453 protein-coding genes, 6 tRNA genes, 3 rRNA genes, 1 other RNA gene, 8 pseudogenes and 1 other annotated feature (2 of these 472 cut by a window edge) are annotated in these 461,373 nt (G+C 55.3%); of the genes and pseudogenes, 192 read left to right on the top strand and 279 right to left on the bottom strand.

What is annotated here, in order from left to right; genetic code table 11:
• The 3 genes in view from ypdF to ptsP are tightly spaced (at most 22 nt apart) and all read left to right on the top strand, a layout consistent with a single transcriptional unit that may run on beyond the window.
• Positions 1-83, top strand: partial view of an aminopeptidase gene (gene ypdF, locus O1721_RS10170; RefSeq protein ID WP_032647675.1) — the 3' portion only. The gene continues 1,030 nt to the left of window position 1, outside the view; the window shows 83 of its 1,113 coding nt (coding positions 1,031-1,113); its start codon lies off the left edge, out of view; its stop codon occupies positions 81-83.
• Positions 56-1,096 carry an aminopeptidase gene (ypdE, locus tag O1721_RS10165; RefSeq protein WP_017694324.1) on the top strand — a complete coding sequence of 347 codons (1,041 nt, stop codon included), beginning with the start codon at positions 56-58 and terminating at the stop codon, positions 1,094-1,096. Before ypdF ends, ypdE begins: the two co-directional genes overlap by 28 nt.
• 22 nt (positions 1,097-1,118) lie before the next feature.
• On the top strand, positions 1,119-3,614 hold the full coding sequence (gene ptsP / locus O1721_RS10160; RefSeq protein WP_032647673.1) for a phosphoenolpyruvate--protein phosphotransferase: 2,496 nt from the start codon (positions 1,119-1,121) through the stop codon (positions 3,612-3,614).
• Between the two features lie 3 nt (positions 3,615-3,617).
• Here ptsP and O1721_RS10155 read toward each other — a convergent pair whose 3' ends face one another.
• Positions 3,618-4,472, bottom strand: a complete 855-nt coding sequence (locus O1721_RS10155) for a helix-turn-helix domain-containing protein (protein ID WP_032647671.1) — start codon at positions 4,470-4,472, stop codon at positions 3,618-3,620.
• A gap of 1 nt (position 4,473) precedes the next feature.
• Positions 4,474-5,094: a flavin reductase family protein gene (locus O1721_RS10150; RefSeq protein WP_003858756.1), complete on the bottom strand. Its 621-nt coding sequence runs from the start codon at positions 5,092-5,094 to the stop codon at positions 4,474-4,476.
• 262 nt (positions 5,095-5,356) lie between these two features.
• On the opposite strand from O1721_RS10150, the gene rnk reads away from it, so the two are divergent.
• Both rnk and yldA read left to right on the top strand, forming a co-directional pair.
• Entirely contained in the window at positions 5,357-5,767 is a 411-nt protein-coding gene (rnk, locus tag O1721_RS10145; protein WP_006809650.1) for a nucleoside diphosphate kinase regulator, read from the top strand.
• Between the two features lie 137 nt (positions 5,768-5,904).
• Positions 5,905-5,994, top strand: coding sequence for a small membrane protein YldA (gene yldA / locus O1721_RS10140; RefSeq protein ID WP_015571155.1), 90 nt, complete (start codon positions 5,905-5,907; stop codon positions 5,992-5,994).
• A 10-nt stretch (positions 5,995-6,004) separates the two neighbouring features.
• Here the strand turns inward: yldA and O1721_RS10135 are convergent, their stop codons facing one another.
• Positions 6,005-7,243 (bottom strand): zinc-dependent alcohol dehydrogenase, encoded by a 1,239-nt coding sequence (locus O1721_RS10135; RefSeq protein ID WP_015571156.1) that lies wholly within the window; start codon positions 7,241-7,243, stop codon positions 6,005-6,007.
• Between the two features lie 181 nt (positions 7,244-7,424).
• Between O1721_RS10135 and uspG the strand changes: the two genes are divergently transcribed.
• Positions 7,425-7,853: a universal stress protein UspG gene (gene uspG / locus O1721_RS10130; RefSeq protein WP_006809652.1), complete on the top strand. Its 429-nt coding sequence runs from the start codon at positions 7,425-7,427 to the stop codon at positions 7,851-7,853.
• A 59-nt stretch (positions 7,854-7,912) separates the two neighbouring features.
• Here uspG and ahpF read toward each other — a convergent pair whose 3' ends face one another.
• Both ahpF and ahpC read right to left on the bottom strand, forming a co-directional pair.
• Positions 7,913-9,478: an alkyl hydroperoxide reductase subunit F gene (ahpF, locus tag O1721_RS10125; RefSeq protein WP_017382489.1), complete on the bottom strand. Its 1,566-nt coding sequence runs from the start codon at positions 9,476-9,478 to the stop codon at positions 7,913-7,915.
• A 188-nt stretch (positions 9,479-9,666) separates the two neighbouring features.
• Positions 9,667-10,230, bottom strand: coding sequence for an alkyl hydroperoxide reductase subunit C (gene ahpC, locus O1721_RS10120; protein ID WP_014882974.1), 564 nt, complete (start codon positions 10,228-10,230; stop codon positions 9,667-9,669).
• A 621-nt stretch (positions 10,231-10,851) separates the two neighbouring features.
• Here ahpC and citR point away from each other — a divergent pair.
• From citR to O1721_RS10105, 3 genes and pseudogenes are all read left to right on the top strand, one after another.
• Positions 10,852-11,772 carry a DNA-binding transcriptional repressor CitR gene (gene citR / locus O1721_RS10115; protein WP_017382490.1) on the top strand — a complete coding sequence of 307 codons (921 nt, stop codon included), beginning with the start codon at positions 10,852-10,854 and terminating at the stop codon, positions 11,770-11,772.
• A gap of 126 nt (positions 11,773-11,898) precedes the next feature.
• A pseudogene (locus tag O1721_RS10110) lies at positions 11,899-13,121 on the top strand (phosphoadenosine phosphosulfate reductase).
• On the top strand, positions 13,106-13,732 hold the full coding sequence (locus O1721_RS10105) for an IbrB-like domain-containing protein (RefSeq protein WP_023303279.1): 627 nt from the start codon (positions 13,106-13,108) through the stop codon (positions 13,730-13,732). Before O1721_RS10110 ends, O1721_RS10105 begins: the two are co-directional and overlap by 16 nt.
• Here O1721_RS10105 and O1721_RS10100 read toward each other — a convergent pair whose 3' ends face one another.
• A complete protein-coding gene (locus O1721_RS10100; protein ID WP_032647667.1) occupies positions 13,733-14,893 on the bottom strand; it encodes a pyridoxal phosphate-dependent aminotransferase in 1,161 nt (386 codons plus the stop codon).
• A 122-nt stretch (positions 14,894-15,015) separates the two neighbouring features.
• Between O1721_RS10100 and O1721_RS10095 the strand changes: the two genes are divergently transcribed.
• From O1721_RS10095 to O1721_RS10085, 3 genes are read left to right on the top strand one after another with little or no spacing between them, the layout of a single operon-like run.
• Entirely contained in the window at positions 15,016-15,630 is a 615-nt protein-coding gene (locus O1721_RS10095) for a methylthioribulose 1-phosphate dehydratase (RefSeq protein ID WP_032647665.1), read from the top strand.
• On the top strand, positions 15,627-16,316 hold the full coding sequence (gene mtnC / locus O1721_RS10090) for an acireductone synthase (RefSeq protein ID WP_032647663.1): 690 nt from the start codon (positions 15,627-15,629) through the stop codon (positions 16,314-16,316). The genes O1721_RS10095 and mtnC overlap by 4 nt, the downstream gene beginning before the upstream one ends.
• Positions 16,313-16,855 (top strand): 1,2-dihydroxy-3-keto-5-methylthiopentene dioxygenase, encoded by a 543-nt coding sequence (locus O1721_RS10085; protein WP_023315605.1) that lies wholly within the window; start codon positions 16,313-16,315, stop codon positions 16,853-16,855. Before mtnC ends, O1721_RS10085 begins: the two co-directional genes overlap by 4 nt.
• A 117-nt stretch (positions 16,856-16,972) precedes the next feature.
• On the opposite strand, the pseudogene O1721_RS10080 reads toward O1721_RS10085, so the two are convergent.
• Both O1721_RS10080 and mtnA read right to left on the bottom strand, forming a co-directional pair.
• Positions 16,973-17,044, bottom strand: a pseudogene (locus O1721_RS10080) (polyketide cyclase); the annotation flags it as partial.
• 103 nt (positions 17,045-17,147) lie between these two features.
• Positions 17,148-18,164, bottom strand: coding sequence for an S-methyl-5-thioribose-1-phosphate isomerase (mtnA, locus tag O1721_RS10075; RefSeq protein WP_032647661.1), 1,017 nt, complete (start codon positions 18,162-18,164; stop codon positions 17,148-17,150).
• Between the two features lie 102 nt (positions 18,165-18,266).
• Between mtnA and mtnK the strand changes: the two genes are divergently transcribed.
• On the top strand, positions 18,267-19,466 hold the full coding sequence (mtnK, locus tag O1721_RS10070; RefSeq protein WP_032103099.1) for an S-methyl-5-thioribose kinase: 1,200 nt from the start codon (positions 18,267-18,269) through the stop codon (positions 19,464-19,466).
• A gap of 52 nt (positions 19,467-19,518) precedes the next feature.
• Here the strand turns inward: mtnK and O1721_RS10065 are convergent, their stop codons facing one another.
• The 4 genes from O1721_RS10065 to O1721_RS10050 all read right to left on the bottom strand — a co-directional run bounded on the left by O1721_RS10065 (position 19,519) and on the right by O1721_RS10050 (position 24,431).
• A complete protein-coding gene (locus O1721_RS10065) occupies positions 19,519-20,760 on the bottom strand; it encodes an LVIVD repeat-containing protein (protein WP_032647659.1) in 1,242 nt (413 codons plus the stop codon).
• 92 nt (positions 20,761-20,852) lie between these two features.
• Entirely contained in the window at positions 20,853-21,917 is a 1,065-nt protein-coding gene (locus tag O1721_RS10060) for a sugar ABC transporter substrate-binding protein (protein ID WP_045324899.1), read from the bottom strand.
• 19 nt (positions 21,918-21,936) lie between these two features.
• Positions 21,937-22,932: an ABC transporter permease gene (locus O1721_RS10055; RefSeq protein ID WP_032647655.1), complete on the bottom strand. Its 996-nt coding sequence runs from the start codon at positions 22,930-22,932 to the stop codon at positions 21,937-21,939.
• On the bottom strand, positions 22,929-24,431 hold the full coding sequence (locus O1721_RS10050) for a sugar ABC transporter ATP-binding protein (protein WP_032647653.1): 1,503 nt from the start codon (positions 24,429-24,431) through the stop codon (positions 22,929-22,931). The genes O1721_RS10055 and O1721_RS10050 overlap by 4 nt, the downstream gene beginning before the upstream one ends.
• Positions 24,432-24,590: 159 nt before the next feature.
• On the opposite strand from O1721_RS10050, the gene O1721_RS10045 reads away from it, so the two are divergent.
• The 4 genes from O1721_RS10045 to O1721_RS10030 all read left to right on the top strand — a co-directional run bounded on the left by O1721_RS10045 (position 24,591) and on the right by O1721_RS10030 (position 27,345).
• The gene (locus tag O1721_RS10045; RefSeq protein ID WP_032647652.1) at positions 24,591-25,679 is read left to right on the top strand and encodes an oxidoreductase; all 1,089 of its coding nucleotides are present in this window, start codon (positions 24,591-24,593) and stop codon (positions 25,677-25,679) included.
• 57 nt (positions 25,680-25,736) lie between these two features.
• Positions 25,737-26,480 (top strand): SDR family NAD(P)-dependent oxidoreductase, encoded by a 744-nt coding sequence (locus O1721_RS10040; protein WP_032647650.1) that lies wholly within the window; start codon positions 25,737-25,739, stop codon positions 26,478-26,480.
• A gap of 183 nt (positions 26,481-26,663) precedes the next feature.
• Positions 26,664-26,960, top strand: coding sequence for a type II toxin-antitoxin system RelE family toxin (locus tag O1721_RS10035; RefSeq protein ID WP_023303272.1), 297 nt, complete (start codon positions 26,664-26,666; stop codon positions 26,958-26,960).
• Positions 26,941-27,345: a helix-turn-helix domain-containing protein gene (locus O1721_RS10030; RefSeq protein ID WP_023303271.1), complete on the top strand. Its 405-nt coding sequence runs from the start codon at positions 26,941-26,943 to the stop codon at positions 27,343-27,345. The genes O1721_RS10035 and O1721_RS10030 overlap by 20 nt, the downstream gene beginning before the upstream one ends.
• On the opposite strand, the gene O1721_RS10025 is transcribed toward O1721_RS10030, so the two are convergent.
• The 7 genes from O1721_RS10025 to entC all read right to left on the bottom strand — a co-directional run bounded on the left by O1721_RS10025 (position 27,342) and on the right by entC (position 34,680).
• Positions 27,342-27,539, bottom strand: coding sequence for a YbdD/YjiX family protein (locus O1721_RS10025; protein WP_006809671.1), 198 nt, complete (start codon positions 27,537-27,539; stop codon positions 27,342-27,344). The genes O1721_RS10030 and O1721_RS10025 overlap by 4 nt on opposite strands.
• Positions 27,540-27,599: 60 nt before the next feature.
• Complete coding sequence (gene cstA, locus O1721_RS10020) at positions 27,600-29,705, bottom strand: pyruvate/proton symporter CstA (protein ID WP_015571172.1); 2,106 nt, start codon at positions 29,703-29,705, stop codon at positions 27,600-27,602.
• A 149-nt stretch (positions 29,706-29,854) separates the two neighbouring features.
• Positions 29,855-30,268 carry a proofreading thioesterase EntH gene (gene entH / locus O1721_RS10015; RefSeq protein WP_032647647.1) on the bottom strand — a complete coding sequence of 138 codons (414 nt, stop codon included), beginning with the start codon at positions 30,266-30,268 and terminating at the stop codon, positions 29,855-29,857.
• The gene (gene entA, locus O1721_RS10010) at positions 30,268-31,020 is read right to left on the bottom strand and encodes a 2,3-dihydro-2,3-dihydroxybenzoate dehydrogenase EntA (protein ID WP_072258124.1); all 753 of its coding nucleotides are present in this window, start codon (positions 31,018-31,020) and stop codon (positions 30,268-30,270) included. The genes entH and entA overlap by 1 nt, the downstream gene beginning before the upstream one ends.
• Entirely contained in the window at positions 31,020-31,874 is an 855-nt protein-coding gene (locus O1721_RS10005) for an isochorismatase (RefSeq protein WP_017382510.1), read from the bottom strand. Before O1721_RS10005 ends, entA begins: the two co-directional genes overlap by 1 nt.
• A 10-nt stretch (positions 31,875-31,884) precedes the next feature.
• Positions 31,885-33,495: a (2,3-dihydroxybenzoyl)adenylate synthase EntE gene (entE, locus tag O1721_RS10000; protein ID WP_032647643.1), complete on the bottom strand. Its 1,611-nt coding sequence runs from the start codon at positions 33,493-33,495 to the stop codon at positions 31,885-31,887.
• A gap of 9 nt (positions 33,496-33,504) precedes the next feature.
• Positions 33,505-34,680: an isochorismate synthase EntC gene (entC, locus tag O1721_RS09995; RefSeq protein ID WP_032647640.1), complete on the bottom strand. Its 1,176-nt coding sequence runs from the start codon at positions 34,678-34,680 to the stop codon at positions 33,505-33,507.
• A 187-nt stretch (positions 34,681-34,867) separates the two neighbouring features.
• Between entC and fepB the strand changes: the two genes are divergently transcribed.
• A complete protein-coding gene (gene fepB, locus O1721_RS09990; protein WP_017382513.1) occupies positions 34,868-35,827 on the top strand; it encodes a Fe2+-enterobactin ABC transporter substrate-binding protein in 960 nt (319 codons plus the stop codon).
• Between the two features lie 77 nt (positions 35,828-35,904).
• On the opposite strand, the gene entS is transcribed toward fepB, so the two are convergent.
• A complete protein-coding gene (gene entS, locus O1721_RS09985) occupies positions 35,905-37,131 on the bottom strand; it encodes an enterobactin transporter EntS (protein WP_017382514.1) in 1,227 nt (408 codons plus the stop codon).
• A 109-nt stretch (positions 37,132-37,240) separates the two neighbouring features.
• On the opposite strand from entS, the gene fepD reads away from it, so the two are divergent.
• From fepD to fepC, 3 genes are read left to right on the top strand one after another with little or no spacing between them, the layout of a single operon-like run.
• Entirely contained in the window at positions 37,241-38,245 is a 1,005-nt protein-coding gene (gene fepD, locus O1721_RS09980; RefSeq protein ID WP_032647639.1) for a Fe(3+)-siderophore ABC transporter permease, read from the top strand.
• A complete protein-coding gene (gene fepG / locus O1721_RS09975; RefSeq protein ID WP_026094382.1) occupies positions 38,245-39,234 on the top strand; it encodes an iron-enterobactin ABC transporter permease in 990 nt (329 codons plus the stop codon). Before fepD ends, fepG begins: the two co-directional genes overlap by 1 nt.
• A complete protein-coding gene (fepC, locus tag O1721_RS09970; protein ID WP_032647637.1) occupies positions 39,231-40,031 on the top strand; it encodes an iron-enterobactin ABC transporter ATP-binding protein in 801 nt (266 codons plus the stop codon). The genes fepG and fepC overlap by 4 nt, the downstream gene beginning before the upstream one ends.
• Positions 40,032-40,120: 89 nt before the next feature.
• Here the strand turns inward: fepC and entF are convergent, their stop codons facing one another.
• From entF to fes, 3 genes are read right to left on the bottom strand one after another with little or no spacing between them, the layout of a single operon-like run.
• Complete coding sequence (entF, locus tag O1721_RS09965; RefSeq protein ID WP_032647634.1) at positions 40,121-43,978, bottom strand: enterobactin non-ribosomal peptide synthetase EntF; 3,858 nt, start codon at positions 43,976-43,978, stop codon at positions 40,121-40,123.
• On the bottom strand, positions 43,975-44,187 hold the full coding sequence (locus O1721_RS09960) for an MbtH family protein (protein ID WP_032647633.1): 213 nt from the start codon (positions 44,185-44,187) through the stop codon (positions 43,975-43,977). The genes entF and O1721_RS09960 overlap by 4 nt, the downstream gene beginning before the upstream one ends.
• Before the next feature lie 10 nt (positions 44,188-44,197).
• Positions 44,198-45,397, bottom strand: a complete 1,200-nt coding sequence (gene fes, locus O1721_RS09955; RefSeq protein ID WP_032647630.1) for an enterochelin esterase — start codon at positions 45,395-45,397, stop codon at positions 44,198-44,200.
• Positions 45,398-45,543: 146 nt separating this feature from the next.
• Here fes and O1721_RS09950 point away from each other — a divergent pair, with 146 nt between their 5' ends.
• Both O1721_RS09950 and entD read left to right on the top strand, forming a co-directional pair.
• Positions 45,544-47,793, top strand: coding sequence for a TonB-dependent siderophore receptor (locus O1721_RS09950; protein WP_015571183.1), 2,250 nt, complete (start codon positions 45,544-45,546; stop codon positions 47,791-47,793).
• An 82-nt stretch (positions 47,794-47,875) separates the two neighbouring features.
• Complete coding sequence (gene entD, locus O1721_RS09945) at positions 47,876-48,565, top strand: enterobactin synthase subunit EntD (protein ID WP_032647628.1); 690 nt, start codon at positions 47,876-47,878, stop codon at positions 48,563-48,565.
• Here the strand turns inward: entD and O1721_RS09940 are convergent.
• From O1721_RS09940 to sitA, 4 genes are read right to left on the bottom strand one after another with little or no spacing between them, the layout of a single operon-like run.
• Positions 48,501-49,340 carry a metal ABC transporter permease gene (locus O1721_RS09940; protein WP_023303259.1) on the bottom strand — a complete coding sequence of 280 codons (840 nt, stop codon included), beginning with the start codon at positions 49,338-49,340 and terminating at the stop codon, positions 48,501-48,503. The two genes, entD and O1721_RS09940, sit on opposite strands and share 65 nt — an antisense overlap.
• Positions 49,334-50,185 carry an iron/manganese ABC transporter permease subunit SitC gene (gene sitC / locus O1721_RS09935; RefSeq protein WP_023296090.1) on the bottom strand — a complete coding sequence of 284 codons (852 nt, stop codon included), beginning with the start codon at positions 50,183-50,185 and terminating at the stop codon, positions 49,334-49,336. Before sitC ends, O1721_RS09940 begins: the two co-directional genes overlap by 7 nt.
• Positions 50,182-50,988, bottom strand: a complete 807-nt coding sequence (gene sitB / locus O1721_RS09930) for an iron/manganese ABC transporter ATP-binding protein SitB (RefSeq protein ID WP_032647626.1) — start codon at positions 50,986-50,988, stop codon at positions 50,182-50,184. Before sitB ends, sitC begins: the two co-directional genes overlap by 4 nt.
• A 2-nt stretch (positions 50,989-50,990) precedes the next feature.
• Positions 50,991-51,902 (bottom strand): iron/manganese ABC transporter substrate-binding protein SitA, encoded by a 912-nt coding sequence (gene sitA, locus O1721_RS09925; protein WP_032647624.1) that lies wholly within the window; start codon positions 51,900-51,902, stop codon positions 50,991-50,993.
• Between the two features lie 212 nt (positions 51,903-52,114).
• Between sitA and O1721_RS09920 the strand changes: the two genes are divergently transcribed.
• From O1721_RS09920 to O1721_RS09910, 3 genes are read left to right on the top strand one after another with little or no spacing between them, the layout of a single operon-like run.
• Positions 52,115-52,675 carry a hypothetical protein gene (locus O1721_RS09920; RefSeq protein ID WP_045324902.1) on the top strand — a complete coding sequence of 187 codons (561 nt, stop codon included), beginning with the start codon at positions 52,115-52,117 and terminating at the stop codon, positions 52,673-52,675.
• The gene (locus O1721_RS09915) at positions 52,672-53,028 is read left to right on the top strand and encodes a putative T6SS immunity periplasmic lipoprotein (RefSeq protein ID WP_059452750.1); all 357 of its coding nucleotides are present in this window, start codon (positions 52,672-52,674) and stop codon (positions 53,026-53,028) included. Before O1721_RS09920 ends, O1721_RS09915 begins: the two co-directional genes overlap by 4 nt.
• Positions 53,028-53,528 carry an Hcp family type VI secretion system effector gene (locus O1721_RS09910; protein ID WP_032620116.1) on the top strand — a complete coding sequence of 167 codons (501 nt, stop codon included), beginning with the start codon at positions 53,028-53,030 and terminating at the stop codon, positions 53,526-53,528. The genes O1721_RS09915 and O1721_RS09910 overlap by 1 nt, the downstream gene beginning before the upstream one ends.
• Positions 53,529-53,615: 87 nt before the next feature.
• Here the strand turns inward: O1721_RS09910 and O1721_RS09905 are convergent, their stop codons facing one another.
• Both O1721_RS09905 and betT read right to left on the bottom strand, forming a co-directional pair.
• Complete coding sequence (locus O1721_RS09905) at positions 53,616-53,891, bottom strand: SymE family type I addiction module toxin (protein ID WP_479953809.1); 276 nt, start codon at positions 53,889-53,891, stop codon at positions 53,616-53,618.
• A 553-nt stretch (positions 53,892-54,444) separates the two neighbouring features.
• Entirely contained in the window at positions 54,445-56,478 is a 2,034-nt protein-coding gene (gene betT, locus O1721_RS09900) for a choline BCCT transporter BetT (protein ID WP_023303253.1), read from the bottom strand.
• Positions 56,479-56,606: 128 nt separating this feature from the next.
• Between betT and betI the strand changes: the two genes are divergently transcribed.
• The 3 genes from betI to betA are packed head-to-tail and all read left to right on the top strand — an operon-like array spanning position 56,607 to position 60,358.
• Entirely contained in the window at positions 56,607-57,194 is a 588-nt protein-coding gene (gene betI / locus O1721_RS09895; protein WP_032647621.1) for a transcriptional regulator BetI, read from the top strand.
• Between the two features lie 13 nt (positions 57,195-57,207).
• Positions 57,208-58,680 carry a betaine-aldehyde dehydrogenase gene (betB, locus tag O1721_RS09890; protein ID WP_017694352.1) on the top strand — a complete coding sequence of 491 codons (1,473 nt, stop codon included), beginning with the start codon at positions 57,208-57,210 and terminating at the stop codon, positions 58,678-58,680.
• Positions 58,681-58,693: 13 nt separating this feature from the next.
• The gene (betA, locus tag O1721_RS09885; protein WP_032647619.1) at positions 58,694-60,358 is read left to right on the top strand and encodes a choline dehydrogenase; all 1,665 of its coding nucleotides are present in this window, start codon (positions 58,694-58,696) and stop codon (positions 60,356-60,358) included.
• Positions 60,359-60,451: 93 nt separating this feature from the next.
• On the opposite strand, the gene O1721_RS09880 is transcribed toward betA, so the two are convergent.
• Positions 60,452-61,150, bottom strand: coding sequence for a GNAT family N-acetyltransferase (locus O1721_RS09880; protein ID WP_032647617.1), 699 nt, complete (start codon positions 61,148-61,150; stop codon positions 60,452-60,454).
• Between the two features lie 200 nt (positions 61,151-61,350).
• Here O1721_RS09880 and O1721_RS09875 point away from each other — a divergent pair, with 200 nt between their 5' ends.
• The 5 genes from O1721_RS09875 to O1721_RS09855 all read left to right on the top strand — a co-directional run bounded on the left by O1721_RS09875 (position 61,351) and on the right by O1721_RS09855 (position 66,384).
• Positions 61,351-62,919 (top strand): ABC transporter substrate-binding protein, encoded by a 1,569-nt coding sequence (locus O1721_RS09875; protein WP_023303250.1) that lies wholly within the window; start codon positions 61,351-61,353, stop codon positions 62,917-62,919.
• Between the two features lie 98 nt (positions 62,920-63,017).
• Entirely contained in the window at positions 63,018-64,031 is a 1,014-nt protein-coding gene (locus O1721_RS09870; RefSeq protein WP_023303249.1) for an ABC transporter permease, read from the top strand.
• The gene (locus tag O1721_RS09865) at positions 64,031-64,864 is read left to right on the top strand and encodes an ABC transporter permease (RefSeq protein ID WP_023296077.1); all 834 of its coding nucleotides are present in this window, start codon (positions 64,031-64,033) and stop codon (positions 64,862-64,864) included. Before O1721_RS09870 ends, O1721_RS09865 begins: the two co-directional genes overlap by 1 nt.
• On the top strand, positions 64,857-65,693 hold the full coding sequence (locus O1721_RS09860) for an ABC transporter ATP-binding protein (RefSeq protein WP_032647613.1): 837 nt from the start codon (positions 64,857-64,859) through the stop codon (positions 65,691-65,693). Before O1721_RS09865 ends, O1721_RS09860 begins: the two co-directional genes overlap by 8 nt.
• Positions 65,680-66,384, top strand: a complete 705-nt coding sequence (locus tag O1721_RS09855) for an ABC transporter ATP-binding protein (protein WP_026080549.1) — start codon at positions 65,680-65,682, stop codon at positions 66,382-66,384. Before O1721_RS09860 ends, O1721_RS09855 begins: the two co-directional genes overlap by 14 nt.
• A 108-nt stretch (positions 66,385-66,492) precedes the next feature.
• On the opposite strand, the gene O1721_RS09850 is transcribed toward O1721_RS09855, so the two are convergent.
• The 4 genes from O1721_RS09850 to budA form a co-directional block, all read right to left on the bottom strand.
• Positions 66,493-66,966, bottom strand: coding sequence for a cold-shock protein (locus tag O1721_RS09850; protein WP_015571193.1), 474 nt, complete (start codon positions 66,964-66,966; stop codon positions 66,493-66,495).
• A gap of 137 nt (positions 66,967-67,103) precedes the next feature.
• Entirely contained in the window at positions 67,104-67,874 is a 771-nt protein-coding gene (locus O1721_RS09845) for a (S)-acetoin forming diacetyl reductase (RefSeq protein ID WP_015571194.1), read from the bottom strand.
• A gap of 20 nt (positions 67,875-67,894) precedes the next feature.
• Positions 67,895-69,616 (bottom strand): acetolactate synthase AlsS, encoded by a 1,722-nt coding sequence (alsS, locus tag O1721_RS09840; protein WP_152818972.1) that lies wholly within the window; start codon positions 69,614-69,616, stop codon positions 67,895-67,897.
• Entirely contained in the window at positions 69,588-70,367 is a 780-nt protein-coding gene (gene budA, locus O1721_RS09835; protein WP_026080550.1) for an acetolactate decarboxylase, read from the bottom strand. Before budA ends, alsS begins: the two co-directional genes overlap by 29 nt.
• Before the next feature lie 105 nt (positions 70,368-70,472).
• Between budA and O1721_RS09830 the strand changes: the two genes are divergently transcribed.
• On the top strand, positions 70,473-71,354 hold the full coding sequence (locus O1721_RS09830; protein WP_003858850.1) for a LysR family transcriptional regulator: 882 nt from the start codon (positions 70,473-70,475) through the stop codon (positions 71,352-71,354).
• 548 nt (positions 71,355-71,902) lie between these two features.
• On the opposite strand, the gene O1721_RS09825 is transcribed toward O1721_RS09830, so the two are convergent.
• Positions 71,903-72,571, bottom strand: coding sequence for an epoxyqueuosine reductase QueH (locus O1721_RS09825; RefSeq protein WP_023296073.1), 669 nt, complete (start codon positions 72,569-72,571; stop codon positions 71,903-71,905).
• A 369-nt stretch (positions 72,572-72,940) separates the two neighbouring features.
• Positions 72,941-73,093: pseudogene (locus O1721_RS09820) on the bottom strand (ketopantoate reductase C-terminal domain-containing protein); the annotation flags it as partial.
• Between O1721_RS09820 and O1721_RS09815 the strand changes: the two are divergent.
• The 4 genes and pseudogenes from O1721_RS09815 to O1721_RS09800 form a co-directional block, all read left to right on the top strand.
• Positions 73,089-73,312 (top strand): annotated as a pseudogene (locus O1721_RS09815) (glutamate-cysteine ligase family protein); the annotation flags it as partial. The pseudogenes O1721_RS09820 and O1721_RS09815 overlap by 5 nt on opposite strands.
• Positions 73,313-73,655: 343 nt before the next feature.
• Positions 73,656-74,147: an Hcp family type VI secretion system effector gene (locus O1721_RS09810; protein WP_003858859.1), complete on the top strand. Its 492-nt coding sequence runs from the start codon at positions 73,656-73,658 to the stop codon at positions 74,145-74,147.
• A 10-nt stretch (positions 74,148-74,157) separates the two neighbouring features.
• On the top strand, positions 74,158-74,514 hold the full coding sequence (locus tag O1721_RS09805) for a tlde1 domain-containing protein (protein ID WP_006809708.1): 357 nt from the start codon (positions 74,158-74,160) through the stop codon (positions 74,512-74,514).
• On the top strand, positions 74,511-74,945 hold the full coding sequence (locus tag O1721_RS09800; protein ID WP_017694362.1) for a hypothetical protein: 435 nt from the start codon (positions 74,511-74,513) through the stop codon (positions 74,943-74,945). Before O1721_RS09805 ends, O1721_RS09800 begins: the two co-directional genes overlap by 4 nt.
• A gap of 50 nt (positions 74,946-74,995) precedes the next feature.
• Here the strand turns inward: O1721_RS09800 and O1721_RS09795 are convergent, their stop codons facing one another.
• Positions 74,996-75,886: an oxidoreductase gene (locus tag O1721_RS09795; RefSeq protein ID WP_032647610.1), complete on the bottom strand. Its 891-nt coding sequence runs from the start codon at positions 75,884-75,886 to the stop codon at positions 74,996-74,998.
• A gap of 105 nt (positions 75,887-75,991) precedes the next feature.
• On the opposite strand from O1721_RS09795, the gene O1721_RS09790 reads away from it, so the two are divergent.
• On the top strand, positions 75,992-77,113 hold the full coding sequence (locus O1721_RS09790; RefSeq protein ID WP_032647608.1) for a YbdK family carboxylate-amine ligase: 1,122 nt from the start codon (positions 75,992-75,994) through the stop codon (positions 77,111-77,113).
• On the opposite strand, the gene O1721_RS09785 is transcribed toward O1721_RS09790, so the two are convergent.
• The 3 genes from O1721_RS09785 to O1721_RS09775 all read right to left on the bottom strand — a co-directional run bounded on the left by O1721_RS09785 (position 77,043) and on the right by O1721_RS09775 (position 84,087).
• Positions 77,043-80,198 (bottom strand): efflux RND transporter permease subunit, encoded by a 3,156-nt coding sequence (locus O1721_RS09785; RefSeq protein ID WP_032647606.1) that lies wholly within the window; start codon positions 80,196-80,198, stop codon positions 77,043-77,045. The genes O1721_RS09790 and O1721_RS09785 overlap by 71 nt on opposite strands.
• 9 nt (positions 80,199-80,207) lie before the next feature.
• Positions 80,208-81,272 carry an efflux RND transporter periplasmic adaptor subunit gene (locus O1721_RS09780; protein WP_032647604.1) on the bottom strand — a complete coding sequence of 355 codons (1,065 nt, stop codon included), beginning with the start codon at positions 81,270-81,272 and terminating at the stop codon, positions 80,208-80,210.
• Between the two features lie 106 nt (positions 81,273-81,378).
• Positions 81,379-84,087 carry a cation-transporting P-type ATPase gene (locus O1721_RS09775; RefSeq protein WP_032647602.1) on the bottom strand — a complete coding sequence of 903 codons (2,709 nt, stop codon included), beginning with the start codon at positions 84,085-84,087 and terminating at the stop codon, positions 81,379-81,381.
• 488 nt (positions 84,088-84,575) lie between these two features.
• On the opposite strand from O1721_RS09775, the gene O1721_RS09770 reads away from it, so the two are divergent.
• A complete protein-coding gene (locus O1721_RS09770; RefSeq protein ID WP_003858875.1) occupies positions 84,576-84,824 on the top strand; it encodes a DUF1158 domain-containing protein in 249 nt (82 codons plus the stop codon).
• On the opposite strand, the gene O1721_RS09765 is transcribed toward O1721_RS09770, so the two are convergent.
• The gene (locus O1721_RS09765; protein WP_032647601.1) at positions 84,810-86,378 is read right to left on the bottom strand and encodes an alpha/beta hydrolase-fold protein; all 1,569 of its coding nucleotides are present in this window, start codon (positions 86,376-86,378) and stop codon (positions 84,810-84,812) included. The two genes, O1721_RS09770 and O1721_RS09765, sit on opposite strands and share 15 nt — an antisense overlap.
• Before the next feature lie 123 nt (positions 86,379-86,501).
• Here O1721_RS09765 and O1721_RS09760 point away from each other — a divergent pair, with 123 nt between their 5' ends.
• Positions 86,502-88,646 (top strand): TonB-dependent siderophore receptor, encoded by a 2,145-nt coding sequence (locus O1721_RS09760; protein ID WP_032647599.1) that lies wholly within the window; start codon positions 86,502-86,504, stop codon positions 88,644-88,646.
• 73 nt (positions 88,647-88,719) lie between these two features.
• Here the strand turns inward: O1721_RS09760 and O1721_RS09755 are convergent, their stop codons facing one another.
• On the bottom strand, positions 88,720-89,061 hold the full coding sequence (locus O1721_RS09755) for a RamA family antibiotic efflux transcriptional regulator (RefSeq protein ID WP_003858880.1): 342 nt from the start codon (positions 89,059-89,061) through the stop codon (positions 88,720-88,722).
• Between the two features lie 32 nt (positions 89,062-89,093).
• Positions 89,094-90,197, bottom strand: a complete 1,104-nt coding sequence (locus O1721_RS09750) for a RomA family MBL fold metallo-hydrolase (RefSeq protein ID WP_032647598.1) — start codon at positions 90,195-90,197, stop codon at positions 89,094-89,096.
• A 191-nt stretch (positions 90,198-90,388) separates the two neighbouring features.
• Here O1721_RS09750 and O1721_RS09745 point away from each other — a divergent pair, with 191 nt between their 5' ends.
• The 3 genes from O1721_RS09745 to nfsB all read left to right on the top strand — a co-directional run bounded on the left by O1721_RS09745 (position 90,389) and on the right by nfsB (position 92,111).
• Positions 90,389-90,979: a TetR/AcrR family transcriptional regulator gene (locus tag O1721_RS09745; RefSeq protein WP_003858882.1), complete on the top strand. Its 591-nt coding sequence runs from the start codon at positions 90,389-90,391 to the stop codon at positions 90,977-90,979.
• Entirely contained in the window at positions 90,969-91,337 is a 369-nt protein-coding gene (locus O1721_RS09740) for an MmcQ/YjbR family DNA-binding protein (RefSeq protein WP_017382552.1), read from the top strand. Before O1721_RS09745 ends, O1721_RS09740 begins: the two co-directional genes overlap by 11 nt.
• Positions 91,338-91,457: 120 nt before the next feature.
• On the top strand, positions 91,458-92,111 hold the full coding sequence (gene nfsB / locus O1721_RS09735) for an oxygen-insensitive NAD(P)H nitroreductase (protein ID WP_003858884.1): 654 nt from the start codon (positions 91,458-91,460) through the stop codon (positions 92,109-92,111).
• A 36-nt stretch (positions 92,112-92,147) separates the two neighbouring features.
• Here the strand turns inward: nfsB and O1721_RS09730 are convergent, their stop codons facing one another.
• The 3 genes from O1721_RS09730 to O1721_RS09720 all read right to left on the bottom strand — a co-directional run bounded on the left by O1721_RS09730 (position 92,148) and on the right by O1721_RS09720 (position 93,754).
• A complete protein-coding gene (locus O1721_RS09730; protein ID WP_015571209.1) occupies positions 92,148-92,435 on the bottom strand; it encodes a helix-turn-helix domain-containing protein in 288 nt (95 codons plus the stop codon).
• On the bottom strand, positions 92,416-92,745 hold the full coding sequence (locus O1721_RS09725; RefSeq protein ID WP_017382553.1) for a type II toxin-antitoxin system RelE/ParE family toxin: 330 nt from the start codon (positions 92,743-92,745) through the stop codon (positions 92,416-92,418). The genes O1721_RS09730 and O1721_RS09725 overlap by 20 nt, the downstream gene beginning before the upstream one ends.
• Positions 92,746-92,884: 139 nt before the next feature.
• Complete coding sequence (locus O1721_RS09720) at positions 92,885-93,754, bottom strand: helix-turn-helix transcriptional regulator (RefSeq protein WP_017382554.1); 870 nt, start codon at positions 93,752-93,754, stop codon at positions 92,885-92,887.
• A 107-nt stretch (positions 93,755-93,861) separates the two neighbouring features.
• On the opposite strand from O1721_RS09720, the gene O1721_RS09715 reads away from it, so the two are divergent.
• Positions 93,862-95,298 (top strand): MFS transporter, encoded by a 1,437-nt coding sequence (locus O1721_RS09715; protein WP_017382555.1) that lies wholly within the window; start codon positions 93,862-93,864, stop codon positions 95,296-95,298.
• A gap of 67 nt (positions 95,299-95,365) precedes the next feature.
• Positions 95,366-96,610 (top strand): mechanosensitive ion channel family protein, encoded by a 1,245-nt coding sequence (locus O1721_RS09710; protein WP_032647594.1) that lies wholly within the window; start codon positions 95,366-95,368, stop codon positions 96,608-96,610.
• Here O1721_RS09710 and O1721_RS09705 read toward each other — a convergent pair whose 3' ends face one another.
• From O1721_RS09705 to O1721_RS09660, 10 genes are all read right to left on the bottom strand, one after another.
• Positions 96,611-97,582 (bottom strand): LacI family DNA-binding transcriptional regulator, encoded by a 972-nt coding sequence (locus O1721_RS09705; RefSeq protein ID WP_015571213.1) that lies wholly within the window; start codon positions 97,580-97,582, stop codon positions 96,611-96,613.
• A gap of 75 nt (positions 97,583-97,657) precedes the next feature.
• A complete protein-coding gene (locus tag O1721_RS09700) occupies positions 97,658-98,800 on the bottom strand; it encodes a Gfo/Idh/MocA family protein (RefSeq protein ID WP_032647592.1) in 1,143 nt (380 codons plus the stop codon).
• On the bottom strand, positions 98,793-99,818 hold the full coding sequence (locus O1721_RS09695) for a sugar phosphate isomerase/epimerase family protein (protein ID WP_032103893.1): 1,026 nt from the start codon (positions 99,816-99,818) through the stop codon (positions 98,793-98,795). The genes O1721_RS09700 and O1721_RS09695 overlap by 8 nt, the downstream gene beginning before the upstream one ends.
• A 15-nt stretch (positions 99,819-99,833) precedes the next feature.
• Entirely contained in the window at positions 99,834-101,069 is a 1,236-nt protein-coding gene (locus O1721_RS09690; RefSeq protein WP_032647590.1) for an MFS transporter, read from the bottom strand.
• Between the two features lie 316 nt (positions 101,070-101,385).
• A complete protein-coding gene (gene pheP, locus O1721_RS09685; RefSeq protein WP_032668731.1) occupies positions 101,386-102,771 on the bottom strand; it encodes a phenylalanine transporter in 1,386 nt (461 codons plus the stop codon).
• 102 nt (positions 102,772-102,873) lie between these two features.
• Positions 102,874-104,847, bottom strand: a complete 1,974-nt coding sequence (locus O1721_RS09680) for a PhoX family protein (protein ID WP_032647585.1) — start codon at positions 104,845-104,847, stop codon at positions 102,874-102,876.
• Positions 104,848-104,974: 127 nt separating this feature from the next.
• Positions 104,975-107,158 carry a TonB-dependent receptor gene (locus O1721_RS09675; RefSeq protein ID WP_032647583.1) on the bottom strand — a complete coding sequence of 728 codons (2,184 nt, stop codon included), beginning with the start codon at positions 107,156-107,158 and terminating at the stop codon, positions 104,975-104,977.
• A gap of 200 nt (positions 107,159-107,358) precedes the next feature.
• Complete coding sequence (yahO, locus tag O1721_RS09670) at positions 107,359-107,634, bottom strand: DUF1471 family periplasmic protein YahO (RefSeq protein WP_015571217.1); 276 nt, start codon at positions 107,632-107,634, stop codon at positions 107,359-107,361.
• Positions 107,635-108,084: 450 nt separating this feature from the next.
• Complete coding sequence (locus tag O1721_RS09665; RefSeq protein ID WP_032647581.1) at positions 108,085-108,408, bottom strand: hypothetical protein; 324 nt, start codon at positions 108,406-108,408, stop codon at positions 108,085-108,087.
• Complete coding sequence (locus tag O1721_RS09660; protein ID WP_032647579.1) at positions 108,408-108,647, bottom strand: hypothetical protein; 240 nt, start codon at positions 108,645-108,647, stop codon at positions 108,408-108,410. Before O1721_RS09660 ends, O1721_RS09665 begins: the two co-directional genes overlap by 1 nt.
• 112 nt (positions 108,648-108,759) lie before the next feature.
• Between O1721_RS09660 and O1721_RS09655 the strand changes: the two genes are divergently transcribed.
• Genes O1721_RS09655 through O1721_RS09645 form a run of 3 tightly spaced genes read left to right on the top strand, consistent with a single transcriptional unit; the run spans position 108,760 to position 111,563 of the window.
• On the top strand, positions 108,760-109,122 hold the full coding sequence (locus O1721_RS09655) for a GtrA family protein (RefSeq protein WP_032647577.1): 363 nt from the start codon (positions 108,760-108,762) through the stop codon (positions 109,120-109,122).
• The gene (locus O1721_RS09650) at positions 109,119-110,051 is read left to right on the top strand and encodes a glycosyltransferase family 2 protein (RefSeq protein ID WP_111533377.1); all 933 of its coding nucleotides are present in this window, start codon (positions 109,119-109,121) and stop codon (positions 110,049-110,051) included. Before O1721_RS09655 ends, O1721_RS09650 begins: the two co-directional genes overlap by 4 nt.
• A gap of 9 nt (positions 110,052-110,060) precedes the next feature.
• Positions 110,061-111,563 carry a glucosyltransferase domain-containing protein gene (locus tag O1721_RS09645; protein ID WP_479953800.1) on the top strand — a complete coding sequence of 501 codons (1,503 nt, stop codon included), beginning with the start codon at positions 110,061-110,063 and terminating at the stop codon, positions 111,561-111,563.
• 43 nt (positions 111,564-111,606) lie between these two features.
• On the opposite strand, the gene O1721_RS09640 is transcribed toward O1721_RS09645, so the two are convergent.
• The 50 genes from O1721_RS09640 to O1721_RS09395 all read right to left on the bottom strand — a co-directional run bounded on the left by O1721_RS09640 (position 111,607) and on the right by O1721_RS09395 (position 144,601).
• Positions 111,607-113,775: a tail fiber/spike domain-containing protein gene (locus O1721_RS09640; protein WP_047357461.1), complete on the bottom strand. Its 2,169-nt coding sequence runs from the start codon at positions 113,773-113,775 to the stop codon at positions 111,607-111,609.
• A 57-nt stretch (positions 113,776-113,832) separates the two neighbouring features.
• A complete protein-coding gene (locus tag O1721_RS09635; protein WP_479953798.1) occupies positions 113,833-116,310 on the bottom strand; it encodes a host specificity factor TipJ family phage tail protein in 2,478 nt (825 codons plus the stop codon).
• A complete protein-coding gene (locus O1721_RS09630; RefSeq protein WP_289449091.1) occupies positions 116,297-116,689 on the bottom strand; it encodes an NlpC/P60 family protein in 393 nt (130 codons plus the stop codon). Before O1721_RS09630 ends, O1721_RS09635 begins: the two co-directional genes overlap by 14 nt.
• A gap of 9 nt (positions 116,690-116,698) precedes the next feature.
• Entirely contained in the window at positions 116,699-117,169 is a 471-nt protein-coding gene (locus tag O1721_RS09625; protein WP_479953795.1) for a hypothetical protein, read from the bottom strand.
• A complete protein-coding gene (locus O1721_RS09620; protein ID WP_045332028.1) occupies positions 117,169-117,666 on the bottom strand; it encodes a hypothetical protein in 498 nt (165 codons plus the stop codon). Before O1721_RS09620 ends, O1721_RS09625 begins: the two co-directional genes overlap by 1 nt.
• A 41-nt stretch (positions 117,667-117,707) precedes the next feature.
• Positions 117,708-117,935 (bottom strand): hypothetical protein, encoded by a 228-nt coding sequence (locus O1721_RS09615; protein ID WP_017693207.1) that lies wholly within the window; start codon positions 117,933-117,935, stop codon positions 117,708-117,710.
• Between the two features lie 10 nt (positions 117,936-117,945).
• Positions 117,946-120,621, bottom strand: coding sequence for a tape measure protein (locus tag O1721_RS09610; protein ID WP_479953793.1), 2,676 nt, complete (start codon positions 120,619-120,621; stop codon positions 117,946-117,948).
• Positions 120,622-120,678: 57 nt separating this feature from the next.
• Positions 120,679-121,041 carry a hypothetical protein gene (locus tag O1721_RS09605; protein ID WP_032668722.1) on the bottom strand — a complete coding sequence of 121 codons (363 nt, stop codon included), beginning with the start codon at positions 121,039-121,041 and terminating at the stop codon, positions 120,679-120,681.
• A gap of 109 nt (positions 121,042-121,150) precedes the next feature.
• Positions 121,151-121,825: a DUF6246 family protein gene (locus O1721_RS09600; protein ID WP_059452784.1), complete on the bottom strand. Its 675-nt coding sequence runs from the start codon at positions 121,823-121,825 to the stop codon at positions 121,151-121,153.
• Positions 121,826-121,882: 57 nt separating this feature from the next.
• Positions 121,883-122,626, bottom strand: a complete 744-nt coding sequence (locus O1721_RS09595) for a phage tail tube protein (protein ID WP_063142546.1) — start codon at positions 122,624-122,626, stop codon at positions 121,883-121,885.
• 63 nt (positions 122,627-122,689) lie between these two features.
• Positions 122,690-123,073, bottom strand: coding sequence for a phage tail termination protein (locus O1721_RS09590; RefSeq protein WP_048984796.1), 384 nt, complete (start codon positions 123,071-123,073; stop codon positions 122,690-122,692).
• Positions 123,070-123,477, bottom strand: coding sequence for an HK97-gp10 family putative phage morphogenesis protein (locus O1721_RS09585; RefSeq protein WP_059452793.1), 408 nt, complete (start codon positions 123,475-123,477; stop codon positions 123,070-123,072). Before O1721_RS09585 ends, O1721_RS09590 begins: the two co-directional genes overlap by 4 nt.
• A gap of 2 nt (positions 123,478-123,479) precedes the next feature.
• On the bottom strand, positions 123,480-123,836 hold the full coding sequence (locus tag O1721_RS09580) for a hypothetical protein (RefSeq protein ID WP_032665488.1): 357 nt from the start codon (positions 123,834-123,836) through the stop codon (positions 123,480-123,482).
• Positions 123,836-124,009 (bottom strand): hypothetical protein, encoded by a 174-nt coding sequence (locus O1721_RS09575; protein WP_047058802.1) that lies wholly within the window; start codon positions 124,007-124,009, stop codon positions 123,836-123,838. Before O1721_RS09575 ends, O1721_RS09580 begins: the two co-directional genes overlap by 1 nt.
• Positions 124,009-124,389: a DUF7370 family protein gene (locus O1721_RS09570; protein WP_048245854.1), complete on the bottom strand. Its 381-nt coding sequence runs from the start codon at positions 124,387-124,389 to the stop codon at positions 124,009-124,011. Before O1721_RS09570 ends, O1721_RS09575 begins: the two co-directional genes overlap by 1 nt.
• A gap of 2 nt (positions 124,390-124,391) precedes the next feature.
• Complete coding sequence (locus O1721_RS09565; RefSeq protein ID WP_048245855.1) at positions 124,392-124,757, bottom strand: hypothetical protein; 366 nt, start codon at positions 124,755-124,757, stop codon at positions 124,392-124,394.
• Between the two features lie 9 nt (positions 124,758-124,766).
• The gene (locus O1721_RS09560) at positions 124,767-125,864 is read right to left on the bottom strand and encodes a major capsid protein (RefSeq protein ID WP_048245857.1); all 1,098 of its coding nucleotides are present in this window, start codon (positions 125,862-125,864) and stop codon (positions 124,767-124,769) included.
• A gap of 9 nt (positions 125,865-125,873) precedes the next feature.
• The gene (locus O1721_RS09555) at positions 125,874-126,308 is read right to left on the bottom strand and encodes a hypothetical protein (protein WP_032648633.1); all 435 of its coding nucleotides are present in this window, start codon (positions 126,306-126,308) and stop codon (positions 125,874-125,876) included.
• A 3-nt stretch (positions 126,309-126,311) separates the two neighbouring features.
• Entirely contained in the window at positions 126,312-127,700 is a 1,389-nt protein-coding gene (locus O1721_RS09550; protein ID WP_048245858.1) for a DUF2213 domain-containing protein, read from the bottom strand.
• 92 nt (positions 127,701-127,792) lie between these two features.
• Entirely contained in the window at positions 127,793-127,987 is a 195-nt protein-coding gene (locus O1721_RS09545; RefSeq protein WP_047058631.1) for a hypothetical protein, read from the bottom strand.
• 31 nt (positions 127,988-128,018) lie between these two features.
• Positions 128,019-128,999 (bottom strand): phage minor head protein, encoded by a 981-nt coding sequence (locus O1721_RS09540; RefSeq protein WP_169810610.1) that lies wholly within the window; start codon positions 128,997-128,999, stop codon positions 128,019-128,021.
• Complete coding sequence (locus tag O1721_RS09535; RefSeq protein ID WP_047058635.1) at positions 128,953-130,413, bottom strand: DUF1073 domain-containing protein; 1,461 nt, start codon at positions 130,411-130,413, stop codon at positions 128,953-128,955. Before O1721_RS09535 ends, O1721_RS09540 begins: the two co-directional genes overlap by 47 nt.
• Before the next feature lie 11 nt (positions 130,414-130,424).
• The gene (locus O1721_RS09530; RefSeq protein ID WP_047058637.1) at positions 130,425-131,897 is read right to left on the bottom strand and encodes a terminase; all 1,473 of its coding nucleotides are present in this window, start codon (positions 131,895-131,897) and stop codon (positions 130,425-130,427) included.
• Positions 131,897-132,412, bottom strand: a complete 516-nt coding sequence (locus O1721_RS09525) for a hypothetical protein (RefSeq protein WP_047058639.1) — start codon at positions 132,410-132,412, stop codon at positions 131,897-131,899. Before O1721_RS09525 ends, O1721_RS09530 begins: the two co-directional genes overlap by 1 nt.
• A 3-nt stretch (positions 132,413-132,415) precedes the next feature.
• Positions 132,416-132,634, bottom strand: coding sequence for a hypothetical protein (locus O1721_RS09520; RefSeq protein WP_063162582.1), 219 nt, complete (start codon positions 132,632-132,634; stop codon positions 132,416-132,418).
• Positions 132,635-132,784: 150 nt separating this feature from the next.
• Positions 132,785-133,060, bottom strand: coding sequence for a hypothetical protein (locus O1721_RS09515; RefSeq protein ID WP_032647545.1), 276 nt, complete (start codon positions 133,058-133,060; stop codon positions 132,785-132,787).
• A gap of 167 nt (positions 133,061-133,227) precedes the next feature.
• The gene (gene lysC, locus O1721_RS09510) at positions 133,228-133,485 is read right to left on the bottom strand and encodes an Rz1-like lysis system protein LysC (RefSeq protein ID WP_418921723.1); all 258 of its coding nucleotides are present in this window, start codon (positions 133,483-133,485) and stop codon (positions 133,228-133,230) included.
• On the bottom strand, positions 133,379-133,855 hold the full coding sequence (locus O1721_RS09505) for a hypothetical protein (RefSeq protein ID WP_032647543.1): 477 nt from the start codon (positions 133,853-133,855) through the stop codon (positions 133,379-133,381). The genes lysC and O1721_RS09505 overlap by 107 nt, the downstream gene beginning before the upstream one ends.
• Positions 133,843-134,487 (bottom strand): glycoside hydrolase family 19 protein, encoded by a 645-nt coding sequence (locus tag O1721_RS09500; protein ID WP_047058797.1) that lies wholly within the window; start codon positions 134,485-134,487, stop codon positions 133,843-133,845. The genes O1721_RS09505 and O1721_RS09500 overlap by 13 nt, the downstream gene beginning before the upstream one ends.
• The gene (locus O1721_RS09495) at positions 134,471-134,842 is read right to left on the bottom strand and encodes a phage holin family protein (RefSeq protein WP_048961198.1); all 372 of its coding nucleotides are present in this window, start codon (positions 134,840-134,842) and stop codon (positions 134,471-134,473) included. Before O1721_RS09495 ends, O1721_RS09500 begins: the two co-directional genes overlap by 17 nt.
• Before the next feature lie 93 nt (positions 134,843-134,935).
• Positions 134,936-135,442, bottom strand: coding sequence for an HNH endonuclease (locus O1721_RS09490; RefSeq protein WP_479953788.1), 507 nt, complete (start codon positions 135,440-135,442; stop codon positions 134,936-134,938).
• Positions 135,443-135,692: 250 nt separating this feature from the next.
• On the bottom strand, positions 135,693-136,178 hold the full coding sequence (locus O1721_RS09485; RefSeq protein ID WP_063135715.1) for an HNH endonuclease signature motif containing protein: 486 nt from the start codon (positions 136,176-136,178) through the stop codon (positions 135,693-135,695).
• Complete coding sequence (locus O1721_RS09480) at positions 136,175-136,852, bottom strand: bacteriophage antitermination protein Q (RefSeq protein ID WP_063135716.1); 678 nt, start codon at positions 136,850-136,852, stop codon at positions 136,175-136,177. Before O1721_RS09480 ends, O1721_RS09485 begins: the two co-directional genes overlap by 4 nt.
• Positions 136,849-136,965: a hypothetical protein gene (locus O1721_RS09475; protein WP_023330221.1), complete on the bottom strand. Its 117-nt coding sequence runs from the start codon at positions 136,963-136,965 to the stop codon at positions 136,849-136,851. The genes O1721_RS09480 and O1721_RS09475 overlap by 4 nt, the downstream gene beginning before the upstream one ends.
• The gene (gene rusA / locus O1721_RS09470; protein WP_023330220.1) at positions 136,962-137,324 is read right to left on the bottom strand and encodes a crossover junction endodeoxyribonuclease RusA; all 363 of its coding nucleotides are present in this window, start codon (positions 137,322-137,324) and stop codon (positions 136,962-136,964) included. Before rusA ends, O1721_RS09475 begins: the two co-directional genes overlap by 4 nt.
• Positions 137,321-137,611 carry a DUF1364 domain-containing protein gene (locus O1721_RS09465; protein ID WP_015964709.1) on the bottom strand — a complete coding sequence of 97 codons (291 nt, stop codon included), beginning with the start codon at positions 137,609-137,611 and terminating at the stop codon, positions 137,321-137,323. The genes rusA and O1721_RS09465 overlap by 4 nt, the downstream gene beginning before the upstream one ends.
• Positions 137,604-137,774, bottom strand: a complete 171-nt coding sequence (locus O1721_RS09460) for a NinE family protein (protein WP_193143726.1) — start codon at positions 137,772-137,774, stop codon at positions 137,604-137,606. The genes O1721_RS09465 and O1721_RS09460 overlap by 8 nt, the downstream gene beginning before the upstream one ends.
• A complete protein-coding gene (locus tag O1721_RS09455; RefSeq protein WP_116298938.1) occupies positions 137,774-138,211 on the bottom strand; it encodes a recombination protein NinB in 438 nt (145 codons plus the stop codon). The genes O1721_RS09460 and O1721_RS09455 overlap by 1 nt, the downstream gene beginning before the upstream one ends.
• A gap of 219 nt (positions 138,212-138,430) precedes the next feature.
• Positions 138,431-138,724: a DUF4752 family protein gene (locus O1721_RS09450; RefSeq protein ID WP_202212717.1), complete on the bottom strand. Its 294-nt coding sequence runs from the start codon at positions 138,722-138,724 to the stop codon at positions 138,431-138,433.
• Complete coding sequence (locus tag O1721_RS09445) at positions 138,724-138,996, bottom strand: hypothetical protein (RefSeq protein WP_202212716.1); 273 nt, start codon at positions 138,994-138,996, stop codon at positions 138,724-138,726. The genes O1721_RS09450 and O1721_RS09445 overlap by 1 nt, the downstream gene beginning before the upstream one ends.
• A gap of 4 nt (positions 138,997-139,000) precedes the next feature.
• Entirely contained in the window at positions 139,001-139,804 is an 804-nt protein-coding gene (locus O1721_RS09440; RefSeq protein ID WP_225990900.1) for a hypothetical protein, read from the bottom strand.
• 76 nt (positions 139,805-139,880) lie between these two features.
• Entirely contained in the window at positions 139,881-140,429 is a 549-nt protein-coding gene (locus O1721_RS09435) for a hypothetical protein (RefSeq protein WP_225455246.1), read from the bottom strand.
• The gene (locus O1721_RS09430; protein ID WP_105322446.1) at positions 140,426-140,686 is read right to left on the bottom strand and encodes a DUF4752 family protein; all 261 of its coding nucleotides are present in this window, start codon (positions 140,684-140,686) and stop codon (positions 140,426-140,428) included. The genes O1721_RS09435 and O1721_RS09430 overlap by 4 nt, the downstream gene beginning before the upstream one ends.
• On the bottom strand, positions 140,683-141,111 hold the full coding sequence (locus tag O1721_RS09425) for a hypothetical protein (protein WP_233171517.1): 429 nt from the start codon (positions 141,109-141,111) through the stop codon (positions 140,683-140,685). Before O1721_RS09425 ends, O1721_RS09430 begins: the two co-directional genes overlap by 4 nt.
• Entirely contained in the window at positions 141,108-141,407 is a 300-nt protein-coding gene (locus O1721_RS09420; RefSeq protein ID WP_176690891.1) for a protein ren, read from the bottom strand. Before O1721_RS09420 ends, O1721_RS09425 begins: the two co-directional genes overlap by 4 nt.
• 4 nt (positions 141,408-141,411) lie before the next feature.
• Positions 141,412-142,785: a replicative DNA helicase gene (locus O1721_RS09415; RefSeq protein ID WP_105322444.1), complete on the bottom strand. Its 1,374-nt coding sequence runs from the start codon at positions 142,783-142,785 to the stop codon at positions 141,412-141,414.
• On the bottom strand, positions 142,782-143,861 hold the full coding sequence (locus tag O1721_RS09410) for a replication protein (protein WP_105322443.1): 1,080 nt from the start codon (positions 143,859-143,861) through the stop codon (positions 142,782-142,784). The genes O1721_RS09415 and O1721_RS09410 overlap by 4 nt, the downstream gene beginning before the upstream one ends.
• Positions 143,854-144,000 (bottom strand): hypothetical protein, encoded by a 147-nt coding sequence (locus O1721_RS09405; RefSeq protein WP_224213928.1) that lies wholly within the window; start codon positions 143,998-144,000, stop codon positions 143,854-143,856. The genes O1721_RS09410 and O1721_RS09405 overlap by 8 nt, the downstream gene beginning before the upstream one ends.
• A 41-nt stretch (positions 144,001-144,041) precedes the next feature.
• Positions 144,042-144,326, bottom strand: a complete 285-nt coding sequence (locus O1721_RS09400; protein ID WP_032668703.1) for a CII family transcriptional regulator — start codon at positions 144,324-144,326, stop codon at positions 144,042-144,044.
• Between the two features lie 86 nt (positions 144,327-144,412).
• Positions 144,413-144,601: a Cro/CI family transcriptional regulator gene (locus tag O1721_RS09395; protein WP_023306036.1), complete on the bottom strand. Its 189-nt coding sequence runs from the start codon at positions 144,599-144,601 to the stop codon at positions 144,413-144,415.
• Positions 144,602-144,704: 103 nt separating this feature from the next.
• Between O1721_RS09395 and O1721_RS09390 the strand changes: the two genes are divergently transcribed.
• The 3 genes from O1721_RS09390 to O1721_RS09380 are packed head-to-tail and all read left to right on the top strand — an operon-like array spanning position 144,705 to position 146,162.
• A complete protein-coding gene (locus O1721_RS09390) occupies positions 144,705-145,415 on the top strand; it encodes a LexA family protein (protein WP_105322442.1) in 711 nt (236 codons plus the stop codon).
• A 30-nt stretch (positions 145,416-145,445) separates the two neighbouring features.
• Positions 145,446-145,829 carry a hypothetical protein gene (locus O1721_RS09385; RefSeq protein ID WP_032668232.1) on the top strand — a complete coding sequence of 128 codons (384 nt, stop codon included), beginning with the start codon at positions 145,446-145,448 and terminating at the stop codon, positions 145,827-145,829.
• A 3-nt stretch (positions 145,830-145,832) separates the two neighbouring features.
• Entirely contained in the window at positions 145,833-146,162 is a 330-nt protein-coding gene (locus O1721_RS09380; protein WP_045889108.1) for a hemolysin XhlA, read from the top strand.
• Between the two features lie 26 nt (positions 146,163-146,188).
• On the opposite strand, the gene O1721_RS09375 is transcribed toward O1721_RS09380, so the two are convergent.
• Positions 146,189-146,386, bottom strand: coding sequence for a hypothetical protein (locus O1721_RS09375; RefSeq protein ID WP_047058705.1), 198 nt, complete (start codon positions 146,384-146,386; stop codon positions 146,189-146,191).
• Between the two features lie 334 nt (positions 146,387-146,720).
• Between O1721_RS09375 and O1721_RS09370 the strand changes: the two genes are divergently transcribed.
• The 15 genes and pseudogenes from O1721_RS09370 to O1721_RS09300 all read left to right on the top strand — a co-directional run bounded on the left by O1721_RS09370 (position 146,721) and on the right by O1721_RS09300 (position 153,005).
• A complete protein-coding gene (locus O1721_RS09370; RefSeq protein ID WP_047058706.1) occupies positions 146,721-147,263 on the top strand; it encodes an HNH endonuclease in 543 nt (180 codons plus the stop codon).
• Between the two features lie 623 nt (positions 147,264-147,886).
• Positions 147,887-148,045 (top strand): hypothetical protein, encoded by a 159-nt coding sequence (locus O1721_RS09365; protein ID WP_017693159.1) that lies wholly within the window; start codon positions 147,887-147,889, stop codon positions 148,043-148,045.
• Positions 148,042-148,251, top strand: coding sequence for a cell division protein FtsZ (locus O1721_RS09360; RefSeq protein ID WP_006809788.1), 210 nt, complete (start codon positions 148,042-148,044; stop codon positions 148,249-148,251). Before O1721_RS09365 ends, O1721_RS09360 begins: the two co-directional genes overlap by 4 nt.
• Positions 148,252-148,323: 72 nt before the next feature.
• Entirely contained in the window at positions 148,324-148,608 is a 285-nt protein-coding gene (gene gamL, locus O1721_RS09355; RefSeq protein WP_032647507.1) for a host nuclease inhibitor GamL, read from the top strand.
• 18 nt (positions 148,609-148,626) lie between these two features.
• Complete coding sequence (bet, locus tag O1721_RS09350) at positions 148,627-149,373, top strand: phage recombination protein Bet (protein ID WP_032647505.1); 747 nt, start codon at positions 148,627-148,629, stop codon at positions 149,371-149,373.
• On the top strand, positions 149,370-149,987 hold the full coding sequence (locus tag O1721_RS09345; RefSeq protein WP_032647504.1) for a lambda exonuclease family protein: 618 nt from the start codon (positions 149,370-149,372) through the stop codon (positions 149,985-149,987). Before bet ends, O1721_RS09345 begins: the two co-directional genes overlap by 4 nt.
• Positions 149,984-150,079: pseudogene (locus O1721_RS09340) on the top strand (regulator); the annotation flags it as partial. The gene O1721_RS09345 and the pseudogene O1721_RS09340, both read left to right, overlap by 4 nt.
• Positions 150,066-150,149, top strand: a pseudogene (locus O1721_RS09335) (TraR/DksA C4-type zinc finger protein); the annotation flags it as partial. The pseudogenes O1721_RS09340 and O1721_RS09335, both read left to right, overlap by 14 nt.
• A gap of 78 nt (positions 150,150-150,227) precedes the next feature.
• Positions 150,228-150,581: a phage protein NinX family protein gene (locus O1721_RS09330; RefSeq protein WP_032668698.1), complete on the top strand. Its 354-nt coding sequence runs from the start codon at positions 150,228-150,230 to the stop codon at positions 150,579-150,581.
• Positions 150,544-150,783: a DUF4222 domain-containing protein gene (locus tag O1721_RS09325; RefSeq protein ID WP_059452782.1), complete on the top strand. Its 240-nt coding sequence runs from the start codon at positions 150,544-150,546 to the stop codon at positions 150,781-150,783. The genes O1721_RS09330 and O1721_RS09325 overlap by 38 nt, the downstream gene beginning before the upstream one ends.
• A 9-nt stretch (positions 150,784-150,792) precedes the next feature.
• A complete protein-coding gene (locus tag O1721_RS09320; protein WP_047058280.1) occupies positions 150,793-150,978 on the top strand; it encodes a hypothetical protein in 186 nt (61 codons plus the stop codon).
• An 84-nt stretch (positions 150,979-151,062) separates the two neighbouring features.
• Positions 151,063-151,260 carry a DUF7736 domain-containing protein gene (locus tag O1721_RS09315; protein ID WP_032104950.1) on the top strand — a complete coding sequence of 66 codons (198 nt, stop codon included), beginning with the start codon at positions 151,063-151,065 and terminating at the stop codon, positions 151,258-151,260.
• Between the two features lie 160 nt (positions 151,261-151,420).
• A complete protein-coding gene (locus O1721_RS09310; RefSeq protein WP_032668696.1) occupies positions 151,421-151,621 on the top strand; it encodes a hypothetical protein in 201 nt (66 codons plus the stop codon).
• Between the two features lie 8 nt (positions 151,622-151,629).
• Positions 151,630-151,965 carry a helix-turn-helix domain-containing protein gene (locus O1721_RS09305; protein ID WP_071888795.1) on the top strand — a complete coding sequence of 112 codons (336 nt, stop codon included), beginning with the start codon at positions 151,630-151,632 and terminating at the stop codon, positions 151,963-151,965.
• Positions 151,848-153,005 (top strand): tyrosine-type recombinase/integrase, encoded by a 1,158-nt coding sequence (locus O1721_RS09300; RefSeq protein ID WP_223825949.1) that lies wholly within the window; start codon positions 151,848-151,850, stop codon positions 153,003-153,005. The genes O1721_RS09305 and O1721_RS09300 overlap by 118 nt, the downstream gene beginning before the upstream one ends.
• 15 nt (positions 153,006-153,020) lie before the next feature.
• Here O1721_RS09300 and O1721_RS09295 read toward each other — a convergent pair.
• A tRNA-Arg gene (locus tag O1721_RS09295) sits at positions 153,021-153,097 on the bottom strand.
• Between the two features lie 303 nt (positions 153,098-153,400).
• Here O1721_RS09295 and O1721_RS09290 point away from each other — a divergent pair.
• From O1721_RS09290 to fimZ, 3 genes are all read left to right on the top strand, one after another.
• On the top strand, positions 153,401-154,063 hold the full coding sequence (locus O1721_RS09290) for an EAL domain-containing protein (RefSeq protein WP_032647487.1): 663 nt from the start codon (positions 153,401-153,403) through the stop codon (positions 154,061-154,063).
• A gap of 24 nt (positions 154,064-154,087) precedes the next feature.
• A complete protein-coding gene (locus tag O1721_RS09285; RefSeq protein ID WP_017383240.1) occupies positions 154,088-154,804 on the top strand; it encodes a helix-turn-helix transcriptional regulator in 717 nt (238 codons plus the stop codon).
• An 809-nt stretch (positions 154,805-155,613) separates the two neighbouring features.
• The gene (gene fimZ / locus O1721_RS09280) at positions 155,614-156,246 is read left to right on the top strand and encodes a fimbria biosynthesis transcriptional regulator FimZ (RefSeq protein WP_003858901.1); all 633 of its coding nucleotides are present in this window, start codon (positions 155,614-155,616) and stop codon (positions 156,244-156,246) included.
• A 50-nt stretch (positions 156,247-156,296) separates the two neighbouring features.
• Here the strand turns inward: fimZ and sfmF are convergent, their stop codons facing one another.
• The 6 genes from sfmF to fimA all read right to left on the bottom strand — a co-directional run bounded on the left by sfmF (position 156,297) and on the right by fimA (position 162,302).
• Complete coding sequence (gene sfmF, locus O1721_RS09275; RefSeq protein WP_032647485.1) at positions 156,297-156,818, bottom strand: fimbria assembly protein; 522 nt, start codon at positions 156,816-156,818, stop codon at positions 156,297-156,299.
• 9 nt (positions 156,819-156,827) lie between these two features.
• A complete protein-coding gene (fimH, locus tag O1721_RS09270; protein WP_017383238.1) occupies positions 156,828-157,835 on the bottom strand; it encodes a type 1 fimbria D-mannose specific adhesin FimH in 1,008 nt (335 codons plus the stop codon).
• Complete coding sequence (locus O1721_RS09265) at positions 157,828-160,386, bottom strand: fimbrial biogenesis usher protein (RefSeq protein ID WP_015571221.1); 2,559 nt, start codon at positions 160,384-160,386, stop codon at positions 157,828-157,830. The genes fimH and O1721_RS09265 overlap by 8 nt, the downstream gene beginning before the upstream one ends.
• Positions 160,387-160,400: 14 nt before the next feature.
• Positions 160,401-161,093: a type 1 fimbria chaperone FimC gene (gene fimC / locus O1721_RS09260; protein WP_017383236.1), complete on the bottom strand. Its 693-nt coding sequence runs from the start codon at positions 161,091-161,093 to the stop codon at positions 160,401-160,403.
• Between the two features lie 33 nt (positions 161,094-161,126).
• A complete protein-coding gene (gene fimI / locus O1721_RS09255; RefSeq protein ID WP_017383235.1) occupies positions 161,127-161,669 on the bottom strand; it encodes a type 1 fimbrial protein subunit FimI in 543 nt (180 codons plus the stop codon).
• Positions 161,670-161,738: 69 nt separating this feature from the next.
• Positions 161,739-162,302, bottom strand: a complete 564-nt coding sequence (gene fimA, locus O1721_RS09250; protein WP_015571223.1) for a type 1 fimbrial major subunit FimA — start codon at positions 162,300-162,302, stop codon at positions 161,739-161,741.
• Between the two features lie 310 nt (positions 162,303-162,612).
• Here fimA and folD point away from each other — a divergent pair, with 310 nt between their 5' ends.
• The 5 genes from folD (at position 162,613) to O1721_RS09225 (ending at position 167,171) form a co-directional block, all read left to right on the top strand.
• Positions 162,613-163,479 carry a bifunctional methylenetetrahydrofolate dehydrogenase/methenyltetrahydrofolate cyclohydrolase FolD gene (folD, locus tag O1721_RS09245; RefSeq protein ID WP_006809817.1) on the top strand — a complete coding sequence of 289 codons (867 nt, stop codon included), beginning with the start codon at positions 162,613-162,615 and terminating at the stop codon, positions 163,477-163,479.
• 2 nt (positions 163,480-163,481) lie between these two features.
• Positions 163,482-163,694, top strand: a complete 213-nt coding sequence (gene ybcJ / locus O1721_RS09240) for a ribosome-associated protein YbcJ (protein ID WP_015571224.1) — start codon at positions 163,482-163,484, stop codon at positions 163,692-163,694.
• Between the two features lie 282 nt (positions 163,695-163,976).
• Entirely contained in the window at positions 163,977-165,476 is a 1,500-nt protein-coding gene (locus O1721_RS09235; RefSeq protein ID WP_003858916.1) for a PTS transporter subunit EIIC, read from the top strand.
• Between the two features lie 83 nt (positions 165,477-165,559).
• A complete protein-coding gene (malI, locus tag O1721_RS09230) occupies positions 165,560-166,576 on the top strand; it encodes a Mal regulon transcriptional regulator MalI (RefSeq protein WP_032647483.1) in 1,017 nt (338 codons plus the stop codon).
• 73 nt (positions 166,577-166,649) lie between these two features.
• Positions 166,650-167,171, top strand: coding sequence for a metal-dependent hydrolase (locus O1721_RS09225; protein WP_032647481.1), 522 nt, complete (start codon positions 166,650-166,652; stop codon positions 167,169-167,171).
• 91 nt (positions 167,172-167,262) lie between these two features.
• Here O1721_RS09225 and cysS read toward each other — a convergent pair whose 3' ends face one another.
• Positions 167,263-168,648, bottom strand: coding sequence for a cysteine--tRNA ligase (gene cysS / locus O1721_RS09220; RefSeq protein WP_032647477.1), 1,386 nt, complete (start codon positions 168,646-168,648; stop codon positions 167,263-167,265).
• Positions 168,649-168,823: 175 nt separating this feature from the next.
• Between cysS and ppiB the strand changes: the two genes are divergently transcribed.
• From ppiB to mnmH, 5 genes are all read left to right on the top strand, one after another.
• Positions 168,824-169,318 carry a peptidylprolyl isomerase B gene (gene ppiB, locus O1721_RS09215; protein ID WP_000256009.1) on the top strand — a complete coding sequence of 165 codons (495 nt, stop codon included), beginning with the start codon at positions 168,824-168,826 and terminating at the stop codon, positions 169,316-169,318.
• 3 nt (positions 169,319-169,321) lie between these two features.
• Positions 169,322-170,044 carry a UDP-2,3-diacylglucosamine diphosphatase gene (lpxH, locus tag O1721_RS09210; RefSeq protein ID WP_023303214.1) on the top strand — a complete coding sequence of 241 codons (723 nt, stop codon included), beginning with the start codon at positions 169,322-169,324 and terminating at the stop codon, positions 170,042-170,044.
• 119 nt (positions 170,045-170,163) lie between these two features.
• Complete coding sequence (gene purE / locus O1721_RS09205) at positions 170,164-170,673, top strand: 5-(carboxyamino)imidazole ribonucleotide mutase (RefSeq protein WP_003858921.1); 510 nt, start codon at positions 170,164-170,166, stop codon at positions 170,671-170,673.
• Positions 170,670-171,737 (top strand): 5-(carboxyamino)imidazole ribonucleotide synthase, encoded by a 1,068-nt coding sequence (purK, locus tag O1721_RS09200; RefSeq protein WP_003858922.1) that lies wholly within the window; start codon positions 170,670-170,672, stop codon positions 171,735-171,737. Before purE ends, purK begins: the two co-directional genes overlap by 4 nt.
• 84 nt (positions 171,738-171,821) lie before the next feature.
• The gene (gene mnmH, locus O1721_RS09195) at positions 171,822-172,892 is read left to right on the top strand and encodes a tRNA 2-selenouridine(34) synthase MnmH (protein WP_032647475.1); all 1,071 of its coding nucleotides are present in this window, start codon (positions 171,822-171,824) and stop codon (positions 172,890-172,892) included.
• A 122-nt stretch (positions 172,893-173,014) separates the two neighbouring features.
• On the opposite strand, the gene O1721_RS09190 is transcribed toward mnmH, so the two are convergent.
• The 3 genes from O1721_RS09190 to ybbA form a co-directional block, all read right to left on the bottom strand.
• The gene (locus tag O1721_RS09190; RefSeq protein WP_017383228.1) at positions 173,015-174,160 is read right to left on the bottom strand and encodes a porin; all 1,146 of its coding nucleotides are present in this window, start codon (positions 174,158-174,160) and stop codon (positions 173,015-173,017) included.
• Positions 174,161-174,342: 182 nt separating this feature from the next.
• Complete coding sequence (ybbP, locus tag O1721_RS09185) at positions 174,343-176,757, bottom strand: putative ABC transporter permease subunit YbbP (protein ID WP_032647473.1); 2,415 nt, start codon at positions 176,755-176,757, stop codon at positions 174,343-174,345.
• Positions 176,754-177,440, bottom strand: a complete 687-nt coding sequence (ybbA, locus tag O1721_RS09180; protein WP_017383226.1) for a putative ABC transporter ATP-binding protein YbbA — start codon at positions 177,438-177,440, stop codon at positions 176,754-176,756. The genes ybbP and ybbA overlap by 4 nt, the downstream gene beginning before the upstream one ends.
• Here ybbA and tesA point away from each other — a divergent pair.
• Genes tesA through O1721_RS09165 form a run of 3 tightly spaced genes read left to right on the top strand, consistent with a single transcriptional unit; the run spans position 177,411 to position 179,746 of the window.
• Positions 177,411-178,043, top strand: a complete 633-nt coding sequence (tesA, locus tag O1721_RS09175; protein WP_003858933.1) for a multifunctional acyl-CoA thioesterase I/protease I/lysophospholipase L1 — start codon at positions 177,411-177,413, stop codon at positions 178,041-178,043. The two genes, ybbA and tesA, sit on opposite strands and share 30 nt — an antisense overlap.
• Entirely contained in the window at positions 178,024-178,833 is an 810-nt protein-coding gene (locus O1721_RS09170; protein WP_006809829.1) for an SDR family oxidoreductase, read from the top strand. The genes tesA and O1721_RS09170 overlap by 20 nt, the downstream gene beginning before the upstream one ends.
• Positions 178,834-178,891: 58 nt before the next feature.
• Positions 178,892-179,746: a co-chaperone YbbN gene (locus O1721_RS09165; RefSeq protein ID WP_017383224.1), complete on the top strand. Its 855-nt coding sequence runs from the start codon at positions 178,892-178,894 to the stop codon at positions 179,744-179,746.
• Between the two features lie 51 nt (positions 179,747-179,797).
• Here the strand turns inward: O1721_RS09165 and fetB are convergent, their stop codons facing one another.
• Together fetB and fetA are read right to left on the bottom strand one after the other, a co-directional pair.
• Positions 179,798-180,580, bottom strand: coding sequence for an iron efflux ABC transporter permease subunit FetB (gene fetB / locus O1721_RS09160; RefSeq protein WP_017383223.1), 783 nt, complete (start codon positions 180,578-180,580; stop codon positions 179,798-179,800).
• Positions 180,573-181,244: an iron efflux ABC transporter ATP-binding subunit FetA gene (gene fetA, locus O1721_RS09155; RefSeq protein ID WP_015571235.1), complete on the bottom strand. Its 672-nt coding sequence runs from the start codon at positions 181,242-181,244 to the stop codon at positions 180,573-180,575. Before fetA ends, fetB begins: the two co-directional genes overlap by 8 nt.
• Positions 181,245-181,386: 142 nt before the next feature.
• Between fetA and O1721_RS09150 the strand changes: the two genes are divergently transcribed.
• The 3 genes from O1721_RS09150 to O1721_RS09140 all read left to right on the top strand — a co-directional run bounded on the left by O1721_RS09150 (position 181,387) and on the right by O1721_RS09140 (position 183,759).
• On the top strand, positions 181,387-182,241 hold the full coding sequence (locus O1721_RS09150) for a hypothetical protein (RefSeq protein WP_015571236.1): 855 nt from the start codon (positions 181,387-181,389) through the stop codon (positions 182,239-182,241).
• Positions 182,242-182,395: 154 nt separating this feature from the next.
• Positions 182,396-183,310 carry an SPFH domain-containing protein gene (locus O1721_RS09145; RefSeq protein WP_003858941.1) on the top strand — a complete coding sequence of 305 codons (915 nt, stop codon included), beginning with the start codon at positions 182,396-182,398 and terminating at the stop codon, positions 183,308-183,310.
• A complete protein-coding gene (locus tag O1721_RS09140; protein WP_015571238.1) occupies positions 183,307-183,759 on the top strand; it encodes an NfeD family protein in 453 nt (150 codons plus the stop codon). The genes O1721_RS09145 and O1721_RS09140 overlap by 4 nt, the downstream gene beginning before the upstream one ends.
• Here O1721_RS09140 and cueR read toward each other — a convergent pair.
• Entirely contained in the window at positions 183,756-184,166 is a 411-nt protein-coding gene (cueR, locus tag O1721_RS09135) for a Cu(I)-responsive transcriptional regulator (RefSeq protein ID WP_032647471.1), read from the bottom strand. The genes O1721_RS09140 and cueR overlap by 4 nt on opposite strands.
• A 108-nt stretch (positions 184,167-184,274) precedes the next feature.
• On the opposite strand from cueR, the gene copA reads away from it, so the two are divergent.
• The 3 genes from copA (at position 184,275) to ybaK (ending at position 188,296) form a co-directional block, all read left to right on the top strand.
• Positions 184,275-186,773 (top strand): copper-exporting P-type ATPase CopA, encoded by a 2,499-nt coding sequence (gene copA / locus O1721_RS09130; protein ID WP_017694389.1) that lies wholly within the window; start codon positions 184,275-184,277, stop codon positions 186,771-186,773.
• A gap of 50 nt (positions 186,774-186,823) precedes the next feature.
• Positions 186,824-187,618, top strand: coding sequence for a TraB/GumN family protein (locus tag O1721_RS09125; protein WP_017383220.1), 795 nt, complete (start codon positions 186,824-186,826; stop codon positions 187,616-187,618).
• Between the two features lie 198 nt (positions 187,619-187,816).
• Positions 187,817-188,296: a Cys-tRNA(Pro)/Cys-tRNA(Cys) deacylase YbaK gene (gene ybaK / locus O1721_RS09120; RefSeq protein ID WP_010428207.1), complete on the top strand. Its 480-nt coding sequence runs from the start codon at positions 187,817-187,819 to the stop codon at positions 188,294-188,296.
• A gap of 89 nt (positions 188,297-188,385) precedes the next feature.
• Here ybaK and ushA read toward each other — a convergent pair whose 3' ends face one another.
• On the bottom strand, positions 188,386-190,038 hold the full coding sequence (gene ushA / locus O1721_RS09115) for a bifunctional UDP-sugar hydrolase/5'-nucleotidase UshA (RefSeq protein WP_032647468.1): 1,653 nt from the start codon (positions 190,036-190,038) through the stop codon (positions 188,386-188,388).
• Between the two features lie 164 nt (positions 190,039-190,202).
• Between ushA and O1721_RS09110 the strand changes: the two genes are divergently transcribed.
• Together O1721_RS09110 and ybaL are read left to right on the top strand one after the other, a co-directional pair.
• Positions 190,203-191,423 carry an MFS transporter gene (locus tag O1721_RS09110; protein ID WP_015571242.1) on the top strand — a complete coding sequence of 407 codons (1,221 nt, stop codon included), beginning with the start codon at positions 190,203-190,205 and terminating at the stop codon, positions 191,421-191,423.
• Positions 191,424-191,655: 232 nt separating this feature from the next.
• Entirely contained in the window at positions 191,656-193,332 is a 1,677-nt protein-coding gene (ybaL, locus tag O1721_RS09105; protein ID WP_017383218.1) for a YbaL family putative K(+) efflux transporter, read from the top strand.
• A gap of 93 nt (positions 193,333-193,425) precedes the next feature.
• Here the strand turns inward: ybaL and O1721_RS09100 are convergent, their stop codons facing one another.
• From O1721_RS09100 to O1721_RS09060, 9 genes are all read right to left on the bottom strand, one after another.
• Positions 193,426-194,730: an inosine/guanosine kinase gene (locus tag O1721_RS09100; protein WP_032647466.1), complete on the bottom strand. Its 1,305-nt coding sequence runs from the start codon at positions 194,728-194,730 to the stop codon at positions 193,426-193,428.
• 62 nt (positions 194,731-194,792) lie between these two features.
• On the bottom strand, positions 194,793-195,755 hold the full coding sequence (hemH, locus tag O1721_RS09095) for a ferrochelatase (protein WP_032647463.1): 963 nt from the start codon (positions 195,753-195,755) through the stop codon (positions 194,793-194,795).
• A 124-nt stretch (positions 195,756-195,879) separates the two neighbouring features.
• Positions 195,880-196,524 carry an adenylate kinase gene (gene adk / locus O1721_RS09090; protein WP_006809841.1) on the bottom strand — a complete coding sequence of 215 codons (645 nt, stop codon included), beginning with the start codon at positions 196,522-196,524 and terminating at the stop codon, positions 195,880-195,882.
• Positions 196,525-196,741: 217 nt separating this feature from the next.
• Positions 196,742-198,616, bottom strand: a complete 1,875-nt coding sequence (htpG, locus tag O1721_RS09085) for a molecular chaperone HtpG (RefSeq protein WP_045324912.1) — start codon at positions 198,614-198,616, stop codon at positions 196,742-196,744.
• 110 nt (positions 198,617-198,726) lie between these two features.
• The gene (recR, locus tag O1721_RS09080; protein WP_006809843.1) at positions 198,727-199,332 is read right to left on the bottom strand and encodes a recombination mediator RecR; all 606 of its coding nucleotides are present in this window, start codon (positions 199,330-199,332) and stop codon (positions 198,727-198,729) included.
• Positions 199,332-199,664 carry a YbaB/EbfC family nucleoid-associated protein gene (locus O1721_RS09075; RefSeq protein WP_003858972.1) on the bottom strand — a complete coding sequence of 111 codons (333 nt, stop codon included), beginning with the start codon at positions 199,662-199,664 and terminating at the stop codon, positions 199,332-199,334. Before O1721_RS09075 ends, recR begins: the two co-directional genes overlap by 1 nt.
• 53 nt (positions 199,665-199,717) lie before the next feature.
• Positions 199,718-201,646, bottom strand: coding sequence for a DNA polymerase III subunit gamma/tau (gene dnaX / locus O1721_RS09070; RefSeq protein ID WP_017694393.1), 1,929 nt, complete (start codon positions 201,644-201,646; stop codon positions 199,718-199,720).
• Positions 200,324-200,388 (bottom strand) — a sequence feature (DnaX frameshifting element). It overlaps the preceding gene by 65 nt.
• Before the next feature lie 88 nt (positions 201,647-201,734).
• Positions 201,735-202,286, bottom strand: a complete 552-nt coding sequence (apt, locus tag O1721_RS09065) for an adenine phosphoribosyltransferase (protein ID WP_000127359.1) — start codon at positions 202,284-202,286, stop codon at positions 201,735-201,737.
• Positions 202,287-202,437: 151 nt separating this feature from the next.
• Positions 202,438-202,815, bottom strand: a complete 378-nt coding sequence (locus tag O1721_RS09060) for a DUF454 family protein (protein ID WP_015571246.1) — start codon at positions 202,813-202,815, stop codon at positions 202,438-202,440.
• Positions 202,816-202,865: 50 nt separating this feature from the next.
• Here O1721_RS09060 and priC point away from each other — a divergent pair, with 50 nt between their 5' ends.
• Together priC and rsmS are read left to right on the top strand one after the other, a co-directional pair.
• Entirely contained in the window at positions 202,866-203,393 is a 528-nt protein-coding gene (gene priC / locus O1721_RS09055; protein ID WP_017383213.1) for a primosomal replication protein N'', read from the top strand.
• Between the two features lie 12 nt (positions 203,394-203,405).
• Complete coding sequence (gene rsmS, locus O1721_RS09050; RefSeq protein WP_017383212.1) at positions 203,406-203,582, top strand: pleiotropic regulatory protein RsmS; 177 nt, start codon at positions 203,406-203,408, stop codon at positions 203,580-203,582.
• Position 203,583: 1 nt separating this feature from the next.
• On the opposite strand, the gene mscK is transcribed toward rsmS, so the two are convergent.
• Both mscK and acrR read right to left on the bottom strand, forming a co-directional pair.
• A complete protein-coding gene (gene mscK / locus O1721_RS09045; protein WP_023296044.1) occupies positions 203,584-206,931 on the bottom strand; it encodes a mechanosensitive channel MscK in 3,348 nt (1,115 codons plus the stop codon).
• Positions 206,932-207,044: 113 nt separating this feature from the next.
• A complete protein-coding gene (gene acrR, locus O1721_RS09040; RefSeq protein WP_015571247.1) occupies positions 207,045-207,698 on the bottom strand; it encodes a multidrug efflux transporter transcriptional repressor AcrR in 654 nt (217 codons plus the stop codon).
• Between the two features lie 141 nt (positions 207,699-207,839).
• Between acrR and acrA the strand changes: the two genes are divergently transcribed.
• From acrA to O1721_RS09010, 6 genes are all read left to right on the top strand, one after another.
• The gene (acrA, locus tag O1721_RS09035; RefSeq protein WP_017694395.1) at positions 207,840-209,033 is read left to right on the top strand and encodes a multidrug efflux RND transporter periplasmic adaptor subunit AcrA; all 1,194 of its coding nucleotides are present in this window, start codon (positions 207,840-207,842) and stop codon (positions 209,031-209,033) included.
• A gap of 22 nt (positions 209,034-209,055) precedes the next feature.
• Positions 209,056-212,202: a multidrug efflux RND transporter permease subunit AcrB gene (acrB, locus tag O1721_RS09030; protein ID WP_015571248.1), complete on the top strand. Its 3,147-nt coding sequence runs from the start codon at positions 209,056-209,058 to the stop codon at positions 212,200-212,202.
• A 510-nt stretch (positions 212,203-212,712) separates the two neighbouring features.
• The gene (tomB, locus tag O1721_RS09025; protein WP_006809850.1) at positions 212,713-213,087 is read left to right on the top strand and encodes an Hha toxicity modulator TomB; all 375 of its coding nucleotides are present in this window, start codon (positions 212,713-212,715) and stop codon (positions 213,085-213,087) included.
• Between the two features lie 27 nt (positions 213,088-213,114).
• Positions 213,115-213,333, top strand: a complete 219-nt coding sequence (locus O1721_RS09020) for an HHA domain-containing protein (protein WP_015571250.1) — start codon at positions 213,115-213,117, stop codon at positions 213,331-213,333.
• A gap of 208 nt (positions 213,334-213,541) precedes the next feature.
• Positions 213,542-214,093 (top strand): maltose O-acetyltransferase, encoded by a 552-nt coding sequence (gene maa, locus O1721_RS09015; protein WP_032647457.1) that lies wholly within the window; start codon positions 213,542-213,544, stop codon positions 214,091-214,093.
• A gap of 116 nt (positions 214,094-214,209) precedes the next feature.
• Positions 214,210-214,677, top strand: a complete 468-nt coding sequence (locus O1721_RS09010; RefSeq protein ID WP_015571252.1) for a YlaC family protein — start codon at positions 214,210-214,212, stop codon at positions 214,675-214,677.
• Here O1721_RS09010 and pdxR read toward each other — a convergent pair.
• On the bottom strand, positions 214,649-216,109 hold the full coding sequence (gene pdxR / locus O1721_RS09005; protein ID WP_032647455.1) for a MocR-like pyridoxine biosynthesis transcription factor PdxR: 1,461 nt from the start codon (positions 216,107-216,109) through the stop codon (positions 214,649-214,651). The two genes, O1721_RS09010 and pdxR, sit on opposite strands and share 29 nt — an antisense overlap.
• A gap of 101 nt (positions 216,110-216,210) precedes the next feature.
• Here pdxR and O1721_RS09000 point away from each other — a divergent pair, with 101 nt between their 5' ends.
• Positions 216,211-216,921 carry a GNAT family N-acetyltransferase gene (locus O1721_RS09000; protein WP_032647453.1) on the top strand — a complete coding sequence of 237 codons (711 nt, stop codon included), beginning with the start codon at positions 216,211-216,213 and terminating at the stop codon, positions 216,919-216,921.
• Here the strand turns inward: O1721_RS09000 and ykgO are convergent.
• Together ykgO and O1721_RS08990 are read right to left on the bottom strand one after the other, a co-directional pair.
• Positions 216,918-217,058, bottom strand: a complete 141-nt coding sequence (gene ykgO, locus O1721_RS08995; protein WP_003859006.1) for a type B 50S ribosomal protein L36 — start codon at positions 217,056-217,058, stop codon at positions 216,918-216,920. The genes O1721_RS09000 and ykgO overlap by 4 nt on opposite strands.
• A 2-nt stretch (positions 217,059-217,060) precedes the next feature.
• Complete coding sequence (locus tag O1721_RS08990) at positions 217,061-217,321, bottom strand: type B 50S ribosomal protein L31 (protein ID WP_015571255.1); 261 nt, start codon at positions 217,319-217,321, stop codon at positions 217,061-217,063.
• Positions 217,322-217,538: 217 nt separating this feature from the next.
• On the opposite strand from O1721_RS08990, the gene O1721_RS08985 reads away from it, so the two are divergent.
• Positions 217,539-219,107, top strand: a complete 1,569-nt coding sequence (locus O1721_RS08985) for an EAL domain-containing protein (RefSeq protein ID WP_032647451.1) — start codon at positions 217,539-217,541, stop codon at positions 219,105-219,107.
• Here the strand turns inward: O1721_RS08985 and O1721_RS08980 are convergent.
• A complete protein-coding gene (locus tag O1721_RS08980) occupies positions 219,100-219,372 on the bottom strand; it encodes a metal-sensing transcriptional repressor (RefSeq protein ID WP_015571258.1) in 273 nt (90 codons plus the stop codon). The genes O1721_RS08985 and O1721_RS08980 overlap by 8 nt on opposite strands.
• 134 nt (positions 219,373-219,506) lie before the next feature.
• Between O1721_RS08980 and O1721_RS08975 the strand changes: the two genes are divergently transcribed.
• A complete protein-coding gene (locus O1721_RS08975) occupies positions 219,507-220,322 on the top strand; it encodes a nickel/cobalt efflux protein RcnA (protein ID WP_017694400.1) in 816 nt (271 codons plus the stop codon).
• 35 nt (positions 220,323-220,357) lie between these two features.
• Here the strand turns inward: O1721_RS08975 and O1721_RS08970 are convergent, their stop codons facing one another.
• From O1721_RS08970 to yczE, 3 genes are all read right to left on the bottom strand, one after another.
• Entirely contained in the window at positions 220,358-223,447 is a 3,090-nt protein-coding gene (locus O1721_RS08970) for a beta-galactosidase (RefSeq protein WP_032647449.1), read from the bottom strand.
• 103 nt (positions 223,448-223,550) lie between these two features.
• Positions 223,551-224,621 carry a LacI family DNA-binding transcriptional regulator gene (locus O1721_RS08965; RefSeq protein ID WP_032647447.1) on the bottom strand — a complete coding sequence of 357 codons (1,071 nt, stop codon included), beginning with the start codon at positions 224,619-224,621 and terminating at the stop codon, positions 223,551-223,553.
• Positions 224,622-224,697: 76 nt separating this feature from the next.
• The gene (gene yczE, locus O1721_RS08960; protein ID WP_032647445.1) at positions 224,698-225,309 is read right to left on the bottom strand and encodes a membrane protein YczE; all 612 of its coding nucleotides are present in this window, start codon (positions 225,307-225,309) and stop codon (positions 224,698-224,700) included.
• Positions 225,310-225,393: 84 nt separating this feature from the next.
• Between yczE and yczR the strand changes: the two genes are divergently transcribed.
• Complete coding sequence (yczR, locus tag O1721_RS08955) at positions 225,394-226,815, top strand: MocR-like transcription factor YczR (RefSeq protein WP_032647443.1); 1,422 nt, start codon at positions 225,394-225,396, stop codon at positions 226,813-226,815.
• Between the two features lie 70 nt (positions 226,816-226,885).
• Here the strand turns inward: yczR and O1721_RS08950 are convergent, their stop codons facing one another.
• The gene (locus O1721_RS08950) at positions 226,886-227,101 is read right to left on the bottom strand and encodes a hypothetical protein (protein WP_015571263.1); all 216 of its coding nucleotides are present in this window, start codon (positions 227,099-227,101) and stop codon (positions 226,886-226,888) included.
• On the bottom strand, positions 227,098-227,349 hold the full coding sequence (locus tag O1721_RS08945) for a hypothetical protein (protein WP_006809862.1): 252 nt from the start codon (positions 227,347-227,349) through the stop codon (positions 227,098-227,100). The genes O1721_RS08950 and O1721_RS08945 overlap by 4 nt, the downstream gene beginning before the upstream one ends.
• A gap of 422 nt (positions 227,350-227,771) precedes the next feature.
• Here O1721_RS08945 and O1721_RS08940 point away from each other — a divergent pair.
• Both O1721_RS08940 and O1721_RS08935 read left to right on the top strand, forming a co-directional pair.
• Positions 227,772-229,678, top strand: a pseudogene (locus O1721_RS08940) (Eco57I restriction-modification methylase domain-containing protein); the annotation flags it as partial.
• Between the two features lie 36 nt (positions 229,679-229,714).
• Positions 229,715-230,257, top strand: a complete 543-nt coding sequence (locus O1721_RS08935; RefSeq protein ID WP_353057898.1) for a BsuBI/PstI family type II restriction endonuclease — start codon at positions 229,715-229,717, stop codon at positions 230,255-230,257.
• A 121-nt stretch (positions 230,258-230,378) separates the two neighbouring features.
• Here O1721_RS08935 and ffs read toward each other — a convergent pair.
• Positions 230,379-230,475: signal recognition particle sRNA small type (gene ffs / locus O1721_RS08930), an RNA gene on the bottom strand.
• Between the two features lie 170 nt (positions 230,476-230,645).
• Between ffs and O1721_RS08925 the strand changes: the two genes are divergently transcribed.
• A complete protein-coding gene (locus tag O1721_RS08925) occupies positions 230,646-230,957 on the top strand; it encodes an MGMT family protein (RefSeq protein ID WP_003859016.1) in 312 nt (103 codons plus the stop codon).
• A 37-nt stretch (positions 230,958-230,994) separates the two neighbouring features.
• On the opposite strand, the gene O1721_RS08920 is transcribed toward O1721_RS08925, so the two are convergent.
• Positions 230,995-231,522, bottom strand: a complete 528-nt coding sequence (locus O1721_RS08920) for a YbaY family lipoprotein (protein ID WP_017383199.1) — start codon at positions 231,520-231,522, stop codon at positions 230,995-230,997.
• 203 nt (positions 231,523-231,725) lie between these two features.
• On the opposite strand from O1721_RS08920, the gene tesB reads away from it, so the two are divergent.
• Positions 231,726-232,586: an acyl-CoA thioesterase II gene (gene tesB, locus O1721_RS08915; protein WP_015571264.1), complete on the top strand. Its 861-nt coding sequence runs from the start codon at positions 231,726-231,728 to the stop codon at positions 232,584-232,586.
• A 95-nt stretch (positions 232,587-232,681) separates the two neighbouring features.
• Here tesB and amtB read toward each other — a convergent pair whose 3' ends face one another.
• The 5 genes from amtB to O1721_RS08890 form a co-directional block, all read right to left on the bottom strand.
• Positions 232,682-233,968 carry an ammonium transporter AmtB gene (gene amtB, locus O1721_RS08910; protein WP_015571265.1) on the bottom strand — a complete coding sequence of 429 codons (1,287 nt, stop codon included), beginning with the start codon at positions 233,966-233,968 and terminating at the stop codon, positions 232,682-232,684.
• Positions 233,969-234,003: 35 nt separating this feature from the next.
• Complete coding sequence (gene glnK, locus O1721_RS08905; protein ID WP_006809867.1) at positions 234,004-234,342, bottom strand: P-II family nitrogen regulator; 339 nt, start codon at positions 234,340-234,342, stop codon at positions 234,004-234,006.
• Between the two features lie 211 nt (positions 234,343-234,553).
• Complete coding sequence (locus tag O1721_RS08900) at positions 234,554-236,335, bottom strand: SmdB family multidrug efflux ABC transporter permease/ATP-binding protein (RefSeq protein ID WP_032647441.1); 1,782 nt, start codon at positions 236,333-236,335, stop codon at positions 234,554-234,556.
• On the bottom strand, positions 236,328-238,082 hold the full coding sequence (locus O1721_RS08895; RefSeq protein WP_017383197.1) for a SmdA family multidrug ABC transporter permease/ATP-binding protein: 1,755 nt from the start codon (positions 238,080-238,082) through the stop codon (positions 236,328-236,330). The genes O1721_RS08900 and O1721_RS08895 overlap by 8 nt, the downstream gene beginning before the upstream one ends.
• Positions 238,083-238,112: 30 nt before the next feature.
• Complete coding sequence (locus tag O1721_RS08890) at positions 238,113-238,571, bottom strand: Lrp/AsnC family transcriptional regulator (protein WP_015571267.1); 459 nt, start codon at positions 238,569-238,571, stop codon at positions 238,113-238,115.
• 115 nt (positions 238,572-238,686) lie between these two features.
• On the opposite strand from O1721_RS08890, the gene O1721_RS08885 reads away from it, so the two are divergent.
• Entirely contained in the window at positions 238,687-239,733 is a 1,047-nt protein-coding gene (locus O1721_RS08885; protein ID WP_032647439.1) for a PLP-dependent cysteine synthase family protein, read from the top strand.
• Between the two features lie 41 nt (positions 239,734-239,774).
• Here the strand turns inward: O1721_RS08885 and cof are convergent, their stop codons facing one another.
• A complete protein-coding gene (cof, locus tag O1721_RS08880; RefSeq protein WP_017383195.1) occupies positions 239,775-240,593 on the bottom strand; it encodes an HMP-PP phosphatase in 819 nt (272 codons plus the stop codon).
• Between the two features lie 101 nt (positions 240,594-240,694).
• On the opposite strand from cof, the gene O1721_RS08875 reads away from it, so the two are divergent.
• Positions 240,695-242,395: an SgrR family transcriptional regulator gene (locus O1721_RS08875; RefSeq protein ID WP_032647436.1), complete on the top strand. Its 1,701-nt coding sequence runs from the start codon at positions 240,695-240,697 to the stop codon at positions 242,393-242,395.
• A 66-nt stretch (positions 242,396-242,461) separates the two neighbouring features.
• Positions 242,462-243,157: a 7-cyano-7-deazaguanine synthase QueC gene (queC, locus tag O1721_RS08870; RefSeq protein ID WP_015571271.1), complete on the top strand. Its 696-nt coding sequence runs from the start codon at positions 242,462-242,464 to the stop codon at positions 243,155-243,157.
• Between the two features lie 62 nt (positions 243,158-243,219).
• On the opposite strand, the gene O1721_RS08865 is transcribed toward queC, so the two are convergent.
• From O1721_RS08865 to bolA, 9 genes are all read right to left on the bottom strand, one after another.
• Complete coding sequence (locus O1721_RS08865; protein WP_017694410.1) at positions 243,220-243,618, bottom strand: YbgC/FadM family acyl-CoA thioesterase; 399 nt, start codon at positions 243,616-243,618, stop codon at positions 243,220-243,222.
• 97 nt (positions 243,619-243,715) lie between these two features.
• Positions 243,716-244,096 (bottom strand): helix-hairpin-helix domain-containing protein, encoded by a 381-nt coding sequence (locus O1721_RS08860; RefSeq protein ID WP_032647434.1) that lies wholly within the window; start codon positions 244,094-244,096, stop codon positions 243,716-243,718.
• 148 nt (positions 244,097-244,244) lie between these two features.
• Entirely contained in the window at positions 244,245-246,116 is a 1,872-nt protein-coding gene (gene ppiD / locus O1721_RS08855; RefSeq protein ID WP_032647432.1) for a peptidylprolyl isomerase, read from the bottom strand.
• Positions 246,117-246,328: 212 nt separating this feature from the next.
• Positions 246,329-246,601: a nucleoid-associated protein HU-beta gene (gene hupB, locus O1721_RS08850; protein ID WP_002444653.1), complete on the bottom strand. Its 273-nt coding sequence runs from the start codon at positions 246,599-246,601 to the stop codon at positions 246,329-246,331.
• A gap of 210 nt (positions 246,602-246,811) precedes the next feature.
• Complete coding sequence (gene lon / locus O1721_RS08845) at positions 246,812-249,166, bottom strand: endopeptidase La (RefSeq protein WP_014882775.1); 2,355 nt, start codon at positions 249,164-249,166, stop codon at positions 246,812-246,814.
• A gap of 184 nt (positions 249,167-249,350) precedes the next feature.
• Entirely contained in the window at positions 249,351-250,625 is a 1,275-nt protein-coding gene (clpX, locus tag O1721_RS08840; RefSeq protein WP_015571275.1) for an ATP-dependent protease ATP-binding subunit ClpX, read from the bottom strand.
• 127 nt (positions 250,626-250,752) lie between these two features.
• Positions 250,753-251,376 carry an ATP-dependent Clp endopeptidase proteolytic subunit ClpP gene (gene clpP / locus O1721_RS08835; protein ID WP_006809880.1) on the bottom strand — a complete coding sequence of 208 codons (624 nt, stop codon included), beginning with the start codon at positions 251,374-251,376 and terminating at the stop codon, positions 250,753-250,755.
• A 260-nt stretch (positions 251,377-251,636) separates the two neighbouring features.
• Positions 251,637-252,935, bottom strand: coding sequence for a trigger factor (gene tig / locus O1721_RS08830; RefSeq protein WP_015571277.1), 1,299 nt, complete (start codon positions 252,933-252,935; stop codon positions 251,637-251,639).
• Positions 252,936-253,267: 332 nt separating this feature from the next.
• The gene (bolA, locus tag O1721_RS08825; RefSeq protein ID WP_003859051.1) at positions 253,268-253,585 is read right to left on the bottom strand and encodes a transcriptional regulator BolA; all 318 of its coding nucleotides are present in this window, start codon (positions 253,583-253,585) and stop codon (positions 253,268-253,270) included.
• A 303-nt stretch (positions 253,586-253,888) separates the two neighbouring features.
• On the opposite strand from bolA, the gene O1721_RS08820 reads away from it, so the two are divergent.
• The 7 genes from O1721_RS08820 (at position 253,889) to cyoE (ending at position 261,251) form a co-directional block, all read left to right on the top strand.
• Positions 253,889-254,467, top strand: coding sequence for a lipoprotein (locus tag O1721_RS08820; RefSeq protein ID WP_003859052.1), 579 nt, complete (start codon positions 253,889-253,891; stop codon positions 254,465-254,467).
• Positions 254,468-254,512: 45 nt separating this feature from the next.
• Positions 254,513-255,988, top strand: coding sequence for a muropeptide MFS transporter AmpG (ampG, locus tag O1721_RS08815; protein ID WP_017383190.1), 1,476 nt, complete (start codon positions 254,513-254,515; stop codon positions 255,986-255,988).
• Between the two features lie 478 nt (positions 255,989-256,466).
• On the top strand, positions 256,467-257,414 hold the full coding sequence (gene cyoA / locus O1721_RS08810) for a cytochrome o ubiquinol oxidase subunit II (RefSeq protein WP_006809886.1): 948 nt from the start codon (positions 256,467-256,469) through the stop codon (positions 257,412-257,414).
• A 16-nt stretch (positions 257,415-257,430) separates the two neighbouring features.
• Positions 257,431-259,422: a cytochrome o ubiquinol oxidase subunit I gene (gene cyoB / locus O1721_RS08805; protein WP_017383189.1), complete on the top strand. Its 1,992-nt coding sequence runs from the start codon at positions 257,431-257,433 to the stop codon at positions 259,420-259,422.
• Complete coding sequence (locus O1721_RS08800) at positions 259,412-260,026, top strand: cytochrome o ubiquinol oxidase subunit III (RefSeq protein WP_003859057.1); 615 nt, start codon at positions 259,412-259,414, stop codon at positions 260,024-260,026. Before cyoB ends, O1721_RS08800 begins: the two co-directional genes overlap by 11 nt.
• On the top strand, positions 260,026-260,352 hold the full coding sequence (locus tag O1721_RS08795) for a cytochrome o ubiquinol oxidase subunit IV (protein WP_006809888.1): 327 nt from the start codon (positions 260,026-260,028) through the stop codon (positions 260,350-260,352). Before O1721_RS08800 ends, O1721_RS08795 begins: the two co-directional genes overlap by 1 nt.
• A gap of 11 nt (positions 260,353-260,363) precedes the next feature.
• A complete protein-coding gene (cyoE, locus tag O1721_RS08790; protein ID WP_017383188.1) occupies positions 260,364-261,251 on the top strand; it encodes a heme o synthase in 888 nt (295 codons plus the stop codon).
• 40 nt (positions 261,252-261,291) lie between these two features.
• Here the strand turns inward: cyoE and fucU are convergent, their stop codons facing one another.
• Genes fucU through fucI form a run of 3 tightly spaced genes read right to left on the bottom strand, consistent with a single transcriptional unit; the run spans position 261,292 to position 264,944 of the window.
• Positions 261,292-261,720 (bottom strand): L-fucose mutarotase, encoded by a 429-nt coding sequence (fucU, locus tag O1721_RS08785; protein ID WP_022647241.1) that lies wholly within the window; start codon positions 261,718-261,720, stop codon positions 261,292-261,294.
• Positions 261,713-263,116, bottom strand: coding sequence for an L-fuculokinase (gene fucK / locus O1721_RS08780; protein WP_032649959.1), 1,404 nt, complete (start codon positions 263,114-263,116; stop codon positions 261,713-261,715). Before fucK ends, fucU begins: the two co-directional genes overlap by 8 nt.
• A 49-nt stretch (positions 263,117-263,165) precedes the next feature.
• Complete coding sequence (gene fucI, locus O1721_RS08775) at positions 263,166-264,944, bottom strand: L-fucose isomerase (RefSeq protein WP_032647429.1); 1,779 nt, start codon at positions 264,942-264,944, stop codon at positions 263,166-263,168.
• A gap of 407 nt (positions 264,945-265,351) precedes the next feature.
• Here fucI and O1721_RS08770 point away from each other — a divergent pair, with 407 nt between their 5' ends.
• From O1721_RS08770 to O1721_RS08740, 7 genes are all read left to right on the top strand, one after another.
• Entirely contained in the window at positions 265,352-266,851 is a 1,500-nt protein-coding gene (locus tag O1721_RS08770) for a sugar ABC transporter ATP-binding protein (RefSeq protein WP_017383184.1), read from the top strand.
• A 2-nt stretch (positions 266,852-266,853) separates the two neighbouring features.
• Complete coding sequence (locus tag O1721_RS08765; protein ID WP_017383183.1) at positions 266,854-267,837, top strand: ABC transporter permease; 984 nt, start codon at positions 266,854-266,856, stop codon at positions 267,835-267,837.
• Positions 267,838-267,883: 46 nt separating this feature from the next.
• Positions 267,884-268,834, top strand: coding sequence for an ABC transporter substrate-binding protein (locus tag O1721_RS08760; protein ID WP_032647427.1), 951 nt, complete (start codon positions 267,884-267,886; stop codon positions 268,832-268,834).
• 11 nt (positions 268,835-268,845) lie between these two features.
• Complete coding sequence (locus O1721_RS08755; protein ID WP_017383182.1) at positions 268,846-270,435, top strand: FGGY-family carbohydrate kinase; 1,590 nt, start codon at positions 268,846-268,848, stop codon at positions 270,433-270,435.
• Between the two features lie 61 nt (positions 270,436-270,496).
• Positions 270,497-271,492, top strand: coding sequence for a LacI family DNA-binding transcriptional regulator (locus O1721_RS08750; RefSeq protein WP_015571284.1), 996 nt, complete (start codon positions 270,497-270,499; stop codon positions 271,490-271,492).
• A 28-nt stretch (positions 271,493-271,520) separates the two neighbouring features.
• The gene (gene fucA / locus O1721_RS08745) at positions 271,521-272,168 is read left to right on the top strand and encodes an L-fuculose-phosphate aldolase (RefSeq protein ID WP_017383181.1); all 648 of its coding nucleotides are present in this window, start codon (positions 271,521-271,523) and stop codon (positions 272,166-272,168) included.
• A gap of 114 nt (positions 272,169-272,282) precedes the next feature.
• Positions 272,283-273,644, top strand: a complete 1,362-nt coding sequence (locus O1721_RS08740) for an MFS transporter (protein WP_032647425.1) — start codon at positions 272,283-272,285, stop codon at positions 273,642-273,644.
• Positions 273,645-273,676: 32 nt separating this feature from the next.
• Here the strand turns inward: O1721_RS08740 and O1721_RS08735 are convergent, their stop codons facing one another.
• Entirely contained in the window at positions 273,677-274,168 is a 492-nt protein-coding gene (locus O1721_RS08735) for a YajQ family cyclic di-GMP-binding protein (RefSeq protein WP_017383179.1), read from the bottom strand.
• Positions 274,169-274,293: 125 nt separating this feature from the next.
• Between O1721_RS08735 and panE the strand changes: the two genes are divergently transcribed.
• The 5 genes from panE to O1721_RS08710 all read left to right on the top strand — a co-directional run bounded on the left by panE (position 274,294) and on the right by O1721_RS08710 (position 279,387).
• Positions 274,294-275,205, top strand: a complete 912-nt coding sequence (panE, locus tag O1721_RS08730; RefSeq protein ID WP_032647423.1) for a 2-dehydropantoate 2-reductase — start codon at positions 274,294-274,296, stop codon at positions 275,203-275,205.
• Complete coding sequence (gene yajL / locus O1721_RS08725) at positions 275,168-275,761, top strand: protein deglycase YajL (protein ID WP_015571288.1); 594 nt, start codon at positions 275,168-275,170, stop codon at positions 275,759-275,761. Before panE ends, yajL begins: the two co-directional genes overlap by 38 nt.
• Before the next feature lie 300 nt (positions 275,762-276,061).
• On the top strand, positions 276,062-277,330 hold the full coding sequence (locus O1721_RS08720) for a PTS sugar transporter subunit IIC (RefSeq protein WP_032647420.1): 1,269 nt from the start codon (positions 276,062-276,064) through the stop codon (positions 277,328-277,330).
• A 12-nt stretch (positions 277,331-277,342) separates the two neighbouring features.
• Complete coding sequence (locus tag O1721_RS08715; RefSeq protein WP_032647418.1) at positions 277,343-278,668, top strand: 6-phospho-beta-glucosidase; 1,326 nt, start codon at positions 277,343-277,345, stop codon at positions 278,666-278,668.
• Positions 278,665-279,387 (top strand): glucosamine-6-phosphate deaminase, encoded by a 723-nt coding sequence (locus O1721_RS08710; protein WP_032647416.1) that lies wholly within the window; start codon positions 278,665-278,667, stop codon positions 279,385-279,387. The genes O1721_RS08715 and O1721_RS08710 overlap by 4 nt, the downstream gene beginning before the upstream one ends.
• A 26-nt stretch (positions 279,388-279,413) precedes the next feature.
• Here O1721_RS08710 and O1721_RS08705 read toward each other — a convergent pair whose 3' ends face one another.
• Complete coding sequence (locus tag O1721_RS08705; protein ID WP_032647414.1) at positions 279,414-280,148, bottom strand: GntR family transcriptional regulator; 735 nt, start codon at positions 280,146-280,148, stop codon at positions 279,414-279,416.
• A gap of 69 nt (positions 280,149-280,217) precedes the next feature.
• Positions 280,218-281,666, bottom strand: coding sequence for a tRNA uracil 4-sulfurtransferase ThiI (thiI, locus tag O1721_RS08700; RefSeq protein WP_032647412.1), 1,449 nt, complete (start codon positions 281,664-281,666; stop codon positions 280,218-280,220).
• A gap of 178 nt (positions 281,667-281,844) precedes the next feature.
• Here thiI and xseB point away from each other — a divergent pair, with 178 nt between their 5' ends.
• From xseB to O1721_RS08680, 4 genes are all read left to right on the top strand, one after another.
• The gene (gene xseB / locus O1721_RS08695; RefSeq protein ID WP_015571292.1) at positions 281,845-282,087 is read left to right on the top strand and encodes an exodeoxyribonuclease VII small subunit; all 243 of its coding nucleotides are present in this window, start codon (positions 281,845-281,847) and stop codon (positions 282,085-282,087) included.
• Positions 282,088-282,987, top strand: a complete 900-nt coding sequence (ispA, locus tag O1721_RS08690; protein WP_032647410.1) for a (2E,6E)-farnesyl diphosphate synthase — start codon at positions 282,088-282,090, stop codon at positions 282,985-282,987.
• Between the two features lie 24 nt (positions 282,988-283,011).
• Entirely contained in the window at positions 283,012-284,874 is a 1,863-nt protein-coding gene (gene dxs / locus O1721_RS08685) for a 1-deoxy-D-xylulose-5-phosphate synthase (protein ID WP_015571294.1), read from the top strand.
• A gap of 62 nt (positions 284,875-284,936) precedes the next feature.
• On the top strand, positions 284,937-285,911 hold the full coding sequence (locus tag O1721_RS08680; protein WP_032647408.1) for an aldo/keto reductase: 975 nt from the start codon (positions 284,937-284,939) through the stop codon (positions 285,909-285,911).
• A 90-nt stretch (positions 285,912-286,001) separates the two neighbouring features.
• On the opposite strand, the gene thiL is transcribed toward O1721_RS08680, so the two are convergent.
• From thiL to nrdR, 5 genes are all read right to left on the bottom strand, one after another.
• Positions 286,002-286,973 carry a thiamine-phosphate kinase gene (gene thiL, locus O1721_RS08675; protein ID WP_023296013.1) on the bottom strand — a complete coding sequence of 324 codons (972 nt, stop codon included), beginning with the start codon at positions 286,971-286,973 and terminating at the stop codon, positions 286,002-286,004.
• A 78-nt stretch (positions 286,974-287,051) separates the two neighbouring features.
• The gene (nusB, locus tag O1721_RS08670; RefSeq protein WP_006809908.1) at positions 287,052-287,471 is read right to left on the bottom strand and encodes a transcription antitermination factor NusB; all 420 of its coding nucleotides are present in this window, start codon (positions 287,469-287,471) and stop codon (positions 287,052-287,054) included.
• Positions 287,472-287,492: 21 nt separating this feature from the next.
• Positions 287,493-287,963 (bottom strand): 6,7-dimethyl-8-ribityllumazine synthase, encoded by a 471-nt coding sequence (gene ribH, locus O1721_RS08665; protein WP_003859098.1) that lies wholly within the window; start codon positions 287,961-287,963, stop codon positions 287,493-287,495.
• A gap of 87 nt (positions 287,964-288,050) precedes the next feature.
• Positions 288,051-289,154 carry a bifunctional diaminohydroxyphosphoribosylaminopyrimidine deaminase/5-amino-6-(5-phosphoribosylamino)uracil reductase RibD gene (gene ribD, locus O1721_RS08660; RefSeq protein WP_017383169.1) on the bottom strand — a complete coding sequence of 368 codons (1,104 nt, stop codon included), beginning with the start codon at positions 289,152-289,154 and terminating at the stop codon, positions 288,051-288,053.
• Positions 289,155-289,158: 4 nt separating this feature from the next.
• Positions 289,159-289,608, bottom strand: coding sequence for a transcriptional regulator NrdR (gene nrdR / locus O1721_RS08655; RefSeq protein WP_003859099.1), 450 nt, complete (start codon positions 289,606-289,608; stop codon positions 289,159-289,161).
• A 152-nt stretch (positions 289,609-289,760) separates the two neighbouring features.
• On the opposite strand from nrdR, the gene O1721_RS08650 reads away from it, so the two are divergent.
• Both O1721_RS08650 and O1721_RS08645 read left to right on the top strand, forming a co-directional pair.
• A complete protein-coding gene (locus tag O1721_RS08650) occupies positions 289,761-290,300 on the top strand; it encodes a SadB/YajI family lipoprotein (RefSeq protein WP_032649957.1) in 540 nt (179 codons plus the stop codon).
• A gap of 268 nt (positions 290,301-290,568) precedes the next feature.
• Positions 290,569-291,453 carry a nucleoside-specific channel-forming protein Tsx gene (locus O1721_RS08645; RefSeq protein WP_026080602.1) on the top strand — a complete coding sequence of 295 codons (885 nt, stop codon included), beginning with the start codon at positions 290,569-290,571 and terminating at the stop codon, positions 291,451-291,453.
• An 88-nt stretch (positions 291,454-291,541) separates the two neighbouring features.
• Here O1721_RS08645 and O1721_RS08640 read toward each other — a convergent pair whose 3' ends face one another.
• The 7 genes from O1721_RS08640 to queA form a co-directional block, all read right to left on the bottom strand.
• Entirely contained in the window at positions 291,542-292,222 is a 681-nt protein-coding gene (locus tag O1721_RS08640; protein WP_017383166.1) for a helix-turn-helix transcriptional regulator, read from the bottom strand.
• Between the two features lie 10 nt (positions 292,223-292,232).
• Entirely contained in the window at positions 292,233-292,598 is a 366-nt protein-coding gene (locus tag O1721_RS08635) for a VOC family protein (protein WP_017383165.1), read from the bottom strand.
• Positions 292,599-292,736: 138 nt separating this feature from the next.
• Positions 292,737-293,708 (bottom strand): protein translocase subunit SecF, encoded by a 972-nt coding sequence (secF, locus tag O1721_RS08630; RefSeq protein WP_003859105.1) that lies wholly within the window; start codon positions 293,706-293,708, stop codon positions 292,737-292,739.
• A 10-nt stretch (positions 293,709-293,718) separates the two neighbouring features.
• Positions 293,719-295,566: a protein translocase subunit SecD gene (gene secD / locus O1721_RS08625; RefSeq protein ID WP_017383164.1), complete on the bottom strand. Its 1,848-nt coding sequence runs from the start codon at positions 295,564-295,566 to the stop codon at positions 293,719-293,721.
• Positions 295,567-295,593: 27 nt separating this feature from the next.
• Positions 295,594-295,926, bottom strand: a complete 333-nt coding sequence (gene yajC / locus O1721_RS08620; protein WP_003859109.1) for a preprotein translocase subunit YajC — start codon at positions 295,924-295,926, stop codon at positions 295,594-295,596.
• Between the two features lie 22 nt (positions 295,927-295,948).
• A complete protein-coding gene (tgt, locus tag O1721_RS08615) occupies positions 295,949-297,076 on the bottom strand; it encodes a tRNA guanosine(34) transglycosylase Tgt (RefSeq protein WP_015571303.1) in 1,128 nt (375 codons plus the stop codon).
• Positions 297,077-297,129: 53 nt separating this feature from the next.
• Positions 297,130-298,200 (bottom strand): tRNA preQ1(34) S-adenosylmethionine ribosyltransferase-isomerase QueA, encoded by a 1,071-nt coding sequence (gene queA / locus O1721_RS08610; protein WP_017694427.1) that lies wholly within the window; start codon positions 298,198-298,200, stop codon positions 297,130-297,132.
• 92 nt (positions 298,201-298,292) lie between these two features.
• Between queA and acpH the strand changes: the two genes are divergently transcribed.
• Positions 298,293-298,874: an ACP phosphodiesterase gene (gene acpH, locus O1721_RS08605; protein WP_479953759.1), complete on the top strand. Its 582-nt coding sequence runs from the start codon at positions 298,293-298,295 to the stop codon at positions 298,872-298,874.
• A 127-nt stretch (positions 298,875-299,001) separates the two neighbouring features.
• Positions 299,002-299,604 carry a peroxiredoxin C gene (locus O1721_RS08600; RefSeq protein ID WP_003859113.1) on the top strand — a complete coding sequence of 201 codons (603 nt, stop codon included), beginning with the start codon at positions 299,002-299,004 and terminating at the stop codon, positions 299,602-299,604.
• Positions 299,605-299,653: 49 nt separating this feature from the next.
• On the opposite strand, the gene O1721_RS08595 is transcribed toward O1721_RS08600, so the two are convergent.
• The 7 genes from O1721_RS08595 to phoB form a co-directional block, all read right to left on the bottom strand.
• The gene (locus O1721_RS08595; protein ID WP_032647403.1) at positions 299,654-301,033 is read right to left on the bottom strand and encodes a DUF3999 domain-containing protein; all 1,380 of its coding nucleotides are present in this window, start codon (positions 301,031-301,033) and stop codon (positions 299,654-299,656) included.
• Complete coding sequence (locus tag O1721_RS08590) at positions 301,030-303,639, bottom strand: DUF2339 domain-containing protein (RefSeq protein ID WP_032647402.1); 2,610 nt, start codon at positions 303,637-303,639, stop codon at positions 301,030-301,032. The genes O1721_RS08595 and O1721_RS08590 overlap by 4 nt, the downstream gene beginning before the upstream one ends.
• A gap of 91 nt (positions 303,640-303,730) precedes the next feature.
• The gene (gene malZ, locus O1721_RS08585) at positions 303,731-305,548 is read right to left on the bottom strand and encodes a maltodextrin glucosidase (protein ID WP_032647400.1); all 1,818 of its coding nucleotides are present in this window, start codon (positions 305,546-305,548) and stop codon (positions 303,731-303,733) included.
• A 163-nt stretch (positions 305,549-305,711) separates the two neighbouring features.
• A complete protein-coding gene (gene proY / locus O1721_RS08580; RefSeq protein ID WP_017383160.1) occupies positions 305,712-307,085 on the bottom strand; it encodes a proline-specific permease ProY in 1,374 nt (457 codons plus the stop codon).
• An 81-nt stretch (positions 307,086-307,166) separates the two neighbouring features.
• Positions 307,167-308,486 carry a branched-chain amino acid transporter carrier protein BrnQ gene (gene brnQ / locus O1721_RS08575; RefSeq protein WP_003859118.1) on the bottom strand — a complete coding sequence of 440 codons (1,320 nt, stop codon included), beginning with the start codon at positions 308,484-308,486 and terminating at the stop codon, positions 307,167-307,169.
• A 409-nt stretch (positions 308,487-308,895) separates the two neighbouring features.
• Positions 308,896-310,191 (bottom strand): phosphate regulon sensor histidine kinase PhoR, encoded by a 1,296-nt coding sequence (gene phoR / locus O1721_RS08570; RefSeq protein WP_032647398.1) that lies wholly within the window; start codon positions 310,189-310,191, stop codon positions 308,896-308,898.
• A gap of 21 nt (positions 310,192-310,212) precedes the next feature.
• Positions 310,213-310,902, bottom strand: a complete 690-nt coding sequence (gene phoB, locus O1721_RS08565) for a phosphate response regulator transcription factor PhoB (protein WP_003859122.1) — start codon at positions 310,900-310,902, stop codon at positions 310,213-310,215.
• A 187-nt stretch (positions 310,903-311,089) separates the two neighbouring features.
• On the opposite strand from phoB, the gene sbcD reads away from it, so the two are divergent.
• Both sbcD and sbcC read left to right on the top strand, forming a co-directional pair.
• Positions 311,090-312,295 carry an exonuclease subunit SbcD gene (sbcD, locus tag O1721_RS08560; protein ID WP_032647397.1) on the top strand — a complete coding sequence of 402 codons (1,206 nt, stop codon included), beginning with the start codon at positions 311,090-311,092 and terminating at the stop codon, positions 312,293-312,295.
• Complete coding sequence (gene sbcC / locus O1721_RS08555; protein WP_032647395.1) at positions 312,292-315,423, top strand: exonuclease subunit SbcC; 3,132 nt, start codon at positions 312,292-312,294, stop codon at positions 315,421-315,423. The genes sbcD and sbcC overlap by 4 nt, the downstream gene beginning before the upstream one ends.
• An 83-nt stretch (positions 315,424-315,506) precedes the next feature.
• Here sbcC and mak read toward each other — a convergent pair whose 3' ends face one another.
• Positions 315,507-316,412 carry a fructokinase gene (mak, locus tag O1721_RS08550; RefSeq protein WP_032647392.1) on the bottom strand — a complete coding sequence of 302 codons (906 nt, stop codon included), beginning with the start codon at positions 316,410-316,412 and terminating at the stop codon, positions 315,507-315,509.
• A gap of 123 nt (positions 316,413-316,535) precedes the next feature.
• Here mak and rdgC point away from each other — a divergent pair, with 123 nt between their 5' ends.
• A complete protein-coding gene (rdgC, locus tag O1721_RS08545) occupies positions 316,536-317,450 on the top strand; it encodes a recombination-associated protein RdgC (protein ID WP_006809928.1) in 915 nt (304 codons plus the stop codon).
• Positions 317,451-317,497: 47 nt separating this feature from the next.
• On the opposite strand, the gene ppnP is transcribed toward rdgC, so the two are convergent.
• The 5 genes from ppnP to O1721_RS08520 all read right to left on the bottom strand — a co-directional run bounded on the left by ppnP (position 317,498) and on the right by O1721_RS08520 (position 320,134).
• Positions 317,498-317,785 carry a pyrimidine/purine nucleoside phosphorylase gene (gene ppnP / locus O1721_RS08540; RefSeq protein ID WP_003859131.1) on the bottom strand — a complete coding sequence of 96 codons (288 nt, stop codon included), beginning with the start codon at positions 317,783-317,785 and terminating at the stop codon, positions 317,498-317,500.
• Between the two features lie 71 nt (positions 317,786-317,856).
• Positions 317,857-318,534, bottom strand: a complete 678-nt coding sequence (locus O1721_RS08535) for an AroM family protein (RefSeq protein WP_003859133.1) — start codon at positions 318,532-318,534, stop codon at positions 317,857-317,859.
• A gap of 236 nt (positions 318,535-318,770) precedes the next feature.
• Positions 318,771-318,962, bottom strand: a complete 192-nt coding sequence (yaiA, locus tag O1721_RS08530) for a protein YaiA (RefSeq protein WP_003859135.1) — start codon at positions 318,960-318,962, stop codon at positions 318,771-318,773.
• A gap of 44 nt (positions 318,963-319,006) precedes the next feature.
• On the bottom strand, positions 319,007-319,531 hold the full coding sequence (gene aroL, locus O1721_RS08525; RefSeq protein WP_017383154.1) for a shikimate kinase AroL: 525 nt from the start codon (positions 319,529-319,531) through the stop codon (positions 319,007-319,009).
• Positions 319,532-319,675: 144 nt separating this feature from the next.
• Positions 319,676-320,134, bottom strand: a complete 459-nt coding sequence (locus O1721_RS08520; protein ID WP_032647389.1) for a YaiI/YqxD family protein — start codon at positions 320,132-320,134, stop codon at positions 319,676-319,678.
• Positions 320,135-320,231: 97 nt separating this feature from the next.
• On the opposite strand from O1721_RS08520, the gene proC reads away from it, so the two are divergent.
• Positions 320,232-321,041: a pyrroline-5-carboxylate reductase gene (gene proC / locus O1721_RS08515; protein ID WP_015571314.1), complete on the top strand. Its 810-nt coding sequence runs from the start codon at positions 320,232-320,234 to the stop codon at positions 321,039-321,041.
• A gap of 16 nt (positions 321,042-321,057) precedes the next feature.
• Here the strand turns inward: proC and adrA are convergent, their stop codons facing one another.
• The 5 genes from adrA to O1721_RS08490 form a co-directional block, all read right to left on the bottom strand.
• Complete coding sequence (gene adrA / locus O1721_RS08510; protein ID WP_032647387.1) at positions 321,058-322,161, bottom strand: diguanylate cyclase AdrA; 1,104 nt, start codon at positions 322,159-322,161, stop codon at positions 321,058-321,060.
• Positions 322,162-322,263: 102 nt separating this feature from the next.
• A complete protein-coding gene (gene psiF, locus O1721_RS08505) occupies positions 322,264-322,584 on the bottom strand; it encodes a phosphate starvation-inducible protein PsiF (RefSeq protein ID WP_015571316.1) in 321 nt (106 codons plus the stop codon).
• Between the two features lie 294 nt (positions 322,585-322,878).
• The gene (gene iraP, locus O1721_RS08500; protein ID WP_003859148.1) at positions 322,879-323,139 is read right to left on the bottom strand and encodes an anti-adapter protein IraP; all 261 of its coding nucleotides are present in this window, start codon (positions 323,137-323,139) and stop codon (positions 322,879-322,881) included.
• Between the two features lie 208 nt (positions 323,140-323,347).
• Complete coding sequence (locus O1721_RS08495) at positions 323,348-324,562, bottom strand: multidrug efflux MFS transporter (protein WP_015571317.1); 1,215 nt, start codon at positions 324,560-324,562, stop codon at positions 323,348-323,350.
• Positions 324,563-324,731: 169 nt separating this feature from the next.
• Positions 324,732-325,415 carry an extensin-like domain-containing protein gene (locus O1721_RS08490; RefSeq protein WP_032647385.1) on the bottom strand — a complete coding sequence of 228 codons (684 nt, stop codon included), beginning with the start codon at positions 325,413-325,415 and terminating at the stop codon, positions 324,732-324,734.
• Between the two features lie 103 nt (positions 325,416-325,518).
• Between O1721_RS08490 and ddlA the strand changes: the two genes are divergently transcribed.
• A complete protein-coding gene (gene ddlA / locus O1721_RS08485; protein WP_017383150.1) occupies positions 325,519-326,616 on the top strand; it encodes a D-alanine--D-alanine ligase in 1,098 nt (365 codons plus the stop codon).
• Positions 326,617-326,619: 3 nt separating this feature from the next.
• On the opposite strand, the gene O1721_RS08480 is transcribed toward ddlA, so the two are convergent.
• Positions 326,620-326,841, bottom strand: coding sequence for a DUF2754 domain-containing protein (locus O1721_RS08480; protein ID WP_015571318.1), 222 nt, complete (start codon positions 326,839-326,841; stop codon positions 326,620-326,622).
• Between the two features lie 248 nt (positions 326,842-327,089).
• Here O1721_RS08480 and O1721_RS08475 point away from each other — a divergent pair, with 248 nt between their 5' ends.
• On the top strand, positions 327,090-327,392 hold the full coding sequence (locus tag O1721_RS08475) for a DUF2755 family protein (protein ID WP_003859159.1): 303 nt from the start codon (positions 327,090-327,092) through the stop codon (positions 327,390-327,392).
• Here the strand turns inward: O1721_RS08475 and O1721_RS08470 are convergent, their stop codons facing one another.
• Positions 327,393-328,490, bottom strand: a complete 1,098-nt coding sequence (locus O1721_RS08470) for a DUF1615 domain-containing protein (protein WP_017383149.1) — start codon at positions 328,488-328,490, stop codon at positions 327,393-327,395.
• Positions 328,491-328,502: 12 nt separating this feature from the next.
• Positions 328,503-329,723: a peptide antibiotic transporter SbmA gene (gene sbmA / locus O1721_RS08465; RefSeq protein ID WP_003859162.1), complete on the bottom strand. Its 1,221-nt coding sequence runs from the start codon at positions 329,721-329,723 to the stop codon at positions 328,503-328,505.
• A 351-nt stretch (positions 329,724-330,074) separates the two neighbouring features.
• On the opposite strand from sbmA, the gene ampH reads away from it, so the two are divergent.
• Positions 330,075-331,235 carry a D-alanyl-D-alanine-carboxypeptidase/endopeptidase AmpH gene (gene ampH, locus O1721_RS08460; RefSeq protein WP_032647382.1) on the top strand — a complete coding sequence of 387 codons (1,161 nt, stop codon included), beginning with the start codon at positions 330,075-330,077 and terminating at the stop codon, positions 331,233-331,235.
• A 2-nt stretch (positions 331,236-331,237) separates the two neighbouring features.
• On the opposite strand, the gene O1721_RS08455 is transcribed toward ampH, so the two are convergent.
• Together O1721_RS08455 and O1721_RS08450 are read right to left on the bottom strand one after the other, a co-directional pair.
• A complete protein-coding gene (locus O1721_RS08455) occupies positions 331,238-331,864 on the bottom strand; it encodes a helix-turn-helix domain-containing protein (RefSeq protein ID WP_015571320.1) in 627 nt (208 codons plus the stop codon).
• A gap of 89 nt (positions 331,865-331,953) precedes the next feature.
• A complete protein-coding gene (locus O1721_RS08450) occupies positions 331,954-334,728 on the bottom strand; it encodes an autotransporter outer membrane beta-barrel domain-containing protein (protein ID WP_015571321.1) in 2,775 nt (924 codons plus the stop codon).
• Positions 334,729-335,180: 452 nt separating this feature from the next.
• Here O1721_RS08450 and hemB point away from each other — a divergent pair, with 452 nt between their 5' ends.
• Together hemB and olsF are read left to right on the top strand one after the other, a co-directional pair.
• Positions 335,181-336,155 (top strand): porphobilinogen synthase, encoded by a 975-nt coding sequence (gene hemB / locus O1721_RS08445; protein WP_015571323.1) that lies wholly within the window; start codon positions 335,181-335,183, stop codon positions 336,153-336,155.
• A gap of 128 nt (positions 336,156-336,283) precedes the next feature.
• Positions 336,284-337,984, top strand: coding sequence for a bifunctional ornithine lipid synthase OlsF (olsF, locus tag O1721_RS08440; RefSeq protein WP_017383146.1), 1,701 nt, complete (start codon positions 336,284-336,286; stop codon positions 337,982-337,984).
• Between the two features lie 79 nt (positions 337,985-338,063).
• Here olsF and tauD read toward each other — a convergent pair whose 3' ends face one another.
• The 6 genes from tauD to mmuP all read right to left on the bottom strand — a co-directional run bounded on the left by tauD (position 338,064) and on the right by mmuP (position 344,018).
• Positions 338,064-338,915 (bottom strand): taurine dioxygenase, encoded by an 852-nt coding sequence (gene tauD, locus O1721_RS08435; protein WP_032647379.1) that lies wholly within the window; start codon positions 338,913-338,915, stop codon positions 338,064-338,066.
• Complete coding sequence (gene tauC, locus O1721_RS08430) at positions 338,912-339,739, bottom strand: taurine ABC transporter permease TauC (RefSeq protein ID WP_017383144.1); 828 nt, start codon at positions 339,737-339,739, stop codon at positions 338,912-338,914. The genes tauD and tauC overlap by 4 nt, the downstream gene beginning before the upstream one ends.
• Entirely contained in the window at positions 339,736-340,503 is a 768-nt protein-coding gene (gene tauB, locus O1721_RS08425) for a taurine ABC transporter ATP-binding subunit (RefSeq protein WP_032647377.1), read from the bottom strand. The genes tauC and tauB overlap by 4 nt, the downstream gene beginning before the upstream one ends.
• A gap of 10 nt (positions 340,504-340,513) precedes the next feature.
• Entirely contained in the window at positions 340,514-341,476 is a 963-nt protein-coding gene (gene tauA / locus O1721_RS08420; protein WP_032647375.1) for a taurine ABC transporter substrate-binding protein, read from the bottom strand.
• Between the two features lie 222 nt (positions 341,477-341,698).
• Complete coding sequence (gene mmuM, locus O1721_RS08415; protein ID WP_032647373.1) at positions 341,699-342,631, bottom strand: homocysteine S-methyltransferase; 933 nt, start codon at positions 342,629-342,631, stop codon at positions 341,699-341,701.
• Positions 342,618-344,018, bottom strand: coding sequence for an S-methylmethionine permease (gene mmuP / locus O1721_RS08410; RefSeq protein ID WP_017383140.1), 1,401 nt, complete (start codon positions 344,016-344,018; stop codon positions 342,618-342,620). The genes mmuM and mmuP overlap by 14 nt, the downstream gene beginning before the upstream one ends.
• A 157-nt stretch (positions 344,019-344,175) precedes the next feature.
• Here mmuP and O1721_RS08405 point away from each other — a divergent pair, with 157 nt between their 5' ends.
• The 6 genes from O1721_RS08405 to O1721_RS08380 all read left to right on the top strand — a co-directional run bounded on the left by O1721_RS08405 (position 344,176) and on the right by O1721_RS08380 (position 351,291).
• The gene (locus O1721_RS08405) at positions 344,176-345,285 is read left to right on the top strand and encodes an AI-2E family transporter (RefSeq protein ID WP_017383139.1); all 1,110 of its coding nucleotides are present in this window, start codon (positions 344,176-344,178) and stop codon (positions 345,283-345,285) included.
• A gap of 114 nt (positions 345,286-345,399) precedes the next feature.
• Positions 345,400-347,184, top strand: a complete 1,785-nt coding sequence (locus O1721_RS08400; protein WP_032647370.1) for a diguanylate cyclase — start codon at positions 345,400-345,402, stop codon at positions 347,182-347,184.
• 383 nt (positions 347,185-347,567) lie between these two features.
• Positions 347,568-348,062, top strand: coding sequence for a putative pterin-binding protein (locus O1721_RS08395; RefSeq protein ID WP_023295996.1), 495 nt, complete (start codon positions 347,568-347,570; stop codon positions 348,060-348,062).
• A 17-nt stretch (positions 348,063-348,079) separates the two neighbouring features.
• The gene (locus O1721_RS08390; protein WP_032647366.1) at positions 348,080-350,017 is read left to right on the top strand and encodes a putative bifunctional diguanylate cyclase/phosphodiesterase; all 1,938 of its coding nucleotides are present in this window, start codon (positions 348,080-348,082) and stop codon (positions 350,015-350,017) included.
• A gap of 259 nt (positions 350,018-350,276) precedes the next feature.
• Positions 350,277-350,534 carry a YjhX family toxin gene (locus tag O1721_RS08385; protein WP_003863178.1) on the top strand — a complete coding sequence of 86 codons (258 nt, stop codon included), beginning with the start codon at positions 350,277-350,279 and terminating at the stop codon, positions 350,532-350,534.
• A gap of 10 nt (positions 350,535-350,544) precedes the next feature.
• Positions 350,545-351,291, top strand: a complete 747-nt coding sequence (locus O1721_RS08380; RefSeq protein ID WP_032647364.1) for an SAM-dependent methyltransferase — start codon at positions 350,545-350,547, stop codon at positions 351,289-351,291.
• Between the two features lie 349 nt (positions 351,292-351,640).
• On the opposite strand, the gene O1721_RS08375 is transcribed toward O1721_RS08380, so the two are convergent.
• The 7 genes from O1721_RS08375 to O1721_RS08345 form a co-directional block, all read right to left on the bottom strand.
• Complete coding sequence (locus O1721_RS08375) at positions 351,641-352,009, bottom strand: TA system toxin CbtA family protein (protein ID WP_023303149.1); 369 nt, start codon at positions 352,007-352,009, stop codon at positions 351,641-351,643.
• 20 nt (positions 352,010-352,029) lie between these two features.
• Complete coding sequence (locus O1721_RS08370; RefSeq protein ID WP_023303148.1) at positions 352,030-352,356, bottom strand: type IV toxin-antitoxin system YeeU family antitoxin; 327 nt, start codon at positions 352,354-352,356, stop codon at positions 352,030-352,032.
• Between the two features lie 12 nt (positions 352,357-352,368).
• Positions 352,369-352,839: a RadC family protein gene (radC, locus tag O1721_RS08365; RefSeq protein ID WP_023303147.1), complete on the bottom strand. Its 471-nt coding sequence runs from the start codon at positions 352,837-352,839 to the stop codon at positions 352,369-352,371.
• Between the two features lie 65 nt (positions 352,840-352,904).
• The gene (locus O1721_RS08360) at positions 352,905-353,726 is read right to left on the bottom strand and encodes a DUF932 domain-containing protein (protein ID WP_023303146.1); all 822 of its coding nucleotides are present in this window, start codon (positions 353,724-353,726) and stop codon (positions 352,905-352,907) included.
• Positions 353,727-354,415: 689 nt separating this feature from the next.
• The gene (locus O1721_RS08355) at positions 354,416-355,255 is read right to left on the bottom strand and encodes a hypothetical protein (protein WP_023303145.1); all 840 of its coding nucleotides are present in this window, start codon (positions 355,253-355,255) and stop codon (positions 354,416-354,418) included.
• 58 nt (positions 355,256-355,313) lie between these two features.
• Entirely contained in the window at positions 355,314-355,748 is a 435-nt protein-coding gene (locus tag O1721_RS08350) for a hypothetical protein (protein WP_023303144.1), read from the bottom strand.
• A 308-nt stretch (positions 355,749-356,056) separates the two neighbouring features.
• Positions 356,057-357,322 (bottom strand): hypothetical protein, encoded by a 1,266-nt coding sequence (locus O1721_RS08345; RefSeq protein WP_045324920.1) that lies wholly within the window; start codon positions 357,320-357,322, stop codon positions 356,057-356,059.
• A 429-nt stretch (positions 357,323-357,751) separates the two neighbouring features.
• Between O1721_RS08345 and O1721_RS08340 the strand changes: the two genes are divergently transcribed.
• The 13 genes from O1721_RS08340 to O1721_RS08280 all read left to right on the top strand — a co-directional run bounded on the left by O1721_RS08340 (position 357,752) and on the right by O1721_RS08280 (position 367,444).
• Positions 357,752-357,988, top strand: a complete 237-nt coding sequence (locus tag O1721_RS08340; RefSeq protein ID WP_023303142.1) for a helix-turn-helix transcriptional regulator — start codon at positions 357,752-357,754, stop codon at positions 357,986-357,988.
• Positions 357,989-358,345: 357 nt separating this feature from the next.
• Positions 358,346-358,990 carry an inovirus Gp2 family protein gene (locus tag O1721_RS08335; protein ID WP_023303141.1) on the top strand — a complete coding sequence of 215 codons (645 nt, stop codon included), beginning with the start codon at positions 358,346-358,348 and terminating at the stop codon, positions 358,988-358,990.
• A 99-nt stretch (positions 358,991-359,089) separates the two neighbouring features.
• Positions 359,090-359,485 (top strand): putative zinc ribbon protein, encoded by a 396-nt coding sequence (locus tag O1721_RS08330; protein WP_080297790.1) that lies wholly within the window; start codon positions 359,090-359,092, stop codon positions 359,483-359,485.
• A 140-nt stretch (positions 359,486-359,625) separates the two neighbouring features.
• Positions 359,626-360,003, top strand: coding sequence for a hypothetical protein (locus O1721_RS08325; protein ID WP_223259293.1), 378 nt, complete (start codon positions 359,626-359,628; stop codon positions 360,001-360,003).
• 44 nt (positions 360,004-360,047) lie between these two features.
• A complete protein-coding gene (locus O1721_RS08320) occupies positions 360,048-360,785 on the top strand; it encodes a HupE/UreJ family protein (protein WP_023303139.1) in 738 nt (245 codons plus the stop codon).
• Positions 360,786-360,798: 13 nt separating this feature from the next.
• Positions 360,799-361,488 (top strand): hypothetical protein, encoded by a 690-nt coding sequence (locus O1721_RS08315; RefSeq protein WP_023303138.1) that lies wholly within the window; start codon positions 360,799-360,801, stop codon positions 361,486-361,488.
• A gap of 149 nt (positions 361,489-361,637) precedes the next feature.
• On the top strand, positions 361,638-362,000 hold the full coding sequence (locus O1721_RS08310) for a hypothetical protein (protein WP_223826472.1): 363 nt from the start codon (positions 361,638-361,640) through the stop codon (positions 361,998-362,000).
• A gap of 63 nt (positions 362,001-362,063) precedes the next feature.
• A complete protein-coding gene (locus tag O1721_RS08305) occupies positions 362,064-362,984 on the top strand; it encodes a class I SAM-dependent methyltransferase (RefSeq protein WP_023303136.1) in 921 nt (306 codons plus the stop codon).
• Positions 362,985-363,037: 53 nt separating this feature from the next.
• Positions 363,038-363,796: a hypothetical protein gene (locus O1721_RS08300; RefSeq protein ID WP_023303135.1), complete on the top strand. Its 759-nt coding sequence runs from the start codon at positions 363,038-363,040 to the stop codon at positions 363,794-363,796.
• 235 nt (positions 363,797-364,031) lie between these two features.
• Complete coding sequence (gene ncrA / locus O1721_RS08295; protein ID WP_023303134.1) at positions 364,032-365,318, top strand: MFS transporter; 1,287 nt, start codon at positions 364,032-364,034, stop codon at positions 365,316-365,318.
• A gap of 104 nt (positions 365,319-365,422) precedes the next feature.
• Positions 365,423-365,692, top strand: coding sequence for a metal-sensing transcriptional repressor (locus O1721_RS08290; protein WP_023303133.1), 270 nt, complete (start codon positions 365,423-365,425; stop codon positions 365,690-365,692).
• Positions 365,693-365,704: 12 nt separating this feature from the next.
• Entirely contained in the window at positions 365,705-366,841 is a 1,137-nt protein-coding gene (locus tag O1721_RS08285) for a nickel/cobalt efflux protein RcnA (RefSeq protein WP_023303132.1), read from the top strand.
• A 162-nt stretch (positions 366,842-367,003) separates the two neighbouring features.
• Entirely contained in the window at positions 367,004-367,444 is a 441-nt protein-coding gene (locus tag O1721_RS08280; RefSeq protein ID WP_135702047.1) for a YgiW/YdeI family stress tolerance OB fold protein, read from the top strand.
• Between the two features lie 140 nt (positions 367,445-367,584).
• On the opposite strand, the pseudogene arsR reads toward O1721_RS08280, so the two are convergent.
• Positions 367,585-367,839, bottom strand: a pseudogene (gene arsR / locus O1721_RS08275) (As(III)-sensing metalloregulatory transcriptional repressor ArsR); the annotation flags it as partial.
• Between the two features lie 85 nt (positions 367,840-367,924).
• Here arsR and O1721_RS08270 point away from each other — a divergent pair.
• The 3 genes from O1721_RS08270 to O1721_RS08260 are packed head-to-tail and all read left to right on the top strand — an operon-like array spanning position 367,925 to position 370,832.
• A complete protein-coding gene (locus O1721_RS08270; RefSeq protein ID WP_032649950.1) occupies positions 367,925-368,872 on the top strand; it encodes an ABC-three component system protein in 948 nt (315 codons plus the stop codon).
• Positions 368,835-369,128 (top strand): ABC-three component system middle component 6, encoded by a 294-nt coding sequence (locus O1721_RS08265; protein ID WP_023303129.1) that lies wholly within the window; start codon positions 368,835-368,837, stop codon positions 369,126-369,128. Before O1721_RS08270 ends, O1721_RS08265 begins: the two co-directional genes overlap by 38 nt.
• A complete protein-coding gene (locus O1721_RS08260; protein WP_023303128.1) occupies positions 369,129-370,832 on the top strand; it encodes a DUF2326 domain-containing protein in 1,704 nt (567 codons plus the stop codon).
• A 75-nt stretch (positions 370,833-370,907) separates the two neighbouring features.
• Here O1721_RS08260 and O1721_RS08255 read toward each other — a convergent pair whose 3' ends face one another.
• The 5 genes from O1721_RS08255 to proB form a co-directional block, all read right to left on the bottom strand.
• On the bottom strand, positions 370,908-371,843 hold the full coding sequence (locus O1721_RS08255; RefSeq protein WP_023303127.1) for a hypothetical protein: 936 nt from the start codon (positions 371,841-371,843) through the stop codon (positions 370,908-370,910).
• A gap of 225 nt (positions 371,844-372,068) precedes the next feature.
• Positions 372,069-373,274, bottom strand: coding sequence for a tyrosine-type recombinase/integrase (locus O1721_RS08250; RefSeq protein WP_023303126.1), 1,206 nt, complete (start codon positions 373,272-373,274; stop codon positions 372,069-372,071).
• Between the two features lie 163 nt (positions 373,275-373,437).
• Positions 373,438-373,513: transfer RNA gene (locus O1721_RS08245), tRNA-Thr, on the bottom strand.
• A gap of 111 nt (positions 373,514-373,624) precedes the next feature.
• Complete coding sequence (proA, locus tag O1721_RS08240; protein WP_032647352.1) at positions 373,625-374,878, bottom strand: glutamate-5-semialdehyde dehydrogenase; 1,254 nt, start codon at positions 374,876-374,878, stop codon at positions 373,625-373,627.
• 11 nt (positions 374,879-374,889) lie between these two features.
• Complete coding sequence (proB, locus tag O1721_RS08235; protein WP_032647351.1) at positions 374,890-375,993, bottom strand: glutamate 5-kinase; 1,104 nt, start codon at positions 375,991-375,993, stop codon at positions 374,890-374,892.
• Between the two features lie 305 nt (positions 375,994-376,298).
• Here proB and phoE point away from each other — a divergent pair, with 305 nt between their 5' ends.
• Positions 376,299-377,351, top strand: coding sequence for a phosphoporin PhoE (phoE, locus tag O1721_RS08230; protein WP_032647348.1), 1,053 nt, complete (start codon positions 376,299-376,301; stop codon positions 377,349-377,351).
• A 131-nt stretch (positions 377,352-377,482) separates the two neighbouring features.
• On the opposite strand, the gene crl is transcribed toward phoE, so the two are convergent.
• From crl to gpt, 3 genes are all read right to left on the bottom strand, one after another.
• On the bottom strand, positions 377,483-377,884 hold the full coding sequence (crl, locus tag O1721_RS08225) for a sigma factor-binding protein Crl (RefSeq protein WP_006809999.1): 402 nt from the start codon (positions 377,882-377,884) through the stop codon (positions 377,483-377,485).
• Positions 377,885-377,940: 56 nt separating this feature from the next.
• On the bottom strand, positions 377,941-379,185 hold the full coding sequence (gene frsA / locus O1721_RS08220) for an esterase FrsA (protein ID WP_032647346.1): 1,245 nt from the start codon (positions 379,183-379,185) through the stop codon (positions 377,941-377,943).
• A 104-nt stretch (positions 379,186-379,289) separates the two neighbouring features.
• Positions 379,290-379,748 carry a xanthine phosphoribosyltransferase gene (gpt, locus tag O1721_RS08215; protein ID WP_003863205.1) on the bottom strand — a complete coding sequence of 153 codons (459 nt, stop codon included), beginning with the start codon at positions 379,746-379,748 and terminating at the stop codon, positions 379,290-379,292.
• A 258-nt stretch (positions 379,749-380,006) separates the two neighbouring features.
• Here gpt and pepD point away from each other — a divergent pair, with 258 nt between their 5' ends.
• Positions 380,007-381,464 carry a cytosol nonspecific dipeptidase gene (pepD, locus tag O1721_RS08210; RefSeq protein ID WP_032647344.1) on the top strand — a complete coding sequence of 486 codons (1,458 nt, stop codon included), beginning with the start codon at positions 380,007-380,009 and terminating at the stop codon, positions 381,462-381,464.
• A gap of 55 nt (positions 381,465-381,519) precedes the next feature.
• Here the strand turns inward: pepD and dinB are convergent, their stop codons facing one another.
• The 8 genes from dinB to O1721_RS08170 form a co-directional block, all read right to left on the bottom strand.
• On the bottom strand, positions 381,520-382,578 hold the full coding sequence (gene dinB, locus O1721_RS08205; RefSeq protein ID WP_023295965.1) for a DNA polymerase IV: 1,059 nt from the start codon (positions 382,576-382,578) through the stop codon (positions 381,520-381,522).
• Positions 382,579-382,685: 107 nt separating this feature from the next.
• A complete protein-coding gene (gene nqrM / locus O1721_RS08200) occupies positions 382,686-382,886 on the bottom strand; it encodes a (Na+)-NQR maturation NqrM (protein WP_032647342.1) in 201 nt (66 codons plus the stop codon).
• 2 nt (positions 382,887-382,888) lie between these two features.
• On the bottom strand, positions 382,889-384,112 hold the full coding sequence (nqrF, locus tag O1721_RS08195; protein ID WP_032647340.1) for an NADH:ubiquinone reductase (Na(+)-transporting) subunit F: 1,224 nt from the start codon (positions 384,110-384,112) through the stop codon (positions 382,889-382,891).
• A gap of 10 nt (positions 384,113-384,122) precedes the next feature.
• The gene (gene nqrE / locus O1721_RS08190) at positions 384,123-384,719 is read right to left on the bottom strand and encodes an NADH:ubiquinone reductase (Na(+)-transporting) subunit E (protein WP_003863217.1); all 597 of its coding nucleotides are present in this window, start codon (positions 384,717-384,719) and stop codon (positions 384,123-384,125) included.
• A 6-nt stretch (positions 384,720-384,725) separates the two neighbouring features.
• Complete coding sequence (locus O1721_RS08185; protein ID WP_003863219.1) at positions 384,726-385,364, bottom strand: NADH:ubiquinone reductase (Na(+)-transporting) subunit D; 639 nt, start codon at positions 385,362-385,364, stop codon at positions 384,726-384,728.
• A complete protein-coding gene (locus tag O1721_RS08180; RefSeq protein WP_023295964.1) occupies positions 385,357-386,151 on the bottom strand; it encodes a Na(+)-translocating NADH-quinone reductase subunit C in 795 nt (264 codons plus the stop codon). The genes O1721_RS08185 and O1721_RS08180 overlap by 8 nt, the downstream gene beginning before the upstream one ends.
• Positions 386,144-387,379, bottom strand: coding sequence for an NADH:ubiquinone reductase (Na(+)-transporting) subunit B (locus O1721_RS08175; RefSeq protein WP_017383123.1), 1,236 nt, complete (start codon positions 387,377-387,379; stop codon positions 386,144-386,146). Before O1721_RS08175 ends, O1721_RS08180 begins: the two co-directional genes overlap by 8 nt.
• Positions 387,380-387,381: 2 nt before the next feature.
• Positions 387,382-388,725 carry a Na(+)-translocating NADH-quinone reductase subunit A gene (locus O1721_RS08170; protein ID WP_032647337.1) on the bottom strand — a complete coding sequence of 448 codons (1,344 nt, stop codon included), beginning with the start codon at positions 388,723-388,725 and terminating at the stop codon, positions 387,382-387,384.
• 300 nt (positions 388,726-389,025) lie between these two features.
• On the opposite strand from O1721_RS08170, the gene dpaA reads away from it, so the two are divergent.
• The gene (dpaA, locus tag O1721_RS08165; RefSeq protein WP_006810008.1) at positions 389,026-389,766 is read left to right on the top strand and encodes a peptidoglycan meso-diaminopimelic acid protein amidase; all 741 of its coding nucleotides are present in this window, start codon (positions 389,026-389,028) and stop codon (positions 389,764-389,766) included.
• On the opposite strand, the gene O1721_RS08160 is transcribed toward dpaA, so the two are convergent.
• Together O1721_RS08160 and lpcA are read right to left on the bottom strand one after the other, a co-directional pair.
• Complete coding sequence (locus O1721_RS08160; RefSeq protein WP_017383120.1) at positions 389,737-390,504, bottom strand: class II glutamine amidotransferase; 768 nt, start codon at positions 390,502-390,504, stop codon at positions 389,737-389,739. The genes dpaA and O1721_RS08160 overlap by 30 nt on opposite strands.
• Before the next feature lie 48 nt (positions 390,505-390,552).
• Positions 390,553-391,131 carry a D-sedoheptulose 7-phosphate isomerase gene (gene lpcA / locus O1721_RS08155; RefSeq protein ID WP_003863232.1) on the bottom strand — a complete coding sequence of 193 codons (579 nt, stop codon included), beginning with the start codon at positions 391,129-391,131 and terminating at the stop codon, positions 390,553-390,555.
• 239 nt (positions 391,132-391,370) lie between these two features.
• Between lpcA and fadE the strand changes: the two genes are divergently transcribed.
• Complete coding sequence (gene fadE / locus O1721_RS08150; RefSeq protein ID WP_032647334.1) at positions 391,371-393,815, top strand: acyl-CoA dehydrogenase FadE; 2,445 nt, start codon at positions 391,371-391,373, stop codon at positions 393,813-393,815.
• A 107-nt stretch (positions 393,816-393,922) separates the two neighbouring features.
• Entirely contained in the window at positions 393,923-394,693 is a 771-nt protein-coding gene (locus O1721_RS08145; RefSeq protein WP_017383119.1) for an amidohydrolase, read from the top strand.
• A gap of 85 nt (positions 394,694-394,778) precedes the next feature.
• Here O1721_RS08145 and O1721_RS08140 read toward each other — a convergent pair whose 3' ends face one another.
• The 9 genes from O1721_RS08140 to dnaQ all read right to left on the bottom strand — a co-directional run bounded on the left by O1721_RS08140 (position 394,779) and on the right by dnaQ (position 403,881).
• A complete protein-coding gene (locus O1721_RS08140) occupies positions 394,779-396,380 on the bottom strand; it encodes a gamma-glutamyltransferase family protein (protein ID WP_032647332.1) in 1,602 nt (533 codons plus the stop codon).
• Positions 396,381-396,389: 9 nt separating this feature from the next.
• Entirely contained in the window at positions 396,390-397,265 is an 876-nt protein-coding gene (locus O1721_RS08135; RefSeq protein ID WP_015571381.1) for an ABC transporter permease, read from the bottom strand.
• A gap of 2 nt (positions 397,266-397,267) precedes the next feature.
• A complete protein-coding gene (locus O1721_RS08130) occupies positions 397,268-398,209 on the bottom strand; it encodes an ABC transporter permease (protein WP_015571382.1) in 942 nt (313 codons plus the stop codon).
• An 18-nt stretch (positions 398,210-398,227) separates the two neighbouring features.
• A complete protein-coding gene (locus O1721_RS08125; protein ID WP_072201441.1) occupies positions 398,228-399,742 on the bottom strand; it encodes an ABC transporter substrate-binding protein in 1,515 nt (504 codons plus the stop codon).
• A 2-nt stretch (positions 399,743-399,744) separates the two neighbouring features.
• A complete protein-coding gene (locus O1721_RS08120; protein ID WP_032647329.1) occupies positions 399,745-400,827 on the bottom strand; it encodes an ABC transporter ATP-binding protein in 1,083 nt (360 codons plus the stop codon).
• The gene (locus tag O1721_RS08115; protein ID WP_032647327.1) at positions 400,824-401,837 is read right to left on the bottom strand and encodes an ABC transporter ATP-binding protein; all 1,014 of its coding nucleotides are present in this window, start codon (positions 401,835-401,837) and stop codon (positions 400,824-400,826) included. The genes O1721_RS08120 and O1721_RS08115 overlap by 4 nt, the downstream gene beginning before the upstream one ends.
• Positions 401,834-402,553 carry a FadR/GntR family transcriptional regulator gene (locus tag O1721_RS08110; RefSeq protein WP_015571386.1) on the bottom strand — a complete coding sequence of 240 codons (720 nt, stop codon included), beginning with the start codon at positions 402,551-402,553 and terminating at the stop codon, positions 401,834-401,836. Before O1721_RS08110 ends, O1721_RS08115 begins: the two co-directional genes overlap by 4 nt.
• Positions 402,554-402,940: 387 nt before the next feature.
• Positions 402,941-403,017 (bottom strand) — tRNA-Asp (locus tag O1721_RS08105).
• A gap of 132 nt (positions 403,018-403,149) precedes the next feature.
• A complete protein-coding gene (dnaQ, locus tag O1721_RS08100) occupies positions 403,150-403,881 on the bottom strand; it encodes a DNA polymerase III subunit epsilon (protein ID WP_003863237.1) in 732 nt (243 codons plus the stop codon).
• Between dnaQ and rnhA the strand changes: the two genes are divergently transcribed.
• Positions 403,835-404,413 (top strand): ribonuclease HI, encoded by a 579-nt coding sequence (gene rnhA, locus O1721_RS08095; RefSeq protein WP_160840538.1) that lies wholly within the window; start codon positions 403,835-403,837, stop codon positions 404,411-404,413. The two genes, dnaQ and rnhA, sit on opposite strands and share 47 nt — an antisense overlap.
• Here rnhA and O1721_RS08090 read toward each other — a convergent pair whose 3' ends face one another.
• Positions 404,414-405,130, bottom strand: coding sequence for a class I SAM-dependent methyltransferase (locus O1721_RS08090; protein WP_017383714.1), 717 nt, complete (start codon positions 405,128-405,130; stop codon positions 404,414-404,416).
• Positions 405,131-405,162: 32 nt separating this feature from the next.
• Here O1721_RS08090 and gloB point away from each other — a divergent pair, with 32 nt between their 5' ends.
• Positions 405,163-405,921 carry a hydroxyacylglutathione hydrolase gene (gene gloB / locus O1721_RS08085; protein WP_032647325.1) on the top strand — a complete coding sequence of 253 codons (759 nt, stop codon included), beginning with the start codon at positions 405,163-405,165 and terminating at the stop codon, positions 405,919-405,921.
• Between the two features lie 68 nt (positions 405,922-405,989).
• Entirely contained in the window at positions 405,990-407,354 is a 1,365-nt protein-coding gene (mltD, locus tag O1721_RS08080) for a murein transglycosylase D (protein WP_023295957.1), read from the top strand.
• Positions 407,355-407,406: 52 nt separating this feature from the next.
• On the opposite strand, the gene O1721_RS08075 is transcribed toward mltD, so the two are convergent.
• The 3 genes from O1721_RS08075 to O1721_RS08065 all read right to left on the bottom strand — a co-directional run bounded on the left by O1721_RS08075 (position 407,407) and on the right by O1721_RS08065 (position 410,371).
• Complete coding sequence (locus tag O1721_RS08075; RefSeq protein WP_017383717.1) at positions 407,407-408,180, bottom strand: class I SAM-dependent methyltransferase; 774 nt, start codon at positions 408,178-408,180, stop codon at positions 407,407-407,409.
• Between the two features lie 77 nt (positions 408,181-408,257).
• Positions 408,258-409,058: an endonuclease/exonuclease/phosphatase family protein gene (locus tag O1721_RS08070; RefSeq protein WP_026080641.1), complete on the bottom strand. Its 801-nt coding sequence runs from the start codon at positions 409,056-409,058 to the stop codon at positions 408,258-408,260.
• Positions 409,059-409,195: 137 nt separating this feature from the next.
• Entirely contained in the window at positions 409,196-410,371 is a 1,176-nt protein-coding gene (locus O1721_RS08065; protein WP_017383719.1) for an MFS transporter, read from the bottom strand.
• Between the two features lie 103 nt (positions 410,372-410,474).
• Here O1721_RS08065 and yafC point away from each other — a divergent pair, with 103 nt between their 5' ends.
• Complete coding sequence (yafC, locus tag O1721_RS08060; protein ID WP_015571393.1) at positions 410,475-411,380, top strand: DNA-binding transcriptional regulator YafC; 906 nt, start codon at positions 410,475-410,477, stop codon at positions 411,378-411,380.
• A gap of 30 nt (positions 411,381-411,410) precedes the next feature.
• On the opposite strand, the gene dkgB is transcribed toward yafC, so the two are convergent.
• From dkgB to gmhB, 8 genes are all read right to left on the bottom strand, one after another.
• Positions 411,411-412,214, bottom strand: a complete 804-nt coding sequence (gene dkgB / locus O1721_RS08055; protein ID WP_032647322.1) for a 2,5-didehydrogluconate reductase DkgB — start codon at positions 412,212-412,214, stop codon at positions 411,411-411,413.
• 160 nt (positions 412,215-412,374) lie between these two features.
• Positions 412,375-412,451: transfer RNA gene (locus tag O1721_RS08050), tRNA-Asp, on the bottom strand.
• 55 nt (positions 412,452-412,506) lie between these two features.
• Positions 412,507-412,622, bottom strand: a 5S ribosomal RNA gene (rrf, locus tag O1721_RS08045).
• 192 nt (positions 412,623-412,814) lie between these two features.
• Positions 412,815-415,720, bottom strand: a 23S ribosomal RNA gene (locus O1721_RS08040).
• 171 nt (positions 415,721-415,891) lie between these two features.
• Positions 415,892-415,967 (bottom strand) — tRNA-Ala (locus O1721_RS08035).
• Between the two features lie 105 nt (positions 415,968-416,072).
• Positions 416,073-416,149: transfer RNA gene (locus O1721_RS08030), tRNA-Ile, on the bottom strand.
• A gap of 70 nt (positions 416,150-416,219) precedes the next feature.
• Positions 416,220-417,761, bottom strand: a 16S ribosomal RNA gene (locus tag O1721_RS08025).
• Together the 16S, 23S and 5S rRNA genes with 3 tRNA genes alongside form the textbook arrangement of a ribosomal RNA operon.
• A 371-nt stretch (positions 417,762-418,132) precedes the next feature.
• Positions 418,133-418,699 (bottom strand): D-glycero-beta-D-manno-heptose 1,7-bisphosphate 7-phosphatase, encoded by a 567-nt coding sequence (gene gmhB, locus O1721_RS08020; protein ID WP_017383733.1) that lies wholly within the window; start codon positions 418,697-418,699, stop codon positions 418,133-418,135.
• A gap of 188 nt (positions 418,700-418,887) precedes the next feature.
• Here gmhB and metN point away from each other — a divergent pair, with 188 nt between their 5' ends.
• The 6 genes from metN (at position 418,888) to proS (ending at position 424,467) form a co-directional block, all read left to right on the top strand.
• The gene (gene metN / locus O1721_RS08015) at positions 418,888-419,919 is read left to right on the top strand and encodes a methionine ABC transporter ATP-binding protein MetN (protein WP_032647320.1); all 1,032 of its coding nucleotides are present in this window, start codon (positions 418,888-418,890) and stop codon (positions 419,917-419,919) included.
• The gene (locus O1721_RS08010; RefSeq protein ID WP_003856130.1) at positions 419,912-420,565 is read left to right on the top strand and encodes a methionine ABC transporter permease MetI; all 654 of its coding nucleotides are present in this window, start codon (positions 419,912-419,914) and stop codon (positions 420,563-420,565) included. Before metN ends, O1721_RS08010 begins: the two co-directional genes overlap by 8 nt.
• Positions 420,566-420,605: 40 nt before the next feature.
• A complete protein-coding gene (metQ, locus tag O1721_RS08005; protein WP_003856132.1) occupies positions 420,606-421,421 on the top strand; it encodes a methionine ABC transporter substrate-binding lipoprotein MetQ in 816 nt (271 codons plus the stop codon).
• Positions 421,422-421,527: 106 nt separating this feature from the next.
• On the top strand, positions 421,528-421,932 hold the full coding sequence (gene rcsF, locus O1721_RS08000) for an Rcs stress response system protein RcsF (protein WP_015572735.1): 405 nt from the start codon (positions 421,528-421,530) through the stop codon (positions 421,930-421,932).
• Positions 421,929-422,636 (top strand): tRNA (N6-threonylcarbamoyladenosine(37)-N6)-methyltransferase TrmO, encoded by a 708-nt coding sequence (gene tsaA / locus O1721_RS07995; RefSeq protein WP_015572734.1) that lies wholly within the window; start codon positions 421,929-421,931, stop codon positions 422,634-422,636. The genes rcsF and tsaA overlap by 4 nt, the downstream gene beginning before the upstream one ends.
• A 112-nt stretch (positions 422,637-422,748) precedes the next feature.
• Positions 422,749-424,467 (top strand): proline--tRNA ligase, encoded by a 1,719-nt coding sequence (proS, locus tag O1721_RS07990; protein WP_032647317.1) that lies wholly within the window; start codon positions 422,749-422,751, stop codon positions 424,465-424,467.
• Positions 424,468-424,512: 45 nt separating this feature from the next.
• Here the strand turns inward: proS and nlpE are convergent, their stop codons facing one another.
• Genes nlpE through O1721_RS07975 form a run of 3 tightly spaced genes read right to left on the bottom strand, consistent with a single transcriptional unit; the run spans position 424,513 to position 426,209 of the window.
• Entirely contained in the window at positions 424,513-425,211 is a 699-nt protein-coding gene (gene nlpE / locus O1721_RS07985; protein ID WP_017383734.1) for an envelope stress response activation lipoprotein NlpE, read from the bottom strand.
• 39 nt (positions 425,212-425,250) lie between these two features.
• A complete protein-coding gene (arfB, locus tag O1721_RS07980; RefSeq protein ID WP_006810027.1) occupies positions 425,251-425,667 on the bottom strand; it encodes an alternative ribosome rescue aminoacyl-tRNA hydrolase ArfB in 417 nt (138 codons plus the stop codon).
• The gene (locus O1721_RS07975; protein WP_015572732.1) at positions 425,664-426,209 is read right to left on the bottom strand and encodes a YaeQ family protein; all 546 of its coding nucleotides are present in this window, start codon (positions 426,207-426,209) and stop codon (positions 425,664-425,666) included. Before O1721_RS07975 ends, arfB begins: the two co-directional genes overlap by 4 nt.
• 195 nt (positions 426,210-426,404) lie before the next feature.
• On the opposite strand from O1721_RS07975, the gene O1721_RS07970 reads away from it, so the two are divergent.
• The gene (locus O1721_RS07970) at positions 426,405-426,605 is read left to right on the top strand and encodes a YaeP family protein (protein WP_003856146.1); all 201 of its coding nucleotides are present in this window, start codon (positions 426,405-426,407) and stop codon (positions 426,603-426,605) included.
• Positions 426,592-426,852, top strand: coding sequence for a Rho-binding antiterminator (gene rof / locus O1721_RS07965; RefSeq protein ID WP_003856148.1), 261 nt, complete (start codon positions 426,592-426,594; stop codon positions 426,850-426,852). Before O1721_RS07970 ends, rof begins: the two co-directional genes overlap by 14 nt.
• 26 nt (positions 426,853-426,878) lie before the next feature.
• On the opposite strand, the gene tilS is transcribed toward rof, so the two are convergent.
• From tilS to rpsB, 20 genes are all read right to left on the bottom strand, one after another.
• Entirely contained in the window at positions 426,879-428,165 is a 1,287-nt protein-coding gene (gene tilS / locus O1721_RS07960) for a tRNA lysidine(34) synthetase TilS (RefSeq protein WP_032647313.1), read from the bottom strand.
• Positions 428,166-428,223: 58 nt separating this feature from the next.
• The gene (locus O1721_RS07955) at positions 428,224-428,613 is read right to left on the bottom strand and encodes a VOC family protein (RefSeq protein ID WP_003856151.1); all 390 of its coding nucleotides are present in this window, start codon (positions 428,611-428,613) and stop codon (positions 428,224-428,226) included.
• Positions 428,614-428,679: 66 nt separating this feature from the next.
• Entirely contained in the window at positions 428,680-430,812 is a 2,133-nt protein-coding gene (locus tag O1721_RS07950) for a lysine decarboxylase LdcC (protein ID WP_015572729.1), read from the bottom strand.
• Between the two features lie 100 nt (positions 430,813-430,912).
• Entirely contained in the window at positions 430,913-431,872 is a 960-nt protein-coding gene (gene accA / locus O1721_RS07945; protein ID WP_003856154.1) for an acetyl-CoA carboxylase carboxyl transferase subunit alpha, read from the bottom strand.
• Between the two features lie 12 nt (positions 431,873-431,884).
• The gene (gene dnaE / locus O1721_RS07940) at positions 431,885-435,367 is read right to left on the bottom strand and encodes a DNA polymerase III subunit alpha (RefSeq protein ID WP_479953739.1); all 3,483 of its coding nucleotides are present in this window, start codon (positions 435,365-435,367) and stop codon (positions 431,885-431,887) included.
• 38 nt (positions 435,368-435,405) lie between these two features.
• Positions 435,406-436,002, bottom strand: coding sequence for a ribonuclease HII (gene rnhB, locus O1721_RS07935; RefSeq protein ID WP_015572727.1), 597 nt, complete (start codon positions 436,000-436,002; stop codon positions 435,406-435,408).
• A complete protein-coding gene (lpxB, locus tag O1721_RS07930; protein ID WP_003856161.1) occupies positions 435,999-437,147 on the bottom strand; it encodes a lipid-A-disaccharide synthase in 1,149 nt (382 codons plus the stop codon). Before lpxB ends, rnhB begins: the two co-directional genes overlap by 4 nt.
• Positions 437,147-437,935: an acyl-ACP--UDP-N-acetylglucosamine O-acyltransferase gene (gene lpxA / locus O1721_RS07925; protein ID WP_003856164.1), complete on the bottom strand. Its 789-nt coding sequence runs from the start codon at positions 437,933-437,935 to the stop codon at positions 437,147-437,149. The genes lpxB and lpxA overlap by 1 nt, the downstream gene beginning before the upstream one ends.
• Before the next feature lie 3 nt (positions 437,936-437,938).
• A complete protein-coding gene (gene fabZ, locus O1721_RS07920) occupies positions 437,939-438,394 on the bottom strand; it encodes a 3-hydroxyacyl-ACP dehydratase FabZ (protein ID WP_003856165.1) in 456 nt (151 codons plus the stop codon).
• 104 nt (positions 438,395-438,498) lie between these two features.
• On the bottom strand, positions 438,499-439,524 hold the full coding sequence (lpxD, locus tag O1721_RS07915; protein ID WP_015572726.1) for a UDP-3-O-(3-hydroxymyristoyl)glucosamine N-acyltransferase: 1,026 nt from the start codon (positions 439,522-439,524) through the stop codon (positions 438,499-438,501).
• A gap of 3 nt (positions 439,525-439,527) precedes the next feature.
• Positions 439,528-440,022, bottom strand: a complete 495-nt coding sequence (gene skp / locus O1721_RS07910) for a molecular chaperone Skp (RefSeq protein WP_006810039.1) — start codon at positions 440,020-440,022, stop codon at positions 439,528-439,530.
• Positions 440,023-440,145: 123 nt separating this feature from the next.
• Positions 440,146-442,563, bottom strand: coding sequence for an outer membrane protein assembly factor BamA (bamA, locus tag O1721_RS07905; RefSeq protein ID WP_003856172.1), 2,418 nt, complete (start codon positions 442,561-442,563; stop codon positions 440,146-440,148).
• Positions 442,564-442,594: 31 nt separating this feature from the next.
• Complete coding sequence (gene rseP / locus O1721_RS07900) at positions 442,595-443,947, bottom strand: sigma E protease regulator RseP (RefSeq protein WP_003856174.1); 1,353 nt, start codon at positions 443,945-443,947, stop codon at positions 442,595-442,597.
• 11 nt (positions 443,948-443,958) lie between these two features.
• The gene (gene cdsA, locus O1721_RS07895) at positions 443,959-444,816 is read right to left on the bottom strand and encodes a phosphatidate cytidylyltransferase (RefSeq protein ID WP_003856175.1); all 858 of its coding nucleotides are present in this window, start codon (positions 444,814-444,816) and stop codon (positions 443,959-443,961) included.
• A 12-nt stretch (positions 444,817-444,828) separates the two neighbouring features.
• A complete protein-coding gene (gene ispU, locus O1721_RS07890; RefSeq protein WP_003856176.1) occupies positions 444,829-445,587 on the bottom strand; it encodes a (2E,6E)-farnesyl-diphosphate-specific ditrans,polycis-undecaprenyl-diphosphate synthase in 759 nt (252 codons plus the stop codon).
• A 185-nt stretch (positions 445,588-445,772) separates the two neighbouring features.
• A complete protein-coding gene (gene ispC, locus O1721_RS07885) occupies positions 445,773-446,972 on the bottom strand; it encodes a 1-deoxy-D-xylulose-5-phosphate reductoisomerase (RefSeq protein ID WP_032647309.1) in 1,200 nt (399 codons plus the stop codon).
• Positions 446,973-447,064: 92 nt separating this feature from the next.
• A complete protein-coding gene (frr, locus tag O1721_RS07880) occupies positions 447,065-447,622 on the bottom strand; it encodes a ribosome recycling factor (protein WP_017383739.1) in 558 nt (185 codons plus the stop codon).
• A 167-nt stretch (positions 447,623-447,789) separates the two neighbouring features.
• Positions 447,790-448,515, bottom strand: coding sequence for a UMP kinase (gene pyrH / locus O1721_RS07875; protein WP_002889306.1), 726 nt, complete (start codon positions 448,513-448,515; stop codon positions 447,790-447,792).
• A gap of 149 nt (positions 448,516-448,664) precedes the next feature.
• On the bottom strand, positions 448,665-449,516 hold the full coding sequence (tsf, locus tag O1721_RS07870; protein ID WP_015572722.1) for a translation elongation factor Ts: 852 nt from the start codon (positions 449,514-449,516) through the stop codon (positions 448,665-448,667).
• Positions 449,517-449,633: 117 nt separating this feature from the next.
• Positions 449,634-450,359 (bottom strand): 30S ribosomal protein S2, encoded by a 726-nt coding sequence (gene rpsB / locus O1721_RS07865; RefSeq protein ID WP_003856207.1) that lies wholly within the window; start codon positions 450,357-450,359, stop codon positions 449,634-449,636.
• Positions 450,360-450,680: 321 nt separating this feature from the next.
• Between rpsB and map the strand changes: the two genes are divergently transcribed.
• The 4 genes from map to O1721_RS07845 all read left to right on the top strand — a co-directional run bounded on the left by map (position 450,681) and on the right by O1721_RS07845 (position 455,571).
• Positions 450,681-451,475: a type I methionyl aminopeptidase gene (map, locus tag O1721_RS07860; protein ID WP_003856208.1), complete on the top strand. Its 795-nt coding sequence runs from the start codon at positions 450,681-450,683 to the stop codon at positions 451,473-451,475.
• A 62-nt stretch (positions 451,476-451,537) separates the two neighbouring features.
• Positions 451,538-454,213 carry a bifunctional uridylyltransferase/uridylyl-removing protein GlnD gene (gene glnD / locus O1721_RS07855; protein ID WP_032649948.1) on the top strand — a complete coding sequence of 892 codons (2,676 nt, stop codon included), beginning with the start codon at positions 451,538-451,540 and terminating at the stop codon, positions 454,211-454,213.
• A gap of 32 nt (positions 454,214-454,245) precedes the next feature.
• Positions 454,246-455,070 (top strand): 2,3,4,5-tetrahydropyridine-2,6-dicarboxylate N-succinyltransferase, encoded by an 825-nt coding sequence (gene dapD / locus O1721_RS07850; protein WP_003856214.1) that lies wholly within the window; start codon positions 454,246-454,248, stop codon positions 455,068-455,070.
• 111 nt (positions 455,071-455,181) lie between these two features.
• Positions 455,182-455,571, top strand: a complete 390-nt coding sequence (locus O1721_RS07845; protein ID WP_015572719.1) for a DUF3461 family protein — start codon at positions 455,182-455,184, stop codon at positions 455,569-455,571.
• An 89-nt stretch (positions 455,572-455,660) separates the two neighbouring features.
• Here the strand turns inward: O1721_RS07845 and O1721_RS07840 are convergent, their stop codons facing one another.
• The 3 genes from O1721_RS07840 to dgt form a co-directional block, all read right to left on the bottom strand.
• Positions 455,661-456,818: a CdaR family transcriptional regulator gene (locus O1721_RS07840; RefSeq protein WP_003856217.1), complete on the bottom strand. Its 1,158-nt coding sequence runs from the start codon at positions 456,816-456,818 to the stop codon at positions 455,661-455,663.
• Positions 456,819-456,964: 146 nt separating this feature from the next.
• A complete protein-coding gene (degP, locus tag O1721_RS07835) occupies positions 456,965-458,398 on the bottom strand; it encodes a serine endoprotease DegP (RefSeq protein ID WP_015572718.1) in 1,434 nt (477 codons plus the stop codon).
• A 132-nt stretch (positions 458,399-458,530) separates the two neighbouring features.
• Positions 458,531-460,045, bottom strand: coding sequence for a dGTPase (gene dgt / locus O1721_RS07830; protein ID WP_032647306.1), 1,515 nt, complete (start codon positions 460,043-460,045; stop codon positions 458,531-458,533).
• Positions 460,046-460,127: 82 nt separating this feature from the next.
• Between dgt and mtnN the strand changes: the two genes are divergently transcribed.
• Both mtnN and btuF read left to right on the top strand, forming a co-directional pair.
• Complete coding sequence (mtnN, locus tag O1721_RS07825) at positions 460,128-460,826, top strand: 5'-methylthioadenosine/S-adenosylhomocysteine nucleosidase (protein WP_003856223.1); 699 nt, start codon at positions 460,128-460,130, stop codon at positions 460,824-460,826.
• Positions 460,819-461,373, top strand: partial view of a vitamin B12 ABC transporter substrate-binding protein BtuF gene (btuF, locus tag O1721_RS07820; RefSeq protein WP_017383741.1) — the 5' portion only. 255 nt of this gene lie beyond the right edge of the window; 555 of the gene's 810 nt are visible here — the first part of the coding sequence; the start codon lies at positions 460,819-460,821; its stop codon lies off the right edge, out of view. Before mtnN ends, btuF begins: the two co-directional genes overlap by 8 nt.

Here is a 461,373-nt window from a genome sequence, read left to right as displayed (position 1 = left end):
GCGCCGAGGTGCTTTATACCCTCGACAAACGGCTATTGCTGACGGGAGAACAAGAGTGGACAGAGATTTACTGCGCGCCCTGAGCGAAGCAGACGCCATTGCGGCCTCAGAGCAAGAGGTGCGCGACATCCTGCTCAGTGAGGCGCAAAAATACCATAAAGAGGTTCAGTTTGATGGGCTGGGTTCCGTGCTTATCCGCGTCAACCAGAGCCGGGGCCCGAAGGTGATGGTCTGCGCCCATATGGATGAAGTCGGTTTTATGGTGCGTAGCGTCTCGCGCGAAGGGGCCATTGATATCCTGCCCATCGGCAACGTGCGCATGATGGCCCGTACCCTTCAGCCGGTGCGCATCACCACGCGTAACGGGGAAAAAATACCGGGACTGCTGGATGGGGATCTGAAAGGAGAAAACGTTGACAATTTGCGTGTCGACATTGGCGCGACGTCGGCGGAGGAGGTGTTCGCCGCCGGTATCGACGCAGGCGACCGCGTGACGTTCGATACACCCTTTCAGACCCTTCCCCACAATCGGGTGATGGGTAAAGCCTTCGACGATCGTCTCGGCTGTTACCTGCTGATCGCGCTGCTGCGCGAGCTGCACCAGACGCCGCTCGACTGCGAGCTTTGGCTGGTGGCCAGCTCAAGTGAAGAGGTCGGCCTGCGCGGCGGCCAAACCGCCACGCGCGCCATTCATCCTGATATCGCGCTGGTGCTGGATACCGCCTGCTGGTCAAAAAATTTCGATTATGGCAGCGCCAACCATCGCCAGATCGGTGCGGGCCCGATGCTGGTGCTGTACGACAAAACGCTCATCGCCCCAGCCAAACTGATTGCGCTGGCTGAGACGATCGCGCGCTCGCAAGGGATCCCGCTGCAAAAAGACATGTTCAGCAACGGCGGAACGGACGGCGGGGCGATCCATCTCTCCGGCACTGGCGTGCCGACTCTTGTGCTTGGTCCCCCGACCCGACACGGGCACTGCGCGGCATCCATTGCCGACGAAAAAGACATTCATCACACCCAACAACTGCTTGTCGCGCTTGTGGCATGCATGAACCGTGAGACCGTGGATCATCTGACGGACTTCAGATGCTGATCTCACGCGGCCAGGAGGAAGTATGCTTTCAATTGAATTTTTCTGCCCACTGCCCAACGGCCTGCATGCGCGTCCGGCCTGGGCGTTAAAAGAGCAGTGCAGCGCATGGCGCAGCGACATCCGTTTTATCAACAGACGGCTTAACACTCACGCGGATGCCAAAAGCTCGCTGGCGCTGATCAGTACCGGTACGCTGTTTAATGACAGCTGCGTGCTGGAAATTAACGGCAGCGACGAGGAGCAGGCCCGACGCGTGCTGGAGGCGTATCTCACCGGCGCGTTTATCGACAGCGACAGTATTCCCTCCGGCGACGCGCCGCATGTTGCGCATCCCCTGCCCCGTTCGCTTGTAAGGCTTGCTCCCCACCTTCAGCACGGCATTACGCTCGCCAGTGGCATCGGGGCTGGCACTCTGCGAGGCTGGCAGAGCGATAACCTCAAACGTTATTGTCAGATCCCCGCCTCGCCGGAAGATATTACCCGCCTGGAACACAGCCTGGCGACGCTGGCTGAACAGCTCAACCACCGTCTGCGCGGGCTGGACGGCGAGAGTAAAACCATTCTCAGCGCGCATCTTTCGCTGATCCAGGATGAGGAGTTTGGCGGCACCATACGCCGACTGATCGCCGAGGAGCGGCTAAGCCTTGCGGAGGCGATCATTCGTAATATGGAGCTGATCTGCGACAAGCTGTCGCTCTCCGCCAGCGACTACCTGCGTGAACGCGTCAGCGATATTCGAGACATCAGCGAGCAGCTTCTTAACATTACCTGGCCGGAGTTGCAGCAAACCTCCGCATTAACCCTCAGCGCTCCCACTATTCTGGTGGCGGAAGATCTGACGCCCAGCCAGTTTCTCAGCCTCGACACGCAGTATCTGAAAGGAATGGTGCTTGAAAAAACAGGCCGGACGTCGCATACGCTGATACTGGCACGCGCGGCCTCCGTGCCTGTGCTGAGTGGTTTAACGGTCGCCTCGCTGGCGCCGTTGATGGGAAAAGAGGTCATTCTGGACGGCATCTGTAGCGTGCTGGTCGTTGAACCCAACGACGCGGTGAATGATTACTATAGCGTGGCGCAGCGCCTTGCCGACCGACGCCACCAGCAGCAGATCAAAGATGCGGGTCTTCCAGCACTCACCCGCGACAACGTACCGGTAGAGATTGCCGCTAACATCGGCAGCGCGCTGGAAGCGCCCGGGGCGTTTACCTGCGGCGCGCAGGGTATCGGGCTGTTTCGCACTGAAATGCTGTATATGGACAGAGACTCCGCGCCGGACGAGCAGGAGCAATTCGAAGCCTATCAGCAGGTGCTGCTCTCCGCGCAGGGCAAGCCGGTCATCTTTCGCACAATGGACATCGGCGGCGATAAGCAGCTCTCTTACCTGAACATTCCCCAGGAAGAAAACCCCTTCCTCGGCTATCGTGCCGTTCGTATTTATCCCGAATTTGCCGATCTCTTCCGCACCCAACTGCGCGCGATCTTACGCGCAGGCGCCAGCGGCAATGCGCTGTTGATGATCCCGATGGTGCACAGCCTCGATCAGATTTTATGGATCAAACAGGAACTGCAAAACGTTCGTGACGCCCTGGCCTCACAGGGGTTACGTCACACCGCGCACCTGCCGCTGGGGATCATGGTTGAAGTGCCTTCAGTCTGCTTTATCATCGATCACTTCTGCGAAGAGGTGGATTTCTTCAGTATCGGCTCGAACGATATGACTCAGTATCTTTACGCTGTCGATCGCAACAACCCGCGCGTTTCGGCGCTGTATAACCCCATCACACCGTCTTTTTTACGCATGGTTCGCCAGATTGTCACCGCAGCGCATCGTCACGGGAAATGGGTCGGCATTTGCGGGGAACTTGGCGGAGAGCAGCGCTACTTCCCTCTTCTGCTTGGGCTGGGTATAGATGAGTTCAGCATGAGCGGGCCGCGCATCCCTGCGGTAAAAACCCAGCTGCGTCAGCTGGACATGGCGGCCTGCCGGGCGCTGGCAGATAAGGCCTGCGACAGCCGCAGCGCAGAGGAGATTGAAGCCCTGCTGGCGGATTTCACACCGGAAGCGCCGCCGCGTCCCTTGCTGGCGCTGGAGACTATCGTGGTCAATGAGCCGCTGACCTCAAAAGAGCAGGTGCTTCAGTTCTTATGCGGAAATCTTGCGATTCATGGCAGGACCGAAAACCCGCTGGAGCTTGAAGAAGATCTCTGGCAGCGCGAAGAGATTGTCACCACCGCCGTCGGGTTTGGCGTAGCGATCCCTCATACCAAATCGCAATGGATACGCCACTCCAGCATCAGCATTGCCCGTCTGGACAAGGCGATTGACTGGGAGTCGGATTTGGGCGACGTCGAGCTGGTGATCATGCTGACGCTCGGCGCTCAGGAAGGGATTAATCACGTGAAGGTCTTTTCCCAGCTGGCGCGGAAGCTGGTCAATAAAACGTTTCGCGAGTCGCTGTTTGCAGCAACGACGCCGCAAAGTATCCTGGATCTGCTGAACGCTGAAATCACGTTCTGACTGTCACTGAAAGCGTGCGCGATACTCCCCCGGCGTCAGGCCAAACTGGCGCCGGAACAGACGGCTAAAATAGTCGCTATCGGCATAGCCGCAGCGCTTCGCCACTTCCCCCACCGGCAGGTGGTATTTTTGCAGGATGGTTCTCGCCTTCGCCATACGCACCCAACGAACGTAATCCACAAAACTCATCGTCCCCTGTTGGGAGAACAGGCGTGACAGATGGTTAGCCGAAATATTAAACAGCGCGGCGACGCTGTCCCGCGACAGGGATTCAGCATAGTTTTCCTGCACCCAGTTACAAATGCTCTGATAGAGGAAATCCCCGCGCGACAGTCCCGGTTCAGGCAGCGACGACACCACTTTCCGGCACCAATGCAGCAGGCTCAGCACCAGCGGTTGAATAATGGCCTGATCCTGCGGGGAAGCGCTCAGGTGCGTCAGGGCCATCAGCATCGCAGCACATTCGCCTCGTTCAGGATGAGGAAGCTCAACGTGTCGCTGCGCAGGCACGGAGCGCCCATGACGGGTATCATGAAACACCAGCCCCAGCCACGACGGCGCAAAAAGAATGCTCAGCAGCATGACCGGTCGTTCAAACACCGGGACGCTGGCGGCCTGGGCGGGAAGAAACAGCATTTCCCCCTGGCAGAGGGTCTGGTGCCCGGTAACCAGTCTGTTGCCATATTCCCCGCGAAGAACGACATCAAGCCGTGGCCAGTCGCGGCTCACGCTTCCGACAGCGTCAGACGCGCCACGTTGAGCAAACCAGACTCGCCCCAGCTGCTGTGGGTTGAGCACCAGGCCGCTCAACAGATCGGCAAAAAACTGCTGATCGGCGGGCAACAGGGTTGCGTGCATATCACCCCCTGCGCGCATCCGGGCGTACCAGATCGAAGCGATGGCTGTCACTGATGGCGTAGTAGGCCGTCGGTCCACCCGCACGCAGAATGGGCTGCGCTTTCGCGGTCTGGTAAATCCCCTCTTCCAGCAAACTCTCGGCGATATGGACGCCCACGACTTCGCCGAGCACCAGCCAGGTATCAATCGGTGTCCCATCCGCGCCGGTAAGCTGAATGCACTGTGACAATCGACACTCGAAATTCACCGGGCTTTCCGCCACGCGCGGCGAGCTCACAAGCTGGCTGGCTACGGGCGTCAGGCCTGCAAAGGTAAATTCATCCTCGCCATGAGGGAGCGTGGCGGAGGTTTCATTCATCGCCTCGGCCAGATCGCGCGTTGCGAGGTTCCAGACAAACTCCCCCGTTTCGGTAATATTCCGCACGCTATCCTTCCAGCCGTTGCTGGAAAAACCAATGATCGGTGGGCGATAGTTAAAGCAGTTAAAGAAGCTGTACGGGGCAAGGTTCAGTTGACCGGCCTTATCACAGGATGAGATCCAGCCAATCGGACGTGGACCGATAATGGCGTTCAGCGGGTCGTGCGGCAGGCCGTGCCCCTGAGACGGTTGGTAAAAGTACATGTCGCTCTCTCTACGCTGGGGCTGCAACGCGCATTGCCCGGGTTCAGTCTTTCCAGCGTAACGAAATTTCCGTTCAGCGTGAATCGGGACGCCGGGTTTATTGCCAAAAATTCATATGGCGCATGATTGTGACCTTCATCACTTCAAACTTACGGTTTCAGACAGTATCATCAGATAAGTTAAACCCTCGCTGCCAGACGGCGAGGGTTTTCTTTTGGATTGGTTTCTGCGTTACACGCAGCATTAACGACATGGAGTAAAAATGTCCAGACCTACGATTATCATCAATGAACTCGACGCAGAACGTATTGACCGACTGTTGGAGAAACCAGAATTCGCCTCGCTGCCGGTAGCCGATGCGCTGAACGAAGAGCTCGACCGGGCGCAGATGTGTACGCCTGAGACCATGCCGCATGATGTGGTCACCATGAACAGCCAGGTGAAGTTCCGCAACCTGACCACCGGAGAGGAGCTCACTCGTACGCTGGTCTATCCGGCGCAGATGACCGACAGCAGCACGCAACTGTCGGTGCTGGCACCCGTGGGCGCAGCGCTGCTTGGACTGCGCACGGGCGATACCATCCACTGGGAACTCCCGGGCGGCGCCTCAGCTCACCTGGAAGTGCTTGAGCTGCTCTACCAGCCCGAAGCCGCTGGCGATTACCTGCGTTAATCCCTTCTGAACAAGCGACCCCGCTTTGCACAGAGGATGCACCCGCATCCTCTTTCCGCAAATTCACCCTATTGTGCTATACCGGACAAAAACCGCTTAATCCACGCTTAGTCTGTTGTAGTGCCGTGGGGACGGTCATGGGTGAGATACTTGTTATCACACTGGTTTTTCTCATCATCCTGGCGATCCTCGTCGTGGCGGTGCTGTATCTTGAGCGCCACTGGTGAGTGAGGAACCTCACACAACGCCGCCGGGGAAGGCATTCACCAGTCCCTTCACTTTCTGCTGCGCTGCCTCCGGGGTATCTGCGCCAGGCACCAGGATCACCTTGCGGCACTCCTCCTCCCGTTTTTCGAAGATCTTATAGGCGCGTTCCGCATCAGCCAGCGGAAGATAGTGGGTCACAATATCTTCTGGGGTAAGCAGCCCTTTTTCGATGAGCGGCAGCAGCTCTCCCAGCCAGGCATGGACGTGGGTCTGCCCCATCTTAAAGCTCAGCCCTTTATCGAAGGCATCGCCAAACAGGAAGCCGTGAATAAAACCGGCGTACACGCCCGGCACGCTGACCACGCCGCCGCGCCGCACCGCAGCAATGCACTGGCGCAGGGCTTTGCCGCTGCTGCCTTCAATTTTCAGGTTACTGAGGATCGTTTCCGTGGTGCTGCCTTTGGCCTCAAACCCGACGGCATCAATCACCGCATCCACTCCGCGCTGTCCGGCCGTTTGCTCAATGATTTTCTCCGCCGCGTCGTTATCGTCATCAAAGTTAATCGGGATCGCGCCGTAGCGCTCCTGGGCAAACCGCAGTCGATAGGGATGATGGTCAACCACGAAAATCTGCTCTGCGCCGAGAAGCCGCGCGCAGGCAATGGTCAGTAACCCCACCGGCCCGGCCCCGAATACGGCGACGCTGGAGCCTTTCTGGATCTGCGCATTTTTTGCCGCCTGCCAGGCGGTAGGCAGAATATCTGACAGGAAAAGCGCTTTGTCGTCAGACAGCAGCTGGGGCACTTTAAACGGCCCCACGTTGCCTTTCGGGACGCGCACATACTCCGCCTGTCCGCCCGGCACGCCGCCGTAAAGATGGCTGTAGCCAAACAGCGCGGCAGGGGCGGGAATTTGCTTTTTGTTCAGCGCCGCGCCCTGCCCGCGGTTCGTGTTTTCGCAGGCCGCGTACTGTTGCATCTGGCAAAAGAAGCAGTCACCGCAGGCAATCACAAACGGGATCACCACCCGGTCACCTTTCTGCACGTTTTTCACTTCGCTCCCGCACTCCACCACCTCGCCCATAAATTCATGACCAAAGATATCGCCGTGCTGGACCTTGGGAATTTTTCCGCGATAAAGATGCAAATCAGAACCACAGATCGCCGTGGCCGTTACGCGCAGGATGATATCGTCAGGCTGTTCGATGCCCGGATCGGGGACATTATCGACCCGAACATGATGTGGACCGTGATAGGTGAGAGCTTTCATGCAACCTCCGAAAGGGTGTGGGTAAGCTTATAAAAGGGTAGCTACCTCTCGGGATCTGCCCCGGAATCCGGCTGTTTTGAGATTTATCCTGGCGAGATAAAAAAGTGCTGTCGGGATTACAGAAACCTTTTATATTTTGTGGTTGAATGATTTCAGCGTTTATAAACAAGGAGAAACGGTTATGTATCAAACAATCATTATGCCGGTTGATGTTTTCGAAATGGAACTGAGTGATAAGGCTGTACGTCACGCGGAATTTCTCGCGCAGCAGGACGGAGTTATTCATCTTCTGCATGTTTTACCGGGCTCTGCCAGCCTGAGCCTGCATCGTTTCGCTGCTGATGTGCGTCGTTTTGAAGAGCATTTACAGCATGAAGCCGAGACACGCCTGCAAACCATGGTCGGGCACTTCAGCATCGATCCTTCCCGCATCAAAACCCACGTCCGGTTCGGTAGCGTGCGCGACGCCGTTAATGAGCTGGCGGGAGAATTAAATGCCGACGTGGTAGTGATTGGTTCACGTAACCCTTCCATCACCACTCACCTGCTGGGGTCGAACGCCTCCAGCGTAATCCGCCACACCCACATTCCGGTGATGGTCGTGAGATAAAAAAAGAGGCCACCTTTTGGTGGCCTCTGGCATTGCAGGTGTCGTCTTGCTTTCTTTTATTATGCGGTTTTGGTGCGGATCAGATAATCAAACGAGCTCAGCGACGCTTTCGCACCTTCGCCAGTGGCGATGATGATCTGTTTGTACGGCACGGTGGTGCAGTCGCCCGCCGCAAATACGCCCTTCACGCTGGTTTCGCATTTCGCATCAATGATGATCTCGCCCATGCGGTTGCGCTCAATCGCGCCTTCCAGCCAGGTGGTGTTTGGCAGCAGGCCAATCTGAACAAAGATCCCTGCCAGCGCCACGCTGTGGATATCGCCACTCACGCGGTCACGGTATTCCAGACCGGTCACTTTGCTGCCGTCGCCTTTCACTTCTGTCGTCTGGGCATTGAGCACAATATCGACGTTATTCAGGCTACGCACCTTATCCTGCAACACCTGGTCCGCTTTCATCTCCGGGGCGAATTCCAGCAGGGTAACGTGTTCAACAATTCCCGCCAGATCGATAGCCGCTTCCACACCGGAGTTACCGCCGCCGATCACCGCTACGCGTTTACCTTTGAACAGCGGGCCGTCACAGTGCGGGCAATAGGTCACGCCTTTGGTGCGGTACTGATCTTCGCCCGGGACGTTCATGTTGCGCCATTTCGCGCCGGTGGCAATGATCACGCTGCGCGCCTTCAGCACCGCGCCGGACGCCGTTTCTATCTGGTGCAAACCACCCTCGACCGCAGCCGGAACCAGTTTGCTGGCGCTCTGGCTGTCAATGACATCCACGTCGTAGTCGCTGACGTGCGCTTTCAACGCCCCGGCCAGCTTCTGGCCTTCGGTTTTCGGCACGGAAATGTAGTTTTCAATGTCAACGGTATCCAGAACCTGACCACCGAAACGCTCGCCCATCAGACCGGTACGGATCCCTTTACGTGCGGAGTAGACCGCTGCCGCCGCGCCCGCCGGGCCGGAGCCAACAATCAGTACGTCGTACGCATCGCGTTGGTTCAACTCTTCTGCCGCACGTTTTTCTGCGCCGGTATCCACTTTGGCGACGATTTCGGTCAAGGTCATACGCCCCTGGCCGAACTCCTGACCATTCAGGTAAACCGCCGGAACGCCCATCACGTTGCGCTCGGTGATTTCGTTCTGGAACGTACCGCCGTCAATCGCCGTGTGCTTAATGCGTGGGTTGAGGACTGACATCAGGTTCAGCGCCTGCACCACGTCCGGACAGTTGTGGCAGGAGAGTGAGTAATAGGTTTCAAACTCAAAATCACCGTCGATATCGCGGATCTGCTCCAGCAGCGCCTGCGCTTCTTTTGACGGATGACCACCGGTCCACAGCAGCGCCAGCACCAGCGAGGTAAATTCATGCCCCAGCGGAGAGCCCGCGAAACGCGGCCCCTGGTCAGACCCTGGGTTAGCGATCAGGAAAGAAGGCTTACGGACTGCCAGCGTGTTGTCTTCTTTGAAGGTCACTTTCGGCGACAGCTCAGCAATCTCTGTCAGCAGCGCTTTGATTTCTGCCGATTTCGCGCTGTCGTCCAGCGTGGCAATCAGCTCAACAGGTTTGGTCAGTTTCTCAAGGTAGGCCTTGAGCTGGGTTTTCATGTTAGCGTCGAGCATTATTCTTCCCTCTCTTAAAACGTCATCATGCAAGCCGCCTTATACGGGCTGCCTGAATGCAACTTGCATCATGGTGCTGGAATGAAATGGGCGCGGGGAGCGCCCATTGATTGCCGGGTGGCACTTCGTTTACCCGGCCTACGATACTGTAGGCCTGTGCAAGCGTAGCGCCGCCAGGCTTTACAGACTTAGATCTTGCCGACCAGGTCCAGAGATGGAGCCAGCGTCGCTTCGCCTTCTTTCCATTTCGCCGGGCACACTTCGCCTGGGTGAGAAGCAACGTACTGAGCCGCTTTCACTTTGCGCAGCAGGTCAGATGCATCACGGCCGATACCTTCAGCGGTAACTTCGATAGCCTGGATAATGCCCTGCGGGTCAACAACGAAGGTCGCGCGGTCAGCCAGGCCTTCATCTTCACGCATGTTGTCGAAGTTACGGGTCAGGGCGCCAGTCGGGTCGCCGATCATCGCGTATTTGATTTTCGCGATAGTTTCAGAGCTGCTGTGCCACGCTTTGTGGGTGAAGTGGGTATCGGTAGAAACAGAGTAAACGTCTACGCCCAGCTTTTGCAGTTCTTCGTAGTGGTCTGCCACGTCACCCAGTTCGGTCGGGCAAACGAAGGTGAAGTCAGCCGGATAGAAGAAGAACACGCTCCAGCGGCCTTCGGTATCTTTCTCAGTTACTTCGATGAACTCACCGTTTTTGAACGCCTGGTTTTTGAAAGGTTTAATTTTGGTGTTAATCAAGGACATCTGTACTTCCTCCGTGTTTTCGTTGAGATGTAAGGTAACCAACTTTGTTCATCGGGGCTAATGCGTATGCTTTATCAAATCAATCAGCCAAACCTTACAACAGCAACAAGACAGCAAGGTGAACCTTTTACAGGAAAGCCTGAAAGTAAAAAGGCCGCCTCAACGGGCGGCCCTGATACCTGAATTCCCCGCAGGTACATTCAGTGCCAGCCGAAGCTGGCGTTGCGTTGCGCTCTACATACCTTGTATCAAGGCCGTAACAGCGGTTTGATTACAGCATCCGTGCGCGCATTGAGCAATGCATAAGAGGGATAGTCCTGCCTATGGTTGTGATAGGCAGAATCGAACAGGTCTCAGAAACGTTATAAATTTAATTTCATTATAAATTTCGCGCTATATATAAATGCCAGTTGTCATTCAAATAATTCAATCACACTTTAAAGATAAAATTATCTTAATAAATCTTGAAGTTGTGTTTCAATAATCCAAAGCCGTGATATATTAAGATCACTTAATTTTTAAATTAAGCGAGTTACCCCCACGGATTGTTAAAGGTAACTTCCCTCTGTCGTACTCCATGATGTGATAACGACAGCAAACACAGCACACTCAGGACGAAACATGGCCAACCTCTACGACCTAAAAAAATTCGATCTCAATCTGTTAGTCATCTTCGAATGCATTTACCAACATCTCAGTATCAGTAAGGCTGCCGAGACACTTTATATCACGCCATCCGCCGTGAGCCAGTCGCTGCAACGTCTGCGTGGCCAGCTCAATGACCCCCTGTTCATCCGCTCAGGTAAGGGAATTACGCCGACCACGGTGGGCACCAACCTGCATCATCATCTTGAACAGAATCTCAACCAAATTGAGCAGACGATCAACATGATGCATCACTCGGACATCAAGAAAAAGTTCGTTATCTATTGCTCTCAAATGATGTCGCCCGGCTATATGCTCGAACCAATGAAGCTGCTAATGTCAGAGGATAATTATGAGATAGAACAACGAGATATGCTTATCTCTCCGGAATCCGCAGAGGACCTGCTCGCCTACCGTAAAGCCGACCTGATCTTTACTATTGCCCCAATTAAGAATCGCTCTGTGGTGTGTTCTCACTTTGCCACGGTGCCAATAGCGTTAATCTGCCGAGAAAACCATCCAAGACTCGCCGATACGGTCAGTCTTGAAGCGTTATACCGGGAAAAATTCACCTTTTACCAGAGTGCGCACCCGGGCGTTAAAGAGTTCCAGAATCGCGCCAATGACGTTTTCCCGGAAAGAAATATTGCTTTTCGCACGGACTCCATCAGCTCGCTTATCTCCATGGTCAGTTCATCTGATCTGTTAGGCTTTATACCCGTATCAATCTATGAAGCCTATAAAGAGACGTTAAAATTAAAACGGATCGCCGCCCCATTTGAATTGCCCGAAATACATGTCTATATGCTTTACAGCCGTTCATCGCTGAACAGCAGTGTTTTTTCAACGTTCATTGAGAAAATGCATAAACTCTGTCTTTCCGCTCCATCTGCGTAAAATCATTTATATGATGAATATAAAAATCGCAAACTAAAAAAATGATCCCGTGAAAATAATGAAAAATGATTTCATAATATCGTCTTAATTTTTTCCAGACATTTAACACGCAGGATGCGATTAACCATGTCGATCTATAAAATCCCTTTACAGGAAAATGTTTTAGACGCTTCAGCGGAACGCATAGACTGGACGCTAAACAATTTATCCAGGGTATGCGTTTCTTTTCCGGTGGAAAAGATTCTACCGTGATGCTGCATCTCGTTGCCCAGCAAGCACGGCAATTAAAGCGAAAAATAGATGTCATCTTTCTGGACTGGGAAGCGCAATTCTCCTCAACCATTCAGCATGTTGACACGATGAGAACGCTGTATCGGGATGTTATCCATCAGTTCTGGTGGGTAGCGCTTCCGCTCACGACCCAGAACGCCCTGTCACAGTTTCAACCTGAATGGCAGTGCTGGGAACCCGGGACAAACTGGGTTCGCCAGCCACCGGAAGATGCCATTACCGATTATCACTATTTCGATTTTTATCAGCAGGGAATGACGTTTGAAGTCTTCGTGCGAGAGTTTGCCGAATGGTATGCGCAAAAACGTCCTGCCGCCGTTATGGTGGGGATCCGCGCCGATGAATCCTACAACCGCTTTCTGGCTATCGCGTCGGCACGTAAGCAGCGCTTTTCTGACGATAAACCCTGGACGACCGTCGCACCGGGCGGGCACACCTGGTACATCTACCCTCTGTACGACTGGAAAACCGCCGACATCTGGACGTGGTTCGCGAAATCAAAATGTTGCTATAACCCGTTATACGACCTGATGTACAAGGCGGGGGTGCCGCCGCGTTATATGCGCATCTGCGAACCGTTTGGCCCGGAACAGCGTCAGGGCTTGTGGCTCTATCATGTCATTGAACCCGAACGCTGGGCGGCGATGTGTGAGCGTGCCTGCGGGGTGCGCAGCGGCGGTATTTATGCCGGGCACGATAACCATTTTTATGGCCACCGGAAGATCCTGAAACCAGACCATCTTGGCTGGCGCGAATACGCCATGCTGCTACTCGACAGCATGCCGCAAAATACGGCGGAGCATTACCGCAATAAAATTGCGGTTTATCTCCACTGGTATCAAAAGCGAGGCATGAACGATATTCCCGATACGCAGGAGGGCGACATTGGCGCCAAGGACATCCCCTCCTGGCGACGTATCTGTAAGGTTTTACTTAATAACGATTACTGGTGCAGGGCCCTGTCATTTAGCCCAAATAAGCCTAAACACTATCAGCGCTACAGCGACAGAGTGAAAGCAAAACGCAAGGAGTGGGGGATTTTATGCAACAACGAATAATCACCGAAATGGAAACGTACCTTCAGGCACTTTCTGAGGAAGAGCGAATAGCCGCTATTAATGCGTTTCGTCAGGCATTACATGAAATCAGCCCTTTTCGCGATCAGCCCGTCGATTGCGTATTGTGGATAAAAAAGACAAACATCAGCGCTAACGATTACAACCCAAATAACGTCGCGCCACCGGAAAAGCGGCTACTCAGCAAGTCACTGGAGCTGGATGGATTCACACAGCCTATCGTGGTGACGGAAAATGCGCCACAGCACTACGAAATTGTCGATGGTTTTCACCGCCATGATATCGGCAGTAATCGGGCGACCCTGAAGCGCCAGCTTAAGGGTTACCTTCCTGTCACCTGCCTGCGTAAAGCGCGGCAGGAAAAATTCGACCGCATGGCTGCGACCATTCGCCACAACCGCGCGCGCGGACGCCACCAGATCAACGCCATGTCAGAAATCGTGCGCGAGCTGGTGCTTATGGGCTGGAGTGAGCAGAAAATTGGCCAGGAGTTGGGTATGGACAGCGATGAGGTACTGCGTCTGAAGCAGATCAACGGTCTGCTCGAACTCTTCGCAGACCGTCGTTTTTCTGAAGCCTGGACGGTGAAATAGTCAGAGCGCGTTTAACCGCGCTGCCGCTGCCAGCAGCGTCGATTCCTGCTTCGCAAAGCAAAGTCGGATCAGCTTATGCGGGAAGGGATCGGCGCAGAACACCGACAGCGGAATGGCCGCCACGCCCACCTCTTTCGTCAGCCACTGGCAGAAACTCACGTCGTCCAGATCGGAAATCGCGCTGTAGTCGGCCAGCAGGAAATAGGTCCCTTCACAGGGTAAAATCTCCAGACGGCTTTTGCTCAACGCAGCCACAAACCGATCCCGACGCGCACGGTAGAAATCCGGTAGCTCACGGTAGTGTCCGGGTTCGCTGCGCAGCATATCCGCCAGCGCCAGCTGAGCGGGTGTGTTCACCGCAAACGTCAGATACTGATGCACTTTACGCAACTCAGCGCTGATGGCGGCGGGCGCCACGCAGTAACCGACCTTCCAGCCGGTCATATGGTAGGTTTTGCCAAATGACGATACCGCGATTGCACGCTCACGAAGCTGCGGATGCGCCAGCACGCTGGCATGCCCCTCTTCGGCGAAGCAGATATGCTCATACACCTCGTCGCTCAGAACATAGATTTCACGTTCGGCGATGGCCTGCCACAGGGCGGCAAAATCGCTCTTCTGCCACACCGTCGCCGATGGGTTGTGCGGCGTATTCAGGATCACCAGCCGGGTTTTATCGCTCAGCAGCGCGGCAAACGCCTGCCAGTCCGGACGAAAATGCGGCGGCTGGAGCGCCACGCGTTTCACTACGCCGCCGGCCAGTTCAATCGCCGGGGCGTAGCTATCGTAGCTTGGGTCAAAACAAATAACCTCATCGCCCGTACGCACCAGGGCGGTTATCGCCGCATACAGCGCTTCGGTCGCCCCTGCGGTTACCGTGATATCGCTGTTCGCATCAGGTTTATAGCCATACAGCTCAGCCGTTTTATCCGCAATGGCTTCACGCAACGCCTGCACGCCGGTCATCGGCGCGTACTGGTTTGCCCCCTGCGCCACGTGGTACGCCAGACGCTCCTGCAAATAGCGCGGGCCGTCAAAATCCGGGAACCCCTGCGAGAGGTTAATGGCGTTATGCTGCTGCGCCAGAGCGCTCATCCGGGTAAAAATTGTCGTGCCGAGATTTGGAAGTTTACTATGCGGGATCAACGGGTTATTGCTCATTGTAGTGTGCCTGCCTGTAATACTTATGTTGCTGACACTATAACACGATGTTAGTCTTTGGCAATCAAGACGCTTAGACGTCTAAACGATATAAATATTCCTGACCGAGAGGGTAAAAGGAAATGACAGACAACCTGCAACTCACACACCTGGTCGAGGCCTGCCGCTGGATTGGCGCAAAAGGCTGGGCGCCCGCTACCGGCGGCAATATGTCCGTGCGTCAGGATGAACACCTGTGCTGGCTGAGCGAATCCGGAAAAGACAAAGGCAGCCTGACCACCGCCGATTTTCTACAGGTTGAAATCGCCACCAACCGTGCGCCGTCTGGCCGTAAACCGTCGGCAGAGACCGGGCTGCATACCCTCATCTATCGCCTGTTTCCCGAGGCTAACGCCGTCCTGCACGTTCACACCGTCAATGCCACGGTGCTGTCGCGTCTGGTTAACGAGGCCGAGCTGAAGATCACCGGTTTCGAGATGCAAAAATCCCTTTCCGGGCAGACCACGCACCAGGATACGGTGGCCATCCCGGTGTTTGATAACGACCAGGACATCGACGCCCTCGCCTCGCGCATCGCCCATTACGCGCAGGCACGCCCGCTTAATTATGGTTTTCTTCTGCGCGGCCATGGCTTAACCTGCTGGGGACGCGACGTGGCCGAAGCCCGCCGTCATCTGGAAGGTTTAGAATTCTTATTTGAATGCGAAATGCGTTTACGACAATGGGAGAGAGTATGATTCGCGCGATTGTGACGGATATTGAAGGGACCACCAGCGATATCCGTTTTGTCCATGATGTTTTGTTCCCCTACGCGCGTGAGCGGCTGGCGGCCTTCGTGACCGCGCAGCAGTACGCCGAGCCGGTCAAATCGATTCTGGACAACCTGCGCGATGAAATCAGCGCTCCGCATGCCAGCGTCAGCGATCTCATCAACGTGCTGTTTACCTTTATGGATGAAGACCGCAAATCGACGGCGCTCAAAGCCCTGCAAGGCATCATCTGGCAGGACGGTTACGTCAACGGTGACTTTACCGGACACCTCTATCCTGACGTACTACCCGCGCTGGAAAAATGGAAGGCGCAAGGGATTGATCTCTATGTTTATTCCTCTGGCTCCGTCACCGCGCAGAAACTGTTATTTGGCTACAGCGACGAAGGTGATATTACTCATCTGTTCAGCGGCTATTTTGATACCCACATTGGCGCCAAGCGCGAGGTGCAGTCTTATCAAAATATTGCGGCGCAAACGGGCATTGCCCCGTCGCAGATCCTGTTTCTGTCGGATATTCATCAGGAGCTGGACGCGGCTGAACAGGCGGGTTTTCGCACCCTACAACTGATTCGCGGTGAAGATGACGGCGCAAGCCATCATCATCAGATCCACCAGTTTGACGAGATTAATCCGGAGCAGATCCCTTCATGAGCGCATTGACCATTTATTCCGATAAAGACGCCAGTCAGCACCAGTGGCACAGCACCGACGCCGCCGAGATTGCCCAACAGCTGAACGCCAAAGGCGTGCGGTTTGAACGCTGGGCGGCGGATCGCGATTTAGGGCACGATCCCGCGCCTGAAGCCGTGATCGCGGCGTATCAGCATGCGATCGACAAGCTGGTGGCAGAGAAAGGTTACCAGAGCTGGGATGTGATCAGCCTGCGCGCCGACAATCCGCAGAAAGAGGCGCTGCGCGCGAAGTTCCTGAACGAACACACTCACGGTGAAGACGAAGTGCGCTTTTTCGTGGAAGGGGCGGGATTGTTCTGCCTGCACATCGGCGATGAAGTGTATCAGGTGCTGTGCGAGAAAAACGACCTGATTTCCGTTCCCGCGGGCACGCCGCACTGGTTTGATATGGGCTCAGAGCCGAACTTTACGGCGATTCGTATTTTCGATAACCCGGAGGGTTGGGTCGCACAGTTTACCGGGGATGCGATTGCGGATGCGTATCCACGCCTGGCATAGTCTGAACAGGCACGGTCAGCCCCCTCTCCCTGTGGGAGAGGGTTGGGGTGAGGGCACTCGCGCGCACTACGCGTTAAGCCCCTTAACATACCCCACCAGCTGATCCAGCACAACACCCTACCCTTCATGGAAGCCCATCTGCTCATGCTGCTCGCGGATCTCCTTCGTCGGATGACGCGCAATCGCTGAGGTCGCGCGGTGCATCCACCACGCGCTCCAGTTTTAAGTCTGTGTCAGGATCGAGCGTCACGATGTTGTCCTCTCAGGGAACGCCCTTAAAGGATAGCCGGACTCAGGCAAATTTCCCTTTCGCTACCTCGTCCGGTGTGACCACGCCTGTATCCAGCACCCAGCCGCTAATCAGCGAGGCGGGGGTGACGTCAAACGCCGGGTTATAGACCTGCGCCTCTTGCGGCGCCCACTGCACCGCGCCAAAGCTCCCCGCCACGCCCGTCACTTCACTGGCCGCGCGCTGCTCAATCGGGATTGCGTCACCGTTCGGGCAGTCCGGGTCGAGGGTCGTTTGCGGGGCAGCGACGTAGAACGGAATGCCGTGAAACTTCGCCAGCACCGCCAGGGAATAGGTGCCGATTTTGTTCGCCACGTCGCCGTTGGCGGCAATGCGGTCTGCACCCACCCACACGGCGTCCACCTGCCCTTTTGCCATCAGGCTGGCGGCCATGGAGTCGGTAATCAGCTGATACGGTACGCCCAGCTCGCCGAGTTCCCACGCGGTCAGCCTGCCGCCCTGCAATAGCGGACGGGTTTCATCCACCCAGACGTTGCTTACCTTGCCTTCCTGATGCGCGCGAGCAATCACCCCCAGCGCGGTACCGACGCCCGCCGTCGCCAGCCCGCCGGTGTTGCAGTGGGTCAGCAGACGGCTGCCGCGCTTCACCAGCGCGCTGCCCGCACTGGCAATAGCGTCACAGAGCCGTTTGTCTTCGTCAATCAGCCGCAGCGCTTCAGCCACCAGCGCCGGAATATAATCTTCCTGCCACAGCGCAATCTTCATGCGATCGAGGTTATTCATCAGGTTCACCGCCGTCGGGCGGGAGGCGCGCAGGGTTTCCAGCGCCACCGCCAGCTCGTCGCGGCTTTTGCCGCTTTCCGCTAACAGCGCCAGCAACAGGCTTGCAGAGAGACCAATCAGCGGCGCGCCGCGCACCCGCAGGGTGTGGATGTGCCCGACTAGCGCCTCGACCGTCGAGGCATCCAGCCAGCGTTTCTCCTGTGGAAGCGCCTGCTGGTCGAGAATAAAGAGCTGATTATCCGCCACCCGCAGGCTGGTCGTCTGTAATGTCTGCATGTCGTTAATTCCCTGTTGCGTTGTTGTAGCACATTGTGTCAGGATGAATTCCAGATGTATAGACGTCTACATGTCTTAATTAGCAAAACTGAGGAGCAGGCCATGTCGCAATACCGTACCTTTACCGCTCAGGACGCCGTGGAGTATGCCAGGCAGTTTGGCGGACTTGACGATCCTTCATCGCTGGTAGAGGCGCAGGAAATCGGCGACGGCAACCTCAACCTGGTCTTTAAAATTTTCGACCGCGCGGGCGTGAGCCGCATCGTCGTTAAGCAGGCGCTGCCCTATGTACGCTGCGTCGGCGAATCCTGGCCGCTGACGCTGGATCGTGCCCGTCTTGAAGCGCAAACCCTGGTCGAGCATTACCAGCACAGCCCGCAGCACACGGTGAAAATCCACCACTTTGACCCGGAACTGGCGGTGATGGTGATGGAAGATCTCTCCAGCCATCGCATCTGGCGCGGCGAGCTGATTAACAACATTTACTACCCCCAGGCGGCGCGTCAGCTGGGGGAATATCTGGCTCACACCCTGTTCCACACCAGCGATTTTTATCTGCATCCGCACGATAAAAAAGCGCAGGTAGCGAAATTCATCAACCCGGAGATGTGCGAGATCACCGAAGATCTGTTCTTTAACGATCCGTACCAGATCCACGCGCGCAACAGCTACCCGGCCGAGCTGGAAAACGATGTTGCCGCCCTGCGCGACGACGCCCAGCTTAAAATCGCCGTGGCCTCCCTCAAGCACCGCTTTTTCTCGCACGCCGAAGCCCTGCTGCACGGAGACATTCACAGCGGTTCGATTTTTGTGGCCGACGGCAGCCTGAAGGCCATCGACGCTGAGTTCGGCTATTTTGGGCCGATTGGCTTTGACGTTGGCACCGCCATCGGCAACCTGCTGCTGAACTTCTGCGGCCTGCCTGGGCACCTCGGCATTCGCGATGCCGCCGCCGCGCGCGAGCAGCGCCTGAACGATATTCAGGAACTGTGGAACACCTTCGCGGAGCGCTTCCAGGCGCTGGCAAACGAGAAAGCCCGCGACGCCGCACTCAGCGCGCCGGGCTATGCCTCCGCGTTCCTGAAAAAGGTCTGGCATGACGCCATCGGGTTCTGCGGCACCGAGCTGATTCGCCGCAGCGTCGGGCTTTCACACGTGGCGGATATCGATACCATCCAGGATGAAGCCATGCGCCACGAATGCCTCCGCCATGCAATATCCCTCGGTAAAGCGCTGATTGTCATTGCCGACCGCATCGACAGCGCGGAAGAGCTGGTGGCGCGAGTGCGGCAGTACAGCTGATTTTCTCCCTCTCCCTGTGGGAGAGGGCCGGGGTGAGGGCATCAAACCGCACTCACCCCAGATACTCAATCACCGACATCCCGCCGTTATAGTCCGTGCTGTAAATAATCCCCTGCGCATCCACAAACACGTCGCACGACTGGATCACCTGCGGGCGGTTGGGCCGCGTATCCATCATCCTCTCCGGCGCCGCGGGCACCAGCGCTCCCGTTTCTACCGGGCGATACGGATTGGAAATGTCATACGCGCGCACGCCCGCGTTCTGATACGTCGCAAAAATTAGCGTTGAGCTGACGAAGCTTCCCGGCCGGTTCTCGTGCAGGTTGTGCGGGCCGAAATGCGCCCCTTTCGCCACGTAGTCGGTTTCATCCGGCTGCGGGAAGGTCGAGATGCTGACCGGGTTCGACGGCTCGCGGATATCAAACAGCCAGATCAGCTTTTCGCCGTCTTCCTGATTGTCGAGCACCGCTTCGTCCAGCACCACCAGCAGGTCGCGGTCCGGCAGCGGCAGCGCGGTGTGCGTTCCGCCGCCAAACGGCGGGCTCCAGTTGCGATGGCTAATCAGCTTCGGCTGCGCGCGGTCCTTCACGTCCAGCAGCGTCAGGCCGCCGTCGCGCCAGCTGCCGTAGGCGGTGTCGCCGGCAATAATCGCATGGTGCAGGGCGTAACGTTTTCCTTCCGGCCAATCCGGCTTCTCACCTTCGGCCTGGTTCATCCCGGGCAGCCACCAGCGCCCCGCGACTTCAGGCTTACGCGGGTCCGCAAGATCGATGGTCAGAAAGATGTAGTCGGTAAAGCCGTCGATCAGCGCTGAAACGTAGGCCCAGCGGCCGCCGACGTACCAGATGCGGTGAATGCCGATGCCGCTCAGCGACAGAAAGCCGATTTCGCGCGGCCTGTCTGGCGTGGAGATATCAAAGACGCGAAGCCCGGCGCTCCAGCCTTTATCCTGCACGTCGCTGACGGTCTCCCCCACCTGGCGGGTGTAGTAGACCTTCTCATCGGCAAAACGCGTATCGGCAAACAGATCCCGGGCGTTAATCACCAGCAGCAAATCGTCGTGCGCCTGGAGGTGTACGTTCCAGGTACCCGGCGGCGCGGGCACGTAACCTGCGGCTTTTGGTTTTTTCGGATCGCGCACGTCGACAATGGAAAAGCCCTGCGACACCATATGACCGATATAGGCGAAACCACGGTGCACCATCAGCTGTACACCGTCCGGACGACCGCCCTGGTCGCTATGGCCAATCAGCCGCATATTGCGGCTGTATTCGGGAGGGGGTAATTGAGACACCTTATGCTCCTTACGCCCGGTGGCGCTACGCTTACCGGGCCTACGGGTACGAAATGTAGGCCGGGTAAGGCGCAGCCGCCACCCGGCTTGGTTTACTTGTTTTTAGCGGCAAGCGTCGCAAACCACGGCGCGATAAAATCTTCCGTCTGGCCCCAGCCTGGAATGATTTTCCCCAGAGACGCCACGTTCACCGCGCCCGGCTGGGCGATCAGCAGCGCCTGCGGAATAGCCGCCGCCTTGAAATCGTAGGTGGCAGGCGTCGCTTCTCCGGCAATCTTATTGGCGATCAGGCGTACGTTGGTCGCGCCAATCAGCTTCGGATCTACCGCCACGCTCACCTTCCACGGGCTACCCGGCTCGCGCATCAGCTGGAGATCCTGGTTGGAGATGTCGATGCTGTAGAGCTTGATCTCGGTGCGGCCATTCTCTTTCAGCGCCTTATACGCGCCCTGACTGAAGGCATCCCAGGTCCCCCAGATGGCGTCGATTTTACCTTTCGGGTATTTCGCGAGGATCGCCCCCACCTTGTTGGCGGTGTCGCCCTGCACGTCAGAGGAGACCGCGCCGATGGACTCCAGCTCTTTAATCTCCGGATACTGCTTTTGCAGTTCTTTATACGCCGCCTGACGGCGCTCCATTGGCGGGAAGCCCGCGACCCACAGCTTGACGATATTGGCCCTGCCGTTGAAATCTTTCGCCAGTTGACCAAAAGAGAGGTTGGTCAGGGAGGCATCGTCCTGCTGGGTAACGGTTACGCCCGGGATCTCGCCGTTCACGGCGGTATCAAACACCGAAACTTTGATCCCGGCATCCACCGCCTTCTTCACCAGCGCGGTGGAGTACGGATCGCGCCCCTGAGAGAGAATAATCCCGTCGTATTTCTGGCTGATGGCCTGGTTAACGAAGTCCTGGAATCTGGCGTCGTCCCCGTTACTTAAAAACGTGCTGACCTTAAAGCCGAGCTTTTTCCCTTCCTGAATCGCCCCGGCAACAAACTGCGTGGTGTTGTCGTCCGAGCCCAGGTTGCGGATCACCGCGATGCGAATGGGGCCGTCATGGTTCGCAATGGCGGCCGGAACCGGCGCGGGGGTAGCCGCCAGGCCCGACAGAGCAGTGAGTAACCCAAGAGCCACTAAAGAGAGTGCAATCTTTTTCATTTATTATCCCGTTGTGTTGTCAGCGTTTTTGTATGTAAGTAATCGCCAGCGCCACCGCGAGCACCAGCCCTTTTATAATGTCCATGGCGTAATACGGCACGGAGAGCATCACCAGCCCGTTGGAGAGCACGCCGAGGATCACCGCCCCCACCAGCGTGCCCAGCGCGTTCGGCTTGCCGGACCCGGCCAGCGAGAAGCCAATCCATGCCGCCGCCACCGCATCCATCAGGTAGCCGCCGCCCGCATTCACCTGCGACGACCCAATGCGCGAGGCCAGCAGAATGCCGCCCAGCCCCGCCAGCAGCGAGGCAATCACGTAGGCCGCCACCTTGTAGCGCGTGGTGCGAATGCCGGAAAGTCGCGCGGCTTCCGGGTTGCCGCCAATGGCGTACATCCGGCGTCCGTGGGTGGTCAGCGACAGGCCAAGCTGCGCCAGAATCGTCACCACCAGCATGACGATCACAATGGTCGGCACCTGTCCCAGCAGGCTGAACGCCGCCGGAATGGTCCCTTCCGCCATGTCGCCGCTCGGCAGCACCATGTTCTCGGTAATCGACCCGCCGTAGCTGTAGGTCATCGCCACGCCCTGGATGACAAACAGGCTGGCAAGGGTCGCGAGCATGTCCGGAATGCGCAGGATGACGATCAGAAAGGCGTTAAACAGGCCGACCAGCGTGCAGAGCGCTAGGGTCAGCAGAATCGACTCGGTGGTGCCGAAGCCGTGCCAGACGAAAAGCGAAATCACCAGCGCGTTCGCCAGCGACGCGGTTGACCCCACCGAGAGATCGAACCCGCCGACGGTCAGCGAAATCGAGACGCCGATGGCAATCACCGTCACGATGGCAATCGAGCGCAGAATGTTGATGATGTTGTTCGGATCGAGGAAGCTGTCCGACGCCAGGCCAAACACCGCCACCAGCGCGACGACGGTCAACAGCATGCCCCACCTGTAGAGAAAATCGAAAACCTGCTGACGGCCAGACGCCGCCGCGTTCACTGAAAGGGCCTTGCTCACGACGCCGTTCCTCCGGTTGAATAATAAAGTAGTGTCTCTTCCCGGGCCTCGGCTCCGGCGATTTCCGCCACGATGCGCCCGTCCCACAGTACGCAGATGCGGTCGCACAGCCCGACCAGTTCGGCAAACTCGCCCGAGGCGTAAATCACCCCTTTGCCCTCGCGCGCCAGGCCGTCGATCAGCTGAAACAGATCGGTTTTGGCCTTCACGTCCACGCCTTTGGTCGGCTCGTCGAATATCAGCACGCTGGCGTCATTGCGCAGCCATTTGCCGATGGCGACCTTCTGCTGGTTACCGCCGGAAAGCCGACGCAGCACCTGCCCCGGCCCGCGCGTGCGCACACCGACGCGGGCAATCACCTCTTCTGCCCAGCGCCACGCCTGACGATGACCAAACAGGCTCCAGCGCGAGAAGCTGTTATCGGCGCACACGGCAAGGTTCATGCTCACCGGCTCGTCGATAAAAATGCCCTCTTTGCGCCGCTCCTCCGGCACCAGCGCCAGACCGCGCAGTACCGAGTCTGCCGGATCGCGCGGTTTCCAGGCCTGATGGTTCAGCTCGCCGCGCGCGACGCGGCTTTTGCTGGCGCCAAACAGCGCCTTGCAGAGTTCCGTTTTCCCCGCCCCCGCCAGCCCGGCAATGCCAAGGATTTCACCTTTGCGCAGGTGCAGGGAGATATCTTTCAGCAGCGCATCGTCGTGCAGCCCTTCCACCCGCAGCAGCGTCTCCTCACCGTGCAGCGGGCGCGGGGGCGGATAGATATCGCTCAGCTCGTGGCCGAGCATCTTCTCAACAATCGCTTCGCCGCTCAGATCCGCCATCGGGCCGGACTCAATCAGCCTGCCGTCGCGCAGCACCGTCAGGGTGTCGCAGATGGCCTTCAGCTCGTGAATGCGGTGAGAGATAAACACCACGCCGATACCCTGCTGTTGCAGACGTCTTACTACCGCAAACAGACGCTCACTCTCGTGCGCGTCCAGCGGCGCGGTGGGCTCATCAAGGATGAGAAAACGGCAGTGGTGCGACAGCGCCCGCGCCAGCAAAATCTGCTGTTTTTCAGCCAGCGTGCAACTGTCGATGGAGCGGCGTACGTCGAGCGAAACATCCAGCTGCGCCAGCGCCTGCCGCGCCTGCTGACGAACCGCGCGCCAGCTGTAGCGGTGCCCCGGATGCGCCAACTGGTCGAGCATGATGTTTTCGGCAATGCTTAACCCGGGGATGAGCGCCACATCCACCTCCTGCTGCACCAGGTGGATACCCAGCCGTTTGGCGTCCAGCGGCTCGCGGATACTTACCGGCTGGTTGTTAATGCAAATTTCGCCTTCATAACGATCGTGCGTCCCGCACAGCACCGCCATCAGCGTCGATTTCCCCGCGCCGTTGGCGCCGGTCAGCGCATGCACCGACCCGCCGTTCAGGGTGAAATCCACGCGCGACAGGGCCTGAAAGCCGGAAAAGGCCAGGCTGATACCGCGCATCTCAAGGCGACTGGAAACCATCCGCGTAAATCCTTCATTACTCTTCTGATTTAGCGAATTTTTCACAGCTCTTGTTGACTGACAACGACGTAAAAGGCATAAGTTAAAGCAAAATATTATTAGCCATCCGGATGTCCAGACATAACATCGGGTTAGCGCTTGCTAAAAAAGGACAACTTCATGAGCAACACCGATATCCGCGTCGTGCCCGGCCCGGCGAACTACTTCTCTCATCCGGGAAGCCTTGCCCACCTGGATGATTTCTTTACTCCGGAACAGCTTTCCCGCGCGGTGTGGATCTACGGCGAGCGGGCAATCGAGGGCGCACGCCCTTATCTGCCGCAGAGTTTTAACGCGACGGGGGCAAAACATCTGCTGTTTAAGGGCCATTGCAGCGAGCGTGACGTCACCCATCTGGTGAACGAGTCGGGTAGTGAAACCAGCGTGGTGATTGGCGTGGGCGGCGGTGCGGTAATGGATACCGTCAAGGCCGTGGCGCGTCGTCTGGGCGTGCCGTTCGTAGGCATTCCCACTATCGCCGCCACCTGCGCGGCGTGGACCCCGCTCTCCGTCTGGTACAACGATGCCGGTCAGGCGCTACAGTTTGAGATTTTTGACGACGCCAACTTTCTGGTGCTGGTGGAGCCGCAGATCATCCTTAACGCCCCGGCGGAATATCTGCTGGCGGGCATCGGCGATACGCTGGCGAAGTGGTACGAAGCGGCGGTGCTCGCCCCTCAACCTGAGAGTCTGCCGCTGACCGTGCGTCTTGGCCTGAACGGTGCGCTGGCGATCCGTGACGTGCTGCTGGCACGCAGCGAAGAAGCGCTTGCGGATCAGCAGCGCGGCGAACAGACGCAGGCGTTCCGGGACGTGGTGGATGCGATTATTGCCGGAGGCGGAATGGTCGGCGGTCTGGGTGAGCGCTATACCCGCGTGGCGGCGGCGCACGCGGTGCACAACGGCTTAACCGTGCTGCCGCATACGGAAAAATACCTGCACGGCACCAAGGTGGCCTACGGCATTCTGGTGCAGAGCGCCCTGCTCGGTCAGGACGACGTGCTGGCGCAGCTGGTGGCGGCGTACCAGCGCTTCAATCTGCCGACCACGCTTCGCGAGCTGGACGTCGATATTCACAACCGCGACGAGCTGGATAAGGTCATTGCCCACACCCTGCGCCCGGTGGAGTCGATTCACTATCTGCCGGTGACGTTAACGCCTGAGGTGCTGCGCGCCGCGTTTGAGAAGGTGGAATCCTTCAGCCGTTAATCGCGCCGACGGACTATACCTAATGATGATTCTCTCCACTCTCGTAACGAGGTCATCATGCAGATCGATTTAACAGGTAAAAAGGCGCTGGTTACTGGCGCCAGTCGTGGGCTGGGTCGGGCGATTGCGCTGTCGCTGGCGCGCGCCGGTGCCGATGTGGTTATCACCTACGAAAAATCCGTCGATAAAGCCCAGCAGGTTGTCGATGAGATCAACGCGCTGGGGCGACACGGCGAGGCGATTCAGGCCGACAGCGCCAGCGCGCAGGCGATTCAGGATGCGGTCACGCAGGCGGCGCGCTCCCTCGGCGGGCTGGATATTCTGGTCAATAACGCCGGGATTGCGCGCGGCGGCCCGCTGGAGTCCATGACCCTGGCGGACATCGACGCTCTGATGAACGTCAACATCCGCGGCGTGGTGATCTCCATTCAGGAAGCGCTGGTGCACATGTCTGACGGCGGTCGCATCATCAACATCGGTAGCTGTCTGGCGAACCGCGTGGCACAGCCGGGGATCGCCGTCTACTCGATGACCAAGTCTGCCCTTAATTCCCTCACCCGAGGTCTGGCCCGCGATTTAGGCCCGCGCGGCATTACCGTCAACCTGGTGCACCCCGGCCCGACCAACAGCGATATGAACCCGGAAGACGGCGAACAGGCTGACTCTCAGCGTCAGCTTATTGCCCTGGGCCATTACGGCCAGCCGGAGGATATCGCAGCGGCGGTCACCTTCCTCGCCAGCCCGGCTGCGGGGCAAATTTCCGGCACCGGTCTGGATGTCGACGGCGGTTTGAACGCCTGATCGCAAATTTACTGTATGCCTCTGTCGCCCGGCAGAGGCCTGTTCGAGCCGCCTCGACGATTCGCGGTTTGCCGCTTTCACCCGTTTTTTCTCCGCTCTACAGTAGCCCATAAGAAATTCGGAATTTATCTAATAGTCTTATTATTTCCTTATATTTTGTGTGGGCGTACAGTGGAGGTACGGATGAAGATTGTCTGGTCAAAGAATGCAAAGAAAGAGTTTTCCAAAATCGATGGCCGATATCAGCGAAGAATCAAAGCAAAACTTGCTGAGCTGGACGATCGCTCAGCTCCCCGGCCCGATATCAAAAAAATATCGGCAACAGAAAATCATTTCCGGCTACGCGTTGGCGATTACCGCATTCTGATTACACTTCGGGACGATCCCGATAACCATTGTTATGTTTTGGCCGTCAAGCGCAGAACATCAACGACCTACCTTCACGAGGAGAAAGCCCCCTATGGCTGTTCAGCTAATTAAGGACGATGACGGAAAAGCGCAGTACGTCGTTATTCCCTATGATGAATACTTTCGTATGTGCTTACAGATGGCAGAAATTGACGACGAAACCGATGATGATCTAGAGGATATTGAAGTCGAACACGATTGTTATGATGACGTAGGATTACCTGGTGAAGTATGCGACATCATGCATAGCGAGAACGTCAGCCTACAGGCCGCCTGGCGCATTTTACGCGGCATGTCCCAGCAGGAGGTGGCGGAGAAGCTTGACATCAGCCAGTCCGCCGTATCACAGCTTGAGGCGCTGGACTCCCGACCGCAAAAGCGCACCCGCGAAAAGCTGGCGGCAATTTACGGCTGTAAACAGGAGCAGATCAGCCTCTATTTACCAAAAGAGGGTTAACAGCACTTCGCCCCGCCCTTGCCGCCGTAGCGGGCATCCTGGCGGTCGCGGAAAAATTCTTCGTAGGTCATGGGCGTCTGGTCCGGGTGGTTGACGCGCATATGCTCGACGTAGTTGTCGTAATCCGGCACGCCAATCATCATTTTAGCGGCCTGGCCCAGGTATTTACCTGCTTTGGAAAGGGTGTCGAACATAGTTCTGATCTCACAGGAAATGTAGGCCGGGTAAGGCGAAGCCGCCACCCGGCACACGGGTTAATGCGCCCCTTTCGCCTGGGTGACAATCTCGTCCAGGTTCTCAGGCATTGGCTCATACGGCGTCTCTTTCGCCGTCGGTTTGTCGACTTTCAACGCCGCCAGCGCGGTTTTCAGAGAATACAACGCCAGCACCACAACCACCACCATAAAGAAGATGGTCAGCCCGGCGTCCAGACGGTTGTTAAACACCAGCTGCGACAGCTGAGATTCGGTGTATTGTGCCGGGATCTTGCCGCTGTCGATCATCGCCTGGAACTTGTTGGCGATCGCCAGGAAGCCCACCTTGTTGTCCGGGCTGAAGGCTTTCTGCCAGCCTGCGGTCAGGGTACAGATCAGCAGCCACGCCGTTGGCACCAGCGCCACCCATGCGTAACGCTGGCGCTTCATCTTGAACAGGACTACGGCACAGAGCATCAGCGCCATGCCCGCCAGCATCTGGTTGGCGATACCGAACAGCGGCCACAGGGTGTTAATCCCGCCCAACGGATCGACCACGCCCTGATGCAGGAAGTAGCCCCACGCCAGCACGCACAGCGCCGTCGCCAGCAGGTTAGCCGGGAGTGAATCGGTACGTTTCAGATTCGGGGAGATCACCCCCAGCAGATCCTGCAACATAAAGCGCGCCGCACGCGTACCGGCATCCACCGCCGTCAGAATAAACAGCGCCTCGAACAGAATGGCGAAGTGATACCAGAACGAGACATCCATCAGCCCGCCCAGCGCGCCGTGCAGGATGTAGGCCATGCCCACCGCCAGCGTTGGCGCTCCGCCCGCACGGGAGATAATCGACTGCTCGCCGACCTCGTTGGCGATATGCGTCAACGTTTCCGGGGTAATCGCAAAGCCCCAGCCGCTGACCACCTGCGCGGCAGAGGCCACCACGTCAACGGTGCCCGCTGGGGCCAGTACCGCCATTGGGCTGTTCATCGCAAAGTAAACGCCCGGGTCAATAATACAGGCCGAAACCAGCGCCATAATCGCCACGAAGGATTCCATCAGCATGCCTCCATAGCCAATCAGGCAGGCCTGATTTTCATTCGCCAGCATCTTAGGCGTGGTGCCAGAAGCTATCAGCGCGTGGAAGCCCGACACCGCCCCACAGGCGATGGTGATAAACAGGAACGGGAACAGGTTGCCGGTCCAGACCGGGCCGGTGCCGTCAATAAATTTGGTCAGCGCAGGCATGGTCAGGGTCGGGCGCATAATCAGAATGCCGATCGCCAGCCCGACGATGGTGCCGATTTTCAGGAAGGTAGAGAGGTAATCGCGCGGAGCCAGCAGCAGCCATACCGGCAGCACCGCCGCCACGAAACCGTAGCCCACCAGCATCCAGGTCAGCTGCACGCCGGTAAAGTCGAAGAACGGCGCCCAGGTCGGGCTTTCCGCCACCCAGCCGCCGGAGATAATGGCAAACACCAGGAACACCAGGCCAATAACTGAAACTTCACCAATACGTCCCGGACGCAGGTAGCGAATGTAGATCCCCATAAACAGCGCCAGCGGAATGGTGAAGGCGACGGTATAGGTTCCCCACGGGCTGTGGGTCAGCGCTTTCACCACGATCATCGCCAGCACCGCGAGGATGATCACCATGATCATAAAGGTCGCCACCAGCGCAATCACCCCGGCGGTTGCCCCCATCTCCTCTTTCACCAGCTCACCCAGCGAACGACCGTCGCGGCGGGTGGAGACGAACAGCACCATAAAGTCCTGCACCGCGCCCGCCAGCACCACCCCCGCGAGGATCCAGATCATCCCCGGCAGGTAGCCCATCTGCGCGGCCAGTACCGGCCCCACCAGCGGGCCTGCCCCGGCAATCGCCGCGAAATGGTGACCGAACAGCACTTTTTTGTCGGTCGGCACGTAGTCCAGACCGTCATTGTGACGCACGGCAGGCGTCATGCGCGTGCCGTCTACGCCCAGCACCGTCTTCGCGATATAGCGGCCATAAAAACGGTATGCGATCAGATAAATGCAGACGGAGGCGACGACGATCCACAGCGCGTTGATCTGCTCCCCCCGGTTGAGGGCGATATAGCCCAGGGCAAAGGCTCCCACCACGGAGAGCACCGCCCACGTAAGGTATTTCCCTGAGTTGTTCATAGTTGTTGTCCGTTGTTGTGAAACAGTGAGATGTTACATTTTGTTTCTAGAACAACGGATAAAATTTAACAACTTTGAAACGCAATAATGCGTGGTCAAACCAGAGATTTACACCACAGTGTTAAGCCGATCACTTTCAGCTGAATGACTTACCCCAACACCATCGTACTCAACCGACAGGTACAGCACCGCCGCCCCTGCTCGTCGAACACCACGATCTCCCAGCTCTGGCTGGAACGGCCCAGATGCAGCGGCTGACACACGCCGCGTACCTTACCGTGAGAGACCGCGCGGTGATGCGTGGCATTCAGTTCCGTACCCACCACGTTCTGCCCGTCACGGGTCATCAGAAACCCGGCCATCGAGCCCAGCGTTTCCGCCAGCGCCGCTGAGGCGCCGCCATGCAGCAGGCCAAACGGCTGGTGCGTGCGGGCATCCACCGGCATCTCCGCTTCAAGCGTATCGTCCCCGAGGCGGGTATAGACGATGCCAAGGTGCTCCACCATTGTGTTCTGGCTGGTGGCGTTCAGCTCCTCGAGCGTTAAATGGCGTTTCCAGATCATTACGCCCCCAGCGTGGAGCCGCCGTCCACCACGATATCCTGCAAGGTGATATGGCTGGCGGCATCGGATGCCAGGAACAGCACGGTCGCAGCAATCTCCTGTGGACGGGCAATTTTACCGAGCGGAATGCCGAGCTTGAACTGCTCACCAAAGCCGCGAATGCGCCGCTGTTCCGCATCATCGCTGGTCCACAGGGTGCGCTGCATGTCGGTATCCGTTGAACCCGGCGACACCAGGTTACAGCGTACGCCGCTGCCCGCCAGTTCCAGCCCGACGGTCAGCGCCAGGCTTTTCAGCGCCGCTTTCGACGCGCCGTAGGCGCTCATGCCGATGCGCGGCGTGTGCGCCGCGTCAGAGGCCACGGTCACAATCGCCCCACCCTGCTGACGACGGAACTGGCCCATCGTCTGCTGGAACAGGTTGAACGCGCCGCCGACGTTGACCGCAAAGGTCTGCTGCCAGTCCTCCTGCGAGAGCTGATCCGTCGCGCCCATACGCAGAATGCCCGCCGCGTTAACCAGCACGTCGAGCCGCTCAAGGCTGCTGAGCAAACGCCCGCAGACGTCACTCGCCTGCGCCGCATCCGCCACGTCCAGCGTTTCGGTGGCAAACGGATATTCGCCGTGAGGGAAAGCCAGATCGAACCCGGTCACCTGCGCCCCAGCCTCCGCAAATGCCAGCGCGGTCGCATAACCAATGCCCTTCCCCGCGCCCGTCACCCAGACCGTTTTACCGGTGAAATCAAAACCCATCACTTCACCTCGCGGGAGAGCAGCGCCCACCAGGCATCGAGGGTCGGATTTTTTGCCAGCATCACGAAATCAATGTCGCCGTGCACTTTGCGCCAGCGGGCGGCCAGCGCCATCATCCGCACTGAATCCAGACCGTAGTCGATCAGGTTTTCGTCATCCATCGGCTCGTCGGACTCGTCCAGCAGCGGCAGGATCAGCTCACGCAGCGCGGCTTTCGTTGCCGGAACGGACGGCAGCAGCTCGTCGGTCATCACCACGCGGCCCGAACGTCCGGCCACGTATTTCAGCGACATCAGGTGCTCGTCGCGGGTGAAATCCGCCAGCGCGTCGGCGATAAAGAACGGTTTGATGTCGCGCATAAAGGCGTCGGTGGCGGTGGTCATGCAGCCGATGTGGGCGTACACGCCGGTGATCAAAAGCTGGTTGCGCCCGGTCTCTTTCAGCATCTGCTCCAGCGGCGAGCGGTGGAACGCGCTGTAGCGCCACTTCACCAGCACGGTGTCCGCTTCGTCCGGGGTTAGCTCAGCGACGATGCGCTGCTGCTCCGGTGAGCGAGTCAGACCCGGCCCCCACATATCGTTCAGCAGGGCGCGGTCTTCATCGCTCTGATCTTTCGGCTGCGCGGTGTAGTAGACAGGAATATTGTGCTCTTTGCAGTACGCGCGCAGTTTAGCGATGTTCGCCACTACCTGCTGCATCATGTCGCTGTTTTCGCCCCAGAAGTTCAGGAAGTACTCCTGCATATCGTGGATCAACAGCGCGGCGCGCTCCGGCTCAAACGCCCAGTTCACTTTACTGGTCGGCAGTTCGGCGGCGGTTGGCAACGCGTATGCGGTTAATTTTGGAATGGCCATTCTCTGTTCCTCAGCCCCGGGCGCGTTCAGCAAGCCACAGGCGCAACTGTTTCTTATCAACTTTGCCGACCGGCGTGAGCGGAAGCGCATCCACGCTCTCCACGCGGTCCGGCAGCTTAAATTCGGCGACGCCCTGCTCGCGCAGGAAGCGGCGCACCTCCACCGCGCGCAGGGGCTGTTTCACCACCAGGTACGCGCAGCTTTTTTCGCCCAGCAGGCTGTCCTCCATGCTCACCAGCGCGGCGTGGATCACCGCGTCGTGGCGCAGCAGCAGGTTTTCGATCTCTTCGGCGGCGATCTTCTCGCCGCCGCGGTTGATCTGATCTTTCTCGCGCCCCTGCACGGTGATGTAACCCTGCTCATCGATGGCGATCAGATCGCCCGAGCAGTAGAAACCGTTGGCATCGAAGGCGCTGGCGTTGTGTTCCGGGCTGTTGAAATAGCCGCGGAAGGTGTAAGGGCCGCGCGTCATCAGACGCCCGACTTCCCCGCGCGGCAGCGGGTTGCCGTCCTCGTCCGCCACCCACACTTCATCGTCCGGGCACATCGGGCGGCCCTGGGTATTGATGATGCGCTCCGGGGCATCGTCGAGGGCGGTGTAGTTCACCAGCCCTTCCGCCATGCCAAACACCTGCTGAAGCTGGCAGCCAATTTCCGCCGGAATGCGCGCCGCCAGCGTGGCGGAGAGGCGTGCGCCGCCCACCTGGAGCAGCTCGAGGGATTTCAGCTGGCCGTTCCCCGCGCCGTCGGCAATCGCCTGCAACCACAGGCTGACCGCGGGCGGCACCAGTGAGGTGACGTTTATCTGATGCTGCTCAATCAGCGGGAAGCAGAGCGTGGCGCTCGGATCGTTCGCCAGCACCACGCAGCCGCCCGCCGTGAAAACGCCTAACGATCCCGGCGAGCTCATGGCGTAGTTGTGCGCCGCGGGAAGCGCGTTCAGATAGCGGGTGTGCGCAGTGATACCGCAGATCTCGTTGCTGCGACGGATGCTGTAGTCGTAGTCGTTGTGCGTACGCGGGATCAGCTTCGGCGTGCCGGTGCTGCCGCCGGAGAGCTGGAAGAACGCCACTTCGTCGGCGGGCGTCGGGTTCGGGATGAAATTGTCCGCCGGGCGCGCAATCGCCGCCTCCAGCGCGTGTTCGCCCTTGTCACCGCCCAGCAGCACGACGCGTAACGAGCGATGCGTATCAACAAAGGTATTGAGAAAATCATCACCCGCGAACAGCGCGTGGTCGCGATCGGCAATCAGCACGGCGGGTTTGATCTGCTCCGCGTAGGCGTTGAGTTCGCTGCGCTGATGGCTAAAGAGCGCGTTGACCGGTGCGACGCCGATTTGCAGCAGCGCGAAGAAGGTGATGTAGAACTCGGCCACGTTGCCGAGCTGCACCAGCGCTGTCTCGCCGCGATGCAGCCCCTGCGCCTGAAGGACAGACGCCAGATTCGTCACCGCCTGATTAAACGCGCGGTAGGTGATGCGGCGATCGCCGTCAATTATCGCGACCGCATCGTTGTCCGCATGGTCCGTCAGGATGTGGGTCAGCGGCAGATCCTGCCAGTAGCCTTTTTCACGGTAGCGGCGGGCAAAATCCTCAGGCCAGCGGGTAAAAGGGATGGTCATGAGTATTCCTTAGTGCAAACCAAACACGTTGAGCATGGTGGAGAGCTTCACGCCCGTCTCGCGCCACTCGCCCACCGGGGAGGAAGCAGGCACAATGCCCGCGCCGGCAAACAGGCAAACGGTATTTTGATGCAGCCGCGCGCAGCGGATAGTTACCACCCACTCGCCGTTACCTTCGCTGTCGCACCAGCCGACGATGCCGCCGAACAGCTCACGATCGAACGGCTCCAGCTCGGCAATCAGCTCTTTTGCCGCCTGATGCGGGAAGCCGCTCAGCGCTGGCGTCGGGTGCAGCAGGCAGGCCAGCGTCAGGGCGTTCTCGTTTTCACGCGCGTCACCTTCTACCGGCGTCGCCAGATGCCACAGCGTCGGGGTGGTGATGAGCTGCGGGGAAGCCGGCATGGTCAGATGATGGCTGCGCGGTTCCAGAATGGTTTTCATCGCCTGCGTTACCAGGTCGTGCTCGTGACGGTCTTTTTCGGAGGCCAGCAGCTTAGTGCCCGCTTCGCGATCCAGCACATCGTCCGGCTGACGGCGCGCAGAGCCCGCCAGCGGCAGCGAGCTAAAGTGCGCGCCCTCTTTACGCAGCAGCAGTTCCGGGCTGGCGCCCAGCAGCACGCCGCCGTCTTCCAGCGGTACGTGGAAGTTAAAGCTCGCCGGGTTCTGGGCGATAAGACGCTCCATCAGCGCGCTGCTATCAATCTGTTTGTCGGTGGCGATATCAATCAGGCGCGACAGTACCACCTTATTCACCTGCGGCGTGGCGGTGAGCGACGCGGCGCGAGCGACCATCTCCTCGAAAACCGGCTGCGGCGGGATCTCGGTGCGTTGTTGCACGTTCAGCGTCTGCGCGCCGGAGGCGTAGCGTGCGGACTGCTGACGCGCCGGGCGGGAGAAGGTTTGCCAGCGTTGCGGAATAAACAGCGATGACGGTTTGCGGGTATCGAAGGGGATCGCCCCTACCATCACCGGATGGGCAATGCCGCTGTTTTTCGCATTCTGGAAAGCCTGAGCTAATTTCTGCTGAAAGGGGCCCGCCGGATCGTCACCGCCGACGGCGGGTTCAGAAAAACGGGCAAAACAGCCTGACGTGGTAAAACTGCGATAGGGCGACATAAAGAAAAAGCTGTCTGATTGCAGCGTGGTCGCGGTGTGCTGAAGGTCCTCAGCCAATGACGTATCCATATCATCCTCCTAAAATGATAAAAGCAGTAATAATGATTATCATTTATATTTTCGTCGGCTAACCTAATCCCACATCGCCCTGGTGTCAACCGCAGAGCAAACAACTTGTGCGACTAACGCTTGCATCCCTTCCCCGCAATCATGAAAATGAGAAGCATTAACTTCAACAAAAACAGGATGCCGCTCTGTGAAACTCCCTGCCGTTTGCCGTAATGCCTTTCTTTTAACAGGACTTTTTGTTTTAGGACTAACCTCAGCGACGGCCGCCGACTGGCCGCGTCAGGTCACAGACAGCCGCGGCGTACATACGCTTGAGAGCAAACCGACGCGCATTGTCTCCACCAGCGTGACCCTAACCGGCTCCCTGCTGGCCATTGACGCCCCGGTTATTGCCAGCGGAGCCACCACGCCAAACAACCGCGTGGCGGATGCACAGGGCTTTTTACGTCAGTGGGGCGATATCGCGAAACAGCGTAAGGTTGCCCGGCTGTACATCGGCGAGCCGAGCGCCGAAGCCGTCGCGGCCCAGATGCCGGACCTGATTTTGATCAGCGCCACCGGCGGGGATTCCGCGCTGGCACTCTACGATCAGCTTTCCGCCATCGCCCCGACGCTTATCATTAACTACGACGACAAAAGCTGGCAGGAACTGCTGACCCAGCTGGGGACGATCACCGGGCAGGAAACACAGGCCGCAGAGCGCATCGCTGCCTTCGATAAACAGCTCGCCCAGGTGAAGCAGCAGATGAAGCTGCCGCCGCAGCCGGTGAACGCCATCGTCTACACCGCCGCGGCGCACACGGCGAACCTGTGGACGACAGACTCGGCTCAGGGCAAGCTGCTGCACCAGCTGGGCTTCACGCTGGCAGCGTTACCTGATGGATTGCACACCTCGAAAAGCCAGGGCAAGCGTCACGACATTATTCAACTGGGCGGGGAAAACCTGGCGACGGGGCTGAACGGCGAAGGGCTGTTCGTGTTTGCCGGCGACCAGAAAGACGTGGACGCGATTTACGCCAATCCGCTGCTGGCGCATCTGCCGTCGGTCAAGAACAAGCGCGTCTGGGCGCTGGGAACGGAGACGTTCCGCCTGGATTATTACAGCGCGTTGTTGGTGTTGCAGCGTTTGAATTCAATTTTTAAATAAGTGGCACGTTTCCCGTAGGCCCGGTAAGCACAGCGCCACCGGGCGTTTTGTCGGGTGGCGGCTACGCCTTACCCGACCTACAGGTTCTGCCTGAACCGACGCAACTCCACCAAAACCGCCAATAAAATTACGCCAACCACGGCTAACACAAACCCGCTGCTGCTCGCCGACGCCACCGGGGTCATTATCGCCCCCAGCCCGCCGAGGATCGCTGCGCCAATCGCATCGCCCGTGACGTTCTGCGCCGTCCACAGGCCGTTAATGCGCCCGAGCATCCCTTCCGGCGTCTGGGTCTGGATCAGGGTGTACTGTAAAAGAGAGCTGACCGCGCTCAGCCAGCCAAAAATCACCAGACACATCACCCCCAGCGCCCACACCGGCATCAGGCTGAAGAAACCAATCGCGATAAACGAGGCCAGCGTCGCCACCAGCATGATTAACCCCGGTCTCGCGCTCTGCGCCAGGTTTCCGCTGGTCAGCGCCCCGCACGCGGCGCCGAGCGGAATGGCGGCGTACAGCACGCCAATCTCTGAGGCGCTCATCTGCCACTCGCCCGCCAGCGCCGGGTACAGCACGCGCACGGCGCTCGCCATCGTCAGCAGGCCGCCGAGCAGCGCAATGCCGCCAATCAGCGGGTTGCTGAACAGGAAACGAATCGCGGCCATCAGGGACTTCAGCGGATGCTCGCGCGGCTGCGGCGGCGGTGGCAGGAGCGGCAGACGCAGCAGCGTCAGGGTGGTGATAAAGGTTCCTGCCGCGGCAAGGCCGTAGTTCCACGCCACGTTGCCGGTCGCCAGTAGCAGGCCGCCGACCATCGGCGAAATCACCGAACCGAGGCGCACGGTGAGCATGGTGATCGCCCCCGCCTGCATCAGGTTCTCGCGCCCGACCAGCGCGGGCGTGGCCGCCAGCAGCGCCGTCACGCCTAACGAGGCAAAAAAGCCGTCCCACAGGCCCAGGGCATAAATCGCCATCAGCGACGGCTCCGGCAGCATTGCGTTCAGACACAGCCCGACAAAGCCCACCCCGCAGGTGCCGCGCGCCAGCAGGATCAGTTTTTTACGCTCGTAGCGGTCCGCCAGCACGCCGCCCACCATCAGGCCGATAAACATCGCCCCGCCGGTTAAGGTGACGGATAACCCCACCAGCCAGCTGGAGTGGGTCATGGTCTGGATCTGTACCGGCACGGCGACCCCGAGCAGGCCGAGGGATAAAATGGAGATAAAGCGGGCGATAAAAACCGCTCGAAACGCCGGGTGCGTTTTCAGCAGGCTGAGGTTGAGCAGCCAGGATTTTTGATTCATGACAAGGCCTTGAGGTATCGGTCTACCATTTCCATGGGCGCACATGCTAACATAGCCAAATAAGATAGATAACGATAATTACTATCATTATCACATCATGGACGTTGCTATGTCGTTTTCCTCTTCCGCGGTGCGCGCCGTAGCCGTGCCCGTTTTATTGCTGCTGTTGATCCTTGCGATTGCACTCAGTTTGCTGGTTGGCGCGAAGCCGCTGCCCGCGTCCGTTATTGTCGATGCGCTCTCCGGTACCTGCCAGAGCGCCGACTGCATTATCGTGCTCGACGCCCGCCTGCCCCGCACCCTTGCCGGCCTGCTGGCCGGTGGCGCACTCGGGCTTGCCGGTGCCCTGATGCAAACCCTCACCCGCAACCCGCTGGCGGACCCTGGCATTCTCGGCGTGAACTCTGGTGCCAGTTTCGCCATTGTGCTCGGCGCGGCGCTGTTTGGTTTCACCTCTCCGTCTGAACAGCTGGTGATGGCCTTCTGCGGCGCGCTGGCCGCCTCGCTGGTGGTGGCCTTTACCGGCAGCCAGGGCGGCGGACAGCTCAGCCCGGTACGTCTGACACTGGCGGGCGTGGCGCTCGCGGCGGTGCTGGAAGGCTTATCGAACGGCATCGCCCTGCTCAACCCGGACGTGTATGACCAGCTGCGCTTCTGGCAGGCCGGTTCGCTGGATATCCGTACCCTTGATACCCTGAAAGTGGTGGCATTCCCGGTGTTTATCTCTGCCGCCGTAGCGCTGTGTTTAAGCCGGGCGCTCAACAGCCTGAGCCTCGGCAGCGACACCGCGACCGCCCTCGGCAACCGCGTGGCGCGCACGCAGCTGACGGGCCTGCTTGTCATCACCGTGCTGTGCGGCAGCGCGACCGCCGCCGTCGGGCCGATTGCCTTTATCGGCCTGATGATGCCGCACATGGCGCGCTGGCTGGTGGGGGCGGATCACCGCTGGTCACTGCCGGTCACGCTGCTGGCGACCCCTGCCCTGCTGCTGTTTGCCGACGTACTGGGCCGCCTGCTGGTGCCGGGTGAATTGCGCGTCTCGGTGGTCAGCGCCTTTATCGGCGCGCCGGTGCTGATCTTCCTGGTACGACGCAGACGCGGGGGTGGCGCATGATGGCCCCGTCCCGTCGATTACTCACCAGCGTCGCCCTGCTGGTCGTCGCCAGTCTGCTGCTGGCGGTCTGGAGCCTGCAAAGCGGTGCCGTAACGCTTGATTTCGCGCAGGTCTTTCACGCTCTCACCGGCAGCGCGCCACGTAACATCACCATGGTGGTCACCGAATGGCGACTGCCGCGTGTGGCGATGGCGATCCTGGTTGGCGCGGCGCTTGGCGTCAGCGGCGCGATATTCCAGTCGCTGATGCGTAACCCCCTCGGCAGCCCGGACGTGATGGGCCTGAATACCGGCGCGTGGAGCGGCGTGCTGGTGGCGATGGTGCTGTTCGGGCAGCATCTCATGGCCATTACCTTTACGGCGATGGCGGGCGGCATTCTCACCTCCCTGCTTATCTGGGCCCTGGCCTGGCGCAACGGCATCGACACCTTCCGCCTGATCATCATCGGGATCGGCATCCGCGCGATGCTGATGGCGTTTAACACCTGGCTTCTGCTACAGGCGTCGCTGGAAACCGCACTCTCCGCCGGGCTGTGGTACGCCGGTTCCCTCAACGGTCTGACGTGGGGAAAAACCTGGCCCGCCGCGCCGCTGATTATCCTGATGTTTATTGGCGCGTTGCTGCTGGTCAGGCGCATGCGGCTGCTGGAGATGGGCGACGACAGCGCCTGCGCGCTGGGCGTGAGCGTAGAGCGCTCGCGCCTGATGCTGATGCTGGTAGCGGTCTTGCTGACCGCAGCGTCTACCGCCATCGCCGGGCCGATCTCGTTTATTGCCCTTGTCGCGCCGCATATCGCGCGGCGACTTAGCGGCACCGCGCGCTGGGGATTAACCCAGGCAGCGCTGTGCGGCGCAGTATTACTACTGGCCGCCGATCTCTGCGCTCAGCGGCTGTTTACGCCTTATCAACTGCCGGTGGGCGTGGTGACCGTCAGCCTCGGCGGGATTTACCTCATCGTCTTGCTCGTTCAGGAGTCACGCAAGAAATGACAGATTCAACACCCCGCTTGCGCGGCGAAAACTTGACCCTCGGCTACGGTAAAAAAATCATTGCCCGGGACTTATCCGTTGCCATTCCGGACGGCCACTTCACCGCCATTATCGGGCCAAACGGCTGCGGCAAATCGACATTGCTGCGCACGCTGAGCCGCCTGATGTCGCCGGTTGAGGGCAGCGTGTTCCTCGACGGGGAGCAGATCCAGCGTTTCGCCAGCAAAGAGGTGGCACGCCGTATTGGGCTGCTGGCGCAAAACGCCACCACGCCGGGGGATATTACCGTGCAGGAGCTGGTCTCCCGCGGGCGCTACCCGCACCAGCCGCTGTTTACCCGCTGGCGCAAGGAGGACGACGAGGCCGTGAAGCGCGCGATGCAGGCGACGGGCATCACCGATCTGGCCCAGCAAAGCGTCGATACCCTCTCCGGCGGACAGCGCCAGCGCGCGTGGATCGCGATGGTGCTGGCGCAGGAGACCTCCATCATGCTGCTGGACGAGCCGACGACCTGGCTGGATATCAGCCATCAGATTGACCTGCTGGAGCTGCTGAGCGAACTGAACCGCACGCAGGGCTACACCCTGGCAGCGGTGCTGCACGATTTAAACCAGGCGTGCCGCTACGCTACGCATTTGATTGCGCTGCGCGACGGCGAGATTGTGGCGCAGGGCGCGCCGAAAGAGATTGTGACGCCGGATCTGATCGCGCGGATCTACGGCATGCGCTGCATGATTATTGACGATCCGGTGGCGGGTACGCCGTTGGTGGTGCCGTTGGGCAAGCGTGCGGTCTGATGCCTTCACCCCGGCCCTCTCCCACAGGGAGAGGGAGCAAACCATCCCCTCTCCCCGTGGGAGAGGGTTAGGGTGAGGGGCTTTAAACGTTACCCCAAAATTTCCTTCAGTACCGGCCCAATCTTTTCAAACGCCTGCGGTGAAATGATATCCACGTGGGCGCAGTCCTGGCTGTACACCTCCAGCTCATCCACCCACGGCGCCCACGCGGCCTGCGGATCCAGGGTTCGCGTTCGCTCGGCGACAAACAGCGTCGCTTTACCGTCAAACCGCGCGCTGTGCGCCGTGGTGAGCAGCCGCACCGCGTCCGCATAGTTGCCTTCAATGGCGTTAAACAACTCGCTGGAGCCCTGCCCCTGCTGGGCAGCGATAAACGCCTGGCGTTCGCGCTCAATTTCCGCCAGCACCTCCGGATCGAGGCCGTTGGCCTCTTTCTCCGCCCAGTTCTGGGTTTCCGGCGGCCAGGTATCCAGCAGGCCGAGGAACGCTACGTCTTCACCCTGCTCGCGCAGACGCGCCGCAATGCCCTGCGCCAGCGTGCCGCCGAGGGAATAGCCGAACAGATAATACGGCCCCTGCGGCTGTTGCTTACGCAACGTGTTCAGATGATGTTCGATCACCGCATCAAGATCCGCACACTGCTGCATCGGCCCCTCAGGCCGGGGAGACTGAATGCCGACGATTGACCAGCGCGGGCTGAGGTAGCGCGCCAGGACGCTAAACTGCCATGCAAAGCCGGACGCCGGATGGAAGCAGAACAGCGTGGGGCCGTTGCTTTCACGCAGCGGGAGAACGGTTTCATACCCCAGACGCTGCGCCTGCTCGTCGCTCATCTGCGAGTCCAGCAGGGCGCTAAGCTTGCTCACCGTCGAGGCGACCATAATCTGCCCCGGCGTGACCTTGCGGCTGAACGCACGGCTGAGCTGAGCCGCAAGGCGCATCGCCAGCAGCGAGTGGCCGCCGAGGGCAAAGAAATCGGCCTCGATATCGTTCACCGCGCAGCCCAGAAGGGCAGAAAACGCCTGCGCCACGGTGACTTCAGTTTGCGTCTCGGGCGCGCGACCGGAAGTTTTGCTGGTCAGCTCCGGCAGCGGCAGCGCCTTGCGATCCAGCTTGCCGTTGGCGCTTAACGGCAGCGCGCTGATTTGCAGCAGCACCACCGGCACCATATGCGGCGGCAGCTGGGCTTTGAGTGATGCAAGCAGCGCGTCGCGATCCAGCGGTAAGCCGGATTCAGAGACAACGTATCCCACCAGCTGGCGGGCATCGCCGCCCGTGGCAGCCGCCTGGTTGAACACGCAGGCGTGCGCCACCGCCTGGGCCACATCCGGCAGCGCGAGCATCGCCCGGTCGATTTCGCCCAGCTCGATGCGCTGACCGCGGATTTTCAGCTGATCGTCGCTGCGGCCCAGATATTCCACCGCGCCGTTGTCCAGCCAGCGGGCAACGTCCCCGGTGCGGTACATTCGCTCGCCGGGGGCAAACGGATCGGCGATAAAGCGGCTGGCGGTAAGGTCGGGGCGTCCCAGATACCCCTGCGCCAGCTGAATGCCGGTGAGATACAGATCCCCCGCCACGCCGAACGGCACCGGGCGCATCATCGCGTCCAGAATGCGCAGCCCCGTATTCCACACCGGGAAGCCGATCGGCACGCTGTTGCCTTCCACCGCCGCCAGCTCGGGGCCAAACGCCGGATACCAGCTCACATCCACCGCCGCTTCCGTTGGACCATAGAGGTTGTGCAGCGGCGCACGGGTCAGCAGTTCCCACTCGCGGCACAGCCCGGTCGGCAGCGCTTCGCCGCTACAGAACACCTGCTTAAGGGTTTTGCAGCACACAGCGTTTTCCGGGGTCAGAGAGGCGACAAAGGCCGCCAGCATCGACGGCACGAAGTGGGTGGTGGTTACGCCATATTCTGCGAAGAAGCCCTGCATCGCCTGCGGATCGCGGTGCGCGTCCGGCTCGGCCATCACCAGCTTCGCCCCGGCGATAAACGGCCACCAGAACTCCCACACCGACACGTCAAAGCTGCACGGCGTTTTCTGCGCCACCACGTCATGCGCCGCCAGTGGATAATGATCCTGCATCCACTTCAGGCGGTTAACGATGGCGGTATGGCCGACCATCACCCCTTTTGGACGCCCCGTCGAACCGGAGGTAAATATGATGTACGCGGTCTGCTCCGGCTTCGCCAGTCGCAGAGGTTCAGCATCGGTGGCCGGTAATAGTGTGTTGTAACTAAAGGTGGCGATCGGCAGATCGTTAAAGCGCGGAAGCTGCTCGTCGGTGGTAATGAGCAGCGACGGCTTCGCGTCCTCCAGCATCATCCGCAGACGGTCATCCGGGTAACCGGTATCCAGCGGCAGCCAGGCGGCGCCTGCTTCAACAATCCCGTGCAGCGCCAGGGTCAGGAACACCGAGCGCGGGAGCGCCACCGCCACGCTGTCGCCCGGCTTCACGCCGCGCGCGCGCAGCAGGTTTGCCAGCGCGACCACCTGCTCGCGCAGCTGGCGGTAGTTCAGTTCAGTATGGGCATCCGCCAGCGCGGGGGCGTCCGGCGTTTTGCTCGCCTGCTCCGCCACAAGATCCGCCAGCGTGGTGGACGGCAGCGCCAGCCCGGTATCGTTGATGCGCGCCAGCCGGGCGTATTCCTGCTCTGATACGGTTTCCACGTCGCCACAGCGCAGGTCCGGATTGGCGGCAAACTGCGTCAGCATTGCGTTCAGGCGCGCCGCGTGCCCCTTCAGCGTCGCCTCGTCGTAACGCTGCCCGTTGGCGAGGATCTCAATGCTCAGTCCGCCCTGCTCGTCCGGGAACAGCGCCAGCTCCAGATCGTTCACCGGGCCGGTTGCCAGCGTGTGGGTAATGGCCTCCACGCCGTCGATATTCAGCTGATAATCGAACACCTTGACGTTCAGCACCGGACCAAAAAGGGCTTCGTCGCCTGCGGCACGTCCGCTGTCGCGCACGATCTGCTCGGCGTCGTAACGCTGATGGCGGCGCATCTTTTTCAGCTGGTTCGCCAGGCGCAGCGCCAGTTCCGGCAGGCTCTCCTGCGGGCGAATATTCACCGCCAGCGGCAGGACGTTGAGCACCGGTCCGGTCGCGGTCAGCGCGGCGGAGCCCATGCGGCGCATAAAGATAAACCCGGCGGCGTAGTCCAGCCGTCCGGTCAGGCGGCCCAGCCACAGCGCCACCAGCGCAAGGGCCAGATCGGTACGCTGCGCCTGGCCTGCCTTCTGTGCAAGCTGGCTGAACGCACGGCCGTCCATCGCAATTTTCAGGCGCAGGATATCGGTGGTGGCGGCGCGTCCCGGCAGCGGCGCGGAAGAGAGCGAGACCGGAGAAGGAAGCTGTTTGCGTTGTTCGGCCCAGAAAGCACCGTCGCGCTGATACGCCTCGCTGTCGCGATAGCGCTGATACTCCTCCACCACCTCGGCGAACGGGGTGAACGGCGAGGCCGGCGTGGATTCACCTTTCTGCCACGCAGCGTAAATGGCGGCGATCTGACGGGTAATAGCAGGGAAGCTGAAGCCATCTACCACCAGATGATGATACCGCTGATACCAGTACCAGTGGCTTTCTCCCACCTGGATCAGCTGGTGAAACGCCAGCGGCTGACCGCTGTCGACGCGCAGGTTCTGGTTGAGATCGGCCTCCATCAGCGCCACGGCGGCGTCGTGGGAGTCAACGCGCACGATGGACGGCTCCGGCAGGAGCATGGCCTCATCGATCCACTGCCACACCTCACCGTTATCTTCGGCAAAACGCATCCGCAGGGTGTCGGCCTGCATCATGCCTTCAGCGATGGCTTTTGCCAGCAATGGCGCATCGATAGCGCCTTTCAGCTCGGTGTAGTGCGCGACGCTCCAGGCGTTTGGCAGGGAGGAAAGCTGCTCTGCCATCCAGATCCCCGGCTGGGCGGCGACAAGAGGGAGACGGTTCATGCGCGCTTCCCCGCAAAACATGACGGCTCAAGCGTCTGCCACTGTTCCGCCAGCCACTGCTGGCACGCCTCCTGAGATTGCGGTTCGCAGACCACGCGCCAGCCCGCGGGCAACTCGCACTGCTGCGGCCACAGGCTGTACTGCCCCTGGTCATTTTGCAAAATGGCGAACTGTCCCTGCGGATTATCGAAAGGATTGCTGAATTCCATACAGACTCCGTTATTGAATAAGCGGCTGCCAGAGGGTCATCAGCCCCTGCGTCAGCCCACCGCGCCAGCAAAGCGCATCGTGTCCGCCGTCAACCTGACGCCAGAAAACCGGTTGCTGAGTGTATAGTTCGGCGAGGATCGCCTGGTTTGCGCGCAAAATAAGCGGCTCGTTGCGCCCGGCCTCAAGGACGATGCGCAGCCCGCGAGCGGTTTTGTCACCCGCTTTGAGTTGTTCGATGAGCAGCCCGTCCTGCTGCGCGCCGCGGTGCGGCCACCAGTAGGATCCGGACTGGCTGAGGATGCAGCCAAAACGCTGCGGCCAGTTGAGGCCCGCATAGAGGGAAGAGAGCCCGCCGAAGCTCTGACCCGCCACCACGGTATGGTCGGCGCGGTCGCTGAACGGGGCCATGCTTTTCACCTGCGGGAGAAGTTCGTCCTGCACCGCCAGCCAAAAATCAGGGTTACACGGCAGCTCGCGGCTGCGGTGTGCGGTGTCAATCACGTCGATTAAGACATAGACCGCAGGCGGTAGTTTGCCTTCATGGGTGAGCGACGCCAGCGCAGGCCAGACGGGCATGCTTTCGGCCCAGAACTGCCCGTCGAGCAGCACCGCCAGCGGGCGCTCGGGGCTTTCATCCCCGGTGGTAAAAATCCACACGCGGCGACGGTTCTTCAGACGCGCGCTGTGCCACTCAATGCAGACAGGCTTTTTGTAAGGGGTATCGGGATGGTTCCAGCCGGGCTGTACGGGCGCCTCCGGCATCTCCAGCGCCGAGACGGCGTGCCCGCGCCCGCCGCGCCAGCTCTGGGCATTCAGCGGGTCGGACACCGCGTGCGGCAACAGTTTGCGCCAGCCTTCGCGCAGCGCCATGCGGTCCGGCTGATCGCCTTCAAACACTGCGCTGGCAAAATCGTTTTCATTGTCGGAGGGGATAAAACAGTAGCTGCCGCGCCATTCGGGGTTGAACTCGCCCTGCCACTGCCAGACGTCGGTATCCGGGATACGTTCAAGGGACTGCGGACGGGCATTTTGATGGTGATCGGTCACACCGGTGACGTAGAGCCAGACGCGTTTAACCGTCGACGTTTTCTGCGTTCCCGCCGGGTCCCGCCACCAGAATGTCACGCGATAGTTTTCCTGATGACGTTCCCGTTCCGGCCCGTCTTTCGCCTGCCACCACGCTTCACTTCCGGTTGTTAACGCCGTCACCCTTATAACCCCATGTTTAACAGTCTTTTTTGTTTCAGAGCAAATTTTATTGATAATATTATTGATAACTATTTGCATTTGCAATAGCGTAATGCCCGCGCTGTGGGAAGCGCGCTCATTAAATAACCATAAAAGCGGGACGTACAATGAATAAGAAGATTCACTCTCTGGCCTTGCTGGTCAATTTAGGGATTTATGGTGTCGCGCTGCCCGTCATGGCAGACGACAACACCGCCTCCGCGCAGCATGAAGACACCATGGTGATCACCGCCGCCGAGCAGAATTTGCAGGCGCCGGGCGTGTCGACCATCACCGCCGACGAGATCCGCAAAAACCCGCCCGCGCGCGACGTGGCGGAAATCATCCGCACCATGCCGGGCGTTAACCTGACCGGCAACTCCACCAGCGGCCAGCGCGGGAATAACCGTCAGATTGACATTCGCGGCATGGGCCCGGAAAACACCCTGATCCTGATCGACGGCAAGCCGGTCACCAGCCGCAACTCCATCCGTCTGGGCTGGCGCGGCGAGCGTGATACCCGCGGCGATACCGGCTGGGTCCCGCCGGAGATGATCGAGCGCATCGAAGTGATCCGTGGCCCGGCTGCTGCCCGCTACGGTAACGGTGCGGCGGGCGGCGTGGTGAACATCATCACCAAAAAATTTGACGACCAGTGGCACGGCTCCTGGAACACCTACCTGAATGCGCCAGAGCATAAAGACGAAGGTTCCACCAAACGCACTAACTTCAGCCTGAGCGGCCCGCTGGGCGGGGATTTCAGCTTCCGCATGTACGGTAACCTGGATAAAACCCAGGCCGACGCCTGGGACATTAACCAGGGCCATCAGTCTGACCGTACCGGCGCATATGCCGACACGCTGCCGGCAGGCCGTGAAGGGGTCGAGAATAAAGACATCAACGGCGTGGTGCGCTGGGATTTTGCGCCTATGCAGTCCCTGGAGTTTGAGGCGGGATACAGCCGCCAGAACAACCTTTACGCGGGCGATACCCAGAATACCAACAACGACAACAGCTCAAGCGGGCTGGTGAAGAAGAACTACGGTAAAGAGACTAACCGTATCTATCGTCAGAACTTCGCCGTGACCTGGAACGGCGGCTGGGATAACGGCATTACCACCAGCAACTGGGCGCAGTACGAGCACACCCGCAACTCGCGTCTGGGCGAAGGCCTGGCGGGCGGTCTGGAAGGCCTGTTCAACAGCAATAAATTCACCGATACCGACCTGGCCGACGTGATGCTGCACAGCGAAATCAACCTGCCGATTGATTTCATTGTGAACCAGAACCTGACGCTCGGCACCGAGTGGAACCAGCAGCGCATGAAGGACTCGACCTCCTTCACGCAAACCCAGCAGGGCGGCACCATTCCGGGCATGAGCGAAGACCGTAGCCCGTACACTTCAGCGGAGATCTTCTCCCTGTTTGCCGAAAACAACATGGAGCTGACCGACAGCACCATGCTGACCCCTGCCCTGCGCTTCGACCACCACACCATTGTGGGTAATAACTGGAGCCCGTCCCTGAACCTGTCGCAGGGTCTGGGGGATGACTTCACCCTGAAGATGGGCATCGCGCGCGCCTATAAAGCGCCAAGCCTGTATCAGACCAACCCGAACTACCTGCTGTATAGTAAAGGCCAGGGCTGCTACGCCAGTTCCGACGGCGTGGGCTGCTACATGATGGGTAACGACGACCTGAAAGCGGAAACCAGTATCAACAAAGAGATTGGCCTGGAGTGGAAACGCGACGGCTGGCTGGCGGGCGTGACCTGGTTCCGCAACGACTACCGCAACAAGATTGAAGCGGGCTACGCGCCGATTGGCCAGACGTCCACCGGCAAAGTCACCACCGATATCTACCAGTGGGAAAACGTGCCGAAGGCGGTAGTGGAAGGTCTGGAAGGCTCCCTGAACGTGCCGGTCAGCGACACCATCAACTGGACCAACAACATCACCTACATGCTGCAAAGCAAGAACAAGGAGACCGGCGATCGTCTGTCGATCATCCCGGAGTACACGCTGAACTCCACCCTGAGCTGGCAGGTACGTCAGGATGTGTCATTGCAGTCGACCTTCACCTGGTACGGCAAGCAGCAGCCGAAGAAGTACAACTACAAAGGTCAGCCGGTGACCGGGTCTGAGAAAGACGAAGTCAGCCCGTACAGCATCGTTGGCCTGAGCGCGACCTGGGACGTGACCAAAAACGTCAGCCTGACCGGCGGCGTGGACAACGTCTTCGACAAGCGCCAGTGGCGCGCAGGTAACGCCCAGACCACGGGTAATACCACGACGGGTGCGTATATGTACGGTGCGGGTGCGTATACGTATAATGAACCGGGCCGTACCTGGTATATGAGCGTGAATACGAGGTTCTGATATAGGCAATGACTTCCCCCTCTCCCTGTGGGAGAGGGCCGGGGTGAGGGCATCAGGCCGCACAATACTGAAGGGAAAAACCATGCACACCACCCACAGCACATTTTCTCTCGCCGGCCACACCCTCCACCGCATCACTTTCGACCCCGCCACCTTTACCGACGCCGATCTCCTCTGGCTCCCCCATCACGCGCAGCTTGCTGACGCCGGACGCAAACGCAAGGCCGACCACCTGGCAGGCCGCATCGCCGCCGCGCACGCCTTACCTGACCACACCATGCCCGCCATCGGCCCCAGCGGGGAACCGCTCTGGCCGCAAGGTATTTCCGGCAGCATCACCCACAGCGGCACGCAGGCGATAGCCGTCGTCACGCAATACCCGGCGCTTATCGGCATCGATTGTGAAACGATCCTCTTCGAAAACGAAGCCAGGGAAATCAAAGACGGCATTATTGATACGCAGGAAGAACCTGTGCTTTCCCGCCAGGGATACCCGTTCGCCCTCGCCCTGACGCTGGTCTTCAGCGCCAAAGAGAGCCTGTTTAAGGCCCTCTTTCCGCAGGTACAGGCCTGGATGGGTTTTGACAGCGCCCGCGTTACCAGGCTCGACGACAAGACGCTCACGCTGGCGTTGACCCGTCAACTGGCAGGCTTTGAAGAAGGCACCGCCTTCCGCCTGCACTGGCAGCAGCACGGCGAACAGGTCATCACCCTGCTGTCACACGCTCCTGGCGACGAGCCTTCACGCTGGTCACCACAAACGTCACGATAAACACCATCGCGAACAGGACCACAATGGTCGGCGCAGGCGCGCTGTCGAGATAAAACGAGGCATAAACGCCGCTTACCGACACCAGCGCTGAAACGGCGACCGCCACCAGCAGCGCCATGTGAAAGCGTCGGGTAATCAGCACCGCCACGGCGCCGGGCGCAATCAGCAGGGAAATCGACAGAATGATCCCCACCGCTTTCAGCGTCGCAACGATGGTCAGCGAAACCATGCACAGTAAGCCGTAGTGCAGCCAGCGGGTGCGTAAGCCACTCGCCTGCGCCTGCTGATAGTCAAAGCAGAACAGCAGAAAATCGCGCCACTTCAGGCCAATCACCAGCGCAATCAGCCCCGCGACGAGACCGCTTTGCAGAATGTCCATCCCGTTAATACCCAGCATATCGCCGAACAGAATGTGGTCGAGATGCACCTCAGGTTTGACGGCGATATAGAGGATCAGCCCGGCGCCGAACATGCCGGAAAAGACGATCCCCATGACCGTATCCTGTTTGATGCGGCTGTTATCCTTCAGATATCCGGTGGCGACCGCGCAGAAAAGACCGGCTACGAACGCGCCCAGCGCCAGCGGCAGGCCCATCATCCAGGCCAGCACGACGCCGGGAAACACCGCGTGGCTCATGGCGTCGCCCATCAGCGCCCAGCCTTTCAGCACCAGAAAAACCGACAGCAGCGCGCAGGGCACGGCCACCATGAGTGAAATCAGCAGCGCGTTGTTCATAAACGCAAACTGGAACGGTTCGAGAAGCAGCGTCAACATGGGTGTGCCTCCCGCGCCCGACGGCGGCTGGCAAGCAGTCCGTGCTTCGGCGCAAAGACGAACGCCATCAGGAACAGCAGCGTCTGGGCGACCACGATAATGCCGCCGGTGGCGCCGTCCAGGTAATAGCTGGCCCACGCGCCGAGGAAGCTGGTGATGCTGCCAATGGCGACCGCAATCATCAGCAGGCGCGGGAAGCGGTCGGTCAGCAGCCACGCGGTCGCGCCGGGCGTGACCACCAGACAGATCACCAGAAATGCGCCGACGGTTTGCAGCGCCGCCACGGTAGAGACCGCCAGCAGCGTGAAGAAGAGAATTTTCAGGCGTTCAGGACGCAGGCCGATGGCGCGGGCGTGGTTCTCATCAAAAAAGGTCACCATCAGATCTTTCCATTTGAACAGCAGGATAACTATCGACACCACGCCGATAATCGCCAGCTGGACGATATCTTCCGGGGCGATAGCCAGAATATTGCCGAGGACGATGGTCTGAATGTTCACCGAGGTCGGGTTGAGCGAGACCATAAACAGCCCCAGCCCGAAAAACGAGGAGAAGATCAGCCCGATAATGGCGTCCTCCTTCAGGCGGCTGCGCTGGTTGAGAAACAGCATGCTGCCCGCCGCCAGCCCGCCCGATAAAAACGCCCCCAGCGAGAACGGCAGCCCGAGCATGTAGGCCCCCGCTACGCCCGGCACGATGGAGTGCGACAGCGCATCGCCGATCAGCGACCAGCCTTTGAGCATCAGATAGCAGGAGAGAAACGCGCACAGCCCGCCCACCATCGCCGAGACCCACATCGCGTTGAGCATGTACTCGTAGCCGAAGGGTTCGAGAAGCACGTTCATTTGGCCTCCTGACGGTGCGTGACGAAGGGGCGTTCGTCGTCGGTAATAATGCGATCTTCCGAGCCGCTGAGCACCACGTGGCGCAGCACGCCGCTAAAGGCGCGCTCGAGATTCTCGGCGGTAAAGGTGGTTTCCGTCGGGCCGCTCGCCAGCACGGTGCCTTTGACCATCACCGTGTAATCGCAGAATTCCGTGACCGAGCCCAGGTTATGGGTCGAGACCAGCATCGTTTTACCCTCGTCGCGCAGCTCCCGCAGCAGGCTGATGATCCTGGCTTCGGTTTTGACGTCCACGCCGGTAAACGGCTCGTCGAGCAGGATCACCTCGCCCTGCTGGGCAATCGCACGGGCCAGAAACACGCGCTTCTTCTGCCCGCCGGACAGCTCGCCAATCTGCCGATGGCGCAGCTCGAGCATATCTACACGCTTCAGGGCGTCGGTGACGATCTGCTTATCGCATTCTTTGGGACGACGCAGAAACCCCATATGCCCGTAGCGGCCCATCATCACCACGTCCTCGACGAGCACCGGAAACGACCAGTCGACCTCTTCCGACTGCGGCACGTAGGCGACCAGGTTCTGACGCAGCGCCCGGTGAGGCGGCAACCCCAGAATGGAGATAGTGCCGCTCGCCGCCCGCACAAACCCCATCACCGCCTTAAACAGCGTGGACTTGCCGGAACCGTTCACCCCCACCAGGGCGGCAATCGATCCGCCCGGCACGCTGAACGACGCGTCGCGCAGCGCCGTGTGGCCGTTGCGGTAGGTCACGGTCACGTCGGTTACAACAATCCCTTTCTGCATGGTTACTCCTTCATCCCGTCGCGGATGCCCTGCACCAGCGTGCGGGTGGTGACGTTCAGCAGATCGATATAGGTCGGCACCGGGCCGTTTTCCGCGCTCAGAGAGTCGACGTACAGCACGCCGCCATAGTGGGCGCCGGTTTCACGCGCCACCTGACGGGCGGGCTTATCCGAGACCGTGCTTTCGCTAAACACCGCCGGAATGTGATGTTTTTTCACCAGATCGATAACCTTGCGCACCTGCTGCGGCGTGCCCTGCTGATCGGCGTTGATCGGCCACAGGTAAAGCTCTTTCATCCCCAGATCCCGCGCCAGATAGGAGAACGCCCCTTCGCTGGTTACCATCCAGCGTTTGTCTTCAGGTATCTCCGCGACCTGCTTGCGCAGCGGTTCGAGAGTGGCGGTGATCTTCTGCTTGTAGGCTTCCGCATTGCGCTGGTAGGTCTGTGCGTTGGCCGGATCGTACTTCACCAGCGCGTCGCGGATGTTATCGACGTAAATCAGGGCGTTGTCCGGCGACATCCACGCGTGCGGATTGGGCTTGCCGTTATAGGGCCCTTCGCTGATGCCCATCGGGGTGATGCCTTTGGTGACAATCACCTCCGGCACGCCGTTCAGATGCTGATAAAAGCGCTGGAACCACAGCTCCAGATTCATGCCGTTCGCCAGGATCAGCTGTGCCTTCTGCGCGCGTTTGATATCGCCCGGGGTGGGCTGGTATTCGTGAATTTCCGCGCCCGGTTTGGTGATGGAGGTGACCTCTGCGGCATCCCCCGCCACGTTTTTCGCCATATCAGCAATAACGGTAAAAGTGGTGATGACCTGGAACTTTTCAGCCGCCAGCGCGCCGGTCGTGGTCGCAGTCATGAGCAGCGCGCCGAGCAACAGACGCTTCAATCCTTGCCGTGGATGCATCGCAGAAGTCTCCTGAGGTGATTAAATTCAAAGCAAAATTAGCCTGTGCTATAAGGTATAGCACAGGCTATGTTTAAATGAAAATAATTATCATTAAAGTTGTGTCAACCTGGACTGTCAGGCGGAATTTTTAGGAAATGTGCTTTCTTTTTTCTCTCACGGTCAGGAGTATTATTTACGGCCAATACCCATATTAATAAAAGGGAATTGACATGCCGGTTAATGAAAGAATTCACCCCACTTCGGGAACCCCGATTAATCCGGGCGGGATCCGACAGCTCACAATTGGTGAAATCGCCCTTGCGAAGACGCTTTACGGTTACAGCATCCGTTATCATCTGGTGTGGGTACACAGGGAAAGCTATCTTCCTTTTAATTTACAACCTGTAAATGTTGCTATGACTCCCAACGGGGAAATGTGGTTTAGAGAAGACACATATTCTCCGGATTTTTCATTAGAAAAATTGTTAGATAAAAAACATCTATTCATGCATGAAATGATGCATGTCTGGCAAGCCCAAAAAGGGATGTTTGTCAGAACAAGGGGATTATTCTCTGGTATTGCTGACTACACCTATAGCTTTGATAAAGCAGATCTATTGCATTACGGATTAGAACAGCAAGCATCGATCGTAAGTGACTACTGGTTATTACAGTTTTATGGGTTTGAAAAATATACATTCCTGCCAAAATATCGAGATATTAATTCGAATGAACCCGTTTATTCTATGCTGCAAAAATATAAAAATATTCTGAAAGGATTCCCAGGATGAAAACTATAACGCTCATCTCACCATTATGTATTCTCCTGACGGGGTGCCCTGGTTGCCCGCCGTTGTCTCATCCCAGAGCTACTTTTATTGAGGGTAACCATGTTTGCTTTAGTATTAATAAAAAAGATGTCGTGAACTATTACACCATTGATTCCAGCAAAGGCCCCGACATTACTACCATCACAAGTTCGGGAAGGAATAAAATCAGTTGGTCTTATCCTAACAGTTGCATAGATGTGAATTGGGAGTATGGCTATAAATATGTTATTAACTATGGTTTAAACAATAAAAATTATCATCACGAATTCTTTATTGATAATGACGGACAGCTTACTAATTTAGGAGAATTATAATGTCATTACCCGCTTACCTATTTCTCTTCGATGAGAACGGAATGCAGGTTCAGGGCGACTGTATGATGCCAGGCCGGGAAGGTGCTATCGAAATTATGAACAGCAGTTACGGCATAAAACAGGCAGTGGACAGCCATACCGGGAATATGACCGGAACACGGCAGCATAGTCCGGTTACCGTACATAAGCAATTAGATAAAGTGAGCCCTTATCTTGCCGTTGCCGCCTGCGAGGGCAGACGGCTGCAAAAAGCCATTATCAAATATTATGAAATTGTTGAAGCGGGAGCAGAAAGGGAGATCTACACCATTACGCTTGATAGCGTGGTGATCTCATCTCTGGATTTCACGCACGTTTATTACCCAGGCAGCTCAGCCCCGAATATGCATGAAGTTGTTGGGCTTCGATTCCGGGGCATTCAGTGGAATTATGTGAAAGGCAATATTCTTTATGGCGATGCATGGATGAAACCAGCTCAGAAAGAGAAGAGTAACGCATAATTTACCTGGCTCATAAAGATCAATGCATGCTGCCGCTCAGAAACGGCGATCCTGGCATTCCCTGGATCGCCTGGTTAATCTTAAGCGCTACCCTTTTCCACTTTCGTTCACGGGCAAATCCCCCGTATCAATTAACTCTCCCGGAAACGTCTCCAGCCACTTCATCATCTTCAGTTTGTTGGTATACGTTGCACTGACGCCTTCCAGACAGCCCCACAGCTCACGGGAATTTTGCGGCGTGATCACAATACAATCCGGCATCACGCGGATCTTCACGGCTATTCCTGCTTTAAACCCTGCGCGGGTTAACCACGCGCCGGTTAACGGCAGATAGTTGCGCTCCATTCGAGTATAACGTTCCACACAGGCGGAATCCGCCGCTCCTCTTTCATGAAGATACGCAGAGTGAACCGGCTCGTCATGCAACGCCCGGATGCGTTTTTGCGTAGCTTCTCGCGATTTTCTTGCTGAATCTCTAGATCTGCATTTTCTGTTTGGGCAATAGCCCGCTCTGGCATAGAATTCTTCGCAGCCATAATCAACTCCCTTTTAGTTGTTTGTGGTTAGCGGTATGAAGGTGGTCGCACACCTTTGTACCGCGATTCCTTTTCTTACCTTTTTACCTATTCTTTCAAGATCTCAGTGCTGGCTTAACTGCCGCTATTATACTGCCATGGATAAATGTACAGGGGTCGAATATTAGGGAAATGCGAGGCGGCTCGAGTAAATAAAGAAAAATAAAATGGTGAATATGAAGAAAGGAAATATTGCCCTTCAGATCCAATGCTCATTAAACGCCTGATGGCGCTTCGCTTATCAGGCCTACGATAAACCGGTTTTGTAGGCCGGGTAAGGCATCGCCGCCACCCGGCATGAGGGCAGCGGCGCTGCCTTTGTAGGTTCTTCAGATCAAGCCTCAAACATCCGGGAACATCACGCTATTCCCCGGCGCTTCCCTGTGCAGATGGATAAAGTTCAGGTGCCGTTCATACTGGTCCAGAATGTCCGTGATCACCTGCTCCTTGCTGTAATCCATCAAATCATTCCCCTGGCTGCCTTCCAGCAGGAAGGTCTCCAGCCGGTAGTAGGTCGACTTCCCGCTGCGCGCCCGGTAGGTAAAGCCGGGAACCGAATACTGCTGCGGCCAGATCTGATATACAAAGTTCTGCTCGTCGCCCATGTGCACCAGCAGATCCAGGTGCCCCAGATTTTCGCCCTCTTCCGGGGGCAGGTTTTTCAGCTCCACGTAGGCGCCACGCAGCTTCAGCTCCTGGGCCACCTCTTCCATCGCCGGGAAACAGACCGTCTCCATCATCTGGCTGGTGTAGCGCGTGCCGGGGTAGTTCATCAGGCGCGAGAGGCGTTTCTTCCAGCTCAGCCTGTCCTGCGCGCCCAGCGGACGCGGGGCGGTGTCGCGGCTGGCGCTGACGCGGCGGTAGTCTTCCACCTTAAGCGATTTATACAGCCCGGCCATCACGAAGAAGATCACGAAGCTGAACGGCAGGCCCATGATCACCGTGGTGTTCTGCAACGCCGAGATACCGTTGGTCATCAGCATGCCGAGCGTCAGCAGGCCGATGGCGACGGACCAGAAGATGCGCAGCCAGTTCGGCGCGTCGCTGTTAATGTCCTTGAGCTTCGAGGTGAAGTTCCCCAGCACCAGCGCGCCGGAGTCCGCCGAGGTGACGTAGAACAGCAGGCCGGTAATGGTCGCTACGGACGCGCTAAAGGTAAACGCCGGATACTGCGCCAGCAGGCTGTAGAAGCCGCGCTCCGGGTGCGCCATCGCTTCCTGGGCAAAAGTCGCATTGCCGTGGATGATCTCGTGCAGCGCGCTGTTGCCGAAAATCGACAGCCACAGCAGGGTAAAGGTGAACGGGATGATCAGCGTGCCCATCACGAACTGACGGATGGTGCGCCCACGCGAAATACGCGCCAGGAACAGGCCGACAAACGGCGACCACGCCACCCACCACGCCCAGAAGAAGAGCGTCCAGTTGTTCATCCACTCTGTCGGACGGTCAAAGGCGAAGCTGTTCAGCGTCATGCCCATAAAGCGGTTCACGTAATCACCCACGTTCAGCACTAAGGCATTGAGCAAGAACGAGGTGTCGCCCATAAACAGCACGAACAGGATCAGCCCCAGCGCCAGCGCGACGTTCAGCTCGGAGAGCACGCGAATCCCTTTATCCACGCCGGAGGTCACCGAGATGGTGGCGATAATCACCGACAGCGCAATCAGCGCCGCCTTCGCCGCCATCGAATCCGGGATGTCAAACAGCACGCTCAGCCCGTAGTTAAGCTGCACCACGCCAATTCCGAGCGTTGTCGCGATACCAAAGATGGTGCCGATCACCGCCGCGATGTCTACCGTGTGCCCAATAGGGCCGTTGATCTTTTTGCCGAAAATCGGGTACAGCGCGGAGCGGATAGTGAGGGGCAAATTATAACGATAGCTAAAGTATCCGAGCGCCATGCCCATCAGGGCGTACATCGACCAGCCCGTCAGGCCGTAGTGGAAGAGCGTCCAGACCATCGCCTGGCGCGCGGCCTCCATCGTCTGCCCTGCCCCTTCCGGCGGCTGCATATACTGCGTGACCGGTTCCGCCACGGAGAAGAACATCAGGTCGATGCCGATGCCGGCGGCAAACAGCATTGCGGCCCAGCTCAGCAGGCTGAACTCGGGCTTAGACTGCTCTGGCCCGAGCTTCACCGAACCGAAGCGCGAGCAGGCAATGCAGACCACGAAGACGATATAGAGCGTCGCGGCCAGCAGATAGTACCAGCCGAAGGTCTTCGACACCCAGTTCAGGGTGCGCCCAATCCACTCGGCAGAAAAATCACGAAAGAAAATGGTCGTCAGGGAAAACAACAAAATCAGCCCGGCGGACGTATAAAAAACGACCGGGTTGATTTTGTCTTTTTCTCTGTCCTGTGAAAGGTCTGTCATCCAGTATCCCCACTGTTTTTGTAACTATTGAAATCCAAATCCGCAACAATTAAGACACATTTTATATTGAACGTCCAATCAAAAACCGCTTTAATAGTTAACCAACGCTGATGAATGGAGTGGCAAAAATGCCCAAAGTGGGGATGCAGCCGATCCGGCGCAGGCAGCTAATCGATGCCACGCTGGAAGCAATTAATGAAGTGGGAATGCATGACGCAACCATCGCGCAAATCGCCCGTCGGGCGGGCGTATCCACGGGGATCATCAGCCACTATTTCAAAGATAAAAACGGTCTGCTGGAAGCGACCATGCGTGACATCACCGGTCAGCTGCGCGACGCGGTATTAAGCCGTTTACGCGCCCTGCCGGACGGCAGCGCAGAGCAGCGATTGCAGGCGATTGTCGGCGGCAATTTTGATGAAACCCAGATTAGCGGCGCGGCGATGAAGGCCTGGCTGGCCTTCTGGGCCAGCAGCATGCATCAGCCGATGCTCTACCGTTTGCAGCAGGTCAGCAGCCGCCGATTGCTCTCAAACCTGGTGTACGAGTTCCGCCGCGAGCTGCCGCGTGAACAGGCTGAAGAGGCGGGCTACGGGCTCGCCGCACTGATTGACGGACTATGGCTGCGCGCTGCGCTCAGCGGCAAACCGCTGGATAAAATCCTGGCCCAGTCGCTCACCAGCCACTTTATCAGCCAGCATTTACCGACCGATTAACCGAGGAGAATTTATGTCCCGAATGGCAGAACAGCAGCTTTATATCAATGGTGGTTACACATCGGCCACCAGCGGTCGCACCTTCGAGACCATCAACCCGGCGAACGGTGAAGTTCTGGCAACCGTGCAGGCCGCCGGGCGCGAAGACGTGGACCGCGCCGTGGAAAGCGCACAGCGCGGGCAGAAGATCTGGGCGGCGATGACCGCCATGGAGCGCTCGCGCATCCTGCGCCGCGCCGTCGATATCCTGCGCGAGCGAAACGACGAGCTGGCAACGCTGGAAACCCTCGACACCGGTAAAGCGTATTCCGAAACCTCGACCGTCGACATCGTTACCGGCGCGGACGTGCTGGAGTACTACGCGGGGCTGATCCCGGCGCTGGAAGGCAGCCAGATCCCGCTGCGCGACACCTCGTTCGTCTACACCCGCCGCGAGCCGCTGGGCGTGGTGGCGGGCATCGGCGCGTGGAACTACCCGATCCAGATCGCCCTGTGGAAATCGGCCCCGGCGCTGGCGGCGGGCAACGCGATGATCTTCAAGCCGAGCGAAGTGACTCCGCTTACCGCCCTGAAACTGGCGGAGATCTACACCGAAGCAGGCGTGCCGGACGGCGTGTTTAACGTCCTGCCGGGCGTGGGCGCAGAGACTGGCCAGTTCCTGACCGAGCATCCGGGCATCGCCAAAGTCTCCTTCACCGGTGGCGTGGCCAGCGGCAAAAAGGTGATGGCGAACTCGGCGGCCTCGTCCCTGAAAGAGGTGACGATGGAGCTGGGCGGTAAATCTCCGCTGATAGTGTTTGACGACGCGGATCTGGATCTCGCGGCAGATATCGCCATGATGGCGAACTTCTTCAGCTCCGGTCAGGTGTGCACCAACGGCACCCGCGTGTTCGTGCCCGCGAAGGTCAAAGCCGCGTTTGAGCAAAAAATCGTTGAGCGCGTGGGCCGCATCCGCGCGGGCGACCTGTTCGATGAAAACACCAACTTTGGCCCGATGGTCAGCTTCCCGCACCGCGACAGCGTGCTGCGCTACATCGCCAAAGGCAAAGAGGAAGGCGCGCGCGTGCTGTGCGGCGGCGACGTGCTGAAGGGTGACGGCTTTGACAACGGCGCGTGGGTGGCCCCGACCGTGTTCACCGACTGCACCGACGAAATGACCATCGTGCGCGAAGAGATCTTCGGCCCGGTGATGTCCATTCTTACCTATGACACTGACGAAGAGGCCATTCGCCGCGCCAATGATACCGACTACGGTCTGGCGGCGGGCATCGTCACCGCCGATCTGAACCGCGCCCACGGCGCTATTCATCAGCTCGAAGCGGGCATCTGCTGGATCAACACCTGGGGTGAATCCGCCGCAGAGATGCCGGTCGGTGGCTACAAACACTCCGGCATTGGCCGTGAGAACGGCGTCATGACGCTTCAGAGTTACACCCAGGTGAAGTCCATCCAGGTTGAGATGGGTAAATTCCAGTCCATATTTTAACCGGGAGGTTTATTTGCAATTTGACTACATCATTATCGGGGCCGGCTCTGCCGGCAACGTACTGGCAACACGACTGACTGAAGATCCGAACACCACCGTCCTGCTGCTTGAGGCGGGCGGGCCGGACTACCGCTTTGACTTCCGCACCCAGATGCCTGCCGCGCTGGCCTTCCCGTTGCAGGGCAAGCGCTACAACTGGGCGTATGAAACCGAGCCTGAGCCTTTCATGAACAATCGCCGCATGGAATGCGGACGGGGTAAAGGGCTGGGCGGCTCGTCGCTGATCAACGGCATGTGCTACGTGCGCGGTAACGCGATGGATCTGGACAACTGGGCGAAACAATCGGGTCTGGAGCACTGGAGCTACCTCAACTGCCTGCCCTACTACCGCAAGGCAGAGACCCGCGACGTGGGGCCGAACGACTACCACGGCGGCGACGGTCCGGTGAGCGTCACCACCTCTAAGCCGGGCGTGAACCCGCTGTTTGAAGCGATGGTAGAGGCGGGCGTGCAGGCGGGCTACCCGCGCACCGACGACCTTAACGGCTATCAGCAGGAAGGCTTTGGCCCGATGGACCGTACGGTCACGCCGCAGGGCCGACGCGCCAGCACCGCGCGCGGCTATCTGGACCAGGCCAAACCGCGCCCGAATCTGACCATCCGCACCCACGCCATGACCGATCACATTATCTTTGACGGCAAGCGCGCGGTGGGCGTCGAGTGGCTGGAAGGCGAAAGCACCATTCCGTCAAAAGCGACAGCGAAGAAAGAGGTGCTGCTGTGCGCGGGCGCCATCGCGTCTCCGCAGATCCTCCAGCGCTCCGGCGTGGGCAACGCTGAACTGCTGAAGCAGTTTGATATCCCGCTGGTGCATGATTTACCCGGGGTGGGTGAAAACTTGCAGGATCACCTGGAGATGTACCTTCAGTATGAATGTAAGGAGCCGGTCTCCCTCTACCCTGCCCTGCAATGGTGGAACCAGCCGAAGATTGGCGCGGAGTGGCTGTTTGGCGGCACAGGCGTGGGCGCGAGCAACCACTTCGAAGCGGGCGGGTTTATCCGCAGCCGCGAGGAGTTCGAGTGGCCGAACATTCAGTATCACTTCCTGCCGGTGGCGATTAACTACAACGGCTCGAACGCGGTGAAAGAACATGGCTTCCAGTGCCACGTTGGCTCCATGCGCTCGCCGAGCCGCGGCCACGTGCGCATCAAGTCGCGCGATCCGCAACAGCATCCGGCGATCCTGTTCAACTACATGTCCCACGAGCAGGACTGGCAGGAGTTCCGCGACGCGATCCGCATCACCCGCGAGATCATGCACCAGCCTGCGCTGGACAAGTATCGCGGTCGTGAAATCAGCCCAGGTGTCGAATGCCAGACCGACGAACAGCTGGACGAGTTCGTGCGCAACCACGCCGAAACCGCCTTCCACCCGTGCGGCACCTGCAAAATGGGCTACGACGAGATGGCGGTGGTCGACGGCGAAGGCCGCGTTCACGGGCTGGAAGGGCTGCGCGTGGTGGATGCGTCGATTATGCCGCAGATTATCACCGGCAACCTGAACGCCACCACCATCATGATTGGCGAAAAGATTGCCGACGCCATTCGCGGGCGCGAGCCGCTGGCGAAGAGCACGGCGGCGTATTATGTGGCGGATGGGGCGCCGGTTCGCCGCTGAGTGCGAACTTCTCCCCTCACCCCGGCCCTCTCCCAAAGGGAGAGGGTGTCATCGTCCCTTCTCCCTCTGGGAGAGGGTTAGGGTGAGGGGAAATTATTGCCGAAATGCTTCAAGCCGCTTAACCTGCCGTCCTTCCCCGTCAAAATTCTCCGCCGCCAGCCAGGCGCGCAGCTCTGCATCGCGCTGCGGCCATTCGCCGTCAATAATCGAAAGCATATCGCTGTCGCGGTTGCGTCCTTTGCGCACCAGCTTCTGGCGCAGGCGCCCTTCCCAGACAAACCCCAGCCGCTCCGCCGCGTTGCGTGAGGCGATGTTCATCGAATCGCACTTCCACTCCAGCCGGCGATATTGATGCTCAAAGGCATTTTTCAGCAGCAGCCACACCGCTTCGGTACCCACGCGGGTGCCCTTCATTCTGCGCGACCAGGTGACGTGGCCGATCTCAACCGAGCCCTGAAAGCGTTCTATCGCCATATAGCTGACCAGCCCTACCGCCTTTTCGGTGCGCAGATCGATAACGGCAAAGGGCACCAGGTCGTCATCCAGCACCTTTCCCAGCACCCAGTGCGCAGTGGCCTCAACGCTCACAGGCTGGGTGCTGGCAAGCCACGTCCAGTCGCTGTCGTCACCCAGCGCATAGGCTTCAAACAAATCAGCCGAATGGCGGTCAGCATCCAGCGACTCCAGGCGGCAATACTGCCCGGTGAGCAGGGTACGGGTTAACGCGCGGGCGCATTTCCAGTCCGGGACAATATCGTTAACGGTTTGACCATGTTGATTGATTTCGGGCACGGCGGTGACTCCCTGAAAGGTAAGGAGTTTGTTATAGCAGGTTAAAAAGCGAACGAAAAGAGAGGTGACTCATAACCAGACCGAATGCGTTATTCCCGGAGGGCATAAGCAAAGCAGAATTTCGACTTTGAGGAAATCCTCAGCCAGCCTACCGTAACGGTGCATAAAACAATCACAATATATTTTCTTCAGGGATCGCTATGAATAAAAAACTGCTGCCGTTACTGGTGCTGGCTGCGCTCTCAAGCGCTGCTCACGCCGCTACCCCGCCCAACACGCTGGTTGTCGCCCAGGGTCTGGATGATATCGTGAGCCTTGACCCGGCCGAAGCCAACGAACTTTCCAGCATCCAGACCGTACCGAGTTTGTATCAGCGTCTGGTACAGCCGGACCGCGATAACCCGGAAAAAATCACCCCGGTTCTGGCCGAAAGCTGGGAAGCGGACGCGGCAGCAAAAACCCTGACCATCAAACTTAAGCCCGATGCAAAATTTGCCTCCGGCAACCCGCTGCGCCCGGAAGATGTGATCTTCTCATATACCCGCGCCGTGACGCTGAACAAATCCCCGGCGTTTATCCTCAACGTACTGGGCTGGGACGCCAGCAACATCGCCAGCCAGCTGAAGAAAGTGGACGACCATACCCTCACGCTTCGCTGGACGGCGGACGTCAGCCCGTCGGTAGCGCTGAATATACTCTCCACGCCGATTGCCTCCATCGTCGATGAAAAGCAGGTTGCGGCGAACGTGAAGGATAACGACTTCGGCAACGCGTGGTTAAAAATGCACTCTGCGGGCAGCGGCGCGTTCAAAATGCGCGTTTACCAGCCGCATCAGGCCATCGTGCTGGAAGCCAACGAATCCGCGCCCGGCGGCGCGCCGAAGCTTAAAAGCATCATCATTAAAAACGTCCCCGATCCCGCTTCCCGCCGCCTGCTGATCCAGCAGGGTGATGCGGACGTGGCGCGCGATCTGGGTGCAGACCAGATAATCGCCCTCAGCGGCAAGCCGGGTGTGAAGGTGCTTAGCATCCCTTCTGCCGAGCAAAACTATCTGGTGTTTAACACCGGCAACAGCGCTAACCCGCTGCTGAATAATCCAGCGTTCTGGGAAGCCTCGCGCTGGCTGGTGGATTATGAAGGCATCACCAAAGATCTGCTGAAAGGCCAGTATTTTGTTCATCAGAGCTTCCTGCCGGTCGGCCTGCCGGGCGCGCTGGAGGACAATCCGTTCACGTTTGACCCGGCAAAAGCAAAAGCGATCCTCGCCAGGGCGGGCATCAAAGACGCGCATTTCACGCTGGACGTAGAGAATAAACCGCCGTTCATCACCATCGCGCAATCCATGCAGGCGAGCTTCGCTCAGGGCGGCGTGAAGGTGGATCTGCTGCCCGCGGCGGGTAGCCAGGTGTACGCCCGCGTGCGTGCGAAACAGCATCAGGCGGCCATACGTCTGTGGATCCCGGACTACTTCGATGCACACTCCAACGCCAGCGCCTTCGCATGGAATGACGGGAAATCCAGCACCGTGGCCGGGCTTAACGGCTGGAAAATTCCGGAGCTGAACAACGCTACGCTGGCGGCGGTTGCCGAGCCGGATCCGGCAAAACGTCTGGATCTGTATAAGAAGATGCAGGAACAGTTACAGCATAACTCGCCGTATGTGTTCGTTGACCAGGGCAAAACCCAGATCGTGGTGCGCGATAACGTGAAGGGGTATCAGCAGGGGCTGAACGCGGATATGGTCTGGTACGATCGCGTTACGAAGTAGCCCTTGTTGCCGGGTGGCGCTGCGCTTACCCGGCCTACGTTCCTGGTTTTTGCAGGCCGGGTAAGGCGAAGCCGCCACCCGGCATAAAGAGATTTCCCATGCCACATCTTTCCACCCGCGTGCTTCAGGGTCTGCTGACTCTCCTGCTCACGCTGTTCGGGCTACTGCTGGTCACGTTTGCGCTCTCTGCCTTTTCCCCGGTCGATCGCGTATTGCAGATCGTCGGCGATCACGCCAGCCAGTCCACTTACGATCAGGTTCGCCACCAGCTTGGGCTGGATCGGCCTCTTCCCGTACAGTTCTGGCACTACCTGCAAAACCTCGCTCACGGTGATTTAGGCACCGCCAGCGCTACCGGTCAGCCGGTATTGCAGGACCTGCTGCACGCCTTTCCCGCCACGCTGGAACTGGCAACGCTGGCGCTAATTATCGGCACGGTACTCGGCGTGATTGCGGGTGTACTGTGCGCCCGCTACGCCGGTTCGCCACTGGACTTAGCGATCAGAACGCTCACCCTGCTCGGCAATTCGGTGCCAATATTCTGGCTCGGACTGCTGATGCTGGCTCTGTTCTACGCGAAACTACAGTGGAGCGCTGGCCCCGGCAGGCTGGACGACATCTGGCAATTCACCGTTGAGCCACGAACCGGATTTGCGCTGGTTGATACCTGGCTTTCCGGCGACCGCGAGGCGTTCCGCAACGCCATCAGCCACCTGGTGCTGCCGGTACTGCTGCTGGCCTACTACTCGCTGGCAAGTATCACCCGACTGACGCGCTCCGCCTGTCTGAGCGAGATGAACAAAGAGTACATATTGCTCGCCCGCGCCAAGGGCGCCGGAGAGATGACCATCCTGCTGCGTCACGTGCTGCCGAACATTCGCAGTACCCTATTGACGGTGATTGCGCTGGCCTACACCAGCATGCTGGAGGGCGCGGTATTAACCGAAACCGTCTTCTCGTGGCCGGGCATCGGGCGCTACCTCACCACGGCCCTGTTCGCCGGTGACACCACCGCCGTGATGGGCGGCACGCTGCTGATTGGCGTCTGCTTTGTTCTGATCAATAACCTTACCGACCTGCTTGTGCGGGCGACCGATCCCAGGGTGCGCTAATGCCGTTTTATCTCTTCTTACGCCGCCTGCGCCGCTCCCCTGCCGCGTTTTGCGGGCTGATCGCCATCGCGCTGCTGGTGCTTATTGCCCTGCTAGCACCGTGGCTTGCGCCGCATGACCCCAACTGGCAGGACGCCGCCGCGCGTCTGCAACCGCCCAACGCGCAGCACTGGCTGGGTACCGATAGCTATGGGCGGGATCTGCTCTCCCGATTAATCTACGGCACCCGTCCGGCACTGGGGCTGGTGGCCTTAGTCACCGTTATTACCCTCCCCGCCGGTCTGCTGGTGGGGATTTTGTCAGGCTACTACGGCGGCTGGATGGAGCGCATCCTGATGCGCTTTACCGACGTGGTGATGTCGATGCCGCGCCTGATCCTCGCCTTCGCGTTTGTCGCGATGCTCGGCCCCGGTCTGGTGAACGGCGCGCTGGCGCTGGCCTTAACGACCTGGCCTGCCTATGCGCGCCAGGCGCGCAGTGAAATCCAGCGTCTGCGCCACAGCGATTATCTGGCCGCCGCGGAGATGATGGGCATTCGCGGCCCGCGCCTGCTGGTCGGCCATATTCTGCCCCTGTGCCTGCCCTCCGCGATTGTACGGCTGGCGCTGGATCTGGCCGGGATCATTCTGGCCGCCGCCGGGCTGGGCTTCCTTGGCCTGGGCGCACGTCCACCGATGGCGGAATGGGGCGCGATGATAGCCGACGGCATGCAGGTCATTTTTGACCAGTGGTGGATTGCCGCCATTCCAGGTGGGGCGATTCTGTTTGCCAGCCTGGCCTTTAACCTGCTGGGCGATGGCCTGCGCGACGTACTGGAGCCACAGCATGACTGAACACCGCGTCATCGTCGATGCGCTAAATATCGACTACCCCGCCGCGCGCGTGGTCAACAACCTGAGCTTTACGTTAGGCAACGAGCGGCTGGCGCTGGTGGGAGAATCCGGCTCCGGCAAGTCCATGTCTGCCCGCGCCCTGCTGGGGCTGGTGCGCAAGCCCGGCATCGTGAGCGCTAAGCGGCTTAACGTGCTTGGCAACGACCTGCTGACCCTGAACAGCCGCCGCTGGCAGGCGCTGCGCGGCAACGGCATTGCGATGGTTCTACAGGACCCGCGCTACGCGCTAAACCCGGTGAAAACCGTCGCCGCCCAGCTTGATGAGGCGCTGACCCTCCATCAGCGCCTGCCCCGCGCCGAACGCCTGGCGCGCATTCACGATATCATCCGCGCCGTGGGGCTGAACGAGCACGTGCTCCAGCGCTATCCCGGCGAACTCTCCGGCGGCATGGGCCAGCGCGTGATGATCGCCATTGCGCTCGTCAACAACCCGCAGGTGCTGATCGCCGACGAACCGACTTCCGCGCTGGACGCACGCCTGCGCAACCAGATCCTGGAGCTGCTGGTACAGCAGTGCGAGGCGCGGCAGATGGCGATGCTGCTAATCAGCCACGACTTGCCGCTCGTCGCGGAACACTGTGACCGCGTGCTGGTGATGTATCAGGGTGAGAAAGTTGATGAAATGGCGGCGAGCCAGTTGCCGCAGGCAACCCATCCTTACACGCGCACGCTCTGGACCTGCCGCCCGAACGCCGGGACGTTTGGCCAGATGCTGCCGACGCTCGACCGTTCGCAACCGTGGAAGGAGGCCGACAATGGCACTCGTTGAGGTTAACCAGCTCCGGGTGAGTTTTGGTGAAAAAACGGCGGTTTCCGCCGCCAGTTTTGCGATCGAAAAAGGCGAAACCTTCAGCCTGATCGGTGAATCCGGCTGCGGCAAATCGACTCTTCTGCGCGTGCTGGCGGGGCTGCTGCGCGAGTGGAATGGCCACATTTCCGTCCTCGGGGAAAATTTACGGCCAGGACGACGTTTTGAAGGCGCGCTTCGACGTAACGTGCAGATGGTGTTCCAGGATCCGTGGGCGTCTTTGCACCCGAACCACACCATTGCCCGCACCCTGTCGGAGCCGTTAAACATCCACGGCGAAACCCAGGTTGCCGAAAAGGTGGCGGATGCGCTGCAACAGGTGGGTCTGGCTGCCGACGCCAGCAGGCGTTACCCGCATCAGCTTTCCGGCGGACAGCGTCAGCGCGTGGCCATCGCCCGCGCGCTGCTGCTGCGCCCGCAGCTTCTGCTGCTGGATGAACCGACCTCGGCGCTGGATATGTCGGTACAGGCGGAGATCCTGAACCTGCTCAACCGCCTGAAGGCGCAGCACGGCATGACCTACCTGCTGGTGAGCCACGATGCGGACGTGATTGCGCATATGTCCGACCGGGCGGCATTTATGGCGCACGGGGAGATCCAGCGGGTATTTGACCGTGAAGCAATGTTGCGGGGGGAGCACAGGATGGGGTAAGTGCGCGCGGCGGTGCCCGGTGGTGCTGCGCTTACCGGGCCTACGTTTCGTGCCGCGTTGATGGTTTTTCGTAGGCCGGGTAAGGCGTAGCCGCCACCCGGCAAAACGTTACTTCAGCAGCTTCACCGTGGCATCGATGTCGATCTCATCTTCAGTGAAGATCAGCGTCGTGTTCTGGAAGGTAGTGATCGCCAGCTTCTTCACCGTGCGCATTTCGCCCGGCTTTTTCTCGGTTTTGGGTTTGATGCTGTTCATCAGCAGCCCGACCGACAGCACCGCATTCTCTTTGTCGATTTTGGTCTCAACGGGCTCTTCCTCGCTGAACACCACGAAGGATTTGATCGAGGTGAGCTTCACGCGCTCGCCCGCAATATAAAGATGCTTACTCTCCGGGATCACCTTCACCGCATACGCGGAAAGGCCTTTGCTGTTGGTGGTGGGCTCGAAGGTCACCGCCGCATCTTTCTTAATCAGATCAGGGTTGGCGACCTTAATCACATGAAAATAGCGGTTGTCGCCGTTTTCATCTTTGATAAATCCAAAGCCTTTATCTTTAAACCACGTTGTGATTGTACCGTTCATCGCTGTTACCGCCTGTCAGATCTCAAGACTAAAGTTTTGCAGCGCGCAGTGTAATGCACAATGGCTGACGAGACAAAAAAAAGCCCCTGCACGGGAGCAGGGGAAAGTTCATGTCAGAGCTTTTTAGTATTGTGTATTTAGTTGAACACCATCCCACCATCAATCAGCAGCGACTGACCGGTCATGTAGTCGGAATCCGGCCCGGCGAGGTAAGAGACGCAGGCAGCCACGTCTTCCGGTTCGGACAAACGGCCAAGCGTGATGCGTTTGGCAAAGGTTTCCGTCCCGTAGCCAAGCGGTTTACCCGCCGCCTCGGAGACCTGACGGTCGATTTCCGCCCACATCGGCGTTTTGACGATCCCCGGGCAGTAGGCGTTAACAGTGATCCCCAGCGGCGCGAGATCCCGCGCGGCGGTCTGGGTTAAGCCGCGCACCGCGAATTTACTGGAACTGTAGACGGCCAGCTCCGGGTTACCGGTGTGGCCCGCCTGGGAGCAGGCGTTGATGATCTTGCCGCCGTGCCCCTCTTTACGAAACGCGTCAATTGCGGCCTGAATGCCCCAGATCACCCCTTTCACGTTGATGTTGTAAACCTTGTCGACAATCTCCGGCGTGATGGATTCGATGGGCGTGGACGGCGCCACCCCGGCGTTATTGACGATGACGTTAAAACCGCCCAGCGCGGTGCGGGCTTTTTCCACCGCCGCGAACACCTGCTCGCGGTCAGAGACGTCCACCTTCACGGCGACGGCCTTCCCGCCGTTACGGTTGATCTCATCCGCGACCGCTTTCGCCGTCTCTTCGTTGTAATCCGCAATAGCAACGGCAAAACCATCCTTCACCAGGCGAAGCGCGATCGCTTTGCCAATCCCCTGGCCGGAGCCGGTTACGAGAGCCACTTTTTGCATTTCTCTGTCCTTATATTGATTCACAAAATCTGGCTGAGATGGAGCTGGCCCATCAGCAGCGGGTTATCGCTGTAGTCGACGGGAATGGCCACCACGGCCGGGCCATCGACATCCATTGCCGCACGCAGCGTCGGTTCGAGCGCATCGGCGCTCTCGACGGCAAAGCCTTTCGCACCGAACGCGTCGGCATAGGCTTTGAAATCGACCGGGCCGAACTCGACGCCGGAAAGCCTCTGGTATTTTTTCTCTTCCTGGATGGCCACCATGTTGTAGGCGTTATCCACCCAGATGATGTGCAGCACGTTGGCGTTGAGGCGTACGGCGGTTTCCAGCTCCATGCTCGACTGCAAAAAGCCGCCGTCCCCGGAGACCGAGACCACCTTGCGCCCAGGGTTGACCAGCCACGCGCCAATCGCCCACGGCAGCGCCACGCCCATGGTCTGCTGACCGTTGGAGATCATCACCTGACGCGCCCGGAAGCTGTAGAGGTAGCGGGCGATCCAGATATGGAAGCTGCCCATGTCGACGGTGAGCGTCACGTCGTTGTTCACAATGTCCTGCATGGCGCGCACGATGCGCAGCGGATGCAGGGCAAACTGGTTAAGCGATGCGCCGCGACGGTCGAGGAGGTCCCGCTGATGCTGGCGATCGACAAGAATTTCCGAGGCGCGCTGGCTGAGTTCAAGTTTGTGCTCGATTCGACTGGCAAGCAGATTCAGCGTGGCGGCAATATCCCCGACCAGTTCCAGATCGGGAACATACTTGCGCTCCTCATAAGCGGGCAGCACGTCAATGTGCACCAGCGTCGCGTCGCCGCTGTTCCACATGGACGGCTCGTATTCCACCGGGCTGTAGCCGATGCAGATAATCAGGTCCGCCAGATGCAGCAGCCGGTCGCCCGCCTGGTTGTTAAAGAGTCCGACGCGTCCGGCGAAGCGGGTGAAGTGTTCCTGATTCACCGCCCCGGCGGCCTGATAGGTGCTGGTGACCGGAATACGGCTTCTCTCCAGCAGCTTATGCAGCGCGGCGCTGTTGGCGGGCTGGCTGGCCATCAGGCCGAGTAAGATGACCGGGTTTTTGGCCTTCGCGATAAGCTTCGCCACGTCGTTGATGGCTGACTCCGGCGCCGGGCCCATCAGCGCCGCGGTGCTGGCGGGTAAAATCGCCCCCGTGGTGGGCTGGTCGACAATATCCTGCGGCAGGCTGACAAACGCCCCGCCCGGCCTGCCCTGCTCGGCAGCGCGAAACGCGTTCGACACCACCTCGGCAATCGCGTCCGGTGAATTAACTTCGACGGCGTATTTGGTGACCGGGCTGAACATGGCGACGGTATCCATGCTCTGGTGCACCAGTTTCGCTTTATCTGCCCGCTTCACCGCCCCGCCCAGCGCGACCACAGGGTCACCTTCGCTGTTGGCGGTGGCGATGCCGGTGATCAGGTTGGAGCAGCCCGGCCCGGAGGTGACCAGCGCGACTCCGGCCTTGCCGGTTAACCGTCCTACCGCTGCCGCCATAAACGCCGCGTTCGCCTCGTGACGCACCGGGATAATCTCGATGGAGGAGTCCAGCAGGGAGTCAAAGACCTTGTCGATTTTTGCGCCCGGTATGCCGAACACCTGCTTCACACCCTGCGCTTCCAGCTGGCCGACAACCATATCGGCGCCGTGCGCCCACTGACGTGACTGTTTCTCACTGTTCACGGTAGTTCTCCTGTTAGTTTTCGACGGCGCGGATAGCCGCATCAAGGTTGCTGGGGTGCAGGTTGGCCTGTAAAAACGCGCTGTCGGCGGGCAGGTCAATCATCAGCTTGTGGATTTCGCCGAAGGTGAGCACGCCGTTCTCCAGCTGATAGTCGAGCAGGTGGCCCCCGCCCTGACGGTCGTCGGTGATAAAGTGTTCGTGATAGCCCGCCACGTTAATGCCCTGCATATGCTGCGGGGTGCGGAACCCGACCAGCACGCCCTCGCGCTGGTTAAAGCGGAACACCGGCTGGTCATCCAGCACGTCGGTCATCGCCCGGTACGGCGGTGTCTGGCGCGGTACGGTGCGGGTGTGCGCGTGGCGGAAATTGCCGTCGATGCGCAGCGCACAGAACAGGTTATCGGAGGGGATTTGCTGGTCGATCACGTCGTGGATCTGCTGACGGCTGACCGGCCCGTCGAAGGCTTTGCGGTACTGCGGCTGGAACCAGGTCATCACCGCGAACGGCGTTTTTTGCTCCGGCTTCGCGGCGCGGGCGCTGCCGTCGGCGCGCAGCTGGTACACCTGGCTGCTAAAGGCAATCATTTCACCGTCCAGCTCGTTAAAGGTACCGAGACCAAAATCACCGTGTGCCAGCAGGTCGGCGATGGTCGTCTCCCCTTCGTAGACGCCGCTTAGCAGGGCGCTCATTAGCGATGTCTGATAGATCACGCTGTCAGGATGCTGAGCCGAGAACCCACGCAGGGTCTCGCATAAACTCGCCTCACAGTCGCATGCAGATGAATGCATCATCATGCCCGTCCTCTTCAACTTTATTTATAAAGGTTAAATAAATGTTGACCCGATTCAGCAGAGAGTTCCAATATAGAATCCATGCTGGTTTGAGACGTTTTTGATATGGAACTTCGTTATCTGCGCTATTTTGTCGCGGTAGCACGCGAGCGACACTTCACCAGGGCGGCCAAAGCGCTGGGTATTTCACAGCCTCCTCTGAGTCAGCAGATCAAACGGCTCGAAGAGGAAGTGGGCACGCCGCTGTTCAGGCGCCTGACGCGGGGCGTGGAGCTGACCGAAGCGGGAGAGGCCTTCTATGAGGACGCCTGTAAGATCCTGGCGCTGAGCGACGCCGCGCTGGAGAAAGCCCGGGGCATCGCGCGCGGGCTGAACGGCAGCCTGTCGATTGGCATCACCAGTTCAGATGCTTTTCATCCCAAAATCTTCGCCCTGATTCGCCAGTTTCAGGTGCAGAACATGGCAGTGCAGGTTCACCAGGTGGAAGCCAATATGTCGTCGCTGACGACGATGCTGGCGGAGGGTGAGCTGGATATCGCCTTTGTGCGCCTGCCGTGCGAAAGCAGTAAGGTGTTCGAATTAAAAATCCTCGATCGGGAGCCGATGGTGGTGGCGCTGCATCGCGATCATCCTCTGGCGGCATGTGGCGATCTGGCGCTGGATGAGCTGCGGGATACGCCGGTGGTGCTGTTCCCCCAGGAGGTCGCGCCGGGGCTGTATGACCGCGTTTACGGCAGCTGCGAGCGGGCCGGGATCGATATGCAACACACGCTGCAATCTTCACAACTTTCCTCTTCCCTGAGCATGGTTTCCGCCGGCGGCGGGTTCGCGCTGGTGCCGAAATCCATGGCCGCTATTTCTCCGCCGAATGTCACCTACCATGCGCTGCGCTCGCCGGAGCTTTATACCGATATCGCGCTCTGCTGGCGGCGCTTCGAACGTTCGCGGACGGTGAAGCGGTTTCTGGCGATGATGAGCGAGGGGTAGCTACGGTGCGGCTGTGCCCGGCGGCGCTGCGCTTGCGCGGGCCTACGGTTCGTGTCGCGGGTTGGTTGGCTTGTTGGCGGTTTTGTAGGCCGGGTAAGGCGCAGCCGCCACCCGGCAATGCCCTTTGGAAGCCGCCTCGCAAACTTTTAAGCAACCTTATGTAATTCAGGGGCATCCCTTTTCATCCCTTCTTCACCTGCAACTTCCCGATTCTGCGGATCTCTTTGAACTGGCTGGCACCTGTGCGGCATACGTGAGCGTACTGGTGGAAACGGACGATGCGGTGACATTTTCCACGCTCTGTAAGCAACTGCTGGGTTGTTAGCGGAGTTTGTGAAGGAGCCTTATATAACGGCTCACTGAGTCGGCCTTACACAAAGGACAACGTTGTTTGATGAATGACTGTTAAGAGCGTTCAGCAGGCTTCGATGCCAGATCGACTTTCAGCCATCTCATGACTAAAAATTACTGTTCGTGCCGGGTGGGGCATGCAATTGTTAGAGGAATGCACAGGAAGGCGGTCACGCCACAGAGGGCGTGACATAAAATCAGGCCTGGTCGTCTTCTTTACCGTAGTAAAGCTTACCGATCTGAATGAGAGGACGGCCCTGGGATTTGCGGTGCAGGTTGCTGTCACGCAGTGAATAAACGCAGCCGCAGTATTCCTGCTGGTAGAACTGTTCGCGCTTGCTGATTTCAATCATGCGCGACGAACCGCCCTGTTTCCGCCAGTTATAGTCCCAATAGACCATACCCGGATAGTGGGCGGCGGCTCGCTGACCGCAGTCGTTGATTTGCTGCATATTTTTCCAGCGAGAGATGCCCAGTGAGCTGCTAATCACGTTGAAGCCATTTTCAGCGGCGTAAAGCGCAGTCCGCTCAAAGCGCATGTCAAAACACATGGTGCAGCGAATGCCGCGCTCGGGTTCCCATTCCATGCCTTTGGCGCGCTCAAACCAGTTATCTGTATCGTAATCCGCATCGATAAACGGTACGCCGTGCTGTTCGGCAAAGCGAATATTCTCATCCTTACGAATCAGATACTCTTTCTGCGGATGAATGTTCGGATTGTAGAAGAAGATGGTGTAGTCGATCCCTGAGGCCTGGATCGCCTCCATTACCTCACCAGAACACGGAGCGCAACAGGAGTGCAGCAGCAGTTTATCTGCCCCGTTTGGGAGTTCTAGTTTAGGGCGTTTGAAATCAGCGGTAGTCATAAATTTATTTGTTGAGGTAATGAGGACTGAAAACAGTGTAGCATCAGAGCTGTGCTATCGGGAATGGCGGCCAGTCTCATACATATCCCGCAATGCCTGTTATTGACACATAGCGGACGCATCTTTCACACGTTTCTATATAACCTGGTTAGCAAAACTATCTCCGCTGCACTTCTTCTCAGCAAGCAATTCCTGAATACGCTACGCAAATTAAACAAATATTTCAGGCCAAGATAGATCAGGCACGTTAACGCTGGATCATATGCGCGCTGGCGAAGCGTTTTGGTTTGCCGGTGAGCGCATTTGTGGGGAACTGATGCGAGGTTTTCACCCAGACCAATTCCCCAGACGTTAATACCACTATCTCTCTCACCCCTGCCCCTCACTCCCCGCCGCCAGCAGCGGCACCACCACATCGCTGATGGGCACCGCAATCCCGTGCCTGCGGCCGTAGCGCTGGATCACGCCGTTGCGGATGTCCCACTCCATCAGGCGATCCGCCTGACGGTCGGACAGGATCGACAGCATTAAAGATCTGCACTGGGACATTCGCCCCAGCCCGCACATTAGCACCGTGCAGGTGCGGTCGACGGATAAGCCGCTGACGCTCAACAACGCGATTAATATCGCCTGGCTGATCCAGGCCACGTCACACTGGCTGCTGACCACGCGGCCTTATAAGCATCAGGAACGGGATTTTCTGCGGTACCTCTTTACCGTTTTCAGGTGTGTCGCTACGGATAGGTGGATATTCAGACGAGCCGTTATGCGTTTTTGAACAATTAATAAAGAGTCAAATAGACAGAATACCCAATAAACATTCAAGTATTTATTACATCTTCAATTAATATTCACTTAATTATTATTTAAGCAAAACCACCGTATTAATCATTAACAATTTATCCAGATCCAAACCATAAGCCCCCATACCTTCTTAATTTGCATCAACGAAACCGCAGATCGTTTTATATCCACCCTGTACAAAATTGACGGCCAATTTTGTACGCGCTAGCGTTGCACTAGTTACGTAACAAGCTAAACCATAAGGTCTTTTCAGGATTTCCTTAAATGGAGTTTTAAACAAATGGCTATTCCCGCTTATTTATGGCTTAAAGATGACGGCGGCGCCGATATAAAAGGCTCTGTCGATATATATGGACGTGAAGGTAGCATCGAGATTATCGCCTTAAATCACGGCATAATGCAGCCCACGGACAAGCATAACGGCAAGGCGACAAGTCTTCGCATCCATTCCCCCTATTCTTTCGATAAAGAGATCGACGCTTCCAGCCCCTATTTGTATAAGGCTGTTAGCACGGGCCAGAAGCTAAAATCCGCAGAGATAAAGTTTTACCGTATCAACGATGCTGGTCAGGAAGTGGAATATTTTTCCACCCTTCTGGAAGGCGTGAAGATCGCCAGCGTCTGTCCAATGATGCTTGATATCAAAGATCCTGACTATGAGAAGCATAACCATCTTGAGCTGGTAGAGCTGCTCTATGAAAAAATTACCTGGCGCTACGTGGACGGTAACATCATGCATTCAGATAGCTGGAATGACCGTAAGACGGCATAAGGAGAACGTTATGGGATGGAAGTATGAGCAATCAACTGGCAAGATGTATAAAGACGGCAAATTAATTGAGACAGGATATTCCGGTGCCCTTACCAATAAAAATAATCCGGACCGTCAGCATGTGAAGGGTCTGGGTCCATTGCCGCGCGGAACATATAAAATTGCGGGACATTCGAATTCTAAAGGACCCATTACCATTATCCTTGAGCAAACTTCGGGAGAGAGTTTTGGTCGTTCAGAGTTCCGCATTCATGGTGACCATAAGTACGGTCCAGCCGGATTTGCTTCGGAGGGGTGCATCATTCTCTCACTGTCAACGCGACGTAAAATCCTTCGTGACGGCGGTGAGCTTGAGGTAGTGCGATGAAATACCCAATCGTCCTGCTGCTTTGTGCGCTCACTGTCCCAGCCATTGCAGCCAGCACTGACTGGCCATCAGCACTTCATGGAATCGCCTCAGGTGACACACACTGGATTGAGCAAGCCCCAACGCTGGCTGCCACGGCTGACGCCAGGCAGGCGCAACTGCTGGAGGATGCTTTGGCCGCAGCGCTCACAACAAACACCAGCGCCACACTGAAAGCGCTCCAGACCATTGACGCGGGAAAGTGGCCGCACATGGTTGGCAGCGATATCGTCTGCACGCCGCCTCTAGAGAAATCCCCCGCCGAAGTCGACGCGTTCTATCAGCGCACCCGCCGGGCGCTGCTGGATACGGTTGAGGGTGCTCAGTGCCTCTGGATCCTGGAAGCAACAATGGAAGAGCTAAACGCTGAGAAAGCCCGTCAGGGTAAGTAAGAGTTACCCGGCGCACAACGGCCGGGTCTTCCTTCTCGCCAGACCCTGGCTCACCCCGGCCCCTCGCTCCCCGCCGCCAGCAGCGGCACCACCACATCGCTGACGGGCACCGCAATCCCGTGCCTGCGGCCGTAGCGCTGGATGACGCCATTACGGATATCCCACTCCATCGGGCGATCCGCCTGACGGTCGGCAAGGATCGACGTGCCTAAATCCACTGGCGCACGCTGGAAATTCGCCAGGATCTCCTCAGCCACCGCATCGTCCAGCTTCGCCCCTTCGGCGCGGGCGACGGTAAGCCCCTCGCGCAGGTAGGCCAGCGCCAGCTCGCTGATATCCTCGCGCCTGAACATCCCGGCGCGGCGATTGGCCAGCACCATCAGCCCGGCGACCGCGTTTTGCAGCAGCTTGCGCCAGGCGACGGTAGTGAAATCTGTCGAGAGCTCAACGTCACAGCGCATGCCGCGAAGCGCCTCCACCACCCGCTGCGCCTGCGGCACGTCCGGCAGCGTAAGGCGCGGTTTGGCGCGCAGCCAGACGGAGGCATCCGGCTCGCGCTGGGCAGGGAACCAGACCACCGAGGGCAGCACCGTTGCGCCATTGACCAAAGGCGCAAGCTGGGCTTTCTGCTCCACGCCGTTTTGCAGCGCGCAGACCACGGTGTTTTCATCGCACAGAGCGCGCAGCCACCCGGCGCTGTCGGCATTTTGCGTCGTTTTGACCGCAAAAAAAACAAGGTCAACGGGGCGCGTAATGACGCTGGGATCGGTGAGTACCGGACCGGGCACCACAATTTCACCCTCATCATGACGCAGGCGCAGTTCCGGATGCGCGGTGCGCCCACACAGCAGCGGCGTGCGGCCCGCTTCATGCAGCACCGCGGCGATGGTGGTCCCAATCGCACCGGGTCCTGTCAGCGCAATGGTTGGATAGTCAGACATGGATCACTCCCCTTTTGCTAAGCCTGCTATCAGTTATACCACCCTGAAAAGAGCGCGCCACGCCCATTGTCTATACTCAACTCATAACAGACAACGGAGTGCGCCATGCCTTTACCCGACTTCAAATCCTCTGAACCTTATACCCTCGGCATTGAGCTCGAACTCCAGGTGGTTAACCCGCCGGGTTACGATCTGAGCCAGGACTCCTCTGCCCTCATCGCCGCCGTCAAAGACGACATCAAAGGGGGGGAAGTCAAACACGACATCACCGAAAGCATGCTCGAAATCGCCACCGGCGTGTGCCAGACCATCGACCAGGCAGCGGCGCAGTTTTCAGTGATGCAGCAGAGCATCCTGCGCGCGGCGGAAGATCAGCATATCCAGATCTGCGGCGGTGGGACGCATCCGTTCCAGAAATGGCAGCGGCAGGAAGTGTGCGACGACGAGCGCTATAACGTCACGCTGGAGCGCTTTGGCTATCTGATTTTGCAGGCGACGGTGTTCGGCCAGCACGTACACGTCGGCTGTCGGACCGGGGACGACGCCATTTACCTGCTGCACGGCCTGTCGCGTTTTGTGCCGCACTTTATCGCCCTGGCCGCCGCATCACCGTATATGCAGGGCACGGACACAAAGTTCGCCTCATCGCGTCTCAACATCTTCTCGGGCTTCCCGGATAACGGCCAGATGCCGTGGGTCAACAGCTGGCAGGAGTTCGAGGGGCTGTTCCGCCGCCTGAGCTCCACCAGCATGATCGACAGCATTAAGGATCTGCACTGGGACATCCGCCCCAGCCCGCACTTCGGCACCGTCGAGGTGCGGGTGATGGATACGCCGCTGACGCTCGGCCACGCCATTAACATCGCCGGGCTTATTCAGGCGACGTCGCACTGGCTGCTGACCACGCGGCCGTATAAGCATCAGGAACGGGATTTTCTGCTGTATCGCTTTAACCGTTTTCAGGCCTGTCGCTACGGGCTGGAAGGCATTCTGACGGACGTGCATACCGGCGAGCACAAAACCGTGGCGGAAGATATCGCCTGGCTGCTCGAGCAGGTTGCGCCGTCGGCCGAGAAGCTCGGCGCGACAAGCGCAATCAATGAGATTGCCCTGCTGTTAAAGCAGGGCAAGAGCGAGGCGCAGCGCATGCGGGACTTTATTGCCGATGGCGGCTCGCTGATTTCTCTGGTGCAGAAGCACTGTGAGCTGTGGGCGACGAGTCCGTAAGGCCGTGGCCCCACTCGCGCAGACGCTGGAACAGCACGAACAGCGCCGGGATGAACAGGATCCCCACTACGGTCGCCACCAGCATGCCGCTGAACACCGTAGTGCCGATGATGCGGCGGCTCTGGGCGCCCGCCCCGGTCGCCAGCATCATCGGCAGAACGCCGATAATGAACGACACGGCGGTCATCATTACCGCGCGGAAGCGGCGCGATGCCCCCTCCCGTGCGGCATCGACAATCGCCATTCCGTCCATGCGCCGGGCGCGGGCAAACTCCACGATAAGAATTGCGTTCTTGGCGGCGAGGGCTATCAGTAGCACCAGACCAATCTGCACATACACATCGTTGGCGTAGCCCGCCAGCCACAGCCAGACCAGCGCCCCGCCGATGGCGAACAGCACCGAGAGCATCACGCTCGCCGGGAGCGTCCAGCTCTCATACTGGGCGACGAGGAACAGCCACGCCATCACCACCGCCGCCAGCACGATCCATATCGCCTGATTGCCGGTCTGCTGCTCCTGATACGACATGCCGCTCCAGGCGTAGTCGTACCCGGCTGGCAGGTTTTCCGCCAGAATCTCGCCCATCGCCGCCATTGCGGTGCTGCTGCTCACCCCTTCCGCTGCCGAGCCGCTCACCGATACCGACGGGAACTGGTTGTACTGCTGAATAAATGGCGCGCCGACGGTCGGCGTGATGGTGATGAGGTTGCTCAGACGCACCCGCTCGCCGCTGTTGCTGCGCACGAACAGCTCGCTGATTTGCTCCGCGCGCTCGCGCCACTGCATCTCGTTCTGCATCACTACGTGGTAGACGCGGTTGTTGACGCTGAAATCCCCGGCGCGCGTGCCGCCAAAGGCGGTTTGCAGGCTGCTGAAGATGCGTGACACCGGCACGTCGAGGCGGGCCGCGCGCTCGCGGTCAACGGTGAGCGTCATCTGCGGCACGTTGCTGCTCCAGGTGGTGAACACGCGGCTCAGCTGCGGGTTCTGGTTGGCTTTCGCCAGCACCTCACGCGTCACGCGCTCCAGCTCCGCCGGACTTTGCCCCGCCTGCGCCTGAATGCGCAGGTCGAAGCCGGAGGCGTTGCCCAGCCCCGGCAGCGTCGGCGGCGCAAAGGTCATGATGGTGGCTTCCGGCAGGGCCAGCAGCTGGCGCTGAAGGATGCCCATCACCTCATCCAGCGGCGGACGCTCGCTCCAGTCTTTGAGCATGATGGAGATAAACCCGCCGTTCGATGCGCTGGTGCCGTTGAGGATGTTAAACCCGGAGACCTGAATCACGTCTTCTACCGCCGGGTTGTTAGCGATCAGCTCGCGCGCGGTGGTCATCACCGCTTCGGTGCGCTCCAGCGAGGCTGCCTCCGGCAACTGGACGCTGGCGAAGAAGTAGCCCTGATCCTCCTGCGGCAGGAAGCCCTTTGGCATCGACATAAAGCTGAATACCACCACCGCCGCCGCGCCTGCGGTGGCCAGCAGCGCCAGCCACGGGCGCAGGTTTAAAACGTTCACGATGCGGGTGTAGAAACCGCGCGTGGCGTCCAGCCCGTGGTTAAAGGCGCGATAGAGTGCCGCAGGTTTCTCCGGTCGCGGGCGCAGCAACAGCGCGCACAGGGCGGGCGTAAGAGTCAACGCCACCAGGCTTGAGAGCGTGACGGCAGTCGAGAGCGTCACCGCGAACTGGCGGTACAGCTCGCCGACAATCCCCGGCAGGAGCGCCACCGGCACAAACACCGCCAGCAGCACCAGCGTGGTGGCAATCACTGGCCCGGCAATCTGGCGCAGCGCCAGCGCGGTCGCCGCCGTCCGGCTCTGCCCTTCCGCCATCAGCGTTTCGACGCTCTCCACCACTACGATGGCGTCATCCACCACCATGGTCAGCGCCAGAATGATGGCGAACAGGCTCAGCGTATTGGCGGAGTAGCCGAGCGTATAGAGCACCGCGAAGGTGCCCACCAGCGACACCGGAATGGCAAGGGCAACAATCAGCGTCGCGCGCCAGCTTTGCAGGAACAGGGACACCACGACCACCACCGCCAGCATCGTCAGCGCCAGCGAGACGCCAATCTCTTTGATGGTGGCGGCCACAAACGAGGTGGTGTCGAATTTGACTTCATAGACCAGATCGTCCGGGAAGCGTGTGGATAACCGTTCCAGCTCCGCGCGCACCGCATCGGCCACGCGCAGGGCGTTAGCGGACGGCGTCGGGTAGATGCCGAGGTAGGCGGAGTCGTGCCCGTTCAGCTGCGCGCCAGAGCTGTAGCTGCGCGAGCCAAGCTCGATGGTGGCGACGTCCTTCAGGCGCACCAGCTGCCCCATCTCCCCGGCGCGGATAATGATGTTGGCAAAGTCGTCGGCCTGATTTAAGCGCCCCAGCCCGTTAATGGTCAGGGTCTGCTGCTGGCCGTTAAACACCGGCGGCGTGCCGACCTGGCCTGCCGCCCCCTGCACGTTCTGCTCGCGCAGTGCCTGCGCCACGTCATCGCTGGTCACGTTCAGGGCGTTCATGCGGTCCGGGCGCAGCCAGATGCGCATGCTGTAGTCCCGTGCGCCAAACATCTGTACCTGCCCGACGCCCGGCAGACGCGACAGCGCCTCGCGCACCTGGGTGCTGGCGTAGTTGCTGACGAACAGCGGCGTGTGGGTGTTGTTCGGTGAGTAAAGGCTTACCCCCATCATCAGGTTGGTGGCGCGCTTGCGCACCTGCACGCCGTTTTGCTGTGCCTCGGTCGGCAGTTGCGCCACGGCCTGCGCCACGCGGTTCTGCACGTCGATGGCGGCGAGATCCGGGTCGGTGCCTGCCGCAAAGGTAATGTTCAGGCTATAGCTACCCTCGTCCGAACTGGTGGACTCCATATAGAGCATATGATCCACCCCGTTCAGCTGGGTTTCCAGCGGCGTGGCGATGGCCTCCGCCACGTCAGCCGAGCTGGCGCCCGGCCATGACGCTGACACATTCACGACCGGCGGGGTGATCTGCGGGTACTGCTCCACCGGAATAATCCTCAGCGCAATGGCTCCCAGCAGAGTGATGACCAGCGCAATCACCATCGCAAAGCGCGGGCGTTTGATGAAAAACGTCAGCATGATGGCTCCTTAATTCAGTATCTGGACGGCAACGCCTGGCTGCACGCGCTGCGCACCGTCAGTAATCGCTCGCTCACCGGGCTTCAGGCCGGAGGCAATCTGGAACTGCTGGCCGATCTGTCCGGCGACCTTCAGCGGACGCATTTCGGCTTTATCCTCGGCGTTAACCACCCATGCGAAGAATCCGTGGCCATTCTGCTGTACGGCAGCGGCGGGCAGAGTCAGCACTGGTTGCTCACTTGACGGACGCAGGTAGACGTTCACGTTGCCGCCGGGCAGCAGCTGATGGCGCGGGTTGGCGAACTCGGCGCGCAGCATCACGCTGGCGGTTCGCGGGTCGATGCGGTTGTCCACGGAGGTGAGTTCCCCGCTGATGCGCTGGCCGTTGCTGTCAATCAGCGCCTGCCAGGCCTGCTTCATGGCGCTGATATCCGCATGCTGTCCGGCTTTAGTGGCAAACGAGCCCTCTTCCAGCGCAAAGGCGATGCGGATGGGATCGAGCTGCACCACCTCCACCAGCACACCGCTGGCAGGATTCACCAGGCTGCCGACGTGAAAGTTGCTGTGCCCCACGCGCCCGTCAATCGGTGAGGTAATGCGCGTGTAGTTGAGGGTGACGCTGCGGGTGTCGAGACGGGCTTTCGCCTGCTCCAGCGCGGCGCTCGCTACGTCGCGCTGCATGCGGGCGTTGTCCACGTCGTGGCGGCTGATGGCGTTGCTGCTGCCCAGGCTTTCGAAGCGTGACAGCTGCTGCTGCGCCTGACGCAGCGTGGCTTCGGCGCTTCTCACTTCGGCCTGCGCCAGACGCAGGGCGGCGCGCGGCTCGGCGTCGTCCAGTTCGAACAACACGTCGCCTTTTTTCACGTACTGCCCGTCGCGGAAGTGGATTCTGGTGATGACGCCTTCCGTGCGGGCGCGCAGTTCAACGGTGTGGATAGCTTCAATGCGACCCGGGATCTGACGCTCGGCGGCGTGGGCGGTCTGCTCCACGGTGGCGACACGCACGGGAATGGCCGCGGCGAATGTGGGTGGCAGGGTGCAGGCGAGGAGCGCGAACAGGAGTGGGAATTTCATGGGAGTACCTCGGCGTTGTTTTCCCTCACCCCGGCCCTCTCCCACAGGGAGAGGGAGGTCAGAGTTCCCTCTCCCTGTTGGAGAGGGTTAGGGTGAGGGCAAAAGGTTATGCAGCCTTACGGAACCTGCGGGTCAGTCGCTTCTCGATTTCGACGACGAAGAACATCACGCCCGCCACCGCCAGCGTCACGAACCAGTAGCGCAGCGGCAGCGCTTCGGTGCCGAACAGCATCTGCATAAACGGCAGGTAGATGATCGCCGCCTGGAGCAGGAACAGTACGCCCGTTACCAGCCAGATCCCTTTGTTCGCCAGCAGGCCGCGGTTCAGGGAGAACCCGTCGGTGTTGCGGCAGTTAATCATGTATACCCACTGGGCGCAGACCAGCATCTGCAACAGCACGGTGCGGATGAACTCCGCGCTGTGGCCGCGCGGGGCCAGCCAGGCTTCCAGCGCAAAGGCGGCGATGGCAATCATGGTGCCGACGAAGGCCACGCGCCAGACGGCGTAGGCGTCCATCACGTGCTGCCCGGTCTGACGCGGCGGGCGGCGCATAATGTTGCGCTCGGCGGCCTCGAAGGCCAGGCCGAAGGAGAGCGTGGCGGAGGTCGCCATGTTCATCCACAGGATCAGCACTGGCGTCAGCGGAATGATGTTCCCCGCCAGCAGCGCAATCACAATCAATAGCCCCTGCGCCAGGTTGGTCGGCATGATGAACAGAATGGTCTTCTTCAGGTTGTCGTAAACGCGACGCCCCTCTTTTACCGCGCTGGCGATGGTGGCGAAGTTATCGTCCGTCAGGACCATGTCCGCCGCCTCTTTGGTCACTTCCGTGCCTTTGATGCCCATCGCGATACCCACGTCCGCCTGGCGCAGCGCCGGGGCATCGTTCACGCCGTCACCGGTCATGCCGACGATTTCGCCTTTGTCCTGCAACGCTTTCACCAGGCGCAGCTTATGCTCCGGGCTGGTACGGGCGAAGATGTCATACTTCACCGCCGCTTCCGCCAGCTCGGCGTCGTCCATCTTCTCCAGCTGGTAGCCGGTAACCGCCTGCTCGCTGTTGGTGATCCCCAGCATCTGGCCGATGCTCATTGCCGTCTGTGGGTGATCCCCGGTGATCATCTTCACGCGGATCCCCGCCTGCTGGCAGGCGTTAATCGCCTCAATCGCTTCCGGACGCGGCGGATCCATCATCCCGGCAATGCCGAGGAAAATCAGGCCGTGACTCAGGTCGTCGTGAGTTAATGCCTGCTCGCCGTTCGCTGGCTTGAACGCCGCGGCGACCATGCGCAGCCCCTGACGCGCATAGCGCTCCATCTCCGTTTCCCAGTACGCGCGGTCAAAGGCTTGCGCACCGTTGCGGGTCTGCTGCTGCTCACACAGGGCGAAAATCACGTCCGGCGCGCCGGTAATCAAAATCTGCTCCTCACTGCCAATCTGGTAGTGGGTGCTCATGTACTTGTACTGAGAGTCGAACGGGATCTTGTTAAGCAGCGTGGTAACGACCGGCTCGAGGTGGGCCTTGGCCGCCAGCACCTTCAGCGCGCCCTCGGTTGGCCCGCCGGTGATGCCCCACAGGCCACGCTCGTCCTGAATCAGCTGGCTGTCGTTACACAGGTCGATGGTGCGCAGGTACTGCTCCAGCACGGTGCCCGGCTGGATCTGCACCGGCTCGTCGCTGCCTTCGAGGTAGATGTTGCCCACCGGCTCGTAGCTGTTGCCGTCCACGCGGTAGCAGGTGTCCGCGGTGATGATGGCTTTGACCGTCATCTCGTTCATGGTCAGGGTGCCGGTTTTATCCGAGCAGACCACGGTCATCGCGCCCAGGGTTTCAACCGTCGGCAGCTTGCGGATAATCGCCCGCTTGCGCGCCATCGCCTGCACGCCAAGGGAGAGGATAATGGAGATAATCGCCGGCAGACCTTCCGGTACGGAGGCTACCGCCAGGCTAATCAGGGAGAGCAGCAGCTCGCCCATCGGGATCTCGCGGAACACCAGGCTGAAGACAAACAGCGCAGCCATCATCGCCAGAATGATGGCGAAGATCGCTTTACCCAGCTTGTCCATCTGCACCAGCAGCGGGGTGCGGTGTTTTTCAATGCCCGCCATCATCTGGTTGATGTGGCCGAGTTCGGTCTCCTGGCCCGTGGCAATGACCACGCCAACGCCGCCGCCCGCGCTTACCGTCGTACCGGAAAAGACCAGGTTCGTGCGGTCGCCCAGCGGTAATTCGCCGTTCAGCGGGTTCGTGTGTTTATCCACCACGGTGGATTCACCGGTCAGAATTGCCTCTTCCACGCGTAAATTATGCGCTTCGATTAAGCGCATATCCGCCGGTATACGATCTCCTGCGCGCAACACAATAATATCGCCCGGGACGATTTCCGTCGTCGGGATAGTTTCATGGTTGCCGTTACGAATAACGCGCGCCTCGCTGGAGAGCATATTGCGAATACTCTTCAGGGATTTTTCCGCGTTACTTTCCTGAATGTGGCCAATTAAGGCATTGATTACCGCCACGCCCAGAATAACCAGCGTATCAACCCAGTGTCCCATTACTGCCGTTAATACGGCGGCTGCCAGCAGGACGTAAATCAGGACATCGTTAAAATGCGCGAGAAAACGCAGCCAGCCCGGCTTGCCTTTTTTCTCCGGCAGCGCGTTCGGGCCATGCTTCTGTAAACGCGCCTGCGCCTCGGCACGGTCCAGGCCATTAGCCTGGCTCTGCGCCTGAGCAAGCACCTGCTCTACGGTCTGCTGGTACGCCTGCCCGCCTGCGGGTGGCATATTCTGCGAGAAATTTTTTTTGGTCATGGTATTTTTCCTTCAATATCCGGTGGACGGAAGCCGGAATTCCTTTCTGGCTTTAAATAATTCATTTTTAAGTCTTGCGGGTTAAATTGATCTACCGCAATATATTGACTACCCGGTTATTCAAAACTGATTAAAATTATTTCGACGCGTTGATTTTTACAAAATATTTCTAAACCAACACTAAACGAGGAGGAAGCATGTTTGGTATTTATCGCGGACGGCGTCTGGCGTTATACATTGTCGCAGCCATTGTTATTGCGACGTTAATTGGATATAGCACCTATAGCTTTGTAAAATTATTTTCGTGAGAAAGACGTTTATTTACATAACGCGATATTAATTTAATCGCCCCGAAAATATTATCTATTTTCTGTTATTAATTCGCAGAATAACGGTGGCCTTTTACCCAATTTTGCCAGCGGGGATGATATTGCTTTACGTTTCAGGATGCCGGACAATGACATTTTTAACTGACGATTAACATTACGATGAAACACCCGTTAGAATCGCTGCTCACCGCAGGGGGCATTTTGCTGATGGCCCTGCTCTCCTGCCTGCTGTTACCCGCGCCGTCGCTGGGTCTGGTGCTGGCGCAGAAGCTGGTTCAGACCTTTCATATGGTCGATCTGAATCAGCTGTACACCATTCTGTTCTGTCTGTGGTTTTTGGTGCTCGGCGCCATCGAATTCTTTATCCTGCGTTTCATCTGGCGCCGCTGGTTTTCACTGGCGTCGTAAGCCAGTGAGATCGCGCATCCCGTGGATCAGCGCTTCACACCAGGCCGCGTAGTCGTGGCCGCTGGATGAGGGGTGGAAGCTGACGCGATAGCCTTTTTTCCTCAGCACCTGTTCAAAATCCTGCGTGGTGCGATAGATGCCGCCGCCCGGTCCCGTGGTTTCAAACTTCCCGGCCTGTAACCAGAAGCGCACCGGATACGGTGGAGACTGTTGGTACTGACGCGTCAGCCAGCCGGGAGCGTCACCTTCCGGCGCCCACCAGTAAGAACCGGAAAGGCTCAGCACGTTGCCAAACAGGCGCGGATAGCGCAGCGCCACCCATGAAGAGGCAATTCCCCCGTAGCTTGATCCTGCCAGTACGGTTTTCTGCCGCTGCATGCCGATGCCCTTCCCCCGCAGCCACGGCAGCAGCTCGTGCGCCATAAAGTCAGCAAAATCCGGGTTTGGCGGCAGCTCGTTGCCGCGACGGGCGTGATCGAGGCTGTCGATAAACACCACGTTAATCGGAGGCAGGTGATGTCGGGCAATCAGACCGTCCAGCACGTTGGCAAAATGGTATTCGTCCTGATAAACCTGTCCGTCGAAAAGGATGAGCGTCCAGCGTGCAGGCTGTGCGCCGCGCGGTTGGTAGATCATCACGTCGCGGGCATTGCCGAGGATGTTGCTGCTCAGCCTCTGGCGGCTCAACGTCCCGTGTAACAGCGGCTGTGCCGTAGCCCGAACGGAGCAGTAGCGCGCCGGGCTGAGATCGAGCAGAGAATAGCGATTCCAGCGATCGGTCTTCTGCTCCCCAAAGCTATTCGGGTTAAGCGGATCGGCCTGCGCGCTTACCAGGATGGCGCGGCGTTGATCGCGGGCAGAGCCTTCAACGATCGGCACATCGGGGGCGAGCTTGTACTGCATCACCGTATCAGCGGGGACCACGTAGCTGCGGAACCAGACGTCGCTGTTGCCCAGACGGAACAGCGGATCGTGATCCCCCGCCGGAGAGCCGAGAATGAAGACGTTATCCCGCGCGCCGCGCCACAGAAAGGTCACCCGCTTATGGCTCGCATCTACCGGCTCCACCATCGGCGTTCCCTGTCGACGCTGCGCCTGCCAGAACGCCTCGGTACTTCCACCGGCAGAAATGACGTTTGCCAGCGCCTTCAGCGTCGGGCTTTCTGACGCCAGCATCTGCACGCGTGGTAACGGAGAGGTCTCTTTCATCCGCCACTGAAAACGCCACGGCTTGCCGGCTTCGCCGTGTAGCACCAGCGAGGTGTTCTGTTTCACCGGCAGGGCAAACAGCAGCGTGTGTTCCCCGTCCGCAGGACCGTTTTCGATCAGCGTGCGGATGCGGCGGTTTTGCCCATCCAGCAGGCGCGCATCCGTCACGCCATGCAGCGTGGCGGAAACGTAATTTTCATCCAGCTCGGGCAGGGAGAAGCAGACTTCGCCGCTGGCATCAAACTTTCCCTGAACATCGCCCTGCCGGGACGACTGCTCGCACGTTGCCGCCACGGCGGGCAGCGCGCCGATCCCCAACAGCAACCCACTCCATACCCTTTTCATTACCGCTTGTTCCCCAACGAAATTTGTTAACAACGCTAATGCAAATGGTAATAATTTGCAATATCATCAGCGGCGTTTTACCGGTGTTTTTATGGCGATAGCAACCAAGGACGTTCAATAAAAATGTTTAAAAATAATAAGATAATGCAGCTCTGGCTGCTGAGTCTGGCGACGACCAGCGTCGCGGCTCAGGCAGAAACGAAAGAAGAAACGATTACGGTGACGCAGGGCGTGACTGAAGAGCCCACTGCGCCCGTAAAAGGCATTGTGGCGACGAAAACGCTCTCCGCCACCAAGACCAGCGCGGAGATCGTGAAGACGCCGCAGTCGGTATCGGTGATCACCCGCGATCAGATGAACATGCAGGACGTCACCTCCGTTTCGCAGGCGCTGCGCTACTCGGCGGGCGTGTTTACCGAGTACCGGGGCTCGTCTAACCGTAACGACGAGGTGTTTGTGCGCGGCTTTAGCTACGTGCCGAAATTCCTCGACGGCTTAAGCTTTGGCGCAACGGCTTCCTCACAGACGGGCACAGTTGACCCGTGGCTGCTGGAGCGCGTGGAGCTGGTGCGCGGCCCGGCGTCGGTGCTGTTTGGACAGGTGAATCCGGGCGGATTAATCAGCATGACCAGCAAGCGCCCGACGGCGGAGGCCATTCACAACGTGCAGTTCCGCACCGGCAATCACGATCTCGCCGAAGGTGCGTTTGATTTCGGCGGCAGGCTGAGCGACGACGGCCGCGTGCTGTATCGCGTGAACGGTATCGCCCGTACGCAGCATAATCAGGTGGACGATTATAAAGAGACGCGGATGGCGATCGCCCCGGCGATCACCTGGTACCCGAACGATCAGACCCGCTTTACGCTGCTGACCAGCTACCAGAAAGATCCGGATGCCGGATACCGCAACTTCCTGCCCGCCTACGGCACGGTGAAAAGCGTCGACGGGAAATACATCCCGCGCGACTTTAACGTCAGCGATCCGAATTACAATCAATCCTGGCGCGAGCAGACGATGATTGGCTACGAGCTGGAACACCAGTTCGCCGACAACCTCACCTTCCGCCAGAACGCCCGTTACGCCACCATCAAGCAGAAATATCGTTATCTGGTTTACGCCAACAGCGCGGCCAACAGCACGGTGTTGACCCGTCGCGCCCAGCATGAAGAGCGCACGACCAACGAATTTGGCCTTGATAACCAGCTGGAATATCTGCTGGAGACCGGAAGCGTCAGCCACACCCTGCTCGGCGGATTTGATTACAAGACCAGTAAGGATAAACAGCTGCTGGCGCGCGGGAGCGGCTCACAGTATGACCTCGACTGGACAAACCCGGTTTACGGCGTGAACGTGGATGAAAGCACCTTCAAAACGGCCTCCGACGAGCAGCAAAATCTCGACCAGATGGGCCTGTATCTTCAGGATCAGATGAGCTGGAACAACTGGGAGTGGCTGGTTTCCGGGCGCTACGACTGGAGCGAAGTGCGTACCAGCGACTTCACCGATAACAGTTTTACGCAGCAGAACGACAGCAAATTTACCTGGCGCACCGGCCTGCTGTACGCGTTTGATTCTGGCCTGTCGCCATACATCAGCTACAGCACCTCGTTTGAACCGAACCTGCAAACCAACCGTGCGCCGGGCGTCGCGCCATTCAGGCCCACTACCGGGGAGCAGACCGAGATTGGCTTGAAATATCAGCCGGTCGACACCACGCTGATGACCCTGGCGCTGTACGATTTAACACAGGACAACGTGGCGACCTATAACAGCGCTGAAGGCTGGTTCGAAAATGCGGGCAAGGTGCGTTCGAAAGGCGCTGAAGCGGAAATCCACGCCACGCTGATGGATAACATCAACCTGATTGGCTCCTACACTTACACCGATGCAAAAACCGAAAGCACCACGGTGACGGGAACTGAAGGTAAAACGCCTGCGCGCATTCCGGCGCATATGGCATCGGCGTTCGCCAGCTATACCGTTCCGGGCGGAGCGCTGAAGAGCCTGACCGCTGGCGTGGGGATGCGCTACATCGGCACCAGCTACGGCGATGCGAAGAACACCTTCAAGGTGCCATCGGTGGATCTGTATGACGCGATGCTGCGCTACGATCTGGGCGAGATGAACCGCAGCCTGAAAGGGGCAAGCGTGCAGTTCAACGTCAATAACGTGGCAGACACGAAGTATGTGGCGTCATGCGCAAGCGATACGGCGTGCTTCTACGGGATTGGCCGGACGGTGACGGCGACGGTGAATTACAGCTGGTAAGCATGGTGCGGTCTGCTCCCCTCACCCTAACCCTCTCCCCTTTGGGAAGAGGGCCGGGGTGAGGGGATGTTTTTCAGTGCGCCCGACCGTGGTTTTCTTTGCGATACGCACCGGGCGGCTGGTTGAAGGTGCGGGTAAAGATGCGGGTAAACGTCTGCTGCGAGTCAAACCCGTAGCGCAGGCAGATGTCGTACACCCGCTCGTCTGACTCACGCAGATCGCGCGCCGCCATCAGCAGCTTGCGTTCGCGGATGTAGCGCCCCAGACTTTCGCCTTTGTACTGCATAAACAGCCGCTGTAAATGCCATTTTGAGTAACCCGCGTGGCGGGCAATCTCTTCGATGCGTAACGGCTGGTGTAGGTTGTCATCGATCCATTCGACAATCGTATCAATGACCTGAGCGGAAATCGTCATACTGCTCTCCCCCTCTGCTTCTCGCTTAAACATTATTCCCACCACTCGCGAAATTGTTGCGTGGTATCACTCACCCGCACGGGCTCGCCCAGCTCCGGCGTCAGCAGCCGGTAGTTTTTATCCTTACTGGCTTTCGCCAGCTGGATCAGTGGATCGTTCCAGGTATGTTTCGCCAGCACAAAACGCCCGTTATGTCCCGGCACGACCGCTTTGGCATTGAGATCTGCCGAGGCCTGCGCCGTTTCTGCCGGGTGCATATGGATGTACTTCCAGTCCTGGTCGTACTGCCCGTTTTCCATGATGGCTAAGTCAACTCCGCCAAACAGCTCGCCAATAGCCTTGAAGTGCGGGCCGTAACCGGAGTCTCCGCTGTAGTAGACCTTTCGCTCTGGGGTGACAAACATAAAGCTGCCCCACAGGGTCTGGTTACGCTTAATGCCGCGCCCGGAAAAATGGCGCGCCGGCAGAACGTGAATCGTCAGCGTATCGCTGATATGCACCGACTGGTTCCAGTCCCGCTCGTCGATAATCTCCGGGTTCATCCCCCAGTAGCGAAGATGCGACCCCACGCCCAGCGGCGTGACCACGCGCTTAACCTTCGGCAGCAGCGCCTTGATGGTGGCGTAATCCAGATGGTCATAGTGATCGTGGGAGATAATCAGCAGGTCGATCTCCGGCATGCTCTCCGCACGCCACGGGTACTCCCCCGCAAACGCTTTATTGAGGAACGAGAACGGTGCGGCGTAGCTACTCAGAACCGGATCGATCAGGATGCGTTTCCCCGCCAGCTGCATATACCAGGAGGAGTGGCCGAGCCACACCAGCGTGTCCTGTTCAGGCGACAGGCTCGCCAGATCGGTTTTCACCAGCGGCAGCGGCTGCGCAGGACGGGCATTTTCGGTTTTACGGGTAAGGAACTGCCACCACGCCACCAGCATATTTTGTTGCCCGGTAAAGCCCGGCGTAGGGAGCGTGTTATGGAATTGCCCGTCGCGATAGTGCGGAGAGGCTTCCACTTCAGAGAGCTGCGCACCCTGCGGTGGCTGGCCAAATCCGGCATTCAGTACAAACGGTAAACTGGCAGCTGAAGCAATAATCATGACTAACACCACGCAGATGAATAGAGGCTTTTTCATTTCCTGACCCGCCTACGCGCCCCATCCGATGGTTTGCGCGGGTGATACTTGATTATGAGTGAGTAAGCACTCATTATAGATAGGATGATTACGCCGTCAAGAAGGTTTTCGATCTTTGACATTCCGCGTTGCAGCGTATCAAGGCTCGTGTTTCAATCAGGGCTTTTACAATTGACGGGAGGAAAAATTTAGTGGCACGTCCGAAGAGTGAAGATAAAAAACAGGCCTTACTGGAAGCAGCAACGGCTGCGTTTGCGCAGTCAGGTATTGCCGCCTCAACGGCGTTAATTGCCCGTAATGCGGGCGTCGCTGAAGGGACACTGTTTCGCTACTTTGCTACCAAAGACGATCTGCTGAATGCCCTCTACCTGCATCTGAAGCAGGATCTCTGCCAGACCATGCTGGCGAATCTCGATCGCACCATCACCGAGCCAAAAGAGCATACCCGCAATATCTGGAACAGCTATGTAGACTGGGGCATTCGTAACCCCCTGGCGCATGCGGCTATCCGCCAGATTGGCGTCAGTGAAAAGCTGAACGCCGAAACCGAGCAGGCGGTGAAAGACATGTTCCCGGAACTGCATGAACTGTGTCGTCGTTCGATCCGCCCGGTGTTTATGTCTGACGAGTTTAAGACCTTCGGTGATGCAATGTTCTTATCGCTGGCTGAAACCACCATGGAGTTTGCCGCGCGCGATCCGTCCCGTGCCGTCGATTTTAAAGCGCTGGGCTTTGAAGCCATGTGGCGCGGGCTTGCTGAGGAAGATAACCATGGACAGTAAATCCTTGCAGGAACATGCCAGACGCGTCGCGCTGGAGAGGCCTTTTACCGAACATTGCTGGCCGTTTGGCCCGGAGTATGACGTGTTTAAGGTGGGCGGGAAAATTTTTATGCTGATGGCGACCGCACACGGTCGGGCCCACGTCAGCCTGAAATCCGATCCGGAAAAATCGCTGCTCAATCAGCAGATCTACCGTGGCGTGGAGCCCGGTTACCATCTGAATAAAAAACACTGGATCTCACTTTATGGCACGGACGACATCACGCCTGAACTGGTCACCGACCTGATTACGGATTCGTGGAATCTGGTCGTTGATAAACTGCCGAAAAAAGATCAGAAGTGGATTCGGCCAGCCTGATTGTTCGTCTGAGACGAACAGAATAAGCGCTCGAATCGCACTTATCTTTTCCCGCTTCGCGCGGTAATCTGCTTTCCTTTCACGCCCGCCCGCGGGCGAATTTCATCACCAGGAGTTGTTATGGATATTATTTCTGTCGCCCTGAAACGCCACTCTACCAAGGCGTTCGACCCAGCCAAAAAACTGACCGCAGAAGAAGCGGAAAAAATCAAAACGCTGCTGCAATACAGCCCGTCCAGCACCAACTCCCAGCCGTGGCACTTTATTGTTGCCAGCACTGAAGAGGGTAAAGCGCGCGTGGCAAAATCCGCGGCGGGCACCTATGTGTTTAACGAACGCAAAATGCTGGATGCCTCTCACGTGGTGGTGTTCTGCGCGAAAACCGCGATGGACGATGCCTGGCTTGAGCGCGTTGTCGATCAGGAAGAGGCTGACGGCCGTTTCGCCACGCCAGAAGCAAAAGCCGCGAACCACAAAGGCCGCTGCTATTTTGCCGACATGCACCGCGTGGATCTGAAAGATGACGACCAGTGGATGGCGAAGCAGGTTTACCTGAACGTCGGCAACTTCCTGCTGGGCGTGGCCGCGATGGGCCTGGATGCGGTACCCATCGAAGGGTTTGACGCCGCGATCCTCGACGAAGAGTTTGGCCTGAAAGAGAAAGGCTTCACCAGCCTGGTGGTGGTCCCGGTCGGGCATCACAGCGTGGAAGATTTCAACGCCACGCTGCCGAAATCTCGCCTGCCGCTGAGCACGATTGTGACTGAATGCTAAGCGCTTCTGGCACGCCGGCTATCGGCGTGCCCGTTTTCAGTAAAGCGTTATCTGCGGATGCTTTACCCCGCACACCAGCGCATAACGCGTTAATGTATCGAGACTCGCCCGGGTAATATTTGCTTCCATTCGTGATACCGTCGGTGCGCTGACGCCCATCCGCTCCGCCACCTGGGCGCGCGTCAGACCAGCATGATTGCGCCATTGCGCCAGCATCTCCCGCAGGCGTTCCTTGCGCTCTTCTGCATCAAAGGAAGCCTGAACTTCTGAATCGCTTAACAGTTCAGCTCTGAGTTCGTCCCAGTCAATAATCTTTTTGCTCATCCAACATCTCCTGTTGTCGTTTCAGTGCCAGACGGAGTTCAGCAGAGGGCGTTTTTTGCGTCTTCTTGATAAACACCCGCAGCAGAAAAATGGTTCTTTCCCGCTGATAAACGTAGATCCCACGAGTATGGATCAGCCCGACGGTTCGGATTTCGAACAAACCATTGGGTAAGGGTTTGCTGTCAGGTTCACGCAATACTGTCGGGTTGTTGCGTAATTTATCAAGCTGGCGAATCAGCTTCGCCTGTACTCCCGCAGGCAATGAGAGGATCTCCTCCCTGACTGCCGCATGAACGATAAGTCTGAACACTGTATTTCATCCCTGATAATATTAGCATGTAAGGCAATTTGCATTAAAGGCTAATTTTGCCTTTCGTGATTCACCTTACCAGCTTATTCCAGGCAGGACCGGATCCGCGTTGATTCCCTGAAAGCCCCTCGCAAAAAACTTATTTCCCCTGCTCCGCCAGCCACGCCATCGCCCTCTCCCCTGCCTCATCCACGGGTAAATAGACCAGCAGCCGCGATCCGTTTCGCGGGGCGGAGTACCAGTACATCTGCTGGAGATGAAAATCCCCCAGCTCGGGATGGGTGAACAGCTTGAGCTGGTTCTCCACACCGCGCACGTCGTTACGCTGGTGCCACAGGGTTTTGAACTCTTCGGACACCGCAAAAAAACGCGCCAGCTTCGCTTCCCAGAGCGGGTCGCCACGGTGCTCAGCCATGGCCGCGCGGAAGTAGGAGACGAAAATCGGCAGCACGTCGTCACGTTTGCCGAGCCGCGCGCGCCACGCCGGATGGGTGAGGAACAGGTAAATACAGTTGCGATCTTCCGGCGGGATGGCGTTGAAATCGACGCCCATCAGGTGTCCGAAGCTGTCGTTCCAGGCCACGATATCGAAATTCGGTTTCTGAATACTGGCTGGTTTCGGCATCAGGGTATCCAGCAGGCGACGCGTGCCTTCGCTGATCCCCTCGCAACACACCGCCTGCGGGGCTTCGCCCGGCGGCAAACCGGCGAGCACAAAAAGATGTCGGGCTTCGGTCGGGGTGCATTGCAGCGCTTTTGCGATGGCGGCCATCACCGCGCTGGACGGATTGACGTCCCGGCCCTGTTCCAGCCAGGTGTACCAGGTCACCCCCACGTCGGCGAGCATCGCCACCTCCTCTCGCCGCAGGCCCGGCGTGCGGCGGCGGCCGCTGCGCGGTAAGCCGAGCCGCTGCGGATCGAGGCTTTCGCGCCGGGCACGCAAAAACGCGCCCAGCTGCTTGCGGGTGTCATCCTGGAGAGAGGTGACAGGTTCAGACATCAGCGCCATAACATCTCCTGCATGGTAGTGCCAGTACCAGTATAAGCAAGAACTGGTACCCGTTTATCAGATGGTTGATGCTACGACTCTACGCTGTTTGACGCAATGGAGTCACCATGAATACGTCAGTTGTTTCACCGGGTCGTGCGGGCCTGATATTGCTGTTAACCGGCCAGATGCTGCCGCTGATTGATACCTCAATCACCAACGTGGCGCTGGATTCCATCACCCATTCGTTACACGCCACCGCCACCGAACTGGAGCTGATCGTCGCCCTCTACGGCGTGGCCTTTGCCGTCTGCCTGGCCCCCGGCAGCAAGCTGGGCGATAACCTTGGCCGCCGTCGCCTGTTTATGTGGGGCGTGGCGTGTTTTGGCCTGGCCTCGCTGCTGTGCGGCATGGCAGGCAATATCGAACAGTTACTTGGCGCGCGCATTCTTCAGGGCGCGGGCGCCGCGCTGATCATGCCGCAAATTCTCGCGACGTTGCATGTGACGTTAAAAGGAACGGCACACGCCAGAGCGATCAGCCTGTTCGGGGGTATCGGCGGAATTGCGTTTATCGTCGGCCAGATGGGTGGCGGCTGGCTGGTGTCGGCGGACATCGCCGGGCTGGGCTGGCGCAACGCCTTCTTTATCAACGTGCCGATTTGTCTGGTGGTGCTGGCGCTGAGCCGTCGCTACGTGCCGGAAACCCGCCGCGACACGCCGTCGCGCATTGACTGGACCGGGACTGTCCTGCTGACGGCAATACTGTGCTGTCTGCTGTTCCCGATGGCGCTCGGCCCACAGTGGCACTGGTCGTGGCCGCTGAAGGCCGCACTGCTGGCGATTGTGCCGCTGGCCTGTTTGATGGTGCTGAACGCGCGCAAAAAAGAGCGTGAGAATGCCCACCCGCTCATCGCGCCGCGCCTGTTGCAGCTGCGCAGCATCCGCTTTGGCGTGCTGATCGGGATACTCTTTTTCAGCGTCTGGTCCGGGTTCATGTTCTGTATGGCGCTGACCATGCAAAGCGGTCTGGGGATGGCGCCGTGGCAGTCCGGGAACAGCTTTATCGCGCTTGGCGTCACCTATTTTATTTCTGCCTGGTTCGCCCCACGCCTGATTGCCCGCTACAGCACCAGCGCCATCCTGCTGACCGGGCTTGCGATTCAGCTTGTCGGCCTGGTGGCGCTGATCGCCACGTTCCGTCACTGGGGAATGCAGAATACCGCGCTGACGCTGGCCCCGGCCACCGGGCTGGTGGGTTACGGGCAGGCGCTGATTGTAAACAGCTTCTACCGTATCGGGATGCGCGATATTCAGCCTGACGACGCGGGGGCCGCGAGCGCGATTTTAAGCACGCTGCAACAGGCTGCGCTGGGGCTTGGCCCGGCCATTTTCGGCGCGATTTTGCTGCACGGGCTGCAAAATCATCACGGAGATTATACCCAGGCGGTCAACGTCTTCCTGATGGTGGAAACGGCCATGATGGTGGTGCTGGCGCTGGTCACGCTGCGTATGCGTCATCGTCTGTGTTTACCGGTCGTCAAGGCCTGTCCGGCGACAAAATAAAACTGCCTGAATTTGCATAATAGATCCGCAGCCGCCATTATGGGGCTGCATCAATACAGGAGACGTTATGCAGGAATTAATTGCTCAGGTTGAAGAGTTAGGGATTGAAATTAATCACACCACCTCTTTAGTGATTATCTTTGGTATTATTTTTCTTACGGCCATTATCGTTCATTTTATTCTGCACAAAGTGGTGCTGCGCGCATTCGAGAAACGCGCCCAGGCCAGCAGTCATTTATGGTTGCAGATCATTACGCAGAACAAATTATTTCACCGTCTGGCGTTTACCCTCCAGGGGATAATCGTCAACGTTCAGGCGGTTCTGTGGCTGCAAAAAGGCAGCGAAGCGGCGGAAGTACTCACCACCTGCGCGAAATTGTGGGTGATGATTTATGCCCTGCTCTCCTTCTTCTCGTTGCTGGACGTGATTTTCAATCTGTCGCAGAAAATGGCCACCGCCTCGCAGCTGCCGCTGAAGGGGATATTCCAGGGCGTTAAGCTGGTGAGTGCCATTCTGGTGGGGATACTGATTATCTCCCTGCTGATCGGTCAGTCACCCGCCATTCTGATAAGCGGCCTGGGTGCGATGGCTGCCGTTCTGATGCTGGTCTTTAAAGACCCGATACTGGGCTTAGTGGCGGGCATTCAGCTCTCCGCCAACGACATGCTCAAGCTCGGCGACTGGCTGGAGATGCCGAAATACGGCGCCAACGGCACGGTGACCGACATCGGCCTGACCACCGTTAAAGTGCGCAACTTCGATAACACCATCACCACCATCCCGACCTGGGCGCTGGTGTCCGATGCGTTCATCAACTGGAGCGGCATGTCCGCCTCCGGCGGACGCCGCATCAAGCGCAGCCTGAATATCGATACCACCAGCATTCATTTCCTCGACGAGCAGGAGCAGCAGAAGCTGATTCAGGCGAAACTGCTGAAGCCGTATCTGGCCGCGCGTCATGAGGAAATTAACCTGTGGAATCAGCAGAACGGCGAAGGGGAATCGGTATTAAACCTGCGCAAGATGACCAATATCGGCACCTTCCGTGCCTACCTGAATGAATATCTGCGTAACCACCCGCGTATTCGTAAAGATATGACGCTGATGGTGCGCCAGCTCGCGCCGGATGCCAACGGGCTGCCGATTGAAATATATGCCTTTACCAACACGGTGATCTGGGCGGAATACGAAGATATTCAGGCCGACATCTTCGATCATATTTTCGCGGTGGTAGATGAATTTGGCCTACGTATTCACCAGTCGCCAACCGGAAACGATATTCGCTCGCTGGCTGGCGTCATCGCCAGATAATCAGGAGCTGGCGCGGGAAATAAAGCGCCAGTCCATCATGACCCTTTCCGTGGGCGCATCCGGGTTGTCGATCTTATTTAACAGCAGATTGACCGCCTTGCGCCCGATATCCCGCGACGGCTGTTCAATAGTGGTGAGTGAAATCATCTCCGCCAGCTCGGTGCCGTCAAAGCCGACCACCGCGATATCTTCTGGCACCCGCAGCCCTGCCTGCTGAATGGCGCGCAGCGCCCCCGCCGCCAGCGTATCGGAAACGGCAAACACCGCATCCGGCGGGTTTGCTTTTAACAGGTTTTGCATCGCCGCCATGCCCGCACCAGAGCTGAGCTCACTGGCGTACTCCACCGCCTGATAGTCCAGATCCCGCAGGTGTATGACGCTCTTATAGCCGCGCTCGCGCAGACGGGCATATTTGTAGCTGAGGTCGTGGTTGATGAGCGCAATGCGTTTGCGTCCCCCGTCGGCAAGCTGGCTGACAACGTGCTGGGAGGCATCAACATCATTAATCCCCACGCAGGAGACCGCGCCCGCATCGGCGTATTCAGCGCACTGCACCCACGGCGCGTTGCCAATCAGCGCGGCCAGCTCCGGCAGTTTCGAGAATGCATCCATGGTGATAATGCCGTCGACGATTTTGCCGGAGAGCAGGCTTAAGCCCGAGCGGGAGCGCTCAATATCCGAGCCGGAGTTGCACAGCAGAATGCGATAGCCGTTCTTTTCTGCCTCGGCTTCAATGCCCTTCACCACTTCGGCGCAGAACGGGTTGGCGATGTTCGAGACCATCACCAGGATCATATAGCTGCGGGCAGTGCGCAGCTGACGCGCCAGCAGATTGGGCTGATAGTTACTCTCCTGGATCGCCTGCAAAACGCGCTCGCGGTTTTTCGCCTTCACGGTATCGCTGTTATTCAGTACGCGGGAGACCGTTGCTACGGATACCCCGGCCAGTTGAGCGATTTTCTGAATTGACATAGCGACGATACATCCTGCGGTTAGCGTTTTGTGCAGGCTACCATAAATTGATTGCCCGGCGAACCGGGCAATGCGTCAGTATTCCACGCGCACCCAGCGCTGCTGCTGATGACTTTTCATAATCGCATCAATGATATACATCACACAGGTGCCATCGTGGAAGGTGGCAAACTGCGGATTATCCGGCATCGCGCCCGCCTGCACGGCACGGTAAAACTGCGCCATCATATTTTTAAAGGCATCCGGCCAGCCTTCAATGTGCCCGCCGGGGAAGTGGGCGCTGTCGGCCACGTCACGGTTCATCAGGCCCGGATCGTCGCAGAGTATCTGGTTTGCCCTGGCGCGATGGCCGACCCACAGCTGCTGCGGGATTTCCTGATCCCACGCCACCGACTGCTCGCTGCCGTTAATTTCAAAGGTCAGGCGATTTTTTCGCCCCGCGCTCACCTGCGAGACGCTAAAGCTGCCCTTGCTGCCGTCGTCAAAGCGGAACAGCACCGAGCCAAAGTCTTCGGTGGTGACCGGTTTGTCTTCATACTCCGCCTGCTCGTCATGGGAGAAGGTCTGATGACCGCCCGCGCTGGCCTTGCGCGTCGGCCAGACGGTGGATAAATCAGCCATCACCTCGGTAATGCGCCTGCCGGTCACATACTGTACCGTATCGCACCAGTGGGAGCCGATATCCGCCACCGCCCGCGACGCGCCGCCGAGCGCGGCATCAACCCGCCAGTTGTAGTCGGTTTCCAGCAGCATCCAGTCCTGTAAATAGCTGCCGTGCGAAGCAAACAGCCGCCCGAGGCTGCCCGCACGCATCATGCTCGCCGCCTGGCGCACCATCGCAAACTGGCGATAGACAAAACTCACGCCATGCACCACGCCTGCCTGCTCCGCCAGCGCCACCAGCTCGCGCGCCTCGTCCGGCGTCATGCACAGCGGCTTTTCGGAAAACACGTGCTTGCCCGCACGCAGGATCTGGCGGTTAATCTCCGCGTGCAGGTGGTTCGGCGTGCAGTTGTGCACCGCGTGCAGATTAGGGAGCGCGAGCAGTTCCTCCACGCTGGCACAGGCGTGCGGCACATTGAGCTGGTGCGCCTTTTCCTGCGCCTTAACGAGCGAGCCGTCACAGAGCGCGACCACCTGCACAAACCCGAGACGCCTGAGCGCCTCGATATGCGCCGGGCCAATAAACCCGCTGCCGATAATCCCGACGTTAATCATGGCTGCCCCCTGCGGCGAAATCATCAAACGCCCGTCCGGAAACCGGGATGATATGACGGCGGATAAATTCGCTGCCCTCACTCGCGCCGGTATCGCCATCCTTCAGGCAGCACTCCCACTCCAGCACCGCCCAGCCGTCGTAGTCGTACTGGGTCAGCTTGCTGAAAATGCCCTTAAAGTCGATCTGTCCGTCGCCGGGCGAGCGGAAGCGTCCGGCGCGGTTGATCCACGGCTGGTAGCCGCCGTAGACGCCGCTGCGCCCGCTGGGGCGGAACTCGGCGTCCTTCACGTGGAACGCTTTAATGCGCGCATGGTAGATATCGATAAAGGTCAGATAGTCCATCTGCTGGAGCAGCATATGGCTTGGATCGTAGAGAATATTACAGCGCGGATGGTTGTCGACCAGCGCCAGAAAACGCTCGAAGGTGACGCCGTCGTGCAGATCTTCCCCCGGATGCAGCTCAAAGCAGACGTCCACGCCCTGCTCGTCGAAGGTATCCAGAATCGGCCGCCAGCGGGTTGCCAGCGCCTGGAACGCCTGCTGAAAGCGCTGCTCGTTGTGCGGCGGCCACGGATAGAAAAACGGCCAGGCCAGCGATCCGGAGAAGGTGGCGTGCGCTTTCAGGCCTAATCGGGCCGAGGCGACCGCCGCCTGCTTCAGCTTTTCCGTCGCCCACGCCTGACGCGCCGCCTCGTTACCGCGCACGGAAGCAGGGGCGAAGTGGTCAAACGCCTCGCTGTAAACCGGGTTTACCGCCACAAGCTGCCCTTCCAGATGGGTCGACAGCTCGCTGATGACCAGCCCGTGCGCGGCCAGCTTGCCCGCGATTTCATCGCAGTAGGCCTGACTCTCTGCGGCTTTCTCCACATCAAAGATATGCGGATGGTTGCAGGGGATCTGCACCGCTTTGTAACCCTTCCCCGCCGCCCATCCTGCCAGCCCGTCGAGCGTGTTGAAGGGCGCTTCCCCGCCAATAAACTGCGACAGAAAAATGCCAGGTCCTTTCATTGTCCTCATACCACCTCCTGAACATTACGCCTTGTCATCGTCATACTTAAACGTGAGAAGGAAAATCAGCGCGATCGCCGCGGCAGCCACCGCCGGGATCCACCAGAATGTGACCCACGCCTGCGGCACGGTCTGCCCTGCCACCAGACGGTTGTAGAGCGCGCCGGAAATCTGCGAGCCGAGCAGCATGCCGATGCCGTAGGTGAACATCACGATCATGCTCTGCGCCTGACCTTTCACCTTTTCGCCCGCCACGCGGTCGGTGTAGATAAAGCCGACGACAAAGAAGAAATCGTAGCAGACGCCGTGGAGCAGAATGCCGAGATACAGCAGAATGCGCCCCTCCTCGCTGACGCCCAGCGCGAACATGGCATAACGCACGAACCACGCCAGCATGCCGATCAGCAGCATATATTTCACGCCCAGGCGGCGGAACAGCAGAGGGATGACCAACATGAAGACGATCTCAGACATCTGCCCGAAGGACATGGCGGTGCTGACGTCGGCAATCCCGGCATCCGCCAGATACGAGGCGGTGTAGGCGTAGTAGGTGCCGAGCGGGACGGAGATCAGCATCGCGCAGACGGAGAAGACGAAGAAGTGGCGGGTTTTAAGCAGCGCGAAGGCGTCCGCGCAGAAGAGATCCCGCACCTTTACCGGCAGGCCTTTCGCCGGGGCGGGCGTGTGCGGCAGCGTCAGGCTGTAGATCGCCAGCAACACGGAGCTGACCGCCGCCACCTGGAAGATGGTGACGCTGGACGCCACGCCGGTGACGCCGATGAAAATGCCCGCCGCGATCCAGCCGATGGTGCCGAACACGCGCACTACCGGGAAGGTTTTATCCACGTTCGCCAGACTGTGAAACGCAATGTTGTTGGTCAGCGCCAGCGTCGGCATATAGCAGAGCGTGTAGCCAAACAGCAGGCCAATCAGCAGCGCGCCGTTCTCAGCAATCAGCGCCCCCGGCACGAACCAGAGGATCGCCGCGCCCGTGAGGTGCATCACCGCCATCACCTTCTGCGAGGCAAAGAAGCGGTCCACCAGCATCCCGAGCACGAACGGCGAAAGAATGGAAGCGATGGGTCCGGCAGAGAACGCGTCGCCAATCAGCAAAGACATGTTGTGCCGGGTCATCACCAGGCCAAGCGTGACCGACCAGCTACCCCAGATAAAAAATTGCAGAAACATCATCAGCGACAGACGCGGCACCAGCAGCCGGTGCTGCGTTATCGCCTTTTCACTACTCTCAGTTGACACCATGATAAGCCTCACCCGGAAAAAGTAATCGATTACAAATTCGTTCAAATGAAAAGTAATCGATTACAAAACAAAGATCCTGTGGATCAAAACAGAATTGGGAGGGGAGTCACGATAAAGGTGAAGGGGAGGTGCCGGGTGACGGCTGCGCCTTACCCGGCCTACTAAATAACGTCCCCGAACATGTAGGCCCGGTAAGCGCAGCGCCACCGGGCGTGAAGGCGGGCAGTGTGGTGCGGTCTGGTGCCCTCACCCCGGCCCTCTCCCACAGGGAGAGGGTGCAAACACTAAAAACGGCAACCAGGTTGCCGTTTTGCTTTTACCTTCGTGAAAGCTTAAACGCGATAAACAGGAACACCACCCACACCGGCAGCAGCATCGCTGACAGGCGCATCTCATCCATGGTGCACATCAGCACCAGAATCAGGCCGAGGAAGGCGATACAGAGGTAGTTCCCCGCCGGATAGAGCAGCGCTTTAAACTGCGTCTCGCGCCCCTTGCGTCGCATCGCCGCGCGGAAGCGAAGGTGCGCCAGGCAGATCATGATCCAGTTCAGCAGCAGCGTGGCGACAACCAGCGCCATCAGCAGGCCAAACGCCTCTTTCGGCAGCAGATAGTTAATCAGCACCACCAGCGAGGTGATAGCGCCAGACAGGAACAACGAATTGATCGGCACGCCGCGACGGCTGACGCGGGTGAGGAACTTCGGCGCGTTGCCCTGTACGGAGAGGCCAAACAGCATGCGGCTGTTGGAGTAAACCCCGCTGTTGTAGACCGACAATGACGCCACAAGAATGACGAAGTTCAGCGCCGAAGCCACCACGTTGCTGTTTAAATCGTGGAAAATCATTACGAACGGGCTACTGTCAGATTTCACTTCTACCCACGGATAGAGCGCCAGCAGCACCACCAGCGAGCCGATATAGAACAGCAGGATACGGTACACCACCTGGTTGACCGCTTTCGGAATGCTTTTGTGCGGATCGCGCGCTTCAGCTGCGGTGATGCCAATCAGCTCCAGCCCGCCGAAGGAGAACATAATGACCGCCAGCGAGAGGATCAGCCCTTTCCAGCCGGTCGCCAGAAAGCCGCCGTGCTGCCACAGGTTGTCGATGCTCGCGCGCTCGCCGCCGTGGCCGGAGAACAGCAGCCACAGGCCAAAGCCGATCATGCCAATAATCGCCAGCACCTTGATCAGCGCAAACCAGAACTCGGTCTCGCCATACAGGCGCACGTTCACAAGGTTAACGGCGTTAATGATGATGAAGAAGGCCGCGGCCCAAATCCACGTCGGCACGTCCGGGAGCCAGTACTGCATATAGATGCCGGCGGCGGTCAGCTCTGCCATGCCCACCAGCACGAACATCACCCAGTAGTTCCAGCCGGAGAGGAAGCCTGCGAACGGCCCCCAGTATTTATAGGCAAAGTGTGCGAAGGAGCCGGACACCGGCTCTTCAACGACCATCTCGCCGAGCTGGCGCATGATCAGGAAGGCGATAATCCCGGCGAGAGCGTAACCCAGCAGAACCGCCGGGCCAGCCATTTGAATGGCGGGGCCGATGCCGAGAAACAGCCCGGTACCGATCGCGCCGCCAAGGGCAATTAACTGAATATGTCGATTTTGCAAACCACGTTGCAGCGTCGGACTCTGATCCGACGAAGCTTCAGCGCTACCATGGCCTGAAGCGGATGACGCGTCTTTCACGCCCTACCCCTGTCTCTTTTTTAGAAGGGGCACGTTTTAACACTTCATGCTGGTGGTAGCAAGCTTAACGCCGGGCCAGCGCATGCGCCCGGCGGATAAACGTCACGACCCGATGATCCCGCCGTCCGCTTTGGTAATCACCACCGTTGACGATCGCGGACGCCCGTTCGGGCTGGCGTCTGGCCAGTTGGAAACAGCGCGCGGATTGGCCGGGTCGGTAATATCATCCCCGCCCTCCCCCGGATGCTGAATGTTGATAAACAGCGTGCGGTTGTCCGGCGTAAACGCAATGCCGGTGATTTCACATCCGCGCGGCCCGGTCAGAAAACGGCGATACTCGTTGGTGCCCGGAATGGTGGCGACCATCTGGTTATTGCCCATCCCCTCGTACGCTTTCTTATTGATGGTGCTGGAGGAGACGTCGGTCTGGATCCACAGGACGCCCCGGTGATCGAACGACAACCCATCCGGGCTGCCGAATGCCGCGCCCTGCATGGAGCCTTTGGCCTTCGGATCGTCGCCGTCGGTACGCCCGGCCATAACCAGAATATCCCACTTAAAGCGTGCGGCGGCAGGATCGGCACCCTCTTCGTGCCAGTGCATGATGTGACCAAACACGTTGTTGGCGCGCGGGTTAGCGGCATCGACCGGCGCCTTGCCCTCCTTCCCGCGATCGCTGTTGTTGGTGAGCGTACAGTAGACGCTGCCGCTGGCGTGCGGATCGACGGCAATCCACTCGGGACGATCCATTTTCGTTGCCCCCACCGCGTCGGCCGCCAGGCGGGTTTTGATCAGCAGATCGCCCTGGCTTTCAAACCCGTTGCTTTTATCCAGGCCATTTTGCCCGAAGATCAGCGGCAGCCAGTCGCCGCTTCCGTCCTGGTTGAACCTGGCGACGTACAGCGTGCCGGACGTCAGCAGCTGCATATTGGCTTCCCGGTTCGCGGGATCGTATTTTTTGTCGGAGACAAACTTATAGATGTACTCAAACTTCTGGTCGTCGCCCATGTAGACCACCACGCGATTATCGGCGGCGAGCGTGACGGCGGCCCCCTCATGCTTGAAGCGGCCCAGCGCGGTGTGCTTGCGCGGCGTGGAGGTCGGGTTGTAGGGATCGATCTCCACCACCCAGCCGAAACGGTTGGGTTCGTTAGGGGTTTTATCGACGCTGAACCGCTCATCCACCTCGTTCCAGCGGTAGGACTCATCGCTGTCGCTGATGCCGTAGCGTTTTTCCAGCGGATTGAGATCGGCTTTTTTCACAAAAATGTCCGACCAGTTCTCCTCGCAGGTGAGATAGGTGCCCCACGGCGTGTGACCGTTGGCGCAGTTCTGCATGGTGCCCAGCACGCGTTCCCCCTGCGGGTCGGCGGCGGTTTTCATTAAGTCCTGATGCCGCGCCGGGCCGGTAAGCTGCATCGGCGTATTGACGGTAATACGCCGGGCGAAGGAAGACGGACGCACCACCTCCCAGCCGCTGCCCGTTTTTTTCACTTCCACCACCGACACGCCCATCGCATTCTGCCCCTTGCGGGCTTTGTCGAGGCTCCAGTTCGCCGTGCCGTCGGTAAACAGCATCCCGTTATCGATGTATTCATGGTTCAGCGCCAGCAGGCCATGCTCCGGGTTTTGCGCCCCCTGCGGCAGGCTAAACCACGCCATGCCGTCGTGGTGCATGCCCGCCTGCACAGCCTGTTCGTCTGTGGTATTACTGGCGTCCGGCTTAAATGCCGGCATGTTGTCTTTGATTCCCGTCGGATCACCCCAGCGATAGAACGGGCGGGCAATATAGCCTTCTGGCACCCTGACCGTGTCTTCCGTGGAGACGTCGATGCTGGTAAAGCCCAGGGAAACCGCTTTTGCCAGCGCGGAAGGCTTCGATACCGCGGCAATGGCATTTTCGGGTGTGATCAGATACGGGAATGATACGGCGGCCCCCGCTACGGCCCCCATCTGGAGAAAACGGCGGCGGGAGAGGAACACCTCTGCAACCTCGGAGAATACCGGGTTAGCGCTGCGGTTACTGATATCGTCGCGATGTTCTTTTTTAAATACGGATTTGAGGGGTCTGCCCATAGCGGCTTCCTGTCATTGGCCAAGAGGTAAGGATGTGGCGACCAGTGTAAGAAGCTTTTATTACAATTTTATAACACGACAACGAAGGGATTGGGGCGTCCCTGCCCCGGATAACGAGGTGGAACGCTTAGAACTCGTAGCCAACCGAGACCTTAAAGGTACGCGGCTCGCCCTGAGTGATGTAAGTACCGGAATCGTCCACGCTTGACCAGTAGTTCTCGTTGGTCACGTTGTCGATGCCTGCCCGCACGGTCATCTGGTTTTCATTGTGGTTCACCGCGAAGCGATAGCGCATGCCCAGATCCAGCGTGGTGTAGCTGTCCAGCTTTTTGGTGTTCGCAAGATCGGCATACTGCGTGCCGGAGTGGTTAACGCGTGCGGTCGCCGTCAGGCCTTCAATCGGCTTGATATCGTACTCTGCGCCCAGCACGGCGTAGAAGCTCGGAATACCGATCGCATCGTTGCCCTGATTGACGCCGTTTTTGGTTTTGGTCAGCTCGGCCTGCAACCAGGCGGCGCTGGCATTCAGACGCATCCCAAGCATTGGCTCGCCGAAGACGTTCAGCTCCACGCCGCGGTTACGCTGTTCTGCATCCAGGCCGTAGTGACCGCTGTCGTCAAGGATCGCCGACGGCATTTTGATCTCAAACAGCGCCAGGGAGCCGCCCACGCGGCCAAAGTCCGCCTTTACGCCCACTTCGTTCTGCTTAGAGTGCACGATACCGGTGCTCTGGCCGTAGTTAGTAGCAGTGTTCGGCGCAGTTTCACCGGGCTGTAACGCCTCGGTGTGGTTGGCGTAGAGGGAAATTTCCTCCCACGGTTTATAGACTACGCCGTAGGTTGGCATCCAGCGGCTGCCGTCGAAACCGTCCGCGTCGTTTTCCGCGCCGGTGATTTTGTTGTACCCGCGGATGACAACTTTCTGATGACGTGCGCCTGCGGTGAACAGCAGCTTGTCGTCCAGTACGCCCAGCGTATCGCTCAGCAGCCAGCCCTGGGTACGGGTGCGCCCGCTGGTCAGCGGATCGCTGTATTTCCCGCCTAAGCCGTTGAAGTTAGTGCTGTCCGGCATATCAACGCCGGTGTTGTGATAGATGTTGGTGGTCGGGTTATCTGCCGCCGCCGACATTTTCCACGCGATTTTTTCGTTTTTGGTCATCGCTGAATACCCGACGTTGACCTTGTGCGAGACAAAACCGGTGTCAAAGTTACCGCGAATGCCCGCCATGCCGCTGACGGAATCGCTGATGCGGTTGGTATCAAGGCGGCTGACCGTCGCATTACCGCTCTTATCGAGGAGCTTCGGCGCGCTGTAGATCCCTTCTTCGTGCGCGTGCTGCGCGCCGAGACCGGTATATGCCGTCCAGCTATCGGTGATGTCATACTCGCTGCGCCACATCCCGAACTCGTTTTCGATATCGCTGTAGGCCCACTTCTGCGAGAAGTTGCGATCGTTCTTCGGCGGCTCAGGCACAAAGTCCACCGCCGAGATGTTGACGCTGGTTGGGCTGCCGTGGAAGGTTTTTTTCTGGTAGCCCAGGTCCAGCGAGGTGCGGAAGCGGTCGCCTTTGTAATCCAGGCCGGTGGAGAGCAGCGTGGTGCGGCGGCGGTCGTTCGGCACGCCGGTTTCCCCTTCGCGATGCACGAGGTTCACGCGCGCGCCAAACTGGTCGTTATCACCAAAGCGACGACCCGCATCCAGCGTGGTGCCAATCTGGGAATCCGAGGTGTAGTCAACGCCCACTTTCGCCTGCGGGGTGTCGCCCGCGTGTTTGGGCTCAAGGTTGATCATCCCGCCCACGCCGGAGCTTGCGGCGCCGTTCATCAGGGAGTTGGCCCCTTTGAAGATCTCGATACGGTCGACCATCTGGGCATCCACCACCTGACGCGGCAGCACCCCGGACAATCCGCCAAAGGTCATATCGTCGCCGTCAAACTTCAGGCCGCGAATGCGGAAGGTTTCCGCGCTGTTGCCGTAACCCTGAACAAATTGTACGCCCGCGTCGTTGGCAACCACGTCAGCAATGGTTTTTGCCTGCTGATCTTCCACCAGCTTCGAGGTGTAGCTGATGATGTTGAACGGCACGTCCATGGCGTTCTGCTGACCGAGCATACCCATGCGCCCGCCGTTCGCCACCTGGCCGTCGAGGAAGGCTGGAAGCAGCTGGTCACCACCGGGTTTGAAATCACTCCCCGCCGTGGACTGGACCACGATGGTGTCCTCTTTTTTCTCATCCGCCGCAAAAGCGGAGTGTGTAACCGCGCCGATGGCAATCGCCAGCAGCGTTTTGTGCATTGTGGTGTTGTTCATAATGAGCTCTTAACGTGCGCGCAAAAATGACCCGTTGTCGGGCCTTAAAAGTTATTAAAAGAAATGCAAATGAGAACTATACGCATTATGAATGCGTAATCAAGTGTCAACGGACATCTCTGAGCGAGAAGAGACAAGAAACAAGGCTGGCGGGAGGTATGGCGCGCAACCACCCCGAAACAGGGGTGGTTGCTAAGGCATTATTTTTTCTTGAAAATATCGGCGGTACCGTGAATTTTGTTGTTGGTGTTGCCGGAAGTCAGCACCAGAACATCAGCACCTTCTTTATCGGCTTTCTCGATCAGCTCTTTTTTCGCGTCGTCTACCGAGACTTCATTGGAAGTGCTAACCGTACCGATTTTTTCATACTGTGATTCCACTTTCTCAAACTCGTTTTTCGTCAGCAGTTCAGCCGCAAAGGTATTGGTGGTAAACAGAAATGCAGCGCCCATCAAAATAGCAGTCGTTTTTTTCATAACCTTTTTCCTTGAGATTAATCAGCAACTACGAAAAGCCCCACGAGTAAGAGTGAGGTGATATGAGCATGGTAGAGGAATAGCAAAATTGCCATAGGGTAAGAAAAATACTGTTATAACAGTCAATTGTGCTGTGAAAAATGTGCGTTAACGCTACTTTCGCGAGGGGTATTTCATGGAGAAAATCAGCAGGACGTCGCGCAGGCGGCAATATGTGAAATTTAATGGCACGCCCTGTAGGATTCGAACCTACGACCTACGGCTTAGAAGAACGTAGAGTACTATTTAACGCACTGTAATATCATTGGTTTTTCCGCGCTCGCTACGCATTTGTGTCATTACGTGTCGTTACCTGCTTTCTCGTTTTCTTCTGATACATCTATGCATGACACATCTATGACACAGAAAATGCACAGCCATGCCGCCGGGCATAGCTATGCCTTTTCCACATCACATCACCGGGCACCCGTCATCGTTGAATGCGCGATTGATGAAGAACGATACCCGGCCCAGCACCTCAACCTCTTCCAGCACTACCCCTTCTATGGCTTCGCCGTCGTCCGTGATGAGAGCTTGACCCATGAGCTTGGCGAACTGAGTCCTGCCTGCACATAAAATTAAAAGCACATCGCCGGGCGCACTTTTGGCCGCAGGTTCAATGATGGCAAAACCAACATCAGTTTCAAGCACCCTGCTCTCAGCCCCTATGTTGCAAATTACCTCTGGCGAGAGCTGGCGCTCGACATAATCGTTCGCTGGTGACGCAAATCCCATTATTGCACCCTCCCCATGTTGCGTAAGATCCAATAGCGGTTATCGCTGCCGTCGTTAGTCTTGTCGGCAAAGTCTTTTTGATAGCGTTCTATCCAGGCGTTCGCATCTTCGCGTGTGTAGTGCCAGTTGAACTGACGCAACTTCTCGATGAAGCAGTCGGTGCGAAGATAGCGGTAGCCTTTCGGGTTTAACTCTATTGCCGCTACAAACGCGGCATGGATGTCTGCTGTGCGTGGCATAATCACCTCACAAAATAACTGTATATATATACAGTATCGCTAAATATGAGAGTCGATCAAGCTTCATAGTGGTGCTACACTCCCTACCTTTCAGAATTAACTGATTTCTATAATGTTAAAGCTATTTACTCGCTATGTTTCGGTGGGGGTGATTAATACAGCCCTTCACTGGTTGTGTTTCGGTGCACTCATGCATTTTTTGGGGGCTACGCAGGCCGTTGCGAACGTGATTGCGTTCTGCATTGCTGTGACGTTCAGTTTTTTTGCAAATGCTAAGTGGACATTCAATTCTCAGGCTACATCTGGGCGCTATGCTGCATTCGTATTTTTCATGGGCATTATGGCCGCACTAACCGGATACGTTGCAGATTCGATTGGTGCCCCACCAGTTGTAACTCTCATAGCTTTCTCGGCATTTAGTCTTGTTGCCGGATTTATATACTCAAAGTTCATTGTCTTTAGGGATGCGAAATGAAAATTTCTCTTGTCGTTCCGGTGTTTAATGAAGAGGAAGCAATTCCGATCTTCTATAAGACCGTGCGGGAATTCGAAGAGCTACAACAGCATGAAATAGAGATAGTCTTTATCAATGACGGTAGTAAAGACGCTACAGAATCAATCATAAATGCGCTTGCTGTGTCCGATCCGCTTGTCGTTCCTATCTCCTTCACCCGCAATTTCGGTAAAGAGCCAGCGCTTTTTGCTGGACTTGACCATTCAACCGGTGATGCGATTATCCCGATAGACGTGGACTTGCAGGACCCAATAGAGGTAATTCCGCACCTGATAGAGAAATGGCAGTCAGGTGCCGATATGGTTCTGGCTAAGCGCTCCGATCGCTCTACTGATGGCCGCCTCAAACGCAAGACAGCTGAGTGGTTCTATAAGCTACACAACAAAATCAGCAATCCGAAGATTGAGGAAAACGTCGGCGACTTCCGCCTAATGTCTCGCCAAATTGTTGAAAACATCAAGCTAATGCCTGAACGCAACCTTTTCATGAAAGGCGTTTTGAGTTGGGTTGGTGGTCGCACTGATGTTGTTGAGTATGCTCGCGCAGAGCGTGTCGCTGGTGATTCTAAATTTAATGGCTGGAAGCTATGGAATCTTGCACTTGAAGGTATCACAAGCTTCTCAACATTTCCGCTGCGCATGTGGACGTATATTGGCTTGTTCGTTGCTGGCCTGGCCTTCATCTATGGCGCATGGATGATCGTCGACACGTTAGCGTTCGGAAATCCGGTTCGTGGCTATCCATCAATGCTGGTTTCAATACTTTTCTTGGGCGGGATTCAGTTGATAGGTATAGGTGTGCTTGGGGAGTATATCGGCAGGATTTATGTTGAAGTTAAGGGAAGACCGCGATACATCATCAAAAATGATGAACCAACAAACAAGTCTTAAGGTGTTAAAATGCTTCGTTTCAATTTAGACAAAAAGCTTTTTTCAATGATATTGCTTATATCATTGATATTCTTCTTACCAATTATCTTATCAAGTCACTATTACGTTGATGATTTAGGTCGTTCTATTTACGGATATTCAAAGTGGTCTGAGAACGGCAGGCCTCTTGCTGATCTTTTATTCCTATCTTTGAGCTTCGGGCCTCAGTTGCCAGACATATCTCCACTACCGCAATTGCTTGCCTTGAGCATCTTATCGCTGAGTGTCTACTTTTCTGCAAAAGCATTTCTCACTGAATTTGATGGATACGTTGCTGCCATCATTTCAATGGTTGCAATTTCAAGTCCATTCTTGTTGGAGAATATATCATATAAATACGATGCTTTCCCAATGTCGATATCCGTGTTGTGTGCAATAATTCCTTTTGCATTCAAAACGGTAAAATTAAAAAAACAATTTATATATTGCTTCACTTCTGTAATTTTAATTCTGTGCATCTACCAGGCATCAATTAACATATATATAATATTCGCTATTTTATACGTATTAAATCTATTCAGATTAGGCGAAACTCGCAATGGATTGTTATCAATAGTAGCATCCATTGGCGGATTAGGTATTAGTTATATTATATATTCAACTTTCATTTCACCATATTTTTTAGTTGGCAGTTATAATTTAAGGCATAGTGAACTTGCAACTTCAGGAATAAATGATGCCTTAACGGTTATATCACGTAATATTTCCGAATTTGGGAATTTGATAAGTCTTGTTGTTACCACACCATTCATAATCTTTTGTGGAGTGGTGTTAACATTATCTTTAATTGCGTTAATAAAAATCTCGCTTGTTAAATGCAGTTACTCTAAGCCTGAGAAAATAATGAAGCTTTTAGTCATTGTATTTTCTCCATTTGCAGTTTTGTGCATGATAACAGGACCCATGATGCTCCTGAGGGACCCAGTACTATCTCCAAGGGTTCTAATGGCATTTGGAACTGCGTGCTTCTTCTTTGCGGTTCTTTCCACCTGGGCGTTCTCTCGCACAAAGCTTTATAAATCATTATGCGGTATTTTATTTACAGTCTACGCCCTATACTCTTTAGGGGTTGCCTATGCTTACGCGAACTCACTTAACAATCAAGAAAAGTATGAGAATGCGATAATTCAATTAATGATGTCTGACTTAAACAGCCTTGGCTTGAGCAGTTATGAATTTATTGCTTTCAAAGGTGGAGTATCGTTGTCACCAGAAGTTAGGATGGCAGCAAAAAAATATCCAATAATTTCAAAACTTATACAGCCAACAATAAATAATCAATGGGTGTGGGGCCATACCCAAACGATGCATTTCGATTTGGATAAAAAATTTCAAAGCTTTGATTATCACATGTCGCTTAAATCGAGTTTATGTACATTTGAAAATGTCAGAAACTCTAATAACTATAACATTTTAATTGATAAAAAAAGCTCAACTATTGTGTTTGATTTCACGAAGAAAGAGTGTAAATAGTTTTTGAAAGCCCCCCCCAACATAATCTGCAGGGGGGGTATATTTAAATGCTGCTGGTATATGTAGCCCCCGAGAAAAGGTTTTTCCATACCTTGGTTTGCACCAACACCCTTCCAGCCCCACAGGAAAGAGAGGTATTCAGGTTATGTACGCTCGCACCATCTACGGATGTGAGAAGATCAACGTTACATGGGATATTGTGAACGCCTGGCGTTGTTTTGATAACACCGCCAGAGTTTGTGCCGATAGTGTTAAACCCGGTTTCCAGACTACCAGACAACGTAATTGCTCCACCACTTGCAAAGAATGCGGTCTGAGCGCCAGTATCGTTAATACGGCGACAGTTAGACATTCTCACCGATAGAGTTGAACCAGTAACCTGTGCGATACGGCCTTCGCCGTCACAAGTGTAATTTGTCAAGTTTAGCTCAGTGCCGCCAGTCATAGCAGATGTGATATGGTTCCACCCACGCTGGCCGCGTAGCTGATACACATTAACCCAGTTTGCGCGTGTTACGGTGCAACCTGCTATTAACCGAGCTATTTGACCATTGTTTGTACTTACAAAATTACATGCAACATTTTCAATGTTCATATTTGTTATTGTGCCACGATTCACAACAACGGCAGAGTTGGCATTATCCTGGAAAATTATATTACCATTCTTGATTGTCAGGTTATCTACGGCTAATGTTGACGCGTTATTTACGCCAAATATGGCGAACGCAGAGCGCGGTAAGCCGTCTATAACTAAATCGTGTATTACCGAGCCGAAGGTGCCAGCGAAATAGACGGATTGCTGTGCATCGTTTTGTGAGCGTAAGTTTCTGATCAATAACGTATCAACTTCAATGCTATACCCAGAGGTACCAAACCCCCTGTCATTAATCTCAATTGCTGCGAATTCTGACCCAGTGCTACCTGGCTTAGCAAAGATGTTTTCGATGGTCAGGTTTTTAACAACCGTCTTTGTTAAGTTTGCATCGCCCCAAACTCGAACAACACACTGTTCAGTATCTCCATAAATTCCTGAGATGCGGAAGCGAACAAAGTTACCAGTTCCATCTCCTGTAATCTTTACTGCGCAATGAGCGTAATTACAAAATAACCCTTCAGCGTCTACATCAGAAAAATCACCAGGCTCACTTATATTGTAATTTGCATAGTCACCAATAGTAAAAGCCAGCATATCATCGCCAGTTTTACCCTTAAGGTTCCGAATGTAGGCATGGCGGATTGGTGGCTGGCAGTGCAGTCCATCACTATTGGTGTCGAAATTCAATCCAACAGCAGTTAAGTATGTGACATTACAGACCAGCCATGCATATTTGTTAGCGCCAATAACCTTTATACCACCACCAATTTTTAGGCTGGTTATTCCTTTAAGGATTGACGCCATCGATCCAAGGCCGACAACAGTCTGATTGGCCCCATTATAATCGATTGTTCCTGAACCCCAGATCTCGATATACGCATCTACGGCTGAGCTATTTGCGTATGAATAGTTCTTGAAAACAGGTACATTTGAGCCGTTAGCAAGTTTTATCGTTACTCCAGGACCAATCCACAAGCGGGTTCCGCTTCTAAGCACCCATGTTCTATCAGTGATATATGTACCCGGCTTCTCGAAACGAATATCCCCGCCCGCGGCAAACATAGCATCCAGACCGGAGCCAATGATGTTTGTGGTGCTTGGTTCAATACCATACATCTGAGGAGTGCGGTATTGAATGGCAGAACCGACTGTACCAGCAGGATAGACAGATCCTACCGACAATCCAACCAACCCAGCCCCGCCTGTAGCCGCCAGCGCAGCACGCAGAGAAGAATCCCCTACCCCAATCCACGCCCCAGGCGCAATACCACCAGTGCTGGCTGGGGTTGAGTTAGCTGGAACCACTTTCGGGCCGGAGGCAAAGGAACCAGTCCATTTGTAATACTCACCGTCGGCGGTGTTCAGCAGCACCTCATTCGGGTTGTTGATTGTCGCGCCGGTGGTGAAGGTCTTCCCGGTAAGGATAACGTAACCGAAGGCGCTCATGGCCTGCTGCGCGAGGTAATTGATGCCCTCGATGGTGTAGTGCTTCTGATCAAAGCGATCAGTGTAGGTCCATCCCATCGAAGTGACGAACTCGTCAATTTTCCCTGCGTTAAATTTGAAATCGAACGGAGATTCGCTTGGTACTGGCAGATTGGTTGGTTGCGTGGCCATATTTATTCCATAAAAAAGCCCGGCGCGGTGGCCGGGTCTGGTTGGTCGGGACGGTTCTTATTGATAGATGGCGTCGCTGTATTCCGCGACTGTAAGAGATACCGTGTTATCGGTGTTCGGCTTGATGCTGTTGACTGTCCATAGCTGACTGTCCAGTTCCTCCACTGTCGCAATGAGATAGCGTGACGGGAGCTGCACAGTTTCTCCGTTCCATATGTTGAGCTGAATGTTGGGTATTGCCGCGGTGAATCCGTATTTCGTGTCGCTGCGGGCTGTCGCCGGATAGCGCAACGTGGGATTACCCAGACTGTCGGTCACCAGCACATACATCGAACCAGTAAACGTGATCGGCTCGCTGGTATCGAAGTTATTCCCGGCACGACCGGTGATGTATCCCTGTTGCTGGTTACTGTCGTAGATGTCAGGCATCTGAATGACGCTTCCAACCTGGATAATGCCGTCTTCGAACACCTTTGCGTTCATCTTCACGCGGGAGTAGATAAGTCGCTTCGTTTCGCGCAAAGCGCGTTCCCGCGCCTGGTACTCGTTACGGAAACCAACGATCTCCAGTTTGTTCGGGTTTTCCGCTTCCTGTTCGACGATAGAGCCATTCAGGACCCGGTAGTTGATGTACGTCTTGTTGTTCGTGGTTGGGTGAACATAGGACACCTGCACGCCGTCGTAGCCGCCAGGAAGAGTAGCCTCGTACGTCATTTTGTACTCGTCCGTCTTCATGTTGGCCCGGTTGAATACGGCCGCCGGGTAATCAACTTTCTGATCCCGGGTGAACGTCAGCACGCCGTCATCCCAGTACGCCACCACTGAAGCCGCGTTGCAGATCGCTTGTACACGGTCGCCCAGCGAGTCATTCTCATCATCAAACGTGTAATCGAAGTAACCCAGCCGTTCATCAGGCAGGCTTTCGGCGATTGAGTACAGCCCGTACAGGTCAATGCTGCTTACCGGCTGCTCACCCATAATGAGCCAGGTATGCGCCACCGCATCAGCGAACGAGCGCGACGGACGCAGCGTGTAATCTACCGCCTGCGTGTTTATGTCGTAGGTGATGGTATGGCGGGTCACCAGAGCGTTATATTTGCGCTCGCGGCTACCAAGGGCGTTCTCAGTCGCCCTCACCTTCACTCGTACCAGGGTGTCTGTCTGGTGAACGACATTGGTCCGGATGTTAATGCTGTGGATTTCCTCAACCTTCAGAAGGCTGGCATCGCTGGAGTTATCTGTGCGCTGGAAGCTGACCGCGTACTTCCCGAATCCTCCGGTCGGCGTGATTTTGTCGGTACGGTAGAATACTTCGCTGGTCGACTGGTGCGGTGTCGTCTGCCGGTACGTAAACGTCTGCTGAGTTCCAGGCACCTGGTTGTAGTCGTCGTCAATTTTCCAGATGACAACCTTCCAGTTGGTCTCTTTCTTCCCGCCGAGGCTGGACTGGGTATGCAGCCACAGTTGAGTTGACTCGACTGGCGAGAAGAACGGGCCAACCACCAGCGCCTCGTTATCGTTAAGGATGAATTTCGTGGTGTTAATCGTGGCATTCGCCGGGATGTCCTGCGGCCCCTCCAGCTGGTTCATCGTAAACGTGTACCAGCGCACCGGGTTAACAACCGCGCCATCGTTTGTTTCAACGGCGGAGATCAGCGTACCGGAGAATGTCGCATCGGTAGTGACGTTGCCGGAGGCGGTGCTGTACGTCACGTTGATGGTGAAGGTAACCGCGTGCGGCAGAACCAGCCCCATGAAGTAATCGAACTCGGCCTGCTTAACGATTTTCATCGCTATCTGGCCGCCGGAATACGTTCCGCTGACCACCGTGTTTGCCGTTGCTGTTTCGATCGGGAAGTCGCTGGCTTCGTTCTGCCCGGGAACCTCCTGGCCGTCAACGTCATCGAACCCGTATCCCTCGACGATCTGCGGGATAACTTCTCCTGGCTGGAAGAACTGGAATTCGGCACCAGCCAGAGAGCCCAGGCTCGATTCTGAGTAGCGCACAGACTCGTAATCGTATTTGCCGATCCCGATGCACATCCATTCAGTGACGTACTTCAGGCCGCCGTCTGTGGAAGTCTGGTGTACATATTCGAATACCGACTCCTGAATCAGATCCGGGTACGAACGGATCTGACCGTAGATGTCCGGCTTGGCCTTGTAAACTCGCGCGATATTTGTCTGACCGGTCAGGCTATTGTTGGGCGAGTCGACGGTATTACCGCCGTTGTTTGCTATAGCGGGCTTCGGCGCCAGGAAAGAAAATACCTGACCAACCACTTTAAAGATCGGGCTCAGGATGTCGCCGACAATGCCCTTTGGCTGGTCGAATATCTGGATGTGGTCCAGCTCGCTCAGCTCAAACGCCAGCTCATCATCGTCACCCAGCTTTACGCCATTGCGGACAATCAGCAGGTCACGGTGAAAGTTAGCGTCATTGGCCGCCAGCCAGTCATAAAAAAGGGTGCCGTTTGGCACCCTGCAACGCAGCTTAGGCGTTCCTGGAAAATTCGATATCTCAACCAGCGCCATATTCGAAAAACTCCACTTTGGTGAATGCCCGCTGAATGACCAGCAACGAGTCCATGCGCACGCTTCCGTTCTCTCCACGCGAGTGCAGCGCCTGCCGGTTCAGTACCAGGCCAACGTGCGCTGGTTGCGCGCCGCGGTACCCGACAAATATTCCCCCCTCGACTGGCTTATCGACCTTGCGCCAGAAAACGACGTCTCCCTGATAGCAGGTGAAGAAGTCCTCACCGGCTTCGTAGTCCGGCGTCTGGTGCAGCTCAATGCCGAGGACATGGCGGTAATACAGCACGCACAATCCCCAGCAATCGACTTTCTCGAAAGAGCAGGCCCGGTTCGCCCACGGCACGCCGATGACCCACCGGATAAAATCATCTTTATTCATGCGCGTGCCTTATAGGTACTGGAGTCCAGTGTATTCGCGGGGATCGTATAATCGCCCAACATTGTTGTTCAGCGGGTTCGTGACGGACAGAGTGACAGATGCGGAGTCAGCGTCGATATCCACAGTCTTGACGTACAACTGCCAGGACTTAATCGGCACAGACACATCGCCGCTGTCGAAGATCTGCCGCGTGGCCGTGATGGCAGTCAGCCTGGCCGCACCCTTCCACTGTTTCATCAGCGCTTTGATATCCGACGACAGCCGCCCTAACTTCACCGTCGCGTCGATAACCGGAGTACCGCTCTGCTGGCTCTCTTCGATTTCAAAGCGCGCTGGCGTGTACGCCTGTCCGCCGAGCGTCTTGGGGAAGAACTGCTTATCGACAAGGCGAACGTAACCAAAGGATGGATGGTAGAACGTAATGGTGTCGTACAGTCCGCGCGTCGGGCGTTGCTGCTTATACTCCCTGAAGCTCGGCATTACGGCACCCTCGGTAGTGATTCCGGATCGCGCCCGTCCGGATAACCCGTGACAACGATATCCAGCCACGAATCCCACGGCGGCGGCAGTTCAACAATGATGTCGTCAAACTCGTCATCGGCGTTGTACAGGTGGTTGGCAATAACGGTTCCTGTCCATGTCACCACCCCGCCGTCGATACTGGTTTGCACCGGCATCTGCGTGAAGTGAAGCTCTTGCAACTGGAGACCACTGCCGCCCAGATTGATATTCATCCGGAACCAGTTCAGTCCCCGGTTGAGATAGTTCGGGCTGCGCAGCCACTGCTGAAAAGCTCGCTCCTCAGCCAGGGTAAAGATCCACGTCAGAGACCAGGTCACTTTCAGGTCGTCGGTAAGGTTCTGGAAGATAGCCGGGCCGACCGCTGGCTGATCGGTCTGGAACCCGGTATCGAGCGTCATATTTTTGCTGGCCTTCTGCGCTAGCGGCAACCAGTCGGGATAGTCGATAATTGGCATCTAAACTCCAGGCATTAAAAAACCCGCCGGAGCGGGTTTGCTTAATCAACAAGCCGGGGCCCGGTTGGTGCCTCGTAGATATTGATTTTTATGTCAACGATTTCGCCATTATTGGTAAATTCCAGCTCTTCCCCAGCAGGCGTTATGCCCTTGATAGTTGATCCATCACTTAGAGTAAACACAAACTCTACCGCCCTGTTCGGGCGTATCCTGTGTGGTTTACCTATCTCAGTTGGTATTGACTGCACTTCGCCCGGCTCAATTACCACGTAAGTCTCCTTATCCCTGACCGTTCGGGGTTCTTTTCACGTTGAAATTACTGGTTATACCCTGACTTATCGGGCCACCATTGTTCAAATCCGCGATAATCGTAGTGAGGGTAATACTACCATCTGAATTCACTGTACCCTGAGAATCAACGGTAGCAGAGGTGTAATTCTGCACGATATTGTTGATTATTACACCACTTCCGCTCTGCATATCCTTATTGCTGATCACCCGACCGTTGTCACCGGGTATCATGTATTGCTTACCGGTACTGGCCTGGTAAATCTCCGGCTTCCCTCGCTCACCGACCTGATACATGCTTCCCGCTGACACAGGTCCGCCATTGTATCTGGCCCCAGCCAAAGCCAGCCCTTGAGCAAGCCCAACGGTAGATGCAATACCAGCCATCGCAGGCGCTGAGTTTGCGCCAAAGGATGCCAGGCTGGCCAGCGCTGCGGCTGGAGCCCATGCGGCCGCCGTCGTGGTAGCCATACCGACAGAAGCAGCGGTAGAAGCTGCGCCCAATGTCTGACCGATAATGAAGTTTTTGAGAGCCTCAACTCCAACCTGGACTAGCGCATTGACCACGCTGTTCAGCATCGTATTCCCGAGCGAACGCATAGCATCCTGCGCTGACATCGTTCCGGTGATCAGCCCGGTTAACGCATTAGATGCATTACCTGAAAACGCATCCACCGCGCTTGTCAGCATTTCATAACCAAGACCTTGTTGACTGAGCAATTGCCACTGAGCGGCTGTCATCTGCTCATTGAACTGGTTTTCCTGCGCAGTCTTTAAGGCAAGGTACTGGGCATCGGTAGCTGCCTTTGCAGCAACGAACTGATCGTAATTTATTTTCCCTTTTTGGTAACTTTGCTGGAGTATCGCCTGTTCCTGCTGCTGATATTGCTGCATCAGGGCTAACTTCTGGTTATTTTCGTTCACCAGTTGCTGTACCGGGTCAACTTCGGCTCGGGCAGAAGCTACCGGATTGACTGTGGCCTGGGCGTTAATATTGGCGAGGTTATTCTGGTGTTCGAGCGCCATTTTCTCCGTGGCAGCGTTATACTCCTTGAGGTCTATTTTCCCAGCGTTCAGTGCGGCCTTCAGATTTTGCATGGATTCGGCGTAGGATTTATTCTCCGCCTGCAAAGGCATTGCCTTAAGTGCTTCTGTTACCCCTTTGGCTGCCGCTGATGCATCCCATGCTTTTGATGCATATTCACCGGCCTTTTTGATTTGCTCCTGGGTTGCAGAATTACCCAGTGACTGCTGAGCACGTAATATCGCCTGCTCTCTGCTTAGCTCCTCCGTTGAATCAGCTGCCAATTCTGACTGCTGACGCAAATTTTCAAGCTTATTTGCAATTGATTCGGACTGCGCCTCAGTTTTCTTGCCGGTTTTATTGCTTTCCTTTCTTGCCTCGGTTACTCGGTAAGTCTCCGCATATTCATCCTGAAGGGTCTTGATGCGTTTCGGATCCTTAACCCCAGCGTCGGCAGCATCATACTGAGCCTGAAGCCTTGCTCTTGCCTCTCCTTCCAGTTTGGCTAGAGCGAGCCTGCGCTCAGAGTTTTTTACCAGCTTTGATGTTGCTGCATCGTCTCCGCTTGTTTCGGTCTTGAATCCTTGGTTGTTCTTAGCATCACTTGCTGCTTTAGCTCTGATATGAGCAATTTCACCTTCGACCTGCTTTAACTGAACGGCGGCCTGCGCACGACGAGTCTGGAATACGGAGTCTGTCTCATACCAGCGCTGACCATCCTTAAGCTCGGAGTTTAATTCTTGTTGTAGCTTGATAAGCTTCGGCATTCTGGAAGAATCACCGACATTTTTATTGTAGTAATTAAGATTATCAGCAACGCTTTGCATCAACCCCGCCAGGGTCGAGGTCAAGCCAATCGCCTGATTGATGTCGTTAATGGCGTTTTTAAATGCTACGTCCAGGCTATTTTTCGCCCTGTCGATATTGACAGGCATCTTGTCGAACTCTTCGTTAACAGACTGGGATTGTTTTTGAATAGCGTTAAGGGCATCTTCAGCCGTTAACTTGCCCTCCAGCATTCTCTTGCGGAGATCACCAATCGATATTCCAAGTCCAGACGCAATCTGGCGAGCAAGCTCTGGCATTTGCTCAAGGATGGTGTTGAACTCCTCAGCCCGGAGAGTGCCGCCGGCGATTGACTGCCCGAACTGGCGAAGTGCGCTAGCCATTTCCTCAGAGGATGAACCGCCTATGGTGCCTATCTTTTGAAGCGTCGAAGTAAGCGCAAGGATCTGAGAGTTTGTTGCACCAGCGCTTTTTAATGCTGTGGTCAGTGATTCCCACAAACGCTCTGTTTCAGAAAGGCTGTTACCTGTTTGTGATGCAATAGCTGAAAGAGCTGACATAGTCTCTTTCGCTGTATCAATACTTGGGCTGAGCCTGGTGATCCTGGCCTGCAAGGTAGCCATCTCATCACCAATCGCAATCAGCCTTTTGGCCGTCTCGATGGTGAAAGCTGCGGCAATCGCCACTCCTACTTTATTAAGCGCCCCCTCAAAGCGGCTAACCGACCCGGATGCTCGGTCGAAATTGGAGCCCATTTTATCAAGCCGATCGTTTACTTTACGCTGTGCTTCAATAAGCTCTGCTACGTCCATTTGGACTTGATAAACAATATTCCCAACCTGTTCACTGTTGGCCATGCTTTTCTCCGGGCATAAAAAAACCCGCCGGAGCGGGTTTTAATGTTCAAGTGTTTATTACTTACATCTATTTGGAATGTCTTTTTCTGCAATCTCACCTTGCTTTGTGAGATCGTAAATTGTCGGATCGTCTATAGAAATCTGGCTTGCCTTTTCAACCACAGGGGCAATAAATACCAATGAGGCTTTATTATCACCTTTGGTCACTTCAGCCTTGCCGCATACGTTTCCAAATCTGGCGTACACTGTGTCTCTGTCGTCAGGGAAGAAATTAACTTCCTTTAATGAAACGACTTTTACGTCTTTTGGAAAGAAACCGCTTTCTGCTCTTTGTTTCACAGCATTGACAATTTCTGCATCAGTAGCCGCCATAACACAAGGTGCAGCGAGCAGCGTTCCCAATAAAATTAATGTACGCATCTTTCTATTCCCCATTGGTAAAAGTGGAAATATCCTAACCAGGAATAGCACAGTTGCAACGGAAAAGGATGATTTATTGTTCTCAGGGTATCGTTGTATAGAAGGTCGGTTACTTCTTTTTCGCATTCTCGCGTCGAACCGCCTGTTTAGCCAGATATTCGTCGGCGATGCTGTCGTACTCTTCGCGAGTGAACCCTTTCTGCTCAGGGTATTTCGCCGCTAGCAGCATCTGAAATTCGGTCATAGTTAGCTTTGACGCCTCATCACGACTCATGCCAAAGTGGCTACGCGCCGCGCTGATGTAGTCGAAGGCTTTAAATTCAGTGGTTCGCTCGCCTGTTTCGTGGCGCTGCAACTGGCGAACCTTTGCTTTGCCAACGATACCGTGCTGCATGAGGTGCTGAGCCAGCACGATGATGTCGTTCTTCGGCATCTTTCCAGGTCGGTATACAACGCAATGTCGCCACCCTTTCCATTCGCCGATCATGGACGTCAAGTCTTCATCGCAGCACGCCTGTAACACCTGCATGCACGTGGATAAAAGCTTCTCAGCGGCACGGTTGAAAGAGGGGGATAGCCATTCAGGAAATCGTCCAAAAGTGCTCGAGCACGCTTCAGTGAGCTGAGAAACCTCAATGCCGTGGATGATGGCGTACGCCTGCACAATCTCTTCCGGAGTGCCGATCCTCGTCATGGCCTCAAATGAAGGTCGGAGCAGGTAATCTTTTCCGCCTTCGCGACTGTCGCTGACGGAGATTTCGCCGATATCGGTTAAAACGGTCATAGTCATTCCAGTAAACGGTCATTATCAAGGGCAGCACGCCGCCCTTTGGAATGTCCGTTAGGTAACGGTAACCGTATGCACGGCCACAAAGTTTCCGTCTTCGGTGTTGATGATGATCTGCGCGCTACCGGTGGCGACGCGCGTCACGGTGACGGTGTTTCCGGAGACAGTGGCCGTTGCTTTGGTCGCATCGGTAGTCGCTACAGTGAAGTCTTTATTGGTTGCCCCGGTTGGAGCGATATTCACCGTGAAGGTGCTGGTACCGCCCGCGGCGCCAGTGCTGGTTGCCGGAGATACGGTCACGCCAGTCACCGCTACGGCGGTCACTTCGTTAACTTCGATCGTACTCGCGTCACCGACTTTGAACTCGGTACTAAATGTTACGATGTCATTTGTACCCCCGTCAGAGCTCAGCGCCGTAATGTTCATGTAGCCGACGAATTCTACCGGGCCGTAGTCCATGCGTACCCAGATTCCGGGCTGGCGCTTAGCCTTCAGCTCATCAGCGAAATACTTGATGAACTTGCCGACACCGTACTGATCCAGTTTGTCCTTCTTGCGCACCTCACCCTCGAAGCTCAGGGTGAAGTCACTGTTGGTGATGATGGTCTCGACATAACCGCCGCCGTCATCCGCATCAGAGGTAACCGAGTTCGGGTTGAAGTCGAAGCCTTTCGACGTACCAGCGGCCAGCGCCATCCACTCACCTTCGAGTGGCTTGACGTCCGGGCAGCCATCGGCGACTTCCAGCACGACCGCACCGCCGAACAGGCGCTCGTTCGAGTTCTGGCAATTAGCCATGTGAAACTCCTCTTTGACGTATAAAAGAAAACCCGCCGGAGCGGGTTATTTGGTTGGGAATGGCTATTCGCCGTAAGTGCAGGCGAACTGGAGTCGGAAGACTATTCGCCCTTCTTCTGTGAGCACCGGCGCGGGAATTGCGCCCATGTTCTGGATGTAGCCGACGCACTCGTCAGCCATAGGGTTGGCCTGGACGTAATCGACGATGCGCTGCACGGCGCTGAGCGCGTCTTTTCGCTTGTCTTTTGCGCCGACGACGTCGACAAGTACGTAATATTCAGAACCAAGATCGGTACGAATTGCTGTTCCGCCGCTTGGCCTGAATACCATGACAGCCTTCGACAGATCACCAGGGTCGTCGTACATCAACTGCTGCACTGCGAAACCAGTCGTTAGTCCTGCATCTCCGAACATGTTTCGCACCCGCTCGTGCATCAATGGCGTCATAGCGAAAGTTCCTTCTTGATAGCCCTGTCAACGTCTGAGCGAGTATTATCAACGGCCCTCTCAAGGAATTTCGGCTCGCCGGATGGGTCCCAATAATTACCGCCGCCTTGCGATACTGGTCTTGGTCTTCCCTTTAAAGTGCCTTTAGACTCATGCACATATACCGCATAGTTGGCGGAATAACCCACACGGCCAGTAACCATGGTTCCGTTAACCTTCACATCCAAAAACTGAGAGTTTATGAGGTTTGATGTCTTGCCGACAGGAGTCATTCTGGCAGCTTCCGGCGCTATAATTATCAGAGCCGATCTTATGGCTCGTATAACCTTTCTGCTCTGAATGTCACCAATAAAGCGATCCAGATTGGCTTTAGCCTCTTTGACGCCCTTCACTTTAATGCCCATGGCTACACTCCCGTAATTATCGCCCAGTCATCTTCCAGACCGTCGAGAGTGTCGTTCCAGCGCGTCACGTGACGGACCTCATCAGCACCTGCTACGACCGGATCCTGCTCAGCACTAACACCAATCAGGATGTAATCGCCCTCATCAGCTAACGCATACGCAGTAAAGAAGGTGTTTTTTACGACAACCTCTTTACCGATGGAGCCGAGCTTTGCAGACAGGCCGCCGATGTAGTCGCACATGATGGTTTCAGGCGGTTCATATGGGTCGACAGGATCGCCCCACTCGTCATTACCGCCCGCTCCCTTACGCCATATCGTGCACGGCTTGTTGTATGACCATGAAGCAGTAGACGACATCAGCCCTCCTTCCAGCGCAGCACCTTCGCGCCGGTCGCCCGGATGCGCGCGCAGTTGATGAACCACTCGCCGTCCGATTTCACGTAGCCGGTAGTCTCCCGCCCGGTGTCGGTCATCACCCATACGCGGGTAAACGAACGCGGCAGGCCTTGCTTAACTGATTTGTACGTCATCAGCAGCCCCCGACCACCATGAACAGGCCGACACTATTACCAGCGCTGATCGGTAACTCACCGGTGCATCCGCTGGTATCGAGACGGGCCAACGAGTCGCGCAGCCAGGTAATGCTGTCGTCACCATATTCAAACGAGCGGGACGCGCCAGACGGCGCACCCTGCGATTTGATGCGGCGCGCGCCGGACGACGTAGCCATAAGCGCGGCGGCGTACATCAGGATCAGCTTCGAGGTGCAGTCGTCATACCCTGCACCATCGAGGCACGGGATGATCTTGTTTACCACGCAGAGAATCGGCTCCAGCAGCGCGCCCGGGATGGAGTAACCCAATTCACCGAGGAACGCCTGCACGTCTGCCGCTGTGATTGGGTCAGCCATGGTTATTTCGCCTTCTTGATTGCTTCCGCCAATGCTGCTTCGGCTTCGTCAGCGCGTTTGGTTTCTGCTGCCAGTGCGTCGGCGTGAGCCTTGTCTTTAGCTTCACCATCGGCGATTAGCTTTTGGTTCTGCTCCAGTGCGTCGGCGAGTTGCTTTTGCAGGACAGACAGATCTCCTGACGGCGATGACGGCGTAGCCACTTCGAAGGCAAGCTTCTCGCCTTTCTTCTTATCGGTCTCCTTCGCTTTGCCAGTGCTGATCCAGCGCTCAGCTGTTGCATCGTCCACATCCACCACTGAACCAACCTCCAGCTTGCGGAGGTTGGCACCGGCGTGCAGGTTGCTTGCCACGATTTCTACCAGTGCCATGATTTATCCTTAGCTTGATGCGTGAATTACGGAGTATTTGTTGTTGATGTCCTGCTTGACCATCAACCCCATTGCACCCCAGGTGCGCCAGATGTAGTCGCTGTTGTACTCCGGACGCGGAGATGCGACGGTACCGATAGCCTGGCCGACGATTGGAGCAATGACGCCAGCAGACAGCGGAACGATGACGATTTCGTTACCTGACAGTTGGCTGTCTTCTTTGATCGCTGCAACACCGGTCAGTTTCAGGATTTCATCCATGATCGTGCCGGACTGGAAGTTGTCGGAGAAGTAGCGTTCCAGGTTGGAGATGATTTCGCCGGATACATACCAGGTCTGCTCTGCATACTGGTTGTTTACGCGACGCATCTGATCACGCAGCGCGATTGCCCCGGCGCGGATAGCCTGAGACGTTGCTGTGCCAGAGGTGAAATCGATGTTAAGGCCGGAAGCCCCTAGGTCGATCTGTGCTACACGCTCATCGTCACGCAGCCCTTTCCAGGTCAGGCCGTCGAATACTGCAAAGTTGCCAGCCTTATCGCGGAAGCCGTTGAAAATGTAGTCAACGTAACGACGCTGAACATCTTCAACCGAACCACGCTGCGCATCAGCCTGCGACTGCAATGCCTGCGGGCTGTTGAAGATTGGATCACGCCATTCGAACTTAAAGCCCGAGTCGTGGATAGGTACCATGGTGCCATCGAAGGAATAGCTACGAGCATCGAGTGCCGCGCCGACCTGTCCGGACATGGAAGTGTGAGCCCAGCCGCGGCCACCGGTACGAGCGTAGTCGTAACGAGACTGTTCGATTCGAACGGAGCGAGAAAGCGGCATTAGATCGTTCAGCAGAGTGAACTCGGTATTCGGCTCGAACTGCTGAAGAACAGTTGTGTCGAAAGCGCGATACAGGCGACGAATATCGTCAACTGCGTTCACCGCATCGAGATAAGGAGCGTTTTCTGCATCGCCACGGAACTGAGTGCGCGCCAAGAAATCCGCTGCTGCCTGAGCACTGGCGTTTCGCTCAATTTCAAGAGCGCGCCATTGCGCCTGATTTACCGCGAGGTTACCGGTCTTTTCACCGATAGACTTGGAGAATACAAACATATCCGCTCCTTATTTGATTACGACACGAAGCAGATCGCCTGCCGCCGCTGTGTATGATTTGTCTTCCTCGACGTAGCAGCGCACTGACTCATCGCCAGCAGCCACCTTGACTCGACCGTTTGCAATAGAGAGCGCCTGTCCCTTGGTGTAGGTGCCGGCTGCGGCACGAACGTTGAGGAACATGCCCGGCAGAGGCTGAATACCTACGACAAGCTCGCCAGCAGGGATAGCGTCGTCCACTGACAGGCAGCGCAGATAGTCTTTGTTGGCCACATACAGAATTGCAGCCTCATTGCCATCCACAGAGGCAGTGAACTTGTCCGCTGCACTGAAGAAGCCAATGGTACCCGGCGGAGTAGATGCCGCGGCCGCGCCTTCACGGTTAAGCAGCGGATTAGGGAACACGCCGCCGGCGTGGATGATATGCTTTCCGTCTTTAGCCATTTTTTACTCCGGCATTTCGCTGACTGATTGGGTGTTAGTAGCCTGATGGCGGAATGCACCGTTCAGGCCAAAAGATGTCTGGCACTTGGCATACATGGCGTCGAGCGCCTTACCGTCCAGATCTGCGACTTCTTCATCGCTCATGTTCATCGCCAGCTTCACAGCCGCGCGCTTTTCGCCTTTCTCTTTGTGGGCGTTCGCGTTCAGGCTGTTGAAAACGACGTCCACGCGATCGGCGAGTGTTTTCGCCCACGCTGGCATCTCTTCGTTATTTGTAGCCTGCTCTTTTTTCTTGGGCTTGCCGGTTGCCGGGTCGATTTCTTCGTCGCCATTTTTCTTGGCGGCGGCTTCGTCGGCCTTCATCTGGTTGTATGCGTCCATCAGCTCGGCGTCGGACTTGCCTTCGGTCGGCTTACCAGCGGCTTGCAGCGCATTGATAATCAGTTCTTTCATCGGATCGTTCTCTCCGTTGGTTTTAATCTCGTACTCAGGTTGTTTGCGCACGACTTCTACAGGTTCGCCGACGAATTGGGCCTTGCCGTCATCGTCGATGATGTACTTCTGTTTGAAATAACGGGAATCATCCCGGTATACGAAGGTGTCAGGCCATACCGACTCTGGCCAAAGCCAGTTGTCATCAGATCGACCCTCTCGCAGCTTTTCACTGATTGCGCGCTGGATGTCGTCGAAGGAAAAGTTGGAGGCATTGGTAAAGAAGAATTTGGTTTTGTTGATCAGGCCATCGCGGGTGCAGTCGATTCCGTCAGCCAGGCGGGCAACTTCGATCTGCTGCTCATCACCTTCTGAGTTAACGAAGATGCCAACGCCCTCCTCCGGCGTTCCGGCACCTGGCTCATCAAGCAGCACAGCCACATGGTCAAACATCATGTTTGTGGCGATTTCGTTGTACTTTTTCCCCTTCGACTCGCCGTTGGCTGCTATGCCGGAATACAGCAGGCCGGTGGAGATGTGGATCGGGTCGGAGTTGGTGCCGGCCAGCATCTCATCCAGGCGGTTAATCAGCCGCTTACCCTTCTCGCTCGACTCGGCGTAATGGCGGTTAACGTACATGTCGCCCGTAACCTTCCCGTCTTTGTGGCTGACGTTCTGTAGCCAGGCGCCGACGTGGTATTCGTTCACCGCCCTGACATCGCGCGCCGATACATGCTTGCCGTCCACTTTTGGGTGGCCCAGCGGCATCGGGTTACGTTCAAGCGTGTTGTAGGCCTTTTCGATTTCTGCTGCCGGGTACAACTTCCGGTTCATCACGATATCGTCCACGACAGGCGTGATGCCGCGAACCACGATATGTGGCTTGCCGTCGATGGTTTCAGTGGTGATGTTTGAAGCGGAGTTGACGACGGTCAGCACGTTAACGCGGTTGCGCTTCATGCTGGGTCCTCGTTAGTGGATTTCAGGCAATAAAAACCCAGCACTATGGCTGGGTCGCTAATGGTTTAGGTTGCTCTGAAACTTACTTGTAGTTAATTTACCCGATTGAATGCGGTAATGATTACTGCGTCAGGCATTACCATTCTTTGTTTGGCTATTTCTTTTGCTGTATTCATAAAGAAAACATCCGGCTCCAATCTTTCAGGATCGGCTACAACTGTCGATCCTGTAAGGTAGACCTGTCCATTTTTCAAGATTTGGTAAGCTACGAAATATTTGTTAAGCATGACTACCTCTATCGCTCTGAATGAACGGTAATTATGCCCCTTCTTTCCAGCTTATCCTCTCTTTTTTCAGCTTGTCCGCCAGCCCTTCATTGAAAATGCTGCCGTCATCGTTGAGCAGCACCGGAATCTGGCTGCAATAGCAGTTGTACCGGTTGCCATTCTCAGCGTAGAAGTCGCGTACCTCTTCTGTGGTGTAGACCTTTCCGTGACGGCTGGCGTGCCAGGTGCGCGTAGTTGGCTTGAGCGCCGACAGCCACAGCAGGCCGGTATTCAGCCCCAGCCGGTCAGCAGCCCAGTCCGTTTCATTCCACTGAGCCCGCCGCAGCGCGCCGACCTGCTCGGTCTGAGCGATGTTCTTTGCTTTCGACATGGACACATCGATGCGCTTACTGATTACGCTGGCCGTCTCGCGTGGGTTTACTCCGCGCGCCACCGCGTCAGTGATGATGTTGGTCAGGTCGCCGCGGGCTGTATCGCTGATGACCTTCCAGTCACTGAACGTTGTCAGCCTGGCCGCCGCAATCTGGTTCAGGTAGCCCGGGCTGCTTAAAAGCTGCTGTAGCGTAGTCTGACTGGCGTATACCTGAGACTGCACCGACAGGTTGGTGAAGGCGTTTAGCGTGCCGCGGTCATATTCCGCAATGACGTAGTCCATCGCCCATAGGTTCTGACTGCCGCCTTCAAGAAGCTCATCATCCAGAATCGACTGCACCACCTGGAGCAGATCGGCCAATTCAGCAGCGGTCATGTCATAGACGAACTTACCGGCATTGACTTGATACAGCGAAGGTTCTGCGCCCTCGTTGTTGCACATCATCCAGGACTGCTGTGCGTTCGCCTCACGCTGCTGCCCAGTCAGCCGCAGATCAAACAGAGCCTTAAGCCTGCGCTTGATGTTCAGATACCGGTCTTCGATATCATTGAACATCCTGCTGACCTGCCGCGAGGACTGCGTAGGGTCAGCTTTATTGCGTGGTACGATCGGCGTCCCGATTCTGGTTTGCGCTGTCATCATCATCTGTCAGCGGATCCTTATCGGTTTGCTTTACATCAGGGTTAGGTGGCGACATGACCTTGCGAGGTTCCAACTCACCGACTGCGCGGATTTCGTTTTCATCCACTGCCGGAGTGCCGTATGCCTGCTGAGTATCTTTCGCCACGACAGCCATTGCCTGCATGTTGGCAATCTTCTCTTTCTCACTCGGAGCGAGAAGATCAGACCATGCCAGCGTAACCTCTCCGGATGAAGGCGGGTCAATGACACCTACTGTCCAGAAGCGCTCAAGCACGCTCTCTACAATCGTTGACTGGAATCCCCATCGGCGGCCGTTACAACGCTTCGCCCAGTCTGTTTTGTCCTCATCGGAGGCAAGTCGTCCCGTCTGTTGACCAAACAGTATGGTGAACGGGCACTGAATCGAGGATGCAAACTCGTTGGCGGCCACCGTCCATGTAGGGGATGGATCGGCGGCTGCTACGGAAAGCACCGACGGCGTGCCGGCCTGCATTACCAGGGCAGCATCTGTGCCACGGTTCATCTTGGCGACTTTGTCGTTAAGCGCTTCGCCCAGGTCTTTGTAGCCGGCGTCTGTGGCTTGCTTTGATAGATTCGCTATGCCAGTTTCTTTATCAAAAGCTATCGCAAGTTGGCGACTAGCGTTCTTCAGGAACCCTTCTGCACTACCACCAGAAACCTTTTCGAGGTCGAGCAATTTGTTGAAGCCCGCGCGCAGGAAAGGCACGCCAGAGAGCATGTTCTCGTCTTCTGAGCCTTCGCAGAGGATGATGATTCGCTCGGGGTGTACGGTAACGCCGCGCACCGGGCCGTACGTGCCATCATCACCAACGGGCTGCTCGTTGAAGTTGTACGAAACTGGCTGGCCGTAGGTTTCTGAAAGCGTGTCAGTATCGAAGTTGCCCGGCTTGATCTGCGATTCCCACGCGGGGATCAGCTTAACGATGGGTCCGTTACCGATATTCCTCAGAGATTTAACCTTCGCTCGGTCTACCGGCTCGTGCCATTCTCTGCCGTCCCGGAACTGAATGAGCAATGCCGAGTACCGGCCAACAAGATTGCGGCGATCCGCATCCTTAATTTTCGGCCAGTGCTTCTTCAGCATCTTAGTGGCTGACTTTTCCCAGTCCGTTGTCTCGGTTGACTCCTTTCCGCCGTCGCCGTCGATGATCGTCGGGTTATCAACCCAGCACGAATCGAGAAGCTTATGGACTGCGGCAAACGCCACCGCGTTGCGCTCGTAGGCCCGGTAGTAGCGGTCGAACTCGAGACTGTTTGGATAGCCAAACTCATCCCACAACTTCGTGCGTTTGGTATTTCCCGGCTGGCCTGCGTACAGCATGCGCTGCCGCCCGATAGCATCAGCAAGGGCATTAACGAGGAATGAAACCTCGCTTTGTTGTTCACTCACTGATGAGCTCCTTAGAAGAATACTGCGCCGACCTGCTTGTGATTGTTCTTCGCTACTGCAAAGTAACGGAAGCCGTCAGCACCGTGTGATGTGAAGTCATGAAGCGGTTTATCTTTCCAGCACCCGCGCTTGTCGTCCCACTCCTTGCGGTAGCCCTCGAGGTGAGATATGCCCTCGGCACACTTCTCCTCATCGAATACACAGGACGGAAGGATTTCGCGCACCGACTCAATGCCAGTGTCTATTCCCACTTTCGGAACCACCTGAAACGTCATGCTGTAAACCTGCCCGTCGATTTCATACCCTTCACGGGCAAGTTCTCTGCGGGATTTGGCGTCAGCACCGAATTCACGGTTATCGATGTCGTGCGGCCCCCAGTGCTCACCGTACTCATAACCCCTATCCTTCAGCACCTTCATGTAGTGCCGCAGGCCTTCACCAGAGTTTTCGTAGTAGTCGATGATATGGAACTCTTCGCCAACCTCGCGAACGAACCAGATCGCCGTTGAGTCACCCACACCGATATCCCAGAACGTGTGTACCGGAAGGTGCGAGTTATCAGGGATTTGGCCGATCCGCTTGTTGGTATAGAGCCAGCGGAATTGTTTGGCGTAGTACGCGCCCTCGACCGACTGCTGGAACGCCTCGGCCGGAATGGTCGGGTATTCGCGCTTCATGTCATCGCCGAGCGTTTTCTCTTTGGCGTAGTACCAGGCTTTCTGGCGTTCGTTGACGACTACGCCGTGCTTAGCCTCCATCTCGGCGAAGTACTCAAGCAGGCGCGCCGGCAGCGATTCAACTGGGTCGATTGCGTACTGCGGGTTCTTCCACCAGGAGAAGAAGAAAAACTTCCAGTCCAGTGCGGATAAGGGCTTACTCTGCAACAGTGCTTTCTCTGCCGCCTGGCAGTAATCAAAGAAGTAACCCGCCCGGCCCTCTGCTGTGCTTTCGATGGTAGCGAAGCATCCAGTCGATACCGCCTCAAACGCACCAGTGACGATCTCACGGGCTTTGTCAGGATACTTGGCGCATATCTTCCCGAACTCGGAAACGTGCAGGTAACGCAACGTACCACCACGAAACGACGTACTGACGTATAGCGAGCCGCCCTTCTTAAAGACCAGCTCACCAGACGAGTCATTGCTCGCCGGGTTGGCCGCCTTTATCTCTGCTGGCAGCTTGTCGTATGCGTACTTCACCTTTTCGCGGAACAGGCGCTTTGCGTCATTCAGCGTATGGGCGATCAGCGCGCATTTAGCCGACTCGAACAGGGCTGCGTCGAGCTGGATGATGCACACCTCAGTTGTGAAACCGAGCTGACGAGCTTTCAGGATGATGTTACGGGTGTGGATCCCATCGAAGTATTCCCGCTGCTCAGGCGTCATCCTGAACCGCGTCGGCTTTCCCTCTTTGTCGGTGATCCAGTAGAGATTGTTCAACCGCCAGTCTTTGTCAGCCAGCAGCTTGAGGTGCTCAGGTTTCATTACGCCCCCTGAGACAGTGAATCCATCAGGTTAGACAGGTCATCAACCGTCTTATTGCCTTCCTCGGTGTCGAGGTTATACGCCTTGCGCTCAGCGTTTATCACTTTGATTTGAGCATCGACACCGGCAGTGATCGAGCGAGACATTGAGGCGTGATTCTCTTCCGTGATATCTGCGTCTTCGAGGAAGTCGCGGAGCTTATTTGTGATGCCGCGCCATGCCGCCAGACTTTCCCGATGAGCCATGACTACAGCAGCCGCCTCATCGGAGGCCTGGTCAATAATCTGCTCATCAGTAACCACCGGTGGCTGGTTACCGTCTTTGGTTACCGACTTGGTTACCTTGGCTTTCGTTGCCGCCCTGACCTTTTCTGTCAGGTCGCGCTGCCATCCTTCTTTGTTCGCTCTCTTCAGGATGGTGGCATGGTTAACGCCATGCTTTTCGCCGATTGCCCTTACTGACAATGAACCAGCCCGGTAAGCCGATTCAATGGCCTCCCAATCTGGTTTGCTCATTGGTTACTCCGTTGTTTGTTCTTCTGGCTGTTCGGCTTGCTCATCTGGTACCGGAGTGAACTCCACACGCTTTACATCAGCAGGAGCGAAATACAACCACTGCCCCGTCTCGGTCGCCAGCGGCACAAAGCCGTTAACCAGCTCAGGTTGACGGCGTGACATCTTGCCCGTGAAGGTTTCGCCTGTTTGGGTGGTAAGCGTGATTTGGTAGATGTCAGACATGATTACCTCGTTGTCTTGTCGCAGCTGTTGCCCTGCTTCTCAGAAGTGCTTAGCCACTTACGGCTTACCCGTCAGCAAGATGTGATCACCATCCTTGCGGGGTTACACATATCATTATCGAAGCCCCTCAGTGAAGAGCTTCTGTAATGCCTACAGCAGTGGACTGCACAGCGCGCCGGTGTTGCGAGGGTGTCGGCCAAAGACGTTAATCTTCTCTCGAACACTTTCGCTACACATTCGCTCTACGATTCGCCAATCAGCCTTTTCAGGCGCGGTTTTCACAGCGAATGCGGAAATGACTCGATCCACCACCCGGCGCAGTGAGAACGCCGCGCGACTGATGATGTCGCTGTTTAGCGAAAGGGACGCGATAAACGCCCAGCACCCTGAAAGGAAAGCGGAGATGCGCGGGTAAAACTTAGCCATGTATTACTCCTGTTTAACTGATACCTCGCGTTAATGCGAAGCTATGAGAATTTGCTACGGTTAAAGTCCAGAGGAGAGACTGTGTCAGAACCTCAGGGATGAGGCTCTATTTCTCCTGGGTCTGCTTATCCCATTCCTCGCGGAACCTGGATGGGTTGTCGAAACCTTCACTGCACTGGTTGGTTTTCATCATTTAGCCCTTTCTCTATTTTGCGAATTGCTGCCCGATCGATGTTGCACTGCCCGACAATTCCGTAAAGCGTTGCGTTCATCGAAACGCTGTCACCGTATGTGGGATTGTCTGGCAGATCAGGCACATCAATGCGCGACGTCAGTTCCGCCGGAAGGCTCAGAACCGGCTGCTTTATCACCCGGTATTCCACGGGCGGATTCTGCTGCTGCGCGCAACCGCTCAACAGCGGCATCAGGAACAGGAGCAGCAGCGCACTTATCTGCCGCCAGGTAGCGCTTAATCTCGCTCTGTAGCATTCGGTTCTGCTTCGCCGATTCTGCCCTTTGCTCTGCGACCTCAGACATGACCACGTTTTGCCTGTTAACAGCGCCAGCAAGCTCTTTAACGCTCCCCGCCAGATCGTCATTTTTAGCCCTCAGGTCGTTGATCTGCACATCCTTGCTGTCGTTAAGCTGTGTCAGCCTGTCGTTCGTCGCCGTCAGCTGATGATTGCGGGCGTTCAGCCCCCACAGGCAGATAGCGACGAGAATGATGAACGCGCAAGGAATGAGAATGTGCGCATTGTTTTTGAAAATGCGGAATAAACTGATTAACCCGAACATAAAACCCCCTTAGCTTTAGTCAAGCGGGCTTTCCTGTCCTCCAGTCCGTTGGTACCACCGTTGATGATTCTGGTGATGCGGCTAACATCATCTGAGTCAGCGATAGCGTTAAGTCCGTGATTGCTCCACCAGGCAGCTGCGGATTCAGCAGCATATTGAGGCTGAGCAAGTAGTTCCGGGCTCTTCACGATATCAACGCCAAGCTGTTTGACCAGCGCGGCGTAATTCGCTTTCCCCGTAACCTGAATCAGTCCGCGCCCGCGGTAACGATATCCATCACCACTGTTGCGATCGCCGTTCCCGTTCCGGTTGGCGTAGATGATGCTGCCAATCATTTTCTGGTCGGCAGGGTGAGCATTCTGGCCTGAATCTACACGACCATATCTGAAAGCATCTTCCTGGCTGATTCGATTGCCGAACATTGCCAGCAATGCGCCGTAGCGGTAATTCAGGCTCTCTTCCACATGCACGAAGCCAGATGATTCATGCCCCACCTGCGCGAGGAAGTGCGCCTGCCTTAACGGTGTGCCTATGTCGTACTTCTGCATTGCAGCCAGCACGACTGGAAACCACTTGCCGGCCAGTGCCGAACTGGTGCCCGTTGCTTGCTGAAATTTACTGAGGGTCAGCATTTGCTTTGTCTCCCGGTTCATTCAGGCCAAGGCGACGGCGCGCATAGGCGAAAAGCGAATCCACCCCCACATACCCGACGCCAGCCGAGATCGGCCAGCAAAGCTCAGGGGGGAAATTCCAGTTGAAGATTGCCCATATAGCCGTAAGTGTCGGCTGTGCGAAGAAGCAAAGGATTCCGCACATCGTTGCGCCGGCGATCCGGTCTTTCCACTTTGATTTCGCGCCGCGCGAGGTAGCGAGTATCGACATGACAAAAGCCAGTACCGAATAGCCAGCTTCGTTTTTGTGGTTTACAAGCCACGCAAGCATCACCGCCCAGGTATCTGGTCTGTCTTGCATAGTGGTTTTCTTCATGTTCGCACCTGCTTGGTGCTGGTTGATTAGGTCAGGCCCTCGGGACGATTTAACAAGTAGGCGTGTCGATGATGGTTCCCGTGAACCTGAAAGTTAGGGCCTATTGAATTCGCCAAAATATTTTTTTGCGGCATCTTGATAGGCCTGATGAGCCTCATGCTTGGTCATAAAGTTACCCAAGCTGATCGCCTTTTTATTAACAACAATCCTTGCTCTCCATGGTTTCTTAACCCGTTGAGCTGTTTCGTAGTAAACCCCTTTAAAGCCAGATTTGTTGTTTTTATATTTGGTCTTGTTTTGCCTATTCTGTGTTGGCGTACAAAGGCGCAGATTGGTAATTCTGTTGTCGCTCTTGTCGCCGTTGATATGGTCAATTTCCATACCTTCAGGGATAGATCCCTTCGCCACGATCCAAACTATTCGGTGTAGGCCAATCACCTGACCCAGAGCGCTGACCATGTGGTAACCACACTTGTTAACATAAATTGGGTTTTCCCCGGCCTTTGCTGTACTTGAGTTGGCTATCCTGACAATGCTCCCGACATCTGGGTCGCAAAAGAAGTATTTTTCAATCTCTTCCTTGGAAGGATCTTTTAACATGGCGTTTGCCTTCTTTGAGATGAACCTTTGTCGCATAGGAAATCAGCCCGTCGAGGCTCGCCAGCACTAACTGACTTCCTCAAAGGCTCATTTCAAAGGGTTTTGGATTCGACGTAGTTGAAAGCGCATTGCGGTGCGCTTGTGAAATTTGGAAATAAAAAAGCCCAAGGCTTTAACCTCGGGCTCTTAATTCTTTGTCGACAATCGAAGCTATGGCGACGATATCAGATTTACATGAAATATATGCGTTTCAATCCAGTTTTGCAAGCCTGAAGTGATTAGCAATTCTGTATGCTATATCCGCTCTTTTTACATCATCGTAGAGACCTAAGTACTCGCGCTTTCCGTCTATAAGAATTTGAGCCTGCCACTTTTTGGCCTTCTTGTTGAAGTAAATGCCCTTGCTTCCTGATGTGTTGTTTTTATACATGCCAGTATTGAGGGAGTTTAGTTGGCTGGTTGCCTCTCTTAGATTGGCAATCCTGTTGTCATTTCTTATTCTGTTTATGTGATCTATCTCTTTTTCCGGCAAATATCCATGAACATAAAGCCATGCTAAACGATGGGAGAGATATATTTTTCCTGAAATGGTTATCCTTTCGTAACCAAGTCTATCTATATGCCCCGCCACTCTTCCTACTACTACATTCTGACGTTTTTTAATCCACGTAAATACGCCCGTCTTCTCGTCATAACTTAGAAGCTCTTTTAACGCGCTCTGGTTAATCTTTTTCATTTTTGATCCTCCGAATTTGTCGCCTTTTGTTGTGAACGTGATCGCGTAACCTGCAATAACGCCCCGCTATCCAGGCGCAGGAAGATGCGCCGCATATCAACCCAGCGGTCCGTAAACGTCTCTGACCAGTTCTTTGGCGTTACGCCAACCAGCGACGCCAGCGACTGATATTCGTACGTCTCACGTCCTGCCAACTCCGCTTTGACGTCCTGCGCCGCCAGCCAGATAAGCTTCTTCAGGCGCTCCATCGTCTTGCCCGCCACCTTCTTCGCGCCGAGCTGCTCACGGAACTCAGCCCATGCCCACTGGGTTATCGCCACCTGGTACTCGAATTTGATGTTCTCGCTGTAGTTCCAGAGCAGCCATGCCTTCTGATGGTCTTCCAGCGACAGGACTGCGCGGCGCCAGGATGCGGTCACGAACTCAACCGGCCCAACCAGCGCAATCGATGATCCCTTTGCGCGGGACTGGCTGCCACTCATCGCTGGGCCGTGCGGGTTAACTTTACGGCCGGTGACCGGGTCAGTGACTTTCTTCCGTCCCCGGCTGCGCGCCGTCGCGGTGAATTGTGCGTTCTCGGCGAAAGCTACCAGCTGCCCTTTCGTCGCCCCGCTCAGATCTGCGGTCGCCACAATGAGCTGCTGACGTACGTATTCCAGTTGCTGACTGTTCATGCGGCTTCCTTCTGTGGCTGGTTGGTTTTGGTCTGGCTGTGCTTTGCTACTGGCGGTAGGTTGGCGCGCTTAACGCTTTCTGCCTGGTACCGCAGGAAGTCTGTGTGGTTCATTCGACCTCCAGTTCGGTGATGGTCAGTTCAAGCCTGCCGCCTTTCACGATTGGCATCCTCTTCACGCTGTAGTAGTCGACCTGCTGGTCATCGAGCCAGAACCCGGATTTCGTCAGGGCGTCGAACGCGGCCTTTTGCAGATTGTCCAGGTCGCGGCGGCGGCGATCCGGCATATGGCACTCAATACGTATTTTCACGGGTGTAGCTAGGCCGATATCCAGCATTGAGTCTTTGATGATTCTGGCGACACTGTCGCGGTACGCCTGCCCCTCTGTGCTGATGTGCGTGCGCCCGCGGTTATGCCGGTAGTAGCGGTTGTTGCTCGGCGGCCACGGGAGGCTGATGCGATATTCATTCATGCTTTTACGAGCCCCTCTTTCAGCCAGATAACCTGTGTGCGGGCCATGCCCTCCAGCGCGCACTCCTTTGCATATTCCGCATCGACCAAGCGGGTGCGGCGATCAATCTCGTCGTGGCAACTGCTGCATGCGATGGTGGCGATCAGGTCTGGCGGCTTGATTCCGGTACCGCAGAGGCCAGCAAGACGAATGTGAGCCAGTACTGAGGTTTCAGGATTGCCGTTGCATACGCCGGGGATCCGCACCTGACATTCGCGGCCGCGTGCCGCTTTGCATAAATTAGCCATGCGCCCTCCGTGCCGCGAGACGCAGCCATTTCTGATCCACCAGGCGGGCGGTGTAGTCTTTCAGTGTCGGGATTTCGGACGGCTTAACCGCCGGCTTGCGCTGGCGGCGCGCCGGAACGCGGAAGATTTCATTGGTGATGACGCGTGCGAGAGGGCTAGCCATTACGCAACCCTCCCGAAGTAATCACCTGAGTAGCGAACTTCACGGAGTTGCACGCCGTTTTGCATAGCAAATGCCTGGCTGTATTCGATGAGACTGGTCATGCGACGGATGCCCATCTTCGCAGTGCTTTCCCGGATGGCGCAGAACTCCCCTTCCAGACCCGGCACCACTTCACCAGGCTTACCGGTGGCAATGGCATGGCCTGAGACATACAGGACTTTCCATGAAGCGAGGTCGCGTGACTTGCCAGCCCATTGCAATTGCTTCGCTGTATCGCCACAGAGAGCGTGGAAGAGGTCGTTTTGGGCGAGAGTGCGGCCAGCCTCAGAAAACTTCACCACGAGCGGCAGAGCGTCGTTAACGGGCAGCTTCCTGATGTAGTCGATGAGGTTATCGCGAACGCGTTCGTCGCGGAGGTAGAAAACAGGCTGCTTCATACGCCACCTCCGAGAGGTAACGCCGAATGCAGAAAATCGCAGGTGCATTTCTGCATCTGTGACAAGGTGAGGAGTTCAGATTGTGGTCGCATTTAAGTCCCCTTAAATGCGCAGAAGTCACCAATGGGTGTTCAGGCCATCAGCAAAGAAAGTATGGACGGTTGATTCAACAAAATCAACTGAAGAGAAAGGCCTCCGAAGAGGCCTGAGTTTTGTGCGTCAAAGCGGTTTTACGTCGCGCTTAGCCTCGGGCCGATGAATGCGGATCGTCATTCCACTATGGGTGGTGATCACCATGCTATCCTCAGGATTGATATCAGCCAGATCAAAAGCCTCGTAAAACGAATCCATAGCTAGGGTTTTCTCGTCTTTCCGGTTCCACCAGCGCCAACAACGGCGAAACAGAAAACCAATAAACCAGCCATGCGCTTTGGCTGCCAGGTAAAACCATGCGATCACCATCGTTGCGAAAAATAACCAGTCCGTCGCACTGAAGTCTCTAAATGCGGCCATCACTTCACCTCCTGCTGCGGTGCTGCTGCCCACTGCTTGCATACCTCAATCTGCTCATCCGTGAAGTATAAAAATGCCATGTCATCACTCCATCCGACACTATGAAAGTGTTCCGGTAATGGACCTTTTTTCCTGCGCTCGCAACAATAAAACTCAACAGAGTCAGCTATCGGAACAGGCTTAGAAAACTTCCATGTAAACCCTGCCTTCTTCATCAACTCTTTTGGATCTCCATTGATGTAGCTAATGATTATTCTCTTGAATTTTGGCATCTAATTACTCCTGCTGCGGTGCTGCTTTGAGCATGGCCGCCCAGCACAACTTAGCCCGGTGCGCTGCCTGTTCACACCCACTCATTCTTTGGTAGGCCTCCCATTCTTCCGATTTACTGAAGGACTCATCCGGTCTGGACTCAAAACCCGCGACAATCATGTCTTCTGTCGGCTCAACCGGCACCAGTGCGTAACCATCCGGGATAGCCTGCTCCATGATTTTCTCGTATGCGGCAATTTGCGGGTCATACGGCAACTCATCACGCTGGCTTACAGGTTCGGCATACCCGCTGTGTGCGTCGGCATCATAAGCCAGAATATCCGGCTCATCAGTCAGCTCACCTATCAGATGGCGCATGCGGTCAGCTTCATATCGCACGCGCTCTGGATACTCTGAGCGGTCTATTGTGATGCCTTCCCACGGGTGATGGCCTTTACGATGCAGCATTGCCGTCCAGTTTGTTTTGCCGTTCGTTTCAGGCATTGAGCCGTACCAAACAGTTAGTTCTGGATGCGCGGTAACAAGTTCGGCTTTACCCTGAAGCACGGCGGCGCGGCTACAATTGACCATCTTCACACCCAGGCGGATATCATCAAACTCAAGGTCGCCTTTAATTTTCGCATGCCGGAAAGCGATCGACAGGAACTCCAGGCACTGCTCGTTGGTCCATTCCGTTACAGGCTGCGCTTCGAGCGATGCCAGCGCGATACGCGCCAGCTCATTGAGGATTGTCACATCAGCGTGACCGAGGGTGTAGCCAGCCCTCAAACCAGAAACTGCTTGCACTTCCTGTTTGGTAATTTTCATTTCAGCAACCCCAGGTCAGAAATCAATAAAACGCAGGCTATAAAGCCAACCATTAGAGCAATGCACTCACCTGTACTCATGATGCCTCTCCTTTACCGGCTGCGGCGGCGCTTAATTTTGTATTCACGTCGCCTTCAAAAATCGGCAGCACACCAATTGCAGCGGCCCAGTTTTTAGCTAGCTCAGGGTCAGATGTCTCGTCGGTGTAGTCTGATGCTCGCCAACCAATAATTCGCTTCTGGTCAGGAAGGTCAGAATTTCTCTTCTCTGATGATTGCCCTAACGCATTAAGAAGCGTTCGTATCTCCTGCTGCTGAGTGGCTATGGTTGAGTCTTTTGCTTCCAGCTCATCCAGCAGCGCCTCAATGCGCTTCTGCTGAAAATTCCACGCCTTTGCTTCATTCGAATTTACGTCTCCCCAATCCGCCCGTTCCGTGTCATCTGCTCCGCACAGATGGCAGTAGCAATCGCCGTAATCCCCGGAGTCAGCAATTGCTTCTCCACCATCCAGAAGGTTGCTGGGGTACATTTCACCGCAATTGCAGCATTCCACCAGGTAAAATGATCCTTCAACGCTTTGATCACGCAGCGCCTGTTTGTCGATGTGTTTGTCGATGTTGCTCATTGGTCGGCTCCTTCTGTGCGATACATCATGATTGTCAGATCGCCTTTAGTCGCCAGGCGCACCGTTGTTCCTGGTTCGATGCTGGACAAGTCAAACGCATCGTAAAATTCGTGTACTGCCTTCTGTCTACGAGATAGTTTTCTACGCTTCTCCCACTGCTTTAGCGCAATGGAGATAAACCACTGGCCCGTTTTGAACATGATGAATAACCACCCCATCAGAGCGAGGCCAGTGTTTAGAATGTCCAGAATGCTCATGACTGCACTCCTTTGCGAAGCTGGGCGGTGAAGTCACCGCAGATAGTTGCTGCTGCATCAAGCCCAATTTGTTCGTCCTGATAGCAATTAATAATTGCATTGCTAATTTTCAGGCAAACTTCATCTACTGCGGCGGCCCGCACTTCAGCCAGGAAAGCGTCGGTAGCTGGGATTGAATCAAGCACTTCACAAACATCGTCGTTCTTGCCATCGCGCTCAGTTCGGCAATATCCGCACATGATGTAACTGTCAGCATGCTTTTCAATCGCTGACTTCAGCCCCGCATTCTCCGCAGCCAGCGCCGCGCACTTGGCATCCGCTTCAGCAAATTTACGCACCAGATACTCAGCATTGGTTTCGTTGACCTTCAGATCGCGTGGAATGCACTTGCCGCGCAGAAAACCTTCCATCTCAAATAATTTCATCCCCCTACCCTCCCCCAAACCATCAATACCCTTCTCATCGCCGGACTGTTGCGGCACTCCTGAAATATTCCGTTGGTGCAGCTGCGCGCGGTACCAGCCTGCTCTTCCGGTGTCGCCAGGCGATAAGTCACCGTTCGCCAGACCTTGTTCACGCGCACAATCTTGCGGGCCCGCTCCAGATCGATAGCGTTCTTCGTGATGCAGTTGATGGTCATGCCACACTCGGCGGCCACATCCTTAGCGGTAAAGGTCCTGTGCGTTTCGAGATAACGCAGAATTGCCTGTTTGCCTTTCATCGTCTTAGCACTCATAGTCAGCCTCCTGTTGCATCTGGCCGCTGTAGGTGAAATCTACCGGGTCCAGGCCGGAGTAGCGGCTGCTGAAGTGGTAGGTTTTTTCTGCCCCCGGCGCATGGCGGGACTTCACACAGATGATTTCTGTGATGCCTTTCAGTTCGGTGTTCGGGTTGTATTTCTCATCCCGGTAGATCATGAAAATCACATCGGCTTCCTGCTCGATAACACCGGACTCGCGGAGGTCAGCTGCGACCGGGCGCTTATTAGCACGTTCTTCGACCTTACGGTTAAGCTGAGCCAGTGCGATGACCGGGCAACGCAACTCTTTCGCCAGGTTCTTCAGGCCGGTGGCGATCTCCCCTACGCTGCGGTTCATGTTCTCAGGGTCAGACATGCGCATCTTCTGGAGATAATCGACGATTACCACGCCCAGTCCGCCCAGCTTCTTACTCATACGCCGCGCTTCCGCACGCACCTGGTGAACGCTTAGGGATGGCTTGTCGTTGATATAGATCGGGGCTTCGATGAAATCCTTCATGCAGTGGCCGACCTTTCCCCAGGCACCATCCATCACGCCGCTCTGCTTGCTGAGTAAATCCTCTTTGCTCACCCGGGCCCGGTGGAACGCGACACGTTCGGAGATCTGATCAACTGGCATTTCGAGGCTGAAGAACAGCACAGGCTTTTTGTTTTTCAGGCCGACAGTCTCGGTCACGGTGGTGCTGAACATGGTTTTCCCCATGCCCGGGCGACCGCCAACCACGATGAAATCGGTGTTGTTGAACCCGCCAAAAGCGCTGTCGATGGTTGCCATGCCAAGCTCGGTTTTGTGCTTCCAGATATCGCCGCTAATAATCGACTGGATGGTATCTAACGACATGTCGATCCCGGTAGTGATGTGCTCGGTGCCATAGTCAGCACTGTGCTCAATACCGGAGATATCGGCCTGTATGTTGCCGATGATGTCAGCGATACCCTCACTGGATGGTTCGGACAGCTTCTGGATCCCTACCTGTAGCGCCAGGGTCATCCGGCGGCCGAGATGCATTTCCCGCAACTTTTCGCAGTACGAGGCAAGGTTCGCGAACGACGGTGTGTTCTTGCTGCATTCAGCCAGGTAAGCGAATCCGCCCGCACTCTCCAGCGCTCCAAGGCGCTCAAGGTCGCTGGTCAGTGTCAGCAGGTCTATCTTCTCCCCGGATTCGTTAAGGCGCTTATAGGACCGCAGAGCCACCTTGTGAGGCGTTGCTGTGAAGTGGTCCTCAGTCAGCCCCTCAATCGCGTCAGTCGCCATGTCAACGCCGTCAGTGCGGCCCGCTGCGAGCATGATCCCGCCGATGACGGCCTGCTCAACGTATAAATCAATAAAACGGCTCATGCTTTCACTCCCTTGCGCTCACGGTGCTCGTTGATGGCCTGCTCGTAGACAGATCCCCAGTTCTTCGGATTCAGTATCCAGTCGAGAGTCAGCCATGGCTGATCGCCTCTGGTGCCGAACAGGGAAGACTTGCTAATCAGCTCGAAGGCCATTCCCATGTGCTTCAGTTCTCGCCAGTTGCCCTGGGTGGTTTTGCCGTTCCACACAGCTTCCAGGTCTCGATAGGCCGGACGGCGGCGGTTCCACTCATGCAGTGAAACGGCCTTCGAAGGGAATTTTTCATTCCAGAGCTTGATGATCTCTTCGTGCGGACAGGCTTTCGGGTTGCTTCCATGACCATCTGCCCATATCAGGGCGTCTGACAGGTATCCATCAAAGCGGGTCATACGGCACAGGTTCTCTGGCTTGAAGCTGTGACCCCAGTTCACATGGGCCCAGCGGATAACCAGCTTCAGCTCTTCAGCGGTGTAGCACTGGTCTTTGCTCTTCACTGTGGAGAGAGCTTTCTCAAAAGGTGCCAGCGCAGCACAACGACTACCCGTTAGCTCGTTGAAGTAATCCATCACTTCCTGAGCGAGTGAGTTTTCCACCTGGGGGGATTTAGGGGGATCTTTTCTTTCTTTCTTTTGAATAGTGTCTTTTGTGTCCCCATGTTTTGAGGGATACGACTCCCTCATTTTGAGGGATGCTTTCTCCCTCGTTTTAGGGGATTTCCCCTCATTTTGAGGGATGCACCATTCTGAGATGTTTTTATTTGGTCCGAACATGCCGCCTTGTTGCTTGATAACGTTCATTCTGACGAGTTCTAACTTGGCTTCATTGCACCGCTTGACTGGCAACTTTGTTATCTCGCTAAGTTGCGAATCGCTTATTCTGTCCATTGGCTTATTCCAACCGTAGGTTTTGCGCAGAATGGCAAGCAGCACTTTAAAATGTCGCTTTGTCAGATCGGCGCCTGAATACGCCTCAAGGAGCATATTTGATAGTCTGGCGTAACCATCATCGAGATCTGCCACCTGACGCTCCACGGCCGCCAGAATCGGCCTGATTGGTGTTACTGTTGCAGGGCTACTCATGACCGTTCTCCTTCCGCTTTAGTTCTTCGATGATGGCTCTCAGCTTTACACCAACAGCCGGGTTACAGGATTTGATGAACCGGTCACGAGCAATATTTTTGTGTACTGCCGCCTGGTACAACCGAGGTTTTTTTGGCATAATTACTCCTGAAATTAGTGTTGTTGACGTGACACAGTTTCTTAAGCCCCGAACGAGTTACCGCTCGCTTGGGGTTTTTCTTTTGTGAGAATCTCAGCTACCTGCTTTGCCAGCCGCGCCATATCGTCATCTACGACGCCCCACTCCAGAACCGCCAGTAACATCGACAGCTTCGGCAGCATACTTTCCTTCCAGCGGGTGATACCCGACTTATCCATCCCCAATGCCTTTGCAACGTTAGAGGCACCGCGAATAGCAATCTGATTCAGGATCCAGGACTCAATTTTTCGAGCCTGGGCTTTGTTTCGGGTAGTTGTGTTTTCCATTAGTTAAAATCCTTAATAAGTTGTTGAGTCGGCTGACGAATCAGCCGAGTAAATTTGGGTTCCATGTTGTTAAAGAGCGGTAGTACTTACGGGGTTTTGCTGTGCGGGAAAGGCTTGATTTCTTCAGCCTTGATTTTCCCGTCGGGCAGTCGGTTGATAAAAATCTGACGCCCAACCCTAATTGCCTTGCTGATTGCCGTCTGGTGTACACCGATAGCGTCAGCTGCTTTGGCCTGACCTACCTCGCCAACAAACTCAGCTAAAGAAATCTTCATGTGGTTGCTCCTTTGAGTGCATAACCAAACAATACCAGAAGTATTACATAAAGCAATACCTGCGGTATTTTTAAAATATGAGCTTTGGTATTAATATCTGATAATGGAAAAGAAAAAGATTCTCACCCCCGCTCAAGTGGCTGATTCACAGCGTTTAAAAGCCCTTTACGAAGCGAAGAAAAAAGAACTGGGTATTACTCAGCAATCCATTGCGGACGCGCTGGACATTTCTCAGGGTGCCGTCGGCCATTACCTCAATGGAAGGAATGCCTTAAATACAGCGGTAGCATCGGTCTTTGCCAGGCTTCTTGGGGTTAGTGTCTCTGATTTCAGCCCGTCACTTGCGAAGGATATCTCTGATATGAGCTCGGTGGCGTCGGAAAATACTTCTTTCGCAGGGCATTATTCACCTGGCTCAAAATATCCGGTGATTAGCAAAATTCAGGCGGGCGCATGGTGCGAAGCGGTTGAGCCATACACCCTAAAAGATATAGATCTGTGGCTTGAGTCGAATGCTCACATTCAGGGTGACGCGTTCTGGTTGCTCGTTGAGGGCGAGTCAATGACAGCCCCTACTGGCTTGAGCATACCTGAAGGAACCTATGTACTTTTCGACACCGGTAGAGATGCGGTAAATGGCAGTCTGGTAATAGCAAAGCTATCCGATTCGAACGAGGCAACATTTAAGAAGTTAGTGATCGACGGTGGGCAGAAGTACCTGAAGGGTCTAAACCCGCAATGGCCTCTTGTTCCGGTGAATGGTAACTGTCGAATTATCGGTGTTGCTGTAGAGACGAAGCTGCGGCTGGTTTAGCAGGCGCACTGAAATTACGCTGAGGGGATAATGGAAGAATCAGATCAGGAAAAACGAGAGCGCGAGCTAATGGAGGTGCTTTGGCGAAAATTTAGAGCGCTATCACCTGAATTACTGTCTCAATTCCTAGCAGAACGAGGCGTTCCAATCGTCTCATGCCCTATATGTGGCAGTGCAGATATGGCCGTACCACAGGCCAGCGAGCAAATTTATGACGGAGATAAGCCGACTGGAGAATGGTTTACGTATGTAAACCCATCAAAAGTAAGCTCATTTGGGTTTGAACCATTACACTCCTTGCTTCAGTACAACTACCGCATAATTTGCAAAAATTGCGGATATGAAAACAGATTCTCTGCGCACCCAGTTCTATCGTGGCTGGAGAAGAATGACAAAAAAACTAATGCCGAGTAGACTATGAATCAGCACAAAGAAGATGCAACAGTCGTCTGGGATCGTTTTCCACAACATGGTGGCGGTAGCGGCGGAGGTGGTGAGATGGAAAGTAGAGTTGCAAGACTGGAATCCGATATTGAGTACATAAAGCGCGATGTATCTGATATTAAATCGGATATTAAGTCTATTGATTCCAGGTTAGCAACAATTGAAACAGCAATTGGCTCGCTTAAAACCACCATTAAAGCCTCCGCTGTTGTCATCACAGTGGTTTTCTCTTTTTGCGCATATATTTTTGGTAATTATGTAGCCAAAATACTTGATGCACTAAATGGGTTGGTTCTCAAGTAACCCCGGCCCCGGCATTGCCGGGTTTTTTAATTTCCTTTCCGCGCTATCTCAGCGGCATCCCTGTTCACGCCCTTCCCTATCACGTTTCCTGTTTCCTTCCGGTACTGCTCCAGCTTGTCGATGATGTTTTGCTGGGTCATAGGTAAATCTGCCAGTGACAACTCCATGACCGCCCGCCCCATCGCCTGAATTTTCATGCTTATACGCTCTTCATCCAGAACCATGCACATCCCTCCTGCTGTTTTTTTAAGCATAGCACTGGTATTTACAAAAATAAAATCACATCAAATTCATACTCTTAGTATTAATCAAAGATTTATTAATACTGGCGGTATTGCTATATATTAATACCGCTAGTATTGTTAAGCCATCGAAACGAAACATCGACAGCTGAGCGAAGTTAGCCAGCGGCGAAGTGGAGATTCGGTCAGTCGAACGGCGCGACAGTAAACCATGCGTCGGACCATAGGCGGGCTCAGGAAGAGCGGCAATTATGGCTAAACGAGTTACCAGCAGCTCTTTGCGAGGGGCTGACGGTAAACAAGCAGAGAGGTAATTATGCGGCCTGAGTTAAACCAAGAGTATCTCCGCAAAATCCTAACTTACGATCCTGAAAGTGGTCATTTCAAATGGAACTTTAACAAAGGCGCTCGCAATAAATCTCCTTATGCGGGGACGCAAACCAGTTACGGGTACATCAAGATCCTGATCGACCAAAAGCAATACTTTGCTCACAGGCTCGCATGGCTTTATGTGCATGGACACTGGCCTGAAGGTTTTATCGACCACATCAACGGCGATAAAGCTGACAACCGCCTAGTTAACCTCAGAGAGGCTAAGCGTGAGGAAAACTGCCGGAATGTATCCATTAAATCAACAAACACCAGCGGTTACATCGGGATCAGCATTGATAAGCGTCATGGGAGCTGGAGAGCGCAGATCAAGGTTAACAGGAAGCAAATAGCCCTCGGTACTTTCCAAACAAAAATTGATGCTGTGCGTGCTTTTAACGAGGCGGCAGTTTTCCATCATGGCGAATACGCCATTCGAAAGATTAAACATAACGAAGAGATGCTAATGAAAGAGTTTGGGCATCTTTAGCATTTCTCCCGCATCAGCGGGTAACGACAGAGGGCAAGGCGATGGAGTTTAAGAAAGGAGATGTTGTTACGTGGTCAAGTCAGGCCGCGGGCAGCTGGAAGACGAAAACTGGAGTGATTACGGAAGTGTGGGAATACAAAAAACAAACGCGTTACACCGTAAAAGTTGGTCCGAAGGAAGGATCAACGGCGAAACCAAAGTTTTATTACCCCCGAACATCAGCACTACAGAAGGTGTCATGACCCGCTCAGGCGGGTTTTTTATTGGCCATACATAGGCAGATTTTCGAGTCTGCCCATTTATGACAACCGGCGGCCATCCACCGCCCATTAGCGCAGAAGTCATGTATTAACCGTTCCGTTCGCCGCGATAAGGCCAAGAGGATTTATGAGCAATAAAACTGGAGGGCGCGCTTTCCCGTGTAATTCTATCGTGGAGCGCGACGAAGTTGGTCACTTACATGGTTTCGAAGTCAGCTCTGGCGGCATGACGCTGCGCGATTACTTCGCAGCTAAGGCTATGCAGGGTCGATTAGCGAATCCTGACTGGTTGTGTAGCGATGACCGCACAGCAACCGAAGCGTACCAGATAGCTGACGCAATGCTTCGCGCCCGGGAGGCATCATGACAGTCACTCACAACGGCAAGCAGTACACCGCCAAAAAGCTCAACGATAACGAGTGGCAACTGACGTCGCTATCGGCACCGCGGGAAAAACTGGTGCTGAACCGCTGGCAGATGCATATCGCTGGCCTCCTGGAACAGGTTGAGGTGAAGGTATGATCAATCACTACGGCACCACCCCGCTCATACGCCAGTGCGTCACGCCCGGCATGATGGCAATGCATGAAGGCCGCACCTATCGCGTCTCAGCAGTCATTCAGGAGCGTAAATGGGTCTACCTGCACACTGATGCAGAAATCATACGCCTCAGTGACTGCGTGATTGACGTTCTTCTGGACGGTCACGGCAACCCTATCCAGCACTAATCACCCTATTCAACCGATCGGCCTGGCTCAATGCGGGCGGGATCTGCACATCCAAATTTCAGGAGTTCAGCCATGAACGCGTATCTCACTTACGACCGCATCGAAGAACGGCGCTGGGTTGAGCAACAGCTCGACGACGAGAAGGAGAAGTGGATCGACGACCGGGCGCAGCAAATTATCGACATGATGCCAAAAGAGCCGTCCGGCCTCTTCCACTTCTCAGTCCCGATTGACTTCAGCCCATACGAAGGACTTCGCAGCGATAAAGCTGGCGAGGCCTACAACGATTTCATTTCGGCAGTTGCTTACGCCCAGGCGGAATACGACTGGGAACACCGTACCGGCTGCCCGTTTTAATTTTTGAGGGATTTAACAATGAGTACTGCACTTTCCACCATGGCCGGGAAACTGGCCGCACGCCTCGGCATGGATGCCGGTACAGACCTGATGAATACGCTGAAGAATACAGCGTTCAAAGGTGGCAACGTCACGGACGAGCAGTTTACAGCCCTGTTGATCGTCGCCAACCAGTACGGCCTGAACCCATGGACAAAAGAGATTTATGCCTTCCCAGATAAAGGAGGGATTGTCCCGGTCGTCGGCGTTGATGGATGGGCTCGCATTATCAACGAACATCCTCAGTTTGACGGTATGGAGTTCTCTTACGACAAAGAGGAAGGCGCGTGCACCTGCAAGATTTACCGCAAAGACCGCAAGCACCCGACAATCGTCACCGAGTATATGGGCGAGTGCAAACGCAACACTCAGCCATGGCAGTCCCACCCTACACGCATGCTTCGCCACAAGACGCTGATTCAGTGCGCGCGTCTGGCCTTTGGTTTCGCTGGCATCTTCGACCAGGACGAGGCCGAGCGAGTGATTGAAGGAACAACGGCAGAGGTTCATGCAGGCCATGAATCAGATAGCCGTCGTCCGGACCTGATCGCAAAAGGCGAGTCTGCCGCGCGCCTTGGAACCGTTAAGTATCAAGAGTTCTGGGTGGCGCTGAGCGCTGAAGAGAAGCAGGTAATTGGAGCAGTTGAGAAGCGACGCATGTATGACATGAGTCTTGCTGTCGACAACGCCGAGCCTGTCAATGTCGCAGATGCGGAGGCTGAATGATGGAGCAACGCACCCCTGAATGGTTTGCTGCGCGCTGCGGCAAGGTCACAGCCAGTCGACTGGCTGATGTCATGGCCCGGACTAAGTCGGGCTACTCCACCAGCCGCCAGAACTACATGGCAGAGCTGATTTGCCAACGACTGACCGGGAAGCTGGAGGAAGGGTTTTCGAATGCCGCGATGATGCGCGGCACTGAACTTGAGCCAGTGGCGCGCGAAATGTACGCGCTGAATGAGTTCGATGCGGAAATCACTGAAGTTGGACTCATCGATCACCCAACCATACCCGGATTCGCAGCCAGCCCGGACGGACTTGTTAACGACGACGGGCTTATCGAAATCAAATGCCCCAACACCTGGACCCATCTTGAAACGCTGAAAACTGGCGAGCCAAAGCGCCAGTACATGCTGCAAATGCATGCGCAGATGATGTGCACCGGGCGGAAATGGTGTGATTTCGTTAGTTTCGATGATCGCCTGCCGCCTGATCTCGCCTATTTCAAGAAGCGCATTCATTTCGATGAAGAGCTGGCGCGCGAAATCGAGTCTGAGGTTAAGAGCTTCATTGCAGATCTGGAATCTGAAATTCAGAAAATCACAGAGCGTGCAGCATGAAACGCACACCCTTCTACCGCAGGCCCGGGCGAACCGGGCAATTCTCGGGCCTCCGTGAGCGTGTTATCTGGATGATTCAGACGCGCTGCCGTTCCCGGCTGCCAGACGTGCGCGGATTGCCAATCTGTCATTGAGCTGAAGAATAAGCAAAGGGGAATGTGATGTGGCCTATATGCAAACACTGCGGCCGTATGTGCTGGGGTGAATGGTGTATCAAATGCGACAAGCGGGGGTGATGTGATGGATTACAGCAAGTTGAGTGATAAGGAAGTTAATCGAAAGGTTCAGATAGCTTCAAGGCTAATTGGTTCAATGACGGGGAAACGCGTCCTAATTGTCAGGGATGGAAAGTGGGAATTCTTCGATCCATGCAATAACCCGGCGGATGCGTGGCCGATTATAACCGCAAATAAAATCAGCCTTTATGCAATGAGCGAAGCTGACAAAAGAGGCGGCTGGGGAGCCGAGGCTTTTCATCCCAACGATGCATATAGCTTTAACGATAACCCACTTCGTGCCGCAATGATTGTCTACCTCATGATGCAGGAGTCAGCCAATGTTCCAGCTAATTCAGCGGGGTCAGATTTACGCTGACCAGCACGGTTGGCCCGTCATCATCCACAGCTTCACATCACAGATAGTCCGCTACTGGCGACAGGGTCGGATCAACACCGCTTCAATCGACCGCTTTAATAATGACTTTGAATACCTCGATCACCGTGAGGCGGCACAGATACGCGCCGAACTGGAGACGAGTGAGCACATTAAATCGCTGTGTGCCCAGCGCGCGGCATGAGGAGGGATTATGGGAAAGATGACGTTCGTCTTTGAGTATGAGGACGGTAAAGAGCCGTCTGTTAACGCAGGAATGGAATTTATGGGTGGGAAGATTGTAGCGGTTGCGTTTCGCGATGCTCTCGAAGAGCCAGAAGTATGTGATGAGATCGTGCCTGACCCTGATTATCTGAAGAACGCCCGCAGTCAACTATGACGCAACTGATAGCCAGTTATGAGCTGGCTATTGGGTACGAAAATTTAGTGAGATAGAATACCGTAATCATAAAGGAGGAATTAGATGAAACTGACACAGCAGCAGTGCACCATCCTAACTGGCTACACTGGGGTATTGATCGGGAGTTTTTCTGATTTTCAGCAGGATGCTGAGAAACGTCTGGGCAGAACTTTGCTTACCCATGAAATGGCCTCTGCCGAGGTTATGTCTGAATTGAAAGAACTTTATAAAAAAGATTTCCTCGCTTTAATGCCCGAATAGACCGTTCGCCACATCCCTGCCTCACCTAAATAGAACCCGCCACAGAGCGGGTTTTCTTTTGGGAGTTAATCATGCAATCAAACCCCATGAACTGGCTCATCGCCGCACTTATGGCGCTGGGCGCTCTCATCTCATTTCTTCACGAACCGGAAGGTGTGCAATGGCTGCTTTTAATGTGGGCGCATTAGTCCAGAAGAAGACCGGCGGTATACATGGCGTGGTGGATAGCCAACTGGAGCCAGAAGGCGATCACCCGAAAGCCTGGGTGCGATGGGATGACGGCAATTATTCAGTGCACTCGGAAAACGAATTACGTGCGGCCACACCAGACGGCCCGCAGTTTTATAAAACAATGTCATAGGAGGTGAGATGGTTACAGCAGAGCCACTCACTGCGCAAAAGGCAGCGAAACTCCTGAAAGTCTCACCGAGAACTGTCTACCGTCTTATCGACTCGGGGCAGCTGGCCGGGAAGAAAATCGGGAACAAATACCGGACGACCGACGTCGCCTGTATTGCGTATTTACATGACCCGCGCGATCCTGTTTCCGCGAGCGCGGGTGAACATAAAGGAGAAATTTTATGTCAATCACCCTCAGAGGCGGCGTCTGGCACTGTCATTTCGTTACGCCGTCAGGGAAAAGAATTAGACGATCTCTTGGTACGGGGGACAAGAAACAAGCGCAGGAGCTGCACGACAAGCTGAAGGCTGAAGCGTGGCGGGTGGATAAAATTGGGGAGCTTCCGACGAGGACATTCGAGGAATGTTGCATCAGGTGGATCCGCGAGAAGGAGCATAAGCGGTCACTTGATGACGACAAGACCAAAATAGAATACTTCCTGCGGCATTTCTCCGGGCGGGATATTTCGACCATCACAGCCGAGCAGGTTAACGAGGCTGTTTCTAAGATGGTCAACCGTAAGCATATTCAGATCTGGGAGTCACGAAGGGACGCGGCAATCCGGCGGGGAAAGGAGCCGCCGCCGTATAACGATAAACCGGTTAGCCAGGCCACAAAGAGCCAGCATCTTTCTTTTATGCGTTCTCTGTTTAAGGCTGCGGCTAATGACTGGGGGTGGATTAAAACAGCCCCGGTTATAAAAACCAAAAAGCCGATCAGCAAACGCATCCGCTGGTTGACCAGAGATGAGGCGGAAAGGCTTATCGCCTGCATGCCGGAGTCAATAAAGCCGGTGGTGATATTTGCACTGGCAACCGGCCTGCGCCGCTCCAACATAATTGATCTGGAGTGGCAGCAGGTCGATATGCAGAGAAAGGTTGCATGGGTAAATCCGGAGAACGCGAAGGCGGGCAAGGCTATCGGCGTGGCTCTGAATGATACCGCATGCAGGGTGTTAAGGGATCAGATCGGGAAAAGTTCCAGGTGGGTATTCGTTCACACGAAGCCATCAACGCGCCCGGATAAAACCGTCACTCCGGCTGTCCGCAAAATGCGAGTGGATGACAATGTCGCCTGGCGCATTGGACTGGAAAGAGCGGGTATAGAAGACTTCCGTTTTCATGACCTCCGGCATACCTGGGCGAGCTGGTTAATTCAGTCCGGCGTTCCGTTGTCCGTTCTGCAAGAAATGGGCGGCTGGGAGTCCATCGAAATGGTACGTCGATACGCTCACCTGGCGCCGAACCACTTAAGCGAACACGCACGGAAAATTGATGCCATTTTTGGCAACCATGACACAAATACGACACAAGGAGAAAATCAGGCTGGCTTGAAACTGGCGTAGGTAACTGTTTTTAAATGGCACGCCCTGTAGGATTCGAACCTACGACCTACGGCTTAGAAGGCCGTTGCTCTATCCAACTGAGCTAAGGGCGCACGGAGAAGAGTGTACTTCGCGGTGGTGAAACGCCTGGAATTATACGGTCAATGCGTAGTGAGTCAATGCCTTTTCCGCCTTCTCTGGCGATAATGACTAGCTGATTGTAAATACGGCTGTTTTTTCAACATTTATCCCTCTTTTACGGGCTGCGAAAAGGCTTAGCCGCTTTTAAGTAACGCCTGCTGTTTTCCTGTTTACTTCACCTTCACACTGTCCAGCGGTAACCCGGCCGCCTGGAGGCTGGAAGTGAACAGGACGACGGAGTGACAGCGCCAGACCAGACAGGTTTTCCCTCGTGCGTGCAGCACATCTCACACGATATTACAGGCATTAAGCTTGAACCCATTGTCGCCCTCTCATCTTCGCGCACGGTGGGGGCCGAAGTGCTCAGCGTGCTGTCGCCGCATCAGCAAAACGAAAGCTTTTTCCAGGACTGGTCCGCCGCCCGGGCGCTTATGCTGCTGGAAGCACAGATCGCCGCGTTAAAAAACCCCTTCCCCTGTGACAACCTTTTCATAAATTTGCCGATAACCGTTCTGACCATACCGGAAATGTTCCAGCGTTTACTGCAACTTAACAGCCCACCGCTGAACATTGAACTCGTGGAGCCTGCCTCGTTCTTTTCACTCTCAGACCCGGCGCGTCTGAGGGTGAGTTGTGCGCTTCAGCAGTTGACCGCGCGAGGACACCGGATCTGGCTGGATGATATTGATGAAGCGTCAGGACAAGCATTTTTATCCTGCCGCCTGCCATTAAGCGGAATAAAAATCGATAAGATCGCTTTCTGGCGTTTACGTGAAACGCAGGCGCTGACACAGCTGGTCACCCTTTGTTCAAAAATCGCTGCGAATGTGCTTATTGAAGGCATTGAAACAGAACGGGACCGTACTTGCGCGCTTCATGCTGGCGCGCGCTTCGGTCAGGGATATTATTGGCCATCCTGGAGATGGCAGGAGGACTGAACGGTCATCGCCAAGAGGGAAGCTATGCGAATGACAGTGCGCCGTTACCGGCGTCGTCGGACAGGAAGTGATTCACTGGGTTCTACGCACTCGCCTTTTGCTCTCCCATTTTTTGATCGTCTCGAATATTTGAGCCAGTCAATCAACCAGACCCGCAAAACCGATGCTCCCTTTATCATTCTGGTCACACAGGATAATTTTTTCCGTTCCGGTTTACTGAGCGGGCAGTCGCCCCTGAGCAATTGCTGCGACTATTCCACGCTGGAAGCCGCCCTCAGTGATTTAAATCACTGGCCTTCATCGCGTCTGGTAATAGACATTGAGAGCCGCGCCTCGCCGCTCATCGACCTGCTGGACCGATTACGCCGCCACAGCCTGTTCGCCCCCTACCTGACACCCTACCTGCTCGTCCGCGCCGATGATTATGATGCTCGCCTGTTTTGTAAAGCGGCTGGCCCTTTTCATGTGCTTGAACGCCAGCTAACGGCGCTGGCTATGCAACAAACCTTGCTGGAAGCACCGTCACCGGCCGGCAACCGCAAAGAGTGGTTTTCACGGGATGAATGGCCGATCTTACAGGCGCTGTCGCAGGGGAGCTCCTTGCGGCAGATCGCGCAGTTACAGAACCGCCCCTACAGCCGCATTATTTACCGTCTCAGCTGCATCCTGGCGAAACTTGGGCTGAATCATCGTCATGAGTTGCTACATCTTCTCAACAACCTCTCAGATTTCACGTATTAACGTATTCAGTAACTTCTTAATTCCTAAAGACCTTTAGGAAATTACTTAGGATATATGTTAAATTTTTGTGTTTTTTAACAAAACTTTCGATTTTATAACTATTCCTAATTCCAGGTCTTAAACCATGCGAAATGCTGCCGGTACGCTCAACGAGAGTGATTTTATCCATGCGTTAAGGTTCTGGCGCTTCAGTTAACAGGATGATAATGGTGTAAAAACAAGCGATTCACCTGTAAAAGAATGCGATGAGAGGTGAAGAAAACAGCAGATAGTACTGTTCTGTTGTTGGGAACGGCAATTTGCCAGGAGGCGTTTGAAACGGAGAGATGACGCACGAAATGGCGGATTTCAGGGATGGCAGGCAGGCGGGATGCTGGTTGTCACAGCCTGACCGCTGTTAACATTCATTTAACATACAGTAAAATCGTTTATTTTTTGTTATTACATAAAGATGAAAGTGTGTGGTAAATGCAATATCAGGACATTTTTGCTAATTTTAAAAAGTTAGTGATTCAGATCCAGAACATAATAATCAGCAATATATGGATATTAATTTACAGGCTTTTCGGACAATACTTAAACGGTATAATAAGACGTGTTTGACACGCGAATAAGAAAAATCATTTTGCCATAACCAGCCTTATGAGATAACTGCGCTGAGGCATTGATATCACCACTACGTAAACAAGGATGCTTTCGCTCTTCCCAGGGACATTTACCGTACAAGGATCTGCGCAATTATCCTTCCGGCTTTTCGAGAGTTTTAACAAAACTCAGCATAACGCTTTTAACAATCTGAGGCATAAAAAATGAAACCGGCATCCGTTATCATTATGGACGAACACCCTATCGTCAGAATGTCGATAGAAGTCCTGCTACAGAAAAATAAAAACATCCAGGTCAAACTGAAGTCAGGCGACAGCCACGAGGTGCTTGACTGTATACGCAACCACCCCATTGACCTGGTCATTCTTGATATTGAAATGACGGGCACGGATGGGTTCGTATTACTGAAAAGAATCAGGAACTTAAATAAAGACATTAAGGTTCTTTTCCTCTCTTCGAAATCTGAAGCCTTCTACGCAGGACGCGCCATCCGCGCCGGGGCAAATGGTTTTGTCAGTAAGCGAAAAGATCTGGGGGAAATTTATAACGCGGTGGAAATGATCCTGACGGGCTATTCCTTCTTCCCCTCAGAAACATTGAGTTTTATAAACCATCTGGGCTCGCGGACGGGCGCCGCCGTGGATATGCCATTATCGAATCGTGAAGTGACGGTTCTGCGATATCTGGCGAACGGATTATCTAATAAGGAGATTGCGGATCAATTATTACTTAGCAACAAAACAATTAGCGCCCATAAGTCTAATATCTTTTCCAAGCTGGGCGTGCAAAGTATCGTTGAATTAATTGATTACGCGAAGGCGCACGAATTACTATAATCCTACCCTCTCCCTGCAACATATAACCGTTACAGGGAGAGTGGATACGATTAATTATAATTAATCATGAAAGTTGCATCGGCGTCAGCCCGTCCCGGCTGCGGGTTATCCGCCGTGGCGATATAATTGGCATAAAACGACAGTTCGGCATTTCCCTGCGCATCTACCGCCACCGTCTGGCTGGTCTGCTGCAACGCGAGGCGCGTTTTATCCCGGTCGAGGATCTCCACGGCCACGTTGCTGGCCGCGCTGGCATCATTCAGCGCCAGCAGGCTGTTATCATGCCCGTCCATCTTCCCCGTAAATGTGACCGAAGCCGCCCCCGGCGGACATCCGGTCAGCTTCAGGGTGAACGGTACAGGCTGCGTCCGGCTCCCCGTTGTGCGAAGCTGTTTCGTGGGCCAGGTGCCGAGCGTGACGGTTTTATTGCTGTCGTCCCCCTCCGCCACGCAGGTAAAATCCACGATATTGCCGTAGAGCTGAATGTTAATTTCCCCAAGCGCCGTCTCTGCGAGTGCAGGGGAGCAAAGCGCAAAGAGCGCGACGGCTAAATACCGCATTCCGTTTCGCATACCTGCTCCTTAGTCGTAGTCGACGCGTAAATAGCCGCGAGAGGTAAAACGCCCCTCGGCAGGTTTTTTACCGGTTACGCTGACGGGCCACGCGCGGATCCCCACCTGCGCCTGAGCGCTGTCGTCCAGACGGAACGGGATTTTGCTGGTCAGGTTGTTGGGCGTCAGCGGCACGCCATTACTGTTGGCAATCACAAAACCCACATCCGCGTTATCGGAAACCAGCGTACTGCCTGAAACCTTCTCCGCCTCAACACGCATCGTGAGCATGGCGTTCGCCTCGACGTTGGTGCATTTGATGCCGATGGTTTTGCTTTGCGCTGAGATCCCCTCCGGCTTATTCCCGATGCCTGCTTTACTGAACAGGGAGGCGCCGATGTCTCCGAAATCGAACTCCACCACATTCCCGGCATTAATTTCACAGCTCTGAGGCACCTGAATAGTCCCGCTGTAGCTGATGGTATAAACCGGCGTGGTGAGCGGATCCGAGGAGGTCGTGGTGACGTAAACCCGGAACATGGTCGCCCGGGGGATCACCACCATATTGATAAAGCGTCGGGTCACTTTAAGCCGAAAGACGAGGCTGGAATCCTGTACGCCAAACGGTTTGTTTTTAGACACATTCGGGTGGCTCCCCATCTGAATGTAGCTTTTGGGCGGATAAAACGTGCCAGCGTAGCTGTCGGTAATTTTCATCGCCCCGTCCAGATAGTCGTTTAGCTTCAGATACTGGTAGCCATCGCTGGTGCCCGTAACAGGGAAATCGGTAACATAGCTGCGCTTGGTGGTGTTCCCGGACGTTCCCTTAGGACAGACGGCGTTGACGCCCACCCACTGGGACTTCTCGCTGAGCGTGACAATCTGCCCCACCTGGTTATTGGAGCTGTTGAATTTATCCGTCAGGTCGTAATACACCTCCGTCGGCACGCCATTTTCATTGACGCAAACGGTGGCGAAGGCCTCAGATAGCGGCAAAAACGCCAGCAGGGATAGCCCCAGATAATGGATTTTATTCACAGCGGATCCCCTTAAGTGTGATCGCCTGTTGCAGGCTCTGTTCTGGCAGGCTGTAGGGCGCACGACACTGGGACTGTTTCCCGTCTCCCCACTGAATCAGCAGTTCTCCGCTCAGCGGCAGCCCGCTCAGGTAAATCTGACCGTCATCTCCCACCATGCTGGTTACGCCGCTCTGCGTCTCACGCACCACCGCCCCAAACGGTACAGGCTGGTTATCACGCTTCACGGTGAGCAGCGCACGCACGCCGATGCGGGTGTCAAAACTGGCGCGCACCAGCGCACCGTTCGTCGGCACGACGCTGGAAACGTTATTTTCAATGTCGGTGTTGTTGCTCATGGTGTTGGTGTCGAGCGCCACGCGGTTGTAACGGTACACCGTGGCGTACGGCATCACCGCATAGCCACGCCAGTCTGTTTTGACGCCGGTCTGGTTTTCGACGCTCACGCCTGACGCGCCCGGCGCTTTGATCAAGACGTTGGTATCGCCCAGCGGCTGACTGAATGTGATGCCGTCTGAATGCCCTACCACGCCGCCGGAGAGCTGCCAGTTGAGGTCGTGCTGATCCCGGGCGTAGTTGTAGCCCACGCCCAGCGTGCCGTACGTCGCCTGCCAGTTAGCGCTGGCGCTGCCGCTGGCACCGTTATTGCTGGTGTGACCCTGCGTGACGCTGTAGTTCAGGTTACGATCCTGGAGCAGCGTTCCGCTGATCCCGGTCTGCCAACTGGTATCACCATCGCTGTTACGGCTGGCAGAGGCTGTGGCATAGGCCCGGTCGATCGCGTTATCGCGACGGTAGCCGTGACGGGTGAACAGGCTGAACGGGACGGAGACGTTGAACGAGGCGATCCGGTCGGTTCCGTCAATGCCGACGGCCTTGTTCCACGACCAGGATAAGGCGTAGCTGACCCCTTTCACCCCGCCCGCGTAGCCGAGCTGATACCAGACGTTGGACTCGCTGGTGCCCCAGTAACTTTGCTGGCTGCCCGACACGTACACTGAGCCGTAATCGCCGAGAGACTGGGAGATATTGAGCTGGAAACGCCCTTTTTTATTCAGCGTCAGGTTGTGATAGCTCTGCACGTCAGGCACGCCGTCATCGTCCTGATCGTCGCCATACTGGTAGCCTTCCATTGTGCGCCAGGCCACATCGTCAAGGGTGTAGAAGCCTTTGGTCGAGTAGCGATAGCCCAGCAGCTGGAAGTTGGTGCCGAATCCGTTAAGGGATTTGGCGTACAGGAACCGCAGGGACTGCCCTTCATGGCGGCTGTCATCGGCAAGCTGGCTGCGGGCATGGGTGAGATCAAGTGAAACCGCCCCCCAGTCACCGAGGTTTTTACCCGCGCCAATGGCGATGGCGGTATAGCGCGAGGCCAGCTGCGTTCCGCCGTACAGCGTGTAGCCGTCGGCAAGACCCGCAATCATCGTACCCTGAGTAAAGAACGGCGTGTCCTGCTCGCTGTTGCCGCTGCGATAGTCCCCTGCCACCAGATCGTATTTCCAGCGTCCTTCACGCTGGAGCAGCGGAACGGTGGAATACGGGACGGTGTAGCGCTGCTGGCTGCCGTCCTTCTCTTCCACCGTCACCTCCAGGTCACCGCTTGAGGAGGTCGGGTTAAGATCAGTTATCGCAAAAGCCCCCGGCTGCACATAGCTCTGGTAAATCACGTATCCGTTCTGGCGGATCACCACTTTGGCAGGGGTGCGGGCGATTCCGCGCACGGTAGGCGCGTAACCTTGCAGGCTGTCCGGGTACATACTGTCGGACGAATAGAGGCGACCACCGCGAAAACCAACGCTGTCGAAGACATCGTTACCGGTGTTGCTGTCGCCAAGCACCAGCTCGCTTTTCAGCGGGATGATCGTACGCTGCGCCCAGGTACCAATATTTTGCCAGCTGCTGTGCCGCTGGCCGTTGCTTTCGGTATAACGCCACGCGCCGTTATTGCGTAATCGCCAGGCGCCATAGTTCAACCCGCTTTGCAGGTTCAGATAGTAGCTGTCGTCGTCGCTGCCCCGGTTGCCGGTAAAGCTGTAGTTCAGCAGCGCGGCGGGGATGCCTTCATCCCACTGTTCAGGCGGAATATACCCGCGGGCGCTGTTTTGCATCGCTACCTGAGGCAGGCTGACGTTCAGGCGCAATGAGGCGAAGTTGAACGCCGTTTCGCTGCCCGGAATAGCCGTGGTGAGCGGAACGCAGGTATCGCCCTGCACGTTGCTCAGTTCCGGGAAGGCGGCGATATTGACGCCAAAGCGATCGAGCATCGCGCGCGTAATGCACGGCGACAAACCGCCCGCGACCGGCGGCGTGTTGTCAGCTTGCTCAAACCGCACGTCCTGCGTGCCGATAAACTCATCGTTACGCCAGATATCGACGCGATAGACGCCCGGTGCCTGCTGGTGGCCTTTTTCAAAACGCGACAAATCCGCCACGTTCGCCGTGTCATCGGAGAGAAACGCCGGGTTAAAGTAGCTTTCGCCCCAGCCAGCGAGTGGCCAGAGCGTTGCCATCAGTGCCAGCGCAACCGGGCAGTAACGCCATTGAGTGTTCATCGCCCTGTCTCTGCTCACAGGCTGACGCTACGCGCCGGCGTAATGGCGCCATAGTCATTCACACTCTGCCAGGAGAGCGTGCCGCTCGCAGCGGCAGGCAGCACCTGCTGTGCCGAGCTTTTAGGGGCAACCATCAGGTTATCCAGCGTCTGACCGCCGAGCTTCAGATTGACCAGCGTGACGTAATACGGCGAGGCATTGCTCACCTTAAGATGGTTGCCGACGCGCTCAAAGCGCAGCTGTGAGAGCGCCTCTTCCGGCGGCATCGCCAGGTTAGCCGGGCGAACAAACAGCTTGATACGTGACAGAATAGCCAGTTGCAGGACGTTGTTGCCGTCCTGATGTTTTTTGCTGACGGAGGGAATCGCTTTGACGTTCATGTAAAAGAGTGATTCGCGATCGGCAGGCAGCGCCGGGCCTGCGTAGATAATGCGCAGGGTGTTTTCGCTGGCCGGCTCGCTGACAAACAGCGGCGGCGTGACGGCAAAGGTTTTTTCCTTTTGCCCGTTGGCATTTTCTATCCACGCGTTAATTAAATAGCGCTCTTGTTTATTGCTGTTGGTGATCGCCAGCGACGTTTGTTTGGCATCGGCCGGATAAATAACGCGCGTCGCGCCCAGCGCAATTCCGCCGGACGCATTCGCGCTGGCAGAAACCATCATCAAAATAAAAGATAAAAACAGTCCAGGTTTAATCAGGGTGTTCATCACAACCGTACCTTAATAATTAGTTCGCAGGCGTCAGGGATAAATCAACGTAAACCAGACATTCGACTGAATAGTGCCTGGTACAAGGTGTTCGGAAATTGCCCGGTAGCGGGCGCTGAAATGAAATACCAGCTCGCGGGTGTCAATGGGTAACCAGCTCACCGCCGTCGCGTTCGGGATGATCTGACGTTGCTGTTCGTCAAAAAGCGCCAGCCCGACACCACTGCTGACCGCATTTTCCCCCGGCCGCGATGTCGCCAGGAAAACCTGCGGATCTTCTGCCGGTGTCACTCCCTGGAACTGGATCCCCACGGTGCGGGAGACGTCCACGCTGCAATCCAGCAGACGTACGGTGAAAGGCACATTAACCGTGGAAAAGCTGCCGACGCCGGAAAAGGCGTTTGTGCGGTATTGCCCCATATCCACGCGCATATTCTGGCTGTCCGGGGCCACGGCGCAGCCGCCGTTAACCAGCTCTCCCCTGAGGTGTACTTTGCCGCCGTCTATGACCACGGTATGTGCGTTTACCGCTGAGGCAATCGCAAGGGCACACAGCAGTATCCCAGTCCTTGTCATCCTTCGCTCCCGGTATAGGCGATCAAAAGACCTCTTCCCTGAGGCCAGCCACATCCCTGTACTCAGGCATTACTCGTATTTCATTACGAATGTTGCGTCCGCGTTTGCCTGGCCTGGCTCGGTGGTCGCCGCCGTGGCTTTATAGCGCGCGGTGAAGTTCAGGGTGTTAGTCCCTTCAATCAGGTTCTGCGCCGCAGAGAAGGTGGCGCCGTCCGGGGTCAGCGTGGAGGATTTGCTGTCGAGGATCTCAATACCTACGCCCTTCGCGGAGTTGTCGTTGTTACCGGAGCTTACCGCCAGCAGCGTTTTGTCGGTGGCGTCGATCTGGCCGGTAAACGCGACAGCAGCGGTTTTCGCTACCGCAGGATCGCAGTCGTTCAGTTCGATGGTGAACGGAATATTGGAGGTGGTGTCACCCACTTTAGTGAATTTCGCGGTACGGTACTGGCCAAGATTAACCGTCTGCTCTGAAGAGTCAGTATTCACTGAACACGCGGCATTCACTAATTCACCTTTAAAATGCACCGTACCACCGTTTACAGATACAGGCGTGGTAGTATCTTCTGCGTGAGCGGCACCCGCGACCAGGGCCAGAGTTGCAATAACAGTAGAAGCAATGTTGCTGAGTTTCATGTCTATTCCTTTAAAATGTAAATAACCCTTCCCGCGCATATTCGGGAATAAGAAATACGATCAATTAAAAAATTGAAGGCTTATTTCGGAGAGGACAAAGTAGCTCAGGAATTTATTTTGTAATATGTCAAAACGCTGCCATTTTGCCAGGTCACATCCTAATCACCTCTAAGAAATTGACCATGCCCTGAGAAGGGATTTTGCGGGACATCGATGAAATCTCGTAAAGGGTGACTGACAGCGGCGCTCGCTTCTGACAAAATACAGGCAATCCCTCCTTTCTAACGTTACAGACGGAATCTTCTCTCTGATGGCAGCAAAGATTATTGACGGTAAAACGATTGCGCAGCAGGTGCGCTCTGAGGTTGCGGAAAAAGTGAAGGCGCGTAAAGCCGCCGGATTTCGCGCCCCCGGGCTGGCCGTTGTGCTGGTTGGCAGCAACCCGGCTTCGCAAATTTATGTCGGCAGCAAACGCAAAGCGTGTGAAGAGGTGGGGTTCGTCTCCCGCTCTTACGATCTGCCGGAAACCACCAGCGAAGCGGAACTGCTGGAACTGATCGACACTCTGAATGCCGATAAAGAGATCGACGGCATCCTGGTTCAGCTGCCGCTGCCTGCGGGCATTGACAATGTGAAGGTGCTGGAGCGCATCGCGCCGGACAAAGATGTTGACGGTTTCCATCCGTATAACGTAGGCCGACTGTGCCAGCGCGCGCCACGCCTGCGTCCGTGCACCCCGCGCGGCATCGTGACGCTGCTGGAGCGTTATAACATCGATACCTATGGCCTCAACGCCGTGGTGATTGGCGCCTCCAACATCGTGGGCCGCCCGATGAGCATGGAGCTGCTGCTGGCGGGCTGTACCACCACCGTTACCCACCGCTTTACTAAAAACCTGCGTCACCACGTCGAAAACGCCGATCTGCTGATCGTTGCGGTCGGCAAGCCGGGCTTTATTCCGGGCGAGTGGATCAAAGAGGGCGCAATCGTCGTGGACGTGGGTATTAACCGTCTGGAAAATGGCAAAGTGGTCGGCGACGTGGTGTATGAAGATGCCGCAGCGCGCGCATCCTATATTACTCCGGTCCCGGGCGGCGTAGGCCCGATGACGGTAGCAACACTGATTCAGAATACCTTGCAGGCGTGCGAGGAGTATCACGACGTAGAGGACGCGTAATCATGGCAACTTTTTCTTTAGGTAAACACCCGCACGTTGAGCTGTGCGATCTGCTGAAGCTGGAAGGCTGGAGCGAAAGCGGCGCGCAGGCGAAGATCGTCATCGCCGACGGGCAGGTAAAAGTAGACGGCTCGGTGGAAACCCGCAAGCGCTGCAAAATTGTCGCGGGGCAGACCGTGAGCTTCGCAGGACAGAGCGTGACCGTGACGGCCTGAGCTGTCTGATGCCCGGTGGCGCTACGCTTACCGGGCCTACGTACTGTCTCCGTTTGTAGGCCGGGTAAGGCGAAGCCGCCACCCGGCAATTTCTTTCACAATCCCCTCACACCCATCACGGTTAATTATCGATCAACTTCAAATAATCACTATTCCCTCTGGCGAAATGTGAAAATTAAGTTGCGCGATTTTCAGACTTTCCCCACGATAAGTAGAACGTTCTACTAAAACGTTCTACTTACAATAACAGCGTGAAAAAAGCGCTACTCGGGGGAAATCAGCATGAGCCTGATATCAGGGTTTGTTAAATCGCTGTCTAAGTTATCGATGATTGGTCGCGCCTTAATGCTGCCAATTTCACTGCTTCCCGCTGCGGGCCTGCTGCTGGCCTTCGGCGATAAGTTCCATCTGCCGCTGATGATGAACGCCGGCGGGGTTATCTTTGATAACCTGCCGATGCTGTTCGCCATCGGCTCTGCCGTTGGACTGGCTTCGGAATCCGGCATTGCCGCACTCTCTGCGGCGGTCTCCGTGTTTGTCACTAACATCACCATCAGCACCGTGCTGAGCATTACGCCGGAAATGGCCTCTCAGGGCGGTAAATACGCCATGGTCGTCGGCATTCCGACGTTGCAGATGGGCGTCTTTGGCGGCCTGATCTGCGGTATTCTTGCGGCCTGGTGCTACAACCGCTTCCACACCATGCAGCTGCCGGAGTTCCTCGGCTTCTTCTCCGGCAAGCGTTTTGTGGCGATTGCGACGGCGTTTCTGTCGTTCCTGCTCGGCCTGCTGCTGCCGTACGTCTGGCAGCACATTCAGTCCGGCATCGACGCCCTGTCCGTGGTGGTGAATGGCGATAACCAGGCGGCCTCGACCTTTATCTTCGGGCTGGTGGAGCGCGCGCTGATCCCGCTCGGCCTGCATCACATCTGGTATCCCTCCTTCTGGTATTCGTTCGGGGATTACACTACACAGGCGGGGCAGGTGATCCACGGCGACCAGACCATCTGGTTCAAGATGCTGGAAGAAGGGGTGAAATCCTTCAGCAGCGACACCTACCAGAACGCCGGGAAATTCATGCAGGGCGAGTTCCCGCTGATGCTGTTCGCGCTGCCTGCGGCGTGCCTGGCGATGTACCACGAAGCGCACACGAAGAATAAGAAAATCGCGGCCGGTATTCTGTTCTCTGCGGCCCTCACCTGCTTCCTGACGGGCATCACCGAGCCGGTAGAGTTCACCTTTATCTTCGTGGCGCCGATCCTTTACGTCTTCAACGCCATCATGGCGGGCCTGGCGTACATGACCATGTACCTGCTGCATGCGCACATCGCCAAGTCGTTCTCGGCGGGCTTTATCGACTACCTGTCGTTCGGGATCCTGCCGTCGTTTAACGGCTATCAGACCAACTTCCTGAGCGCCATTATCATCGGCATTCCGATGGCATTGATCTACTACTTCACCTTCCGCTTCGTGATCCGTCGCTTCGACGTGAAAACGCCGGGCCGCACCGAAGTGACCGCCAGCGCGAATGACAAGTCCGATTCCGAACTTGCCACCGAAATCATCGGCCTACTGGGCGGTGCGCAGAACATTGATTCCGTCGGCTCCTGCATCACACGTCTGCGTCTGGAAGTGGCGAAGAGCGAAGCGGTGGACCGGGACGGGCTGAACGGGCTTGGCGCGCGCGGCGTGGTGTTCGTTGGCGATAACGGAATACAGGTGATTTTCGGGGCCAGAGCACAGTTTATCGCCCAGACCATGTCCACGATGATTGGCAAATAATAAGATGCCTGAAGGAGGCGTCTCCTGTACGCTGGGGGACGTCTCTTATCTGGCTGATAATCGGGAAATTTCAGGGAGCGGTTTTGAAGAAAGTCAGCATTATTGATGTCGCAAAGCATGCGGGCGTGTCGGTTTCTACCGTTTCGCTGGTGCTGCGCCAGAAAGGGAAGATCTCAGAGGCGACGATCGGGAAGGTCAATGCCGCCATCACAACGCTGGGCTATGTTCATAACGTCGCCGCTGCCAATCTTCGCGCCAACACCTCCAACTTAATCGGCCTGATCCTGCGCGACTTCAGCGACAGCTTTTCCATCAAGGTGATGGCGAGCATCGTTCAGGAGCTGGAGAAACAGGGTTATATGGTATTTCTCGGTCAGCCGCTGAACGACGGCGAACATCTTGAGCGTACCCTGCTCTCATTTAAGCAGCAGGGCGTGGCGGGCGTCATCTACCTGGCGTCGGACACCCGCGCCGCCTCTCTTCCGGAACACATTCGTCACTGCCCGCTGCCGCTTGTGGCGGTTTCGCAGTCGTTGCTGGAAGAGAAATGCAACCTGGTGATGCGCGATAACCGCCAGGCGGCGAACCTGGCCGCGCGTTATCTTATCGAGCGCGGGCACCGTAACATCGCCTACATTGGCGGGCGCGACGGGTGCCGTATCCGCGAGCAGCGCCTGCTTGGTTTTCGCAGCGCGATGACGCAGAGCGGCCTGGTCTGGCGTGAGGAATATTCTCCCGCCTGCACCGATGACACGCAGGCGGCGGCCATGGCGACTCGTCAGCTGCTGGAGAAGAACAACACGATTACCGCCCTGCTCTGCCATTCACCGGACGCGATGATCGGTTCAATCTCAGGTATTCACCAGGTGGGGCGCACGGTGGGTAAAGACGTGTTTTTAACCCAGCAGGTGGCGCTGATTGGTTTTGAAGATCTGCTCCACGTTAATCTCACGTCGCCGTCACTGACTTACGTTTCGTCTGCCAGCGAAGAAACCGGCCGCCAGGCGGCAGGGCTGATGATCCGCAGGCTGAAAGAGCCGGATCTGCAAACGCAGCGCATTACCCTCTCCGGGCAGCTTATCGCGCGGGAATCGGCGTAAAATCAGAATTTAGCACAGGTTTGCTGCGGCGGATCTGCTGCTATATTCCCATGATTTGCCATGGATAAATGCAATGCCTACCATTATCACCCACGCTGCCGTACCTCTGTGTCTGGGCTTAGGGCTCGGAACCAAAGTCATCCCACCCCGCCTGCTGTTTGCCGGGATCGTCCTCGCCATGCTGCCCGATGCCGACGTACTGGCGTTTAAATTCGGTGTCGCCTACGGGAATATTTTCGGCCACCGCGGTTTCACTCATTCGCTACTGTTTGCCCTGGTGGTGCCGATACTCTGCGTGCTGGCAGGCCGACGTTGGTTCAGGGCCAGCCTGACGCGCTGCTGGCTGTTTTTAACCGTGTCATTGCTGTCGCACAGCCTGCTGGATTCAATAACGACAGGCGGGAAAGGCGTCGGCTGGCTGTGGCCATGGTCTGATGAACGCTTCTTTGCGCCGTGGCAGGTGATCAAGGTCGCGCCGTTTGCGCTGTCACGCTACACCACGCCGTACGGGCATCAGGTAATCATTTCAGAACTGCTGTGGGTGTGGCTGCCGGGGATGGTGCTGATGGGGTTGCTGTGGTGGAGGCGGAGGTAAAAGAAAAGCCGGGTGGCGGCTACGCCTTACCCGGCCTACGGTCGTGATTTTGTAGGCCCGGTAAGCGTTAGCGCCACCGGGCGTTACGGACCTACTTACGACGCCAGGTGGTTCCCTGCGGGCCATCTTCCAGAATAATGCCCATCTCGGTCAGACGGTTACGCGCCGCATCCGCCGCCGCCCAGTCTTTCGCCTGACGCGCTTCGAGACGCGCTTTGATCAGTGCTTCAATTTCCGCCACTTCACCGTCGTCCGCCTGCGCGCCGCTTTGCAGGAACAGGTCCGGCTCCTGCTCCAGCAAGCCGAGCACGGAAGAGAGCTTACGCAGATGAGACGCCAGCGCATTGGCCGCCGCCATATCTTCTGACTTCAGGCGGTTCACCTCACGCGCCATGTCGAACAGCACGGAGTAGGCTTCCGGGGTGTTGAAGTCGTCGTTCATCACCTCAACAAAGCGGGCTTCGAACGCCTCACCGCCTGCGGCCGGAACCGATTTATCGGTGCCGCGCAGTGCGGTATACAGACGCTCCAGCGCAGCGCGCGCCTGCTTCAGGTTCTCTTCGCTGTAGTTCAGCTGGCTGCGATAGTGGCCGGACATCAGGAAGTAGCGCACGGTTTCCGCGTCGTAATACTTCAGCACGTCGCGCACGGTAAAGAAGTTGCCCAGCGATTTCGACATCTTCTCGCGGTCAACCATCACCATCCCGGAGTGCATCCAGTAGTTCACGTACTCGCCGCCGTGAGCGCAGGTGGACTGCGCGATTTCGTTTTCGTGGTGCGGGAACATCAGATCCGAACCGCCGCCGTGGATGTCGAAATGGTTGCCCAGCTGTTTGCAGTTCATCGCGGAACATTCAATGTGCCAGCCCGGACGCCCTTCGCCCCACGGGGATGGCCAGCTCGGTTCGCCCGCTTTGGACATCTTCCACAGCACGAAGTCCATCGGATTACGCTTCACGTCCACCACGTCCACGCGCGCACCGGCCTGGAGCTGGTCCAGATCCTGGCGGGAAAGCGCACCGTAGGTTGGGTCCGTCGGCACCGAGAACATCACGTCACCGTTGTCCGCCACATAGGCGTGACCACGCTCGATCAGCGTTTGGGTGATATCAATGATTTCATGGATATGGTGGGTCGCACGCGGCTCGCTGTCCGGGCGCAGAATATTTAAGGCATCAAAATCCTTGTGCATTTCGGCGATCATGCGATCCACCAGCGCGACAAAGCTTTCGCCATTTTCATTAGCACGTTTAATGATTTTGTCGTCGATGTCGGTGATATTGCGCACGTACTTCAGGTTGTAGCCCAGGAAGCGCAGGTAGCGTGACACCACGTCGAACGCGACAAAGGTACGGCCATGGCCGATATGACAGAGATCGTAAACCGTAATACCACACACGTACATGCCGACTTCCCCGGCATGGATAGGTTTAAATTCCTCTTTTTGGCGCGTCATTGTATTAAAGATTTTTAACATCGAAGATTCCATGTAAACACGTGTGTGGATTGTTTGTTCCTTATAATACCCATAATTCGGAGTACGGTCAGCACACAATGCAAGGTGATCGTGTCCTGTGGTTATGCTATAACAAGCCCCTATATGTGACCCGAGCACGGGTCGACGCACCACAATAACGGAACAGGATGCAAAAATGGTTACTTTCCACACTAATCATGGCGATATCGTAATCAAAACCTTTGATGACAAAGCGCCTGAAACAGTTAAAAACTTCCTGGACTACTGCCGCGAAGGTTTCTACAACAACACTATTTTCCACCGTGTGATCAACGGCTTTATGATCCAGGGCGGCGGTTTCGAGCCTGGCATGCGCCAGAAAGAGACGAAAGAAGCGATCAAAAACGAAGCGAACAACGGCCTGAAAAACACCCGTGGTACGCTGGCAATGGCCCGTACTCAGGCGCCACACTCTGCGACCGCACAGTTCTTCATCAACGTAGCGGACAACGACTTCCTGAACTTCTCTGGCGAAAGTCTGCAAGGCTGGGGCTACTGCGTATTCGCAGAAGTGGTTGAAGGGATGGACGTGGTCGACAAGATCAAAGCCGTTTCTACTGGCCGCAGCGGTATGCACCAGGACGTTCCTAAAGAAGACGTTGTGATCACAAGCGTGACCGTCAGCGAGTAATTCGTGGCGACACTCTTTATTGCGGATCTGCATCTGCAAACAGAAGAACCGGCGATAACCGCCGGTTTTCTGCGTTTTTTACGCGGTGAAGCGAAAAGCGCCGACGCGCTGTACATTCTGGGCGACCTGTTTGAGGCCTGGATTGGCGACGACGATCCGAACCCGCTGCACCGTGAGATGGCGGCGGCCATTAAAGCACTGGTGGATTCCGGCGTCCCCTGCTATTTCATTCACGGCAACCGTGATTTCCTGATCGGCCAGCGCTACGCCCGCGAGAGCGGTATGACGCTGCTGCCGGAAGAGCAGGTGCTCAACCTCTATGGCCGCAATATTCTGATCATGCACGGCGACACGCTCTGCACTGACGATACCGGCTACCTGGCGTTTCGCGCCAAAGTTCACACCCCGTGGATCCAGAAAGTGTTCCTCGCCCTGCCGCTGTTTATCCGCAACCGCATCGCCGCCAGAATGCGCGCGGGCAGCAAGGCCGCCAACAGCAGCAAATCGATGACCATCATGGACGTCAATCCGCAGGCGGTGGTGAAGGTGATGGAGAAGCATCGCGTTCAGTGGCTGATCCACGGCCATACCCATCGTCCCGATGTGCATTCCCTTATCGCCAACGGCGAGCCCGCCCATCGCGTGGTTTTAGGCGCCTGGCACAGCGAAGGATCGATGGTCAAAGTTACGCCGGAAGGTGTCGAACTGATCGCCTTCCCGTTTTAACGCCTCCCCGTCTTTTCGCTCATTTCCCGACCACGCAACCGTTTTCCTTGCCGGTATTACATGCTATTCTCTGTGCCCTCGAAAGCAGTGTGTTCCGCACCACAGGAGTTTTAAGACGCATGTCTTCCCGCAATAATCCGGCGCGTGTCGCCATCGTGATGGGGTCCAAAAGCGACTGGGCTACCATGCAGTTCGCCGCCGAAATCTTTGAAATCCTGAATGTTCCGCACCACGTCGAAGTGGTTTCCGCGCACCGTACGCCGGATAAACTGTTCAGCTTCGCCGAAAGCGCCGAAGAGAACGGTTACGAGGTGATCATTGCCGGTGCGGGCGGCGCAGCACATCTGCCGGGCATGATTGCCGCCAAAACGCTGGTGCCGGTACTGGGTGTTCCCGTGCAAAGCGCCGCGTTAAGCGGGGTGGATAGCCTTTACTCTATTGTCCAGATGCCGCGCGGTATTCCTGTCGGTACCCTGGCGATTGGTAAAGCAGGTGCGGCAAATGCCGCCCTGCTGGCCGCGCAGATCCTGGCGACGCATGATAAAGAGTTGCATCAGCGTCTGGCGGAGTGGCGTAAAGCCCAGACCGATGAGGTGCTGGATAACCCGGATCCGCGGGGTGCAGCATGAAGCAGGTTTGCGTTCTTGGTAATGGTCAGCTTGGCCGGATGCTGCGTCAGGCCGGTGAGCCGCTGGGTATTGCCGTCTGGCCCGTCGGGCTGGATGCCGAGCCGGAAGCCGTGCCGTTCCATCAGAGCGTGATCACCGCCGAAATTGAACGCTGGCCGGAAACCGCCCTGACCCGCGAGCTGGCGCGCCATAACGCCTTTGTGAACCGCGACGTCTTCCCGATCATTGCCGACCGTCTCACGCAAAAACAGCTTTTCGACAAGCTCGGCCTCGCGACCGCGCCGTGGCAGCTGCTTTCCGATAAGCGCGAGTGGGATGACGTGTTTGCGATGCTGGGAGACCTGGCGATTGTGAAGCGTCGCGTCGGCGGCTACGACGGCCGCGGGCAGTGGCGCCTGCGCGCGAACGACACCGCCGAGCTGCCGGACGACTGCTACGGCGAGTGCATTGTTGAGCAGGGCATTAACTTTAGCGGTGAAGTGTCGCTGGTTGGCGCGCGCGGGCATGACGGGCACACCGTTTTTTACCCGCTAACGCATAACCTGCATCAGGACGGGATTCTGCGCACCAGCGTCGCCTTCCCGCAGGCCAATGCTGACCAGCAGGCGCAGGCGGAAGAGATGCTCTCTGCTATTATGCATGAGCTGGGCTATGTGGGCGTGATGGCGATGGAGTGTTTCGTCACGCCGTCGGGTCTGCTGATCAACGAACTTGCGCCGCGCGTGCACAACAGCGGCCACTGGACGCAAAACGGCGCCTCCATCAGCCAGTTCGAGCTGCACCTGCGCGCCATCACCGATCTGCCGCTGCCGCAGCCGGTGGTGACCAGCCCGTCGGTGATGATCAACCTGATCGGTACCGATCTGAACTACAACTGGCTGAAGCTGCCGCTGGTGCACCTGCACTGGTACGACAAAGAGGTGCGTCCGGGGCGTAAGGTCGGCCATCTGAACCTGAACGATACCGACACGGACCGCCTGAGCGCCACGCTGGAAGCGATTGTTCCCCTGCTGCCGCCAGAATATGCGAGCGGTATTGTCTGGGCGCAGTCAAAACTGAAGTAAGTATCCCTCGCCGGGGAGTTGACCTTCCCCTTCCCCGGCGTACAATCCCCGCCCATTGCTGCTCAGTTTTCTTCTGGAACCACCATGAACGATGGAACGGACTATCGCGCGATCCTCGCGTCCGATACCCCTTTAATCGACGTTCGCGCGCCGATCGAATTTGCCCAGGGTGCGATGCCCGCCGCACTCAACCTGCCCTTAATGAACGACGACGAGCGTGCCGCCGTCGGCACCTGCTATAAACGCCAGGGTCCGGACGCCGCGCTGGCGCTCGGCCATAGCCTGGTCAACGGCGAGACGCGCGAGGCGCGCATCAGCGCCTGGCGGGAAGCCAGCCTTGCCCATCCTGAGGGCTACCTTTGCTGCGCGCGCGGTGGCCAGCGCTCACACATCTCCCAGGCCTGGCTGAAAGAGGCGGGCATCGACTACCCGCTGATCCGCGGCGGCTATAAGGCCCTGCGTCAGACGGCGATTCAGGTGACCATTGAGCAGTCACAAAAGCCGATGGTGCTTATCGGCGGCTGTACCGGTAACGGTAAAACGCTGCTGGTGAAGCAGCATGCACAGGGCATCGATCTGGAAGGGCTGGCGCACCATCGCGGCTCGTCGTTTGGTCGCACGCTCACCCCGCAGCTTTCTCAGGCGAGCTTCGAGAATCACCTTGCGGTTGAGCTATTGAAAAAAGACGCCGCGCGCTGGGTGCTTGAAGACGAGGGCCGGATGATTGGCTCCAACCACCTGCCGGAGTGTCTGCGCGACCGCATGGCTGAAGCGCCTGTCGTGGTGGTCGAGGATCCGTTTGAGATCCGTCTTGAGCGCCTGCGCGAAGAGTATTTCGTCCACATGTGGGCCGACTTTTCTGCCGCCTGCGGTGAAGAGGCGGGCTGGAAAGCGTACAGCGAATATCTGCATCACGGCCTGTACTCCATTCGTCGCCGTCTGGGGCTGCAACGCTTTGCGGAATTTACCGCCCTGCTGGATGCCGCGCTTGTCGAGCAACAGCGTACTGGCAGCACTGACGCGCACTTCAGCTGGCTTGTGCCGTTGCTGAAGGACTATTACGACCCGATGTACGGCTATCAGCTGGAGAAAAAGGCGGAGAAGATTGTGTATCGCGGGACGTACGAAGAAATTGCTGAGTGGCTCGATCGCTGAAAAAAGCCGGGTGGCGAGGTAAAAGCAAAACGGCAACCTGGGTTGCCGTTTTTAATGTTTTTTCCCTCTCCCCGTGGGAGAGGGTCAGGGTGAGGGCATCAGGCCGCACCCTACATGACAACTTAGAAGTCGTAACGCAGACGCACCAGGTTCATGTCGCCCAGGTTGTCGGTGCTGGAGGTGAACACGTGTTCGTAATCCACGCGGAAACCGTAATCCAGCTGGAAGCTGATACCTACACCGTTGTCGATGCGCTGGTAGTTACGGCCATTCACGTACTCAATACGGTCGCCCATGAAGTACGGCTGGATGGATTTCACCGCATACTGACCAACCGGGAACTTGTAACCCGCAAAGTATTCAATACCCCATGCATCACCGGCGAAGTAGTCGTTAACGGACACTTTTTTGGTGGTCAGGAAGTTCTGATACCAGCCGCCGCCTGCGGAGAAGGTCCAGTTATCCGGCGTCCAGCTCAGGGCGGTACCAAGGATATTCTGGTCGTAGGATTTGCTGTCGCCGTTGTCCGGGTTACGCATGTCCGCGCGGGTGTAGTTCCACGCTGCGCCCCAGGTCAGATCGGTAGTCAGGTGATAATCGATACCCAGTGAACCGCCGCCTTTACGTTTGTAACGCAGGCCGTTGCCCGGCAGGTATTCGCTGTCTTCAAACAGGTAAGAGGCGTAGATGTCAGCATCGCCCACGGTTTTCTTGTACTTCAGCATCTGGCGTGAACGGTAAGAGCCGTCATAGTCGCCGTTGATCCCGTTACCTGGCGCCTGACCAATCATGTCGTAGTCCCAGATATCGGTTTTTGCGCCCACTACGTCATAGTACACGCTGTTCTGCTGGCCGAAGGTCAGCGTACCCCAGGTGTCGCTCTTCAGACCGGTGTAGAGCATACGACGAGAGGTGTCGTGCGCGCCGTCGGCGTAGTGATGATCCCAGTTGAACTGCGCCGGAATGTTCACACCCAGCTCGTAGTAGCTGATCCAGCTGATGTCATCGAACAGGTAGTAATCCGCAGCGAAACGGAAGCGGGTGCCGCCGTCAAAGCCGTTGCGCTTGTAGCTGTTTTTGCCGTCATCACCGGTCATATTCTGGAACTGAGGACGAATACTGCCGCCAACGGTGAAGTTCAGGCGGCTCAGCGGGTTACCCGCCTGCGGATCCTGTTTCAGAAGGGTGATTTCCGCCTGAGATGCGAAAGAAGCCAATGCCACTGCTGCGCCGATCGTTGTCGCCAGCGCTGTTTTTCTTATAGTCATTCTTTTTCCTTGATAGACACGCTGCTAAATATTTAGCTGGTGAATATTAACCGGAAAAATTCGGGCTGTGTGGGCGGGTTTTTAATGTTTTGTGCTACTAAATGCAGGGGCATTAACAATTTGTGCCGTTAAGCGATGACGCACCAGCAGAAATGCCGGTGCGTCATCATCACGTCAGTAAACTAGCTGACAAACTGGCGGAATAGCGCTTTACCTTTCAACAGCCGGGTTCCGAGCCAGCCGCCGCACAGGGACAGCAGCACGGCGCCGCAGACGGGCAGCGTGAGCCACAGCCGCCAGTCGGGCTCCCACGGGAAGTCGAAGACTTTGCTCTGGAGTACCGCCAGCGCGGTTTCCGCCCCGATGGCCGCCACCAGGCCCGCCACCAGACCGAGCAGAGCAAATTCGCTCCACAGCGTGGCGCGCAGCAGCCGTTTACTGGCTCCCAGCGTGCGGTAGACCACCAGCTCTTGATGACGCTGACGCATGCCCACCTGCACCTGCGCCAGCAGCAACAGCACGCCGCAGACGGTCACCAGCACTACCATCACCTCCAGCGCGCGGCTCACCTGCTCCAGCACCTGCCCGACCTGTTTGAGGATCGCGCCGATATCCAGCAGGCTCACCGTCGGAAATTCCCGGTTAAGCTGCGTCAGCATGCCGTTGCCGTTTTCCCAGCGGAAGCTGGTGAGCCAGCTCTGGGGCTGTCCGTCCAGCGCACCCGGCGGGAAGATGAAGAAGAAGTTTGGTCGCAGGCTTTCCCAGTCCACTTTACGCAGGCTGGTAACTTTGGCGGTGAAATCCTGGGTATCACCGGTGAAGGTCACGCTGTCGCCGAGGTTCACGTTCAGGCGTGTCGCCAGCCCCTCCGCCATCGACACTTCCCCCGCTTTCGGCGGCCAGGTGCCGGCAACGATCGGGTTATGGTCCGGACGTTTCGCCTGCCAGGTCAGGTTGAGTTCGCGATTGAGCGATTCATCCTTATTTCCCTCCGTCGACTGGCCGTTGATCTGCGTCAGGCGGGCGCGCACGATCGGATAGAACGATTCCGGAATAATGTGATGCTCAGACAGGAAACCCTTCAGCGGCGTCACCTGTTCGGGAGCAATGTTGATCAGGAAATAGTTCGGGCTTTCCGGCGGAAGCTGTTGCTGCCAGCGATCCAGCAGATCCCCGCGCAGCACCAGCAGAAGCGCCAGCAGCATAAAAGACAGCGAAAATGCCGAGAGCTGGCTGAGGGTAGACCACGGCTGGTGCAGCAGTCGGTTAACCGCTAACCGTATGGGGAGTGATTTAACTGTCAGCTTTCTCAGGACATTAAGCAGTATCCAGCCCACTACGCCGCACAGCAGCGCCAGCACCACCGCGCCCGCCAGCACCGCCCACAGCAGCGTACTGCCGCCCATCAGCCAGGCCAACAGCCCGACCGCCACCGCAATAATCACCGGCAGATAGAACTTCAGCGGCCAGACGCTGGCCACCACATCGCGGCGCAGCACGCGCAGCGGCTGGGTGGCGAGCAGCAGCCGGTACGGGCGTAACCCCACCAGCAGGGAGATCGTCGTCATCGCGCCGATGGCCCACAGCCACGGCCAGAGGCTGGCAGGCGGTAATGCGGCGGGCAATACCGGTTTGAGCAGCACCATCAGCAGCTTTTCAAACAGCAGCCCTATCGCCCCGCCGGTCAGAGCCGACAGCGCCAGCACCATCAGCCACTGGCCGACAATCAGCTTGCGCAGCTGCGCGCGGCCCGCGCCGAGGGTTTTGAGGATCGCCGCCAGATCGTAACGGCTGCGGCAGTAGTGCCCCATCGCCACGGCAACCGCCGCAATGGCAAGCAGCAGAGTTAACAGCGCCGACAGCAGCAGGAACTGCTGGGAACGTTCGAGGGATTTGCCGAGCGCCCCGTCATCCTGCTCCAGCCCGTACCAGCGGTGTTCCGGCTTGAGCTGCGGCAGGAGCCATTTTTCGTACGCCTCCAGCTGCGCAGGCGTCCCGCCAAACTTATACCGCCAGGTGACACGGCTTCCCGGCTGGACGGCGTTGGTTTTCGCCACATCAGCGCTGTTCATCAGCAGGCGCGGCGCAAGCTGGAACGGATTAAATCCAGAGTCGGGCTCCTGCACCACTTCCCCGGCAATTTTGAGTGTCGCGTCGCCGACGTCGATACTGTCGCCGGGTTTCAGGTTCAGCAGCGCCATCAGTCGCGATGCCAGCAGGACCGTACCGGCCGTCGGTTTTAGCCCCGGCGGGCTGGTTTGTAAGTCACCGTACATCGGGTAGATGTCATCCACGGCTTTTACGCTTGCAAGCTGCGGCGTGTCGCCCGCAAAGGTCATAGTCTGAAAGGTGATCTGCTCCCCTACCTTCAGCCCCTCTTTGCGCGCTTCCTCAATCCAGCCCGGCGGCACGGGGCGAGAACTTTGCAGAGCCCGGTCCCCGGCCATAAATTCCCGACTCTGCTGGCTAAGCCCTTTCTCCATACGATCGCTGACGCTACCGAGCGCCAGCACGCAGGCCACCGCCAGGCTCAACGCCAGCCAGACAATCAGCAGCGAGGGCGAGCGCCACTCGCGCCAGAACCAGCGGGCAATCATGCTTCCTCCTGAAGAATACCGTTCACCAGCCGCAGGCGGCGGTCGCAGCGGGCGGCCAGCTGCGGATCGTGGGTAACCAGAATCAGCGTGGTGCCGTGCTCGCGGTTGAGGGAAAACAGCAGATCGGCAATTTTGTCCCCGGTTTTACGGTCGAGATTGCCCGTTGGCTCATCGGCAAACAGCACTTCCGGGCGGCCGTTAAACGCCCGGGCCAGCGCCACGCGCTGCTGCTCACCGCCGGAAAGCTGTGCCGGAAGGTGGTCGAGACGTTTGCCCAGCCCCAGCTGTTCCAGCAACGCCTTCGCGTGATCGCGGCTTTCACGAGTATTGTCACCGCGCAGCAGGCCGGGCAGCTCAACGTTTTCCAGCGCGTTCAGCGTCGGGATCAGCATGAATGACTGAAAGACAAACCCGATATGCCGGGCACGCAGCGCGGCGCGGGCCTCTTCATCAAGCGCGTGGAGGGGCTGGCCGACCAGGTTCACTTCCCCACTGCTGCCATCGTCCAGACCGGCGAGAATGGCCAGCAGCGTGGACTTACCGGAACCGGATTCACCAATCAGGGCGATGGTTTCGGCACGTTTGACAACGAGTTCAACTCCGGTGAGGATGGAAAGCTCGTGTTCTCCCTGACCGACGGACTTCTTAAGACGATGAACTTCAACAATGTTTTCCGCTGGCATTTGCCCTTCCTGTTTTTGATGCTGATGACCTTCCGCGCGGCGGCTGCGGACACGTTATTGATTCTGGGCGACAGCCTGAGTGCGGGCTATCGTATGGCCGCCAGTGCGGCCTGGCCCGCCCTGCTCAATGATAAATGGCAGTCCCGGGCGTCTGTCGTGAACGGCAGCATCAGCGGCGATACGTCGCAGCAAGGCTTATCGCGCCTGCCTGCCCTGCTTAAGCAGCATCAACCGCGTTGGGTGCTGGTTGAACTGGGCGGTAATGATGGTTTGCGCGGCTTCCAGCCTCAGCAAACGGAGCAAACGCTGCGGACCATTTTGCAGACCATTAAGGCCGCCAATGCCCAGCCGCTGCTGATGCAAATTCGCCTGCCCGCCAACTACGGCCGTCGGTATAATGAGGCGTTTAGCGCGATCTATCCTAAGCTTGCCAAAGAGTTTGATATTCCGCTGCTGCCATTTTTCATGGAAGAGGTCTATCTGAAACCCCAGTGGATGCAGGATGATGGCATTCACCCCAATCGCGATGCCCAGCCGTTCATTGCCGACTGGATGGCAACCCGGCTGGCTCCTTTAGTAAAACATGACTCGTCAAACAGCTGAGAACCTGACAGGTAAAGTTATGCAAAAATCGGTCTTAATAACAGGATGTTCCAGCGGAATTGGCCTTGAAAGCGCCCTTGAACTGAAACGTCAGGGGTTTTGGGTACTGGCAGCCTGCCGCAAACCCGAGGATGTCGAACGCATGCGAGGGCTGGGATTTACCGGCATTCTGCTGGATCTCGATTCGCCAGAGAGCGTAGAGCAGGCCGCCGATGAGGTTATCGCCCTGACCAACAACCGTCTTTACGGTCTCTTCAACAATGCGGGCTACGGCGTGTACGGCCCGCTACAGACTCTCTCACGGGAACAGCTGGAGCAGCAGTTCTCCGCAAACTTTTTCGGGGCGCATCAGCTTACCATGCGCCTTCTCCCCGCCATGCTGCCGCACGGCGAAGGGCGCATCGTGATGACCTCCTCGGTCATGGGCCTGATCTCCACGCCGGGCCGCGGGGCTTACGCCGCCAGCAAATATGCGCTTGAAGCCTGGTCCGATGCGTTGCGCATGGAGCTGCGCCACAGCGGTATTAAGGTCAGCCTGATTGAACCGGGCCCGATCCGCACCCGCTTTACGGAAAACGTTAACCAGACGCAGGCGGACAAACCGGTCGAAAACCCCGGCATCGCGGCGCGTTTTACGCTTGGGCCAGAAGCCGTCGTTGCCAAAGTGCGCCACGCGTTTGAGAGCGATACCCCTAAAATGCGCTATCCGGTCACGCTGGTAACCCATGCCGTCGGCTGGTTGAAACGCCTGCTGCCGGGGCGGATGATGGACAAAATTTTGCAGGGTTGAGTTGAAGCGACGACGCTTACCCCCATGTAAAGAGTAAACCGATAAAAGAGAATGCCGCATGTCCGTACAGAATATCGTCAACATAACTGAAGCTAACCTGCAACAGACGCTCGAACAGTCAATGATTAAACCGGTGCTGTTCTACTTCTGGTCTGAACGCAGCCAACACTGCCTGCAACTGACGCCGGTCCTGGAAAGCCTTGCCGCGCAGTACAACGGTCAGTTCATTCTGGCGAAGCTGGATTGTGACGCCGAACCGATGGTGGCTTCCCAGTTTGGCCTGCGCGCGATCCCAACCGTCTACCTGTTCCAGAACGGTCAGCCGGTGGATGGCTTCCAGGGGCCGCAGCCGGAAGAGGCGATCCGCGCCCTGCTGGATAAAGTTCTGCCGCGCGAAGAAGAGCTGAAAGCGCAGGAAGCCATGGCGCTGATGCAGGAAGGTAAGTACGACGAGGCGCTGCCGCTGTTAAAAGACGCGTGGCAACTGTCGAACCAGAACAGCCAGATTGGTCTGCTGCTGGCAGAGACCCAGATTGCGCTGCACCGCCCTGAAGACGCGGAAGCCGTGCTGAAAACGGTGCCGATGCAGGATCAGGATACCCGTTATCAGGGTCTGGTGGCGCAGATTGACCTGCTGAAACAGGCGGCCGATACCCCTGAAATTCAACAGCTTCAGCAGCAGGTTGCGGACAACCCGCAGGATGCCGCGCTGGCAAGCCAGCTGGCGCTTCAGCTTCATCAGGTGGGGCGTAACGAAGAGGCGCTGGAGCTGCTGTTTAGCCATCTTCAGAAGGACCTGGGCGCCGCAGACGGACAGGCGCGGAAGATGTTCCAGGAGATCCTGGCCGCGCTGGGTACCGGTGACGCGCTGGCGTCGAAATATCGTCGTCAGCTGTACGCGTTGCTCTACTAGTAAAAAAATGCCCGGTGGCGCTAACGCTTACCGGGCCTACAAAAGCCGATATTACCCCGTCTTTTTCAACTGCGTCACCACCAGCTGGTGGCGCGCGTTGTAAAACTTCCGATAGGTCAGGTAGCAGGCAATGATGGTGGACAGGCTCGCCGTAGAGAGCAGCATAAACGTCACCATAATCTGGTACTTAATCGCTTTTACCGGATCGATACCGGCAAAAATCAGCCCCGACATCATGCCCGGCAGGCTCACCAGACCCACCGTTTTGGCGGAATCCACCGTTGGGATCAGCGAAGAGCGAATGCTGTCGCGGATCAACCGCGCAGAGGCCACCTTCGGCGTCGCGCCCAGGCTTAGCTTCTCCTGAAGCTGCTGCTGTTCACTGCTGAACCGTTGCCCCAGATTGTTGTAGCACAACCCGACCGCCACCATCGCATTGCCCGCAATCATCCCGGAAATGGGGATCACCTGCATCGGCGTAAATTCTATCGAGCCGGAGAGTACCAGTACCGCCAGCGTTAACGCGGTCCCGGTAGTGATGGCGATCAACGACGAAATGAACGCTTTATCGATGTATTTACTGCGTTTCTGCGCGTTCCATGCCGCGTTAAAGCAGATAAACAGCACCATCAACAGGGTCAGCACGGCATGATTGACGTTGAAGATGTATTTCAGCACATAGCCGACGATGATGAGCTGAATGACCGCGCGGGCGATACTCCAAAGAATATCTTTTTCCAGCCCCAGCTTTTCCCGGTAGCTGACCACAATCGCCACCAGCACCAGGACCATCGACAGCGCCAGCGATTCGTTGGTTATGTTATGTTCACCCACGATGAGCCTCCTCCATTTTCCCGCCCTGCGGCCTGAGCGTGATGACATCATCCGCATGGGTAATTTCATTTGAATCATGCGTCACCCACAGCACGGCAATATTCTGCTCCCGGGCGTAGCGATGGATAATGTCATTGACGTTGCGCTTGTTAGCGTCATCCAGCGCGCTGGTGATTTCGTCCAGCAACAGCGCCTTCGGCAAGAATTGCAGGTTACGGATCAGCGAGACGCGCTGCTTTTCCCCTCCCGACAGTTCGGCGATCGATTTGGTCAGCGTCTCCGGCGAAAGCCCGAACCGGGTCAGATCGTCGGTAAACTTTTTCGGATCAGGCGTTTGGTTGCGGATGTGCCAGGGGAAAACCAGATTGTCGTATACCGTGTCGCCAAACAGGGACGGCGTTTGCACGCAGTATGACACCTGCTGGCGATAGCTTTCCGGTGAAAGCGTGGCGATATCTTTTCCTGCAAACAGGATGGTTCCCTCCGTTGGGCTCAGTAGCGAAGCCACGATTTTCAGGAGGGTGCTTTTGCCGCAGCCGGAGGGGCCAGTTATCAGTTTAAATTCGCCCGGAGAGAGACAAAAATCGACGTGCTGAAGGATGGTATTATCACCCACACGAAAGCCAACATCCCTGATATCCAGAAGATTTTTTTTATTATTCATTCCGATTCCATTAACCGCTGTAATAAGAACAGCCTTTAGCATAATCCTTTCCGCTACGCAGCGCGAATAGCCTTAACCTATAGCAAGTGTTAAACTTTTTGCTCGCTAATTGTCACCTCTATAACTACAGGAAGTCAGCAACATGACACATATCTTTTATGAGTTCTCTTCCCTGAAGCCTGGTGTTCCTGATGTGGAAACATTAATGGAAGTCATCAATTCTTCTGAACTCACGCGTTTTGTCATGGGTGCAGAGGTGGTCGATTTTGTTAAGAAGGCGCTCATCGTTAACACCACAATCGGTAGCTTTAAAAACTGCTATTTTGCTTTCGATGATGGAGCTTACTTTCTCGAGTTTGACGGCAAGGGTAAATCCAGACGCTTTACTGAGGTGCCGGACTGGTTCGTTTCCCCCGCGGAATTTGCCCGCTCGCAATGGCTGATTAACCATGATCTGGCCGATGTGAAGGCGACGGCGTTTATTGACGTGCTGATGTCCTACCCGCTTAAAGAGCGCCGGGCGCACTGCAATCTGCTGTTTGGTCTGGATCTGCATAAGGTCAATGTGGTTCCGGCGCCTACAGCCCCTGCCGGAAAAATGGGCAATAAAAACGGAAAAACCACCAAGCCTCGCGTCACAGATCTCGGCTCTTTTGAGCTTTTTACCGCGTTCTTTGCGCGTATGAAAACCGCCGTCAATGCTAATGAATTCCCTACCCTACAGGTGCTGACCGGCCAGGAGGATCTTACAAAAGCGCCGCACAGCTTAAAGCAAGGGATCAGAACCTGGTTTAAGGCGATTACCGGCGATCTGCCGCCGAACAACAAACGTGTCGGGGCGGGCAATGCGGTATTGTTCTGCGCTCCCGTTCGCGAGCAGATCCAGCAGATAGAGGCCATCGGCCTGGAAAAATACTATCAGGGCTTATCAAAAGCTATCGCTGACGCCGGGGATGGGTTTATCACCGACTTCAGCTATACCTGGTCTGAAAAGTAACGCTTTGCGCCCCGTATCCCGAACGGGGCGTTTTATTTCTGCCAGTCCGGTTCCCACCTCTTTACAGGGGCGAAATCCTGTTCGTTAGCCGATATACTTACGTTCAACAAATACGCAGTTTTTCTCGTTACGGCATGCAAAACAGGAGGTTTTTATGCTCATCGTTGTTCCTGTCCTTATATTCGTTGCGCTGGTTATCGTGGGCGCAGGCGTCAAAATTGTCCCGCAGGGTTACCAGTGGACCGTCGAACGCTTCGGTCGCTACACCAATACTCTTCAGCCGGGTTTAAGCCTGATCGTCCCGTTCATGGACAGAATTGGGCGTAAGATCAATATGATGGAGCAGGTGCTGGATATCCCTTCCCAGGAAGTCATCTCCAAGGATAACGCCAACGTCACCATCGATGCGGTGTGCTTTATTCAGGTGATTGATGCGCCGAAAGCGGCCTATGAGGTGAGCAACCTGGAGCTGGCGATCGTCAACCTGACCATGACCAACATCCGTACCGTGCTTGGCTCAATGGAGCTGGACGAAATGCTCTCCCAGCGCGACAGCATTAATACCCGCCTGCTGCACATTGTGGATGAAGCCACCAATCCGTGGGGGATCAAAGTGACCCGCATTGAGATCCGCGACGTGCGCCCACCGGCAGAGCTGATTGCTTCCATGAACGCGCAGATGAAGGCCGAGCGTACCAAGCGCGCCTATATTCTTGAAGCCGAAGGGGTGCGTCAGGCTGAAATCCTGAAAGCGGAAGGGGAAAAACAGTCGCAGATCCTGAAAGCCGAGGGCGACCGTCAGTCTGCCTTCCTCCAGGCGGAAGCGCGTGAACGTTCGGCAGAAGCAGAAGCCCGTGCGACGCAAATGGTCTCCGAGGCGATTGCCGCCGGGGATATCCAGGCCGTGAACTACTTCGTCGCGCAAAAATATACCGATGCGCTGAAGGAGATCGGCTCCGCGAACAACAGCAAGGTGGTAATGATGCCGCTGGATGCCAGCAGTCTGATGGGATCTATCGCCGGAATTGCCGAGTTGATCAAAGACGGCGGAAACGAGCGTAAAAAATGATTGAGCTCATCGTTGCACATCCTCATGCGTTCTGGCTAAGCCTTGGCGGTTTACTGCTGGCCGCCGAGATGCTTGGCGGCAACGGTTATCTGCTGTGGAGCGGGGTTGCCGCGGTGATTACCGGGCTGGTCGTCTGGCTGCTGCCTGTCGGCTGGGAGTGGCAGGGCGCGCTGTTTGCCGTGCTGACGCTGCTGGCCGCCTGGCTGTGGTGGCGCTGGCTGAACAAACGGGTGAAGGCGCAGAAGCCGGTCGACGCGCACCTCAACCAGCGTGGGCAGCAGATCGTTGGTAGACGCTTTACGCTTGATAACGCGCTGATCAACGGACGCGGTCATATGCGCGTGGGGGACAGTTCGTGGCCGGTGGTGGCCGACGATGACCTCAGCGCCGGCACGCGGGTTGAGGTCATTGCGGTGGAAGGCATTACTCTGCGGGTTAAAGCCTGTTAGGCGTGGGTTTTACGGTGGCAGCAGCCGGAAAGATTGTCGATAATCGGGCACTCGGCGCTGTCATCTCCCGGGCAGGATTCTGCCAGCTGTAACAGTTGCTCACGCATCGCCTGTAATTCGACGATATGGCGTTCGATCTCCGCCACTTTTTCCAGCGTACGTTTTTTCACGTCGGCACTGTGGCGTTTCGGATCGTTAAACAGGTTAACCAGCTCGCCGCACTCTTCAAGGTTAAATCCTACCTGTCTTGCCTGGCGCAGTAACGTCAGTTCATCAAGATGCAGCTGCGTATAGCTGCGGTAGCCGTTCTCACTGCGCAACGGTGGCGTCACCAGCCCTTTTTCCTCATAAAAGCGAATCGCTTTGCTGGTTAAGCCGGTTTTTTTCGCAACATCGCTGATATTCACATTTCCCCCTTGACCTTCCCCTTGATGGAAGGTTTAACCTTCATAACAGTTAGCGAAAAGCAGAGTGAAGGTCAACAATTGACCAGAACATTATACGGGAGTTTTGTTATGTCTCACACTATTGACCTGACACTGGACGGCCTCTCCTGCGGCCACTGTGTCAAACGCGTTAAAGAAAGCCTGGAGCAGCGTCCTGACGTGGAAAGCGCTGAGGTGAGTATCGATCATGCCGCCGTGACCGGCAGCGCCAGCGCCGACGCGCTGATTGATACCATTAAACAGGCCGGTTACGGGGCGGAGTTAAGCCACCCAAAGGCTAAACCGCTGGCAGAGTCATCATCCCCGTCGGAAGCACTGACAGCGGCCACTCCTGAGCTTCCGGTAGCTGATGATATTGATGACAGCCAACAGCTGCTGATCAACGGCATGAGCTGCGCCAGCTGCGTCTCCCGGGTACAAAACGCCTTACAGGCGGTACCGGGCGTCGCACAGGCACGGGTAAACCTGGCGGAGCGTACTGCGCTGGTGATGGGCAGCGCCTCCGCCGCAGAGTTAGTGCAGGCCGTGGAGAAAGCGGGCTACGGGGCGGAGGCCATCGAAGATGATGCCGAGCGCCGCGAGCGCCAGCAGGAAACGGCTGTCGCCACTATGAAGCGTTTCCGCTGGCAGGCGATTGTCGCCCTGCTGGTCGGTATTCCGGTGATGGTGTGGGGCATGATGGGTGACAACATGATGGTCACCGCTGACAACCGCACCCTGTGGCTGGTGATTGGTCTGATTACCCTTGCGGTGATGGTGTTTGCTGGCGGACATTTCTATACCAGCGCCTGGAAGAGCCTGAAAAACCGCACCGCGACGATGGACACGCTGGTCGCGCTCGGTACCGGCGCGGCGTGGCTGTATTCGATGAGCGTGAACGTCTGGCCGCAGTGGTTCCCGATGGAGGCGCGCCATCTCTATTATGAAGCGAGTGCGATGATTATCGGTCTGATTAACTTAGGCCATATGCTCGAAGCCCGCGCGCGTCAGCGCTCGTCGAAAGCGCTGGAAAGATTACTCGATTTAACCCCGCCGACGGCCCGCGTGGTCACGGACGACGGGGAAAAAAGCGTTCCGCTCTCAGAGGTACAGCCGGGAATGACGCTGCGCCTGACCACCGGCGACCGCGTGCCCGTCGACGGTGAAATCACCCAGGGCGATGCCTGGCTGGATGAAGCGATGCTGACCGGCGAGCCGATACCCCAGCAGAAATCTCAGGGCGATGCGGTGCATGCGGGTACGGTGGTACAGGACGGCAGCGTACTGTTCCGCGCCAGCGCGGTCGGGAGCCATACCACGCTGTCACGCATCATTCGCATGGTCCGCCAGGCGCAGAGCAGTAAGCCGGAGATTGGTCAGCTTGCCGATAAAATCTCCGCCATTTTTGTGCCGGTGGTCGTCGGTATTGCCCTGCTGAGCGCGGCGATCTGGTATTTCTTCGGCCCGGCGCCGCAGATTGTCTACACCCTGGTGATCGCCACCACGGTGCTGATCATCGCCTGCCCTTGTGCCCTTGGCCTGGCCACGCCGATGTCGATTATCTCTGGGGTCGGACGCGCCGCCGAATTTGGCGTACTGGTCCGGGATGCTGACGCCCTGCAACGGGCAAGCACGCTGGACACCCTTGTCTTTGATAAAACCGGCACGCTCACCGAGGGCAAACCGCAGGTGGTGGCCGTCAGTACCGTTGGCTGTACGGAGACGGACGCCCTGCGCCTTGCCGCCGCGCTGGAACAAGGTTCCAGCCACCCGCTGGCGCGCGCCATCCTGGAGAAAGCCGGTGATGGCCGTCTGCCGCAGGTCAGCAACTTCCGCACCCTGCGCGGTTTAGGGGTCAGCGGTGAAGCCGAAGGCCATACGCTGCTGCTGGGCAACCAGGCACTGCTGACTGAACACGGCGTTGATACGTCCGCGCTGGACGCAGAGCTAAACGCGCAGGCCTCTCAGGGCGCGACGCCGGTTCTGCTGGCGAGGGATGGTCAGGTGGCGGCGCTGCTGGCCGTGCGCGATCCGTTACGCCAGGACAGCGTAGATGCCTTACAGCGCCTGCACCGCGCGGGCTATCGTCTGGTGATGCTGACCGGGGACAACCCGACCACCGCCAACGCCATTGCGAAAGAAGCCGGTATTGATGAGGTGATCGCGGGCGTGCTGCCGGACGGCAAAGCGGACGCCATCAAGAACCTGCAAAGTCAGGGTCGCCAGGTGGCGATGGTGGGCGACGGCATCAACGACGCCCCGGCGCTGGCGCAGGCTGACGTAGGCATTGCGATGGGCGGCGGGAGCGATGTCGCCATTGAAACCGCGGCGATCACCCTGATGCGCCACAGCCTGATGGGGGTGGCGGATGCGCTGGCGATTTCGAAAGCCACGTTGCGCAACATGAAGCAGAACCTGCTGGGGGCCTTCGTCTATAACTCACTCGGCATTCCGATTGCCGCCGGGATTTTGTGGCCGCTGACCGGCACCCTGCTGAACCCGGTTGTTGCGGGTGCGGCGATGGCGCTCTCGTCAATTACCGTGGTGAGCAACGCTAACCGCCTGCTGCGGTTTAAACCGAAGGATTGAACCTTGTACCCGTACGCGCTAGCATGAACCTTTCCGATCATGGAGCGCGTATGGGTCTGTTTAATCGTCTAAAAACATCGTTTCGCGCCCTTTTTCCCCGCCGTTATGCCTGGCCCGGTATGGATATTTCGCTTCCGGGCGGGCAGCATCTGCACCTGGTGGGAAGCATTCATATGGGCACGCAGGACATGTCCCCCCTGCCCTCCGGCCTGATTAAACTGCTGAAGCGCGCCGACGCGCTGATCGTCGAAGCCGACATCTCCGGCCATGAATCGCCGTTTGCCGGGCTGGAAAGCGATCGCCCCCTGGCGGAACGTCTTAACGGGACGCAGCTGGCTGAGCTTACCCGTCTTGCGGATGAGACCGGCGTCTCGCTCTCAATGCTCGACACTCTGCCCCTGTGGCAAATTGCCATGGTGTTACAGGCCACCCAGGCGCAGCGCCTGGGGCTGCGCGGCGATTACGGTATCGATTATCAACTGCTGAATGCGGCAAGGGCGCGCAACCTGTCCGTCATTGAACTGGAAGGCACGGACAGCCAGATTGCGCTTCTTCGCCAGCTTCCCGATGACGGCCTGATGCTGCTGGATGATACCCTGACCCACTGGCACACCAACGCGCGTCTGCTGCAAACGATGATTGGCTGGTGGCTGGATGCGCCGCCCGCAGACGGTAAGCTGGCGTTACCGTCGACATTCAGTGAATCGTTGTATGATGTGCTGATGAACGCGCGCAACCAGGCGTGGCGGGAGACACTATATGCCCTGCCTGCCGGTCGTTATGTTGTCGCGGTTGGCGCGTTGCATTTGTACGGAGAAGGGAATTTGCCGTCGCTGCTGAAATAAAAAAATGGCCAATATCTCTATTGGCCCGTCAAAGAGGAATTTCATCGTTTTTATTATACCGAAGTGACCTTCGGCTACGCCGATTGTCGCTCAAAGTAACCATCACTGCCAATACTATTGCGCAAGATGGTGCTATTTTTTAGACAAACGTCAGGCGTATGCTGCTGGTATGAATCGTCTGTCGTAAGAAGGATAGCCATGACTCCCGCCGTTAAATTACTCGAAAAAAACAAAATTTCTTTCCGGATCCACACCTACGATCACGATCCGAACGAAACCAACTTTGGTGATGAAGTGGTGCGCAAGCTGGGGCTGAACGCGGACCAGGTCTACAAAACGCTGCTGGTCGCGGTGAACGGCGATATGAAGCACCTCGCCGTGGCAGTGACGCCCGTCGCCGGACAGCTTGATCTGAAGAAAGTGGCCAAAGCGCTGGGAGCGAAAAAGGTCGATATGGCAGACCCGATGGTTGCGCAACGCACAACGGGTTATCTGGTCGGCGGGATCAGCCCGCTCGGCCAGAAAAAGCGTCTGCCGACGCTGATCGATGCGCCTTCGCAGGAATTTGAGACGATCTATATTTCTGGCGGCAAACGCGGGCTGGATATCGAACTGGCCGCAGGCGATCTGGCGAAAATGCTGGACGCGAAATTTGCGGATATTGCGCGCCGGGATTGAGAAAATTGCCCGGTGGCGCTGCGCTTACCGGGCCTACGATTCGAATGTAGGCCGGGTAAGGCGAAGCCGCCACCGGGCAAAAAAACGCACTACTGCCAGCTCACCTCGCCCTTCGGCTCATACGCGTTCACGTCAATCGGTGAATTTTGCTGGATAAACTGCTTCAACACTTCCGCATCAATAAACCCGGTATTTACATAGCCCGGTTTGTTATCGATATGCGGATAGCCGTCGCCGCCGGTGGCGTTAAAGCTTAACGTTGCCAGGCGGTAAGTTTTCGCCGGATCAACCGGTTCGCCTTTGATTTTGAGATCGTTGAGCTTGCCGTCCTTCGCGACGAAGCTGACGTTAGCAAACTGCGGATACGCCCCGGAATCCGGCTTCATCTGCGCCACGGCGGTCAGGTAGTCAATCACCTCCTTCCCGCTCATGTCCGCATAGACCACCACGTTGCCAAACGGCTGCACCTTGAGCACGTCTTTATAGGTGATGTCTCCGCCTTCAATGGAATCACGAATACCGCCGCCGCTCATCACGCCGAAATCAGCATTCGTGCGCGCCATCTGCGCGGCCAGCACCAGACGCCCCATGTTGGTCTGTACAAAGCGGACTTTGCTGCGGTCCCCTTCCAGTCGTCCGTTAAGCGTGCCAATCTTCACGTCCAGCTGCGCTTTCCCTTTGCTCTGGAACGGCGTCAGCAAAGAGAGCATCTGCTGGTTTTCAGCGATCTCTGGCGTGTAGAGTACCCGCTCGCTTTTGCCATCCGGGTAGGTCACTTTCTTCTTCAGGTTGACCGGGATGAGCTGATAGTGCACCAGCTTCATTTCGCCGTTACGGAATTCGAAATCCGCGCGGCCAACGTATTTACCCCACTCGTGGGCCTGTACAATCCAGATCCCGTTCTGACGATCAGGCGCGCACGGCGTGCCGGGCACATAATCTGCCTGCTTTTTATTCTCAGAAGCCATGCAGACCGGATCCTGTGAGTGACCGCCCACAATCATCGCCAGCGAGCCCGCAGGAAGGCTGCGCGCCATCTCCACGTCGCCCGGCGCGTTAGAGCCGTGCTGACCGTTATCGTAATGCCCCATGTGGGTGGTCGCGATAATCACATCCGGTTTTTCATTCTGCTGCAACTCCTGGATCACCAGCTTCGCTTCGTCCGCCGGTTTACGAAATTCGATGTCGGTGAAAAATTCAGGGTTGCCAATTTTGGCCGTATCGTCGGTGGTTAAGCCGATGACCGCGATCTTCAGATCCTGACGCTTAAACAGCGCCCACGGTTTAAACAGGCGCTCGCCGGTGCTTTTCTGATAAATATTGGCGGAAAGGAACGGGAATTTGGACCACTTCTCCTGCTGGCGCAACACGCTCAGCGGATTATCAAACTCGTGGTTTCCGACCGCCATCGCGTCGTAACCAATTAAATTCATGCCGCGGAAATCAGGCTCGGCATCCTGTAAATCAGATTCCGGCACCCCGGTATTAATATCCCCGCCCGACAGCAGCAGGACGCTGCCGCCCTGGGCCGCGACCTCTTTACGAATGCCGTCCACCAGCGTTTTTTGCGCCGCCAGGCCATATTCACCGTATTCGCTGCGCCAGAAATGGCCGTGATGATCGTTAGTATGCAGAATGGTAATTTTATAGGTTTTATCTTTTTCATACGCCTGCGCGGGCAGGCTTGTCAGCCCCCATGCGGCGATGAGCGCCAGCGCGACGCCACGCTTCATTAACTTCATCTTCTCTCTCCCTGACCCATAGACAAACGCAAAAATTACAGTGACTCACAAGAATAGACAAATAAGTTTTCAGAATTGCGACTTTCTTCAAATGTCACGGACGGGTATGTTAGTCGGATAATAATTACTCCCTGCATCTCTAATAACAAATCGACGTGGTATTTATGGCAATCAGTGAATCAACCCAGCCCGTCCAGGGCGCTCCGGCGTCGCCGCCGAAATCGCGCACTTCCTTTAAAGTATTAGGCGCAATCAGTCTCTCTCATCTGCTCAACGACATGATCCAGTCGCTGATTCTGGCGATCTACCCGCTGTTGCAGTCTGAGTTCTCATTAACCTTCGTGCAGATCGGGATGATCACCCTGACCTTCCAGCTGGCCTCTTCGCTGCTACAGCCGGTGGTGGGCTACTGGACGGACAAATACCCGATGCCATGGTCGCTGCCCATTGGCATGTGCTTCACCCTGAGCGGGCTGGTGCTGCTGGCCATGGCGGGCAGCTTTGAGGCGGTACTGGTTGCCGCGGCGCTGGTGGGAACCGGTTCATCGGTGTTCCATCCGGAATCGTCCCGCGTGGCACGTATGGCCTCCGGCGGACGTCACGGGCTGGCGCAGTCTCTGTTCCAGGTGGGGGGTAACTTTGGTAGCTCCCTCGGTCCTCTGCTGGCGGCGGTAATTATCGCGCCTTACGGCAAAGGCAACGTGGCGTGGTTTGTGCTGGCCGCGCTGCTGGCGATTGTCGTCCTGGCGCAAATCAGCCGCTGGTATGCCGCGCAGCATCGCGTAAATAAGGGAAAACCTGCCGCGAAGATAACCAATCCCCTTCCGCGCAATAAGGTGATCCTTGCCGTCAGCGTGCTGCTGGTACTGATTTTCTCGAAATATTTCTATATGGCGAGCATTAGCAGCTATTACACCTTCTATCTGATGCAAAAATTCGGATTATCAGTACAAAACGCCCAGTTCCACCTCTTTGCCTTCCTGTTTGCGGTGGCGGCAGGCACGGTGATAGGCGGCCCTGTAGGGGATAAAATTGGACGTAAATATGTGATTTGGGGCTCTATCCTCGGCGTCGCGCCGTTTACGCTTGTTTTACCGTACGCAACGCTGGAATGGACCGGAATATTGACGGTGATTATTGGTTTTATTCTCGCATCGGCATTTTCAGCCATCCTGGTCTACGCGCAGGAGCTGCTGCCGGGACGTATCGGTATGGTTTCCGGCCTCTTTTTCGGTTTTGCCTTTGGCATGGGCGGCCTTGGCGCAGCCGTGTTGGGGATGGTTGCAGACCACACCAGCATCTTCCTGGTCTATAAAATCTGCGCTTTCCTGCCACTTCTGGGGATGTTGACCATATTCCTGCCTGACAATCGTCATAAAGCGTGACTTCACGGCTGCCAAAGTTAAACTTTGGCAGCCGGATAACCTGATGCCATAAGGCTTTCCTCTCCCTCCCCTCAGCAAATTTATCAAAATCTGCCTTTTTTCATGCTTATTGCCTTTTTATTGTGATTTCAACAATTATTCATAAACATAAGCGTAAAAATTGTCATAAACTATTAATCGGCTTTTTGGTATTTGCACCAAAAATGGATCACCCATCGCGAAAGGAGACGGAATGCACCACGCCACACCGCTTATCACCACCATTGTTGGTGGACTTGTGCTCGCTTTTATTCTCGGCATGATTGCCAATAAATTGCGTATTTCGCCCCTGGTAGGCTATTTACTGGCGGGCGTGCTGGCAGGGCCCTTTACGCCGGGTTTTGTCGCTGATACCAAACTGGCGCCTGAGCTGGCGGAATTGGGCGTGATCCTGCTGATGTTTGGCGTCGGACTGCATTTTTCCCTGAAGGATCTGATGGCGGTAAAGTCGATCGCCATACCGGGAGCGATCGCCCAGATAGGGGTGGCGACGCTGCTGGGCATGGCGCTTTCGGCGGTGCTGGGCTGGTCAATCATGACCGGTATCGTATTTGGGCTGTGTCTTTCAACCGCCAGTACCGTGGTGCTGCTGCGCGCGCTTGAAGAGAGACAGCTGATAGACAGCCAGCGCGGACAAATCGCGATAGGCTGGCTGATTGTTGAAGATCTGGTAATGGTGTTGACGCTGGTTCTGCTGCCTGCCGTTGCCGGGATGATGGAAAAAGAGAATATCGGCTTCGCCTCGCTGGCGCTGGATATGAGCATTACCATCGGTAAAGTCGTGGCGTTTATCGCCATCATGATGCTGGTGGGCCGCCGTCTGGTGCCGTGGATCATGTCCCGCAGCGCCGCCACGGGCTCGCGTGAACTGTTCACGCTTTCGGTCCTTGCGCTGGCGCTGGGCATTGCCTTTGGCGCCGTCGAGCTGTTTGACGTCTCCTTTGCGCTGGGCGCGTTCTTCGCCGGGATGGTGCTGAACGAGTCCGAGCTGAGCCACCGTGCCGCGCACGATACCCTGCCGCTACGTGATGCATTCGCGGTGCTGTTCTTTGTCTCCGTCGGGATGCTGTTCGACCCGCTGATCCTCATTCAGCAGCCGCTGGCCGTGCTGGGTACGCTGGCAATCATCATCTTTGGTAAGTCCGTTGCCGCCTTCTTCCTGGTACGGATGTTCGGCCATTCGCCGCGCACGGCGCTGACCATCGCCGCCAGCCTGGCGCAGATTGGCGAGTTCGCCTTTATTCTTGCCGGTCTGGGGATGGCCCTGAACCTGCTGCCACAGGCGGGGCAAAATCTGGTGCTGGCGGGGGCGATCCTCTCCATCATGCTAAACCCGGTATTGTTTGCCCTGCTGGAGAAATATCTCGAGAAGACCGAAACCCTCGAAGAGCAAACCCTGGAAGAAGCGATTGAGGAGGAGAAACAGATCCCCGTAGATATCTGCAACCACGCGCTGCTGGTCGGTTTTGGCCGCGTCGGCAGCCTGCTCGGTGAGAAGCTGATGGCCCAGGGGATCCCCCTGGTAGTGATTGAAACCTCCCGCACTCGCGTCGACGAGCTTCGCGAGCGCGGCATCCGCGCGGTGCTGGGCAACGCGGCTAACGAAGAGATTATGAATCTGGCGCATCTGGACTGCGCTCGCTGGCTGCTGCTCACTATCCCGAACGGTTACGAGGCTGGCGAGATTGTCGCCACAGCCCGTGAAAAATGCCCACATATCGAAATCATTGCCCGCGCCCATTATGATGACGAAGTGGAGTACATCACCGAGCGCGGCGCGAATCAGGTGGTGATGGGTGAGCGTGAGATTGCGAATACAATGCTGACAATGCTGACAAAACCGCCAGTTGAAGAGGCGGTGACGGGTTAAGTTTTGTGCGGCCTGATGCCCTCACCCTGGCCCTCTCCCACAGGGAGAGGGAACAAACACTAAAAACGGCAACCACAGGTTGCCGTTTTGCTTTTACCTGTCCCAATACGCCTCTTCGAGGCTGTCTTCCCGTTCCGGCAGCCCCCGCGTTAAGCGCGGTGAATGCTGGTTCAGCACCTGATAACTCACGCGGTTCGCGTACTTGCACACCTGCGCCAGCGAGGAGTAGGTCAGCCAGTTGAAGGTGTGCTTGCTGGAATTCGGCACATTGGTTTTGTGGTAGGCGTTGGCGGTGATGTCGTGCAGCAGCGCGGCCAGCGCGCCGTCGCCCGCGCCGTTGGTGTTCATGATCTTCTCGGGGCCACCCATATACGGTGCGATGTGGGAGAAGATACGCAGCGGGTTGATGCAGTCTTTATAACGCATGGCGCGGCTGAACTCGTACTGGTTAAATTCGGCGATTGCGCCCGGCAGCAGCGGGTGCTGGGTTTTCCGCTTGCTCTCTTCTTCCGTGAAGCCCGCCATATACAGCCCGACCGGCCCGGCGGTGCAGAGCACCAGATCTACCCAGTCCAGCGCCTTATCAGACGCCAGCAGCGGATCGCTTTCGCCGGTCAGCGCTTCGGCTTCTTCTTCATTCATCGCCAGAATCGAGACGTGTTCTTTCAGGAAGGCCTGCCACCACTCCGGGTTGTCGGCAATGACGAATTTGGTGCCCAGCGTCAGAACCACAGGCACGTTGTATTTCTTCGCGTACTCAATTGCCTTCATGGTTGCGTCCGGCATTGGTTCGCCCGGCTTGCAGCGCACCAGATAGGAGGTCAGTACCAGCGCAGACGCGCCCGCGATCACCTCTTCCGGGATACTTTCAGCGCGCAGCTTGTTCATATGGCCGGGGCTGATGGCAAAGGTACGCTCGCCGGAATCGCTTATCAGCGTAAAGCAGCGGCCAATCGGCCCGTCAACGCCCTGCAAATAGTTCAGATCGGTGCGGCTGGAGGTATTGCACAGGTAGCGGTAGGCATAGCCACCGATTTCGATATTGCTGCACATCACGCCAAGCAGCACCGAGCGGTCGTCTGCCAGTACGGAGTAGTTGTGCATGGTGTTGCCGATGGTGCCGCCGGCAAACTGGTGGGTGATAAGATTTTCGCGCACCAGCTCCTGATACAGCGCTTCAGCAACGTCATCCTCAATCACCAGCGAGTGCCCGGCGCTCAGACCGTAACGTGCGACAAACGCATCATCCACTTTGGCTTCAATGTCCACCAGCGTCTGATCGATACCGACCACCCAGGCAGCGCTGGTTTCGCTTTCCTGCTGAATTTGCTGTAACAGCGGATCGCGGGCATCGACGGGGAAATAGTGTTTGGACTTACGTTTACCGGGAAATTTCATGGTCTGAACTGTGCAAAGAATACGGGCCGGGAATGGTAGCACAAACCCGGCCCGTAACGCGATCAGCGGCGGGTGGTGACCAGTGACACCATCATGTCGATGTGTTCAGGGGAGTCGTTAAGCGCAGGAATGTATTCGTATTTCGTTCCGCCCGCCTCCATAAAGAACTCTTTGTTCTGGACAGCAATCTCTTCCAGCGTTTCCAGACAGTCCGCCGAGAAGCCCGGCGACATCACCTGAATGTGCTTCACGCCCTTCTCGCCCAGCATCTTAAGCGTTTCATCAGTATACGGGGTGAGCCACGGTTCACGGCCGAAGCGCGACTGGAAGGTCATCATCACCTTCTCAGGCGGCAGGCCGAGGGCGGAGACTAGCTCGCGGGTGGTATCGCGGCAACGCTGGGGGTAATCATCCCCTTCGTTCGCGAAACGCTGCGGAATACCGTGATAGGAGAGCAGCAGCAGATCCGGCTCGCCGTGTTTTTCAAACGACGCGCGCGCGCTGCTGGCAAGCGCCTGAATGTACAGCTCGTTATCGGCGTAGTCGCGGATAAAGGTGATACCCGGTATACGGCGGCGGGTCGCCAGAATGCGCGCCAGTTCGTCCCAGACGGCAGCTACCGTGGAGCACGAATACTGCGGATAAAGGGCCAGCACCACAATGTGTTCAACGCCCTGCGCCAGCAGAGAGTCGACGGCGCTTTCCAGGGACGGCTTACCGTAGCTCATGCCGAGCGCAACGGGCATGTCCGGCAGGCGGGCGGCCAGCGCCTTCTCCTGACGACGGCTGTACACCATCAGCGGCGAGCCCTCTTCCATCCACACGGACTGATAGAGCTTTGCCACACGCGGGGAACGAATCGGCAGAATGACGCCACGCAGCAGTGGCCACCACAGCAGTCTTGGGGTATCCACGACGCGCGTGTCGCTTAAAAATTGTCGCAGGTAGCGTTTGACCGCCGCTGGAGTAGGTGCTTCTGGGGTGCCCAGATTGGCAAGCAGGATGCCGATTTTCGCCTGACTCATTCACGCCTCTTAACCATTTGATAGGCTGTCAATTGTAGCGGAAATGCGTTTAAACGAAACCCATTGCTGTAATAGGTAAGATGAGAATTTTTCTCACCCGGGGCTCCGGGTGAGAGAGGTGCGCTTAGCCGAGGATTTTTTCCAGCTCTGCACGTACGTCAGCCACGGCTTTGGTGCCGTCCACTTTCGCGTATTTGGTGTTACCCGCCTGCGCTTCTTTGGTGTAGTAGCCGATCAGCGGTGCGGTCATCTGATGGTATTCCACCAGGCGTTTACGCACGGTTTCTTCCTGATCGTCTTTACGGGTGGTCAGCTCTTCGCCGGTCACGTCGTCTTTGCCTTCAACCTTAGGTGGGTTGAATTTGATGTGGTAAACGCGGCCAGAAGCAGCGTGTACGCGACGGCCAACGATACGGTCAACGATCAGCTCGTCTGGTACGTCGAACTCCAGCACGTAATCCACGTTGATGCCCGCTTCTTTCATGGCGTCAGCCTGAGGAATGGTGCGCGGGAAGCCGTCCAGCAGGAAACCGTTACGGCAGTCTTCCTGAGCAATGCGCTCTTTAACCAGCGCGATAACCAGTTCGTCGGTTACCAGCTTGCCTGCGTCCATGATGTCTTTAGCTTGTTTGCCCAGCTCGGAGCCAGATTTAACAGCGGCACGCAGCATGTCACCAGTAGAGATTTGCGGAATACCGTATTTCTCCATGATGAACTGAGCCTGAGTTCCCTTACCCGCGCCCGGAGCGCCAAGCAGAATAATACGCATTGCGAAAATCCCCTCAAATGTCGATTCAATTTTTCAAAAGCGCTAAACAATACCACCAGAACGGGTATCGCTCAAGGAAGGCGGGGAGGCTGAAACGGTTAACGGGGGGAGATAATTTGGCTTCGTGCGGTCTGGTGCCCTCACCCTAACCCTCTCCCACAGGGAGAGGGAACTCTTTCACCCTCTCCCTGTGGGAGAGGGCCGGGGTGAGGGAAGATTACGCCAGCAGCAGCGCATTCACACGTTTAATGAACAGGTTAGGATCTTCCAGCGTACCGCGCTCGGCCAGCAGGGACTGATCGAGCAGCAGTTCAACCCACTCGGCAAAGCGGGCGTCATCCTGGGTATCCGCCGCGCGTTTCACCAGCGGGTGATCCGGATTAAGCTCAAAGATATATTTCACTTCCGGCACGGCCTGGCCCGCCGCAGCGAACAGTTTCGCCATCTGGGTGCTCATTTCGTCCGCATCGGTGGTGACAATGGCTGGCGTATCGGTCAGACGGTGCGTGAAGCGCACCTCTTTCACGCGGTCGCCCAGCAGCGTTTTAACGCGCTCAACGAACGGCTCCAGCGCCTTCTCGGCTTCTTTCGCGCTGTCGTCCACTTCATCCGCCAGCTTATCGATAGACTCGTCGGCTTTGGCAACGGACTGGAAGGATTTACCGTCGAACTCGGTCAGGTAGTTCATCATCCACTCGTCGATGCGGTCAGACAGCAGCAGCACTTCGATGCCTTTCTTACGCAGCAGTTCCAGATGCGGGCTGCTCTTCGCTGCCGCATAGCTGTCGGCGGTGATGTAGTAGATCTTCTCCTGCCCTTCTTTCATGCGGGAGACGTACTCTTCCAGCGACACGGTCTGGGCGGAGGAGTCGTTGTGCGTAGAGGCGAAGCGCAGCAGTTTAGCGATAGCTTCCACGTTCGTAGTATCTTCCGCCGGACCTTCTTTCAGCACCAGGCCAAACTGTTTCCAGAAGGTCTGGTATTTTTCCGCATCGTCCTTCGCCAGTTTTTCCAGCATCTGCAACGCACGTTTGGTCAGGGCGTTGCGCAGGTTACGGGTGACGGTGCTGTCCTGAAGAATTTCACGGGAGACGTTCAGCGGCAGATCGTTGGAGTCTATCAGGCCACGCACAAAGCGCAGGTAGTTCGGCATGAACTGCTCGGCGTCGTCCATGATGAAGACGCGCTGCACGTACAGCTTCAGGCCGTGCTTGTGATCGCGGTTCCACATGTCCCACGGCGCCTGCGCCGGAATGTACAGCAGGCTGGTGTACTCCTGTTTCCCTTCCACACGGTTGTGGCTCCAGGTCAGCGGATCGGTGAAGTCGTGGGCGATGTGCTTGTAAAACTCGTTGTACTCGTCGTCTTTAATTTCAGCTTTATTACGCGTCCACAGCGCCTGCGCCTTGTTGATTTTCTCCCAGGAAACCACGGTTTCGCCGTCTTTCTCTTCCTGTTTTTCAATCTCTACCGGCAGCGCGATATGGTCGGAATATTTGCTGATAATGGAGCGTACGCGCCAGTCGTTCAGGAAATCGTCTTCGCCTTCACGCAGGTGCAGGGTGATTTCGGTGCCGCGATCCGCTTTGGTGATGTCATCAACGGTGTATTCACCTTCACCTTTAGACTCCCACAGCACGCCGTTCTCGACGCTGTCGCCCGCGGCGCGGGTGCGCACGGTGACTTTGTCCGCCACGATGAACGCCGAGTAGAAGCCTACGCCGAACTGACCGATCAGCTGGCTGTCTTTCGCCTGGTCAGAGCCCATGGACTCAAGGAACGCTTTGGTGCCGGATTTGGCGATGGTTCCGAGGTGGTCAATCACCTCGTCGCGGTTCATCCCGATGCCGTTATCGGCGATGGTCAGGGTGCGGTTCTCTTTATTAAACGAGACGCGCACGCGCAGCTCGCCGTCGCCTTCATACAGATCCGGGTTAGACAGCGCGCGGAAGCGCAGCTTGTCCGCCGCATCAGAGGCGTTGGAAATCAGCTCACGCAGGAAGATTTCTTTGTTGGAATACAGGGAATGGATCATCAGGTGCAGAAGCTGTTTTACTTCTGACTGGAAACCACGGGTTTCTTGTCCTTTCATCTAAGTCGACCTCAACAATGCCATTTAATGGGGTTGTAAAACGTTGAGTGAGAGATGGGGATAAGGGGAGGAATTTTCAAGCGGAGGCCGCGCGCGCAGCCTCCGTTTGGTCAGAAAATAATCTTGTGACGTCCGGCCAGCGAGTGTGACAGCGTGGTGCCGTCGACCATCTCCAGCTCACCGCCGACCGGCACGCCGTGGGCGATGCGGCTGGCGTCAACGCCGTACTGCGCGCACAGTTCGGCGATGTAGTTGGCGGTTGCCTCCCCTTCCACCGTCGGGTTGGTGGCGAGGATCACCTCTTTGATGGTTTCCGACTCCAGGCGCTGCTCCAGGCGATCGAGACCGATATCGTCCGGGCCGATGCCATCCAGCGGGGAGAGATGCCCCATCAGCACGAAATAGCGGCCGGAAAACTGCCCGGTTTGTTCGATGGCGTAGATGTCCGCCGGACTCTCCACCACGCAAATCTGACCGTTTTCCTGACGACGCGGGTTCGTGCAGATGTTACATACGTCCTGCTCGGTAAAGGTCCGGCAATCCGCACAGTGGCCAATTTCTGACATGGCGCGGGTCAGAGCCTGCGCCAGGCGCATCCCGCCGCTGCGGTCGCGCTGCAATAGCGTAAACGCCATACGCTGCGCCGACTTCGGGCCAACGCCCGGCAGGCAGCGCAGTGCTTCCATTAACTGCGTGAGCAGCGGACTGGTTTGCATCAGAATGGCATCTTAAAGCCCGGCGGCAGTTGCATACCGCTGGAAACAGAGGCCATTTTCTCTTTCTGGGTTTCGTCGATACGGCGAGCGGCATCGTTAAACGCGGCTGCAACCAGATCTTCCAGCATCTCTTTGTCGTCTTCGAGCAGGCTCGGGTCGATTTCAACGCGACGGCAGTTATGCGCACCGTTGATGGTCACCTTGACCAGACCGGCACCGGATTCACCCGTGACTTCCAGCTGAGCGATCTCTTCCTGCATCTTCTGCATTTTTTCCTGCATCTGCTGAGCCTGCTTCATCAGGCCACCCAGACCGCCTTTTCCACCAAACATAGGCTTCTCTCTTCTTTCACGTTAAGGATTACAACCGTAAGTCAGACTCACGATCAAATGGGGCGAATACTCTCTTCATCCAGATCGGCGTCGAAGAACCGACGCAGGGTCTGGATGTTGTTATCCGCAATTATCGCCTCGCGCGCCTGCGCGAGCTTCTCTTCATAAATGGCCTGACGCCACTCGAGCGGCGTTTTCACCGCCGGATTATCATCTTCAATGATAGTCAATTCAACCGGTACACCCTGTAATGCGGTAAGCGCCTCGGCCAGCGCCTTTTGCGCGCCAGGGGAGTTGAGGTGCCGCTGGCCAGGGCGCAGGTGCAGACGCACCTGATTACCGTCCTGCTCTTTCCAGGCGTTCAGCGCGACCTGCTCCACCAGCTTCGGCAGTTGCAGTTTGCTGACCTCGGCGGCCCAGGCGTCGCGCTCGATGGACTCTTCCGCGAGCTTCGCGGATAGCTCCGGCGTTTTTTCATGCTCCAGCGCCTTTTTCAGCGCTTTTGGCGTGGCGACCACTTCCTTGACCGTTTCAACAACGGTGGTCGCCTTCCAGCGGTATGCCTCTTCTTTCGCCGGGGCTTTTTGCTCGAGCGCGGACGGTGCCGGACGCGACTGCACGCGCTCCGTTACCGAGGCCAGTCGTTCAAGCGCGGCGTTGTTCACCGGCCGCGCTCTTGCAGGCGCTGCCGGTTCACTCTTTTTTGGTTTGGTTGCTCCCTGCGCACGTTGCAACTGGCTTCGTGCGGCAAGCACCGAACTGGTAGCATCCGACAGCGGCACGTTTTGCGGCGGCGGCGATGCCGGTTGCGGTGGCACCTGCTGCGGTGACATTACCGCGGTCGGCGCAACCGGCGCAAAGGACTGCCGGGGCGTTTCCGGCTCCGGCAATGGCTTGCGCGGATGGAAGGCCAGCGCGCGCAGCAGCGTCATTTCAACGCCCATCCGGCGATCCGGTGCAAACGGCAGCTCTTTGCGGCCAATCAGCAGCGTCTGATAATAAAGCTGAACGTCAGCCGGCGGCACGGTGCGCGCAAGTTCACGCATCCGCTGTTCAATGGTCGCCATGTCCGCGCCAATGGCCGACGGAGACAGTTGCAGCATCGCCACGCGGTGCAGCAGGCTGAGCATCTCGACAAGCAGCGCTTCCCACTCAATGCCACGGGCAGCGGCGTCGTTGACGAGCGCCATCACTCGCTCACCGTTGGCGGCAATCATCGCTTCAATAAGCGACAGCGCCTGATCGTCATCCAGCGTGCCGAGCATGGTACTGACCGCGTCGGTGGAGAGTTTACCGTCACCGCTGGCAATCGCCTGGTCGGTCAGGCTCAGCGCATCGCGCAGGCTGCCGTCCGCGGCACGGGCCAGCAGTTGCAGCGCACGCGGCTCGTGGACAATGTTCTCTTCATCGAGGATATGCTCAAGCTGAGCGCGGATCTGCTCAACGTCGAGCGCCTTCAGGTGGAATTGCAGGCAGCGCGAGAGGATCGTGACCGGCAGCTTTTGCGGATCGGTGGTCGCCAGCAGGAATTTGACATGCGCAGGCGGCTCTTCCAGCGTTTTCAGCAGGGCGTTGAAGCTGTGGCGCGACAGCATGTGCACTTCATCGATCAGATAGACCTTGAAGCGGCCGCGCGCCGGGGCGTACTGCACGTTGTCGAGCAGATCGCGGGTATCTTCCACTTTGGTGCGCGAGGCGGCGTCGATCTCAATCAGATCGACAAAACGCCCCTGCTCGATCTCACGACAGTTGTCGCACACGCCGCACGGGGTGGCGGTGATCCCGGTTTCGCAGTTCAGACCTTTTGCCAGCAGACGGGCAATAGAGGTTTTACCGACGCCGCGGGTGCCGGAAAAAAGATAGGCGTGATGGATGCGACCTAGCGACAAGCCGTTCGCCAGGGCCGTCAGCACATGTTCCTGACCGACAACGTCAGCAAAGGTTTGTGGTCGCCATTTACGGGCTAACACCTGATAACTCATGGGCAGGCTCTGCAACGCTGGAAGGTGAATTAATGGAGGGGAATGCTATCACAACCTCACCCATTGAGCGAGGTTGTGAGATACGGGATTAATGTCCCGGGAATGGCACCAGGCTGTAGCTGGTAATACCCTGTTTTTCCAGGCGCTGCTCTCCGCCGAGATCGAACAGGTTGATGATGAATGCCGCGTCGGTCACTTCCCCGCCCAGACGACGGATCAGCTTCACGGTCGCTTCGATGGTGCCGCCGGTTGCCAGCAGATCGTCCACCACCAGCACTTTGTCGCCTGGCTTGATGGCATCAACGTGAATTTCCAGCTGATCGGTGCCGTATTCCAGCTCATAGCTCTCAGCAATGGTTTCACGCGGCAGTTTGCGCGGCTTACGCACCGGCACAAAACCCACGCCCATCGCCAGCGCAACCGGTGCGCCAAACAGGAAGCCACGGGCTTCAGTACCTACTACTTTGGTGATCCCGGCGTTTTTATAACGCTCAACCAGCAGTTCAATGCTGAGGGCGTACGCTTTCGGGTCTTCCAGCAAGCTGGTGACATCGCGGAAAAGAATGCCAGGTTTTGGATAGTCCTGGATACTTTTGATGCTATTTTTCAGATATTCAAGCTGCTGTGCAGTTGCGGTCATCGGTTTGTGCCTAAATGAAACAGTGTTACTCACGGCGCGCGACGAGTCGGTCAAAGTAACAGTTGTTTAACCTTTGACCAGGCGCACCTGTGCTCGAAAACGGTCGAATTTACTGGCTGTGCGCCATAATTGCAACCGCCATGATGAGGCTTCAGTGCTTTTGTTGCTTTTCATCAACCACGGGGATCCGCCACATAAAGATCAGCAGGCAAACCAGGATCGCCAGCAGCAGAATGCGCACCCACATCATTTTCACCAGCCATAACGAGACGGCGAAGGTGATCAGGATGAAGGCAATGGCGCGCGGCTTAGCCCCGGGCGGCATGGCCCGGTGTTTTTGCCAGTGCCGCAGGTAGCCGCCAAACCACGAGCGGTACAGAAGCCAGTGGTGAAAACGCGGCGACGAGCGGGCGAAGCACCAGGCGGCCAACAGGATAAACGGGGTGGTCGGCAGCAAGGGTAAAACCACACCCAGCGTGCCCAGCACTACCGCGAGCCAGCCAATGATGATTAAAATAGTACGCTGCATAATGCGAATCGTTATCAAACTGAACGGCTACTTTACCACTGGAGAGCGCCTTGAAAACAGCACTGCTTCTTGAGAGGCTGCAAAATCAGCTGATCGCGCTGCGGGCGCAGGCCACGCCGTTGATGGGCCACGCCACGCTGAAACCGCGCTTTGACCGACAGCTCTTCCGCACCCGCAGCACCGTCATTGAGGATTATCTTGCTGAAGCGCAGACCAATCTCGACGAGCTTCGTCACGCGGTTGAGAGTGAACAGCAGGAACAGGTCGCGTGGCTTGCGGAGCATCTTACCGAGCAGATCACCGCCCTGCACCGGGAAATCGCCGCCTGGCCGTTACGGGCGTGGGACAGCGCCTCGCCGGGACTCGGAAAATGGCAGCGCAAGCGGCTGGAGAACCAGGAGTTTGAGCGCCGTCTGTTTGAGATGAAGCGCGAGCGCGAAGCCCGCCTGAATACCAGCGAAACGCTGGAAGAGCAGCAGTTATTAATGCGTGAAATCAGCGCGCTGGAAGGCCGCATCGTCCGCTGCCGTCAGGCGCTGGATGAGATTGAACGCGTCATTGAACGCCTGACCCGTTAACAGGAGCCACTGATGTCACTGGAAAATGCCCCCGACGAGGTCAAGCTGGCCGTCGATTTAATTATGCTGCTGGAAAATCACGAGATCCCGGCGGAGACGGTGCTGAAAGCGCTGGAGATTGTGCGACGAGATTTTGAGGGAAAACTTCCCCCTCACCCTACCCTCTCCCCAGAGGAGAGAGGGAAATAGATTAGGCGGGAGTAGGGTCGTCCCCCTTAATCTCGCGCTTCACTTCCGTATGCTCATCGCCTTTCTCGTTGCGCAGATGAACCTCAAGCTGGTTAAAGGCGATATTAATATCGTTTTCACGACACAGACGGTCAATGGTGCGGTTCAGCTCATCGACGGTGTAGCTGCGATCGCGCAGTTCGCGTACGTACAGGCGCAGCTCATGATCCAAAGTGCTCGGCCCGAAGGTGGTGAAGAATACCGCTGGCGCAGGATCGTGCATCACTTTTGGATGGTCAGCTGCCGCCTTCAGCAGTACCTCTTTCACCTTGTCCAGATCCGAGCCATAGGCCACCCCGAGTCGGATCACCACGCGAGTGGTGGTATCCGAGAGCGACCAGTTGATCAGACGCTCGGTCACAAACGCTTTGTTCGGGATGATCACCTCTTTACGATCGAAGTCGGTAATGGTGGTCGCACGAATGCGGATCTTGCTGACGGTCCCGGAGAAAGTACCGATGGTGACGGTATCGCCGATACGCACCGGACGTTCGAACAGGATAATCAGGCCAGAGACAAAGTTACCGAAGATCTCCTGCAAGCCGAAGCCCAGACCCACCGACAACGCCGCCGCCAGCCACTGGAGTTTATCCCACGAGACGCCCAGCGAGCCGAATACCGTCATCGCCCCGACAATAATAATGACATAGTTCAGGATGGTGGTAATGGCGTACGACGCCCCCTGACGCAGGTTCAGCCTTGAGAGCACCAGCACTTCCAGCAGACCCGGCAGGTTGCGGATCAACGCCCAGGCAACCACTGACGACACCAGCGCAAAGAGCAGGCTGCCCATGGTGACGCTTTTCATTACCGCAGCGCCCGCTTCGGTACCGTTGTATTGCCAGAGCGTGATACTGTCGAGGTAGGCGAAGACGGTAATTAAATCAGACCAGATGGCCCAGAACATCACCGCAAACAGGGCGATCATCACCAGCATGGTAATACGCATCGTTTGCTGGTTAACCTGCTCCAGAGCAATGGTCGGCTCTTCCTGCGGCTCTGCCCCTTCAGCCCCCTCTTTCACCTGATGCTGCCGACGGGCAACAGCACGACGATAAGCAATGCGGCGCGCCGCCACGCTCAAACCACGCAGCACGGTCTGGAACAGCAGGTTCCATACAATCACCAGATAAACCGTTTCGATCCAGCGACCGGACAGACGCAGCGTGGTATAGAAGTAACCCGTCGCCGTCAGCACCATCAGCGCCAGAGGAATGATCGCCAGTACCGTTACGGTAGCCAGACGAAGATTGTGGGACTCTTTATCCCGCCAGCTGTCGCGGCACATTGGCCACATCAGAACGGCAATCAGCAGCAGGTTCAGCATAATCACCAGTTGCCCCAGCACGTCATCCATCAGGTGCAGCGGGGAAAGCTCCGCCACAACTGACCAGAAGTGCAGCGGCAGCAGCGCGAGGCTGATGCGCACAATCTGGCGACGCCAGTGGCTGGTGAGTTTTTCCGGCATGTTGAAGTGGCGGACGGCGACGCCATCTTTTTCCAGCACTTTCCAGCACAGACCAAACACCAGCCAGAACAGCGCCAGCTTCTTGCTGAACGCCCACAGCAGATCGCTGATATTCAGCTGCATGGTCAGCAGGATCAGGCCCACGGCGAGTATCAACAGGCAGACCGGCAGAGCACGGATCAGATCGATCAGGATCGCTTTCGGGGTGTGCAGTTGGCTGTCGTTACGCAGTTGCCCCACTTCCGAGGCCAGCTTCGCCTGGTACTGTTTCAGCCATTTCAAACGCCAGCGTATGACGCCAGCGATGAGCAGCAAAGGCAGCCCCGTCAGGAAGGCGATCATCACCGCAGGCCAGGCTTTCTCCCAGTTCACGGTAATTTTCATGCTTTTGATCTGGGATTTCAGCGTTTCCGGGAAAGATTTAAACCAGTCCCAGTCCATGGGTTTATTGCTGTTCACCCAGAAAATCTGCTGGGTCAGGATCTCCTGGAGGCTTTTAGAAACGCTCACCAGCTGCTGCTGGTTGATTTGCAGGTTAATCGCCATCATCAGCTGGTTGCCCAGCTGCTTGTTAAGCTGATCGAGCAATTCGCGGCGCATGTCCACCACCTGCAACAGCGCGTCGTGAACTTCAGCATTCACTTCACCTGAATGGCCCTCTTCCACTTTGGCAACGAAGGTATCGCTCTGAAATAGCGCATCGCGCTGCTGGTTAACGTCAAACTGTTCAAGACGCAAATCCGCAATGCGGTTGGTCATGTCTTCCAGCTCGTCGGCGGAAGGCAGCGTCTGCTGTTGCTGGTAGAGAATGCGCGACAGCAGCAGGCTGCCCTTCAGGACGGCAATCTGCTCCTTGACGTTGCGCTCGGCCTGCAAAGCGCGATCCAGCCAGTTTTTGACCTTAATATTCTGCTGCACCAGCGCGCTGCCGCTTTCAGTCGCCTGAATCAGACGCTCGCTCAGCTGGTGGTTAATCTCCAGCTCCTGCTTCACCAGCGGGTTGGCCTGAATACGGGCCGTCTCGTCTGGCGAAACCGCTTCCTGCGCCGTTTTTTCAGTCAGCGTCAGGCGCTTGCTGTTCACCGCTTCCTGCAACAGCTGAAGCTGATGCTCAAGCCGGTTGATATTCGCGGTCACGTAGTCACGCTGTTTTTGCAGCGCATCCTGTAGCACCGTGTTGCCTTCCAGGCTCTTACGCTGCTGTTCAATCTCCGCGTTTAGCAGCGTCTGCTGGATGTTCAGCAGCGTTTGCTGGGTGGGACGAAGCGCCCCTTCCCCCACGGTGATGCCATTCAGACGGTTACGTATCTGCTGTAGCTGTTGCGACGCCGAGTACATGGCGTTCTGCACACGCTCAGGCTGGGTTTGCAGCGAAACCAGCTGGCTGTTGTAGGTTGAGAGATCGGATTGCGCCGTTTGCAGATCGTCCAGCAGCTGCGCCACGCGCGACTCAAGCTGGCGCAACGACAGCGTGGCAAGCGTTTTTCGGGTTTCATCGTCGTTATCGACGTCGCTGAGCGCACTCAGCGCCTCCGTTGCCTTACGCATGTTCTCCGGCGCCTGAGCGACCTTCTGCCGTAGCTGGGCCGTTTCGGCTTTGATGCGATCGATCTTGTCCAGCGTTTCCAGGGTTTCCGTCAGATCCTGCTGAACGAGTTTTTCCTGGGCGGAGAGATCTTTTTGCTTATTCAGGGTGTCGAGTTGCGACTGAACATCAGCACGCGTGGGAATGTCACTGCCGTTGTCTGCACGGGCCCATGAAAGCGGCGCGGCTGCAAAGTAAAACAGCAGGATCAAAAACAGGGCCAGAACAGGATGTTGCGAGCGATTGATGTGCAGCATAGTTGTGAATGTGATGTGAGAAATGACCGGAAATAGTCGGGCATGAAGGATATCACGCCCGGCTGAAGCAGAATAGTACGACGGAAAGGGTCTACGATTTTTCCCATGCCCGATCAGGCAGAGCGCGGGCTAAGTTTACTTTGAAGGGTCGGACAGAGCTGGCACATCTCAAGAAAAATTTCGACGTAGCTGCGCGCCTCTGATCTGAGATCGAACGACTCCGGAGCAAAAAGCCAGTTTTCCATCAGGCCGGAAATATAGCTGCGCATCAGGATCGCCGCCCGGCGGGTGAGTAATGTGGCAGGAAGCATTTTGGCCTGCATGCACTCCGTGAGGACCTGTTCGATGCGATCGTAGCTTTCCAGACACAGGTCGCGCTGCGCCTGTTGAACCACCGCCATTTCACCAACGAACTCACATTTATGGAAGATGATTTCCATCATCAGACGACGACGCTCTTCAACAACCGTCGCTTCAAGGATATATACTAGAATTTCTCTTAACACTGAGAGTGGATCGTGAGGGAATTTTGCCCGATACTCACTCTCAAGATCGCTAATGCTGGACTCTGAAAGCTCCCAGATTTCACCAAACAGATCGGACTTGTCTTTGAAATGCCAGTAAATCGCTCCCCGCGTGACGCCCGCGGCCTGAGCAATCTGTGCCAGCGAGGTTGCCGAAACACCCTGCTGTGAGAACAAACGCATTGCCACATCCAGAATGTGTTGTCGGGTTTCCAGCGCTTGTTGTTTGGTTTTTCGTGCCATACGTTGATGAATTTACAGGAGTCAGATTTACATACATTTATGAATGTATGTACCATAGCATGACGATAATATAAACGCAGCAATGGGTTTTTAGACTCAGGACCCTTGATCAATTTGAAATCGGACACTCGAGGTTTACATATGAACAAAAACAGAGGGTTAACGCCTCTGGCGGTCGTTCTGATGCTCTCAGGCAGCTTAGCGCTTACAGGATGTGACGACAAACAGGCTCAACAAGGAGCTCAGCAGGTGCCAGAAGTTGGCGTCGTGACGCTCAAATCCGAACCTCTCCAGATGACAACAGAACTACCGGGCCGCACCAGCGCCTACCGCATTGCGGAAGTGCGTCCGCAGGTGAGCGGTATCATCCTGAAACGTAACTTCACCGAAGGCGGTGATGTCAAGGCAGGCGAGTCTCTGTATCAGATTGATCCAGCAACCTATCAGGCGTCTTATGAGAGCGCTAAGGGCGATCTGGCTAAAGCCGAAGCGGCAGCCAAAATCTCGCAGCTGACGTTGAATCGTTACAAGAAACTGCTCGGCACGCAGTACATCAGCCAACAGGATTACGATTCTGCCCTGGCCGATGCACAGCAAGCCAACGCAGCCGTTGTGGCGGCGAAAGCGGCGGTAGAAACCGCGCGTATTAACCTGGCCTACACCAAAGTGACCTCCCCTATCAGCGGTCGCATTGGTAAATCAGCCGTCACCGAAGGTGCGCTGGTGCAGAACGGTCAAACCAACGCGCTGGCCACCGTGCAGCAGCTCGACCCGATCTACGTTGACGTCACCCAGTCTAGCAACGATTTCCTGCGTCTCAAACAGGAGCTGGCTAACGGCACCCTGAAACAGGAAAACGGTAAAGCCAAAGTGGAACTGGTTACCAACGACGGTATCAAGTTCTCACAGACTGGCACACTGGAATTTTCTGATGTGACCGTCGATCAGACCACCGGCTCTATCACCATCCGGGCCATTTTCCCCAATCCGGATAAAACCCTGCTGCCCGGTATGTTCGTACGCGCCCGTCTTGAGGAAGGGACTAACCCAAGCGCCATTCTGGTTCCTCAGCAAGGTGTGACCCGTACGCCACGCGGTGATGCGAGCGCACTGGTTGTGGGTGCCGATAACAAAGTCGAAACACGCAATATCACTGCAACGCAGGCGATTGGCGACAAGTGGCTGGTAACGGAAGGTCTGAAAGATGGCGATCGCGTAATTATTACTGGTTTGCAAAAAGTTCGTCCTGGTGCGCAGGTCAAAGCTCAGGAAGTGAAATCTGACGACAAACAACAAGCGTCGGCCGCTGGCCAGTCAGAACAAACCAAGTCTTAACTTAAACAGGAGCCGTTAAGACATGCCTAATTTCTTTATCGATCGCCCCATATTTGCGTGGGTGATCGCCATAATCATCATGCTGGCCGGGGGACTTGCGATCCTGAAGCTGCCTGTCGCGCAATATCCAACGATTGCGCCGCCGGCAGTGACGATCTCCGCAACCTATCCGGGCGCTGATGCCAAAACGGTGCAGGATACCGTTACGCAGGTTATCGAACAGAACATGAACGGTATCGATAACCTGATGTACATGTCCTCAAACAGTGACTCAACCGGTACGGTTCAGATCACCCTGACCTTTGAATCCGGTACGGATGCGGACATTGCACAGGTTCAGGTGCAGAACAAATTGCAGCTGGCGATGCCTCTGCTGCCGCAGGAAGTACAACAGCAGGGCGTGAGCGTCGAGAAATCGTCCAGTAGCTTCCTGATGGTTGTCGGCGTGATCAACACCAACGGCACCATGACGCAGGAGGATATTTCCGACTACGTGGGCGCCAACATGAAGGACGCCATCAGCCGTACGTCTGGTGTGGGTGACGTTCAGCTGTTCGGTTCCCAGTACGCGATGCGTATCTGGATGGATCCGAATAAACTGAACAACTTCCAGCTGACGCCGGTTGACGTGATCAGCGCAATTAAAGCGCAGAACGCCCAGGTTGCCGCCGGTCAGTTGGGTGGTACACCGCCGGTGAAAGGCCAGCAGCTTAACGCGTCGATCATCGCGCAAACGCGTCTGACCTCCGCCGATGAGTTCAGCAAAATTCTGCTGAAGGTGAATCAGGACGGTTCGCAGGTTCGCCTGCGTGACGTGGCGAAGGTTGAGCTGGGCGGTGAGAACTACGACATCATTGCGAAGTTCAACGGTAAACCGGCTTCCGGTCTGGGTATCAAACTGGCGACGGGCGCGAACGCCCTGGACACCGCGACGGCTATCCGTGCAGAACTGAAGAAGATGGAACCGTTCTTCCCGTCAGGTCTGAAAATCGTTTATCCGTATGACACCACGCCATTCGTTAAAATTTCGATTCACGAAGTGGTGAAAACCCTGGTTGAGGCGATCATTCTCGTCTTCCTGGTGATGTACTTGTTCCTGCAAAACTTCCGCGCAACGCTGATCCCAACCATCGCCGTGCCGGTTGTACTGCTCGGGACCTTCGCGGTGCTGGCGATATTTGGCTACTCGATAAACACCCTGACGATGTTCGGGATGGTGCTCGCCATCGGCCTGCTGGTGGATGACGCCATCGTGGTGGTCGAAAACGTCGAGCGTGTCATGGCGGAAGAAGGCCTGCCGCCGAAGGAAGCAACCCGTAAATCAATGGGCCAGATCCAGGGCGCGCTGGTCGGTATCGCGATGGTACTGTCTGCGGTATTTATCCCGATGGCCTTCTTTGGTGGCTCTACCGGTGCGATTTACCGTCAGTTCTCCATCACCATTGTTTCGGCGATGGCGCTGTCGGTACTGGTTGCACTGATCCTGACGCCAGCCCTGTGCGCGACGATGCTGAAGCCGATTCAGAAAGGCGGTCACGGCGAGCATAAAGGCTTCTTCGGCTGGTTCAACCGCATGTTTGATAAGAGTACGCACCACTACACCGACAGCGTGGGTAACATCCTGCGCAGCACCGGTCGTTACCTGCTGCTCTATATCATCATCGTGGTGGGCATGGCTTTCCTGTTCGTTCGTCTGCCAAGCTCGTTCCTGCCAGATGAAGACCAGGGCGTGTTCCTGAGTATGGCGCAGCTTCCGGCCGGTGCGACGCAAGAGCGTACGCAAAAGGTGCTGGATGAAATGACCGACTACTTCCTGACCAAAGAGAAAGACAACGTCGAATCCGTGTTTGCGGTTAACGGCTTTGGCTTCGCGGGTCGTGGTCAGAACACCGGTATCGCCTTCGTTTCTCTGAAAGACTGGTCTGAACGTCCGGGCGCAGAGAACAAGGTAGAAGCCATTACCGGCCGCGCGATGGGCACCTTCTCACAGATTAAAGATGCGATGGTCTTCGCCTTTAACCTGCCAGCGATTGTTGAACTGGGTACGGCGACCGGCTTCGACTTCCAGCTGATTGACCAGGGCGGTCTGGGCCACGAAAAACTGACTCAGGCGCGTAACCAGCTGTTTGGCGAGGTGGCAAAACACCCTGACCTGCTGGTGGGCGTACGTCCTAACGGTCTGGAAGATACGCCGCAGTACAAGATCGATATCGACCAGGAAAAAGCGCAGGCGCTGGGTGTTTCCATCAGCGACATTAATACCACGCTGGGTGCAGCCTGGGGTGGCAGCTACGTCAACGACTTCATCGACCGTGGTCGCGTGAAGAAAGTCTACGTGATGTCCGAAGCGCAATACCGTATGCTGCCGAACGATATCAACAACTGGTATGTTCGCGGCAGCGATGGCCAGATGGTGCCGTTCTCCGCCTTCTCAACCTCGCGCTGGGAATACGGTTCACCGCGTCTGGAGCGTTATAACGGCTTGCCATCGATGGAAATCCTCGGTCAGGCAGCCCCGGGCCGAAGCACCGGTGAAGCCATGAACCTGATGGAAGAACTGGCCAGCAAACTGCCTGCGGGTGTCGGCTACGACTGGACCGGCATGTCCTATCAGGAACGTCTGTCCGGTAACCAGGCCCCTGCCCTGTACGCCATTTCACTGATTGTGGTGTTCCTGTGTCTGGCGGCATTGTATGAGAGCTGGTCGATTCCATTCTCCGTTATGCTGGTGGTTCCGCTGGGGGTTATCGGTGCGCTGCTTGCCGCAACGTTCCGTGGGCTGACCAACGACGTTTACTTCCAGGTGGGCCTGCTGACAACCATTGGCTTGTCGGCGAAGAACGCGATACTAATCGTGGAATTCGCCAAAGATCTGATGGAGAAAGAAGGAAAAGGCCTGATTGAAGCAACGCTGGAAGCCGTTCGTATGCGTTTGCGTCCAATCCTGATGACGTCCCTGGCATTTATCCTCGGCGTTATGCCGCTGGTTATCAGCTCCGGCGCGGGCTCCGGCGCACAGAACGCAGTAGGTACCGGCGTAATGGGTGGGATGGTAACCGCGACCGTTCTTGCGATCTTCTTCGTACCGGTGTTCTTCGTGGTGGTTCGCCGCCGCTTCAGCCGTAAGAATGAAGACGTTGAGCACAATCATTCGGTAGAACATCACTGATACCGGTTTCACATGATAAAAAGGCCGCATTTGCGGCCTTTTTCTTTTTCAGAAAAAATCATAAAATAGACCTATTGCCTTTCTATTTATTTTCCTCCTTTTTAATAAGGCCTATCATAATAGGCCGATAACTTACACCAGGAACTCAGCATTCTTTTATTATCATTTCGTGACGTAAATTATTCGGACTATTCCTAAGCAATGGAAAATATCTGAAGATATCTGGTTTCGGACTTCACATGAAACTTTGCGCTAACTCAATGAATTCTAAGGAACCGATAAAAATCGTCTTTTTTATTGATTAACGCGTTCGCTGCAAAAGGTAGATTTGCGTAAAGGCTCGAACAGTAACGATTTAATTGTAATTTTTCGTAATAGCGCGGTGAAATCTTGATCAGAGTGGCTTATAGTTAGAGTTATCAGGAACACAGCTCCCGTGTGGCTAAGCAAGTTGTATCCATCCCGACATGATGTTCGGTGAGTAAAAAATCACTCAGAAGGGGATGCGCTATGGACGAGTACTCGCCAAAAAGGCATGATATCGCGCAGTTGAAATTTCTCTGCGAATCCTTGTACCATGACTGCCTTGCCAATCTTGAAGAAAGTAACCATGGCTGGGTGAACGATCCAACGTCTGCTATCAATTTACAGCTCAACGAGCTGATCGAGCATATCGCCACCTTCGCACTTAATTATAAAATTAAGTACAATGAAGATAATAAGTTGATAGAGCAAATTGATGAATACCTGGACGACACCTTTATGTTGTTCAGCAGCTACGGCATTAACGCACAGGATTTGCAGAAATGGCGTAAATCAGGAAACCGTCTATTTCGCTGCTTCACTAATGTCAGCAGAGCTAATCCGGTTAGTCTTTCCTGTTAAAATTATTACAATTACTAAGGTGAATTTATGTCTGATAAACCATTAACAAAAGTCGATTATTTGATGCGCCTGCGACGCTGCCAGTCAATTGACACCCTTGAACGAGTTATTGAGAAAAATAAATACGAGCTGTCTGATAATGAACTGGCGGTATTTTATTCAGCTGCCGACCATCGTCTTGCTGAGCTGACCATGAATAAACTGTATGACAAGATCCCCTCTTCGGTGTGGAAATTTGTTCGTTAATCGTTGAAGAGAGACTGTAAAGGCATTACGCCCGTTGTTAAGCTGAATTTACCTTTCGAATTACGCTTCAAATGCAAACGCCAGGTTCCCGTATAAAACGTATTTATGCGCAAGAATGTTGTGACTCCCGTCACAGCCACTTTTAGGGAACGTTCCCTTTCTGGTTAATCCTCTTTACGCTGCGTAAAACGATTCCAGAGAGGTTCCCATGAGTGAAGAAAAACAGAAGATGATTGCAGGTGAATATTACTGCCCTGGCGATGACACGCTGAGGGCTGACCGTTTACGCGCGCGTCATCTTGTTCACCGCTATAACCATACCGCCCCCGATGAGAAGGCCGAACGTCGCGCCTTATTAGCTGACCTGCTGGGTCAAAGCGAAGGTGCCTATATAGAGCCAAGCTTCCGCTGCGACTACGGGTATAACATCTATCTGGGCAACAATTTTTACGCTAACTTCGATTGCGTCATGCTGGACGTCTGCCCTGTCCGCATTGGCGATAACTGTATGCTTGCGCCGGGAGTGCACATTTATACGGCCACGCATCCTCTGGATGCGACCGAACGTAACAGCGGGCTGGAGTACGGTAAACCGGTCACCATTGGTGATAATGTCTGGATCGGCGGACGCGCGGTGATTAATCCAGGCGTGACCATTGGCGATAATGCGGTTATCGCTTCCGGCGCGGTAGTGACCAAAGACGTGCCGGCCAATGCGGTAGTGGGCGGGAATCCGGCGAAAATCATTAAAATGATCTAAGCGCATCCTGAGTAACTGTTATGCTTTTTCCTGGCATAACTGTTACTTTCATCGCATAAACCCCTCTCATAAAATAGGCAGATCACCTGTATTTTTAACAATCATAAAGGCAAAAAATGACAGAGATACAGCGCCTGCTTACCGCCACCATCGACGATCTCAATACCCGCGAAAAGCGCGACAATCGCCCGCGCTTTAGCATCAGCTTTATTCGCAAACACCCCGGATTGTTCGTCGCCATGTACGCCGCCTGGCTGGCAACGCTTATCGTCATGCTGAAGTCTGAAACACTGGTCGATTCCGTCTGGCTACTGGTTGTGCTGTTCGTGGTGTTTAACGCGTTTTTCTTTTTCGACGTCAATCCGCGTTACCGGTATGAAGATATCGACGTACTCGATTTCCGCGTGTGCTACAACGGGGAGTGGTACAACACGCGCTACGTGCCGAAGGAGCTGATCGACAGCATCCTGCACTCGCCGGCCGTCGAAGCCGGGCAAAAAGAGAAGTTGCAGAAAATGGTCATCACTAAGGGCCAGCTCTCTTTTTATGATGTCTTTACCCTTTCCCGCCCCACTGCTGTGTAATGAGCGCCTGAAGACGTCGGATACCCGGCGCAAACTGCGAAGCAGAGGTATTACCGTAACCTAAAACCAGACCGGTTTGCCCCTGCTTCGTCTCAAGGTAATACCCGCTCAGCGCAGCGGGTGCCAGCTGAAACGCTCTCGCCTGCTCCACCAGCCGCTGGTCGTCGATACCGTCAATTGCCAGCGTCAGATGCATTCCCCCTTCCCCGGCAAGAACACGGTGCGGCGTATGAAGCTCTGCGCTCAGCACCTCCCGCAGCTGGCGGTAACGCTTACGATAAAGGCGGCGCATGGCGGCAAGATGTCGTGCATAGTGGCCTTCCTCAATAAACAGCGCCAGGGTGCGCTGTTCAGCGCGATGCCCGCCGCGCAGCAGCGAGCCGATGGCCGGACGCGCCGCCTTCGCCAGCGCTGGCGGTAACACCATGAACCCCATCCGGAGCGATGGAAACAGCGTTTTGCTGAACGTCCCCAGATACACAACGGGCGCATTGTTGACCATTCCCAGCATCGCCGGGACGGGCTCACCGGTATAACGAAATTCGCTGTCGTAATCATCCTCAATGATCCACGCGCTGTGCTGCCGGGCCAGTTCCAGCAGCGCCAGACGCCGCCGCGCGCTGAGCACGCTTCCGCAAGGGAACTGATGCGATGGCGAGGTAAAAATCAGCGTGGGTGAAGGCGCAGACAGCCCTTCCCAGCACATCCCCTCGTCATCCACCGGTATGCCTGTCATCGCCAGGCCGGTTTTGACAAAAGCGCTTTTGGCGCCGCTATAGCCGGGATTTTCCACCCAGGCGACATCCCCCGGCTCGCTTAACAGCATCGTGCAGAGATTGACGCCCTCCAGCGCCCCTTCGGTTATCACTATCTGGCTGGCATCGCAGTCAATGCCGCGGGAGAGCGCAAGATGGCGGGCAATGGCGGCCCGCAGCGTCGGCTCGCCGGCCGGGTCGCCATACCCTAACAGGGCGCTTCCCTCCTCGCGCAGGACGCGATCGTACAACCGCCGCCACAGCGGCAAGGGGAAATAGTTGATGGCAGGCGTTCCCGGCGTAAACGCCATCACCGGAGTGTCGCGCGGCACAGGCGCGGGCAGCAGGGCGACACGTTTTGTCAGCCTGACGTCCGGGTCCGGTAATGTCCGGGCAATCGTCCGAGGAGCGAATTGCCCCACCCGCGTACCCTGGCGGCTACGCAGCAAATAACCTTCGAGCGTGAGCTGGTCCAGCGCCGCGTTGACGGTATTTCGGGACACAGAGATCTGCTGCGCCAGCGTTCGTGAGCCGGGCAAATGGCTGCCGGATCGAAGCCTTCCGCACAGTATGGCCTCCCGCAAAGCAAGATAGAGCGCACGCTGGAGCGTCTCTTCCCCACGTTTTTTCAGCGCAGCATGGAGCAAGGTGTAAAGCTCATCACCCGGTATATTCATCATTCCTCCTCGTGGTACCAGAAAAACATAGCCTGATGGTTCTTTTTAAGGAACCAGCAATTCATTAATCTGGAGATCTTTTCAATTTGACGGGAATAAAGATGAATACATTCAATGAGTTTAGACAACCTGTAGGCGAAAGCCTTTTCGACTGGCAGCCTCGCCCGCACCCGTCCCGGGTGGTACTTCAGGGTCGCTATTGTCGGCTTGAGCCGCTGCGCGTGGAGCATGCCCCGGCGTTGTTCTCTGCGTATTCCCTGGCCGGAGATACCCGAAGCTGGACGTGGCTGCTGCGTGAACCCGATGCCACCGCAGAGGAGTTTGCCGAATGGGTGGCGAGCGTGAGCGAATTAGCCGATCCCATCCACTTTACCGTTATCGATAACCAGACCCAGTCTCCTGTCGGGACGCTGTCCCTGATGCGGATCGATCCTAAAAACGGCGTTGTGGAAGTGGGACATGTTCACTTCTCGTCACTGTTAAGTCGCACGCCCATGTCGACAGAAGCGCAGTATCTGCTGATGCGGTACGTGTTCGATACCCTGGGCTACCGGCGTTATGAATGGAAGTGCAACAGCCTGAACGAACCATCCCGCAAAGCGGCTCTGCGTCTGGGCTTTCAGTTTGAAGGGCGTTTTCGCCAGGCGCTGGTCATTAAAGGCCGAAACCGGGACACCGACTGGTTTTCAATTCTCGACAAAGAGTGGCCAGTGCTGGCGAGCGCGTTTGAAAGCTGGCTTGCCACCGACAATTTTACCGCCGATGGCAAACAGAAAAGCTCCCTGGAAAGCTGGCGAGAGACGCGCGTTTAGCGTCTTTTTTTACGTCCCTGCACCGCCTTAAAGCGCGGGTTAGATTTGCAGATCACGTATAAGCGTCCCTTGCGTTTGACTATCTGGCAATCCGGGTGACGCTGTTTTGCACTGCGCAATGAGTTCAGCACCTGCATGATTAGCCTCGCTTCGCATCAAGAAAGCCACCAAAACGCTTGCGGAAGCGTGCCGCGCTGCCATCCGTCGAGAAGGTCTTCTGCTTCCCGGTATAAAACGGATGTGATTTAGAGGAGACATCAAGGGTAACGTAGGGATACGTTTTCCCCTCCAGCTCAATTTCACGGTCTGTCTTAATTGTTGAGCCGACTTTAAAGTATTCATTAGCCGTGGTGTCGTGAAACACAACGGTGCGATAGGTTGGATGGATATTCGGTTTCATCTCTGGCCTTCATGTATTGTTATAACATAACAAAATACTATCTGAGCTTTGCTGCAAAAACAACCCCTGTCACGCACAGCCTGTTTTTGAAAGGTTGATTCAGATACCTGCCTGAGACTGTCACATGCTATAACTATATCATTTAGCGATAAAAAACTTTTTCTTCTGGCGCGCAAACTCCAGGCCCAAGGTGGGCATATGGAAAGGATAAAGCAGCATGCGAACCCGACATCTGGTCAGCCTGGTAACAGGCATACTGATCTTCTCTGTGCTGGTCCCTGTGTGCCTCAGTATCTGGCTGGCGCATCGTCAGGCAGAGGATAAATTTGTGGACGCTCTGGACAGCTATGCCTCGCGCGTCCTGATCCGTACCGACAGAGTCGTTGCGCAGGCAAAACAGGCGCTCACGCACCTACAGACATTCCACGCCCCACCCTGCACTCCCCCGCATTTACGCGAAATGCGTCGGGTTGAATTCTCATGGCGCTATATTCAGGAAGTGATGTATATCGATAACCTGAAGCCGCTCTGCTCATCCCTTGAACAATCCAGTAATACGGCGATCTTACCGCCCCCGATGCGGATCACCGCAGACGGGTATAGCGCGTGGCACACCTCGCAAAACGACCTCGGCATTCACCGCTATATGGCCGTTCTGGGGAAAGGACATTATCTGGTGATGGTTGATCCTGCCTCGCTTGTGGATGTTGTCCCGTTTGGTGAAATTTCGATGGATGCCGCCCTGGTGGGCAGTGAAACCCATCGGATATTTGCCAGAAGCAATATTGTCGACCCGTATATTCTTTCTGTCGTTAAGGAGCAGCAGGACGTTACGCGCGTACAATACAACGGCTCGATGTACGTGTTGAAACCTGTACCCGAACTGGGGTTTACGGTGATCGCGTGGGCGTCGTTAAAACCGCTGGCGGAATCCTGGCACCAGCAGCTGATCATCTGGCTACCGGCTGGCATCTTGCTAAGCCTGGCTGCTGCCCTTATTGTCCTGCGCATCCTCCGCCGTTTGTTATCCCCGCGTAACCGCCTGATCGACGCAATCAACAACCGGGAGATCGAGGTTTACTATCAGCCCATCGTGGCGCTGTGCAGTGGAAAACTGGTGGGTGCTGAAGCGCTGATGCGCTGGCCGCAGCCAGATGGCAGTCACCTGTCGCCCAATCTCTTTGTGCCGCTGGCTGAGCAGACGGGGCTTATTTCAACGCTGACGCAGCTGGTGGTGAATAAGGTGTTTGAGGATTTAGGCGCCTGGCTGCATCATCATCCGGAACTGCACATTTCTGTCAACCTTGCGCCATCGGATTTAACGTCCCCCGAGCTGCCTCGCCAGCTGAGTCAGTTGCTCAACAAATGGGGCGTCCACCCGCGCCAGATCGCCCTTGAATTAACCGAGCGCGGCTTTGCCGATCCCGCCGTCAGCGTGCCTGCCATCGCTGCGTTTCGCCGCGCCGGGCACGCTATCTACATTGATGATTTTGGTACGGGTTACTCCAGCCTGAGCTATTTGCAGGATCTGGATGTCGATACCCTGAAGATTGATAAATCCTTTGTGGATGCGCTGGAGTACAAGAACGTGACTCCCCACATCATCGAAATGGCCAAATCGCTTAAACTGGCGATGGTCGCAGAAGGCATTGAAACTGAAGGGCAGATTGAATGGTTGCATCGCCACGGCGTGCAGTACGGCCAGGGCTGGTATTTCAGCAAGGCGCTGCCTAAAGAGGATTTCATTCTCTGGGCCGGGCACAACCTGGAGAAGCACATTACTTAAGGTACGATTTGATCACCTGCATTACGACCCCGAGATCGGCTTCGCGCTGCGCTTCCTCTGGCTCTTTCACCACGTGATCGGTTAAATGTCCCTCAATCACTTGCATCATCATGCCGTTTACCGCGCCCCTGATCGCCGCCAGCTGCTGTAACACCTCGGCGCATTCATGATCGCTGTTGAGCATTTTTTCCAGCGCAGCGCTCTGCCCCTGAATTTTTTTCAAACGGGTCAATAACTTCTTTTTATCACGAACCGTGTGTGACATCGCTTAGCTCCTCTTTGGTGGCGTAAAAAGCATATCACGCTCTACTCCCCCTGGGTATTTTTCTACTGGGGGGTAGTATTATACTACTGGGGGGGAGTAGTATTCGCGACATGTTTTCCACCCCGGAATGTTCAATGAACGATTTTTCTTCTCTTCTTCAGCAGGGCAACGCCTGGCTGTTTGTCCCCAGCGCCATCCTGCTTGGCGCGCTCCACGGCCTCGAGCCAGGCCATTCAAAAACAATGATGGCGGCTTTCATTGTGGCGATCCGCGGTACGCTGAAACAGGCTGTGTTGCTTGGGTTGTCCGCAACGCTGTCTCATACGGCGGTCGTCTGGATCATTGCGATGGCGGGATTATGGTTTGGTCGGGGATGGGATGCAGATACTTCTGAGCCCTGGTTTCAGTTGATTTCCGGGGTTCTGATCGTGTTGATCGCCCTGTGGATGGCGTGGCGAACCTGGCATGAGAGCCAGCCGCATCACCACCATGATGATCATCATCACCATCATGATCATCACGACCACGCGCATCATCACGACCACACGTCTCCTCTGGTTGAAGAGGAGTGGCAGGATGCCCATCAGCGCGCACACGCCCAGGACATTAACCGACGCTTCAACGGTAAAGAGGTCACCACCGGGCAAATCGCGCTATTCGGCCTGACCGGTGGGCTTATCCCCTGTCCGGCCTCCATTACGGTGCTGCTGATCTGCCTGCAACTGAAACATTTCGCGCTCGGCGCCACGCTGGTGTTCAGTTTCAGTATCGGACTGGCGCTCACTCTCGTCGCCTCTGGCGCAATTGCCGCATTAAGCATGAAACATGCGGCGAAGCGCTGGCCCGGCTTTAGCGCCTTTTCGCGCAAGGCGCCGTGGATCTCAGCGGCACTGATCGCGGTAGTCGGGATTTATATGAGCATTCACGGCGCAAGCGGGATCCTGAGATAAGCATTGCGGCCACGGCAGTGGCCGCACGTGTCGGCTCAGCCGTTCTGCTGCCAGCTAAACGTGTAGCGCAGCCGGCGGTTTTGCAGAATGAAGGCCGGGGCTACGCTCGGGCTCCATGAGTCGTCCCCCCCTACGCCCATGTGAAACGCATCAAGATTCAACCAGCAGCCAGCCTCTTCCCGCAGCAAATGCTGATGCGTTGTCTCATGCAGCTGCCGCTGGCTATAACGGCTCAGGGAGAAATGGAACTGTCCCTGCAACTGATGGGAGCCAAACGTCAGCTCGCGGGTGTCGCAGCGCAAACCGTTCTCCGTCGGGAAGATATACGGCGTCTGCATCTCTTCCAGCGGTAACGCCCAGCGCCCCTGCTGCGCCGCCAGTTTTCTGTCCGGATAGTTCTCCAGCGGGCCTAGCCCCAGCCAGCGCACCGTTTCCGGGATATCCGCCAGCATAACGCTCAGGCCCACGCGAGCGGGCTCAGGAATGTCAGACGCCACCGTCACCTGCACATCACCGTGCAGCACCCCGTGGTCATCAATCCGCCAGAGCTTGCAGCTGATAAACAGCGCTTTACCCTGATGCTCCCACACGTGCTGCGTGGTCACCACCACCTCACGGGCATGCTGCTCCGCTTCACACTGGAGGAGGCGCGCGGACATCCCATACATCCCTGCCGCTTTCCAGCGTTCCACCCACGCGTTCGGATCGATGCGGGTCGCCTCGCTGACGCCAATGTCATTGTCCAGCGGCGCGCGGGTGAAGTTATCCGTTAGCGGGGAACGGAGCGTTTCAGCGCCCTCGTTCCACCACTGGGCCAGGTTTCCGGTGAGACGGCTGAACTGCCAGCGCTGCTGCTGATGAGTAATGTCCAGCGCCTCGTCCTGCACCGTTAGCTGCGGAGGGGTTCCGCCTGCTTTCGGTGGCGCAAGGTACAGCGGAGCCGGGAGTGGCCACTGATCCCAGGCACAACGGTGGCCGGGCGGCGACCACGGCGTGGCCTGCGGCTGAACGATCTCCACGTTGAGCCAGACCTCGCCCGGCTCAGCATCAAGCTCAGGCAGCGGGATCTCAACGCGCTGCGTCTCCTGAGGCGCAATAGAAAGGGGTGTTTCGCCGGAAGCCAATACCGCACCGTCACGCGCCACTGACCATCGCAGATGCTCGTTGTCAGTATGACGGAACAGATAATCGCTCTGGATATCGACGACCAGCGGAACGGTGCTCACCAGCGTAAAGGTAAAGAACTGCTGGGCACGCTGCGCCTCGTAAAGGGCGGGGTGCGGAGTGCGATCGGGAAACACCAGCCCGTTGAGGCAGAACTGACGGTCGTTGGGCTTATCGCCAAAATCGCCGCCGTAGGCCCAGAATGCCGTGCCGTCTTCCGCTTTTTTCGTCAGCGCCTGATCGACCCAGTCCCAGACAAATCCGCCCTGCAACCGGGGATGGCTGCGGAATGCCTGCCAGTAGCTGGCAAAGCCGCCAAAGCTGTTGCCCATCGCGTGAGCATACTCGCACAGGATCAGCGGACGGGTTTCGTCCGGCATGCCGATCCACTTTTTAATCGACCACTTTGGCACCGCCGGGAATGGCTGATCCTGATCGACGCGGGCATACATCGGGCAGACAATATCGGTAGCGGCCGTACTGGCGCCACCGCCTTCGTACTGCACCGGCCGCGTGGGATCGGCGGTTTTCAGCCAGCGGTACAGCGCATCGTGATTCGCCCCATGCCCGGACTCATTCCCCAGGGACCAGATGATGATGGACGGATGATTCCGGTCCCGCTGCACCATACGCGTTACGCGTTCGCTCATGGCAGGCAACCAGCGCGGATCGTCCGCCAGGCGGCTCATCGGCACCATGCCGTGGGTTTCAATATTCGCCTCATCGACCACGTACAGGCCGTAGCGATCGCAAAGCGTGTACCACAGAGGATGGTTCGGATAATGCGAGCAGCGCACGGCGTTGAAGTTATGCTGCTTCATCAGTTCGATGTCGCGGCGCATGGTCGCCTCATCCATCACCTGCCCCTTCTCAGGATGATGTTCGTGACGGTTCACGCCGCGGATCAGCAGCGGTTTGCCGTTAAGCTTCAGCAGGCCGTTGCTGATTTCGACGCGTCTGAAACCGACATCGCAGGCTTCAGTCTCCAGCACGTTACCCTGCGCATCCCGAAGCGACATTGTCAGCCGATAGCATTCCGGTGTTTCAGCGCTCCACAGCGCGGGAGCGTTCACGGGGATCGCCACCGTGAGCCGTTCTGCCCAACTGCCGCGTTCGTCCACGATGGCCGATCCGGGCTGCTGCGTGGTTTGCGCGCAGGCTTCGCCGTTACGCCACAGGGTAAACGCCACCTCGCATTCGGCGTAGCGTGAGCCTTCCAGCGCAACGTCAACCCGGAGTATCGCCCGATCGCATTCGGCATTCAGATCGGTCACGATCTGATAATCGGCAATTCGCGTTTCCGGCTTGTGCAGCAGCGAGACGTCACGGAAAATGCCGCTCATCCGCCACATGTCCTGATCTTCCAGGTAGCTTCCGTCGCACCAGCGTAACACCATCACCGCCAGGCGGTTCTGCCCCGGTCGCAGCACCGCGCTGAGATCGAACTCCGCAGGCAGACGGCTGTCCTGCGAATAGCCCACCCACTGGCCGTTACACCACAGATGAAAAGCTGAATTCGCCCCGTCAAAAATAATGCGGGTTTGCCCGCTGCACAGCCAGGCGTCATCCATATCAAATGTGAGCGAGTAACAACCGGTTGGGTTTTCAGCCGGAACATACGGCGGGTTCACATTTATCGGATAGGTGACGTTGGTATAGATGGGAGTATCAAATCCCTCCATCTGCCAGTTCGACGGCACGGGCATCTCAACGGCGTCAGCCAGATCGTCCGTTAACCATGTCTCGGGAACCTGCTCTGGCGCCGGGAAAAAGCTGAATCGCCAGACGCCATTAAGCAGACGCTTGCTCAGCGAAGGCTTATCCTCGCGGGCGAAGGTATCATCGCGCCAGCTATGAAAAGGCGCGTGTGCGGCCAGACGATTCCACTGCGTCACGCCCGGGTTTTCCCAGTCACGACGCGCCAGCAGTGCGCTGAGGGTCAGCGGCAATGTAGAAGACATATCAACCTCTTTGCGAAGCGCTCACAATTTTAGCCAACATGCCCTGGTAAACGGTGGCGGTAAAGACTTTGATCGTCACCAGGCGAGCACGATCACAAAAGTGCTAGCTGCGCGCCAGCTTCTCCGCCAGCAGCGCCAGCGTTCTGAGCTGTTGCGCCAGATCTTCACGATCGGCCTGCTGTGCGGCGCGCGGCGCGGTGGAATGACGCACGATCAACGTAACGGGAAGTTGTTCCTGCCAGCATTCGTCGTGATGGGCAGGTGCCATCAGCCGCTCCACGCTGCGCTCACCGGCCTCGCGGAACGCCTGCCGAACGGTGGTGAGCGGAGGTGAAAACCACGCGCTGTCAGCCGTATCATCAAACCCGACAACCGAGATCTGCCCCGGTACCGCAACGCCTTTTTCCGCACAGGCGCGTAAAACGCCAAGCGCCATCTGATCGTTAGCGACGAGGATCGCCTCCGGCAGCTGCGCGCCCGCCAGGAGCTGATGCCCTTTCTCATAGCCCGAGGCCGCGCTCCAGTCGCCCTGCACCACCGCAAACGCCTCCACGCCGGCCCGGGCCAGCGTGGTTTTCCATCCCGCCAGACGAGCCCGGGCAGAGACAGAACTTTCCGGCCCGGCGAGCAGCGCAATTCGCTGGTGCCCCAGCGAAAGCAGATGCTCTGCCCCCAGGCCAGCGCCCTGTTCGGCATTGAAAACAAGGCTGTTAACCCGAGCTGTGGGGGAAACATCGAGAAAAAGAACCGGGGTCGGCGAGGCCATTTCCTGAAGCATTTCTGCCTGTGCATCTTCCAGCGGAACGTTCACCAGCAGCGCCTCCACGCGCTGCGCCAGTAATTCCTGCAAAGCAGCCTGACACTGCGCGGGTTGCTCCACCATGGAGATGAGTACGCTAGCCCCCTGCTCCACTGCCCGGGACTTTACAGCTGAGGCGATTTGCGACGGCGCATGCAGCGCCAGATCGCTGGTCATTAGCCCCAGCGTGCGGGTACGTTTCCCGGCCAGCTGCTGCGCGCCACGGTTAGGCACATAGTGTAGCGCCGCCATGGCCTGCCGGACCTTTTCCCGCGTACGGGCAGAAACGTGTTCTGCGTCGTTAATCACCCGGGAAACGGTCTGATAGGAAACGCCCGCCACGCGGGCAACGTCATAAAGAGTGATCGCTTTCATACATTCTGGCGTCGTAAAAGAGAAGTCTCTATTCTGACACAGTTACGCCATCATAGCCTGTGAGCGCTTCGCAAAATTAAACAATCCGCTCCGGCCGCGCGTCTTTCTGAATGCGCGGTCCCTGACGAAACCACGGCAAACAGAGCTGGATCAGCGGGCCGATGGTTAATGCATACAGTACGGTTCCAACGCCAAACGCTCCCCCGAGGAGGTAGCCGACGATCAACACGGTCACCTCGATCGCGGTACGCACGCTGCGGATCGACCAGCCCAGCCGGGCATGTATGCCGGTCATCAGACCGTCGCGCGGGCCTGCGCCAAAACCCGCGCCGATATACATCCCGGTGGCAAGGGCGTTAACCACAATGCCGGAAACCAGCAGGGTGATGCGCACGGGCAGCGAGGTGAGCTCAGGGATCAGCGCCATTGACGCATCGGCCGCCAGACCAATACAAATCACATTACTGATAGTACCCAGTCCCGGCAGCTGACGCAGCGGGATCCACAGCAGCAGCACCGCGGCCCCGGTTAAAATAATCACCGTGCCGATGCTCATCCCGGTCTGGATGGCGACGCCAAGGTGAAAGACATCCCACGGGTCGACACCCAGATCCGAACGAATAAACATCGCGGTTGAAAGCCCATACAGGCCTAAACCGACATAAAGTTGTACCAGACGACGTACCATTTTCTCTTCTCCGAAGAACCAGGCTCCATCTTCGGTGAAAATGGCACTATGATTAATGTCCAGTTTTCAAATAGTGGACTGCATATGTCATCACGTCGTTTTGCAAGCCAGTCTCTGGTACGCCTGTTAGGGCACTGGCAGCAAGCCTCTTCCCGCACCCCGCTGTGGCGCCAGCTGGCTGACGCGTTACGCCTGTTAATTCTGGATGGCAGGCTGGCGTTAAACACGCGCCTGCCCGGAGAGCGGGAACTGGCCGCCGCTCTGAGCGTAAGCCGCACCACCATCAGCAGCGCGCTGGCGCATCTGCGGGAAGAGGGTTATCTGGAGAGCCGTCACGGCAGCGGTTCGCGGGCGATCCTGCCAGACCGCCGCGCCGTGCCCACGCTTTCTACTGCCAGCGCGGCGCTGGATCTCTCAACCGCCGCACTCAACGCGGGACCAGAGATCCACCAGGCCTACGCCCACGCGCTGACGGCCATCACGCCGAATCTGGCGCTGACCGGGTACGATCAGCTTGGGCTTCCGGCGCTGCGTGAAGCTATCGCCGCCCGCTACACCGCACGCGGTCTGCCCACCCGGGCAGACGAAGTGATGGTGGTGAACGGCGCCGTCAGCGGCTTCGCCCTGATCTTAAGAATGATGACCGGTCCCGGGGATCGCGTGGTGGTGGATCATCCCACCTACCCGCTGGCGATAGCCGCTATTCAGGGGGCGCTATGCCGGCCCGTGGGCGTCTCGCTGCCTGAAACGGGCTGGGATACCGACGGTTTTGCCGCAACGCTTGCCCAGACAGCCCCGCGTCTGGCCTATCTGATGCCGGATTTTCATAATCCGACCGGACGTTGCATGGATGCCGTGACGCGCCAGACCATAACCGACATCGCCGCGCAGACCCGCACCACGCTGGTGGTGGATGAAACCATGGTCGATCTCTGGTTCGATGTTCCCCCGCCGCCGCCGCTGGCCGCCTTTAACCCGGAGGCCACGGTGATGACGCTGGGTTCCGCAGGTAAAAGCTTCTGGGGTGGGCTGCGTCTCGGCTGGATCCGCGCCTCGTCACGCACTATCGCCACCCTCGCGCAAACGCGCGACACGCTGGATCTGGGCTCTCCGGTGCTGGAACAGCTGGCCACGCTGTGGCTTATCGAAAACAGTGCAACCTTCCTGCCTGCCCGGCGGCAAATGCTGGCAGAACGGCGCGACCGCTGCGGCCAGATGCTGCGGGAACATTTCCCCGAATGGCGGTTTCAGGAAGCGGAGGGAGGGCTTTCATACTGGATTGAATTACCCGGCATGCTGGCGACACAGCTGGCGGCACGCGCCGAAACGACAGGCATCATTATGGGCACCGGCACGCGTTTTGGACTATCAGGCGCGTTTGACCGCTACCTGCGTATGCCCTTCTCACTCAGTTCACCAGAACTTGAAGAGGCATTATTGCGGATCAAACCGCTGTGGCGTGCATTAAATAAAAGTGTAGCGCCAGTAAAACGGAGCCTGGTGTAAATTATTCGCCAGAAACAATAAAAACTGCTGACTGTATCGCATGCAGTCAGCAGTTTTCATGAAGAACAACTTAATGTTGAGGTGGAATCGGGAAGCCTTTCAGCGAAATAATGAAATTATCCCCTTCTTTCTTTATTTTTGCACCGGTATCACACCAGTCAGACGCAATACGAAAGAACTCATCACTTCCTACATTCCAGCCAAGACGAACATGTTTCACGTAGCCGGAACGTAACAGATTGCAGGCCTCGTTGTAGTCACTGGCAGTCGATAGTTGTTGTTTCATTTTCTCTTCTTCAGAAGTTTACGTAGTGCTTTGATTTCTTTAGGAGTAAATGGAGTTACGCTCTCTTCTTCCGTATGCTGATTATCAACATCCTCTTCCGATACTCCCGCCTCTTCTACTGCTTCAAATGCCAGCAGCAGCAGTTTCTCTGTGGTCACGCTTAAATTCTCATTATTGTCTTCCGCATAGTGGCGAAGTCTTTCTTTTAGCGCTTCATCAATTTTAACGTTTAAAACCGCAGTAACCATGATTGTCACATCCTTTCGGAACACGTGTTTAATTTAATACACGAAGATAAGTTTGTTATCCAGATATATATTTTTTAGCTTATGACAGAATAAAGGCATCGAAAAATAAAATGACAGTCTATTATTACAGGTTTATGACATTATTATTTCAGTTAAATGAAGTCTGTATTACACGCCAGGATAGCAGAATCGGTAAAGCAACCGTTGGACAGCTACGGACTGTTGACGCTGGGTTTACCATTAGCGGTGGCGCAGGCTAGGCTGGCGATCGGCAAAGCGGCCTTTGACGGACTAAAGATATCCTGATCGCTGCTCTGTTTGTAGTAACATTGTCGGCATGTGACGCATTCTGACTCTTAATATTGTTCCGGATGACACAGGAGCAGTATGCAATTTGAACTTTTTTGTTACCTAGTGGAAATATGATGCGCTTGTTGGAACTGGCTGATCAGCATAGAAAAGAAGCGAATAAGCTGTTAAATCCAAAGACAAAATCTGCACTCGGTCAGTTTATGACACCGGCTCCGATTTGTCTGTTCATGGCAAGCCTGTTTGACGACATAAAAGGTGACATCAAGCTACTCGATCCAGGCTGCGGAGTGGGGTCGCTCTCTGCGGCGTTCGTAGAACGAGCGTTGCGCCTTGATGTCGACAAGATGGAGCTCGACGCCATCGACATTGCAGAAGTGATGCTTCCGTATCTTAGCAAGACACTGAAAGCCTGTGATGAAGCTGCAAATGGAAAATTAACCCATAAAATTAGTAAGGTAGATTACATACTTGAGGCAAGTCTGGCTAAAAATATTTCGACCAGTGAAGAGCCAGGGACTTATAGCCATGTGATTATGAATCCCCCTTATAAAAAAATTCTCTCGTCGAGCGCTCACCGGGCCTCTTTACGCAATGCAGGCATAGAAACGGTCAACCTATACTCTGGGTTTGTGGCGTTAGCTTTGAAACAGCTGAAAAAGGGAGGAGAGTTAGTGGCGATTATTCCACGCTCTTTCTGTAATGGCCCTTACTATCAGCCTTTCCGCGAGCTTTTACTCTCTGAAACATCCATCAAGCACATCCACATTTTCGACTCCCGTAATGCGGCATTTGCTGAGGATGAAGTACTTCAAGAAAATATCATCATTCACTGTGTTAAAGGCGTTCCGCAGGGGCAGGTTATTATCACCTCCAGCCCAACGTCAGATTTTCATCTTGATGAAGAATCCGGGCAAATCACGGCCACCGATATGACGCAGCGCAAGGTGTCGATAGACAAAATAGTTAACCCAGCAGACAAACAAAAGTTCATTCATATCGCTGCAAGTCCCAGAGAACAGGACATAATCGAGAGATTATCCCCTTTTACAACAACTCTGGACGAGCTTAATGTTCAGGTTAGTACTGGGCCGGTAGTTGACTTTCGCCTTAAAAATGACCTCAGAGAAAGAATGGATTCCGGGTCAGTGCCGCTACTTTTTCCTCAGCATTTGAACGGCAAAGTGAATTGGCCCCTTGATGGGAAAAAACCTAATGCAATTAGGGTTTCCGAATCATCACGTCCCTGGTTATGGAAAAACCAGGGCTACTTCCTGATTTTAAAAAGATTTAGCAGCAAAGAGGAAAAGCGTCGCATTGTCGCAACATTATATGACTCCTCACTTCCTGGCGAGTTGATCGGTTTCGATAATAAAACCAATGTCTTCCATATTCAGAAGATGGGTATGGATGCGGATCTCGCCCGCGGGCTTTATGTCTATCTGAACTGCACTTTGCTGGATAAGTATTACCGTCAGTTTGGTGGGCATACTCAGGTAAATGCCTCTGATTTAAGATCAATTCATTATCCATCAATGCAAGTATTGCGAAAAATGGGTAGTGAGTTCGATGATGAAGTGCTTAAACAGAACCAAATTGACGAAATTATTAACAGGGAGTTAGATCTTATGACGAAAGGAAAAATCGCTGACCCGTTGAAAGCGCAGGAAAAAATAGAGCAAGCTCTTGATGTGTTGCGTCAACTTGGAATGCCTCGTGCTCAAATAAACGAGCGTTCGGCTTTAACTTTGCTCGCATTGCTTGATCTTCATCCTGATGGCGAGTGGGAGAAAATTGAACGCCCAATGTTGGGTGTGACACCGATCATGGATTGGTGTAGAGACGTTTACGGAAAAGAGTACGCCCCAAACACGCGTGAAACCTTCCGTCGACAAACGCTCCATCAGTTTTGTGATGGCGGAATAGCTATATACAATCCGGATAAACCCGATCGCCCGTTAACTCCCCTAAAGCTTGCTATCAGATAGCGCCTGAACTGCATACCGTGTTATTAAACTATGGTTCTGCCAAATGGGAAACAGCGCTTGAAGAACATATGGGCAACGTACCGACCTTAGTTGAGCAGTATGCCATGGCGCGAAAAATGGAAATGGTGCCATTAAAGCTGAATGACGGTACTGAATTAGAATTAAGCCCCGGTGCGCATAGCCAGCTCATCAAGGATATCATCGTTGAGTTTGGCCCTCGTTTCGCTCCTGAAGCAGAAGTTATTTACATCGGAGATACTGGCGCGAAGGAAGATCATTTTAGAAAAGACCGACTTGCGGAACTGGGAGTAAGTGTTGATCGAAAAGGTAAACTGCCCGATGTTGTTCTTTATTGGCAAAAACGCAACTGGCTACTGTTAATTGAATCAGTTACTTCCCACGGGCCCGTCGATGGAAAGCGTCACGGTGAGTTAGCAAAATTATTTGCTTCTGCTAAACCCGGATTGGTATACGTTACAGCCTTCCCTGACCGGAAAGTGATGGCAAAATATCTGATGGAATTATCCTGGGAAACAGAGGTCTGGGTAGCTGATGCTCCAACCCATATGATCCACCTGAACGGCGATCGATTCCTTGGACCCCATACTTAAACCGAAAACGTCATCTTCGATTAAGGGAGCCGGATATAATCGGCTCTATATCAGAATGATTGTTGGCAAAGAGATGAGGTTTTAAGCTATACGACTTAGCGTAAGCTCAAATGGGTGGGGGCCCTGCCAGCTACATCCCGGCACCCACGTCGTCTGCCCTGGCTGCTTCCTTCCGGACCTGACCTGGTGAACAGAGTAGCGTTGCGGGAGAACCAACAGAGCCCCCATTGAGAGCGTTGATAACCAACGCGCTGGCGCATTATCCCTGTGGAGCACCTCAATTGCAAGCCGCTGGCAACCGGATGCTGGATTATTGCGCAAACTGCCCCGACAATCTTCTTTATCTTCGTATAACATTACCCTTCGCTGATTTCCCGCAGGAGAAACAATGGACGAACATGACACTTTCCCACAGCGAGTGTGGCAAATCGTAGCCTCGATCCCGGAAGGCTGTGTCACGACCTATGGGGAAGTCGCCCGGCTGGCGGGTTCTCCGCGCGCGGCGCGTCAGGTAGGCGGCGTGCTGAGGAGGCTACCGGAAGGAAGCACGTTACCGTGGCACCGGGTCGTCAATCGCCATGGCGCCATTTCCCTCACCGGGCCAGACTTGCAGCGCCAGCGTCAGGCTTTACTTTCAGAAGGGGTGCAGGTGTCCGGGGCAGGACAAATTGATATGCAGAAGTATCGCTGGGAGTACTGACGCCCTCTCCCGTCAACATGGAGAGGGCGAAAGAGAATTACAGCTGTGTTGGCGGTGTAGGCAGAGTCGGCTGATTGTTCTGCGTTGCAACAGGTACTTCAGTTTGCTGCACCGGTACCAGGGTCAGGTCGATTTTGGTGCCGCCTTTGTTGACCGCTTCCTGCACGGTATCGGTGATAAAGACCAGCTTATCGTTGATCGTTACCGCCGCGCTCAGGAGGATACGCGCATTGGGTTGCACGTCAGACGGGTTGTACGGCAGCACAAAGCTGAACGGCGCCTGTTTACCCTCTGTACGAACCGCGCGCTGCGCAAGCACTTTGGACGGCGCATCCGCCAGGGAAGCATCAGACAGCGTGACCGTTAAAACCGCATCCGGCGGCAGCGCAACCTTCTGTTTGATCCAGATCGTACCGGAAACATTTGGCTGCTGAATAGCTTGCTGTGAAAGGGTGTTAATCCCGTTTGCGCTTGCTGTTGGCACCGGTACATCGGCACTCTTACCAGCACAGGCGGACAACGCTACCGCAATTGCTACACCACTGAGCATAGGCACGAGTTTCATTGAAGTCTCCTTATCATCAATGCACCAGCGGGATCGATCCCATCTGATGTCGTTTTATTCACACAACGAATACAAGTGTGGCACAAATCACGGATTTATGCCTAATTTCGTCCGGATATTAAGATTATTCTACCCATCGGACCACTTTCATTTCTGGGTTATACTCTGCCTATCTTTCGCCACGGCGTTTATTGAGGACCACTATGAGTCAGGCACTGAACAATCTGCTGACATTACTGAACCTGGAAAAAATAGAAGAAGGGCTATTTCGCGGACAGAGCGAAGATTTAGGCTTACGCCAGGTTTTTGGCGGCCAGGTCGTGGGGCAAGCGCTGTATGCCGCCAAGGAGACCGTCCCGGCAGACCGTCTGGTGCACTCGTTTCACAGCTACTTTTTACGCCCCGGTGACAGTGCTAAACCGATTGTTTACGACGTGGAAGTTCTGCGTGACGGTCAAAGCTTCAGCGCCCGTCGCGTGGCGGCCATCCAGCATGGCAAACCCATCTTCTACATGACCGCCTCGTTCCAGGCGCCAGAGCCGGGCTATGAGCATCAAAAAAAGATGCCGTCTGCCCCGTCGCCGGACGATCTGAAATCGGAAACCGAAATTGCCCGCGCTCTCGCGCATCTGCTGCCGCCGCAGGTAAAAGAGAAGTTTCTGTGCGATAAACCGCTGGAGATCCGCCCGGTCGAATTTCATAACCCAATGAAGGGGCATACCGCTGAGCCCGCCCGCCAGGTGTGGATCCGCGCCAACGGCAGCGTACCCGCAGATTTACGCGTGCATCAGTACCTGCTGGGGTATGCGTCGGATTTCAACTTCCTGCCGGTTGCGCTACAGCCGCACGGTGTGGGCTTCCTCGAAAAAGGGATGCAGGTAGCCACAATTGACCATTCCATGTGGTTCCACCGTCCATTCGATATGAACGAATGGCTGCTTTACAGCGTGGAAAGTACCTCTGCGTCCAGCGCGCGCGGCTTTGTACGCGGGGAGTTTTACACTCAGGATGGCGTGCTGGTGGCTTCTACCGTGCAGGAAGGTGTGATGCGTAATCGCGGGTGATGTAAAAAGCCCGGTGGCGCTGCGCTCACCGGGCCTGCGAATTGTGCTTTTTCAGGCCGGGTAAGGCGAAGCCGCCGCCCGGCAAGGCACTCAAATTATGCGTTATAGGCATTCTCGCCGTGGCTGTTGACGTCCAGGCCTTCGCGCTCCTGCTCTTCCGGCACGCGCAGCCCAACGGTCATATCAGCCAGCTTGTAACCGATAAAGGCCACAACACCGGACCAGACAACGGTGATCGCGATGCTTTCCAGCTGTACCAGCACCTGATGCATCATGGTCACGCCTTCTGCGTAACCCACACCGCCCAGAGATTGGGCAGCAAAGATACCGGTCATGATACAGCCGACGATGCCGCACACACCGTGTACGCCGAATACATCACACGGATCGTCAACGCGCAGAACACGTTTCAGTGCGGTAACGCCCCACAGCCCCGCCAGTCCTGCGACGATACCGATCAGCAGCGCACCGCCCACGCCCACGTAACCGCACGCTGGCGTAATACCTACCAGACCGGCAATCGCCCCGGAACAGGCACCCAGCAGCGATGGCTTGCCGCGAACGGCCCACTCGCCAAATACCCATGAGAGGATAGCGCCGGCGGTTGCCACAACGGTATTCACGAAGGCCAGCGCGGCGATTTCGTTAGCGGCGCTGGCTGAACCTGCGTTGAAGCCGAACCAGCCAAAATAGAGGATGGCGGTGCCGGTAAAGACCATCGGCAGATTGTGCGGCTTGAATGCTTCCTTCCCGAAGCCCACGCGCTTACCAATCAGGTATGCGCCTACCAGACCTGCTACCGCGGCGTTGATGTGCACAACGGTACCGCCCGCAAAGTCCAGCGCGCCATGGGAAGCCAACAGACCACCTCCCCAGACCATATGCGCAATCGGGATATAGGAGAGCGTCAGCCAGACCACCACGAAAATCAGTACCGCAGAGAAGCGGATACGCTCAGCCAGCGCGCCCACAATCAGCCCCACGGTGATGCAGGCGAATGAGCCCTGGAACGCGACATGAATATACTGATAAAAACTGCCCATCACCGCGGTCAGTTCGATATTTTTCAGCATCGCCCAGTTAACGTTGCCGAAGAAGGCGTTGCCCTCCCCGAAGGCCAGCGAGTAACCGTAAACCACCCACAGCACGCACACCAGCGCGAACGTGACGGCAACCTGCGTCAGCATGGAGAGTACGTTCTTGCCGCGGATCAGGCCGCCGTAAAACAGCGCGATCCCCGGAATCGTCATGAACAGCACCAGCGCGGTGCAAATCATCATAAAGGCGTTATCGGCTTTGTCTGCCACAGCAGGTGCAGCCATTGCCAGGCCCGGCAGCAGTGCCAGCGAACCCAGACCTGTTTTCATTGTTGCTTTCTTCATTTTCTCGATCCCTATCACTGTGTGCCAGGAGTTACTTACAACGCCGCTTCGTCAGATTCGCCGGTACGGATGCGAATGACGCGCTGTAGTTCGGCAACGAAAATTTTGCCGTCGCCAATTTTTCCGGTGTAGGCTGCTTTGCTGACGACATCAATCACCTCATCAAGCTGATCGTCGGCAATCGCCACATCAATCTTCACTTTTGGCAGGAAGTTAACGCTGTATTCCGCCCCGCGATAAAGCTCGGCATGACCTTTCTGACGCCCAAAGCCTTTCACTTCGGTGACAGTCAGTCCCTGAATACCCATGGAAGACAGCGCTTCACGCACGTCTTCGAGTTTGAATGGTTTGATTACCACCGTAACCAGCTTCATATATCCCCTCCAGTCAGAATTCGGTAATGGCCGCAGCTAACACGAAAGGGATATTGCAAAGGGTGTGCCAGAAGTGAAAGGTGAGGAGGAAAGCGCCGCGGCGCGGATGCGCCGGGAAGAGGCGAAAAAAAACGCACCATGGCAGTGCAGGGTGCGTTTCAGTTTTGCACCAACGGTTAAGTCTGTTAGCGCATTGCCTTGTTATGGTGCATCAGGCGCTGAGTGACTCTTCCTCGCGCGCGCTGGCGGCCAGTTCGTCGCCCGCCAGCTGCAACTGATACATCTGCCAGTAGCGTCCTTTTGCCTCAAGCAGCGCTCTGTGCGTCCCCCGTTCAACGGCCTGGCCACGGTGCAGCACCAGAATGGTATCGGCATCGACGATGGTTGAGAGGCGGTGGGCGATTACCACCAGCGTAGTGCGATCCCGCACGGCAGCCAGCGCCTGCTGGATCGCCTGCTCGGTACCGGAGTCAATGCTTGCGGTCGCTTCATCCAGAATTAACACCTGTGGCGTCTCAATCAGCACGCGCGCCAGCGCAAGAAGTTGCTTTTGCCCGACCGAGAGATTATTGCCCTGCTCACCCAGCCGGGTATGGATCCCCTCGCTTAACCCGCGCGCCAGATCCGCAAGCTGTACCGTTTCCAGCACCTCCCATACCTGCTCAGGCGTGAAAGGTCGTCCCAGCGTCACGTTGGCATAAAAGGTATCCGCCAGTACCACCGGATCCTGCTGCACCATCGCGACGCCCTTACGTAACGCGTTGTGGCTAAGCGAGGCAAGCGGCCGTCCGTCCAGACGGATCTCCCCCTGCGTCAACGGATAGTAGCCCATCAGCAAACTGGCGAGCGTGCTTTTGCCGCTACCGGTATGCCCAACCAGGGCGACAAAACCGCGCGACGGTACCTCGAGGTTAATATCCTGCAAGACAAGCTGGTCGTCGCGGTAGGCAAACGAGACATGATCAAACGCTATGGATCCACTTTCCAGCGGGCGTTCGTCATCGCCATAGGTCTGACGCGGCCTGTCCATCAGCTCGAATACACGTTCGCCCGCGACCACTGCCTGTTGCAGCATCGATTGCTGCGTGGTGAGTTCAATCAGCGGTTCGTTAAGGCGTCCAAGGTAGCTGATAAATGCGTACAGTACCCCCACCTCGATGGTTCCGCGCGTCGTCAGGCCAAACAGCATCAACAGCCCGCACAGCACCAGCGCAGAGAAGAGGCTCAGCAGCGGGCGTAACAGGAAGCCATCCAGCCGTAACGTCTGCATCCGCGCCATATAGTGCGAGCGGCTGGCTTCTCCCATTCGCTCGCCAAAACGCGCCTGCTGGCGAAACTGCTGGATAACGCTCATGCCGTTGATCACTTCGTTGAAGCCATCATTGATATCTGCGAGGTAAGCGCGCACGCGACGAACAATCGGCGTGCTGTAGCGCTGGTAAATTACCATCACAATCAGCACCGCCGGGAAAATAGCGATCGCCACCAGCGCCATACGCCAGTCCAGGCTGAACATCGCCACCAGCATCGCGCCAATTAACGCGGCACTGCGCAGAACCGTTGCGACAACGGTTACATAGAGGTCGCGGATCACCTCGGTGTCATTGGTGACGCGCGAAATAACCTGCCCGACCGGCTGAGTATCAAACTCGCTCAGCGGCTGGCGCAGCGCGGCATCCATCACATCCGTGCGAAGCTGCTGGACCACGCCCACGGCGGCCCGGTTAAACAGCAGCGACTGCGCATAGTGCAGCCCCGCCGCCGTCAGCTGTAGGCCGACATACGCCACGCCCAGCCCCGCCACCAGCCCCAGCGGCAGATAGTTTTTCGCCACCATATTGTCGATGAAATAACTGATAAGCAGCGGACCGGTCACCTCCGCAATCGCGGCGATCCACAGCAACAGCACGGCGATGGAAAGCGGTTTGCGCCACGGCGAGCCATAGGCCAGCAGCCGTTTTAACGTCGGCCACATCTGTCCAAACTTACGCATCGGCGACCTCCTCATCCAGCGCGGCTTCAAGCTGTTGATAGCGGTACATATCCCGATACCATCCGGTCTGCCCGGCAAGCTGCTCATGCTGACCACGCTGAGCAATATGCCCGTGCTGAAGCACCAGAATTTCGCTGGCTTCGGTAAGAGCCGACAGACGGTGCGCGCTGATGATGACCGTGCGCCCCTCTCCCCACTGGCGAAGGTTATGCAAAATTTGATGTTCAGTACGCCCGTCAACCGCGGACAGCGCATCATCCAGTATCAGGATCTCAGCGTCCAGCAGCAGCGCGCGGGCAATAGAGATACGCTGTTTTTGTCCGCCGGAGAGCATAACGCCCCGCTCACCCACTTCCGTGTCGTAGCCCTGCGGCAGGCGCAGAATATCCTCGTGGACGCTGGCCAGACGCGCCACGTGCTCGATCTGGTCCTGTGTCGCCGTCGGACACCCGAGCGCGATATTGTTGGCAATGGTGTCTGAAAACAAAAACGGCGTCTGGCTGACGACCGCCAGGCGGCTGCGCCAGTCATCCAGCAGCAGACGTGGCAGAGGGACGTCGTGGAAACGGATATCGCCTTCGCTCACGTCAAAATGGCGCTGAATCAGTGACAGAATGGTGCTTTTACCGGAACCCGTCGGGCCACAGATGCCCAGCATCTGACCAGGACGCAGCGTGAAACTGACGTTCTCAAGCACCGGATGTTCCGTTTGCGGGTAGATAAAGGCGCGGATATCAGCCTTGAGAATACCCGGACCTTCCGGCACCGGCTCGCTGCCATCGTTCACGACCGGCACTTCCGCCAGCATGGCGCGGATACGGCTGTAAGCGGCGCTCCCGCGTTCAACGATATTAAACATCCAGGCCAGCGCCAGCATCGGCCAGATCATCAGCCCAAGGTACATCGCAAAGCTGGTTAACTGCCCGAGGGTCATCGTGCCTTGCACCACCATCCAGCTGCCGCCGCCCACTGCCAGCAGGTTCGCCATGCCAATCGCAATATAAATTGTCGGATCGAAACGGGCATCAATACGCGCCACGCGCATGTTTTTCGCGCCGGTATCGGCAGCGTCGGCGGCAAACAGCGCGGACTGGCGGTCTTCCAGACCAAACGCTTTGATCATGCGGATGCTGGTCATGCTCTCCTGAGTGCGATCGTTCAGCGACGAGAACGCCGCCTGCGCCAGCTTAAAGCGTTCATGGAGCTGCTCGCCGTAGCGGTTAATTGCCAGCGCCATCAGCGGCATCGGCAGCAGCGCCAGCAGCGTGAGCTCCCAGCTAATTTGCGTAGACATCACAATCAGTACCGCACAGCCCATCACCAGGGAATCCACCAGCGTTAGCACCCCTTCACCGGCGGCAAACACCACGCGGTCTACATCATTAGTGGCGCGGGCAATGAGATCCCCGGTACGGTGACGCAGATAAAACTCAGGGTGCTGGCGGCTCAGCTGGCGGTAAAAGTCCTCGCGCAGCTCAACGGCAAGCTGATAGGACGCGCCGAACAGCAGCACGCGCCAGACATAACGCAGCAGGTAAACCACCACGGCCGTCAGCACCAGCGTACCGCCCCACATCATCACCCGTGCGGCGGTGTAATGTTGTTCCGTAACGCCATCCACGACGTAACCCACCACTTTGGGCGGGATCAGTTGCAGAATGGCAATGATAATAAGCAGGGCCACCGCGCCGAGGTAGCGTTGCCACTCCCGACGAAAGTACCAGCTTAATTGGGCAAATAATCGCACGCGGTCTTTTCCTGAAGGTATTTTAAGAAGTTATTCAATGGGTAACGCTGTGGTGTATTTAATCTGTTCCATGGCGAAACTGGAGGTAACATCGGACAAGCCCGGTACGCTATTGACCAGCCGCTTGTAGAAATCATCGTAGCGCTTCATGTCTGCCACCTGAACGCGCATCAGATAGTCGTATTCCCCCGCCATGCGCCAGAAGCCGAGCACCTCGGGCATGTCGGAAACCTGGGTGACGAAGCGGCAATACCATTCGCTACTGTGATGCTGCGTTTTTATCAGGACGAAGGCGGTCAGTCCAAGCCCCAGTTTTTCGGGATCCAGCAACGCCACGCGTCCCAGCAGAATGCCATCATCTTCCAGCTTCTTGAGGCGCTTCCAGCACGGTGTGGTGGTCAGATTAACGGCATCTGCCAGCGCCTGCAAAGAGAGGGTGCAGTCGCTTTGCAGCAAAGAAAGCAGCTTACGATCAATTTTATCTAACATAGCCACCTCGAAGAGAAAATTATTCTCCTTACATTCTATTTTAAAGGTCAGATAGCAACAATTTTTTCTGTGCTTTTCGCTATGCTGGGCACAAAATGACAAACGGATAACTACGATGAATAGCAACTGGGTTAAACATGCCATCAGCGAAATAAATGCCGACTATCAGCGCTCGGCAGACACCCACTTGATCCGCCTGCCTCTGCCTGGATTTCCCGGCCTTCAGCTTTACCTGAAGGATGAAAGCACCCATCCTACCGGCAGCCTGAAGCATCGCCTGGCGCGTTCACTCTTTTTATACGGTTTATGTAACGGCTGGATCAAAGAAGGCACCACGATTATTGAATCGTCGTCCGGATCAACTGCCGTTTCCGAAGCCTACTTTGCCCGCCTGCTGGGCCTCCCGTTCATCGCCGTGATGCCCTCCTGCACGGCGAAACGTAAAGTCGAACAGATAGAATTTTACGGCGGACGCTGCCACTTTGTGGAAAGCGCCTGCGAAATCTATGCGGCCTCCGAAATGCTGGCCCGCGAACTGAATGGTCACTATATGGACCAGTTCACCTTCGCCGAGCGCGCCACCGACTGGCGCGGCAATAATAACATTGCGGATAGCATTTTCCGCCAGATGACCCACGAGCCGCATCCTGTTCCCTCTTACATTGTCATGAGCGCGGGCACGGGCGGAACCTCCGCCACCATCGGACGTTATATCCGCTGTCAGGGTTATGATACGCAGCTGATGGTGGTTGACCCGCAAAACTCGGTGTTCCTCGATTACTGGCAATCCCGCGATGCCAGCCTGCGCAGCCCCGTGGGGAGCAAGATCGAAGGGATTGGTCGCCCGCGCGTCGAACCCTCGTTCATTCCGGACGTTGTGGATGAGATGCTCCGCGTGCCGGACGCCGCCAGCGTCGCGACGGCGCACTGGCTGGAGACACAGCTTGGCCGTAAAGTCGGGGCTTCCACCGGCACCAATATGTGGGGCGCGCTACAGCTGGCCGCGAGGATGCGCGAAGAAGGCCGTACCGGCTCTGTCGTCACGCTGCTGTGTGACAGCGGGGAGCGCTACCTGGACACCTATTACAACGCAGAATGGGTGCAGGCAACTATTGGCGATGTAGAACCGTGGAAAGCGCAGATTTCGCAGCTGGTGAAATAAAAAAAAGCCAGGCTTTAGCCTGGCTTGCTGGAAGGGTCTCACTATTCGGGGGAATATGGGAGGTTATTTTTGTCCAGCCAATGCGTCAAAAAATGGGACACCGCTTCGTTACGACAGTGTCCGATAACCGGTAAATGCGGGAGCGCGGCGATAAGTTGCGGCATCGCGTTCCCCATAATCAGTCCACGACCCACGCTGCTCAGCATCTCGTGGTCGTTCATGGCGTCACCAAAGGCCATACAGTCCTGCATCGTCAGCCCCAGATGATCGCTCAGCACCGCCAGCGCAGATCCTTTGTTACAGCCCACCGGCAGCACTTCAAGGCAGTCCACCGCCGAGAAGGTCAGGTGCGCCCGGTCGCCCAGCGCCTCGTTTAGTTGAATACGCAGGCGGCAGAGATCGTCGTGATCGCCACAGAAGCAGATCTTGGTCACCTTGTGTGCTGGAATGCGGCGCAAATCGATAAGCTGATATTTAAAGCCGCTGTAAACGTGAGCGTGCAGCAAGGCCGGGATCTCACGCCCGGTAAACCAGCCTTCATCATTAAAAACATGCACGCTGGCCTGCGTATCCCAGGTGCTGTGCAGGACAATGTCCGCCACTTCCGGATTCAGATCCTGACGGTGCAGCATATTGCCGTCGACGGAGTGAATGCGCGTCCCGTTGCCGGTGATCAGGAACGCATCGAGGGCAAATGTTCCCAGCAGATGGCGCATCTCGAGAACATGACGACCAGTGGCAAACGTCAGGGTGACTTCACGCTCGCGCAGGCGCTTAAGTGTGTTCAGGGTTTTCTCCCCTAAACGGTGATCCGGCATTAACAGCGTGCCGTCCATATCAAATGCAGCGAGCCGAGCCATAATTACTCCCGAAATGTGATGCGGTTAACTTGTGCATCAGTATTACGTGAGATATACGGAAGTAATAGTGAATAGATGATAATTATTGTTCCGGGTTTTTCATGCGCCAGCTTAATCGTCTTAACCAGTATCAGCGTCTGTGGCACCCCTCCGCCGGCGCACCGCAGCAGGTTACCATCAGTGAACTTGCCAGCCGCTGCTTTTGCAGCGAGCGACATGTTCGCACCCTGCTGCGCCAGGCGCAGGAGGCGGGCTGGCTAAGCTGGCACGCCCGCTCCGGACGAGGTAAGCGTGGGGAATTACGCTTTCACGTCACCCCGGATTCGTTGCGTAATACGATGATGGAAGAGGCCCTGAAAAGTGGACAGCAGCACAACGCGCTGGAGCTGGCCCAGCTCGCGCCTGAAGATTTGCGATCGCTGCTGCATCCGTTTATGGGCGGGCAGTGGCAGAACGATACGCCGACGCTGCGTATTCCCTACTATCGCTCGCTGGAGCCGCTTCAGCCGGGGTTTCTCCCTGGCCGGGCGGAGCAGCATCTGGCGGGACAGGTATTCTCTGGTTTGACGCGTTTTAATGGTACCAGCAGTGAACCCACGGGCGATCTGGCGCATCACTGGGAAATCTCCGCTGACGGCCTGCGCTGGCATTTCTACATTCGCTCCACCCTGCACTGGCATAACGGCGATAAAATAGAGACGGCACAGCTCCGGAAAAGCCTGGCGGCGCTGTTATCGCAGCCCGGCATGGGCACGCTTTTCCGCAGCGTCTTACGTATCGAAACCACGCATCCGCAGTGCCTGACGTTTATTCTCCATCAACCTGACTACTGGCTGGCGCACAGGCTGGCAACCTACTGTAGCCGTCTGGCGCATCCCGATTACCCCGTGGTGGGCAGCGGTCCCTTTCGACTGAGCGTTTTTGAGCCTGAACTGGTGCGTCTGGAAAGCCACGAGCAGTATCACCTTGGCCATCCGTTGCTTAAGGCTATCGAGTACTGGATCACGCCCCAGCTTTTTGACTACAGTCTGGGCACCAGCTGTCGCCACCCGGTGCAAATCGCCATTGGCGAGGCCGACGAGCTGGCCAGCCTGCGGCTGGTGAGTAACAGCACCAGTCTGGGTTTCTGCTACCTCACGCTGAAACAGAGCCCACGTCTGAGCGAACTTCAGGCAAAGCGGCTGATTAATATCATTCATCTCTCAACGCTGCTGCACACGCTTCCCCTGAACGAAGGGCTCATCACCCCTACCGAGGAACTGCTTCCCGGCTGGGCGATCCCCCAATGGCCTGATTTAACCGACGTTGCGCTGCCAGAGGCATTGACGCTCGTCTACCACCTGCCGGTTGAGCTTCACACCATGGCCAGCCAGTTAAAAGCATACCTTGCGCGGCAGGGTTGTGAACTGACCGTCATCTTTCACGACGCCAAAACGTGGGACGGGTGCCAGCAGCTTGCCGATGCAGACATCATGATGGGAGACAGACTGATTGGCGAAGCGCCAGCGTACACGCTTGAGCAGTGGCTCCGCTGCGATGCGCTCTGGCCGCATCTGCTGAGCGCACCGGCATACACCCATTTGCAGGCCACGCTGGATGCGGTGCAGACGCAGGCCGACGAACGTGACCGACACGCAGGACTTCAGGCTATCTTCAGCCGGTTAATGGAGACAGCCGTCCTGACGCCGCTCTTTAACTACCAGTATCAAATCAGCGCGCCTCCGGGCGTCAACGGCATACGCCTTAACACTCGCGGCTGGTTTGACTTCACCGAAGCCTGGCTTCCTCCCCCAAACGCGTGAAGAAGCTGGTCGCCGCTTTAGCCAGGCGTTAACATGACGCTTTTACTGTAACTGTCGAGATGATCTATGAAACGTGCCGTCGTCGTGTTCAGCGGAGGACAAGATTCCACCACCTGCCTGATTCAGGCGCTTCACCAGTATGATGAAGTGCACTGCGTCACTTTTGATTATGGTCAGCGTCATCGCGCTGAAATCGATGTCGCTCGTGAACTGGCCCTCAAACTGGGCGCCCGCGCTCATAAAGTGCTGGACGTGACGCTGTTAAATGAACTGGCCGTCAGCAGCCTCACCCGCGACAGCATTCCGGTGCCTGATTACGAACCGGATGCCAGTGGCATTCCGAACACCTTCGTACCGGGCCGCAACATTCTCTTCCTGACCCTGACGGCGATCTATGCCTACCAGGTGAAAGCCGAAGCGGTGATCACGGGCGTGTGTGAGACCGACTTCTCTGGCTACCCGGACTGCCGGGATGAATTCGTGAAAGCACTCAATCACGCCGTCGATCTGGGAATGGCAAAAGAGACCCGCTTCGAAACGCCGCTGATGTGGCTGGATAAGGCTGAAACCTGGGCGCTGGCCGACTACTGGGGCAAGCTGGATGTTGTTCGCAACGAGACCCTGACCTGCTACAACGGCATTAAAGGGGACGGCTGCGGGCAGTGTGCCGCCTGTAACCTGCGCGCGAACGGTCTGAATCATTATTTTGCGGATAAAGCGGGCGTGATGGCCGCAATGCAGAAAAAGACCGGTCTGAAATAAGGGCTACCTGACCGTGCTGTCGAACGGTAAGTGTCGACAGCACAGTTATCCCTGAATATTTCTTACGCGATCATCAGCTCCAGCTTTTCGCGCAACTCCCCTTCCAGCGGCAACGCTTTCTGAGTTTTGAGATCTATACAGACAAAGGTGATCAGCGCATCGGCCACCACCTGCCCTTCTGGCTCCAGCGTAACGACCTGGCTCAATACACCACTTTTGCCATTCAGTTGTTGGACCTCACTGGTCACGGTGAGCACATCCCCCAGCACTGCCGGGCGGCGGTAGTTAATGTTGATATTGACGACCACAAACGCGATGTTGTGTGCGGTCAGCCACTGGAAGCTTTCGCTGTTCTCCAGGCCGTCCCAGCGCGCCTCTTCAAGAAATTCAAGGTAGCGGGCGTTATTGACGTGCTGGTAAACATCGAGGTGATAACCACGGACTTTGATTTGTGTCTGCATAGCGCAATAGCCTTTCGTTGTTATAGGTTCAGAGGTCATAACTGGTATGACCTCTTTATCCTGGCAAATTTTTGCCGCAGTGCAAGTGATTACGCGATTACAGCGTCAGGTGTGCGAGATTGCGCTCAACCAGCGCGCTGCCCATACCCGGCACCTGCTTGAGATCGTCAAGGGTTTTGAAAGGGCCATACTCTTCACGATAGCTGACGATGGCCTGCGCTTTTTTTAGACCCACGCCATTCATAACGCGGGCAAGATCGTCCGCAGAGGCAATATTGATACTGACCCGCGTACCCTCGTCCTCAATGGCTTTCGTGCTGGCCGTCGCGTTGGCTTTAACATGACCTTGTGACGTTGCATCGGCCTGGTTTTGTGCAGCCTGCGCTTTAACCGAGGGGGACGCGGCCAGCGCGCCCGCACTCATCCCGGAAGTGGCAATAGCCAGTGTAATTAACAGTGCTTTGATTCCACATTTCATGCTGTTTTCTCCTTGTTTGTTGACAGCCACGCCACGATAACCGCACGGGAAAACAGGGACAAACAACAGATTGCAGAAATGGAAAAGGCCGCGAAAGCGGCCTTTAGTTTTTGCAGAGCGTTACTAAAATCTGCGAGCAGATACGTAATTATTGCTCCTGAGTGACCACATCACCCAGTTTGATTTTGGCTTCTTTACGCAGGTTGCTCATCATCGCTTCGAAAGCAATCTGGGCATTGTTCTGGGTAATTCCCTGAACCATGGCCTTCTTCTGCGCGTCTGGCAGCGTACCGGCTTTTACTTCATCCAGCGCCAGAAGCACCACGTTACCCTGCATATCGGTCGTGGTACCATAGACAGGTTTGTCTTTCGCCGGCAGACTCAGACCAAACGCCGCCTGGCTGACAGGATCCTGACCGGTACGGCTCAGCGTTTTTGCTTCGCCAAAGCTCAGGCCAGCCGCTTTCAGCGCATCGTTCTTACCGGCTTTCAGATCGGCCAGAATTTTCTCTGCATCCAGTTTTGCCTGCTGTGCCGCTTTGTTGTGTTTGACCAGCGCCACCACCTGATCTTTCACTTCCGCCAGGGGCTTCACTGCCTCGGCTTTGTGCTCGCTGACGCGCAGTACGAACGCTCGGTCACCATCAACGGTAATGATGTCTGAGTTGCTGCCCGGCGTACCGTTCTCACCGACCAGACCACCATTGAAAATGGCATCTGAAACTGGTTTGAAGTTCAGTTCTTCCGGCAGGTTTTCATGGCTGAACCAGCCCGTCTCAACCGCTTTAACGCCAGCAGCCTGCTCAGCACCCGCCAGTGATTCGTTGTCGTTGCTTGCGGCATCGCTCACTTTCTGTTGCAGAGCATAGAAGGCGTCCAGCGCTTTCTCCTGCTTCACTTTCGCAGCGATATCATCACGAACGTCAGCCAGCGGCTTGGTTTTCGCCGCCACAACATCGTCCAGACGCGCCACCAGGAAACCAACGGAGGATGTGATTACACCAGACAGTTGGCCTTTCTCTTTCAGGCCTGCATTTTTCAGCTCGTCCGGGGTAGTGGACTCTTCCAGCCAGCCCATATCACCGCCGTTTTTGGCAGAAATAATGTCGGTGGATTTTGCTTTCGCTAAGGTGGCGAAATCAGCGCCTTTGTTCAGCTCGTCCAGCACGGCTTTCGCTTCTGCTTCCGTTTTGGTCTGGATCACGCTGTAACGGTTACGCTGCGGCTGAGTGAACTGATCCTGATGCTGGTCGTAATAAGACTGGATCTCGGCGTCAGTCGCGTTTTCCTGCATCGCAGCTGCATCCAGCTTGATATAGCTTACGCGGAACTGTTCCGGAGAGATGAAGTTGTTCTTGTTTTGCTCGTAGTAAGCATTAACTTCAGCGTCGCTAACCTGCTGTTTCGCTGCCAGTGCGTTGACATCAATCGTCGCTTCACGCACCACGCGTTGCTGCGCCACCAGTGCCGCCAGCTCTTCAGTTTCGCCTTTCAGCATGAAATCGGTGCCCACCACCGCGTTGATCAGCTGTTGCGTGGTCAACTGGTTACGCAGCGCCTGAGCGTACTGGTCAGCCGTCATACCCATCTGGTTAACAATGCTGTTGTAACGCGCGTTGTCGAACTTCCCATTAGACTGGAAAGCCTGCGTCGAGAAGATGGCTTTTTTAACCTGCTCATCGCTGATGCCCAGACCCAGGCTTTTCGCGTACTGATCCAGCAGCGCTTCGTCGATAAGGCGGTTCAGCGTCTGCTGACGCAGGTTTTTCATATAGCCTTCGTTGGCTGCAAGTTCAGAGTATTGGTCGCCCAGCTGTTGCTGCATGCGGTTACGTTCACCAGCAAAAGCGTTCTCGAACTGCCCACGGCTAATTTCCTGGCCATTCACTTTTGCGGCGTAGTTCGCGCCACCGCCGATGAGGTAACTACTCACACCGGTCAATATGAACGACACGATAATGATACCGAAAATAATCTTGAGCACGAGACTGTTAGCAGCCGTGCGTAAGCTGTCCATCATGGTGTAACAACACTCCGCTGTAGGTGACTGGTTACCTGACGCTGACGGAAAATCCTGACCGTCGCGCGTAAAGGCGTATTGTGACAAGAAAACAGGGCAATTGTCAGCCCACAACTCGCATAAACTCGCACAAATCAGGTCTGGACAAACAAAAAAGGCACATCAAACGATGCGCCCTTGTACTTTTCAGCTTCCCTGGAGCGGGAAAGCAATCAGTTTACTGCGTCTTTCAGCGCTTTACCTGCACGGAAACCCGGCACTTTAGCGGCAGCAATGGTGATCTCTTTACCGGTCTGAGGGTTGCGGCCAGTACGGGCTGCACGCTCTTTAACCGCAAAAGTACCGAAGCCTACCAGTGCAACGTCGTCCCCAGCTTGCAGAGATTCAGTAACAGAAGCAATTAAAGCATCTAAAGCACGTCCCGCTGCAGCTTTAGAAATATCAGCACCCGCAGCAATTTTGTCAATCAGTTGAGATTTATTCACTGTTCTCTTCCTCTCTTTATAATTTATATCGCACCTGAATCCTTCACAGCGCGACCGCGCAGCAGTTATATCAGTCCTGCTATGACCTTACAACACCCGTTGTTGATGGCTAACCCAATCAGCAATCTAAATTAGCTATACAAAAAAAGGCTGGCAAGTACGAAATGACTTACCAGCCTTGTTTTTATTGGCGCTCTTTGCGCGAGGTCACTATTTTGCGGTTACAACCTGCATTCCGGACGGTTCATTTTGCAGTGCGAGAGTCAGAACTTCCTCAATGCGTTTCACCGGATGGATCTGCAAATCGGCAATAACGTTGTCCGGAATCTCTTCCAGATCGCGTTTATTTTCGTAAGGGATCAATACGGTTTTGATCCCACCGCGGTGTGCCGCCAGCAGTTTTTCTTTTAACCCGCCGATAGGCAGTACCTGACCACGCAGCGTAATTTCACCGGTCATGGCCACATCAGCACGAACCGGGTTCCCTGTCAGGCAGGAAACCAGCGCCGTACACATGGCAATACCCGCGCTTGGGCCATCTTTCGGCGTCGCCCCTTCCGGAACGTGAACGTGAATGTCGCGTTTTTCGTAGAAATCCGGGTTGATACCCAGTTTTTCCGCGCGCGCGCGCACCACGGTCAGCGCCGCCTGGATGGACTCCTGCATCACTTCACCCAGTGAACCGGTGTAGGTCAGCTTGCCTTTGCCCGGGACACAGGCGGTTTCGATGGTCAGCAGATCGCCGCCCACTTCCGTCCATGCCAGACCGGTCACCTGACCAACGCGGTTTTCGTTGTCCGCACGACCGTAGTCGAAGCGCTGAACGCCAAGGTACGCATGCAGATTGTCGCCGTTAATCACAATGTGCTTCAGGCTCTTATCCAGCAGCAGCTGTTTCACCGCCTTACGGCACAGCTTAGAGATCTCACGCTCGAGGCTACGAACGCCCGCTTCACGGGTGTAATAGCGAATGATGCCAATAATCGCGCTGTCCTCGACGGTCAGCTCGTTGGCTTTCAGCGCGTTACGCTCAATCTGTTTCGGCAGCAGGTGCTGCTTAGCAATGTTCAGCTTCTCATCTTCGGTATAACCGGAGAGACGGATCACTTCCATACGGTCCAGCAGCGGGGCCGGAATGTTCATGGAGTTGGAGGTCGCCACGAACATCACATCGCTCAGGTCGTAGTCCACTTCCAGGTAGTGATCGCTGAACGCCACGTTCTGTTCTGGATCAAGCACTTCCAGCAGCGCCGACGCCGGATCGCCACGCATGTCCGAAGACATTTTGTCGATCTCATCGAGTAGGAACAGCGGGTTTTTAACCCCCACTTTCGCCATCTTCTGGATCAGCTTGCCCGGCATGGAACCGATATAGGTGCGACGATGGCCGCGGATTTCCGCTTCATCGCGTACGCCGCCCAGCGCCATACGGATATACTTACGTCCGGTCGCTTTGGCGATGGACTGGCCCAGAGAGGTTTTACCCACGCCTGGAGGCCCTACCAGGCACAGGATTGGGCCTTTGATTTTGTTCACACGGCTCTGTACCGCGAGGTACTCAAGAATGCGGTCTTTCACGCGTTCCAGGCCGTAGTGGTCGGTATCGAGGATTTCCTGCGCCTGACGCAGGTCTTTTTTGACCTTGCTGCGGGCATTCCACGGAACCTGCACCATCCACTCAATATAGCCGCGCACGACGGTCGCCTCTGCCGACATCGGAGACATCATTTTCAGCTTCTGCAACTCAGCTTCGGCTTTCTCTTTCGCCTCTTTCGGCATCTTCGCCGCGTCGATCTTACGCTTCAGCGCTTCGTTTTCATCCGGCGCATCGTCCATCTCGCCGAGCTCTTTCTGAATGGCTTTCATTTGCTCGTTCAGATAGTACTCACGCTGCGATTTTTCCATCTGCTTTTTGACGCGGTTGCGAATGCGCTTCTCAACCTGGAGCAGATCGATCTCAGACTCCATCATCGCCATCAGGTATTCCAGACGTTCGTTAACGTCGGACATTTCCAGCACGGACTGTTTGTCAGCAAGCTTCAGCGGCATGTGCGCAGCGATGGTATCCGCCAGACGTGCAGGATCGTCGATGCTGTTCAGCGACGTCAGCACTTCAGGTGGGATTTTCTTATTCAGCTTGATGTAGCCTTCGAACTGGCTGATCGCGGTGCGTACCAGCACTTCCTGTTCGCGCTCATCAAGTTCCGGTGAATCAAGGTACTCTGCCTTCGCAGAGAAGTGCTCGCCATCGTCTGACAGAGTGGTAATACGCGCACGCTGTAAGCCTTCCACCAGCACCTTCACGGTGCCGTCTGGCAGCTTCAGCATCTGCAAAATAGAGGCCACGGTCCCGACGGTGAAAAGATCGTTTACACCCGGCTCATCCGTTGATGCTTCCTTCTGCGCGACCAACATGATTTTTTTATCATGATCCATGGCGGCTTCGAGGCAACGGATAGATTTTTCCCGCCCTACAAATAAGGGTATGACCATGTGCGGATAAACCACCACATCGCGCAACGGCAATACGGGGATTTCAATGCGTTCAGAACGCTCAGGATTCATAGAGCTCTCTCTTAGTTTAGTGTCCGCCAGGTAAACTGGTCATGTAACTGTGCTTCACACAACCATTAACATGTAATCCAGTATATGGGGATGTTTCCCATACATTCAACGCCATGAATACGGAAAAAGTAAAGGGGAGATAAAATCCCCCCTTTTTGATTAACTGATTGTATGAAATGGTGAATTATTCGCCAGATGCCTGCTGCGCTTCCGGTTTACCGTAAATCAGTAACGGCTTGGACTGGCCACCAATGACGGACTCGTCGATCACGACTTTTTCAACGTCTTCCATAGAAGGAAGATCGTACATCGTGTCGAGCAATGCTGCTTCTACGATAGAACGCAGGCCACGGGCACCGGTTTTACGCGCCATCGCTTTCTTGGCAATCGCGTCCAGTGCTTCGTCACGGAATTCCAGCTCAACGCCTTCCAGATTAAACAGCGCCTGATACTGCTTGGTCAGCGCGTTTTTCGGCTCTTTCAGGATCTGAATCAGCGCGTCTTCGCTCAGTTCGTTCAGGGTCGCCACAACCGGCAGACGGCCGATAAATTCCGGAATCAAACCGAATTTGATCAGATCTTCCGGTTCAACCTGCGCCAGCAGCTGGCCTTCGTTTGGTTTTTCAGACGTGGCTTTCACCGTTGCGCCAAAACCAATGCCGGAGCCGGTTTCCACACGGTGAGAGATCACTTTATCCAGGCCTGCAAACGCACCACCACAGATAAACAGGATCTTGGAGGTATCAACCTGCAAGAATTCCTGCTGCGGATGTTTACGCCCACCCTGCGGTGGAACAGCCGCAACCGTACCTTCGATCAGCTTCAGCAGCGCCTGCTGCACGCCCTCGCCCGAGACGTCACGGGTGATCGACGGGTTGTCTGATTTACGGGAGATTTTGTCGATCTCATCGATATAGACGATCCCGCGCTGGGCTTTCTGTACGTCGTAATCGCACTTCTGGAGCAGCTTCTGGATAATATTTTCAACGTCTTCACCCACATAACCGGCTTCGGTCAGGGTGGTGGCATCCGCCATGGTGAACGGAACATCCAGCAGGCGCGCCAGCGTTTCCGCCAGCAGGGTTTTACCAGAACCTGTAGGCCCGATCAGCAGAATGTTACTTTTGCCCAGCTCTACGCCATTGCTGGTATCGCCGTTACGCAGACGTTTGTAGTGGTTGTATACAGCCACCGCCAGCACTTTTTTCGCCTGCTCCTGACCAATGACATAGTCATCCAGGTGGTGGCGAATCTCGTGTGGCGTTGGTAACGCGCTGCGCTCACGGTGCGGCGCGACTTCTTTAATCTCTTCGCGAATGATGTCGTTACATAAATCGACGCATTCGTCGCAGATATACACGGACGGCCCGGCAATCAGTTTACGCACTTCATGCTGGCTTTTGCCGCAAAAAGAGCAGTACAGCAGTTTGCCCGAACCATCTTTGCGTTTATCTGTCATGAGTCCAAACCTCTTTTTAAGTTCTATGTGCCGCACATGACGACGCAAATGCCATTCTCAGACGCAAGCTGCTTACAGGCAACGTTCCGCCCTACCTTAGTATAGCGGCACACTCGCGTCGCGGGCATCAATTACGATGGGTCAAAATGGAGTCGACTAAGCCGTACTCAACTGCCTCTGGTGCAGAGAGGAAGCGATCGCGCTCGGTATCGCGCTCGATCTGCTCGAGAGGTTGACCCGTATGCTGCGCCATAAGTTCATTCATGCGCGCTTTTACTTTCAGAATTTCTCGGGCGTGGATTTCAATATCCGTCGCCTGGCCCTGGTAACCACCCAGCGGCTGGTGAATCATCACGCGGGAGTTAGGCAGGCAGAAACGCTTACCTTTCGCCCCTGCGGTTAACAGGAAAGCACCCATGGATGCCGCCTGCCCCATACAGATGGTACTGACATCCGGCTTGATGAATTGCATGGTGTCATAAATTGACATGCCCGCCGTAATCACACCGCCTGGCGAGTTGATGTACAGGTAAATGTCTTTTTCCGGGTTTTCCGCTTCCAGGAACAGCATCTGCGCCACGATCAGGTTAGCCATATGGTCTTCCACCTGCCCGGTCAGAAAGATAACGCGTTCCTTGAGCAGACGGGAATAGATATCGAAAGAACGCTCACCGCGTGAGGTCTGTTCAATAACCATTGGCACCAGCGCCATATGGGGTGCAAAGTTATCTCGTTCGCCACTGTATGACATTTCCGTCTCCTGGTTCAAAATTGAAAACACCTGCTGTACTGATTGTAACCTTATGGACGGATTATCAGCCAGTCTCAATCATCGTGATTACATACTAATGGGGGTCGTCATGCCCTATTTCAAGCATAACAACGTTTTGTTGTAACGCTAACACTGAAAGGGCGTTTTAGCACCCTTCCAGGACTAAAGCTGTGATAAAAAAAACCCGTCGCCGGAGGGCAACGGGTTTTTTGTTCAAACTTTAAACCGTCGGGGCGAAATTACGCCTGCTGGTTCATCAGTTCGGTGAAAGAGGTCTCTTTTTCGGTCACTTTCGCTTTCGCCAGTACCGCTTCAACAGCCTGCTCTTCCAGTGCGACGTTGCGCATGTTGTCCATCAGCTCTTTGTTCTTACCGTAGAACTCGATCACTTCTGATGGGTCTTCGTATGCAGAAGCCATCTCTTCGATCAGGCCTTTCACACGCTCTTCGTCAGCTTTCAGCTCGTGGGTACGAATCACTTCGCCCAGCAGCAGGCCGACAACAACGCGACGTTTCGCTTGCTCTTCGAACAGCTCGCGTGGCAGTTCCATCGCTTGCTGCTGGTTGCCACCGAAGCGCTGTGCAGCCTGACGGCGCAGAACGTCGATTTCGCTGTCGATCAGGGCAGCAGGAACGTCGATGTCGTTCGCTTTCACCAGACCTTCAATCGCCTGAGACTTCACGCGGTTACGTACAGCGCCGTTCAGCTCGCGCTCCATGTTTTTACGCACTTCGGTACGCAGGCCCGCAACAGAACCATCTTCCACGCCGAAACGCTTGATGAATTCTTCAGTCAGTTCTGGCAGTTCGCGCTCTTCCACTTTCTTCAGGTTGATAACGAACTTCGCTGCTTTACCTTTCAGGTTTTCAGCGTGGTATTCTTCAGGGAAGGTCACGTCAATGGTGAACTCTTCGCCCGCTTTGTGGCCTTTGATACCGTCTTCGAAGCCTGGGATCATACGACCCTGGCCCATCGCCAGTACGAAGTCAGACGCTTTACCGCCTTCGAACTCTTCGCCGTCTACAGAACCGGTGAAGTCGATGGTTACGCGGTCTTCCGCGTCAACAGCGCCTTCTTTCTCTTTCCAGTTCGCCTGCTGCTTACGCAGGGTATCCAGCATGCCGTCAACGTCTTCGTCAGTCACGGAAACGATCGGTTTTTCAACTTCGATAGATTCCAGACCTTTCAGTTCAACTTCCGGGTACACTTCGAACTCTACGGAGTAGGTGAAGTCTTCGCCCTGCTTGTATTCACCTGGAACGTAGTTCGGCGCGCCGGCTGGATTGATTTTTTCTTTGATGATCGCGTCGATAAAGTTGCGGCTCATCAGTTCACCCAGCACATCCTGACGCACGGAAGCGCCATAACGCTGAGCAACAACATTCATTGGTACTTTGCCCTTGCGGAAGCCGTCAATACGTACTTTTTTTGCTACGTTGACCAGCTCGCTTTTCACAGCAGTTTCGATGCTGTCAGCAGCGATAGTAATCGTTACACGGCGGCCAAGGCCTTGAGTGGTTTCAACTGAAACTTGCATCTTGTTACCTCAAAAAAATCACAGTGCTCGGTCAACTCTGAATCTGTCTGTTATACCGGGATGCTCTCTTAATGTGCAGATTCACATTCCCTGTCGCCAGAATCATCCCGAAGACATTCAATAAGACGCGGCATTATAGCGGCATCACTTAGGTGAGTCGAGAACGGTTGGAGCATGTTGCTGCGGCTTTTTTCACACTTTAAGGCTATTTTTAGCCTTAAAAACGCGCCATCCGCTCAAAACTCAGACAAAACAAAACGGCCCGAAGGCCGTTTTGACGAAATCTGTAAGCAACATACTGGAAAAACTCCGGCGGTTGCAAATCCGATTTATCAGGCGATGGTGCCTGCACCCCGACAAGGCGGTGATGCGAATACCGTATCCTGTAGCCCTTCCCATTCCTTAATGGTGTAGGTATGCAGCGCCAGCGCATGTACGGTTGTGGAGAGTTCTTCCGTCAAGGTGCTGTAGATCAAGCGGTGTCGGTTCAGGAAACGTTCTCCCGTGAAGCGATCGCTGACCAGAACCACTTTAAAGTGGCTTTCAGAACCTGCCGGCACGTTATGACGATAGCTTTCGTCGACAACTTCGAGAAACACAGGGTTGAACGCTGCCCTTAATTTTTCTTCTATCTGTTCACGTATCATCATGAAATCACTCCTCCGACAACGCTAAGGTGTCACCCATCCCTTTAAATATTAGCCGCTTTTACCGGTTCCATTACACCTTGACAACAAATATTTAGCTTTCGTCTGATTTTCTCATCCAAACGAATGAAGTTCACTATGAGGTTCATACGTTTTGTCACTTACAGGCAGAGAAAAGCGGAAAGGTGGTCAGTTTTCGGACAAGGCGATGAATTTACATGCGTTGACCACTTCCCCTGGCCGTTAGCGATGTTATGATGGCGGCAATTTTTCTCTCTTTGCTTACGATTCGTTGAGAACCCGAAAATGTTAAAAAAACTCTTCTTTCCGTTGGTAGCACTCTTTATGCTCGCCGGCTGCGCGACTCCGCCGACGACCATTGACGTTTCACCAAAAATTACCCTGCCTCAGCAGGATCCAAGCCTGATGGGCGTCACAGTCAGCATTAATGGCGCCGATCAGCGTCAGGACCAGGCGCTGGCGAAAGTGACTCGCGACAACCAGCAGGTCACGCTGACCGCCTCCCGCGACCTGCGCTTCCTGTTGCAGGAAGTGCTGGAAAAACAGATGACCTCCCGTGGCTACATGATTGGCCCAAGCGGCGCGGTTGATCTGCAAATCATCGTGAACAACCTGTACGCTGACGTCTCCCAGGGTAACGTTCGCTACAACATTGCGACCAAAGCCGATATCGCCATCATTGCTACCGCGAAGAACGGCAATAAAATGAACAAAAACTACCGTGCAAGCTATTCCGTTGAAGGCGCATTCCAGGCCTCCAACAAAAATATCGCTGACGCGGTTAACAGTGTGCTGACTGACACCATTGCCGACATGGCACAGGACACCAGCATTCACGACTTCATCAAGCAGAACGCCCGTTAATCCTGCTGACTGACCCGGTGCTTCACCGGGTCAGTTCATAAGAACATGTCCAGTCACTACTTACGTATTTTCCAGCAACCGAAATCAGCTATTCTGCTGATCCTTGGTTTCGCCTCCGGTTTACCCCTTGCGCTCACCTCCGGCACGTTACAGGCGTGGATGACGGTTGAGAACATCGATCTTAAAACCATTGGTTTCTTCTCGCTCGTCGGCCAGGCTTACGTCTTTAAGTTCCTGTGGTCGCCGGTGATGGATCGCTATACCCCACCGTTCCTCGGGCGCCGTCGCGGCTGGTTAGTGATGACGCAGGTGCTGCTGTTGCTGGCCATTGCCGCAATGGGTTTCCTTGAGCCGTCAACACAGCTGCGCTGGATGGCCGCGCTTGCGGTGGTGATCGCCTTCTGCTCCGCTTCGCAGGACATTGTTTTTGACGCCTGGAAGACGGACGTCCTGCCAGCAGAAGAGCGTGGCGCCGGTGCGGCAATCAGCGTGCTTGGCTACCGCCTGGGTATGCTGGTTTCCGGCGGGCTGGCCCTCTGGCTTGCCGACCGCTATCTCGGCTGGCAGGGAATGTACTGGCTGATGGCCGCTCTGCTGATCCCCTGCATTATTGCCACGCTATTCGCGCCTGAACCGAGCGATGTGATTCCGGTCCCCCGCTCGCTGGAGCAGGCCGTCGCCGCACCGCTCCGCGATTTCTTTGGTCGCAATAATGCCTGGCTGATCCTGCTGCTGATTGTCCTTTATAAGCTTGGCGACGCTTTCGCCATGAGTCTGACCACCACCTTCCTGATCCGCGGCGTCGGGTTTGATGCGGGCGAAGTCGGCGTGGTGAACAAAACCCTGGGGCTGTTTGCCACGATCGTCGGCGCGCTGTACGGCGGTGTATTGATGCAGCGCCTGACGCTGTTCCGCGCTCTGCTGATCTTCGGCATCCTTCAGGGCGCATCGAATGCCGGTTACTGGCTGCTGTCGATCACCGACAAGCATATGATCAGCATGGCGACGGCGGTATTCTTTGAAAACCTGTGTGGCGGTATGGGCACTGCGGCATTTGTCGCCCTGCTGATGACGCTGTGTAATAAGTCATTTTCCGCCACCCAATTTGCGCTACTGTCTGCCCTTTCTGCCGTCGGGCGCGTATACGTTGGCCCCGTCGCGGGCTGGTTTGTTGAAGCTCACGGCTGGCCGACGTTTTATCTCTTCTCGGTGGTGGCGGCGGTGCCGGGGATTTTATTGCTGCTGGTCTGTCGCCAGACGCTGGAATATACCCAGCGGACGGAACACTTCATGCCGCGCACGGAATATCAGGCTGCCTATCGGTTTGCCCTGCGTCTGCTGATGGCTGGTTGTCTTGCGCTGGTAGTGTGGCTCGCGGTACTCATCTTGAATGCGACGACCACCTTGTCGCTTCCGTTTGAAACCCAGCTGCTTGATGCAGGGGTGTTACTCGCCATCGTGGGTATCCTGACCGGTGGGATGCTGGATTTCATGTCATTGCGGAAAACGCAGATGACATGAAGTAAAAAGCGAAAGGTTATTTCCCGTTGTAATAACGACACGAAATTATAACGGCGAAATAACCGCCATCGGCAAAAAAAATATTTGTTGTTTTGTGCGGGATAGCATTCGGAAATTATTGGAGCTTATTTCGCTACGCTATTTTCCGTTAAACGATTCAGCATTCGAAAGATTGAATTTTCGTTTTTTAGTTGTCTTTTTATTGATAATTAATTGTTAATTATTTGTGTATTTTTCACAATGGTTATACCAATTGTCCCTTTTGCGGTATGCTGGGGCACCCTTTCGTTATAACGCCCGCTCCGTGCGGCTTCCCCCGGAAAACGCGACATAATTTGCAACACTTGTGACATGTGCGGCAGAACCCGGTAACACCTTCCTGACACAGGCCTAATGATGTTTACAGTAATGTAACCTTCCCGTAAAATGCCCCCACACTTTAAACGCCACCAGACTCCCGTGGAATTGAGGTCGTTAAATGAGACTCAGGAAATACAATAAAAGTTTGGGATGGTTGTCATTATTCGCAGGCACTGTATTACTCAGTGGCTGCGATTCTGCACTACTAGACCCCAAAGGACAGATTGGACTGGAACAACGTTCATTGATACTGACGGCTTTTGGCCTGATGTTGATTGTGGTTATTCCTGCCATCTTGATGGCTGTTGGTTTCGCCTGGAAGTATCGTGCGAGCAATAAAGATGCGAAGTATAGCCCTAACTGGTCACACTCCAATAAAGTGGAAGCTGTGGTCTGGACGGTACCTATTCTGATCATCCTGTTCCTTGCTGTACTGACCTGGAAAACCACTCACGCACTTGAGCCGAGCAAACCGCTGGTTCACGATGAAAAACCTATTACCATTGAAGTGGTCTCCATGGACTGGAAATGGTTCTTCATCTATCCAGAACAGGGCATTGCTACCGTGAATGAAATCGCCTTCCCGGCGAACACTCCGGTTCAGTTCAAAGTGACCTCCAACTCCGTAATGAACTCCTTCTTCATCCCACGTCTGGGCAGCCAGATTTACGCGATGGCCGGTATGCAGACTAACCTGCACCTGATCGCGAATGAAGCAGGCACCTACGACGGTATCTCCGCCAGCTATAGTGGCCCGGGCTTCTCGGGTATGAAGTTCAAAGCTATCGCTACGCCAGACCGCGCGACTTTCGACCAGTGGGTTGCAAAAGCGAAGCAGTCTCCAAACACCATGTCTGACATGGCGGCGTTCGAAAAAGTGGCTGCACCTAGCGAATACAACAAGGTGGAGTACTTCTCTAACGTGAAACCGAATCTGTTCAAAGACGTTATTGGCAAATTTATGGATCACGGCATGAGCATGGACATGACCCAGCCTGAAGGCGAGCACAACACGCACCAGGGTATGGAAGGCATGGACATGAGCCACGCGGAAACCGCTCACTAAGGGGCCGAGGAAGAAAATGTTCGGAAAATTGACACTGGATGCAGTGCCCTACCATGAACCGATTATTATGGTTACGGTGGCTGCAATTATCATTGGTGGCGCGGCCTTAGTTGGCCTGATCACTTACTTCGGTAAGTGGAGCTACCTGTGGAATGAGTGGCTGACTTCGGTTGACCACAAAAAACTCGGTATCATGTACTGCATCGTCGGTATCGTCATGTTAATTCGTGGCTTTGCGGATGCAATCATGATGCGTAGCCAGCAGGCGCTTGCGTCTGCGGGCGAAGCCGGCTTCCTGCCACCGCACCACTACGATCAGATCTTTACCGCCCACGGCGTTATCATGATCTTCTTCGTGGCGATGCCGCTGGTAATCGGTCTGATGAACGTGGTCGTTCCGCTGCAAATCGGCGCGCGCGACGTTGCGTTCCCGTTCCTGAACAACCTGAGCTTCTGGTTCACGGTTGTCGGCGTTATCCTGGTTAACCTGTCACTGGGTGTGGGCGAATTTGCTCAGACTGGCTGGCTGGCCTACCCGCCGCTGTCGGGAATTGAGTACAGTCCGGGCGTGGGCGTTGACTACTGGATTTGGGCGCTTCAGCTCTCCGGTGTCGGTACCACCCTGACCGGTATTAACTTCTTCGTGACCATCCTGAAGATGCGTGCACCAGGTATGACGATGTTCAAGATGCCAGTATTTACCTGGGCATCTCTGTGCGCCAACGTCCTGATTATCGCGTCGTTCCCAATTCTGACCGTCACCATCGCGCTGCTGACCCTGGATCGCTATCTGGGTACCCATTTCTTCACGAATGATATGGGTGGCAACATGATGATGTACATCAACCTGATTTGGGCCTGGGGTCACCCGGAAGTGTACATCCTGGTTCTGCCGGTGTTCGGTGTGTTCTCCGAAATCGCGGCAACCTTCTCGCGCAAACGCCTGTTTGGTTACACCTCTCTGGTGTGGGCAACCGTATGTATTACCGTCCTGTCGTTCATCGTCTGGCTGCACCACTTCTTCACCATGGGTGCGGGTGCCAACGTAAACGCCTTCTTCGGTATTACCACCATGATTATCGCGATCCCGACCGGGGTTAAGATCTTCAACTGGCTGTTCACCATGTACCAGGGTCGTATCGTGTTCCACTCAGCTATGCTGTGGACCATCGGCTTCATCGTGACCTTCTCCGTAGGTGGGATGACCGGCGTACTGCTGGCGGTACCAGGTGCTGACTTCGTTCTGCACAACAGTCTGTTCCTGATTGCGCACTTCCATAACGTTATCATCGGTGGCGTGGTCTTCGGCTGCTTCGCTGGTGTGACCTACTGGTGGCCAAAAGCGTTCGGTTTCACCCTGAACGAAAAATGGGGTAAACGCGCGTTCTGGTTCTGGATCATCGGCTTCTTCGTGGCGTTTATGCCGCTGTACGTGCTGGGCTTCATGGGGATGACCCGTCGTCTGAGCCAGCAGATCGATCCGCAGTTCCACCCAATGCTGATGGTTGCAGCGGGCGGCGCAGCGCTGATTGCCTGCGGTATTCTGTGCCAGCTGATTCAGTACTACGTGTCTATCCGTGACCGTAACCTGAACCGCGACCTGACCGGTGACCCATGGGGTGGCCGTACGCTGGAGTGGGCGACCTCTTCTCCGCCTCCGTTCTATAACTTTGCCGTAGTGCCGCACATTCACGAGCGTGATGCATTCTGGGAAATGAAAGAAAAAGGTGAAGCGTACAAGCAACCTGAGCATTACGAAGAGATCCATATGCCGAAAAACAGCGCCGCGGGCATGGTTATTGCCGCTTTCGCAACGGTATTTGGTTTCGCAATGATCTGGCACATCTGGTGGATGGCGATTGTTGGCTTCGCTGGCATCGTAATCAGCTGGATTGTGAAGAGCTTTGACGAGGACGTGGACTACTACGTACCAGTCCGTGAAGTTGAAAAGCTGGAAAACCAGCATTTTGACGAGATTTCTAAAGCGGGGCTGAAAAATGGCAACTGATACTCTGGCGCACTCAACTGCCCACGCGCATGAACATGCGCACCATGATACAGGACCGACGAAAGTCTTCGGTTTCTGGATCTACCTGATGAGCGACTGCATCCTGTTCTGCTGTCTGTTCGCAACCTATGCCGTTCTGGTGAACGGCACAGCGGGCGGCCCGACCGGTAAGGACATCTTTGAACTGCCGTTCGTTCTGGTTGAAACCGCACTGCTGTTATTCAGCTCCATCACCTACGGCATGGCGGCTATCGCCATGTACAAAAACAACAAGAGCCAGGTTGTCTCCTGGCTGGCGTTGACCTGGCTGTTTGGTGCTGGCTTTATCGGGATGGAAATCTATGAATTCCATCACCTGATCATGGAAGGTTTCGGCCCGGATCGTAGCGGCTTCCTGTCAGCGTTCTTCGCGCTGGTAGGCACCCACGGTCTGCACGTGACCTCGGGTCTGATCTGGATGGCGGTGCTGATGTTCCAGATCTCCCGTCGCGGCCTGACCAGTACTAACCGTACCCGTATTATGTGCCTGAGCCTGTTCTGGCACTTCCTGGACGTGGTATGGATCTGTGTGTTCTCTGTTGTCTATCTGATGGGGGCGATGTAATGAGTCATTCTAACGATCATGGCGCTTCCCACGGCAGCGTAAAAACCTACATGACAGGTTTCATCCTGTCGATCATTCTGACGGTGATCCCGTTCTGGATGGTGATGAACGGTTCTGCATCTAAGCCGGTTATCCTGGGCGCAATCCTGGTGACCGCGGTGATTCAGATTCTGGTGCATCTGGTTTGCTTCCTGCACATGAACACCAAGTCCGATGAAGGCTGGAACATGACGGCCTTTATCTTTACCGTGATTATCATCGCTATCCTGGTAGTCGGTTCCATCTGGATTATGTGGAACCTTAACTACAACATGATGGTTCACTAAGAGCGGCGAGTATGTTTAAGCAATACCTGCAAGTCACGAAACCAGGCATCATCTTTGGCAACCTGATCTCCGTAATCGGAGGGTTCCTGCTGGCCTCTAAAGGCAGCATTGATTACACCCTCTTTATTTACACGCTGGTCGGTGTGTCACTGGTGGTTGCGTCCGGTTGTGTATTTAACAACTACATCGACATGGATATCGACAAGAAGATGGAAAGGACCAAAAATCGGGTGCTGGTTAAAGGCCTGATTGCTCCTTCCGTCTCGCTGGTGTACGCCACCTTGCTGGGTATTGCTGGCTTTATGCTGCTGTGGTTTGGTGCTAACCCGCTGGCCTGCTGGCTGGGGGTGATGGGGTTCGTGGTGTATGTGGGCGTCTACAGCCTGTATATGAAACGTCACTCCGTCTACGGCACGCTGATTGGTTCTCTCTCCGGCGCGGCGCCGCCGGTGATTGGCTACTGCGCCGTCACGAACGAGTTCGACAGCGGTGCGCTCATCCTGCTGGCTATCTTTAGCTTGTGGCAGATGCCGCACTCCTACGCCATCGCGATTTTCCGCTTTAAGGATTATCAGGCGGCGAACATTCCGGTTCTGCCGGTCGTGAAAGGCATTTCGGTTGCCAAGAACCACATCACGCTCTACATCATCGCTTTTGCCGTGGCAACGCTGATGCTCTCTCTGGGCGGTTACGCCGGATATAAATATCTGGTGGTAGCAGCTGCGGTGAGCGTATGGTGGCTCGGCATGGCCCTGCGCGGTTACAAAGTGGAAGATGACAAGGTCTGGGCACGCAAGCTGTTTGTGTTCTCGATTGTCGCCATCACCTCCCTGTCCGTGATGATGTCCGTAGACTTCATGGTGCCAGATTCACAACACCTGCTGACTTACGTCTGGTAAGAAGACTGATGTAAAAACGCCGGGTTTAGCCCGGCGTTTTTTATTGGTACGGCGTAACCCCTTTCTTTAACAGTATATTGCCGTATTTCGCGGTCTCGCCCGTCACCACGATGGCGTACGCTTTCTGTGCCCGCGCATAAAACGCATAACGGTCAATACGCGTAATCCCCTCCCCTTCCGCCTCACCAAAGAGTGCGTTGCGATAGCGCGCTTCTACCTGTATATCGAGCGTATCCCCGTCGACAGGGGCCATCATCACCAGCGGTGGCGCATAGCTGTCCAGTTCAAACAGCGGTATCACCGCGGCCAACAAATCGCTGATGAGCAGGCCATCTGCGCGGATCGTCTTTGGCCCCAGGCTGTGCGCGGGAAAGTGAGCATCTGCAAAAATAATCTCGTCACCATGACCCATTTCTGCCAGCGTTTTCAGCAGCTCGGGTGAAATCAGAGGGGATATCGTTTTAAGCACAAGGTTGCTCCTCAGGATAGAAATAACGGTAACGATAGTGGACCCGATCGCGAGCAGCCTCAGCGCTGGCCGTTTCTCCGACGCCCCACCATCCGTACAAAGACGCCCCCAGCACGGTCGTATCAGCCTCTTCAAGAACCTTCACCGGGATCCCAAGCGCATTGGACTTGAGCTGATTCCACAGCATATTGCGGCTACCTCCCCCCACCAGCAGGAGTTCACGCGCCTTAAATTGCGCGATCGCCTCCAGCGCCAGGCATTTTTCTTGCAGATGCACCGTGAGTCCTTCCAGGGCTGCGCGGTAAAAATGGGCTGGCGTTGTGGTGAGCGTAACGCCCTGCCAGCCGGCGAGTGGAGAATCGAGCAGTTGGGTATTCATCGTGACGCCATCCGCGCCGTTCGGAATTGCCGCCGCCTGAGCCAGAATAGTGTCCCAGTCGGTATCAGGCGACCAGAACAGCGCGCGGATCCACTCCAGTACGCCAGACGCCAGATATTGCATTCCCGGATTATAGAGCCCCGTCCGGCTATCCAGTTCGCAGGTTGCGCCCGGGTATTGCCCCAGCAAAGCGGTATCAACCTGCGTGGTGCGCGCCATTAAAATCTCCCAGGTACCCGAAGAGAGAACTGGCTCATTAATTCCCGCCCCGGCGCCAAAAAGGGCAAACTGCGTGTCGTGCCCGGCGGAGATCACCGGCACACCGCAAGGCAATCCGAGCCTGGATGCAGCGTCGGGCCGCAATTCACCAATCCTTTCTCCGGGGGAAACCAGCGGCGGGAAAAGGGAATGAGGCACGCCGATCTTGCTTAAGATCGTTTCACTGAAGCGCTGCTGATGCAGATCGAACATCTGACTGGTACCGGCCATCGTGAGATCGGTCGTCATCTTTCCGGTCAGGCGATGGTTGATTAGCGAGGAGATAAAAAGCCAGGCGTGAGCACGCTGTAACAGATCGGGATGGTTGTCCTGAAGCCAGCCTAGCTTATACAACGTGTTAAAACTAAACTGCCCAACGCCGGTGATCTGCTGTAGTTCTGCCGGGGAGCATGAACGGGCAACCGCTTCCATCACCGGCACGGTTCGCGGGCACTTCCAGCTGATGATCGGGTAAAGCAGTTCTCCCCGCTCATCTACCAGTGCGCCATCCACGCCAAAGGTCGTCACACTCATTCCGCACAGGTTATGCTCGCTCAGCGCTGCGCTGATTTTCTGACAACAGACGGCAAACCGTTGCATGATGGCGTCGAGCGACCACTGGTGCCAGGCCGGATTTTCAGCGGCGCTTTCGCTTTCGTTCGCCACCGCGGCGCGCGCCACAATATTCCCTTCGGGATCCAGCGCAATGGCGCGCACGTTCGTCGCGCCACAATCGAGAACCAGAAAACATTTTTTCATCGCGGTCCCCACAGGCTGCCAGCCCGCCGGAGCAGGCTGGCAGGCCGGATTAATGTTTGTATAACGGTCCGTAATTTTCACAGGCGCGGTAATCCTGCCCTTCCGGATCCATACCGTGAGCGCCCCAGGCCGTCGGCCGATAAATCAGCGCCTCCGGTACGTTATGCATGCATACAGGGATGCGCAGCATGGACGCCAGGGTGATGAAATCAGCGCCGACGTGCCCGACGGTTAATACCCCGTGGTTAGCGCCCCAGTTCGCCATCACTGAATAGACGTCGCTGAACGGGCCTTTACCGGTCAGGCGTGGGGCAAACCAGGTGGTGGGCCAGGTTGAATCGGTGCGCTTATTCAGAATGTCATGTACGTGTTCCGGCAGCTCAACACTCCAGCCTTCCGCTATCTGTAATACCGGACCCACACCCTTGATGAGGTTTACGCGGGTCATGGTAAATGGCACGCCACCCCGGGTGAGGAAGTTTGATGAGAAACCGCCCCCGCGGAAGTATTCATGCACCGCCGGACACCAGTGGGTTGCGGCCAGGCACGCGTTGGCTTCCTGCTCAGTAATGTCCCAGTGTGGTTTCAGGGTCGGTTTCCCCTCGGCGTCTTTCTGCTCCGCTGTACCGTCCAGCGCCGCCGAGCCGGAGTTGATCAGATGAATAATGCCGTGCTCAGCCTGTCCAGTGAGCTTCTGGCCTGTAACACGCTCAACCGACTCCGGCGACCAGTAGGTGCGTACATCAGCAAAAATCTGCGCGGTGCCGGTCATCAGATGCCCAAACAGCATCGCTACCCCGTTAAGGCTGTCATTTTCCGTCGCCACTACCAACGGCTGGCGAATACCGTTCCAGTCGAAAGAGCTGTTCAGCAGCGCCTCTGCGGTATCGCCATTTGGATACTGATCCGTCCAGTGGCGCTGCCCCTGGAAACCGGACGCAATGGCGTTATAGCCCAGCGATTCCTCCACGCGGCCCATCGCAGCGAGTTTAGGGTTGCCCTGCATCATGTCGCGGATGCACATCGCCATTAGCAGGCTCTCCCGCAGGATCGCGGCATTTTCCTGTTCATTGCGACGATACTGCTCTGCGTTTTTATCCTCGCCGAAACGGAAATGTGCCTTCGCCCAGCTCAGGGCCAGCTCAAGTTCTTGCTCGTCGTAAATCTTATGATCGATGCGGCGACGCAGTTCGGTCATATCCACCGCCTGCACCTTCATCCCCAGCCAGGATTCAAAGAAGTTGTGATCGACAATCGAGCCCGCGATCCCCATTGAGACACCGCCCACCGACAGATAACTTTTCCCCTTCATGCTGGCGACCGCCAGGCCCGCCCGGGCGAAGCGCAACAATTTTTCCTCAACGTCTGCCGGGATGGTCTCGTCGCCCGCATCCTGTACATCGTGGCCGTAAATGGAAAACGCCGGGATCCCTTTCTGGTTATGCGCTGCCAGCGCCGCTGCGAGGTATACCGCCCCCGGACGCTCGGTGCCATTAAAGCCCCAGATCGCTTTCGGGCGCAGCGGATCCATATCAATGGTTTCACTCCCGTAACACCAGCAGGGGGTGATGGTGATCGTCAGACCAACGTGGCACGTGCTGAACTTCTCTTCGCAAGCGGCGGATTCCGCCATTCCGGCAATGCAGCTGTCGGCAATTACGCACTCTACGGGCGTACCGCAGGGGTGGCGTAATTTTTCACTGAGTAGCGCCGCCGTGGCTTTCGCCATGTTCATGGTCTGCTCTTCCAGAGACTCGCGTACGCCCATTCGGCGGCCATCAATAACAGGTCGAATGCCAATCCGGGGTAACGCTTTTATCGTTTTCATAGCCCTTCCTCACGTTGGTTAACCTATCCGTCTCAGGGGCATAGCCGTGAAAAAGCGCCCGGGCAGCACCGTGAACGGAAAGCGGTGAAATTTGCTAACTCGAATTAGCTTAGGGTTCTCACTAAAAATGAGACAAGATAAATGTGCAGGATCTGTGAGCAGTTTCACGATGAGAGGTCAAAATTCGATCAGCGTCAGGTATTACGATTCAGCAAAAACTAAACATATCATTTAAATTCAATTAAATAACAAAATACCTTTGCACGACGTCACAATTTGAATACAAATTATTTGGCTAAATTATGACCCTAAAATAGCTTTTAAGGACGAAAGCTAAGTCGAGTTAGCTTAATAACTAAATCACTATGGCTTGTGATTCATTGCCTTTCCAACACAGGAATTTTGCAATGTCAGAGACTCTTATTCAGATGACGCGCATCACCAAACGCTTTCCCGGCGTGCTGGCGCTGAATCAGGTTGATTTCGATTTACGCCGCGGCGAAGTTCATGCCCTGTTAGGTGAAAACGGTGCCGGCAAATCGACGCTGATGAAAATATTATCCGGAGTTTACCAACCCGATTCCGGTGAAATTCGCTTTGAAGGGCAATCCGTATCATTCAGCGATCCGCTAAGTGCTCAGCACGCAGGTATTACGATTATCCATCAGGAATTTAATCTCTTTCCCGATTTAACCGTGGAAGAGAATATCTTTATTGGCCGTGAATTCTGCAAAAATAGTCGCTGGCAGTTAGATAAACGCGCCCAGCGACAGGCGGTTGAGAAAATACTGCACACGCTGAATTTAAAAATCGCCCCGGACGCCCGCGTCAGTGAATTAACCGTAGCCCAGCAGCAGATGGTTGAAATTGCCAAAGCGATTTCGGTCAATGCCAAAGTGCTAATCATGGATGAACCCACCGCCGCGCTGACCGAAAGTGAAATCGAGAGTTTGTTTGACGTCACGCGGATGCTCAAGGCTCAGGGCACGGGGATTGTCTACATCTCGCACCGCCTGGAAGAATTGGCGCTGATCGCCGATCGCGCGACCGTCATGCGCGACGGACAATACATCGCCACCGTAGATTATGAAACGGTTCAGATCGGCGAGCTTATCGCCATGATGGTTGGCCGCAATCTCGATAACATCTACCCAAAACGCCCGCCGCATCAGCGCAGAGAAAAAGTGCTGGAGGTGAATGGCCTGACGCGAAATGGTGTACTGCACGACATCAACTTTACCCTCTGGCGCGGTGAGATCCTCGGCCTCGCTGGCTTAATGGGCGCAGGCCGAACGGAACTGGGCCGGGCCCTGTTTGGCGCCGATGCGATCGACGCCGGTACCCTGACGCTGAACGGCACCCCCACACGGATTAAAGACGTGGCTGACGCCATTGAGAAAGGCATCAGCTATTTAACAGAAGACCGCAAAAAAGAGGGACTCGCCCTCGGCCTTTCCGTTGAGATGAACATTATGCTCGGCAATTACCCGGACTACGCCGGCGCCGCGGGTAATGTCGATGAAAAACGCTGCCGGGAGTCCAGCCAGAAACTGGTGGATGCGCTGCGAATAAAAACGCCGCATCTGGAACAGGCGGCACTGAATTTAAGCGGCGGTAATCAACAGAAGATCATTATTGCCCGCTGGGTCTGTAAAGATACCGATATTTTAATTTTTGATGAGCCAACCCGGGGAATTGATGTTGGCGCCAAGCTGGAAATTTATGAACTAATGAACCGCCTTGTCGCTAAAGGTAAATCGATCATCATGATTTCATCCGAACTGCCGGAAGTATTAGGAATGTGCGACCGCATACTTGTGATGCGCAGCGGCCACATTGCCGGCGAAATAGAGGCTGAGCACGCCACCCAGGAAAAAATCATGCAATACGCCACGCTGGAGGATTAATCATGTCCGTTACCGTTCCATCGCCGCAAAGCGGAAGTCATACGATGAAAATAAATAAAGCGCTCCTGATGCGTCTGGCGCCTCTTTTTAGCCTGGTATTGCTGGTTCTGTTTTTCAGCTTCAGCTCACCGTTCTTCTTTAATACTGAAAATATCATGACTATCGCCCTGCAAACGGCGGTGATTGGCATCATGGCCATTGGCGTAACCTTTGTGATTATTACCGCCGGGATCGACCTGTCGCTCGGATCGGTGGTGGCGTTCTCAGGGGTTGCGGTGGGCATCGCCGCCGGGTTTGGTATGCCGCTGCCGGTCTGTATTCTGGCAGGCGTGCTCGCCGGCGGGCTTTGCGGCTATGTGAACGCGTTTCTGGTCACCAAAATGACCATACCACCGTTTATTGCCACCCTCGGCTTAATGATGTCGGTACGCGGCATCAATATGGTGATGACCGATGGCCGCGCGATTTATTTTTCTGACTACCCGCAGTTCAAGTTGCTAGCGCAGGGTCGCCTGTTCGACGTCCTGCCTTACCCGGTGTTCTACCTGGTCATCGTGGCACTGATCGCCATGTGGATCCTGAAGAAAACGGTGATGGGCCGCTATATCTACGCTGTCGGCAGCAATGAAACGGCGGCACATCTTTCCGGGATCAAAGTCCAGCGAGTGAAAATTTTCGTTTACGCCTTATGCGGCCTGTTAACCGGCGTGGCCGGGGTGATCCTCGCCTCTCGTCTCAATTCAGGCCAGCCAACCGTAGGCGTGGGTTATGAGCTGGAAGCCATTGCGGCGGTAGTGATCGGCGGTACCAGTCTGATGGGCGGCGTGGGCACGATTGGCGGCACCATCATAGGCGCGTTCATTATGAGCGTGCTGAAAAACGGCCTCAATCTCATGGGCGTGTCCCAGTTCTGGCAGATGGTGGCGATGGGCGTGGTCGTCGTTGCCGCCGTCTACCTGGACACGTTACGTAAAAGAATGCGTTAGGTTCTCGATACAACAAGCCCTGCCAACCCTACAACGGAGCAAAATAATGAAAACCAGCCATATCCTGAGCGCCCTGTCGCTCGTTGCCATCCTGTCCAGCAGCGCGCTGGCAAAAGATTTAAACCTGCCGGTAGTCAGTAAAGGTTACCAGCACGAATTCTGGCAGACGGTCAAAATGGGGACGGAAGCTGCCGCAAAAGAGTTGGGTGACAAAACCAGCTACGTTGGCCCTGCCGATGAAACGCAAATCGCCGAGCAGATCCAGTTAGTCGAAAACACCATGGCACAAAAGCCAAACGGCCTGTTGCTGGCCGCGCTTGATGCAAACGCCCTTGCCCCGCTGGTCGAAACCGCCAACAGCCGGGGGATCAAGGTGGTGACCTTCGACTCGGGCGTGAACTCGGATATGCCGGCCAGCTTTGTCGCCACCAATAACCGTAAGGCGGGCGCACAGGCTGCGGATGCGCTGGCGGAGCAGGTAGGCCAGAAGGGGAAAGTGGGTATTATCGCCCACGTAGCCGGAACGACGTCCGCCATTGAGCGCTCTGAAGGATTCAGCGAGCGAATGAAAGAGAAGTACCCGAATATTCAGGTACTGCCGGTGCAATATAGCGATGGCGACCCGCAAAAGGCGATGGATAAAACCATTGATATGGTTCAGGCCAACCCGGATATCGCCGGTATTTATGCCACCAACGAAGGCTCAACCCTGGGCGTTGCGAACGCGATCGACAGCCAGAATCTGAAGGGCAAAGTGAAAGTCATCGGTTTTGACAGCACCGAAGCCATCATTAACTTCCTCAAAAACGGCGTGATTCAGGGCTTCGTGGTGCAGGACGCGTACCAGATTGGTTATCAGGGCATAAAGGCGCTGAACGCGGTGATTTCCGGACAGACGGTGGCTAAGGAAATTGATATTCCAGTGAAATATGTCAATGCGCAGAATATCAACACCCCTGAAATTGATAAACTGTTACATCCGTTTGGTAAAAAATAAGGAAGTTTATGATGAGTGACGGCTATTTCCTCGGGGTCGATGTGGGTTCAGCCAGCGTTCGTGCTGGGCTTTACTCTGCGCAAGGCGAGCGTTTGAGCTTCGCGACCCGTCCGATTTCGCAGTTTCACGCCAGCAACGCGCGCGTGGAACAATCCTCCGCGGAGATCTGGCAGCAGGTTTGCGCGGTGGTGCGGGAAGCCGTCGACTCCTCTGGGATCTCACCCGACGCCATTTGTTCGATTGGCTTCGACGCCACGTGCTCGCTGGTCGCGCTGGATGCTGAGGGTAACGGCCTGAGCGTGTCCCCCGACAGTCCGGCATCGCAGGACATCATTATGTGGATGGATCATCGTGCTCACGAAGAAACTGTTCGCATCAATGCCACACGCGATCCTGCCCTGTGCTACGTGGGCGGCGAGGTGAGTATTGAAATGGAACTGCCAAAACTGCTGTGGTTGCAGCGACATCATCCTGAAACATGGAATCAGGCCTGGCGCTTTTTCGACCTTGCCGATTTTCTGGTCTGGAAAGCAACGGGCCAGGACGCCGCCAGCCTGTGCACCCTCACCTGCAAATGGAACTACCTTGCGCATGAGGCGCAGTTCAGCGAATCGCTGCTCAGGGAGGTGGGGCTGGAGACCTTACTGACAAAAATTCCCGATACTATTCTGGACGTCGCTGAATGCGTCGGGAAACTCAGCCCACAGGCAGCGCAAGCTCTGGGGTTGCCCGAAGAGGTGGTTGTGGCAAGCGGCATGATCGATGCCCACGCGGGTGGCGTGGCGCTGACGGGCTCACACCCGGAGGGCACGCTGGCGCTCATCAGCGGAACCTCGAACTGCCATATGCTTGCCAGTCAGACGGAGATCCATACGCCCGGCGTCTGGGGGCCTTACTGGAGCGCCATGCTGCCGGGCTACTGGCTGACGGAAGGCGGGCAAAGTGCTGCCGGGGCGCTGGTCGACTGGACGTTGCGCGAGCACGGAGCCAGCGCAGACCTGTTTGCAAAAGCAGAAGCGGCGCAACGCCATCCGGTGGCGCTGCTCAACGACTGGGTAGCCGCGCTTGAACAGGAAGAAAAATATCCCACCCGCAACCTGCACATTCTGGCCGATCACCACGGCAACCGCTCGCCGCGTTCGCGTCCGGATGCGCGGGGCAGCGTGGTCGGTCTGACATTAGAAACCGGTGAACGTGCGCTGGCGAGGCTCTATCTGGCCACGCTACAGGCCATAGCCTATGGCACACGACATATTATGGATACCCTGAAACATCACGGGCACACCTTGTCGCGCATTGTCATTTGTGGAGGAGCCACCCATAACCGGCTCTGGCTGCGGGAGTATGCCGATGCCACGGGCTGCGATATTCATCTTTTAGCCGAAGAAGATGCCGTCACTCTCGGCGCGGCCATTTGCGGCGCTGTGGCGAGCGGTGCATGGGCAACGCTCACCGATGCCACCCGGGAAATGGTCAAAGCCGGCGACATCATCACCCGTCGGCCGGAAACCGCGGCTTTCCACAGGCAAAAATATGAGGCGTACCTGATGCTGTGGACCCAGCAGCAGGCGCTTAATCTCCTGATGCAACAGGAAATGTAATGGCAGGATGCGTATGCTTTATCAGCAGTTTTTTACGTACGTTAAGGATTGAGGCGTAGCGATGGCCAAAACAGTTGAACAGATAGCGAAGGATCTGAATTTATCCGTCACCACCGTGCGGCTGGTACTGAGCGGGAAAGCCGAACAGTATCGGATCAGCGTGAAAACACAGTCCCGAATTAATGAACACGTCGAGCGCTTCGGCTATACCCTCAACCATTCGGCGCGCAGTCTTAAGCTAAACAAAACCGAGACGCTGGGGCTCATCGTGCCCAACATCTCGAACGTGTTCTTTGCAACGCTCGCCGAGAAACTCGAACTGCGCTGCCGCCGTTCGGGCTACCAGCTGATGATCAGCTGTACTTACAACGATGTGGATTACGAAAACAAGCTGGTCAAAGCCCTGATGGCGCGCAACGTGGACGGCTTGTTTATCGTTCCCTCGACGCTGGAAAACCAGCAGCATCATTTGCGGCAGATCCAAAAACCACTGGTGCTCCTCGACCGGGATTTTGGCTTTACTGACAACGCGCTGGTTGAGAGTCATAACGAGGCCGGGGGGGATGAACTGGCCCGCAACATGCTGGCAGAGAGAAAAACGCCGCTCTGGTTCCTTGTGGGCGATACCGCACTGCCCAGTATTACGGACCGTCTGAACGGCTACTTACAGGCCCTGAAAACAGCCGGTATTCACCATCGCGAGTGGGTCATCGAAGGGCCGGACAATACGCCGGAGGGCGGATATGCCCTGATGGATTCGCTTATCGACAGCCAGGGTGTTCCGCAGGCGTTTATCGCCTCATCGTTACCCGTTCTGGAAGGGGCAATCGAAGCCCTGCGGACGCGTACCGGCACCGTGCCCCAACACATCAATATCGGCACCTTCGATGAGCACCCCATGCTGGGGTTCCTGCCTAACAGCGTCTGGTCCATGCAGCAGGATGAAGATACCTGGGCGGAAAAAGCGTTTGAACTGATGCAGCGAGCCATCGACGGCGAAGCGGTCAACGAGACGGCGAAAGTCGATATGAAGCTGGTCAAACGTTCCCGCCAGTAAAAATAAAACTGTACCCGGAGAATAAAAAATGGAACGAGCCCGATTAGCTAGAGACATTATCGACACCTGCCTTGAGATGACCCGCATGGGGTTAAATCAGGGCACCGCCGGCAATATCAGCGTTCGCTATCGCGACGGCATGCTGATTACGCCGACCGGAATTCCCTACGAGCATCTGACCGAAGAGAGTATCGTCTATGTAGATGCACAGGGGCGACACGAAGAAGATAAACTGCCCTCCAGCGAATGGCGTTTTCATCAGGTTGTGTATCAGACCCGCCCGGATGCTAACGCCGTCGTCCATAACCATGCGGTTAACTGTACCGCCGTCTCGATACTCAACCGCCCCATTCCTGCTATTCACTATATGATTGCCGCCGCCGGGGGAAACTCCATTCCCTGCGCCCCTTACGCGACCTTCGGGACGCGCGCGCTGTCAGAGCATGTCGCGGTCGCATTACGCGATCGCAAAGCGACGCTCTTACAGCACCACGGCCTGATAACCTGCGAAGAAAATCTTGAAAAGGCACTGTGGCTGGCGCAGGAGGTAGAGGTGCTGGCAAAACTCTACCTGGCCACGCTGGCGATAGTAGATCCCGTTCCGGTGCTCAGTGACGATGAAATTGCCATTGTTCTTGAGAAATTCAAAAGCTACGGATTGCGCGTCGAGGCGTAATTTTTTATCCGGGGGTGCTTTTATCACACCCTCGTAATATCTCTTAAACAAACACCTATTTACCGCACTTATCACCCCGCCTAAACTATGGCCTGCTTTTTGGTAGAGGTGGTAATGAACGATTATAAAATGACGCCAGGCGAACTGCGTGCGACCTGGGGTTTAGGGACTGTTTTCTCGCTGCGGATGCTTGGCATGTTTATGGTCCTGCCCGTTCTGACCACATATGGCATGGCGTTACAGGGTGCCAGCGAAGCGCTGATTGGTCTGGCGATTGGTATCTACGGCCTGGCGCAGGCGATATTCCAGATCCCCTTTGGCCTGCTCTCCGACCGCGTGGGTCGCAAACCGCTGATTGTCGGCGGGCTGCTGGTGTTTGTACTTGGCAGCATCATCGCCGCCCTCTCCCACTCCATCTGGGGAATTATTCTTGGGCGCGCCCTGCAAGGTTCCGGGGCGATTGCCGCCGCCGTGATGGCGCTGCTGTCAGACTTAACCCGCGAGCAAAACCGCACCAAAGCCATGGCGTTTATCGGCGTCAGCTTCGGCGTCACGTTTGCCATTGCCATGGTGCTGGGGCCTGTCATCACTCATGCGCTCGGCCTGCACGCCCTGTTCTGGATGATTGCGGTGCTGGCGACCATCGGGATCGCACTCACGCTGTGGGTTGTGCCTGACAGTAAAAACCACATCCTCAACCGTGAATCCGGGATGGTGAAAGGCTGTTTCAGCAAAGTCATCGCCGAGCCGCGCCTGCTTAAGCTGAACTTCGGCATTATGTGCCTGCACATTCTGCTGATGTCCACCTTCGTCGCCCTGCCTGGTCAACTTGCCGCAGCAGGTTTCCCGGCGGCAGAGCACTGGAAAATTTATCTGGTCACAATGCTGATCTCGTTTGTCTCCGTTGTGCCCTTCATTATTTACGCCGAAGTGAAGCGCAAAATGAAACGCGTCTTCGTGGGCTGCGTGGCGTTATTGCTGATTGCCGAGATTGTGCTGTGGGGCGCTGGCCCGCATTTCTGGGAACTGATCGCCGGCGTACAGCTGTTCTTCCTGGCGTTTAATCTGATGGAAGCCCTGCTGCCGTCGCTTATCAGCAAAGAGTCTCCGGCAGGATACAAAGGCACCGCGATGGGCATTTACTCCACCAGCCAGTTTCTCGGCGTGGCGATCGGCGGGTCGCTCGGCGGCTGGGTGGACGGTCTGTTTGACTCCCAGACCGTTTTCCTCGCCGGTGCGCTGCTGGCGATGCTCTGGCTGTTTGTTGCCAGCACCATGAAAGAGCCGCGCTATGTAAGTAGCCTGCGGGTAGAAATTCCCGATGACGTGGCAATCGGTGACGCGTTAAAACAGCGTCTGGAAGCGACAGAGGGCGTGAGCGAAGTGCTGATTGTCCCGGAAGAGCGCAGTGCGTATGTCAAAATTGACAGCAAAGTGACTAACCGCTTTGAGGTGGAGCAGGCGCTGAAGGCCTGAAAAAATGCCCGGTTTAGCCGGGCATGATTGTCTTAATCGCGGAAGTTTTTAAACTGGAATGGCTGGCCGAGATCGCCGCCACGCACCAGCGCCATCACGGATTGCAGGTCATCACGGGATTTTCCGGTCACGCGGATCTCTTCACCCTGGATCTGCGCCTGCACTTTGAGCTTACTGTCTTTGATAAGCTTAACGATTTTTTTCTGTACCGCGCTCTCAATCCCCTGCTTCAGCTTCGCTTCCACAAACCAGGTTTTGCCGCTGTGAACAAAATCTTCCGGTACATCGAGTGAGGTCCCTTCAATGCCGCGCTTGAGCAGCTTGGCGCGCAGGATATCCAGCAACTGGTTGACCTGGAAATCAGACTCGCTCAGGACTTTGATCGTCTTGTTCGCGTCGTTCAGTTCAATGGTCGCCTCAACGCCACGAAAATCGAAACGTGACTCAACCTCACGGACAGCATTTTCTACGCCGTTACGCGCTTCCTGCAAATCAACTTCAGAAACAATATCGAAAGATGGCATCTTTTCTTCTCCCTTCATTTTTGTTGCGTTGCATAATACCCGCAACGAGGCATAACGAGAAGCTTAGCTGATGGCGCTATACTTAGCGTCATAGCACCTGGCGCCGTTGCAGGTGAGGAGGAACGATGAAAGTAACAGTGCTTGGATGCGGAGCCCTTGGCCAACTCTGGCTTACAGCGCTATGCAAACAGGGACACGACGTTCAGGGCTGGCTGCGAATTCCCCAGCCCTATTGCAGTGTGAACGTAATTGGTACAGACGGTTCAATTTTCAACGAGTCTTTGACGGCAAACGATCCGGAATTTCTTGCCACCAGTGATTTGCTGCTGGTCACGCTGAAGGCCTGGCAGGTCTCCGATGCGGTGAAAAGCCTGGCCGCCCAGTTACCTGAACGCACGCCAATCCTGCTGATTCACAACGGTATGGGTACCATTGAAGAGCTTAAATCTGTCCGGCAACCGCTGCTGATGGGGACAACCACCCACGCGGCACGTCGCGACGGTAACGTCATTATCCATGTTGCCAGTGGTATCACCCATATCGGTCCTGCGCGTGAACAGCCCGGCGATTACAGCTATCTTGCGGATACCCTGCAAAGCACGCTGCCTGACGTCGCCTGGCACAATAACATTCGCGCGGAGCTGTGGCGCAAACTGGCGGTCAACTGCGCGATCAATCCGCTGACCGCCCTGCTGGATTGCCCTAACGGTGAACTGCGTCAGCATCCCGATCGGGTAGCGCTGATTTGCCGGGAAGTTGCCGCCGTCATTGAACGCGAAGGCTACCACACCTCAGAGTCCGATTTACGTTATTATGTCGACCAGGTCATTGAGAGTACGGCAGAAAATATCTCCTCAATGTTGCAGGATATCCGGGCTATGCGGCATACCGAAATTGATTACATTACCGGTTATCTGTTAAAACGCGCCCGGGCACACGGTATTACCGTTGCGGAAAACAGCCGTCTGTTTGAGTTAGTAAAACGAAAGGAGAGTGAGTATGAGCGCATCGGCACTGGTATGCCTCGCCCCTGGTAGCGAAGAGACAGAAGCGGTCACCACCATTGATTTGATGGTGCGTGGTGGTATTAAGGTTACTACCGCCAGCGTCGCCAGCGACGGAAGTCTGGCGATTACCTGCTCGCGTGGGGTGAAGATCCTGGCGGATGCACCGCTTGTACAGGTGGCGGACGGTGATTACGACATGATCGTTTTGCCGGGTGGGCTGAAGGGTGCAGAGTGTTTCCGCGACAGCCCGCTGCTGGTTGAAACCGTTCGTCAGTTTCATCTTTCCGGGCGTATCGTCGCGGCAATCTGTGCGGCCGCAGGTACGGTGCTGGTTCCGCACGACATTTTCCCCATCGGGAATATGACCGGCTTTCCTGGCCTGAAGGACACAATTCCGGAAGACCAGTGGGTGGATAAACGCGTGGTCTGGGATCCGCGCGTTAACCTGCTCACCAGCCAGGGGCCGGGCACCGCCATTGATTTTGGCCTGAAGATTATTGACCTGCTGGTCGGGCGCGAAAAAGCGTACGAAGTGGCGTCATCGCTGGTGATGGCGGCGGGGATTTATAATTTCTACGAAGCCTGATGTCCTCCCGGGCTGGCAACGCGCTGGCCCGTCTGCCCTACAGAAATAGTGCAGCCAGCGTCACAGTTCTGCGATTCATTTTCCTGCCCTGAAGCGTCTCCCCACCGTTTTACCCTTTCAAAAACCCTTTATTTTCAGACAAATAATCAAATCTGCACCGCATTGCATGCCTGTTTGACAGGCTAAAAGAACCGTGAAAAACTGCATTCAACTGGTATATACCAGTTTAAAAATCCGCCAGCAAAGCCTGATAACATCAACAGCGGCGGGAGAGCAGAAATCTCTTCTGGAGTAAGCAATGTGATTACATTTCTTGAGCACAGAGTCATTCCTGTACTGATTCGCGTAGGCGAAAATAAAATACTGGTCGCCGTGCGCAACGGTATTGCGCTGACCTTACCCTTCACCATCACCGGTAGCCTGTTTCTCATTCTCGCCAATCTACCGATACCCGGCTGGAGTGAATGGCTTGGCCCGTTTGCCGAAAAGCTCAGCGCCCCGGTGGGCGTTACCTTTGGTGCAATAGGGCTGATTTCTGCGGTGGGTATCAGCTACAACCTCGCGAAGGAGTACAACCTCAACGCTATCACCTGCTGCATAGTCACGCTGGTGGTTTTCTTACTGGCGCAACTCAACGACAGCTATCAGCTCAACGTTGACAATCTTGGTGCGGCGGGGCTGTTTTCTGCCATCATCCTGGCGATTTTGACGGTGCACATCGTGCGATTTTTTATCCGGCACAACGTCGTGATCACCCTGCCGGAGGGCGTGCCTCCTGCCGTGGCGCAATCTTTTGCGAGCCTGATCCCCGCCGCGGTAGCAATCACTCTGATCTGGCTGATTAGCGTCATCCTGAATTTTGATATCAACCACTTCTTCACCCTGCTGCTCAGCCCGCTCGTCTCCGGCCTCGGTTCGCTGCCGGGCATGCTGGTGCTTATTTTTCTGATTTCGCTGCTGTGGTGCTGCGGCATACATGGCGACAACGTGCTTTCCGGCATCACCAGTCCCATTTTCCTGAAATACATCTCTGAAAATACTCAGGCCTATCTGCATCATCAGCCCATTCCCCATATTACCGCCGACGGGTTTTATATCGTCTTTATGTGCCTGGGCGGAACGGGCGCGACCATGGGGCTGGTCATTGCCATGCTGCGTTCCCGCAGTCGGCTGTACAAATCAGTGGGTAAGCTCTCCCTGCCCTCCGCGATATTTTGTATTAACGAACCTGTCATTTTCGGTTGCCCGATAGTCTTCAACCCACTGCTGATGATCCCGTTTACCCTGACGCCGATGATCCTGTGCATCTCAACCTGGTCGCTGATGTACTTCGACATCATTGGTCGCCCCGTCTTACAGATCCCCTGGACCATGCCGCCGATTTTCGCCGCATGGTTCGTGACCGGCGGCAATATCCCTGCCGTGATCTGGTCCATCTGCACGCTGGTTATTTCCGCCCTGGTCTGGCTGCCGTTTTTCAAACTGGCCGAGCGCAAACAACTTGAAACCGAAGCGGCCGAAGAAAATGCCCGCCGCAACGCGGACACGCTTTCCGACCCCATCTTGTAAAAAGGAACCACGATGAAAAAGCTCAAGGTTGTCACTATTGGCGGCGGCTCCAGCTACACGCCAGAATTGATCGACGGTTTTATCAAACGCTACGCAGAGCTGCCGGTCACCGATTATTATTTGCTGGATATTGAAGAGGGAAAAGAGAAGCTGGAGATTGTCGGAAAGCTGGCCCAGCGCATGGTAGCTGAAGCCGGGCTCCCAATGAATATCCACCTGACGCTCGATCGGGAAGAGGCGCTGAAAGATGCCGATTTTGTCACCACGCAGCTGCGTGTCGGCTTTCTTGATGCCCGCATCAACGATGAAAAAATCCCGCTAAAATACGGCGTTCTGGGGCAAGAGACGACAGGTCCCGGCGGGTTTATGAAAGCTCAACGCACGATCCCGGTCCTGCTGGATATCTGTAAGGACATGGAAAGATGGTGCCCGAACGGCTGGCTGATTAACTTCACCAACCCGGCCGGGATTGTCACCGAGGCAATCACCCGCCACTCGGCCATTCGGACCATAGGCATTTGCAGTGGCGCAAACAGCATGATGATGGACATCGCCAAAGCCTACGGCGTGCAGAAGTCGGACGTTTACGCACGCATTATTGGTCTGAACCATCTTATTTTTGCCGACCAAATTTTCCTCAAGGGAGAGGATTATACCGACGACTTTATTGAAAAACTGGCCGAGGGCAGCGCAAATAACTCCCTGAAAAATATACCGGACATTGGGTTTAGTGCCCGCTTTGCCAGGGCACTCCACATGTACCCTATCTCCTACCTCAAATACTATTTTTTGACCCGCGAGATGACCGACGCCGCGCTGCGCGATGCAAATACTAAGGGAACCCGCGGCGAGCAGACGCGCGAAATTGAGCAACGGCTTTTTACGCTTTATCAGGATCCCCATCTCGCGCACAAGCCGAAAGAGCTGGAGCAGCGCGGAGGCGCCTGGTACTCCGATACTGCATGCTCGATCATCAGCGCTATTTATAACGATAAAAAAGAGATCCACGTCGTAAATGTTCCTAACAGGGGCACAACACCCGATCTGCCGGATCACGTTACGCTGGAAACCAACGCCATGATCGACCGAAACGGCGCGCATCCCCTCGCCTATGGCAGGCTGCCCGTGAAGATCCGCGGACTGATCCAGAGCGTGAAGGCCTATGAAGAGCTCACCGTTGAGGCCGCTGTCACTGGAAATTACGACACGGCGCTGCTGGCGCTGAGCGTAAATCCCCTTGTGCCTTCTGCCGCCGCGGCAGAACAGATCCTTAATGAATATCTTGAGGTCAACCACCGTTATTTACTCCAGTATGCTAAACGTAAGGACGCACAATGAACGTAGAACAGACAGACGATTATGCGGCGCTGAGTAACGCCGTGGCGAAAGCGGTCATTGAAACCGTTACGCAAAAACCCGATGCGCTGATTTGCATCGCGGGTGGAGATACGCCGCTGGGCGTTTTTGCCGCGCTTGTGCACGCCAGCAAACAGGGTAAGGTCGATTTTTCCCGTGCGGCATTTGTTGGCCTGGATGAGTGGCTGGGGCTCGGTCAGGCCGATAAAGGCAGCTGCCGGGAGATGGTATGGGGCCATTTCTTCAGCCACCTGGCCCTGCGCGACGATCAGATCTGTTTCTTTGATGGCCTGACGCAATCCCCCGAGGAAGAGTGTCAGCGTGTGGATAACTTTATTACGGCCCACGGTGGGCCTGACATCATTGTGTTGGGGATCGGTATGAACGGCCATATCGGCTTCAATGAACCGGGCGCCGCCCTCGATACCGGTTGCCACATCGTGGACCTGGATGCGGTGACGCAGGCCGTTTCGGTTAAATACTTCGGCCAGCAGCGTCATATCCGTCAGGGCATTTCGCTGGGGATGAAGACTATCCTGGCCTCACGGGCCATTATTTTGATGGCAAGCGGCGAGAAAAAAGCCGACATCGTCGCAACAACCGTCAATTCCGCACCGGACCCGGCGGTTCCCGCGACGCTGCTAAAGCCGCACCCACGGTTAAGGATCATTGTCGATAAAGCGGCAGCCGCTAAGCTGTAAAAGAGAAACAGGCGCTGATGCGCCTGTTATCGTTTGATGTGCATATTCTTGACGCGGAAAATATCTGCCCGGTTGTAGCTGATGGAGAAGTTAAATGCTCTACCGTCATCGAGGCGCGTGACTTCGGTAATTTTCAACATCGGCTGGCCTGGCAGAATATTGAGATGGGCCGCCAGCTCCTCATCAAAAAGATCCGCTTCAATCAGTGAATCGGCGTCGCTGATTTTCTTACCGGTAAAGTCTTCAATATAGCCATACAGCGATCCCACTTCGAGAATAGCCTGCGGAACAGTGGCAACAACCTTGTGAGGAATATTGCTGTCTTCAATTAACACCGGCTGTCCGTCCAGTAAACGGATACGGCGAATAAACCAGACATCATCACCCTGCGCAATTTCGAGGTGCTGTGCCAGCGCCGCGTCGGCGTGAAGGGTCGTCAACGTCAGCAAGCGGCTGGTTACGTTGACCCGCCCCTGAAATTCACGGGAAAACCCGAGAATACTGTCACTCTTTTCATTATTCAGAATGTAAGTATTGCTGGCAGTATTCTTTAAAACAAACATGCCCTTGCCGTGTATACGCTCGATATACCCTTCCTGTACCAGCATCGCCATGGCTTTCTGAACCGTTACGCGCGTAACGTCATAAATACCGGCAAGATCGCGCTCCGACGGAATGCTTTCGCCCTTTTTGTAGACTTCATTGAGAATATCTTTTTTGATTCTCTCTTTGATTTCCCAGTACTTATGTTTTTTTTCCATTGTCGATTACCCGGCCAAAAAGAGCATAGAATCGCAGGCCCGGTAGCGCTCGCGCCACCGGGCGAGAAACTACGGGCGATACACCTTCACGTTCGCGAAGCCCTGCTCACGCAGATACAGCGCCTGCAAACGGCTCATGACCCCACGTTCGCACCACAGCAGATACGTTTTGCTCTGGTCGAGATCGCCAAACTGGGTGCTCAGCTTGTAGAACGGCAGCGAAACCACCTTGACGCCTTTCACCTGCAACGGCTTGTCATCCTGCTCATCAACAGAACGGATATCCAGAATCGTATCGTTAGCACCGAAGCCGCTGACCGTCTCCACCTCAACCACTTCCTGCTCGGTCTGCTGAGCGATCTCACGGATATCGATGTTGGACGCTTCCGCCACCACTTTTTCCAGGATGCTGAAATCGAAGTTCTCTTCTTCCGCTTCGATCTTCGCCTTCACCGCTTTGATGGTTGGACTTTTTGAGATCACACCGCAATATTCCGGCATGGTGCGGGCAAAATCTTCAGTACCTATTTTACGCGCCAGATCGATGATGTGCTCTTTATCGTGAGAGATCAGCGGACGCAGGATCAGCGTATCAGACACGTTATCGATAAGACGCAAGTTGGTAAGCGTCTGGCTGGAGACCTGCCCCAGCGCTTCACCGGTGACCAGCGCCTGCACGCCGTAGCGTTCAGCCACTTTAGACGCCGCACGTACCATCATGCGCTTCAGCACCACGCCCATCTGGCCGTCGTCCACTTTTTCGAGGATTTCGCCCACCACCGGCTCAAAGTTGATCGCCACAAAACGCACGCGGTGAGAGCTGCCGAAGCGGTTCCACAGGTAATGCGCCACCTGACGTACGCCGATTTCATGCGCCGCGCCGCCCAGGTTAAAGAAGCAGTAGTGCACGCGGCAGCCACGACGCATCAGCATATAGCTGGAAACGCCGGAGTCGAACCCGCCGGAGATCAGCGACAGCACATCTTCCTGAGTGCCGATAGGGAAACCGCCAATACCTTCATAACGACCCTTGACCAGCAGCAGGCGATCGTTTTCGATCTCAAGGTTAACGGTGACGTCCGGGTTAGTCAGGCGCACGCGCGCCGTTTCAACGTGCTGGTTCAGACCACCACCGACGTAGCGCTCAACCTCAATAGAGCTAAACTCATGCTTACCCCGGCGCTTCACGCGCACGCAGAACGTTTTCCCTTCGATCTGGTCGCGGTACTGCACCAGCGCCTTTTCGAAGATATCGTGCATATCGGTGAAGGGAACGTCTTCCACTTCCAGAATATGGTGAATACCCGGGATACGGGTCAGCGCGTCGCGAATATCAAGACGTTTGTTTTCGTCTTTCGCGCGGACTTCTACGTGGTCCCAGTGACGCACCACGGCGAGCGTTTCGTCGTAGTGTTTTAATACGTTACGAATGTTCCCGGTGAGAATTTTAATAAAGCGCAAACGCACGGATTGGCTTTTGATGGTGATTTCAGGGAACAATTTAATGATAAACTTCATGGCGGCAATGTTTCTTAGGCAAGCTTATAAAGGCTTGTAGTGGAAAATGATACAGCAGCCCACACCCGTGGCTGCATCCAGGCGCGCAAGTATACCACCATCGCGCCACTCGCGTTATTTGATAATTGCCCCGAGTCCGTTACCATGTCAGGGCGAAAAATTTAAGAGTCAATTCACTATGCCGAAGAAAAACGACGCACCGGCCAGTTTCGAAACTGCGCTGAGTGAACTGGAGCAGATCGTTATCCGTCTTGAGAGCGGCGATCTCCCGCTGGAAGACGCGCTCAACGAATTTGAACGCGGCGTGCAGCTCGCGCGCCAGGGGCAGGTAAAACTCCAGCAGGCCGAGCAGCGTGTGCAGATCCTGCTTTCCGACAGCGAAGACGCTAAAACCACGCCATTCACACCGGACGCCGAGTAAATGGATTTTTCCAACGCGCTTCAGGCGCGCGTCATCCGCGCCAACGATGCGCTGCGCCGATTCATTGAGCCGCAGCCTTTTCAGAACACTCCACTGGTTGAAGCCATGCACTATGGCGCACTCTTGGGGGGTAAACGCCTGCGTCCGTTCCTGGTGTATGCCACGGGCAATATGTTCGGTATCAGCGATAACACGCTGGACGCCCCGGCAGCCGCCGTGGAGTGTATCCACGCCTATTCGCTGATCCACGATGATTTGCCGGCCATGGACGATGACGATCTGCGTCGCGGTCAGCCAACCTGCCATATCAAATTTGGCGAAGCGAATGCCATTCTGGCGGGGGATGCGCTGCAAACCCTGGCCTTCTCCATTCTGAGCGATGCGCCGATGGTTGAGGTGAACGATCGCGATCGTCTGGCAATGGTGTCCGAACTGGCAATGGCCAGCGGCGTCGCCGGGATGTGCGGCGGCCAGGCGCTGGATTTGGAGGCTGAAGGTCGTCAGGTTACTCTGGAACAGCTGGAGCGCATCCACCGTCACAAAACGGGCGCACTGATTCGTGCAGCCGTTCGCCTGGGCGCGCTGAGCGCGGGTGAACGCGGGCGTAAAGCCCTGCCGATTCTGGACAGATACGCAGAAAGTATCGGTCTGGCATTCCAGGTTCAGGATGACATTCTGGATGTGGTGGGCGATACTGCAACATTGGGAAAACGTCAGGGTGCGGATCAGCAGCTTGGCAAAAGTACCTACCCCGCCCTGTTGGGCCTTGAGCATGCCCAACGTAAAGCCCGGGATCTGATAGACGATGCCCGCCGGTCGCTGAATGAGCTGGCCGCGCAATCGCTGGATACCTCGGCACTGGAAGCGCTAGCGGACTACATAATCCAGCGTGATAAATAAACTATAAATCTCGATGAGCCTTTGATGAGTTTTGATATTGCCAAATACCCGACACTGGCGTTAGTTGACTCCACTCAGGAGTTACGTCTGTTGCCGAAAGAGAGTCTGCCGAAGCTGTGTGACGAGCTGCGTCGCTACCTGCTCGACAGCGTTAGCCGCTCCAGCGGCCACTTCGCCTCCGGACTTGGCACGGTTGAGCTGACCGTGGCGTTGCATTACGTCTATAACACGCCGTTCGATCAGCTGATCTGGGATGTAGGCCACCAGGCCTATCCGCACAAAATTCTGACCGGACGTCGCGATAAAATTGGCACCATTCGCCAGAAAGGGGGCCTGCACCCGTTCCCGTGGCGCGGCGAGAGTGAATATGATGTGTTAAGCGTCGGCCACTCTTCCACCTCCATTTCTGCGGGCATTGGTATTGCCGTTGCCGCCGAAAAAGAGAATAAACAACGCCGCACCGTCTGCGTGATTGGCGACGGGGCGATCACCGCCGGGATGGCCTTTGAGGCCATGAACCACGCGGGCGATATCAAACCGGACATGCTGGTGATCCTCAACGATAACGAAATGTCGATCTCCGAGAACGTCGGCGCGCTGAATAACCATCTGGCGCAGCTGCTGTCCGGCAAGCTTTACTCCTCACTGCGTGAAGGCGGTAAAAAAGTCTTCTCCGGCGTACCGCCGATTAAAGAGCTGCTTAAGCGTACCGAAGAACACATCAAAGGCATGGTCGTGCCGGGTACGCTGTTCGAAGAGCTGGGCTTTAACTATATTGGCCCGGTGGACGGCCACGATGTGCTGGGCCTGGTGACGACGCTTAAAAACATGCGCGACCTGAAAGGCCCGCAGTTCCTGCATATCATGACCAAAAAAGGGCGTGGTTACGAACCGGCGGAAAAAGATCCGATCACCTTCCACGCGGTGCCTAAGTTCGACCATACCAGCGGCTGCCTGCCGAAAAGCAGCGGCGGGATGCCAAGCTACTCAAAAATCTTTGGCGACTGGCTGTGCGAAACGGCGGCGAAAGACAACATGCTGATGGCGGTGACGCCTGCCATGCGTGAAGGCTCCGGCATGGTGGAGTTTTCCAAAAAATACCCGGACCAGTATTTCGACGTGGCTATCGCCGAGCAGCACGCGGTAACCTTTGCTGCGGGCCTGGCGATTGGCGGCTACAAGCCGGTGGTAGCGATCTACTCTACCTTCCTGCAACGCGCCTACGATCAGGTTATCCATGACGTTGCCATTCAGAAGCTGCCGGTGCTGTTTGCTATCGATCGCGCGGGCATTGTGGGGGCTGATGGCCAGACGCACCAGGGCGCGTTTGATCTCTCCTTCCTGCGCTGCATCCCTGATATGGTGATCATGACGCCAAGCGACGAAAACGAGTGTCGTCAGATGCTGTATACCGGTTACCACTATCAGGACGGCCCCTGCGCGGTACGTTATCCACGCGGTAATGCCCTTGGCGTTGAATTACAGCCGCTGGAAAAACTGGATATCGGTAAAGGTCTGGTGAAACGCCGCGGTGAAAAAGTGGCGATCCTGAACTTTGGTACGTTGATGCCGGAAGCGGCAAAAGTCGCTGAAAACCTGAATGCGACGCTGGTCGATATGCGCTTCGTGAAGCCGCTCGATGAATCTCTGATTCTGAGCATGGCGGAAAGCCATGACGTGCTGGTCACGCTGGAAGAGAACGCCATCATGGGTGGCGCGGGTAGCGGCGTGAACGAAGTGCTTATGGCGAACCGTAAAGCCGTTCCGGTGCTTAATCTCGGCCTCCCTGACCACTTCATCCCGCAAGGCACCCAGGATGAGGCGCGCGCCGACATTGGTCTGGACGCCGCCGGTATCGAAGCTAAAATCCGCACCTGGCTGGCCTGATCCCTCCCCTTTTCTGCTCCTGCTATGCTTAAACGTATTGTTTAAACAGCAGGAGCGGAACCATGCAATACACGACATTAGGAAAAACGGACCTTAAGGTGTCCCGGCTTTGCCTGGGATGCATGACGTTTGGCGAGCCTGACCGGGGAAATCATGCCTGGACGCTGCCGGAAGAGAGCAGCCGCCCTATCATCAAGCGCGCCATTGACGGCGGCATCAACTTCTTCGATACCGCCAACAGCTACTCAGACGGCAGCAGCGAAGAGATTGTGGGCCGCGCCCTGCGAGATTTTGCCCGTCGTGATGACGTTGTGGTCGCCACTAAGGTGTACTACCCGTCAGGCGATCTGGCGGAAGGCCTTTCTCGCGCGCAGATCCTGCGTTCCATTGATGACAGCCTCAGACGCCTGAACATGGATTACGTCGACCTGCTGCAAATCCACCGCTGGGATTACAACACCCCGATCGAAGAGACGCTTGAAGCGTTAAACGACGTTGTGAAAGCCGGTAAAGCGCGCTACATCGGTGCATCGTCCATGCATGCCTCACAGTTTGCCAAGGCGCTCGATCTCCAGGCGCAGCACGGCTGGGCGCGCTTTGTCACCATGCAGGATCACTACAACCTGATTTACCGGGAAGAAGAGCGCGAGATGCTGCCGCTCTGCTACCAGGAAGGCGTGGCGGTGATCCCGTGGAGCCCGCTGGCGCGCGGAAGGTTAACCCGTCCGTGGGGGGAAACTACCGCCCGGCTGGTATCGGATGAAGTGGGTAAAAACCTGTATGACGATACAGAAGCCAGCGATGCGTTAATTGCCGAACGCTTAGCCGGGATCGCCGACGATATCGGTGCAACGCGCGCGCAGGTGGCGCTGGCGTGGCTGCTGAGCAAGCGCGGTGTCGCCGCGCCGATTGTGGGCACGTCGCGGGAAGAACAGCTGGATGAGTTGTTGAGTGCGGTGGACTTATCGTTGACGCCGGAGCAGATTGCCGAGCTGGAGACGCCGTATCAGCAGCATCCGGCGGTAGGGTTTAAGTAAACACTTGCCGGGTGGCGCTACGCTTACCCGGCCTACAAATAAAGTGCGATCGTAGGCCGGGTAAGGCGAAGCCGCCACCCGGCAAAACACTCACCCAAAGTGATCGTACCCTTTCCAGTCAAGCGTAACCGGGGCGCCGTCGCGGACAAACAGCAACCCTTCACTTTCCGGCATCACCTGCCCGATGCAGGTAAATTTCGCGCCGAGATGCGCTAGCGCCACATCCAGCGTCCCGCGATTCAGCTCAGGCACGGTGAAGCACAGCTCATAATCTTCTCCACCGGATAACGCCCAGCGCAGCGCCTGTTCAGGTTCGACATGGCGAAGCAGTTGCTCCGACAGCGGGAACAGATCCAGGTCAACGCGTGCGCCCACGCCGCTGGCCTTCAGGATATGGCCGAGATCGGAGATCAGCCCGTCAGACAAATCGATAGCCGAACTGGCCCGCTCGCGCAGCGCCTGACCGTGCAGAATACGCGGCGTTGGCCGCAGATGGCGCTTCACCAGATACGCCGCATCGTCAGCATCTTCAACCGTTAAACGGTTCTGAAGGATGGCCAGCCCTGCCGCGCTGTCGCCCGGCGTACCGGTCACGTAGATCCAGTCGCCTGGTTTTGCACCCGAGCGCTTCAGCGCGCGCCCGGCAGGCACATAGCCGTGGATTGCCAGGGTCATGGACAGCGGACCGGCGGTGGTATCACCGCCAATCAGCTGCATATCGTAATAATTCAGCTGTTCAAACAGGGCATCGCTGAAGGCTTCAAGCCAGGCTTCATCCACCTCCGGCAGGGTCAGAGCCAGCGTCAGCCAGGCCGGGTCGGCGCCCATTGCCGCCAGATCGCTGACGTTCACCGCCAGCGCTTTATACGCCAGATCGGCAGGATCGATATCCGGCAGGAAATGACGCCCACACACTAAGGTGTCGGTACTGATTGCCAGCGTCTGTTTTTCGGGAATATTGAGAAGTGCGCAGTCATCGCCAATGCCGGTTTCAACATCAAGACGAGAGGTTCTGACACGGTCGAAATAACGGGCAATCAGGGAGAATTCGCCGCATGCCATACGTTATGCCTCAGCAAATTAAATAAAAAAACCGGAGCCGCACTGCCAAAAAGGCAATGCAAGACTCCGGTTTGCGGATCACTTTTTGTGGGGACGGATCGCAGGTGCGGCTTTATCCAGCACGCCGTTAACAAACTTGTGGCTGTCTTCAGCGCCGAAGGTTTTCGCCAGTTCGATCGCTTCGTTGATGGCCACTTTGTACGGCACATCATCACGTTTAGACAGCTCAAACAGCGCGATACGCAACACTGCTTTTTCGACCTGGCCCAGCTCTTCGAGCAGACGGGACAGGTATGGCTTCATCAGACCATCGAGATACGCGCTATTAGTCGCCACTCCCGACAGCAGTTCACGGAAGTACAGAACGTCAACGTCTTTCACGTCCTGTTCTGACAGGAACTGGTATTCAACATCAGCGATGTCGTTCTGGGACAACTGCCAGGAGTAAAGTGCCTGGACGGCACATTCACGGGCGCGGCGACGAGCAGCAGGTTTCACGGAATTCCCCTTACAAAAAAATCAGGCCTTGATGGCTTTCAATACATTGATCATTTCAAGCGCGGTCAGTGCAGCTTCTGCACCTTTGTTACCGGCTTTAGTGCCAGCACGTTCGATGGCTTGTTCAATACTTTCGGTGGTCAGCACGCCGAACGCGACAGGGATTTCAGCATCCTGTGCAACGTGTGCCAGACCGTTGCTTGCACCGCCCGCAACGTATTCGAAGTGCGCAGTGCCGCCACGAATAACGGTACCCAGCGCAATCACCGCGTCGTATTTACCGGTTTTCGCCAGCGCGCCCGCTGCCAGTGGCAGTTCGTAAGCACCTGGTACCCAAACGACGGTAATGTTGTCATCTTTAACCTGGCCGATACGTTTCAGGGCGTCAACCGCACCTTCCAGCAGGCTATCGTTGATGAAGTTGTTGAAACGCGCAATGGTGATGGCGACGCGAGCGTCCGGGGTAGCTACAGCAGCTTCAATAATGTTCATACTCTTCCTTTACGGGTTCATTTGGCCCCGCAGGGGGGCGGATTTTATCATAATACTTTGCGCACTGCTTCCCTATTTCAGGAGCAATTACGCTGTCGTTAAATGGAGGCAGACATCCGGGCCTACCGGACGAATCTCGCTGAATGAGAGTTGCGGCGCATCGGCCAGTTTTTCAAGGCCGGGCAGCACAAACAGGCCGCGCGCGTCATTACCTAACAGTTTAGGCGCAACGTAGACGAGAAGCTCATCCACCAGCCCCGCCTGAAGCAGTGCGCCGGCGAGCGTCGGACCGGCTTCAACCCAGATGCTGTTGACCTGCTGTTTGCCGAGCAACATCATCAGCACCACGAGATCGAGATGCCCGTTATGTTCCGGCACCATAATGCTGCGCACGCCTTCCGGCCACTCGCGCGTATCTTCTTTGGTGCGGGCAATCCAGGTTTCACCCGGCTGCTGCACGATGCGGTGCTCCGGCGTCACGCGGTTCTGGCTATCAACAATAATGCGCAGCGGCTGACGCAGGTTCTCCTGCGGATAGAGCGCCTGCGTATCCGCATTCAGCTCTTCCCAGCGCACGGTCATGGCCGGATCGTCAGCCAGTACCGTTTCACTGCTGGTGAGAATAGCATGGCTTTGCGCGCGCAGACGTTGCACATCGCGCCTTGCCTGCGGCGAGGTGATCCACTGGCTCTCGCCGTTCGCCATCGCCGTGCGGCCATCCAGTGACGCGCCAAGCTTAAGCTGGATAAACGGGAAGCCGGTGCGCATACGCTTCAGGAAGCCTTTGTTGATGTTTTCGGCATCCTGCATCATCAGGCCGTGGCTGACGTCGATGCCTTCCTGTTGCAGACGATACAGCCCGCGGCCCGCCACCTGCGGATTAGGATCCTGCATGGCGGCGACAACGCGCGAGACGCCCGCCGCAATCAGCGCCTCACAGCACGGCGGCGTACGTCCGTGATGGCTGCATGGCTCCAGCGTCACATAGGCCGTCGCGCCACGCGCTTTCTCACCCGCCATGCGCAGGGCATGCACTTCAGCATGCGGCTCGCCTGCGCGGTAGTGAAAACCTTCCCCCACGATCTCGCCATCTTTAACAATGACGCACCCGACATTGGGGTTAGGGTGAGTGGTAAACCGACCGCGCTGCGCCAGCTTCATGGCGCGCGCCATGTACATCTCATCGTGCATGGGCTTAATCCTGTAAGCGGGCGATCTCTTCGCCAAACTCTTTGATGTCTTCGAAGCTGCGGTAAACGGAGGCAAAGCGGATATAGGCGACTTTATCGAGCTTCTTCAGCTGTTCCATCACCAGATTGCCGATCATTTTGCTCGGCACTTCGCGCTCGCCTAACCCCCGCAGATAAGATTTAATATGGTTTAACGCCATTTCGACGTCATCGGAGCTGACGGGCCGTTTTTCCAGCGCCTTGAGCATCCCGCTACGCAGTTTCTCTTCATTGAACGGTTCGCGCACATCGTTACTTTTTACCACGCGCGGCATTACCAGCTCTGCCACTTCAAAGGTGGTAAAACGCTCGTTGCACACCAGACACTGCCGACGACGACGCACGGAAGACCCTTCGCCTACAAGACGCGAGTCGATGACTTTGGTATCCACAGCGGAGCAAAATGGGCAATGCATACGATGTCCCTGTTATCTGGTTAACTGATTTCTATTTTACCCTGAACTGGCCCGACAACAAAGGAAGAGCTTTTTGAGACAAAGGATCTATGCCTGACGGCAATATCCTGTCTACCATTGCAGCAATCTGTGATTTCAAGGAATTAAACGCAATGACAAGACGTTACCTGAAAATAGTGCTGGTGGGGAGCCTGTTCACGCTCAGCGCCTGCGCACAGCAAAGCGAAGTCCGCGAGATGAAACAAAGCGTGAATACGCTTAACGTGGCGATGGACAAACTTAACAAAGAAACCGTGAAGATCACCCAGCAGAACGCGCTGAATGCCAAATCCAGCAATGGCGTTTATTTATTGCCAGGTGCAAACACGCCCGCGCGTCTGAACAGCCAGATTGGCACGCTAAAGATGTCTGTGGTGAATGTTGCAGCGAATGCCGATGGTACTCGCGCAACATTACGCATTCAGGGTGAGTCCAACGATCCGCTTCCCGCGTTCAGCGGCACCGTAGAGTGGGGCCAGATTCAGGGCACCACGGAGAGCTATCAGGAAGTGAACGTGAAGAATCAGCTCTTCACCGCCCCCGCCAGCACGCTGGCGCCGAGCGATGTTGATATCCCGCTCCAGCTGAGCGGACTGACCCCAGAACAGCTGGGCTTTATCCGTATTCACGACATTCAACCCGCCGCGCAATAACCCGCCCTTCTAGCGGAGTGAAATGTCACTCCGCTAACATTTACATTTCGTATGGATTGGCAACATAAATGATTGCCGCTACAATCCCGCCCGTCTAAAGTACGCAAACGTGAACGCAATCGATTACGTATGTGAGAGATATGTGAAACAACACATATTTTTGTGAGCAAGGATTCCTATAATAGGCTCCGCAGAAATACGAAATATTTAGAAACGCAATTCGCGCATTTTTCACTCCCGGAAGGGAATTTCAATCAGTGGCATGATTATGAAAAAAACATTACTCGCAGCCGGTGCAGTTCTGGCACTCTCCACCTCTTTCACTGTTAACGCAGCGGAAAACGACAAACCACAATACCTTTCCGACTGGTGGCATCAGAGCGTTAACGTTGTAGGCAGCTACCATACCCGTTTCGGACCGCAGATCCGTAACGATACCTACCTCGAGTACGAAGCATTCGCTAAAAAAGACTGGTTTGATTTCTATGGCTACATGGACGCACCGGTATTCTTCGGCGGTAACACCGACGCGAAAGGTATCTGGAACCACGGTTCCCCACTGTTCATGGAGATCGAACCCCGCTTCTCCATTGATAAACTGACCGGTACCAGTCTGGCGTTTGGTCCGTTCAAAGAGTGGTATTTCGCAAACAACTACATCTACGACATGGGTCGCAACAAGTCCGGTCGCCAGAGCACCTGGTACATGGGTCTGGGTACAGACATTGAGACTGGCCTGCCGATGAGCCTGTCCATGAACGTCTACGCAAAATACCAGTGGCAGAACTACGGCGCCGCGAACGAGAACGAGTGGGACGGCTACCGTTTCAAAGTGAAATACTTCGTGCCAATTACCCAACTGTGGGGCGGTAACCTGAGCTATATCGGCTTCACCAACTTTGACTGGGGTTCAGACCTGGGCGATAACGATTTCCGCGACCTGAACGGCAGAAAAGCGCGCACTAACGACTCCATCGCGTCCAGCCACATCCTGGCGCTGAACTACGATCACTGGCACTACTCTGTTGTTGCGCGTTACTGGCACAACGGTGGCCAGTGGAACGACGACGCCAGCCTGAACTTTGGCAACGGCGACTTCAGCGTTCGCTCTACCGGTTGGGGTGGTTACCTGGTCGTGGGTTACAACTTCTAATCAGTGCGGATTCCGCCCGGTGGCGCTACGCTTACCGGGCCTACGATCCGAATGTAGGCCGGGTAAGGCGTAGCCGCCCCCCGGCTTTTTACTGCCTCACCTTGCGCAAAAAATCTGCCAATGACCTGTCCGCACTCTCGCTAAACCGCCTCTCCGTCTGCACAATATTGAGGCATCGGTCGAGCCGGAAACAGCGGTAGTCATCGCGTCGCTCGCACCACGCAGCCAACAGCCAGTGCTCCCCCCAGAAGAACAGCCCAAGCGGCTGCACCTCACGCCAGGTTAACTGCCCGGCCTCATCACGATAATGCAGCGCCAGCACGCGCTGGGCGGAAATCGCCTGATGGATCACGTCGAAACCACTACGGGAATGGGGCTGAAGGGCAATATCCGGCGCGTAAATCCGCGTCTGCTCAGCTTTGCGGCGGCTCTCTTCTGGCAGGATCGCCAGCACTTTTTCCTGGGCCGACTCCAGCTCGCGCGACAGCGATTCCCCGCCCCAGGTTTTGAGCAGGCGAATCGCCACCATCAGCGCCTCGGACTCTTTGTTGGTCAGCATCAGCGGGGGTAAATCAAAACCCGACATCAGCCGATATCCGCTTCCCGCCTCGCCTTCCACCGGCACGCCGGAAAGCGACAGGTCGCGGATATCGCGGTACACCGTGCGCTCGGACACGCCAAGCCTTTCCGCCAGATGCGCTGCCGTTGTCAGACGCCTGCCCCGAAGGATCTGCACAATCTGGAACAAACGGTCAGCGCGTCGGGTCATCGGTTTACTCTCATACCGGTTGATGGAGGCCGACGCGATTACCTTCGCTGTCGGTAAACAGGGCTATAGTGCCAATGCCTTGCGGCAGTTCCAGCGGGCCAAACACGCACTCACCGCCCGCAGAAGCAATACGATCGAGCGTGGCCGCCAGATTGTCAGTATGCAGGTAAATAATAGCGCCCTGCGAAGACGGTGTAACGCCGTCAAATTTCGCCAGCGCGCCGCCGGTGGCCGGATCCTCGTGCGGGAAAATCGCCAGATCAGCCACGTCCATCTTCTCGCGCCGCAGCGCGACCTGCATCACCGACTCATAAAATTTGATGGCGCGATCCATATCGGCGACCGGAATTTCAAACCAGTTAATAACACTTTTCATACGTCCTCCTGCCTGTTGTTAGGGTTCAGAAGGAGTCTACGACAGGGCTCCTGACAGCATACTGTCAGGAGTGTTTGTGAGATGCAGACAAAAAAAATCCCGGCCAACAGGCCGGGATTTCGATACTACATAAGACTCTTACGGCAGAATGGACGGCTGATCCGCCCCTTCTTTCTCGACTTTCTGCTGGATCAGATGCTCGCGCTTCATGCCCAGCTTCAGCGCCAGTGCGGACGCGACGTAGATAGACGAGGCCGTACCGATAGACACACCGATCAGCATGGTCAGCGAGAAGCCTTCCAGCACCGGGCCACCGAACAGGAACAGCATCAGGATCACCATCAGGGTGGTGCCGGAGGTGATCAACGTACGGTGCAGCGTCTGGGTCAACGACACGTTAAAGATTTCGTACGGCGTGCCGCGACGGATCTTACGGAAGTTTTCACGAATACGGTCAGATACCACGATACTGTCGTTCAGTGAGTAACCGATAACGGACATCAGGGATGCCACAATCGTCAGGTCAATCTCAATGTGGAACAGAGACAGTATGCCCATGGTGATCACCACGTCGTGCGCCAGGGCGATAACCACGCCTGCCGCCAGTCGCCACTCAAAGCGGAAACCGACGTAAATCAGGATCGAGATCAGCGCCACCAGCAGCGCCATCGCACCGGTCTGCGCCAGGTCAGCACCAACGCTCGGGCCGACAAACTCAATACGCTTAACCGTTGCATCCTGGCTGGTCGTTTCGTTAATAACCTGGACGACCTTGCTGCCCAGCTCCTGGCTGCCGTTGGCATCGTGTACCGGCGGCATACGCACCATGATGTCGCGGCTGCTGCCGAAGTTCTGTAGCAGCGGCTCTTCAAAGCCCGCTTTTTGCAGAGACTCACGCATCTGGTCCATATCGACCGGTTTTTCCAGGGTAATTTCGATCACCGTACCACCGGTGAAATCCAGACCCCAGTTAAAGCCTTTCACGCCCATAATGACGATGGACAAGATCAGCAGAAAACCTGAAATGCCGAAGGCCCAGTAGTCCCAGCGCATAAAGTCCCAGACTTTACGGCCGTGGTTCAATTGTTCAACAGTATATTCCTGTGCCACAACGCACTCCTCAGATAGACAGCTTTTTGACGCGCTTGCCGCCGTACAGCAGGTTCACGATGGCACGGGTGCCGACAATAGCGGTAAACATCGACGTTGCGACACCGATACCGGTAGTAATCGCAAAGCCTTTGATCGCGCCAGTACCCACTGCATACAGGATAAGAACCTTAATCAGTGTTGTTACGTTCGCATCGAAGATGGAGCTGAACGCCCCTTTGTAGCCTTCTTCAATCGCCTGCTGTACAGAACGACCGTTGCTCAGCTCTTCTTTGATACGTTCGTTTATCAGTACGTTGGCGTCGACCGCCACCGCAAGGGTTAGAACGATACCCGCAATCCCCGGCATGGTCAGCGTCGCCCCCGGCAGCAGGGACATGATACCGATGATCAGCACCAGGTTGGCAATCAGCGCGGAGGTCGCAATCAGGCCGAACTTCTTATAGAAGAAGATCATGAAGATGATGGACACCGCCAGACCGGCCAGACACGCTTCCAGACCCTGTTTGATGTTCTGCATACCCAGGGTTGGACCGATGGTACGTTCTTCAACAATCTGAATTGGCGCAATCAGCGCACCGGCACGCAGCAGCAGAGAGAGCTGACGCGCTTCGTTCGGGTTGCTGATACCGGTAATACGGAAGCTGTTACCCAGACGAGACTGGATGTTGGCGATGTTAATCACCTCTTCCTCTTTCACCAGCACGGCACGGCCATTGGCGTCTTTCTTACCGCTGTCTTTGTACTCCACGAACAGGGTCGCCATCGGCTTGCCGATGTTGTCCTTGGTGAAGTTAGACATGATGTTGCCGCCTGCGCTATCCAGCGAGATGTTAACCTGCGGCTGGTTGTACTCATCCTGGCTTGAAGTGGAGTCGGTGATATGGTCACCGGTCAGGATCACGCGTTTGTACAGCACAACAGGCTGGCCTTCGCGGGTCTGTTTCACTTCGGAATCGCCCGGCACACGGCCTGAAGCCGCAGCAGCCTGGTCGACGTTGGAGTTAACCAGACGGAACTCCAGGGTCGCCGTCGCGCCCAGAATCTCTTTCGCACGGGCGGTATCCTGGATACCCGGCAGTTCGACCACGATACGGTCAGCACCCTGACGCTGTACCAGCGGCTCAGCCACGCCCAGCTGGTTTACACGGTTACGCAGAATGTTAATGTTCTGCTGAACGGCGTATTCACGTGCTTCACTCAGACGCGCGTCGGTCATTACCGCACGCAGCTGGTTGCTGCCCTGAGAGGTGATCACCAGATCGCGGTGACGCTGAGACAGATACGTCACAGCCTGATCGCGTGCCGCGCTGTCGCGGAACGTGATGCTCAGGCCGTAGTTATCTTCTTTACGTACGGTGGTGTACGGAATGCCCTTATCGCGCAGATCGCTGCGCAGGCTGTCGATATTCTGTTCCTGTAGCTTGCCGAGCGCGGTATCCATATCCACTTCCATCAGGAAGTGAACGCCGCCACGCAGGTCAAGACCCAGTTTCATTGGCTCTGCGTTCAGCGCAGCCAGCCAGCGTGGGGTTGCAGGAGCAAGGTTAAGCGCCACGACATATTTATCACCCAGCACGCCCATCAGCGCTTCACGTGCGCGGAGCTGCGTGTCGGTGGTGTCGAAGCGAGCAAGAATTGCGCCCTCTTCCAGTGCCACAGACTTAGCGGTAATTTTTTCTTCTTGTAACGTTTTCTGGACCTGGATCAGCGTTTGCTCACTGGCGGCGACACCGCGCGCGCCAGTGATTTGAACGGCCGGATCCTCACCATACAGGTTGGGAAGCGCGTACAGCAGGCCGACGATAATCACGACGACCAGCATGATGTACTTCCACAAAGGATAACGGTTTAACACGGCAGTTCCCTTTGGGAAAAGTTGGGATTACAGCGCCTTCATGGTGCCTTTCGGCAGAACGGCAGCTACGAAGTCACGTTTGATAACCACTTCAGTGGTGTCGTTGAGGGCGATAGCAATGTAGCCGTTTTCCGCTACTTTGGTTACGCGACCCACCAGACCACCATTGGTCAGGACTTCATCGCCCTTCGCGATGGAGTTCATCAGGTTTTTGTGCTCTTTAGTACGCTTCTGCTGTGGACGCAGGATCATGAAGTAGAAGATCAGACCGAACACAACCAGCATCAGAATCAGAGACATCGGGCTGCCCTGCGCTGGTGCACCCGTTGCTGCTACCGCATCAGAAATAAAAAAGCTCATTCAAATTCCCTCATTATTAAAATTAATCAACGTTCAACGGTGGAACATCCCGCCCCTGACGTTGGTAGAAATCGGTCACGAAGCTCTCTAATTTACCCTCTTCGATAGCCTTACGTAAACCAGCCATTAAGCGCTGATAATAACGAAGATTATGAATGGTATTGAGACGCGCCCCCAAAATCTCGTTGCAACGATCGAGATGATGCAGATACGCGCGAGAATAATTGCGACAGGTATAGCAATCGCACTCGGAATCGAGCGGGCTGGTGTCACTCTTATGCTTCGCGTTACGGATTTTCACCACGCCATCGGTAACGAACAGATGACCGTTACGCGCGTTTCGGGTTGGCATAACGCAGTCGAACATATCAATGCCGCGACGTACGCCTTCCACCAGATCTTCTGGTTTACCCACACCCATCAGGTATCGTGGTTTATCCGCCGGGATTTGCGGGCAGACATGCTCCAGAATGCGGTGCATGTCTTCCTTCGGCTCACCCACAGCCAAACCGCCGACAGCGTAGCCATCAAAGCCTATCTCTACCAGACCTTTAACCGAGATATCGCGTAAATCTTCGTAAACGCTGCCCTGAATAATGCCGAACAGCGCATTTTTGTTTTGCAGGGCGTCAAAACGGTCGCGGCTACGCTTCGCCCAACGCAGGGACATCTCCATGGAACGCTTGGCGTAGTCCCAGTCCGCCGGGTATGGCGTACATTCGTCGAAGATCATTACGATATCGGAGCCGAGATCGTACTGAATCTCCATAGACTTTTCCGGATCGAGGAAGATTGGATCGCCGTTGATCGGGTTACGGAAGTGTACGCCCTGCTCAGTGATCTTACGGATATCGCCCAGGCTGAAGACCTGGAAACCGCCGGAGTCGGTGAGGATCGGGCCTTTCCACTGCATGAAATCGTGCAGGTCGCCGTGGAGCTTCATAATCTCCTGGCCCGGACGCAGCCACAGGTGGAAGGTGTTGCCGAGGATAATCTGTGCGCCAGTGGCTTCAACTTCTTCCGGCGTCATTCCTTTTACGGTGCCGTACGTGCCCACAGGCATAAACGCGGGGGTTTCTACCACGCCGCGATCAAACACCAGACGACCGCGACGCGCGCGGCCATCGGTGGTATCGAGTTCAAATTTCATTTTTTCTCCGACGTCAGAAAAACAGTCCAACGTTGTAATACGGTGCCGCGGACTTATTCCCCGACACGCTCATTCAAAGCCTGCGGATTGTACGTGATAAACATCGCGTCACCGTAGCTAAAAAAGCGATATTTTTGTTCTACCGCAGACTTGTAGGCGTTCATCGTATGCTGATACCCCGCAAACGCGGAAACCAGCATAATCAGCGTCGATTCAGGCAGATGGAAGTTGGTCACCAGCGCATCAATGACTTTGTACTGATAGCCCGGGTAGATAAAGATCTGCGTATCGCCAAAGAACGGCTCAATCAGCTCGCTTTTCGCGGCCTGCGCAGCGCTCTCAAGGGAACGTACCGACGTTGTACCGACGGCCACGACGCGATTACCGCGCGCTTTCGCCGCCAGCACCGCATCCACAACCTCCTGTGGCACTTCGGCATACTCAGAGTGCATGATGTGGTCTTCGATGCTGTCCACGCGCACCGGCTGGAAGGTGCCTGCACCAACGTGCAGCGTCACGAACGCCATCTCTACGCCCTTCGCGCGCAGTTTCTCCAGCAGCGGCTCATCAAAGTGCAGGCCCGCCGTTGGCGCCGCCACCGCGCCAGGCTTCTGGCTGTAGACGGTCTGATACAGCTCGCGGTCGGCCTCTTCGTCCGGGCGCTCAATATACGGCGGCAGCGGCATGTGGCCGATGGCGTTGAGGATGTCGAGCACCGTGCGCTCGTCGTTGAATTCCACTTCAAATAGCGCGTCGTGACGCGCGGTCATGGTCGCTTTGATGCTCTCGTCATCCCCCAGCAGCAGTTCAGCGCCCGGCTTCGGCGCTTTGGAGGCGCGAATATGTGCCAGAATACGTTTATCATCGAGCATACGTTCGACCAGCACCTCAATCTTACCGCCGCTGGCTTTACGGCCAAACAGACGCGCCGGGATCACGCGGGTATTGTTAAAGACCAGCAGATCGCCAGGGTTGAGCTTGTCGAGAAGATCGGTGAAAGTACCGTGCGTCAGCGCGCCCGTTGGCCCGTCCAGTGACAGCAAGCGACAGCTGCTACGCTCAGGCATGGGATAGTGAGCAATCAGGGATTCAGGTAGTTCAAAGGAGAAATCGGCGACGCGCATGACGTATACTCGTGACTTAAAAACAGGCGGCATAGTCTAGTGCTCACACCCTTTTGCTGCAACAACTAGCCGCCACCGGACAACGAAAACGCATGAATTTTCTCGCTCACCTGCATCTCGCTCATCTCGCGGACAGCTCCCTCTCCGGCAATTTGCTGGCCGATTTTGTACGCGGCAACCCCGCGGAAGACTTTTCCCCGGAGGTTGTCGACGGGATTTTTATGCACCGCCGCATCGACGTGCTGACCGATAACCTGCCGGAAGTGACGGAAGCCAAAGCCTGGTTCCGCCCCGAAACCCGACGCGTGGCGCCGATCACGCTCGACGTCATGTGGGATCATTTCCTGTCGCGCCACTGGTCCCGGCTGTCGCCTGATATGTCGCTGCCTGAGTTTGTGCGCTACGCCCACGCGCAGGTGTCGATCATTTTGCCGGACTCCCCGCCGCGCTTTGTGAATCTGAATAACTATCTCTGGTCTGAACGCTGGCTGGAGCGATACCGCGAGATGGATTTCATTCAGAACGTCCTGAACGGCATGGCGAGCCGTCGACCGCGTCTGGACGCGCTGCGCGACTCATGGCATGACCTGGATGGACATTATGATGCGCTGGAAACCCGCTTCTGGCAGTTCTACCCGCGTATGATGACGCAGGCGAAAAATAAAGAACTGTGAAGTCGGTTCGATTGATAGGTAAAAGCTGGTGGAACGATTGTTACCACCTCTTTGTCTTATTCCCGTACTGCCTCTATACTGGCCCGCGTTGCGTTCCAAATAACCTTAGTATCTACAGGAGAATCATATGGTTCTGGTAACTCGTCCGGCTCCGGATTTTACAGCTGCCGCCGTTCTGGGCAATGGTGAAATCGTTGAAAACTTCAACTTCAAACAGCACACCAACGGTAAAGCGACCGTTCTGTTCTTCTGGCCAATGGACTTCACTTTCGTTTGCCCGTCTGAGCTGATCGCGTTCGACAAACGTTACGAAGAATTCCAGAAGCGTGGCGTGGAAGTGGTTGGCGTCTCCTTCGACTCTGAATTTGTACACAACGCATGGCGTAACACCCCTGTCGAAAACGGCGGCATCGGTGCAGTGAAATACGCGATGGTTGCGGACATCAAACGCGAAATCCAGCAGGCTTACGGTATCGAACATCCGGACGCTGGCGTTGCACTACGTGGTTCTTTCCTGATCGACGCGAACGGCATCGTTCGTCACCAGGTTGTGAACGATCTGCCGCTGGGTCGTAACATCGACGAAATGCTGCGCATGGTTGACGCGCTCCAGTTCCACGAAGAGCATGGTGAAGTGTGCCCGGCTCAGTGGGAAAAAGGTAAAGAAGGTATGGCGGCTTCCCCAGACGGCGTAGCTAAATACCTGTCTGAGAACGTATCCAGCCTGTAATCGGCACGGTTTACCAAAAAACCCGCGAATACGCGGGTTTTTTTATGGCTTATGCTGCGCCGTCTTTTTTTACCTCGCGCCAGATGCGCCATGCCATACCCGCAAGCACCATCACCCCCGCAATCAGTACGCCCCAGACCATCAGCGTTTTCATTCTGCTTTCCTGCTCAGCCGCAGACGTCGCGGTTAAACGCGCCTCGCCACCCAGCGGGACAGGTTCCAGCGTATCCGCCATCGGCAGGGCTGCCAGATCGTAGGTTTTACGCAGTTCGGTCGGGATCAGCATATCCGTCTCCACGCTCGCCGGTTTCGCAGCCCCGTTCCCCCACGCGAGCAGGTACGGCCCCTTCCCCTGCGCGTTAAACACCAGATCGTAGCGCACGCGTTGCCCGGTCACGCCAGGCAGGTTCTCAGGCAAACGCGCATTGAGGGTCTTGATTTTTACCGCCTCGACCAGCCCGCCAGGGAGCGGAACAGGTTCAGACGTTTTGCCGCCGAGCTGGTAGATCACCTCTTTTTTCAGCGTATGCCACCGATCCTTATCCGCCTCCCGCCAGGCTATTTCTGCCGGGAGAACACCGTCGCCATTCAGCATGAAGCCGATCGCACTCAGAGGCTGCGGATGTTTCCAGCGCCACACGGCTTCGCTTTCGGATAACCGCTCCCCCTCTCCCGCCAGGCTAATGTGCTCAGATTCCGGCTGTTCAGTCGCGTTAATCGCGTTGACGCCGGTTAACGTCAGGGCAGAACGCCCCGTGTTCAGCACCAGCAGCAGATAACGATTCGCCTCAGGCGATAACACCAGATCGGTATCGATGCGGTCGAGCTTCAGGCGATCCTGTCCACTCATCACGTCCAGCAGGGGCATCTCTTCGCGCAGGGTATACCAGTTTTTCAGATCCTCGCTGTAATAGACCGATGCCGTCCCCTGCCACGAGCCCTGCGGCGTGTCCCAGAAAAGCTGGAGCTGAGAGAGCGGAACCTCCGTCGCGTTTTCCGGCAGGGTCAGCAGATAGTGCTGTCCGGCAGCCGCCGCGTGTTGCCCTTCCAGCACAATTTCCACGCCGTTTCTGGCCCGTAGCATAATTTTATCGCCGCTGTCCTCTTCTCCGCCCGGCGAGGCGTTAAGCGCAAAGAGGCGCAGCGCCGTGGTGGTCGGTGCCGGCTGCGGACGCATCGTGGTAACCAGGCTGAACGGTACCGGCTCGCCCGACTGATTAAACACGCGCACGTCGCGCAGATCGGGCGATGTGCTCTGCTGATAAACCGCCAGCGGCAGCATGACCCGATACCACGGCGAAGAGGCAGAGGTATCAAGGGACAGGCCATAGGCATAATCCCGCGGGGATTCCGCTGGCGCGCCCTCGCAGAATGCCGGACCGGCCACGGCCAGCAGTGCCGCACAAACAACCGCGTTCATCCATTTCATTTTTCTTCTCCTGCTTTAGGCGGTAGCGGCGAGAAATAGCCCACAATCAGGACCAGGATCGCCACGCCAATAAACGCGACGGCGCGCGCCAGGCCGCCACCGCCCGCGCTGTCCACCAGCATCAGTTTGAGCATGACCACCCCCAGTAGCGCCGCACCGCCAAGCCACTGCTGACGGGAGGCGTGACGGGTGGCGCGGATCATGACCACCAGCGCGCACAACATCCAGAACAGGGCAAAGGTGGTCTGGATAAGCCGCGAATGCCACAACGACTCCATATTCCAGGCCACCTCGCCGTACCACGCCAGCGCGCGCAGCAATGCGCCGTTAAGCCACCAGAAACCCAGGGCCATCAGCACAACGGCGGGCCACGGACGGGACTGCGCAAGCGATGCCGGATAGTAGCGATCCACTTCCCGATAAAACACCACCAGCCCCAGCAGCGCGAACGCCGCCCCTTCCTCAAGCGGGTTCACCAGCGGCAGCCATGTCTGTCGATAGACCACACCGTCCTGCAAATTGGTCACGACCAGCAATACCACCAGCGCCACAACCACAGGGATCGCGGCAAGGCAGGCGTAGAGCGCAGGCCATACCCGGAACGGCCACCCGCGACGCCGCACGGCCGCGGAGAGCGCCATAATCACCCCACCGCCAACAGCCATCGCAATGCCGCTTCCCCAGGCCGCCATGCCCCACGGCAGGGAGCGGGCAAACCAGTAAAGCTCGGCGGCTATGGCGAGTAAAATCATCCACACCAGCGACAGATGCAGCCCCATTGAGATGCGCGGCAGAAGTTTATCTTCGTCGCACCGCAGCAGCATCAGGGCGGCAGGCAGCGCAATAGCCCAGGCCAGATTTGCCCAGCTGGCCGCCAGGATTTGCTGTTGCCAGATCTGATACAGCACCATCAGCAGCATCACCGGCCACAGCAGCCATTTGCTGGCATCCAGCTCCCGCCACGCCAGACGAGCGGCGGCCTGCCGCCATCCCCAGGCCGACGCCGCCGTCAGCGCCAGCACGCCTGCCAGAACCGATAACTCCTGCTTCAGGAACAGCTGAGATGCGCCCAGCTGCGCCACTAACCAGAACAGCAGCCCACCGGCCAGCAATGCCCAACTGCCCGGCTGCGCGATTTTCTGCCACAGCCAGGCCGCAGCCAGCCAGCAAAGACTGAGCACTGCGAAAATAAGCAGCAGGCTCAACGAGGTGACGCCGTCCATTTGCGCCCATATCGCGCTGCCGAGCGCCAGCACCAGCAGCGCCGTCCCGCTATAGCTCATGCGCCGCTGCTGCTGTTGCACGCCCAGCCAGAGAATACCCAGCCCTTCCAGCGCCCAGGCCATCGCCGTCCAGCGCGCTGAAAGCGCCAGCGGAATGGCAAGCGTGGCAAACCCGCCGCCGATCGCCAGCGCCGCCATAATCAGTGGCCGCCCGACAGACGGATAGCGTCGCAGTGCGAGAAACGCCAGTGAGAGATAAAACGCACCATAGCCCAGCGCACTGAGCGCCGGGCCGTACGTCCAGTGAGACGTCATGCCATACTGCATCCCAAAACCAATCAGCGGCGGAGCAAACAGCAGTGCGCCGTCAATAATCTGTTTGCCTTTTTCCTGCGCCCGCAGCGACAGCGCCACGCTAAACACGCCAAAAATAAGCGTATTGGCAATCAGGAACAGCTGACAAATAACATAGTCTTCCGGCTGGTAGTCGCTCAGCCCCCACACCCCGCCAACGCCAAACGTAAAGAGCAACCCGAGCAGGTTGAGCTCGCGCCAGTGCTGCCAGATGCTGATGACGAGAATGCCGATGGATAACAGGAGATAGAAGGAGAACAGCGCCACAAAGCTGCCGCCTCCGGTAGACAACAGCAGCGGCGCAAGGTATCCGCCGAGGCTCGCCAGCATGGCAAGGCTCAGCGCCTTTTGCAGCACGGCCAGCCCGACGCTCGCCGCGCAAATCACCACCAGCAGCGCAAACGCCAGCGTCATCGGCAGCATTTGCCACAGCCGGAATGCGCCAAAGACGGTTAGATAAAGCACGCCGGTCGCCCCGCCCTGGAGGATCAGCGCGTAGATCCGCTGCCTGTGCCGCAGCCGCCATCCAACGGCCAGCAGAACCATGGCAAACAGCGCCGTGGCGGCAAGACGCAGCTCAAGCGGAAACAGTGAATGTTCAACGGTATAGCGCAGCAGGAAAGAGAGGCCGAGGAAGAGCAGTACAATCCCCAGTTTTGCCAGCGGATTGCCCTGCATAAACCAGCGCGTCAGCGAGGACAGGATGCCGCCAAAGGTGTAAGGCCGTTTTGCCGCCGGTACAAGCGCTGGTTCTGCTTCAGTGACGGGCGGTTCGGGACGCCAGGGATCGACAGGTGCGGTAACGGCTTCTGCCACCGACGCTGGCGTCTCCACCGGCGCGGCGGTCTGCACCGGCTCCGGCGCTTTCTCAGCGACACCGCGCTGCTCAAGCGCCTCAATGCGCTGGCGAAGCCGGGCGATCTCCTGCCGCGCCGCCGTGCTTCGGTTAAAGCCTATCACCGCGAGCACGGGTGCCACGACCAGCGCAAAAACCAGGAACAAACAGCCAAGGATGTAAAGCTCGTCCATGTTTCCACCTTCACCGTAAACGATCCGCTAAGATTGACACAAATCGTTGCATTTGCGCCATCTTAAAAGGTGAAAACTATTCTGCCTGCGCTTAGCTGCCGAACCAGACCGCAGCGGAGATCGCGGGCAGCGTGAGCACGCTCTCCTGGAACGTCGCTTTACCCTCTTTGATCTTCCACGTTTTACCGGCCAGCAGCGGTGAATCTTCCAGCACCACTTCACACGCCTCGCCCCGGTTGATCGCCACCAGCACGCGCTGCTGGTTATAGACGCGGACAAAGACCACTACGTTATCGTGGGCGTACATCACCTGGCAGCCCCCGTAGCGCAGGGCCTGACTCTGCCTGCGCAGCGTCGCCATACGCTGGTACAGGCTGAACAGATCCTGATCCTGTTTTTCACTCTCCCACGGGAAGGTTTTACGGCAGAACGGATCGTTATTCCCCTCCAGCCCCACTTCATCGCCATAGTAGATGCAGGGTACGCCCGGCCAGGTAAAGAGCCAGGTCACCGCCAGCGGCAGACGCGCCACATCTTTACCCAGCAATGATTTAAAGCGCGCGGTATCATGGCTGTCGAGCTGGTTAAACATCCGCAGCTGCTGCTGATGCGACAGGCCAGCGCGATAGTTTTCCATCCACGCCATGCAGGTTTCGGCGTCGATATCCTGCGGATCGTAAGAGATATCGGTGTTAGCGAGGAAACCCCACAGCGGGAAGGTGAAGCCGCGATAGTTCATCGCCGCGTCTTCTGCATCAGCCTGCAACCACTGACGCGCGTCGCCAAAGTGTTCCCCGAAGACGAACGCTTCCGACCGGGCCGCTTTTGCCGACCGGGTAATGGCGGCGACATGTTGAAGGTTATTCCGCGCCCCGCCTGATTCACCCAGCATATGCACCACGTCCAGCCGCCAGCCGTCCATGTTCCACGGCGCTTTCAGCCAGTGGCGCACGATGCTGTCGTCGTCGCCGTAGATCTCATTCACCAGCGATGGCGACTGGAAATCGAGCTTCGGCAGGCTCGGGTAGCCCAGCCAGTCCAGGGCGCGGCCATTCTCATCAAAACTGTACCAGTCACGCTGCGGTGAGTCTGGATTATGGCATGCGCCGCTCATCGACTGATTATGACGGTCAAACCACGCGTGAGAATCACCGCTGTGATTGAACACGCCATCAAGGATCAGGCGCATACCCTCTTTTTGCGTGTTGTGCCGCAGCCGCAGCAGCGCCTCGTCACCGCCAAACTGCTCGTCAACGTGGCGATAATCCTGCGTATCGTATTTGTGCACGCTTGGCGCTTTAAACACCGGGTTCAGGTACAGCGCCGTCACGCCGAGCGTTTTCAGGTACGGCAGTTTTTCGCTGATACCGTCGAGATCGCCGCCGTAAAAGGTCGATCCCCCCGCCTGGGCGGTCAGCGGCTCGTCCCATTTTTTCAGAATAATGTCGTGACCGACCGCATGATGGTAATAAACCTTGTCCTGATCGGCGTTGCGCTTTTCGCTGCGCGCAAAGCGGTCCGGGAAAATCTGGTAAAAGACCTGATCGTTAACCCACTGCGGGCCGTTATCCGGGTGATCCACGGCAAACTGCTCCAGCCGGGCCGGAGGAAAACGGCTGAAGCCCTGCGGGGTAAACCACAGCTGCCGGTTGTTCCACAGCAGCTTGAAGCCGTAGCGGCGACGCGGCTGCCCGCTGCGCAAATCGATATTTGCCCGCCACGCCGTGACGCCCGGCTGCGGCTGGCTGCGCACTTTGTGCATTTTCAGCGACGTTTCTTCGTTATCCACTTCGGCGCGCAGGGTCACACGTTCAGGCTGATTGTCCCCTGCCAGCCAGAGCGTAATCACAAGGTTGTCTTTGTTTTGCTTAACAAATGGGGCAACCGGAAGGTGCCAGGCGTTTAACATCACGAATCCCCTTTGATGAAATTGACGTCACCTTGCCACAGGGTGATTAAAGATAGCTCATCGTGTTCGGGATTATTGGGGGAGGAGAACGGAGGAGGAGATTTTTTCCAGGGCAAAAGGGAGTGTAGGCCGGGTAAGCGCAGCGCCACCCGGCATTTTTACCTTACTGTGCTTCCGCCAGCTGACGATCGCGGCGACATTTAAACATCCAGCCCACCAGCAGCAGGACGATCCACGCGAAGCCCACGTACAGGGAAATACGGGTATCCGGGTGATAACCAATCAGGCCAATGATGAAGACCAGGAAGATGAGACCGACAATGGTCGTTGGCACGCCGCCCGGCACTTTAAACTTCAGCGCTTTGGCCTCTTCTGGCGACAGGCGGCGACGGAACGCAATCTGCGACAGCAGGATCATGATCCACACCCACACCGTCGCAAAGGTCGCCAGTGACGCAATCACCAGGAAGACGTTCTCCGGCATGATGTAATTCAGGTAAACCGAGAACAGCAGCGCCACGGTCATGACCAGCACCGTTACCCACGGGGTGCCGCGACGCGATGTTTTGGCAAACACCTTCGGCGCACTGCCCTGCTCCGCCATGCCGTGCAGCATACGACCCACGCCGAAGACGTCACTGTTGATGGCCGACAGCGAGGCGGTCAGTACCACAAAGTTGAGAATGCTGGCGGCAAACGCAATGCCCATATGCTGGAAAGTCAGGACAAACGGGCTGCCGTTGGTGCCCACCTGGTTCCACGGGTAGATGGACATAATCACAAACAACGTGCCCACGTAGAACACCAGGATACGCATCGGCACCGAGTTGATGGCGCGCGGAATGGACTTCTCCGGATCTTTCGCTTCCCCGGCGGTGATGCCGATAATCTCAATACCGCCATAGGCGAACATGACCATCTGGAGCGACATGACCATCCCGAGCCAGCCGTTGCTGAAGAAGCCGCCGTTGCTCCACAGGTTATGGATGCCGGTTGGCTGCCCACCGTTGCCGATACCCCAGATGATGATGCCGAAACCGGCGAGGATCATGATGATAATGGTCGCGACCTTGAAGAAGGAGAACCAGAACTCCAGCTCGCCAAACACCTTCACGCTCATCAGGTTAACGGCGCAGATGATCAGCACCACGCTCAGTACCCAGATCCAGTGCGGCACGGCGGGGAACCAGACCCCCATATAGATGCCAAACGCCGTCACATCGGCAATGGCGACAATCAGGATTTCGAAGCAGTAGGTCCAGCCGGTGATAAACCCGGCCAGCGGGCCTAAGTTTTCTTGTGCGTAGCGGGAGAAGGAACTGGCAGACGGGTTGTGAACCGACATCTCCCCCAGCGCACGCATGATGATATAGGCCGCCACGCCGCCGATGATGTAGGCCAGCAGAACGCTTGGACCGGCCATTTTGATGGCATCTGCCGAGCCATAAAAAAGACCGGTGCCGATAGCCGAGCCCAGCGCCATAAAGCGGATGTGGCGGGTGCTCAATCCACGTTTAAGTTTGTTAGTGCTTTCCATTAAAATCTTGCCATTCAACACGAAAAAAACAAAAAACCACGGGGCCTTAAGCCCCGTGGTTAAACAATTTGTTGCCGTTGATTAATGGGCGTTGGATGTCACCTGACGCCCTGCCGCACGGTCCCAGATAATCGCCAGAACCAGCGCTACAACGGAAGGCATCAGCCAGGCCAGGCCCTGCTCGGACAGCGGCAGACGCTGTGTCCAGGCTGGCAGGATTTCTGCAAATGCTGATGCTTTGATCCCGTCAAGGATACCAAAAATCAGGCTGATAAACATGGCCGGCGCAATAATTCGCGTCGAGTTATGCCACCACGGGCGGGTGAAGCTCAGCACCACCAGCACGATACATGGCGGATAGATCGCCGTCAGCACCGGAATTGACACCTGAATCAGGTGGCTCAGACCGAGGTTTGACACCGCCATGGAGAAGATGCCAAGGATAAACACCAGCGTGCGGTAAGAGAGCGGCAGATACTGAGCGAAGAACTCCGCGCAGGCGCAGGTCAGACCCACCGCCGTCACCAGACAGGCCAGGAAAATCAGCGCCGCCAGCAGCATGCTGCCTGCACCACCAAAGGTATGCTGCACGTAAGCATGCAGGATCGCCGCGCCGTTTGCGCTCTGATCGACCAGCGTTGCGCTATCTGAACCCAGACGGAACAGCGCCAGATACAACAGCGTCAGGCCGACACCGGCCATCAGGCCAGCCCAGATGGTGTAGCGAGTCAGCAGGCGCGCTTCGGTCACCCCGCGGGAACGCGCGGCGTTAACGATAACGATACCAAACACCATCGCACCGAGCGTATCCATTGTCAGATAGCCGTTCACGAAACCGTTTGAGAACGCCGCGTTCTGATAAGCGTCCATCGCGGAGCTGATGGGCCCCGCAGGCCAGACGATGGCCGCAACCGCCAGCACGATCAGCGCCACAATTTTCAGCGGAGCCAGGAAGTTACCCACGGTATCCAGCAGTTTGCCGGGATAGAGAGAAACCAGAATCACGATGGCGAAGTAAATGAGGCTGTAAATAAACAGCGGCATCGCGCCGTCACCGGTCAGCGGGGCGATACCCACTTCAAAGGAGACGGTCGCCGTACGTGGGGTCGCGAACAGCGGGCCAACGGCCAGATAGCAGACGGTTGCCAGCAGAACGCCAGCCACTTTGCCAATCGGGGTGCTGAGGCTGTCCACACCGCCACCGACTTTCGCCAGCGCGATAACGGTCAGTACCGGCAGGCCCACGGCAGTAAGCAGGAAGCCAAACGCAGCCGTCCAGACGTGTTCACCCGCCTGTAAGCCAACCATTGGAGGAAAAATGATGTTACCTGCGCCAACGAACAGCGCAAATGTCATAAAGCCCAGCGCGATAATGTCACGCGATTTCAAGTGATGGGTCATAAAACCTTACTGCCTGTGGATGTGGTGTTGAATACGTTGAGATTTTCGCCATCCCTCACGGGACGATACAGCGGAAAATTTGCTCAATTTCAGCGGGATATGCTCCCGTCCTGGCGTGGCGAAGAATAGTTTTTCGATTTACCACGCAAATACAGTCGGTCTGACAGTATATGGGGGGCAATTTAAACGCTTATAACGTTTAAAGGCAAGAAGGGATCGTAAAACCAGAACAATATGCCAGCATGAAAATTCAGACCAAAATAATATGCCATGTATAAGAAAAACTCATGGCTAATCATGCGAACAAAAAAGCACCAGCCGTATAATATTCATCCGCGTTTCGCTTGACTGCAAAGCAAACGGGCCAGCAATCGCTGGCCCGTGGAAAGGTAGCCTGACACATCTGCCGTCAGGCGCTTTTTTTGGCAATTAATCGTTCCGGAATCACGAAGCTAAAGCGCGTGCCCTTACCCAAGGTGCTTTCGATATTGAGCCGGCTTTCGTGATGGCTGACGGCATGCTTCACAATTGCCAGTCCCAGTCCGCTCCCGCCGGTCTGCCGCGAGCGCGCCTTATCCACCCGGTAGAATCGTTCGGTGAGACGCGGGAGGTGCTCGGGCCCGATCCCCGGCCCGTTGTCCTCGACGCTAAACTCAGCGCCCGCCGGGGTATGCTGCCAGCTCACCGCGATATGCGTCCCTTTCGGGGTATGATTCACGGCGTTATAGACCAGGTTTGAGATAGCGCTTCGCAGCTCATCTTCACTGCCGAGCACTTTCAGCGTGTTATCAACGTCAAAACTCAGGGTGTGCTGATTATGACTCAGCGTTTGGGCTTCGCGCTCCACCACCCGCAACATCATCGGCACATCAATGATGTCGTTTAGCGCCAGCGACGGGGCAGCCTCAATCTTTGAAAGCGTCAGCAGCTGTTTGACCAGCCCTTCCATGCGGAACGTCTGCTCCCGCATGGTATGCAGTGCTTTCTCACGCGGCGCCCCCTCAAGCGTTTGCTCCTGCATCATCTCCAGGTAGCCCTGAAGCACCGTCAACGGCGTACGCAGCTCGTGGCTAACGTTGGCAAAGAAGTTACGTCTCGCGCCCTCAAGCTGGTGCATCTGGGTAACGTCCCGCGCTACCATCAGCCACTGCCGATCGCTGTAGGGCATCACGCGGATTTCCAGATGGCGACCGTTATTGAGCTTCAGATTGTGCGGGCGCGAAAAATCCCGCTTTTTCAGATACAGCGTGAACTCGGGATAACGCAGAAGGTTCAGGATGTTCTGACCATTATCATCCGGCCAGCGCAGGCCCAGCAGCTGTTGCGCGAGGCCATTACACCAGAAGATTGTCCCTTCTTCTGTCGTCAGGATCACCGCGTCCGGCAGCGACTCCGCACCGCTACGAAAGCGTTTGATCAGGCTTCCCAGCTCACGACGGCGCTTTTTGTTACGCATCTGCATCTGGTGCAGGCCGTAGAGTAGCGGTTCCCAGCTCCCGCTTCCCGGCGGGGGTGTCATACTTCTGTCGACCCACAGCCACCAGGAGAGACGCAGTAAATTCCAGAAATGCCAGACGAGCAATCCCGTCACGGCCACCAGTAAAAACCACGGCAGATAGCCAAAGATAGCCCCCAGAATGAGGGCCGGAATACAACATAAGATCAGTTCAAAGACGAGCCTTTTCCATGACAGACGTTCCAGCACGCGTCACACTCCTGTCATTGTTCAGAAACGGGTCGAGAAACGATAACCCGTGCCGCGGACCGTCTGTACCATGCGATCGTGGCCGCTCAGTTCCAGTGCTTTACGCAGGCGGCGAATATGGACGTCAACCGTTCGGTCTTCGACATAGACGTTAGTTCCCCAGACGTTATTCAGCAACTGTTCGCGGCTGTAAACGCGCTCCGGGTGGGTCATAAAGAAGTGCAGGAGTTTAAATTCGGTCGGTCCCATATCGAGGGGATTTTCACCGGTCATGACCCGGTGTGAGGTAGGATCCAGGCTCAGCCCCTGCATCTCAATCACCTCTTCCACCGCCATCGGTGAAATACGGCGCATCACGGCTTTGATACGCGCCACCAGCTCTTTCGGGGAGAACGGTTTAGTGATGTAATCGTCCGCGCCGGTTTCCAGACCGCGCACGCGATCCTCTTCCTCGCCGCGCGCCGTCAGCATTACCACCGGGATATCGCGGGTCATCGCCTCGCGTTTGATATGCTTGATAAACTGCAATCCGGAACCGCCAGGCAGCATCCAGTCCAGCAGGATCAGATCGGGCCAGGGTTCATTCAGCTGGTTCACCGCGCTGTCATAATCTTCCGCTTCAACCGGCTGGAAGCCATTTTGTTCAAGCACGAAGCACACCATTTCACGGATCGGAGCTTCATCTTCTACGACCAGAATACGTCTCGCCATACTTTGCCCTGTCTTATCGTATTTAAGTTACAAGTCTGTAATGCGGCGTCATTATGCGTCAGATTTATGACAGATTTATGAAAAACATTACCACTATAAATAGCAAACTGTTGTTTTATTACAGCGGTTATTTTCCGTTCCCCGAACGTTTATAATCCTGCTTTCTTATTATTGCCACGGATCTTTTATGCGCATACTTCACACCTCAGACTGGCACCTGGGTCAAAATTTTTACAGCAAAAGCCGCGCCGCGGAACATGAAGCGTTCCTGAACTGGCTGCTGGAGACGGCTCAGGCTCACGAGGTGGACGCGATTATTGTGGCGGGCGACATTTTTGATACCGGATCGCCGCCGAGCTATGCGCGTGAGCTGCACAACCGTTTTGTGGTCAACCTCCAGCAAACCGGTTGTCACCTTGTGATTGTCGCCGGAAACCATGACTCGGTGGCGACGCTGAATGAATCCCGCGATATTCTGGCGTTCCTCAATACCACCGTGGTGGCCAGCGCCGGACACGCGCCGCAGATCCTGAAAAAACGCGACGGCACGCCGGGCGCAGTGCTGTGCCCAATTCCGTTTTTACGCCCGCGCGATATCGTGCAAAGCCAGGCAGGTCTGTCCGGCAGCGAAAAACAGCAGCATCTGTTGCAGGCCATCACCCGCTATTATCACCAGCAACATACGGAAGCCTGCGCCCTGCGCGGCGATCAGGCCATTCCGATCATTGCCACCGGGCACCTCACCACCGTCGGAGCCAGTAAGAGTGATGCGGTGCGCGAGATCTATATCGGTACGCTGGACGCGTTTCCGGCGCAAAACTTCCCCCCCGCCGACTACATTGCCCTCGGGCATATTCACCGGGCGCAGATCATCGGCGGCTGCGAGCATATCCGCTACTGCGGCTCGCCCATTTCGCTCAGTTTTGACGAAACGGGCAAAGCCAAATCCGTGCATCTGGTGAGCTTCACCGGAGGCAAACTCAGCGCCGTTGAGACGCTTGAGGTGCCGGTCACCCAGCCGCTGGCGGTGCTGAAAGGCGATCTGGCCGCCATTACCGCTCAGCTTGAGCAGTGGCGCGGCGCAGCGCTTAATCCCCCCGTCTGGCTCGATATCGAAATCACCACCGACGACTACCTGTACGATATGCAGCGTAAAATACAGACGCTGACGGAAGACCTTCCCGTGGAGGTGCTGCTGGTACGCCGCAGCCGCGAGCAGCGCGAGAAAATACTGCTCAACGCCCAGCGTGAAACGCTTAGCGAACTTCGGGTTGAAGAGGTGTTCGCGCGGCGGCTTGCGCATGAAGAGGTGGACGAGGCCAGACGCACCAGGCTTAACGAGCTGTTTGCCCAGACCCTGCATTCCCTCCATGACGAGGACGAAAACGCATGAAAATTCTGAGCCTGCGCCTGAAAAATCTGAATTCGCTAAAGGGTGAGTGGAAAATTGATTTCACCGCGGAGCCGTTCGCCAGCAACGGACTGTTTGCCATCACCGGCGCAACCGGCGCGGGTAAAACCACGCTGCTGGATGCCATCTGCCTGGCGCTTTACCACGAAACGCCGCGTCTTAATAAGGTCTCTCAGGCGCAAAACGACCTGATGACGCGCGATACCGCCGAATGCCTGGCAGAAGTGGAATTTGAGGTCAAAGGCGTTGCTTATCGCGCTTTCTGGAGCCAGAACCGCGCCCGCAACCAGCCGGACGGGAACTTACAGGCACCGCGCGTTGAGCTGGCCCGCTGCGAAGACGGCAAAATTCTGGCCGACAAAGTCACGGATAAGCTGGAACAAACCGCCACGCTTACCGGGCTGGACTATGGTCGCTTTACCCGTTCGATGTTGCTCTCTCAGGGGCAGTTTGCCGCCTTCCTGAATGCTAAACCGAGCGATCGCGCAGAGCTGCTGGAGGAACTGACCGGCACGGAAATTTACGGCCAGATTTCCGCCATGGTTTTTGAAAAACACAAAGCGGCACGTAACGCGCTGGAGATGTGCGAAGCGCAGGCCGCAGGGGTTGTGCTGCTGAGCGAGGAACAGCAGCAGCACTTGCAGCAAAGTTTGCAGGCACTTACTGACGAAGAAAAAGTCCTGCTGGCACAGCAGCAAAGCCAACAGAAAGATTTTCAGTGGCTTACGCGTAACGACGAACTGATACGTGAGCAGCAGCGTGCAGCCGCTTCGCAGCAGCAGGCGCAACAGGCTCTGACGGACGCCGCGCCCCAACTGGCGAAGCTCAAGCTGGCGCAGCCCGCCGCCCAGCTACGTCCGCTATGGGAGTATCAGCAGGAGCAGACCACCCGCCTGGCGCAGACAACAGAGCGAATTGTTGAAGTAAATACTCGCTTACTCGACAGAGCGGTGCAGCGCTCGCGTATTCGCAACGGTGCGCTGCGCAACCGTGAACAGTTGCAGACAGAGCACAAGGTACTGACGCAGTGGCTGACCGAACACGATCGTTTCCGTCAGTGGGGGCAGGAAATTGCCGGCTGGCGGGCGCATTTTACGCAACTGGGTCGCGATAAAAATCAGCTTGTTGCCCAGTCAGCGCGCATGGCTGAGCTTCGTCAGAAGCTGGCTGAGATGCCTGAAAGTAGGTTGACGCTGACGGCTGAGGATCTCGCGACGGCAATGGAGCAACAGGCACAGTCGCGGGCGCTCCGCCAGCGTCTGACAGCGCTTCACGCTCGCTATCAGCCGCTGCAAAAACGACTGCGCCAGAATGCGGAAAGCGTGCAGAAAGCGCAGGCTGAGCAGGCTAAGTTCAATGAAACGCTGATCCTGCGGCGTCAGCAGTTCAAAGAGAAAAATCAGCACTATGCCGACCTGAAAGCGCTCTGTGAGCGTGAGGCGACAATCAAGGATCTTGAGAACTATCGTGCACAGCTCGAAGCGGGTAAGCCTTGCCCGCTCTGCGGTTCACGCGAACACCCGGCAGTTGTGCAGTATCAGGCGCTTGAACTGACTGACAATCAGCGCCGCCGCGACGCGCTGGAGAAAGAGGTTGCCGCGCTAAAAGAGGAAGGATTGCTGGTGCTCGGGCAGGTGAATGCGCTGACCCAACAGATCCAGCGCGAGACAGAGGAAGCACAGGCTCTCTCTGAGGAAGAGCAAGCACTTACTAAGGAGTGGCTGGAGGTCTGCGCCTCCCTGAACATAGCGCTGAATATTCAGGATGATATAGCCCCCTGGATGAGCGAACAGGAACAGTATGAACGCCAGCTGTATCAGCTCAGCCAGCGTCTGACGCTGCAAAACCAGCTCAATGAACAGGAAGGTCAGGCGCGCCAGTACCAGCAGCAGCTGACGGCGACGCGTCAGGCGCTGGCGGCCTCGTTACAATCGCTGTCGCTTAGCGTGCCCGATGAAGGGGCTGAAAGCGCCTGGCTGAGCGCGCGCGAAAGCGAATATACCCTGTGGCAGGAAAAACAGGCCCAGCACGGTACGATTCAGGAAGGTATTAACGCCCTGATGCCCATTCTGGAAACGCTGCCGGTTACCAATGATGCAGAAGCCGACGCGGTTATCCCTGAGAACTGGCGCGGCATCCACGACGAATGCGTGTCGCTGCAAAGTCAGCTCACCACCCTACAGCAACAGGAGACGCTTGAGCGTGAACGGCTCCAGCAATCACAGGCTCAGTTCAACGCCGCGCTGACCGCGAGCTGCTTTGCCGATCGGGACGCATTTCTCTCCGCCCTGCTGGATGAAACGTCGATCCACCAGCTTGAACAACAAAAGCAGACGCTGGAAAACCAGCTCCAGCAGGCCACGGCGCTTTCGATGCAGGCAAGCCAGCAGCTTCAGGCGCATCAGGCACAGCGCCCCGAGGGGCTGGAAACCGATGCCGCAACGCTTCAGGCGCAGTTACACCAGCTGGCGCAACAGCTTCGGGACAACACCACGCATCAGGGGGAGATCCGCCAGCAGCTCAAACAGGACGCCGATAACCGTCTGCACCAGCAGGCGCTTATGCAGCAGATTGAGGAGGCGGCGCGTCAGGCCGACGACTGGGGCTATCTCAACGCGCTGATAGGCTCCAGCACCGGCGATAAATTCCGTAAATTCGCCCAGGGGCTGACGCTGGATAATCTGGTGTGGCTTGCCAACCAGCAGCTCAACCGTCTGCATGGCCGCTATCTGCTTCAGCGTAAAGCCAGCGACGCGCTGGAGCTGGAAGTGGTCGATACCTGGCAGGCCGATGCGGTACGCGATACCCGTACCCTTTCCGGCGGGGAGAGTTTCCTGGTCAGTCTGGCGCTGGCTTTAGCGCTTTCCGATCTGGTCAGTCACAAAACGCGCATTGACTCGCTGTTCCTGGATGAAGGATTCGGCACGCTCGACAGCGAAACGCTGGACACCGCGCTGGACGCGCTCGACGCGCTGAACGCCACCGGGAAAACCATTGGCGTGATCAGCCACGTAGAGGCAATGAAAGAGCGCATTCCGGTGCAGATCAAAGTGAAGAAGATCAACGGGCTGGGATATAGCAGGCTGGACAGGGAGTTTGCGGTGCAGTAAATGGGGGGATGATGCGCTCTGGTGCCCTCATCCTGGCCCTCTCCCACGGGGAGAGGGCACAAACATCAAAAACGGTTTTGCGTTTATTCCGGCCAGAGCCACGCCGCGCCGCGCACTCCGCTGGAATCTCCGTGGACGGCTTTGCGGATCGGCGTTTCGCACTCGCCGCCAAATACCCACTGTTTCACCAGCGTTGGCACCGTGGCGTACAGCCGGTCAACGTTGCTCATGCCGCCGCCCAGCACAATCACGTCCGGATCGAGGATATTGATCACATGCGCCAGCGACTTAGCCAGCCGCATTTCGTAGCGGCTTAGCGCCAGTTCAGCAACCGGATCCTGCTCCTCAACCAGACGCATAATCTCGTTACCTTTCAGCGGCTGACCGCTCAGACGATGATAATCGGTGGCAAACCCCGTGCCGGAGATAAAGGTCTCAATACAGCCCTGCTTGCCGCAGTAGCACGGCACTTCGGCGCGGTATTTGAGTTCATCTTCGTCCATCCACGGCAGCGGATTGTGCCCCCACTCGCCCGCGGTGCCGTTGCCGCCAATATGCGAACGCCCGCCGATAGCCACGCCCGCTCCGCAGCCGGTGCCGATAATGACCGCAAATACGGTCTGCGCGCCAGCCGCTGCGCCATCCACGGCCTCAGACACCGCCAGGCAGTTGGCATCATTCGCCAGACGCACTTCCCGGTTCAGGCGCTGGCTTAAGTCTTTATCAAACGGCTGACCGTTGAGCCAGGTGGAGTTGGCGTTTTTCACCACGCCGGTATAGGGCGAAATGGAGCCAGGGATCCCCATCCCGACCGTGCCCGTCTCGCCCGTTGCCTGCTCTGCCATATCGACCAGGCGGGCAATCGTCTCTATGGTCTGGTGATAATCATCGCGCGGCGTAGGCAGACGGTGGCGAAACAGTTGCTCCCCCTGCTCGCTCAGCGCAATAACTTCTGTTTTGGTGCCGCCCAAATCAATCCCAATACGCACAAGACACTCCTCATTATTTTGATTATCAACAGAGTAGAAGCCCGCTTCCCGATTAGCAATGCAAGCGATGCGACAATTCGTTATCATGCCCGCTGATTTAACGACAAGGCCGTGGAAATTATCATGCTGTGGTTCAAAAATTTGATGGTTTACCGTCTCAGCCGCGACGTTTCGCTGCGTGCAGAAGAGATGGAAAAACAGTTAGCCGCTTACTCCTTTACCCCTTGCGGTAGCCAGGATATGGCAAAAACCGGCTGGGTTCCGCCAATGGGTTCTCAAAGCGATGCGCTGACCCACGCCAGCAGCACGGGGCAAATCATCGTTTGCGCCCGTAAAGAAGAGAAGATCCTGCCGACGCCCGTGGTTAAGCAGGCGCTCGAAGCGAAGATCTTCAAGCTGGAAGCTGAACAGGGCCGTAAGCTTAAAAAAACCGAAAAAGATTCGCTGAAGGATGAAGTGCTGCACTCGCTGCTGCCGCGCGCTTTTAGCCGCTTTAGCCAGACCATGATGTGGATCGACACTGTTAACGGGCTGATCATGGTGGACTGCGCCAGCGCCAAAAAAGCGGAAGATACGCTGGCGCTGCTGCGTAAGAGCCTTGGCTCATTACCGGTGGTACCGCTGGCGCTGGAAACGCCGATTGAGCTGACCCTGACCGAGTGGGTGCGCAGCGGGACTGCCGCGCAGGGCTTCCAGATCCTTGATGAAGCAGAGCTGAAAGCGCTGCTGGAAGATGGCGGCGTGATCCGCGCGAAGAAACAGGATCTGGTGAGCGACGAAATCGCCGTGCACATTGAAGCGGGCAAAGTGGTGACCAAACTGGCACTCGACTGGCAGCAGCGCATTCAGTTTGTGATGTGTGATGACGGCTCCGTGAAGCGCCTTAAGTTCTGCGATGAACTGCGCGATCAGAACGAAGATATCGACCGCGAAGATTATGCTCAGCGCTTTGACGCAGACTTTATCCTGATGACCGGCGAGCTGGCGGCGCTGATTCAGAACCTGGTGGAAGGCCTCGGCGGCGAAGCGCAGCGCTGACAGGCAAAACGCAGGCCGGGTAAGCGAATGCGCCACCCGGCATGCTTTTATTTCAGATAGCGGCACAGATAAGAGGTTGGCTCTGCAACCTGTAAATGGAACTCGCTGTGGCCCGGCACGTTGAAGACCTGCCCGGCACTATAGACTTTCCACTCCGTTTCACCCGGCAGCAGGACGTTCAGCGCGCCGCTGACCACCGTCATCTCTTCCGCTTCTGCGGTGCCAAAGGTGTATTCCCCTTCCGCCATTACGCCGACACTGGCGCGGCCAGTGCTGCTGCTGGTAAAACCAATGGATTTCACTTTACCGGAAAAGTATTCGTTACTTTGAAGCATGAACTGGCCCTTATATTTATTGAGAAAAATCCACTATAGGGGCCATGCTCATGACCTGTCACGCAAAATCATTACACCAGTAATTCTGACGCCAGGCGCGCCATCAGGACGTTAGAGAGCAGCACCGGAACATCCAGCGCCTTTTGCAGTAAATCACGATGCCGCTGATGGAAGCCCAGGCAGTCGAGCATCAGGACATCCGCCCCTCTGTCGATCAACTCCTGCCCGGCCGCAATCAGCTTCGCTTCGCTGTCCCAGAACGGGTTTGCCAGTGCGTACAGCGGGGTGTGCTCCAGCGCGGCCCACTTCACCGTCTGGTTATCCAGCAGTTCCTCAACGGGAACGATGACCCCAACCTGATGACCATCAACAATTGAGGCCACCAGCGGGGGGATAATCCGCATCGGTTCGAGCAGAATGGCATTACGCGCGCTGAGTCCTTTAACGGGTGCCGTGCTCATCAGCAAAATAACGTCATAATCCTGATTGTCGAGCACTTCGATCACGCCCTGTAGCGCGCGCTCGATTTTCTGGCGCGACACATGCGCCAGTTTACCGTCACTGAGTAACGTTGCCAGGGGATCTTCCCCCTCTCCGACCGCGTAGTCTTCCATGACCTCTTCCCGACTGAGCTTCCCTAACAGACTGAGATGCGTAATTTGTTGTTCAGAGACATGCTCGGTTAAGAGCGGTAATACTTCGCTTACAGGCACCACACCAATCGTGAGGATCGCCAACGTCGCCTTCATTTTGATCGCCTTCCGTTACTACCACAACTGCCACACAGGTACAGGCTCACTACGCTGCACTGTTCATTTATTCAACAAAACAGCACCAAGCGTAGCAGGGGATCTCTACACCGTAATGTAAAGATCGACTGGCCTTTCCGAATCCACCTGTAATAACTAAATATTAACTGCTGCTTAACATCAGCGATAAGTTAAAAGTGTGATTCAGGCACGGTTGTAACGAATTCGGATTCCTGTCAGGACTTCTCAGGATCCTCATAGCGCCGTTTCGCATCCAGCGCTTCCTGTTCGGTTTCATGTTCGCTGATCAGCGAATCAGGTTTAGGGTGATCGGCACGCAGCTGATACCAGGTTACGGTCTGATCGCCGTTACCTTTTTCAACGGTAACGATGCGGGCTTCGCGTGGATAGGGAGGTCTGGTTGGCATAGCTCATCCTTTTTTTATGTCTGAGCTATGAGTATAGACGGCTGTTAGCTGGCGCAAGCCAAACGCAGGGCGGTAATAATCTGAATCGCAACTTTCTCGGGTGACGCTGACGCATCCACAACGTGGTGTGCCGCCTCGCGGTACAGTGCATCGCGTTCGGCGAGGACGTCGCTGACCTCTTCACTCAGCGGTTTCGCGGTCAGCGCCGGGCGCTGTCCCTCTTCCGGAAACGCCTCCAGCCGCCCCACCAGCGTAGAGACCGGGGCACAGAGGTAGATCACGACACCCTTTTCGCGCATAAACTGGCGGTTATACGGCGCCAGAATAATGCCCCCACCGGTCGCGATCACGGTTGACGGCGCGGTCACCGCTTCCAGCGTGGCTGTTTCACGCGCACGAAAGCTCTCCCAACCCTCATCCTCAACGATATCGGCAATGGTCTTACCGGCATTCTCCTGGAGCCAATGGTCAGTATCGACAAACTGACTCTGGCACAGACGCGCCAGCTCCAGACCAACGGTGGTTTTCCCACAGCCGCGAGGGCCAACTAAAAAGATGGGTGGGTTCATAACCAGGTGTTCCCCTTGCTGCCGGATAACTGAAGGCTGTAAAGAAATGATTGCAGTAGATGTTGCGCTAACTTTACTGCAAAGCGGTACGGAATGACAAGCCTGTGGAAGCCACACTGTACCACAAAACCGCCCGGAGGTGGGCTACGCCGGGCGGCGCTTCACTTCCAGCAGCCATTTATCCAGCTCGGCGGCAAACTGCTGGCGATCGCGCTGCGACAGGCTGTCCGGCCCACCGGTTTGCACGCCGCTGGAACGAAGCGTATCCATAAAATCACGCATGGTGAGCTTCTCCCGGATCGTTGCCGGCGAATAGCGTTCTCCGCGCGGGTTCAGCGCCGCCGCCCCTTTCGCCAGTACATCGGCAGCCAGCGGGATATCCGCGGTGATCACCAGATCTCCTGCGTCACACAGGCGTACTATCTCGTTATCCGCCACGTCAAACCCGGCCGGAACGCGCAGAGAACGGATGTATCTGGAGGGCGGCACGCGGAAATTCTGGTTCGCCACCAGCGTCAGCGGCATCTGCACGCGCTCGGCAGCACGAAATAAAATCTCTTTGATGACATTCGGACACGCGTCCGCATCAACCCAAATCGCCATAGTCTCTCCCCATTATGATTCTGGTGACTATTGTCGCCTGCATTTCGTTGTTAAGCTATCAATGAGAGATAACAACGCATAATAACGGAGAGACGTGATGGATAAGAAAATCGGGTTTATCGGCTGCGGAAATATGGGCAAAGCTATCCTCGGCGGACTGATTGCCAGCGGGCAGGTGTTGCCGGGGCAGATTTGGGTCTATACCCCATCCCCGGATAAAGTCGCGGCGCTGCGTGATGAGTATGGTGTCAACGCTGCCGAAAGCGCACAGGACGTGGCTCAGGTGGCGGATATTGTCTTTGGCGCCGTTAAGCCGAATATCATGATTAAAGTCCTGAGCGAGATCACCTCCAGCCTTAACAAAGAGACCCTGGTGGTATCGATTGCCGCAGGCGTGACCCTCGATCAGCTCGCCCGCGCGCTGGGCCACGACCGTAAGATTGTTCGCGCCATGCCAAACACCCCGTCGCTGGTGAATGCCGGTATGACATCCGTTACCCCGAACGCGCTGGTCACATCTGAAGACGTGGCGGATGTACTGAATATTTTCCGCTGCTTCGGCGAAGCGGAAGTGATTGCCGAACCGATGATCCACCCGGTAGTCGGCGTGAGCGGCTCTGCCCCGGCGTATGTCTTTATGTTTATCGAAGCCATGGCCGATGCCGCCGTACTGGGTGGAATGCCGCGCGCGCAGGCCTACAAATTTGCAGCGCAGGCGGTGATGGGTTCGGCCAAAATGGTGCTGGAAACGGGTAAACATCCGGGCGAACTGAAAGATATGGTGTGCTCACCGGGGGGCACAACCATTGAAGCCGTGCGCGTGCTGGAAGATCGCGGGTTCCGCTCCGCCGTGATCGAGGCGATGGAAAAATGCATGGAAAAATCAGAGAAGCTCAGTAAGTCCTGATGCGCTACGCCGGGCGTCAGGCGGCCACTTCGGTGCGGCCCCGTCCGGCATTTTTGGCTTTATAGAGGGCCACGTCCGCCGCCTTTAGCCATTCACGATAGTGGGTGAACTGCGCCCCCCAGGGGGCAACCCCAACGCTGATACACAACCTCGCCATAGGTGCTCCGTGCAGCGGCATGTTGACCAGCCGTTCGTGGACGCGCGACATCGCTGCAATCGCGCTGTCGGCAGGCGTGCCGGACATGATCACCGCGAACTCATCCCCGCCAAAACGGCCAATATAATCGCCTGAGCGCAGGGTCAGCTGAAGCTGGCGCGTGATGGCGACAATCGCTTCATCCCCCACGTCATGCCCCCAGGTGTCGTTGATCGTCTTGAAGTGATCGATATCGATGAGCAGTATCGTCGCCTGTCGATGGCTTCGACGGCAGGCCTCAAATTCGTTACGCAGCAGCGTTTCCCAGTGACGGCGATTGAATACGCCGGTCATTCCGTCGCGGGTACTCATCAGCTCAAGCCGACGCTTATGCTCTGCCAGACGGATCGCCGTGCGGTGGCTGAGCCAGGCAAACAGTATGGGGTAGACCACCAGCACGGGGAGCGTCAGCCACAACGCCAGCGGTTCAGAGGTCAATACCACAGGACTACCCGTGGATTGCACGGTGAGCAGAGCAGACAGAGCAAGCAGCGCCAGTCCTGTCAGAAATAACCGACATCCCCCCGATCCCATCATATTCATGCCGATCATCACGATCAGCGCCGCTGTTGGTAGCGCATTGAACCCTGTTAGCCCCATCCAGACACCGGCAATAATGGCATCGATTTTCAGATTAACAATTTCACTGCTGTGGGGTTCAGCCGAACGAAAAGCCAGCTGCCAGGCCAGATGGGGCCAGACAAAGACCCAGCCCACCAGCAATAACCACCAGACGCCGGAAAGAAACTGGCTCACCAGGACGCTGGCAAGCGGAACGAATAGCGCCGCCAGACCAACGATGCGTGCCAGCCGTATTCGCCGGGCAAATCGCAGACCGGAACGGTATGAATCATCCTGAGAAAGCTGCTGGTGCCACGCTTCCCGAATGTTCTCGTGATTGTCATAAAACTCATCATTCATCATTTTTGGGAATATTCTGAAACATTTTCCCAAATTATAGAGAGGGGGATAGCGGGGAAAGTATGAAATTTTGGGTGAGCCACAGCCGTGACTCACCCGTTAGCACTACGCCTGTTTTTTGAGGCACGCGCTCATAAACTTGCTGCGATCGTCGCCTTTCAGCATCTGCTGTGTCGCCTGGGCGTTGCACTCACGCATTTTTTGCTGCTGTGGGGTCAGGCTTTTTTCACCGGGTTTAGCCGCACCATTTTTAAGGCAGTCGCTCATGTACGTTTTACGGGCATCCCCTTTCAGGCTTTGCGATGTCGCCTGTTGGTTACAGGTCGTCATGCGCTGCTGCTGGGGCGTTAACGTTTTCTCTTCCGCGTGTGCTGAGGCGATCAGACACAGGCCAGAGAGCAGGGTAACCAGTATTGTTGTTTTCATTGCACCATCCTTTATGTGAAGTTCCACGTTAAGTCTGGCTCGTTACGGGAAAAAAACCACCCTGCGACTCTGATTTTCGCCGGGCTCTGCGGTTATTTCAGCCCTGTATCGGCACAATATTCATTAACCGGTTTCGCCGGGGGGGAGGCGGTAATTAATAACAGAAATTATGCGGTGAAAGGTGTGCTCTGTCTCAATTTAATTTTCCCTGCATAAATGTGTAAAAATAAAAACAGAGCGACGCCAGGCATCCTGCATGACAATTCTGTGACACGTCATTTCACCTCAGACAGGTTAGCTGCGAGGATGCCTTAAAAGCTTCTTTACGTATTGCTGAAGCAGCTCCGCATCTTCCGCAGGCACCTGGGAATCAGGACGCGCTTTTTCCAGCGCGCCTTCAACGTTGTCGATCAACGCCTCCTGCTCCGGTTTTGCCATCTGTCGCAGCAGCGCCGTCACAACGATTTCCAGCGCCTCGACCTGGGCAACCAGCTCTTTTGACTCTTCTTCCTTTTGGGCAAGCTTAACCAACAACTCAGCAATGAGATTTTTCATGGTGCTATTTCCTTATGTGATTTCCCCTGAAATTAACACCCTCTCTGAATAATGAAAAGCATGGATTGGCTTTATCTTATGCAAAAGTGACATCGCTGCCAAAAAAGATATTTCAGCGCGAAAGCGAAACGTTTTCCTGAAAGAAAGGCGCCGCATTTCGTTATATAAAAATGCGGCGTTCATAAGAATAAATAATATATTATCGTGTTTACCGGGCCGACTTTGCCTCAGCGATTCGCCTGCGGCGTCGCAAGGCAAAGGCCAGTTGAATAATATTCAGCAGGACCACCACCGCCGTCGCGGCAAATACCCAGCGGAAACCCGCCATCGCCGAGACCGAGGCGCCGATAAGCGGGCCCGCTACGTTGCCTAAATACATGAACGACTGGTTGTAGCCAAAAATGCGGCCGGTTACCTGGTCACTGGAATATTTCACCAGCAGCGTCTGAACAGCGGGCAGCATGGCGCCATCTGCGAAGCCAAGCAGGAAGCGCAGGATGCCGAGCTGAAGAGGTGTGGTGACGAATGACATGGCAAAGAAAAGGATCACCGCAATGATGAGCGTTGCCATCAGAATACGTGCCGTACCGATCCTGTCGCCCAGTTTCCCCAGACGCGGAGCAGACATCAGCGCCGACACGCCCGGCACCGCGGCAATCATCCCGCTCAGAAAAGCAATGTTGCTGCTGTCCGGCGCCATCGACTTGATAAACAGCGCCAGAATCGGCCCTACCGAACCGTTACAGAGCTGGATCACCATCGTCGTCACAAAGAGGCTAATCATCAGGCCAGGATAAGGCAGCGAGGCGAAAACCGCTTTTCCGCTCAGGCGTTCGGATTTACTGACAACAGGCCGCCCGCCCTCTTTAATCAGAAAAAGGGTGACCAGAAAGCTGATCGTTAGCAGGATCGCGGTAATGATAAAGACCGCACGCAGCCCGACATGGTCCGCCAGGAAGCCGCCGAGCAGCGGGCCGCCAATGACCCCGCTGATCTGGGCCGTGGAAAGCGTGCTGAGCGCCCAGCCGCTTCGCTCACGCGGTACCTGTGAGGCCACCAGCGCCATGGCATTCGGAATGTAACCGGAGGTCAGCCCCATTATCGCCCGCAGAATAAACAGCTGCCAGACGTTGGTGGCGAAGGCCTGGAGCAAAATTGCTATCGCCATCCCCAGCGAGGCGCGGAGCAGCATCAACTTGCGCCCCTTGCGATCCGCCAGGCTGCCCCACATCGGCGACACAATGGCGGAGACCAGAAACGTCACGCTGAACGTCAGGCCGGACCACATCGAGAGCGCTTCATGGGAAGTCACTCCCAACTGCGACACATACAGCGGCAGGAAGGGCAATATCTGGCTGATAGCCAGTCCGGTGAAGAAGCAGCCGAACCAGACTGAAATGAGATTAACTTTCCAGGATTCCATAACAGAAATAGTCTTCATTTTTAGGCGAATTCGCCGACAGATTAGCAAGTTACGCGCAATGACATAGCGCCAGAGATGCGGCCTTGCAGACTTTGGTGTTTTATCTTCCCAGTCATCATATTTGTGAAATAAGTCACAATTTATCCAATTTTTGGCGGAAGATTATGCTTCATCGACATAATCCATAGCCGCGCATCCCCAGATGGAAATGGTTGGCATGGGCGGCATTATAGTCCGGCCCCAGACCGTTACCGTAATAGCCACAGCTTGCCGAGAGCAGGGCCTGTAGCCAGGGCTGCGTCTTTTCCGCTTTCCAGCCGTTCAGGACGGTAACGCGCTGTCCATTTGCCAGCCTGAAAGCGCTGATATCCAGCGCATCCGCCGTGGCATGTTCGCTGCGCCGCGCATCCGGGCGGCTGTAGATATTGCGGCAGGCGAAGCTGCCCAGATGTTCAATACGCGTAAGCTCGCTTCCGGTCCAGGTTTTGGTGAGCGGTCGGGCCTGCTGGCTGACAAACAGCGCAGAACTTAACGCCAGCGGACAACTGGCCAGAAAGCTGCTGTTCAGGCTCACCGGGCCAAAATCGCGCACGCGCACCACGTTACTCAGCGGACACTCACCGGCGCTGTCAGCGACAGACTGGGTACGGATAAGCTGGCGTTGATTCGCCTGCGCTAACAGGCTTTCGCATGCCTGCGGTGTTAAACGTCGAAGTTTAAACTGGGTTATTTTTCCGGGCGGATCGTCAAGCGTAAGCGGCACGAAAGGATTGTAATACGGCGGCAACCAGCGGTAGCCCACCGTGGCGATCCCGGCAATAACAATAAGAATAAGCAGACCTTTTCCTTTCACGCGCCCCCCTTCAGCATCCCCAAAACATTATGGCAGAAGGCCGCGAAACCCGCCGGGCATCGTGGTATGTTATGGGCTTTTCGTCAGACTGGAAGAGAGTGAGATGGCAAAGCAGCGCGTAGGTATTGTCTTTGGGGGAAAATCGGCAGAGCACGAGGTGTCATTGCAATCGGCTAAAAATATCGTTGATGCGATTGATAAAAGCCGTTTTGACGTGGTGCTGCTGGGCATTGATAAACAGGGCCAGTGGCATGTTAACGATGCCAGCCAGTATCTGTTACACGCTGACGATCCGGCGCACATTGCCCTTAATCCTTCTGATGTCAGCGTCGCAACGGTTCCAGGCGTGGAACAGGGACAGCTTATCGATGCCGGGAACGCGCAGGCGCTGGCACAGATTGACGTAGTATTCCCTATCGTTCACGGCACGCTGGGCGAAGACGGCTCCCTGCAAGGCATGTTGCGGATGGCGAACCTGCCATTTGTCGGTTCCGATGTGCTGGGCTCTGCCGCCTGCATGGATAAAGACGTCACAAAACGTCTCCTGCGCGACGCCGGTCTGAATATTGCGCCGTTCGTGACGCTCACTCGCGCCAACCGCGATAAACACAGCTTCGCGCAGATCCAGGCGCAACTCGGCCTGCCGCTGTTTGTGAAACCGGCGAATCAGGGCTCGTCCGTCGGCGTCAGCAAAGTCACCAGCGAAGCGCAGTTTAACGATGCCGTTCGTCTGGCCTTTGAGTTTGACCATAAGGTGGTGGTTGAGCAGGGAATTAACGGACGCGAAATTGAGTGCGCCGTTCTGGGCAACGACTTCCCGCAGGCGAGTACCTGCGGTGAAGTCGTGTTGAACAGCGACTTCTATTCCTACGACACCAAATATATTGACGACAAAGGTGCCCAGGTTGTGGTTCCCGCCGCGCTCGATCCTGACGTTAACGACAAGATCCGGGCGATCGCCGTTGAAGCCTATCAGGCGCTGGGATGCTGTGGGATGGCGCGCGTCGACGTGTTTCTGACGCCGGATAACGAGGTGGTGATTAACGAAATCAACACTCTGCCGGGCTTTACCAATATCAGCATGTACCCGAAGCTGTGGCAGGCCAGCGGGATAAGCTATCCGGAACTGATCACCCGCCTGATTGAACTGGCGCTGGAACGTCACGCCGCTGACAGCGCCCTGAAAAGTTCCGTTAACTAACGGTTAGTCAGCTTTCTCTGCCGTCGTCGTCTCATCGGGACGACGGCGGATAATAAATCCCGCCAGCCAGAAACTGATTACCCAGGTTACCAGCCCAACCGCATAGGTTTGCCAGCCTTTCGCTTCAAATCCCAGCAGCCCGACAACACCGTTGAGAATAAAGATCAGCCCGATCGCAAAGGCGTAGTAATGCCAGTCACGGCGTAATTTGGAAGTGAGCTTCATGACAACTCCGGCAGAAAAAAAACTATCCTCTCACAGTTTGATAAAGGCGTCTGTGGCGGATACGTAAATTCTGAAATGCAGCGCAGTTTCACTTATGTTATCAATTTGTGACGTGATGCAGAAATCGACAATCCAGGAGAAATCCTGAGCCGAATTTCCCACGATTCTGATATTGACAAATGCTATGACCTGTCACACTCACCCTGTACGACGCGTATTAAAACAGAGTGATATTATCGGGAGGTCTTATGGCAGACTTTACATTGTCGAAACCGATTTTTGGCGGAAAACAACCAAAAACCTCCACGGCGGGGAATATTGCCTATGCCCTGTTTGTTCTGTTTTGTTTCTGGGCAGGAACCCAACTGCTGAATATGCTGGTGCATGCCCCTGGCGTGTATGAGCATCTGATGCAGGTGCAGGATACAGGCCGCCCGCGCGTTGAAATCGGTTTAGGCGTGAGCACCGTATTTGGACTCATTCCCTTCCTTGCGGGCAGCATGGTTCTGGGCGTGATTGCCCTTGTCCTGCGCTGGCGCAACCGCCACTGATTACAGTCCCATACAGCGTGCCCGACGATCGTCAACGCGTTTCGCGAACCAGGCGGTCGTCAGGTTACGCGTGATCTTCGGGCTTTCCAGCTGAATGCCTGGCAGAATGGCTCTGGGTAAAGCCTTTCCACTTTTCTTCTCGGCCAGCGCAAAGACCTGCTTATACAGATCCGTTTTCTCAAACGCCAGGCTGTCGCCCTTCTCCAGCTGTCGGCGAATGTCGCTGTTGCTCATCTCCAGCTTCGTCGAGAGTTTTCGCACCGCACGTTCGGTGGTCCCGGCCTCACTGCTGCCGTAAGCAATGAGATCGCCGTCCAAAGCGAGCTTCACACCGCTGGCGCGGCTTACCGCATTCTGGAAGGCTGCATTTCGGCTGGCATACCAGCCCGCGTTAAAGTCGGCAAAGCGATACAGCGGTTTATCGTAGTTGGCCGGATAATTCAGCAGGTGATACGTCCCAAACCACAGCCCACCGCGCAGGGAGAAGACCTCCTGACGTACCGTACCGTCGATATCCCACGGATAGCCGTCGGTATGCTTTTCCGCAAATGCGATACTGACCTGCATCGGACCGCCGGTATGCACCGGATTTAGCGAGCCAAACAGCTTCTGCCCCATCGGCACCATATTGATGAAATCATCGAAAATGGCGCTAAGCTGTTTCTCGGTTTTCACCGTATCCAGCCGTTCACTGTAGCTTTTACCGTTTGGCGAGGTGATTTTAAGGGCGGTATGCACCAGGAAAACCGGGATATGCATCGATTCGGCCCGGCGGTCGATCTCCTTCCAGGCGATTTTGTTCAGGCCAGGCACTACAGGATCTGACTGATACATCGATTCCTGCTGCGCCACCGCGAGCACCGAGCAGATATTCTCCTCGGTAGGCGCGATCTTCTGGCTTTTGAAGGTCGCTGCCAGCGCATCAGCCCACTCACTGCGATCCTTCACGCTGGCGGGCATCTTTTGCCGCACCACGCTCGCCACATCAACGGGCTTCTCCCCTTCTTTGAGCGGGGCAGCCCCTTTTTCGGCACAGCCCGCCAGCACAAAAGCGGCGAGTAACGTCAGCGGTAATGCACGTGGTACGGCAAATGGCATAGCAATTCCTTTTTAACCTAATGTATGGGTGACTTCCTGCACGTCCTTATCGTCCAGCTCACGCTCGAAACTGCGTAAACGTTTGTAGATGGACATCAGCTCCACCAGCGTAGTCCAGGAGCTGATCAGATACTGGAACGAACCGCGAACCTGACCAAAGACGTTGGTGATTTGGGTCATCAGACCGAGCGTAATCGTACCCGCAACGATGGACGGGAACAGCAGGAACAACCCGAAAACGTTATCAACCTGAAGATAAAGAATGCGCGCGATATTGAAATACATGTAATGGAAATAGAGGCGGAAATAGTTACGACGTACGGCGCCAAACAGCTCACGCACGGTAGGCGGTGACGCACGGTTGGCATCGTCTTCGCCATACACCAGTTCTTTACGGTAGGCCGCTTCCACGCGCTGGTTTTTAAACTCCAGCCCCGGCAGCTTGATCCCCACCACCGCCAGCAGCCCCGTTCCCATCAGCGACCAGACAATCGCAGCAATCACCAGGCCGTATGGCAGATGGCCGACAATCGGCAGCTCCGGAACGTGCGACGAGAGCGTCACCAGCACCGGCAGGAAGGCGATCAGCGTCATGATGGCGTTGATAAAGCTCACGCCCATATCTTCCAGAGTAGAGGCAAAACGCATGGTGTCTTCCTGCACACGCTGTGCGGCACCTTCGATATGCCGCAGGTGCTGCCAGTGTGCCATATAGTGTTCGTTCATCGCGGTACGCCAGCGGAACACATAGTGGCTGACGAAAAAGTTATTCATCACGCCAATCACCACGGCGATAAGGGCGATGCCGAGGAAGATCCCCACCTCATGGTAGAACTGGTTAATGGTCACTTTATGCGGCGAACTCAGCGCCGTCTGGATCAGATCGTAAAATGGCGCATACCAGGCGTTGACCGCTACGCCCACTTCCACCAGGAACCAGGTGACAAAGATGATTAACGACGTGCCGAGAATCGACCAGTATTGCCAGCGGTGAGGAGAATAGACGAACCAGAACATGGCGAAAAGCCCTACGCAGAGCACGTAATAAGCGTAGAAAAGCAGATAGCTCATGGACCAGAAGCGCGCTGCGCTAATGGGAATATCGCCCGTTGCCCCCGTAAGACGGGTCAGCCACGCGCCGCCACCGGCCTGCCAGAAAATGACAGCCAGCAGTGCCCAAATAAATGCCGACAGGAAAAAGGGCCCCGGCTTTGGGAAAAAAGACTTAAACATTGTGCTTCCTTCTTGTTGTTATGGCTGTTGCTGTGTTCAACATATCGCCACACGAAACCTTGCCTGTGCCAGCCTCCCGGCTCAGGCAAAAAAGTGAGACCTGCGGGTGAATTATTAGTTCGCTTCACAGTTTTCAGGAATTGTTTCGGTGCGTTTCATTCGCAACAGCGATCGTAGCGTCTATCATACGGTCGATGTCACAAAATGGGAGCCACGCCGCAAGTAAATTGTTCAAATTTACCCACGGTTACGTTTTTCTCGCTATCGTTATGCAAATCGGGCCATTGCCCGACGCCGATTAGTAGTATAACTACCCGTAACTTTCCTTATTCACTTGATGGATGCTTTTCGTTGAAACGTTGTCTGCTCTCTATCGCCGCGCTGTGTGCGGTGAGCCTGTCCACCGCCCAGGCAGCACAGCCTCTGACGGCCCCGGTTCTGGCCTCTGACATTGCCGATCGCTACGCGAACCTTATTTATTACGGCAGCGGTGCGACGGGAATGGCGCTGGTCGTGATCGACGGTAACCAGCGGGTGTTTCGCAGCGTCGGTGAAACACGACCGGGAAATAACGTTCGTCCGCAGCTGGATTCCGTTATCCGTGTCGCATCGATAACCAAGCTGATGACCAGCGAAATGCTGGTGAAACTGCTCGATCAGGGCGTGGTGAAACTCGACGATCCACTCAGCAAATATGCACCGCCCGGCGCTCGCGTTCCGACATATCAGGGAACGCCGATCAGACTGGTGAATCTGGCGACCCATACCAGCGCCCTGCCGCGAGAACAGCCCGGTGGCGCTGCGCATCGCCCTGTCTTTGTCTGGCCAACCCGCGAGCAACGCTGGAACTACCTGAGCACAGCAACCCTGAAATCGGCCCCGGGCTCGCAGGCCGGCTATTCTAACCTGGCGTTTGATCTGCTGGCCGACGCTTTAGCGACGGCGTCGGGTAAGCCCTACCCTCAACTGTTTGAAGAGCAGATCACGCGTCCGCTCGGGATGAAAGATACCACTTACACCCCCTCCCCGGACCAGTGCAAGCGTCTGATGGTGGCGGAAAAAGGGGCCAGCCCGTGCAATAACACGCTGGCCGCCATTGGCAGCGGTGGCGTTTACTCTACGCCTGGCGACATGATGCGCTGGATGCAACAGTTCCTCTCATCGGATTTTTACGCGCGCAGCAATCAGGCCGACCGAATGCAGACGCTCATCTACCAGCGTGCTCAGCTACGACGCGTCATTGGCATGGATGTTCCAGGTAAAGCCGATGCCCTCGGCATGGGCTGGGTGTATATGGCGCCAAAAGATGGCCGACCGGGGATTATTCAAAAAACCGGTGGAGGTGGCGGGTTCATCACCTACATGGCGATGATTCCGCAATCAAACGTAGGCGCTTTTGTGGTGGTCACCCGGTCGCCAAATACACGCTTCGTGAATATGAGTGATGGCGTAAATAATCTGGTGGCCGAGCTGAGCGCCAATAAAGCGCAGGTGCTTACGGCCTCTAACTGATCTCAATAGTCCGTGGGCAAACGGTTGATACTGATCAGTTTGCCCCGGCTCATATTGATGTAGTTCCCCTGTCGCAGCGCCGCCAGAACCTCAGCAACGACCGAACGAGAAATACGAGTGCTACGCTGAATATGATTCATAACACCAATTTTTGAACGTAGCGTGTCATCCCACTCGGCCATATTGATCAGCATCGCCCGGATTTGGCTATAGGAATTATTTCCGACCAATTGCATGTCACGTTTTCCCAATAAATGGTTAAGCCATGACAGCCAGCAGAAAGCCTCTTGCCAAAGTTGCGCGTCCTGAATAAGCTGGTACGCGTCAGATGCCGGTAAATAAAATCCGGTACAAGGCGTCTGTGCCATCAAAGAATATTCAAGATAGTTTTCATTTATCCATGCGCTTAAACCGTGGATATACGGTGCCCGCGCAATACCCATAAGTAATTCGTCTGATTTACGGTGGACGGCCGTCAGGCCGGATTGTATGACAACGGTCAATGGTTCATCATCATTATTGCCGGTAGTTATTAATTGTTGTGGTTCGATCTTAAATGGGGTACCGGCGACTTCCAGACACTTTATGAGCCGGCTTAATTCAGAAAGTGGCTTCGCATTAACGTTCATGCATACCTCAAGTCATCTGTATATGTCGGTTCTTTATAATTTTTAAAACACATAAAAAAGCGGGGGAAAAATCCCCCGCGCTTTCTATATTACCAGGTGTATTTAACACCCAGGTTTGCTCCCCAGTTCTGGTCAACGTCGCCGCCGCCCAGATAAGTCGCATCAGTGTAAGCACTGAAGTTTTTCGTGAAGCTGAACTGAGTGCCCAGTCCCACGCGAACCGCAGAGCCTTCCACGCCGTTATCAATGCTGTCATTGTTGATATCAGCATTGTTGTCGGCATCGTCATACACGTAAGCCAGTTTGAAGTAAGGCGTTAATGCCTGCTCGCCGCCGTAGTTGAAGGTATAACCTGCATCCACGCCGAGTTCATAACGCATACTGTCGTAAGACTGACCATCGATACGCATGTCGTTGCTTAGCTGGTAGTCATCACCGGACTGGAACAGGCCAGAGATCGCCGCGTAAGGCGTGACGTAGCCAGACAGGTTTGGTTTCCAGTCATAGCCCAGTTTCATCCCGAAACCAACGGCGTCAGTCGTGGTATTACCGTCAACATACTGACCGTTGCTCATGGTAGCAGAGAGGTCGTTGTTGAAGCGGGTGTAGCTCAGGGAGCTGTCGAGGAAGATGTCGTTCATGAACTTCGCCGACGCGTAGATCATCGCAGTCTGGCTGTCCTGATCGACCTGACCAGTACGATCGCTGATATCACCCTTCGCGAAACCAGCCGCACCACCGACAATCCACTTCGCGTTATTACCGTCGATCTGAGTATCCAGACCTACCATAATGCCGCTTACGTCCTGATCGTAGCTAACGGTGCCATTATCCGCGTCAAAGTTGCCGCCGAAATAGCTCACCCATGCGCCGCCGTTATCTGCCAGGCCATGACGGCTGTTGGTCAGACGGGTACCCACGGTATCCTGTTGCAGATTCCAGATGTTGGTATTAGCAGAAGGAATGCTCAGCGCCATATTGGCGTAATCAGTCAGCTCTTCCTGCTGGAGAACAACGGTGTCACCCTTCTGCTGCGCCTGATAGGTGTATGCACCTAAATCAGCTTTGTTTGCCGCAGTAAAGCTGGCAGCGGTATCCGCGTTATTGTCATAGACGCGAACGATCTCTTTGTTTTCGTAGTCAGCTACGGAGCCTGCGCCGGTCGCATCGTCGATGCGCACTTTATAGTTACCGGCAACGTCACCGTTCACCGCCAGATGGCCGTCAGAGTTCAGCGCGACAACACCATAGTCGTAGTCCGCTTTAGAGCGATCGTTGGTGATATCGCGTGCGTTGTTCAGGTCGCTGTTCAGCACATAATCACGGCTGGCAACGTTAAGCACACCGCCATCGGTCAGCACCATATTGTGCGTATCAACCTGTCCCAGACCCAGCGCCAGCTCTGCACCGTTGTCCACGGTAATGGTGTTGGCATACAGCTCAGCTGTCTCTTCAGTGAGTGCAGCACGGCTGTAGCTATCCAGATACAGGCTGTCGGTAGCCACACCACCGCTGTCGCCAATATTCAGGCTAGACGCATTGGTCAGGGTGATGGAATCTGCCAGCAGGCCGGAGTTTTCAACATTGACCTGAGACTGGTTGTTCACCGTCAGCGCGTCGATGTTGGAGATCTTACGGGTATCCCACTCGGAACCGTTATCCAGCGCCACGTTGAACAGGCCGCTCTGATAAACTTCTTCACCTGCAACATGACCGTTGCTGTCAAAGGTAGAATCAGGCCAGATGCTGTTTGGAGAAAGCGTGTGCCAGTCTACATCGCTGTAGCCTTCACCATACATCTGCGCCGTGCCGATGGCTTCAACGCTGGACTGCGCGGCGCCAACCCATTTACTGCCGTTGGTCAGCGTGACATCCAGCTTGTCGGTATCATCCCAGCCGTTGGTAGTTGGGTTATAGACGCCGTCATCGGTGGTATCCGTTGCCGGATCGCCATTCTCGTAGAAGTTGTTATCAAAGGTGCTGGAGAAAAGGATATCGCCGGTAATGGTAGAGTGATCGAAGGTAGCGGTGGTCTGCATAGCGTTATCAGACGCGCCGGCCGCAACGATCAGCGCCGCATCATCGGCAGCCGTGGCGTTGGTTTCACCGTAGTCGCTCGGCTTCGCCGTTTGACCGTAGAAGCCACTGGTACCCAGATCGCTGTACGCACCAGAGGTCAGCACAGAATCTTTCACCACCAGCGTATCGGTAAAGATATTGCTGCTGTTAGCAACGCCTTCAACACCGTCGTATGGCGTGTTATCCAGCTCCTGATAACCCTGCGTCAGCGTGATGCCCGCGATATGGGAGTTGTTCTGAATAACGATGTCAGATTCAACGTCCAGCGTGATCGCGTTACCCAGACCATAGGTGTCCAGATAATGCGTTTCAGTGGTTTCACCATTGACGACATCGTAGGCGTAATGCTCGTAGGTATCGTTGATGGTGGAGTTATCAACAGTCAGGCTAAAACGATCATACTGGGTATGAGTGGTACCGTCAGTATCCACGCCATCTGCACACGTCGTGGTCATACACTCTGACGTGATCATACCGTTAATGGTGCTGTTAGAAATACTCAACGCGTTCGCACGGCCATTGACACCATCATCCAGATAGTATGTCGAAATAACTCCGTTTACGGTTGATTTATTGATGACTGGATAAATGTCACCATCATGTGTGGCATCTGAATAATCCCAGTCAGCATAACCATAATACCAGGGCGTGGACGCGGTATTGTCATAGCCAAAAGTATTATATGTTGTGCCGGATATATCTTTCGCATTGGCCTGAGAAGCGATAGCCAGTGTGCAGGCTAATGCAAGTTGTGATACAACCAGTTTCTTTTTCCATGTTTGCATTGGGTCATCCCTCCTCAGGGACGTAAGCAAGTTTGTCCATCAAATCATTTGGCAACATTAAATTGCGGAAGGAATTATGCAGTTTCACTTCGAAAAGGTTCAATGAATGATTCCATTAAGTCCGTATTCAGACAAATAAGCTTGTAAACCCAGAACAATATCAATCATTATGAATAAATATTATAAATTCAACTGATTGCAAACTACTTTAGTTGCTTCGGCACATATAATAAAAAGCAATAAATCATTTATATTTATAATCCCGAACCAATATAGAAACCTCACCAATATTAAACACCACACTGAACACCAGAATAAGTTTTATAATATAGACAAAATACATACAGCGAATATTAGTCGATTTCGAAAATCTAAAAGACAACTTTAGTAAAACACCGCTCCCTGCTTTCAGGTACACTATACCTCTTTGTTCCACAAACATCAGGCATACCATGACCGATTTAATTGCACGTCCCCGTCGCCTGCGCAAGTCTCCCGCACTGCGCGCCATGTTTGAAGAGACAACACTGACCTTAAACGATCTGGTGTTGCCGATTTTTGTTGAAGAAGAGATCGATGACTACAAAGCCATCGACGCGATGCCGGGCGTGATGCGCATTCCTGAAAAGCATCTGGCCCGCGAGATCGAACGCATTGCGAATGCGGGCATCCGCTCGGTAATGACGTTCGGTATCTCCCACCACACTGACGCGACCGGCAGCGATGCCTGGAAAGAAGACGGCCTCGTCGCACGTATGTCGCGCATCTGCAAAGAGAGTGTGCCGGAGATGATCGTCATGTCCGATACCTGCTTCTGCGAATACACCTCTCATGGCCACTGTGGTGTGCTGTGCGATCACGGCGTGGACAACGATGCGACCCTGCTGAATCTGGGCAAGCAGGCGGTAGTTGCCGCCGCTGCGGGTGCGGATTTCATTGCGCCTTCTGCGGCAATGGATGGGCAGGTACAGGCGATCCGCCAGGCGCTGGACGCTGCGGGCTTCACCGACACCGCCATCATGTCCTATTCCACCAAATTTGCCTCCTCTTTCTACGGCCCGTTCCGTGAAGCAGCCGGCACGGCGCTGAAAGGCGATCGTAAAACCTATCAGATGAACCCGCTGAACCGCCGCGAAGCGATTCGTGAGTCTCTGCTGGATGAAGCCCAGGGCGCTGACTGCCTGATGGTGAAACCGGCTGGCGCATACCTGGATATCCTGCGCGACATTCGCGAACGCACCGAACTGCCGCTGGGCGCCTACCAGGTGAGCGGCGAGTACGCGATGATCAAATTCGCCGCGCAGGCGGGTGCCATCGACGAAGAGAAAGTGATCCTCGAAAGCCTGGGGGCGATCAAACGCGCGGGCGCGGATCTGATCTTCAGCTATTTCGCGCTGGATCTGGCTGAGAAGAAAATTCTGCGTTAATCCGCTTTAGCGCCGGGTAATGACTTCGCCTTACCCGGCCTGCTCTCTGCGCTAATCTTCACCAAACTGCAATACAAACGACATCTCCTCCTTCTACTGTCTGGGCAAGACGGCAGGAGGAGTGATCAATGTTTAGTCTCGACAGCGTTCTTGATGACCTTTGGCCTCAGGCGAGGCCCGCACCCTGGCAAAAAAGTCTGTTAAAAAGACTGCTTCACGAAGACGAATTTCAGCAGTTTGCCGCCAGCCACCGTCACCTGAAAGGGCTGGATATGGTGGAGCAGGTACTGGAACACCTTGATATTCACTGCTCCGTTTCCGCCCGCGACCTCGAACAAATCCCCGAACACGGCCCACTCATTGTGATAGCGAACCACCCCACCGGCACCCTGGATGGGCTGGCGCTGCTGTATGCCGTTTCCCGCGTGCGCCGCGACGTCAGGGTTGTTACCAACAGGATGCTGTCCCACCTTGAGCCCCTCAGCTCATTATTTATTCCCGTGGATAATATGGGCGGCAGAACCGCAAAATCCTCGCTGATACAGATGGAGCAGCACCTGCAAAACGCCGGCGTGCTGATCTTCTTTCCGGCGGGCGAAGTTTCCCGCCCAACGCGCAAAGGCATCCGCGATAAAAAATGGCATCCGGGCTTTATCAAGCTGGCCGGCAAACTACGGGTGCCGCTACTCCCGGTACATATCCAGGCGCACAACAGCCTGCTGTTTTATGCCAGTACCCTGGTCTCGCCAACGGTATCCATGCTGCTGCTGATGCAACAGATGTTTCGCCGCCGTCACAGTCAGCTGCCGATCAAAATCGGCCAGCAGATTGCCTGGAATGACCGGTTTAGTTCTACCCTTTCATCGCGTGAGATGGCCGAGCAGTGTCGTCAGCACGTGATACGTCTTGGCAAGGGATTGCCTGGCGTCTTTAAAACCCAGTGCGCCATTGCCCGCCCGGAAGACAGGGCGACGCTCAAGCGCGAACTGGCGCAGGCCGAGTGTCTGGGCAAAACCAGCGATGGTAAGGCCATCTATCTTTGGCAGCGCAACGGGCAGGAAGAGGCGCCTCTGCTGCGCGAGCTGGGGCGGCTGCGCGAGATTGCCTTTCGTGCCGTGGAGGAAGGCAGCGGGAAGCGCCGGGATACCGACAGCTACGATGATGACTATCTGCACCTTATTCTGTGGGATGACGATGACCTGGAGATTGTCGGCGCGTACCGCTTTATGCCAACGGCCATGCAGGTGGAAAAGCGCGGCGTCGAGGGGTTGTACAGCTACAGCCTGTTCCACTACGACGAAAAAATGCAGGACATACTTGAGCACGGTATTGAGCTGGGGCGCAGCTTTATACAGCCGCGCTACTGGGGGCGTCGCGGTCTGGACTATCTGTGGTCAGGCATTGGCGCCTATCTGGCACGCTATCCCCATTACCGTTACCTGTTTGGTCCGGTGTCCATCTCCGGCGGCTTACCGCCTGCCGCACGGGATCTGCTGGTGGCGTTTTATCGTCTCTGGTTTCCGGCCAGCCATCCCTTAGCCGCCTCGCGTCAACCCTACCCGGCCTCACTTCCGGACGTGCTGGCACAGTTTGGCGGAGTGGATTACGTGGATGACCTGACAAAGCTGAAATCCCTGCTCGGCAACCTGGGTTGCGGCATCCCGCCGCTCTACAAACAGTATTCCGAGCTATGCGAACCCGGCGGCGTGCAGTTTATCGATTTCGGCAGCGATCCGGCGTTCAATAACTGTATCGACGGGCTGGTGCTGGTGGATCTGTGTTATCTGAAGGCAAACCGCTATCAGCGGTATATAGAAGCACACCTTTAGCTCAGTTGCCCGGTGGCGCTGCGCTTACCGGGCCTACAATTAAACGTAGGCCGGGTAAGGCAACGCCGCCACCCGGCAATCAAGGCGCACGGTAAAACGGTTTATCCCCCAGGATCGTCGCCCGCTGCATAATCCTTCGCTGCGGCAGGTAATCCGCATTGGCGTAATGCTGCGTGACGCGGTTATCCCAGATCGCCAGATCGTTCTCCTGCCAGCGCCAGCGCACCTGGAACTCCGGTTTGGTGATGTGCGCGAACAGGAAGCCGAGCAGCGCCTCACTCTCTTTTTCCGTCACATCCACGATGCGCGTGGTGAACCCTTCATTCACAAACAGCGCCTGCTTTCCGGTCACCGGATGGGTACGCACCACCGGGTGCAGCAGCGGGGGATGTTTTGCGACCGCATCCAGCCAGCGCTGGTGCTCCTCTTCGCTTTTGCGGTACTTGTACTCCGGGAACGATTTTTTGAAGTCATGCTCCGCCCGCAGGCCGCTCAGCAGAGTCTGGAGCGGCGCGGAGAGCGCCTCAAACGCGGCAATCCCGCTGGCCCACAGCGTATCCCCACCCGTCTCCGGCAGCTGTTTTGCTGCCAGAATCGCCCCGGCTGGCGGTGTGTCGATAAAGGTAACGTCCGTGTGCCAGTTGTCATTATCGGGCGGGTTATCGTTATGGGTGTCCAGCACGATAATTTCCTCCACCCCTTCCGCATGCGGGTAGACCGGGTGGATATGCAGGTCGCCAAAACGCAGGGCCAGCGCGCGCTGCTGCTGCGGGGTAATGGCCTGTTCACGCAGGAACACCACCTGATGACGCAGCACCGCGTGGTACAGCTGCTCAAACTGGTTATCGCTCAGCGGACGTGTTACGTCCAGGCCCGACACCTGCGCGCCAATATATGGCCCCAGCGGGGTAATGGTCAGTCGTTCACTCATTGTATTTCTCCATGCCAGGGCGTCAGGCGACGCTGTAGCGCGCGCAGTCCCAGTTCTAATCCAAAGGCAATCGCGGCGATCACCGCGATCCCTGCCAGTACCACGTCAGTCGCCAGGAACTCTCCCGCCGACTGCACCATAAACCCAAGGCCGCGCGTGGCGGCTATCAGCTCTGCCGCCACCAGCGTAGACCAGCCCACCCCAAGGCCGATGCGCAGCCCGGTCAGTATCTCCGGCAGCGCGCCTGGTAAAATGACGAACAGCAGTATCTGCGCGCGGCTGGCGCCGAGCGACTGCGCCGCACGTATGCGTACCTGCTGCGCACTCTTTACGCCAGCCAGGGCCGACATGGCTACCGGCGCAAATATCGCCAGGTATATCAGTAAGATCTTTGACGTCTCGCCGATGCCAAACCAGATCACCATCAGGGGCAAATAAGCCAGCGGCGGGACGGGACGGTAAAGCTCTATCAGCGGGTCGAGAATGCCGCGTACCGTCGGGCTCAGTCCCATCGCGATCCCCACCGGAACGCCAATAATGACCGCCGCCAGCAGCGCCACCAGAATACGCATCAGACTGGCGCCTAAATGCTGCCAGAGCGTGGCATCCATAAAGCCCTGCGGCCCGGCGATAGTAATTAGTTTTTCCAGAACCTGGCCTGGCGGGGGCAGAAACAGCGGGCTGACCCACTGCTGCGCGGCAACCGCCCACCATACCGCCAGCAGCACCACCAGCGTGCTGAGGCTTAAGGTGAGCTGGCGAGAGAACGGCCAGCGTAAGGCAAGGCGCGTCCGCCGCGTTTTTTCACTGAAAACAATGCTCATGAGAACGCCTCCCGTTGCTCAAACACGCGGCTTAAGACGTATTCACGCTGTTCAATAAACAGCGGATCGGATTTGATGCTGCGTACCGGCTCTCCCGCCACATAGCGGCGGGCAAACTCAAGCGGCAGGCGCTCCAGCACGCGTCCCGGCCCCGGTGAGAGCAGCACCAGCTCCGTCGCCATAAACACGGCCTCTTCGATATCGTGGGTGATTAACAGCACCTGCTTGCCGGTTTCGTGCCACAGGCGCAGCAGCAGGGTTTGAATCTGCTCGCGGGTGAAGGCATCCAACGCCCCGAAAGGTTCGTCCAGCAACAGCAGCTGTGGGTTAGCCGCCAGCGCACGGGCGATCCCGACGCGCTGACGCTGCCCGCCTGAAAGCTGCCAGATAAAGCGTTTTTCAGCTCCCTCCAGCCCGACCTTTTTCAGCATATCGCGCGCCGTATTCAGGCGCTGTTCACGCGCTACACCTGCCAGTTGCAGACCAAACGCAACGTTTTCCTGAACGTTTCGCCACGGGAGTAATCCTTCATTCTGAAAGACCACGCCGCGCTCTGCGCCCGGCCCCGTTACCCGTTTTCCTTCCAGCTGGATCGTGCCGTGCTGATACGGTACAAACCCGGCGATCAGGTTCAGCAGCGTCGTTTTCCCGCAGCCGGACGGCCCCAGCACCACCAGCAGTTCACCGCTGTCCAGCGTCAGGTTGATCTCTTCCAGGGCGGGTTTGCCGCCGTAATCGGCAGACAGGTTTGTAATGTTCAGCATTGCAGCCCCCTTATTTCACAAAGCGATCGGTCACGAACTGGCTGTAATCCGCCGCCACCGCAGGCACCTTGCCCTGCTCTTTCAGGAACGTCGCAGTGTCGACAATCGCTTTGCTCACCGGCCCGTTCAGCTGCTGGATCTGCTGCGCAGGCGTCAGATAGGTGTTGCCTTTTACCAGCCCCGGCACGTCAGCTTCCGGCACGCCGCTCAGACGTGAGAGTTTCTCCAGGTTGGCGGGCTGTTTCAGCCATTCATCCGGGTTGCTGATGTATGGCTGCTGTGCGTCGATGGCGCTTTTGGCGAAGGCTTTCACCACTTCAGGGTGTTTCTCGGCAAAGTCCTTCCGTACGACCCAGACGTCAAGGGTTGGCGCGCCCCACTGCCCCACTTTTTCGGAGTCGGTCAGCACGGTGCCCTCTTTTTCCAGCTCGTTGACGGCGGGCGCCCAGACGTATGCTCCGTCGATGTCGCCACGCTGCCAGGCGGCAATAATCGCCGGAGGTTGCAGGTTAATGATCTGCACCTGGCCCGGCTTAATGCCCCAGTGTTTCAGCGCTGCCAGCAGGCTGTAATGCGTGGTGGAGATAAACGGCACCGCGATGCGTTTGCCGATCAAATCTTCGGGTTTCGTGATGCTTTTCTTCACCACCAGCGCTTCGGAATTTCCGAGCTGCGACGCCAGCAGGAAGACTTCAATCGGCACCTGCTGGCTGGCGGCCACCGCCAGCGGGCTGGAGCCCAGGTTGCCAATCTGCACGTCGCCCGAGGCTAACGCCCGCACAATCGCCGCGCCGCTGTCGAACTTGCGCCAGTCGACGTTCGCCCCGCTCGCTTTGGCAAAGGTGTTGTCCGCCTGCGCAACTTTCGCCGGCTCAGCGGAAGTCTGATACGCGACGGTGACGTCCACCGCCTGCGCCTGAAATGCCCACAGCGCCAGTGCGCCGAGAAGTGTGATTCGCGATGAAATTGCCATAGTGCCTGCTCCCCTTGTTGTTATAAGGGCAGTATTTCCGGCGCGAGAAATTTGATAAAGGAATAAAAAAGAATCGCTAATGACGATTCGTTTTTAGAAAAAAAGCGGGAAAGGATAGTGAATTTTGTGCGGTTGTTTCTCCGGGTGGCGCTGCGCTTACCCGGCCTACGGTTCGTGCAATTTGTAGGCCGGGTAAGGCGCAGCCGCCACCCGGCAAAGACCTCAGCGCTGAACCGTCAGCGCAGCAATATCCTGCGGCGTGGTGCGACAGCAGCCGCCAATCAGCTTCGCACCGGCATCCAGCCACTGCGGTAAATACCCCGCCAGCGTCTCGCAGGCTTCACCGTGGTGATGCCAGGTTTTGCTCACCGCATCATAATGCTCGCCGGAATTCGGATAGACCACCAGCGGCAGCGACGTCAGGCTGTGCAGATGCGTCAGCGCCGCGGTGGTGTTTTCCAGCGCGATACAGTTGATCCCCAGCGCGACAACCTGCGAGTAGTTTTCCAGCGCAGAAACGACATCCCGCAGCGGCGTCCCGTCACTCAGGTGCTCGCTGTCACGCAGGGTAAATGAGAACCATGCCCGGGCGCGAGGATACGCCGTCAGCATCGCCGCCAGCGCCTTAATCTCCGGGAAAGAAGGCAGCGTTTCACAGGCCAGCAGATCCGCGCCCGCATCCAGCAGCGCCTCCACGCGGGGACGGTGGAATGCGGTGAACTCTTCAGCGCGACGCACATAATCGCCGCGATATTCAGATCCATCGGCAAGGTACGCGCCGTACGGCCCTACCGACCCCGCCACCAGCAGCGTGCCCGCCTGCGCGTTCTCTGCCAGGTACGCTTCCCGCGCTTTGCGTGCCAGCTCTACGCTTTTGCCAATCAACGCCCGGGATTGCGCCTCGTCGAGCCCGCGTGCGGCAAAGCCCGCAGGCGTGGCCTGATAGCTGGCGGTGATCGCCACCTGTGCCCCCGCGCGGTAATAGTCGAGGTGCACGTCCCGGATCAGCTCCGGGTTTTCCATCAGCACTTTGGCCGACCAGAGGCTGTCGGCAAGGTTACAACCGCGCGCTTCCAGCTCCGTTGCCATCGCCCCATCCAGCACGACAAACGGCTGGTTTTCAAGGAGGGCGGTAAGCGGATTATTCTGCGACATGTTCAGGCTCCTGCGTGGTCAGGTTTCGGGTCAGGTAGTACGCACCATAACACAGGGCGACAAACGGAAGCCCGCAATAAAGGGCAATACGCTGGCTGGGGTCAAACCACAGGCCGACGCAGGCCACCAGACAGAGGATAAAGCCAAGCACGGGCACCAGCGGATACCATGGCGCGCGATACTGCAACGCCGAAAGCGGCTGCCCGGACTGCACGTGACGGCGACGAAACACAAAGTGTGACGCGCAGATGCTGATCCACACCGCCACCACCGCAAAACCGGAAATGGCTGACAGGGCCACAAACACCGTATCCGGCGCGACCACGCTGGAGAACAGCGCCAGCACGCCGCCCAGCATGGAAACGGAGAGCGCCGTCAGCGGCACGCCGTTTTTGTTGACGCGGGCAAAGCAGCGCGGCAGCGTTTTCTCGTTAGACAGAGACCACAGCATACGACCAGAGGCGTACAGGCCCGAGTTCGCCGCCGAGAGGATCGCCGTCAGGATCACGAAGTTAAAGATATCCGCCGCATACGGAATGCCGACCTTTTCAAACACCAGCACGAACGGGCTTTTCTCCACGCCAGCCTGCTGCATCGGGATCAGCGCCGCCAGCACAAACACGGTGCCAATAAAGAAGATGATGAGCCGGGCGATGGTGGTGCGAATAGCAACCGGAATAACCTTGTGTGGGTTTTCCGTTTCTCCTGCCGCGATGCCGATAAGCTCCGTTCCGGAGAAGGCAAAGTTGACCGCCACCATGGTCATCAGGATCGGCAGACCGCCGTGCGGGAACCAGCCTTCGGCAGTAATGTTGCTTAAGCCCGGCGCCGGTGAACCGTCCTGCATCGGGATAAAACCGAAGATCGCCGCCCCGCCGAGAATAATGAAGGCGATGATGGTGATGACTTTCACCAGCGAGAACCAGAATTCCCCTTCGGCGAAGAAGCGCGTGGAAATGACGTTAAGAGCAAAAATCACCACGCAAAAGACGACGCACCACGTCCAGACGGGAACCTGCGGGAACCAGTACTGCATACAGAACCCGGCTGCGGTAAAGCTCGATCCCAGCGCCACTGTCCACGTAAGCCAGTAGAGCCACGCCACGGTATACCCTGTCGCCGGGCCGAGATAACGAGCGGCGTAGACGTGGAACGCGCCGGTTTCCGGCATCGCTACGGAAAGCTCGCCCAGACACTGCATAACCAGCCAGACCACCAGCGCACCAATAAGATACGCCAGCAGCGTGCCCGCCGCGCCGGTTGTCGAAATGATGTATCCGGTATTGAAGAATAAACCTGTGCCGATAACGCCCCCCAGCGAGAGCATAATCAGGTGACGGGTTTTCATGGTGCGCTTAAGCTGCCCGTTTTGTTGTTCTGTTTGCATATTACCTTCTAAACGTATGGACATCTAAACATCCAAAGAAGGGTGTTATACCGCGATTGTTAACAAAAAGCCACCCGGCACGACTTCGGCGCAATTATTGGTAAATCTTTAAATCAGTTCTATAGTCGACACAGTTTCTTCTTCACCAGGACTCACTATGCGATTTAACGGACTGACCAAAGGTTTCTTTATTCTCATCCTGGCCCTTGTTACCTGGGCTTTCTTTGACGTGCTGTCTCCCTATTTCTCGGCGATTCTGTGGGCCGCGATCCTGACCATCATTTTCAACCCGGTGAAAAACAAACTGCGTACCGCGCTGGGCGATCGCAACGGGCTGGCTTCCCTCCTTACACTCGGCATTATCTGCCTGATCGTGTTTATTCCGTTGATGGTGATCCTTTCCTCGCTCGCGGTGGAACTGAACATGGTTTACACCAAGCTGCAACAGAACAACACGCAGTTCCCGGAAGTCATCGCCGGTATCTTCAATCGCCTGCCGGACTGGGCCAGCGGCTTCCTGGCGGATCACAACCTGACCAACGCCGCGCAGATTCAGAAAAAGCTTTCCGATGTCGCGTTACAGGGTGGACAGTATCTGGCGGGAAGCGCGTTCCTGATTGGTAAAGGGACGTTCGGCTTTGCTATTAGCTTCGGCATTATGCTGTACCTGCTGTTTTTCCTGCTCAAAGACGGGCCCTATCTGGTGCGCCAGATCCTCGACTCGCTGCCGCTGTCTGACTTCGCCAAACAGCACCTGTTCGCTAAGTTTGTCGGCGTCTCGCGAGCCACGGTAAAAGGTACGGCGGTCGTGGCAGTGGTTCAGGGTACGCTTGGCGGTATCGCCTTTGCCATCGTCGGTATTGACGGTAGCGTACTGTGGGGAGCGCTGATGGCGTTCCTCTCCCTGGTGCCCGCCGTCGGCTCGGCTATCGTCTGGGTTCCCGCCGCGATCTTTCTGTTTGCCACTCACCAGCTGTGGCAGGGTCTGTTCATTGTGGGCTTTTTTGTCATTATCGTCGGGCTGGTGGACAACCTTTTACGTCCGCTGCTGGTGGGCAAAGACACCAAAATGCCGGACTACCTGATACTGATCACCACGCTCGGCGGTATGGAGCTGTACGGCATTAATGGTTTTGTGATTGGGCCGCTGATTGCCGCCCTGTTTATCGCCTGCTGGAACCTCTTCTCCGGCCGCGACCACGCAGGCAACGCCGAGGAGCTGGACGCAGACTTTATCGAAGAGGGAAAAAACCCTCCGGATCTCTAACGAAACGCGTTTTGTCAGGCGGCCCTGTGCCGCCTTTTTTTTCGCGATAAATCAGGGGTTTTCTATAATCTGAAATGAACGCTCTTCCACATTTGTCGTAGAAGGATCCAACAGGTGCGAATCGCCACGATCACAAACTGGGCCTATGGTGTCACGGTGTGCCTGACCATTGCCTCCGGTATCGTCATGCTGATGGCTTCCCATGCCGACAACGTAGAGCGTCAGGCTGTTAAGCAACGACAAATTTTTGACCAGCTTACGGAAGAGATTGAAGCAGAAACCTGGATGCTCTCCGATTTAGCGCGCCTTTACGCCATCAAAAAAGAGCCCGATGTGCTGAAAGCGTACCAGGCGAAAGAAGGTGAACTGAAGAATATTGAACACAAAGTGGGACAGTTAAAAGATACGGGCGCAACGGGCGAAGAGCTGGCGCTGCTGTATGAAGGGCTGAAGATTGTTGATGGCCTACAGGATGAACAGCAGGCAGCAATTGCCAGCGTCGCCCGGGGTGAGGAACAACAGGCCATTGCGTTACTCTTCGGCAAAATCTACGAACTTGAAACGGAACGCGCCCAGAGCAAGATTGACCATTTTCGTATGCTGCTGGATAAGCGCATTATTGCCGATGTCCAGGCAGCGACCAACACGTCGAAAACGCTGCGTACCGCCTCAGAGGTGATGGTCGGCCTGACCGCCCTGCTCTTCTTATTCGTGATGGGCTTTATTCTCAAGCACCGCGTGCTGCGCCCGGTAGTGCGCCTCAGCGATGTGGTTCACCGCCTGGCCTCACAGGATTACGGCGTCGAAACGCCCAATTTCAACCAGGTCGATGAGATAGGCGATATGGCGCAGGCCATTCGCATTTTCCGCGAGAACGGGCTGGCAAGGCAGCGGCTTGAAAAAGAACGCGACGCAGACTGGGCCATCCGCGAGCTGCTCGCGCGAATGACCCAGCGCTTGCAGGGGTGCGAGAACGTCAGCGACGTGATTGAGGTGGCAGAGCTGTTTGCTCCCAACATTGCGCCGGGTATCGCCGGACGTCTGTATATCCTGGAGCGAAACCCGTGGGAGATGCGCTGTGCGGCGGAATGGTTATCTCCACAGGGAGAAAAAAATGCTTTCCACCCCGATCAATGCTGGGCCATACGCCGTGGTCAGAGCCATCCACCGGTCAACGGCGAGCCGGATATCGGTTGCCAGCATCTGCCTGAATCACAAAAAGACAGTTCACTGTGCGTGCCGCTCATTGCGCAGGGGGAAGCCATTGGTTTGCTGTCGTTTCAGAACATCACGCCTGAAACGGCACCGTCCCGCGCATATCTCGAATTAATGGCGGAAGCCCTGGGTCTGGCGCTGGCCAACCAGCGTCTGCGCGATGCCCTGCTGGAAAAAGCGCTATTCGACCCGCTCACCGGCTTGCGTAACCGCCACCACCTGGAAGATACCCTGCGCACTCAGATAGCTCAGGCAATGCGCAATGATGAGCCGATGAGCTGCATGATGATCGACATCGATCACTTTAAAAGCATTAACGATCGCTTCGGCCATGAGGCTGGCGATCATGTGATTAAGAGCGTGGCGACAATCGTTCAGCGTGCCGTGCACGATGCCGGCCTGGCCTTCCGCTTTGGTGGCGAAGAGTTTCTGGTGCTGCTAACGGGTGCGGATGAGGAAGCGGCTCACGCCTGCGCAACTGAGATTTATAACGGCGTTCATACGCTGTCGCTGCGCTATGGGCTTGCTGAGATTGGCCCGGTGGATGTGTCGATCGGGATCGCCAGTTACCCGCAGCACGCCCAAAGCGACGACCTGCTGCGCGCGGCAGATGTGGCGCTTTACCGGGCGAAAGAGTTGGGGCGCTCGCGGATCGTCAGTTTCAGTATGCTGGAGACGGGTTAACCGAAACTCAGTGCAAATGACGTCAGAGGTACTCGCACTCTCTTATTCCCTCACATTGAGGGTGCGTTATCATTCTTTGTACAAATAAATCAATCTTAACGATGCCACCATTGATAAAAAATGGGGGTGCGTAAATATATCAATAAATCAAAGCGATCATTTTTTAAACCCGGGTGGCTAATTACACTGAGTTTTTATGTTTTAAAAAACGTAAGCTCCAGCCAGAGGTCTGCAATCACGGGGCAAACAACGATTATCCATTTGATTTTAATACATTTAATGAAGTATCGTTTGCAAAAAGCCGTGGCGTTCAACAAAATAGACAAACTTATAGGATAAATAACTTATAATTCTTATACTTCTGTTAAAAAGAGGAGGCCAATATGCGAATAATCCTAATGCTGTGCTGCTTTTTGGTACAAAGTTTAAGCTGGGCTGGCGAACTGCCAAAGCCTGTGGGCAAACCCATTTTAACCATTACCGGTAATATAGAAAATACGAACGAAAATGGAAAAGCCGTTTTTGATATTGCCAGCCTGGAAAAACTGGGGATGGTGAGTTTTCAGACGACCTCTCCCTGGTATAATGGCCGCACGAAGTTTGAGGGTATCCCGATGCGCAAACTGATGGAGTATGTGGGTGCAAAGGGTTCTGTCCTGAATGTGATTGCACTCAATGATTACACTACCGTTATCCCTCTCAGCGACTTCCAGAAATACAACGCCATCCTGGCTTTAAAGGTCAATGGCGAATATATGCGCATCCGCGATAAAGGTCCGTCATTCATCGTCTACCCCTATGACAGTCTTCCTGAACTCAATAATCAGATTTATTACTCGCGATCGGCATGGCAGGTCAGCAAAATGAAGATTGAATAGTAGTTCAGGAGAACATAATGAACAGGATACTGGTTGGTATCATTTTTTCTCTTTTTATCACTACGGGATATATAGCCTTTCTTGTCTACGACCGTCAGCAGGAGTTGCAAAAATTGACTCACTACACTGAGTCCTGGTCTGTAGCCCAACTGGTATCTGAATATTACCGATTTGAATCATGGATTGGACTGTACGCAACCGAGACTGATGACGTTACGGTAGACCAGGTTCGCATGCGTCTGGAAATCATGCTGAGCCAGAATGATTTATTGAAAGAGGGCGGCCTGGGTCGTTATATAAACAGCGCGAAAGCGCATCAGGCGCTCGCCTTACGCCTGGAAAATATACTGAACTATCTGGATGGTCATCTTGAGAAAATGAGCCGTTCAGAGTTAAAGCTCTATCTGAAAAATATGCATTCACTGGATGCCCCGCTAAGCCAGCTTTCATCAACGGCTTTAACAAAAGATGTTAATACAATCAATGAAACTAACCTAAAAATACAGGTTCTGTATTATATTTATTCAGCACTTTCGCTGTTACTGGTTATTTTAAGCTTCATACTGGGCTTTTTGATTATCTATCAAAATAAAAACATCCTCAAAGCACATACACAGGTTAAAACGCTGGCTGAAGAACTTCAGCTGTCCAAAGAAACCCTGCAAATCCAGAATACAAAACTGGAATACGATGTTTATCATGACTCCCTTACCGGCATGAAAAACCGTCTTTTCTTCTGGGATGATCTCAATAAACTTAATCTACAGGCTGAGGAAAAACATATTTCGGTCACGGTGATGTTATTCGATTTAGACCGGTTCAAAGAAGTGAATGATACCTACGGTCATGATGCTGGCGATTTACTGTTACGTGAGGTATCCACGCGCCTTAATGCTTTGAGCCGCTTTTCAGAGACATTTTATCGTTTGGGCGGCGACGAATTTGCGTTTCTCTCCAGTGGCTTAACCGAAGCCGCAGCTGTTTCACGCGCGCGAGAAATCAGTGATACCATCAGTAAGCCCTATACAATTAATAATCAACTCATCAAAATAGCCACCTGTGTGGGTATTGTTTTATCGGATAACGAACGACGTTCAGATTACCTTTATAAATTTGCCGATCTGGCGCTCTATGAAGCCAAGAAAGAAGGTTCTCAGCAGATCAAAGTTTTCCGCCAGCGAATGCTACAGAAGTTGCAGGAGAGCAGAACCCTTGAAAATGATATGGCAAGAGCAATAGAGAATGATGAGTTTGTTGTTTATTACCAGCCTATTGTGAATTCCGTCAGCAAGGAAATTTACGGCTATGAAGCGCTTATTCGCTGGATGCATCCTGTAAAGGGGATGCTCTCCCCGGACAGCTTTATTTTCGCCGCTGAAAAAACAGGCATGATCAACGAGATAGGTAAAACCGTACTTAAACTGGCCTGTAGGGAAGCGGTATCCTGGGCTGTTCCGGCCAGGATCTCCGTCAACGTCTCGCCTGTTCAATTGGGCAGCAAATCATTTATTAATACGGTGCAGTCCGTTCTGGCTGAGACCGGGCTACCGGCTAACCGTCTTGAGTTAGAGGTCACAGAGTCATCCCTCTTCAGTGACAGAAATAACCCCATTACGATCCTCAAAAAACTCCGCGCACTGGGCGTAAGAATCTCCATTGATGATTTTGGCACGGGTTATTCCTCGCTCTCCAGACTCAGCGAACTGAATTTTGATAAAATCAAGATCGATAAATCTTTTGTCAATCCGATATCTACGCAGGAAGATGCGCTTAATATTGTGAAGCTGATTACCGGTATGGCTAAAAGCCTTAATATGGGCGTCATAGCTGAGGGCGTTGAGACCGAAGAGCAGCTTGAGCGGCTTCAGGCTCTGGGTTGCGAGCTTGTGCAGGGATATCTTTTCAGCAAACCACAGCCTCAGGTCGACAGCAAAATTAAGAGCGGCCAGGAATGATCCCCTCTCCTCAGCCCGATACCAACCGGGATCACATTTTTCGCCCCTGGGTATTCACTGACAATAAACAGGTGTTATCATTCACCCCGTAAATACCTATCAACTCAAACCGAGGCTTTGATGCTGGAGAATGTAATCATCCGATAATCAGCTTCCCGACCTTTCCAGGCCGGACTGATTATCAATGCGCCGAAATCGTATGCGGACACCGCTGTGTGTTTGCACGTTTTGCACATGATGATTAAACAGGTTTTCCAGTATGAATTTATCCCGTCAGGAACAACGTACCTTACACGTTCTCGCCAAAGGTGGCCGTATTGTGCACGTCCGCGATACCTCTGGCCGCGTCACCGCCGTTGAATGCTATAGCCGCGAAGGGCTACTGCTGGCTGACTGCACCCTCGCCGTTTTCAAAAAGCTCAAAACCAAAAAGCTGATCAAATCCGTTAACGGTCAGCCCTACCGCATTAACACCACCGGGCTGAACAATGTTCGCGCTCAGCCTGATAATCGTTAAGGAGAGGATGATGGATATCCCACGTATTTTTACTGTTAGCGAAAGCGAACACCGCATTCATAACCCCTTTACACCAGAGAAGTACGCGACGCTGGGCCGCGTGTTACGCATGAAGCCAGGCACACGCATTCTCGATCTCGGCAGCGGCTCGGGAGAGATGCTTTGTACCTGGGCACGTGATTACGGTATTACCGGTACCGGCATCGACATGAGCCCGCTCTTCACCGCGCAGGCCACGCGGCGCGCAGAGGAACTCGGCGTCAGCGAACGCGTCCATTTCGTTCATAACGACGCGGCCGGCTACGTCGCGAATGAAAAATGTGACGTGGCGGCCTGCGTTGGCGCAACCTGGATTGCGGGTGGCGTAGCCGGGACGATGGATCTGCTGGCAAAAAGCCTCAAGCCCGGGGGAATAATGCTCATCGGCGAACCGTACTGGCGTCAGGTACCTGCGACGGCTGAGACAGCCCAGGCCTGCGGCGTCTCGTCGATCGCAGACTTTCTCACTCTGCCCGGTCTGGTTGCGTCTTTCGATCAACAGGGCTATGGCCTGGTTGAAATGGTGCTGGCAGACCAGGAAGGCTGGGACAGGTACGAAGCCGCAAAATGGATGACCATGCGGCGCTGGCTGGAGGAAAACCCAGACGATGACTTCGCGCAGGAGGTTCGGGCGGAGCTGACGATAGCGCCTGAACGTCATGTGACGTACACGCGGGAGTACTTTGGCTGGGGGGTGTTTGCGTTAATGGCGCGATAACATGGCGCTGGCGGTATAGCCTTTAGGGTTATGCCGCCGTTCAACTTCTTTGAGGTACAAAACGATGACGCGAAAATGTGCAGCCAATGGCAATATTTGCTGCCATGGTCTGAGAATGAGATTTACTGGAATGCAGGGTAACTATTTGATTTAGATGGGATAATAGGAACATAACACAACCCATCCAACCATTGATAAATATACATATTTTCTTGTTTCATCTTTATAAATGCCCCCTTTTGTGCCCCCACCTTGTTTTTCATGCGACTCGATGAGGTTTTCATTGAGTCGCCAATCTCACCAGTTTCTTCACAAACCGTGCAAATCTTCTCGGCTCTTGAAGACCCCCTCACTGCCGCGAATGACTAAGAACAATATTACTTACTTCCCGATAAGAGCAACTTTTCATTAATCCACATGCTCTTCTGGCATGAAGGATATCTGTCACGGTCAAATATGGTACTTGTCCCTGTGAGCTAAATCCTCTGCGATCAATGCGAACCAGTTCGTACTTATCTACCAGGAAGTTGACTGCATCGGCCAGGATAATCCCAGCATCAATATGTTCCTTAATTACAGTTTCATCACTGAACGGCGTGTCGTTCAGTGTCAGACCATAGTGCTGTTCAAGCAGACGAGTAAGTAACATTTGCCAGACTGCAACGGGCGACAGGCAGGGCTTCGCCGCCCGCGAAATTGTAGCAGGTAGATTTTTCATGTTTGCTCTCGTGAAATTTGTTAGCGTTGAGTGGGATAAATGGCGATGTATACGTAGCCGCAACTACCAAGGGTATCGGCTTCGCAGGTGAAACCGTTGTGGTACAGAGTGACACAGTGGGCATGGCGAGAATTCATTTCACCAGTGGTCAGCATCGATTCCATCTGACGGATAAAATGCGGAAATACGATATCCAACTTCAGGCATTCGGCGTCACTGAACTTACCGGTGATACTAGCCCGGTCAGCCAGATAGTGCAGCCGGTTGCCTTCCTGAACTAATCTGACTCCAAGCCGTGGAACAATATCGCTTTTTATCCCCCATTCATGGGCTGGTATTAATGACATGAAAACCTTCCTTTAAAGCAAACTAAGTTCAGCAAAAGACACCACCTCGTTTCCGATTACAAGATGATCCAGCACGCGCACTTCCACCAGTGCCAGCGCTTTCATAATCCTCTGAGTAATATGTTTATCCTGCTGGCTGATTTCTGTCGTACCAGACGGGTGGTTGTGAGCCAGAATGACCGCAGCAGCGTTATGTCTCAGGGCTGATTTAACCACTTCGCGGGGATGCACTTCGGTATGGCTGAGCGTGCCGGTAAACAGTGTTTCTCGTCCCAGCAGGCAGTGTTGATTATCGAGATACATCACGATGAAGACTTCCCTCTCCAGGTGCGCCATCTGCAGTTGCAGCCAGGTTTTTGTGAGGCTGGTGGAGGTAAATGACTCACTCGGTTGACGCAGGTATTTCTCAACCAGTCGTAATGCCCTTCGCATTACGCGCTGCTCGTTTACCGGAAACACCGGCGATAAATTGGATACAGACATAATGGTTCCTTAAAACAAAAGGCCCCGCTGGTTTTTTAGCGGGGCCTGAAGAATGATAAAAAGTTTCATGACGCGAGATGCAACATATTCTCGGCCATCACCCACAGAGCACGATTGAGCTTCACATCTCCGTCGATACCGTTTACCGAACGGGTATGAGCACGCTTACCGCTGATCGTGCGCCCCGAAAGACCACCTTTAATCAGGTTTTCCTGAATACGCTGGTAAGTGGTCCACAGGTCGTTGCTCTCGTCCTGCCAGCGACGTGGCGAAAGTATCTGCGATTCCGTCACCGGTTGATGCTCTTCACCAAAGCGATAGGTTAATGCTGCTTTCGCCATTGCCTGCTGTGCGGGTGGCGGCAACAAAAGCGACTGCATGGCATCGCGTTTCTCTTCTACGCGGTCAAATATCCCCAGTACTTCGTAGGCTCCTTCAATGACTTTCTCGACTACGTTGCCTTTGTGCGGCACCCGCACCTCACCGAAACTCTCCCCGCATACCAGCCCGTTCTGGCATACGGCACGAAATAACCCCGGCAGCATCTGGTAAGAGCTGGAACCATCATGGCTGTTCAACAGGATAATTTCTGGCACCTGTTTGCCGGTAATTTGTCCTTCCCGGCGCAGACGAAGCATGTGTTTCGTGTGCTCTCGTTTACTTTCATCCCGGACGCGGGTCTGGCAGGCAAAGAACGGACGAAACCCTTCACGTTGAAGGTTATTCAGCAAAGTAATAGTGGGAATGTAGGTGTAGCGTTCGCTCCGGGATTCATGCTTTTCTTCGCTGAAGACGCTTGGCACATAATGGGCCAGTTCGTCGCGGGTTAATGGGCGGTCACGACGTACAAGGTTGACTGCACCAAAGCGGCTGGCTAAACGTGTCATAGTTAATTCCTTTAAAAATGGGCATAAAAAAGCCACTCCACTGGAGTGGCTTCGGATGGAAGATAAATTATTCAGGGAGAAGCTGGTGGCTGGTCTTGCTGTGGCGACAGTTCACTGTCAGGTAATGTCGGCGGAGTTAGCTTGTCGATCTGGTAATGTTGTAATCGCTGCAGAATAAAGGGTTTACTGTACTGGAAGTATCGAAGACACCATTCGTACTTCACGACTCGCCTTATGATCAGAGGCAAGCGTTCATACGCTTTGCTGCACACCGATAAAACAAAGGCATCATCATTAATTCTGTCCTCTGCTATTGCAGCCAGCCCTTTGATAAAGGAGCGCTTCAGCTTTTGTCGAGAATTAGCTTTCAGGTGAACGTCGGAAGGCGATAGTACGTGTGATCCAGGAGCTTGCACACAAACCGTGTTGCCAGATAGGGGCTTTTTCAGGCAAGAGTGGCGAGTTTTTTTATGAGCCTTATCAGGCTAAGGGTCATCAGGCTGGCTCCCAATGTTTGGCATACGACCGACTTACTCCTTAGCAGAGTGAGTCCTGCAACGCTAAAAACAACGGGCCAGGTCAGATCCAGTGATTGTGTATCTATATCGTCAGGGAATTTCGGGTATTTCATAGGACTGTCCATAATACGTCCGGTATCGCGGGTAGCGTATACCGGACCGGGTAAATAATTAGGGGAGATCGACGGAAGCTATTTCCTCAGAAGCGTTTGTGGGACCACTGTAAACGCCGACGTATTCATTTAGAGGGAAGATAATTACTGCATTATTCTTCGGATCAAAAGTGCAACCATTTAATCCTGCAATTGCAGCAGTTTTCCCTGAGTTTTTATTTTTCACAATCAGTTTATTGTCTGCACAGTTGCTGGCTTTAACAAAACTCACTACATAACCGTCCTGCTCAGCGACGGTTTCAGTCGTCGTTAGTTTTGGCTCAGGGCTACGTCCTGTCTGCCCACTTACGCGCTCGCGGCTGTAAGGAACATATTGAACAGCGTCGTTACGCATGGTTGGCGGGTCGTTGTTCATGCTCAGGTAAACAGGGCAGTCAGCAGCGCCCACTGCACAGCTCTTACTGAAAATAGTACGAGACGGCCAGCCTTTAGTGCCAATGTAGGCTGCACCAGTTTCATCCAGGCAGTAAGTTTCCTCCCATGCATAGTCTTTATTTTGGCCCGGCATGGTGCGGGTGGTAATAAGGCAGGTCAGAGCTTTCACTGGCTTACCGTCGTAGCGGATAAAGTTTTGCTCCAGCGGTGCACCCGGGTACAGCAGGGGCGATATGTTTGCAGCCGCAGCCTTATTTTGCGCATCAACCGAAGCACTGGCCTTTCCGCTATGTTTTACGTTCACGGCCTCGTTGTTCATGTCCCGCAGCATTTCGCCGCCTTTTTCTGTCAGAAAGAAGGTATAGCGCTCAGGATGAATGTTCCCCTGAATAGTGATAGCAGAGCTGAATGCCGGGAGCGAAAGGGTGCAGACTAAAACCAGGCGTGAAATGAATGTCGCCATAAAAGATATCCTTACTGATGATTAACAATGTGGGAGCATGAGTTACTGGAAGGGGTGATTAATGGCTGATGCAGTCTTCCCAGTTGAGGTCCGACAGAGCGTCCCTGAGCCCTGCGGTTTTGAACGGGTGAGATACGGGTTTATTCATCCGGGTGATTTCAATTTGCCCATGGTTGCCTGTGTTTTTGAGCGCTATAAAAGCCGCCTCATCTAGCGGGTAATGAACAGCGTTGATATTGATTCCCATGGATTCTTGTCCATTATCTGGTATATCCATTGGCTCCTTATCAGACCCGCTGTAGCTCACTATCAAATTGCTGTCCCGGCAGGTGATCGTCATACGTTCTCCGGCGCTATTGTCGGCGTTAAGTTCAAACTCCATCGCATTGACAGTGCCAAACCAGTTGCCCCATTGCTGCTCCTGGCCCATGGCGTGCACAACACAGCTAAACAATGTTGCACCGAAAAGAAGTACAGATGTGATCTTCAACATAGAAATTCCTTACTATTGTTTTACAAACGAAAAATGGCCTTTTGTAGTACAAAGGGCCATTCGATCGTATGCATTTTGTCCGGGGCGGGATAATCGTTATTACTGATCAGTTACCAGGAATTGATCGTTATTATCTATGAAAATAACGATCAATAATTCACTATCGATAGGTAGTGACTATCATTATTTGAAGTATCGATCGGTGTTGCAGATCAATGCGGTGAGACACTCCAGAATCTGTCCGGAATGATCTCACCGTGGTAATACAGGTCTGAAAAAAAATGGGATGCGTCAGAACGCGGGGATGCTCAGTCTTCGTCCTTGTCACCTTCCATCATCGCTTTTTGCAACCTCGTCCAGATTTTTTTTGAGGTTGAGCCCGGATTTTTATCTGGCATCAGTGCTGAGTGTTCATCACTGCGAGGTAATTTCCCCATACGTTTCAGAGCTTCCCCAATGGAAATATGCGTAACCTGGCCATCGCTGGAATTATCAGTAGGAGAGGCGTGCAGTACCGTTGCATTATGAGTTTGACAGTCCTTTTCTTCCTTTTCCGTTATTTCATTGACCGGAGCATATTGGCTATAGGACTGTATTTCCGGTATGAAGGACATGTTACTGATAGTAGCAAGCTCGGTAAGTGTTGTGACTGTAAATGGTTCAGAAACGGGATTGGGCGCGGATGTTTTATTCTTTATCCGGGCACGCAAAGATGCTTTTCTTTCTCTGGTATCAGAAGTTGCTCTGTACTGATGTACCTGCCATGCCTTTTTAAAACGTTGCATAAATAGTTCATCTTTTAAAAACAAATAAATGAACAAAAAATAAAACTTAACAGCCATGTATTTTTCAAAGGAGCCTGACGGCCTCAGCATGGACAGCATACTGCTGTTAGTAAAAGGTGCCGGATTGGTTTCTCCTGTATAATGCCCCTCACGGTCTTTTCTCCGGGTATTCATTCGACTTCTATCTTTCTGAATGTATTTCCATGCCCAGTCGCATTTTTTCTTGCTTTTTGGTGAAAGAGGGAAATTTATACTCGAAGGATAAATTTCCTCCCACTTGTTACGAATCTGGCGCATCAGATCGAGCCTGGCTTTAAGGGTCGCAGGTGCACGGTCAAAAAAATCCTCTATAACTGATAGACGCTCTTTATTATCGACAGGGTAAGCATCCAGTTCCAGTTTATTGTAAAGGGAATCATGTATATTGGGATAGCGTTGGTTCCTTATTCTACCAACTATAAAAACGTCCAACTCAAGCAATTTGAATGAATCGTGTATCTGGCTTTTGATAAACAGCCATGTGAAGTAGCAAGCATCAGGTGATTTTTTTACCCAAGAAAATTCAGATGCGGGTATCTGGAGTGATTTAAACTCATTAAAATCTATTGTGTAGATCCTCTTAACCTCATTATCTTTTATCAGTCGCACAGCCTGATTAATTGCCTCTTCAGCGATTTCAATATTACTGCCAAATATGTCATCTGCATTGTAAATGTTTTTAGTTGATGCCAGTTTATTGGTCAGTATGGCCAGATCCTGATCAGATAGATACCACAAGAATAATCTCATGGCCCTCCTGTTATTTATTATTGCACTGTGCAGTGAATTTTCCACAAGTTACGTCCTGTAATACGTTTCGATTAAATTTCAATCATCATAAGGTCAGGTATAAAAATAGTCAAAAAAGAAGAGTGAAAACTAGTTATTTTCATAGCTATAAACGTAGTTTTTTATGTAGTAAAAAATGTAGTACATGACTGGCCTGTAAGTCTCGTAACGTCAGGGCTTTTACCATATTTATGGATGTGATTTCAGCATGGATTTCTGCTTCCAGTTTATCAAAGTGTGACGACAGGGTGACTTCTGAGCATCTGCAGTAAAAGGTTGCAGCTTTTCAAATGCTGCCCAGATCACTGGGAATGTAAAATCGTACATACGCGACCAATGACATGAAAGGATGCCGACCGGTGTCCTCCTGATAAATTACGGAAACATGTCATGAGCACTATTAATATTCACGAAGATAAATTCGTTAGCATGCAGTTCATTACTGAACTGACAGGGTTATCTGATAAATGGTTTTATAAGCTGGTGCATGAAGGTAAGTTTCCAAAGCCGGTGAAGTTTGGTCGCAGCTCCCGCTGGATTGAAAGTGAAGTAAAAGAGTGGATCGAGGAGAGGATTAAATTATCGCGTTCTGGTTCTATTGTAATCTTTAATGAGGAAAACAAGTAAGCCCTTTCCTTATGAAAAACCAGCTAACTTCGGAGTGAATTCTAAATATAGAATGTGAATATCTCCTGGAATTCAGCGGTCGTTTAATACACCAGTTGTGTTGGTATGGTAATATATACTCATCAGTACATACCTGCTATACATGCGTAATATAAACATCAACACCAAGTATCACACTAAAATAAGCAACAATAATTACCACATAAACTTCATTAATATCACATCAGTGATATATGTCCGATACGTTTATCAGTTAAACATGGCATCTACACTCTAACAATCTGAAGTGATATCACTCCCATCCTTTAAAACATTATGGCATCAGCAATGATGCTCTTCATTCTGAGAAAAGAAACAATGAATAATATCTATACACTCAATATGAACCATGCACCATTCAACACTCATTACTTACATCGATTGTCGAATGTCATTCATAACGCTGTGCGTGAACATCCAAGAACAACAGCCATTCGTGTTGACCTTCATGTACCCAATTATAAAGATACCGGTGATAGCATTTCTTGCATCATCGATATGAATAAAGGACTCATGTCCCGTTTTATTGAAGCACTTGATGCCCGTATACAGATATTCCTGAAGAACAAAAGTAAAAATGGCATGAGAGTCTATCCGTGCCATTTACGCTACGCCTGGGTTAAAGAAATTGATAAAGATAAAAGTGATAAACCACACTGGCATGTGGTGTTATTCCTCAATAAGGATGCCTTTCTCGGTCTCGGTGATTATACGGGGAATGATTATAACGTGGCCTCTATGATTCAGGCTGCATGGTTGAGCGCTTTAAAGCTACCTTTAGCTACTGAATATTTAACGCTGATTCACTTCCCTGATAATCCCTGTTATCACCTGAATATCAATAATCCTCCAGCCTACTCTGAGTCATATAACGGTTTAATGTACCGCCTTAGCTATCTGGCAAAGGAACGTACGAAAGTATACAGCAATGAGGAACGGTCATTTGGCTGTAGCCAGTCTTGATCGAACAGGGGCTGGTCAGGGTGTTACCGCCAGCCACATCTCTCAACCAAACACAAAGCCAGCTAACCATGCTGGCTTTTTTATTTTTCTCCGGAGTTCATGATGAATTACTTCGTTTTAGCCACTCATGCCGTCACCGCAAAGGGCGAATGGGTTACACCAGAATCTGTTCAACAGGTTGATTTTGATTCAATGTATTGTATTTACTGCAAACTGCAGATCGGCGTTCAAGTTGATCCACTGACATCTACAAAAACGTTTGTGCACCTACCGGGACATATCAACAATGTTGCTCGGCTCAAAACATGTCGATTTAACAAGCTACAAACAGCACCAGAGCAAACCTCGCTAAAAATCATCCCAACTTCGGAAAAGCCCATTCGACCTACCAACACGAAGATAAGGCAATGGCGATGCTGCTGGTGCCATGTTTGTTGGCATGGAGAGAAGATATGTCCTCAATGTGCTGACTGGATCTATGCAACTGATGTGTAAGAGCTGTATCGATTGCTTGACGCCAAAAAGCGGAAGTTATGCCAAGTAATTATTAAAACAACATCCGGCTCCAAAAGACCTATTGAAATGCGGTCAGCAAAACAGATACATTACGCACGTTGTTACCTTGTATCACCAGGATGTCGTTGACTGTGTTTTTTAGCCGTGAAGTCATTTCCAGAATCGTGCTTATCATCATGGCTGTTGCCGTGCTGAGCAGTTCGCTTATGGCAAAACCACAGGCTATGTATAACGTTCAGGATACAACGTCTGTCAGTGAGCATCAGCACGACAGCGATGAGCCGCTGAATGAACACGATCCGCTACTGTTCCACTCGCACGGTAATGTGCATCACCTCAATGCCGATCATTCCCACGATCTGAACAAGCTCTTCACTCTGACTGCCTTGCAGGCCTGGAACGCAGGTATGCGCGCGACGTTTGCACTGAGTTCAGAACAAATTCTGCGAATGCCACAGGCCACCCCCGAACGCCCTCCGAGATCCCTGTCTGCGTAATAACTGCTGTTAATTCGTTATTATTCAAACTGTAAGGATTTTGTATGAACACCTGCCTTAATTTACAAGGCCGGTTGAGCGGTGGCCTGTTTTCGACTCAGGCGCGTTCGGCTTGTCTGTTTTTCTTATTGTTATTGCTTTTCTACAGCCAGGGTGCGGCCGCACATGGCGTAGCCGAAGGCGACAAAGGGTACATTCAGGAAATCACCGGGATTAACATCATCCCGTTTATCTACCTTGGCGCGAAGCACATGGTCACCGGCTACGATCATCTGCTATTTCTGTTCGGCGTGATTTTCTTTCTCTACAAAATGCGTGATATCGGGCTGTACGTCAGCCTGTTTGCTATCGGGCACTCCACGACGCTGCTTATTGGTACGTTCTTTGATATCAGCGTCAGCGCCTATCTCATTGATGCCATTATCGGACTGTCCGTGGTCTACAAAGCCCTTGATAACCTTGGCGCATTCCAGCGCTGGTTTGGCTTTCAGCCTAATACGAAGATGGCTACGCTTATCTTTGGTTTCTTCCATGGCTTTGGCCTGGCGACCAAAATCAAGGAGTTCGAAATTTCCCCCGATGGCCTTTTCGTCAACCTGATTGCCTTCAATGTCGGGGTCGAGATAGGTCAGCTTCTGGCGCTGAGCGCCATCCTTATCATCATGAGTTACTGGCGGCAGACGGCGAGCTTTTTCCGCCATGCCTACACCGCCAACGTAGTGATGATGAGCGCCGGTTTCCTGTTAATGAGTTACCAGATTTGTGGCTACATTTTAGCCTGAGGGAGAAAAGAGAATGTATAACACCGATTTACCGACCCGCGCAGAGCTGCCGTCTGCGATGAAGCTGATGCAGTCCACTATTCTGGCGGCTATCGTCGCTTTGACGCTGCTGATAACCATCGTGATGCCTTCAGAATACGGTATCGATCCAACGGGCGTTGGCCGTCTGCTGGGCCTTAAACAGATGGGCGAAATCAAAACGCAGCTGGCGGAGGAAGCCGCCACGGACAAACAGGCGAGTACGAGCCAGTGGGGACAGTCAACCACTCCGGTGAATGAACGTCCGGTGCCGGATAACCCGCCGACAATCACGCAAAACAACTATCCGGAGCTGAGCGTTCCGGCGACAACTCGTGCGCCAGAAGCCCCAACTGCCGGTTCTCAGCGCAATCAGCTGTTAATTACTCTGAAACCGAATGAGGCGGCTGAAGTTAAGATGGAAATGCGTAAGGATGCCCGGGTGACTTACCAGTGGACAAGCTCTGGACCTGTCAACGTGGATGCACACGGCGATCCGGTTAACGCACCGAAAGGGTTTTACCACGGCTATGGTAAGGACCGGCAGATAACCTCAAGGGATGGTGTGTTGCAGGCCGCCTTTGACGGTAAGCACGGCTGGTTCTGGCGAAATCGTGGTTCACAAACGATTACTATCCAGCTTGATACCAATGGCGAATACCAGAGCATTAAGCGCGTAATCTGATTAATCAGGCCCGCATTATGCGGGCCTTTTTACACACTTCGGCAATACAAGACTTTACACTCCAGCCTCTTACATCCCCCCCAGGGGGATGCTAATATTTTTAAACCGTTGTCACTGTCCATTGAGAGAAGCACTCAGCGATGTACCTGATGTTTAAACGTTCACCCCGTTATATTCTGATGATTGTCATCATGGCCGTTGGCATGATGATGTCGTCGATGGGCACGTTTGCGTCACACGGTACCAACGGCCTGACAGGTTACGAGATGAATCTGCATGATGCAGAAGTCACCATGACAGTGCAGGATCACTCCCACGACTCGGATATCCCTCAGTCTGGTCACGCAGGCCATCATCAGACAGACCATTTCCATGAAACCCCTCAGCAGCCGCCCTCTGTGGAGATCACCCTCTCTCCTATAGCAGACAGATGGTTGCCGCTCGCCGATCTTCGCAGCCCGGTTAAGGCTACGGACATAATTTACCGCCCTCCAAGCACCCGCAAGATCTGATCGCTGTTGCCGGTAGCAGTTTGCTGCCTGGCGTTTACCAACTTCAGATTTAGCGGAGAAGCTATGTACACAGACTCCATACAGGCGCGTCGTGAGATTGCGCGTAATTTTACTGAACTTAATTATCGCATTAACCCTCTGCACTGGCAGACACTGTGCATGGGCGTGAATCGCGATCTCCAGGCCAAAAAACTGCGTCCGAACGTCCCTGTTCCTTCGCGGCGTAAGGTCATTCCGTTCCTGAAAATGATGCACAAAGAAACGGGTTCGATGCTGAAAGCTATTCTTGCTTTTGGTTTCGATGGTCCCTGGACCTCCAGCGGTGGTTCTTTTCGTCTGGCGCGAGAAATTGGGTTCGACATTGCCCACCATGCGAAAAATATTCACCACAAAAACGGTACCGTCACCTTCCTTGAAATTGGTGCTGCCTGGGCAGGTTTTCGTGCTGAAGAAGCGACCAGCCATCAGGCGACGATTTCCGGGCTTGCCCAGAGTTTCAGGGAGCAGCTTGGGGAGAGTGCATTCCTGCATTTCACCAATCTCACGCCATGGCACGAATCGCTGCCAAAGGGGGTGACTGAGCATCCCTACGTGACGGCAGCCGGTCTCTGCGCACTGGAAAATCGCGGCGTTCAGGCCGGTGGGGTCGATATTATTTATTCCCAGGCCGCAGCCTATTTCGAGCAGGACTACACAACGTTCCTTCGCAGCGCAGCCCGTCTGCTGAAAGGGGATGGCGTCTTAATCTTCAACCATGATCCTGTTCTGGCGAGCGCGATGGATGAAGTCGCGTGGGAGCACGGACTGCGGCTGGTCAGACGTAAGCAAATGGGCGGAATGAATGGCGCGATTGCCCGTTATCACCGGCTTCGTTCATCCCCAGTGAGTCAAATGGTTTTCCCCGGCGTAAACCGGGAACAGGACGATGAAGTGGTCTGTGAATCACTGGTTATGTCGGCACTTCGTCGCAGCGTGGAGGTGTAACGCCCGATATGTTGACGCGCAGACATTTTCTCACCACCACAGGAGCGTTGCTGATGACAACATTACTGCCGGGGGAAACCCTGGCAGCCTCTCTGGCCGAAAAAGTCAGTGATACATGGCAAAGAATTATTGCTCGCCGCACTGCTAAGGAGACGATAACGCCGGGCTGGATTTTGCAGTCGCTCGGGCTTCAGCCGGGCTCAACGGAACTGCGGAGAGCCATTTTTGAACTGGTCAGGCGCGTGCCCTATCAGCTTGGGTCATGGAATAACCAAAGCATGAGCCTGTTTGAGCAGGGTTTTGGCGACTGTCGTCATAAAGCCGCCGCGGCCGAACGATTGCTGGTTGCCGGTGGGATTACGGCGAAGAGAAAACTGGTGCAGTTTGACTGGGCTGATTTACCCGTTCCTCCGGAAATACTGGCTATTTTGCCGCAAACCCAGGGATTTCATGACACAGTAACTTTTGAGTTAAACGGGAAAACCTGCCTGTTTGATGCCACCTGGGATATCGCCCTGCGCGGCGCGGGCTTCCCGGTGATGCCTTCCTGGGATGGCAACTCTGATACCTGGTCGGTGACCTCCCGGATGTCGACGCAGCAAACCGTACAGATGCCACAGCCCGGTCAGGATATTTACAGCGCTAACCAGATGAGCTGGCCTCAGCGCGAGAAAACCATGGCCTTCAATCAGGCGCTGAATAGCTGGCTGGACGACGTTCGGGCTAACCGTGATGACTGGTGCACCATCGTCCATAGCGATGTTGAAGCCACGCGGCTGAGTCTGAAAACCTGCCTGGGACTTCTGAGTTAACACCTTTCTCGTCAGAAGGGGCTTCGCAAGGAAGCGGTGATAACACCTTCGACACTCTTTATGCTGCTTCAGGTATAACGCTGGGATACCTGAAGCTTTTTTTATTCTAAATATCAGATGATTGGTCAACTTCCTATCCTCCCCACCAGGATAATGCTTGTCATTTTTTTCAGGTCGCTCTATGCTTTCAATATCCCCCCCAGGGGGATATAAATTTAAGCCAAGAGAATTCCTGATGCTCAATATTCTATCTAATCGTACCTATCGCCACCTGTTTATGGCACAGGTTATCGCCCTTATCGGCACCGGTCTGGCGACCGTCGCGCTGGGTCTGTTAGCTTATGATCTCGCCGGAGACAGGGCCGGTGCTGTGCTGGGTACCGCGCTGGCGATCAAGATGAGCGCCTATATTCTGGTTGCGCCGGTGGCGGCAGCCTTTGCCGACAAATTCCCGCGTCGCACTATGCTGGTGACGTTGGATCTGGTTCGCGCTCTGGTGGCTATTGCGCTGCCGTTCGTCACCCAGATCTGGGAAATCTATATTCTGATCTTCGTACTTCAGTCTGCCTCGGCGGCGTTCACGCCAACCTTCCAGGCAACTATCCCGGATATTCTTCCTGACGAACGCGAATATACGCGGGCGCTGTCTTTGTCGCGTCTGGCCTACGATCTGGAAAGCGTTATCAGCCCAATGCTGGCGGCGGCGCTGCTGACGGTCATGAGCTTCCACAATCTGTTTGCCGGGACGGCGGTCGGGTTCCTCGCCTCTGCGGCTTTGGTTGTTTCCGTCACATTACCAAAGATGAAAGCGTTAACGGTTAAACGCAGCATCTATGACAAAACGACGCGAGGCATGCGTATCTTCCTGAAAACACCAAGACTGCGTGGCCTGCTGGCACTCAACATGGCCGTAGCAGCGGCGAGCGCGATGGTTATCGTCAACACCGTTGTTCTGGTTCAGGCTGATTTTGGTTTCTCACAGCGATCTACCGCCATTGCTCTGGCCTTCTTCGGTGTGGGTTCCATGGTGTCGGCGCTGGTTCTCCCAAAACTCCTCGACAAAATGAGCGACCGCATGCCGATGCTTGTGGGGACCGCGCTTTTAGTGATTGGACTTGGGCTGGGTATTTTCCTGAAGGATTACGTCACGCTGGTTGTGCTGTGGGCGCTGCTGGGTGTGGGCTATTCGCTTTCTCAGACGCCAAGTGGTCGCCTGCTGCGCCGCTCATCAACGGCTGAAGACAGACCTGCGCTGTTTGCTGCCCAGTTTGCACTGTCGCATTCCTGCTGGCTGGTCACTTATCCGCTGGCCGGGTGGGTAGGTGCCACATGGGGAACACAGGCTTCGTTTGTCGCCCTGACTATTGTGGCCGTGCTGTCGCTGCTTGCCGCCGTACTGATCTGGCGTCCTGAGCATGAAGCTTACGCTCAGATTCACCGTCATACCGATTCAGACACAACCCATGAGCATGATTTCGTCATCGACGATGAACATCCGTCATGGCCGAAGAAAGATAAGTAATTAACCCAAAAAGACAAAGAATCAGGAGAGGATAAGCCGATAAAAAGTGTGACCCTGGCGTTGATACACATTATCTTATCCCCTCCACCTGGAGAGGATAAATCATGACCGTTCACGCATCACACCCTGACATTATTAAAAGACTTAAACGTGCCGCAGGGCACCTGAAAAGTACCATCCAGATGCTCGAAGATGAAAGAGCCTGTCTGGATATCGCCCAGCAACTGCACGCAGTGGAAAAGGCGATAACGAATGCGAAGCGTACCTTAATTCATGACCATCTGGATCACTGCCTGGAGGACGCCCTTCATGCCGACCACAGTGAGTCTGATAACACGCTTAGCGAATTTAAAGAGATAACTAAATATCTTTAAGGCAAGCGAAACATGACTGATTTTTCTGCTCTTTTACAGCAAGGCGTGGCGAATGCCTGGCTGTTCATCCCCAGTGCGATCCTGCTGGGTGCGCTTCACGGACTGGAGCCGGGACACTCCAAAACGATGATGGCCGCGTTTATTGTGGCTATCAGGGGAACGGTGAAACAAGCCGTATTACTGGGGCTTGCCGCGACCATTTCTCATACGTCTGTGGTCTGGCTCATTGCTATGGGCGGGATGTACATCAGTCAGAAATTCACCGCCGAGTCCGCTGAACCCTGGTTCCAGCTGATTTCAGCCATCATCATTCTTGTCACGGCGGCATGGATGTTCTGGCGCACCTGGCGCGGTGAAAAACTGTGGAAAATGGAGCAGGAAGAGGAACATGGCCACGGCCATCACGAACATGACGAAACCCGCATAATCGATACCGGCCACGGCAGCGTTGAACTCTCTATTTTCGAGGAAGGGCAACCGCCTCACTGGCGTTTACGCACACTCAGCGGCAGGAAATGGGAAGCCAGCAATATCTCTGTGGCCACAAGGCGGGGGACTGGAACGTATTCTCAGGTTTTCGACTTCGTTGAAAAAGACGGGTTTATGGAATCAGTCCTGGCAATCCCTGAGCCACACAGTTTCGATGTGCGCCTGTCTTTAGGCCATCGTGGGCATGTACACGATTATGATGTGGAGTTTCGCGAGCATGAGCACGGTCACGACCATGACCACTCCGCGCTGGAGGGGCTGGATGTTAATTCCCGCGAATACCAGGACGCTCACGAAAAAGCCCATGCTAACGACATCAAAAAACGTTTTGCCAATCGCAGCGTAACCACAGGGCAGATTATCCTGTTTGGGCTAACCGGTGGACTCATTCCTTGCCCGGCGGCCATCACCGTTCTGCTGCTGTGCATCCAGGTGAAGGAATTTACGCTCGGCGCTGCACTGGTACTGTGTTTCAGTATCGGCCTGGCGATTACGCTGGTTTCTGTGGGTGCAGCGGCGGCGTTTAGCGTTCGCCAGGCAACCAAACGCTGGAGCGGTCTGGATACTCTGGCACGCCGAGCCCCATACTTCTCAAGCGTACTGATTGCCCTTGTCGGCATTTACATGGGCTACCATGGCTGGATCGGCGTTACCCGCTGATTTTCTCTTGTAAAAGCCACATGCCTGAACCCACCGACCGGTGGGTTTTTTTATCTCTGAAGCCTGTCACATTTTTATCCCCCCGCAGGGGATAGCAATTGAGCTTTTATAGACGCTCATTTATGATTAAGTTATCCCCCCTGGGAGGATGTGAAATCATAAATGGAACCTGCTATGCAAAAACAATACTTCAGTCATATTCGTCGCCAGTTCGTCAACGTCACCGGCGTATTGCTCGCTTCATCCATCGCCATTCCAGCCCTGGCAGCGCAAGGCGGTTTCTCCGCAGAGAAAGATCCAGTCGCCACTGAGCGCATGTATGCCGGTCATAAGGTTCAGCAGGAAAACAGTCAAAGCCGCATTCAGGCCGTGTCGTCAATGCACGAAGGGGCGTGGATCACGCTGGAAGGCAATGTCATCAGCCAGCAGCAGGAAGAGTGGTACACCTTCCGCGATCCAACCGGAACCATCAAAGTTCGTATTCCGCAGAAAGTCTGGAACGGGCAGCACTTCGATGCGCAGGATCTGGTGCGGGTGAGCGGGCAGATAAGCCGTGAGAATGGCACCACGAGCGTTAATGTTGAAGTGATTAAAAAGCCTTAATGTGAAGAGTCATTAGAACTGTGAGTTCAACGGGTCGATGGAACGCTATCTTTATAGCAGCATATGCCAGTTCAAATACCATTAACGCTTTCATTCTAATACCTCACATTTGAATAAACACATATGTACAGGCAAATTTTTTAAATACAAACAGCCTTACTGCTACCCGAGCAGTTTGCTGATGCCAGCTTACGGGCGATGGCCTGTACGTCGTCCTGTTGGCTTAACCAAGCCTGCTCAATTACCTGAGCAGCCCAAGAAGAAATATGCGGAGATAAGCGGTAGTGAACCCACTTGCCCTGCTTGCGATCCAGCAATAGGCCACTTTCCCGAAGCATCGCCAGATGACGAGAGATCTTAGGCTGCGACTGTTCCAGCGCCGTGCAAAGTGAAATCATCTCCAATTTTGCTAATCATAGGTTTACAACAATGAATGAGAGGATATTATCACTAAGAGTGTTCATCATGGATGAGAGGAAAATGAGTTCGACACAGCAAGATTACCTCTACAGACAGTTCTTTCGGTTAAAAGTACACGAATGTATGGGAGACAGTTTTCAGGCGCTCTTTTCGAAGGTTATGCAATACGCAACTCCTGGCTTTCAAGCTGTTTCCCCTTGGGGAAACTGGGGAGATGGCGGGAATGATGGGTGGATTGCTCATGAAGCTCATTACTTCCAAGTTTATGGGCCTAAACCTTCAAATCAAACCAAAGAGCTAGAAGCTGTTAATAAATCGATTGGCGACTTTGATAAATTAGTCGCCAAATGGGGGAAAGTATCAAAATATACTTTTGTAATGAATGATTATTTTAAGGGTATTCCAGCACCTGTTGGACTTTCATTAAATTCGCTTGCAATCAGTAAAAGTCTTAATCACGCAGGTGCAATGGGCGGGATGGAGCTCCTTCAAAAATTTATGTCATTATCTGAGGGTGAAAAGCAAGATATTGTAGGTTTCATTCCTGAGGTTGATTTGGATTTTACAGATAGTCGAGCTGTTGGCGAAGTGTTGACTTTTTTAGCACAAAAATCTTCTTCACCCATAAATTTTTTAAGTGAAACCGCCCCGGACTTCGAAGATAAAATAAAAATAAATGGTATTACAAAACCAATAAAGAGCAGGCTGGAATCTTTTAGTTATCAACTATATTTGATAAATGAATTTTTAGATTCTGTTGATAGCGGTCTTGAACAAACTATAGCTCAAGAAGTTAAAGAAACTTATGCAAAAAGCAAATTGGCGATAACTGAAGATAACCACAATTATGCAGATTTAAGATACACTTGGATGATAGATAAACTCCTTCCCCCTCAAGTTACCACAAGTGCGGTCGCGAGTTATCGATTTGCAGCAGAGTTAATTTTAGCTAAATATTTTGAGACATGTGATGCTTATGAACATCCAAGCAATGCTTCTGCCACATAAGCATGTTAGGTTTAGTAACTCCCTAATTGCGATTGCAGGATACACCCGTTCGTTAATTGATGGACCGGTATCCATAGAAGAACTATGGACAAAAGTAGAGCGAAAAAATAAATCAACGATAATCACGCCCTCTTTTACACAATTTATGCTTGCCGTAGACATTCTTTTTTGCATCAAACAAATAATGCTAGATAACGAAAACAGAATAATGCCAATATGCAGCATTGATGACAAATTACAAAATAAGGAAAGTTAAATGAAGTTAATTCGCTTAACTTGCGATCAGCCAACCTTTCATCCAGTGCATTTCAATGACACAGGGCTAACGTTGATTATTGGTGATAGCTCTAAAGAAAAAGAAGGCAGTAGTAACGGAGTCGGCAAGACACTTATTCTCGGCCTCGTTCAACATTGCTTAGGCGCTAATGCTGATAAAAAATTAACTTCAGCAGTTCCAGATTGGTGGTTCTCGTTACTTTTTTCTCATAATGGAGTTGAATACTTAATATCTAGAACGGGAAATGGGAAAAAATTATTATTAAATGACAAAACAATATCTCTAAAAGCATTTAAAGATCTATTAGACAAAATAGGGATATTTAATCTTGAGAATAACATTCCGTATTTATCATTTAGATCTTTATTTAAGCGTTTTTCGCGATATACCAGAGATGACTGCATCAGTCCAACTAGGACAAAAAAGGAGCAAGACTTTGAAGCATTGCTTCGCACCGCATTTCTTCTCGGCATAGATCATAATTTAATATTATCCAAAAGAAATAATAAGCAAGAACTGGATAAAGTAAGTCAATCCCTAAAAAATTGGCAAGACGATGATATTCTTAAAGACATGTTTAGAGCAGGCTCTCAACCTAAAGTACGCTATGAATGGCTAGAAAGAGAGATCCCAAGACTGCAAGATGAACTTAATACATTTCAAGTTCACGAGCAATACAGAGCTATTGAGAATGAAACAAACAGTTTAACTATAAAATTACGAGAAGTTGAAAAAAATAAAAATATAGCTGAATTTAAAGTTAGTAATATAGAAAAAACTTTATTATCACACCCTGATATTTCAAGAGAAGATCTTCTTGAACTGTACAATGGCTTACAAGAGATTTTCAAGCCAGAAACATTGGCCCATTTTGAGTCAGTTGAAAATTTTCACAAATCATTATCTTTTAACAGAAAGAAAAGACTTGAAAATGATAAAATAAAACTTTTGTTAGAAATTGAATCTCTTAAAATTGACATTAATGATATTTCGGCATTACGTGATTCATATTTGGAATCCCTGCAAGGCAAGAAAGCATTTGATGAATACGCAGTCATAGCGAGACAACTGGCTGAATTTAAAGAAGAAAAAGAAAGGCTGCATGATTATTTAAATTTCTCTATTAACCTTCAAAAGAAAGCTCAAAATCTAAGAGAAAGAAAAGTTGAACAAGACAGATTAGCGGTGAACTATGCTTCTACAAATCCTCTTTCAGAATATGATAAATTTTTTGCTGAACTCGCAGAAATAATGTACCCGAGGGTACCAGCAGGAATAGTTTTAGATGTTAATACTGGTGACAACAAAATCCGTTATGATCTAAGCATCCAAATCGAGGGTGATGATTCGGATGGGATCAATGATGCTAGGATATTATGCTTTGACTGGTTAGTATTTACATGTGGCGAAAACCATGCCATGGATATGCTATGGCATGATAATCGTCTTTTTGCCGATATAGATCCAGGTGTTCGCGCAAGATGGTTCTCTTTTGTCAATCAGTCATTAAAACGAAGCGGAAAGCAATATATAGCATCTTTAAATACTGAAAACTTTAATGCTATGGAAACAACTTTATCTGAAATCGAAATGTTAGAACTGAAATCAAAAATTGTCCTTACTCTTCGTGGTGATAAAGCAGAGAATAAACTTCTCGGCATTCAATTTGGAAGTAAAAAGTAATCCTCAGGCAGGCACTGCCTGCCGAGTATCAGTTGCTTGCTCGTTATCGGTAGCAGTATTAACCGACCTCGAGACTCAAAATTCACTCTCATCTTTTTTCTGTAATGCCACACCAAGGCTATCAAACAATTTTTCTCCAAGAGCTTGTGCGTGATCCAGCAACATTTCTAAATCTTGTTCGGTGATCACTACCGAATTACCTTCTTTATCTTTTCCGCCACGATGGACTAAATGATTACGCTTTTGTGTAGCTATTTCTATCGCATCTATTGGCCACTCTTTATGTACATTAATATCAAATGTAGCTTTATAACGACCTACAACTTTGTTTGTACTATGCCAACTTGCACTAATCAGATGTTCTTTGATTGCTTTAATCAATTCCGCCCTCATGTTTTCAATAGATTCTCCTTTGAATGGCAAAGCCAATATTTCTTTACTTACCTTAAATTCCGTCTTACCTTTTTCTATGAAATCTTTAAGGTATGAGTCATTTTTATCTATGGAGTTAATAAACAACTCAACATAAAGAGTTTCCAAAGCTGTAATGACGTTAATGTATAAGATGCTAAGCAGATGTTCTTTTTGCTTATCTTTAAATTCGCCTTTAGCCAGCATTTTTATTCCATCAATGCTTTCAACGAACTTAGAAAAGGGTTGTTCGGAAGATGTAACAGCATCGTACAAGTCTTCGTCGTACCAATCATTAATATTATTTGAATTACCTGACCACTCGTAGCACTGTTCTTGTAAATCATTAACTAGTTCTTGGATATAATCAAATTTCACGTACCCTTCAAACATCGCTTGCAACTCTTCACTTGCTTCGTATGGGCCACCATAAATGTAAGCATATCCGCCTTCACGGGATTCATACGGACAAGAGTTTGCGGGATCTTCGAAATTTTCAAAAAACCAATTCCGCATAACTTCAAGTTGATTTGCTTTACTTATATATTGCAGAGATTCGAGCGGGACTTTTTTACCATTAACATTAAAGACAACTTTCACGATACAACGCCTCTTTGAAAAAGTTATAACATTTTGACTCACTCCTCAGTGACTAACATAGCATGATTTTCATCTCTAACCTCCGCAGATCTTCACATCCTACGGTACAACAAAAAATTTGCGTAAAGCATTAACTTCGAAGGCAAAAAATAAACTCACGTTGGTTCAGCCTCTTCGATGAGAAGAGGCTCTACTTGCCCCTTACCACTCTATCAAGCAATCAAGCTAATAGCTGCATAAGCTAGGGGTTAGCTGGAATTTGCCTACTTGACCGATGAAATCTGCATACCACTGCATCATCTCCCTTCGCCCTTCTAGATACAACGCATGGTTATACGTCCCTCGAATCGCGTTCTTATCAACATGCGCAAGCTGGGTTTCGATCCATGCCGTATTGAACCCTTCCTCGTGCAAAATCGTACTCATCGTGTGACGGAAACCATGCCCCGTTACCTTCCCCGTATACCCAATCCGTTTGAATACCTGATTAATACTCGCTTCGCTCATCGACTTGCGGGGATCATTACGCCCTGGGAACACCAGCGGATATTGCCCTGACATAACTTTGAGTTGCTGTACGATTTCCAGCGCTTGGGTAGAGAGAGGCACAAGATGGGGCCGCTTCATTTTCATTCGTTCGGCAGGAATTTCCCACACCGCTTTTTCAAGATCAAACTCACTCCAGAAAGCACCTCGGAGCTCACCGGTGCGTACTCCCGTAAGAATCAGCAGACGTGCTGCAAGAACAACTAACGGGCTTCCTGTATAGCCTGCGAGAGCTTTAAAGAAGTCTGGTAACTCCTCAACAGTAAGGAAGGGATAATGCTTCGATTCATGCCCTGACATCGCGCTGGTTAGATCCGCTGCAGGATTGTATTCCGCACGACCGGTGACGATGGCGTAACGAAAAACTTCGCTGCAGCGCTGGCGAACCTTCTTGGCCTTCTCTGTCGCGCCACGGTTTTCCATTCGACGTAGCACATTCAGCAGAACCAAAGGTTTGATATCATTCACCGGCTGCTGGCCGATATAGGGGAAAATATCTTTATTGAAGGCTTCGATAATGTCAGAAGCATACCCTTCTGACCATCGGCTCACCTTCGTTCCGTGCCATTCAAGCGCCACTGCCTGAAACGTATTATTGAGCTGGACATCGCGAACCAACTTTTCTTCTTTCTTAGCAAACGATGGATCGATACCCTCGGCCAGTTTTTTCTTGGCTTCATCTCGTAGTGCCCTCGCTTGTGCAAGGGACACTGCTGGATAGACACCAAAAGCCATACGCTTCTCTTTTCCATTGAAGCGATACTTCATCCGCCAATATCTGGAACCAGAGGGAACAACCTCAAGATACAAGCCAGCACCATCTGCCAGCTTGTAGGCCTTCTCTCTGGGTTTAGCGGCGTCTACCTGCCGTGCATTTAGCTTCATTGGGGGCATCTCCCTGGACCGAACACAGAATGCCCCCACTTATGCCCCCAACTGTAACTTGATTCCGGTTGAGTCCAGTTGATAACAGGAGATAAGATACGGGCTAGAAACCGCATTATACGGGCTTTAAGTTGATTTCGGTAGACTTGAGAAGAGTTTGAAATGGTGCCGATAATAGGAGTCGAACCTACGACCTTCGCATTACGAATGCGCTGCTCTACCAACTGAGCTATATCGGCCCTGAAAGGCCGGTTACGAGCGTAACCACGGGGCAAAAGAGTAGATCTAACCGGGTGATGCGTCAATGCCCTTTTGAATCAAACGGCTATTTTTGCATCACCCGCGATTATTTACCCACGAATCGTATCATCACCGTAGCCGATCCACTTGTAGGTGGTCAGCGCTTCCAGCCCCATCGGACCGCGGGCATGCAACTTCTGAGTGCTCACAGCCACCTCCGCGCCCAGACCGAACTGGCCGCCATCGGTGAAGCGCGTCGAGGCATTCACGTAAACCGCAGACGAATCCACTTCATTCACAAACCGATCGGCATTGCGCAGGGTGCGCGTCAGGATCGCGTCAGAATGCTGGGTTCCGTGTTCACGAATGTGCGCAATAGCGTCATCGAGACCCGCAACCACCTTCACGTTCAGATCCAGCGACAAATACTCATCGTCGTACTGCTCCGCGTTAACCGGAACGACCTTCGCCGGACCGTCTTTCAGCAGGGCGAGAGACTTCTCGTCCGCATGCAGCGTGACGCCACTTTCCGCCATCTGCTTGCTCAGCGCTGGCAGGAAGGTACTGGCGATGCCCTGATGCACCAGCAGCGTTTCCACCGTATTACAGGTGCTTGGACGCTGTGTTTTAGCGTTGACGATAATCTTCAGCGCAGGTTCTACCTCCGCGGTGTCATCCACTACGATATGGCATACGCCAATACCACCGGTGATCACCGGAATGGTAGATTGCTCACGGCACAGCTTGTGCAAGCCCGCGCCGCCGCGTGGGATCAGCATGTCGATGTATTTGTCCATGCGCAGCATCTCGTTGACCAGCGCACGGTCGGGGCTTTCAATCGCCTGCACGGCACCCGCCGGTAAACCACACTCCTCCAGCGCCTGCTGAATGACGTTTACCGTCGCGGCGTTGGTGCGCCAGGTCTCCTTCCCGCCACGCAGGATCGCGGCGTTACCGGTCTTCAGGCACAGGGAGGCGACATCCACCGTCACGTTTGGACGCGCTTCGTAAATCACCCCAATGACGCCAAGCGGCACGCGGCGACGCTCAAGGCGTAATCCGCTGTCGAGCACCCCACCGTCAATCACCTGCCCTACCGGGTCGGCGAGGTTGCACACCTGACGGACGTCGTCGGCAATACCTTTCAGACGCGCAGGGGTCAGCGCCAGACGATCGAGCATCGCTTCACTCAAGCCGTTGCGACGCGCTTCCAGCAGATCCTGCTCGTTGGCGAGCAAAATTTCCTGCGACTGAGATTCCAGATAATCAGCGATTTTTTCCAGCACGCGATTTTTCTCGCGGCTGGAAAGGAGCGCCAGTTTATAAGAGGCGGCTTTCGCGGCTGCGCCCATTTGTTCCAGCATGTTCTGGCTCCTTAACGAATAATCATGTCGTCACGATGCACGGCAACCGGGCCATATTCATAGCCCAGGATGGCGTCGATCTGCTGGGAATAGTGACCAGCAATCCGACGCAGCGCGTCGCTGTTATAACGACTTACGCCATGAGCGATGTCGCGACCTTCAAGGTTACGGATTCGGATCACTTCACCACGCGAGAAGTTGCCTGTCACGCTTTTAATTCCTTTTGGAAGTAACGAGCTTCCTCTTTCCAGAATAGCGGCGGTCGCGCCTTCATCCACGGTCAATTCGCCAGCCGGTGGCGCACCAAAGATCCAGCGTTTTCGGTTTTCCAGCGGGGACGCCTGGGCGTGGAAGCGAGTGCCCACAGAGATGCCTTCCATCACATCACCGATCACACCCGGACGGCTGCCCGCGGCGATGATGGTGTCGATACCGGCCCGGCACGCCACGTCCGCGGCCTGGAGCTTGGTGCCCATGCCGCCTGTCCCCAGACCAGAAACGCTGTCACCCGCAATGGCACGCAGCGCATCGTCAATGCCGTGAACGTCTTTGATCAGTTCAGCCTGTGGATTAGAGCGCGGGTCAGCGGTAAACAGCCCCTGCTGATCGGTCAGAAGCAGCAGCTTATCGGCCCCTGCCAGGATCGCCGCCAGCGCAGAGAGGTTATCGTTGTCGCCCACTTTGATTTCAGCGGTGGCAACAGCGTCGTTTTCGTTAATGACCGGAACGATATGGTTATCCAGCAGGGCACGCAGCGTATCGCGGGCGTTCAGGAAACGTTCTCTGTCTTCCATATCCGCACGCGTCAGCAGCATCTGCCCGACGTGAATGCCGTAGATGGAGAACAGTTGTTCCCAGAGCTGTATGAGTCGGCTTTGTCCCACGGCGGCCAGCAGCTGTTTGGAGGCGATCGTCGCGGGGAGTTCGGGGTAGCCCAGGTGTTCACGCCCGGCGGCAATCGCCCCGGAAGTCACAATCACAATACGATGCCCTGCGGCATGCAACTGAGCGCACTGACGTACAAGCTCAACGATATGGGCACGATTCAGGCGGCGCGATCCGCCTGTTAACACACTGGTACCGAGTTTTACCACCAGCGTCTGGCTGTCACTCATGATTCTCTGCCGTTCAACAATAAGGGAAAATGATGTCAGTCAGACGTTTTAACAGGTGTCAGCTCCGTTGCCAACTGCCTTAGCGCATGACCCGTCACTTTGTTGCGCGGGATCAGGAAGCGTAGCGGCAGATTTTGACAATTTTATTACCGAAAAATTAAAACATACTTTTTTAGACATATTCTTACTTTGTCATAAAACTTTCACCCACGAACGATAAAACCCTTCCTGTTTTTCACGGGGTAATAAGCCGAATCTTATTACTCAGCGAATATTAGCGCGTTTTTATAAAATCAGGATTGAAAATGAAAAAGAGCACTCTGGCATTAGTGGTAATGGGCGTAGTTGCTTCCGCATCTGTTCAGGCAGCAGAAGTTTATAATAAAAACGGGAATAAACTGGACGTGTACGGCAAAGTAAAAGCAATGCACTACATCAGTGATGATGACGCTAAGGATGGTGACCAGACTTACGTTCGTTTCGGCTTTAAGGGTGAAACGCAGATTAACGATCAGCTGACGGGCTACGGACGTTGGGAAGCTGAGTTCGCAGGTAACAAAGCTGAGAGCGACTCTTCTCAAAAAACACGTCTGGCATTTGCCGGGCTGAAACTGAAAGACTTCGGCTCACTGGATTACGGCCGTAACCTGGGCGCGCTGTATGACGTCGCCGCATACACCGATATGTTCCCGGAGTTCGGCGGTGACGGCCTGGCACAGACCGATAACTTCATGACGAAACGCGCCTCCGGTCTGGCCACATACCGTAATACCGATTTCTTTGGCCTGGTTGACGGCCTGAATATGACCCTGCAATACCAGGGCAAAAATGAAAACCGCGACGTGAAGAAGCAAAACGGTGACGGCTTCGGTACCTCCCTGAGCTATGACTTCGGCGGCAGCGATTTTTCTGTGATTGGTGCGTATGCCAGCTCCGATCGCACTAACGATCAAAACCTTCAGGCACGCGGCGAAGGTAAAAAAGCAGAAGGCTGGGCAACCGGTTTGAAATATGATGCCAACGATATTTATCTGGCCACTATCTATTCCGAAACCCGCAATATGGCCCCTATTTCCGGTGGCTTTGCAAATAAATCGCAAAACTTCGAAGTGGTCGCGCAATATCAATTTGACTTTGGTCTGCGTCCATCTCTGGGTTACGTGCAGTCTAAAGGCAAAGATATCGAAGGTATCGGCGATGAAGATATCGTGAAATACATCGACGTAGGTGCGACATATTATTTCAACAAAAATATGTCTGCGTTTGTTGATTATAAGATCAACCAGATCGATGACGATAATAAACTGGGCGTAAGCAGCGATGATATCGTTGCGCTGGGCATGACCTACCAGTTCTGATGTTGTGGTAATAAAAAACCGGCGCTGAGCCGGTTTTTTTGTGCCCGGTGACGCTATGCTTACCGGGCGTACGGGATAGTAAATTTTTCATGCCGGGTAAGGCGTAGCCGCCACCCGGCGCTGTGACATCATCAGGCTCTCAGTTTCACCGCTTCGCTGGAAAAATCGTCCGCAGGCTCCAGCTTCAGATCCAGCGTTGCCAGCAGGTCACGAGCTTTGCCGTGAAATTCTTTTAGCGTATGCTCCAGACGATCGATCACTTCCTGATCTTTGATGCTCGTCGCCTGCCAGTGCCCGTCTTTATTAAACAGGCCAAACTGATAGCTATAGGTAAAACGGTTTTCCTGTGCTTCCATTTCCATCCACCAGCCCCAGAACTCACGTTTTTCGGGTGCAGGCTTCACGTTGACGCAAACAGCCAGGCAGTCGAAAAAAAAGCGATTCTCTTCACACTGCTCTTCTCGAATATACGGGCCAAGAGCCATGAACTTCTTAATCAGTCTACTTTTCGGGTGTCCACTCGGTAACGTCATTGCGATCTCCTTTTGTGAAGCACTGTTTTACCAAACCAACGAAATTTAGCAAACTATTAACACAATCTCTGCGTGATCCAGCGTGTGATCTCTTTCAGCGCTTTGTCAAAATTCTGGTACACCGGGCTGAAGGGTACCTCCAGCAATTTACCGTCAGAAGATGACGACGTGATTAAGCGTGACTCCTCTTCCGGGCTAAACGGATCGTTCTTCCAGAAACCGGACATCATCGGGGTTGGGCAGCGGCGGCCGAGTAAGCCCTGCGTTTTTAATGAATAACGATTAAGTTCAATGCGCAACGCTTCGTCTGAAGCATCATGCATGCCAAGTCGGCTCGCCAGTACGTCCAGATACATCTCAGGAACGCTACCCTGACGCGCAGGATCGCTTAACAGAGCATGCACCACCGGGCCAAGACAGGCGACGGCCTTCAGGCGTGAAGATTCAAGGTAGGCAAGCCGTACCGCGACGTTAGCGCCAAAGCGGAAGCCAAACGCGCCTACCCGGGTGTGGTCAACCCAGGGGATATTCTCCAGCGCTTTTAAAGCATGCTGGTGCAGCAGGCTGGAGTCTTGCGTAAGTTTCCATTTGGATGAAAAACCAATGGAAGGCATATCAAGCGTCAGCATGGCGATTCCGTTTGGGGCAAAGTAGCGCTCATACAGGCTGTAATAGTCAATTTGTAACGAGTCCAGTCCACCGCACATCAGAACCGCCGGGAACGGCCCTTCCCCCTCCGGCATATGCAGGAATCCGGTCACCGGGCTGCCACCGGGAATGGCGAACTCAATTTCACGCATCCGGCCAGGCAACCGCTGGGCGGCCTCTTCATAAGCCCGGTTTGCCAGCGCCTGGGCCTGCTCTGCCAGTTCGTCGCCTTTCAGATGCGGGTATGCAGCGATGCTGTAAAGGTTTGCCGCATGCAGCCAGTGCTTGCCGCTGAGAGTGGCATCTTCTTCCTGGCTCGCTTTTTGCTGCCAGAGCATGGCCTGCTTTGACCATTCGTAGATCCAGTTTCCACCACGGTAGCCCACCACCGTATCGTAGAGATCGCTGTCGGTACGCTCGGACTCGCTCATCACGATACGCGCCTGCACGTCGAGGATTTCACGCGGATCGATGCCGCGCCAGATCCACATCAGGCGGTTAATCATTCGATACCAGTGCGGCACGTTCTTACCGTCTAACGCTGACTGAACGGCAGGCATTGTCCCCGGATTAAACCGACGCACCAGCGTCGACGTTTCAGGGTGCTTGAAACGGGGTTTGAAGAGAGTTTCGGTCAGATTCGCCTGCGTCATTGCGTTGCCTCCATGGATACGTCATATGAAGACCATTGTAACGCGTGGCAGGCTAAAAAGAACAACGCCCGGCATAACCGGGCGTGTAAAGTTACGTACTGAAATTAACGGCCAGAGATAGGCGGTACGAAGACCACGCCCATATCCCATGGCTGTTCAATCCAGGTATCCTGCGGGATATCAATAACGTAATCATCAACCAGTGGGCGACCCGCTGGTTTCGCAAAGATAGTGACGAAGTGCGCTTTTGGATACATTTCGCGGATAGCCACCGCGGTACCGCCGGTATCCACCAGATCGTCGATAACGATAAAGCCTTCACCGTCGCCTTCCGCGCGTTTCAGCACTTTCAGTTCGCGCTGGTTGTCGTGATCGTAGCTGGAGATACATACGGTATCGACATGACGAATACCCAGCTCACGTGCCAGCAGCGCCCCCGGTACCAGACCGCCACGGCTGACGGCAATAATGCCTTTCCACTGTTCGGAAGGCATCAGACGCGCAGCCAGTTTGCGTGCGTGAATCTGCAACATGTCCCAGGTGACGACGTATTTTTCGCTCATGTGAAGTGTCCCAGCCTGTTTATATACGGCTTAAAAAAATGAGGGTGAACCAGGTTGCGCGAGATTATAGAGATCTGACGCACTAAAAACCAGTGTTACGCGCCATGAGCCTGAGTTTTTACATGCTTAATGCTACCAGCCACGGGAGAAAGTGGTATTCTCAGTTGCATCTCGCAAGCCTGACTTGTGGTAACAATCAACCTGCTAACCCTGTGACCTGCAACATTGTTTTGCAGCGCATCGACAAGGAGACCTATCGTGTCTGAACTGTCTCAATTATCTCCACAGCCACTGTGGGATATTTTTGCCAAAATCTGCTCCATTCCGCACCCTTCCTATCACGAAGAACAGCTTGCCGAACATATTATGGGTTGGGCGAAGGAAAAAGGTCTGCACGCTGAGCGCGACCAGGTTGGCAATATTCTTATCCGCAAACCTGCCACCGCAGGTATGGAAAACCGTAAGCCAGTGGTATTGCAGGCGCACCTGGACATGGTTCCGCAGAAAAACAACGACACCGTTCACGACTTCACAAAAGACCCGATCCAGCCGTACATCGACGGTGAGTGGGTGAAGGCGCGCGGCACGACCCTGGGCGCAGATAACGGCATTGGTATGGCTTCCGCGCTGGCCGTGCTGGCTGACGACAGCGTTGAACACGGTCCGCTGGAAGTGCTGCTGACCATGACTGAAGAAGCGGGCATGGATGGCGCGTTCGGTCTCCAGGCAAACTGGCTGCAAGCGGACATTCTGATCAACACCGACTCCGAAGAAGAGGGTGAGATCTACATGGGCTGCGCGGGCGGGATCGATTTCATCTCTACCCTGCCGCTGTCCCGCGAAGCGATCCCTGCCGGATTCGAGACCTTTAAGCTGACGCTGAAAGGGCTGAAAGGTGGTCACTCCGGCGGTGATATTCACCTGGGCCTGGGCAACGCCAACAAACTGCTGGCGCGTTTCCTGGCGGGCCATGCCGCTGAACTGGATCTGCGCCTGGTGGACTTCAACGGCGGTACTCTGCGCAACGCGATCCCTCGCGAAGCCTTCGCTACCGTGGCGGTATCTGCGGCGAAAGCGGACGAGCTGAAAAACCTCTCCAGCGTGTATCTGGAGATCCTGAAAAACGAACTGTCTGCAAAAGAGAAAAACCTGACGGTGGTGCTGGAGTCCGTTACGACGGATAAAGCCGCGCTGACCGCACAGTCTCGTGACACGTTCGTCCAGCTGCTGAACGCAACGCCAAACGGCGTTATTCGCAACTCTGACGTGGCGAAAGGCGTGGTGGAAACCTCCCTGAACGTGGGCGTGGTGACCATGGGTGACGACAGCGCAGAGATCATCTGCCTGATCCGTTCCCTGATCGACAGCGGTAAAGAGTACGTTGTGAGCATGCTGGAATCTCTGGGTACCCTGGCGGGCGCGAAAACGTCTGCAAAAGGCAGCTACCCGGGCTGGCAGCCGGATGCAAGTTCTCCGGTCATGGCACTGGTGCGTGAAACTTATCAGCGACTGTTCAACAGCACCCCGAACATTCAGGTTATTCATGCGGGTCTGGAGTGTGGTCTGTTCAAGAAACCGTATCCGGATATGGACATGGTCTCCATCGGGCCAACCATCACCGGGCCACACTCCCCGGATGAGCAGGTTCACATTGAAAGCGTCGGTCACTACTGGACGCTGCTGACTGAGCTGCTGAAAGCAATTCCTGTTAAGTAATTAGCCGTTTGATGCCCGGTGGCGCTACGCTTGCCGGGCCTACGATTAGCGTAATCTACAGTCCCAACACCAGTTGACGCTCCAGCTGCGGATCCAGCAAGGTGACGTGCAGCCCCACCAGCCTCACCCCTCGTCCGCCCCGCCGTTCTTCCCACGCCTTTTTCGCCGTCGCGATAAGATCCTCTTTGTTGAGGCGTGGCCAGACGTGCTCCTGCGTCGTCTGCTGAAAATCGTTAAATTTCAGTTTGATGCCCTGTCGGGCAATAAGCAGATCCGGTTTGACCTTCAGTAAGCGTCGTTCAAGCTCAGGATAAAGCTGTTCCGTAATAATGGTTTCACACTCGGTCCAGTCATGGATGTCTTCGCTCAGTGTGCGTTCAACGCCGACCGATTTACGCAGCCGTTCGTTGTTCACATCCCGGTCATCAATGCCCTGACTGCGTTCCCACAGTACGCGGCCAAACTTACCAAAACGCTTAAGCAGCAGCGCCAGATCGCTGCGCTGAACATCTTCGCAGGTGCGTAGCCCCATACTTTCCAGCTTCGCGGCGGAAACTTTGCCCACGCCGGGGATTTTGCTGAGCGGCAGCGTCTTTAAAAACGCCGGAACCTCTTCCGGAGTGATGACGTACTGGCCGTTGGGCTTATTTAAATCGGAGGCGATTTTGGCGAGAAATTTGACCGGCGCGACGCCTGCCGATGCCGTCAGGTTCAGCTCGTTAAAAATAGTCTGGCGGATCTCCTGCGCCATCAGGGTGGCGGAGCCGTGGCAGTGCACGCTGTGGGTGACATCCAGATAGGCTTCATCCAGCGATAACGGTTCAATCAGTGAGGTGTAGCGGGAGAAGATCTCCCGAATGTGGCTCGATGCTTCTTTATAGGCATCAAAACGTCCGGGCAAAAGAGTGAGATGCGGGCACAGTTTCAGCGCCATCGCTGTCGGCATGGCGCTGCGTACACCGTATTTGCGAGCAGGATAGTTGGCGGTGCTGATGACACCGCGCTGAACCCGGCTGCCGCCAATGGCGATCGGAATATCCCGCAGCGCCGGGTTGTCACGCATCTCCACTGCGGCAAAAAAGCAGTCCATATCGACATGGATTATTTTGCGCATAGTAAGCCCTCACTTATTACTGGATAAGTATACAGTAAACAAATGAGGGTTGAGAAGTGCGCGCAGGAATTGTCGGGTGGCGGCGTTGCCTTACCCGACCTGGAAGACTAAAGAATGCGTTGCTGCTCGCGAGCCATCCGCTTTTTCCGCGCATCGCACGGTTCCGGACAATCGCACACTTTTTCCATTCCGATGGAAGAGATGCCTCCGCAACTGCCTTGAATGCTTTTACGCTTGATGATCCAGCCTAAGGACATGCCGAAGATCACCAGCACAAACACCGCAAAGGTCGCCAGAAAAGTCAGCATAATCAGCCTCCGAAATCATCAAGCATGATGTTCTCATCTTCCACGCCAAGATCTTTTAGCATCTTAATCACGGCGGCGTTCATCATTGGTGGACCACACATATAGAACTCGCAGTCTTCCGGTGCCGGGTGCTGTTTGAGGTAATTTTCATACAGCACGTTGTGGATGAAGCCCGTATAGCCTGTCCAGTTATCTTCCGGCTGCGGATCGGATAGCGCCACATGGAAGGTAAAGTTAGGGTTATCACGCGCCAGTTGTTCAAACTCATCGTCATAGAACATTTCGCGCAGTGAACGCGCCCCGTACCAGAAGCTGATCTTACGCTTGCTGCCAAGTCGTTTGAGCTGGTCAAAAATATGCGAACGCATCGGCGCCATACCCGCACCGCCGCCGATAAAGACCATCTCCGCGTCAGTATCTTTGGCAAAGAATTCGCCGAACGGGCCGGAAATCGTCACTTTGTCGCCAGGCTTGAGGGACCAGATATACGACGACATGACGCCAGGAGGGGCATCAGGCACATTCGGTGGCGGCGTGGCGATACGCACGTTGAGCATAATAATGCCCTTCTCTTCCGGATAGTTAGCCATGGAATAGGCGCGAAGCGCGGGCTCTTTTACCTCGGAAACAAAGCGGAAGAGGTTAAATTTATCCCAGTCTGCCCGGTACTCCTCAGGCACATCGAAGTCAGCATACGCGACGGTGTGTGCCGGACAATCAATCTGGATATACCCACCCGCACGGAACGGGACGCTCTCCCCTTCAGGGACACGCAGCTTGAGCTCTTTGATGAACGTGGCTTTGTTATCGTTAGAGATAACTTCGCATTCCCATTTTTTCACGCCGAAGATCTCCTCCGGCAGCTCAATCTTCATGTTCTGGCGCACAGCGACCTGGCACGCCAGACGGCATCCCTCTTTCGCTTCACGCTTCGTGATATGCGACAGTTCCGTTGGCAGAATATCACCGCCGCCCTCTTTGACCGTCACACGGCACTGGCCACAGGAGCCACCGCCGCCACAGGCAGACGAGACAAAAATCCCGTTGCCGGAGAGCGTGTTAAGCAGCTTATCCCCTGCCGGGGTACGGATCTGATTCTGCGGATCGTCATTGATATCAATGATCACATCCCCGGAATTGACCAGCTTCGCACGCGCCGCCAGGATCAGCCCTGACAGCACCAGTACTATCAGCGCGAACATCACCACGCCAAGAATAATTTCCATCTGTTAGCCCTTATAGCTGCACACCGGAGAAGGACATAAAGCCCAACGCCATCAGGCCGGTGGTGATAAAGGTGATCCCTAAGCCACGAAGCCCCGCAGGTACGTTGGCATATTTCATTTTTTCACGGATCCCCGCCATGGTGACAATCGCCAGCATCCAGCCGATACCGGAACCGAAGCCATACACAACCGATTCACTGAAGTTGTAATCGCGCTGAACCATAAACGAGACGCCACCGAAGATGGCGCAGTTCACGGCGATCAGCGGCAGGAAGATCCCCAGCGCGTTGTACAGCGACGGGAAGTATTTATCGAGGATCATCTCAAGGATCTGAACAAGCGCTGCAATCACTCCGATAAAGGTGATGAAGTTCAGGAAGCTAAGATCAACCCCCTCCACCAGCGCGCCATCGCGCAGCACGAAGTTGAATACCAGGTTGTTAATCGGAACGGAAAGCCCCAGCACAACGGTAACTGCCACGCCCAGACCAAATGCCGTCGATACCTTTTTAGAAACGGCAAGGAACGTACACATGCCCAGGAAGAAAGCGAGCGCCATGTTTTCAACAAACACCGCGCGCACAAATAAACTCAGGTAATGAGCCATTGTCGGTTACTCCTTTTCCTGCTGTTCAGGCTTCAACGTACGAATCAGCCAGATCAGCAAACCGATAATGAAAAATGCGCTTGGGGCCAGCAGGAACAGGCCGTTCGGCAGATACCAGCCGCCGTTCTGTACCGTATCCAGCACCGGAATGCCAAACAGCTTGCCGCTGCCAATAAGTTCGCGCAGGAAACCAACCGTCAACAGGATCACGCCGTAACCCAGACCGTTGCCGATACCGTCCATAAAGCTCGCCAGCGGTGGCATTTTCATCGCATAGGCTTCAGCACGCCCCATCACGATGCAGTTGGTGATTATCAGGCCGACAAACACCGAAAGCTGCTTCGAGGTTTCATAGGCGAAGGCGCGCAGGAGCTGATCGACCACGATCACCAGCGAGGCGATAATCGCCATCTGCACGATGATCCTCACGCTGTTGGGTATGTGGTGGCGGATCATTGAGATAAACATGCTGGAAAACGCTGTCACCAGCGTTACCGCCAGCGTCATGACCACCGCCGTTTCCAGCTTGGTGGTCACCGCCAGCGCCGAGCACACCCCCAGCACCTGTAGCGTTATCGGGTTATTGGCTAACAGCGGGCCAATCAGCACCTTTTTAACTTCTTTCAGTTCACCCGTATCAGCCATTATTCAGCGCTCCTTCACGTACATTCTTCAGGAAGGGACCAAAGCCCAGTTCACCCATCCAGAAATCAAAGCTGTGCTGCACACCGTTAGAGGTGAGCGTGGCGCCGGAAAGGCCATCAACGGCAAATTCATCGCCGGGACGCGCGCCCCCTTTCACCACCTTCAGCGCAGGCTGGCCGTTGTCGTCGAGCACTTTTTTACCAACAAACTGTGCCCGCCAGTTAGGGTTCTCAACTTCGCCTCCCAGCCCTGGTGTTTCGCCCTGATCGTAATAAGTAATGCCTTTGACCGTACGACCATCGGTATCCAACGCCACAAAGGCGTACATCATTGACCATAAACCGTTGCCATAGATGGGCAACACGATTTCCTGGATGCGCTTTTGCTCGTCACGGACGAGGTAAATCTCCGCGACATTGCTGCGGCGCTTAATGCCTGCCGGATCCTGCGAGGCGTCAAGCGTGGTGCTCATCTGCGGATCTTTTAGCGCCAGCGCCTGGTTGTATTTCGCCGGGTCTTTATCCATTAACTCCCCGGTTTTTAAATCCACCAGCCGTGCGGTAATACGTTCGGCAAACACCGCTGCGACGTCATCCTTCGTCATGCCTTCCTGCATCAGCCCGGCCACGGCCAGGATGTTACGCTGTTTATCCAGCGCTCGTTGCTCCTGCTGTAGCGGTTTTAACCCTACGGCAGAACCGGCCACGACAATGGAACAGACCAGACACAGTACCAGCACCACCAGCAGCGTTTTGCTGATGCTGTCGTTATTTTTGATCTCAGCCACGCGCCTTCCTCCGCTTAATGTTGGCGCGCACGACCAGGTAGTCGAACAGCGGCGCAAACAGATTGGCAAACAGAATGGCCAACATCATCCCTTCCGGATAAGCCGGGTTGACCACGCGAATCAGTACACACATCACCCCAATGAGCGCGCCGTAACACCATTTACCTCTGTCGGTAAACGAAGCCGAGACCGGATCGGTGGCCATGAACATCATGCCAAACGCAAAGCCTCCCAGCACGAGGTGCCAGTACCACGGCATGGAGAACATCGGGTTTGTGTCTGAACCAATGAAGTTGAAAAGCGTGGCGGTGAGTACCATCCCGAGCATGACGCCTGCGACAATGCGCCAGGACGCCACGCGGCCAAAGAGGATGATGGCCCCGCCGATCAAAATCATCAGGGTAGACACTTCACCGATGGAGCCTGGAATATTGCCGATAAACGCATCAAACCAGGTGACAGGCTGTCCGGTTGCATTATTGACCAGCGTTTCGCCGCCGCCAGCCGCCCACTGTGAAAGTGGCGTCGCGCCGGAGAATCCGTCTGCTGCCGTCCACACCAGGTCGCCCGAGATTTGCGCCGGATAAGCAAAGAACAGGAACGCGCGCCCTGCCAGCGCCGGATTGAGGAAGTTGCGTCCGGTCCCGCCGAAGATCTCCTTGGCAATCACCACGCCAAAGCTGATCCCCATCGCCGCCTGCCAGAGCGGCAGCGTTGGCGGAACAATCAGCGCAAACAGAATAGAGGTAACAAAGAAGCCCTCGTTGATCTCATGTTTGCGAATAATAGCGAACAGCACCTCCCAGAAACCGCCGACGATAAAGACAGTCATATAGATGGGGAGGAAGAAGACAGCGCCCAGCGTCATCATGCTGATCCAGCCGGCATCTGCCGCAAAGCTCACCCCCAGCGACTGCGCCAGACGATAGTGCCAGTCAGACTGAATCACCTGCGCCAGCTGCTCTGCATTGTACATATGGTGCAGCGCCGGAATAGTTTGCAACCCAACGTTATACATCCCCCAGAACATGGCCGGGAAGACCGCAAACCAGACCAGAATCATCATTCGCTTGAGGTCGATGGCGTCGCGAACGTGCGCCGCCCCTTTCGTCACCAGACCCGGCGTGTAGAAAATGGTCGTTGTCGCTTCATACAGCGGGTAGTACTTTTTGAGCTTCCCTTCGGTAAAGTGCGGCTCAATTTTTTCAAAGAGGTGTTTTAAGCCCATGGTTATCCTTCCTGCTCAATGCGGGTTAACACCTCGCGCAATACGGGTCCATATTCGTATTTACCTGGACACACATAGGTACACAGCGCCAGATCTTCTTCGTCCAGCTCCAGACAGCCCAGCGCCTGGGCACCGTCGGTATCGCCGGCCAGGAGATCGCGCAGCAGCACGGTGGGCAGAATATCCAGCGGCATCACGCGTTCGTAGTTGCCAATCGGAACCATGGCGCGCTCACCGCCGTTGGTACTGGTGGAGAAGTTAAACAGCTTACGACGCAGGAAGTGGCCGAGCGTGGTGCGTGTTACCGAGTATTTTTCTGCGCCAGGCAGCACCCAGCCGAACAGCTCTTTCTCGCGTCCTTCAAGCACCACGCTCACCTGAAGATGGAAACGACCCAGCCAGGCCATCGGGCCTGTTGCGTGCCTGCCGCTCAGCACCGAACCTGAAATAATACGGTTTTCACCCTCTTTCGTTTCGCCAGCCAACAGCGCCGTCAGGTCTGCCCCAAGCAGCGTGCGAACCAGACGCGGTTGGGTTGCCTGAGGGCCGCCGATGGCAATAATGCGTTCTGCGCACAGCTCACCCGTGGTGAACAGCTTACCGATAGCGATCACGTCCTGATAATTAAGATGCCAGACCTGTTTCGTCAGGCTTACCGGCTCCAGGAAATGAATATGCGTTCCCACCAGCCCGGCCGGATGCGGGCCGGCAAATTCATTAAAGGCCACCTGCCCTTGCGGATGCCCGCCCAGCTTACCGCCGCTGGCCTGGCAGACATGCACTTTGCCCGGCGTCAGTCGCGTTAACACGGTGAGGCCGGCATCGAAAGCGTTTCGTTCCGCCAGGATAAGAGGCTGCGGATCTGCGCTGAGCGGGTTGGTGTCGATGGCCGTGACGAAGATAGCGGCCGGCACAGTGCCAGGCACGGGCGTTTTGCTATAGGGGCGCGTGCGAAGCGCCGTCCACAGTCCCGACTCCAGCAGTTGCGTCTGCACCGCGTCGTGGCTGAGGGTGGCAAGATCGGCGGCGTCAAAACGCGCAAATTCGCGTTTCTCATCGCCTTCAATTTGAATAACAACCGATTGCAGGACGCGACGCTCACCACGATGGATGGCGACAACGGTGCCGCTGGCTGGGGCTGTAAACATAACGCCAGGATTTTTTTTATCCTCGAAGAGCGCCTGGCCTTTTATTACGCGATCGCCTTCCTGTACCAGCATCGCGGGACGCATGCCCACGTAATCATCACCTACAATAGCGACATGATGAATACTGGCGCCGGTGGTAACGTGCTGTTCAGGCACGCCAGAGATTGGCAGATCGAGTCCTTTTCTGATTCTAAACATGTGGTTAGCAGGTATCCATGAACAACAATCCAGAGAGGCCGGAGTGTATCATTTTCGGCCCTGCCAGGGGCAGCAAATCCGCCGACTGGCGCGCCGAAATGCGAGCTATTGCGCAAAGTTCCTGGAGGCAGGACATTATGAATGGGTTATAAAGTAAAACTAATTTGTAAACGCAAAGGTTGGCTCTTGCGAAAATCTCCATCGGTGCTAATGTGAGCGCTCCTGTCCAGATTAGTCTGATTTCGGGTGTCTTTTGCCGTTCTGGCAAGTTGGTCATTGTTTTATCAAGGAACCAGTAGTATGCGTAAAATCGCATTGTTCATTGCGATGCTTCTGATACCGTGCATGTCGTTTGCCGGGCTGCTTGGCAGTAATAGTTCAACGACGCCGGTCAGCAAAGAGTATAAACAGCAGTTGATGGGATCCCCGGTTTATATTCAAATCTTCAAGGAAGAGCGCACACTCGATCTGTTTGTCAAAATGGGCGAGACGTATCAGCTGCTCGATAGCTACAAAATCTGTAACTATTCTGGCGGGCTGGGGCCGAAACAGCGCCAGGGTGACTTCAAAAGTCCGGAAGGGTTTTACAACGTTCAGCGTAACCAGCTAAAACCGGACAGCCGCTTCTATAAAGCGATTAACATCGGTTTCCCCAATGCCTTCGACCGTGCGCACGGTTATGAAGGGAAATACCTGATGATTCACGGTGCCTGCGTGTCAGTCGGTTGTTATGCGATGACGGATTCCGGCATTGATGAAATCTTCCAGTTTGTCACGGGCGCACTGGTCTTCGGCCAGCCGAATGTTCAGGTCAGCATCTATCCGTTCCGTATGACGGATGCGAACATGGCGCGCCATAAGTACTCTGTTTACACAGATTTCTGGAAACAGCTAAAACCGGGCTATGACTACTTCGAGCAGACCCATAAGCCGCCGGTGGTGTCCATCGTCAATGGCCGTTACGTGGTGAGTAAACCGCTCAGCCATGAAGTGGTTCAGCCGCAGCTGGCGTCAAATTACGCGGTCCCCGAGACAAAATAGCGCCCACTCGCCTGGCATGATCTTTTGCCAGGTTTCGTTGCCGGTCAGCGGCTGCGTTGCAATGACAGTGACCACATCGTTCGGTGTGGTCTCCTTCTGAAAATCAATTTCCACATCCTGATCGAGCAGCGTGGCGACGCCAAACGGTGCACGTCGGGTGATCCAGAACAGATTCGTCGAGCAGAACGCCATCACGTAGCGCCCGTCAGACAGCAGCATATTAAAGACGCCCTTCTCGCGTAACTCAGACGCCAGTGACGCTATGTACTTAAAAACGGCGGTCATGTTGCCGGGCGTACGGGGGTAGCGCTCGGTCAGCTTGTGCAGCAGCCAGCAAAATGCTTTTTCGCTGTCCGTTTCACCGACAGGACGGAAATTGCCGGTTTCCAGCGACTTATAGCCCGAAAGCTGCCCGTTGTGCGCATAGGTCCAGTTACGGCCCCACAGTTCACGGGTAAACGGATGGGTATTTTCCAGCGCCACTTCGCCGCGATTTGCCTGGCGGATATGGGCGATCACCGAACAGGATTTAATAGGATAGTCCTGCACCAGTCTGGCAATGGGTGAGTTAAAGCTGGGTTGTGGATCTTTAAACGTGCGACATCCTTTGCCTTCGTAGAAGGTAATACCCCAGCCGTCTTTATGCGGCCCGGTTCCTCCACCGCGCTGAACCAGCCCGGTAAAACTAAAGCAGATATCGGTTGGCACATTGGCGCTCATCCCGAGCAGTTCGCACATAGATCACCTCCACAACAGCGGGGGGCACCGGCGCCCCCCAGCGAAGTCTTACTTAACCATCTCTTTTTCGATCAGTTGGATCAGGATGTGGATCACTTTGATGTGAATTTCCTGAACGCGATCCGCATAACCGAAGTGTGGTACACGGATTTCAATGTCCGCTGTACCGTCCATCTTACCGCCATCTTTCCCGGTCAGGGTGATCACTTTCATGCCCTTCTCACGCGCGGCGGCGATCGCTTTGATCACGTTAGCAGAGTTACCGGACGTGGAGATACCCAGCAGCACGTCGCCTTCACGGCCTACGGCTTCAACGTAGCGGGAAAAGATATGGTCGTAACCGAAGTCGTTGCCTACACAGGAGATGTGGCTCACGTCGGAAATCGCAATCGCCGGGTAGCCCGGACGGTTTTCACGATAGCGTCCGGTCAGCTCTTCGGCGAAGTGCATGGCGTCACAGTGGGAACCGCCGTTACCGCAGGAGAGCACTTTACCGCCGGCTTTGAAGCTGTCGGCAAGCAGGACCGCCGCGCGCTGAATAGCGTGAATATTGGCATCATCTTTCAGAAAATTCGCCAGCGTTTCCGCCGCTTCGTTCAGTTCGTTACGAATAAGATCCTGGTACATGAGGATAATCCTTCAGTATTGATGAAATAACACAGTGGAGTGTACCGGATAGCAGTAAAAGCGAGAAGCTAAAGCCATGCGAATCGTCCGGCGTTTTGATTTTTTGTGCCGGCTAAAACGCGAACAATGTGAACCAGGTTGTAATTATTTTGTAAACACATTGCTAAAGGAAATGACATCAACTACAACCATATCATCACAAGTGGTCAGACCTCCTACAAGCAAGGGAGCTTTTCTTTATGATGATTTTGAGCATTCTCGCAACCGTTGTGCTGCTCGGTGTGTTGTTCTATCACCGTGTCAGTTTATTCCTGAGTAGCCTGATTCTTCTGGCCTGGACGGCTGCACTTGGCGTCGCTGGCCTGTGGAATATCTGGGTCCTTGTTCCCCTGGCCATCATTTTGCTGCCGTTCAACCTGACGCCGATGCGTAAGTCGATGATCTCTGCGCCGGTGTTCAGGGGATTCCGTAAAGTGATGCCGCCGATGTCGCGTACAGAGAAAGAAGCGATTGACGCCGGTACGACCTGGTGGGAAGGCGATCTGTTCCAGGGCAACCCGGACTGGAAAAAGCTTCACAACTATCCGCAGCCGCGTCTGACCGCCGAAGAACAAGCCTTTATTGATGGTCCGGTAGAAGAAGCGTGCCGCATGGCAAACGACTTTGCCATCACTCACGAAATGGCCGACCTGCCGCCTGAGCTGTGGGCATACCTTAAAGAGCATCGCTTCTTCGCGATGATCATTAAGAAAGAGTACGGCGGTCTGGAATTCTCCGCTTACGCTCAGGCTCGTGTGCTGCAAAAACTGGCGGGTGTCTCCGGGATCCTGGCGATCACCGTTGGCGTGCCAAACTCCTTAGGCCCGGGCGAGCTGTTACAGCATTACGGTACAGAAGAGCAGAAAGATCACTACCTGCCGCGTCTGGCGCGTGGTCAGGAAATTCCGTGCTTCGCGCTGACCAGCCCCGAAGCGGGCTCCGATGCCGGCGCAATCCCTGATACCGGCGTGGTTTGCATGGGCGAATGGCAGGGCCAGCAGGTGCTGGGTATGCGCCTGACCTGGAACAAACGTTATATCACCCTCGCACCTATCGCCACGGTGCTGGGCCTGGCGTTCAAACTCTCTGACCCGGAAAAACTGCTGGGCGGTGAAGAAGAGCTGGGTATTACCTGTGCGCTGATCCCAACCTCAACCCCGGGCGTTGAAATTGGTCGCCGTCACTTCCCGCTGAACGTACCGTTCCAGAACGGTCCTACCCGCGGTCAGGATATCTTTGTCCCGATTGACTACATCATCGGTGGCCCGAAAATGGCCGGGCAGGGCTGGCGTATGTTGGTGGAATGTCTGTCTGTGGGCCGCGGCATTACCCTGCCGTCGAACTCAACAGGCGGTCTGAAATCGGTGGCGATGGGGATTGGGGCTTACGCGCATATCCGCCGTCAGTTCAAAATCTCCATCGGCAAGATGGAAGGTATCGAAGAGCCGCTGGCGCGTATTGCGGGCAATGCCTACGTGATGGACGCCGCAGCCTCGCTGATTACCTACGGCATTATGCTGGGCGAAAAACCCGCCGTGCTGTCGGCGATTGTGAAGTATCACTGTACCCACCGCGCACAGCAGTCAATTATTGATGCAATGGATATCGCAGGCGGTAAAGGTATCATGCTCGGCGAAGGCAACTTCCTGGCGCGCGGCTATCAGGGTGCGCCGATTGCCATCACCGTGGAAGGGGCAAACATCCTGACCCGCAGCATGATGATCTTCGGCCAGGGTGCGATTCGTTGCCATCCGTACGTGCTGGAAGAGATGGCTGCCGCGCAGAATAATGATGTGGATGCCTTCGACAAACTGCTGTTCAAACATATCGGTCACGTCGGTAGCAACAAGGTGCGCAGCTTCTGGCTGGGCCTGACGCGCGGGCTGACCAGCGCGACGCCAACCGGCGATGCGACCAAACGTTACTACCAGCATCTGAACCGTCTGAGCGCCAACCTGGCCCTGCTGTCTGACGTTTCCATGGCGGTGCTGGGCGGTAGCCTGAAGCGTCGCGAACGCATCTCCGCCCGTCTGGGTGATGTGCTGAGCCAGATCTTCCTGGCCTCTGCGGTGCTGAAACGCTACGACGATGAAGGCCGTCAGGAAGCGGATCTGCCGCTGGTGCACTGGGGCGTTCAGGATGCGATGTATCAGGCCGAACAGGCGATTGACGATCTGCTGGCGAACTTCCCGAACCGCTTCGTAGCGGGTGCCCTGCGCGCGGTGATCTTCCCGACCGGTCGTCATCACCTGGCGCCGTCCGACAAGCTGGATCACAAAGTGGCAAAAATCCTCCAGGTACCAAGCGCAACCCGCTCTCGTATTGGTCGGGGTCAATATCTGGCACCTACCCCGCATAACCCGGTAGGTTTGCTGGAAGAGGCGCTGCTTGACGTGATGGCCGCCGACCCGATTCACCAGAAGATCTGCAAACAGCTGGGCAAAAACCTGCCGTTTACACGACTGGATGAGCTGGCAAAACAGGCGCTGGCGGGTGGCATCATCGACAACAGCGAAGCTGCGATTCTGGTGAAAGCCGAAGAGAGCCGTCTGCGCAGTATTAATGTGGATGATTTCGAACCTGAAGAGCTGGCGACACAGCCGGTAAAGCTGCCAGAGAAACACCGCAAACCTGAAGCGGCATAAGGCCTTTTGCTCCCACAAACCCCGCCCCGCGCGGGGTTTTTTATTGCCACATTTTCTGGTAATGACGTGCTACAGTGTCAAAAAGTGTTTATTAAGGAGCCTGTATCGTGCCTGGTTTAAAGATTTCTGTTTTGCAGCAACCTTTAGTGTGGATGGACGGCCCCGCCAACCTTCGCCATTTTGATCGCCAGCTGGAAGAGATTACCGGACGCGATGTGATTGTCCTGCCGGAGATGTTTACCACAGGTTTCGCGATGGAGGCAGCAAAACAGTCCATGCCGCAGGACGAGGTGGTGGCCTGGATGCACGCCAGGGCGCAGGAAACAAATGCGCTGATTGCCGGTAGCGTCGCACTCCAGACCGGGCGCGGACCGGTCAACCGCTTCCTGCTGGTTGAGCCGGAAGGAAAAGTCCATTTCTACGATAAGCGCCACCTGTTCCGCATGGCGGACGAACATCAACATTATGAAGCCGGAAGCGAACGCGTGGTATTTGAATGGCGCGGCTGGCGTATTCTGCCGCTGGTCTGCTATGACCTGCGCTTCCCGGTGTGGTCGCGCAACCGCAACGATTATGACCTGGCGTTGTACGTCGCCAACTGGCCCGCCCCACGCTCCCTGCACTGGCAGGCTTTACTGACCGCGCGCGCGATTGAAAATCAGGCTTATGTCGTTGGCTGTAACCGCGTGGGAACGGACGGCAACGGGCATCACTATCGCGGTGACAGCCGGGTGATCAGTCCGCAGGGTGAGATTATTGCCACCGCCGAGCCGCATCAGGCAACACGAATTGACGCTGAGATCTCGTTAACGGCGTTAAAGGAGTATCGGGAGAAGTTTCCGGCCTGGCAGGATGCAGATCCGTTTAGCATTGGTTGAAAAAAAGCCGGGTGACGGCTGCGCCTTACCCGGCCTACAAAAAGCACAGCGTAGGCACGGTAAGCGCAGCGCCACCGGGCGTTAATTAACTCACCAGCGCCTGCCCGTCTTTGCGGCTTTCCGTCGCGGCCACGTAGTGCCCTTCCGGCATACGGTAAATCACCTGCGCACCGCCGAAGTTGTAATCCTGAAGCGGATCTTCCACCGCGATCTGATGCCCGCGCTCGCGCAGCGCCGCGATAGTATTGCGATCGAACGTTGATTCGACGATCACCTCTCTGCCCTGCACCACGCGCCAGCGCGGTGCATCGATTGCCGCCTGCGGGTTTTGCCCGTGCAGCATAATGCGCAGCGCCATCTGCATGTGCCCCTGCGCCTGCATCGGGCCGCCCATCACGCCGAAGGACATCAGCGGCTTGCCGTTGCCGTCCATCGCAAATCCCGGAATGATGGTGTGGAACGGGCGCTTGCTGCCCGCCAGCGCGTTCGGGTGCGCAGGATCCAGCACAAAGCCGCAGCCCCGGTTTTGCAGGCTGATCCCGGTATCCGGCACCACGATCCCTGAACCGAATCCCATATAGTTGGACTGAATAAACGAGACCATCATCCCACTCGCATCCGCGGTGCTGACGTAAACCGTCCCGCTCTGCGTCGGCGATCCGTACACAAAATCAGAGGCGCTATCGTGGTTGATAAGCGCCGCGCGCGACTTCAGGTAATGGTCACTCAGCAGCTCTTTTGCCGCGAACGCCATATGTTCTTCATCCGCAACGTAGCGGTCGAGATCCGCCAGCGCCAGCTTCATCGCCTCGATGGAGAGATGAAGAGACTGCACGGAATCCGGGTGATGCTTCTCAATGCCGCACTGCTCAAGAATACCCAGCGCGATCAGCGTGGCGATCCCCTGACCGTTTGGCGGCAATTCCTGAACCGAGCCGCCCGCGAAGTCGCGCGACAGCAGGTCAACCCAGTCCACGCGGTGGTTTGCCAGATCCTCTGCCGTCAGATGCGCACCGTGTTCTTTGGCAAAGGCGGCAATTTTCTGCGCCAGCTCGCCGCGGTAAAACGCATCGCCGTTAGTTTTGGCAATCAGCTCCAGCGAGCTGGCCTGCGCCGGGTTACGGAAGATTTCCCCCACGCGCGGGGCGCGGCCTTCCGGCGCGAAGCAGGCGCTGAAGCCCGGCTGATCTTTCAGCTTGCTATAGCCTCGCTGCCAGAGATGACCAATCAGCGGCGAGACGGGAAAGCCGTTGCGCGCGTAGTCAATGGCAGGCTGCGCCAGCGTGGTCAGCGGCAGCGTGCCGAAGCGCTCCGCCAGCGCGACCCAGCCGGATACCGCTCCCGGCACGGTCACCGCGTCCCAGCCAATTTCCGGCACTGCGCTTTTTCCGGCAAACAGATCCGCATGCCAGCTGGCCGGCGAGCGGCCTGATGCGTTGAGGCCGTGAAGCTTTTCACCGTCCCAGACGATGGCAAAGGCGTCGCTGCCGATCCCGTTGCCGGTCGGCTCAACTACCGTCAGCGCCATCGCGGTGGCAATGGCTGCATCGACGGCATTGCCGCCCAGTTGCAGCATCTTCATCCCCGCCTGCGCCGCCAGCGGCTGCGACGTGGCAACCGCGTTATGGCCCAGCATCGGCGGACGGCGTGAATCGTAACCGGACGTAAAATCAAGCGCTTTGGTCATCATGACTCCTTAGTCGTGGCGCGGATCGAGCGCATCGCGCAGCCCGTCGCCGAGTAGATTAAAGCCCTGCACGGCAAGGAAAATCGCCACGCCGGGGAAAACGGACATCCACGGAGCCTGCTCCAGAAACCCTTTCGCGGTGTTGAGCATGGAGCCCCAGGACGGATTTGGCGGCTGCTGTCCCAGCCCCAAAAACGACAGGCTGGCTTCGGCGATAATCGCCGAGGCGATCGCCAGCGTGGCCTGCACGAGGATCGGCGACATCACGTTTGGCAGGACGTATTTAATGATGATCCAGCGATCCGGCAGGCCAATCGCCCGCGCGCCGTCGATATACTCTTCGTTGCGAATGGCGATCACCTGGCCGCGCGTCAGCCGGGCGAAAATCGGCATTGCCGAGAGACCAATGGCGATCATCGCATTCGTCAGGCTTGGGCCCAAAAATGCCCCCAGCGCGATCGCCATGATCAGGAACGGACAGGCCAGCAAGGCCTCAATAAAGCGCGAGATCACGCCGTCCCACATCTTCTGGAAGTAGCCCGCCACCAGCCCCAGCGGCACGCCGATGACCACGGCAATAATGACCGACATACAGCCCGCCATCAGCGAGGTGCGCGCCCCCCAAATAATGCGGGATAAGATGTCACGCCCCAGCTCGTCGGTGCCGAACCAGTACATCGCCGACGGCGCTTTGCGCACCGCCAGGAAGTTGGCTTTGACCGGGTCGAAGGGGGCGATCCACGGCGCCAGCAGCGCCACCAGGACAAAAAAGCCCACCACAAGCGCGCCAATCACCGCGCTTTTATTGCCGAGAAATTTCTTCAGCACCCGGTTCTGCGCGCGCGGCAGCGTGGGGGCAACGGTTTGCGTCGTCAGTTCCGCCATGGTTAACCTCGCATTTTCGGGTTGATAAGGACGTAGAGCACGTCGGCCAGCAGATTGAGCATCAGGAAGCCGATCGCCACGATCAGCACCACGCCCTGCACCACCGCATAGTCACGATTGAACACCGAGTCGACGATCATTTTGCCAAAGCCCGGAATGGTGAAGACCTGCTCGGTCAGCACCGCGCCGCCCAGTAGCTCGCCGAACAGCAGCGTGGTGAGGGTGATTACAGGCACCAGCGCGTTGCGAAAGGCGTGCTTCAGGATCACTGCTTTCGGCAGCAGCCCCTTAGCGCGCGCGGTGCGGATGTAATCCGCCTTCAGTACCGCAATCATCGACGCACGGGTATGGCGCATCAGCGTCGCCGCCAGTCCGGTTCCGAGCACGGACGCGGGCAGCAGCAGCGTGCGCAGGTTCTGGATCGGATCTTCACTGAATGGCACATAACCGGACGCAGGTAACCATTGCAAGTTCACCGAAAAGACCAGAATCAGCAGGATCCCCAGCCAGAAGTGCGGAATTGATATCCCCGAGATCGCCACAAAGTTCGCCCCGTGATCGACCCAGCTGTTTTTATTCACCGCCGCAAGGATCCCCATGCTGATGCCAAACACCAGCGCGATGATCATCGCCAGCAGAGAGAGCTCCAGCGTGACCGGCAGCTTGCTGGCAATCAGCTGCGTGACCGGTTCATGCGTGCGCAAGGAGACGCCCAGATCGCCCTGCAGCGCGCGCGTCAGCCAATGGAAATACTGCACGGGGATCGGCGCATCCAGATTAAGCTCAGCACGCAGCTGGGCAATGACCGCCGGATCGCGCTCCTCCCCGGCCATGGCGATCAGCGGGTCGCCGGGCAGCAGCTTTTGCAGCCCGAACACCATCATGCTCACCAGCAATAGCGTCGGGACGGCCAGCAGCAGACGTTTGCAAATCAGTTCCAGCATGGGTTCTCCTCAGGACGTTTATTTTGCCAGCGTCAAACCGGCCAGACGCACGATGCCGTCCGGGTACGGCTTAAAGCCCTGCACGTTCTTGTTCAGTCCAAAAATGCGCGGCTCGAAGTAGAGGTAGGCAATCGGCATGTCGGTCTGGAGCTGCTTCACCACCTTGTCGTACAGCGGCTGGCGTGCGGCCTGGTCGGTGCTCTGACGCGCCTGAGTCAGCCATTCATCGATTTGCGCGTTGCTGTATCGGCCGTCGTTCAGGGTGCCTTTACTGTTGATAAAGCCGTAAATGCTGCCATCCGGATCCGGGCGCCCCGACCAGCCGGAGAAGCTCAACTGGTAGTCACCGCTCTGCTGGCGATCCAGCAGCGTGGCGAACTCGGTCATTTGCAGGTTCAGGTTAAAGCCCGCCTCTGCCACCATCGCCTGCAATACCTGTCCCACCTGCTGCGAGGTTGGGTTGTTCGGCACCAGCAGATTGACGCTCAGCGGCGTGGTTACACCGGCGGCTTTCAGCAGCGCTTTGGCTTTATCGACGTCGCGCGGCGGGACCGGCAGGTTAACGTGGTACGGGCTGACCGGTGAAAACGCCTGATTTGCCGGGGTGTAGAGCCCTTCAAAGACCACCTGGTTTAAGGCATCGCGATCGATTGCCTGAGAAAATGCCTCGCGCACGCGGGCATCTTTGAACGGATCGTTGGCCGGCACCTTGCCGTTGTTAATATTGAAGGTGATCCCCTGATAGCCCAGACCGGTGACCTTCGCCAGCGCCAGCTTGCTGTCGGCTTCGACGGTTTTGACGTCGCTGGCGGCAATGCCTTCGGTCAGGTCGAGATCGCCCGCGCGCAGGTTCGCGAGACGCACGGAGGCATCCGGGATCGGCAGATAGATGATTTTGTCGAAGTGATAGGCGTCTTTGTTCCAGTAGTTGTCGAAGCGGGTCAGAACGATGCGGTCCTGCGACACGCGGCTGTCGAATTTGTATGGACCGGAGCAGACGGGATGGGCGGCAAAGTCAGGCTTTTTCGCCACATCGGGTGCCATCATCGCGCCCGCGCGGTCGGTGAGCTGCATTAGCAGCGCGGCATCCGGTGTTTTCAGGTGCAGCGCAATCTGCATCGGGCCGGTGACCTCGACCGATTCAACGGATGAGATCTCGCTTTTACGCAGGGAGCCTTTGAGGGTCAGGGCGCGGTCGAGGTTGTATTTTGCCGCAGCGGCATCAAATTTTTCACCGTCGTGGAAGGTCACACCTTCGCGTAGATCCATAGTCAGCGTTTTGCCATCTTCGCTCCAGGCCCAGGATTTTGCCAGACCCGGCACCACTTTCAGGTGCTCGTCGACGTCCACCAGCCTGTCGCACAGGGAGGCAAACACGAAACGGCCATAGTAGGTGCGCGCCAGATGCGGGTCGAGCATATCCGGGTCGGCCCCCAGGCCGATCCGCAGCACGCTTTCAGAATGGGCGGGCAGCGCCGCGCCAAGCAACATAACACTTCCCAGTACGGTCAAAAGAGAATTACGCATTGTCATTATCATGAGTTCCTTGAAGGAAGGGAGGAGTGAGTGGCCGCGTGTTCAAACAGCGCACGGCGGCGCAGAAAAGCGGCGGATGGCGGTGCGATCTGGATAACGCTGCGATCGCGATTGATCTCCTGCCAACGATGGCAGGCAACCTGACGTCCGCCGTCGAGCACCTGATTATTCGGCTCGATCTGGCGGCATTCATCTGTAACGTAGGGGCAACGGGTGTGGAAACGGCAGCCGGACGGCGGGTTAGCCGGGTTCGGTAAATCACCCTGCAACAGCGGCGTATCCCGCGCTACGCCTGGCTGCATTTGCGGCGCTGAGGCAATCAACGCCTGGGTATAAGGATGCAACGGTGCGTCGAAGATGTCGTCGACGGTGGCCAGCTCGACGATTTGCCCAAGATACATTACCGCCACGCGGTCGCTCATATGACGGATAACCGCCAGCCCGTGGGCGACGATCACCATCGTTAGCCCCAACTGGTGCTTCAGGCTTTCCAGTAAATTGACCACCTGTGCCTGAACGGAAACGTCCAGCGCAGAAACCGGCTCATCACCCAGCAGCAGCTTTGGGCCTGATGCCAGCGCGCGCGCAATGCCGATACGCTGGCGCTGCCCGCCGGAAAATTCGTGTGGATAACGCCCGGCCCAGGCTGAGGGCAAGCCGACCGTCCTGAGTAGCTCGGAGACGCGGTACTGGCGATCCGTTTTTTTCATGTTCTGGTGCAGCCACAGCGGCTCACCGACAATTTGCTCCACCGTCATGCGCGGGTTCAGCGAAGCGAAGGGATCCTGAAAGATGATCTGTAGCTCACGCCGGAGCTGGTTCAGACGGGCGCCCGAGGCGTGGGTGATCTCCTCACCCTGATAAAATACCCGCCCTTCGCTGGCGCCCAGCAGGCGCAGCAGCAGACGACCAAGGGTGGATTTCCCGGAACCCGACTCGCCGACAATTGCCAGCGTTTCGCCAGGCATCACCGACATCGAAACTCGGTCGACAGCGGTGACAAAGCGGGCCGGCGTAAACAGTTTTTTAGGGCCGGGGAAAAGCTTGCTCAGATCGCGGGCTTCAAGAATGGGCATAGTCATGCGGTCTCTCCCAGGGCAATATGGTGTTCGAGCGGCACGCGGAAGCAGGCAACCTGATGGCCCGTACCGAGCGTAGTGAGCGGTGGTTTTTCAGCATGACAGCGCGTCTGCGCGAAGGGACATCGGGTGGCAAAGCGGCAGCCTTGAGGCATGGATTCCGGCAGCGGGACCGATCCGGGAATAGTTGATAGCTGGCCTTTACGCGCGCCCATAGAAGGAAGGGAACCCATAAGGCCAATGGTATAGGGGTGCTGCGGATCGGCAAACAGAGCTTCAACACTCCCCTGCTCCACTAGCTGTCCGGCATACATCACCGCCACCTGCTGCACGACTTCAGCCACCACGCCTAAATCGTGGGTGATCATCAGCACCGCCGTGCCCGTTTCTTCTTTTAAGGTATTGAGCAGGGAGAGAATTTGCGCCTGAATGGTCACGTCCAGAGCGGTAGTGGGTTCGTCAGCAATAAGTAGTTTGGGATGGTTTATCAGCGCCATCGCTATCATCACGCGCTGGCGCATACCGCCGGAAAGCTGATGCGGGTAAGCCTTAAGGCGCATCTCTGCGGCCGGGATCTGCACCTTCTCCAGGATCTGTAGCGCAACCGTCATCGCCTCAGCCCGGGAGATCGTTTGATGGCGCATCACCGCTTCACTGAGCTGATCGCCAAGCGTGAAGGCCGGGTTGAGCGAGGTCATGGGCTCCTGGAATATCATCGCCAGCTCGCTGCCGCGCAGATCGGCATACTCCCGCGGCGAGAGCTTGCGCAGATCCTGGCGGCGGAAATTCATCTCCCCGCTGACGATCCGGGCGCTGGCAGGTAATAACCCCATCAGCGCCAGGGAAGTGATGCTTTTACCGCAGCCGGACTCGCCTACCAGCGCCAGCGTTTCTCCCGCCCTGACCGTCAGCGAGATATCGTCGAGCACGCTCACCGGCGAGCCCGCGAATTTAACGTTGAGGTTTTGCAGCCGCAGTACGGGCGTGGAGTCCTTAAAGGGTATCGTCGTCATAGCGTGGAATCGTCCTCAAGGTGGATAGCCTGAATCAGGGCGGTTTGCAGGCTGAGCAGGTGTTCGCGCATGGCGGCAGCTGCTTCATTAGGCTGGCGATGAATAATCGCTGACATGATTTTGTGATGGTGGTCGTTGTAGCTATCGACACGTTCAGGGGTGCGGGCAAGTTCGCGTAAATGCTGCCAGCCAGGCTCCCGGCGGACGGCATCTATCGCATCAAAAAGCCCAAGCATCAGGCGGTTACCTGCTGCCTCCGCAATGGCGCGGTGGAAGGCGCTATCCCACAGTTCGTTGAGATCGCGGTCATCCGGGCTGACCTTATTAATGCGTTCCAGCATACGCTGCATGAGCGCGAGGTTTTCCCTGGTGGCACGCAGTGCCGCAAGTCGGGCTAAGCCGGGTTCGAGCTGTAGTCGAGCTTCCATGACTTCCAGCAGGTTGGTTTGCTGAACCAATCCCTGAAGCGCCAACGGCTCAACCGGGGCAGATGGACCAATGAAGGTACCCTTGCCCTGCTTGCGCCAGATACGCCCTTCCTCTTCCAGCACGTCCAGCGCGCGACGCACTTCACGTCGGCCTACGCCGAGAGTGTCCGACAGCTCACGTTCAGTGGGCAGCGGAATGCCTGGTGTTGACTCGTGCTGGTTGATAAGCCCGCGCAGCTGCTCAAGCGCGGTACTGGAATTAGCTAAAAACCGTGAAGGCTTTTCCATATTGGTTCGCTCGCTTTCATCATTGCTTTATTTTTATTAATAATAAGTTATTGATATGACGCAGAACTTAACGTGCTAGTAATTAAGCAATTAACGAACCAATATCGTATTGGTTCGTTAATTTTCTGAAAAATGATCGGTAACCGAATGATTTCCTACCAATTATTTTACATAATTATTACATAAGAAGATGGGCGCGAAGGTAAGGATGAGCAAAAAACGCACAAAAACAGTGCAAATATTGCACTGAAATCGTGCATTTGTTAATAAAATGCACCGTATTTATTAACTTTTTGTTAATGGAAATAAAAAGAGGAATAAACAATATTCGAGGGACTATAAAACGACGAAAGCCTGAATCATTTCTGACTCAGGCTTTCTGAATAGTGGCGGAACGGACGGGACTCGAACCCGCGACCCCCTGCGTGACAGGCAGGTATTCTAACCGACTGAACTACCGCTCCACTGTTCCCGTTTGGGGAACGAGGCGAATATTACGGTTTGCCTCTGAACTCGTCAACGCTTTTTCTCAGGTTTTGAATCGTTTGCTGCAAAATTCACCCAAACGGTGATTTAACAAACGTTTCAGCACATTTTCACGTGCGCCACAGACAGCTTCCGCCCTTCTTCTGCACTAAATCGAGACGAGATTCATGGTTCATCAGTTCTTCATCACTGGCTAAAACAACCCGCAGGCGATTCGCCTGACGCACAATGCGCTGAATTCCCCCTTCATCCCGCGTCTGCTGGGATTCATTTTCCATACTGAATTTCATCGACGTTTGCCCGCCGGTCATGGTCAGGTAGACATCGGCCAGGATCTGGGCATCGAGCAACGCGCCGTGCAGCGTTCGCTTGGTGTTGTCTATCTCATAGCGAGAGCACAGGGCATCAAGGCTGTTACGCTTGCCGGGGAACATCTTCCTTGCCAGCGCCAGGCTATCCGTGACTTTACAGAACGTATTCGTCTTCGGAATATCACGGTTGAGCTTGCTGAACTCATAGTCCATAAAGCCGATATCGAACGACGCGTTATGAATGACAAGTTCCGCACCTCTGATGTAGTCGAGAAATTCATCTGCGACGTCGGCAAAGGTGGGCTTATCCAGCAAAAACTCATCGGCAATTCCGTGAACGCCGAACGCTTCCGGGTCCACCAGCCGATCGGGTTTAAGGTAAACGTGGAAGTTGTTGCCCGTAAGGCGACGGTTCACCACTTCAACGGCACCAATCTCAATGATTTTGTGCCCTTCGTAGTGGGCGCCAATCTGGTTCATACCGGTGGTTTCGGTATCAAGAACAATCTGGCGAGTAATTGCAGTGCTCATAGCGGTCATTTATGTCAGACTTATCGTTTTACTGAACGTTTCAAATACAGGAAGTCTACCAGAGATGCGTAAACAGGTAGAAATTTTCACCGATGGATCTTGTCTCGGTAACCCAGGGCCCGGCGGCTATGGCGCCATTATGCGCTATCGCCAGCATGAAAAAACATTTAGTGAAGGCTATTTCCTGACCACCAACAACCGCATGGAGTTGATGGCGGCCATCGTGGCGCTGGAAGCGTTAAAAGAACATTGTGACGTGGTGCTGAGTACCGACAGCCAGTATGTCCGCCAGGGCATTACCCAATGGATCCACAACTGGAAAAAGCGGGGCTGGAAAACGGCAGAGAAAAAACCCGTCAAGAATGTCGATCTCTGGAAGCGTCTTGATGCCGCCCTCGGTCAGCACGAAATCAAATGGGAGTGGGTAAAGGGGCACGCCGGTCATCCTGAAAACGAACGCTGTGACGAGCTGGCTCGCGCGGCGGCATCCAACCCGACCCATGAGGATGCAGGTTATCAACCTGAATCCTGATCACGGTTTTTTGTACTGCCGCGTGGCCCCCACGGTCTGGCGGATCCGCGTTTTTGATTTGCTTTGCTTCATCGGGTTGAGCGTAAGGGGGATCGTCCTCTTACGCGCGACAATAAATTGCATGCAGCCCAGCGCGGGTAAATGGGTGCTTAATAAGACCCCGCCTTTACGCGTCCAGGGGATGACCTGAAAACCCCCGTAGCTTAGCACTTCGAAATTTAACAGTGAAAGCCAGTCCAGCTGGCGCATCATGGTAAACATCCTGCTGTTATAAGGCGGCGTGCGACGCAGAACGGGCGTCAGTTTACGTAGCCCCATCAGACTCAGCGGATTAAAACCGCTCAGGATCAGCCAGCCGTCATCAATCAAAACGCGGTCGGCTTCCCGCAGCAGACGATGGGGATCGCTGCACCAGGGCAGCGTGTGGGCGAGCAGACAGGCATCAATGGATTTTTCCGCAAACGGCAAATGCAGCGGATCCGCTTTCACCTGAACCGGGGAGCCATTAAGCGATACGCTAACCTGATGCGAGATAGCGCAGCTTTCGGTATTGATTTCTGCGCTCAGATTGCCAATCTTAAGCAGGTGAAAACCATACATTTTCGCGAGCCAGGGTTTAAGCTGAAGTTCTAAGGCCTCGCGATAATATTCACCCCAGGGCAACTCTGCCCAACGTTCCGGTGGTGCGACAGTCTGAGGTATCCTTGCCGGTTTCATCAAAACACCCGCCACGCTATAAGAGGTAATGCATGAATCTTATCAGTATTTCCGCCTTTCAGGACAATTACATCTGGGTTTTAGTCGACGACGATCGCAGATGCATCATTGTTGATCCAGGCGAATCCGCACCGATCCTGCACGCGATTAAAGAAAACGGCTGGCAGCCGGAGGCGATCCTTCTTACCCATCACCATCACGATCATGTCGGCGGTGTTCCCGATCTCCTTGCACGCTATCCCCATCTACCCGTCTACGGACCAGCAGAGACACAGGATAAGGGTACAACGCAAGTTGTCGAAGAAGGCGAAAGTATCCTCATCCTCGGGTGGGAGTTTTCCGTATTTGCTACGCCAGGTCACACTTCCGGGCATCTCTGTTTCTACAGCAAACCTTATCTATTTTGTGGCGACACGCTGTTTTCTGGCGGCTGTGGAAGGCTGTTTGAAGGCACGCCAGAACAGATGTATCAATCTTTAAAAAAAATTAATGCACTGCCAGCCGACACCGTAATTTGTTGCGCACATGAGTATACATTAGGGAATATGAAGTTTGCTGCAAGCGTGCTGCCTGAGGATCGGGCGATTCAGGATTATTACCAGAAAGTGAAGGAGTTACGTGCAAAAAACCAAAAAACACTCCCCGTAATTCTGAAAAATGAGCGACAAATAAATTTATTTTTAAGAACTGATGATGTTGATTTGATTAATAAAATTAATCAAGAAACAAATTTGTTACAACCTGAAGCGCGATTTGCATGGTTAAGGTCAAAGAAAGATAACTTCAGATAATTGCGGGTTGCCTTTTCAAAATTTCGCCGTTATCATCGCTCGTCTTTTAAGCAACTATTGACACACACATGAAGGCAAAAGCGATATTACTCGCCTCTGTCCTGCTTGTAGGTTGCCAGTCACAAAACGGCAGCAACGTACAACAGCACGCACAGAGCCTTTCTGCGGCTGGTCAAGGGGAAGCAGGGAAGTTTACGAGTCAGGCGCGATGGTTGGACGATGGGACATCCTTCGCGCAGGAACAAGACTTGTGGGCCTCTATTGGCGACGAGCTAAAGATGGGAATTCCGGAAAACAGCCGGATTCGCGAACAGAAACAGAAGTATTTGAGAAATAAGAGCTATCTCCACGATGTAACATTACGGGCAGAGCCGTATATGTACTGGATAGCCGGGCAAGTTAAGAAACGTAACATGCCTATGGAACTGGTACTACTACCCATAGTGGAGAGCGCTTTTGACCCGCACGCGACGTCTGGCGCCAATGCCGCAGGCATCTGGCAGATCATTCCGAGCACAGGGCGAAATTATGGTTTAAAGCAGACCCGCAACTACGATGCGCGTCGTGATGTTGTCGCTTCAACGACAGCCGCTCTCGACATGATGCAACGTCTGAACAAGATGTTTGACGGCGACTGGTTATTGACCGTCGCGGCGTATAACAGTGGTGAAGGTCGTGTACTGAAGGCAATGAAAGCGAATAAAGCGCGTGGAAAACCCACAGACTTCTGGTCGCTCTCACTGCCACAGGAAACAAAGATTTACGTACCGAAAATGCTGGCACTGGGCGATATTCTCAAGAACAGCAAACGTTACGGTGTACAACTGCCAACACCAGACGAAAGTCGTGCACTGGCGCGTGTCCGCCTCAGCAGCCCGGTTGATATTCAACAGGTTGCCGATATGACGGGTATGTCGGTAAGTAAGCTTAAAACCTTTAATGCAGGTGTTAAAGGCTCCACGCTGGGCGCTAGTGGCCCTGGCTATGTGATGGTTCCGCAGAAACATGCGGAACAGTTACGAGAGTCTTTGGCTTCGGGTGAAATTGCAGCCGTTCAGTCCACGCTGATCGCTGATACGTCGCCTGTAAGTAGCCGCAGCTATAAGGTGCGTTCAGGTGATACGCTTTCAGGTATTGCATCACGTCTTGGCGTGAATGCGAAAGATCTCCAGCAGTGGAATAATCTGCGCGGATCTGGTCTGAAAGTGGGTCAAACGCTGACCGTAGGTGCAGGTAGCAGCGCACAGCGTCTCGCTAAGAACAGCGATAGCATTACCTATCGCGTACGTAAAGGCGACTCGCTGTCCAGTATTGCTAAGCGTCACGGCGTAAACATCAAAGATGTGATGCGCTGGAACAACGATACTGACAACCTGCAACCTGGCGACCAGCTGACGTTGTTTGTGAAAAACAGCGCTACGCCAGATTCCTGATAGTACGATCGCTTGTTAAAAAGGCACCGATTCCCCTCGGTGCCTTTTTTATTTATCCCGCTTTTTGCGCTTCAGCCATAATGGTGTCGCTGGTAAACGAACCATCATCATGCAGTTCAAAGTACGCCTTCACGTCAGCAGAGGCGCTCTCCTGATACAATCGGATCGCCTGAGTCAATGCCTCGGGTGTGCGCATCCGTGCAATCCATGATGTGAACTCCAGCGGCAAACGGTCGGTTATCAATGAGCGTGAAATCAAGCCGGCTTCGGTGATAAACGTAAGCCACTCTCCACTGGAGTAGTTTTGCACGTGCGAGGTATCACGCAGCGCTTCAACCGTCTGGAGCCAGATATTTCGTACCGGATGTCCGGGAGACATCACGTCCATGATGATGAAGATTCCGCCCGGTTTGAGCACGCGTTTCACTTCCCGTAATGCCTGCCCCACATCATGCCAGTGGTGTGCAGAGTAACGGCTAATCACAACCTCAAACGACGCATCCTCAAAGGGTAAAGATTCAGCGTAGCCCTGGCGCGTCGTGACGTTATTCAGCCCTTTCGCTTTCGCCGCTTCAGCAACCACATCCAGCATCTGGCTCGATAAGTCATATGCCATCACCTGAGCAACCTGCTGTGCGGCGGTAAAACTGGCGTGCCCCGCCCCGCAGCCTAAGTCCAGCACGTGCGCGTCAGGAAACGCGGCGAGCCGTTCGCCGAGACGTACCAGATCGCGGCCAGAGGCGTGCACGGCGCTGCTCAGGTAGGCACTTGCCTGAGAACCAAACTGTTTTTCGACGTTGTCATGATGGGAGTGTGTTGTTGTCATGTTGCTGTCCTTTTATGGGTTAAAAAATAAAGGGCAGCACCCGCACAGGCCTGCCCCACGGCAGACCTGACGCACCATTATTTATCAGGTTTGCCGGGACTGAATTCAACTAGTAGAGGATTATGATCGGAGGCGCGCGTCACCAGAACGGAGGCGTCGTGCACGCTTAAACCCCGATAGAATACAAAATCGAGAGGACGACCAAACGCTTTCTTGCGCTGGTCATCGTTAAAACGAACTTCACGCAGCGACATTTCACGCGCGAAGCGGTACAACGCGTTCATACGCGGACGGCTCCAGGCATTGAAGTCCCCGGCCATAATGATCGGCCCACTGTGATGAGCAATCTGATCGCCAATGGGTAGTAACTGCTTACTGTACACATCAACACCCAGGCTGAAGTTCACCGCATGAATGTTTACCACCATCAGCAGGCGGGTGTCGGGCAACGGATAGACCGTGACCAGCGCCGATTTTGCCAGACGCAGGATTGGCTCACGTTCACGCAGCGGGCAGCAATAGACCGGATGTGCGGCTGAAAGGGTCATCACCCCAGAAGGATGCTGTGGCAGAACAAAGGCAGGCACCTGATCGGCTGCAAGATAGTTTGTCGTTGCAAACCTGACCAGCTCAGGAGTGGTTTGCGCCTCCTGTAACAGAACCAGATGCGCATCTTTACCAAAATTTTTAAGTACGGATAACCACTCCGCACGCTGTTGTTTAAAGATGTTCCACACCAGTACGCGAATTTTTTCGTCACTGCTTAATGGCGTGCCCGCTGGTAATGCCTGACCCAGGCTCGCAAACGACCCCGGAGGCAAGATCCTCTCCGCGGGCATTCCGGCAACATAACGCATGGCATAGGTATTTTTTCGCACTTTTGGAAACGACCTCTGTAACATGAACCAGCCCGGAAAACGGACTGGTTCTAATGTTATAGGGATTTTAGGTCACACTTTCAACGCAATTACTGAGAAACCGCTTTCCAGTTTTGTAAGCAAGCACTTACTGATACTTATCCAAGCGCGATACGAGCGGGTTTATCAAGCCGTCCACTCAGACCAATAAGCAGGAAAGCGACAAGCACAATTACCGCACCAATCCATGGCGTTTGGGTTAATCCAACGTGTTCAACCGTCTGCCCGCCGATAACCGATCCGAGTGCGATACCGATATTGAATGCGGCGATATTCAGGCCGGATGCGACATCCACCGCATTGGGCGTATAGCGTTCGGCTTTCTGTACAACATAGACCTGCAATCCCGGTACGTTACCAAACGCGAATATTCCCATAACCAACACAGTTACCAGCGCTGCGTATTGTATCGACGCGGTGAACTGGAAAATCATCAGCAGGACAACCAGCGCGGCGAAGATAAATTTTAGCGCCGGTACCGCACCATGCTTATCTGCAAGCTTGCCGCCCCAGATATTGCCGATTGCGACGGAGATACCGTAGCCCAGTAAAATCCAGCTCACTGCGCCCGGAGAAAAACCAGCCAGTTCCTGCATCATCGGTGCAAGGAAAGTGAACGCAGTGAACACACCTCCATAACCCAGAGCCGTAACGGCATAGATCAGCAGCAGGCGCGGGTGTGTCAGAACCTTAACCTGATCGCTCAGGCTGGCGCTCGCGCGCCCCGGAATACTGGAGGGCACCAGTAGCAGGCTGGCTACCAGAGCAATCACGCCCAACAGCGATACCGCGAGGAAGGTTTCTCGCCAGCCAAAATGTTGCCCAATAAACGTTCCTAACGGCACGCCGGTGACCAGCGCGACGGTTAAGCCGCCAAACATAATCGCAATGGCTGACGCCGCTTTCTCTTTTGGCACCAGGCTGGTTGCAATCGTGGAACCGATGGAGAAGAAGACACCGTGCGCGAGGCCAGTCAGCAAACGGGCAATGACCAGGGTAGTGTAGTCCGGAGCCTGCCACGCCAGAATATTGCCGGCGGTGAAGAGCACCATCAGGGCAACTAACAGTTGTTTACGTGGAAAGCGTCCAGTCAGTGCGGTCAGCACAGGCGCCCCAACAGCGACGCCTAACGCGTAAATAGATACCAGCAGCCCGGCAGAAGGCAGCGAAATGGCGAGTTGTTCAGCAATAGTGGGAACAAGTCCTACAATAACAAATTCGGTCGTGCCAATTGCGAAGGCACTGATCGTCAGGGCAAGAAGCGCCAGTGGCATAAATACTCCGTCTCTTCAGGATTAAGATGACAGGCAGTATGCGCCAGTGTTTAAATAACAAAAATGGTTAGAATCTCAATAGAATTTTGCGGATGATGCAATAATGAAAGCCACATCGGAAGAACTGACTATCTTTGTTGCCGTTGTTGAAAGCGGCAGCTTCAGCCGTGCGGCCGAACAGCTCGGGCAGGCGAACTCCGCCATCAGCCGCTCGGTGAAAAAGCTGGAGATGAAGCTCGGGGTAAGTCTGCTCAACAGAACAACGCGGCAGCTCAGCCTGACGGAAGAAGGTGAACGTTATTTTCGCCGCGTGCAATCCGTTTTGCAGGAGATGGCGGCAGCTGAGACGGAAATAATGGAGTCGCGTAGCACTCCGCGTGGATTGCTACGCATTGATGCGGCGACGCCGGTCGTGCTTCATTTTCTGATGCCGTTAATCAAGCCATTCCGGGAACGTTATCCGGAGATGACTCTGTCCCTGGTCTCTTCAGAGACGTTTATTAACCTGATTGAGCGTAAAGTTGATGTGGCGATCCGCGCGGGAACCCTGACGGATTCAAGTTTACGCGCTCGCCCTCTGTTCACCAGCTACCGCAAAATTATCGCGTCACCGCAATATATTGCAGAGCATGGCAAACCGGAGACCGTTGAGGAGCTGAAGCAGCACCTGTGCCTGGGCTTTACGGAACCTGTCTCGCTGAACACCTGGCCCGTGGCCTGTCATGACGGACAACTTCATGAGATCACTTGCGGACTTTCGTCTAATAGCGGAGAAACGCTGAAACAGCTTTGTCTTGAAGGAAATGGGATCGCCTGTTTATCAGACTATATGATTGATAAGGAAATAGCTGCGGGTCAGCTTGTAGAACTGATGGCTGACAAACGCTTACCTGTAGAGATGCCTTTTAGCGCAGTGTATTACAGTGACAGAGCGGTAAGTACGCGCATACGCGCTTTTATCGACTTCCTTAGCGAACATATAAAAACAGCTCCCGGAGGAGCTGTGTGAGGGTTTAAGGGTACAGAGGAAGGGCTTTTATTAATCCCAGTCTGGTGCTAACCCTTCCGGGCTGACCAGACGATCGTTACATTCCAGTGCAGCGATCGCGTTTTTATCTTCATCATCAAGCTGAAGATCCCGCGCTAACAGGTTACTTGCCAGGTTTTCACGTTTGGTTGAAGACGGGATCACGGCATAGCCCTCACCCATCGCCCATGCCAGGATCACCTGTGCGGCTGTCGCATTGTGTTTTTCAGCGATGCGTGCAATCACTTCATCTTTCAGCGCCTTACCATATGCCAGCGTCATGTACGAGGTGATGTGAATACCATGCTGTTTCGCCCAGTCCACGACTTTGTGGTTTTGCAGGTAAGGAGAGAGTTCAATCTGGTTGGTGGCAATATTTTCTTTACCCACTGCGGCAATGGCCCTTTCCATCAACGGGATGGTGAAGTTAGAGATGCCAATTTTACGCGTTAAGCCCTGCTCTTTCGCTTCCAGCAGCGCCTGCATGAACTCCTCCACAGAGACGGCATCGTCAGGTGATGGCCAGTGGATCAGCGTCAGATCAACATAGTCAGTACGCAGCTTTTTCAGACTTTCCTTCAGGCTTGGGATCAGCTTGTCTTGGCTGAGATTCTCAATCCAGATTTTAGTGGTGATGAAAAGTTCGTCGCGCGGTACGCCACTCTCTTCGATAGCCTGGCCTACGGCAGCTTCGTTATCATAAATCTGCGCCGTATCAATAGCACGATAGCCCAACTCAAGTGCGGATTTAACAGATGCGATAACAACGTCGTCTTTCAGGCGGAAAGTACCCAGACCCAGTGCAGGGATAGTCATATGATTCCTCAATCGTTATGTTCATAAACTGAGGAGAATTATCGCTGTAGTTGTTATGCCGAAAAAGATCGTGAACCGCAGAGGATTTTTGCTAATTTCGCAACAATCAAACGACAGATAAGAAAAAAGCCCTGAGCGTTAGCTCAGGGCTTTTAATAAGTGGCGGAACGGACGGGACTCGAACCCGCGACCCCCTGCGTGACAGGCAGGTATTCTAACCGACTGAACTACCGCTCCACCGAATACTTCTGTAACCACCGGATTAATGCACCGGCTTACTACTTAATTTGATGCCTGGCAGTTCCCTACTCTCACATGGGGAGACCCCACACTACCATCGGCGCTACGGCGTTTCACTTCTGAGTTCGGCATGGGGTCAGGTGGGACCACCGCGCTACAGCCGCCAGGCAAATTCTTGTGCTCTGTCCTGTGTCTTTCGCACTGATACTGCGTTGGCTGCTCTCGTAAAGTCAGTCACATACCTCAGTATGCTCCTTCCTTTCCTTCGTTTGCCGCCTTGTCTCAGCGCAAAATCCTTCGGACTCTGAATCTAAGCTGAAAATCGTGTCTGTCTCTTCGCCAAAACAGCTTCGGCGTTGTAAGGTTAAGCCTCACGGTTCATTAGTATCGGTTAGCTCAACGCATCGCTGCGCTTACACACCCGACCTATCAACGTCGTCGTCTTCAACGTTCCTTCAGGAGACTTAAAGTCTCAGGGAGAACTCATCTCGGGGCAAGTTTCGTGCTTAGATGCTTTCAGCACTTATCTCTTCCGCATTTAGCTACCGGGCAGTGCCATTGGCATGACAACCCGAACACCAGTGATGCGTCCACTCCGGTCCTCTCGTACTAGGAGCAGCCCCCCTCAATTCTCCAGCGCCCACGGCAGATAGGGACCGAACTGTCTCACGACGTTCTAAACCCAGCTCGCGTACCACTTTAAATGGCGAACAGCCATACCCTTGGGACCTACTTCAGCCCCAGGATGTGATGAGCCGACATCGAGGTGCCAAACACCGCCGTCGATATGAACTCTTGGGCGGTATCAGCCTGTTATCCCCGGAGTACCTTTTATCCGTTGAGCGATGGCCCTTCCATTCAGAACCACCGGATCACTATGACCTGCTTTCGCACCTGCTCGCGCCGTCACGCTCGCAGTCAAGCTGGCTTATGCCATTGCACTAACCTCCTGATGTCCGACCAGGATTAGCCAACCTTCGTGCTCCTCCGTTACTCTTTGGGAGGAGACCGCCCCAGTCAAACTACCCACCAGACACTGTCCGCAACCCGGATTACGGGTCCACGTTAGAACACCAGCCATTAAAGGGTGGTATTTCAAGGTTGGCTCCACGCAGACTGGCGTCCACGCTTCAAAGCCTCCCACCTATCCTACACATCAAGGACCAGTGTTCAGTGTCAAGCTATAGTAAAGGTTCACGGGGTCTTTCCGTCTTGCCGCGGGTACACTGCATCTTCACAGCGAGTTCAATTTCACTGAGTCTCGGGTGGAGACAGCCTGGCCATCATTACGCCATTCGTGCAGGTCGGAACTTACCCGACAAGGAATTTCGCTACCTTAGGACCGTTATAGTTACGGCCGCCGTTTACCGGGGCTTCGATCAAGAGCTTCGCGTTGCCGCTAACCCCATCAATTAACCTTCCGGCACCGGGCAGGCGTCACACCGTATACGTCCACTTTCGTGTTTGCACAGTGCTGTGTTTTTAATAAACAGTTGCAGCCAGCTGGTATCTTCGACTGATTTCAGCTCCGTCCGCAGGGACTTCACCTACACATCAGCGTGCCTTCTCCCGAAGTTACGGCACCATTTTGCCTAGTTCCTTCACCCGAGTTCTCTCAAGCGCCTTGGTATTCTCTACCTGACCACCTGTGTCGGTTTGGGGTACGATTTCGTGTTACCTGATGCTTAGAGGCTTTTCCTGGAAGCAGGGCATTTATCACTTCAGCACCGTAGTGCCTCGTCATCACACCTCAGCGTTAATAAGGTACCGGATTTACCTGGAACCTCCGCCTACATGCTTAAACCGGGACAACCGTCGCCCGGCTGACATAGCCTTCTCCGTCCCCCCTTCGCAGTAACACCAAGTACAGGAATATTAACCTGTTTCCCATCGACTACGCCTTTCGGCCTCGCCTTAGGGGTCGACTCACCCTGCCCCGATTAACGTTGGACAGGAACCCTTGGTCTTCCGGCGAGCGGGCTTTTCACCCGCTTTATCGTTACTTATGTCAGCATTCGCACTTCTGATACCTCCAGCATGCCTCACAGCACACCTTCAACGGCTTACAGAACGCTCCCCTACCCAACAACGCATAAGCGTCGCTGCCGCAGCTTCGGTGCATGGTTTAGCCCCGTTACATCTTCCGCGCAGGCCGACTCGACCAGTGAGCTATTACGCTTTCTTTAAATGATGGCTGCTTCTAAGCCAACATCCTGGCTGTCTGTGCCTTCCCACATCGTTTCCCACTTAACCATGACTTTGGGACCTTAGCTGGCGGTCTGGGTTGTTTCCCTCTTCACGACGGACGTTAGCACCCGCCGTGTGTCTCCCGTGATAACATTCTTCGGTATTCGTAGTTTGCATCGGGTTGGTAAGCCGGGATGGCCCCCTAGCCGAAACAGTGCTCTACCCCCGAAGATGAGTTCACGAGGCGCTACCTAAATAGCTTTCGGGGAGAACCAGCTATCTCCCGGTTTGATTGGCCTTTCACCCCCAGCCACAGGTCATCCGCTAATTTTTCAACATTAGTCGGTTCGGTCCTCCAGTTAGTGTTACCCAACCTTCAACCTGCCCATGGCTAGATCACCGGGTTTCGGGTCTATACCCTGCAACTTAACGCCCAGTTAAGACTCGGTTTCCCTTCGGCTCCCCTATACGGTTAACCTTGCTACAGAATATAAGTCGCTGACCCATTATACAAAAGGTACGCAGTCACCCCATAAAGAGGCTCCCACTGCTTGTACGTACACGGTTTCAGGTTCTTTTTCACTCCCCTCGCCGGGGTTCTTTTCGCCTTTCCCTCACGGTACTGGTTCACTATCGGTCAGTCAGGAGTATTTAGCCTTGGAGGATGGTCCCCCCATATTCAGACAGGATACCACGTGTCCCGCCCTACTCTTCGAGTTCACAGCATGTGTGCTTTCGTGTACGGGACTATCACCCTGTACCGTCGGACTTTCCAGACCGTTCCACTAACACACAAGCTGATTCAGACTCCGGGCTGCTCCCCGTTCGCTCGCCGCTACTGGGGGAATCTCGGTTGATTTCTTTTCCTCGGGGTACTTAGATGTTTCAGTTCCCCCGGTTCGCCTCGTTAACCTATGTATTCAGTTAACGATAGTGCAACGGATTGCACTGGGTTTCCCCATTCGGACATCGCCGGGTCAAGGGTTCATATCACCTCGCCGGCGCTTTTCGCAGATTAGCACGTCCTTCATCGCCTCTGACTGCCAGGGCATCCACCGTGTACGCTTAGTCGCTTAACCTCACAACCCGAAGATGTTTCATCTTCTGATTGCGAAAATTTGAGAGACTCGAACACACATGAGCTGTGTGTCGTTTCAATTTTCAGCTTGATCCAGATTTTTAAAGAGCAAAACTTCGCAGTGCACCTTTTCAGGTTCACTCTGAAGTTTTCTTGTGTTCGCAGTAAAAGATGGTGGAGCTATGCGGGATCGAACCGCAGACCTCCTGCGTGCAAGGCAGGCGCTCTCCCAGCTGAGCTATAGCCCCATCGTAGTCACCTCTGTACCGGTAATTTTTGTTGAGGCAAGGCGTGGTGACACGAAGCATACTTATGTATGTGAGTGTCGCCGCAACGCAGCATCAGCAAAAATTTGGTAGGCCTGAGTGGACTTGAACCACCGACCTCACCCTTATCAGGGGTGCGCTCTAACCACCTGAGCTACAAGCCTGTAGAGGTTTTTTACTGCTGTTTTTCATCAGACAATCTGTGTGGACACTACAAAGGCAGGTTCTTTAAGGTAAGGAGGTGATCCAACCGCAGGTTCCCCTACGGTTACCTTGTTACGACTTCACCCCAGTCATGAATCACAAAGTGGTAAGCGCCCTCCCGAAGGTTAAGCTACCTACTTCTTTTGCAACCCACTCCCATGGTGTGACGGGCGGTGTGTACAAGGCCCGGGAACGTATTCACCGTGGCATTCTGATCCACGATTACTAGCGATTCCGACTTCATGGAGTCGAGTTGCAGACTCCAATCCGGACTACGACGCACTTTATGAGGTCCGCTTGCTCTCGCGAGGTCGCTTCTCTTTGTATGCGCCATTGTAGCACGTGTGTAGCCCTACTCGTAAGGGCCATGATGACTTGACGTCATCCCCACCTTCCTCCAGTTTATCACTGGCAGTCTCCTTTGAGTTCCCGGCCTAACCGCTGGCAACAAAGGATAAGGGTTGCGCTCGTTGCGGGACTTAACCCAACATTTCACAACACGAGCTGACGACAGCCATGCAGCACCTGTCTCAGAGTTCCCGAAGGCACCAATCCATCTCTGGAAAGTTCTCTGGATGTCAAGAGTAGGTAAGGTTCTTCGCGTTGCATCGAATTAAACCACATGCTCCACCGCTTGTGCGGGCCCCCGTCAATTCATTTGAGTTTTAACCTTGCGGCCGTACTCCCCAGGCGGTCGACTTAACGCGTTAGCTCCGGAAGCCACGCCTCAAGGGCACAACCTCCAAGTCGACATCGTTTACGGCGTGGACTACCAGGGTATCTAATCCTGTTTGCTCCCCACGCTTTCGCACCTGAGCGTCAGTCTTTGTCCAGGGGGCCGCCTTCGCCACCGGTATTCCTCCAGATCTCTACGCATTTCACCGCTACACCTGGAATTCTACCCCCCTCTACAAGACTCTAGCCTGCCAGTTTCGAATGCAGTTCCCAGGTTGAGCCCGGGGATTTCACATCCGACTTGACAGACCGCCTGCGTGCGCTTTACGCCCAGTAATTCCGATTAACGCTTGCACCCTCCGTATTACCGCGGCTGCTGGCACGGAGTTAGCCGGTGCTTCTTCTGCGGGTAACGTCAATCGACAAGGTTATTAACCTTATCGCCTTCCTCCCCGCTGAAAGTACTTTACAACCCGAAGGCCTTCTTCATACACGCGGCATGGCTGCATCAGGCTTGCGCCCATTGTGCAATATTCCCCACTGCTGCCTCCCGTAGGAGTCTGGACCGTGTCTCAGTTCCAGTGTGGCTGGTCATCCTCTCAGACCAGCTAGGGATCGTCGCCTAGGTGAGCCGTTACCCCACCTACTAGCTAATCCCATCTGGGCACATCCGATGGCAAGAGGCCCGAAGGTCCCCCTCTTTGGTCTTGCGACGTTATGCGGTATTAGCTACCGTTTCCAGTAGTTATCCCCCTCCATCAGGCAGTTTCCCAGACATTACTCACCCGTCCGCCACTCGTCAGCAAAGCAGCAAGCTGCTTCCTGTTACCGTTCGACTTGCATGTGTTAGGCCTGCCGCCAGCGTTCAATCTGAGCCATGATCAAACTCTTCAATTTAAAAGTTTGATGCTCAATGAATTAAACTTCGTAATGAATTACGTGTTCACTCGTTGAGACTTGGTATTCATTTAGTGTCCGAAGACATTAAGAATCCATGTCACTTTGAGTGCCCACACAGATTGTCTGATAAATTGTTAAAGAGCAGTTGCGACGCGCTTCAGCGCTCTGTCGCGAGGTGGCGTATATTACGCTTTCCTCTTTCAGAGTCAACCCGTTATTTCAGGATTTTTTCTCTTCAACCGACCGGGTTGTCTGTGAAGTGATTCACATCCGCCGTGTCGATGGAGGCGCATTATAGGGAGCCGCCGAGGAATGACAAGCGGAAAAATGCATTTTTATTTCAACCGCTCACCTTTTCGCCAAAACGCCTATTTTTGGTGCTTTTTAATCTCTTTTGGCAGTTCTGCCAGACTCGTTATCACCCAGTCGGCTGCATTTTCTGCTTCTGGGGTGACCGGTTTACCGGTACGCACTAATACCTTGGTACCTACACCTGCCGCCGCTGCTGCCTGCATATCTTCCAGTTTATCGCCCACCATATAAGATGCGGCCATATCAATGTGCAGGAATTCCTGTGCAGAGATAAACATGCCCGGGTGTGGCTTACGGCAATCACAGGTCTGACGATACGCCTCTACACTTCCCTGCGGGTGATGCGGACAATAATAGATGCCATCAAGATCGACGCCACGATCGGCCAGAGACCAGTCCATCCATTCCGTCAGCGTCTCGAATTGCGCTTCGGTGAATTTACCCCGGGCGATACCGGACTGGTTAGTTACCACCACCAGCGCATAGCCCATCTCTTTCAACTGGCGCATGGCATCTATTACGCCCTCGATAAATTCGAACTCATCAATCTCATGGACGTAACCGTGATCCACATTAATAGTGCCGTCACGATCGAGAAAAATTGCGGGTACAGATTTTGCCACCGGTTTGCTCCTGAAAAAGTCTTGTTCAGCTAGTATCTCATGAATCGCAGCGCAATAAAGTGCTCATCGCACAGAGGTGGATTGATTTAGACGTCTGGATGCCTTAACATCCATTTTGTTTACGGTCATTCCCCGTATCTGGCAGAAGAAAATGCCACGGCTAACTTACTTACGATAAAAATAATCTAATGATTAAACTTTCCAATATCACCAAAGTGTTCCAGCAGGGGAACCGAACCATTCAGGCGCTGAACAACGTCAGCCTGCATGTGCCTGCTGGTCAGATTTATGGCGTCATTGGCGCATCGGGTGCGGGTAAAAGTACGCTGATCCGTTGTGTTAACCTGCTTGAGCGCCCAACCCAGGGCTGCGTAGAAGTTGGCGGCCAGGAGCTTACCGCTCTCTCAGAAAAAGAACTCACCAAAGCGCGTCGCCAGATTGGCATGATTTTCCAGCACTTTAACCTGCTGGCATCCCGCACCGTGTTCGGCAACGTTGCCCTGCCGCTTGAGCTGGATAACACGCCGAAAGAAGAAGTTACGCGTCGCGTCACCGAACTGCTCGACCTTGTTGGTCTGGGCGACAAGCATGATAGCTACCCGGCAAATCTGTCCGGCGGGCAAAAACAGCGTGTAGCAATCGCTCGCGCGCTGGCAAGCAACCCAAAAGTGCTGCTGTGCGATGAAGCCACCAGCGCATTAGATCCAGCTACCACGCGCTCTATTCTGGAACTGTTAAAAGACATTAACCGTCGTCTGGGCCTGACTATCCTCCTTATTACGCATGAAATGGATGTAGTGAAACGCATCTGCGACTGCGTGGCGGTCATCAGCAACGGTGAGCTGATTGAGCAGGACACGGTGAGTGAAGTCTTCTCGCACCCGAAAACGCCGCTGGCTCAGCAGTTCATTCAGTCCACACTGCATCTGGATATTCCGGAAGATTACCTGGAACGTTTAAAAACAGACGCAACACCTGACAGCGTCCCGATGCTGCGCATGGAGTTCACGGGCCAGTCCGTTGACGCACCGCTGCTGTCCGAAACCGCGCGTCGCTTTAACGTGAATAACAACATTATTAGCGCGCAGATGGACTACGCCGGTGGCGTGAAGTTCGGCATTATGCTGACGGAAATGCACGGCACACAGGAAGAAACCCAGGCGGCAATTGCCTGGCTGCAAGAACATCACGTAAAAGTAGAGGTACTGGGTTATGTCTGAGCCGATGATGTGGCTACTGGTTCGCGGCGTTTGGGAAACGCTGGCAATGACCTTCGTATCGGGCTTCTTTGGTTTTGTGATTGGGCTGCCGGTCGGCGTGCTGCTGTACGTTACGCGCCCGGGTCAAATTATTGAAAACGCGAAGCTGTACCGCACGCTCTCTGCGCTGGTGAACATTTTCCGGTCTATTCCGTTCATTATTCTGCTGGTGTGGATGATTCCGTTTACGCGCGTGATCGTCGGGACGTCGATTGGTTTGCAGGCAGCTATTGTCCCGCTGACCGTAGGCGCGGCACCGTTTATCGCCCGTATGGTGGAAAACGCCCTGCTGGAAATCCCAACCGGCCTGATCGAAGCTTCCCGCGCTATGGGTGCGACGCCAATGCAGATCGTTCGCAAAGTTCTGCTGCCAGAGGCGCTGCCTGGGCTGGTGAACGCAGCAACCATCACGCTTATCACCCTGGTCGGTTATTCCGCAATGGGCGGCGCCGTAGGTGCTGGCGGTTTAGGCCAGATTGGATATCAGTACGGCTATATTGGCTATAACGCTACCGTAATGAATACCGTTCTGGTATTGCTGGTTGTGCTGGTTTACTTAATTCAATTCTCTGGCGATCGTATCGTCCGGGCTGTTACGCATAAATAACGTTACAAACAACACAAACTCGACGAGTTAAGGATATAACATGGCGTTTAAATTTAAGACCTTCGCAGCAGTAGGCGCACTGATTGGCTCGCTGGCACTGGTGGGTTGCGGTCAGGACGAAAAAGATCCAAACCACATCAAAGTAGGCGTTATCGTCGGTGCAGAACAGCAGGTTGCTGAGGCCGCGCAGAAAATCGCTAAAGAGAAATATGGCCTGGACGTTGAACTGGTGACCTTCAACGATTACGTTCTGCCGAACGAAGCGCTGAGCAAAGGCGACATTGACGCTAACGCCTTTCAGCATAAACCGTACCTGGATCAGCAGATCAAAGATCGCGGCTACAAACTGGTTGCTGTCGGTAACACCTTCGTTTACCCGATTGCCGGTTACTCCAAGAAAATTAAATCTCTGGATGAACTCCAGCCGGGTTCACAGGTTGCCGTCCCTAACGACCCAACCAACCTTGGCCGTTCCCTGCTTCTGCTACAGAAAGTGGGCCTGATTAAACTGAAAGAAGGCGTTGGCTTGTTACCGACCGTTCTGGACGTAACCGAAAACCCGAAAAATCTGAAAATTGTTGAGCTGGAAGCACCACAGCTGCCACGTTCTCTGGACGATGCGCAGATCGCCCTGGCCGTGATCAACACCACTTACGCCAGCCAGATCGGCCTGACCCCAGCGAAAGATGGCATCTTCGTTGAAGATAAAGATTCCCCGTACGTCAACCTGATCGTGACTCGCGAAGACAACAAAGACGCGGAGAATGTGAAGAAATTCATACAGGCATATCAGTCTGAAGAAGTGTACCAGGAAGCCAATAAGGTGTTTAACGGCGGCGCGGTTAAAGGCTGGTAATCTCCCGGCAGTGTAATATCATCAAGACGGGCATTTGCCCGTCTTGTCATTTGTGCGGTCAACTGCTTCAATATCTGACGTTTTGATTATCCACTGAGGAATTATTATGCGTGCTTTACCGATCTGTTTTTTAGCACTGATGCTGAGCGGCTGTTCTATGCTAAGCAGATCTCCTGTTGAACCTGTTCAAAGCACTGCAACCCCGCCAAAAGCGGAGCCAGCAAAACCGAAAGCGCCTCGCGCTGCGCCGGTACGTATTATTACCAAAGCCGACGAGCTGGTCGGTAAGCCATTCCGTGAACTGGGCGAAGTGAGCGGCGAATCCTGCCAGGCAACGAATCAGGACTCCCCACCCAATATTCCGACAGCCCGCAAGCGTATGCAAATCAACGCGTCGAAAATGAAAGCCAACGCGGTGCTGCTGCACAGCTGCGAAGTCACCAGCGGCACACCTGGTTGCTATCGCCAGGCGGTATGTATCGGTTCTGCGCTTAACATTACGGCGAAATGAGTTCATTTCAGTTCGAGCAGATAGGCGTTATCCGCTCCCCTTATAAAGAAAAGTTCGCCGTTCCACGTCAGCCGGGTCTGGTCATTAACGGCGGCGGCGAGCTTCATCTTGTCGCGCCGTATAATCAGGCCGATGCAGTGCGCGGGCTTGAGGCGTTCAGCCATTTATGGGTGGTCTTTGTATTTCACCAGACCATGGAAGGCGGCTGGCGTCCTACCGTGCGTCCGCCTCGTCTGGGCGGAAATGCCAGAATGGGTGTCTTTGCCACCCGCTCAACCTTTCGTCCCAACCCCATCGGGATGTCGCTGGTCGAGCTGAAAGGCATACGTTGTCAGAAAGATCAGGTGATCCTGGAGTTAGGTAGCCTTGACCTGGTTGATGGCACGCCGGTCATAGATATTAAGCCTTACCTGCCCTTCGCCGAAGCGCTGCCGGATGCCCGAGCAAGCTATGCTCAGGACGCACCGCAGGCAGATATGCCGGTTCACTTCACGTCTGAAATAACGACGCAAATCAGCGAGCTGGAAAAGCGTTATCCTCGCCTGCGTGACTTTATCGTTGAAGTGCTGGCCCAGGACCCCCGTCCCGCCTACCGCAAAGAAGAGGAAGCCGGGAATACGTACGCCGTCTGGCTGCTGGACTTTAACGTGCGCTGGCGCGTGACTGCGGCGGGTTTTGAAGTGTTTGCCCTGGAACCCAGGTAATTTTGTTCTCCTCTCTTTTGGCATCTTTGCCACACTGGTAAACTAAACCACTTTTTTTGTGTCAGGCTGGTGTTTCAGCCTGTTCCAATCGTCGAAATGGAACCGTAACAACATGCGTACTAGCCAATATCTGCTCTCCACTCTGAAGGAGACACCTGCCGACGCCGAGGTGATCAGCCACCAGCTGATGCTGCGCGCCGGGATGATCCGCAAGCTGGCCTCCGGGTTATACACCTGGCTGCCGACCGGCGTGCGCGTCCTGAAAAAAGTCGAAAACATCGTGCGTGAAGAGATGAACAACGCCGGTGCTATCGAGGTGTTAATGCCGGTCGTTCAGCCCTCTGAACTGTGGCAGGAGAGCGGTCGCTGGGAGCAGTACGGTCCTGAACTGCTGCGTATTGCCGATCGTGGCGATCGTCCATTCGTTCTCGGTCCAACGCATGAAGAAGTGATCACCGATCTGATCCGTAACGAGCTGAGCTCTTACAAACAGCTGCCGCTGAACTTCTTCCAGATCCAGACTAAGTTCCGTGACGAAGTGCGTCCACGCTTTGGCGTCATGCGTTCTCGCGAGTTCCTGATGAAAGATGCTTACTCTTTCCATACTTCTCAGGAATCGCTGCAAGAGACCTACGACAAAATGTACGCGGCCTACAGTAAAATCTTCTCCCGCATGGGGCTGGATTTCCGTGCTGTACAGGCTGATACCGGTTCAATCGGCGGTAGCGCCTCCCATGAATTCCAGGTTCTGGCGCAGAGCGGCGAAGACGATGTGATCTTCTCTGACTCCTCTGATTACGCCGCGAACATCGAATTTGCAGAAGCGCTGGCACCGAAAGAACCACGCGGCGCGGCAACGCAAGAGATGACGCTGGTTGATACGCCAAACGCGAAAACTATCGCCGAGCTGGTTGAGCAGTTTACTCTGCCGATCGAAAAAACCGTGAAAACCCTGCTGGTGAAATCGGCTGAAGGTAGCGCTTATCCACTGGTTGCCCTGCTGGTACGAGGCGATCACGAGCTGAACGAAGTGAAAGCCGAGAAGCTGCCGCAGGTTGCCAGCCCGCTGACCTTCGCAACGGAAGCGGAGATCCGCGCCGTGGTGAATGCAGGTCCTGGTTCTCTGGGTCCGGTGAACATGCCTGTTCCGGTGATCATTGACCGCACCGTTGCGGCGATGAGCGACTTCGCTGCGGGCGCAAACATCGACGGTAAACACTACTTCGGCATCAACTGGGATCGTGACGTGGCGACGCCGGAAGTGGCTGACATCCGTAACGTGGTCGCAGGCGATCCAAGCCCGGACGGCAAGGGTACCCTGATGATCAAACGCGGTATCGAAGTAGGCCACATCTTCCAGCTGGGCGATAAGTACTCGCGCGCAATGAACGCTGCCGTTCAGGGCGAAGATGGCCGTAACCAGGTTCTGACCATGGGCTGCTACGGCATTGGCGTAACGCGCGTTGTTGCTGCCGCTATCGAGCAGAACTATGACGAACGCGGAATCGTCTGGCCGGATAACATCGCGCCGTTCCAGGTGGCGATCCTGCCAATGAACATGCACAAGTCTTACCGCGTGCAGGAGCTGGCTGAGAAACTCTACGCTGAGCTGAGCGCGAAAGGTATCGACGTGCTGATGGATGACCGTAAAGAGCGTCCTGGCGTGATGTTTGCTGACATGGAACTGATCGGTATTCCACACACCATCGTCATTGGCGACCGTAACCTCGACAGCGACGAGATTGAATACAAATACCGTCGCAACGGCGAAAAACAGATGATCAAGACGGGAGATATTCTTGATTACCTGGTGAAAGCCATCAAAGGTTAAGAAACAAAAAACCCCGCCAGTGCGGGGTTTTTTAATGGCTATATCTTATTTGCTTTCGCAGTCTTTCCCCGCAGCAAACTTCGCATCTTTATCTGCCACCAGCGTTTTCACCAGCTCGCCGCTATCCGGGTTTGGCTCCAGCGTAAAGTGCCCTTCAACCGTCAGCAACACTGGCTTACTGTCGTTGCCGCGCGCGACGGCATAGTCTCGCTCCAGCTGGGCATTGTTCGCCACGCTGACTTTCTTCCCGGTTGCACAGTCAGTGAAGATCGCCGCATCCGCCATGTAGAAATACATCCCTCGCATCGCCATTGGGGTGGCTGGCAGGGTCGCTTTCACCGGGGCCAACGTGTAGTTGAACTGAGATTCAATCGGATTGCCTTCGCGATCGAGCATCTCCATCCCCTCGCCTTTGGCGCGGAAGAAGGTTTTATCGCCCGTGGTATCCGTCAATACCAGCTTCTCAGCCGTACGCGCCCATGTTCCGTAAGATGCAAAAGAAGACGGTTCTTTCGCCCCCTGGTAACGCTGGTTCATGACCCAGGTGCCATCTTTTTGCAGGAACAGAGAGGTTTCGATGCCCTCGCAATCTGCACACGGTAATACGCCGCGCCAGCTTTGCTGCATCGGCTTTAATTCTTCATTTTGCGTTGGCTGTAGTACCTGCGTTTCTGAACGGTTATTACAGCCAAAAAGCGCGAACAGGCTTGTCACGGCCAGCGCTGATAATAATGCTTTTTTCACAATACTTTCCTTATGAAAAAGGGTATCCCTTTCGTCACATTATGGGTGACGGACTTTGCCACGCAGTGATTTTACGGTGGATTTCTGCGCCTTCGATGACAACCGACGTTCTTTCGATGCCCGCGTTGGACGTGTTGCCCGGCGACTTTTTTGTACAGCCGTCAGCTCTTTGATGACCGCGACCAGCCGGGCTATTGCCGCTTCCCGGTTAAGCTCCTGGCTGCGATACTCCTGCGCTTTAATCACCATCACACCCTCGCTGGTGATCAGGTGATGGCTGGCGGCAAGCAGGCTTTCTTTATAATACTCTGGCAGGCTGGAGGCCCGAATGTCAAAGCGCAAATGGATAGCCGTTGAGGCCTTGTTAACGTGCTGTCCCCCTGCTCCCTGGGCCCGGATGGCGGTGATCTCCAGCTCGTTATCAGGGATGCTGACGTTTCGGGACAATACAATCATGATGCGGGCTGCCAGGCTGTGAGATGAATTTCCAGATTATTCTGAGAATCGGAAAGCCAGATGGCGCCGTCCTGAATCGTCGCCTGTAGCGCCATCGTCCGGCTGGCGAACGCACTCAGCTGCGCCAGCTGTTCATCATCCAGATACCAGACGGTAAGATTTTTGAACAGCGCACATTTATTTTTATTTTGTTGCCACCAGATCTCCGCCGCTCGCTGGTTGTAGGCAAACAACGCCACTTCAGCAGACTGGGTGCAGGCCTTTTTGATCCGGCGTTCATCCGGCAGGCCAAGCTCAATCCATAAATCGATACCCAGATGATCGTTGCGCAGCCAGGCTTCCGGTTCATCTTCCGCGCTTAAACCACGGGTAAATTGCAGACGCTCGTCGGCATACTTAATCCACGCCAGCAGGCGCAGCATCATGCGCTCCTGGGTTTCAGAAGGATGACGCGCCAGCGTCAATGACGCATCCAGAAACTGGTTACGGTCAAGATCCGCCACATTGACCACAGCTTTATAAATTGTCGCTTTCAGCGCCATGAGAGAACTCCTTTCGAATCAGGCGTACATTGTAGCGAAAACCGCGGCAAAAGGCTGTTACGAGGTGGTGGCGCCCTCTTATCAAGGCGCTGATATTGCTTAAATGAGTATGGTATAGTCACCTTGCTAAACCGAGTTTAACTTCGTAGGCTTAATGATATCTCACAGTAAGTCAGTACGCTGGCAGGAGGTGATGTGAATAATTATTGTGAGTTGATTCGCAGACGGTATGCGGAGATCGCCAGCGGAGATCTGGGGTACATTCCGGATGCGTTGGGCTGTGTATTGAACGTGCTAAATGAAGTGGCCTCTGATGAGAGCCTTTCTGAATCGGTCAGGGAAAAAGCAGCGTATGCTGCGGCGAATTTACTGGTGAGCGATTATGTCGATGAATGATACCTATCAACCCATCAATTGTGATGACTATGACAACCTCGAACTCGCCTGCCAGCATCATTTAATACTGACGCTGGAGCTAAAAGATGGCGAAGTGCTAAAGGCAAAGGCCAGCGATCTGGTTTCCCGTAAAAATGTGGAATACCTGGTTGTGGAAGATGCAGGTGCAACGCGTGAGCTACGCCTCGACAAAATTGCCAGTTTCAGCCATCCGGAAATCGGCACCGTTGTGGTGAGCGAATCCTGATAACCAACGGGCAGCCATGCTGCCCGTTACGCTTTCCATTCAAAATTAACACCCGCTTCAGCCCACCCCTCTTCAGTGATGAACACCTCTGCCGCCGCGATGAGCGTGTCGCCGTAAAACAGAAGCGGCGTGGTATCACGTCGCCAGGGCGGAACGTTCTGTTCCTGCCAGATTTTCTTCAGCTTACGCCCGCCGTTACGCCCGACGATATGCAGCATGCCGCTGGCCCTGAAGCGTATAGTGACGTTCTCGTCCGGCTCAGGTAGACGCACATTGCCCGAATGGCTTAACGCAACGACACCGGCATTCATCGGTAGCGTTAATGCTTTTTCCGGCGACGGCCAGTCGAGCACAGCGTCAGCCAGCGACGGCACAGATTTTACCCACCAGAGTTGCCCTTTATAGCGCCTGACGTTATAACCATTCAGGTGTATACACGGGGCGGCATCTTCCCTCGCCTGTGCAACTTCCTCCCAGATACGGTTGAGCATCGCCCGGGAGGGCATAACCGCACGGTGGTAAGCCAGCCAGCGGCGAATCAGAGCAGCCCGACGCACGGGGCTCATCACCATCAACGGCGCAATGTTCAGGGCACCGTCAGCGGTAGTCAGCGTATCCAGCTCCTCGCTCAGCAACTCATCCAGCAAGCTTTCCTGTTCAGCACACAGCATGGCGCTTCTGGCCGCCGCTTCGGAAAAATGCGCCCAGCGCTCACTCAGCAGCGGTAAGACGCGCAGGCGCAGGAAGTTACGGTCGTAACTGTCGTCCTGATTGCTCTCGTCTTCAATCCAGCACAGATGATGCTGCTGCGCCCAGGCTTCCAGTGATGCGCGCGTCTCACCCAGCAGCGGGCGGATGAGCTCTGTTTCAGCAAAATCTGCGCGCTCAGGCATGGCAGATAACCCCGCAGGCCCGCTGCCCCTCTTGAGCGCCAGTAAAAACGTCTCGCACTGGTCGTCCAGATGCTGCGCGGTGACCAACGCTTCCCCTTGCTGTAATGCGCCGGAAAACGCGGCGTAGCGGGCTTTCCGCGCCTGCGCCTCAATACCCAGCCCCTCATCCTCAAGCGTGACGCGTTCAACGATCAGCGGGATCGCCCACCCTGAACACACCGCTTCGCAGTGCGCCACCCAGTCGTCGGCATGGGGGCTTAAGCCGTGATGGATATGCATCGCCCGCAGCTGGACGTCAGGCTCACGGTCGCGCCAGAGCTTAAGGCGGTGCAGCAAAACGGTGGAATCCAGGCCACCGCTGAACCCCACCAGCAGCTGGCGATAGGGTGAAACGGCGTGCGCGATAGCGGGTAAGGTCATAGGAAATTACACATAAAAAATGCCCGAACTGAACGGGCATTATCACACATGACGGCGATTACTGCTGGTAAAGCTCCAGCGGCAGCCCGTCCGGATCGTTGAAAAAAGTGAAACGTTTATCGGTAAAGGGATCGACACGAATCGCTTCGCAGGCCACGCCGTGGGCTTCCAGATGTTTTACCGCGCTGTCCAGGTCATCGACGCTGAAGGCCAGGTGGCGCAGGCCGCAGGCTTCCGGGCGTGAAGGACGCGCTGGCGGGAAAGGAAAAGAGAACAGTTCAATCACATATTGTCCGTTTAACGCCAGATCGCCTTTCCAGGAGTCGCGCTCCTCACGGTAAGCCTCGCTCAACAGCGTAAAGCCGAGAACGTCGCAGTAGAATGCCTTACTTTTCGCGTAATCGGTGGCAATGATCGCAATATGATGAACCGCTTTTAAACCCAGCATAGTTTCTCCTTTTTATGATGCTCTGAACGTTACAACCGACAACCCGCCCCTGGCAAGCAGACCCTTTTATTTTAGGACTCTCACCCAGTACACGCCGTTATCATCGCGTTTCGCGCCATGAATGTCCGTTTCAAAGCCCGGATAGTGGCGCCCTACCGAACAGAGCATCAGCAGGAAATCGAGCACCGCCCGGCTCTCCTCGGTGATCATTTCACCCGGCATCAGCAGCGGCACGCCCGGCGGATAAGGCAGGATCATGTTGGCCGATACCCGCCCGACCAGGTTCTCCAGCTCAACGGTTTCAACCTCCCCTTTCACCTGGCGCTGCCACGCCCTGTGCGGCGTCAGCTTCATTTCAGGCAGAACATCAAATGCCTGCAACATCAGGCGCGGCAGATCGTGCTGGCGGATCAGCCTGTGGATCCCCTGGGCCAGATCCTGAATACGCATATTGCGATAGAAGTCAGGATCTTCCGCGTAGAGATCCGGCAGCATATTCTTCACCCGCAGGTTCAGATCATATGCACGCTTAAACTCCATCAGTCCGCGCAACAGCCCCATCGCGCGGGTTTTATCGATCCCGATGCTGAACAGGAACAGCAAATTATAGGGGCCGGTTTTCTCCACCACCACGCCGCGCTCATCAAGGAACTTCGCCACCAGCGCAGCCGGGATCCCTTCCTCACCCATCACACCCTGCTCATCCATGCCCGGCGTCAGGATCGTCACCTTAACCGGATCGAGGAACATGTGGTCCGCATCGGCATCCCGGAAACCGTGCCAGCTCTCCCCCGGCGCGACGGGCCAGCATTCTGCCTCATCAATCTCTTCCGGCTGCCAGATATCAAAGAACCAGCCGTCCGCTTCATCTTTAAGTCGCTGAACCTCTTTTCGGAAATGCAGCGCCCGTTCCACCGAACGATTGATCAGGCGTTTACCCGGATTACCGCGCAGCATCGCCGCCGCCGTTTCGATGGACGCCACCAGCGGGTAGCTCGGCGACGTGGTCGTGTGCATCATAAAGGCTTCGTTGAAGGTGTCCTCGTCGTACTCGCCCTTGATGTGAATGAGAGACGCCTGGGAAAACGCGGCCAGCATTTTGTGCGTCGACTGCGTTTCGAAGAACACCTTGCCCGGCACCCGCTCGCCGCTCATCCCACTTTTACCCGAGTAAATCGGGTGGAAATTGGTGTAAGGCACCCACGCGGAGTCAAAGTGGATCGACGGCACGTCGAGCGTCTGCTTGATCCAGTTCGTGTTGTAAAGCAGCCCGTCATAGGTGGAGTTGGTGATCACCGCGTGCACAGGCCAGCTTGCCTCGGGGATCGCTGCGATCTTATTTTCAATGGCTTCATGCGCGAATTCACGGCGAGGAATGCCGCCGAGAATACCCAGCGCATTACGCGTAGGCGACAGCCAGAGCGGCACCACGTCGCTCATCATCAGCAAATGCGCCAGTGATTTGTGGCAGTTTCGGTCAATCAGCAGCGTACTGCCGGCAGGCGCGGCGTACATCCCGACGATTTTGTTCGAGGTTGAGGTACCGTTGGTCACCATGTAGCTTTGCTCGGCGCCAAAGGTCCGGGCGATGTACTCTTCGGCTTCCAGATGCGGGCCGGTATGATCCAGCAGAGAGCCTAACTCGGTGACCGAAATCGACACATCCGCCTTCAGCGTGTTACCGCCGAAGAAATCGTAGAACAGACATCCCACCGGGCTTTTTTGATAGGCTGTTCCCGCCATGTGGCCTGGCGTACAGAAGGTGTACTTCCCTTCATTCACATAGGTGAACAGCGCGCGCGTGAACGGCGGTGTGATGTTATCGAGGTATTCACCGGTGTACTGCTGAATGCGGGTCGCAATGTCCTCGGCAACGCCGAGTGAGTATTCGAAGAACCACAGCGCCATACGCATATCATGCGCGCTCACGTCCATGGTCGAGTGAGTGTTGATAAACGCGTACAGCGGAAGATATTCGTTGAGCTTATTGATATCGCTGCACAACTCCATGTCGTATTCGTCCCAGTCGAATATCACGCCACAGATGCGCGGATTGTGTTCGATAAATTTCAGCAGGTCGGCGCTGTTTTGCGGCCAGATCAGCTGGTATCCGCGTGCTTTGAGGGCTTGCTCCAGCTCCTTGATGGGTTCGTCTTTATAAAAGACGCCGTGTGGCCCCATGATGGCAATGATGTTCATGGTTTACCTCCTTGAAAAACATCAGATAAGCATAGTTAAGGTAAACGGCAGGTATAAAAAAAGCCGCAACAATGTGCGGCTTTTAGGATAATTGTGAGGCTTACGCGTAACCGTAGGTCATCAGACGCTGATAACGACGGTTGAGCAGATCTTCTGTGCTCAGCACGTCCAGGTCCGCCAGATCTGCCAGCAGCTGCGCTTTCAGGGAAGCAGCCATCACTTCCGGCTTACGATGCGCGCCGCCCAGCGGTTCAGGGATAACGGTGTCGATCAGCTTCAGCTCTTTCAGACGTGGGGCAATGATGCCCATCGCTTCAGCAGCCAGCGGCGCTTTATCGGCACTTTTCCACAGAATGGAGGCACAGCCTTCCGGAGAGATAACGGAATAGGTACTGTACTGTAGCATATTCACTTTATCGCCCACGCCAATTGCCAGCGCACCGCCGGACCCACCTTCACCGATAACGGTACAGATGACCGGCACTTTCAGGCGAGACATCTCACGCAGGTTGCGTGCGATGGCTTCAGACTGACCGCGTTCTTCAGCGCCAACACCCGGGTAAGCACCCGGCGTGTCGATGAAGGTGATGATAGGCATATTGAAACGCTCAGCCATCTCCATCAGACGCAGGGCCTTACGGTAGCCTTCTGGCGCTGGCATACCGAAGTTACGACGGATTTTCTCTTTGGTTTCACGGCCTTTCTGATGACCAATAATCATCACCGGACGTCCATCCAGACGCGCGATACCGCCGACGATAGCTTTATCGTCAGCGTATGCGCGGTCGCCTGCCAGTTCGTCAAATTCGTCAAACGCCAGGCGGACATAATCCAGGGTGTACGGACGCTGTGGATGACGCGCCAGCTGGGCGATCTGCCATGCGCCGAGATCGGCAAAGATTTTGCGCGTCAGTTCTACGCTTTTTTCGCGCAGACGATGCACTTCTTCGTCGATGTTAATATCCAGTTTTTCATCCTGACGGCTCACGGCTGTCAGAGAATCGATTTTCGCTTCCAGCTCTGCAATCGGCTGTTCGAAATCAAGGAAATTCAGACTCATAGTATTCCTGTATTAGTCAAACTCCAGTTCCACCTGCTCCGAACCAATGAGGCCACGGAGATCGTTCAGTAAACGATCGCTCGGAGAGACACGCCACGTTGCACCAAAGCGCAACCGCGCACGTGCATCCGCCCTCTGATAGTAGAGATGTACTGGAATGGTCCCCGAGCGGTGGGGTTCCAGAGACTGACGGAGTCGGTTTAAAAGCTGGTCATCAATTTGCCTGTCCGTCAGCGAGATAGCAAGCCCGCGAGCATATTTTTCCCGGGCTTCGTCAATGTCCATCACTTCGCGGGCGGTCATTTTAAGCCCCCCGCTGAAGTCATCAAAGCTGACCTGTCCGCTGACGATAAGTATGCGGTCTTTTTCCAGCAATTGCTGGTATTTATCCAGCGCGTCGGTGAACAACATCACCTCCAGACGCCCGGAACGGTCATCCAGGGTACAGATGCCGATACGATTGCCGCGCTTGGTGACCATTACCCTTGCAGCAATCACGAGCCCCGCAGCCGTGGTGATTTTACCACGTTCTGTCGGATGCATGTCTTTAAGCCTGTGGCCGCCGACATAGCGCTCAATTTCTTTCAGATACTGGTTGATCGGGTGCCCCGTCAGGTACAGGCCTAACGTCTCACGCTCCCCATCCAGCACCACCTGTTCTGGCCAGGGCTGGCAGTTGGAATAAGACTGCTCAATCTGCTCTGGCTCTTCCGCCAGCACGCCGAACATATCTGCCTGGCCAATGGCTTCCGCTTTCGCGTGCTGATCGGCTGCTTTCAGCGCATCGCCGAGCGAGTTCATCAGCGCGGCGCGGTGTGGCCCCAGCCGATCAAACGCGCCGGACATGATCAGTTTTTCCAGCACCCGGCGGTTCAGTTTTTTGGTATCGGTGCGGGCGCACAGATCGAACAGCTCGCGGAAATAGCCGCCGTTGTTACGCGCTTCGATGATCGCCTCGATCGGCCCCTCACCTACGCCCTTGATCGCGCCGATTCCATAGACGATTTCCCCGTCATCGTTAACGTGGAAATGGTACAGGCCAGAGTTAATATCCGGCGGCAGGATCTTCAGCCCCATGCGCCAGCACTCGTCCACCAGGCCAACCACCTTCTCGGTGTTGTCCATATCGGCAGTCATTACCGCCGCCATAAATTCAGCGGGATAGTGAGCCTTCAGCCACAGCGTTTGATACGAAACCAAAGCATAGGCGGCGGAGTGGGATTTGTTAAATCCGTACCCGGCGAATTTCTCCACCAGGTCGAAGATTTTCATCGCCAGTTCGCCATCGACGCCGTTTTTCTTCGCCCCATCCTCAAAGATGGAACGCTGCTTGGCCATCTCTTCCGGCTTTTTCTTACCCATCGCACGACGCAGCATGTCTGCGCCGCCAAGGGTATAACCAGAAAGCACCTGGGCGATCTGCATGACTTGTTCCTGATACAGGATGATGCCATAGGTTGGCTCCAGTACCGGTTTCAGGCTTTCATGCTGCCACTGCACGTCCGGGTAGGAAATCTCTTCGCGCCCGTGTTTACGGTCGATAAAGTTATCTACCATCCCCGACTGCAACGGCCCCGGACGGAACAGGGCCACCAGCGCGATCATATCTTCGAAGCAGTCTGGTTGCAGACGCTTAATCAAATCTTTCATGCCGCGGGATTCAAGCTGGAAGACGGCTGTCGTCTCCGAGCGTTGCAGCATGTCGAAACTTTTCTTGTCATCAAGCGGGATAGCCGCGATATCCAGCGGCGGTTCGCCGTTCTTCTCGCGACGGGCGTTGATCATCTCCAGCGCCCAGTTGATGATGGTCAGCGTACGCAGGCCGAGGAAGTCGAACTTCACCAGCCCGGCGTATTCTACGTCGTTCTTGTCGAACTGGGTGACCGGATGCTGGCCCGCTTCATCGCAGTACAGCGGCGCAAAGTCGGTGATTTTGGTCGGGGCGATAACCACCCCCCCCGCATGCTTACCGGCGTTACGCGTGACGCCTTCCAGCTTGCGCGCCATGTCGATCAGCGCTTTGACCTCTTCGTCGGCTTCGTAGATTTCCGGCAGCTGAGGTTCAGCTTCAAAGGCTTTCGCCAGAGTCATGCCCGGATCGGGCGGCACCAGCTTAGAGATACGATCGACAAAACCGTACGGGTGGCCCAGAACGCGGCCCACATCGCGGATAACCGCTTTCGCGGCCATCGTACCGAAGGTGATGATCTGCGAAACCGCATCACGACCATACATATCGGCCACGTGCTCAATCACCTGGTCGCGTTTTTCCATGCAGAAGTCGACGTCAAAGTCGGGCATGGAGACACGTTCCGGGTTGAGGAAACGTTCGAACAGCAGGTCAAATTCCAGCGGATCGAGATCGGTAATTTTCAGGGCATACGCCACCAGCGAGCCGGCACCAGAACCACGGCCCGGACCTACCGGCACGCCGTTATCCTTCGACCACTGGATGAACTCCATCACGATTAGGAAGTAGCCTGGGAACCCCATCTGGTTGATCACCTGGAGTTCAATATCCAGGCGCTCGTCATATTCAGGACGTTTCTCTTTACGGACCGCTTCATCCGGGAAGAGGAATTCCAGACGCTCTTCCAGACCCTCTTTCGATTTCATGACCAGGAAATCTTCGGTGGTCATGTCTCCCGTCGGGAACTGCGGCAGGAAGTATTCGCCGAGACGCACGGTGACGTTACAGCGCTTGGCAATCTCTACGCTGTTTTCCAGCGCTTCCGGGATGTCCGAGAAGAGCTCACACATCTCCTCTTCGCTGCGCATGTACTGCTGCGATGAGTAGTTGCGCGGGCGTTTTGGATCGTCGAGGGTGAAACCGTCGTGGATAGCGACGCGAATTTCATGCGCGTCAAAATCACCCGCCTCAAGGAAGCGCACATCGTTGGTGGCCACAACAGGCAGGCCATGCGCTTCCGCCAGGGCGACGGCCGCATGCAGGTAGCTCTCTTCATCCGCACGCCCGGTACGGATCAGCTCCAGGTAATAACGATCCGGGAAATACTCTTCGTAGAACGAGACGCACTGATCCACCAGCGCGTTATTACCGCGTAGCAGACATTTGCCGACATCCCCCATACGGCCACCGGAGATCAGCAGCAAACCTTCGTTCAGCTCCGCCAGCCAGTCGCGGTCAATCCATGGACCCAGTGCGCCGTAACCGCGTTGGTAGGCTTTTGAGATCAGCAGAGTGAGGTTCTGATAACCCGTGTTATTCATGGCTAACACGGAAATTTGCGTCATCTCATCGCCGAGCAGGTCGCTCTGCACATGAAAATCCGCGCCGACGATGGACTTTAATCCTGCGCCATGCGCCGTTCCGTAGAACTTCACCAGGCCACACAGGTTGGTAAAATCGGTGATCGCCAGCGCAGGCATGCCAAGCGAGGCCGCCTTTTTTACCAGCGGCCCGGTCTTTGCCAGCCCATCGATCATGGAGTAGTCGCTATGCACCCGCAGGTGTACGAAACGTGGTTCAGCCATCTTCAGATCCCGCGTTACTTAATTGCTTGCGTCTTGATTCAGGACACCAGTCCCAGCGCGCGTTTCACCGGGCCAAAGCTGCGCCGATGATGTTCAGTTGCGCCATGTTCAGCCAGCTTTTCCAGATGGAAAGCCGTTGGATATCCCTTGTGCTGGGCGAAACCATACGCGGGATAAGTGAGGTCCAGCGCGGCCATTTCGGCATCGCGCGTCACTTTGGCAATGATTGACGCCGCACTGATTTCTGCGACGCGGCTATCGCCTTTAACAACAGCCATGGAAGGCATCGGCAGCGCCGGGCAACGGTTACCGTCGATCAGCACATACTCAGGCACAATCTTCAGGCCAGCGACGGCACGCTGCATCGCCAGCATGGTGGCGTGCAGAATGTTCAGATCGTCGATCTCATCCGGCTCTGCGCGCCCGAGACTCCAGGCCAGCGCCTTTTCTTTAATTTCATCGAACAGCGCCAGGCGACGCTTTTCACTCAGTTTTTTCGAGTCGTTCAGGCCAACGATCGGGCGGGCTGGATCGAGGATCACCGCCGCGGTCACAACGGCACCCACTAACGGGCCACGACCGACTTCATCCACACCGGCAACGAGGTGGGTATGGGGATAAATAAATTCCATCATTGTGCTAACTCCAGCACCGCATCGGCCGCCTGCTCATCAGCATTACAGCGGATCAGTTGATGCAGTTCACGGAAGGTATCATGCATCTGGTGGCTGGTTTTACCGTTGGCCAGCAGCGGCAGTAATGCATCAGCCAGCGCCTGCGGCTGGCATTCATCCTGCAAGAGCTCTTTCACCAGCTCGCGACCCGCAAGCAGGTTTGGCAGGGATACGTAATCTGTTTTTACCAGACGTTTTGCCAGCCAGAAGGTAAACGGCTTCATGCGATAACCGACCACCATTGGGCATTTTGCCAGCATACACTCCAGCGCAGCCGTGCCGGAAGCCAGTAGTGCGGCATCGCTCGCAAACATGGCTTGCCGCCCTTTCCCGTCCAGCAGGCGGACGTGAAGATCCGGGGCGACGTCGGCTTTGATACGCTCAAACTGCTCGCGGCGTTTGGCATTCACCAGCGGCACGACCACTTCAAGATCGGGATAAGTCTTGCGAAGAATTTGCGCCGTTTTCAGGAAATCGGCACTGAGCATTTCAACTTCCGCACCCCGGCTCCCTGGCAGCAGCGCCAGACAGTGCACATCATGCGGGATGCCCAGTTCGTCACGCGCCGCGTTTTTATCCGGATCCAGCGGCATGGCATCCGCCATGGTATGACCGATAAAACGGCACGGGACATTAAATCTGTCGTAAAACGCTTTTTCGAAAGGCAGAAAAGCCAGCACCAGATTAGTGGATCGTCCGATTTTGAAAACGCGTTTCTGTCGCCACGCCCACACGGACGGACTGACGTAATGGATAGTTTTGATCCCCTGCTTTTTCAGGTTCCCTTCAAGGGTAATATTGAAATCAGGCGCATCAATGCCGACAAATACATCGGGCTTAAGGTCGGTAAAGCGGCGGGTAAGGTCGGCGCGAATATGCAGCAGGCGACGCAAGCGTCCCAACACCTCGACGATGCCCATCACAGCCAGCTCTTCCATTTCATACCAGGCTTCACAGCCTTCGGCCTGCATCAGCGGCCCAGCCACGCCCACAAAGCGGGCATTGGGTACACGGGCTTTAAGCGCGCGGATAAGACCTGCACCAAGAATATCGCCGGAGGTTTCTCCGGCGACCAGGGCGATGGTAAGCGGACGACTGTCGACCATTAACGAATCAGACCACGGGTTGAACGTTCAAAGAATTCCATGAACGTTTTCACTTCAGGGTGCTTATTCGCCAGCTCGGCAATTTCCGGCTTAGCCTCTTCCAGCGTTTTACCGCTACGGTACAGCAGTTTGTACGCGTTGCGGATGGCAGTAATCGCTTCGCGACTAAAACCACGACGCTTGAGACCTTCGATGTTCACGCCAAACGGCGTGGCATGGTTGCCCTGCGCAATCACAAACGGTGGGACGTCCTGCGCCACACCGGAGCATCCGCCGACCATCACGTGTGCACCAATGATGCAGAACTGATGGACTGCGGTCATGCCGCCAATAATGGCGAAATCATCAACCGATACGTGTCCCGCCAGCGTTGCGTTGTTGGCGAGAATACAGCGGCTACCCACGGTACAGTCGTGCGCAATATGCGCATTAACCATAAACAGGTTGTCGCTGCCCACCTTCGTCAATCCACCGCCTTGCGTTGTACCACGATGAATGGTGACGCTTTCGCGAATGCGGTTACGATCGCCGATTTCCACGCGGGTCGGTTCGCCAGCATACTTGAGATCCTGGTTAACTTCGCCGATGGAGGCGAACTGATAGATCTCATTGTTGCAGCCAATGGTGGTATGACCATTCACGACAACGTGAGATTTCAGTACTGTACCCTCACCAATTTCGACATGGGGTCCAACAATACAAAACGGGCCAATGTGGACGTTGGCACCAATGATGGCACCCGTTTCCACAATGGCGGTAGGATGAATAAAGGCGGATTTATCAATCACGTATCAGGCCTCCCGGCTACGCGCACACATCATTGTCGCTTCGCAAACAACTTTGCCGTCAACCATAGCTACGCCTTTGAAGCGAGTCAGGCCGCGACGCGTTTTTTCAAAAGTGACTTCCATGATCATTTGATCACCAGGCACGACCGGACGCTTGAAGCGCGCTTCATCGATACCCGCGAAGTAATAGAGTTCACCCGGTTCCAGTTTACCTACGCTTTTAAACGCCAGAATACCGGTAGCCTGTGCCATCGCTTCCAGGATCAATACACCCGGGAAGATAGGCTTACCAGGGAAGTGCCCCTGGAAGAACGGCTCGTTAACGGAGACATTTTTCACTGCGCGCAGAAAACGACCTTCTTCAAAATCCAGCACACGGTCTACCAGTAAAAACGGATAGCGGTGCGGCAGAAGTTCTAAAATCTCTTCAATATGCAGAGTATGAGTGTCAGTAGTCAAAATACTCTTCCTGTCAAATGTACTAAGTAGCAATAATAACACGGCCTGCCGGTTTATAAACAAAGCCGACAGGCCGGGAAATTTAGCGTTAAACGGATGAACGCTTAGTCTTGTTGATCGATTTTGCGCTCAATCGCTTTGAGTCGCTTGCTCATATCATCAATATTCATCACCAGTGCAGCTGTTTTACGCCAGACCTTGTTCGGTTGCAGCGGAATACCTGAGGAATAAACGCCAGGCTCAGTGATTGGACGCATCACCATACCCATCCCCGTCACCGTGACTTTGTCGCATATTTCCATATGGCCATTGATCACGCTGGCACCGCCAATCATGCAGTAACGGCCAATTTTCAGGCTGCCTGCCATGATAACACCACCCGCAACTGCGGTATTGTCGCCAATCACAACGTTATGTGCAATCTGGCACTGGTTGTCTATGATAACACCGTTACCAATAATGGTGTCGTCAAGCGCACCGCGGTCGATAGTTGTGCAAGCGCCGATCTCCACACGATCGCCGATAATCACGCGACCCAGCTGAGGGATCTTAACCCAGTTACCCCGATCGTTGGCGTAACCAAATCCGTCAGAACCAATCACCGTGCTGGACTGAACGAGACAATTCTCGCCAATCTCAACCTCATGGTAGACAGAGACATTGGCCCACAGACGAGACCCTGCGCCAATTTTCGTATTTTTTCCAACAAAGCAGCCAGGGCCAATCACCACGTTATCACCCAAAACAACGCCGGATTCGATAACGGCGTTTGCGCCGACTGATACGTTGTTACCCAGCTGAGCCGTCGGATCAATCGCAGCACTGGCTGCAATGTTCTGTGCCGGCTGCGGCGTGGTATCAAGAATTTGGGCCATGCGTGCATAGGTCAGGTAGGGATTTTTCACTACCAGTGCAGCGCTAGTGGCAAACGGAAGATCGTCCTGCGTCAGCACAACGGCAGACGCCTGGCACTGGGCCAGGTGTTCACGGTACTTAGGGCTTACCATGAAGGTAATAGTGCCTGCTTTAGCAGATTGCATGGACGCAACAGCGGTGATGACGATATCGCCATCACCGTGTAATTCTGCATCCAACTGCTGAGCTAAATCAGCCAGTCGAATTGAAGGCATTACTTATTTAACCTGTTTCAGAACATCAGCGGTGATGTCTTTAACATCGCTGCTGTTGAATGCAACGGCGTTCGCATCAACAACCAAATCGATGCTCTGATCGGCTGCTACTGCTTTAACGGCAGACTGAATACGCGTCACCAGTTTGCCACGCTCTTCGTTAGAACGACGCTGACGATCCTGCTCGAAAGCCTGTGCTTTCTGAGAGAAGGTCTGGCGCTGAGACATGACGTCTTTTTCCAGTTTGCTGCGCTCGCTCGCTTTCATGGTAGAACCATCACGCTGAAGACGCTGCATCTTGGACTGAAGATCACCTTCCATACGTTGCAGTTCGCTCGCACGGCCTTTGAATTCGTTTTCCAGCGTTGCAGAAACACCGGTTTTCTGTGCAACCTGCTGGAACAAATTACCCATGTTGACGATTGCAATTTTATCCGCTGCCTGAGCAGAAGTTGCCATCGCTAAACCGAGACCTGCAGCTAATAACCACTTTTTCACAATTAACTCCTTACCATCCCATTGGCACCCGAGGGGTACCGTTCTTTGCGTGGCAAGGCGACCGTGTTACCGATCGCCGGTTGTCAGCGCTACACTGCCAACGCATTCCATTGCAGCGGATTATTACCAGGTTTTACCAATGTTAAACTGGAACTGCTCCGCTTTGTCTCCATCGTATTTCTTAAACGGCTGGGCGTAAGAGAAGACCAACGGCCCCAGCGGTGACATCCATTGTAATGCGATACCTGCGGACATGCGAATGTTGCTCGGATCGCTGTAGTCCGGAACCCCCGCCGCACGCATCTGGGCGGTGTTCTCCCAGTTGGTGTCCCACACCGTACCTGCATCCATAAAGAAGGAGGTACGCACGGAGTTCGCATACTTATCACTGATAAACGGCGTAGGCGTGATGAACTCGAGGCTCGCCACGGCCATAGCGTTACCACCTACTGCGTCATCAGAGCTACATACTTGCTTAGGATCACGGCTTGCGCAGTTATCTTCGTCATTACCGCCGTAATAAACCGCTTTCGGACCAATGTTATTGGACTGGAAGCCACGCACGGTGCTTGAACCACCGGCGTAGAAGTTTTCATAGAACGGCAGTTCTTTGCTTCCAATACCGTCACCATAACCCCAACGGGTACGACCCAGAACAACCCACTTGTGATCTTCATCAATTGGGAAGTAGGACGCCGTATCCAGCGTGACCTTGTAGAACTCGTTATCCGAGCCCGGGATAGTCACTTTACCGTTCAGGTTGACGCGTGAACCTTCCGTCGGGAAGTAGCCACGGTCAAGACGGTTGTAGGTCCAACCGTAGTTGAAGGTGAAGTCATCCGCGGCGAAACCGTTATCATCGCTGGACGTACTCGCCGACTGACCGATGGAGTCCAGGTAACGCCACATCGCCACCTGCGGTTGCATGTTGGACAGGTCGTTATGCACGTACCCTAAACCTGCGCGCAAGGTGTTGTATTCGTTAACCGGGAAGCCGAGCGTACCATCCAGACCGTAACTCTTGTTGGTATACGAGGAGAGGTCCGCATCGTCCGCTTTAAAGTCGTTATAGAAGATACGACCGCCCAGGCTTACACCGTCAACGGTGAAGTATGGGTTGGTAACGGAGAACTCAGAGTAGGTCTGGTAGTCGTTTTTCGTCCCGTTGATACCGACAGAGTAGCCCGTACCCAGCCAGTTATCCTGCTGAACACCGACCTGGAAGCTCACGCCACTTTCAGTACCGTAACCAATACCGAAGTTGAAGCTACCGGTATTACGTTCTTTAACTTTATAAACAACATCAACCTGATCCGGACGACCTGGTACACGCTGAGTATCGGTATCGACCGTTTCGAAGTAGCCCAGACGGTTCAGACGCTCTTTACCCTGATCTACCAGATCGCTTCCCAGCCATGCCCCTTCCATCTGGCGCATTTCACGGCGCAGAACGGAGTCTTTAGAGGTATCGTTACCTTCGAAGCGGATCTTACGCACGTAGAAGCGGTTGCCCGCATCAACGTTAACGTGCAGCTTAACGGTTTTATCCGTGTCGTTAATTTCCGGCTGCGTTTGCACACGCGGATACGCATAACCATAACGGCCGAGCAGCTTCTTAATGCTGTCTTCCATTTTGGTGACTTTAGATCCGCTATACAGATCGCCCGGCTGAATTTTGGTCAGAGATTCAATTTCAGCTGAATGTCCTGCCAGGTTGCCGCTGACTTCAACACCCGAAAGCGTGTACTTATCGCCTTCTGTGATGTTAACGGTAATGTAGATACCTTTCTTGTCCGGAGTCAGACTCACCTGAGTTGAATCGATGTTGAAACGGGCGTAACCGCGATCCAGATAGTAGCTGCGCAGGGTTTCAAGGTCACCCGCCAGTTTCTGTTTCTGGTATTTACGATCGCCTACCACATTCCACCACGGCACTTCGTCACGCAGCTGGAAGTTGGAGATCAGTTCGTCGGTGCTGAACGCGTGGTTACCCACGATGTTGATCTGCTGGATCTTCGCAGAAACACCTTCCTGGAAGACCAGTTTCAGGTCAACACGGTTACGTGGCAGCGGTGTAACAACCGCTTTAACGCTCGCGCTGTATTTACCGACGCTGTAGTAGAAATCTTCCAGACCTTTTTCAATGTCTGCAAGGGTTGTGCGGTCCAGAGATTCCCCCACACGAACACCCGATGCCTCAAGGTTCTGCTTGAGCATGTCGTCTTTCACCGATTTGTTACCGGAGAAAGTGATGCTGGCAATCGTTGGACGTTCTTTTACCTGAACCACCAGCGTATCACCATCGCGCAGGACGCGGACGTCCTCAAAGTTGCCAGTGGCAAACAGAGCACGGATGGTGTTACTGATATCTTCATCATTAACCGTATCGCCGGGGCGCACAGGCATACTGAGGAGGGCCGCACCAACGGCGACACGCTGAAGGCCTTCGAAATGAATATCTTTCACTACGAACCCGTCAGCACCGTATACGGTCGCGCTGCTAAACAGCAGCGACGCTATGAGCAACTTTTTCATCGCCATCGTTATTATGCGTTCTTCCTAACTAACTCTCTTACAACCGAGAGAAATCATTGAAAAGTGCAAGCCCCATTAACAGCACCAGCAAAATCGAGCCAATGCGATAACTAAAGTCTTGAACTCGCTCGGATACCGGTCCGCCTTTTAGCTTTTCAATCGCTAAAAACAGCAGATGGCCCCCATCTAATACGGGAAGCGGGAACAGGTTGATTATCCCCAGGTTCACGCTAATCAGCGCAAGGAACATGAGATAGTAAATCACCCCGAACTCCGCTGACATCCCAGCCCCCTGAGCAATCGAAATTGGCCCACTGAGGTTGTTCAGTTTCACATCACCGGTTATCAATTTCCCCAACATGTTGACCGTAAGCTTCATCAGCTGCCATGTTTTATCCGTGGCCTCAACGATGGCGCTAAACGGCCCATACTGGCGTATTGTCTTGTACTCATCTGGCAGTGGGATCACTTTCGGCACAACGCCTGCAAACCCTTCCGCCTTACCGCCGCCCGATTTGGTATCCGGGGTGAGAGTCAGTGAGAGCGAACTCCCCTGCCTTTCCACTTCCAGCGCGAGCGGCTTGCCTGGATTATCGCGCACCAGAGTAACAAAGGTCATCCATTGTGTTAATGGCTGACCATCGACTTTAACGATCCTGTCACCCGCTTGTAAACCTGCTTTACTCGCTGCCGATTTGGCCTGTACTTCGGCTAATACCGGCTCGATCTGCGCGCCGCGCGGTCGAATCCCGAGTGCAGCGACAGGGTCCTCTTTGTCTGGCTCAAAGCGCCAGTGGCGTAAATCCAGCACTTTTTCCTGCCGCTGGTCGGAACCAAATGGCGATACGCTGACGGTTGTCTGCTCATCACCAATTTTGGCAACCAGTTGTAACCTCACGGCATCCCAATCAGGGGTTTCGATACCATCAATCGCTTTAAGTTCCATTCCCGGTGTAATTTGCGCCGTTGCCGCAATAGAACCCGTGGTGATTTCGCCCACAACCGGGCGCACGCCAGGCACGCCGATGATAAACACCAGCCAGTAGGCGAAGATAGCGAAGATGAAATTGGCTACCGGGCCGGCAGCGATGATGGCAGCACGTTGTCCAACAGTTTTATTGTTAAACGCGCGATGGCGAAGTTCCGGGGCGACAGGCTCAACGCGTTCGTCGAGCATTTTGACATAGCCGCCCAGGGGAATCAGAGCAATGACAAACTCGGTGCCATGCTTATCGGTGCGCTTCCAGAGCGATTTGCCAAAGCCAATCGAGAATCGCTCCACCCGCACACCACAGCGCCGGGCAACCCAGAAATGGCCAAATTCATGCACGGTAATCAGTACACCCAGTGCAACAATGAACGCCGCCAGATTCCAGAGAATGCTCAGCATAAAACCTTCCGTTATATCGTCCCAAACACCAGTAAAAGCAGGCAAGCAAATACGGGAACAGCCGCGGTAAGGCTGTCAATGCGATCCAGTATTCCGCCATGTCCTGGAATCAGGTGACCACTGTCCTTAATCCCTGCTTCACGCTTAAACATACTCTCGGTTAAATCACCCAGCACCGATGCCAGCGCCGCGAAAATCGAACATACCAGCAGCGTCGAGGGGGCAACCTCAAGATTCGCCCAGACGCCATAGCCCCAGGAGATAATCGCTGCCGTAAACAGGCCGCCGATGAAGCCTTGCCAGGTTTTACCCGGAGAAACCTTTGGCGCCAGTTTATGTTTACCGAACAGTTTACCAAACATATAGGCCCCGGAGTCAGCCCCCCAGACGAGAATCATCACATAAAGCAGCCATATCGCGCCGCTGTAGTGGTTTTCGTCATAGTGCCAGGCGCGCAACGCAACCATACCCCAGAAAAACGGAACAATCGTGAGCAGACCAAAAATAAGGCGCAACACTTTAGAGTTACGCCAGATCGCCGCAGAGCCCGGATAGAAAAGCACTAAAACAAGCGCAGCAATCCACCAGGCCAGCGATATCCATAAGGATCCGGCAACCAGCGGCTGGTGAACATCATGATGATATTCAGGCAAGGTATACAGCATCAGGGCCAGTAAAAAACCACAGAGTACCGCCAGCCATACCCGCTGAGTGCGCGAGGTAAAGCCGCTAAGCTGCCCCCATTCCCACGCGGCGAGCATACACACCACCAGCGTAACAATAGCGAATCCCACCGGAGGCAGTAAAAACAGCGCTGCGATGACGACGGGTATTAATACAAAAGCGGAAATCAGGCGATACTTCAGCAAAAGCTACCCCCATCAGGCGTTATCGCCACCAGGCTCGGTGCCGCCGAAACGACGCTCTCGATTGGCAAAGGCATGCAGCGCACCTTCAAAGTCTTGTTCATCAAAATCTGGCCAAAGAACATCCGTAAAGTAAAGTTCGGCGTAGGCAATTTGCCACAGCAAAAAGTTACTTATGCGATGTTCCCCCCCTGTTCTTATAACCAAATCCACGGGTGCCAGTTCATTCATGCAGATTTGCTGACTCAGCGCCTCTTCATCAATCTGGTCGGGTCTTAACAGCCCTTCCTGAACCTGCTCAGCCAAATGCCGAACCCCCTGGATAATATCCCAGCGTCCGCCGTAATTCGCCGCGATATTGAGCGTCAGGCCGGTATTATTTTCCGTCAGCGCTTCTGCTTTGCGAATCCGTTCCTGCAAACGTGAGTTAAAACGACTGGTTTCGCCAATAATACGCAAGCGGACGTTGTGGCGGTGCAGGCTTTTTACTTCACTATCGAGCGCCCACACGAACAGTTCCATCAACGCAGTCACTTCCTGCGCAGGTCGATTCCAGTTCTCACTGCTAAAAGCATAGAGCGTTAACGCATCAATGCCGTTATTGGCGGCAAAAGAGACGGCGCGGCGAACAGATTTCGCCCCAGCTTTATGCCCAAAGGCTCGTATCTTCCCTTGTCTTTTCGCCCAGCGGCCATTGCCATCCATGATGATTGCAACATGGCGACAGCCATGTGCTGGCAAGTTTTCGCTTATTGGTTGATTCGCAGACAACATAACGCGTTTTTAGTCCCTGAAAGGATTTAACGGTACACAGGAATACTGAAGCCTATACATAAAAAAGCCGTGTCAAACCACGGCTTACCTGACCACTTAAAGCCAAATACCTGCGATCAGGTGGCGCAGACTATATCACTGAAGCCCAACGCTAACAAATAGCACGACGACTAGTGCTTGCTTTATCACCAGCTTGCGAGACGTGTCACCTGTTTACGCGCAACAATGCGTGCCTGTTCATCCACGGCCAGCACCTCTTCCACGCTCTGCGGCTCACGCAAATCCATTATCTCCAGCACGGATAAATTCAACGCGGCGATGTCAGTAAAGCGGATCTGCTGATTCAGGAATGCTTCAACGGTCACTTCATTGGCTGCATTAAGCGCCGTTGTCGCCGCCTGCCCCTGATCGAAGGCCGTCATCGCCAGTTTCAGACAGGGATAACGGTCGTAATCAGGCTCGCTAAACGTCAGTGAACTCAGCTTACAAAAATCGAGAGGCTTAACGCCCGATTTTACGCGGTTTGGCCACGCCATCGTATGAGCAATAGGCGTACGCATATCCGGTTCGCCCAGCTGGGCCAGCACGCTGCCGTCCTGATAGCGCACCATCGAGTGAATCACCGACTGCGGGTGGATCAGCACTTCCATCTGTTTCGCCGACGCATTGAACAGCCAGCGAGCTTCAATGTATTCCAGACCTTTGTTCATCATGGTGGCCGAATCGACGGAGATCTTACGCCCCATTGACCAGTTCGGATGACGACACGCCTGATCCGGCGTCATTGCGCTCAATTCAGACAGTGGCGTTTCACGGAACGGGCCACCAGACCCGGTAAGCAGAATCGACACAACGCCATTCTGCTCCAGGTCAGCGTACCCCAGGTTTTGTTGAAAAGGTTGAGGTAAACTCTGAAAAATCGCGTTGTGTTCGCTATCGACCGGCAAAAGACGCGCCCCACGCTGTTTTACCGCTTCCATAAAGAGGCGTCCGCAGGTGACCAGCGACTCTTTGTTCGCAAGCAGGACATTTTTACCCGCATCAATAGCGGCAAGCGTCGGCAGAAGACCCGCCGCCCCGACGATTGCCGCCATGACCTGATCAACTTCATCAAGCGCGGCCATATCGCACGCCGCCTGTTGCCCGCTGAGTACCTCGGTACGGCAGCCCTTCTCCTGCAACAACGCTTTCACCTGGCGGGCGCTCTCTTCGTCATCCATCACCGCAAAACGGGGGGTAAACTCCAGGCACTGTTCGACCATTCGCTGCACGTTTTTTCCGGCCACAAGCGCGGCCACGGTGTAGCTGTCAGGATTATGACGTACAACGTCGAGAGTGCTGCAACCGATAGAGCCGGTCGAGCCGAGGAGAGTGAGATGCTTCATGAGATGCCCAAAAGTTAGACCAGATAAAAGCAAAACGCCGCCAGCAAGACTCAATGTCCTTCTGAACGGCGTTTATCAGTGTACAGCGAAAATCAGAACTGCATCAGTTCCGCTTCTTTTTCTGCCAGCGCCGCATCAATTTTCTTGATGGCCGCGTCGGTCATTTTCTGAATGTCGTCCTGAGAACGACGATCGTCGTCTTCGCTGATCTCTTTTTCTTTCAGCAGGGCTTTCACTTTATCGTTCGCATCGCGACGCACGTTACGTACGGAAACACGACCCTGCTCAGCTTCACCACGAACTACTTTGATCAGGTCTTTACGACGCTCTTCCGTCAGCGGAGGCAGTGGAACGCGAATATCCGCGCCGGCTGAGCTTGGGTTCAGACCCAGGTCGGATGCCATGATCGCTTTTTCAACGGCCGGGCTCATTGAGCGGTCGAACACGTTGATTTTCAGGGTACGGGTATCTTCTACCGTCACGCTCGCCAGCTGACGCAGAGGCGTTGGCGTACCGTAATATTCTACGATAATGCCATCCAGCAGGCTTGGGGAAGCACGGCCAGTACGGATTTTGCTGATTTGGTTTTTGAACGCTTCTACGCATTTTTCCATGCGTACTTCAGCATCTTTTCTGATGTCGTTAATCACGTTACGGATCCTTGAAAACTTGTCTCAGGCAGACTATCCGCCAGCACAGCGCTACAGGTGTGCTAAGTATAGTCGCGTTTAATTCATGACAACGCCAAAGGCGCGCCCGGGTAAGATACCACGTCGAAATAAAGCGGAATCTTACCTGTATTTATCGCCGACGGAAATTATTCCGTGATCAAAGTGCCTTCTTTTTCGCCCATAACAACGCGACGCAGCGCGCCAGGCTTGTTCATATTGAAGACACGGATCGGTAGTTTGTGGTCACGAGCCAGCGTAAAGGCGGCAAGATCCATCACTTTCAGCTCTTTTTCCAGCACTTCGCTGTAGGTCAGCTGATCGTACATGGTCGCTGAAGGATCTTTTGCCGGGTCGGCAGTAAACACGCCATCTACTTTGGTCGCTTTCAGCACCACATCGGCTTCGATTTCGATACCGCGCAGACAGGCTGCGGAATCGGTGGTAAAGAACGGGTTACCCGTACCGGCGGAGAGGATCACCACGCGGTTGTTGCGCAGCAGGCTGATGGCCTCTGCCCAGCTGTAGTTATCGCATACGCCATTCAAAGGAATAGCGGACATCAGGCGAGCGTTCACATAGGCGCGATGAAGCGCATCACGCATCGCCAGGCCATTCATCACGGTTGCCAGCATACCCATGTGGTCGCCCACTACGCGGTTCATCCCCGCTTTCGCCAGACCAGCACCACGGAAAAGGTTGCCACCGCCAATGACCACGCCAACCTGAATACCCAGTTCGACCAGTTCTTTGATTTCCTGTGCCATGCGATCAAGGATGCTTGCGTCAATACCGAAGCCTTCCGATCCTTGCAGCGCTTCGCCACTCAGCTTAAGCAGAATGCGTTTGTACACGGGTTTTGCATTGGTAGCCATGTTTCTTTCCTGAGACTGTCAACGATTAAGATGGGGTTAATTCTGGCGACATGATATGTCGCAAATCAGCACAGCGATACTGGAGCCTGTCTGATTTCGTGAGACGGGTGACAAAAAGAAGCCGCCCTCAGGCGGCTCCTTTTCAATCATTAAGACTGCTTGGACATTGCAGCAACTTCTGCTGCGAAGTCAGTCTCAACTTTCTCGATGCCTTCGCCCACTTCGAAGCGGATGAAGCCAGTTACATCAGCGTTGTGCTCTTTCAGCAGCTGAGCAACAGACTTGCTTGGATCCATTACGAAAGGCTGGCCAGTCAGAGAAACTTCGCCGGTGAATTTCTTCATGCGGCCTTCAACCATTTTCTCTGCGATTTCTTTTGGCTTACCAGACTGCATCGCGATGTCCAGCTGAACCTGGTACTCTTTCTCTACCACTTCAGCAGACACGTCTTCTGGCTTAACGAATTCTGGTTTGCTTGCAGCGATGTGCATTGCCAGCTGTTTAACCAGCTCTTCGTCAGCGCCTTTAGCCGCAACCAGAACACCGATACGCGCGCCGTGCTGGTAAGAGCCCAGAACATCGCCTTCCAGGGAAGAAACGCGACGGATGTTGATGTTCTCACCGATTTTAGCAACCAGCGCTACACGCTCTTCTTCGAACTGTGCTTTCAGAACTTCAACGTCAGTGATTTTGCCTGCAACCGCTGCGTCCAGAACTTTGTTAGCAAATGCCTGGAAACCAGCATCTTTAGCAACGAAGTCAGTCTGGCAGTTAACTTCCAGGATGATGCCGTAGTTGCCGTCGATTTTGGTGATGATCACGCCGTCAGCAGCAACGTTGCCTGCTTTCTTAGCTGCTTTGATCGCACCGGATTTACGCATGTTTTCGATTGCCAGCTCGATGTCGCCGTTCGCTTCGGTCAGCGCTTTTTTGCAATCCATCATGCCTGCGCCAGTACGCTCACGCAGCTCTTTTACCAGGGATGCGGTAATTTCAGCCATTCTTAAATCCTCGGGAGATGTGAACTGCCCGGCCGGGAGCCAAACAGTATAAATTGAAAAAAGGGGCCGATAATGGGCCCCTATTCATACACGGTACTAATAAGGGGTAAAACCTTATTATTCAGCTTCTACGAAGCTTTCTTCCGCCTGAGAAGCCAGATCCTGGGAACGGCCTTCACGAACGGTAGCAGCTACAGCGCTCAGGTACAGGCTAACAGCACGGATTGCGTCGTCGTTACCCGGGATAACGAAGTCAACACCGTCCGGATCGGAGTTGGTATCAACGATAGCGAATACCGGGATACCCAGGTTGTTAGCTTCTTTGATTGCGATGTGCTCGTGGTCTGCATCGATTACGAACAGCGCGTCTGGCAGGCCGCCCATATCTTTGATACCGCCCAGGCTGTTTTCCAGCTTGTCCAGTTCACGAGTACGCATCAGCGCTTCTTTCTTAGTCAGCTTATCGAAAGTACCGTCCTGAGACTGGGTTTCCAGATCTTTCAGGCGCTTGATGGACTGACGAACAGTTTTCCAGTTGGTCAGCATGCCGCCCAACCAGCGATGGTTCACGAAGAACTGGTCGCAGCTGTTAGCAGCATCTTTCACAGCTTCGCTTGCAGCGCGCTTAGTACCAACGAACAGAATCTTACCTTTACGGGAAGAGATCTTGTTCAGCTCAGCCAGGGCTTCGTTGAACATTGGTACAGTCTTCTCAAGGTTGATGATGTGAACTTTGTTACGTGCGCCGAAGATGAAAGGCTTCATTTTCGGGTTCCAGTAACGGGTCTGGTGACCGAAGTGAACACCAGCCTTGAGCATGTCGCGCATGGAAACAGTTGCCATGTTTAAAACCTCTATATTGAAAGTTGGGGTTATGCCTCCACGTATCCCATATTACCGACCCCGAAGGGCACCCCGGAATATGTGCCGATACGTGTGTGTTGTTACACAAAGTGAGATTTGTCGCTCCCGTCCAGCCTGTGTATCTGAGATGGATCGGAAGTCCGGCGCGCTTTATATCACAAAACACGGCCAGAAACCAATAATTGTTGGCGGAGTGTGCTGTTAATGATTCTCAATTTGGCACGGGGTGCGCCTGACTGATACCATTGACAACACTTACACTAGTATTGTCGAAAAAATCGACACCGATGGACAGATTACATGGCTATCTCTATTAAGACACCTGAAGAAATTGAAAAGATGCGCGTCGCCGGTCGTCTGGCCGCGGACGTGCTGGAAATGATCGAGCCGTTTGTGAAACCGGGCGTCAGCACTGGCGAACTGGATCGCATCTGTAACGACTATATCGTCAACGAGCAGCACGCGGTCTCCGCCTGCCTTGGCTATCACGGTTTCCCGAAATCCGTCTGCATCTCTATTAATGAAGTAGTGTGCCACGGCATTCCGGATGACGAGAAGCTGCTCAAAGATGGCGACATCGTCAACATCGACGTGACCGTCATCAAAGACGACTACCACGGCGACACCTCTAAGATGTTCATCGTTGGCAAGCCGACGATTCTGGGCGAGCGTCTGTGCAAAGTGACGCAAGAGAGCCTCTACCTGGCGCTAAAAATGGTGAAGCCGGGTATCCGCCTGCGCACCATCGGCGCCGCAATCCAGAAATTTGTGGAAGCGGAAGGTTTCTCCGTGGTGCGCGAATATTGCGGTCACGGTATTGGTCGTGTGTTCCATGAAGAACCGCAGGTTCTGCACTACGATGCAGACGACGGCGGCGTAGTGCTGCAAAAGGGCATGACCTTCACTATCGAACCAATGGTCAACGCGGGTGATTACCGCATCCGTACCATGAAAGATGGCTGGACGGTAAAAACCAAAGACAGAAGCTTGTCTGCCCAGTACGAGCATACTATTGTGGTTACAGACAACGGCTGCGAAATTATGACGTTGCGCAAGGATGACACCATCCCGGCGATACTGACGAACATTGAGTGATAAGAAGCCGGCGAATGCCGGCTTTTTTAATGGCGATAGCTTTTTCTTATGGGTGGCACACGATGAGTAATCTCTTACCCGAACAGTATGCTAACACAGCACTTCCCACCCTCCCCGACCAGCCTGATAATCCGGGCGTCTGGCCACCGCATGAGCTGACCTGCGCGCATATCAAAGCCCACATGGAGGTTTTCCATCGCTGGCTGGGTAGCGCATTTGACGCAGGCGTTTCGGCCGAGCAGCTCATTGAAGCGCGCACCGAATTTATCGACCAGCTCCTGCAACGTCTGTGGATCGACTACGGTTTCGGACAGGTGAGCGACGTCGCGCTGGTTGCGGTCGGCGGCTATGGCCGGGGTGAACTACATCCGCTCTCTGATATCGACCTGCTGATCTTAAGCCGTAAAAAACTGCCGGACGATCGGGCGCAGAAAATCGGTGAACTGTTGACCCTGCTCTGGGACGTAAAGCTGGAAGTGGGCCACAGCGTACGCACGCTGGAAGAGTGTCTGCTGGAAGGGTTATCCGACCTGACCGTCGCCACCAACCTGATTGAAACCCGCCTGCTGATTGGCGACGTGGCGCTGTTCCTCGAACTGCAAAAGCACATCTTTAGCGATGGCTTCTGGCCTTCGGAAAAATTCTTCGCCGCGAAAGTCGAAGAACAAAACCAGCGCCACCAGCGCTATCACGGTACCAGCTATAATCTCGAACCGGATATTAAAAGCAGTCCCGGTGGCCTGCGCGATATCCACACGCTGCAATGGGTCGCCCGTCGCCATTTTGGGGCAACATCGCTGGACGAAATGGTCGGGTTTGGTTTTCTGACCGAAGCCGAACGTAACGAACTCAATGAGTGTCTGCATCTGCTGTGGCGCATCCGTTTTGCCCTGCACCTGGAAGTCACCCGCTACGATAATCGCCTGCTGTTTGACCGACAGCTCAGCGTGGCGCAGCGCCTGAATTACCAGGGCGAGGGCAACGAGCCGGTCGAGCAAATGATGAAGGATTTCTTCCGCGTCACCCGCCGCGTCTCTGAGCTGAACCAGATGCTGTTACAGCTGTTCGATGAGGCGATCCTCGCGCTGACGGCAGACGAAAAACCGCGTCCGATTGATGACGAATTTCAGCTGCGCGGCACGCTTATCGATCTGCGCGACGAAACGCTGTTCATCCGCGAGCCGGAAGCGATCCTGCGAATGTTCTACACCATGGTGCGCAACAGCACGATCACCGGGATCTACTCCACCACCCTGCGTCATCTGCGCCATGCACGGCGTCATCTGAAGCAGCCGCTGTGTTACATCCCGGAGGCGCGCTCGCTGTTCCTGAGCATGCTTCGTCATCCGGGCGCCGTCAGCCGCGGTCTGCTGCCGATGCACCGTCACAGCGTATTGTGGGCCTATATGCCCCAGTGGTCGCATATTGTCGGACAAATGCAGTTCGACCTGTTTCACGCCTATACGGTGGATGAGCACACGATCCGCGTCATGCTGAAGCTGGAAAGTTTCGCTAAAGAAGAGACGCGATCCCGCCATCCGCTGTGCGTTGATCTGTGGCCACGTCTGGCGCACCCGGAGCTGATCCTGATCGCCGCCCTGTTCCATGATATCGCCAAAGGTCGCGGCGGCGACCACTCCGTACTCGGTGCGCAGGACGTGCTGAAATTTGCCGAGCTGCACGGCCTGAACTCGCGTGAAACGCAGCTTATCGCCTGGCTGGTTCGCCATCATTTGCTGATGTCGGTTACCGCTCAGCGTCGTGATATTCAGGATCCGGAAGTGATCAAGCAGTTCGCCGAGGAAGTGCAAACGGAGAACCGCCTGCGCTATCTGGTCTGCCTGACGGTGGCCGATATCTGCGCCACCAACGAAACCCTGTGGAACAGCTGGAAGCAGAGCCTGCTGCGCGAACTCTACTTCGCCACCGAAAAACAGCTGCGTCGCGGGATGCAGAACACCCCCGACATGCGCGAGCGCGTGCGCCACCATCAGTTGCAGGCGCTGGCCCTGCTGCGCATGGATAACATCAACGAAGAGGCGCTGCATCAGATTTGGGCGCGCTGTCGCGCCAACTACTTTGTGCGCCACAGCCCAAACCAGCTTGCCTGGCACGCCCGGCATCTGCTGAAGCACGACCTGACAAAACCGATGATTCTGCTCAGCCCGCAGGCCACGCGTGGCGGGACGGAGATCTTTATCTGGAGCCCGGACCGGCCTTATTTGTTTGCAGCGGTCTGTGCCGAGCTGGACAGGCGTAACCTGAGCGTTCACGACGCGCAGATTTTTACCACCCGCGACGGCATGGCGATGGACACCTTTATTGTGCTGGAGCCGGACGGCAGCCCGCTGTCGTCGGACAGGCATGAGGGGATACGCTTTGGCCTCGAGCAGGCCATTACCCAGCGCAGCTGGCAACCTCCGCAGCCGCGTCGTCAGGCGGCAAAACTGCGCCACTTTACCGTCGATACCGAGGTCAATTTCCTGCCGACCCATACCGAGCGTAAATCGTTCCTTGAGCTGATTGCGCTCGACCAGCCAGGGCTACTCGCCCGCGTCGGCCAGGTTTTTGCCGATCTGGGAATTTCGCTTCACGGCGCCCGAATTACAACCATTGGCGAACGAGTAGAAGATTTATTTATAATCGCGACGGCCGACCGGCGTGCCCTTAATAATGACCTGCAACTTGAAGTGCAACAACGGTTGACAGCAGCCCTCAATCCAAACGATAAAGGGTGACGTGTTTTTTAGTGAAATGGAAAGAGTAAACAATGCAGCAGTTACAGAACGTTATTGAGTCCGCTTTTGAGCGTCGCGCCGACATCACTCCGGCAAATGTGGATACCGTGACCCGTGAAGCGGTAAACCAGGTTATTTCCCTGCTGGATTCCGGCGCGCTGCGCGTGGCAGAAAAAATCGACGGTCAGTGGGTTACTCATCAATGGCTGAAGAAAGCTGTACTGCTCTCTTTCCGTATCAACGATAACCAGGTTATCGACGGAGCAGAAAGCCGCTACTTCGATAAAGTGCCAATGAAATTTGCGGATTACGACGAAGCGCGCTTCCAGAAAGAGGGCTTCCGCGTAGTACCACCGGCGGCCGTTCGTCAGGGTGCCTTCATAGCACGCAACACCGTGCTGATGCCATCCTACGTGAACATTGGCGCCTACGTTGACGAAGGCACCATGGTGGACACCTGGGCTACCGTCGGCTCCTGCGCGCAGATCGGTAAAAACGTACACCTGTCCGGCGGTGTGGGCATCGGTGGCGTTCTGGAGCCACTTCAGGCTAACCCAACCATCATCGAAGACAACTGCTTCATCGGCGCGCGTTCCGAAGTGGTTGAAGGCGTGATCGTCGAAGAAGGTTCTGTGATCTCCATGGGCGTTTATATTGGCCAGAGCACCCGTATTTACGATCGCGAAACCGGTGAAATTCACTACGGCCGCGTTCCAGCTGGTTCCGTTGTGGTTTCCGGCAACCTGCCGTCTAAAGATGGCAAATACAGCCTGTATTGCGCGGTCATCGTGAAAAAAGTGGACGCGAAAACGCGCGGTAAAGTGGGCATCAATGAACTGCTGCGCACCATCGATTAATCGGGTATAACAAAAAGCGGGGGCAACCCCGCTTTTTTTATATCCGAAGGTGGCGAAAATAGATTTTTTCGTTAATTATTCATAGGTTATGTTGAGATCAAGGGTACCGCTATGTACGATAATCTGAAAAGTCTGGGCATTACCAATCCTGATGAAATTGATCGTTATAGTCTTCGCCAGGAAGCCAATAACGATATTTTGAAAATCTATTTTCACAAGGACAAAGGAGAGTTCTTCGCCAAAAGCGTGAAGTTTAAATACCCTCGCCAGCGTAAGACCGTTGTCGCTGACGGTATCGGTCAGGGATATAAAGAAGTACAGGAAATCAGCCCTAACCTGCGCTACGTGATCGACGAACTTGATCAAATCTGCCAGCGCGATCGCAGCGAAGTCGATCTGAAACGTAAGATCCTTGACGACCTGCGTCACCTGGAAAGCGTAGTCACCAATAAGATCAGCGAGATTGAAGCGGATCTTGAGAAATTGACGCGTAACAAATGAGCCGTTTTATTGCCCGGTGGCGCTTCGCTTACCGGGCCTATGAACGCATGTAGGCCGGGTAAGGCGAAGCCGCCACCCGGCAAACAGCATCATCTCTGTTCATCCAGCTGCAACGCCACATACAGCAGTAGCCGGTCGTCAAAATTCCCTAAATCCAGCCCCGTCAGTTCCGAGATCCGGTTAAGCCGATACTCCAGCGTATTACGGTGAATAAACAGCGCTTTTGACGTTGCCAGCGGCTGCACGTTATGCCGGAACCACGCCTGCAACGTGCGGCGCAGCAGCCCGTTGTTGTCCATTGCTTTCAGACGCACCAGCGGACGCGCCAGCTCGTTGGCCTGCCAGCCGCCGCGCAGGCTGTCGAGCAGGACCGGCAGCATCAGATCCTGATAGAAATAACTGCGGCTCTCCGGCATGCGCTGTTTACCCACCATCATGGTGGTGCGCGCCGTTCGCCATGAACGGGCAATACTTCCCGGCCCGGTAAAATAATTTCCCAGCGCGACGCGAAAACGGAGCTGTCCGTTCTCCTTCATACGCTCGATGAGCAGCTCAACGCGGCGACGATGATCTTCCGCGTCCCAGCGACCAAACTGATTAAGCGCAGGCTTGAGCACCACCATTTCCGTCAAAGAGACAATCGCCACCAGGTTGTTACGCTCCGGCGTCGCCAGCATGTTTTGCAGCTGCTGTAGCTCCACCATGGCGCTGTCCACACCAAGCTGGCCGCTATCCACCTCAATAACGGCGACTACGCGCGGCTGATTCAGGTCGATACCCAGACGCTGCGCCCATTCGCTCAGGGCAGGCGTGTGCTCCTCAGCCTGAATCAAATTCATCACCAGCTCTTCACGCAGGCGGCTGTCCTGGGCGAGCAGATGCATCAGACGCGACTGCTCCAGCATCATCTCCGCAGTCATGCAGACCAGCTCACCGTATTTACGCAGCGATTCAGGGTCGCCGGTCAGACCGATAACGCCAACAATCTCTCCTTCCAGACGCAGCGGCAGGTTGATCCCCTGACGGACCCCGTGCAGATGTTTCGCCACGGCGTCATCGATGTCGACCACGCGCCCCTGAGAGAGCACCAGCAACGCCCCTTCGTGCAATTCCCCAATACGCTCACGATCGCCGCTGCCGATAATGCGCCCGCGGGCATCCATTACGTTGATATTGGTATCAATGATGCGCATGGTTCGCGCCACGATATCCTGCGCCATTTTGGTATCAAGATGCCAGCCAGCCATATAACCCTCCCGTGAGCAGAGCTCAAGCATAGGGAAGTTCAGCTAAGGCTGCATTGTGCAGATGCCCAAAGGCAGAGAGAGATGTATGGAGTTGTGGGAAAGGTCACAGAAAAGAGAAAGCCCCTGCGAACAGGGGCTTAAGAAGATTATTGCATCAGGAGATAAATAGAGGTATCACCACGCTGAATATTCAGTGCCAGCACAGAAGGCTTGCTGTCGAGAATTTTGCGCAGTTCAGCGATGTTTTTCACCGGCTGCTGGTTAGCGCCCATGATCACATCACCTTTTTTCAGGCCGATACGGGCAGCAGGTGAGTTCGCTTTCACGTTGTTCACCACCACGCCTTTATCTGCCCCTTTGTTGCTCATCTCGGCACCTTCAATACCGCTGAAGATGGTACTGGAATCGACCTGATTCTGACTGCTTTGTTGCAGTTCCAGGCTCACGTTAACCGGCTTACCTTCACGCAGCAGGCCGAGGGTCACTTTACTGCCGATTGGCATAGAACCCACTTCCGCACGCAGGGCGGCAAAGCTGCTGATCGGCTTACCGTTCAAAGAGGTGATGACGTCACCCGCTTTAATGCCGGCTTTCGCCGCCGAAGAGTTCGGCATGACCTGGCTTACGAATGCGCCGCGCTGAGCGTCCACTTTCATCGCTTTCGCCAGCTCGGAGTTCAGTTCGGTACCCATGATCCCCAGCTCACCGCGTTTCACCTGTCCATATTGCACCATCTGCGCAGTCAGGTTTTTCACCATATTGCTCGGGATAGCAAAGCCGATACCGATGTTGCCACCGTCCGGTGCCAGGATAGCGGTGTTGATACCGATCAGCTCACCGTTCAGGTTAACCAGCGCACCGCCGGAGTTACCACGGTTAATGGCCGCATCCGTCTGAATGAAGTTTTCATAGTTTTCCGCATTCAGGCCGCTACGTCCCAGCGCAGAGACGATACCCGAGGTCACGGTTTCGCCCAGACCAAATGGGTTACCGATGGCGACGGTGTAGTCACCCACGCGCAGCGCGTCAGAGTCGGCAAGCTTAATTGCCGTCAGGTTCTTCGGATCCTGAATCTGAATCAGCGCGATATCAGAGCGCGGATCTTTACCGACCACTTTGGCATCGAATTTACGGCCATCGCTCATCTGCACCTTAATGGTGTTAGCATTATCTACCACGTGGTTATTGGTCACCACGTAGCCTTTCGCTGCATCAATAATAACGCCCGAGCCGAGTGCCATGAATTTCTGCTGCTGGCCGCCGCCCTGACCGTCATCCCCTGCGCCGCCGCCCTGACAGAACGGAGAACTCTGGAATGGCGAGCCGTCCTGGCAGAATGGCGAATTATCGCCGAAGAACTGCTGGAAATTACGCGGCATACGCGGCGTATTGACGGTCGTGCTGCCCTCAACGTTAATACTCACCACCGATGGCATCACTTTTTCGAGCATCGGGGCCAGGCTTGGCATCTGCTGCGCAGTCGCTGCCGAGGAAGCTGTCTCGGCCGCCATCGCCAGAGGGGACAGCGCTAAACCTAAACTCAGAGCCAGTGCACTCATTGCTAATGTGGTTTTTTTCATGTTTCTCAATCTCGATTTACCAGATAACGCAAAATTGCTGTGTAACTCAGATTCGTTTTATACCGCTTAGTTCCGGGATTAAGTTTATGGAAAAAGTAAAAATTTATTGGTCGTCTTTACAAAACTCATGGCTTATTCAACGGCCATAAGCTTGCGGTATTCATCCCAGGCATACAAATCTGTCATCCCGCTGATATAGTCCTGGATAAGACGACAGCGATAATAATATTCCATAACTGGCCATTGGGAAGAATGGCGATCTATTTTACTGACGGCCTCAATGTATGCCAGCCGGTGGCGGGTTGAAAGCTTCTGATAGAGACGAGATTCAATCGGCAGGCGGCGAACACGTTCATTATTTGCCAGCTCGCTAAACTCATCGACCGTCAGCTGGAGCAGCGGGCCATAAATCTCCAGCAACCCGCTGATAACCCGGTATCCTTGCAGCTCCAGCTGCTCGACATCCGGGTGGCTGAAAACATGGCGAACAGCCACGTTTTTATATAATTCAAGAAGCTGACTAAAACTGCTCTCATCTTCCAGCAGGGCGTGATTAAATTCCCCGCTAAATATCATCGGCAAATTATCAATGAAACGGGCGGCCGCATACGGCACCAGTTTATTCAGCGTGTTCACCCGCAAATACATAAAGAACTGATCTTCGGTACTGCGGCTCAGCGAATTTGAACGCGATTTATCCCAGGCATTCTCGACGACCTGCGCAAACAGAGAACCTTTTTCATGCTCTCCCCAGGCATCATGAAGATGCTGATACAGCTCCTCGACGCTGAATATTCTTTTTTCCACCGCGTCTTCCAGATCGGCCACGCAATAAGAAATGTCATCAGCCGCTTCCATAATCCATGTCAATGGAAAACGGCCATTAGGGGTCAGAGACAGTTCTTTACGCAACCGCGCGATGTATGCTTCTTCCGATAAGTAATAGCCCGGTTTTTTCATCAGGTAGCTATGCGTGGCGGGCGTTTCTCCGATCCACCATGCGGGACGCGTGTATTTAAGAATACAGCCCACCTGGGCCCAGGTCAGATTCATCCGCATCAGGGAGTGCACCAGACGGATCCCCTGCGCGTTACCTTCGAAATGACACAGATCCTGGCGCACCTTACGGCGCAGATCGTTCAGGCTATCTTCGCCTTCACGCAGGCATAAATCGCGTACCACACAGCGGTCATCGCTGAGCGGCTGGCTTATGGCGTCAGAGGGAAAAAGCCGCTGTTTAAACCAGTCATTGATGGCGGCCTCGCCGAAATGACCAAAGGGAGGATTGCCGATATCGTGCATCAGGCAGGCCATCTCAACGATGCTTTCGAACGGCCCGGTCAGTTCATCCAGTCCGTAGGTTTCCAGCAGACGTTGCTCTTTGAGACGGCTGAGGATCTCTTTCGCAATGTAGCGCCCCACCTGCTGCACTTCCATGGAGTGCGTTAACCGCGTACGCACCGCGGCGTTACGCTCCAGCGGGAACACCTGGGTTTTTTGCTGTAACCGACGGATGGCGGGCGAGTTGATGATGCGTCCGCGATCGCTTTCGAAAATGCGCAGGATCTCATGTTCGCTCTTATCGCCCTGTGGCGAACGGAAACGTCGGTGCCAGTTAATTTTGGTGCGAAAATCGATTGGTGCCATGTGCTCCCCCGCGTGAGAATGCGTTTCCCCTTAACCGCATGATAGACTATGCATCTTAACAAGGCACATCGCGAGTAAATCTATGAAAATCGGCATTATTGGTGCAATGGAAGAAGAAGTTACGCTGCTGCGTGACAAAATTGAGAACCGTCAGACTCTCTCCCTCGGTGGCTGTGAGATCTACACCGGCCAGTTGAACGGTGTTGACGTGGCTCTGCTGAAATCAGGCATCGGTAAAGTTGCAGCGGCACTGGGCGCGACCCTGCTGCTTGAGCGCTGCAAGCCTGACGTTATCATTAATACGGGTTCTGCGGGCGGTCTGGCGCCGACGCTGAAAGTGGGCGATATCGTGGTTTCCGACGAAGCGCGTTATCACGATGCAGATGTCACCGCATTCGGCTACGAATATGGTCAGCTTCCGGGCTGCCCGGCCGGGTTTAAAGCGGATGATAAGCTGATTGCCGCCGCTGAAAGCTGCATTAACGAGCTGAACCTCAATGCGGTGCGTGGCCTGATCGTCAGCGGCGATGCCTTTATCAACGGCTCTGTCGGTCTGGCGAAAATCCGTCATAACTTCCCGCAGGCTGTGGCCGTTGAGATGGAAGCCACAGCCATCGCGCACGTATGCCATAACTTCAGCGTGCCGTTCGTGGTCGTTCGCGCGATCTCTGACGTGGCGGACCAGCAGTCCCACATCAGCTTCGACGAATTCCTGGCCGTTGCGGCCAAACAGTCCACCGTGATGGTGGAAACTCTGGTGCAGAAACTGGCGCGTGGGTAAGGTGTCATTCAGGGCGCTGGTCGCCCTGCTTCTGCTCGCTCCGGCCTGGCTCATCGCCGCGCCGCGGGTGATCACTCTCTCCCCTGCCAATACGGAACTGGCGTTTGCCGCCGGGATCACGCCCGTTGCGGTGAGCAGCTTTTCCGATTATCCACCGCAGGCCGCCCATATCGAACAGGTTGCCACCTGGCAGGGAATGAACCTGGAACGCATCGTGGCGCTGAAGCCCGATCTGGTCCTCGCCTGGCGCGGCGGTAATGCCGAACGGCAGGTGAACCAGCTCTCTTCGCTGGGAATAACGGTAAAATGGGTGGACGCGGTGAGCATCGAACAGGTGGCGCAAACCCTCCGTGACCTCGCGCCCTTCAGCCCTACCCCCCAACGCGCCGGGCAGGCTGCACAGCAGATGCTCAACGACTATGCCGCGCTAAAAGCCCGATACGGCACGCAACCGAAACAACGCGTTTTTCTGCAATTTGGCAGCCAGCCGCTGTTTACTACCGGTAAAGGCTCGATCCAGAACCAGGTGCTTGAAACCTGTGGAGGT

The organism is Enterobacter cloacae complex sp. HYC033_NIDB, from assembly GCF_056673335.1.
The sequence above is the reverse complement of the archived record's forward strand: the minus strand, read 5'-3'. Positions and strand labels throughout refer to the sequence as shown.

Coding starts and splice junctions, on each gene's coding strand:
- O1721_RS08985 (WP_032647451.1), top strand. CDS start 217,539: ATGCGAACCCGACATCTGGTCAGCCTGGTAACAGGCATACTGATCTTC.
- rcsF (WP_015572735.1), top strand. CDS start 421,528: ATGCGTGCTTTACCGATCTGTTTTTTAGCACTGATGCTGAGCGGCTGT.
- O1721_RS08650 (WP_032649957.1), top strand. CDS start 289,761: ATGACAAGACGTTACCTGAAAATAGTGCTGGTGGGGAGCCTGTTCACG.
- betT (WP_023303253.1), bottom strand. CDS start 56,478: ATGACAGACCTTTCACAGGACAGAGAAAAAGACAAAATCAACCCGGTC.
- O1721_RS08970 (WP_032647449.1), bottom strand. CDS start 223,447: ATGTCTTCTACATTGCCGCTGACCCTCAGCGCACTGCTGGCGCGTCGT.
- tig (WP_015571277.1), bottom strand. CDS start 252,935: ATGCAAGTTTCAGTTGAAACCACTCAAGGCCTTGGCCGCCGTGTAACG.
- O1721_RS08305 (WP_023303136.1), top strand. CDS start 362,064: ATGTACACAGACTCCATACAGGCGCGTCGTGAGATTGCGCGTAATTTT.
- O1721_RS09365 (WP_017693159.1), top strand. CDS start 147,887: ATGACAGTCACTCACAACGGCAAGCAGTACACCGCCAAAAAGCTCAAC.
- O1721_RS09315 (WP_032104950.1), top strand. CDS start 151,063: ATGAAACTGACACAGCAGCAGTGCACCATCCTAACTGGCTACACTGGG.
- O1721_RS09480 (WP_063135716.1), bottom strand. CDS start 136,852: ATGAACAGTCAGCAACTGGAATACGTACGTCAGCAGCTCATTGTGGCG.
- O1721_RS07950 (WP_015572729.1), bottom strand. CDS start 430,812: ATGAACATCATTGCCATCATGGGGCCACACGGCGTCTTTTATAAAGAC.
- O1721_RS08980 (WP_015571258.1), bottom strand. CDS start 219,372: ATGTCACACACGGTTCGTGATAAAAAGAAGTTATTGACCCGTTTGAAA.
- O1721_RS07975 (WP_015572732.1), bottom strand. CDS start 426,209: ATGGCGCTGAAAGCGACAATTTATAAAGCTGTGGTCAATGTGGCGGAT.
- O1721_RS09450 (WP_202212717.1), bottom strand. CDS start 138,724: ATGGCCGCATTTAGAGACTTCAGTGCGACGGACTGGTTATTTTTCGCA.
- mtnN (WP_003856223.1), top strand. CDS start 460,128: ATGAAAATCGGCATTATTGGTGCAATGGAAGAAGAAGTTACGCTGCTG.
- O1721_RS08450 (WP_015571321.1), bottom strand. CDS start 334,728: ATGCAAACATGGAAAAAGAAACTGGTTGTATCACAACTTGCATTAGCC.
- O1721_RS09410 (WP_105322443.1), bottom strand. CDS start 143,861: ATGAGTAGCCCTGCAACAGTAACACCAATCAGGCCGATTCTGGCGGCC.
- sitB (WP_032647626.1), bottom strand. CDS start 50,988: ATGCAGAAAGGGATTGTTGTAACCGACGTGACCGTGACCTACCGCAAC.
- tauC (WP_017383144.1), bottom strand. CDS start 339,739: ATGAGCATTGTTTTCAGTGAAAAAACGCGGCGGACGCGCCTTGCCTTA.
- O1721_RS09505 (WP_032647543.1), bottom strand. CDS start 133,855: ATGTTCGGGTTAATCAGTTTATTCCGCATTTTCAAAAACAATGCGCAC.
- O1721_RS09140 (WP_015571238.1), top strand. CDS start 183,307: ATGATTGAGCTCATCGTTGCACATCCTCATGCGTTCTGGCTAAGCCTT.
- O1721_RS09320 (WP_047058280.1), top strand. CDS start 150,793: ATGGGAAAGATGACGTTCGTCTTTGAGTATGAGGACGGTAAAGAGCCG.
- O1721_RS08495 (WP_015571317.1), bottom strand. CDS start 324,562: ATGGAATCCTGGAAAGTTAATCTCATTTCAGTCTGGTTCGGCTGCTTC.
- O1721_RS08135 (WP_015571381.1), bottom strand. CDS start 397,265: ATGGCGGAACTGACGACGCAAACCGTTGCCCCCACGCTGCCGCGCGCG.
- dxs (WP_015571294.1), top strand. CDS start 283,012: ATGAGTTTTGATATTGCCAAATACCCGACACTGGCGTTAGTTGACTCC.
- tesA (WP_003858933.1), top strand. CDS start 177,411: ATGAACTTCAACAATGTTTTCCGCTGGCATTTGCCCTTCCTGTTTTTG.
- O1721_RS08315 (WP_023303138.1), top strand. CDS start 360,799: ATGTATAACACCGATTTACCGACCCGCGCAGAGCTGCCGTCTGCGATG.
- O1721_RS09650 (WP_111533377.1), top strand. CDS start 109,119: ATGAAAATTTCTCTTGTCGTTCCGGTGTTTAATGAAGAGGAAGCAATT.
- glnK (WP_006809867.1), bottom strand. CDS start 234,342: ATGAAGCTGGTTACGGTGGTAATCAAACCATTCAAACTCGAAGACGTG.
- yczR (WP_032647443.1), top strand. CDS start 225,394: ATGTCATCACGTCGTTTTGCAAGCCAGTCTCTGGTACGCCTGTTAGGG.
- O1721_RS09755 (WP_003858880.1), bottom strand. CDS start 89,061: ATGACGATTTCCGCTCAGGTCATTGATACGATTGTCGAATGGATCGAT.
- O1721_RS08320 (WP_023303139.1), top strand. CDS start 360,048: ATGAACACCTGCCTTAATTTACAAGGCCGGTTGAGCGGTGGCCTGTTT.
- O1721_RS08740 (WP_032647425.1), top strand. CDS start 272,283: ATGAACGATTATAAAATGACGCCAGGCGAACTGCGTGCGACCTGGGGT.
- yldA (WP_015571155.1), top strand. CDS start 5,905: ATGGGTGAGATACTTGTTATCACACTGGTTTTTCTCATCATCCTGGCG.
- mtnA (WP_032647661.1), bottom strand. CDS start 18,164: ATGCAGACATTACAGACGACCAGCCTGCGGGTGGCGGATAATCAGCTC.
- O1721_RS10050 (WP_032647653.1), bottom strand. CDS start 24,431: ATGGTTTCCAGTCGCCTTGAGATGCGCGGTATCAGCCTGGCCTTTTCC.
- O1721_RS09620 (WP_045332028.1), bottom strand. CDS start 117,666: ATGCCAATTATCGACTATCCCGACTGGTTGCCGCTAGCGCAGAAGGCC.
- O1721_RS09655 (WP_032647577.1), top strand. CDS start 108,760: ATGTTAAAGCTATTTACTCGCTATGTTTCGGTGGGGGTGATTAATACA.
- O1721_RS08140 (WP_032647332.1), bottom strand. CDS start 396,380: ATGACCAAAGCGCTTGATTTTACGTCCGGTTACGATTCACGCCGTCCG.
- sfmF (WP_032647485.1), bottom strand. CDS start 156,818: ATGCGAAACGGAATGCGGTATTTAGCCGTCGCGCTCTTTGCGCTTTGC.
- O1721_RS09075 (WP_003858972.1), bottom strand. CDS start 199,664: ATGTTTGGTGGAAAAGGCGGTCTGGGTGGCCTGATGAAGCAGGCTCAG.
- O1721_RS09580 (WP_032665488.1), bottom strand. CDS start 123,836: ATGTCGTCTACTGCTTCATGGTCATACAACAAGCCGTGCACGATATGG.
- citR (WP_017382490.1), top strand. CDS start 10,852: ATGGCCAACCTCTACGACCTAAAAAAATTCGATCTCAATCTGTTAGTC.
- gloB (WP_032647325.1), top strand. CDS start 405,163: ATGAATCTTATCAGTATTTCCGCCTTTCAGGACAATTACATCTGGGTT.
- yajC (WP_003859109.1), bottom strand. CDS start 295,926: ATGAGCTTTTTTATTTCTGATGCGGTAGCAGCAACGGGTGCACCAGCG.
- htpG (WP_045324912.1), bottom strand. CDS start 198,616: ATGAAAGGACAAGAAACCCGTGGTTTCCAGTCAGAAGTAAAACAGCTT.
- glnD (WP_032649948.1), top strand. CDS start 451,538: ATGAGTAATCTCTTACCCGAACAGTATGCTAACACAGCACTTCCCACC.
- O1721_RS10060 (WP_045324899.1), bottom strand. CDS start 21,917: ATGAAAAAGATTGCACTCTCTTTAGTGGCTCTTGGGTTACTCACTGCT.
- O1721_RS08965 (WP_032647447.1), bottom strand. CDS start 224,621: ATGAAAGCGATCACTCTTTATGACGTTGCCCGCGTGGCGGGCGTTTCC.
- O1721_RS08945 (WP_006809862.1), bottom strand. CDS start 227,349: ATGGTTACTGCGGTTTTAAACGTTAAAATTGATGAAGCGCTAAAAGAA.
- fepG (WP_026094382.1), top strand. CDS start 38,245: ATGGCCCCGTCCCGTCGATTACTCACCAGCGTCGCCCTGCTGGTCGTC.
- entC (WP_032647640.1), bottom strand. CDS start 34,680: ATGGATACGTCATTGGCTGAGGACCTTCAGCACACCGCGACCACGCTG.
- O1721_RS09490 (WP_479953788.1), bottom strand. CDS start 135,442: ATGTTAAAAGATCCTTCCAAGGAAGAGATTGAAAAATACTTCTTTTGC.
- lpxB (WP_003856161.1), bottom strand. CDS start 437,147: ATGGTCGACAGTCGTCCGCTTACCATCGCCCTGGTCGCCGGAGAAACC.
- O1721_RS09795 (WP_032647610.1), bottom strand. CDS start 75,886: ATGTCTGACTATCCAACCATTGCGCTGACAGGACCCGGTGCGATTGGG.
- O1721_RS09425 (WP_233171517.1), bottom strand. CDS start 141,111: ATGAAATTATTTGAGATGGAAGGTTTTCTGCGCGGCAAGTGCATTCCA.
- cstA (WP_015571172.1), bottom strand. CDS start 29,705: ATGAACAACTCAGGGAAATACCTTACGTGGGCGGTGCTCTCCGTGGTG.
- O1721_RS08385 (WP_003863178.1), top strand. CDS start 350,277: ATGAATTTATCCCGTCAGGAACAACGTACCTTACACGTTCTCGCCAAA.
- rnhB (WP_015572727.1), bottom strand. CDS start 436,002: ATGATGGAATTTATTTATCCCCATACCCACCTCGTTGCCGGTGTGGAT.
- O1721_RS08595 (WP_032647403.1), bottom strand. CDS start 301,033: ATGAAATGGATGAACGCGGTTGTTTGTGCGGCACTGCTGGCCGTGGCC.
- O1721_RS08475 (WP_003859159.1), top strand. CDS start 327,090: ATGGCAGACTTTACATTGTCGAAACCGATTTTTGGCGGAAAACAACCA.
- tsf (WP_015572722.1), bottom strand. CDS start 449,516: ATGGCTGAAATTACCGCATCCCTGGTAAAAGAGCTGCGTGAGCGTACT.
- mnmH (WP_032647475.1), top strand. CDS start 171,822: ATGAACGATGGAACGGACTATCGCGCGATCCTCGCGTCCGATACCCCT.
- ncrA (WP_023303134.1), top strand. CDS start 364,032: ATGCTCAATATTCTATCTAATCGTACCTATCGCCACCTGTTTATGGCA.
- O1721_RS09665 (WP_032647581.1), bottom strand. CDS start 108,408: ATGGGATTTGCGTCACCAGCGAACGATTATGTCGAGCGCCAGCTCTCG.
- ribH (WP_003859098.1), bottom strand. CDS start 287,963: ATGAACATTATTGAAGCTGCTGTAGCTACCCCGGACGCTCGCGTCGCC.
- O1721_RS09720 (WP_017382554.1), bottom strand. CDS start 93,754: ATGGCGCTGATGTCTGAACCTGTCACCTCTCTCCAGGATGACACCCGC.
- O1721_RS09585 (WP_059452793.1), bottom strand. CDS start 123,477: ATGGGCATTAAAGTGAAGGGCGTCAAAGAGGCTAAAGCCAATCTGGAT.
- O1721_RS09395 (WP_023306036.1), bottom strand. CDS start 144,601: ATGAAGATTTCTTTAGCTGAGTTTGTTGGCGAGGTAGGTCAGGCCAAA.
- metN (WP_032647320.1), top strand. CDS start 418,888: ATGATTAAACTTTCCAATATCACCAAAGTGTTCCAGCAGGGGAACCGA.
- O1721_RS09870 (WP_023303249.1), top strand. CDS start 63,018: ATGCCACATCTTTCCACCCGCGTGCTTCAGGGTCTGCTGACTCTCCTG.
- tilS (WP_032647313.1), bottom strand. CDS start 428,165: ATGACCTTACCCGCTATCGCGCACGCCGTTTCACCCTATCGCCAGCTG.
- O1721_RS08590 (WP_032647402.1), bottom strand. CDS start 303,639: ATGGACGAGCTTTACATCCTTGGCTGTTTGTTCCTGGTTTTTGCGCTG.
- O1721_RS09855 (WP_026080549.1), top strand. CDS start 65,680: ATGGCACTCGTTGAGGTTAACCAGCTCCGGGTGAGTTTTGGTGAAAAA.
- O1721_RS09165 (WP_017383224.1), top strand. CDS start 178,892: ATGTCCGTACAGAATATCGTCAACATAACTGAAGCTAACCTGCAACAG.
- O1721_RS10150 (WP_003858756.1), bottom strand. CDS start 5,094: ATGTACTTTTACCAACCGTCTCAGGGGCACGGCCTGCCGCACGACCCG.
- entF (WP_032647634.1), bottom strand. CDS start 43,978: ATGAACCGTCTCCCTCTTGTCGCCGCCCAGCCGGGGATCTGGATGGCA.
- O1721_RS09705 (WP_015571213.1), bottom strand. CDS start 97,582: ATGTCAATTCAGAAAATCGCTCAACTGGCCGGGGTATCCGTAGCAACG.
- O1721_RS10025 (WP_006809671.1), bottom strand. CDS start 27,539: ATGTTCGACACCCTTTCCAAAGCAGGTAAATACCTGGGCCAGGCCGCT.
- O1721_RS09345 (WP_032647504.1), top strand. CDS start 149,370: ATGATGGAGCAACGCACCCCTGAATGGTTTGCTGCGCGCTGCGGCAAG.
- O1721_RS09330 (WP_032668698.1), top strand. CDS start 150,228: ATGGATTACAGCAAGTTGAGTGATAAGGAAGTTAATCGAAAGGTTCAG.
- proA (WP_032647352.1), bottom strand. CDS start 374,878: ATGCTGGAACAAATGGGCGCAGCCGCGAAAGCCGCCTCTTATAAACTG.
- O1721_RS08800 (WP_003859057.1), top strand. CDS start 259,412: ATGGCAACTGATACTCTGGCGCACTCAACTGCCCACGCGCATGAACAT.
- recR (WP_006809843.1), bottom strand. CDS start 199,332: ATGCAAACCAGTCCGCTGCTCACGCAGTTAATGGAAGCACTGCGCTGC.
- O1721_RS08975 (WP_017694400.1), top strand. CDS start 219,507: ATGAACGATTTTTCTTCTCTTCTTCAGCAGGGCAACGCCTGGCTGTTT.
- folD (WP_006809817.1), top strand. CDS start 162,613: ATGGCAGCAAAGATTATTGACGGTAAAACGATTGCGCAGCAGGTGCGC.
- O1721_RS09170 (WP_006809829.1), top strand. CDS start 178,024: ATGACTCGTCAAACAGCTGAGAACCTGACAGGTAAAGTTATGCAAAAA.
- O1721_RS08175 (WP_017383123.1), bottom strand. CDS start 387,379: ATGGGCTTAAAACACCTCTTTGAAAAAATTGAGCCGCACTTTACCGAA.
- O1721_RS09390 (WP_105322442.1), top strand. CDS start 144,705: ATGGAAAAGAAAAAGATTCTCACCCCCGCTCAAGTGGCTGATTCACAG.
- thiL (WP_023296013.1), bottom strand. CDS start 286,973: ATGGCATGCGGCGAATTCTCCCTGATTGCCCGTTATTTCGACCGTGTC.
- maa (WP_032647457.1), top strand. CDS start 213,542: ATGAGTGAAGAAAAACAGAAGATGATTGCAGGTGAATATTACTGCCCT.
- O1721_RS09060 (WP_015571246.1), bottom strand. CDS start 202,815: ATGCAGCGTACTATTTTAATCATCATTGGCTGGCTCGCGGTAGTGCTG.
- sitA (WP_032647624.1), bottom strand. CDS start 51,902: ATGCATCCACGGCAAGGATTGAAGCGTCTGTTGCTCGGCGCGCTGCTC.
- O1721_RS09690 (WP_032647590.1), bottom strand. CDS start 101,069: ATGGTGTCAACTGAGAGTAGTGAAAAGGCGATAACGCAGCACCGGCTG.
- O1721_RS09600 (WP_059452784.1), bottom strand. CDS start 121,825: ATGACCGTTTTAACCGATATCGGCGAAATCTCCGTCAGCGACAGTCGC.
- ykgO (WP_003859006.1), bottom strand. CDS start 217,058: ATGCAGGTGCTGAACTCATTGCGCAGTGCAAAACAGCGTCACCCGGAT.
- O1721_RS09190 (WP_017383228.1), bottom strand. CDS start 174,160: ATGACTATAAGAAAAACAGCGCTGGCGACAACGATCGGCGCAGCAGTG.
- O1721_RS09875 (WP_023303250.1), top strand. CDS start 61,351: ATGAATAAAAAACTGCTGCCGTTACTGGTGCTGGCTGCGCTCTCAAGC.
- tomB (WP_006809850.1), top strand. CDS start 212,713: ATGGACGAGTACTCGCCAAAAAGGCATGATATCGCGCAGTTGAAATTT.
- O1721_RS09485 (WP_063135715.1), bottom strand. CDS start 136,178: ATGAAAAAGATTAACCAGAGCGCGTTAAAAGAGCTTCTAAGTTATGAC.
- O1721_RS09660 (WP_032647579.1), bottom strand. CDS start 108,647: ATGCCACGCACAGCAGACATCCATGCCGCGTTTGTAGCGGCAATAGAG.
- rdgC (WP_006809928.1), top strand. CDS start 316,536: ATGCTGTGGTTCAAAAATTTGATGGTTTACCGTCTCAGCCGCGACGTT.
- O1721_RS09740 (WP_017382552.1), top strand. CDS start 90,969: ATGGACAGTAAATCCTTGCAGGAACATGCCAGACGCGTCGCGCTGGAG.
- O1721_RS08290 (WP_023303133.1), top strand. CDS start 365,423: ATGACCGTTCACGCATCACACCCTGACATTATTAAAAGACTTAAACGT.
- purE (WP_003858921.1), top strand. CDS start 170,164: ATGTCTTCCCGCAATAATCCGGCGCGTGTCGCCATCGTGATGGGGTCC.
- O1721_RS08715 (WP_032647418.1), top strand. CDS start 277,343: ATGAAAAAGCTCAAGGTTGTCACTATTGGCGGCGGCTCCAGCTACACG.
- O1721_RS09845 (WP_015571194.1), bottom strand. CDS start 67,874: ATGCAAAAAGTGGCTCTCGTAACCGGCTCCGGCCAGGGGATTGGCAAA.
- O1721_RS08900 (WP_032647441.1), bottom strand. CDS start 236,335: ATGCGTAAGTTTGGACAGATGTGGCCGACGTTAAAACGGCTGCTGGCC.
- ddlA (WP_017383150.1), top strand. CDS start 325,519: ATGGCAAAGCAGCGCGTAGGTATTGTCTTTGGGGGAAAATCGGCAGAG.
- O1721_RS08865 (WP_017694410.1), bottom strand. CDS start 243,618: ATGCAGACACAAATCAAAGTCCGTGGTTATCACCTCGATGTTTACCAG.
- ppiB (WP_000256009.1), top strand. CDS start 168,824: ATGGTTACTTTCCACACTAATCATGGCGATATCGTAATCAAAACCTTT.
- O1721_RS08355 (WP_023303145.1), bottom strand. CDS start 355,255: ATGGCGACATTCATTTCACGCCTGGTTTTAGTCTGCACCCTTTCGCTC.
- copA (WP_017694389.1), top strand. CDS start 184,275: ATGTCTCACACTATTGACCTGACACTGGACGGCCTCTCCTGCGGCCAC.
- O1721_RS08520 (WP_032647389.1), bottom strand. CDS start 320,134: ATGGCGATTTGGGTTGATGCGGACGCGTGTCCGAATGTCATCAAAGAG.
- O1721_RS08120 (WP_032647329.1), bottom strand. CDS start 400,827: ATGACTATGCCCATTCTTGAAGCCCGCGATCTGAGCAAGCTTTTCCCC.
- O1721_RS08280 (WP_135702047.1), top strand. CDS start 367,004: ATGGAACCTGCTATGCAAAAACAATACTTCAGTCATATTCGTCGCCAG.
- cof (WP_017383195.1), bottom strand. CDS start 240,593: ATGGCTCGGCTCGCTGCATTTGATATGGACGGCACGCTGTTAATGCCG.
- O1721_RS10030 (WP_023303271.1), top strand. CDS start 26,941: ATGGCTGTTCAGCTAATTAAGGACGATGACGGAAAAGCGCAGTACGTC.
- O1721_RS09800 (WP_017694362.1), top strand. CDS start 74,511: ATGAAATACCCAATCGTCCTGCTGCTTTGTGCGCTCACTGTCCCAGCC.
- entD (WP_032647628.1), top strand. CDS start 47,876: ATGCACACCACCCACAGCACATTTTCTCTCGCCGGCCACACCCTCCAC.
- entH (WP_032647647.1), bottom strand. CDS start 30,268: ATGATCTGGAAACGCCATTTAACGCTCGAGGAGCTGAACGCCACCAGC.
- tauD (WP_032647379.1), bottom strand. CDS start 338,915: ATGAGTGAACGACTGACCATTACCCCGCTGGGGCCATATATTGGCGCG.
- bet (WP_032647505.1), top strand. CDS start 148,627: ATGAGTACTGCACTTTCCACCATGGCCGGGAAACTGGCCGCACGCCTC.
- O1721_RS09515 (WP_032647545.1), bottom strand. CDS start 133,060: ATGGCTAAGTTTTACCCGCGCATCTCCGCTTTCCTTTCAGGGTGCTGG.
- gamL (WP_032647507.1), top strand. CDS start 148,324: ATGAACGCGTATCTCACTTACGACCGCATCGAAGAACGGCGCTGGGTT.
- O1721_RS08705 (WP_032647414.1), bottom strand. CDS start 280,148: ATGGAAAAAAAACATAAGTACTGGGAAATCAAAGAGAGAATCAAAAAA.
- ybcJ (WP_015571224.1), top strand. CDS start 163,482: ATGGCAACTTTTTCTTTAGGTAAACACCCGCACGTTGAGCTGTGCGAT.
- acrB (WP_015571248.1), top strand. CDS start 209,056: ATGCCTAATTTCTTTATCGATCGCCCCATATTTGCGTGGGTGATCGCC.
- fimI (WP_017383235.1), bottom strand. CDS start 161,669: ATGACAAGGACTGGGATACTGCTGTGTGCCCTTGCGATTGCCTCAGCG.
- lysC (WP_418921723.1), bottom strand. CDS start 133,485: ATGCCGCTGTTGAGCGGTTGCGCGCAGCAGCAGAATCCGCCCGTGGAA.
- entS (WP_017382514.1), bottom strand. CDS start 37,131: ATGAATCAAAAATCCTGGCTGCTCAACCTCAGCCTGCTGAAAACGCAC.
- ribD (WP_017383169.1), bottom strand. CDS start 289,154: ATGCACGATGAGATGTACATGGCGCGCGCCATGAAGCTGGCGCAGCGC.
- O1721_RS08010 (WP_003856130.1), top strand. CDS start 419,912: ATGTCTGAGCCGATGATGTGGCTACTGGTTCGCGGCGTTTGGGAAACG.
- fimA (WP_015571223.1), bottom strand. CDS start 162,302: ATGAAACTCAGCAACATTGCTTCTACTGTTATTGCAACTCTGGCCCTG.
- radC (WP_023303147.1), bottom strand. CDS start 352,839: ATGTCTGTATCCAATTTATCGCCGGTGTTTCCGGTAAACGAGCAGCGC.
- proB (WP_032647351.1), bottom strand. CDS start 375,993: ATGAGTGACAGCCAGACGCTGGTGGTAAAACTCGGTACCAGTGTGTTA.
- O1721_RS09325 (WP_059452782.1), top strand. CDS start 150,544: ATGTTCCAGCTAATTCAGCGGGGTCAGATTTACGCTGACCAGCACGGT.
- nqrF (WP_032647340.1), bottom strand. CDS start 384,112: ATGGAAATTATTCTTGGCGTGGTGATGTTCGCGCTGATAGTACTGGTG.
- O1721_RS08300 (WP_023303135.1), top strand. CDS start 363,038: ATGACAACATTACTGCCGGGGGAAACCCTGGCAGCCTCTCTGGCCGAA.
- O1721_RS08065 (WP_017383719.1), bottom strand. CDS start 410,371: ATGCCACTGGCGCTTCTTGCCCTGACGATCAGTGCCTTCGCAATTGGC.
- fepC (WP_032647637.1), top strand. CDS start 39,231: ATGACAGATTCAACACCCCGCTTGCGCGGCGAAAACTTGACCCTCGGC.
- ppiD (WP_032647432.1), bottom strand. CDS start 246,116: ATGATGGACAGCTTACGCACGGCTGCTAACAGTCTCGTGCTCAAGATT.
- O1721_RS08820 (WP_003859052.1), top strand. CDS start 253,889: ATGTTAAAAAAACTCTTCTTTCCGTTGGTAGCACTCTTTATGCTCGCC.
- dnaX (WP_017694393.1), bottom strand. CDS start 201,646: ATGAGTTATCAGGTGTTAGCCCGTAAATGGCGACCACAAACCTTTGCT.
- olsF (WP_017383146.1), top strand. CDS start 336,284: ATGTTTAGTCTCGACAGCGTTCTTGATGACCTTTGGCCTCAGGCGAGG.
- O1721_RS08335 (WP_023303141.1), top strand. CDS start 358,346: ATGAATAATATCTATACACTCAATATGAACCATGCACCATTCAACACT.
- O1721_RS08480 (WP_015571318.1), bottom strand. CDS start 326,841: ATGAAGCTCACTTCCAAATTACGCCGTGACTGGCATTACTACGCCTTT.
- O1721_RS09640 (WP_047357461.1), bottom strand. CDS start 113,775: ATGGCCACGCAACCAACCAATCTGCCAGTACCAAGCGAATCTCCGTTC.
- O1721_RS08310 (WP_223826472.1), top strand. CDS start 361,638: ATGTTTAAACGTTCACCCCGTTATATTCTGATGATTGTCATCATGGCC.
- rsmS (WP_017383212.1), top strand. CDS start 203,406: ATGTCACTGGAAAATGCCCCCGACGAGGTCAAGCTGGCCGTCGATTTA.
- nrdR (WP_003859099.1), bottom strand. CDS start 289,608: ATGCATTGCCCATTTTGCTCCGCTGTGGATACCAAAGTCATCGACTCG.
- O1721_RS09110 (WP_015571242.1), top strand. CDS start 190,203: ATGGCAATCAGTGAATCAACCCAGCCCGTCCAGGGCGCTCCGGCGTCG.
- entE (WP_032647643.1), bottom strand. CDS start 33,495: ATGACCATCCCTTTTACCCGCTGGCCTGAGGATTTTGCCCGCCGCTAC.
- O1721_RS09825 (WP_023296073.1), bottom strand. CDS start 72,571: ATGACTACCGCTGATTTCAAACGCCCTAAACTAGAACTCCCAAACGGG.
- O1721_RS09780 (WP_032647604.1), bottom strand. CDS start 81,272: ATGAAATTCCCACTCCTGTTCGCGCTCCTCGCCTGCACCCTGCCACCC.
- O1721_RS08075 (WP_017383717.1), bottom strand. CDS start 408,180: ATGACAACAACACACTCCCATCATGACAACGTCGAAAAACAGTTTGGT.
- fimC (WP_017383236.1), bottom strand. CDS start 161,093: ATGAACACCCTGATTAAACCTGGACTGTTTTTATCTTTTATTTTGATG.
- accA (WP_003856154.1), bottom strand. CDS start 431,872: ATGAGTCTGAATTTCCTTGATTTCGAACAGCCGATTGCAGAGCTGGAA.
- dgt (WP_032647306.1), bottom strand. CDS start 460,045: ATGGCACCAATCGATTTTCGCACCAAAATTAACTGGCACCGACGTTTC.
- O1721_RS10045 (WP_032647652.1), top strand. CDS start 24,591: ATGAGCAACACCGATATCCGCGTCGTGCCCGGCCCGGCGAACTACTTC.
- O1721_RS09415 (WP_105322444.1), bottom strand. CDS start 142,785: ATGAGCCGTTTTATTGATTTATACGTTGAGCAGGCCGTCATCGGCGGG.
- O1721_RS09695 (WP_032103893.1), bottom strand. CDS start 99,818: ATGAGGACAATGAAAGGACCTGGCATTTTTCTGTCGCAGTTTATTGGC.
- O1721_RS08325 (WP_223259293.1), top strand. CDS start 359,626: ATGTCGTTGACTGTGTTTTTTAGCCGTGAAGTCATTTCCAGAATCGTG.
- O1721_RS09405 (WP_224213928.1), bottom strand. CDS start 144,000: ATGCCAAAAAAACCTCGGTTGTACCAGGCGGCAGTACACAAAAATATT.
- amtB (WP_015571265.1), bottom strand. CDS start 233,968: ATGAAGAAAGCAACAATGAAAACAGGTCTGGGTTCGCTGGCACTGCTG.
- iraP (WP_003859148.1), bottom strand. CDS start 323,139: ATGAAAAATCTCATTGCTGAGTTGTTGGTTAAGCTTGCCCAAAAGGAA.
- O1721_RS09370 (WP_047058706.1), top strand. CDS start 146,721: ATGCGGCCTGAGTTAAACCAAGAGTATCTCCGCAAAATCCTAACTTAC.
- O1721_RS09400 (WP_032668703.1), bottom strand. CDS start 144,326: ATGGAAAACACAACTACCCGAAACAAAGCCCAGGCTCGAAAAATTGAG.
- ampG (WP_017383190.1), top strand. CDS start 254,513: ATGTCCAGTCACTACTTACGTATTTTCCAGCAACCGAAATCAGCTATT.
- dinB (WP_023295965.1), bottom strand. CDS start 382,578: ATGCGCAAAATAATCCATGTCGATATGGACTGCTTTTTTGCCGCAGTG.
- lpxD (WP_015572726.1), bottom strand. CDS start 439,524: ATGCCTTCAATTCGACTGGCTGATTTAGCTCAGCAGTTGGATGCAGAA.
- O1721_RS09605 (WP_032668722.1), bottom strand. CDS start 121,041: ATGCGTACATTAATTTTATTGGGAACGCTGCTCGCTGCACCTTGTGTT.
- O1721_RS10135 (WP_015571156.1), bottom strand. CDS start 7,243: ATGAAAGCTCTCACCTATCACGGTCCACATCATGTTCGGGTCGATAAT.
- fepD (WP_032647639.1), top strand. CDS start 37,241: ATGTCGTTTTCCTCTTCCGCGGTGCGCGCCGTAGCCGTGCCCGTTTTA.
- degP (WP_015572718.1), bottom strand. CDS start 458,398: ATGAAAAAAACCACATTAGCAATGAGTGCACTGGCTCTGAGTTTAGGT.
- O1721_RS09940 (WP_023303259.1), bottom strand. CDS start 49,340: ATGTTGACGCTGCTTCTCGAACCGTTCCAGTTTGCGTTTATGAACAAC.
- O1721_RS08935 (WP_353057898.1), top strand. CDS start 229,715: ATGGGCAACGTACCGACCTTAGTTGAGCAGTATGCCATGGCGCGAAAA.
- cysS (WP_032647477.1), bottom strand. CDS start 168,648: ATGTTAAAAATCTTTAATACAATGACGCGCCAAAAAGAGGAATTTAAA.
- O1721_RS08770 (WP_017383184.1), top strand. CDS start 265,352: ATGTCAGAGACTCTTATTCAGATGACGCGCATCACCAAACGCTTTCCC.
- O1721_RS09590 (WP_048984796.1), bottom strand. CDS start 123,073: ATGACGCCATTGATGCACGAGCGGGTGCGAAACATGTTCGGAGATGCA.
- rusA (WP_023330220.1), bottom strand. CDS start 137,324: ATGAATGAATATCGCATCAGCCTCCCGTGGCCGCCGAGCAACAACCGC.
- O1721_RS08765 (WP_017383183.1), top strand. CDS start 266,854: ATGTCCGTTACCGTTCCATCGCCGCAAAGCGGAAGTCATACGATGAAA.
- O1721_RS08875 (WP_032647436.1), top strand. CDS start 240,695: ATGCGCCAGCTTAATCGTCTTAACCAGTATCAGCGTCTGTGGCACCCC.
- O1721_RS08395 (WP_023295996.1), top strand. CDS start 347,568: ATGCGAATAATCCTAATGCTGTGCTGCTTTTTGGTACAAAGTTTAAGC.
- O1721_RS09540 (WP_169810610.1), bottom strand. CDS start 128,999: ATGACAGCGCAAACCAGAATCGGGACGCCGATCGTACCACGCAATAAA.
- O1721_RS09265 (WP_015571221.1), bottom strand. CDS start 160,386: ATGAACACTCAATGGCGTTACTGCCCGGTTGCGCTGGCACTGATGGCA.
- tauB (WP_032647377.1), bottom strand. CDS start 340,503: ATGCTGAACATTACAAACCTGTCTGCCGATTACGGCGGCAAACCCGCC.
- O1721_RS08750 (WP_015571284.1), top strand. CDS start 270,497: ATGGCCAAAACAGTTGAACAGATAGCGAAGGATCTGAATTTATCCGTC.
- O1721_RS10035 (WP_023303272.1), top strand. CDS start 26,664: ATGAAGATTGTCTGGTCAAAGAATGCAAAGAAAGAGTTTTCCAAAATC.
- rpsB (WP_003856207.1), bottom strand. CDS start 450,359: ATGGCAACTGTTTCCATGCGCGACATGCTCAAGGCTGGTGTTCACTTC.
- O1721_RS09520 (WP_063162582.1), bottom strand. CDS start 132,634: ATGTCTGACATCTACCAAATCACGCTTACCACCCAAACAGGCGAAACC.
- purK (WP_003858922.1), top strand. CDS start 170,670: ATGAAGCAGGTTTGCGTTCTTGGTAATGGTCAGCTTGGCCGGATGCTG.
- O1721_RS09860 (WP_032647613.1), top strand. CDS start 64,857: ATGACTGAACACCGCGTCATCGTCGATGCGCTAAATATCGACTACCCC.
- O1721_RS09810 (WP_003858859.1), top strand. CDS start 73,656: ATGGCTATTCCCGCTTATTTATGGCTTAAAGATGACGGCGGCGCCGAT.
- O1721_RS09765 (WP_032647601.1), bottom strand. CDS start 86,378: ATGAAAAGGGTATGGAGTGGGTTGCTGTTGGGGATCGGCGCGCTGCCC.
- O1721_RS08860 (WP_032647434.1), bottom strand. CDS start 244,096: ATGAAATGTGGAATCAAAGCACTGTTAATTACACTGGCTATTGCCACT.
- clpX (WP_015571275.1), bottom strand. CDS start 250,625: ATGACAGATAAACGCAAAGATGGTTCGGGCAAACTGCTGTACTGCTCT.
- O1721_RS08600 (WP_003859113.1), top strand. CDS start 299,002: ATGGTTCTGGTAACTCGTCCGGCTCCGGATTTTACAGCTGCCGCCGTT.
- O1721_RS08160 (WP_017383120.1), bottom strand. CDS start 390,504: ATGTGCGAACTGCTCGGGATGAGCGCCAATGTGCCAACCGATATCTGC.
- O1721_RS09595 (WP_063142546.1), bottom strand. CDS start 122,626: ATGGCTAATTGCCAGAACTCGAACGAGCGCCTGTTCGGCGGTGCGGTC.
- cyoE (WP_017383188.1), top strand. CDS start 260,364: ATGTTTAAGCAATACCTGCAAGTCACGAAACCAGGCATCATCTTTGGC.
- O1721_RS08535 (WP_003859133.1), bottom strand. CDS start 318,534: ATGAAGGCGACGTTGGCGATCCTCACGATTGGTGTGGTGCCTGTAAGC.
- O1721_RS10155 (WP_032647671.1), bottom strand. CDS start 4,472: ATGCACGCAACCCTGTTGCCCGCCGATCAGCAGTTTTTTGCCGATCTG.
- dpaA (WP_006810008.1), top strand. CDS start 389,026: ATGCGTAAAATCGCATTGTTCATTGCGATGCTTCTGATACCGTGCATG.
- O1721_RS09420 (WP_176690891.1), bottom strand. CDS start 141,407: ATGAAAGGCAAACAGGCAATTCTGCGTTATCTCGAAACGCACAGGACC.
- O1721_RS09730 (WP_015571209.1), bottom strand. CDS start 92,435: ATGAGCAAAAAGATTATTGACTGGGACGAACTCAGAGCTGAACTGTTA.
- O1721_RS09610 (WP_479953793.1), bottom strand. CDS start 120,621: ATGGCCAACAGTGAACAGGTTGGGAATATTGTTTATCAAGTCCAAATG.
- yczE (WP_032647445.1), bottom strand. CDS start 225,309: ATGGTACGTCGTCTGGTACAACTTTATGTCGGTTTAGGCCTGTATGGG.
- ppnP (WP_003859131.1), bottom strand. CDS start 317,785: ATGCTTCAAAGTAACGAATACTTTTCCGGTAAAGTGAAATCCATTGGT.
- O1721_RS09310 (WP_032668696.1), top strand. CDS start 151,421: ATGGCTGCTTTTAATGTGGGCGCATTAGTCCAGAAGAAGACCGGCGGT.
- acrR (WP_015571247.1), bottom strand. CDS start 207,698: ATGGCACGAAAAACCAAACAACAAGCGCTGGAAACCCGACAACACATT.
- O1721_RS09775 (WP_032647602.1), bottom strand. CDS start 84,087: ATGACCAAAAAAAATTTCTCGCAGAATATGCCACCCGCAGGCGGGCAG.
- O1721_RS09150 (WP_015571236.1), top strand. CDS start 181,387: ATGACACATATCTTTTATGAGTTCTCTTCCCTGAAGCCTGGTGTTCCT.
- O1721_RS10085 (WP_023315605.1), top strand. CDS start 16,313: ATGAGCGCATTGACCATTTATTCCGATAAAGACGCCAGTCAGCACCAG.
- O1721_RS09455 (WP_116298938.1), bottom strand. CDS start 138,211: ATGAAGCAGCCTGTTTTCTACCTCCGCGACGAACGCGTTCGCGATAAC.
- proS (WP_032647317.1), top strand. CDS start 422,749: ATGCGTACTAGCCAATATCTGCTCTCCACTCTGAAGGAGACACCTGCC.
- O1721_RS08890 (WP_015571267.1), bottom strand. CDS start 238,571: ATGTTAGATAAAATTGATCGTAAGCTGCTTTCTTTGCTGCAAAGCGAC.
- O1721_RS09010 (WP_015571252.1), top strand. CDS start 214,210: ATGACAGAGATACAGCGCCTGCTTACCGCCACCATCGACGATCTCAAT.
- ahpC (WP_014882974.1), bottom strand. CDS start 10,230: ATGTCCTTGATTAACACCAAAATTAAACCTTTCAAAAACCAGGCGTTC.
- O1721_RS08130 (WP_015571382.1), bottom strand. CDS start 398,209: ATGCTGGAACTGATTTGCAAACGTCTGCTGCTGGCCGTCCCGACGCTA.
- O1721_RS09305 (WP_071888795.1), top strand. CDS start 151,630: ATGGTTACAGCAGAGCCACTCACTGCGCAAAAGGCAGCGAAACTCCTG.
- frsA (WP_032647346.1), bottom strand. CDS start 379,185: ATGACGCAGGCGAATCTGACCGAAACTCTCTTCAAACCCCGTTTCAAG.
- arfB (WP_006810027.1), bottom strand. CDS start 425,667: ATGATTGTATTGTCCCGAAACGTCAGCATCCCTGATAACGAGCTGGAG.
- O1721_RS09915 (WP_059452750.1), top strand. CDS start 52,672: ATGAAAACTATAACGCTCATCTCACCATTATGTATTCTCCTGACGGGG.
- O1721_RS09225 (WP_032647481.1), top strand. CDS start 166,650: ATGCCTACCATTATCACCCACGCTGCCGTACCTCTGTGTCTGGGCTTA.
- hemB (WP_015571323.1), top strand. CDS start 335,181: ATGACCGATTTAATTGCACGTCCCCGTCGCCTGCGCAAGTCTCCCGCA.
- sbcD (WP_032647397.1), top strand. CDS start 311,090: ATGCGCATACTTCACACCTCAGACTGGCACCTGGGTCAAAATTTTTAC.
- O1721_RS08125 (WP_072201441.1), bottom strand. CDS start 399,742: ATGACAATGCGTAATTCTCTTTTGACCGTACTGGGAAGTGTTATGTTG.
- O1721_RS09565 (WP_048245855.1), bottom strand. CDS start 124,757: ATGGCACTGGTAGAAATCGTGGCAAGCAACCTGCACGCCGGTGCCAAC.
- yajL (WP_015571288.1), top strand. CDS start 275,168: ATGAGCGCATCGGCACTGGTATGCCTCGCCCCTGGTAGCGAAGAGACA.
- mscK (WP_023296044.1), bottom strand. CDS start 206,931: ATGCTGCACATCAATCGCTCGCAACATCCTGTTCTGGCCCTGTTTTTG.
- entA (WP_072258124.1), bottom strand. CDS start 31,020: ATGGGTTTTGATTTCACCGGTAAAACGGTCTGGGTGACGGGCGCGGGG.
- O1721_RS09385 (WP_032668232.1), top strand. CDS start 145,446: ATGGAAGAATCAGATCAGGAAAAACGAGAGCGCGAGCTAATGGAGGTG.
- O1721_RS08380 (WP_032647364.1), top strand. CDS start 350,545: ATGGATATCCCACGTATTTTTACTGTTAGCGAAAGCGAACACCGCATT.
- tesB (WP_015571264.1), top strand. CDS start 231,726: ATGAGTCAGGCACTGAACAATCTGCTGACATTACTGAACCTGGAAAAA.
- O1721_RS09525 (WP_047058639.1), bottom strand. CDS start 132,412: ATGAGCAAACCAGATTGGGAGGCCATTGAATCGGCTTACCGGGCTGGT.
- betI (WP_032647621.1), top strand. CDS start 56,607: ATGCCCAAAGTGGGGATGCAGCCGATCCGGCGCAGGCAGCTAATCGAT.
- mmuP (WP_017383140.1), bottom strand. CDS start 344,018: ATGCAAACAGAACAACAAAACGGGCAGCTTAAGCGCACCATGAAAACC.
- O1721_RS09550 (WP_048245858.1), bottom strand. CDS start 127,700: ATGAAGCGCAACCGCGTTAACGTGCTGACCGTCGTCAACTCCGCTTCA.
- O1721_RS09380 (WP_045889108.1), top strand. CDS start 145,833: ATGAATCAGCACAAAGAAGATGCAACAGTCGTCTGGGATCGTTTTCCA.
- O1721_RS09920 (WP_045324902.1), top strand. CDS start 52,115: ATGCCGGTTAATGAAAGAATTCACCCCACTTCGGGAACCCCGATTAAT.
- ybaL (WP_017383218.1), top strand. CDS start 191,656: ATGCACCACGCCACACCGCTTATCACCACCATTGTTGGTGGACTTGTG.
- O1721_RS09750 (WP_032647598.1), bottom strand. CDS start 90,197: ATGAAAAAGCCTCTATTCATCTGCGTGGTGTTAGTCATGATTATTGCT.
- apt (WP_000127359.1), bottom strand. CDS start 202,286: ATGACCGCAACTGCACAGCAGCTTGAATATCTGAAAAATAGCATCAAA.
- fucA (WP_017383181.1), top strand. CDS start 271,521: ATGGAACGAGCCCGATTAGCTAGAGACATTATCGACACCTGCCTTGAG.
- O1721_RS09710 (WP_032647594.1), top strand. CDS start 95,366: ATGCAGGAATTAATTGCTCAGGTTGAAGAGTTAGGGATTGAAATTAAT.
- O1721_RS09500 (WP_047058797.1), bottom strand. CDS start 134,487: ATGCTGACCCTCAGTAAATTTCAGCAAGCAACGGGCACCAGTTCGGCA.
- thiI (WP_032647412.1), bottom strand. CDS start 281,666: ATGAAGTTTATCATTAAATTGTTCCCTGAAATCACCATCAAAAGCCAA.
- panE (WP_032647423.1), top strand. CDS start 274,294: ATGAAAGTAACAGTGCTTGGATGCGGAGCCCTTGGCCAACTCTGGCTT.
- O1721_RS09785 (WP_032647606.1), bottom strand. CDS start 80,198: ATGCTGACGTTTTTCATCAAACGCCCGCGCTTTGCGATGGTGATTGCG.
- sitC (WP_023296090.1), bottom strand. CDS start 50,185: ATGAACGTGCTTCTCGAACCCTTCGGCTACGAGTACATGCTCAACGCG.
- O1721_RS08470 (WP_017383149.1), bottom strand. CDS start 328,490: ATGCCATTTGCCGTACCACGTGCATTACCGCTGACGTTACTCGCCGCT.
- O1721_RS08115 (WP_032647327.1), bottom strand. CDS start 401,837: ATGACGACGATACCCTTTAAGGACTCCACGCCCGTACTGCGGCTGCAA.
- lpcA (WP_003863232.1), bottom strand. CDS start 391,131: ATGTACCAGGATCTTATTCGTAACGAACTGAACGAAGCGGCGGAAACG.
- metQ (WP_003856132.1), top strand. CDS start 420,606: ATGGCGTTTAAATTTAAGACCTTCGCAGCAGTAGGCGCACTGATTGGC.
- O1721_RS08250 (WP_023303126.1), bottom strand. CDS start 373,274: ATGAAGCTAAATGCACGGCAGGTAGACGCCGCTAAACCCAGAGAGAAG.
- ahpF (WP_017382489.1), bottom strand. CDS start 9,478: ATGCTCGACGCTAACATGAAAACCCAGCTCAAGGCCTACCTTGAGAAA.
- phoE (WP_032647348.1), top strand. CDS start 376,299: ATGAAAAAGAGCACTCTGGCATTAGTGGTAATGGGCGTAGTTGCTTCC.
- O1721_RS09475 (WP_023330221.1), bottom strand. CDS start 136,965: ATGAACCACACAGACTTCCTGCGGTACCAGGCAGAAAGCGTTAAGCGC.
- O1721_RS08390 (WP_032647366.1), top strand. CDS start 348,080: ATGAACAGGATACTGGTTGGTATCATTTTTTCTCTTTTTATCACTACG.
- rof (WP_003856148.1), top strand. CDS start 426,592: ATGTCGATGAATGATACCTATCAACCCATCAATTGTGATGACTATGAC.
- O1721_RS09625 (WP_479953795.1), bottom strand. CDS start 117,169: ATGCCGAGCTTCAGGGAGTATAAGCAGCAACGCCCGACGCGCGGACTG.
- lon (WP_014882775.1), bottom strand. CDS start 249,166: ATGAATCCTGAGCGTTCTGAACGCATTGAAATCCCCGTATTGCCGTTG.
- dnaQ (WP_003863237.1), bottom strand. CDS start 403,881: ATGAGCACTGCAATTACTCGCCAGATTGTTCTTGATACCGAAACCACC.
- map (WP_003856208.1), top strand. CDS start 450,681: ATGGCTATCTCTATTAAGACACCTGAAGAAATTGAAAAGATGCGCGTC.
- fimZ (WP_003858901.1), top strand. CDS start 155,614: ATGAAACCGGCATCCGTTATCATTATGGACGAACACCCTATCGTCAGA.
- alsS (WP_152818972.1), bottom strand. CDS start 69,616: ATGCGGCTATCCGCGCCGTCGAAAACTAACAGGAGAACTACCGTGAAC.
- mtnK (WP_032103099.1), top strand. CDS start 18,267: ATGTCGCAATACCGTACCTTTACCGCTCAGGACGCCGTGGAGTATGCC.
- O1721_RS08455 (WP_015571320.1), bottom strand. CDS start 331,864: ATGAACGTTAATGCGAAGCCACTTTCTGAATTAAGCCGGCTCATAAAG.
- O1721_RS08640 (WP_017383166.1), bottom strand. CDS start 292,222: ATGACCCGACGCGCTGACCGTTTGTTCCAGATTGTGCAGATCCTTCGG.
- adrA (WP_032647387.1), bottom strand. CDS start 322,161: ATGATGAATGATGAGTTTTATGACAATCACGAGAACATTCGGGAAGCG.
- O1721_RS08370 (WP_023303148.1), bottom strand. CDS start 352,356: ATGTCATTAATACCAGCCCATGAATGGGGGATAAAAAGCGATATTGTT.
- bolA (WP_003859051.1), bottom strand. CDS start 253,585: ATGATGATACGTGAACAGATAGAAGAAAAATTAAGGGCAGCGTTCAAC.
- ushA (WP_032647468.1), bottom strand. CDS start 190,038: ATGAAGTTAATGAAGCGTGGCGTCGCGCTGGCGCTCATCGCCGCATGG.
- adk (WP_006809841.1), bottom strand. CDS start 196,524: ATGCGTATTATTCTGCTTGGCGCTCCGGGCGCGGGTAAGGGAACTCAG.
- O1721_RS09700 (WP_032647592.1), bottom strand. CDS start 98,800: ATGATTAACGTCGGGATTATCGGCAGCGGGTTTATTGGCCCGGCGCAT.
- fucI (WP_032647429.1), bottom strand. CDS start 264,944: ATGAAAACGATAAAAGCGTTACCCCGGATTGGCATTCGACCTGTTATT.
- O1721_RS08920 (WP_017383199.1), bottom strand. CDS start 231,522: ATGAAACTCGTGCCTATGCTCAGTGGTGTAGCAATTGCGGTAGCGTTG.
- O1721_RS09235 (WP_003858916.1), top strand. CDS start 163,977: ATGAGCCTGATATCAGGGTTTGTTAAATCGCTGTCTAAGTTATCGATG.
- dapD (WP_003856214.1), top strand. CDS start 454,246: ATGCAGCAGTTACAGAACGTTATTGAGTCCGCTTTTGAGCGTCGCGCC.
- O1721_RS08735 (WP_017383179.1), bottom strand. CDS start 274,168: ATGCCATCTTTCGATATTGTTTCTGAAGTTGATTTGCAGGAAGCGCGT.
- O1721_RS07840 (WP_003856217.1), bottom strand. CDS start 456,818: ATGGCTGGCTGGCATCTTGATACCAAAATGGCGCAGGATATCGTGGCG.
- ispU (WP_003856176.1), bottom strand. CDS start 445,587: ATGTTGTCTGCGAATCAACCAATAAGCGAAAACTTGCCAGCACATGGC.
- O1721_RS09760 (WP_032647599.1), top strand. CDS start 86,502: ATGTTTAAAAATAATAAGATAATGCAGCTCTGGCTGCTGAGTCTGGCG.
- O1721_RS08760 (WP_032647427.1), top strand. CDS start 267,884: ATGAAAACCAGCCATATCCTGAGCGCCCTGTCGCTCGTTGCCATCCTG.
- O1721_RS08285 (WP_023303132.1), top strand. CDS start 365,705: ATGACTGATTTTTCTGCTCTTTTACAGCAAGGCGTGGCGAATGCCTGG.
- ybbP (WP_032647473.1), bottom strand. CDS start 176,757: ATGATTGCCCGCTGGTTCTGGCGCGAGTGGCGCTCGCCCTCGCTGCTG.
- tgt (WP_015571303.1), bottom strand. CDS start 297,076: ATGAAATTTGAACTCGATACCACCGATGGCCGCGCGCGTCGCGGTCGT.
- xseB (WP_015571292.1), top strand. CDS start 281,845: ATGCCGAAGAAAAACGACGCACCGGCCAGTTTCGAAACTGCGCTGAGT.
- O1721_RS08405 (WP_017383139.1), top strand. CDS start 344,176: ATGCGATTTAACGGACTGACCAAAGGTTTCTTTATTCTCATCCTGGCC.
- O1721_RS09630 (WP_289449091.1), bottom strand. CDS start 116,689: ATGAATAAAGATGATTTTATCCGGTGGGTCATCGGCGTGCCGTGGGCG.
- proY (WP_017383160.1), bottom strand. CDS start 307,085: ATGGAAAGCACTAACAAACTTAAACGTGGATTGAGCACCCGCCACATC.
- rseP (WP_003856174.1), bottom strand. CDS start 443,947: ATGCTGAGCATTCTCTGGAATCTGGCGGCGTTCATTGTTGCACTGGGT.
- O1721_RS08375 (WP_023303149.1), bottom strand. CDS start 352,009: ATGAAAAATCTACCTGCTACAATTTCGCGGGCGGCGAAGCCCTGCCTG.
- O1721_RS08795 (WP_006809888.1), top strand. CDS start 260,026: ATGAGTCATTCTAACGATCATGGCGCTTCCCACGGCAGCGTAAAAACC.
- O1721_RS09575 (WP_047058802.1), bottom strand. CDS start 124,009: ATGACGTACAAATCAGTTAAGCAAGGCCTGCCGCGTTCGTTTACCCGC.
- O1721_RS09435 (WP_225455246.1), bottom strand. CDS start 140,429: ATGAGCAACATCGACAAACACATCGACAAACAGGCGCTGCGTGATCAA.
- O1721_RS07955 (WP_003856151.1), bottom strand. CDS start 428,613: ATGCTGGGTTTAAAAGCGGTTCATCATATTGCGATCATTGCCACCGAT.
- O1721_RS09850 (WP_015571193.1), bottom strand. CDS start 66,966: ATGAACGGTACAATCACAACGTGGTTTAAAGATAAAGGCTTTGGATTT.
- betB (WP_017694352.1), top strand. CDS start 57,208: ATGTCCCGAATGGCAGAACAGCAGCTTTATATCAATGGTGGTTACACA.
- O1721_RS08755 (WP_017383182.1), top strand. CDS start 268,846: ATGAGTGACGGCTATTTCCTCGGGGTCGATGTGGGTTCAGCCAGCGTT.
- nqrE (WP_003863217.1), bottom strand. CDS start 384,719: ATGGCTCATTACCTGAGTTTATTTGTGCGCGCGGTGTTTGTTGAAAAC.
- O1721_RS10105 (WP_023303279.1), top strand. CDS start 13,106: ATGCAACAACGAATAATCACCGAAATGGAAACGTACCTTCAGGCACTT.
- yaiA (WP_003859135.1), bottom strand. CDS start 318,962: ATGCCAACCAGACCTCCCTATCCACGCGAAGCCCGCATCGTTACCGTT.
- O1721_RS09555 (WP_032648633.1), bottom strand. CDS start 126,308: ATGGCTAAAGACGGAAAGCATATCATCCACGCCGGCGGCGTGTTCCCT.
- fucK (WP_032649959.1), bottom strand. CDS start 263,116: ATGAAAAAATGTTTTCTGGTTCTCGATTGTGGCGCGACGAACGTGCGC.
- mtnC (WP_032647663.1), top strand. CDS start 15,627: ATGATTCGCGCGATTGTGACGGATATTGAAGGGACCACCAGCGATATC.
- sbcC (WP_032647395.1), top strand. CDS start 312,292: ATGAAAATTCTGAGCCTGCGCCTGAAAAATCTGAATTCGCTAAAGGGT.
- O1721_RS09950 (WP_015571183.1), top strand. CDS start 45,544: ATGAATAAGAAGATTCACTCTCTGGCCTTGCTGGTCAATTTAGGGATT.
- mmuM (WP_032647373.1), bottom strand. CDS start 342,631: ATGTCGCAGAATAATCCGCTTACCGCCCTCCTTGAAAACCAGCCGTTT.
- malZ (WP_032647400.1), bottom strand. CDS start 305,548: ATGTTAAACGCCTGGCACCTTCCGGTTGCCCCATTTGTTAAGCAAAAC.
- O1721_RS08885 (WP_032647439.1), top strand. CDS start 238,687: ATGAATAGCAACTGGGTTAAACATGCCATCAGCGAAATAAATGCCGAC.
- O1721_RS09125 (WP_017383220.1), top strand. CDS start 186,824: ATGGGTCTGTTTAATCGTCTAAAAACATCGTTTCGCGCCCTTTTTCCC.
- brnQ (WP_003859118.1), bottom strand. CDS start 308,486: ATGACCCATCACTTGAAATCGCGTGACATTATCGCGCTGGGCTTTATG.
- budA (WP_026080550.1), bottom strand. CDS start 70,367: ATGATGCATTCATCTGCATGCGACTGTGAGGCGAGTTTATGCGAGACC.
- ybaK (WP_010428207.1), top strand. CDS start 187,817: ATGACTCCCGCCGTTAAATTACTCGAAAAAAACAAAATTTCTTTCCGG.
- O1721_RS09645 (WP_479953800.1), top strand. CDS start 110,061: ATGCTTCGTTTCAATTTAGACAAAAAGCTTTTTTCAATGATATTGCTT.
- O1721_RS08680 (WP_032647408.1), top strand. CDS start 284,937: ATGCAATACACGACATTAGGAAAAACGGACCTTAAGGTGTCCCGGCTT.
- bamA (WP_003856172.1), bottom strand. CDS start 442,563: ATGGCGATGAAAAAGTTGCTCATAGCGTCGCTGCTGTTTAGCAGCGCG.
- O1721_RS08270 (WP_032649950.1), top strand. CDS start 367,925: ATGAGTTCGACACAGCAAGATTACCTCTACAGACAGTTCTTTCGGTTA.
- O1721_RS09460 (WP_193143726.1), bottom strand. CDS start 137,774: ATGGCTAGCCCTCTCGCACGCGTCATCACCAATGAAATCTTCCGCGTT.
- O1721_RS08340 (WP_023303142.1), top strand. CDS start 357,752: ATGAGCACTATTAATATTCACGAAGATAAATTCGTTAGCATGCAGTTC.
- cyoA (WP_006809886.1), top strand. CDS start 256,467: ATGAGACTCAGGAAATACAATAAAAGTTTGGGATGGTTGTCATTATTC.
- O1721_RS08265 (WP_023303129.1), top strand. CDS start 368,835: ATGCTTATGAACATCCAAGCAATGCTTCTGCCACATAAGCATGTTAGG.
- O1721_RS09635 (WP_479953798.1), bottom strand. CDS start 116,310: ATGGCGCTGGTTGAGATATCGAATTTTCCAGGAACGCCTAAGCTGCGT.
- O1721_RS09020 (WP_015571250.1), top strand. CDS start 213,115: ATGTCTGATAAACCATTAACAAAAGTCGATTATTTGATGCGCCTGCGA.
- O1721_RS08110 (WP_015571386.1), bottom strand. CDS start 402,553: ATGGAAAAGCCTTCACGGTTTTTAGCTAATTCCAGTACCGCGCTTGAG.
- O1721_RS08260 (WP_023303128.1), top strand. CDS start 369,129: ATGAAGTTAATTCGCTTAACTTGCGATCAGCCAACCTTTCATCCAGTG.
- yahO (WP_015571217.1), bottom strand. CDS start 107,634: ATGAAAAAAACGACTGCTATTTTGATGGGCGCTGCATTTCTGTTTACC.
- O1721_RS09495 (WP_048961198.1), bottom strand. CDS start 134,842: ATGAAGAAAACCACTATGCAAGACAGACCAGATACCTGGGCGGTGATG.
- acrA (WP_017694395.1), top strand. CDS start 207,840: ATGAACAAAAACAGAGGGTTAACGCCTCTGGCGGTCGTTCTGATGCTC.
- ispA (WP_032647410.1), top strand. CDS start 282,088: ATGGATTTTTCCAACGCGCTTCAGGCGCGCGTCATCCGCGCCAACGAT.
- O1721_RS10005 (WP_017382510.1), bottom strand. CDS start 31,874: ATGGCCATTCCAAAATTAACCGCATACGCGTTGCCAACCGCCGCCGAA.
- O1721_RS09465 (WP_015964709.1), bottom strand. CDS start 137,611: ATGGCTAATTTATGCAAAGCGGCACGCGGCCGCGAATGTCAGGTGCGG.
- O1721_RS08185 (WP_003863219.1), bottom strand. CDS start 385,364: ATGGCTGATACGGGTGAACTGAAAGAAGTTAAAAAGGTGCTGATTGGC.
- mltD (WP_023295957.1), top strand. CDS start 405,990: ATGAAGGCAAAAGCGATATTACTCGCCTCTGTCCTGCTTGTAGGTTGC.
- hemH (WP_032647463.1), bottom strand. CDS start 195,755: ATGAGTCAGGCGAAAATCGGCATCCTGCTTGCCAATCTGGGCACCCCA.
- O1721_RS09430 (WP_105322446.1), bottom strand. CDS start 140,686: ATGAGCATTCTGGACATTCTAAACACTGGCCTCGCTCTGATGGGGTGG.
- yafC (WP_015571393.1), top strand. CDS start 410,475: ATGAAAGCCACATCGGAAGAACTGACTATCTTTGTTGCCGTTGTTGAA.
- O1721_RS09445 (WP_202212716.1), bottom strand. CDS start 138,996: ATGCCAAAATTCAAGAGAATAATCATTAGCTACATCAATGGAGATCCA.
- O1721_RS09530 (WP_047058637.1), bottom strand. CDS start 131,897: ATGAAACCTGAGCACCTCAAGCTGCTGGCTGACAAAGACTGGCGGTTG.
- pyrH (WP_002889306.1), bottom strand. CDS start 448,515: ATGGCTACCAATGCAAAACCCGTGTACAAACGCATTCTGCTTAAGCTG.
- O1721_RS09100 (WP_032647466.1), bottom strand. CDS start 194,730: ATGAAATTTCCCGGTAAACGTAAGTCCAAACACTATTTCCCCGTCGAT.
- crl (WP_006809999.1), bottom strand. CDS start 377,884: ATGACGTTACCGAGTGGACACCCGAAAAGTAGACTGATTAAGAAGTTC.
- O1721_RS09770 (WP_003858875.1), top strand. CDS start 84,576: ATGAAACACCCGTTAGAATCGCTGCTCACCGCAGGGGGCATTTTGCTG.
- O1721_RS10095 (WP_032647665.1), top strand. CDS start 15,016: ATGACAGACAACCTGCAACTCACACACCTGGTCGAGGCCTGCCGCTGG.
- clpP (WP_006809880.1), bottom strand. CDS start 251,376: ATGTCATACAGTGGCGAACGAGATAACTTTGCACCCCATATGGCGCTG.
- ispC (WP_032647309.1), bottom strand. CDS start 446,972: ATGAAGCATCTCACTCTCCTCGGCTCGACCGGCTCTATCGGTTGCAGC.
- uspG (WP_006809652.1), top strand. CDS start 7,425: ATGTATCAAACAATCATTATGCCGGTTGATGTTTTCGAAATGGAACTG.
- O1721_RS09285 (WP_017383240.1), top strand. CDS start 154,088: ATGCGAATGACAGTGCGCCGTTACCGGCGTCGTCGGACAGGAAGTGAT.
- O1721_RS08710 (WP_032647416.1), top strand. CDS start 278,665: ATGAACGTAGAACAGACAGACGATTATGCGGCGCTGAGTAACGCCGTG.
- ybbA (WP_017383226.1), bottom strand. CDS start 177,440: ATGCCAGCGGAAAACATTGTTGAAGTTCATCGTCTTAAGAAGTCCGTC.
- nqrM (WP_032647342.1), bottom strand. CDS start 382,886: ATGCTGACTTTTCTGGCGACCTTTGCGGTGTTTGTGCTGGTGATCTTC.
- O1721_RS08635 (WP_017383165.1), bottom strand. CDS start 292,598: ATGAAAAGTGTTATTAACTGGTTTGAAATTCCGGTCGCCGATATGGAT.
- O1721_RS10040 (WP_032647650.1), top strand. CDS start 25,737: ATGCAGATCGATTTAACAGGTAAAAAGGCGCTGGTTACTGGCGCCAGT.
- O1721_RS09360 (WP_006809788.1), top strand. CDS start 148,042: ATGATCAATCACTACGGCACCACCCCGCTCATACGCCAGTGCGTCACG.
- O1721_RS08350 (WP_023303144.1), bottom strand. CDS start 355,748: ATGTTGAAGATCACATCTGTACTTCTTTTCGGTGCAACATTGTTTAGC.
- O1721_RS09960 (WP_032647633.1), bottom strand. CDS start 44,187: ATGGAATTCAGCAATCCTTTCGATAATCCGCAGGGACAGTTCGCCATT.
- O1721_RS08345 (WP_045324920.1), bottom strand. CDS start 357,322: ATGAGATTATTCTTGTGGTATCTATCTGATCAGGATCTGGCCATACTG.
- ptsP (WP_032647673.1), top strand. CDS start 1,119: ATGCTTTCAATTGAATTTTTCTGCCCACTGCCCAACGGCCTGCATGCG.
- nfsB (WP_003858884.1), top strand. CDS start 91,458: ATGGATATTATTTCTGTCGCCCTGAAACGCCACTCTACCAAGGCGTTC.
- O1721_RS10100 (WP_032647667.1), bottom strand. CDS start 14,893: ATGAGCAATAACCCGTTGATCCCGCATAGTAAACTTCCAAATCTCGGC.
- O1721_RS09560 (WP_048245857.1), bottom strand. CDS start 125,864: ATGTTTGTATTCTCCAAGTCTATCGGTGAAAAGACCGGTAACCTCGCG.
- queC (WP_015571271.1), top strand. CDS start 242,462: ATGAAACGTGCCGTCGTCGTGTTCAGCGGAGGACAAGATTCCACCACC.
- O1721_RS09680 (WP_032647585.1), bottom strand. CDS start 104,847: ATGGGCAGACCCCTCAAATCCGTATTTAAAAAAGAACATCGCGACGAT.
- rnk (WP_006809650.1), top strand. CDS start 5,357: ATGTCCAGACCTACGATTATCATCAATGAACTCGACGCAGAACGTATT.
- O1721_RS08645 (WP_026080602.1), top strand. CDS start 290,569: ATGAAAAAAACATTACTCGCAGCCGGTGCAGTTCTGGCACTCTCCACC.
- O1721_RS09910 (WP_032620116.1), top strand. CDS start 53,028: ATGTCATTACCCGCTTACCTATTTCTCTTCGATGAGAACGGAATGCAG.
- O1721_RS08170 (WP_032647337.1), bottom strand. CDS start 388,725: ATGTTTAGAATCAGAAAAGGACTCGATCTGCCAATCTCTGGCGTGCCT.
- sbmA (WP_003859162.1), bottom strand. CDS start 329,723: ATGTTTAAGTCTTTTTTCCCAAAGCCGGGGCCCTTTTTCCTGTCGGCA.
- O1721_RS09570 (WP_048245854.1), bottom strand. CDS start 124,389: ATGGCTGACCCAATCACAGCGGCAGACGTGCAGGCGTTCCTCGGTGAA.
- cyoB (WP_017383189.1), top strand. CDS start 257,431: ATGTTCGGAAAATTGACACTGGATGCAGTGCCCTACCATGAACCGATT.
- dkgB (WP_032647322.1), bottom strand. CDS start 412,214: ATGACTATCCCTGCACTGGGTCTGGGTACTTTCCGCCTGAAAGACGAC.
- fetA (WP_015571235.1), bottom strand. CDS start 181,244: ATGAATAATAAAAAAAATCTTCTGGATATCAGGGATGTTGGCTTTCGT.
- O1721_RS09000 (WP_032647453.1), top strand. CDS start 216,211: ATGAATACATTCAATGAGTTTAGACAACCTGTAGGCGAAAGCCTTTTC.
- O1721_RS09145 (WP_003858941.1), top strand. CDS start 182,396: ATGCTCATCGTTGTTCCTGTCCTTATATTCGTTGCGCTGGTTATCGTG.
- O1721_RS07845 (WP_015572719.1), top strand. CDS start 455,182: ATGTACGATAATCTGAAAAGTCTGGGCATTACCAATCCTGATGAAATT.
- O1721_RS09440 (WP_225990900.1), bottom strand. CDS start 139,804: ATGAAAATTACCAAACAGGAAGTGCAAGCAGTTTCTGGTTTGAGGGCT.
- O1721_RS09805 (WP_006809708.1), top strand. CDS start 74,158: ATGGGATGGAAGTATGAGCAATCAACTGGCAAGATGTATAAAGACGGC.
- gpt (WP_003863205.1), bottom strand. CDS start 379,748: ATGAGCGAAAAATACGTCGTCACCTGGGACATGTTGCAGATTCACGCA.
- O1721_RS09675 (WP_032647583.1), bottom strand. CDS start 107,158: ATGAACAACACCACAATGCACAAAACGCTGCTGGCGATTGCCATCGGC.
- phoB (WP_003859122.1), bottom strand. CDS start 310,902: ATGGCGAGACGTATTCTGGTCGTAGAAGATGAAGCTCCGATCCGTGAA.
- acpH (WP_479953759.1), top strand. CDS start 298,293: ATGAATTTTCTCGCTCACCTGCATCTCGCTCATCTCGCGGACAGCTCC.
- proC (WP_015571314.1), top strand. CDS start 320,232: ATGGATAAGAAAATCGGGTTTATCGGCTGCGGAAATATGGGCAAAGCT.
- psiF (WP_015571316.1), bottom strand. CDS start 322,584: ATGAAAACAACAATACTGGTTACCCTGCTCTCTGGCCTGTGTCTGATC.
- O1721_RS08925 (WP_003859016.1), top strand. CDS start 230,646: ATGGACGAACATGACACTTTCCCACAGCGAGTGTGGCAAATCGTAGCC.
- O1721_RS09545 (WP_047058631.1), bottom strand. CDS start 127,987: ATGCTTAACAAATATTTCGTAGCTTACCAAATCTTGAAAAATGGACAG.
- aroL (WP_017383154.1), bottom strand. CDS start 319,531: ATGAACCCACCCATCTTTTTAGTTGGCCCTCGCGGCTGTGGGAAAACC.
- O1721_RS09375 (WP_047058705.1), bottom strand. CDS start 146,386: ATGGTTCTGGATGAAGAGCGTATAAGCATGAAAATTCAGGCGATGGGG.
- O1721_RS08360 (WP_023303146.1), bottom strand. CDS start 353,726: ATGACACGTTTAGCCAGCCGCTTTGGTGCAGTCAACCTTGTACGTCGT.
- O1721_RS09715 (WP_017382555.1), top strand. CDS start 93,862: ATGAATACGTCAGTTGTTTCACCGGGTCGTGCGGGCCTGATATTGCTG.
- O1721_RS08950 (WP_015571263.1), bottom strand. CDS start 227,101: ATGAAACAACAACTATCGACTGCCAGTGACTACAACGAGGCCTGCAAT.
- O1721_RS08330 (WP_080297790.1), top strand. CDS start 359,090: ATGATGAATTACTTCGTTTTAGCCACTCATGCCGTCACCGCAAAGGGC.
- fadE (WP_032647334.1), top strand. CDS start 391,371: ATGATGATTTTGAGCATTCTCGCAACCGTTGTGCTGCTCGGTGTGTTG.
- tauA (WP_032647375.1), bottom strand. CDS start 341,476: ATGGCAATTTCATCGCGAATCACACTTCTCGGCGCACTGGCGCTGTGG.
- O1721_RS08090 (WP_017383714.1), bottom strand. CDS start 405,130: ATGAAACCGGCAAGGATACCTCAGACTGTCGCACCACCGGAACGTTGG.
- O1721_RS09830 (WP_003858850.1), top strand. CDS start 70,473: ATGGAACTTCGTTATCTGCGCTATTTTGTCGCGGTAGCACGCGAGCGA.
- dnaE (WP_479953739.1), bottom strand. CDS start 435,367: ATGGCTGAACCACGTTTCGTACACCTGCGGGTGCATAGCGACTACTCC.
- O1721_RS08990 (WP_015571255.1), bottom strand. CDS start 217,321: ATGAAACCGAATATCCATCCAACCTATCGCACCGTTGTGTTTCACGAC.
- O1721_RS09790 (WP_032647608.1), top strand. CDS start 75,992: ATGCCTTTACCCGACTTCAAATCCTCTGAACCTTATACCCTCGGCATT.
- pdxR (WP_032647455.1), bottom strand. CDS start 216,109: ATGAATATACCGGGTGATGAGCTTTACACCTTGCTCCATGCTGCGCTG.
- queA (WP_017694427.1), bottom strand. CDS start 298,200: ATGCGCGTCGCCGATTTCTCCTTTGAACTACCTGAATCCCTGATTGCT.
- O1721_RS09865 (WP_023296077.1), top strand. CDS start 64,031: ATGCCGTTTTATCTCTTCTTACGCCGCCTGCGCCGCTCCCCTGCCGCG.
- tsaA (WP_015572734.1), top strand. CDS start 421,929: ATGAGTTCATTTCAGTTCGAGCAGATAGGCGTTATCCGCTCCCCTTAT.